Consider the following 461,373-nt stretch of genomic DNA (forward strand, 5'->3'; position numbering starts at 1 on the left):
AACTCCAATTATTTTATCAACCGCTTACGGTCGTGATGGTTTAGGTGAATCAACAGGATGGGATTATACGCGGACTAAAAACCCAACTCGTGCGGTGTTAGAGCAAGGTATTGCTGATTTAGAAGGCGGTGATGCAGGTTTTGCTATGGCATCAGGTATGGCGGCTATTCAGTTAGTAATGTCATTATTTAAAGCACCGGATGAATGGATCATTTCAAGCGATGTTTATGGTGGATCATATCGTTTATTCGACTTTAGCCATAAGCATCACAATACGGTAAAACCGGTTTATGTGAATACCGCAGATCTAGCTGAGATTGAAGCAGCGATTACACCAAATACGAAAGCAATTTTTGTCGAAACTCCATCCAATCCATTGATGGAAGAATGTGATGTCGATGCAATTTCTGTGATTGCCAAAAAACATAACCTGATGTTAATTGTTGATAATACCTTCTTATCGCCAGTATTATTCCGCCCAATTGAACATGGTGCAGATATTGTCATTCACAGTGCTACCAAATACCTTTCAGGGCATAATGATGTGTTAGCGGGTTTAATTGTTGCAAAAGATTCAGAAGCGACTAAAGTGAATGGTCAGAATCTTTCAGAGCGTTTATTCTACTTCCAAAACTGCGCAGGTGCTGTGCTTTCACCATTTGATTCATACCTTGCCGTGCGTGGTTTAAAAACGCTTGCTTTACGCATGGAACGCCATCAATCAAATGCAACAGAATTAGCTAAATTCTTAAAAGAACAGCCAGAAATTGACAGCGTATTATATTCAGGTAAAAGTGGCATGCTTTCATTCCGTCTGCAAAAAGAAGAATGGGTACCAAAATTCTTAAAAGCGATTAAATTGATTACGTTTGCAGAAAGTTTAGGTGGAACTGAAAGCTTCATTACTTATCCTGCAACCCAAACTCATATGGATATCCCAGAGGCAGAACGTATTGCACGTGGGATTACCAACAATTTATTACGTTTCTCAGTGGGCTTAGAACATGTTGAAGATTTAAAAGCAGATCTTCGCCAAGCCTTTGAACAATTAAAATAATCGCCTATTGCTAAGGGTAAAAAATGAAAAAATATCATGTTGAAACCTTAATTTCAGCGCAAGACGTCCAATCTCGTATTGCAGAAGTTGCGAAAGAAATTAGCCATCACTACCATCATTCAAATTGCGAGAATTTAGTCGTGATTGGGCTGTTGCGTGGTTCTTTTATGTTTATGGCAGATTTGGTGCGTTTAATTGATTTGCCACTTGAGGTAGATTTTATTACCGCATCAAGTTATGGCTCTGGCACAGAATCGAGTCGAGATGTCAGAATCTTAAAAGATCTAGATGGCGATATTGGCGGCAAGGATGTTTTAATTGTTGAAGATATTATCGATACTGGTTTTACGCTTAACAAAGTTCGAGAAATCCTACGTTTGCGTGAGCCTCGTTCTGTTGCCATCTGCACCTTATTAGATAAGCCTTCAAGACGAGAAGTCAATGTACCAGTAGAATGGGTTGGCTTTGCGATCCCAGATGAATTTGTTGTGGGATATGGTATTGATTATGCGCAACGTTACCGTAATCTAGATTACATTGGTAAAGTTGTAATGGACGAATAATTACCGCTTAAAATGAGACCGTTTGACGTTTTTGGGAACTTCAAGCGGTCTTTTTATTCTAATTTTCTGCAAAATTTAAAGGAACATATTATGTGGAAAAAATCGCTGCTTGCCGCCTTATTAGTGGTAAGCCCACTTGCATTTTCGCAAGTAGAAAAAAGCAAAAAAAGCGCCCTTGTCACGTTTAATGAAAGCGAGGTAACTGAAAAAATTACGCTTGCTAAAAGCCAATGGCAACATGATGCAGATAAAACAGCATTATTACTTCAACAGCAACGCGAAAGTTTTTTGGCGTTAGAATATCTGCTTAATGGTGCAGTAAAACAACAATCGCTTTCAGCCTCAACCATTTCATTAGCGCAAGGGTTGATTGAGCGCTTAAATGGCTACCCATTACAGCAAGATGCAGAGTGGGCATTACTTAAAGCCAAAATTGGACTCAATCAAGCCACTGAATCTGATATTTCAGCGTTTCTTCAAAAATATCCCGATTCGATTTATCAATCGCGTTTAACACAACTGCCATTTGAACAATTGTATCAGCAGCAAGCTTATCCAGCGCTATTGGCATATAGCAAGAAAGTGTCTCCTGAATCTGTGCAGAATCAATGCCGTGTATTAGGTGCAAACTACCAGCTATTAGCTGAAAAAATGGAAATCAATCCCGAACTTGCGCAAGCAAACAATGAAAAACCTCAAACTGATTTTGTGATGACCGATCTGCTTAACCAGTTTGAAAAGTTATGGTTAATCATGCCAAACTTGCCTAGTGAATGCGCAAATTTAGAAGCGTATTGGAAAGATAACGGTGGCAAAACCGAAGTAAATATTCGTCAGAAAGCGGTCAATTTATTTGAGAAAAATGCAAAAGAGGCATTACAAGCACTGAATTCAGATAATCCGGCATTAAACGGATGGTTAGCTAATGTGGTCGAATTGTTTAATCAGCCACAAACATTGCCTAAGTTTATTGAGAATACTGAAGTAAATCCTCAAAGTCAGCAAGTGGTTAAATTAGCATTTGCAAAATGGCTCAAAACTTTACCAGAAGAAGGCAAACCTGGTTTTGAATTGCTGGAAACTTGGGCAACGAAACTGGAATTAGATGCGCCAACACTGAATAATTGGAAAATTAGCTATTTAAACCATCTGTTTGATGGTGTTTCTCCTGAATTTGTGGAGTGGCGCGATAGTCAAATTGAGGCATTAAAAGCAGATAATTTAACCGAGCGCCGTATCCGTATGGCATTATGGCAACAAACGGATACTGCAAAATGGCTAGATTTGCTGTCTAATGAAGGAAAACAGAAACTAGAATGGCGTTATTGGGCGGCAAAAAATGAATCTAATTTAGAAAAACGTAAGGCGATATTCAAAGAGATGGTCGGCGAGCGTGGATTTTATCCAATGTTAGCCGCGCAACAATTAGGCGAACTGTATCAGCCGCCTTCAGTCGCTGTGATTGAATTGACTCCTGAAGAAAAAGCCAAGTTACCGCAGTTAGATCGTATTGCCGAACTCATCGCCTTAAAACGTCATGCACAAGCTAAAAATGAATGGGTTAACTTGGTAAAATTGTTACCAAAAAATCAACAACTTAGTGTGATACTCTATGCTTATCAAAAACAATGGTATGCACTGGCCGTTGAGGGCACGATTCAAGCAAAAGCTTTTGATTACCTGTTCTTACGTTTACCAGATGCGTATGCTGATTGGTTTAAAATTGCTTTAAAAGATAAGCCGATTAGCAAAACTTTTGCTCAAGCCATTGCACGACAAGAAAGTGCGTGGAATGTTGAAGTAAAATCGCACGCGAATGCCATGGGGCTAATGCAACTGTTGCCAACAACAGCAGAAAAAACAGCGAAAGAGAATGGGTTACCATTTAATGGCGAAAATGATTTATTCCAACCATTTAATAATATTATGCTGGGAACAACGCATTTGGCGGAATTAAATCAACGGTATCCGAATAATCGTATGTTAATTGCAGCTGCGTATAATGCGGGGGCGGGGCGAGTAGACCAATGGTTAGCAAGAAGTGCAAATAAGCTAGATTTTGATGTGTTTGTGGCTTCTATTCCGTATTATGAAACCCGTGGATATGTACAAAATGTTCTAGCATACGACTATTATTATCAAATTCTGCAAAAAGAAGATGCACCAAAAATGTTCTTAACTTCAGAATGGGATAGAAAATACTAGGTATTAGTACACAACAAAAGTAAAGCGGTAGAATTTTGTAAAACATTTGCAAAATCCTACCGCTTGTTTTTTTAGATTATTCTCATTTAAACATTATTCGAATAATGCTGCATGTAATGAACGAACAATTTCATCTGCTTCGCTATTTTTAACAAGTGTGCAAACGTTGTTGGTGCTTGCACCATAGCTGATTAAGCGAATGTTGTAATTTTCAAGCGTGTGGAATAAACGTTTTGCCACACCGGCTTGCGTATGTAGATGATTACCAATGATTGCAACTAAAGCCAAATCATTTTCAACTTGTACATGGCAGTAGTCGTTGAGTTCTTCTAATAATGCTGGAGAGAGCAGGTCTGTGCCGGTTGATGCGGAACCAGTTTTATCTAGCGTTAATGCGACACTCACTTCAGAAGTGGTAATGACATCTACTGAAATATTGTGTTTGGCTAAAATAGCAAAAACATTTGCTAGGAAACCTTTCGCATGCAGCATAGAAAGGCTAGATAGCGTGACTAAAGTTTGGTTGCGACGTAATGCAATCGCACGGAAAGTTGGGCGAGGCTGTGGATCGCGCGTTACCCAAGTCCCACCTTGTTCAGGCGCTTTGCTTGAGCCAACATAAACAGGAATATTACTACGTACAGCCGGTAATAAAGTTGCTGGGTGTAACACTTTCGCACCGAACGTTGCCATTTCTGCAGCTTCGTTAAATGCCATGGTATCAATACGTTTTGCCGCTGGTGCTACACGAGGGTCAGTAGTATAAATGCCCGGAACATCTGTCCAGATTAACACATCGTCTGCATCTAACACTTCAGCCAATAACGCTGCAGAGTAGTCTGAACCACCGCGACCAAGTGTGGTTGTTTTACCTTCTTCATCACGACCGATAAAGCCTTGTGTAATAGCCACTTTGCCTTCGGCAATCAATGGTTTTAATAAAGCATCCGATTGCGCTTTTGTTTTTTCATCGTTTGGTGCTGCTTTACCAAATTGGCTATCAGTGGCAATCAATTCACGCACATCTAGCCATACTGCTGGGTAACCCCGTTCTTTGCATAATTGAGTAAAGATTTTGGTAGACATCATTTCACCTTGGCAGATAAGTTCATCGGCTAAGGCTGCTGAAGTGGCAAGGCTTGCTGATTCAGCTAATGATTTGATATGCGCCAATACGGTATCAATTTCAGCACGAACACTACTTGGTTCAGCTAATTTATCAATGATATTGTATTGAATGGTGCGTACAGCTTCTAAGATTTCATCACGGCGTTCTTTTTCACAACCGTTAGCTAATTCCACAAGATAATTGGTTACGCCAGCTGATGCAGACAACACGACCACACGGGTATTTGGGTCATTTGTTACGATATTCGCACAAAGCGACATCGCATCAAAATTTGCAACACTGGTACCACCAAATTTCGCCACAGAAAGTTTAGACATAATAAGAATTCCTAAATAAATAAAAAAAGAATGTGGTTGTTGTGGAGATTCGGAAAGGAAATTGAGTAGATTTATTGGTAGGGACCATTCAATCAGAGCACTCCATTTGATTGAATTAAAATCAAATGACAGCTGATAGGATTCAACCTGACTCAGCCGATGTTCATTCCAGTCTAGTGAATTCACACCTCGGCAAACACTCCCATCACCTAACCGTCATACAGCCCTAGTTGCCTAAAGTTAAGTTGCCTGAGTGATGCGCCTCTCTGTGCCGCAAACGTTTGGCTTGCGACAACATCAATTAAAATACGCCTTTTTTAATAAGAGTCAAGTAGAAATATTAGATAGGTGGATAATTGTTCAAAGAACAAACAAAGCAAGCGGTAGTATTTTCTCAAAGATTTGCAAAATGAAGTGAAAAATCCACCGCTTGGAGGAAGAATGTTAGTCTGCTTTTGCAGGAGTTTGCTTATGAGATGCCATTTTTTGACGAATCTCGCGGCGTTGTTTAGATAATTCTGCATTACGAATCATGTAATCATCAACGCGGTTTTCGTAGTCATCACGCATATTTGCAATAATGGCACGAATTTCTTCTACGCTCATATTATCGTTAATGTATTGATTTAAGTTATCTAATAACAATACGCGTTTTTGGTTATCGCGGATTTTACGGTCGTTATCGGCAGTTTCACGATGCAATTTGTTTTTTAAGCGATAAAGATGCACATAATCGAGCATATCTTGGAAGGCTTGTTTTTTGTTTTCGGCCATAAAATGATCCTCTTAGTGGGGTATTAAAAATAAAACATAACTGATGAAATCCTATTCCTTTTCTGCAGTTTCGTCAAAATGTTTTCTTACTTATAGAAAAATTGCTCAAATAAAGCATAAAAATGCGCAAATTTAATGGCAAGAACTATATGCTCTAAGCTAAAAATGCTAAAATTCGACTATTTCTCTTTAATTGAATAGGGCTTGATATGTTTTCTCAACCATCTTCTTCAAACGGATTTCGTGAATTTGCCGCCATTGATCTTGGTTCAAACAGTTTTCATATGATTGTCGCTCGGATAGTCAATGGATCAATTCAAGTGCTATCTCGTATTAAACGTCGTGTTCGTTTGGCGGATGGGTTAGATGAACATCGTATCTTAAGCCAAGAAGCGATTCAACGCGGTGTTGATTGTTTAGCATTATTTGGCGATCGACTACAAGGATTTTCGCCAGAAAATGTGAGAGTTGTTGGCACCTATACATTACGCCGTGCACTAAATAATGCTGATTTTTTAGCACAAGCAGCAAAAGTTTTTCCATTCCCTATTCAAATTATCTCTGGTCAAGACGAAGCGCGTTTAATTTATGCGGGTGTAAGCCATACCCAACCTGAAAAAGGTCGAAAGTTTGTGATTGATATTGGCGGTGGCTCAACGGAAATGACGATTGGGGATGATTTTGACCCCTTACGTGCTGAAAGCCGACACATGGGCTGTGTCAGTTTTGCCAAGCGATTTTTCCCTAATGGTGCATTAACAGAATCCCGTTTTCGAGCTGCTTATCAATTGGCGATGGAAAAATTAGAAGATTTAGAAGCAGAATATCGCGAACTTGGCTGGGAGCATGTATTAGGTTCATCTGGCACGATTAAAACAGTTTCTAAAGTGTTGATGGCAAACGGCTATCGTGATGGCTTAATTACTGAGCCACGTTTAAAAGCGATTATTGCAAACTGTTTAAAATTTAATTCATTATCGGCTATTCAGCTAAAAGGCTTGCTGGAAGAGCGAGCAGATGTATTAGTGCCGGGACTTGCGATTTTACTGGCATTATTTCATACCTTTAAATTGCGTTCGATGCGTTATTCTGATGGTGCGTTAAGAGAAGGGGTTATGTATGGCTTGGAGCAACGTTTCCAAGTTGGTGATATTCGCCAACGTACGGCAGAAGCGCTAGCCCAGCAATTTAACATTGATAAGGCACAAGCAAATCGTGTAGAAGAAACGGCCTTAGCCTTATTTGAACAGGTTGAAGATTGGCAAAACCGCCAACAAACGAAAGAGCTTAAAGCCATGCTGAAATGGGCGAGTTTGCTACATGAAATAGGACTGGTTATTAACCATAATAATGTGCACAAACATTCAGCCTATATTATTGCTAACAGCACCTTAGCTGGATTTGATTCTGAACAGCAACATTTGTTATCAGTGTTAATGTATTTCCATCAAAAAGGATTTAAACGAACCGAAATTAAGCGTATAAATCGTTACAAAAACCGTGACATACTCTCGATTTTGCGTATTTTCAGACTCGCGGTGTTACTTAATCGTGCACGTCAAGCCACCATTAGGCCGAAAGAAATGCAATTATCCGTTGCCGATAATGATTGGAAATTACAATTTGAAGCAGACTTTCTAACACAAAATCCGTTAGTTTTCGCTGATTTAGAAGAAGAGAAAAAACTTTTAGCCCAAATTGATTGCGGATTACAAGCGGTTTAATTTAGATAATTTTTTGCAAAAATAAAGCTCGGTATTCCCGAGCTTTATTTGTTTGGTTGAGCGTTATTCTTGCGAAAGGGCAACAATTGGATTGAGTTTAGAGGCATTTTTTGCCGGCATATAACCAAAAACAACCCCAATTAACGTAGAGAAGAATACTGCTAGTACAACAGATTCTAATGAAAGTAACATTTTGAAATTAGAACCTAAGGTGTTAAACAGCGTGATAATCGTACCTGCCAACAGAATCCCAATCACACCGCCTAATAAACAAATTAAAATGGCTTCAATTAAGAATTGTTGCAAGATATTACGTTGCTTAGCACCAATCGCCATTCTTACGCCAATTTCTTTAGTGCGTTCTGTGACAGAAACTAACATAATATTCATAACGCCAATTCCGCCTACCACTAATGAAATTAACGCGATAGAAGAGATGAGAAGCGTTAAGGTATTTGTGGTGCTTGTAATGGTTTGTTTAATGGTGTCGCTATTCATGATAAAGAAGTCTTTCTTACCATGTTTTGCGCTAAGCAATGAAATTACACTTTTTTCAGCGGTTTGACTTTCCACCTCATCCTTCACTTTTACTGTTAAGGAATCAATATGCTTTTCGCCAGAAATACGTTGCATCAAAGTGGTATAAGGCGTCCAAAGTTTTAGGCTGGTTTGGTGCATATTATTTGACTCTTCCGCTAAACCAATGATCTTCAGCGGTTTTTTATCGACTAAAATCACTTTCCCTTCTACTGGTGCGATAATCCCCAAATCTTTTTGTGTGTTAGCATCAATCACGACTACTTGCGCAGCTTCTTTCACTTCACTGTCATTAAAGAATCGCCCTGAAACCATCTTCATGCCTTTAACATTCAAATATTGTTCTCCTACGCCATTGACTGAGCCAGTTACATTGGTATTACCATAAATTACCGTAGCACTGAGATTGCTTAAAGGCGTAGTACTATCAACAAATCCTTGTTTATTGAGTAATTCTGCATCAGATACGGTGAGGTTTTTAGTTAAATTCGCGCGTCTATCGCCAAATCCAGTACCATTCATAATGGTCATGGTGTTTGTGCCAAGACTATTGATATTAGACAATACCTGTTGCTGTGTGCCTCGCCCTAGCGCCACAACAGAAATCACGGAGGCAATACCAATAACTATCCCTAGCATAGTTAATAATGCGCGTAATTTATGCGCCATAATTGCACTTGTTGCCATTTTGAAGGATTCAACAAGCTGATCCCAAAATCGGGGGGCACGATATTCGCCTTTTGTTAGTTTTTGTTGATGTTGATAAGGTTGTTGGCGTTCATCTTTAATTATTCGCCCGTCTTTAATTTCAATGACACGACTTGCTGTTGCAGCAATGTTAGGATCATGGGTAACCATGATAATGGTGTGTCCTTCGCGATGAAGGTCTTGTAAGATTTCTAAAACGGTTTCACCGCTTTTTGAATCCAGTGCGCCGGTTGGTTCATCCGCAAGAATAATGTCGCCACCATTCATCAGTGCTCGCGCAATACTGACGCGTTGTTGTTGCCCGCCAGAAAGCTGATTAGGCCTATTTTGCGTTTTTTCTTTCAAACCAAGTTTATCTAACAAGGCATCTGCATGTGCTTTTCGTTCACGCGAGGGCATTCCTGCATATACAGCTGGAAGTGCAACATTTTCATTCGCATTTAATGCAGCAAGCAGGTTATAGCGTTGAAAGATAAACCCAAATTTGCGTTGGCGTAAGTTTGAAAGCTCATCTGCATTCATCGCAATGGTTTCTTTGCCATCAATACGACAAACACCACTGCTTGCCGTATCTAAACATCCGATGATATTCATCAACGTGGATTTGCCTGAACCTGAGGCGCCAATAATGGCAACAAAGTCGCCTTGGTCAATGCTAAGGTTAATATCTTTAAGAATATGCGCTTGGTTTTCGCCTGTTCCAAAGTATTTATTTAGCTTCTCAATTTCTATCAATTTCATCTTAACGGTTGCTTTTACAAGCGGTTAAATTTTTTAGGTATTTTGCAAGGTACGGTTCTAGACAAAATCTCTTGAATCAAGTTCCTAGCACTAAGTTAGTCTATCCATAGTGGTAAAACAATCTCTACTCGTAAGCCACCAATACTTGCTTTCGAAGCTACCACTGTTCCTTTATGTTGTTGTACCGCATTTAATACAATCGCTAAACCTAATCCTGTCCAAAATCTCTTGAATCAAGTTCCTAGCACTAAGTTAGTCTATCCATAGTGGTAAAACAATCTCTACTCGTAAGCCACCAATACTTGCTTTCGAAGCTACCACTGTTCCTTTATGTTGTTGTACCGCATTTAATACAATCGCTAAACCTAATCCTGTCCCACCTGTTTGACGAGCGCGGGCTTCATCAACACGATAGAATGGTCTAAAAATTTGTTCATATTCGGATTCAGGAACACCAGGGCCATCATCTTCGATATCAATGACTAAATTCTTTTTATGAATAGTGAGTACAACGGAAACACGCGTTTCTGCATATTTTTTCGCATTGCGAATCACGTTTTCAACTGCACTGCTTAAAAGTTGGCAATTACCATTGATGTAATAGCGTTCAGAGGGTGGAATATGATTATGAATTTCAAGCGCTAAGCCATTTTCATTCATTTCGAATTTCGCATCTTCTAAAATATCAAACCAAATTTGTTGAACCGGGAATTTAGCACGTGCGAGATGGCTGTTTACTTGTTGGCGAGAAAGCGAAAGTAAATCAAGAATCATTGTATTCAGTTTTTGGATTTCGTTTTCAATCCGGTCAATCTCACTGGATTCCCCATTACGGCGACGAATAATTGCAACGGCGAGTTGTAGACGAGCTAATGGTGTCTTTAACTCATGCGAAATATCAGCTAATAATCGTTGCTGGTATTGGTTTAAATCTTGTAGAGCAGTCACCATTTGATTAAAGCTTCGTCCTACATCACGTAGCTCTTTAATACCTTGCTTTTCAATTTTAGGATTGGTTTTTAAATCCCCCAATGCAATTGCATTCGCGGCTAAACGCAATTCTTTAACAGGGCGGGTTATACGCCAAGAAAGGAAAAAGAGAATTGGGAAAGCAACACACATCACAATCACGCTCATTAACCATGGCGAGTCGAAAATTTCATTAAAGCCTTCTTTTTGTGGGTTTACCGTTTGAATAAAATATTCGTTATATTCGCGTTTGGGGGTTTTAACAATAAATGGCCCGTTAATGCGTAAGTGGTCGAAACTTCTTGCTAATGGAACGCCAGATTCTTCCGCGCGATATAAAAAAGCCAAAAGGGGTTTGAGGTTATCTTGATCCATACCGCTGACAGAGCCAGAGTTTTTTTCAACTAAGATAACGCTAGACCCACCTGGGGTACGAATAGAAAGATCTTGTTCAAAAATGTCATCTAAATCATAGACTTTTTGCACATGTTTGCTTTCAGTATTAAAAAAGCTGATTTCCGTTTCATTAAGAGCGGTAAACTCCCGATCATCGAGCTTTGAGATATTAAAGGCGATAGTCAGCACGACTAAAAAGGCTAGCCCAAAATAAATAAATAGCTGGTAGGCTAAAAAATGACGGAAAGAGAGGAGTATTTGAAGGTATTGTTTTAATGTTTGCATAAATATTTCCAACAAATAAGCAAAAAAACGAAAATCCCCCGAAGTTAGTCGAGGGATTTTATTACTATTTTTCTGTTACGAGTAAATAACCACGCCCACGTAAAGTTTTAAACCATGGTAAATTATCGTTACGCTCAGGGAGCTTTTTACGCAGGTTTGATATATGCATATCAATCGCGCGATCATACGGTGTTAGACGCTTACCTAAAATTTCTAGGCTCAATAATTCGCGTGAAAGAATTTGGCCTGGATTACGCATCAACATTTGTAAAAGTGCAAATTCTGTGCCCGTTAGATCTAAATCTTTACCTTCAAAAATCGCTTGCTGACGACCAGGATGTAATTCAACCCCACCAAATGAAAGTTGTTTGCTATTTTCTTCTGCTGTTTGAGAAGATGGCGTAATTACATCCGTTGCAAGCGGGCTGTTACCAGCAGTACGACGTAAAATAGCTTTAATGCGTGCTACTAATTCACGGTCGTTAAATGGTTTCGGTAGATAATCATCCGCCCCTAACTCTAAACCCAGTACGCGGTCAATATCATCATCACGTGCACTTAACATTAACACTGGCGTAGTAAGTTTTTGACGAAGTTGTTTTAGCGTTTCAATACCATTTAACACAGGCATCATGATATCTAATAAAATAATGTCGTAGGTTTGTAACTCAAGTTCAGTCAAGGCTTCTTGACCGTTATGAACAACGTGAATATCAAAACCTTCTAAAGATAATAATTCCGCAAGAAGATTTGTAAGTTCTACATCATCATCAACGAGTAAAATTTTCGACATGGTTATTTCCTTACATTAAAATTGCAATGTCAATTGCTAAAAATTATGCATTTACATAACATAATTTCTGCAATTTACAAATTAAAAAGAGAATTGTCAATTCATTCTAAAGATTTAATTTGATGCCAAATCGCATCAAGTTCCATCAAGTTACATTCAGAAACCGCTTTTCCTTGCGCTTTTACTGCTGCTTCGACTTTGCGGAAACGTCGTTCAAATTTAGCATTAGCTTCTCGTAACCCACTTTCTGCTTCAAGCTGATAGTGGCGGCAAAGATTTACCGTCGCAAATAATAAATCACCTAATTCTTCGAATAATGCAGCTTGAGAAGTCGGATAATTGGCTATTTCAGCTTTGACCTCGTCTAGCTCTTCTTCTACTTTAGCTAAAACATCTTGCGGATTATCCCAATCAAATCCAACTTTTGCGCATCGCTTTTGAATTTTATGGGCACGTGTTAATGCCGGCAATGCAAATGGCAAATCATCTAAAATAGATTCATGCTGTTGGTGTTTAGCGTCATTTGCTTTTTGTGCTTCCCAATTCGCTAATGCTTCATCACTATCTGCTGCTTTAGTATCGCCAAAAACATGCGGATGGCGATAAACAATTTTTTGATGAATATCGCTTAAGACATCATAAAAATCAAAAGTTCCTTCTTCTTTCGCTAATTGGCTAAGAAATACCACTTGAAGTAATAAATCGCCTAATTCTTCACGTAGTGCACTGCGATCTTGAGTATGAATTGCTTCTGCCACTTCATAGGTTTCTTCTAATAAATGTGGCAGCATAGAGTTAAAATCTTGTTTAATATCCCAAGGGCAGCCATGTTCTGGGTCTCGAAGTTGGGCAATAATTTCTAGAAACTGATCCATATTAGTCTGCATAAAGGCTCCTCAAGCGGTTTAATTTTCAGAAAGTTTTGCAAAATATAGCATTTTCTGCAGCTTTCGCCCATAATAATTGGCATTCAAAAATAAAGAAGGAGCCATCATGGCCGCTGAAAAACTTACTAAAAAACGCTTAATTCAAATTCTTATTATGTTGTGCATTTTAGTTGGCGCTTTTTTATATCGAACTTATACTTATTAAATACTGTTAAATTTTTTAATTAAAGGAAATATCCATGATTTTAACGACGACGCCTCAAATTGAAGGCAAACAAATTGTTGAATATAAACAGATTGTATTTGGTGAAGTAGTTGCAGGTGCAAATATTGTGCGTGATTTTATTGCTGGCATTACCGATATTATTGGTGGACGTTCAGGTGTATATGAATCTCGCTTAAGCCGCGCAAGGGAAGAAGCGCTAGAAGAACTGGCTAAACGTGCACTAGCCGTAGGCGCAAATGCGGTAGTTGGCATTGAAGTGAATTACACCACGATGGGTGCTAAAAATATGTTTGTAATTAGTGCGAGTGGTACAGCCGTGGTTGTTCGCTAATTTGTAAAAAAGCCTAAAAATCAACCCGCTTGTTAAGGCAGATTTGTGCTAGAATCTGCCTAATTTTTTTATTTAGTCAGTCTCATGAATACTCCTTCTTTTTTCTTCTACGATTACGAAAGTTTTGGCGTGAATCCTGCAACAGATCGTCCAGCACAATTTGCAGGGATTCGCACAGATCACCAATTTAATATTATTGGTGAACCAGTGATGTTTTATTGCAAACAAACGCCAGATTATTTACCTACCCCAGAAGCCGTGATGGTAACGGGTATTACTCCTCAATTATGCAATCAAGAAGGGATAAGCGAACCTGAATTTGCTGCGCGTATTCATGAACAATTTAGCCAACCTAATACTTGTATTATCGGTTATAACAACATTCGTTATGATGATGAAATGACCCGCTATACGTTCTTTCGTAACTTTTTTGATCCTTATGAATATAGTTGGAAACAAGGGAATTCGCGTTGGGATTTATTAGATGTGGTACGTGCCTGTTATGCACTTCGACCAGAAGGCATTGAATGGGTACATGATGAAAACGGGTTACCAAGTTTCAAATTAGATCAACTTACCAAAGCAAATGGGATTGCACATGAAAATGCGCATGATGCAATGTCAGATGTTTATGCCACCATTGCTATGGCAAAACTCATTCAGACCAAACAGCCGAAATTGTTTGATTTTTTCTTCACGCATCGTGGTAAAAAAGAAACGGAAAAACTGATTGATACGGCAGAAATGACGCCATTAGTGCATGTTTCTGGTATGTTTGGCAATGCCCGCAGCAATATCAGTTGGATTGCACCATTAGCTTGGCATCCAACTAATCAGAATGAAGTGATTTGTTGTGATTTAACTGGCGATATTCAACCATTATTAACAGAATCAGCTGATGTTTTGCGGGAACGTCTTTACACCAAACGAGAAGCGTTAGCCGAAGGCGTAAACCCAGTACCACTAAAAGGGGTGCATATCAATAAATGCCCAATTTTAGCCCCCGCTAAAGTGCTATTACCGGAAAACGCAGCGCGTTTAGGTATTGATCGTGAAGCTTGTTTAGCAAATTTAAAACAGCTCAAAGCCAATAAAAGTCTTATACGCGAAAAAGTGACAGATATTTTTACCCAAACACGCGAATTTTCAGCAAGTGAGAATGTAGAAACAACGCTTTATCAAGGTTTTTTCTCCGCAGCAGATAAAAATAACATGGCTATTTTACGTAGCCTTAAGCCAGAAGAATTAGCGCATCATGGGCTAAAATTTGCGGATGAACGAGTAGAACCGCTTTTATTTCATTATCGTGCGAGACATTTTCCTGAAACGCTCAGCCGTGCTGAACAAATAAAATGGCAGAAATATTGTCATCAAAAAATTGATGAGAAAACCGAAAGTTTTACTAATTCATTAGCGGCATTATTTACGCAATACCAAGAACAACCAGAAAAATTAGCATTACTAGAATCTCTAGCAGCCTATGCAGAACAACTGACTGAAACACCGATTTCTTTAGCTAACCAAATAGAAAGTCAGCCCAATTTGGTGAACGATCTGAATAAGCTTGCTGAACAAAACGTAAACAAAGCTGAAAAACTCAAAATGCTAAAAGCCCTGATTCAATAGGAAGAAAAATGACAGCTGAACATGAATTAGAACATCATCCGTTTGAGCCTATTTTGCCTGAAAATGCCACAGTAGTGATGATGGGAACGTTTCCACCAACCAATGAGAAACGTTGTATGCAATTTCATTACCCTAATTTCCAAAATGATATGTGGCGGATTATGGGGCTAGTTTTTTATCAAAATGCTGATCATTTTCGCGTAGGTGAAGAAAAACGTTTTGATCCAGTTCGTATTGAGGCTTTTTTACGCGAAAAAGGCATTGCACTTTGCTCTTCAGCTCAAACCGCTATTCGCTTAAAAGGCAATGCATCAGATAAAGACTTGAAAATTGTTGAACCTGTGGATATGCCTAAATTGTTAAAAACCTTGCCTCATGTAAAATGGATTTTTACCACTGGTGGCTTAGCAACCGATACATTGCTTGGTCTATTACCTGAAAAAGTGAAAGCGCCCAAAACAAACGAATGTATTGCTTATCCGTTTGATAGCAAAAGACCATTATTTTTATATCGCTTACCATCCACATCTCGCGCTTATCCATTAAGTTTGGCTAAAAAGGTGGAAGCGTATAAACAATTTTTTATCCGAGCAGGATTATTAACTGATGAAGTTTGATTTACATTCTCATAGCAATGCCTCTGATGGAACATTAAGCCCTACTGAATTAGTAGAACGCGCGGTTAGCCAAGGTGTAGAAATGCTTGCCTTAACTGATCACGATACTACCGCTGGCATTAGTAAGGCTAAAAAAGCGGCAGAAAATCTGCCGATTCAACTTATTAGCGGCGTTGAAATTTCTGTGGTATGGCAAGAAAAAAATATTCATCTTGCCGCATTAAATATTGATGAACATCATCCAGCAATGATCACGCTACTGGCTAAACAAGCCGAATTAAGAGCAACTCGCGCGATTGAAATTGGAGAAAAACTGGCTAAAGTTGGAATTCCAAATGCGTATGAAGGCGCAAAATCGCTTGCCGAAGGGGAAGTAACCCGTGCGCATTACGGTCGTTTTTTGTATGAGCAAGGTTATGTTCGCAACATTGAACATGCTTTTAAGAAGTATTTAGGTGCAGGTAAGTCTGCTTACGTTAAACCAAGCTGGTGTTCATTAGAAGAAGCGATTTCAGTAACTCATTCAGCTGGAGGCGTGATTTGTATTGCACATCCATTACGTTATAAATTAACAGGCAGATGGATTCGCCGCTTGATTACAGATTTCAAAGCAGCAGGGGGCGATGGAATTGAGGTTTCTGGCTGTGGACAAACACCAGACCAACGCCAACTCATTGTTCGCTGGGCAGCTGAGTTTGAACTTTATGCTTCTGGTGGTTCAGATTTTCACTTTCCTACAGGCTGGATAGAATTAGGCAGAGGGCTCACGTTACCGCAGAGCTGCCGTCCGATTTGGGAGTGTTTTTCATAATACAAGCGGTCTGTTTTAGTAAGAAATTTACAAATCCAATGCTAACAAAGCGGAGCAGTATGCAAAGGCTTTTAAAATAAGTGTATTTGTGCTTTAATAGCGCCAATTTTTCTCATAAAAAAGGGTTAAAAATATGAGCTGGTTAGACAGAATTTTAGGTCGAAGTGGCAATACTTCTTCAGGGGTTTCTAAAGTGCCTGAAGGTATTTGGACAAAATGCAGCCACTGCGAACAAGTGTTATATAGTGAAGAATTACGCCGCAATATGGAAGTCTGCCCAAAATGTGGCCACCATATGCGAATCAACGCACGTACGCGTTTATTACAATTATTAGATGAAAATTCTGCGCAAGAAATCGCAGCAGAATTAGAACCACAAGATGTGTTGAAATTTAAAGATCTCAAAAAATATAAAGATCGTTTAAGTGCTGCACAAAAAGAAACGGGTGAAAAAGATTCGTTTATTGTGATGAGTGGAACACTTCACGGAATGCCTGTGGTAGTTGCTTCATTTAACTTTGCTTTCATGGGCGGTTCAATGGGCGTAGTAGTTGGGTCGAAATTTGTTCGTGCTGCAGAAAAAGCGTTAGAAGAAAAAATTCCGTTTATCTGTTTCTCTGCATCTGGCGGTGCTCGTATGCAAGAAGCATTATTCTCTTTAATGCAAATGGCAAAAACTAGTGCAATTTTAGCCAAAATGAAAGAAGAAGGTGTGCCATATATTTCTGTGATGACGGACCCAACATTAGGTGGTGTTTCAGCAAGTCTTGCTATGTTAGGGGACATCAATATCGCAGAACCTAAAGCACTTATTGGTTTTGCTGGCCCTCGTGTGATTGAACAAACTGTACGTGAAAAATTACCAGAAGGTTTCCAACGTGCTGAGTTTTTATTAGAGCATGGTGCGATTGATATGATTGTTCCACGTAAAGAGATGCGCGATACTTTAGCTCGTCTTTGTGCGAAACTGACATTCCAACCTTCACCATTTAAAGTGGTAACGGGCGAGTTAATCGTTGAAGAAGACGCTACGGCTTAATTAATAAAACGGATATAAAATCCCTGTTTTTACAGGGATTTTTCTATTTTAGGATATATTATGAACACCAAAATTCCTCCGAAAGAAACGGATAGCTTAGCCTGTTGGTTAAATTACCTTGAACATGCGCATTCAAAGCCTATTGATATGGGGTTAGAGCGTGTACGTTCAGTAGCCGAGCAACTCGATTTACTACAACCCGCGCCTTATGTCATTACTGTGGCTGGTACAAATGGCAAAGGTTCGACTTGTCGTTTATTAGAAGTCGCGCTGATGAAAGCGGGCTTACGCGTTGGCGTTTATTCCTCTCCACATTTAATTCGTTATAACGAACGTGTACGCATTCAAGGTGAATTACTCCCAGATGAATGGCATGTTAAAACCTTTGCGATGATTCAAAAAGAGAAGCAGGTTTCGTTAAGTTATTTTGAATTTAGTACACTTTCCGCATTAGCGCTATTTAAACAAGCCAAATTAGATGTTGTGATTCTAGAGGTCGGTCTTGGTGGACGTTTAGATGCAACCAATATTGTTGATCCAAATTTTGCAGTCATTACTTCGATTGATATAGACCATGTTGCTTTCCTAGGCGATAACCGAGAAGTGATTGGGCGTGAAAAAGCAGGCATTTTTAGACCTAATATTCCTGTTGTAATTGGTGAACCAGACTGCCCACAAAGTATTCGTGATTACGCTATTAAGTTGCAATGTCACGCTTTTTATCGTGGAGAAGATTGGCAAATCATTGAAAAAAATGACCGCTTGCAATGGCAATCTAATACGCTTTGTTTCGACAATTTGCCTCAGCCGCTAATTCCTGTACCCAATGTCGGGACAGCGCTGGCTGTTTTAACGCAGTTGCCATTTTCAATAAGTGAACAAATGATAATGGAAGCGATTGCAGAAGCCCAAATGCCAGGGCGTTTTCAGACATTAACCGCAAATGATTTTGCCCATTTTCAAGGGCAGCAACCTAAATCACGAGTCATTATTGATGTTGGTCATAACCCGCATGCAGCGCGCTATTTAGCATCACGTTTGCAAGCGGTTAAAAAAGGAAAGATTTTTGCAATTTTCAGCGCACTGGAGGATAAAGATCTTTCGGGTATCGTCGAACCATTAGATCAATTGATTGATAGTTGGTATTGCGTGGGGCTTAATTGCTGGCGTGGACAAGAAGCTCAAATGGTTGAAAGCAAACTACTTGCCGTCTTACCGCAGGCTAAAACTTCTACATATAAATACATTGGCGATGCTGCAGTCAAATTATTTAGCGAAGCGAAAGCCGAAGATATTATTTTAGTCTTTGGCTCATTTCATACCGTTGCAGATTTTATGCTGTGGCTTGAAAATAGCGGGAAATAAGAAAAAGGGCAGTTCATAGTGAATTGCCCTTTAACGTTATGTTTTATGCAGGATTATCAATATCAATAAATTCAACAGATAAACCATATTCTTTTGCCAACCATTCGCCTAAGGCTTTAATGCCATCACGTTCTGTTGCGTGGTGACCACAAGCGAAATAGTAAATCCCTTGTTCACGGGCTGAATGGGTGGTTTGTTCAGAAATTTCTCCGGAAATAAATGCATCAATGCCTTTAGCAGCGGCTAAATCAATATATCCTTGTCCACCGCCTGTGCAAATACCAACGGTTTTAATCATTTTTTGTGGATAATCTGCAACAAATTCATCGCAAACAATAGGTTTACGTTGCAGAATTTGTTCAAGTCGTTGTGCTAATTCTTGCGCTGAAACTGGTGTTTCTAAAGTACCCCAAACAGGAATAGAATTGGGTTTATCTTCTAATCCAGCAAGCTCAACAATGCCTAATTGCTGAGCTAAACGTGCATTATTGCCCAATTCGGGATGAATATCTAAAGGTAAGTGATAGCCGTACAAATTAATATCGTTAACTAATAATTGCTTGATTCGTTTCCCTTTCATGCCGCGAATACATGGATTCTCACTTTTCCAGAAATAGCCATGATGCACTAAAATTGCATCCGCTTGTTTTTCAATCGCTTTTTCAATTAATGGCAGTGTAGCTGTTACCCCTGTAACAATCTTTTTCACAGTTTGGCGACCTTCAACCTGTAAACCATTAGGCGCATAATCGGTAATTGCTTTACTATTTAATTTTTGGTCGATAATTTGTTCTAGTTCAAGGTTATTTAGCATCGTCTAACTTCCATTTATCCGCCGCTTGTTGATCGCTTTCTCTACCTTCAATCCAGCGTTCGCCGTCTTGCGTAGTTTCTCGCTTCCAAAATGGCGCACGCGTTTTTAGATAGTCCATAATGAATTCATTTGCATGATAGGCATCGCCTCGGTGAGCAGAACTAACGCCAACTAATACGATTTCATCGCCTGTGTGTAATTGACCAATACGATGAATCACGGCAACACGTTGCAAATCCCAACGTTGACGAGCTTGTGCAACAATTTCTTGCAAGGCTTTTTCCGTCATTGCAGGATAATGTTCTAAATAAAGGCCAGAGACATTATCGCCTAAATTCATTTCGCGCACTTTACCAACAAATAATGTTGTTGCACCCACGCTATGTTCAGCGCTTAACCATTGATAAATTGCATTTTGGTCAAAATTATCTTCTTGAACTTGAATGAATGTTTGTTGCATTTAACCTCCAGTAACAGGTGGAAAGAAAGCGACTTCATCACCATCTTGAATAGCACTCTCTAAACTCGCAATAGTTTGGTTAATCGCAACTAATAATTTCCCTTTTTCTAACGCTAATTGCCATTTTGGCCCTTGTTGGCTTAAATGTTCGCGCAGCGCTTCTGCCGTATCAAATGTTTCTTCAACACGCAGGCTATCCACACCAACTAATTCTCGCGTTTGTGCAAAAAATAAAACTTGAATACTCATAAACTATTATTCCTTTGTTGATGGAGCAACGAAATCGCCAGACTTACCACCACTTTTGCTTAATAGGCGAACTTGTTCAATCACCATGTCTTTCTGTACCGCTTTACACATATCATAAATGGTTAATGCGGCAACACTTGCTGCGGTTAACGCTTCCATTTCTACGCCTGTTTTTCCACTTAATTTGCAAAGCGATTCAATCCGAACCTGATTGCTTTCAACCAAAGCTTCTAATTTTACTTCAACTTTTGAAAGCAGAAGCGGGTGGCAAAGCGGAATCAACTCCCAAGTGCGTTTAGCGGCTTGAATGCCAGCGATACGTGCAGTTGCAAAAACATCACCTTTATGATGGTTGCCAGATAAAATCATTTGTAAAGTTTCAGCACGCATTGAAACAAATGCTTCTGCGCGAGCTTCACGTACGGTTTCCTGTTTGCCAGAAACATCCACCATATTCGCTTCGCCTTGCGTGTTAATGTGAGTAAATTCGGTCATCGTTTTTTCCTTCTAATTATTGGGTTATTTTACCTTAACAAGCGGTCATTTTTCTGAAGTTTTTTGCAAAAGAGAGAAATTTTGCGATCTTGCTCGAAAAATCCAATAAAAACAGCGGTATTTTTTTTCCTATTCGATATGCTTGCCATTATTTATGTTCTATTTGGCGATGATACGACAAGACCACGCATTTATCTTATTTCCTTTGCTTTGTTTGCCTATTTTATGGCTGCCATTAGCTGGTTTTCTTTATCTTATCATCGCTTATAGTACGCTTTTGCTATGGGCAATCTCAGCCAGATATAAATTATTAGCATGGGTGCTTTTCTTGGTGTTACTCAGTTATGCAAGGGTAGCACATTTTGCAAATGAGCTGGAAAATCAGACCGCTTTAGTGCAAACCAGAACGGTTAAAATTGTACAATTACAGAAACTTACCGATTATCAAGCTGCGATTGGGCAGTTAGAAAACGGGGAGCGTATTTACTTAAATTGGCAAAACCAAACACCGTTAAAGCTGGAACAACATTACCAAGTTCAAACCACTTTTAGACCAATTAGTGCACGGTTAAATGAAGGCAACTTTGATCGCCAGCGTTGGTATGCAGCAAATCATATTCAAGCTACCGCAACCATTAAACAAGCAATATGGTTAGAAAATCAGGAAACCTCCTCTTGGCGAACAAAGTGGCTTTATCGCGTGGTTGATCAAACAGACACTTTTCCTACCCAAGGACTATTATTGGCGTTAGCTTTTGGAGAGCGAGCCTGGTTGAATCATGAATATTGGCAAATTTTCCAACAAACGGGTACAGCGCATTTAATTGCTATTTCAGGCTTGCATATTGCATTAGCAATGGCCGTTGGATTCTGGCTAGCAAAATTGGGGCAATGGGGAATGTTATATGCTCATCACCGCTATGCGATAAGGACTTTTTATAAAATAGGGCAGTCTTACCTTTTTCCTCGCGTAATCGGATTATCCTTTGCCTTAGGATATAGTTATTTAGCGGGTTTTTCTATTCCCACATTACGTGCAATCGGGGCAATTTTATTGATATTAGTTTGTCAATTTGCTCGCCGACATTATACCCCAACACAATTATGGTGGCGTATCGTCTCATTGCTAGTGCTACTTGACCCATTAACATTATTATCGGATAGTTTTTGGCTCTCTATTTCGGCTGTTGCAAGTTTAATTATTTGGTATCGCTATTTTCCACTTTCCAACTGGATAACTACTCAACATTTTCCAAAAATTGTACGAGGCATACTTTCGTTAATCCATTTACAACTTGGTATTTTACTTATTTTTGCGCCAGTGCAATTTTTCTTTTTTCAGGGGACTTCTACCTGGAATTTTCTTGCCAATATTCTTATTGTTCCGCTCTATAGCTTTGCATTAGTCCCCATGATTTTATTAACGTTAATGACGGATAATTTCTTTTCAACTTGGCAATGGGCAGATTGGCTAGCGCAAAGCAGTCTTACGTTAATTTCACCATTATCTGAAAGCTGGATTCCGTTAAGTTACCAAACCCAATGGGAATTATTGAGCTTAGATTTAGCTATTTTACTTGGGCTTTATGCTTGGAAAAATAGGCAAAAAATTTATTGGTTAAGCCTAGGAATCATCGTTCCACTTTTTTATGGTTGGGGTTATATGGTTTTTATGGTTTTTATGCGTGCATCATTACCTAGTTGGATAACCTTTGATGTTGGGCAAGGTCTGGCACAAGCCTTGATTTATGAAACAAGCGGTCAAAAAAAGGCGATTTTTTACGACACAGGCATAAGTTGGGGCGAAGGTGCTAGCTCGAATAATATGGCAAAACTAGAAATTCTGCCTTATCTTCAACGCGAAGGCATTACAGTAGAAGCTATTTTTCTGAGTCATGATGATAATGATCATGCAGGCGGGGTAGAAACCTTATTACAGCATTATCCCCATGCACGGTTAATTTCAAGCAGCCAGAAACGCTATGCTGGTTATCAACCAGAATCTTGTGTTGCAGGTAAATCCTGGCAGTTTGGTCATTTTCAACTGCAAGCTATCTATCCTGTTCAAACAGTGTTAGTGGCTAAAAATCAAGATTCTTGTGTTTTGCTAGTCCGCATAGGGCATTTTCGTTGGTTATTGACAGGAGATAGCGGTGCTATACAAGAACGTGAATGGTCGGAAAATGTTGGGCAAGTAGATTTTCTACAAGTGCCCCATCATGGCAGTAAAACCAGCAGTAGTGAAACTTTATTGCAACAAACCAAGCCAAGGGTAGCTATTATTTCTAGTGGGCGGTGGAACCCTTGGAAAATGCCAAACAAACAAGTGATTGAACGATTAAATTTACATGGAGTTCAAACACTAAATACTGCAGAAGTTGGCATGGTTAAGATTGAATTCGCTCAGGCACAAGCAAAGCTTACAACAGCAAGACATAAAAATAGCCCTTGGTATCAGGGCTATTTCGAGTTTTCTAATTAATTAAGCGTTGGGCGGTAAATCTTGCGTTGCATTTTCATTTTTGGTGATAAACATCGCATCACCATAACTGAAGAATCGATATTGATTTGCCACAGCATGTTGATAAGCCTGCATGGTATGTCGATAACCAGCAAAGGCAGAAACTAGCATAATTAGTGTGGATTCTGGCAAATGGAAATTGGTCACTAAAGCATCCACGACTTTAAAAGTTTTTCCCGGGTAGAGAAAGATTTGTGTATCAGAAAAGAATGGCGCAATCAATTTTCCTGTTTGTTCTGCTGCTTGAGCTGCACTTTCGATAGAGCGCACAGAAGTTGTCCCTACGGCAATGACTCGTTTACCAGCTGCTTTAGTTGCAAGGATTTTTTCCACCACTTCTTCACTAACCTCAGCATATTCTGCATGCATTTGATGATCGAGGATATTTTCTACCCTAACAGGTTGAAATGTTCCCGCACCAACGTGCAAAGTTACAAACGCAGTTTGAACACCTTTCTCACTAAGCTTTTCTAACATCGCATTATCAAAGTGTAAGCCAGCTGTTGGAGCAGCCACTGCGCCTAACACTTTGCTATAAACAGTTTGGTAGCGCTCTTGGTCTGCATCTTCATCAGGGCGGTCAATATAAGGTGGTAGAGGCATATGACCAGCTTGTTGCAATAAATCAAACAAGGGTTGTGCTGCACTAAATTGCAACTCAAAAAGCGCACCATGGCGGGCTGTCATGATGGCGTGAAACCCATTTCCTTCACCTAATTTATCTTCGCCCAAAATAATTTCAGCGCCTTCTTTAGGCGCTTTTGAAGCACGAATATGCGCTAAGCAACGATGTTCATCTAATACTCGCTCAACCAGTACTTCTAATTTACCACCACTAGATTTACGACCGTAAAGACGAGCGGGAATAACACGGGTATTATTAAAAATTAACAAATCACCCGCTTGAATATCTTCTAGCAAATCAGGGAAGTGTTGATCGGTCAATGCGCCCGTATTGCCATCTAATTTTAAAAGGCGGCTCGCGGTACGTTCTGGCATGGGGTAACGCGCGATAAGATTATCAGGGAGATCAAAATGAAAATCCGAAACAAGCATTTTATTATCCTTATTATTTTAATTATTCAACAGAAGAGATAGCATTAACAACCGCCTTAACTAAGGTGGCTAATGGAATTGCAAAAAACACACCCCAAAATCCCCACAAGCCGCCAAAAATTAGCACCGCAACAATAATGGTTAGTGGATGTAAATTGACGGCTTCAGAGAACAGAAACGGTACAACAATATTTCCATCTAACAGTTGGCTAATCACGAAAGCGAGTAGTACGTAGTAAAAATCAGGCGATAAACCAAATTGAAATAATGCAATTAATGCAATCGGAATGGTAACTAATACCGCACCGATATATGGAACTAATACCGAAAGCCCTGCAGCAACCGAAAGTAGTAATGGGTAACGTAAATCGAAGAAAATCAGAATAATGTAGGTCACCACACCAACAATCAAAATCTCTAACAATTTTCCGCGGATATAATTATTGATTTGTTGTTGCATTTCCATCCAAACACGCGTAGTTAAACGGCGGTTTTTAGGCATTAAATTTAAAAATGAACGAACAAATAAAGGTTTGTCTTTTAATAAGAAAAAGACCATTAACGGCACTAAAAATGCATAAATGCCTAAACCGACTAAGCTCACCAGTGAGTTAAGAGAGAAGGTTAATAATGATTCGCCATAACCTAGAATTTTTGCCCGTAATGAGGTCATTAGGCTATCTAGCATCGCGTAATCTACCAACTCAGGATAATGCTCGGGCAAGGCTTGTAGCCACGTATTAAGCAAGTTAAACATGTTGGGTAAATCGCGCACAAAACCGACAGTCTGATTCCATAAATTCGGTAATAACACCGTAATAAATAGGGCAAGTAAAGAGAGTGTACTACCAAGTACAATCACAATGCTTAATGTGCGAGGGAGCTTAAATTTTTGCGTCAATACACGAATAGGCGTATCTAACAGATAAGCAAAGACGATGGCCACTAAAAGTGGCATAATGAGATCGCTAAAGAAATAGATAATCCCAAAACCACAGAGCAGAATACCCAATAATGCGGCACTATGCGGATTACCTAATTTCTTTTTATACCAAGTTTGGAATAGTTCAAACATTATTTTTGGCTACAAATAGCAATAAAACCAAGTTTTTTATCAGGGTCGTTAAATGTATTAAACATTTTTTTGAAGGTATCACGATTCTCAGGTTTTAATGCATTGCTGATAATTTTCATCGCACCCAATACGCCTTCATCGTAAATTAACCCTTTCGGCGAAAGTAAACTCATCTCACCGCTAAATGTTTCCACATTTCTAAAACCGCAACGAAGGAACGTTTCTTTCCAGTCAGGTTTGGAAAGTGGGGTTACTGTAATGTTGATTGCTGAACGCAAATCTGCAATCACTTTTTCGACATCATCAGTGTTCAGCATTACATCATGGGTTAATAAGAAACCGTTCGGTTTAAGTACACGGAAGTATTCCCGAATCGCTTTTTCTTTTGCTTCAATTGGCAACATAGTCAACATGGCTTCATTGATAACAATGTCGAAAGTGTTATCTTCAAATGGCAATTTAGTCGCATTTGCGCGTTGCACTTTAACTAAGTTTTCTACGCCATTTTCTTTAATATTATGACGTGCTTTTTCTAATGCTTCTTCGTCTAAATCCACACCCGTAATTTCACAACCATATTGCTTAGCAATTTGGATAGCAGTGGTACACATATTACAAGCGACTTCAAGTACTTTTTTATTTGCATTAAAATCAGCATTCGCAATAAGCCAATCTGTGGCTAATTTACCGCCTGGGCGCAAACGAGTTTTACCAAGACGTGCTAAGAAATTATGTCCGACTTCTTCTTTTTTCATATTATCCTCTGTGTTTGCAAAATGCGAATAAAACTTATCCGCTTGAAGTGAAATTTCGGTAAATTATACACAACTTTACCCCTAACTTATATACAGGAAAAGTAAATTTTGGCAGAATGCACACGCAATTTTTTGCAATTAAATCTAATTTAATAAGGATAAATGATGAGTAAAAATCAATATGCCCACCAACGTGGCGAAATTCAAGAAAGTGCGATAAAAGCTTTAGTTACAGACCCGTTATTTAAAACCCGCGTGATGCGAAATCGTAAAGGGAAAGGCAGTTACCAACGTAAAGCAAAACATGCTAATCGTTATCAAGGCGAAAGCCCATTTAAAATAGTCAAAGTATTTTAAATGGGCTTTTTCTTTACTGACATTTTGCTGCTAACACATCTCTAACCGCCAGGCGAAACTGTGCCAATGTTTGCTTTTGGGGCGTAGCTAACGTAAGACTATTTTGTTCTAGATTATCTCGTAAGATGGCAAGTTCTTCAGGATATTGAGTATAAAGCCGTTTCAGTGATGCAAAACAAGCCGAGAAACTCCGTTGAGCAAATGCAAAACCATGCAAATTTTGTTGGTCTGATTCATCTAAAGCATAATCAGCCACTTTATTAGGGAAAAGCGCTTCGCAATAAGGTAAAACTGGGGCATCACGCTGAAATTTTGCTACTGCTTGTGCAACAAATTGCTTTCCTGCCTCAGAAATAGGGTAGAGCATCATAGCACTTTGATAACCACTGCTTGCTTCTCGGTTAGGCGTAATTTGTACTAATACGAAACCACACTGTTGCCAAAATTTCAGCAGGAAATCGGACATACCGAAACTGACCGAAATAAAATCAAGCGGTTGAATTTGTTTGAAGATTTGCAAAATAAAGTCAGAAACTAACCGCTTGCCAATGCCTTGTTGTTGCTTTTTTGGCTGAACGGCAATCCGAGAAATTCGTATTGAATGCAAGGTGCAAGCTGACTTTAAATTCCCTTGCGCACAAAGATATTGCGCCACTAAATTCCCCGCTGGGCGACGCGTTCCAGACCATACTTGCTCTGTTAACGCATCTGACAATCCGCCTTCATTGAGCGCCCAAATTGCACCAATTACTTGCCCATTTTCTTGATAAGAAAAACATTGCTGATTTTCTCCATCAAATAACCGGCGTAAGTCTGTTGGCGTCGTTTTGTAATGCGCATTCGCAAATAATTGATAGTATTGTGCAAGCGGTTCTATGTGTTCGCTTTCATCTAACAATAGTAGCTCGTTAATAAACTGCTCAAGCGGGTCATTTTCTTCCCAGCGAAGTTGTGTAGTTAAATGCCATTCTTGATAAGTGCGGGAACATTGTGATTTAAATCTTAAACTGAACCCTCGCCCTGTACCTTCATAATTGTGGGTGGTTGTGGTTAGCACAACTTTATGAAAATAACGGCAAAGCGTTTGCAACATAGGTAAAGGCAAACTCGCGGCTTCATCAATAAATAACCAATGATTTGGAGAAATACATTTTTGCGTTATTTTCGCAATCAACTGATCGGGCGCCATAAATTGCAAAGAATCATGTGAAGCCATATCCGTTAATTGAGCTAAAAATTGGGGAAGTGCAGCGCGACTTTTAGCGGTGATAATTACTGAGTGATATTCAGCAAGGGTTTTTGCAAGTTGCCCTGCAAGAGTGGATTTACCTCTCCCACGATCGGCTAAAATTAAATGAATATCAGCGAGGTGCTTAGGTAGCTGTTCGAAAATTTGCTGCTGTTCTGGCGTAAATTCGCAAAATATTTGCATTTTTTGCCCGCTTGCAGGGAGCAAAAAATCTTTTTTTCGTGGCATTGTCACGCTAAATTGATATTTTTGAATCAATTTTTGAAAATAGCGATAGAAATTCGGTGTAGTAATCAGCTTCCCATCATTCCAGCGTAGAGAATCGCTATCAGGAATTTGGGATAATTGTGCAAAATCAGGACAAACAAGGAAAAGCGTTCCACCATTCATAATGGTGCCAGCAATAATGGCTAAAGCTTCTAAATGCAAGCAAACCCCATCAGGACTACGCATATCATAAAGTGCCTGAAAATGCTGCGTGCCGAGATACTGCTTGGCTTTTGCAAAATTTGTTTGATTTAAAATAATGCCGTCAAAATCTGACGGCATCGCTAATAACACAACGAGCTTTCGCATTAGTCGAGTTCTTTTTCGCTCAAATAAGGATCTTCAAAGCCTAATTTCTGCATAATTTGCGTTTCTAGACCTTCCATCTCTTCTGCTTCGACCTCTTCAATATGATCATAGCCAAGCAAGTGTAACGTGCCATGCACAGCTAAATGCGCCCAGTGGGATGCTAAAGAAATTTGTTGTTCTTTTGCTTCACGTTCCATCACTTGACGACAGATAACTAAATCACCTAATAAGGGAAGTTCAATACCTTCTGGCACTTCGAAAGGGAATGAGAGGACGTTTGTTGGGTAATCTTTTCCGCGATATTCTCGATTAAGTGTTTGGCTTTCTTCTTCATCCACAATACGGATGGTCATTTCTGTTTCAGGAAAATCTTCAGTTTGGGCTTCAAAGGCGAGGGCAGTTTCTACCCAGTGAGTAAATTGTTCCAGTGTTGGCAAGCCTTCGCTATTTTCACTGGCAATTTGTAAATCAATAATTGGTGTTGTCATAGTTCATCAATATAAAGAAAGTATTTTTGGTATTCTACCGCAACAAGCGGTCAAATTTCTTTAATTTTTTGCAAAAAAACGCCCAGTGTAAACTGGGCGTATCATATGAACGTAAATTAAGCTTGAGTTGCTTGAATTGCAGTTAATGCAATGGTGTAAACGATATCGTCTACTAATGCACCACGAGATAAGTCATTAACTGGTTTACGCATACCTTGAAGCATAGGGCCAATTGAAACTAAATCTGCAGAACGTTGAACTGCTTTATAAGTGGTGTTACCTGTATTCAAATCTGGGAAGACGAATACAGTTGCTTTACCTGCAACAGGTGAGTTTGGTGCTTTAGAACGCGCCACATCTTCCATTACTGCAGCATCATATTGTAATGGGCCATCAATGATTAAATCTGGACGTTTTTCTTTTGCAATACGAGTTGCTTCTTTTACTTTCTCAACATCTGCACCAGAACCTGATGTGCCGGTTGAGTATGAGATCATTGCAACACGTGGGTCGATACCAAATGCTTTTGCAGACTCTGCAGATTGAATTGCGATTTCTGCTAATTGTTCAGCTGTTGGGTCTGGGTTAACCGCACAGTCACCATATACCAATACTTGGTCTGGTAATAACATAAAGAAGATAGAAGACACAATTGAGCTACCTGGTGCAGTTTTAATAATTTGCATCGGTGGACGAATGGTATTAGCCGTTGTATGAACCGCACCTGAAACTAAACCATCAACTTCGTTTGCTTCTAACATCATAGTACCTAATACTACAGTGTCTTCTAATTGTTCACGTGCAGCTTCTTCAGTCATACCTTTTGCTTTACGTAATTCAACTAAACGCGCAACATAGTTTTCACGTACATCTGCTGGGTTGATGATAGTAATACCTTTACCTAAGGTTACACCTTGTGCTTCTGCAACGCGTTGAACATCTGTTGGGTTAGCTAATAAAACACATTCTGCAATGCCACGTTCTGCACAAAGTGCTGCAGCTTTCACTGTACGAGGCTCATCACCTTCTGGTAATACAATACGTTTTTTCGCTTCACGTGCAAATTCAGTTAATTGATAACGGAATGCTGCAGGAGAGAGGCGACGTGCACGAGTTGCACCTTTAGAAACTTCTTCTACGAAGCCTGTATTTAACGTACTTGCAACATATTCTTTGATTGCGTTAATACGTTCTTTGTCATCAGTTGGCACTTCTAAGCTAAAACTTTGTAAGTTTAAAGCGGTTTGCCATGTATTGCCTTCAACACGGAATACTGGAATACCTGTTTCAAACGCTTGTTGGCAAAGTTTTGCAATTGGTGCTTCAATTTTATAACCACCAGTTAAAAGAATACCACCAATTTCAACACCATTCATAACCGCAAGACATGCTGCAACTAACACTTCTGGGCGGTCTGCTGAAGTTACTAATAAGTTACCTGCTTTAAAGTGATCAACCATGTGTGGAATGCTACGCGCACAGAAGCTGACACCACGAATACGACGGGTATTCAGCTCACCTTCATTAATGATTGCTGCATGTAAATGTTTAGCTAAGTCAATTGCACGAGTTGCAATTAAATCCGCTTTCCATTCAATACAAGCGAGTAGTTTAATTGGGCTTTTTGCAAATAACGCTTCAACTTCTGAAACGTTTTGTGTGCTGTGTTGGAATGAGTCAAAAATTTCTGCTAAATCAGGGCGAGTACGACCAGATTCATCTACTGGTGCATTAAATTTGTTGATAACCACACCTAAAAGGTTAGGGTTGTTACGACCACCGAATTCAGATGCAGCAGCTTCAACACGCTCTTTTAATTGAGCTGGTTTATCAGAACCAGGTGCGGCAACTAATACGATTTCAGCATCTAACGCTTGTGCAATTTCATAGTTAATGCTGTTAGCATATGCATTTGTACGAGTTGGAATTAAACCTTCGATAACAATAATTTCGTTATTTTTAGCTAATGCTTGATGGCGTTCTACCACTTTTTCTAATAAAACGTCAGTTTGGTTTTGACCGATAAGCGTTTCTGCTTCACTTAACATAAATGGCACACCAACTTCTGTTGATTGAGCTGCCTTGATAATTGAAGTTGAACGGTCTAAAACGTCTTCACCAGTAATAGACTGTGCAATAGGTTTTAAAAAGCCAACTTTAGTCCCTTTTTGTTCTAAAGCGTGCACTAAACCTAGGCTTACGCTTGTTAATCCAACACCTGTGGTCGTTGGAATAAGAATAATCGTTCTTGACATAATTATATTCCTATAAAAATAAAGTTAAAAAAGGGCAGAGTAATCTGCCCTTAAAAGTTATAGTGCTAATTTAGCAGTATCTTGTGCAATCACTAATTCTTCATTTGTCGGAATCACGATTGCTTTGAATGCTGAATCATCTGCTGTAATAACACCTTCTTTACCGAAGCGTGCTGCAAGGTTACGGTCGTGGTCTAATTTAACACCGAATAATTTTAAGTGGTTTAAAGTTAATTCACGAACGTGAGCTGAGTTCTCACCGATACCACCAGTAAACGCGATAGCATCTAAGTGATCATCACCTAAAATTGCCATATATGCACCGATATATTTTGCTAAACGGTAGCTATATACGTCTAAAGCACGTTTTGCTTCTGGTTTAGATGCATCATCATAGTTATCTTCAGCGTAACGACAGTCGCTGGTCACTTGAGTTAAACCTAAAAGACCTGATTTTTTCACTAAAGTCGTTTCAATTTCATCCATTGACATACCTAAGTTTTTGTATAGGTAGAAAATGATTGCTGGGTCAATATCACCAGAACGAGTACCCATTACTAAACCTTCTAACGGTGTTAAACCCATTGAAGTATCGATACATTTACCGTTACGAACGACAGAAACAGAACCGCCGTTACCTAAGTGGCAAACAATGGTATTTACTTGATCAGCTGGTTTACCAACACGTTCTGCGACTTCACGAGAAATAAATAAATGGCTTGTACCATGCGCACCATAACGACGAATGTGGTGTTCAGTATATAAGTTATATGGAAGTGCATATAAGAATGCTTCTTCAGGCATTGTTTGGTGGAATGCAGTGTCGAATACTGCAACGTTTTTGTCTTTTAATTCAGGGAAAATACGGAATGCTTCTTGAATACCGATTAAGTGGGCAGGGTTGTGAAGTGGTGCAAATTGAACTGCATCTTCGATACCTTTGATAACATCATCGTTAATAACAACAGATGAAGTAAAGCGCTCACCACCATGAACGATACGGTGGCCAATAGCACCAATACTTGCTTTTAATTCTTCTGATAACAACTCATTTGCGATGAATGAAAGCGCTTCGCTATGTGCAGCGCCAGCACCTAAATCTGCATTACCTTTTTCACCGTGTAATTTCCATTTGATGCGCGCATCTTCTAAATGAAAAGCTTCTGCTAAACCAGATAATTTTTCATCACCGGTTTTAGGGTCTAAGATAGCAAATTTTAAAGATGAGCTACCACAGTTAAGGATAAGAATTAAATTTTTAGACATGTCAAATACCTTAGTTGATTTGAAAGGGTAAAAGTTAGATACGCAAAGGCGTAGCTATCTGATATAGAATACACGTTTCGGCTATTGAATTAAAGATCTGATATAAAAAAATGGTAGAGATACCTTTAAATAGTTAATCGTCTAGATTTCGCATAATGACCTACAGGTTATGTTGAATTTGAGGGCTGTATACTTTTTAAACGGCCCGAAAATTTACACATAACCTGTTGTTATGCGAAGTTTATCAATAAGGTAGTTAAATGGAAGAAATAGAGAAAAGTTCTGATAATGTAGTTCTGGCCCTTTCTGCTAATGATCAAAAGTTAATTCTTGATTATTTAGAACATCCTAGAGAACCTAATCCAGCAATGTTAGAGGCTCTAAAAATGTATTCTTTATATGTTACTAAAAATATTAAATAGGGTTTTAAAGCTAAACTATGGCAGATATAACCTTATCTCATATCACACCACAACATTTTTTTGAGACAGTTAGACTCTTAAAAATGTCTGAACACCGTATTTATTTGACTGTTAACTCTCTGGAAGTCCGATTTCAATATAACCAAGCAGAGAGTAAAGAAGAGACTAACGAAAGACTTGAAAAGCTGGAGCATTTTATGCATTTTCTGGAAGAGTTAGTAAATTCGGATGTGCCGATTGATTTGGAAGAATTTATTAAGATGTATAAAAAAACAACTAAAAAACGCTATTATAGGCGGTAATAGTGATGTTTGTCTGAGCTCGCTAGAGTAGTGGACTACTCTTTAATAGTCCACTCTTGTAACAATTTGTTACATCTTTGATTGTTTATTACTCTATTTAGTTGATTTTACCTTCAATAATCTCTCTTTCTATTTTTTCTTGTTCTGCTCGGTTGATCAAATCGTGTTTAGCATCATTGAGATAATTGTTAATCATATAATTAACAACGTCCGTCCATTTTGTCACCTTTCCTGTCTTAGCAGTTATTTCAACGGCAACCCTTTCAATTTTCATATGCGTTTCTGTTGGAACGCCTAGATTTTTACGTTTCATTAGAGATTTCTCCACTATCACTATTAAGCATTTATGATAGCTCACAAATATATTTTTTATTATGTGAGTAAAATCACTTGCTCACAAATGAAATTTGATTTATTTTATTATCACTTGTGAGCAAGTGAGCGTTTTGGTTATGATTGATTTCTTGAAACTTTCTATCCCTTTTAAAACAGAGCATATCATCGTCTGTAAAGATGGTGAGACTTCGTTTTTGAAAGATAGCTTGATAGAGATAGCTAGAAGAACAGGCATAAAGTTAAAATCATCTAATGTTACGTTTGAGATTGATGGCGATCTTGATGTTCAAGAACTTTCACATCCATATGAATCAATTCCCAGCAATTATTCATCTTTAGCGATGAAAATTTTTAATGGTAGCGATACTTTAAAAACTCCTCCCTATGTGGAGTTGAAAGCAAGTCCCGCTAAATTGTTACAAGGACATAATATCTTCGGTTCAACAAATTTAGATGTATGTGCATTTATTATGTTGGAATCATTTCTCAAAGCTATGCCCGAACTTTATGAGATGGTTGACATTGATGAAACATCTGTTGATTGGATAGATGTTACGTTCTCGTCCCACATTCATTCAGAATCAGTACAAAAACAAGTAATTTTATTTCTTCAGAATGTAAAAGTAGGGCAGACACGAAAAACAAAATATAACAGAGAATATGAAACAACAGCAGAATGGAATTCAGGCTCTGAACATCGTTCTTTGAAAGTTTATTTGAAGGGAGATGAAGTACAAAAACGTTTGGCTGAGGCTAAATCTGAGTTAAGAAAAACACCCAGTAAAAAACATCTGCAAAATACGATAAATGTACTAAGTGATCCTAAGTTGATTGAGTTTTCAAAAAAATGTGTTCGATTTGAAGCAAGGTTAAAAGGTAGTTATTTAGACAAGCATAAGATTCCAAGAAATTTATTTGATCTAATTAAATATCAAAAAAGTTATGAAAAGAAGGGTAGAAACCTGATAAGAGATTTATGGCAAGAAGCATTTAAAGACCTAATTAAAGCAGTTGGAGAAAGTAAGATGAATGTTTATAACAGAGATCATATACAAAAATTATTATGTAAAACTTATTTTTCAATAACACCAAAAGGCAATATTAGTTATGCAAAAGCTGAGCGGATATTTAGCTTTTATAAAAATTTACTTAATGATGGTTATCAAGAAACGCAAAATTGTATGAATAGACAGACATTCTGGCGATATGAGAAAGATTTAATTGCTATCGGTTTAACCAAAGCTCAATTACAAAATCTGAAAGCTTATGAACGTCATAACATCATTCCGCTGATGAAACTTGTTGAAATTGATTTTAGTTGTCAGCGTCCTGATTGGTACGTTGAGCCAACTTTGGAGAAATGGGGCATCGCCGCATAGTTGAATAAAAAAGAGGAAATTAAAATGAGTAATCAAAACATTAACCAATACTTACTAAAAGTGCAGGTATTTGCAACATCACGTATTGATGAGCGTTCAGGTGTAAGCCAAAAAACCGGTAAAGATTGGTATATCCGCAATCAAGAAGCTTACATTGATTTAGGTGGCCAATTTCCTGTAATGGTAAAAATCCCATTACAGAAAGATCAAATTCCGTACGGTCCGGGTAATTATTACGTCCATCCAAGTTCATTTAGAGTCAGTGGTTATTCTGATTTACAGGTTTCTGATATTGTCCTAGTGCCTTCTGATGAAAAATAAATCTTTATATATCAATTACTTAGATTGATTTGTTTCGCATAATGTAGATTATGTTAAATGAATAATTAAACTAACAAAAGATTGAGTAACTTTGTTATCCAACTAACGTTTTATTCGGCTCTCCACCAATTTCACGTGCTAGTTTGGGAACTAAGTAACCTGATGTAATTTTTTGAAGTTCTCGGTAAATCTTTAAAGCTTCAGCATCTTCAACGAAGAAATGTGAGGCCCCTTCTACTCGGTCTAATAAGTGTAAATAATATGGCAAAATCCCAATACTAAATAATTTATGACTCAATTGTTTTAAACACTCAGCCTGGTTATTTACACCTTTAAGCAATACAGCTTGATTAAGCAATACAACATTAGCTTTTTTAAGCATTTGCATTTTTTGTGTAAAAATTTCATCTATCTCATTAGCGTGATTGATATGTGTCACCATCACAATATGCAAACGAGATTGCAAGAATCTTTGGCATAATATTTCTGTAATACGATTTGGAATCACTACAGGTAAACGAGAATGAATACGCAATGTTTGTATATGAGGAATTTGCTCTAATTGCGTAATAAGCCAATCTAACTCGGCGTCTTTCGCCATCAAAGGATCCCCCCCAGAGAAAATCACTTCCTCAATTTCTTTATGCGCGGCAATATAATCCAATCCTTGTTGCCAAATCTGTTTGCCACTTTTGATTTCATCATATGGGAAATGACGTCGGAAACAATAACGACAATTGATTGCACAACTATTTTTAATCATAAATAACAATCGATTTTGATATTTATGCAAAATATTAGGTGCTGGACTATGCTGTTCTTCTAGTGGATCTTTAACAAACCCTTCTGCTTGCAAAAATTCATTAGCCGAAGCCATTGCTTGTAGAAATAAGGGATCATAGCGATTTCCCTTCTCCATTTTTTCAGCAAATGATTTTGGTACACGTAAAGCAAATAATTTGCGCGCAAGTATATCCTGAGAAAAATCAGCTGGATCTAACTCAAGAAATTCAAGTAACGCGACTGGGTTATTAAAGGCATTAGCTAAATCGGTTAACCATTGCGCTTTTGTAGCTGTTTGTTGAGCAGTTGGAATAATCAATGAGTGCATAATAAATGCCCCTATTTCAAGGGGCTAAATAGAAGAATTAAGGAAGGAGCTGGCATTCTAATGGAGTGCCATTTGGATTTACCATCACAATAGGCGTACTTTGGCCACCTTGTGCAGCTGCTAAATATTGCACACCACCAATACAATAGCGACGATATCCATCTGTTTTTTCAACTAAATATGGGTCAATTTGTCCACCAATACTATGAAATTGTGCGACTGTAGAGACTACATTTTGTGTTGCTGGTGCTTGTTTTGTTTCAGTTACCGTTTGAGCTTGAGTTGTACCCTCTTGTGCTACTGCCTCATTAGGCGCAAGCGCATTGCTTAATAAATACCCTGCAGCTGCACCTGTTGCAAAGTTTGCCATACGATTCCCATTTACCGCTTGTTGGGATTGGTTGGGAATAGTTCGATTTGGCGTATTTTCAAAGGTCGCATCTTGTTTTTGTTGCGTGGATTGTGTTTTCTGTGTTTGAACAGGTTTTGAAACTACTGCACGAGAAGAACTGCCACCAAAACCGCCTGAACGCCCACCTCTTGCTTCAGCAAACCCTGCAACGGTGAATGCCACAATGGCAGAAATTGCCATAATTTTTTTCATATTCATTCCTCTTTTTAAGAAAGTTAACAGATTATAACAAAATTTTTTAGAGTTCTTTGAAGATTTACGGTATTATAGGGGGCTTTTTGGAAAACCCAATAGCGGGTAATTCAAAGTTTGTTAATTTTTTGTAAAACATTGAGGAATTTATGGCTAACTATAGCACTAATGATTTCAAACCAGGTTTAAAATTTATCCAAGATGGCGAACCTTGCGTAATCGTTGAAAACGAATTCGTGAAACCAGGTAAAGGTCAAGCATTTACCCGTACTAAAATCCGTAAATTGATTTCAGGTAAAGTATTAGAAATCAACTTTAAATCAGGTTCTTCTGTTGAAGCAGCTGATGTTGTAGATTATAACTACAACTACTCTTACAAAGATGAAGACTTCTGGTATTTCATGCACCCAGAAACTTTCGAGCAAATTTCTGTTGATGCAAAAGCATTAGGCGATAACGACAAATGGTTGGTTGACCAAGCAGAATGTATCATTACATTATGGAACGGTTCTGCAATCGCAGTAACACCACCAAACTTTGTGGAATTAGAAGTTGTTGAAACTGACCCAGGTTTAAAAGGTGATACCGCAGGTACTGGTGGTAAACCAGCAACATTAAGCACTGGCGCAGTAGTTCGTGTACCATTATTCGTTCAAATCGGTGAAGTTATCCGTGTGGATACCCGTTCAGGCGAATACGTTTCACGCGTAAAATAATTTAATTTTCGCAGTTTAAACAAAACAAGCGGTAAAATTTCTTGCAAACTTTGCAAAAAATCTTACCGCTTTTTATTGCTTCAAAAAATGGCTGAAGATTAACGTTTATATTGTTAAGCAGCCTGTAAAATTGTTTTCAACTGTAATGCGCTTGGCGTTACTACAGGTAAGAATGCGCCTTCTCTCCAACGACGAATAAAATCTGAACCTGCATTTTGTAAATAGCCACGCCCACCAGAGGCTTGAAGTTCTAGCAATAAACTTTGCGCGACTACATCCACAATTTCAATGCGAATATTAAATAGCGCTTTAGGATTTTCAATAAAATAGTTACCTTGTGCTAAACCTTGAGCTAAACGCTGTTCTAAGTCCGCTAATTTTTTTACCTGAACATCATATTCAGGTTTTAGCACAGAACGATTCTCAACATAATCTAATGCTTTTTTTACTTCCGCTAGACTGCGAGCCGCCAAACCAAATGCCATTGCACATTGTAACCCCAAGAAAGTAGGGCGAACATCAGACAAATATTCTTCCGCATTGTTGGCAATAATCCAATCGGGATCAAGCTCTACATGATTTAGCTCCACAGCAACAGTATTACTTCCTTGTAGCGCGACTAAAGAAAGCTCTTTAGCCCGAACAACGCCTTGTGCATTCGATGGTAACGCGACAATAATTGGCGCATGGCTACTATTTTCATACTCGGCAGCAATAATGGTTACAAATCCTTTTGCGGTTAAATTCGTAATCCATGGTAATCGCCCTTGTAAATAGCGCTTTCCATCTTTTTCGATAATTTTTACTTGTAATTCTTCAATACCTGATAGGAATTTTACTGCATTTGATAATCCTGTGCCGCCTGAGAGATTACCAACTAACAAATCGGCTAACCAACGTTCTCTTGGTGCGTGGTTTTCACTACTTAATAGATTTTGAATTAGGGTGCGATGCCCCCAAGAAATAAACCCCGCGGTTAAAGAATAAGTGGAAATTTCACGTACGGCGGCAATGGCTTGTTCAAAATCTCCCCCTGCTCCACCAAGATTCTCTGGTACTCCGATTTTAAAAACGCCTTCGTTTGCTATCCGTTGAAATAATTCATCGGCATATTGATTTGATTGATCGATTTCAGTGGCATGTTGGTTTAACCATGCTAGAAACTCTGCTGAGAAAAATTGAGACATTGTGTTGCTCCTTATTTGTTTTTTTATTGTTAAAAATGGAATGGCATGATAGATAGTAATTTAATTTTTTAGGCAAGAAAACCAACTAAAATCCACTAAATATTCTTTTTTTGTATAAGAATAAAAAGTTATAACACTAAACGATGCTCTTTTTTAAAGGCAAAATAAAAAGCAAGCGGTCAGAATTTGCAAAATTTTTACAAAAAAGACGCGCTTGCTTTCGCCCTTTCCGTTCTTATCAATACAGTGTAGAATACAAGTTATTTTTTATTGAAAAACAGAGAATGTTATGAGCGAAGAGATTTTAACTAACGCACCGGAAAGTCGTGCGAATTTTATTACCCATATTATTGATGAAGATTTAGCATCAGGTAAACATAACAACGTTTATACTCGATTCCCACCTGAGCCAAACGGCTATTTACATATTGGTCACGCTAAATCTATCTGCCTAAACTTTGGTATTGCACAAGAATATCAAGGTAAATGTAATTTGCGTTTTGACGATACTAACCCTGTAAAAGAAGACGTTGAATATGTTGATTCAATTAAAGCTGATGTGGAATGGTTAGGCTTTAAATGGGAAGGTGAACCTCGTTATGCTTCAGATTACTTTGATGCGCTTTATGGATATGCTATTGAGTTAATCAAAAAAGGTTTAGCTTATGTTGATGAACTTTCACCAGATGAAATGCGCGAATATCGTGGCACATTAACTGAACCGGGTAAAAACAGCCCTTATCGTGATCGTTCAGTAGACGAAAACTTAGCGCTATTTGAAAAAATGAAAAATGGCGAAATCGCAGAAGGTAAAGCTTGTTTACGTGCCAAAATTGATATGGCATCGCCTTTTATTGTGATGCGTGACCCAGTGATTTATCGTGTTAAATTCGCTCACCACCACCAAACGGGGGATAAATGGTGCATTTATCCGATGTACGACTTCACGCACTGTATCTCTGATGCTATTGAACGTATTACCCACTCTTTATGTACGTTAGAATTCCAAGACAACCGTCGTTTATATGATTGGGTATTAGATAATATTTCTATTGAACGCCCATTACCGCATCAATATGAATTCTCACGCTTAAATTTAGAAGGCACATTAACCTCTAAACGTAAATTATTAAAACTGGTTACAGATGGTATTGTCGATGGTTGGGATGACCCTCGTATGCCAACCATTTCAGGTTTACGTCGTCGTGGTTATACGCCAGCATCATTGCGTGAATTCTGTCGCCGTATCGGGGTAACCAAACAAGATAACGTAGTAGAATACTCTGCGCTTGAAGCATGTATTCGTGAAGACTTAAATGAAAATGCACCACGTGCAATGTCCGTGATTAACCCTGTTAAAGTGGTGATTGAAAATTTTGGTGACAAAGAAATCTTAAAAGCACCTAACCATCCGAACCGCCCAGAATTAGGTGAACGCGAATTGCCATTTACGCGTGAGCTTTATATTGATGAAGCGGACTTCCGTGAAGAAGCAAATAAACAATATAAACGTTTAGTATTAGGCAAAGAAGTTCGCTTACGTAATGCTTATGTGATTAAAGCTGAGCGTGTTGAAAAAGATGCAAGCGGTCAAATTACCACAATTTATTGCACATACGATCCTGAAACCTTAGGTAAAAATCCAGCGGATGGTCGTAAAGTAAAAGGCGTAATTCACTGGGTATCTGCTGAAGAGAATAAACCTGCTGAATTCCGTATTTACAATCGTTTATTTACTGTACCAAATCCAGGTGCAGCAGATGACATTGAAACCGTATTAAACCCTGAATCTTTAGTGGTGAAACACGGTTTTGTGGAACCAAGTTTAGCGAATGCAAAAGCGGAACAAGGTTACCAATTTGAACGTGAAGGCTACTACTGCTTAGATAGCAAAGATGGTTCAGCTGAGAACTTAGTCTTTAACCTGACAGTGAGTTTAAAAGAAGGCTTTAGTGCCTAGTGAACATTTGCAAGCGGTCGGATTTTCTCAACCGCTTGCAATTTTATTTTGAGGAAAGTGTTATGAAAAAAATCATCCTATTATTAGTTAGCATATTAGCCATCAGCGCTTGTTCGCAATCAAAAAACGTTTATTTCAATGGTGCGGAAGGCTCTCACTCGGGAATTCGATATAGTTCAACCGATAAAAGCATCTCTATCAACCCATAAAACAATGCGGTAATAACCAATATTACCGCATTCTTTTTGCTAATCGTCCGTCAAATGAGAAATATCATGGTAAGACGCTAATTTACGAATAGTTCGTGAACGGCCTCGAATTAACAACGTTTCTGTAAAGATCATACTGCCTTTGCGTTGCACACCTCTAAGCAAATCTCCTGTAGTAATGCCTGTTGCAGCAAAAACGACATTATCATCTCGCACAATCTCTTCTATTTTTAATACCGTATTCACAGGAACATTCATGGCAGCACAACGCGAAATTTCTTTTTCCGCAGCTTTTAAGTTTTCAGGTGTATTCCCTTTTACTTTATTACGTGGAATCAATCTTGCCTGAATATCTCCCCCTAGTGCATTTACAGCAGCCGCAGTCACAACTCCTTCCGGCGCACCACCGATGCCATAAACTAAATCAATATCGCTATCAGGCAAACAACATTGTACACCAGCAGCAACATCGCCATCTGGAATAGCAAGAACTCTTACGCCTAAGGCTTGTACCGATTTGATAATTTCATCATGTCGAGGTTTTGCAAGAATAGCTACCGTAATTTGTGATAGTAATTTTCCTTTTTTAGAAGCCACTCGGCGAATGTTTTGTTCAAGCGGTAAGTTTAAATCAATCATCCCTTTGGCATCGCTATCTACCACTAGTTTTTCCATATACATATCTGGCGCTTGTAAGAATGTGTTTTTTCCCCCAGCAGCTAACACCGCTAATGCACCAGATTGCCCCATAGCTGTCATGCGAGTTCCATCAATTGGATCAACCGCAATTGAAACCTCTTCTTGGTCAGGTTTGTTTTGTCCAACTTTTTCACCAATATAAAGCATTGGCGCTTCATCAATTTCCCCTTCTCCAATCACTACTTCACCACGAATTTCCATCTGATTCAGTAGCTGACGCATTGCTTTTACCGCAGCATTATCTGCCGCATTTTTATCCCCTCGCCCAATCCAATCAAAAGCAGCTAACGCAGCTGCCTCTGTGACGCGAGAAAATTCAAATGCAATTGCCCGTTTCATGATTCTGACTCCTTTACTAAAAAAACATTATTATTTTAACGCAACGCAAACGATTGCGAACAAAAATTTGCATAAAAACGTGATAAAAAATTATTTTTTACAAAAACATGGAACTTTTCAATGAAATCAATATCTTAATTAGGTATAATCCTTATGTATTTTAGTCACACATTTCCCATTTAGAGGTAAACACTATGTCATTAACAATTCTTGACCAACTTGAAGAAAAAATTAAACAAGCCGTTGAAACTATCCAACTCCTTCAATTAGAGTTAGAAGATTTAAAAGAACAAAAAGCGGCAGCAGAACAAGAATCAGCGGCATTACGCCAAGAACATGAGCAATTAAAATCAGAGCACCAAAACTTCCAAGATCGTTTGCGTGCACTTTTAGGTCAAATTGACAACGTTTAATTACTGATTAACACCAAACGGCTACTTAGTTAGCCGTTTTTTATTACACTGGATTATGGCAAAGCTCTACTTTTATTATTCTTCGATGAATGCAGGGAAATCGACTACTCTGCTTCAATCTGCTTATAACTATCGCGAACGTGGTATGAATACCCTTATCTATACTGCTGCCATTGATGATCGCTTTGGATTAGGTAAAGTGACCTCCCGAATTGGTATTGCAGAAGATGCCAAGTTATTTACCAATGAAACCAATCTTTTCCTTGAAATTGCTAACGAGTTAGAAAAACAGCCACTGCACTGTATTCTGATTGATGAGGCACAATTTCTAACTAAAGCGCAAGTTTATCAACTGACCGATATCGTTGATAAATTAAATATTCCAGTGCTTTGCTATGGACTACGTACCGATTTCCAAGCAGAATTATTTGAAGGCAGCCACTATTTGTTAGCTTGGGCTGATGAATTGGTAGAACTCAAAACTATTTGCGATTGTGGGCATAAAGCCCATTTCGTGTTGCGTCTAAATGCGGACGGTCAACCTGTTAAAGATGGCGAGCAAATACAAATTGGCGGGAATGACCGTTATCTTTCCGTCTGCCGTAAACATTATAAAGAAAGACTTGGTAAATAGCCTAAATTGAAAAATTAGCTAATTTGCCAAAATTATGCGAAAATGGCCACCGATTTCAAGGAGCAGTTATGAACTTATCTCAATATCGGTGGACTAAGGCAACGGAAATTTACCCAAACCGAGGTAAGAAATCCTATGCAGGCAAACGCTTGCGTTATAGACTTCGTTCACTCCTTCATCGTCGCCAAGTTAAGCAATTTGAACAATTTGTTGCACAACATCCACTACTTATCCCTCTTTTAAAACAGCGGGTAAATTATAGCTATCCACTGGTACATCGTTTTTTAGATAAACGATTTAATACTCAACAGCGCTTTAATGCAATTTGTGAAAATTTATTATTTTTACCACAACAATTATCCTATTTGACTGAACCACTTTGGCAACAACCAATAAGCTTTGGTGAGGTAATTCCAGATTTTGAGATTTTACTCAATATCAATGAACATCAACCAATGGAGGGGTTCTGGGCATTAGAGCTTCGCTATAAACCACATAATCAACTGATCTATTTACTCACGTTCGGTAAGTTAGATGATGCATTACTGATTGCAGTAGTTCAAGGTCCGAACTTTGAAGGTGCTAAGGAGTTGGTTAAACGGCTTACCAAATCTTGTCATGGTTTACGCCCAGCATATTTAATGGTTGAAGCGATGAAACTGCTTACCCAAATACTGGGATACCAGAAACTTTTTGGTATTCCCCAAAAATATCAGAATAAATCTCGCCTAGTACAAAGCAAGCGTTATGTGGTGGATTATGATGCTATTTTTTCTGAAGCTGGTGGGAAAGCTGGGCATTATTGGACTTTACCATTGCAAGAAGATCGTGATCTTGAGTCTATTCCTAGCAAAAAGCGCTCAATGTATCGGAAACGTTTTGCAATGTTAGATAGTCTAGGTGAAATCATGCAACAAACATTAAATAAATAGTTTTCGCACATAAAAAAGCTCGGTATTTACCGAGCTTTCTTTTTGCAAAAAATAGTAGAAATCAGACCGCTTGTTATTTCACTAATTTTAAGTGAGATGACTTTTTCTTCACGACTTTTTTCTCAGTTGTGGACTCACATAATTGTTTCGAACGCTCAAGATAAGCTTGTTCGCTATAATACGACTCTTCTTGGAACAAAATGCCATCTCCAGACTCTTGAGCATATAACGCTTCTGCAGCCCCAAATGGAATATAAATATCTCGTAACATTCCTTGAAAACGTGCACTAAAACGAATTGCTTCATCATCAACCACATATTGCCCAATTGAACGTTGGGAAATATTTAAGATAATTTTTCCGTCCCGTATAAATTCAACAGGAACATCTACATCTGGATAATTGCAATTGACTAATAAATAAGGGGTGTTTCCGTTATCTGAAATCCAGTTGTAATAAGCATAATAAACATAAGGGCGTAAAGGTTTCATTATTCTTTATCATCCATTAAATGTTTCGGTGCAGCACCACCGATAGATTGTACAAAACTATCACGTTGGAATACACGCGTCATATAAGCGTTGATTGCTTTTGCACTGCTTCCACTAAATTCAATACCAAGTTGATTCATTCGCCATAATAGTGGTGCAACATAGCAATCAACCAAACTAAACTCTTCGCTCATAAAATAAGGCGTTGCTGCGAAAATTGGGGCCAATGCCATCATTTCTTCACGCAGTTGTGCTAATGCTTTTTGTCCTTCTTTTGATTCAGGTGCGCGATTTACGATATTGATCAAAGAATACCAATTCTGTTCAATACGATACATCGTTAAACGGCATTTGGCACGTAATACAGGATAAACAGGCATTAGTGGTGGATGAGGAAAACGCTCATCAAGATATTCCATAATAATACGCGAATTAAACAAGACTAGGTCGCGATCAACTAAAGTTGGAATATTACCGGAAGGATTTAATACCATTAAATCTTCAGAAATCGAATTAGGGCTCACATTTTCAATCTCATAAGGCACCCCTTTTTCGGCTAAAACGATACGCACCTGATGGCTATAAATATCGTTTTTCTCTGAAAACAAGGTGGTTACAGAACGTTTATTGGCACTACTTGTCATTTATTATTCTCTCCGATAACTGATATGATACGCATGCTATTGAAAAACACATTGCAATAGCGAATTCAACGATAAATTATAGCATTTCCTTGCCTAAAATAACAGTATAAAATCATGCTTTGTCGCGTATTCCTTCGATAAGGAAGGATTATTTAAAATACCCAAGCAATCGTTTGCTCATCATGCTATACTTTTTATTATTTATTGACTAAACATAAGGTTTTCTATGTCTCAACCAGAAATTGCCATTGTTATGGGTTCTAAAAGCGACTGGGCAACAATGTCGGAAGCAACACAAATTTTAGATCAATTTTCGTTACCCTATCACGTTGAAATCGTTTCAGCCCATCGTACACCAGATAAACTTTTTTCTTTTGCTGAAAATGCTCGGGCAAACGGCTATAAAGTCATTATTGCGGGCGCAGGTGGCGCAGCTCATCTTCCCGGCATGATCGCAGCTAAAACTATCGTTCCTGTTTTAGGTGTCCCTGTTAAAAGTAGTATGTTAAGCGGTGTAGATAGCCTCTACTCTATTGTGCAAATGCCCAAAGGGATTCCTGTTGGCACGTTAGCCATTGGGCCAGCTGGTGCAGCCAATGCGGGGTTATTAGCCGCACAAATTTTAGCGATGTTCCATCCTGAATTGACTGAAAAACTACAAGCTTTCCGTCAAGCACAAACACAAACTGTATTAGATAATCCAGATCCTAGAGTCGCATAATATGTCGAAAAAATTATTGATTCTACACACTGGCGGCACGATTTCTATGAGCGAAGGCAAAGATGGAAAAGTCTCGCCTTCTGAGCGAAATCCGTTATTAGACACTCTTGAGAAATTAAATCATCCTGCACAACTATTCCAAGAGTCTATTTTTAATGTTCCTTCTCCACATATCAATTTAACGCATTGGCTAACGTTAAAAGCACGGATTGAAAAAGCGGTTAATGACGAATTTTACGATGGCATCGTTATCACACACGGTACAGATACATTAGAAGAAACAGCTTATTTTTTAGATTTAGCATTAAATATCAATGTACCAGTTGCCATTACTGGCGCAATGCGTTCAAGTAATGAACTTGGTGCCGATGGCTTAATTAACCTACAAAGTGCAATTTTAGTGGCGCTTTCGCCAGAAAGTCGTGGCAAAGGCGTCTTGGTTGTCATGAATGATGAAATTCATCACGCAAAATTCGTCACGAAAACCCATACTACAAACGTAGCTACTTTCCAAACACCAACTTTTGGACCTTGCGGGTTAATTACGAAAAATAATGTGCTTTATTTCCAGCAACTAACCGTTTATGAACGTTTTCCTGTACGTGAAATCTGTTACTCAAACATTCAAGTTATCAAAGCTTATGCGGGAATGGATAGTTTCTTACTTACCCAATTAGCTCAACATGGATGCGATGGTGTCATTATTGAAGCTTTAGGCGCAGGAAACCTTCCGCCAGATTCACTTTCGGGTGTAAACGCATTATTAGAGGCTAATATTCCCGTCGTATTAGTTTCACGCGCATTCCACGGCGTTACCCAAGATGTTTATGATTATCTTGGCGGCGGAAAACAACTCAAACAGCAAGGTATCATTTTTACAACGGGTCTTAGCGGACAAAAAGCACGCATTAAACTGATGGTATTATTGAACCAACAACGTGAAAAACCGCTTGCCGATTATTTTTAACAAAAACGGAATCCAAACCATGCAAAAAAGTGCAATTTACCCACCAGTGTATGTTCTAGGTAATGGTCAATTAGGCAGAATGCTACGCTATGCTGGTGCGCCTTTAGATATTGAAGTTTTGCCTCTTGCTTTTGATGCGCCAGTGTTTGAACTGCCTTCAAACAGCATCATTACCGCAGAAATTGAACGTTGGACGCAAACACCTTTAACCCAATTACTTGGTAATCATTCTAACTTCGTTAATCTAAATGTGTTTGGCACAACGGCCGATCGTTTCACACAAAAAAGCTTATTAGACAAACTACAATTACCGACAGCACCATGGCAACTACTCTCCTCTAAAGCACAATGGGATGAAGTATTTAGCCAAGTTGGAAAAAAAGTGGTGGTAAAACGCCGCACAGGTGGCTATGACGGACGAGGTCAATGGATTGTCACTCAAGAAAATTGCGCACAAATTACGGATGATCTCTTTGGAGAAGTCATCGCAGAGAAATTTATTCCATTTGATGGTGAAGTTTCTCTAGTCGGCGCACGGTTTAAAAATGGCGAAACACGTTTTTATCCAGTCACGCATAACTTACAACAAAACGGCATTTTACGTTATTCGATTTATCATCCTGATTTTCCACAGCAAGCCCACTTCCAAGCGCAAGCTGAACAAATGCTTAAAAAAATTATGGATGAACTCAATTATATCGGCGTGATGGCAATGGAATGTTTTGTTGTGGGCGATAAACTCCTCATCAATGAGCTGGCTCCTCGCGTACACAATAGCGGGCATTGGACTCAACTTGGTTGTTCAATTAGTCAGTTTGAACTTCATTTAAGAGCGTTATTAGATCTCCCTACTCCAAAACTTGAGCCCATTGCACCAAGTGTGATGGTTAATCTCATCGGCATTGAACATAACAATGCTTGGCTTAATATACCGTTTTCACAATTACATTGGTACGGTAAAGAGGTTCGTGCAGGACGTAAAGTTGGGCATATCAATCTCACTCATCCAAGTAACACCCAATTGATCGCATTACTTGAGCAGCTTCGCCCGCATCTTACCGAAGATTTCCAAAGCGGCTTAAATTGGGCAATTGAGAAATTAAAATAACGAGCACATTACAAGCGGTTAAATTTGTAAAAAGTTTTGCAAAAAATTTTTCATTTTAACCGCTTTTCTATTGTCAAAAGCGACTATCAGTTGTATAAGTAACCTTAGTTCACACACAACAATGAGGATAATAAGATGTCATTATTTGCACATATTCAGGCTGCACCAGCAGACCCAATTTTAGGTTTAGGTGAAGCATTTAAAGCAGAAAAACGCCCTGGTAAAATTAACTTAGGGATTGGCGTTTATATGAATAACGAAGGTGTTACGCCAATTATGAGCGCAGTTAAAATTGCTGAAGCTCGCCTATTAGAGGAAGAAATCAATAAAAACTATCTCACAATTGATGGCGTACAAGCATTTAATGCACACACCCAAGAATTACTATTCGGGAAAAATGCTGAAATTATCCACACTGGACGTGTTAAAACTGCACAAAGTTTAGGCGGAACTGGGGCGTTACGTATCGCAGCAGAATTTATTAAACGCCAAACTGCTGCGCAAAACATTTGGATTTCTAACCCAACATGGCCAAACCATACAGCGATTGCAAATTCTGCTGGTATCAATGTTAAAAACTATCGTTACTACAACCAAGAAACCCACGCATTAGATTGGGATAATTTAATTGCTGACTTAAGCCAAGCACAAGCAGGCGATGTTGTGTTATTCCATGGGTGCTGCCATAACCCAACCGGTATCGATCCAACACCAGAACAATGGGATTTCTTAGCAAAAATGTCAGCTGAGAAAGGTTGGCTACCATTATTTGACTTTGCTTACCAAGGTTTAGGTAACGGATTAGAAGAAGATGCTTACGGCTTACGTGCATTTGCCAAAGTCAATAAAGAATTATTAGTTGCAAGCTCATATTCTAAAAACTTCGGTTTATACAATGAGCGCGTTGGCGCCTTTACTTTAATTGCTGAAACACCAGAAATTGCAAATAATGCCTTCTCACAAGTGAAGTCTATTATTCGTGTGCTCTACTCTAACCCTGCTTCTCACGGCGCAAACACGGTTTCTCGTGTATTAGATGATGCAGAATTAAAAGCAAGCTGGATTAAAGAATTAGATGGCATGCGTGATCGCATTAAAACCATGCGCACCAAAATGGTAGAATTGCTAAAAGAAAAAGGCGCAAAACAAGATTTCAGCTTTATTGCTGAACAAAATGGAATGTTCTCTTTTAGTGGCTTAACACCAGAACAGGTTGATCGCTTAAAAGATGAATTTGCCATTTATGCGGTACGATCAGGTCGAATCAACGTTGCCGGCATTACCGACAAAAACATTGATGCACTTTGTGAAGCTATTGTAAAAGTGCTCTAATCTAAAAAGAAATTAGATTTATTAAACAATCTGCACCTTAAAATCGATTACTTATATTGGTAACAAATTAAGGTGCAGATTTTTCTTACAAATTTTGGGAAATTTTCCTGTATGAGAAAAGTTTTAACTTGCCTCATGATAAAAATCACTATTTTCCTATTATAATAAAACGTTCCTTTGCTGCTTCCACAATCTGTTCAAAAATAGAATGCGCTCTTTTGAATCTATTCAATGCATTTCGAATAGGTTGCATCGCATCGACTAAATTATCTGGGTAACATTCTATTACTTGTTTTGGTTCGAGTTTTTCATCTATTGGGAAATAGATATCGCCTTCTTTAGCATTAAGCTTAAATCCAAAAGAAATTAATTTTGTTTCATATTTTTTGTATTGTTCGCTAATAAAGTTTTTCCATTCTTTCTCACTACATTGGGTAAATTGCTTCTTATAACTATAGAAGCCTAATACCATACGTTCATTTTTATGTGAGAATAGTGGTGTTATCCACCAATACGTTCCTTTTTCTATTATTCCTTCATCACATTCAAATCCAAAATAATAATGAGCAAAGCAGTTTTTATAATCTGCATCATTATTGTTATTAGCAAGCCATTTAATTGGATAAAAAAGCACATCGCCATGTTGAAAAAAATCGAATCTCCCTTTAAACTCAGGAAACTCATCCTGAATTACTTCATCAATTTTATTAAATAACAATGCATTAAATTCATCCCTTATAAGTAATGAAGCTTCATCAAATATTTGAATATTTTCAATAATAATTCTAAAAGCGGCTTTTTTACTCATTTTTACTCCCTAAAATGTAAGAATATGTTGTATAAACTGCTCTGCTAACCAGATACCTTTATGTTGTGATACTTGCTGATTGGTTCTACGAGTATATTGAGTAAATGCAGTAGCAAGCCTTTTCCATGATAATCCAATAATATCTTGTCTGTTACGATAATTAATAGGCAATAAGCCATCACGCGTTAAATAAATTACTACAAAAGTCCGATTTCCAGCCTTAATTCTAGCATTGTCTAAATACCGTTCTAACTGTTTTTCACCCTCAATAGCATTAATTTTCACTTCAATAAATACTAATAGATTCTCAGCTTCAATTTCAATATCAACACGCTCACTTATTTCACCTAGCGGATGGCTTTCAGCTGTAGTACGGTATTGAGTTAAAGTTGGTAAAGATGATGATAAATGTATACTTTCAAATAATGCATTTAAAAAAGCTTTTCCCTGCCCATGATCTGCATACATATCTAAAAACCAACGTAATACTTTGCTGTTTCTTACTTCATTTTGTCCAATGTTCGCTATCTGCCAAACATTTATATATTTCCCTTCTGCTTTTTCTTGCTCAATCCCTGCTGTTATTTGTTGGTAATCAGTCAAAAATTGTTGAAGTTTTTTGGCATCAGGGATGTATTGAAATTTCTGCATATTTGATTCTACAGATAATTCAACATTTGCTTGCCAATCTGCACAGAAATTTGCAAGTTGTTGCGCAAAATTATTATTTATACCCATCATTTTCTACGTTTAAATTTCTAATAAACACATTTTCAAATTATGAATTTCATCTCTCACTGCAGCCGCTTTCTCAAACTCAAGATCTTTTGCAAAATCTCGCATTTGTTGTTCTAGCTGTTTCAGTTCTTTTTCTAACGCTTGACGAGATTTCGGTTTAGTGTCATTTGCAAAACTGTCTGATTTTTTGACCGCTTGTTTGCCACGTTTTGGTTTGTCCGTTTGACCAATATCGAGTAATTCACCCACTTTTTTATTCAATGCTTGCGGGACAATGCCTCGTTCTTCATTGTATTTCATCTGTTTTTCACGGCGACGTTCAGTTTCTTGAATCGCTTTTTGCATAGAATTTGTAATTCGGTCACCATATAAAATAGCTTTACCATTGAGGTTACGCGCAGCACGTCCGATGGTTTGGATGAGTGAACGTTCGGAACGTAAAAAACCTTCTTTGTCTGCATCTAAAATTGCGACCAATGAAACTTCTGGCATATCTAACCCTTCACGTAATAAGTTGATGCCGACTAACACATCAAACATTCCTTTACGTAAATCATGAATAATTTCAACACGTTCAACCGTATCAATATCACTATGCAAATAACGCACTCGCACGCCATGTTCATCTAAATAATCGGTTAAATCTTCCGCCATTTTTTTCGTTAATGTCGTCACAAGCACGCGTTCATCGACCGCAACGCGTTTATGAATTTCTGAAAGCAAATCATCCACTTGTGTCGCTACTGGGCGAACTTCAATAATCGGGTCAAGCAAACCGGTTGGGCGCACGACTTGATCCACAACATCTCCGTTAGATTTTTCTAACTCATAATTTCCCGGCGTGGCGGAGACATAAATCGTTTGGGGTGCTAGGCGCTCAAACTCTTCAAATTTGAGTGGGCGGTTATCTAATGCGGAAGGCAGACGGAAGCCATATTGCACCAAGTTTTCTTTTCGAGCGCGGTCTCCCCGATACATTCCACCAATTTGTGGGACGGTCACATGAGATTCATCAATAATTAACAAACCATCGCTAGGCATATAATCAAATAAGGTTGGAGGTGGTTCACCTTCTTTTCGGCCAGATAGATAGCGAGAGTAGTTTTCAATCCCTGAGCAATAACCTAACTCGTTCATCATTTCAATATCAAATTGCGTACGTTGCGCAATGCGTTGTTCTTCAATCAGCTTATTCTCTTTGATGAAATATTCACGACGAGCGACTAATTCAGCCTTAATTTCTTCAATTGCAGCAAGAATTCGTTCTCTGGGTGTTACATAGTGCGTTTTAGGATAAATCGTATAACGCGGAACTCGCCCTAAGCTATGGCCAGTAAGCGGATCGAATAACGATAAGTTTTCAATTTCATCATCAAATAACTCCACGCGTAACGCAACTTCATCGGATTCTGCGGGGAAAATATCAATCACTTCACCACGAACACGAAAGGTTGAACGCTGGAACGCTTGATCGTTTCGGGTGTATTGTAATTCAGCAAGGCGCGCTAAAATTTCACGTTGATTGATAATTGCGCCTACTTGTAAATGCAGCATCATTTGCATATAAGCATCCACATCACCCAAACCATAAATGGCTGAAACGGAAGCAACAACAATGGTATCTCGTCGTTCTAGGAAAGATTTAGTGGCAGAAAGTCGCATCTGCTCAATTTGCTCATTGATAGAAGCGTCTTTTTCAATGAAAGTATCGCTGGCAGGCACATAGGCCTCTGGTTGATAATAATCATAATAAGAAACGAAATACTCTACTGCATTTTCTGGGAAAAAGGCTTTCATTTCCGCATAAAGTTGTGCAGCAAGCGTTTTATTCGGTGCCAGTAACATGGCTGGGCGATTTAGTTTTGCAATCACGTTCGCAATCGTAAACGTTTTCCCTGAGCCAGTCACACCTAATAAAGTTTGATGCGCTAAACCATCATTTAATCCTTCTGTTAATTTTGCAATCGCCGAAGGTTGATCGCCAGAAGGTTTAAACGGGCTGTGTAAAATAAAAGGTTTCCCTTGTTTTAGGTCTTGAGTATTACGCATAAAAAATCCTATTTTGTCTAAATAAAATTTTATCACATTTAGCGGTTAGTGTATAAATTAACAGAATGGGGAAGTAAATCTTCTTATTACACTTAAGAAAAATCTGAAGCATAAAAAAAGCCCGAATCCAATAATCAGAAACGGGCGGAGGTCTTACCTAAGGAAATGAAAAAAACTTTGCTGATAAATTCAGTCAGTTAGCGATATATCTGACTAAATTGCTTTCACAAAGTTCATCTTTTTTTATAAAAATTTTAAATTTTTTTATTGGTGCTACTCTTTTTGTTCAAAAAGGCGGGATATTTCCTGAAATGATTGATCTGTTTTTGAGCTAGATGAGAAAAAAATCCCCCGCCACAGCTAGATTTCTAGTAGAATAGCGAGGATTTTATCTAAAATGCTAGAAAATATTATTTTGAGGTATTCAATGTCTAAATTTCCAACAGTTTCAGAAGTCCTCACCGGTAAAGTTGCGGTAGGCGAAACCGTTTCAATTCGTGGTTGGGTGCGTACCCGTCGCGATTCTAAAGCGGGATTATCTTTCTTAGCCGTTTATGACGGTTCTTGTTTTGATCCTATCCAAGCTATTATCAATAACGACTTACCAAATTATCAAGATGAAGTATTACGCTTAACAGCTGGCTGCTCTGTGGTTGTAACCGGTCAGATTGTAGAATCTCCGGCAGAAGGTCAAGCAGTAGAATTACAAGCAACGCATGTTGAAGTGGTTGGTTGGGTTGAAGACCCTGATACTTATCCAATGGCAGCAAAACGCCACTCTATTGAGTATTTACGTGAAGTCGCACACCTTCGCCCGCGTACTAACTTAATCGGTGCTGTTGCACGTGTGCGTCACTGTTTAGCGCAAGCGATTCATCGTTTCTTCCATGAGCAAGGTTTCTATTGGGTTGCAACGCCGTTAATCACCGCATCTGATACTGAAGGTGCTGGCGAAATGTTCCGTGTTTCAACACTAGATTTAGAAAACCTACCACGTACTGAAGAAGGTAAAGTCGATTTCAGCCAAGATTTCTTTGGTAAAGAGTCATTCTTAACCGTATCTGGTCAATTAAACGGCGAAACCTATGCTTGTGCATTAAGCAAAGTTTATACATTCGGCCCAACTTTCCGTGCAGAAAACTCTAACACGACTCGTCACTTAGCTGAATTCTGGATGGTAGAACCTGAGTTTGCATTTGCAGATTTAGCTGACAATGCAAAATTAGCCGAAGATATGTTGAAATATGTATTTAAAGCAGTATTAGCCGAACGTCCTGATGATATGGCATTCTTTGCAAAACACATTGATAAAGATGTGATTACTCGTCTTGAAAACTTTATTGCATCGCCGTTCGCGCAAGTTGATTACACTGATGCAATCGAGATTTTATTAAAATCAGGTAAAGAGTTTGAATTCCCAGTTTCTTGGGGTATCGACCTTTCTTCTGAACATGAACGTTTCTTAGCAGAAGAATACTTCAAATCGCCTGTGGTTGTGAAAAACTATCCGAAAGACATTAAAGCATTCTATATGCGTTTAAATGAAGACGGTAAAACAGTAGCAGCAATGGACGTTTTAGCACCAGGAATCGGTGAAATTATCGGTGGCTCACAACGTGAAGAACGTTTAGAAGTATTAGATAAACGTATGGTGGAAATGGGCTTAAACCCAGAAGATTATTGGTGGTATCGTGATCTTCGTAAATACGGCACGGTTCCGCACTCTGGCTTTGGTTTAGGCTTTGAACGTTTAATTGTGTATGTCACTGGCTTACAAAACATTCGTGAAGTGATTCCATTCCCTCGGGCACCGCGTAATGCGAACTTCTAATCTGTACAAGCGATAAAAATTAAGGCGAACTTTGCAAAGTTCGCCTTTTTCATATCTGTTTATCATTTTGCAAATAAGCGTTCAAATTTAACCGCTTGTTTACTCATGAAATTAACTGTTTTCTTTCGCAAATTTGTCCATAAATGCAATCAGTGCTTCAACACCTTCAATCGGCATTGCGTTATAAATAGAAGCTCGCATGCCACCTAATACTTTATGCCCTTTTAATGCCTGTAAACCTGCTTGAGTTGCCTCTGCTACAAATTTCGCATTCAATTCATCGTTATTTGTCGTAAAAGTGACATTCATTACAGAACGGTTTGGCTTAGCAATGTAGTTATGATAGAAAGTGCTGCTGTCTAAATATTGATAAAGCAATTCTGCTTTTTTCAGATTACGCGCTTCCACGGTTTTTACGCCACCTTCTTTCAATAAGTGTTTAAACACTAGCGCACATAAATACCATGCGAAAGTTGGGGGGGTGTTAATCATTGAATCTGCATTGGTTTGCGTTTCATAATTCCAGATAGATGGTGTTGCTTGGCGAGCATGACCAATTAAATCTTCACGCACAATAACAATTGTGATACCCGCTGGCCCAAGATTTTTTTGTGCACCCGCATAAATCAGACCAAACTGACTAATATCAATCTCACCTGATAAAATGTTAGATGACATATCTGCCACCAATACTGCATTCCCTACATTTGGAATTTCTTTGATTTCTACACCAGAAATCGTTTCATTTGTGCAGTAATGAACATAATCATACTGTTCTGCAATATCAGAAAAATCGGTTCTCACCACAGAAATCACACCGTTAGCATCTGTTTCTGTAATATTGATTTCATCAATCTCACAGAAATTACGCGCTTCTTTTGCTGCTGTTGCAGACCAGTGACCGCTATTTAAATAGAGCGCTTTACCTTTCTTACCAATTAAATTCATTGGAATTGCCGCAAATTGTCCGCGTGCGCCGCCTTGTAAGAATAAAATTTTGTAGTTGTCTGGAATGTGATAAAGCTCACGGAAATCTTTATCTGATTGCGCAGCTAGTTCCGAGAAATATTTACCACGGTGGCTCACTTCCATTACAGAAGTGCCTTGATTTTGCCAGTTTAATAATTCTGCTTGAGCTTGTTCTAATACCGCTTTAGGCATCATTGCAGGGCCTGCGCTGAAGTTATAAATTTGTGTCATGTGTTTGCCTCTATTGTTGAAATGAAAAAGGGCACCTATTAGAAATAGGTTTGTCCTAAAATTCTAATAGAATACCCTTGAATTGCAAGCCGCAAGCGGTCATTTTTGTCGATTTTTTTGCAAAAGGCCTTATTTGATCGGTAAACGATGATCTTGCAATACTTGCATTGTTTTTTGTTTAAACTCTAATGCACTACCTGGGTTAGCTTGAACAATCAACATATAAATCAAATCTAACACAAATAATTGGGTCATTCGTGTACCGAGAGAGTCCCCTTGAATATGCCCTTGGCGATTGCCATTGACTAACACATAATCAGACACATTAGTAATTGGCGAACGCATATTATGCGTTAAAGCGATGGTAATCGCGCCATTTTCTTTCGCTAGTTTTAACGATTTATATGTTTCTTCTGAATAACCAGTATGACTAATCCCGATTGCAACATCCCCCTCTTTCATTAAGGAGGCCTGCATATACATAAAGTGATTGTTGGTAACCGCATCAATTGGATAGCCAATTCGCATTAGTTTAAATTTAAAGTCTTCTGCAGTCAGCCCTGAAGACCCTACACCGAACAAAATAATGCGTTTTGCCATGCGAAGCGCTTGCGTAACTTTTTTCAGTTCCTCGAAATCAAGTAAATTAAGTGTTTCAGTGATGACATTATTAAGGCTTGCTTGCAATTTAACTGCGATTTCTTTTGGCGTATCACGTTCAGAAACATCTGTATCTAATAAAACGCGATTCGCTCTATCTTGGGTAGCAAGCTCAATAGCCAGATCTAATTTAAAATCTGTATAACCTTTAAAACCTAATGTGCGACAAAAACGAATAAAGGTCGCCTCCCCCACATCGAGTTGCGTTGCGACTTCAGATAATGAACATTGGCTTAATAAATCCGGACGCGCCAAAATTGCGGTGGCAATTTTCTTTTCTGTTTTCGTTAAGCTACTATGCAATGCACCAATTTTGTCTAGAATTTTACCTTGTGTGGACATAACACACCTCCCGCTTATAGCGCCTCAACTGGTACTTTTACCACTAATTTTTTAATCGTTTGAGATTTGCCGTTAACGGTATTGCCTGGTTTATGCGGTTCGTAAGGGAGGAAAATAGCAAATTGATTTGGTTTTAAGATAACCTCATTTTTATCTTCAATAGCTGGTGTTAATTGGTAGTCATCTTCATCACGATATTCATCAAATTTGGCTAAATCTGGTTGTTGTAAGCCATATTCAATCATCTCTTCGCCTTCAATAACTAATTGAATATCAACAAATTTACGATGCATTTCTGCTTGTTTACCTTCAGGCATTGAGGTTTCAAATGTCATAACATTCATTTGAATATCATCTACTAATGGTTGCCAACCTAATGGCAAACTAGCAAGATCTAAAGCGGTTAATTTTTCACATAATTTTGCAAATACTGACGGTAATGATTTTGCATAATCCGCTCGAGTAAGATCACCTAATAACATATTATTCTCCTTAATGAGCACTATCGCTCCCAAATTAAATTCTCTAAATGAAGATGCACTCCATTTTGCATAGCGTAGTGCTTTATCCTTGAAATAACAAGCAATAAATTAAAAAAATGAGAAGCAGATCAAATTTTAACAAAGAAAAACCCCAGCATAATGCTGGGGTTGATTCAATTTATGATAATTGTTTAACAATTACCAGAATACACGCATACCTACGCCGATAGCTTTATCTTCAACTTTAGCTGTGTAGTTGTAGCCATTGCCTGTGTAATCGAATTTTTTAGCACGTACGTATTTGCCTTCAACAAATGCAACAACTTCTTTGCTGAATTTGTAATCTACGCCTAATAAGAAACCGTGTGCAGTTGCTTTAGATGCGTGTTGTTCTTTAGCACGTTCGTATAAATAGTTACCATATACTTTAGATGCAGGAACTACTTGATATGCAAAGCCTGGAGAAACATAGAATTTATTGATTTTCGCACCAGCTTTTTTCACGTGTGCATAACCGAAGTCACCAGTTAATTTGAAATTATCAACTGTATAACCAAGAGATGCTAAGTAACCATCTTTGCGGTGTTTTACATCGTTTGAACCAGTTTCATAGTTAGTGTGACCATATGCAAAACGAGCATCAAAGTTATCTTGTGCGAATAATGCACCTACACCATATGCATTTTTAGTTGGAGCCGATAATGCAGCACCATTCTCTTTGTGTCCTTGACCAAAGTTGTAGTTTGCGCTAAGTTGTAAACCTTCAACACCTTTATAGTCATAACGTACTACACCAGTACCAGCAGTTTCAACATAAGCACCTTTTGGAATAAGACCATATTCGTAGTCATTCGCTTGGCTTAAATCATCAGCGATAGTTACTTGACGACCGAATGTTACTTCACCGTATTGTTTGCTACCTAAACCTACATAAGCACGTTTAGCGTATAAATCGCCGAATTGGTCACGAGATTCAGTTTTATCAAAACGGAACTCTAAACGACCTAATGCGTAGAAGTCTTCACCTAAGTTGTGTTTAACTTTCACACCAAAACGTGAACCTGCATTACGTAACGCTGAGCCTCTAGTTTTCTCAGATTTGTTAGTAGCAACAGTTGTTTTTTTCGTGTTAGCTTTTTCTAAGATTAAACGTAATGAACCATCAAAATCAACTTTAGTTTGATCTGTGTCTAATACGGTAACAGCTTGAGCTGAAGATGCTGCGAAAGCCGCAACTGATAATGCAACAAGAGTTTTTTTCATAACAATCACCTTTCCAAGTGTAGGTTTATATTTATACAACTACTCTTTTGAGAGCGTTAAGAGTAATTTCCAAAATTTTACATTTAGTTCCGTAAATTCGGGTAAATGTCTTTTGCGTGGAAATAATCGCAAAAAGACACCATGCTGTCAATAGGCAATGATGTAAATTTATTTATTAAAAAAACATAATAAAAACAATTAGTTATAAACTTATCATCAAAAATGGAGCATTTTCAACATTTAAAATGCATTTTTTCTTCACTTGGAAAGTTAACATAACTTATTGATTTATAATGACTTTACCTTAATAAACTTAAATTTACGCTTTTAAAAAATTATTTTGTGATGTAGTTCTCAATTTTAAAAAAAACTTGCTTTATAGTAGCTTCCATACACAAAAAAATACCATTTTATTTTCAAAAATTCCCTTTTATAATAGAAAAAACAACTTTATTCGTTAATTTATGCCTATTCACGCTCAAGATTTTTCCTCTTATTTAGCATTTTTCACACCATTTTTAAACCAAGAAGCGGTCGTTTTTGATGACTGTTTTACTAAAAAAACACAACTCGTTTTGCATTTTGTTTATGAGATGCAAGAAACCATTACACAACTCACTCAACAAAAAGATACTGAACACGCTGAAGTTTATGCTGCACGATTATTACGCCAATTCGATGCACTAAAACGCGCAGTTGCCCATATTAAACCAGAGAAACAAGCGCTATTCCAATCAAGTTATCAATTCCCGAAAAACATTCATAGTTTACCAGTATCCAAACGACTCAATGAGTATCGAAAAGCATTAAGAGCATTACATGAAAAAACAAGCTGGTTAATTGAACAGAATTTGAAAGCGACAGATGCTAGAGTTAAGCAGCAATTTAAAAATAGTATTCAAGAAACAGAATACCGAAAGCAGAAATGCATTGCTGCGATTGAAAAATTAGAGGAAGAATTAAGTTTTGTAAAATAAAAAGCCCCTAATGGGGCTTTTTAAATTCTTGGAATTAAAGTGTTTTAGCGAGCTTTTTAATATAATCTTTAAACTCTGCGCCAAATTTATTATGACGTAAGCTATATTCTACGAATGCTTCCATATAACCTAACTTATCGCCACAGTCAAAATTGCGACCGGTCATATTAAATGCTTCTACGGTTTCTTGTTCAATCAGCATGTCAATTGCATCAGTTAATTGAATTTCATCGCCAACGCCTACTGGAGTTTTCTCTAGCAAGTTCCAAATATTTTTCGAGAAAACATAACGTCCTACTACAGCCAAATTAGATGGTGCTTCTTCCACTGCTGGCTTTTCAACCATTTTAACAATCTTGGCTGAACCACCTACTGGAATTTCTTCACCCGCACAATCTGCCACGCCATAGCTACTCACGGTTTCCATTGGCACTGGCGCAACCATTATTTGGCTATATCCAGTTTCATTAAAACGCTTAATCATAGCAGCTAAGTTTTCAGTTTTTTGATTCGCTGTAAAATCTGCCAAGATAACGTCAGGTAATACAACAACAAATGGTGCATCACCCACTACTGCTCGTGAACAAAGTACTGCGTGACCTAAACCTTTTGCCTGACCTTGACGAACGTGCATTAACGTTACATCTTTTGGCACAATAGAACGTACTTCATCTAATAGCTGACGTTTAACGCGTTTTTCAAGCATGGTTTCGAGTTCAAATGAAGTATCAAAATGGTTCTCGATAGCATTCTTAGAAGAATGAGTAACAAGTACAATTTCTTTAATACCAGCTGCTACACATTCATTAACAATATATTGGATCAATGGCTTATCCGCAATGGTTAACATTTCTTTTGGAATTGCTTTCGTTGCTGGAAGCATTCTTGTACCTAAACCTGCAACAGGAATTACAGCTTTCATATTTTTTCCTTATATGAGACGTCCTTACCATATTTGGCAAAGGATTTGATGATTTACTTAACTTGCATAGACAAGCTTGTTTAGTATTTTAGTATCGCGCTCTATTCTTCAACAGAATTACTATCTTCCGCTGCTTTAATGCGTTCATAAATTTCTTGACGATGTACAGCAATTTCTTTTGGTGCATTCACACCTAATTTCACTTGATTCCCTCTTACGCTGAGAACTGTAATTTCAACGTCATCCCCTATAATCAAACTTTCCCCAATTTTACGGGTTAAAATAAGCATAAAAAACCTCCACAGGTCTATTTATATCTGCCTTGTGAAGGCTAAAATCACAAGGCAGTTGCCGTTAGAATCATTCTAGACGACAAGTTATAGTTATTAGATTTTTGCCTGAATCCATTCTTTTGCAAATGTAAGTGCATTAGATAAATGTTGCGGCTCAGAGCCACCCGCCATCGCCATATCTGGACGGCCACCACCTTTTCCACCTACATGCTGGGCCATTTCTCCTACTAATTCGCCAGCTTTGACCTTGTCAGTTAAATCTTTCGTTACCCCAACAATGAGGCTAACTTTATCATCAACTACGCTTCCGAACACAATAATGGCAGTTCCTAGTTGATTTTTCAAGTCATCAACCATTGTTCTTAATGCTTTAGCATCAACATTATCAATTTGTTGAACAACCACATTCACACCATTGATTTGCTCTGCTTGTTTTGCTAAATCTGCACCAGCTTGTGAAGCTTGTTTTGTTTTTAACTGCTCAAGTTCTTTTTCTGTACGTTTTGCTTTATCTTGAAGTTGTTGGATTTTCTCCACCAAACTTGCCACATCAGTTTTTAACACTTCCGCACTATTTTGTGCAATTTGTTGAAGATTATGCAACCATGCTAATGCATTTTCACCGGTAACAGCTTCAACACGGCGTACGCCAGCAGCAACTGCACCTTCAGAAGTGATTTTAAATAAACCAATATCTCCAGTTTGGTTGACATGCGTTCCACCACAAAGTTCAATTGAGAAGTCTGACATATCTACAACACGTACGACATCCCCATATTTCTCACCGAATAACGCCATTGCCCCTTTTGCTTTTGCAGATTCAATATCCATTTGCTCAATCACAACTTGAATATTTTCTCTTACTTTACGGTTAACAATACGCTCAATTTCTGCCAGTTGCGCTTTGTTGATAGCCTCTGGTTGTGAGAAGTCAAAACGCAATACCTGCTCGTTCACTAAAGAACCTTTTTGTGCAACATGGTTACCTAACACTTCACGCAGTGCTGAATGCAATAAATGCGTTGCTGAGTGATTTAAGGTAATTGCGTGACGACGTTGTGCTTCAACTTCAGCCTTAACTTTATCGCCTACTTTTAAACTACCAGAGGTTAATTGACCAATATGACCAAAAACTTGTCCATATTTTTGTGTATCATTAACTTGGAAATTGCAAATTTCTGAAGAAATTAAACCGCTATCACCGACTTGACCACCAGATTCACCATAGAATGTAGTTTGATCTAAAATCACTACCGCATTTTCGCCAGATTTAATTTCATTAACAGACTCACCATTGCTGAATAATGCGACTACGGTTGCATCGGTATTTAATGTCTCATAACCCTTAAATTGCGTTTGACCCTCAACTTTAATTACATTGTTGTAGTCCATACCAAAGTTGCTGCTAGCTTTTGCACGCTCACGTTGTGCTTGCATTTCTGCTTCAAAACCTTTCTCATCAATCGCAATATTACGCTCACGACAAACGTCCGCCGTCAGGTCTAATGGGAAACCGTAAGTATCATAAAGTTTAAATGCAACTTCACCAGATAACTGATTATTAGTTACTTTTGCTAATTCGTCTTCTAATAATGCCAATCCACGCTCAAGCGTACGTGCAAACTGCTCTTCTTCTGCTTTAAGCGTTTTTTGAATATGGGCTTGTTTTTGTGAAATGATTTCACCTGCATGCCCCATAACTTTAGCTAAAGTTGGAACTAACTCATAGAAGAATGCACCTTTTGCACCTAAAATATTGCCATGGCGCACTGCGCGACGAATAATACGACGTAATACATAGCCACGACCTTCATTTGATGGAACAACCCCGTCTGCAATTAAATAAGCACAAGAACGGATGTGGTCTGCAATTACGCGTAATGATTTATTGTTTAAATCTGTTACGCTTAATAATTCTGCAATCGTTTTGATTAGTGTTTGGAAAATATCAATCTCATAGTTTGAGTTCACATGCTGCAATACAGCCGTCATACGTTCTAAGCCCATGCCAGTATCTACTGATGGTTTTGGTAATTTTTCCATCGTGCCGTCTGCATGACGGTTAAATTGCATAAATACGATATTCCAAACTTCAATGAAACGGTCACCATCTTCTTCTGGAGAACCTGGTAATCCACCCCAAATATGATCACCATGATCATAGAAGATCTCGGTACAAGGACCACAAGGACCTGTGTCGCCCATTGCCCAGAAGTTATCTGAAGCATATGGCGCACCTTTGTTATCACCGATACGAATAATATGTTCTGACGGCACACCTACTTCATCATGCCAAATGTTATAAGCTTCATCGTCGGTTTCATAAACGGTTACATAAAGTTTTTCTTTTGGTAAACCTAACCATTGCGGAGAAGTTAAATATTCCCAACCGAATTTGATTGCATCTTGTTTGAAATAATCACCGAAACTGAAATTCCCCATCATTTCAAAGAAAGTATGATGGCGCGCGGTATATCCTACGTTTTCTAAGTCATTATGTTTACCACCAGCACGCACACAACGCTGCGCAGTAGTTGCGCGGGTATAAGGACGTTTTTCATTACCTAAAAATACATCTTTAAATTGGTTCATCCCTGCATTAGTAAATAACAAGGTAGGATCATTTTCAGGCACTAGAGAACTACTTTCTACAACGGTATGCCCTTTACTATGGAAGAAATCTAAAAAAGATTGTCTGATTTCTGATGTTGTTTTCATTTAAATCATCTCTTAAAAAATCGTTATTTGAATATATAAGATTACCAGCGCATATTCGTTATTTTGGCAGGCAATAATCCTCTTCCCATTTTACACTTATTTCATATAGATTGCTAAATAGAATTGCGCCTATTTTTGCGTCTTATTAAAAATTTGTTAAATATAAACAAAAAACGACCGCTTGTGTTGTCACAAAACGGTCGTTTTCGCTTAAATTTTCTGACTATTTTTCAGTGCCAGATTGATATAGGCGACCTTTGTAGAGGTAACTTCCTAATAATGCATGCGCTAAGGCTTCTTTTTTCATATCTTCTGGCACAGCTTTTTCTGTTAAAGTCTCTGTCGCTTTATCATAATAGTAACCTTTGGCTTCTACTTTCGGCGCTTGAATGACTACATCATGATTACCTTTCATCATTGCTTGAACTTGATCAAATTGCATGAAGGCCCGATCTGGATTCACATTTTGGGTTAAGTCAAATCCAATCATCGGATAGTTTCCACTAACCCCTGCAACGGAAAGTAACGTTGTCGGCATATCAATTTGACTCACTAAGCGATCATCTCGGCGTGGTTGAATACCTTCACCTAAAATCAGTGCCGGAATATGGAAATGTTTAATCGGCATTAAAGACGCCCCCGCAACACGCGAGTCATGGTCTGCGATTACTAAGAAAATGGTATCTTTCCAATAGTTTGAGGCTTTAGCTAGTTTAAAGAAATGCCCAATCGCATAGTCAGCATACTTTGAGCTGTTATTTCGCGTTTGTTTAGGTTGTTCATAAAGCTCAATTTTGCCATCTGGGAACTCAAATGGATCATGATTGCTTGAGCTAAATACAAGGCTGAAGAACGGTTTTCCTTCTTTTTGTAACGCTGTAAATGTTTCATTTGCCTTATCGAATAAATCCTCATCACTGACGCCCCATGTTGCAGTAAATTTTGGATTTTTATAATCTTGCTGATCGATAATAGTTTTGAATCCATTACCATAGAAGAAGGTCGCCATATTATCAAAATGCTTTTCGCCTCCATAAATAAATGAGGTGTTATAACCTTGTTGGCTTAACAAATCAGCAATAGTGAAAAAGCCATTTTGTGCATTATTTAATTTCACTACTGCACGTGCTGGTGTTGGCGTAAACCCAGCAGTTACTGCTTCAATACCACGCACAGAACGCGTACCTGTTGCGTATAAATTTTCAAATAACCAACCTTCTTTAGCCAATTTATCAAACTCTGGAGAAAGTGGTTTACCGCCTAATGTCCCGATAAATTGAGCACCTAAACTTTCTTCCAAAATAATCACGATATTCTTTGGCTTACCTTGATAAGTCGCTTGGTTTTTTGTCAAGGTCGGGAATTTATCAGAAATATAATCACTTTCTGGGCGTCCGCGACTCTGTTTGACAATACGTAGCATTTCATCAGTATCCATTTTGCCGTACATTTCAGAAGATTTATCTTCATCTTTAAATTGCTGTGCCGCATAAATAACAGAATAGCCTGAATTTAATACTAATGAATTCACTAATGCATCAGAAGAAAAAGCAACCATTGCAGGGTTAATCCCACGGTGTTGAAAACTAGAACGTGCTCCAATAAAACTTACGGCAATGATTAGCAATGCTGCAACAGGGCGTAATGTCCAACGCATAACAGCTAAGTTTTTGACTGCATAGGCCGAAAGTTTCCAATAGAATATCGTTGCCACTAATGTAATGGCTGAACTAACAACTACCGCGGTTAAATGCCCCTCTACCAACATAGAGAAGACTTCTTGAGGATAAATTAAGTATTCAATAAATAAGCGGTTTGGGCGGAAATCGTAGGTTTCAATAAATGCAGGTGTAGCCAATTCCATAAACAGAATAAACACACTGCCTAATGTCAGCCATACACGTAGCACTTTTAACCATAACTTGTTGTTATGCAAAAATACGGTTAATAATGCTGGCACGCCGAATAAATAACAAAGTGCAACAATATCAATTCGTAGCCCTTGTAGGAATAATTGTCCCCATGCATCTACTGCAGAAACACGTTCTGATTGCCATAATGCCAATCCTAAACGGGAAAGCGTAAAGACAATGAGATTTACCAATACAAAAAAGAATATGGGAAAGAGTGAAGATCGTTTTTTCATAATAGTCATATATTTGAAATGATTTGATTGCTTCCATGCAATAACAGAATGGAAAGCGCCTTTTATTTTGTTGTGAAATGGTTATGTGATCAAAACGAATTTTTCGACAGACTTTAGTTTCGTTTAGTTTCACATTTGACCAACCTCCAAATAACAAAATTTGGTGGAGTATCAAGCCAAAATGGCATATCGTCAAGAATTAAAATCATAAAAAGCTAAGGGCGAAGCCTTTACAGCTTCGCCCTTTAGGAATTTCTATCGTAATTTATTACTCATCATCAAGTGGTACAACCAACATATCCACTTTTACGCTATTCATTAATTGACGGGTTGAAGACATAAATTTGCTCCAAAAGTCTTGGTGATGCCCTGTAATTAATAAATCAACATCATGTTTATCTACTGCTTCTTCTAACACTTGGCTGAAATCACCTGTGCCATTGAGTTTTTCTGTTACAGGATAAGTAATTTGACCTGCGAGATCATTTAATGCTTTGCTTGTTTCAGCAATCACACTATCTTGAACCGAAGACATATTGATATCAATTAAACCGGTATAAAGATCAGAAAAATTCACATCAACGTGAATAAGAGAAAGTTTTGCGCCGAATTTTTCTGCAATATGTGCCCCTTTTCTAAGTAATACGAGGCTTTCTTCAGAAAGATCAACAGCAACTAAAATATGTTTATACATAAGAAGCTCCTTGCGTTTGCTTATTAAATTTTTAATATATGAATAAATACTACCATTCTTCACTAGGGAAAAATGTGATTAACTTCTCATTTTTGAAAATTACTTTAAGCCTTTAATAAAATACTCAGACTACTTTTCTCAATACCTTTTTAGTGTTAAACTTTGCGGTAAATCAAATTTATAAAACATTTCACGGACGTTTTTTTATGAAACTTGTTGCTGATTCCAAACATACCGGACGTTCTTGCACAATTCATTGCCAAAATTGTAGCATCAGCCAGCTCTGTTTACCATTCACGCTTAACGAGCATGAATTAACTCAGCTTGATAACATCATTGAGCGAAAAAAACCGGTTCAAAAATCTCAAATCATCTTCAAATCTGGTGATGAATTACGTTCAATTTATGCTATTCGTTCTGGTACTATCAAAAGTTACACTTTAAGCGAAAGTGGCGAAGAACAAATTACCGCTTTCCATTTACCGGGTGATTTAGTTGGTTTTGATGCCATTATGAATATGCAACATGTTGGTTTTGCACAAGCGCTTGAAACCTCCATGATTTGTGAAATTCCATTTGAAATTCTTGATGACTTGGCGGGTAAAATGCCGAAAATTCGCCATCAAATCATGCGCTTAATGAGTCATGAAATTAAAAGCGATCAAGAGATGATTTTATTATTATCGAAAATGAACGCTGAGGAAAAACTAGCCGCATTTTTATATAACCTTTCTCAACGCTATGCAGCACGTGGTTTTTCTGCCAGAGAATTCCGTTTAACGATGACACGTGGCGATATCGGCAACTATTTAGGTTTAACGATTGAAACCATCAGCCGCTTACTAGGGCGTTTCCAAAAAAGTGGCATGATTACCGTACAGGGTAAATATATTATGATCAATGATATGGAAATGTTAGAAGAATTATCTGGCGCAAAACGTCCGCAAATTGCTATCGTTGAGGTTTCTGAAGAAGTAACAAGCGGTTAATTTTTAAAACTTTTTTGCAAAAGCAATAATAAAGGCGAACATGATGTTCGCCTTTTACTTATCTAATATTATTTCTTACGTTCTACCCATTGTCCGTCTAGATAATCCATTATCCATTTCGTTTTCTTACCCCCTTTTTCTGAGGTGATATATTGACGTTTTTCTTTACGGCTAAAGCTAATAATAGCTGGATTACCTTCTGGATCAGTTAAAGGCGCATCGGCTAAATACTGCAATTTCTCTGGTAAACGTTCACGATATTGCGCCAATTCAGCCACTTTTGCTGGACGACTCTCACGTACTTTCGGGAAATTATGCGCGGACATAAATACCCCCACTGCACTATCTCTCAATACGAAATATGCATCTGCTTTTTCGCATTTCAATTCAGGGAACGCAATTGGCTCTTCACGTGGTGGCGCAACCTCTCCGTTTTTCAAGATTTTACGCGTGTTATCGCAATGGGTGCATGCCATGTATTTGCCGAATCGACCTAATTTTAAATGCATGTCTTCACCGCATTTATCACATTCAATAACAGGACCATCATAGCCTTTGATCTTAAATGAGCCTTGCTCTAACAAATAGCCATCACAATTTGGATTATTCCCGCAAATATGCAATTTACGGTGCGCATCAATCATATAGCTATCCATTGCTGAATCACATTTTGGGCAACGTTTTCTAGCCATGAGCGCTTTGGTTTCAGTCTCATCATCCAATACGTTTAATAATTCCGCCTCAGGAATCAGATTCATGGTTTCTTTACAACGTTCTTTCAGAGGTAAAGCATAACCAGTGCAACCTAAAAATACGCCGGTAGAAGCAGTACGAATAGCCATTTGGCGGCCGCAATGATTACAAGCCACATCAATCGGCACTAAGCTATTTGGACGCATACCGCCTTCAAGCTCATCAAGCTCTGCTTGCGTTAACTGTTCAGAAAAATCTTTAAAGAAACGGTTTAATGCTGCTTTCCAGTTTTCTTGACCTTCAGCGATTTTATCCAGCGTTTTTTCCATGTTCGCGGTAAAATCATAGTTCATTAAATCGCTAAAAGATTCATCTAAACGATCGGTAACAATCTCACCCATTTTTTCAGCATAGAATCGACGGTTTTCTACACGAACATAACCACGTTCTTGAATGGTCGAAATAATTGCTGCATATGTTGAAGGACGCCCAATACCACGTTTTTCTAGCTCTTTAACTAAAGCGGCTTCACTAAAGCGTGCCGGCGGTTTGGTAAAGTGCTGGCTTGGTAACACAGTATCTAACGTTAAAGTTTGTCCTAACTCGACTGCTGGCAATTCTTGATCTTCTGCTGTTTTGCCTTGAATTGGCAATACTTTCGTCCAACCATCGAAGCGTAAAACACGGCCTTTCGCTTTCAATTCATAATCACCTGCTTGAACACTCAAACTGGTTGAATCGTATTGTGCAGGTGGCATTTGACAAGCCAAGAAACGGCGCCAAATTAAATCATAAAGGCGTTCAGCATCTTTATCCATTCCTTTTAAATCATGCATGGTGTTACGAACATCAGAAGGACGAATGGCTTCATGCGCTTCTTGTGCGTTTTCTTTGCTGGAATAGAAATTTGGTTTCGCTGGCAAGTATTCGGTGCCAAACTGGCTTTCAATATAGCTACGCGCCATATTTAAAGCATCTTGGCTTAAATTGGTTGAGTCGGTACGCATATAGGTAATGTACCCTGCCTCATACAAACGTTGCGCCAACATCATTGTTTTTTTCACACCAAAACCTAAACGGGTGCTAGCGGTTTGTTGTAACGTAGAAGTAATAAACGGCGGACTCGCTTTTGATGCGGTTGGCTTTTTCTCAACTTCTGATACAACAAATGCAGATTGCTGTAAATTTTCGACCGCTTGCATGGCTTGCGTTTCGTTTTTCGCTTGCCATTTTTTGCCTTTAAAGCTAACTAACTCTAATGGTAAGGGTTTACATTGTGCAAAAGTATTAGCAACAATTTCCCAATATTCTTGTGGTTGGAATGCTTTAATTTCACGCTCACGCTCAACTAATAATTTCACTGCGACAGATTGCACACGCCCAGCAGATAAACCACGAGCAATTTTTTTCCACAATAATGGTGAAACCATAAAGCCCACTACGCGGTCTAGAAAACGGCGAGTTTGCTGTGCATTGACACGATCCATATTGAGATTATCTGGATGCTCAAACGCTTTTTGAATCGCATTTTTAGTGATTTCATTAAATACTACACGGCTAAAACGTTGTTCATCACCCCCAATAACCTCGCGTAAATGCCAAGCAATTGCTTCCCCTTCTCTATCCAAGTCGGTTGCTAAATAGATATGGTCTGCTTTTTTTGCTAATGATTTGAGTTCTGCGACGACTTTTGCCTTATCTGGCATAATCTGATAATTCGCTTTCCAATCATGATAAGGGTCAATGCCCATACGTTTAACTAATGCACTACGATCTTTTTCTGCCTTTACTTTGGCTTTTTCTTCAGCACTCATGCCTTTTGTTGAGATCGGCTTAGCTCGTTCTTTCTTTTCCTCAGAACCGCTTTTAGGTAAATCACGAATATGGCCAACGCTAGATTTCACAACATAATCGCTACCTAAATATTTATTGATGGTTTTCGCTTTTGCAGGCGATTCCACAATCACTAATGATTTTCCCATAGCAATCTACCTAACCTGAAATTAACTCAATATGAATAAAAATAAATATTTGCGCAAAATTATTCCTTTTGGGTTGATTTTTTCACGCGCTATTTTTACGATAACAAGGCTAAACAGAAATTACAACAGAATAAAGCAGAAAAAGAAGAGAATGGACAAACTAAACGCAATTAACCTTTTTTGTAAGGTGATCGAAACCCAAAGTTTTACCCAAGCAGCAAAACAAATGAACATGTCGCTCGCGATGGCCAGTAAATTGGTTTCTCAACTAGAAGCATTTTTAAATGTTCGCTTATTACATCGTACAACCCGCAAAATCACCCCAACTGAAGCGGGAATGCTCTACTATCAGCGCTGTGTACCAATTATCAATGATTTAAAAGATGCAGAAGACAGCATCAGCGATATTGCCAGTTCACTACAAGGGCAAATATCTATTTCTCTTCCAATGGATTTTGGTACACGTTTTATTGCACCGCATTTGAATCAATTTTTAGAACACTATCCCAACGTAACATTAAATTTAGAATTTAGCGATCGTCGTGTAGATGTAGTGGCTGAAGGATATGATTTAGTTTTAAGAATTGGACGACTAGAAGATAGCTCACTATTTGTCAAAAAAATTGGCGCATCCGATAACATTATTGTCGCCTCTCCTGCTTATTTAGCTAAATTTGGCACACCAACCCATCCAAGCGAATTGGCTAATCATCAATGTTTGGTTTACCATATGCATCGTGCTTGGAAATTTAATATTGGCGATGAACAAATAATTATCCAACCCCAAGCGCGCGTTCAAAGCAATAATGGTTCTGCACTAGTAGCCATGGCAAAAGCGGGACAAGGCATTATCAACTCGCCCAAATTCTTGTTAAAAGATGAATTACAATCTGGTGCGCTAGTGCCTATTTTAACAGACGCGCATCAAGCTCAATTTGATATCAGCCTACTTTATCCGCATCGCCGTTTTTTATCACCAAAGGTAAAAGTATTTATGGCGTTTCTTGCTCAATTACTAGAAGAACAAAAAGCGTATTTAGTGCGCTAGTTTTTGCAAACAAGCGGTCAAATTTGACCGCTTGTTTACTATCCATGTTATGCCATTATCGACTGATACTATCTGTCCAATTAAATAACTCTTCCAAATCGTAATCCCCTGAATGTGGAACATTCCATGGCGTTTCATAATCTACATTCTTTCCTGCCATACTTAACTTAATGGCTAAGATTGCACTAATAGCATGAGAGGTATCTCTATCACGCGTGCCTGCGCGAACCCGCCAATGTTGTGTTGGGCTAGTTTCTATATAATTCATTGCATTCATCAACTTAATCAATTCAGGCTCAGCCATTAACTTGGCTTTATCGCCTTTCTCTTGGCTTTTAGCTAAAGAAAATGCCGTGAAATGGCGATTATTAATTGTTTCTGTCCCAAATAAATTATTTTCGCCACTACTTAAATTTAACGCATCAAACGCTGGTGGTGACTTCATTCGTTTTTCCGCATGAAGATAACCATTCCAATCCATATCACTTACGCCATCTTTACCTAAAGTTAGCCATTTAATGCCTGATAAATCATTACCTTGCTTATGATATTTATCAGCAGCTCGAACCATTACCTGCTTCACATACTCTTTGAAAGAACCATTTCCCTCTTTATCTAAGGTTAACGCCTGACCTTTTGCATCTTTTAAATTTAAACTATTTAAATAAGCGGGGAATGCAGCTTTCAACTCATCAGAAATGGCAATTTCCTCTGCTTTTAATGTCCCTTCGATCATGGCTAGTGCTTGGCTACGGTCGTTATAGCTATTTGCATTTAAACGACTCATATCCATTCGACGATAATCATTAACACCATTGAATTCCCATTCATACGCCATATCTGCGTGTTCTAAGTTGGTAATCGGACAATAAGCTGAAACCGCAAAAATGCTATCTGATGCTTTCGCCGCACCTAAACTCGCAAAATAAGCTTCATAGTCTGCATGATCACCACTTGCGCCTAATAAAGCAGATAATGCACCACCTGCACTCGTTCCATTAGAGATAATTTTATTGGCATCGCCCGGCATAACTGCATCGTTTGCATGTAAATAACGGACTGCCGATTTCAAATCAATAATCACAGCCGGTGCTTTCCCTGTGTATTTGCCATCTTTCTCAAGTGTTCTACCACGTGCTCCAACACTGGCTACGACATACCCTTTTGAAAGCGCAGTAACAATTGCATTAGGTTTATCACTACTGCCAAAGCCTTTTTTATCATAAGTGGCGGCTTTTGCTGGCATATAACCACCTACTGAATTAGGTAAGAAAATCGGCGCGGTATTGGCATTAAAACCATTGATACTACCATTTTCAAAATAAGCTTCTGGCACATAAATATTCAGCGTTTGATAATCTGCTTCAACGGGATGTTGTACATAAACAATTTTCTCAAAAGCTCGGAATTTAACTGTTTCACCGTTCACTTTCGTTTCTAAAGTACGATAATGCTTTGGAGAAAAAGTCAGATCAAAGCCACTATCGGTTTGATTGAAATAAGGGATATTGGCTAATGGATCACTTTTATCCATTGGAGCAGCCTGTGCCATGATGGCCGTTGTGCCAACAAGAGAGGCAAGTAAAGTTCGAGAAAACATAGTTTTTCCTTCTATTTGTAAAAAATCAGAAAATATGACCACTTGTAGCGCGATAAGTTTATAGGTTTAAAATCAACACTTTAGACATACGTTGATAGTTGTAATTCTCCCGCTTATAAGCAGGTAAATCATCTGGAGAGGCAAGCTCAAACCCTCGCTCTTGAAACCATTGGGTTGTTCGAGTCGTCAATACAAAAAGTTTTTCAATCCCTAATTTTTGCGCACGGCGCTTAATAGCCTCTAAAAGCACATCGCCACGGGATGAATCACGATAATCTGGATGCACAGCGACGCACGCCATTTCTGCCATTTTTTCCGCTGAAAAAACATTAAGCGCAGCACAAGCAATGACAATCCCATCACGCTCAATAATGGTATAGCGGCCCACTTCCATTTCCAGCTGCTCGCGCGAACGTTTCACTAAAATACCTTGCTCTTCCAGCGGGCGAATCAGTTCTAAAATGCCCGGAATATCATGCGAAGTCGCAATGCGAATATGCTCAGAGCTTTCAAGCGAAAATTGTGTCCCGATACCATCGCGTGAGAATAATTCTTGCAGCAATGAACCATCTTCAATGTAACTAATTAAATGCGCACGTTTAATGTCTGCATTTAATACATCTACTGCGGCTTGTAAAAAGCGTGCAGCGGAATGATGATAACCACCGTTGGTAATTAACTCATTTAAGTAACGTTTTGCTTCTCGGGGGTGAATATCGGTGATAGTTTCACCCTGTGCATTCAGTAATCCCTGTGTGTCACAAAAACCAATTAGCTTGTCTGCTTTCAGTTTAATCGCAATTTGCGTGGCAATTTCTTCAAATGGTAAGTTGAACATTTCTCCAGTCACAGACGGTGCAATAGGACTTATCACAACCACTGCATTTTGTGCTAATTGATGTTCAATCGCTTCCACATTTACGCGGCGGATTTTCCCACTCAAACCGTAATCTACGCCATCAATCACCCCAATAGGTTGCGCTAAAATTGCATTTCCGCTTACCACATTTAACACTGGAGAATTGGGCTGACGAAGTGAAAGGCGAGAAATAATGTCATAATGCAATCCCCCTACGGCTTGTTTAATCAGTGATAACGTTTGAGGATCGGTAACACGAATATGTTGGTGATAACGGCTTTCGATATGATGTGTTTGCAATAGCTGTCCAATTTGACAACGCGCACCAAATACAATGACAATCTTGATACCTAAACTATGCAGCAAACTAATGTCATTAGTGATATTGAAAAAATTAGGATGCGCTACCGCATTACCGTCTAACATGATCACAAAAGTTTTACCTCGGTGCATGTTGACATAAGGGGTTGACTGCCGAAACCATTGAACTAATTCTGTGTTACGCATAATTCACTCACTATTAAAAAATAGAATCTCTTTTATACATTTATTGCATAATTATGCAATTATTTTGCATTTAAAGTCAAATTCAGACATAAAAAAAGCTAAACTCATGAGAGTTTAGCTTTTAGGATTATTGCCCCACACCTTCTAAAATTCGGTCAGCGAATTTACCAATACTAATACCGAAGTTATTTGATTTATTCCAATCCATTAACGTGCGGAAGTTGCTTGTGACTAAGAAAGCTCTGCCAGCTTCTTTATCTGGGCGAACTAGCCATAATTTTTTGACATTCATTTTCGCCAATTTTGCTGACTCACGACCATTTGGATAGGCTAAATAAACGCCCCAAGATTGCCACTCGCCAAGGCTTTTTGCTTTGTTATCTTCAATACCAGAAAATGACATATCAATCGGCGAAGAAAGCTTCACTTCAACGCCCCATGATAAGGAATTATCCCAACCTACGGTAGAAAGATAAGATGCAATGGACGCAAAAGCATCCGCTTCATTGTTCCAAATATCTTTTTTACCATCGCCATCGCCATCTGCTGCATAGCTTAAATACGCTGTTGGCATAAACTGAGTTTGCCCCATAGCACCTGCCCAAGAACCCACCATTTGGTAGCGATTCAATGTACCTTCGTCTAGCATTTTCATGGCATTGACGAATTCTTGCGTAAATAATTTTTCACGGCGACCATCGAAAGCTAGGGTCGCTAGCACTGATAACACATCAAAATCGCCCTGATGGTTACCAAAACTGCTTTCCATTCCCCACAGCGCCATGATGTACTCTTTCTGTACCCCAAATTTTGCGCTGGCTTTTTCTAAAGGTGCTGCGTATTCATACCAATGGTCAACGGCTTGGTTAACTTTATTTTGGCTTAATACTTTGTTTAAATAATTCGTCACCCCGTTTGGATTGGGTGGCGGTGGCGGTAAATTGGGATCACGACGACGTGCAGCTTGCTGTTGATCCAATTCAATTGAACGCGCGTTGTATTGAATAAATTGCTGTGACTTCAAGGTTTTAGCAGACACGCCCGCACCCGCTGCCTTTTGTTTTAAAAAGTTCACATAATCATTAAAGTTATTCTGTGTACGTGGTTTGCTATAAGGCGCATCTATCGCAAGACTGGAATATCCGCCTTTATTAGCCGTTTGAGACGAACAACCGCCTAAAACAAGCGCGACACTAAAAGAAATTGCTAAAAGGTGTTTTTTCATGCTATTGATTTATGAGCAAGCGGTCTGTTTTGACTAATTTTTTGCAAAACACCACTTTGTTTAAAGATTAACCATTCTGTTAGGGCGAATTATATTCCCTACCGTGATTTCTGCAATACCTAAGAATTGCCCATTTTCTGAAAATAATCGAACTAAGCCACTTAATGCTTGTGGATTCTCAAATTTGACTCTTTGACCGAACCCAACTGCTTTAGTTTGCTCGGCGGTTAAATTTAATTGCGGTAATGATGTCACAGCAGTATCCATCGGCAATAATAAGCGGTCTAATTCACTACTTGGAAAACTATCGGCTAAGAGTGCTAAGTCTTCAATTGGCATCATTTCCTCAATCGGATAATCCGCAACCGCTAACCGACGTAACATGGTAACATGCGCACCGCAGCCTAAAGCTTCTCCTAAATCATCAACTAACGTGCGAATATAAGTGCCTTTTGAGCAATGCACTTCTAGTGTTAAAAATGGTGCTTGGTAGTCGATAAATTTGAGCTCAAAAATAGTAATCGGACGCGCTTCACGCTCAACGGTAACGCCAGCTCGGGCATATTCATACAAAGGTTTACCATTATGCTTTAAGGCTGAGAACATCGTTGGCACTTGTAGGATTTCGCCTCGAAATGCCGGCAATGCAGCTAAAATATCCGCTTCAGCCACATTCACCTCTCGGCTTTGTACTACCTGACCTTCTGCATCAGAAGTATCTGTACGTTCACCTAGTTTAGCCGTTACCACATAGCGCTTATCTGAATCTAATAAGAATTGGGAAAACTTGGTCGCCTCCCCTAAACAAATAGGCAACATGCCTGTGGCAAGTGGGTCAAGCGCGCCAGTATGCCCTGCTTTATTCGCTTTAAATAGGCGTTTAACTTTTTGCATGATGTCATTGCTAGAAACACCTTGTGGTTTATCTAACAAAAAGACGCCATGCACATCACGCCCTTTTTTACGAGGTCTGGACACAATTAGTCCTCTTTATGCTTAGCTTCATCTTGACGAATCACGTTTGAAACCAGATTAGACATTCTCATCCCTTCAACTAATGATTCATCGTAAATAAAGCGTAATTCCGGCACAATACGTAAACGCATAGCTTTGCCCACAAGGCTGCGAATATACGGACTTGCTTTTTCAAGCCCCGCCATGCCTTGTTCAATAGCAGCTTGGTCGCTATCAAATAAAAAAGTCACGAAAATTTTGGCATAGGCCAAATCACGTGAAACCTCAACATCTGAAACAGTGACCATTCCAATACGCGGGTCTTTTACCTCACGTTGTAAGATGATAGCCACCTCTTTTTTTAATTCTTGCGCAACACGATCGCTGCGTTTAAATTCTCTACTCATATTTTTCTCTTTTTTGTATATGTAAAGCGGTCGAATTTCGCAAAACTTTTGCAAAATCCAACCGCTTGTAGGGAAGGTGAACCTAATGTTCACGCACGAAAATCAAGGTATTTACTTGTGCGTATGATACTAAGTCCACACGCCCTACGAATTAAATCGAGCGTTTAATTTCAACCACTTCGAATACCTCGATTTGGTCGCCAACTTTAACATCGTTATAGTTTTTCACGCCGATACCACATTCCATACCATTGCGGACTTCTGAAACGTCATCTTTGAAGCGACGGAGAGAATCTAACTCACCTTCAAAAATAACCACGTTGTCACGCAATACGCGGATTGGGTTGTTACGTTTGATCACACCTTCAGTTACCATACAGCCCGCGATTGCACCAAATTTCGGATGGCGGAAGACATCACGTACTTCAGCTAAACCAATGATTTCTTGTTTGAATTCAGGTTGTAGCATACCGCTCATTGCTGCTTTAATTTCATTTAATAGTTCATAAATGATTGAATAGTAACGTAAGTCGATATTTTCACTTTCAATTACACGACGCGCTGAAGCATCTGCACGAACGTTAAAGCCGACCATAATCGCATTTGAAGCCGCAGCTAAAGTTGCATCAGTTTCAGTAATACCACCTACACCAGAACCCACAACTTTCACTTTCACTTCTGCAGTTGAAAGTTCTTGTAATGATTGGCAAATTGCTTCTACCGAACCTTGTACGTCTGCTTTCACGATAACGTTAAGCTCTGCAACATCGCCTTCAGTCATGTTGCTGAACATATTTTCTAGTTTCGCTTTTTGCTGACGCGCTAATTTGACTTCACGGAATTTACCTTGACGATATAAAGCTACTTCACGTGCTTTTTTCTCATCACGTACAACGGTTGCTTCATCACCCGCTGCCGGCACGCCTGAAAGACCTAATACCTCAACAGGAATAGATGGGCCAGCAGATTCTACTTCTTTACCGTTCTCATCACGCATTGCACGTACACGACCGTACTCAAAGCCACATAAAACGATATCGCCTTTGTTTAAAGTACCTGATTGTACAAGAATGGTTGCAACTGGACCGCGACCTTTATCAAGGTATGATTCAATTACTACACCACTTGCCATACCGTCTTTTACAGCGGTTAACTCAAGTACTTCTGATTGAAGTAAGATAGCATCTAATAAATCATCAATACCTGTTCCTTTCTTCGCAGAAACTGGAACGAATTGTACATCACCACCAAATTTTTCAGAAATTACTTCATGTTGAAGTAATTCTTGCTCTACGCGATCTGGGTTTGCTTCTGGTTTATCGATTTTGTTTACTGCTACTACTAAAGGCGCACCTGCTGCTTTCGCGTGTTGAATCGCTTCGATAGTTTGAGGCATCACACCATCATCTGCCGCAACAACAAGCACTACGATATCCGTTGCTTTCGCACCACGCGCACGCATTGAGGTAAATGCAGCGTGCCCCGGTGTATCTAAGAAGGTGATCATTTTGCCGTCATCCATTTCTACGTGGTATGCACCGATATGCTGGGTAATACCACCCGCTTCGCCGGCTGCCACTTTCGCTTTACGGATATAGTCAAGTAATGAGGTTTTACCATGGTCAACGTGACCCATGATAGTAACAACCGGTGCACGAGTGACTTTTTCAGCATCCACATCGCGGTCTTCCAATACAGCTTCTTCAAGCTCATTTTCTTTACGAAGAATTACTTTGTGGCCAAGTTCTTCCGCTACTAATTGTGCAGTTTCCTGATCAATTACTTGGTTGATAGTCACCATTTCACCCATTTTCATCATGAGCTTGATGATTTCTGTTGCTTTTACAGCCATTTTGTTAGCTAAGTCAGCCACGGTGATAGTTTCACCAATCACAACATCCGCTTTCACAACTTGCACAGGTTTAGTAAAGGCTTGTTGAAGGGCTGCCCCTTTCTTACCATTTTTACCTTTACCTTTCATATCTTTTTGGTTACGACGATCTGCATTACGTTCATTTTTATCGTCTTCACGGCCACCTTTTTTCGCTTTGGCTACTCCGCCTTTACCACGATTACGGTTACCTTCACTACGGCGGTCATTGTCACGCTCTGCATCACGCGCATAGCTAGAGGTAAAACGTTCATCTTCAAAATCATCGTTATTATCTACTGCTTCTTCACGCTCAATTTCGGCTAAACGGCGTGCGTTTTCTGCTGCGCGTTTAGCTTCCATTTCTGCTTTTTGGCGCGCTAATTCCTCTTGCTTACGGCGAAGTTCGGCTTCTTCTTTTTTCTTCGCTTCTTTTTCAGGATCAACCGTTTTTTCTTGTTTTGGTTGTTCTGCTTTTGGCGCTGCCGCTTTCGGTTTGCTATTTGGCATTACTGGTGCCGCTGGTTTTTTCGCAGCCTCTTTCTGTTTTACTGCTTCAGCAGCTTGTTTTTCAGCCTCAGCTTTTGCTTTAGCTTCAGCTGCTGCTTTTTCTGCGGCTTCTTTTTCTGCTTTCGCTTTTTCAGCCGCTAATTTTGCTTCTTGCTCTGCTTTCGCTTGTAATGCTTTAGCATCAATTTTAGGTTTTTTCTCTTTAACTTCTACCGCTTTAGTTTTGCCACCAGCAGTAGTTGCGCTCACTTTAGTGGTTTTACGTGCACCGCCTAACGAAAGCGTTTTTTTCTCTGTTGTTTCTGTCATATGAATTCCTCCTCTAGCTGAACCAGCAAATTTGACGTGCAGCCATAATCAATTCACCTGCTTTTTCTACTGATAATTCTTCAATCTCAGCTAAATCGTCTGTGCCTTGCTCAGCTAACTCTTCAAGGTTGGTAATGCCTTTTTCCGCTAATTTATACGCGATATGGCGTTCCATTCCTTCAAGATTTAATAATTTTTCATCGATATCCGCTTGTTTAAGCGCTTCTTCCTCTTCTAAGGCTTTTTTCGTCAGTGCATTTTTCGCTCGCGCTTGTAACTCTTCGACTAAATCTTCGTCTTCTAAGCCATCAATTGCAGTCAGTGCATCAACCGGCACATAGGCAATCGCTTCTAAAGAGGCAAAGCCTTCTTCAATTAACACTTGTGCAAATTCGTCATCGATTTCTAACGCAGAAGTTAATAAGTTAATCACTTTACCATCTTCCGCTTGATTTTTCGCCTCTAACTCTTCAACAGTCATCACATTTAATGCCCAACCGGTTAATTGTGTTGCAAGACGTACGTTTTGCCCGTTACGGCCGATTGCTTGTGCTAATTTTGCAGACTCTACCGCAATATCCATAGAATGTGCTTCATCATTGATGATGATTGAGCTTACATCCGCTGGTGCCATTGCGTTAATCACAAATTGTGCCGGGTTATCATCCCAAAGCACGATATCTACACGTTCGCCACCTAATTCATTGCTAATGGCTTGGACACGTGAACCACGCATACCTACGCAAGCACCAACTGGATCGATACGTTTATCGTTTGATTTCACGGCAATTTTTGCACGAGAACCAGGATCACGTGCCGCACCTTTAATTTCAATCAGCTGTTCACCAATTTCTGGCACTTCCAGTTTGAATAATTCTTCAAGCATTACTGGTTTAGAACGCGTTAAGAAAATTTGTGGGCCTTTTGATTCTGGTTTGATTGCATAAAGCACACCACGAACACGGTCGCCTGGGCGGAAGTTTTCGCGAGGCAACATATCTTCACGAACGATAACCGCTTCACCTTTAATATCTTCACTCTTACCTTGTAGTTCTAGGAAAATATTATCACGGGTTACTTTTTTAACCGTTGCACTGATGATCTTGCCTTCATCTGGACGGAATTCGTTGATGATTTTGCATTTTTCAGCTTCGCGGATTTTGGTTTTTACCACTTGACCAAAAGTTTGAATTGCAACACGACCGAACTCAATTGATTCTACTTCGTCTTCAACCACATCACCTAATTGCACATTTGGATCTTCAAATTGTGCTGCTTCTAAGCTAATTTCACGGGTCATGTTATGAACTTGTTCTACGACTAACCAGCGACGGAAAGTTGTGAAATCACCTGTTTTACGATCAACTACAACACGAATATCAATATCTAATTCGTGAGTTTTCTTGGTTGCGATAGTTAAAGCTGTTTCCAATGCCTCGAAAATAGCTTCTTTTGGTAATTGTTTCTCGTTTGAAACCGCTTCAGCGGCTAACAAAATTTCTTTACTCATTGAAAATGTCTCTTAGATAATTAAATTTAAAAATCAAATACTGGCACTAAGTTAGCCTTTTGAATATTACCGAAAGCAAATTGGCACGGTTCGTTATCCACTAATAAAGTAATAAAATCGCCTTCAACTTGTTCGATTTTTCCTTGCCATTTACGGCGATCGAACATCGGAATACGAAGATGAATAACAGCCTCACGTCCGATAAAACGTTGATAATGCGCTAAGTTAAATAATGGACGGTCTAAACCTGGTGAAGACACTTCTAAATTATATTTATCAGCAATTGGATCTTCTACGTCAAAAATAGCGCTAATTTGACGACTAACATCACTACAATCATCAATAGTCACGCCACCGTCTTTATCAATAAAAATACGTACAGTTAAATAACGCCCTGCACGTTGGCATTCGATGCCGACTAGCTCACACCCCATTGCTTCAATGGTATCTTGAGTCAGCTCAGTAAGCTTTTGTTCTAATGTAGCCAAAATTTTTCTCCAGATATAAAAAAAGAGCCTTACCAGCTCTTTATGATACGAATTTAAGGTATCGCCCGCTTAATTGAAAATTACTTTCTACAAGCGGTCTGTTTTATTCTGTTTTTTGCAAATTTGCAGTACATAATAAAACAAAGCTCACAGACCATAACCGGAATGTGAGCTGATAAAACTGGTTGCGGGGGCCGGATTTGAACCAACGACCTTCGGGTTATGAGCCCGACGAGCTACCAAGCTGCTCCACCCCGCGTCTGATGTGCGGTATTATAGAGAAAACTTCTGCTTTTGCAAGCAATTTTGTAAAAAATCCCTAAAAAATACCGCTTGTTTATTCTCTAAGCACGAATCGATAACTTTTCGAACTCAGAAAAATAGGTTGGAAATGTTTTGGCGGTACATTTCGGATCAAGAATTGTCACGGGCGTATTTGACAATGCAATTAGCGAGAAACACATCGCCATTCGGTGATCGTTATAAGTCGCAATTTCCGCTGCTTGGAATTGCGCTAATGCCAAAGGTTGAATACGAATGAAATCCTCGCCTTCTTCAACTTCTGCACCGATTTTACGAAGCTCGGTTGCCATCGCACTTAAACGGTCGGTTTCTTTTACCCGCCAGTTATAAATGTTGCGAATTACCGTTTCACCTTCGGCAAACAATGCTGTTGTTGCAATAGTCATTGCTGCATCTGGAATATGATTCATATCCATATCTACACCATGCAATGGTGCTTGTTCTGCTTGAATAAAATCCTCACCCCAAGTGATTTTTGCGCCCATTTTCTCTAATACATCGGCAAACAAGCGGTCACCTTGAATTGAATTTTTACCAATTCCTGTAACTTTTACTTTTCCTTTAATAGCACCTGCGGCTAAAAAATAAGAAGCAGAAGAAGCATCCCCTTCCACTAAATAACGCTTAGGTGAAATATAAGATTGATTGCCCTTTACAATAAAGGTTTGATAATTTTGGTTTTCTACTGTCACACCAAAATCTTTCATCATCGCCAAGGTGATATCAATGTAAGGTTTTGAAACTAGCTCGCCCATAATCTGAATTTCCATATCGCCTTCAGCAAGTGGGGCCGCCATCAATAGTGCCGTTAAAAATTGACTGGAAATTGAGCCGTCAATTTGCACTTTGCCGCCTTGTAACCCCGTATTTCGGATTGCGAGCGGTGGATACCCTTCTTGTTCAAGATATTGCACATTTGCGCCAACTTGAATTAAAGCATCAACCAAATGCTTAATTGGACGCTCTTTCATGCGAGGTTCGCCTGTTAAAACAACCTCTGCCTCTTGTTGTCCTTTTAAGCAAAGTGCAGCCGCTAACGGGCGCATGGCAGTGCCTGCATTCCCTAGGAAAAGTGAAAGCCCATTTTGCCAATTAAAGGCACCGCCAACGCCTGTTATTGTGCATACGGTTTTATCTGAGGATAGTTCATAACTCACTCCTAAAGATTTCAACGCATTTAGCATATGACGAATATCATCACTGTCTAATAAATTGGTGACTTCCGTTGTGCCATGTGCTAATGCTGCCAATAACAAAGCACGGTTAGATAAGCTTTTTGAACCAGGTAAGTTAATCTCGCCTTCTACACGCAAAATAGGATTTAAACTGATTTTTTCCATCTTTTCTCTCGCTTAAATTATTGTAGGTTTAACACTTTGCGTAATGCTTCAAACAGACGACTATTTTCTTCTGGCAAGCCAATACTAATGCGCAAATGATTCGGCATACCATAACCTGCAATCGGACGAACAATCACGCCTTCATGCAATAACGCATCATAAATCGGCTGCGCAGGGCGTTTAAAATCAATGGTAATAAAATTACCTTTTGAGGGAATGAAATCTAATTGGTATTGCTGACAAAATGCTTCATAACGTTGCATTTCTTGGCGATTATTGGCAGCGACTTTAGCAACAAAAGCATCATCATTTAACACGGCAATCGCAGAAGCCAAGGCTAGACTATTGCAGTTAAACGGTTGGCGCACGCGGTTCAATAAGTCTGCAATTTCAGCATTTGAAACAGCATAACCAATACGCAATCCAGCTAAGCCATATGCTTTGGAAAGCGAGCGTGAAACGATTAAATTGGGATATTTAGCTAATAACGCAAAACTATCTACCCGCTCAGTAGGTGTGGTAAATTCGGTATAAGCTTCATCTAATACCACAATAATATGTGATGGCACCTGTGCTAAAAAAGCCTCTAGCTCAGCATGCGTTAAAAAATTTCCGGTTGGATTATTGGGGTTGGCGATAAATATCAGTTTGGTTTTCTCGTTAATCGCAGCTAGAAAACCGTCTAAGTCATGCCCCCAGTTTTTAGCAGGGATTTCGCGCGCAGTTGCATTGATCGCTTTTGTGACTAATGGATAAACAATAAAGGCATATTGCGAATAAATCACTTCATCCTGTTCGCTAGCAAAAGTATGAGCAAATAGTTCTAATAAATCATTGGATCCATTACCCAATGTAATTTGATTGGGTTCAATATGAAATTTTTGCGCAATCGTCTTTTTCAATTCAAAGCCATTGGCATCAGGGTAACGAGTAAGATCATTTAATTGACTCATAATCGCTTGTTTAGCGCTTTCAGGAAAGCCAAACGGATTTTCGTTTGAAGCCAGTTTAATGATGTTAGAAATGCCAAGCTCTCGTTCTAATTCTTCAATTGGTTTGCCGGCTTGGTATGGAGAAAGCGATTTTACGCCCTCATTTGCGATGTTGATAAATTGCATAATGTGTCCTTTTTATTTTTCTTAGGCTCAGGATTGTAGTAGAGAATCACGCTTTTTTAAAGCGAAAGCGGTCGAATTTCATGGCGTTTTTGCAAAAATCACGGTTTTACTTTTATTTATTTTTTATTGATTGTGTGATTTATCTCACATTTTTTAATTCTTGATTTTGTTAGCATAACTGCTTGATTTTCTAACCCAACTCAAATAAAGGGCGATTTATTATGTCAACCCAACAACTTATTTCTCAATTAACCGACATTGTCGGTCACGCACATATTATTACGGATGCGGCAAAAAATGAGGCTTATCGCAGTGGTTATCGTTTTGGCACAGGTAACGCGATTGCGGTTGTGAGACCTGCTACATTATTAGAATTCTGGAACGTGCTAAAAGCCTGTGTGGCGCATGATGTGATTGTAATTAACCAAGCTGCAAATACGGGCTTAACAGGGGGTTCAACGCCTAGCGGGAACGATTATGATCGTGATATTGTTATCATCAACACCATGTTAATGAAAGACATTCAACTCATTAACGATGCCGAACAAGTTGTCTGTTTCCCTGGCTCAACCCTCAATGAATTAGAAAATTTATTAAAACCGCACGAAAGAGAGCCTCACTCAGTTATTGGTTCTTCTTGTATTGGTGCTTCCGTTATCGGTGGGATTTGTAATAACTCTGGCGGAGCTTTAGTACAACGTGGGCCAGCTTATACCGAAATGGCACTCTTTGCTCAATTAAATGAAAATGGCGAATTAGAACTTAAAAACCATTTAGGTATTGATTTAGGCGAAACCCCAGAAGAAATTTTAACGAACTTACAAGGTCACCACTACCAACGCAAAGATATTCAAAGAGATTGCGGAAAAGGCCATGACCATCACTACTGCAACCATGTTCGTAAAGTAGATGAAGATAGCCCTGCGCGCTTTAATGCAGACCCAAGCCGTCACTATGAATCATCCGGCTCTGCAGGAAAACTGGCTGTTTTTGCCGTGCGTTTAGATACTTTCCCATTAGAGAAAAATACGGCGGTGTTCTACATCGGCACAAACCAAATTCAAACACTTAACGACATTCGCCGCCATATGTTAGCCAATTTTGAAGTGCTACCGATTTCAGGCGAATACATTCATCGTGATGCTTTTGATGTGGCAGCACGTTATGGAAAAGATACCTTCTGGGTGATTAAAAAATTCGGTACACACTGGTTACCGAAACTCTTTGCATTGAAAGCTAATGTTGATCGTATTGCGAAAAAATTCTCGTTCTTACCACACCATTTAAGCGATAAATTTATGCAACTCTTATCAAAAGCGATGCCAGAACATCTGCCAAAAAGCTTGTGGACATATCGCGATAAATATGAACACCATTTAATCGTGAAAATGGGAGGAAAAGGCGTACAAGAAGCGCGTGAATTCTTAAAAACTTATTTTAGTGATGCCACTAAAGGCGGATATTTTGAATGTAACGCCGAAGAAACCCAAGCAGCCATGTTGCATCGTTTCGCAGTTGCAAGTGCAGCAATTCGCTATCGCGCTATTCATGAAAAAGAAGTGGAAGAAATCGTGGCATTAGACGTTGCGCTTCGCCGTAATGATAATGAATGGTTTGAAGTTCTTCCGCCAGAAATTGATAACAAAATTAGCCATAAGCTCTATTACGGTCACTTTATGTGCCATGTGTTCCACCAAGATTATATTGTGAAAAAAGGCTACGATTGTGAAGCCCTAGAGCATGACATGCTCAAATTGCTTGACCAACGTGGCGCACAATATCCAGCAGAACACAACGTAGGGCACCTTTATGAAGCTAAACCAGAATTGCGTAAATTCTATAAAGTACTCGACCCAACCAATAGCTTCAACCCAGGAATTGGTAAAACCACCAAGAAAAAACATTGGGTAGAATAATCCTGTTAATAAAACAAGCGGTCATATTTGCAAAACTTTTTACAAATATGACCGCTTGTATTTTTTAGAACTAATTACGCTAATTCCACATCTTTAGTTTCTTGCATAAACCATAAGCCTATCAAACTCAATACTGCGTTAGCAGCTAAATAAAGTCCAACTCCTTTCAATCCATAATGTGCATTTAGCGGTAAAGTAATGATTGTTGCCACGCTCGCACTTAAAAGTCCTGCACAGTTATACGTTAGCGATGCGCCAGAATATCGGGCGTGTGTGGGGAATAGTTCTGGCAAGAAACTTGCTAGCGGTGCATAACCTAAACCAATTAACCCCATGCCAATAATTAAAAACCAGAATAGGCTAACAGCACTGCCATTTTCTAGGAAACATGGTAAAGCTAAACCAAATACAGCTACACCGACGGTTGTCCAAATCATCCAAATACGACGCCCAATGCGGTCAATATATTTACCGGATAAATAGATCGTAGCCGCTAATGAAAATGCACTTGCCATTAACAATGCAGTAAATAATTGAGGCGAAAATCCTAGCCCCATTTTAAAACCCGCTTCTGAAATGGTTGGTGCAGATTTTGCATAGATTTGACTAAATGCGATCATAATATAGAACAACACATAGCCTGCCATACAAGCAAACATGCCAAGCATAAATGGTCTAAAATGGCTGGTCAAAACCGTCATCATCGGGATTCGTGTCGGTTGTTTTTGGATTAACGCAGCAAGAAAGATCGGTGCTTCAGTTAATTTCAAGCGGACATACAAGCCTATGGCAACTAACACGATTGAGCTTAAAAATGGAATACGCCAAGCCCATTCAACTAAATTACTTTGCCCAGCCCAAATTCCTACCAGCAAAAAAGCGCCATTTGCTAATAATAATCCTAACGGCGCGCCTAGTTGTGGGAATGAGCCATACCAACCGCGTTTTTCTTGTGGGGCGTTTTCAATCGCCACTAACGCAGCACCGCCCCACTCTCCGCCTAATCCAATGCCTTGTCCAATTCTACACAAGCAAAGCAGTATGGTTGCGTAAATACCAATTTGCTCATAAGTAGGTAATAAACCGATGGAAATCGTTGCAAAGCCCATCAATAACAGTGACATCACGAAGGTATTTTTTCGTCCGAATTTATCTCCAAAATGCCCGAAAATTAACGCACCTAATGGGCGAGCAACAAAAGTGAGTGCAAGTGTAGATAGTGCAGCAATTTGGTTGGAAAGCGGATCCGCTTGATGAAAAAATTGATGATTAAATACCAATACAGCAGCCATGGCATAAATATAATTATCAAAATATTCAATGGCCGTGCCAATCATAGTAGCTGATGCCACTTGAGTTAGATTATTGTTTTGCCGAATAGACATATTTCCCTCCTTTTATTCGGTGTCCAAAATAATGGCAATAACACTGAATCTCGTAGAGGGTAAACAAGCAAAGTAAGTAGATAGAAAAGAAAAATGAAAGATTGGCATGTTAGTTTCCTACGTCAGTATTAACTGCTTCAGGTTCACGGGTATCATCTCAGCGACAATGCGCACCCCGACTAATTCGGCTAAATTCTAGCGCTTTATATGAGAAAGCTCAATCTAATTTCTAAGAAAGATGAAGATAAACACTCAACATTTACTGTTTTGGAGTTTCTGTTGGGGAATTTTCTTTAACTAAAGCATTTACCCAAGAAATGGTTTGCATTTTTTCCCAAGCACTCCCTCTTACCATAGTCGGTACAGAGTAATCTTGGCATATTGCATTAAATAGCCAATGGTTTAAAGCAAGAGTTGCGAGAATCTGAGGTCTGCCTCGTTCCCCTATTATTCTTTCATAAACAATATAATCTTCGCCATCTTCTAATAAGTTAAATGTAACTTGAGATGGTCGGCTATATACCATCCCGTTCTTTAACATCTTAAAGTATTGGCGAATATAACGCTCTCGATCCTCTAATGCCATTTGTGCCAGGTTTTCATTATAAAAATCTAAACTTTCTAAATAACAAATTTTTTCAAGAACGGAATGACAACTTTGATAGCCTGAACGACCGACTCCTCTTTGAAAACATCTCTGCTCTGGCTCAAAATAAAGCTTGACCACTTTGTTTGCCATAGATGGGCGTTCAGCTAACCATTCTTTCAATTCTAGTGCGTCTAAATCAGCAGGTATTGCATTTTCTGGGGAAATGACATTGATTGAAGTATTATTCACTGTAATTTGTTCTTTCACTGGCAAAATCGGTGCCGGTTTACAGCCCCATAAGCAGAAACACAATAGCCCTAATAACTTCTTCATTTAGCCTTATCCTTGATTTAAAAAACTTGTCCTTCGCTCATTTCTAAATTACTGCTTATGTGGCAATTTTTGCCAAGTTACTTCATTACGCAAATAGACGGGTTCAATCTCCATCGCTTGTTGTACTTTACCTTGGGCGATTGCAATTTTAGCAAGTTCAAGCATATATCGCGCTGAAGGTAGTGTAATTTCACTGACAACAAGCGGTCGTTTTTCTTCAGAAAATTGCGAATAAGCCTGCCAGCCCGTACCCACAACGGTAGGATTATCCCCTAACATAAATTGTTCAATCGCTTTTTCAGGTGCGCAAACTTGTTCTGGTACAAGTTCTTGCCAGCCTTGTTCGGTTCGTTGATATTGCGCGAAATAAACTTCATTCATTCTGGCATCAATTAAAGCAATAACATTGGTAGCCCCTTCTGTTTGATAAGCTTGCTCTGCCATTGCCATTAAATTGGAAATTGCTAACACAGGTAATTCGGCCCCAAAGGCTAAACCTTGTGCGACACCAATTCCAACACGAACGCCCGTAAAACTCCCTGGCCCGCGCCCAAAGGCTAAATAATCAACCTCTTGTAACGAAATATTTGCTTTTGCTAATAATTTATCAATCATCGGTAAAATGCGCTGAGTATGAGTACGTGGGCTAAGTTCGTCTAAATACGTCACTTTGCCTAAATGCGTTAACGCAACCGAACAAGCTTCTGTTGCGGTATCTAGCGCGAGAATGGTTTGAGTCATATTTTTTTCCTATTGGGTGCTACCACACCATAAAAATAAAAGGTGGGAACGTCCCACCCTATTAAATCTAAATTATTCAGCACGTTTCTTACGACGCTCTGCTACGGCATCAGCTAAGGCGAATAATGCTTTTTCGCTGTCTTCCCAACCAATACACGCATCAGTAATACTTTGTCCGTAAACTAAATCTGCAAGTGTTTGACCTGCTTTCAGATCTTGGCGACCTTCAACTAAGTGACTTTCGATCATCACACCAGAAATATAGTCTGAACCGCCTGCAATTTGTGCGCAAACATCTGCGCAAACATCCATCTGGCGTTTAAATTGTTTTTGGCTATTTGCATGGCTGAAATCCACCATCACATGAGGTCGTCTGCCTGCTTTCGCAATACTTTCACAGACTTTCGCTACAGATTCTGCATCATAATTCGTACCATTATCGCCACCACGTAAAATAATATGGCAATCTGGGTTTCCTGCCGTGGTTACAATCGCTGAATGACCAAATTTCGTTACCGATAAGAAATGATGTTGAGACTCCGCTGAAGCAATTGCATCTAACGCAATTTTCACCCCACCGTTGGTACCATTTTTAAAGCCTACTGCACAAGATAACCCTGAAGCTAATTCACGATGAACTTGTGATTCTGTTGTACGGGCACCAATTGCGCCCCAACTCATAAAATCAGCCATATATTGTGGCGTAATCATATCTAAGAATTCACCTGCTGCTGGCACGGTTAAATCGTTAATATCAGATAACACTTTACGACCAATGCGTAAGCCATCATTTAAAGCATAGCTTTCGTCTAAATGCGGATCGTTGATCAAACCTTTCCAACCAACGGTTGTACGTGGCTTCTCAAAATACACTCGCATCACGACCTCTAAGTTCTCACTAATTCTTGGGTTATCACGTATAGCTTTAATTTTTTGCGCATATTCTAACGCGGCTTTTGGGTCATGAATTGAACATGGCCCAATAACCACTAATAGGCGATCGTCTGTTCCATGAATAATATGATGAATTGCACGGCGTGTTTTCTCTACAGTTTTAGCCGCAATCTCACTTGCTGGAAAGCGTTCTAATAGCGCTACCGGAGGCAAAAGCTCTTCAATTTTAGTAATCCGAAGATCATCATTTTTATTTTTATAAGACATTGTGTTTTCCTTATTTATGTTTTTTTATATTGTGAATTATTCTATCTGAATATCTGACTATCGCCTATCCTTAATTCGGGAAGCATAAACGAAAGCGGTCGAATTTACGCCATCTTTTGCAAAATTATGCGAAAACTCGACCGCTTGTGAGAAGGATTATCTTGCTAGCACTTCACGTTTGCCATTTTTGCCTGGCTCAGAAATCATGCCTTGCGCTTCCATTTGGTCGATAATTTTTGCTGCACGGTTAAAACCTAAGCCAAAGCGGCGCTGAATACCGCTAATAGAAGTTACTCCACTTTCGATCACGAATTCTGCCACTTCATCAAAGCGTGAATCTAACAGCATACCACTTGTATCGCCATTATTGGCAACCTCTTCTTCTGCAGACTCAACAATACTATCAAGATAATTTGGTTTACCTCTCGCGCGCCAGTTATCTGCCACGCGGATAACTTCGTTGTCATCCATAAAGGCACCATGTACACGCAAGATCTCAGGGCTTCCCGAAGCGGAATAAAGCATATCTCCTCGACCAAGTAGTGATTCTGCGCCGCCAGCATCTAAAATCGTACGGGAGTCAATTTGCGTTGCAACAGTAAACGCAATTCGGCTTGGAATATTAGCCTTAATAACCCCTGTAATCACATCCGTTGAAGGGCGTTGAGTTGCAAGAATTAAGTGAATTCCCACCGCTCGCGCTTTTTGTGCGATGCGCATAATATGTTCTTCAACTTCTTTACCCGCACTCATCATCAAGTCAGCAAACTCATCTACAATTAAAACAATATAGCTAAGTTTTTCTAACGCTGGTGGCATGGCATCCATACTATCACCCGGTCTCCAAGCTGGGTTTGCAATCGGCATCCCCATTTCCGTTGCTTGATCAATTTTCGCGTTATAACCCTCAATATTACGAACCTGTAAATAGCTGATTAACTGATAACGTCTTTCCATCTCTTCCACTGCCCAACGCAAAGCATTTGCAGCTTTTTTCATATCCGTCACGACTGGCGTCAGCAAGTGTGGAATATCATTATAAACAGATAACTCAACTACTTTCGGATCAATCATAATAAAACGAACTTGCTCTGGAGTCAGTTTAAATAGCAGGCTTAAAATCATAGTATTTACGCCTACCGATTTACCACCACCTGTTTGCCCAGCCACCAATAAATGAGGCATTTTCGTCATATCAACAACAACTGGTTGACCACTAATATCTTTCCCCAATGCCATTGGCAGTTTTGCATCACTATGACGGAAAGCATCGCTATCTAATACATCACGCAACCAAACGGTTTCACGAAATGCATTCGGCGCTTCAATCCCCATATAAGGTTTACCGGGCACCACTTCGGTAATTCGGATCGCTTTAAACATTAACTCACGCGCCAAATCACTCGCAAGTGAAGTCACTTTTGCCGCTTTTACCCCTGCGGCAGGCTTAATTTCATAGCGGGTAACGACTGGCCCCACCAATACATCTTCTACCGTTGCTTTAACACCATAATTAGCTAAAGCTGTTTCAACACGGTGTGAAGTGGAAAGAATTTCTTCTTCTGTAACTCGCTGACTACTTGGCGGATGTCTATCTAATAAATCTAACGTTGGTAACGGTGTAGTCGGTTTTTCTGTTACCTTATTACGTTGTAATAAGGGATGAATTAACGTCTCGCCATATCCTTTAGGATAATCTACTGATGCTGGTTTGTTTGGTTGAACCGCTGGTTTAAGCTCTGCCGTGGTTGCAGCAGAAGGTGAGAAAACAGGCTCTTTCTCACTATTATTTTGCCAAATTTGTTCAAAGGTATCATCTAGCCCTTGAGTTTTAGCGCGTTCAGCAACCTCAGCCATTCGCTGCTTTTCAGCCTCTTCAAAAGCCCTTGCTCGTTCGGCTTCAAAATCTTTCTCTTCAGTTTCAGATTGAATTGCCACTTCTTCAAATGGTTTCATGCGCACCACAGGTCGTGAAGAGAGCGGGCTGCTTTCTTGAATAAATGCTGGTGCTTTTACTTCTTGATCAATCAATGAAATACTCATTTCATGTGAAGGTTCTGCCTCTACTTCCACTTCAAAAGTTTCTGATATAGCCGGTGTTTCTGATACGTCATCTTGTTCAGCGTAATTTGCTAATTTTACTGTTGGTAATGAAACATCAAAAGGTTCATAAACTTCATCCGCTTGCGATAAAGTTGGCGCGTCTTCCATTGTAGGCAAACTGCCTGGCGTAAAGCCTTGCACATTTACTTTCGGTAATTTAACTTCACTTTCCACTTTAAACATTGCGGGATCAGTTAAGTTCGTCATTACATGTTCGCTATGCAATGGGGAGTCTTGCTCAGCATTCGCAGTTTGCGGCTGAGTTGACGATAATCCAGTAATATTAGGACGTCTAAATACAGAAACATCGGTTAATGCTGGTGAGCTTGATAGATCAGGAATTTCATCCTCAGCTTGTTCAGTAGACACCGATGGCATTGAAGTAAAAGGAGTATCAGTTTCTGCTAGATGACTCTCATTATTTTCTGTTACTTCAGCCTTTGTTATTTTCGGCGCATCTTTTACCGTTAACCACTCATAAAATGAGGTAAGCAATGGGATCACCGTTTGCCCTGAACAGAAATAAAAGCCTAATGCAGTACACACCATTGCCAATAATAGTGCTGCAAATTGCCCCAATGACTCACCTAAATAAGTCTGCCACATCCCGCCAATAAAACCGCCTGCAAGGTAATAAGGTGAATGAGAAAGCAATACGCTCATCAATCCACTTAACCCGACCATAAAGAGTAAAAAACTCATAAAATAGAGCGTAACTTTTTTATAGGTTAATTGACTTCCTAAGCGCAACACTAATAAATAGAGCGAAACCGCAGTTAGTGAAAAAGGAACTAACCATGCCACTTTTCCAAAAAAGGCATAAAGTAGATCAATCCACCATGCACCAAAAGCGCCGGTTTTATTCAGTGTGGTATTTTCAGTTACCGTACTTGCAACTGACCATGCATTATCTAACGGGCTATAACTTGCCCAAGCAACAATTAAATAAATGCCGAAGATCCCGCTTATAATAAGCATCAGATCAATGAATTTTTGCTTTCCGTTTGATGATTTAATCACAATCCTTCCTTATTTTAACAGGAGATAGTTTGTCTGTTTGACCTCTTCCATGACGACATAAGTGCGTGTGTCATTCACCCCCGGCAAACGTAATAAAGTGGTACCCAGTAATTTACGATAAGCCGCCATATCTGCTACACGGGTTTTCAGTAAATAATCAAAATCCCCTGAAACCAAATGACATTCTTGAATTTCATCTAATTGCTGAACAGCATTGTTAAATTCTTCAAACACATCTGGACGGCCTCTGACTAAGGTAATTTCAACAATCACCAAAAGTGGTGCTTCTAGTAATTCTGGGTTTAGCAAAGCGCGATAACCCATAATAACATTTTGTTTTTCTAAACGTTTAACCCGCTCTAAACAAGGTGTAGGCGATAACCCAACACGTTTAGAAAGCTCAATATTAGAAATTTTTCCGTTACGTTGTAGTTCATTTAAAATTTTAAAGTCAATTGCATCAAGTGCTTTTGGCAGTTTTTTATTTTCCATTTTTTTGCCTTTTTAGAATAATGTTCTAATGAATTCTATCTTTTTTAACCATATAAATAAAGTCTAAGCCAACACTTCTGCAATTAACTGCCCAAAGTTAGCTCGCCAGCCTTGCATAAGTTCCGGTAAATTAGTTTGTGGGCGACCTTGACGATGCCATTTAAATAATTGATTAAGTTGTCGTTTGCTAGCAAGCAGCTCAGCTGGCAGATCAAGCGGTCGAATTTCTGCTAATTTTTGCTGCATCGCTTTTAAATTTTGTTTGTAACCAACTTCATCAAATAAACGGTTAATCTTTTCAGGATAATTCTCTTGAGGAACCGCTTGTCCTTGCTCTACTAACCAAAGCAATTTTTTGCCATGAATACGGACTTCATTCGGATGCATAAAGTTCAGTAGCTCAGAAGTATGCTTAGGCTGCGTTTTGGCGATTTCAAATAGGCTCTGCTCTTTCACCACAAAATTTAGTGCTAAATCACGTTTTTGCGCTTCTTCTAGGCGCCATTTTGCTAATACTTGTAGAACAGCTAATTGTTGAGGCGTTAACTGCCATGCTTGGCTAATATCGAGATAGGCTTTATTTGGATTAACTGTTTTCTGACGTTTCTGCAATAATTGTTCGCACTCTTCTCTTACCGCTGGCATCCAACGATTTTCTTGCATAGCTTCTTGCATTTTTTGATAAATGGGTAAGAGATACCAAACGTCTGCAGCCGCATAATCAAGTTGGACTTCGCTTAATGGGCGTGCTAGCCAATCCGTACGGGATGCTCCTTTATCTAACTCAATCTCAAGATAATGTGCCACTAACTTAGCAAATCCAATAGAGGCTCCCAGCCCTAAAAATCCTGCCATAATTTGAGTATCTATCATTGGCGTTGGCAGTTGCTGAAAGCGATGTTGAAACACCTCTAGATCTTCGCTACAAGCATGCAGTACTTTAATCACCTGTTCATCGGCTAACAAATGGCAAAATGCTGAAAAATCTTGGATTTTTTTCGGGTCAATTAAACTAACGGTTTGCCCATCAAATAACTGAATCAAGCCTAGTTGCGGGTAAAAGGTACGAATGCGAATAAACTCAGTATCTAATGCTACTACTTTTTTTTGCCGAGCAGCTTCACAAACTTCACGTAATTTTTCATTGGAATCAACCCAAAGATAAGGTATAGCCATTACTTTCTCACTAATTTTTTTATGTTTTGAAATAAATAATGTGATGCAGATCACAATCTAAGTATAAACTCATTGAATCCTTTAGCCACTCTGGAGCAAAATGCTCAAAGGACTGGAGTGATTTTTTGAGTAAGGATAAAGGGGATGTTATGATGTCTGAAAACCGCCTGCAACATCTTGGCAAAATTTATCATCTGGTTGAACAATTCGAACTCATCTCTCGAACAGATCTCGCGAAGCTTTCTGGTTTTGCGCCAGCCTCAATTACAAATCTCACTAAGTCGTTAATTGATCAGCAATTTATTCTTGAACGCACTGTTCAAAATCATACGACACGAGGGCGCCCAGCAGTTGGACTTGCTATCTCACCTTTTTATTGGCAACTTCTTTCCATTATTGTTTCTCCTAACAAGGTAGAAATTTCACTCTGTGAATTAAATGGAACCACAATTTATTCACAAAATTATACCGTTTCTGCCGAAGATTATCCTGCCCTAGATGAAAAAATTCTTAGCTTTTTGCAAAATTTTGAGCAAAAACGACCGCTTGTCGATGCACGTTTATTGGCAGTTTCCGTTAGTGTGATCGGCCGCATCAATGCCAAAAAAACAGACATTGTCCAATTAGGTAATTCAGCCTTGCAATGCGCAATTGTTAATGCGCTAAAAGGACAGTTTACTCAACCCATTCTACTCAATGAGCACTTCCAACTTTGGCTCCTTACCGAATCAAAACTCGGTAGATTGATTAGCCATCAGAATGTGCTTTTTTTACAACATGGCGACACGCTAAGACTTGGCGTGATGGTTAATGGCAGCTTGTTACATAAAAATGTAGATATGAACATCAATCACTTATTAACCCCTTCTTTTGGGCCAATGAGTGATGAAGTCGCAGCCTACATGCAAAAAACGCATCCACAAGCGCAACGATATCAAATCGCAGATCAACTCACTTTCCCTGCACTTGCATTTTTAATAGACCGCTATTTACCAAATACGCTCACGCAAGTTGAGGAAAAAATTGTATTCTTATGCCAACAGATTGAGCAAGTGAATCCAGCCGCATTGGCTATCTTAGAGCATGTCACTAGCCATTTAGCACATCTGTTAATGAACCTGCTCAGCATTTTCTCTAGTGAAAAAATTATGCTGAATTCCCCGCTACTTCCTGTTAAAGACATGCTATTTGAACAACTTACCCAAAAATTAGCTGATTATGGTATTAGGCTTTCACCATTAAATTTAGTAACCAGTTTATTAGAATGGGATAGCCCTTTTATTGCCTGTAGTGCGATTAAACAGGGAATTTATGAAGGAAATTTGATCAAGGACAGGATCTCTCTTTAAAAAATCCGCTAGACTAGCGTAGCTTTGAACAAAAAAAGGACAAATTATGCCTGCGCTATTCATCACAGGCACCGATACCGATGTTGGAAAAACCATCGTTTCCCGTGCCTTATTGCAAGTTTTACAACAACAGCAATATAAAATCGTGCCTTATAAACCCATCGCTTGTGGTGGAGATGACGAACTCCCGACCGATCCTATTTATAATGATTATGCTAGCGAAGATAACTCTGACGTGCTAATACTACTCAATAGCTGCACACAGCCTGTGTCATATCAAGAAATCAATAGTTATACCTTCAAACATTCAAGCACGCCTGTGTTTGCTGCATTGGATGCGGTTCGTCGCATTCAAGTTGAAAAATTAGATAGTGATCTCGCACGCTTAAAAGAGAATTATCAAAATGTTTTGGTTGAAGGCACTTATGGCTGGTTAACACCAATCAAAAAACAGTTTAGTTTTGCTGATTGGGTAGAAAAAAATCAAATGCCGGTTGTATTAGTAGTTGGAATAAAAGAAGGTTGCGTAAACCATGCTTTGCTTACTGCAGAAGCGATAAAAGCGCGCGGGGTACCATTGCTAGGTTGGGTTGCAAATCGTATCAATCCTGGTTTACGTCATTATACGAAATTAGTCGAATTACTTGCCAAACAAATTGATGCACCATTGCTTGGACAAATTCCTTATATCGGCCACCCAGAAAACAGAGATTTGACACAATATATCGAAAATCCAACACCGTTATTAGACTATTTCAAAGCCTAAAAAAAAAGCCCCTAATCAGGGGCTACTCGGAAAGCAAATTTATAAATAGGTTGTTAAAACAACACTTATATTTGTTAGGCTTAGAGTACGAAAGTTTCACACAATTTTCAAACTTATTTTTTGATTCCAAGGAACTTCTTTTCGATTTTGTGATCTGCTTCAAACTTTTAGCCAAACAATATAAAAATTATAACCGGCGTGCTTGCCAGAATGTTTTAGTCCAATATGGAGAATCCATATCAGAATAAATCACCCCGCCTTTAGTTGAAGCATGTAAAAACTGCCCGTTTTTAACATAGACCCCCACATGCTTACCATTGGGGCCTCTTCCTGTATTAAAGAAGACTAAATCGCCCGTTCTTAATTCGCTTTTACTAATTTTCGTTCCTTCTTTGGCCTGATCAACAGTCATTCTTGGTAAATCAATGCCAAATAGGTCACGGAAGGTAATTTGCATAAATCCGGAACAATCTACGCCACTCTTTGAATTTCCACCAATGCGATAACGAGTACCTTGCCATTCTTGCTGATGTTCACTTAAATTGGCAATCACCATAATTTGATCATCTAAATTTGAGATCACGCGATTGGTTTTGAAGATACCTGCTTTAGCTTTAATTGGCCCTTTCACGTTTTGATTGGTACTTGATGAACAAGCGGTCAAAATTACCGAAAAAGTTGCTAATGCCAATACTTTCAAGGGTGAACGATAATTCATAACATATCCTCTTAGTCATTCTTCCGTATTGCTACGGAAGAATCTACTTAATTTTTTGCTTTAAATGCACTGACCCGTTCTCGCATTTTAGGGCTAGCTTTAAAAGTGACGACACGGCGCGCAGAAATCGAAACTTCTTCACCAGTTTTAGGATTCCTCCCAGGGCGTGCTTTTTTCTCACGCAGTTGGAAATTACCAAAACCAGATAATTTCACCTCTTTACCAGAGGCTAATGCGTTACGGATTTCATTAAAAAATTGTTCGACAAAGTCTTTTGCTTGCGCTTTATCAAAGCCTTTTGCCACTAATGCTTCCGCTAATTCCACTTTTGTTAATGCCATAAAATATCCTTTTTCGGGTCAACCCATTTATTAGTCACGAAGCACTGCATTAAAGCGCTCTGCTAGCGCAGATAATACTGCTTGCATCACCGCATTAATTTCGTCTTCTTCTAACGTTTTTTCCGCATCTTGAATAGTTAAACTAATAGCTAAACTTTTCTTACCTTCAGCAAGATTTGCACCTTGATAAACATCGAATAAGTTAACCGCAATAAGTTTTTCACCACCAGCTTGACGGCACACATTTAATACATCGCCTGCAGCAACGTTGTTATCTACCACAACCGCAATATCACGGTTATTAGCAGGGAATTTAGAAATCTCTTTCGCTGCAGGGATAGGACGTTCTGAAATAGCTTGCGCTAAAATTTCAAATACAACCGGTTTACCTTTAATTCCTAATTTTTGTACGATGCTTGGATGCACAGTGCCGATAAATCCAATTTCCTGACCATCTAACATAATTGCCGCAGATTGTCCCGGATGCAATGCAGGGAAACTTTTCGCTACAAATTGTAAATCATGACGTACGGATGTTAATGACAGAATGCGCTCTAAATCCCCTTTTAAGTCAAAGAAATCAACTGCTTCTGCTTTGCTTTCCCAATAGGTTGAACGTTTATCACCTACAATCGCGGCTGCAAACACAGGCTCTTGGCGCACGCCAGATTCAGCATTAGTATCTGGAATAAAGCGTAATCCCGTTTCAAAAATACGAACACGGGGTCGTTGACGGTTTTGGTTATAAACGATAGTTTCCAATAACCCAGTTAATAATGAAACGCGCATTGCAGACATTTCACTGGAAATCGGGTTAGGTAAAACTAACGCTTCCTGTTCTGGATGTAATAACTGTTGGATTTTCGGATCTACAAAGCTATAAGTAATGACTTCTTGATAATCACTATCTACCAATGCTGTACGCACACGGCTCGCTTCCAATAATTTTTCAGGCGTTCCTTTCATTTCAAGGTGTGCTAATGGAGAATTATTTGGAATGCTGTTATAACCGTAAATACGCGCAACTTCTTCAATTAAATCTTCTTCAATTTCAATATCAAAACGCCAACTTGGTGCAACTGCTGTCCAAGTGTCATTTTCAAAACGAACATTTAAGCCTAAACGAGTAAGAATATCTGTTACAACATGATCTTCAATGTGATGACCAATTACCGCATCTAATTTAGCTCTTCTAAGCGTGACGTTATTACGTTTTGGCAAATGCGCCTCGCTCACTGCCTCAACAATTTCACCCGCTTCACCACCGCAAATTTCTAGTAATAATGCAGTTGCACGTTCCATTGCACGACGAGTTAATTCAGGATCTACACCACGTTCAAAACGATGTGAAGCATCTGTATGTAAGCCATATTGACGAGCACGGCCTGTAATCGCTAATGGCGCAAAGAATGCGGCTTCTAATACAACATCTTTGGTTTCTTGGCTAACACCACTTGCTTGGCCACCAAAGATACCTGCCATCGCTAATGCACCTTTATCATCTGCAATAACTAATGTATTTGGTTGTAATTTAGCTGTTGTACCGTCTAATAATACTAATTCTTCGTCCGCTTTTGCCATACGAACTTGGATTGCGCCATCAACTTTAGCGGCATCAAAAGCATGCATCGGTTGACCTAACTCAAGCAAGCTCAAGTTAGTAATATCTACGATTGGATCAATAGAACGAATACCACAACGACGTAATTTTTCTTGCAACCATAAAGGAGATGCTGCTTTCACGTTTACATTTTTCACTACGCGCGCTAAATAGCGCGGGCAAGCTTCTGGTGCTTCTAATTTCACCGCTACTTTATCTGTAATAGTTGCTGCTACAGTTTGAACCTCAGGCGCAACAACTTCTGCACGGTTAATCACCCCCACTTCGCGAGCAATACCGGCAATGCTTAAACAATCTGCACGGTTTGGGGTTAAACTAATTTCAATTGCAACATCATCTAAATTCAGATATTCACGAAAATCTTTACCAATAGGCGCATCTGCAGGTAATTCAATAATACCACTATGATCTTCTCTGATGCCTAGTTCAGAAAATGAACAAAGCATTCCTTCTGACGGCTGACCACGTAATTTAGTTTTCTTAATCTTAAAATCGCCCGGTAAAACTGCGCCTTCAGTCGCACAAGCTACTTTTAAACCTTGGCGACAATTTGGTGCGCCACATACGATATCTAATAAACGATCTCCGCCTACATTGACTTTTGTCACACGTAATTTGTCTGCATCTGGGTGTTGTGCACATTCCACCACTTCACCTACAACCACACCAGTAAATGCACCCGCAACAGGTTCTACGCCATCCACTTCTAGACCTAGCATAGTAATTTGGTCGCATAACTGCTCCGTGGAAATTGCAGGATTTACCCACTCACGCAGCCAAGATTCATTAAATTTCATTTTATATCCTTTCCAATTTTGTAAAATTCTTGCGGAATTTAACCGCTTGTACACTATTTTGCATCGTTATCAAATCTCCCCTAATCCCTCTTTGAAAAAGAGGACTGGGGGAGATTTTGAGCGAAGCAAATTATTTAAACTGTTTTAAGAAACGTAAGTCATTTTCGAAGAATGAACGTAAATCAGTTACGTTATAGCGCAACATAGTTAAACGTTCAACGCCCATGCCTACCGCGAAACCACTGTATTCGTCAGGATCAATACCAACATTGCGCAATACATTCGGATGCACCATGCCACAGCCTAATACTTCTAACCATTTACCGTTAGAACGCATAACATCTACCTCAGCAGAAGGCTCTGTGAATGGGAAGAATGAAGGACGGAAACGTACTTGTAAGTCTTCTTCAAAAAATGCTTTTAAGAAGTCATGAATCAAGCCTTTTAATTCAGTAAAGTTAGCTTTTTTATCTACATAAAGCAGCTCAATTTGATGGAACATTGGCGTATGCGTTTGGTCGTAGTCGTTACGATACACACGACCCGGCGCTACAATACGTAAAGGCGGTTGAACTTTCTCCATCGTACGAATTTGCACACCTGAAGTTTGGGTACGTAATAAACGCTGAGCATCAAACCAGAAAGTATCATGATCTGCACGTGCTGGGTGATGAGCCGGAATATTTAACGCATCAAAGTTATAATAATCGGTCTCAATTTCAGGCCCGTTTGCAACAGTAAATCCTAATTCAGAAAAGAATTTCACCACACGTTCAATCGTAATAGAAACTGGATGCAATCCACCTAATTCTGTTTTACGACCCGGTAAAGAAACATCAATACGCTCATTCGCTAATTTTGCATTTAACTCTGCTGATTCTAATGCTTCTTTTTTCGCATTTAATGCATTTTGCGCAATTTGTTTAGCATCATTGATTTTCTGACCTACCGCTGGGCGCTCTTCTGCGGGCACATCACGCAGCCCCTGCATTAACGCAGTAAAATGCCCTTTCTTACCAAAATATTCTACTTTTAATGCTTCTAATGCCGCCAAATCTTCCGCTGCATTTACTGCCTCAACAGCCTGTGCGACTAAACTTTCTAGGTTTTGCATTCTATCCTCTAAATTTATCGATGAAAAATTGTTGAAATAATAATACTTTGAAGGCAGAAAGTAAACGCAAAGATAGGCTAAGACGTTGATTTCTCTTCTTAAATCAAGGCTCTCACAAGCGGTCTTATTTCTTAAAATTTTTGCAAATTTTGACTTAAGGTGTATGATTCGTTCATTGATATTTCATTTGTGAGGAAATTATGTCAATTGAGAAACAACAAGTTTTAGATGCTTTTCATTTTCGTAGTGCTTGTCGATACTACGATGCGAATAAAAAAATTAGTCGTGAAGATATGGAATATATCTTAGAGTTAGGGCGACTTTCACCAAGCTCAGTGGGTTCTGAACCTTGGCAATTTTTAGTGCTACAAAATGAAGCAATTCGTGAAAAAATTGCACCTGTAACTTGGGGAATCAAGCATCCAATGAATGAAATGAGTCATTTAGTGGTGCTTTTAGCCAAGAAAAATGCGCGTTATGATAGTGCTTTTTTTCGCAATTCGCTTGAACGTCGTGGTTTAACACCAGAGCAAATTGAAGCAACTTTAAGTCGCTACAAGACTTTCCAAACCGAAGATATTCAAATCACTGATAGTGAAAGAACCTTATTTGATTGGTGCAGCAAGCAAACCTATATCGCACTAGCGAATATGATGACTGGTGCAGCAATGATTGGAATTGATTCTTGTCCAATTGAAGGTTTTCATTATGAATCCGTCAATCGTATTTTAAGCGAAGCAGGTTTATTTGATGCCAATGAATGGGGCGTTTCTTGTATGGTAACTTTCGGTTATCGTTCGAAAGAAATTAAGAAGAAATATCGCAAACCAGCTGATGAAGTGATTAAGTGGATTGAGTAAACGTAATAAGACCGCCTACAAGCGGTCTTATTTTTTGATTAATATGCAAATTTCATCTTCATAATTTTGCACATCAACTATTTGATATTGTTCTGCTTCACAAAGCAGGCGAATATCGTCTAACTGGCTTGTATGATTTAAGTGAATCTTTAGGCTATCGCCACTAGCAAGCTTTATCAATGCCTTTTGGGTCATCAATAAAGGTAACGGGCAAAGATATGCCCGTAAATCAAGTTCATATTCCATTATAATTTGCGACGTGCCGCCATAATTTTGCCCATTTCAGATAAAGTTTCTGAATCTAAGCATTCTCTGCCCATTTCAAATAATGGCTCTTCAATCGCAATATGCACATCATAGCCTGCAATAAACTGTTGAATTAGCGTTTCATCAATTTGATCTTGCTTACCGGCTAATAAATCTTCTAATGCTTGTGCTAATAATGCCCAGTTATGATGCAATGTATGATGTTGTTTTTCTAGCTCATCAATTGCTGTTTGTGCTTCAGGCTTTTTACTTGCCAAAATAGGGAAAAAATCCTGTTCTTCATCTTCATGATGAAGTGGTGCTGAGCGATTAAAATAATTTAGAATTTGCTGAACATCATTTTTCACCGCTTGATTCACACCATTTTCTGCTAAATATGCTGGCAAAATTTGTAACTGTTTGCAAAAGCGTTTTACTTTGCTATGGCAAGCATAAAGCATTTCAATGGGTTCTGCCCAAGTCGCAAATTGTTGAGGTTGAAGCTGTTGCATAGTTTCTCCTTTATAAAATAGGCGCACTGAATGCGCCTGATTTTCTATTATGCTTTTTGCATTGGTGGCACTTCTTTACCAATTTTGGCATAGAATTCCACAACAAAGTCGTTAAAACGATCTTCTTCGATTGCTTGGCGAATTTGTGCCATTAAACGTTGATAATAACGTAAGTTGTGAATGGTATTAAGTCTTGCACCTAAAATTTCACCACATTTATCTAAATGATATAAATAAGCTTTGGTGTAGTTTTTACAAGTATAACAATCACATTCTGGATCTAATGTACTGGTGTCATTTTTATATTTCGCATTACGGATTTTCACCACGCCATCGCTAACAAATAAATGACCGTTACGCGCATTACGCGTCGGCATTACACAGTCAAACATATCAATACCACGGCGCACACCTTCGACTAAATCTTCTGGTTTGCCCACACCCATTAAGTAACGGGGTTTATCTTGTGGCAATAACGGCGTAGTAAATTCTAAAATGCGGTGCATTTCTTCTTTCGGTTCACCCACGGCTAAGCCGCCAACCGCATAGCCATCAAAACCAATATTGACTAAGCCTTCTACTGAAACTTTACGTAATTCTTCAAAGGTTCCGCCTTGAACAATACCAAATAATGCTCTTGGATTTTCCAATTCATCAAAGCGATCACGGCTACGTTTTGCCCAACGAAGTGACATTTCCATCGATTTTTTCGCATAATCAAAAGTCGCCGGATATGGTGTACATTCATCGAAAATCATTACGATATCAGAACCTAAATCGTATTGAATTTCCATAGATTTCTCTGGCGAAAGGAAGATCTTCTCACCACTGATTGGGTTTTGGAACGTCACGCCTTCTTCTTTAATTTTGCGTAATTTACCCAAACTGAATACTTGGAAGCCACCACTATCGGTTAAAATCGGGCCATGCCATTGCATAAAATCATGCAAGTCACCGTGCATTTTCATCACTTCTTGCCCTGGTCTAAGCCATAAATGGAAGGTATTGCCTAATAAAATTTGAGCACCTGTTGCTGCCACCTCTTCGGGTGTCATCCCTTTAACGGTACCGTAAGTTCCCACAGGCATAAATGCTGGGGTTTCCACTACATATTCGCCCTTTGGACGAGAAAAAATTAAACGACCACGGCGCGCATTGCCATTGGTTTTCTTAAGTTCGTACTTCATAAAATCCTCTTATAGATAAACAGTCTATATACAAGCGGTCAAATTCCGCCAAAATGTTGCAATGTTGCAAAATATCAATGCATTAGAAGTTAATACCAGAACCAATGCCTACACCTACACCAACGCCATTAGAGCCACCACCAGCACTAATACCACCGCCGAAAGAACAGGCTGAAACGCTCAGCATCACAACTAATGCTAATAAGATTTTTTTCATTTATTATTTCCTTTCACAGAACTAAATTGCTATATTAGCTATCAAAAGTACAACATTTTACAGATTTTTTTGATTGAACACTAACTGAAAGAGGCTTTTCATGAAACTTTTACATAAATTGACTGCCGTCTCATTAACGGTAGGTTTTGCCTCAATGGTTTTTGCCAGTCCATTAAGCATTAGTGAACAAGAAATTAACCATTATTTGCATAATCACTTGGCAGAAAAAGTGCCATTACAAAATAATGTTGGCGTGCCGGGTTTATTTGAACTTGACTATAATTTACACGATCTGATTACTCGCATTGGGCGAACTGATGAAAAGAAAGTGGAAATCCAAGGCATTGTAGACGGCATTTTAACGGCTAAAGGCAAAAAACATAATGCGCAGGTTAAACTAAATTTAGATACCAAACCTTATTATGATGCCGAAAAAGGTGCATTGTTTTTACAAGATGTTCGTTTGTTAAGTTGGTCTGCTACGCCAGAAAAATATCAGGAAAAATTAGCGATGTTTATGCCGGTGTTAATGGATGGATTAACGGAAGTGCTAAACAGCACGCCAGTTTACACGCTGGATGAAACGAAAAGTAAAGAAGCGTTAGTGAAAAAATTTGGAAAAGCGATCATCGTGGAAAAAGGCGAATTACGACTAGAAACATCTGTGTTTTAAGCCTCTTTTCCATTCTTTTACAAGCGGTGGAATTTGCAATCTTTTTTGCAAATACCACCGTTCTTTATTCCAACGAATATAACATGGAGATATTATGTTAGATATTGCACAACTGTTCGCCAATAATCACGCTTGGGCAACCAAGATGAAAGATGAACAGTCAAATTATTTTAAAGAACTTGCTGAACACCAAAAACCGACCTACCTTTGGATTGGTTGTTCAGATAGCCGTGTTCCCGCAGAAAAACTGACTGGATTAGGCCCAGGTGAGCTATTTGTTCATCGTAATGTAGCCAATCTTGTGATCCATACTGATCTTAACTGTTTATCTGTTGTTCAATATGCGGTGGACGTGTTAGACATTAAGCACATCATCATCTGTGGCCACACTAATTGTGGCGGCATTAAAGCCGCAATGGGAACCGTTGAAGATTATGGGCTTATCAGTAACTGGTTATTACATATTCGCGATCTTTGGTTTAAGCACAGCCATCTACTTGGCAAACTTTCTTCGGAACAACGCGCGGATATGCTGACCCGCTTAAACGTGGCAGAACAAGTATATAATCTTGGTCGTTCATCGATTGTTAAAGCCGCTTGGGAGCGCGGAAAATCACTTTCTATTCATGGATGGGTTTATGATGTGCAAGATGGTTTCTTAAACGATCAAGGCGTAATCGCAACTAGCCGTGAAACATTAGAAATTACTTATCGTAATGCAATTGCCAAACTGACAACAGAAATCGATGCCCTTGTTGAACAGAGCACGCAAGAAAAAGCAGAATTAGCGGAAGCAGAACGCATTAAACAAGGATTAGAAAACTTCGTTGATTAACTTCTAACCAAGCTTGAGATTTTCTTTATAAAAAGTGTGATCTAAATCACACTTTTTATATTTTTTATCCTCTCTCCTTAAAAAAATTAAATTCTGTTCATTTTATAAAATCCCGATAATTTATCTAAAAATGGCATTATTATTCATTTTAATTTTATTTAAATCTGATTTTTCTATTTATTTGAGATTAAATATTGAAAAACACCATTTTTAGGTATCTAGACAATCTTTTTCATTTTTTGCAGAATGCTCTTACCAACACTGCTAATTCAAAAGCAGGATTATCAAACACAACATCTCAGGAGTATTCAATGAAAAAACTTTCTGGTGCAGAAATGGTCGTACAATCGCTTAAAGACGAAGGCGTAGAATACGTTTTCGGCTATCCAGGCGGTGCAGTATTAGATATCTATGATGCGATTCATACGCTAGATAACATTAACCACGTTTTAGTTCGCCATGAGCAAGCCGCCATCCATATGGCTGATGGCTATGCCCGTTCAACTGGTAAAGTCGGTTGCGCATTAGTGACATCTGGCCCTGGTGCAACCAATGCGATTACTGGTATTGCTACGGCTTATGCGGACTCCATCCCATTAGTTATTTTAACAGGACAAGTACCTTCAAATTTAATTGGTACAGATGCTTTCCAAGAGTGCGATATGTTAGGTATTTCTCGCCCTGTGGTAAAACACAGCTTTATGATTAAAGATCCGCAAGAGATTCCAAACATCATCAAAAAAGCATTCTATATTGCTTCAACCGGACGCCCTGGTCCTGTGTTAATTGATATTCCAAAAGATATGGTTAACCCAGCGAATAAATTCACTTACGAATATCCTAAATCAGTTTCCCTTCGCTCTTACAACCCAACGGTTCAAGGGCATAAAGGTCAAATTAAAAAAGCATTAAAAGCATTATTAGTCGCGAAGAAACCAGTACTTTATATTGGTGGTGGGGTAATTTATGCAAATTGTGCTGCGGAATTAACCGATTTTGCGAAAAAACTCAATTTACCGGTAACCAGTTCATTGATGGGGTTAGGCGCATTCCCTGCTTCTGATAACCAATTCTTAGGTATGCTTGGCATGCACGGTACTTATGAAGCCAATAACGCGATGCATGAAAGTGATTTAATTTTAGGGATTGGCGTACGTTTCGATGATCGTACAACAAATAATTTAAGCAAATACTGCCCTAATGCGAAAATCATTCACGTTGATATTGACCCTGCTTCAATTTCTAAAACCGTGCCAGCCTATATTCCAATTGTAGGTTCTGCTAAAAATGTATTAGATGAACTTCTTTCTCTTTTAGAAGATGAAAATCTTGCAAAAAGCCAAGCAGATTTGACCGCTTGGTGGGAACAAATTAAAGAATGGAAAGCGAAAGAATGCTTAAACTTCGAGAAAAGCGATAGCGTGATCAAACCACAAGCGGTTGTACGCTTAATTCATAAGCTAACAAAAGGCGATGCTTATATCGTATCTGATGTAGGGCAACACCAAATGTTTGCTGCACTACACTACGGTTTTGATAAACCTCGTCGTTGGATTAACTCGGGCGGTGCCGGCACAATGGGCTTTGGTTTACCGGCTGCTATTGGAACAAAATTTGCCCACCCTGATGCAACCGTGGTTTGTATTACGGGAGATGGTTCAATTCAAATGAACATCCAAGAGCTTTCAACGGTTAAACAATACGATACTCCAGTTGTGATTGTTAGCCTTAACAACCGCTTCTTAGGCATGGTAAAACAGTGGCAAGATTTGATCTATTCTGGTCGCCATTCGCAAGTTTATATGAACTCGTTACCAGATTTCGCAAAACTTGCTGAAGCTTATGGCCACGTTGGCATTACCATTGACCACCCAAGTGAGCTAGAAGAAAAATTAACCCAAGCTTTTGCCATTAAAGATAAATTAGTGTTTGTTGATGTAAAAGTGGATGAAACTGAACACGTTTACCCAATGCAAGTGCGTGGCGGGGCTATGAATGAAATGATTTTAACTAAACCGGAGAAAAAAGATGCGTAGAACACTATCCGTATTACTTGAAAACGAATCTGGGGCATTATCACGCGTCGTCGGGCTTTTTTCTCAACGCGCATTTAATATCGAAAGCCTAACCGTAGCGCCGACAGATGACCCAACGCTTTCACGCATGACCATCGTAGCAAAAGGCGACGAAGGCATTTTAGAGCAAATTGAAAAACAACTACATAAGTTAATTGATGTATTTAAAGTCAGCAATTTAAGTCAAACTGAGCATGTTGAGCGTGAAATCATGTTATTAAAAGTTCGGGCAACTGGCTCTTCTCGCGATGAATTGAAACGGATGGTGGATATTTTCCGTGGACAAATCGTAGATATCACGCCGAAGCTATACACGATTCAGCTTTCTGGCTCGAGTGAAAAATTAAATGCTTTCATTGAAACTATTAAACAAGAAACTTCTGTGGAAGAGATCGTAAGATCGGGGGTTATTAGCCTCTCTCGTGGCGAAAAAAACATTTTGTAATCTTCGTTAAAAATTAGACCGCTTGTTCTACCAAGCGGTCTTTTTTTATCCATAAAATGTTTCTGAACTATCGATGAATCTTTACGTAATCTATCGAATCATTCTAAGCGATTGACAAAATGATATTTTTTGATAATTATTTGCATTATCTCTTTTAAATATATTAGAATGAGACAATTTGTATTTTCAGAAAATGGGCGATTTGCCCAATAACATAAAGGAGTTTTCATGAAAATTAAACATTTCAAAATTGCAGCCCTTACCGGCTTAATGGCATTTGCAGGATTCGCTTCTGCAGATATTACCGTTTACAACGGCCAACACAAAGAAGGTTCTCAAGCTGTTGCTGATGCATTTACAAAAGCAACAGGTATTAAAGTGACCTTAAACAGTGCAAAAAGCGATCAACTTGCTGGCCAATTAAAAGAAGAGGGTGATAAAACCCCTGCTGACGTATTCTTTTCTGAACAAACTTCGCCTTTTGCAACGTTATCTGATGCTGGTCTTTTAGAGCCACTTTCAGATGCAACAATCAAACAAACTGCACATAATGGCGTGCCTGTTGCACCTAAAAAAGACTGGGTTGCATTAAGCGGTCGTTCTCGTGTTGTGGTTTACGATCACACTAAATTATCTGAAAAAGACATGGAAAAATCCGTGTTAGATTATGCAACACCAAAATGGAAAGATAAAATTGGTTACGTTCCAACTTCAGGTGCATTCTTAGAGCAAGTTGTTGCGATTACCAAATTAAAAGGTAAAGATGCCGCTCTTAAATGGTTAAAAGGCTTAAAAGAAAACGGTAAACTTTATGCGAAAAACAGCGTTGCTCTTCAAGCGGTTGAAAATGGTGAAGTACCAGCAGCGTTAATCAACAACTATTACTGGTATTCACTTGCAAAAGAAAAAGGTGCTGATAACCTCAAAACACGTCTTTACTTCATTCGTCATCAAGATCCAGGTGCATTAGTGACCTATTCTGGTGCAGCGGTATTAAAAGGTTCTAAAAATAAAGAAGAAGCGAAAAAATTCGTTGATTTCTTAGCAAGTAAAGAAGGACAACAAGCGTTTGTTTCAGTACGTGCAGAATACCCACTTCGTACCGATGTGGTTTCTCCATTTAACATGGAACCTTATGCGAAATTAGAAGCGCCTGTTGTTTCGGCAACCACTGCTGAAGACAAGGAAAACGCAAATAAACTTATTGAAGAAGCTGGTTTGAAATAAGTTTAATTTGCTATGCAATATAGGGCGTGTAATACACGCCCTTCTGTTATTTACTCTACACTAATATTTTCAAAGGATTCTTTTGTGTCTAATCGCCCACCTCGCTGGCTTATAGCCTTAATCGTGCTGATTAGTTTGCCATTATTATTACCTTTTTTATATGTTATTGAGCGTGCTGCAGATGTTGGATTAGCTCGCAGCATTGAATTACTTTGGCGCCCAAGAATGTGGGAATTGCTCAGTAATACCCTACTTTTAATGGTATTTGTGACGCTTTTCGCCATTATTCTCGGCACGTTATGTGCATTTTTATTAGAACGTTATCGCTTTTGGGGAAAAGGTTTTTTCCAAGTTGCGATGACACTCCCTCTTTGTATTCCGGCTTTTGTTAGCTGTTTTACGTGGATCAGTCTCACCTTCAGAGTGGAAGGCTTGTGGGGAACCATAGGCATTATGACGCTGAGTTCTTTCCCGCTTGCTTATCTCCCTGTCGCGGCGACCTTAAAAAGACTCGACCGCTCTTTAGAAGAAGTGAGCCTTTCATTGGCTAAAAGCCATGCTTACACATTTTGGCATGCGATTTTTCCGCAACTCAAACCCGCGATTGGTAGTAGCGTATTATTAATTGCGCTTCATATGTTGGTAGAGTTTGGTGCGGTTTCTATTTTAAATTATCAAACCTTCACTACAGCAATTTTCCAAGAATATGAAATGGCCTTTAATAACAACACTGCCGCCTTACTCTCTGGCGTGTTAATGGTCATTTGTATCCTTGTTGTGATGGGTGAAGTTCGTTTTAGAGGCACACAAACGCTCTATCAAAGCGGCAAAGGTGTAATACGTCCGTATCCGTTGAAAACGCTCTCAGCAGGAAAACAAATTTTAGTCGTGAGCTTTTTCACGACCATTTTTGTGCTCAGTATTGGTGTGCCGATTACTATGCTGATTTATTGGCTAACCGTGGGAAGTTCCATTGAAAATGCGGTCGATTTTGGGGAATTTTTTACCGCCTTCACAAATTCACTGACTATATCAACACTGGGGGCAACACTTACCGTTATTTGTGCACTACCATTGGTATGGGCTGCGGTACGCTATCGCAGTAAATTGACGATTTGGCTTGATCGAATCCCTTATCTACTTCACGCTGTACCAGGGCTTGTTATCGCATTATCGTTGGTCTTCTTTACCATCAACTATGCGTATTCGCTTTATCAAACCTTTGCCATGGTTGTCGTCGCCTACTTTATGCTTTATCTTCCCATGGCACAAACGACCTTACGAGGATCGCTTGAACAGATGTCTGATAACATCGAAAAGGTGGGGCAAAGCTTAGGCCGTAGTAACTTTTATATTTTCCGTACCTTAGTTATTCCAGCTATGTTACCTGGAATTGCTGCTGCGTTTGCTTTAGTTTTTTTAAACTTAATGAAAGAGCTCACCGCAACCCTATTACTGACCCCAAATGACATTAAAACGCTTTCAACCGCAGTGTGGGAATATACCTCTGATGCGCAATATGCGGCAGCCACGCCTTATGCCATTATGTTAGTGCTATTTTCTGGGATTCCTGTATTTTTACTGAAACGATACGGTTTTAAATAACGAAAAGATAAAATGACAACATTACTCGATATTAAAAATTTGAATAAATCCTTTAATGGACAACAGGTTTTACACAATATCTCGCTACAATTAGAGAAAGGTGAAATCCTATTTCTTCTTGGTGCATCTGGTTGTGGGAAAACCACCTTATTGCGTAGCATTGCTGGTTTTGAACAACCAACAAGCGGTGAGATTTGGTTAAAAAATCAACCTATTTTTAACGACAATATCAATGTGCCAACCCAACAGCGCAAATTAGGTTATGTGGTACAAGAAGGTGTGTTATTCCCCCATTTAAATGTTTACCGCAACATTGCTTATGGCTTAGGAGATGGCAAAGGAAAAACAGAGGCGGAAAAACAACGCATACAGGAAGTGATGAAACTCACCGGCATTAGTGACTTAGCTGACCGTTTTCCTCATCAGCTTTCAGGCGGGCAACAACAGCGTGTGGCACTTGCTCGAGCTCTCGCACCAAGCCCAGAATTAATCCTGTTTGATGAGCCATTCAGTGCATTAGATGAGCATCTGAGAAATCAAATTCGTTACGATATGTTACAAGTATTAAGAGAAAGTGGTTCCTCTGCCGTATTCGTGACCCATGATCGTGATGAAGCACTATGCCATGCGGACAAAATCGCAGTGATTCAAGAAGGAAAAATTCTCCAAATTGCGACACCTAAAACGCTGTATTGGTCACCTCAGTATTTGTCTATTGCCAAATTTATTGGGGAAAGCATTATTCTTCCTGCAACATTAAAAAGCGATGGCATCGCAACCTGTCAATTAGGTGAAATTGCCGTCGAAAATAAAGGAAATGGTCATACGCAAGGGAAGGTTTTATTCCGCCCTGAGCAATTCTCTCTTGCAAAAAAAATCCAAGATCCGACCGCTTCTTTTCAAGGTGAGATTAAACGGATTGAATCGAGAGGACGCGCCATTAATCTTTGTATTGATGTAGGCGGTTATGAATTTAATCTTAATGAAGATCTGATCAGCGAATACTATACGGGCGAACAAATCACCCTGTATTTATATGGGAAAGGCGTGTTCTATCATGATGAATAATCACTAGAGTAACGAGACTAAAAAATAAACCCAGCAACCATAAAAAGTACTGGGTTTATTTTCTATCTATCGAAATGATTTTGTACGGTTTTATAAAATTTCCCAACTTAAATTTGAGACTAATCGACAAGTATCGCATTTAAAATGGAGAATTTCAGCTATTGATTCAACTAATTTCCATGTACTCCCACAACTTGGACATTTTCGTTCGTGCTCTACCTTCGTATCTTTCCCTAATCGATAGAGATAATAATAAACCGCTGTTTGATTAACTTCTTCAATAGCTTTTGCTAAACGACGTCCAGTTTGAGTTAATACACTATCTACATGACTAATCTCTGCTAATGCCTGCGCTTCTAATACATGACCGTTCATTTGCAGTTGATCGCAGGCCTGCCAATCTTCTTGCCATTTCACTAGCGCTTCACTTAATTCAGGCGATTCCTTTAATATACGATAAAGCGGTACAGGTTTAAGCGCCTGTGTTTTCTCATCAAAAGTTTTAATAGGAGAACAGCTATCCAGATGTGTTGTATAGAGAATCAGCATATCTTGGTTTATAAAACTTGCGGTTTCATCTGCTTGATAATCTTGCCCAATAATCTCAAACGATTCAAAATAAACACCATATTCTTCTGCCTCTTGTTGAACGAGAACTACCCACTCACTATTCCATTTGGGCAAAAGACTTTCTTGTTCAGGCAAAGAAAGGCGTGCTTGAAAGTGGTCTTGATGAAATGTCACCCCAAATTCTCGCCCGATAATCTGTCCATTATTCCGCCACTGTTCAATAATTCGGCTAATTAACGTAACTGGATCTTGCTCAAAATGCTGATAGGAAAAATTAGCGATAGCTTGGTACATGGTGTTTAATTTGCCCTGTGATAAGTTCATGCTGAACAATAGAAGTTGGCTCTTGATGAATAATGATTTCCGTCTTAGGAAAAACCGCTAGAATCTCTTTTTCTAGCTGCTCTGTTATCTCATGCGCCTCTAAAAGCGTTAGATTGTCACGTAACTCTAAATGCAATTGAATAAAATGAGTTGCCCCTACTTGTCGCGTAAGTAAATCATGTATGCCGATAATTTGTGGGTTATGTGATGCCATTTGAAGAATCTGTTGAACCTCTTCATCTGGCAATGCGCGATCTAATAATACCTGCACGGCTTCCCAAAACATCTTGAATGCATTAAAAGCAATATAGAAGGCAATTCCTATTGCAAATACGGCATCAGCATAAATAAAGCCAAATAAGTTTAAAATCATCGCGACAAGAATCGCCGCATTCATCAATAAGTCTGTTTGATAATGCAACGAATCTGCCTCAATAGCTGGACTTTTTGTGAGTTTTACCACTCGTTTTTGATAGATGACCAACAATGCAGTCAATACAATAGAAATGATACTGACAATAACACCAAGCTCTGCTTCAATTAAATGAGGAGCTGTAAGCTTATGAATCCCTTGCAATAACAAAAATGTTGCAGAACCGGCAATAAATGCGCTCTGCGCGATAGCTGCAAGAGATTCGGCTTTCCCATGCCCAAAAGCATGATTTTCATCAGCAGGCTGTAATGCAAAACGTAGCACAATAACATTGGTAATAGAAGCAAAGAGATCCACAACTGAATCGGTCATCGCCGCTAAAATAGAAATTGAACCGGTTTTCCACCAAGCAATCGCTTTGATAACTATCAATAAGGCTGCTACAGCAATCGCTAAATTAGCAGCCCGTTTTACTAATTGAGAGTAATTTGTAGACATCGTTACTGACATTTAATCTGCCACGCTAAATAATTAAATTGATTGGCTAGCTCAACTAATTCCGCAGTATAACTGCTAAGATGCACATTATTCGGTTGTGCTACTTGACGTTTTTCTGAATATTGAATTTGTCCATAGCCACATTCAGATTGCTTGCCACGAGAGACCTCTAACTGAACATCATTAAAACGGCCACTTGGTGGATAGATCACTTTGCTGCGCAATTCATTATTTTCGATCCCCACCTGTGCAAAGGCTTCGGTTTCTCTAAAATGAGTTTGACGTAAAGCAACACGCGACTCCATCGTTTTACTCTTATCCGTGTCTAAAAATAACAAAATGCCTTTGCCCCATTTTTCTGCATTTTTGCTACTATCACTTGGTAAATAAAGCAAACTTTGCATTGTCTCGATTTTGTTATCTGTCACTTTTTCGTATGATTTTCCTTGAAAATTCACTTTTTCCGGTAGTAAAAAATGCTTAGGCCCACTCTGACAAGCGGTCAGAAAAATGGATAAACTTACTGAAATTGATAAACGCATTAGATAGACTCCTCTCTTTTAAATACGAATTCCGTCTCTGTAGATGAATCTGGATCAAACCAGTATCCACCATAATTAAAAGCTTTTAATTGTTCAACGTTACTTGGCTGATTTTCTAACATAAAGCGCACCATCATACCGCGTGCTTTTTTGGCATAAAAACTAATTTGTTTAAATTTACCATTTTTCTCATCTAAGAAAATAGGCTTGATAATTTGTGCCTGTAAATGCTGAGGTTTAACTGCATTAAAATATTCATCAGAAGCTAAATTAACTAGTACATTATCATTTTGTTCATCAATCGCTTTCTGTAAACATTCTGTAATGATATTCCCCCAAAAGGCATATAAATCTTTCCCTTTTGGGTTCACTAATCTTGTGCCCATTTCTAGACGGTATGGTTGCATCAAATCAAGTGGTTTTAATAAACCATATAAGCCAGATAACATACGCAAATGTATTTGTGCATACTGTACTTGTTCTGGCGTCAAAGTTTCTGCAGCTAAGCCGGTATATACATCGCCTTTAAAAGCGAATAATGCAGCTTTTGAGTTCTGTAAATTGTGTTCTAATTGCCACTGTGCAAAACGAGCAACATTTAGGCTAGCTAGCTTATCACTAATTGACATTAAAGAAGCTAATTCGGCTGGAGAGAATTTCTGACAAATCTCAATTAACTGCTGACTGTAAGCGGTCAAATTTGGTTGAGAAAATGCAAATTCAGGTGATGGGGTTTCAAAATCTAATGTTTTTGCGGGAGAGATAATCGCAAGCATACAATAACTCTTTTATTTCTATCTTGACTAAATAGCAAAAAGGCAGGAAACCCTGCCTTTTCTGATAATACTTTCGTATATCGATAATACTCGAAATTAACGTTTTGAGTATTGTGGACGACGACGTGCTTTGTGTAAACCCACTTTTTTACGTTCAACGCGACGTGCGTCACGAGTAACGAAGCCAGCTGCACGAAGTGCTGGGCGTAGAGTTTCGTCGTATTCCATTAATGCACGTGTAATACCGTGACGGATTGCACCTGCTTGACCAGAAATACCACCACCTTTAACAGTGATGTATAAATCTAATTTACCTAATAACTCAACTAATTCTAATGGTTGACGAACGATCATACGTGAAGTTTCACGACCGAAGTACACTTCTAAAGAACGTTGGTTAATAGTAATGTTACCGCTGCCCGGTTTGATAAATACACGAGCTGAAGAGCTTTTGCGGCGACCTGTGCCGTAGTTTTGATTTGCTGCTGTCATTTTTCTGCTCCGTGATTAGATGTCTAAAACTTGTGGTTGTTGTGCAGCGTGGTTGTGTTCGTTACCTGCGTAAACTTTTAATTTACGGAACATTTCACGACCTAAAGGACCTTTCGGTAACATACCTTTAACTGCGATCTCGATCACTGCTTCCGGACGACGTGCAATCATTTCTTTGAAGGTTGCATCTTTAATGCCACCTACATAGCCAGTGTGCCAGTAGTAAATTTTATCAGTTTCTTTTTTACCTGTTACAGCTACTTTCTCTGCATTGATAACAACGATGTAATCACCAGTATCAACGTGTGGAGTGTACTCAGCCTTGTGTTTACCACGAAGACGACGTGCTAATTCAGTAGCTAAACGACCTAAAGTTTTACCTGTCGCATCTACTACATACCAGTCACGTTTTACTGTTTCTGGTTTTGCTACAAAAGTTTTCATTAATTAAAATACCAAATTTAAGTTTATACCCAATATCTTTTCAGATATTACCTATTAATTTTTTCGGCTAAATCCGACCCCTTCGAGCCTTTTTTAGACCAACTTGTTTGGCGGGAAAGTCCAAACAAAAACAGGGTGCGCTAATTATACGGATTTTTAACCAAAAAGCTAATTTTTTCAGAAAGAATTTTCGTTTTTTTATGACATAACTCACATTTTCAGCCTTTAAGGGTTTATTTTTAAAAAGTAACATGCTAAAAAGATACTGAATGTTAATCAAAATAAGCGAGGATCTTATGACAGCAGAATGGACAGTCGCCGTTTGGGGTGCAATTGGCGCAGCTTTTATTGTGGGATTATTTTTCGGTGTGTTGTTTACCCGCTTTGGTAGCCGTAATATCCAAAAACAGCAACAAGTTGAAGCGGAATTGAAAAATATGAAAACTCAAGCTGATGAGCAAAAACAACAGCTTGAACAACACTTTGCAGAATCAGCAACCTTGTTAACCACTTTAGCAGAAGACTATAAAAAACTTTATAGTCATTTAGCACAAAGTTCATCTCAACTATTATCTAGTGAAAAACAAGCTGAAGTACTCAAATTGTTACAACATCAAGATGAAAATCAGCCAAGAGACTACTCTGAAGGTTCATCTGGATTATTTAAAAATACATCTGAAAACTAACTATCCTCAAAAAAGCGCACGATTTAACACTCGTGCGCTTTGTCTTTAATGATCCAGTTCCTCAATCAATCTATGTTTTAATTGCTGCTTATCTTCATCACTAAAAACATCTGCTCTAGCTCTTAATACAAAAAAGTCCTCTGCTTTTTCACCAATAGTCGTAATTTTTGCATTTAATAATTCTAAGCCCAACTGATTAAATATATGACTGATTTGTACTAACAACCCTTCTCTATCTAGCGTAAATATCTCTAACGCAACTTGATTTTCTTGCACATGTTCAACAAAGCGCACCTTGGTTTTCCGCTTAAATGGTTGCGCCTTCATTGGCTTTTTATTTACCGTAAAGGAAGTTGAGCTTGGATCAGTCAAGATCTTTGATAAATATGCTTGAATTTGTTGGCAACGAAGCGCATCTAACGCAGCTCCAGAAATTTCTGTCACAATAAAGCTATCGTAAATCCGCCCATTTTCTCCAGTAATAATTTGCGCATCATGAATACTGATTTTTTTCTGACTTAATGCCTGTGCAATCCTTTCAAATAAATAAGGCTGATCATCACAATGAACAAAAATTTCTGTCGCCCCTCGCGCATATTCGTTACTAACCAATACAAGCGGGAGTTGTGACTGTTTTAAATAATGCAGCGCATGCCAAACCAATTGAGTTGGCTTATGTCGTAAAAAATAGTCATCCGTTGATTCCGCCCAAAACGTATTCAAACGTAATCGTTCTGCTGGGGTAAGTGCAAATTTGATCTGCTCTAAAGCTTGTTGACGGTTATTTTCAGCTTCTTTTCGATAATCTAACTGTTGTGCTAATTGCTGTATCGTGAATTGATAAAGTTGCGTAAACAGTGTGCGCTTCCATTCATTCCAAAGCGTTGTATTCGTCGCACAAATATCAGCAACAGTTAAGCAAAGCAGCATTGAAAGCCGTGAGGATGTTTGAACTGTTTCCGCAAATTTTGAGATCACATTGGGATCGTGAATATCTCGGCGTTGTGCTGTAATCGACATGGTAAGATGCTCTTTAACCAACCAAGCAATATCATCTGTTTCATCTTCACTTAATCCATGTTGCTGACAGAAATGATATGCTTCTTCGGCACCATTGATTGCATGATCACCCTCTCGACCTTTTGCAATATCATGCAATAAAGCCGCTAAATACAGCTTAGCTCTTGCTTGATTTTCACTGAAAAGCTGATGACATAATGGATGCTGTGTTTTAGCCTCATCCTCAAGAAAAGACTCGATTTTTAGCATGACACGAATAGTATGCTCATCAACCGTATAAATATGAAAGAGATCAAACTGCATTAACCCACGAATTGCTTGCCATGCTGGAAAATATGCAGATAACACACCAAGTTGATGCATCGGTAAAATTGCCCGCTTAATGGCGTTGGGGTGTTCAAAAAGTGCAATAAATTGCTGGCGCACTTTTATTTCATCACATAATGGCGTTGTTCTTTTTTGTAAGGCTAATCGCAAATGGCGCAGCGTATCTGCCGCCACATAAGTTTGTGGAAGTGCGGCCAAATGGTGAAATAATCTTATTACTGTTTCAGGCTGTTGTATAAAGCATTCATTATTTTTTGCTGAAATAGCGTGACATTGCAACTTAAAAAACTCATCAAGCGGTTGATTTTCTGCTGTTTTTTGCAAATTCAAGACGGACTGTTCAAAACTATTTAGCAATAGCTGACTTAATTGAGAAACAGATTGTGTAGCTTGAAAAAAATCTCGCATCATTGTTTCAGCAGGTTGATTACCTTCACCTTTATAACCTAATTGCTCACTCAAACTCAATTGGCGGTCAAAACGTAAACGGTTATCTGGACGTTTTAGTTGCAAATGTAATGCAAAGCGGATACGAAATAATTCCGCTTCAGCGGCTTTTATCTCTTGATACTCTTCTGGCATCAGAATTTTGGCCTTCAATAATGATTCAAAAGAGGCCATACGATAATGCCGTAGCATAATCCAAGAGAGTAAATGTAAGTCACGCAAACCACCTGGACTATGTTTAATATCTGGCTCTAAATTATAACTGGTGTTGTTATAGCGAGCATAACGCTCTTCTTTTTCCGCTAATTTCGCTTGGTAAAATTGTGCTATCGGCCAAAAATCCGCTTGATAAATTCTCTCTTTTAGTTGCTGCCATAATGATGAATTACCGAATAAAAATCTTCCTTCATACATATTAGTTGCAACCGAAAGTTCTTCACGCCCAATTGTTATGCATTCTTCTATTGTGCGAATTGTTGCCCCTACCTGCAATTTAAGATCCCAAAGTGTATTCAGTAGCGCATTTATACTTTGTTGCGAAGCTTCGTCCAACGGTGCTTGCGTTAGGATCAAAATATCCAAATCCGAAAGAGGAAACATTTCTCTTCTGCCATACCCACCTACTGCAATGAGCGCTAAATCTTGACGGATAGCAAAACCAAATTGCTGCCAGAGTTTTTTCAACATTTCATCATAAAACAGGCTACGTTGATGCAATAAAGCTACCACATCATGGGTTCCAAAATCTTGTTGTTGCTGAAGGTTAAAGGTACTAAGAGAATCTTTTAACGTCATACATATGTTCCCAATAAAAAAGCGGTCTAATTTTGCAAAACTTTTACAAATTCAGACCGCTTGTTTAAATTAACCTACAACTTTTGGTAGGTCTAAAAATGGAATGATGATAATAATCACACCTGCAATAAAGGCAAGAATCAGGGCAACGTTTCCGCCAATAACACGATACGGAAGATTCGGATGCGTAACTCGTGCTCGCCATGCCAATAAAACTGGAAGAATAATACCGTAATAGGCAAACAGTAAACCAGCATAACCTAGTGCAGCAATAAAGGCTTCTTTCCAGAATAATGCAAATAATAATGGTGGCGCAAATGTCACTAACGTTAATAACGCACGGTTTTCTTTCAGATTTACACGTTTACGTAAATCGTCCATACATTCAAAAATACCTAACGCTACCCCTAAAAATGAAGTAATCAGCGCAAGAATGGAGAATAAGCGCATCATTTCACCTAATGCACTGCTTCCTGTTAATATACTCGTTGCTTTAATTAAGCCGTTTAATGTTGGATCAGATTTTAAGATCTGAACAAATTCACCTTGAGAAAGTACACCGTGGGTCGCTAATTGCCATAATACATAGGCGATCAATGGAATCGCGGTGCCAATGTAAATCGCAATACGAATTTTACGAATATCCGCATTTAAATAGGTATTGATACTTGCCATGATTACGTGGAAGCCAAATGAGGTGAAGAAAATTGGAATCGCTGAAACAATCAAAAGATTATCTAACGGCACCGCGGTCAAGTTTTCTAATTTTGCTTTAGGTAACATTAAGATCAATACTGCTACGAATGCAATAATTTTGCCGATAAACAGTACGCGAGTTAATCCATCAACGCCTTTAATTCCCATCACAACAAAAGAACCCAATATGATGGTAAAGATTAAAATACCGATTTGTTCGGTCGTTTTTGCATCCCCCATTTTTGGTAAAATGCCTGAAAGTAATGAGCCACCGCCAGAAATATAAGCTGCTAATAAAGCATATAATAGGACTAATAAACTAATAGTAGCAGATAAACGCCCGCCAATACCCAAATATTGCTCGGCCAAACTTGCTACCCCCACATCTTGACGTGGTGCAGTTTGGTAAACTTCCATAAATAATAAGCCAGTATAGGCTAATAATGCCCAAAGCCCGATCAATAACACTAATGTTGCACCGAAACCCATACCGGCAGATGTCAGTGGCATGGCAAGCATTCCAGCCCCAATGGTTGTGCCTGCAATCATTAAGGCACTACCTAAGATCTTATTTTTCATAATAACCTCTAAATAAAAATATTCTGCATTCTAACAAAAATCTGCTCAAAATGGAGCAGACTCATTCTATTTTTCTATTCGACAAGCGGTCATTTTTTTGCAAAATTTTGCAAGAATTAAACCGTTTGTCTGTTTTCGTCTTAGCCAACCACTTTCGGTAACAGCCCTTCTTGAATCAAGAATGGAACGATCACGATAAAAATCCCGATAACTAACGCCAATAATAAAGAAAGACTACCACCTTTTACACGATAAGCTAATGTTGGGAATTGTTTACGCACACGCCAAACTATCGCAATCGGTAAAACAATCGCATAGAACGCAAACATTTGACCTGCATAGCCTAACGCCATAATAAAACCTTGCGGGAAAAAGAAGGCAAAAAGCATTGGAGGAATAAACGTCAATAAGCCTAACGTTTTACGACCAGCCGGTAAATTAACACGTTTTAATAGATCTTCTAAAGTTTCAAACAAGCCTAATGCCACCCCTAAAAATGAGGTAATTAACGCCGCTGCAGAAAATACGCGCACTGTAATACCAATCCATGCGCTGCCAGTCACTTCATGTGCGGCTTCAGCTAAGCCATTTAATGTCGGATCTTTATCTAATAATGCTAAAAATTGTGTTTGACTTAACACACCGTGCGTTGCTAATTGCCATAAAAGATACGCAACTAAAGGAATTGCTGTACCTACTAAAATAGAAATTCGTAGCGCCTTAACATTGCCCTCAAGGTATTTATTTAAACTTGGAATAGAACCATGAAAGCCGAATGAAGTAAAGAAAATCGGCAAGGCAGAAATTAGTAACGCCTTATCAATCGGCATCTCTAATAAGTTTTCTATTGATACTTTAGGTAGCAATAAACCGAGTACCACAATAAACGCCAACATTTTCGTAAAGAAAATGATACGGTTAGCGGCATCAACGCTAGTGGTACCAGTCACAATAAATGAACCAAAAAATAACGTAAAAATCACACCGGCCACTTTGATGGTTGTGTCTTTATCAACAATCGTTGGTAATACGCCACCAAAAATCGAACTCGCCCCAGACACATAAGCTGCTAAAATCGCATAAAGGAAAATCACTAAGACAGCTGTTGAAACTACTCGCCCCAAGGTGCCGTAGTATTTTTCAGCTAAAGTACCTAAACCAACATCACTATCTACGGTTTGATATGCTTCAACAAAAAGCAATGCGCTAAAAGCAAGCAAAAGCCAAAGTGAAACTAAAAGTAATGTTGTAAACCCAAAACCTATACCAGCTGAAGTTAATGGCATAGCCAACATACCGGCACCGATAGTCGTTCCTGCAACAATCAATGTGCTGCCTAATGTTTTATTTTGCATAACCACCTCATAATTGATGAATTGGTGGCATTCTACCTCAATATTTTTTAAATGTAACGAATTATTTTCACTGTAAACTTTTGATTACAACCAAATAAAAAAGGCTAACCTCATAAGTTAGCCTTTATCAACATTCTGATTCTTAAATAGAGTAATCTTCTTTTAATAAATGGCGATATGCATAAAGATAAGATGCCCCAACAAACGCAGCTCCACCTGTCACATTTCCTAAAAAGACTGGAATCATATTAAGAAAGAATTCTCCCCAAGTTACATTAGCCCCTGCAAAAATACCTGCTGGAATGATGAACATATTCGCGACAAAGTGCTGTAAGCCGATCAATACGAAGATCATAACCGGAAACCACATCGCTAAGATTCGCCCAGAGGTTTGTTTCGCACCAAAATAGAACCAGATTCCCATGCACACCATCCAGTTACACGCAATCGCAGAAATAAATGCTCGGCCGAAATCCATTTGCACTTTTGCTTGTGCAATTGCAATCGTTTTTGCAGCAGCACCACCTTCTGCCAAACCAACGTAATGCCCTAAGAAATAAGCCATGAATAGCGCACCGGCTAAGTTACCAAAGCTAACTACAATCCAATTTCGGAATAATTTCTTGAAGCTAACTCGATGAGTTAAGCGTCCTAATGCCATCATCATCATATTTCCGGTCGCTAATTCCCCGCCACCAATAAGAATACAGATTAAACAAATTGGGAATACTGCAGCGCCTAGTAAAGTTGCTAAACCGCCCCATTCAGCAGGAATACCGCTTACCACTTTAAGATAAGCCATATAACCGAAACTGACATAGCCCCCACCTAAAAAGCTGAGAATGGCCAATGTTTTTAAATGCCCTTCAGATTTGGCATAACTTTTATCAATGACATCTTGTAAGATTTCATGAGGGTAAAGATCACGATGTTGCATATGTTTTCCTTCTTTAATGATTAAAATTATTAGTGGCTAAAATGTAACAAATCTATGCAACAGCCCAAAAGAACTCCTCTCTATATTGTGTGTGTTTTAGTTATAACAAAGGATATAAACAAAACGGCTAAGCATATGCCTAGCCGTTTCAATTATGGTGTCGTAGTCGATGTAGGCTCTTTAAGCTCTGCGCCGAATACAGCTCGATATTCTAGTGGATCATTTGCTTTTAGTTCTTCATGACTAAAAGCTAATTTTACTTCACCAACCACGCCTTTTGCAGACTCACCCACAAATTTGGCTTGATAGCGACTTTCATCTTCATTGAATTCACTCCCTTTTAAAGATACAGCCCCTGTGGTTAGCGTATTACGTTGTAAATTAAATGCCTCACTCTGCTCTAGCATAATTTTTTTATTGAGCAATTTACTGTCAATTTCTCCAGAAATCGTTTTATTAGCCCAATCTGCGGTTAAATGAACCGTTCCATCTTCTGTTGGTAGTGTAGCTTGCGTAATATCATAGCTAGTAAATCCTGCATCTGCACTATCAACATATCGGCGTACACTTGCAATGACTTTACCTGTATATTCCGCTTTACCACTTAATCGTTCTACCACCTCTTTACGATAACGTAGTTCACCATCGTTATTCGCATATGGTAAATCTTCCGATTTTACTTGAGCGTTTTCTTCCCCATCGTTGGTATAACGATTGTTTAATGCAGTGGTAAAATAAACTACATCATTACCGTTAGTAAACATCGCACCATAAGAGGCATAAGGCGTATTTCTGAAAATATAGTTAATTTTATCTACAGACTGCTTTGTCCATTTCTGTGTTGTAAGGTCATATTCAACCAATGAACCTTTAAGAGACGGATCTGCAATACTTCCTTGATAAGTGTGATTAATATTTTTTCCAATTTCAGTAATATTCAGACCTATCTCTGCATTTTCATCTTTATCGAAAGGGGAAATCTCTGAAATAGACTCGTTCGACCATTCACTAAATGGAATTTGTCCTTCATAAGCACGAATTTTCTCAGCAACATAGCGATCACTTCGACTACTCGTATCTGTAATTGAATTAACTTTTAAATTCCGCCACCCTTGTTCGCCAGAAATGGTTTGTGGTTTTTCTTCAATTGGCTTGACCGTATTTGGATCGATAGTTTCTGGTTTACTTTCCTCTTTTGCGCCAGCTTGATTGCTTGCACCATCAGAAACTGACATACAACCACTTAAATTGAGTGCCAATAAGAGACTACAAGCGGTCATTTTTAATGAAATTTTTACCATATTAAGTTCTCCTTTTAATATTTATAATTAGCGGTGAAAATTGCTGTTCTACCACGCGCATAGTTATTAAGCACAGACTGATTTCCGTCATACATGGTATAAAGTCGTTGAGCTGCTGAGTCATTACCAGCATCAAGCGGATCAACATATTTTTTATTGAAAATATTTTGTAACTCTGCTTTTAGCACTAAGTTTTTGATAGGCTCATAACTTACATATACATCATAAATCATCGGCTGTTTACGAATTTCTTCTGTTTTTTTCACCACCTCAATACGGTCACCATCATTAATTGCACCGCTTATACCATATAAATAACGCTCCTCTAAAGTCGCCCTTTTACTTTTACCGTAATAACGCATAATTCCGCCTAATACCAATTTTTGGTCGAACCAACGGCTTCCCATTTCAAGGCGTGCATAATCTTTTGGTAACATACTCACTTTAGTTAAACCATTACCTTGCTTGAGCAAGTCTGCCATTGCCACATTATTACGAGCAGGGCTAGTATCACTATAATTAGTCGGCTGGTTAGTCACCTGATATGCATAAGCAAAATTAGTAAAGAAACGACCCACATCGTAATTTAATTCAATCTCTACCCCTTTCTTATGTACAGCATCGCGATAATTGCGATGTTGAATGGAATACGGGATTTTTTCTGACCAATCTGGGCGTTTATCCCACCAATATCCCCATGCATTATGGATATAATTATCGATACGAGTTTGGTAATAAACAACTTTAAGACCGAACACATCATCAGCTTTTAGCGCTGATTTTTTATACGAATTAAAACCAATTTGATAAGTTTTTGCTTTTTCTGGTTTTAAATTTAAGTTAGTACCCGATGCTCCAATTTGAGAGAAATACATTTCTTGGATATTTGGCATTCTATGGGTGCGAGAAAAACTAACAAACGGAGAAAAATAATCTTTAACGTTAGCACTTAATACTACAGAATGATTTACCGCACTACGTTTTCCACCTTTTCTAACTAAAGGTTCATAAATCTCTCGGCAAGTTTGAAGATCTTCACTACAACCAGCTTCCTGATAAGCTTTAGAATCTTTCCCAAAGGTTTTTACAAAATCCGCATAATCTTTGTAGTATTCTGCAACATCACCATTAAATCGATATTGTAATAAGTTCACGCTGTAATCTGCTTTAAAAATGCCTTTTGAAAGGCTGTTATCTAAATAAAAGCTATTAAAGCGTTGTTCACCATTTGGATACACTGGTGTTGATTTCTGTGGAAGAATTTGAAAGTTTCCACTATCGCCGCCTAAACTACTTTGTAATCCTTTAACATGCTCTTGATAAAATAGCGCTAGCTCTTCTGGAAAACGATTTCTGTCATAACGGTTTTTTAATAAATTCACACCTACTGTCGTTTGTAAATCAACTGATTTAGGTAAGAAAAAATTAAAGGTATTGTGTACATCTAGTGTATTCGCTTTATTCGTTAGCACTAAATTTTTCTTAATTGGCCAACCACTAAATTCAGAACCAACAGGGTATCTTTGTTTTCCATCATTATATGCCGCTAAAATAGAGAGATTGAGGTAATCATTCTTTTTGAATTGATAATCAGCTTGGTAATTCTGATTTTCAACTTTGCGAATGCCTATATGATTATTCATTTGACGATATTGTAGATTCAATGAATGAATATCATCTGCATACTCAAATTTTACTAAATGGCTGTGCGAACGCTGACGTAAACTTTCAGGATCAATGGGACGAACATCAAATTGTGGCTTATCAAAGCGGTTAAAAAGACTATTTTCTTCCGCTGGCGAAGTAATCGTCGCTTCATTCACCAGTTGCGGATTATCTAATAAGTTTACGTTTTTACGACAAAGATTTGTTGCCTCTTCATCAGTTTGGAAATAGTAGTTATCGCATTCAAGTCCAGCCGTATTAAATGTTCGTTGTTTAATACGTGCTAATACATCCGCGCCTAAATTACCAATTTTGGTGCTTCCTCCACCGACTTTATAGTTTTGGGCTACTTCCCGTTGACTATAGCCATATAGAAAACCAATATAGCCATTGTCTAACCATTTGCGAGCGGCAAATGTTCCCATAAAATTAGGTTTCGTATCGTTTGTGCCTGATAATCCTTTAAATAACACGCCAACATTATTTTCAGGATCTACCACATCATTTACGCCAAGCGTACGGAAATTAGCCGAACCAAATAATGCATTAGCGCCACTTGCTCCACTGAACGTTCCTTTTGTTAAATCAACACCTGCAATAAAGTTGGGATCTATCGCAGCCCCAAATTGGGCATTACCACCCGCTCGTCCATTACCATCAGATGCAGTAGCATAAAAAGTTTGTGACACACCATCGACCATAGTATTAGCACGTCCGAAACCACTCTCACCTCGAATGTTTAACGCTACCACACCAGTAGATTTATCTTGTTGCGTAAAAGCACCAGGCATACTGCGAACAATATTATCAATGCTTTGACTTTGTTTAAAAATGTCTTGTTTAGTGCTACTAGCTTTAGCTTCAGTAAAGATTTTTTTCTCGCTGGAAATGTCATGTTCCACAACGCTAACTTCATCTAAAATGGCTTCTTCAGCTTGTACAGAATGGATGCTTTGCAATATTGCAAGTGTGATTAAATTGATTTTTGTGATCGACTTCATATCTCTATCCTCCAATCACGAGATTTAGTCTTTGAGAAAATAGATAGGCTCAACCAAATGGTTAAGCCTAATCTCCTTTTAAAATTTAAACGGGTAAATGTTGTCTTGTTATATACCCATAAAAATAATATGTCTAACTTAAAGAAAATGCAAGTAATTCTTGATGAGATTGAGAGGATAAAATGCGCAGTCGAAAAAAAAGCTGAATTTATTTCTAAATTCAGCTTTTTAAAGTTAGGTATTAAGCATCAGCTTGATTATCAGATACGTTAGGTTCAACCTTTGTTTCAGATTCTAAATCTGTTTTAATTTTATCATCTGATTTTGGTTGCTCATCCTTTGGTTTATCATTCCAACCTGAAGGTTCTCCGACTGGACGACGAGCCATTAAGTCATCAATCTGATTACGATCAAGGGTTTCATATTTTAACAATGCATCTTTCATCGCATGTAAAATATCCATGTTGTCTTCAAGCGTCTGTTTAGCACGATTGTAGTTGCGGTCAATAATTTTACGCATTTCAACATCAATCAATTTTTGCGACTCTTCAGAAACACCTTTAATTGCGCCCATTCCATCTTCATTTTGATAGAAAATAGGCCCAAGCTCTTTAGAGAAGCCCCATTGCGTTACCATTGCTCGTGCAATTTGTGTTGCACGATGAATATCTGATGATGCGCCAGTAGTAATTTTATCTTCACCAAAAATTAGCCCTTCCGCAATTCGACCTGCAAATAAAGTAGAAAGCTGGCTTTCTAATTTAGTGAAGGTTTCACTTACACGGTCACCTTCTGGTAAGAACTGCGCAAAACCTAATGCTTGACCACGAGGGACAATCGTCACTTTATTCAGAGGGTCATGCTCTGGCATTAAATAACCGACGATAACATGACCAGCTTCATGATAAGCCGTATTGATAATCTCTTTTTCAGTCATCGTATTCGAACGACGCTCTGGCCCCATATTGATTTTATCACGTGCTTGTTCAAAATCTTCCATGGTAACTACACGACGGTTTTTACGTGCTGCAAATAAAGCGGCCTCATTCACTAAGTTCGCTAATTGTGCCCCCGAATAACCAGGTGTGCCACGAGCAATTTGCATTGCATTCACATCATCTGCAAGCGGTACTTTTTTCAAGTGAACTTGCAAAATTTGCTCACGGCCTTTTACGTTTGGCAAATCAACGGTAACTTGGCGGTCAAAACGTCCTGGACGCGTTAATGCATCATCCAATACATCAGCACGGTTCGTTGCTGCAATGATAATGACCCCTTCAGAACCTTCAAAACCATCCATTTCTACTAACATTTGGTTTAATGTTTGTTCGCGTTCATCGTGACCACCGCTAAAACCAGCACCACCACGTTTACGACCAACCGCATCAATTTCATCAATAAAAATGATACAAGGTGCATTTTTCTTCGCCTGTTCAAATAAATCACGTACTCGAGAAGCACCCACACCGACGAACATTTCTACGAAGTCAGAACCAGCCATAGTAAAGAAAGGAACCTTCGCTTCACCAGCAATCGCTTTAGCTAATAAAGTTTTACCTGTTCCTGGTGGACCAACCATTAAAATACCTTTTGGAATACGGCCGCCCAGTTTTTGGAATTTGCTTGGATCACGTAAGAAATCAACCACTTCGCCAACTTCTTCTTTCGCTTCATCACAACCTGCCACATCTGCAAAGGTCGTTTTTACTTGATCGGCAGTGAGCATCTTCGCTTTACTTTTACCAAAGCTAAATGCCCCTTTACCGCCACCACCTTGCATTTGGCGCATATAGAACACCCAAAAGCCAATTAGAATAATAATTGGAAATGAAGAGATAAGCAGTTGCACAAATACATTGCGACGCTCTTCAGGTTGACCAGTTACTGTTGCATCTGTTTTTGATAGATCTGCTAACAAATCACGATCGTACATCGGCATTACTGTTTGATATTTAGTGCCGTCTTTTTTAGTCACACTGATCGTTTCGCTATTACTTTTCATATCCACATCTTTTAAAGTATTCGTACGAATATCATTTAAGAAAGTGGAATATGCCACAGTATTGTTATTCCCAAAGTTAGAATTAAAGCCTTCAAATGCCGTCATCATCACAATGGCAACTACAACCCAAAGAAGTATATTTTTAACCATATCGTTCAAGGTTAATGTCCTCTTTAACTAATAAAAAATCTTTACTCGGCTTATCAATTAGCCTTTATAGCCTGTTGCAACAATATAAACTTCTCGAGAACGATCCCTTGAAGCCTCAGGCTTGCGTACTTTTACCGTACGGAACATTGCCCGAATATCACGCAAATACTCATCAAAGCCTTCTCCTTGGAATACCTTGACAACAAAACTGCCATTCGGTGCTAATACTTGGCGACACATATCTAAAGCAAGTTCCACCAAATACATAGCTCGAGGAATGTCTACTGATGGCATACCGCTAAAATTGGGCGCCATGTCAGACATCACTACATCGACTAAACTATCGCCAACTCGTTCTAACAAAGCGTTGAGCACACTTTCTTCTCTAAAATCGCCTTGTAAGAAATCGACCCCCACAATTGGATTCATATCCAAAATATCACAGGCTATAATTCTCCCTTTACTGCCAATTTGTGTCACGGCATATTGCGACCAACCGCCAGGTGCCGCACCTAAATCAACCACGGTCATTCCAGGTTTAAACAATCGGTCAGTTTGCTGAATTTCATCTAGTTTGAAATAAGCTCGGGAGCGTAATTTTTGTTTATGTGCTTTTTGCACAAATTGATCTTTAAAATGCTCCGCAAGCCAACGGGAAGAGCTTGCACTTCTTTTTCTACCCATAAATTCTCTTTCTCTTACTATTAAAGGTATAGTGTACCATAATAAGGCCTCTTTGGCGTGATTCAAGTCAAGATGTAAAATATTTATTTCATGATGCTATTATCAAACTCTTAAAACTTAAGCAACAGTTCACTAATTTCAGTTTTACAATTTCCAATTCCCCCTGTATAATACGCCCGCAATAATTTCTAGCTCAATTTTTCATTTTAAAAAAGGAACTATTGCAATGTCATTACGCATTAAACAAGAAGCGCTTACCTTTGACGACGTTCTGCTCGTCCCAGCTCACTCAACTGTTCTCCCTAATACTGCCAACCTTTCAACTCAACTCACCAAAGAAATTCGCTTAAATATTCCTATGCTTTCTGCTGCAATGGATACTGTTACAGAAACCAAATTAGCCATCTCTTTAGCACAAGAAGGCGGTATCGGCTTTATTCATAAAAATATGACTATCGAACGCCAGGCAGATCGCGTTCGCAAAGTGAAAAAATTCGAAAGTGGTATTGTTTCTGAACCTGTGACTGTTTCTCCTGATTTAACCCTTGAAGTACTTGCTGAAATGGTCAAAAAAAATGGTTTTGCAGGCTACCCTGTAGTAGATGGCGAAAATAATTTAATTGGTATTATTACTGGTCGTGACACGCGTTTCGTAAAAGATTTAAGCAAAACCGTTTCACAGGTAATGACGAAAAAAGAACGCTTAGTGACGGTAAAAGAAGGTGCTGCGCGTGATGAAATTCTTGCACTCATGCACGAACACCGTGTAGAAAAAGTACTGGTAGTAGATGATGCTTTCAAATTAAAAGGTATGATCACCGTTAAAGACTTCCAAAAAGCGGAACAAAAACCAAACGCATGTAAAGATGAATTCGGTCGTTTACGCGTTGGTGCGGCTGTAGGTGCAGGCCCAGGTAACGAAGAACGTATTGATGCTTTAGTAAAAGCCGGCGTAGATGTATTGTTAATCGACTCTTCTCACGGCCACTCAGAAGGCGTATTACAACGCGTTCGTGAAACTCGGGCAAAATATCCAAACTTACCTATTGTTGCGGGTAACGTAGCAACGGCTGAAGGCGCAATCGCATTAGCAGACGCAGGCGCAAGTGCAGTGAAAGTAGGTATTGGTCCTGGTTCAATTTGTACAACTCGTATTGTAACTGGTGTAGGTGTTCCACAAATCACCGCTATCGCAGACGCAGCTGCGGCATTAAAAGATCGTGGCATTCCAGTTATCGCGGACGGTGGTATTCGTTTCTCTGGTGATATTGCAAAAGCTATCGCAGCAGGTGCTAGCTGTGTAATGGTTGGTTCTATGTTTGCCGGTACTGAAGAAGCACCGGGTGAAATCGAACTTTATCAAGGTCGTGCATTTAAATCTTACCGAGGTATGGGCTCATTAGGTGCGATGGCGAAAGGCTCATCAGACCGTTATTTCCAATCTGATAACGCTGCAGACAAACTCGTACCAGAAGGTATCGAAGGCCGCATTCCATATAAAGGTTACTTAAAAGAAATCATCCATCAACAAATGGGTGGCTTACGTTCTTGCATGGGCTTAACTGGCTGTGCAACTATTGATGAACTACGCACCAAAGCGGAGTTTGTTCGCATTAGCGGTGCAGGCATTAAAGAAAGCCATGTTCATGATGTAACCATTACTAAAGAAGCGCCAAACTATCGTATGGGTTAGTGATGAGTAAAAGAGCGGATAAATTTGACCGCTCTTTTAACCTATAATTAAGAGGCTAAAATGAAAAAACTAGCATTACTTATTCCTTTTATCGTATCAGGTTGTGCACTTTTTGGTCCAACCTATACGGGAAAAACAACTGCAAGTTATTTACTAAAATCAGATACAGAAAGTAATATCAATCTGTTTTTTAGAGCAATTCATAATTGTACGCCCAAACAAATTCATACTCAGATCAATGATGTAAAAATCGACCCTAAAACATCTACTGTCGATTCAGTAGATGAAACTTGGACAGTAACTGGCTGTAACCAAACTGAAATATTTAAAATTAAATATACCAATGATGGTCAAGGCGGCACTTACATCAATATGAGAAAACAAAACTAACGCAAGGTAAAAAATGACAAACATCCACAATCATAAAATACTGATCCTCGACTTTGGTTCACAATATACCCAACTGATTGCACGTCGTGTGCGTGAAATTGGCGTGTACTGCGAACTTTGGGCGTGGGACGTGACGGAAGAACAAATCCGTGAATTTAATCCAACGGGGATTATTCTTTCAGGCGGTCCTGAAAGTACTACTGAAGAAAATAGCCCGCGTGCACCAGAATATGTATTCCATGCTGGTGTGCCAGTATTAGGTATTTGCTACGGCATGCAGACAATGGCAATGCAACTTGGTGGCTTAACAGAAACCTCTGACCATCGTGAATTCGGTTATGCCTCTGTTACATTAGAAAATGCCACAGCGCTTTTTGCAAATCTTAATAATAATTTGACCGCTTGCGAGCCAAAATTAGACGTTTGGATGAGCCACGGCGATAAAGTAACCCGCTTACCAGAAAACTTCAAAGTAACTGGCACCACGCCAACCTGCCCAATTGCTGCAATGTCGGACGAAAATCGTCGTTTCTACGGTGTACAATTCCACCCTGAAGTAACACATACTAAAAAAGGTTTAGAATTATTAACCAACTTTGTAGTCAACATTTGTGGCTGCGAAACTAAATGGACAGCTGAAAACATCATTGAAGATGCCGTTGCTCGTATTAAAGAGCAAGTGGGCGATGATGAAGTGATTTTAGGTTTATCCGGTGGTGTAGACTCTTCTGTGGTTGCACTACTTTTACATCGCGCTATCGGCAAAAACTTACACTGCGTATTCGTGGATAACGGCTTACTCCGCTTACACGAAGGCGATCAAGTCATGGAAATGTTTGGCGATAAATTTGGTTTGAACATTACCCGCGTTGATGCGGAAAGCCGTTTCTTAGGTGAACTTGCAGGTGTATCTGATCCTGAAGCAAAACGCAAAATTATCGGTAAAGTATTCGTTGATGTATTCGATGATGAATCGAAAAAACTCACTAATGTGAAATGGTTGGCACAAGGTACGATCTACCCTGACGTAATCGAATCGGCAGCAAGCAAAACCGGTAAAGCACATGTGATTAAATCACACCACAACGTAGGTGGTTTGCCGGATTATATGAAATTAGGCTTAGTTGAACCGCTACGTGAATTATTTAAAGACGAAGTGCGTAAAATTGGTTTAGCATTAGGCTTACCGGCTGAAATGATCAACCGCCACCCATTCCCTGGTCCGGGTTTAGGCGTACGTGTATTAGGCGAAGTGAAAAAAGAATACTGCGATTTATTACGCCGTGCGGATGCAATCTTTATCGAAGAATTACGCAACAGCGGTTGGTATGAAAAAACCAGCCAAGCCTTCAGCGTATTTTTACCAGTCAAATCTGTAGGTGTGATGGGAGATGGCCGTAAATACGATTGGGTGATCTCACTACGTGCAGTAGAAACCATCGATTTTATGACCGCACATTGGGCTCATTTACCTTATGATTTATTAGGCAAAGTGTCTAACCGCATTATCAACGAAGTGAACGGCATTTCCCGTGTGGTGTATGACATCAGCGGAAAACCCCCAGCAACTATCGAATGGGAGTAACCTAAATCAATTTAAAGGGCAAATTATTTTTGCCCTTTTCTTCTTTTATAACAACAACTTTTCTCATCAGAATTCACTATGGACATCGCATTTTTACTCGGTACTAAAATTATTGAACTGACACTTATTGTGCTTATTGGCTATGGGTTAGTTAAATCAAAACTATTAAAATCAGAAAATAGCAAGCCACTTTCTATTATTGGACTTTATGTCATTAGTCCAGCGGTGATGATTGAAGCCTTTCAAATTGATTACACGCCTGAAATCTTGCAAGGTTTACAGCTTTCACTTCTTATGGCGGTGTTTCTCCACATTATTCTGATTATTATTGGTAGCCTATTGAAACGTCTATTAAAACTTGATCCTATTGAACACGCCACCTCTATTTATTCAAATTCAGGCAACTTAATTATTCCGATTGTAATGTCGTTATTCGGTAAAGAATGGGTCATTTACGCCAGCTGTTTTATTGTGGTACAAACCTTTCTATTTTGGACGCATTGCCGTTTGATTATTGTAGGAAAAGGGAATTTATCATTAAAGACAATCGCCCAAAACATCAATATCTGGTCAATTCTCGTTGGCGCATTTTTGTTTGCTTTTCAAATTAAGCTGCCAAATATTATCAATGGCACACTCTCTTCCATCGGTTTGTTTATTGGTCCGAATGCCATGCTTGTTGCGGGTATGTTAATTGCTGCAATTCCGTTAAAAAGCATCGTATCATCTAAGCGCATTTATTTAGTTACGCTATTACGCTTGCTGCTTATTCCGATTTTATTACTGGTATTGATAAAGCTCATTGGCTTTGCTGATTGGATTGAAAAAGGAGAGATAATTGTGCTAATTAGCTTTTTAGCAACCACCAGTCCCTCTGCAGCAACAGTGACACAAATGGCGGTAATTTATAACAACAATCCGCAAAAGGCTAGTGCTATTTACGGGGTAACGACGCTGCTTTGTATGTTTACAATGCCACTTGTGATTGCGTTATATCAAATGTGGAGTTAATAAAAAACCACGCTTCAGCGTGGTTTTGTTTTCTTTCGTTAAGCTAAGATGTTCTTCGCAATCACATCGCCCATTTCACTGGTTGAAATTGGCGTATTTTCATCTGCTAAATCACCTGTACGATAGCCATCTGCAAGTGCTTTTTGAATAGCTTGCTCAATTGCATCTGCTGCATCATTTAAGTTAAAGCTATAACGTAGCATCATTGCAGCAGAAAGAATTTGCGCAATAGGGTTTGCAATGTTTTTGCCTGCAATATCTGGCGCAGAACCACCTGCTGGCTCATACAATCCAAAACCATCTTCATTTAAACTGGCTGAAGGTAACATTCCCATTGAACCGGTAATCATGGCAGCCTCATCTGAGATGATATCGCCGAAGATATTTGAACAAAGCAGAATATCAAATGATTCTGGCGATTTGATAAGTTGCATCGTTGCATTATCAATATACATATGTTCTAAAGTCACTTCAGGGAATTCTTTCGCTACTTCATTGACTGTTTCACGCCATAAAATTGAGCTTTGTAATACATTCGCTTTATCAATTGAGGTAACGTGTTTTCTGCGTTTCATTGCTGATTCAAATGCTACGCGTGCAATACGTTCAATTTCATATTTGTAATACACTTCCGTATCAAATGCTTTGGTTTGTGCCCCTTCGCCTTCTCTGCCTTTCGGTTGTCCAAAATAAATACCGCCTGTTAATTCACGCACCACCACCATATCAAAGCCTTTTGCTGCAATATCTGCACGTAGTGGACAGAATTTTTCTAAGCCTTGATAAAGTGCCGCAGGACGAAGGTTACAGAATAATTTGAAATGTTTGCGAAGTGGTAATAATGAGCCACGTTCTGGTTGCTCATCTGGAGGAAGATTAGTCCATTTCGGGCCGCCAACAGAACCGAATAAAATAGCATCGGCTTCTTCGCAGCCTTTTAGGGTGTTTTCTGGTAGCGCTCTGCCTTGAGCATCAATAGCTGCACCACCGATATTAAAATGATTAAAATTTAATTTGAAGCCAAATTTTTGTTGTGTTGCTTCTAATACCTTGATGGCTTGAGCCATAATTTCAGGTCCAATACCGTCACCGGCTAATACTGCGATGTTGTAAGTTTGCATAAAATCCTCAATAGTTATTGATAATAGTTTTCTCATTTTACCCAAAAAGCCAATTTTGGGCTAGAATAAGTTATTCGAAGGAGAAAGAATGCAAACAAAAATATTCACCAAATTGGCTTTTGTAATCTGCTGCATAAACTTAACCGCTTGCGGCACGATAACTAGCCTAGCTAAAGAGAATTATTCGCCTTATGCCGGCGTAGTTTTAGATTTTAAAACGATGCAGGAAGGGGGTATTTTCAGCGTTCTCGCTGTCATTGATTTACCGCTAAGTTTTATATTAGATACACTAATGCTACCCGTTACTTTGAGTTAAAGAATAACGAATATAAAAAAACAAGCGATCAGATTTTGCAAAATTTTTACAAAATCTGACCGCTTTATTTTACGTTAGTCTATGATTAACGTTTTTTTGCTTTTGCATTTGGAAGGTCAGTAATTGAACCTTCAAACACTTCTGCCGCTAAACCAACAGATTCGTGAAGTGTTGGGTGAGCGTGGATGGTTAATGCGATATCTTCAGCATCACAACCCATTTCGATTGCTAAACCAATTTCACCTAACAATTCGCCACCGTTGCTACCAACGATTGCGCCACCTAATAAACGGTGAGTGTCTTTATCGAAGATTAACTTGGTCATACCTTCAGAACATTCTGAAGCGATTGCACGACCTGAAGCTGCCCAAGGGAATTTAGCCACTTCGTAGTTTAAGCCTTCTTGTTTACACTCTTTCTCAGTTTTACCTACCCAAGCAACTTCTGGCTCAGTATAAGCAATTGATGGAATCACTTTCGGATCGAAGTAGTGTTTTTGTCCTGCAATTACTTCTGCAGCAACGTGACCTTCGTGAACACCTTTATGTGCTAACATTGGTTGCCCTACGATATCACCGATTGCAAAAATGTGTGGTACGTTAGTGCGCATTTGTTTGTCAACGTGAATGAAACCACGCTCATCAACTTCAACACCTGCTTTACCTGCATCAATCAATTTACCGTTTGGCGTACGACCGATAGCAACAAGCACGGCATCGTAACGTTTAGTATCGTTACATGCTTTGCCTTCCATTGAAACATAGATACCGTCATCTTTTGCTTCAACTGCAGTTACTTTCGTTTCAAGCATTAACTTGAATTTTTTCTCGATTTGTTTGGTGTAGATTGCTACCACATCTTTATCTGCTGCAGGGATAACTTGGTCGAACATTTCAACCACTTCAATCTCTGAACCTAGAGAGTGATACACAGTACCCATCTCTAAACCGATGATACCACCACCCATGATAAGAAGTTTTTTCGGTACTTCTTTTAATTTAAGTGCATCTGTTGAATCCCAAATACGTGGATCTTCATGCGGGATGAAAGGTAATTGAATTGGACGAGAACCCGCTGCGATAATTGCATTATCAAATTTAACAGTAGTTGGATTACCATCACGGTCACGCGCAACTAATGTATTTGGGTCAGTAAATGCTGCTAAGCCTTCAACTACAGTCACTTTACGTGCTTTTGCCATACCCGCTAAGCCACCAGTTAATTTAGCAACTACGGCATCTTTACCTGCACGAACTTCATCTAAATTGATGGTTGGTTCACCAAAGTAAACACCATTTTTAGTTGCGTGTTTTGCTTCTTCAATTACTTTAGAAACGTGTAATAACGCTTTTGATGGAATACAACCTACGTTTAAACATACCCCACCTAAAGTTGAATAACGCTCAACAAGAACGGTTTCTAAACCTAAGTCTGCGCAACGGAACGCTGCTGAATAACCTGCTGGGCCCGCACCAAGTACAACCACTTGTGTTTTAATTTCTTTACTCATATCGTTTTTCCTTTGAAGACGTAAAACGTCATTTCGGATGATTTGATAACAAGCGGTCAATTTTGCAAAACTTTTTACAAATTCGACCGCTTACAGATTTCATTACATGACTAAGCGACGAATATCTGCTAATACGCCATTGATGTAGCTTAAGAAGCGAGCACCATCAGCACCATCGATCACGCGGTGATCGAATGATAATGATAATGGAAGCATTAAGCGTGGCTCGAATTCTTTACCGTTCCAAACTGGTGCCATTTCAGATTTAGACACACCTAAAATTGCCACTTCTGGCGCATTTACGATTGGAGTAAAGTGGGTGGTACCGATACCGCCAAGGCTTGAAATAGTGAAACATCCGCCTTGCATATCTGAACCTGAAAGTTTGCCATCACGTGCTTTTTTCGATACTTCCATCAATTCACGAGAAAGTTCAATAATGCCTTTTTTGTTTACATTTTTGAATACTGGTACAACTAAACCATTAGGCGTATCTACCGCCACACCAATATTGATGTATTTTTTAAGTGTAAGTTTTTGACCATCTTCAGAAATTGAACTGTTGAAACGAGGGAAGGCTTCTAATGCTTTCGCAACCGCTTTCATAATGAACACAACTGGTGTAATTTTCACATCCAGTTTTTGTTTTTCAACAATCTTGTTCTGTTCTTTACGGAATGCTTCAAGTTCAGTGATATCTGTACGGTCGAAGTGTGTTACGTGAGGAATCATTACCCAGTTACGGTGTAAGTTCGCACCTGAAATTTTATTGATACGGCTTAATTCAACTTCTTCTACTTCACCGAATTTGCTGAAGTCAACTTTCGGCCATGGTAATAAGCCTAAGCCCGCACCATTTGCTACACCGTTGCCAGCAGCTGCAGCTGATGAAACAGTACCTGTTTCAAATGCTTTAACTGCAGTTTTCACGTATGCTTGAATATCTTCTTTAACGATACGACCTTTACGACCTGTACCTTTTACTTTATCTAAATTAACACCGAACTCACGTGCTAGACGGCGAATCACTGGTGTTGCATGAGCGAATGCTGCGCTTGCTACTACCTGTTCTTGGCTTAAACCTGAAACATTACCAGATTGAGCTGCTGGCGCTGCTGCCGCTTGTGGTGCCGCAGGTGCAACGGCTGGCGCTGACGCTGCTGGAGCAGGTGCTGCGCCTGCAACTTCAAAGCGCATAATTAATGAACCAGTTGATACTTTATCGCCTGATTTCACTAAAATTTCTTTTACTACGCCTGCAAATGGTGCTGGTACTTCCATTGATGCTTTATCACCTTCAACGGTAATTAAAGATTGCTCTTCAGAAACGGTATCACCTACTGCAACCATAATTTCAGTGACGTTTACTTCATCACCACCGATATCTGGTACATTAACATCTTTAATTGAAGCTGCTTGAGGTGCTGCTGGCGCTGCTGCTTGAACTGGTGCAGTTGCAGCTGCTGGTGCTGCTGATGCAGTTTCAAATTTCATGATAAGTTTACCAGTTGAAACTTTATCACCTACGTTAATTAAAATTTCTTTAACCACGCCTGCGATTGGTGCTGGTACTTCCATTGAAGCTTTATCGCCTTCAACGTTAATGATAGATTGATCAACTTCAACGCTATCACCTACTTTCACCATGATTTCAGTCACGTTTACTTCATCAGAACCGATATCTGGCACATTAACTTCAACAACAGCTGAAGCGGTTGCCACTGGTGCTGGTGCTGGTGCTGCAGCTGCTGGCGCTTCTGCTGCTGGTGCTGCGCCTGCCGCTTCTAATACTAACATTGGTGAACCAGTTGTTACTTTATCGCCAACTTTAACTAAAACTTCTTTAACCACACCTTCTTCTGGTGCTGGTACTTCCATTGAAGCTTTATCACCTTCTACATTGATGATTGATTGATCTGCAGAGATGGTATCGCCCACGTTCACCATTACTTCTGTTACGGTAACTTCATCACTACCGATATCTGGTACATTTATTTGTTTTGACATTTTGGTAATCCTTGTTGATTAAAAATCTCTCTCCCTTTACGGGAGAGAGCTTTATTCATTTTTATGCGTATAACGGGTTAATGCGATCTACATTTAATCCGAATTTCGCAATTGCATCAGCAACTACTTGTGCAGTTACTGTGCCTTCTTTCGCTAATTGAGAAAGTGCAGCTACAACAACATAACGTGCATCCACTTCGAAGTGTTCACGTAAGTTTGCACGGCTGTCTGAACGACCGAAACCGTCTGTACCTAACACATGATAGTGACGGCTTGGTACGAATGCACGGATTTGGTCTGCGTATGCTTTCACATAGTCTGTTGAAGCTACTGTTGGTAAGTCCGCTAATACTTGAGCAACATAAGGTACGCGTTGTTCCGCTGTTGGATGTAATAGGTTCCAACGTACTGCATCTTGACCTTCACGAGCTAATTCATTGAATGATGGTGCTGAGAATACATCTGAAGTTACACCATAGTCATTTGCAAGAATTTGCGCTGCTTCGCGAACATGACGCATGATTGCACCTGAACCTAATAATTGAACGTGACCTTTGCCTTTACCTTTTACAGTTTCAAATTTGTATAAACCTTTACGGATACCTTCTTCTGCACCTTCTGGCATTGCAGGTTGATCCATCACTTCGTTTAATGTAGTCATGTAGTAGAACACGTCTTCTTGTTTTTCACCATACATACGGTTGATACCGTCTTGCATGATTACCGCAACTTCAAACGCAAATGATGGGTCATAAGTTACACAATTAGGGATGATGCCAGCTTGAATATGGCTGTGACCATCTTCGTGTTGTAAACCTTCACCATTTAAGGTTGTACGACCAGAAGTACCACCTACCATGAAACCACGAGCTAATTGGTCACCTGCTAACCACATCATATCGCCCACACGTTGGAAACCGAACATTGAGTAATAGATGAAGAATGGGATCATTGGTTGGTTATTAACAGAGTATGAGTTCGCTGCAGCTAACCAAGATGCTGTCGCACCTAATTCATTGATACCTTCTTGTAACACTTGACCATCTTTTGCTTCACGATAGTATGCAACTAAATCACGGTCTGAAGGAACATAGTTTTGACCATGAGGGTTATAAATACCAATTTGACGGAATAAACCTTCCATACCGAAAGTACGTGCTTCATCAGCAATCATTGGAACAATAGTTTTACCGATGTTTTTATCTTTTAATAAGATATTTAAAGCACGAGTAAACGCCATTGTCGTAGAAATACCACGTGGTTGCTCTTCTAATAACGCTTTAAATTCCTCTAATGCTGGGACTTTATACTCAACATCAAATTTAGGACGACGAGCCGGCACATAACCATTTAATGCTTTACGGTGGCCGTGTAAGTATTCATACTCTGCAGTACCTTCAGCAAATTTAATGTATTCTAAGTTTTCAACTTGCTCATCAGTTAATGGTAATTGGAAGTAGTCACGGAAACCTTTAAGGCTTTCGTAAGACATTTTTTTAGATTGGTGAGCGGTGTTTTTACTTTCTGCTTCAGGAATTTTATAACCTTTAACTTGGTGCGCTAAAATTACAACAGGTTTATCTGCTTTTTGTGCTCTTGCATAAGCTGCATATAATTTTTCGCTATCATGTGCACCACGGCGTAATGCCCAGATTTCATCATCTGTCATATCTGCAACTAATGCTGCAGTTTCTGGATAACGACCGAAGAAGTGTTCACGAACGTAAGCACCATCTTTAGATTTGAAAGTTAAATAGTCACCATCAACCACTTCCATCATTAACTGAGTTAATTTACCTGAAGTATCTTTAGCGAATAATTTATCCCAATTGCTGCCCCATAATACTTTGATTACTTCCCAACCAGCACCAGTGAATAAGCCTTCTAACTCTTGAACGATTTTACCGTTACCATTAACTGGGCCATCTAAACGTTGTAAGTTACAGCTGATAGTGAAAATTAAGTTGTCTAATTTTTCACGAGCTGCGAAAGTTAATGCACCTTTAGACTCGATTTCATCCATTTCACCATCGCCTAAGAATGCATATACTTTTTGGTCTTTAGTATCTTTTAAGCCACGGTTATCTAAGTATTTTAAGAAACGAGCTTGGTAGATTGCGTTCACTGGACCTAAACCCATTGAAACGGTTGAGAATTGCCAGAATTCAGGCATTAATTTAGGATGTGGATATGAAGATAAACCATCTGTGAAAGCTTCTTGGCGGAAGTTATCTAATTGTGCTTCAGTTAAACGACCTTCAAGATAAGCACGAGCATACATACCTGGTGCAGCGTGACCTTGGAAGAAGATTAAGTCGCCACCATTTTTTTCTGTTGCCGCTTTAAAGAAGTGGTTATAGCACACTTCATACATTGTCGCAGCTGCCTGATAAGTTGAAATATGACCACCTAAGTCAAGATCTTTCTTCTGGCTACGTAAAACCATTGCGATAGCATTCCAACGAACTGCAGAACGGATACGACGCTCGATTTCATGATCACCAGGGTATGCAGGTTGCTCAGAAACTGGAATTGTGTTCACATAATCGGTTGTAACACCTGTTGGTAAAGCAACACCATTAGTACGAGCCTGTCCGATAACTTGCTCGATGATATATTGAGCGCGTTCAACGCCTTCTTCACGAATTAATGAGTCTAATGATTGTAACCAATCTTGTGTTTCGATTGGATCTACGTCATTTTTAAGAATCTCTGACATAGGTTGTCCTTATATTTCTATTAAATGATTAAAAAGTAGCAAGTTAAATAACTTGCCATTAACTAAAATTAAGTAGAAAAAAGAGTGTTAAACTAATTTAAACTACTTGTTCCTGCATATTTTAACAAAAACATCCGATTGTTAAAAGAATGTAGAAAATTTGGAGAGAAAGATAACAAAATAACTATTTTTTGTCTAGCCTTTTAAGGCTCTAGCCATAGTCTCTGCTTATCTTTTCGCTACTTCAAATCTTCATTAAATTTAATCAATTTATTGATTTTTCAATTGGATATGTTTCGCTAATGTTTGAATTAAACCAGGGCCTTCATAAATTAAACCGGAATAAACTTGTAATAATTTTGCTCCCGCACCAATCTTTTCTTGTCCAGATGCTAAAGAATGAATGCCACCACTACCAATAATAGGTAAAGCCCCATTTAATTCTTTTGCTAACTGCATAATTAATTTAGTACTTAACGCATTTAACGGTTTTCCGCTGAGTCCTCCGACTTGTTCTGCATTGATTAACCCAGCAACCGTTTCGCGGGACAAAGTGGTATTTCCAGCAATGACGCCATCAATACGATGTCTGATTAAACTATCAGCTACAGAAGCAATCTCTTCCTCTGTTAAATCAGGCGCTATTTTTAATACAAGCGGTTTATATTGTTGAAACTTTTGCGAAAGTCGCGCTTGCTCGGCTTTAAGTCCTAAAAGTAACTCATCTAATGCTTCGCCATATTGCAAGCTACGCAAATTTTTGGTGTTAGGAGAAGAGATGTTTACCGTAATATAATCAGCATATTCATAGACCTTACGTAAGCAAATTTGATAATCATCTAAGGCGTTTTCAATTGGTGTAACCGCATTTTTACCAATGTTAATACCTAAAATACCATCATATTTTGCACGTTTTACATTTTCGACTAAGACATCCACACCGAGATTATTAAAACCATTTCGATTGATAATTCCTTCAGCTTCTAAAATTCGGAACTGGCGTGGTTTAGGATTGCCATCCTGCGCCAATGGTGTAACCGTGCCCACCTCAATAAAACCAAAACCCAGCTTTCCAAAACCATCAATAGCCTCTCCATTTTTATCTGCGCCAGCAGCAAGGCCAATTGGATTTTTAAATTTTAGCCCCATAACTTCTACTGGGTTATCTGGTGTAGGAAAAATCGGAAAAGGGAGCTTACCAGCCATTTTTAGTGCTTTTATTGTAAACTCATGCGCACTTTCTGGTTGCATAGAAAAAATGAACTTTCTAACTAATGAATACATAAATATTAAGCCATTTGTTGTGTTATCTCGCTTCCTAGTATAGGCCGAGAAAAGTGATATGATTTCTATAGAAAAAAGCCCAATCTTACGATTGGGCTTTTATATTAGGCATCAAACATAGCCGAGATAGATTCTTCATTACTAATGCGGCGAATCGCTTCAGCTAACATGCTTGATAATGTTAAAGCACGGACTTTGTTTAATGCTTTAATTTCATCTGATAATGGAATGGTATCTGTGACAACCACTTCATCTAAAGCTGGATTTGCGAGATTCTTCGCAGCAGTACCTGAAAGTACAGCATGTGTTGCATAAGCAACAACTTTTGTTGCTCCGCGTTCTTTTAACGCTTCCGCTGCTTTAACTAAAGTACCGCCAGTATCAATCATGTCATCAACAAGGATACAATCACGGCCAGAAACATCACCAATAATATGCATAACTTGAGAAACATTTGCTTTTGGACGGCGTTTATCAATGATTGCCATATCTGCATCATTTAATAATTTTGCAATTGCACGCGCACGAACCACACCACCAATATCTGGAGATACAACCATCGGATTATTTAGTGCATTTTGTTTTTGAATATCTTCAATCAATACTGGTGAACCAAATACGTTATCTACTGGCACATCAAAGAAGCCTTGAATCTGCTCTGCATGTAAATCACAAGTTAACACACGATCGACCCCTACGCTAGAAAGGAAGTCCGCAACCACTTTTGCGGTAATTGGCACACGTGCAGAACGTACACGGCGGTCTTGACGAGCATAACCAAAATATGGAATAACTGCAGTAATACGACCAGCTGATGCACGACGCAATGCATCTACCATTACGACCAACTCCATTAAGTTATCATTCGTTGGTGCACAAGTGGATTGAATAATGAATACATCTGCACCACGTACATTTTCATTGATTTGAACTTGAATTTCACCATCGCTAAAACGACCGACTGTAGCATCACCAAGAGAAGTATAAAGATGTTTAGCAATACGTTTGGCAAGCTCTGGCGTTGCATTACCTGCAAACAGTTTAATATCTGGCATGGAAAAGATCCTTTGTTGGATTAAGGGATTAAATGAAGATGTTGATGCAATGGCGAAATGTTTTGCCCTTTCGCCACAAAACCAAACACATCTGCTGGTTTTTGAGCAAAGACTTTTCTCGCCTCTGCTTCAGAATCAAATTCTGCAAAAATACAGGCACCTGTACCTGTTAACCTAAACTCTGCGTATTTTAACAACTTTAAGATAAGTTCATCAACCTTTGAATAATGTTCTCGGACAACTTTTTCGCAATCGTTTTCCCATTTGGCAGTCAATAATGTTTTAACATCACGTTTAGGGGTATTTCTTGGTAAATTCGGATCATTGAAGATCTCTGCAGTTGATATCGAAACATCTGGCTTTAAAACCACGTACCAAGGCGTTTTCAGCTCACAAGAGGTTAATTCTTCGCCAACACCTTCCGCAAAAGCTGCAAAACCTCGTACAAAGATTGGTACATCCGCCCCTAATGACAAGCCTAATTCCGCTAATTCTGGCAGTGATAGCCCTGTTTTCCAATAATGATTAAGCCCAACTAGCACCGTTGCCGCATTTGAAGAGCCCCCACCAACACCACCACCCATCGGCAATTTTTTATGAACAGCAAGACGTGCCCCTTTTAAACAAGCGGTCTTTTTCTGTAAAAGTTTTGCAGCACGGTAAATGAGGTTTTGTTCAGTAGGAACCCCTTCGATTTCATTCTCTAAAATAATCTCAGGGTTCTCAGTGACTTCAATCTCAATCTCATCTCCGAAATCTAGAAATTGAAAAAGGGTCTGCAAATCGTGATAGCCGTTTTCACGTTTGCCTACCACATAAAGAAAAAGATTTAATTTAGCCGGACTAGGTAATGTATATTTCATTAAAATACCCAATTATCAATACGAATTTTCAGGGTTTGTGTGCCATTTTCTAATACAATGAGTTTCGGCAGATTAGGAACACGATCTTCATAATATTCAACATAGTTAACTGTCCAATTTACATTATTCAATCGATAACTAAACTGGGAAAGTTGACGTTTTTCATTCACAATATATTGACCTTCTTTTTCTGGTTGACCTTTCAACCAGTATGCGAGCTGATCAATAGGGAACGATACGCCAATAATTTCTTGCATTAATGCATCAATATCACGATCCGAACGTGAATTTCCTTCACTATCAGATACTGTTAATCCTTTCGCATTACGATGAAGTTTTAATGATTTACTAGATAAATTGGAAGATAATTCTAAGCCAAAATTAGCAGGTGAATTATATTGCCAATTAAAATGGGAAGAGAATCTCTCTTCTGGTGAAATATATCCAAATTGGCCATCTGTTTTATAATGTTGAATTTGGCTAAGTTTAGCTAAATGAGCTTGCCATTGTTGATCATTATGTGGGATATGAATGACTGGTTTTTGTGCTTGGGTCGGCGCATCTAATACTGATTTACACCCACTTAAAGAAAGTAGCACTGCTAAACCCATTGCTTTAGTTATTTTTTTCATAGAAATCCTTACGATTATCACTTAATTAATCAACAATATACCTGAAATTAGCTTTTTTTTCTATGCTCATCACAAAGCTTGTTTTGTTGAGTAGGGATTTCTATAATAAGAATTCATTTCACTACTGGAAAATAAAATGTTATCTGCATTAAAAAAAATTATTAATAAACTATGTCGTCCATCTATCAATAAAAGATTGCAGCAACGATTAAAAAATCATGAAATGTCTGTTATTTCAAGTAACTGTAATGGGGCATTGATCTTACATGATTTAAACCAAGCATTTCGCTCTCCTTTTGTAAATCTTTATCTCGAACCTTCCGATTTCATTCGATATCTGAAAAACATGCAGGAATATAATGCCCAAACACTGACATTCATTCCATCTGATAAATCTTATCCCGTTGGAAAGTTAGGGGATATTACCTTACATTTCATGCACTATCATTCAGAAGAAGAGGCAAAAACCAAATGGGAATCACGGCTTAAACGAATTAATTTAAATAATCTATTTATTATAATGACCGATAGAGATGGGGCGACTTACCAAGATCTAAAAGAATTTAATGAACTCCCATTTAAAAACAAGATTGTTTTTACGCATAAGCCTTATCCAGAATTCTCTTCTAGTTTTTATATAAAAGGTTTTGAAAATTCATCACAAGTTGGCGACTTGTTTGATTTTTCTGGATGGAATGGACAAAAATATTATGACCAATTCGATTATGTAAATTGGTTTAATCAAGAAAATACATAACCAAAAACCTAGTTTTTAATAACTAGGCTTTTATTTGATATACTGATTGAGTAATTTCTAAATCGACTATTTTTCACTTACTTGCAAAAATTCACGTAAAGGACTGAGCTCTTGGCTTATTTTATCTATTTCCGCTTTAGGAGCTTTTGAAATTGCCTTTTCTATACATTTTATTTCTATCTTATCTTTACAGAGAGAAAATTCATTTGTTGCTTTAGAAAAAACACTTGATGTAAAGCTTAGCTTTCTCATCACTTGAGAAGCCTCACTTACGTTACCCGCCTTTAATTTTTCCAATTCATCTACATATGATTTAACAACCGCATCCACAGCCTCATTCTTATCAAAGAAGCTACACTCAGTTAACATAGGAGAACCATTAATTTCTCCAGAGCCAGTGCAAAATACTTCTATTTTTTCTCCCTTGTTAACTTCTACTAGTTTTTCATACTCTGTTTTTTTAAATCTTGCTTGAACAGACTGAAAACTAAATTTATCTTTTGGAAGGAAAATGAGGAATGCATCATCGTTAATTCCATTATCAATTGTTTTTATCGTGCCCGAAACAAGAAAAGATTTTCCTTTATAATACTTATCTCCTCTGAGCTCATTTTCACTATATGTTTTTAAAATAGTTTCTGCCTCTATCGGTTTTAGTGCATTAAGCTTTTCATTTTCCTTATATTCCTCATTAAAAGGCGTTTCCTCACCATTCAGGAATTTTTGTATATCTTCCTTTAACATAACTTTGATAACTTCAAGTTCCTTATCTGTCGGTTTAAACGCTTCTTCTTCCGCATACACTAACCCAGAAAAAGAAGAGAGTATTAGTGATGATAATAGTAGTTTCTTCATTTTTTAACTCCTGTTGCATCTAAGTTAAGCGATTTTACTATAAACAAATTTTATTTAGATATAGATCGCAAGAAAAAATTAGATAAGAAATATAATGATATGATTCAAAGAGAATTTTAAGATAATAAAAAAGCCTAGTTATTAAACTAGGCTTATAATAATTGGTGCTCTGAGCGAGACTCGAACTCGCACATCCTATGGACACTACCCCCTCAAGATAGCGTGTCTACCAATTCCACCATCAGAGCATTTAATTATTGAGGAATATCACTATTTAGTTGTGAATTCACTTTAGCGGGTTGTTCAATTGTTTGTTGAACATTGCTTAAATCTTCAAATTGGCTAGACGGTCTCGTTTGATGTGTATTTAAATTACCAATCAATAAACTGATACCAAAGAAAATTGTTGCAAAAACTGCGGTCATTCTAGACAAAAAATTAGCAGATCCTGCAGAACCAAAGACGGTTCCTGATGCACCAGCACCAAATGAAGCACCAACGTCTGCACCTTTTCCTTGTTGCATTAGGACTAATCCTACTAAAATAACTGCAACAAAAAGATAAACAAGAGTTAAAATATTTAGCATTAAATCATCCGATATTTTTTAGATTTAAAAATTAAAATCAATTTGCTATAGGCGAGATAATATCGCGTTCTCTAGCCACTTGCAAGTGCTTTTTATACACTAATCTTCTCTTTGATTATTTTTCAGCTTGCGCCATATTTTTATTAGCCTTAGCATAACCTTTTCTAGCTGGTTGAGACATTGACCCAAGACTTCTCAATTTTTCTCTATCAACATACAATAATGTTGGTAATTGCGATGTCAATTCAGACATAAATTGCTGGTAACTAGCCTGTTTTTTGCTAATATCCGTTAATTGCATCTCCCAATGAGCCGTCATGTCTGGCAGTGTCGCTTGTGCAGGTAGCGCATGAATTAATGTCCGTCCAACCTCTGTACTTTGAATGTAACGTCCTTTTTTTATTAAGAAACCGCGCTTGAAAAGTAACTCAATAATACTTGCTCGCGTCGCCTCTGTACCTAATCCATCGGTTTCACGCAGCACTTTTTTTAGCTGTTTATCTTGCACAAAACGCGCAATTCCTGTCATTGCTGAAAGTAAAGTGGCATCAGTAAAATAACGCGGAGGTTGCGTTTTTTTACTTTCCATTTCACCTTTCTCACAAAAAAGCTCATCGCCTTTTTTGACTTCTGGTAATAAAGGTTCAGCTTCTTCATAAGCGTCCTCTTTCCCTAATAATGACTTCCAGCCTGCTACAATCAGATTTCTAGCCTGAGCAATAAAACTTCCACCTGCAATTTGTAAGCTAATTTTTGCTTTTCGATATTCAGCATCCACACAAAATTGCATTAAATACTGGCGAGCAATGAGTCGATAAACTCGTTTTTCATTCTCCGTTAAATGAACATTTCCTTGTCTAGATGTAGGAATAATAGCATGGTGTGCTTCCACTTTTTTATCATTCCAACAACGATTACGCAAATTAGGGTCAACTACTGCTGGTGGCGTATTATATTCTTCTAAATGATGCCCAATAGCTGAAATTACCTTGAATCTATCCGCATAATGTTCTTGAGGTAAATAACGATTATCAGAGCGTGGGTAAGTAATCAATTTATGGGTTTCATATAATTTTTGGCAAATATCAAGCACTGCTTGTGCTGAGAGTCCAAATAAGCGTGCTGCATCAATTTGTAATGCAGAAAGTGAGTATGGCAACGGAGCACCTTCATTTTCCATCTTATTTTGATAATCTACCACGCTAGCCGGTTGACCAGTTATCCGTTTAACCACATTCTCTGCCAAACCTTGCGAAATTACCCTCCCTTCATCATCTTGATAATCTTCACAAGCTGCACTTGGTTGCCATTTTGCTTTAAAGCGAATATCTGTTTTAGGATCATGAATATGTGCAAACACTTCAAAATAATCTTTAGGCACAAAATTTTCAATTTCTAGATCGCGCCTAACAATCAATCCTAAAACAGGAGTTTGTACTCGTCCAACTGAGAGCACACCTTTATAGCCAGCCCATTGTCCTTGAATGGTATATGCTCGGCTCATATTGATACCATATAGCCAATCGGCACGCGCGCGTGCTAAAGCAGAAGTTGCAAGCGGTACAAAATCCTTATTATTTTGCAAACGTTCTATAGACCGTTTAACCGCATTCGGATTAAGATCACTGACTAAACAGCGCTGAATTTTTTGGCGTTTTTCTGCTGATACATTTAGATAGCTAAAGAGCTCATCCACTAAAAGCTGTCCTTCTCTATCTGGGTCACCCGCATTAACCAGCACATCTGCTTTTTTTACTAATTTTTCAACCGCTTGTAACTGTTTATACGTTTCTTTTTTAGGTACTAACTTCCATTGTTCAGGCACAATTGGCAAAGTTTCCATTCGCCATTTTTTGAAACGCTCATCATAAGCTTCGGGAGGAGCCTGTTCAAGTAAATGTCCGATACACCAAGTAACCACATCATTCTCACCACACTGAATATAGCCATCTCCACGTGTATGCGGCTTAGGCAACACCTCGGCAATTGCTCGGGCAAGACTGGGTTTTTCAGCTATAAATAATCGCATAAAAATAATTAGAATTTTAGAAAGAAGGAAAAGGAGAATGTTTTTTCATTCTCCTTTTTATTAGTTACTGGCTAGTTTAAACCTTGTTGAGATAACAGCATTTGACATTGCACTGGGGCAACTGGTATTGATTTTACTTTTGGCTTGCTAGATCCTTCAGGTGCAGGCTCAAACCAAGAGTAAAGTTCTGCACCACAACCATCGCCTGCAGGTAATGCAGCCTGATTTTCACAATTTGGTGCATCGGCAGGACAACTTAAGCGAACGTGAATATGTGAATCGTGTCCATACCAAGGGCGAATCTTTTGTAGCCAAGCTCTATCTGCACCCGCAGTATTACAAAGTTTCACTTTAATCGCTGGATTCACAAAAATACGGTTTACTCGAGGATCTTGCGCAGCTAATTTAATTAGAGTGGTCTGGTTCGGTGTCCAAACACGTTCATCTACCACTTGTGCATCATGATTAACCATTAGGGTGGCTAATCCTGCTGGATTTTTGGCAGTTTCATCGTCCATTGGGCCAAACCGTAACCAAATATCTGCATCTAAGCCTGTTTGATGGCTCGCATGACCAGAAGAAAAACGTCCACCAGCAGGCATTCCCATATCTCCAATTAAGATAGGTGGTAACCCAGCTGCTTTTGATTTCTGCCCAAGCTGTTTTAAATAATTTAATAATTGCGGGTGTCCATAATAACGATTTCTTGATGAACGAATGACTTGGTATCCCTCACCTTTTAAAGCTAATGGTTGGGCACCAATAATACAACCGTTGCTATAGCCGCCTATTGATTGAGGTTTACCGTTAATTGGTGCTTGAATTTTCTCCCAAATACTCGCTTGTGAAGAAAATGAAAGTGCCGCTAACCCAAGCAGCACCACAGATTTTAATTTTTTCATAACTTTCCAAACATAAATAAAAAAGGACAATCTCATGACTATTTTGGCAAATTCCCTATAAAATAGCTACTGATTGTCCAATTTATTACAATTCTTACAGAAGTGAGATTAACCACCAGCAAGTTTTACTTTAAAGCCTTTTTGCGTAAGGATTTGTTGCAATAATTCACGATTATCACCTTGAATTTCAATTGTGCCATCTTTAACTGAACCACCCACACCGCTACGTTTTTTCAATTCTGCAGCTAACAATTTTAATTCAGTATCAGATAAATCTAATCCTGTAATTACGCAAACGCCTTTGCCTTTTCGACCGCTTGTTTGACGTTGAATACGAACAATACCATCGCCTTTCGGTCTTTCTTCTTTAGGTTTATTCGGCGTAATTCTTCCTGTTTCTGTGGAATAAACTAAAGTCATCCATTATGCCTCAATAGATGCGTTAATCGCTTTTAAGGCAGCAAGCGGGTCTTCAGCTTGTGTAATTGGACGACCAATTACCAAATAATCTGAACCCGTTTCGATAGCCAAACGCGGTGTCATTACGCGACGTTGATCGCCGAAATCAGAACCTGCTGGACGAATTCCTGGGGTAACTAGTTTAAAATCTTTTCCACAGTGAGTACGAAGTACTTCCACTTCTTTCGGTGAACATACTACACCATCACAACCTGCACGCTGAGCAAGATGTGCTAATCGAATTACTTGCTCCATAGGTGAAGCGTTAATTCCAATTTGTAACAAGTCTAAATCTTCCATACTTGTTAAAACCGTTACCGCAATTAATAATGGGGCATCTTTTCCATAAGGCTCAAGAATTTTTCTCGCTTGTTCCATCATGGCTAAACCGCCAGAGGCATGAAGATCAACCATCCATACGCCTAAATCAGCTGCTGAACGAACTGCTCTTGCTACCGTATTTGGAATATCATGATATTTTAAATCTAAAAACACATCAAATTTTCGATTTTGGAGCTGTTTAACAAAGTTAATGCCTAATGAGGTAAACATTTCTTTACCTACTTTTAAACGACAAAGTGAAGGATCAACCTGATCTACAAAATTCAGTGCCTCGCGCTCTGTTTCATAATCTAGTGCCACAATAACTTTACTATTCATACTGAACCCCTTTTATTAGATTGTTGTGTCTATGCTTGAAACTGGTTTAATGGTTTCCCAGTGTCTACAAGATGGACAATGCCAATTTAGTCGATAACTTTGATAACCGCAATTTAAACAACGATAATGAAAACCCTTTTTAATATGCTCACCAACCATTTTATGTAGCAAGCTTAAACTTTCTTTACCGTTACCTTCTTCTGCGTCACCCATTTGATACCGTATAAATCGGTGGAATGTTAACATATTAGGATATTGACTTACCTGCTGATAGAGTTTAGCTTGTGCTGCTTTTGTCCCGTCACGCTCTTCAATAAATTCTGTTAATGCAATATCAATATTGCTGTTATGTTTAATTTGGTTTGCTCGAATCAAGAAAAGCTCATAATTTACCGGATCATTAAAAGCCACATAGCATTCACGAATTTTTCCTAGGACTTCGCTAATATAGTCACTATCTTGATTTAGTATGTTTTCATAATAGTCTAATGCAGTCCGATACTGTTCTTTTTGTAAGTGATAATCGCCTAATAAAATAGAAGCTCGACTGCAGGCTGGCAAATAAGATAATGCTTTTTTCAAAGAATCAACAAATGCAAATTCATTATCAATTTTGACCGCTTGTGCGTATTCACAATAATAATGAGCTAGCGGTGTTTTATCTGCATCTGGCTGAATTCTTAACAATTTTTCTGAAACATTGATTGCCTTTTGCCACTCTTTAGTTTTTTGATAAATACGACTTAATTGAGTTAACGAATTAACGGCAAAATCAGGCTCATCTAGCAATAAAATATAATAATTCTCTGCACGATCATAAAAACCTGCGGCCATAAAATCATTCGCTAACTGCTGCTTTGCAAGTAGTTTTTGTTCAAATGAATAATCTGGGCTTGCATCTAAGCCTTGATGAAGTCTCAATGCCTTATCAACCTCACCTCGAGAACGAAATAAATTCCCCAACGTTAGTTCAGCTTCAAATTGCGAGTCGTTTGCGATTTGGTTTTCTGTCTCTTGCTTTTGTAACATAGAAAGAAAAACATCAACAGCTTTTTCTTGTTGATTTGATAAAAGGAAGTTAAGTCCCGTGACGTAATCACGGGAAAATTTATTTTGAAGGGTTTCTTGATCCTTTTTAACACTACGTTGCCCCATATACCAACCATATAATGCGGCAATGGGTAATAAAAGGAACAATAATTCAAGCATTATTCAGCCTTTGGCGAGGTAAGTTCAGAAATTTGTTGTGCTTGTCTTTTTACTCGGCGATTTAAAGCCATATTCTGTAATTTTAATCGTAAGTAAAAAATACCAGTAATTAGCCATCCTAAAATCAAACCAAATCCAAATAAAATAGCTACAAGGGTAGATAAGCGCAATTCACTTTGTGCAATCGCATAGTTAAAAGTAATCATTTGATCATTATTAGCACCTATTGTAATACCAACAATTGCTAGCGTAATAATCACTAATGCAGCCAAAATATATTTAATCATAATTGCTCTCCTATTGCACTTATTCTTCAGTGTCAACCAAAGACTTCAACGCTTTACCTGCTTTAAAATAAGGCACTGACTTTGCTGCCAATTCAACATTTTCGCCCGTTCTAGGATTTCTCCCTAAACGAGGGGCTCTAAAATGTAAAGAAAAACTACCAAATCCACGAATCTCTACACGAGAGCCTTGTTCCAAAGAATGTGTAATCTGTTCAAGAATTTCTTTAATACCTTCATCAACTAATTTAGTTGAAAGATTAGGCTGGGCTCTAACGAGTTCATCAATCAATTCCGATTTTGTCATGATACCCCTTCTGCGCAAGATTAATTATATTTGAGAATTCTATACTGTAAAAAACTAAAATATAACTAATCAAAGATATAAGCGGATGTGTTTTCACACACCCGCTTTCTAATTAGAAATCTCTAATTATTCGCCTTTAGCTTGAGCAAATGCTGCAGCCATTGCGTTTGGTACTTCAACTTCTTGTTTGTTTACTTGTGCAATTGCAGCTGATTCTTCAGCTTCATCTTTCGCACGAACAGATAAGTTGATTACACGAGATTTACGGTCAACACCGATGAATTTAGCTTCGATAGCATCACCTACTGAAATAACAGAAGTAATGTCTTCTACACGCTCACTTGTCGCTTCGTTAGCACGGATAAATGCTTCAACGCCACCTTCAAGTTCAACAGAAACACCTTTAGCATCTACTGCTGTTACTTTACCAGAAACGATTGCGCCTTTTTTAGTGCTATCTACGAAGTTAGTGAATGGATCAGATTCTAACTGTTTGATACCTAAAGAGATACGCTCTTTTAATGCATCTACTTGTAATACAACAGCTTCTACTTCGTCACCTTTTTTGTAGTTACGAACAGCTTCTTCACCTGATTGGTTCCAAGAAATATCAGATAAGTGTACTAAACCATCAATACCGCCTTCTAAACCGATAAAGATACCGAAGTCAGTAATTGATTTAATTTTACCTGATACTTTGTCGTTTTTGTTGTGAGTTGATGCAAAGTGTTCCCAAGGGTTTGCTTTACATTGTTTTAAGCCTAATGAAATACGACGACGTTCTTCATCAACTTCTAACACCATCACTTCAACAACATCACCTACGCTAACCACTTTAGATGGATGGATGTTTTTGTTTGTCCAATCCATTTCTGAAACGTGAACTAAACCTTCAACACCATCTAAAATCTCAACGAAACAGCCATAGTCAGTTAAGTTAGTTACTTTACCAGTTAATTTGCTGTTTACTGGGTGGTTTTGTGCGATAGCTACCCATGGATCTTGACCTAATTGTTTTAAGCCTAATGATACACGAGTTTTCTCTTTGTCGAATTTAAGTACTTTAACAGTTACTTCTTGGCCAACAGTTACTACTTCACTTGGATGTTTAACACGTTTCCATGCCATATCAGTGATGTGTAATAAACCGTCTACGCCACCTAAATCTACGAATGCACCGTATTCAGTTAAGTTTTTAACGATACCTTTAACTTCTGAACCTTCAACTAAGTTTGCTAATACTTCTTCACGATCAGCTGAGTTAGTTGTTTCGATCACTGCACGACGTGACACAACCACGTTGTTACGTTTTTGATCAAGTTTGATTACTTTAAGTTCTAAAGTTTGGCCTTCAAGATTTAAAGAATCGCGAACTGGGCGAGTATCTACTAATGAACCAGGTAAGAATGCACGAACACCGTTTAATTCAACAGTGAAACCGCCTTTCACTTTACCATTGACGAAACCAGTAACGGTCGCTTGTTCTTCGAATGCTTTTTCTAAAGCGATCCAAGCTTCGTTACGTTTTGCATCACCACGAGAAACTACTGTTTCACCGAAGCCATCTTCAACCGCTTTTAATACTACATCAACTTGATCGCCAACTTGAACTTCTAATTCGCCTTGTGCGTTCATGAATTCTGAAGCATCGATTGCAGATTCTGATTTGAAACCAGTATCAACGATTACATAACCTTTTTGGATAGCTACAACAGTACCTTTAACTACAGAGCCTAAACGAGCTTCTTGAGCTAAGAATTCTTCTAGTAGTTGAGCAAAATTTTCTGACATAATTTTCTTCTTAAATAAAATAAACGTCCATCTAACATCCTGTCAAACGGGGTTGATGATAAAAACTTAGTTTTCCCTCACTAAGTCAAAAAATAATTAAATTACGCAATACCTTTAGATGAAATATAAGCCAATGCTTGTGCAATAACTTCATCAATAGATAAATGAGTAGAATCTAATAATAACGCATCTGCTGCCGGAACTAAAGGCGCAACTTCACGATTACGATCGCGAAAATCTCGTTCTTTAATCTCGGCTAAAATATCGTCAAAATTAGCATTAAATCCTTTTTCTTGCAACTGTTTTACACGTCTTTTTGTTCTTTCTTCTGCGCTAGCGTCTAAAAATAGTTTTACTTGAGCATTAGGAAAAACAACGGTGCCCATATCACGACCATCTGCAACTAAACCATTTGCTGACGCAAAATCACGTTGGCGTTGTAATAATGCTGCTCGAACTTGTGGTAATGCCGCAACTTTAGAGGCATTTTGACCCGCTTCAGCAGTTCGAATTTGGTCACCAACATTTTCTCCATCAAGAATAACATTGACTTCACCATTTTTAGGTTCAAAACGAATATCTAATTGTCTTCCTAATTTCGCTAATGCCACTTCATCATCTAAGGAAATGCCTTTTTTTACTGCAGCTAATGCGGTAATACGGTAAATTGCTCCTGAATCTAAAAAGTCAGCTTTTAATTTTTCTGCTAATGCATGACAAAGTGTGCCTTTCCCTGCACCGCTTGGCCCATCAACTGTAATAATATAACTCATTCTACCTTACCCTAATTATCTGGGAATTCTCCGATTGTAACATTAAAGGCTAATTCAACATCACCCCGTAAAACTAACACTCGCACAACCGTACCTGGCTTAATATTTGCTAGCGCTTCCATCATTTGAGAAGGTGATTTTGCCTCAATATTTCCAACACTTAACATAATATCGCCTTGTTGAATGCCTGCTTTTTCGGCCGGACTGTCTTTTGTTACTGCGGTAATTAACACGCCTTTTTCTAAAAAGGCATTTGTTAAAACTGTATTCACACCGAAATAACCACGAATTACGCGCCCATCTTTGATGATTTTGTTCATCACATCTGATGCTTGATTGATTGGAATAGCAAAGTTTAAACCTTCAGCGATTGAATCTGTTCCCGCAATACTGAGTTCACGAATTTCACCACTATTTTTTAAACTTACCGTGTTTATCCCTATCAATTCTCCTGCCGTGTTAATCAATGCCCCACCAGAATTCCCTTTACTAATAGGCGCATCCGTTTGAATCAAATTCTGACGTGTACGATCTGAGATGGTGTTACGCCCTGTCGCACTAATAATACCTTGGCTTACACTTTGCCCAAGATTATATGGATTACCAATAGCTAACACAATATCGCCAACTTGTGGTATGCGTTTCGGATTTTGGCGAATCGTTGGCATATTTACACCATCTACTTTTAGCACAGCTAAATCAGTTAAAGTGTCTGAACCAACTAAATGAGCAACAGAATGTTCCCCATTTTGCAAATAGACTGTTATTTCTTCACCATCTTGAATAACGTGTTTATTGGTTAAGATATACCCATTTGCCGTCATAATTACGCCTGAACCTAAGTTAAGGCGATAACCTGCATTATTATTCTCATTCAAAATTTTTGTATAGATATTCACAACCGCAGGAGAGGCTTCTTTTACTGCCTTTTGATAGCTTAAAATTTCAGGCTCTGTTTTCCATTGTTCTTTAGCCCAAGGGTAAACATACAGCACAATAGCTGCACAAAAAAGCCCAAAAACGACCGCTTGTAATATCTTCTTTATCATAAATCCGCCTTTTTCAGCAAATAGAATCCATCTAAAACTGTAAATTGGCGGATTATACCATAAAGATGTTAAGCACCAAACTGTAAACTATATAATTGGCTATAGGCTCCGTTTTGCGCTAACAATGCCTGATGCGTACCTCGTTCAATAATTTTGCCCTGATCAACGACTAATATTTCATCTGCATTTTCAATAGTTGATAATCGATGCGCAATGACAAGAACCGTTTTATCTTTTTGCAATGCCGCTAGTGCAGACTGAATTGCTCTTTCTGATTCGGTATCTAATGCGGAAGTTGCTTCATCTAATACTAAAATAGGCGAGTTTCTCAATAATGCGCGAGCAATCGCTAAACGTTGGCGTTGACCGCCTGAAAGGCTTGCTCCATTTTCACCAATAACCGTATCTAACCCATCATCCAATTTTTCAATGAACTCCATGGCATGAGCGGCTTTTGCAGCGTTAATAATGTCTTCTCGACTATATTTATCGGTAGCTGCATATGCAATGTTATTGGCAATCGTATCGTTAAACAAATGCACTTGTTGCGAAACAATTGAACATTGAGCTCTTAAATTAGCTAAGCGATAATCTTGAATGTTAATGCCATCTAAAGTAATTTCACCTTGCTCAATGTCATAAAAACGGGTTAATAAATTAGCAATTGTTGATTTGCCTGAGCCTGAACGCCCAACCAATGCAATGGTTTTTCCCTGTGGTAAAGAGAAAGAAATATCATTGAGTGCAAGCCCATCTTTCCCCTCATACCCGAAGGAAACATGATTAAAGGTTATATTACCTTTGGCTCTCTCGACTTCAACCGTACCGTTATCGTTTTCTGTTTTTAAATCTAAAAATTCAAACAACGTTTGACAAGCTGCCATACCTCGTTGGAATTGAGAATTCACGTTCGTTAATGATTTTAATGGACGTAACATTGCCATCATAGAAGAAAAGACTACGGTAAAAGAACCGGCAGTTAAATCTTCAATATGTAACCCTTCAACCGTAGAAAGATAAAGAATGATAGATAATGCAAAAGATGCAATCAGCTGTACCAAACCATCAGAAATTCCATCTGCTGAAACAATTTTCATTCCTTTACGACGCATATCGTTACTTACGCGATCAAAGCGCGCTTTTTCGATTTCTTGTCCGCCAAAAGAAAGCACTTCTTTATGCCCTTTTAACATCTGTTCTGTAGTAACAGTCAGCTCGCCCATAGAGCTTTGAATATTACGGCTTAATTGGCGAAAACGCTTAGAAACAATACCAATAAGCACACCAATAACTGGCGCTAACATAAATAACACCATAGAAAGCTGCCAGCTTGTATAGATCATTACAACAAATAGTGAGATCAAATAAGCCCCTTCACGCACGATAGTCACTAATGCGTGAGAAGATGAATTCGCAACCATTTCTGTATCATAAGTGACTCTTGATAACGAACGCCCAATTGGATTCTTATCAAAATAACTTACCGGCATATATATCAGATGCTGAAAAATTGTTCTGCGCAAAGTCATCACAACATTGCCAGAACTCCACGCCAAACAATAGCCTGCAACATAATTTGTAATCCCACGCACTAAAATAAAAGCGACCACTAAAACAGACATCAATTTTAAAAACCCGTGATCAGCTTGCCCAAACCCTTCATCAAGTAATGGTTTGAGCAAATAAATCAATCCAGAGTCCACTAAAGCATTTAACACTAATGCTATCGCACCAATAATAATGCCCGATTTATATTGCTTGATAATAGGAAATAAACGCTTGAATGTCGCAAGCGTGGAAAGATCTTTTTCTTGCATAATAATGATCGCTTAATTAAATTTGCCGGCATTATACGTTACATTTATCGATAATCCAAACCGCACTAAATTGGCGATTTTGCAAATTAATAGAAAAAAATGACCGCTAGTTTAAAGACAATCGGCGCCAGAATAGAAGAAAGTACGCCACATCCGACCAATGCAATTGAGCTATAACTTCCCGTTTTCACGCTATATTCCATGCAGCGACCAGTGCCTAGTGCGTGAGAGACTGAGCCCATCGTCAATCCAATTGCACGCACATTCCTTACGCCAAGCCAGTGTAATATGCTGAAACCTAACACAGAACCAAGCAAGCCCGCTAACAACACGCCCACAGCACTAATTGCTGATTTCCCGCCCAACTCTTCGACAATCGCAATCGCGATAGGCGTAGAAACTGATTTAGGTAATATAGCCGCGACGATACCTTTGCTTGCACCAAACGCAATAGCCAATGCCACCCCTGTTAACATTGAAATCAATGTACCGAAAAGCACTACCGCACTAATCGGTTTCCATTTTTTGCGAATTTGTGGCAGCTGCTCATAAAAAGGTAAAGCTAAAGCGATAACCGAAACTCCTAATAGATTATTTAACGGGAAATTTCCTTGATAGTAAGATTGATAAGGGACTTTGCCTATTTCTATCACTAAAATAATCAGAATTAACGCAATTAAGAAAGGATTTAGTAAATTAGAACGCAATTTTTTGCTGATTCGTTGCCCGAGTAAAAAGGCTGAAATCGTTAATAAAGAAAAAAGATAAACCATAATATGTCCCTATTTACGATGAAAAACCCACTGCGCAAATAGACCAATGAGGACTAATGACACCATTGTGCTAAGCATATTGGCTAAAACAAAAGAGACGAAGTGGCTTTTGAGAATATCGACGTGTTCGACAATTTCTGCACAAATTGGAATAAAGAAAATCGTCATATAACGTGTTAATGGTCTGGCAGCCGGCGTTACCCACTCTACTTTCACAATACCAATCACTAACGAGGTAAATAGTAGTAATAACCCCCAAATACTATCAGGAATGCCAATTGGTAATAATATAGATAATCCCTTTCCTAGATAAAGCATTGCAAAAAGCAAGCATAATGAAAGAAGTGTTCGAGTTATTTTTAATAACATTTATGCTCTCCTAAAAAAACAAGCGGTAGAATTTCACTTATTTTTTGCAAAGCATCAGTGCCAAATAACTACCCGTGTTGATGATTTGCAAAAAACGAAGTAAATTCTACCGCTTTTGGAGTGACTTATTTTTGATTTACCTTAATTTTCTTTTAAAAAAGCCACAACTTTTTCTAAATCTCTCGTGCGAGTCGAAGGCGGTAAACTCTTTAAAAAAGTAGCTCCATAATGACGCATGACTAAACGGCTATCACAAATCATGACCACGCCTCTATCCGTCACATCCCGAATTAAACGCCCTACCCCCTGTTTTAAGGTAATCACCGCTTCAGGAATTTGAATATCATTAAATGGATCGCCACCTTGCAATCGACAATCTTCCATACGCGCTTTTAGAAGGGGATCATCTGGAGAGCTAAACGGTAGCTTATCTATAATCACTAAAGATAAATCATCCCCGCGCACATCAATTCCTTCCCAGAAACTTTGGGTTGCCACCAAAACTGAATGAGGCTCTTGAATAAATTTCTCCAATAACTTCGATTTGCTGGTTTCTCCCTGCAATAGCACGTTTAATTGGCTATGTTCACGCAAGAAATCTGCTAGTCCGCGCATCATATAGTATGAAGTACAAAGTAAAAAACAGCGTCCTTGATTGGCTTCAATAACTGGCATTAAAAGCTCGCCAAGCGCAGTTAGCGTATGCGCTTTGTTACTATCAGGTAAAAAACGTGGCACACATAATAGTGATTGCTTTGCATAGTCAAACGGACTTTGTAACACCATTTGCTCTGCCTCTTGAATACCTAAACGTTGGCAAAAATGATCAAACTTACCGCCCACCTCTAGCGTGGCAGAAGTAAATACCCAAGCAATTTTCTGATTTTTTAACTGTTCGCCAAATTTATCTGCCACCGTCAATGGGGTAATGTGCAAACCAAACGAACGCCCATTCGCTTCATACCAATAACAATAACCAACAACGTGCGTTTCACTCATTTTTTTAAGTAAAACTTTAACTTCTGCTAAGCGCTCAAAAATTTTATCTAAGGTTTCAGAACGCCCAAGTGATTTTTTGATGATCTGACTGAGAAAATCAATATGCTCACTGATTTTATTAAGTCCATCAACCACTTTCTTATCGACAAATAATTCGCGTAAGTTACCTCGAATCTGCCCTTCCCCGCCCATGAATAAACGGAAATCTTGTACCGATTTTTGCAATAAATCTGCTGCTTTACCTAGTTGTGCTAAATCTTTTAATTCAGTACGGTAAACAACATTGATATCTTTGCAAAGATCAAACAGTTGGCGTGAGGAAAGGGATTGTCCAAAATACTGACTAGCAATATCTGGCAGTTGATGTGCTTCATCAAAAATCACTAATTCAGCTTCTGGAATCAATTCCCCAAAACCGGTTTCTTTAACCGCCATATCCGCACAAAATAGGTGGTGATTTACCACAACCACATCTGCTTCCATCGCTTTTCGGCGCGCTTGTACTACATAACACTCTTTGTAATTTGGACAATCAGCCCCCAAACAATTTTCAGTCGTACTCACTAATTGTGGCAAAATCGGGCTATCTTCGGCAATCGTGACACATTCGCTTAAATCACCTGTTTGAGTAGACTGATGCCATTTTCGCACTTTACTTAAATCAGCTAAAACCGATTTATCACCCAATACGCCCATCGCAATAACCTGATCGAGCCTTTCTAGGCAGAGGTAATTAGCTCTCCCTTTTAATAACGCCACTTTACCTTTATATTTAAGCGCTTTTTGAATTGTGGGGAGATCTCGATTAAATAGCTGATCTTGTAAGTTTTTTGAGCCTGTAGAAATAATGGTTTTCTTGCCAGAAAGTAATGCAGGGACTAAATACGCAAAAGTTTTTCCAGTTCCGGTTCCCGCTTCTACAACCACTGGATTTGCAAATCGCACTGCATTTCCGACCGCTTGCGCCATTTTTAATTGCGCTGAACGAGGTCGAAAACCTTTGATTTTCTGACTTAACCAGCCTTCTTCACTGAAAGCATGTTCAATTTTTTCGATATATTTCATTTTCTTTTCATAGCGAAAAAAGAAAGTGCAAACCATCGCTTGCACTCTCTTTCTTGTTAAGTGAGGTTATAATTAACCTTTAGCTAGAATTTCTTTTAAGAAGCGCGCCGTATGCGAAGCTTTATGTTTAGCCACATCTTCTGGTGTACCGGTTGCAATAATTTGACCGCCACCAGCGCCACCTTCTGGCCCTAAATCAACAATCCAGTCAGCCGTTTTGATTACATCTAAATTATGTTCGATCACCACAATCGTATTCCCTTGATCGCGTAATTTATGTAATACAGAAAGCAACTGTTTAATATCGGCAAAATGTAACCCTGTTGTTGGCTCATCTAGAATATAAAGTGTTTTGCCTGTATCGCGTTTTGACAATTCTGTGGCTAATTTAACTCGTTGCGCCTCTCCTCCTGAAAGCGTGGTAGATGATTGCCCTAATCGAATATAAGAAAGACCAACATCCATTAAGGTTTGTAATTTACGCGCAATTGCTGGAATCGCATCAAAGAAAGTTCTTGCCTCTTCAACTGTCATATCTAACACTTGATGAATGCTTTTTCCTTTATAACGAATCTCTAAGGTTTCGCGATTATAACGCTTGCCTTTACAATGATCACAAGGCACATAAACATCTGGCAAAAAGTGCATTTCAACTTTAATCATGCCATCGCCCTGACAGGCCTCACAGCGACCACCTTTTACGTTAAAACTAAAACGCCCGACATTATAGCCTCTCGCTCTAGCCTCTTGAGTCCCCGCAAAAAGCTCTCGGATTGGGGTAAATAACCCCGTATAAGTCGCTGGATTTGAGCGAGGGGTGCGACCAATTGGACTTTGGTCAATATCAATGACTTTATCAAAATGCGCTAAGCCATCAATGCTTTCATAAGGTGCATAATCTGTTCTTTCCGCACGATTAAGTGCATTCTGCGCTAATGGGAAAAGCGTATCGTTAATTAGGGTTGATTTACCTGAACCAGATACCCCCGTAATACAGGTCAATAACCCAACTGGAATCTCCAATGTCACATTTTTAAGATTGTTGCCTTTCGCACCAGTTAAGGTTAACACGCGAGCTTGGTCAAATGGTACGCGTTGTGCAGGAATCTCAATTTTCTGTACGCCTGAAAGAAATTGCCCCGTTAAAGAATTCTCAACCTGCATAATTTCATTCGCGTTACCTTGTGCAATCACTTGGCCGCCATGCACGCCAGCACCAGGCCCAATGTCCACAATATGATCTGCGGCACGAATAGCATCTTCATCATGTTCAACCACAATAACGGTGTTTCCTAAATCACGCAAATGGACTAACGTTTTGAGCAAACGTTCATTATCACGTTGATGCAAACCGATTGATGGCTCATCTAGCACATACATTACACCGACTAAACCTGCGCCAATTTGGCTCGCTAAGCGAATACGTTGCGCCTCGCCACCAGATAAAGTTTCCGCTGAACGTGAAAGGGAAAGATAATTCAAACCTACATTTACCAAAAATGACAAGCGCTCACGAATTTCTTTTAAAATTTTCTCTGCAATTTTCGCGCGTTGACCTGAAAGCTTAAGGTTTTCAAAGAAAGAAAGTGCTTCGCCAATAGACTTTTCCGCCACCATCGGCAGATTAGTTTGTTCAAGAAATACATAACGTGCTTCTTTGCGTAAACGCGAGCCTTGGCAATCATTACATGGACGATTGTTAATATATTTGGCTAATTCTTCACGTACAGCGGTAGATTCTGTTTCTCGATAACGACGCGTTAAGTTATTTAATACGCCCTCAAATGGGTGTTTCCGTTTGATTTTATCGCCACGATCGTTGACATACACAAACTCAATTTCATCCTGAGAACCATGTAAAATGATTTGACGAATTTTTTTCGGTAATGATTTAAATGGCGCTTCAATATCAAATCCATAATGTTCTGCAACCGCTTTTAATAAACCAAAATAATAGAAACTACGACGATCCCATCCTTTAATTGCACCCGCTGCTAGTGAAACTTCCTCATTTTGCACTACTTTATCTGGGTCAAAAAATTGCTCAACGCCTAGCCCATCGCATGTTGGACAAGCGCCAGCAGGGTTATTAAACGAAAATAAACGCGGCTCAAGTTCAGCTAATGAATAGCCACAATGTGGGCAAGCAAAACTTGCTGAAAACATTAGCTCTTGCGCATCAGGATTATCCATATCAGCAATAACTGCTGTAGAGCCTGATAATTCTAATGCCGTTTCAAAAGATTCTGCTAAACGAGGCGCTAAATCAGCACGAACTTTAAAACGGTCAACCACCACTTCAATCGTATGTTTTTTCTGTAACTCTAGTGCTGGCGGATCAGATAAATCACAAATTTCTCCGTCAATTCTTGCTCGAATATAACCGCTTGCAGCCAAACTTTCTAACAATTTGACATGTTCACCTTTGCGTTCCTTTACAACAGGCGCTAATAACATTAAGCGCTTGCCTTCGGGTTCTTCTAAAACTCTATCAACCATTTGTGAAATGGTTTGTGCAGCGAGTGGCACATCATGATCTGGGCAGCGTGGCTCACCTACACGGGCAAAAAGCAAACGAAGATAATCGTGAATTTCTGTCACCGTTCCCACCGTAGAACGTGGGTTGTGAGAAGTAGATTTTTGCTCAATTGAAATAGCAGGAGAAAGCCCTTCAATATGATCAACATCGGGCTTTTCCATTAACGAAAGAAACTGTCTAGCATATGCTGAAAGCGATTCAACATAACGGCGTTGACCTTCAGCATATAACGTATCAAAAGCTAAAGAGGATTTTCCAGAACCAGATAACCCCGTAATGACAATAAACTTATCTCTTGGTAGGGTTAAATTGATATTTTTTAAATTGTGGGTTCTTGCACCACGGATTTCTATCGTCTTCATCACTCAATGCTCTTAAAATGGAAAGGCTAGTATTATGACACAAAAATAAAAACTGTACAAAATATCAGTTTAGGCTAGTAATTTCTGTTGAAAACCGCTAGAATGCCGCAAAATTTCACAAGCATAATTTAATACATAGAGGATGTTATATGGCAGGTATTAATAAAGTTATCATCGTTGGTAACCTAGGCAACGATCCGGAAATGCGCACTATGCCAAATGGTGAAGCGGTTGCAAACATTAGCGTAGCAACCAGTGAAACTTGGACAGATAAAACCACAGGCGAGCGCCGTGAATCGACAGAATGGCACCGTATTGTGTTCTACCGTCGCCAAGCGGAAGTTGCAGGCCAATATCTTCGTAAAGGCTCACAAGTCTATGTGGAAGGTCGCCTAAAAACACGTAAATGGCAAGATCAAAACGGTCAAGACCGTTACACCACAGAAATTCAAGGTGATGTGTTACAAATGTTAGGTGGTCGTAACCAAGCTGGTGATTTCGGTGGTAACGGAGGTGGCAGTTGGAACCAAGCACCGCAAACAACCAATTACAATCAAGGCAATACAAATTATGGCAATGGCTATTCACAATCCCCTGCGCAATCTGCACCAAAACCAGTGCAAGCTGAGCCGCCAGTGAGTAATTTCGCCGATGATGATATTCCGTTCTAAGTTACATATAACTTAGCATAGTAGACAAAATAGTTACTAATCCGTCAAAAACTATGCCAAGTGGACAAAACAGTTGCTAATGTTTATTTCTCAAAATATTAGCAACTCTTTTTATTTAAAAATCCTTTACTTAAGATTTCCTTGTTCATCCGTTTCACATCGTGAGTTATCCTCTCCGCAAATAATGCCATAATTCATTCGCACACCGCTAAGTTTAATTCCATCAAATGCACCTGAGTTATGTCCTACATTGCTATATAATTTCCCCCTATCATTAGCGTCTTCAATAGGTGGTGCAAGTAAAGAGTTTTTAAACGATTCCCGTCTACTTTTCGTATCAAGTACAGAAATTAATGTAGTTGCTGATATTACTTTTGACGCACCAGCCACAATCCCCGTAGCCAAATCTAAACCTGTACGAATATGTTCTGATGCGTAAATATCCTGAATAAGATCATCAATTTTGGCTTTGTATTGCTCTTTATTCTCTATATTGGCATTATGATAATCAGTAATCGCTTTTCTTAATTCTTTACGTTTTGGCTCTTTATAAGAGTCAATGATTTTATCTTTTGCTTCTTGAGCATTATCTAAAAAATCTTTAGTTACACTAACTTGTACCTGAATTTCTTTTAATCCTTTCTCCTTGTCAAACCGATTTTCTAATTTACCCGAACGACTTTCTGCTGTTTCAGTAGTAACTACCTGACGCTCCATAGCCTCTGATAGTGCGGGCGTTCTCACTCATACCAAAGCAAGCGGTTGATTTACTGCTAAAATTTGCAAAATTTTCGACATAATTGACCGTTTGTAACTTAAATAGCGCTAGAGGAATTTAGATTATATACTTCATCTAGCTTCACCTGCATGCCATCACTATATCCACTGATAGTTTTGCAAAATTTAATTTTTATTTTTATACCCTCATACCTAGGATAGGCTACTAAATTTTCGTTTGAATACTCGCCTCCTAGTGAAAACGGAATTATAGGCATAAGAATGTTATGTATATCCAACGCATTATTATATTTCATCCAGTCCTTAGCTAATTTATAGCCAGTATAATAATTATATTTTGATAATAATGCATGAGAAAACTCTTCTATTCCCTTCCCTATAAACTCTAACTCATCAAGTTCAAAGTCATACCTATAAAAATCATTACCTTTGATACAAAAGCCCTCACCTAAAGCATTATCGCCAAAAAATATTCCCCCTATACTCAGCTCTGATTGAATTAAGCTATTAATATTAACTAGGGTATCTATATCATAAATACGGAAAGTACTTTCAAATGCCACAAAACCATTTTTTTCTCTATATAGTTTTTTTAACTCAACTGGCAAATCTACACTCTTTATACTATTGATAGACTCACTTGATATACTGATTAATTTATTGAAGTACTTCAAATTTACTCCTTAATTTCAATTTTCACTTTATCGCCATCAGAATACTGCTTACACTGATGCCCTATACAACTACCAGCACCTCTATTATCTTTTGGGGAGATCTGTTGTCGCTTTCATCTTTGACTGTTTTTGAACTCTGTACTTACCCTCTATCCCCCAACGGTGTCTCAAAATTTGCTGCCACACTCGTACTTACTCCCACACTGCTGCCTTTGTAGTCGGCATGATTATCGAGATTCTTAGCATTCAACGTGCCTGTCGCAAAGCTGTTTTTCCCCTCCATTTCAGCTTTTTCAGTTGAGGTCACTAAACCACCTGTTAGCTCAGTATGCTGTTTTACATCAACATCATACCCATCATCCCCAGCAAATATCCCCACCTGCTGATTGACTGTCGCCATATCTGCCTTCATCTTCGATTTGCTGTAACCGGTACTACCCGATGCACCATAGCCTACCGTGACTTGGGCAGAAGCACTTTCTTGTTTGCCCTCATACTTCATCGTATCTTGCTGACTGATTTACCTTTGGTTTGTGAACCGATAATATTGGCATCACCTCCGCTTTCAATCGTAGTACGGCTATCTAGGCTGCCTACTTGGCTTCTCACCCACGCTTGGCTTTCATCATTGCCTGATTTAATCGTAAGGTCATCACTGTGTAAATTTAAACGTCCGCCTTCACCAGTAACTTTGACCGAAGCTAGTTGATCTAACACTGTACGGGCAAAGTTGCCGTCAGCACTTTGAGTGGATGAAAGGGTAGAGCTGATTTCAAGGTTTTTCCCTGCATAAAGGGATAAATCTTTCACCCGATGGTGCTTGTGTTTCACTCTTGCCAACACAAGCGGTTGATTTACCTCTAGAATTTGCAAAATCCTCAACATAATTAAGATAAGCATTGGCACTCATCAGAGACAGAGCGCCATCGGGGACTAATAACACTTCCCCTGATTCACTGGTGATATCCAACTGACGAACTGTTAAATCATTACTGGTTACCGCTCGAATACCACCTTTCGCAGAAATAACATTCCCCACTTCAGCATTGGGACTAAGCGGTAATAGTTATCAGCATCTAAAACAAATGGTAGATTTATTACTAAATTTTTAAGAAATACTATTTCTACAAGTTAATATTAAAAAATCTAGAAAAAAAAAACTTTTTCTAGTTTTTTTCTTGTTTATTAGCTTTATTTGTTTTTTGCTTCCAAAAATCAATCCAATTTTCTAATGGCTGACTATAATCAAATTCTTTCATAAAATCATAAGGGTCTTCATATTTTTCTAGTGGTTTATATTCGATTAGTTCTTTAGGGGCTATTGGACTATCAATTCCCAGATCGAATCCGTGAATAGAAGCAATTTTCCCATACATTAATACTTGCATTTGCAAATAGAAATCAAACCAAACATTATTATCATAAACCGCGTTCTTAGCTAACTTAGGTTCAAGCAATTTTTCCAGTGCTATTTTCATTCCTTCATTATCTTTATTACATAACGCAATATAAAATTCATGATCAGGAATTCGTTTTTCATCTTTTTTTTGCATCTTAGAGTCATTCAGAAAATTTTCTGAGCGTACTTTCAAACTCTCCCAATCACCGGCTAAAGCCAATAAAGTATTTTTTAAAAAGAAACTATAAGTATCTTTCCTTTTATACTCTCCTAAAAAGCTGTTCCGAGAATTAATTAAAAAATGGATTAAATCTGGATTATCAGACATTATCGGTAAAAAGAAACAAGAGGTGTTATAACCACTTATCCAAGATAATTGTTCTTCACTGCTTAGTATTCGTAATTTAGCCCCAACGTAGGCATCTTGTTTGAATGTAGTAACATCAGAATGTAATAATAATTCTAGAGATGCTTTAGCTTCATAATAAACGCCTATCCTCCCCATATAAAAAGATGAATTTTCTTTTTTAGAATATATCTTATTTAAAAAAGAATTTACTCCTACTTCTTCATCTGCATATCCTTTACCTAAAATATATTCTGCACGTCCAATCACATGTTCTACACTTTCTTGATAATTACGCTTTCCTGAGCTACCCAGATAAATAGTATAATTTGCTGACATATTATTTTACTCCTTTTGAATTTGGAACTCTCACTGGAATTAGCTTAATTTTTCCATTTGTTTTATCTATACCTGCTACAACAGTTTTAATAGAATTAGGATCAGATTTTTCAATAGCTACACGTACAGCATCATCTTTAGGTAATTGATGGATAACTTTACTAATCCAGTCCTGTGATAATTGATTCGTTCTACCAACTCCTTTAGGACTGAGCTGAATCGTACCATTTCTAATTTGTTTACTATCAATAATAACAATAGATCCGTCTTTTCCGATTAGAACATGATCAAAACCATTATTTGAACCATATTTACCTCCCTTTAAAGGAGTATAACCTGAACGTTTCGCAAGCTCATTTATTAGTTTCTCAGTTAAGTCACCTTTCGGATCTCCATAATTAACTATCTTTTCAATTAAATCTTTTTCTGCTGCATTAGTTGGTTTTAATTCACAAGCCGATTTACAAACCTTACTTGCATTAATAAAGCCTTTATTTGTTGAAATAGCTATATTATCCACTTCATTGATCACTTGATTTAAGATAGAGTAATTCTTGAAACGATTAACTTGATCTATTACAGTAACACCAGATGCTTTAGCTAAATAGGCCGCCTTTTGTACAACTTTTGCTGCAGCTCCACCTAAAACAATACTTATACCCGGTATTCGAGTTATACTGCTCCCAATATATCCAAGAATTTCTCCAGCTAAAGCAGGATCATTTTTCATTGCATAATCTAAAGTATTATCGAGCTCTTCTACCGAAAGAACTATCTTATCAATTATTTCGTTAGGGTTTGTTATTGCATAAGCTAAATCCTTAATAGTTTGATCAAGGTGAATTATACTTTCTATGGATTCTACCCAACTATCAATGATTGCTTGGCCTTCTGCTTTTCTATAAGAATCCATAAATATCACCGCTTTATGCAAATCTCCATCGAAAAGCTGTTTAGCTACAAGCTCTATTTTTTCACTTTCTGTTATCCCTAGAGCCATTGAATCGACGGCGAAATAATTATTCTCCACTGCATTCTTCCCAATTCCTTGCCCTGTTTTCATTGCTTGGGCTGTTGATAGGGAATTTCCTCCACTTGACGATAATCCACTCGCCAGCCCAGCCGCTACCTGAATGAGTTCCGATACAGTCCGTTTCTCCGTTTCTGTCAAATTCTCTGACTCTTTGCCGAAGAGGTTTTTAGAGATGATGTTTGCCCCCACCTCGCCCGTTACCGCTGCAACTGCTCCTGTGCCAGCCTTACCACCTTGTGTGTAAGCCTCTACTGCTCCCCAAACGGCATGAGCAATCAGGTTCGCGACTTTATTGCCTTCGGTGGCTTTTTTGATTTCTGTGTTGATATAAGGCGAAATCGCACCTGCTGCCACACCTGCAGTTGGGCTGCCACCTAAGGCTAAACCAACCGCATTCGTTATCGTATCTACCCCTTGTCGATAGCTGCCTCCCGTTTCCCATTTCTCCGCTTCGTTTTCCAGTTCTTGGGCTTTAATTGTGTTGCCTTCAGCATTTACCTACTCTGCTTCCGCTCGTTTATTCTCTGCGAGAACGACAACTTTTCATTGATGGTTTGAAACTCTTGCGTCACTTTAACCTGATAATCCAGTTCTTTTTGTAACTGCCTTTGTCAAGCTAATTTTTTGATAAAATAATCATCAATAATATTCTAATCACAAATTACATACTCCCTTATCCCATTTAGGGTTTTGGTAACCACATTCTGCTGGCCAAAATTTCTTATACCCTTTTTTATCCATACAACTCCAGAATTTTTCATAATTATCTCTATGAAGTTTCTTTAAATTATTATCTCCATATTCCGCGCCACAGCTAACAGCATCTTTCCATCTCTGCTTAGAGTCCGTTTTTCCAATAGTTTCTAATTTCTGGTAGTGTGCTATGGCAGGAAACTCCTCCTTATTCTTATAACAATTACTAGAAACAACCTGAATGATAGGTCTAATACATTCATCTTCAAAAGAATATAAACAACCATTTAACATAAAAGCAGAAACAATTAATAATATCTTTTTCATATTAATTACCCCCTAGTTTAAACAATACTTTCATCATATCTAGACTGACTAAATCGGATATAGTGAATGCTACTGCAACAGGAATGACAAATACTTCTGTTATCATAAATTACATACTCCTTTATTCCATTTAGGATCCTGATAACCGCACTGGTTGTTTTTTATGTATATATACCCTTTATTTAGCATACATTCATCAATCTTCTGGTAAAATTTTTCAATATCCTGATGTTCAGGATAATAAGTCAAATTGTAGTCTCCATATTTTCCACCGCAAGAAACAAGGTCTTTCCATCTCTGCTCAGTGTTTGTTCGACCTAGAGTTGCTTTCTTTTGGTAACCCGCCACTAATGGAAATTCTTTTCCTTTATTCTTATGGCAGCTATTAGAAACCACTTGAATAATAGGTTTAATGCATTCATCTTCAAAAGAATATAAACAACCATTTAACATAAAAGCAGAAACAATTAATAATATCTTTTTCATATTAATTACCCCCTAGTTTAAATAGTACTTCCATCATATCTGGACTGATTAAATCAGATACAGCAAATGGTGCAGAAACAGGAATTGCAATCTCAGTTGTCCGATCGGCTAAAAACTGTTGAACATTATTTTTCAGGGAAGTATTTCCTTGTTTGTCGTACCATCTAGGTAATTGTCCTCCTAAATAATCGTGAGTTCCAGCAAAGCTCTCCACCAACATATCAGAGAAATCTCCCTTATTATATGGAAATTCTCTGCTACCTAAGTACCACCCACCTTGAATAGGTTGATATCCTCCTGTAGGTCCATATAAAGAACTTGCATTTTTATTTTGCTTAGGATCAATAGCATCCAATAATGATGGTAATTCTTTGCTTCCTTTATAAACCACCCATCCGTCATCATTAGTCTGACATCTATCAGCTCCACAAATAACATCTAAGTCAATCCGTACCCCACCTAATTTCACACCATCAAAATAACCACTATCATAGCTGTCATTTCTTAGAATCTGCCCTGTTTTCTCATCTTTAATCCCACCAAATAAACGAGAATTTTTTAGACTTTCTTCACGCATTTTGGTCGCAGCAAGTTGTAGTGTGCCTTGTGTGATCGCAATATCAGGCGTACCTGCAATAATCCCTACCGTTGTTTCTAACAATCGTTTTTGATATTGCAATTTATAAATTTCCTTATACAGTTCATCTTTTTCCTCTTCGGTTTTTGCTACTTTTATTTTCTCCCTCAATTCAGCTTGTTTTGGTAGCACATAAGCATCTATAGTCGAAAATGCATTCTTCCTAAAATCACGTGTTACTTTTACCTGAATATTGAGTTCTTTTAATACTTTCTCCTTATCAAAGCGGTTTTCCAGTTTACCCGAACGGCTTTCAGCATTATCAGCAGTAATATCGGTCTTAATTGCCTCCTTAGCTTGTTCTGCTGTTTTACCAGATCTTTCAAACTGAGCCTTATCATCTCGAATTGTCAGATTTTTGGTATTAATTCCTGATATCGTTTGACTATGCTGACTATCCTTATCAGAGCCAACACCAATAGACAAATCACCTACCAAAGATTCTTTGCCGTAAGCCAGAACTTTTTCTCCATAACCATGAGTATTATAGCCCCCCTCTGCTTGATACATTGGGTCACCATTTTCATTCACCGCCTGTTTATTACTCTGAGCAATCCCTTTATCCCCCAACGGCGTATCAAAATTTGCTGCCACACTCGCACTGACTCCCACGCTACTGCCTTTGTAGTTGGCATGATTATCGAGATTCTTGGCATTCAGCGTGCCTGTACTAAAACGATTTTTACCTTCCGCCTCGGCTTGTTCGGTAGAAGTCACTAAACCTGCCGTCAGTTCAGTATGGTTTTGGATATCAACATCATACCCATCATCCCCAGCAAATATCCCCGCCTGCTGATTAACTGTCGCCATATCTGCTTTCATCTTCGATTTGCTGTAACCAGTACTACCCGATGCACCATAACCTACCGTGACTTGGGCTGAAGCACTTTCTTGTTTGCCCTCATACTTCATCGTGTCTTGCAAACTCTGGATATTCAGGTTTTCCGCATTCACTTTGACCGATTTCCCTTTCACTTGTGAGCCAACAATATTTGTATCGCCTCCGCTTTCAATTGTGGTACGGCTATCTAGGCTGCCTACTTGGCTTCCCACCCAAGCACGGCTTTCACCATTGCCATAGCCTTTTGCCACATTGCCACCTGCCGTGACACCAAACGCAAAACCGCTTGAGCCATAGCCAACCGCCACACCAGCATTAAAGCCACTGGATTTATTTTTGCTCCGTTCAAGGTGGTTTTCATCTACTGCCAAAATGTTGACATCGCCCTCTGCTTTTAAGTATGTACCGCCTTTGCCTGATACATCAGAACCCACAATGGTTAAAGTTGAGTCTTTACCACCGCCTTTAGTTTTGATATTCAACTTACCTCCGGCGTTGATTTGGCTTTTTTCGGACTTATTCCCTTCACTATGTTGGGTTTCAACACTTTTTTGTTCGCCATAGGTTATTGACACACTCACATCTTGGCTTAGCGCTTGGGTTGGGTTTTGCCCCATTGCTTCGGCTAACTTGCCCACTTGCTCCGCTGTTCGCCATGCCTCAAAACCAGCATTCGCTGCCCCTAATGCATTGATTCTGTCGTTTTTACTGCCGCCCACCGATTTTGCAGATTTCACCGCAGAATCGACCGATTGTATCACTTGCACCACAGGAATATTAACTGCAATCGTCACGCCTTTCTGCTCATAAGTCCGTTTATAATTACTCTCATAATCCGAACGGGCTGCTGTAATGTTGGCTGATTTAGCGGTAATATTCACATCACCGTCTCGAGAAGTCACGATACTGCCGGTTTGTTGGTAATGCCCGTCTGTACGAATTATCGTATCACCTGACAAGCTGCCTACTTGGCTACGAGCCGCACTTTGTTGGGTTTGGTCTTGTTCAATCTGTTCTTTCTTCTTACCTACACTAAAGCCAATACCGCCCGTCCCCATTAAACCGCTTTTCGTTTTAATGTGTTCATCTTCAGCATAGTGCATATTAGTCGCAGAGGTAATATTCACACCAGCTTTGCCGTCAATCAGTAGTTGTTTATCGGCAACCACCGCAGAGCCGTGAATATCCACTTCGCCGGTTTCAGAGTAGAGTGTGACCTTATTGCCGTCTATCTCACTACCGATATTTTCGGTGGTATCGTGGTAGTGACGGTGGGTTTCAGTGGTTTTGCTGAACCAGCCTTTAGTACTGCCTTTCGAACTGCTTGCTAATTGTTCGGATTGCTCGCCCGATTCAATACGCACGTCACCTTTTGAGCCAACAAAGGTTTCACCGTTTTCGCTGCTCACTGTGGCTTGACGAAGCGTAGCATTTTCCATGCCGACTAAGCGAACACCGTCTTTACCCCTTAGTATTGAGCCAATTTCAGCTTGCTGGTCTAGGCGGTAGTAGTTATCCGCATTGCCGTTGTAGTGTTCTTTGTTGCTCACATTAAATGTAGTAATACTCAACACCTTATCTGCTTCCGCTTTTAAGCTGCCTTGACTTTCAATATTGGCTGCTTTAATCGTGAGGTTATCATCACTGTGTAAATTTAAACGTCCGCCTTCACCGGTAACTTTGACCGAAGCGAGTTGGTCTAACACAGTGCGGGCAAAATTGCCGTCAGCACTTTGAGTGGATGAAAGGGTAGAGCTGATTTCAAGGTTTTTCCCTGCATAAAGGGATAAATCTTTCACCGCTTCAATCTTACCGCCTAAGTTAATCAGGTTTTGTTTAGCCGATAAATCCACCGTGTCACCCAAAATCGTGCCTCGATTTTCCAGTTGATTACTGTGTAAGCGGGTTAAATCACGTCCTGCAATCACGCCACTATTTTGGAGATTATCAACATTACCGATAATTTGATTGGCTGAAATCACTGCTCCGCGGGAAGTAATGTCGCTATTACGAGCAACCAAATAAACTTGTGGCACAAGGGCTGTCACTTTTCGCCCATCTGTAAGTGTGATTTTTTTATTCACTAACCAAACCATATCCGTTGTGAGTTCTGACATCTGTTTCGCGGTTAAGCCTACACCTACTGCAAGGTTAAACTGTTTGGCGTATTTCACTCCGCTATTCATTAAGGCTTGGTATTGCTCTAAATCGTTAGAGTAACCTTCAATATAACGTCTGCCAGTCAGTTGGTTAATTTGTTCGTTAATTAAACGCTGTTCATAGAAACCATCGCCCAAACGTTTGTGTACGTTATCGTGGTTATGACGAAGTTGTTCAAACATATAGTCAGAACTAAGCCATTGTTTGCGGTCTGTAAATTTAGGATCGGTTTCGACCAGATACCCATTTGGTGAATCTGGATTGATTTTATAAAGACTTGCTTGTGGTAAACGAACATCTGGAAGATGAGTTTGTACCATCGGCATAGTCATGTTAGATACATTCTCAGCATCAAATTTTTCAACAGTTGTTTGTAATTTAGCTATGACTTGTCCGGAACTGATAATATTATGATTATCAATAATTGGAGTAAGCGTAATTTCTGCATTGGCACCAATAGAATTATCCAATTGTGTTTTCGCAATAGAAACTGTATTTGGGGTATCTACATTATTTGACACGATCGAGATGGTATCTAACTGAATATCTTTTACTTTTGTTTTACCATCAACTGCTGCACTGGATGTGATTGGTGTGCCGATAGTATTAAGTACTTGATCAAATGAAAAGTGTTCAGTTGGGTGAGCATAAGGTCCATATTTCAATCCATTATGATGGTAGTGGTAATGACCTTTTCTTCCTTTTTTCTTACGAATACGGTATTCAATACGATAAGTACCATTATCCTGACGATTAATTTCACCTATAATATCCTCATTATGAAGTTTTACTCTACCTCCATCTAATGAACTATTTTGAGTATTTTTATCAAAAATAGTATCTCCTAGCCAAAGTTGTTTACCTACTAATAAATGACTATATTTATTATGTAAATCTTCCCCATCTAACTTCAATGAACCACCTATAGCTATTTTAGCTGGATCTGTATATTCTAGTGTCGTTGTGTTCGTTGTTTGATTATAAAACCAAGAATACCAACCAAATCCTTCAATTCTCGTACCATTATTTAGTTGAAAATAAGAATATGGATTTCTAGAACCATTATTGACATTATAATAACCGTCTCTCCCTTCTCGATAACGGTCGGAATTGTTACCTAATGCATGCTCAACGATTTTTTCAACTTTAGTATCAATCCCTGTTTTTACATAGAGATCTTGATTTAATAAATGAGCGGTATTGATTTTACCGTCTCCAAGAGCCTCAATAGTTGCACTCCCATTATCTACAAAATCAGCTTTACCTGTTGCATGATAGTTTTCATCCAATTGTCCACCAATTGAAAGTTTATCTAAACTAAGAATCAGTGAGTGATCACGGTTAATCAGTTTTTCCACACCAAAATCTAATCTTTCTCTTGCAGCAATCGTACCAGCTTTAGTTTCTCCATCTACCGTTTCTGCTAAATTTTCGACCGTAGAAGAATTAAATGCCACATGATCGCCATAGATTTTTCCTGTGCCAATATTTGTTACAGTAGTACTATTGATTAAGGTTTTTACTCCATCAATTAAACCACGGTTCGTTAAGGTATTTGAATTAAGCGTTGTCTCATTTGATGAAAGTTCTGAATTGGCGTTATTCACAATGTTATTTGCTGAAATTGTCATTTTATTCGCAATTGTTTGTTCAGCATTATTAGTGAAGTCCCCCTCTGTTTTAAGAGTGAGATTGCCGGCTTCAAAAGCATTATTTAAAATAAAGCTATCTTTTAAGGTGATATTTAAGTCACCTTTAGTTCTAATATTCCCTTCAGATTCCAAACTTTTTGCATTTAAATTAATGGTTTTATTACCTTGAATTAGCCCATTATCATTATTTACTGTTAAATTACCACGATTTAATACATTCACTGTATTAACAGCTAATAATTCTCCATCCAGATTATCCAAACTATTATTTGAAGTTATAGAAACATTATTCGAACTATAAACTCCACCATGTTGGTTATTTAATAATGAAGTTTGTAAGGTAATATCTTTCCCCTGAAGACCTTGTGTCGGGATATTACCTTTTGCTTTTGTGCCTTGGTTATCAAGTTGCTCTGTATTAAGTGTTAATTTATCTGCATAAATGAGCGAACCATTATGAGATATCCCACTGTTATTGATTGTTTGTGCATTAATATTTGCACTAGAAGAAGAGAGCTTACCTTCTTGGTTATCAAGTGCTTTGGTTGATAAGGTTAAATTACCGTTACTTTGAATAATGCCCTGCTGATTTTGTGTACTGTCTACAGCAGTAATATTAAGCTCTCTTCCACCATAGAGCTTACCTTGTTGATTAAGTAGAGTGGATACTCCTTGTAAAACCACACTACCCAATCCAACAATACCTTTTTCTAGATCTTGAGTATTTCGGTTATTAATCACATTTTGGTTAGTATTAATTAAGAGTGCATTATCTGCACGAATAAGACCATTCTGATTATTCATTTCGCCTGAACTAATACTAGCCTGATTTTTAGAGAAAATTAAACCATCTTGGTTATTAATCTGTTGTTGAGCAGTATTAATGATTAACTGATTTGATGAGGTGATATTACCTTGTTGGTTATCCAAGCCTTTGGTCGTTAATGTAATCTGATTTTCTGCACCGATTATTCCTTGTTGATTATTTAGTACTGTTTGTGCAGCAATAGTTAAATTAGTAGACGTAGAAACAATTTTACCTGCTTGGTTATTAATTTTATTTGCATTCAATAAACCATTATTAACCACTAGGATTTCACCTGACTGATTTTGGATATCAGAGACTTGGAGTGTAGCATGATTCAAGACCGCAACCTGCCCGTTTTGGTTATCAAGTTGTTTAGCATTCAAGGTTAAATCCGTTACTACAATACCTTGATATTTATCTGAAAGCGTATTGCGATTATCTAAGATTTGTAATGTTGTAACCCCTGCTGTTTTTGCACGAATAGATCCATGTTGATTATTGAGAGTATTAGCATCTAGGTTCAGCGTACCATTTTGTGCTGAAATAAGACCTTTTACATTATTGAGATCTGATTGGTGACTATTAATAGTCAGTCTTTCCCCAAGGCTAGCAAGTACACCATTTTGGTTCTGAATCCCCTGTTTTACACCAACGTGTGCTGAGTGCTGTGCAATCAACTTACTCCCTTGATTGTTAAGGGCTTGTGTAGTTACATTCACTTGATTACCACTGATTTCACTCTGTTTGTTTGATTTAATGGAGTCAGCAACTAAATTGAGAATATTCGCAGTAATTAAACCTGCATTCTGAGAGAGTATATTGGTATTTAAATTAAGTTGCGATTGAGTACGTATTTTACCCTGATTATTAACGAGTGACGTAGTATTTACCGTGCTATTTTTTCGTGAAAGGATATTTCCATTATTGTTATTCAGGGAGCCTGTATTTAGAGCTAATAAATTCTGTGCAATAATCCCTCTATCACTCTGATTTTCCAATAATGTATCTTGATTGTTAATTGACTGGTTATTACTATTAATAGTAATTTCATTTGCTAAAATTAGACCTTGGTTATTTTCAATCATTCCACTATTGAGATTAATATGTTGAGCTGCAACAATATTTCCCTTTTCACTTTCTAGAGTGTGATTATTAGTATCAACTTTTAAAGAACCTTGCTGGCTACCAATAGTGCCATTTGTATTATCTAACTTACCCCCTGTTGTAATATTACCATCAAACTTCGAAATAATTTGACTATCTTTATTACTTAGCTCTGCTAACGTTGTGATATTCAGATGTTCAGCAAAAACTACACTGTGATTAATTGAACTCAATGAATTTGCAGTTAAATTTAATCCCTGTGCTTGGAGAGAGCCATTTTGCTGATTGAAATTATCTGATAATGTCATATCTGCCTGCTTAGCAGAACGAATGCTCCCTTGATCATTAGTGAGGTTTTTAGCATTTAAAGCCAAATTTTCTTGAGAGTAAATCAAGCCTCGTTGATTATCGATATTTGTAACATTAAGAGTTTGATTCCCTACACTGACAATACGCCCTTGTTGGTTGGTAATATTTGCAGACTGAATATTCATCTTACCAAGGGCTACAATCCCTTTATCTTGAGTGTCTGTTAAAGTCTGCTTATTAGATAGAGTTTGTTTCTGAGTATTAATAACAACATTTTGATTAGATTGAATTAAACCATTATCATTAATGAGTTCACCTGAGTTAATCAAAAGATTCTGATTAGATAGCATTGCGCCATTTGTCGTATTAATGTAACTTGTTCCAGCATTAACTATTAATTTACCATTTGACAATAATCGACCTTGTCGATTATCTATTCCCTGGGAATGAATACTTAAATTACCTTGTGTTTTAAAGGTACCGCCTTGGTTTTTGAGTTGATCATTGACCGAAATTTTCAGTTCATCAGTGCCGGTTTGTTCCCAAACTGCATTGTGTGTAGTGAGTGAACGTTGCTTAGCGGTGATTTTGTCTGCTTTAAGGTAGCTTTGTTGTGTTTGGAGTTCGGTAGGTGTGCTTAATGATAATGTTTTATCTGCAATCAACGTTGCACTATTCGCTTGAATGTGGCCTTGATGAGCTGTTACATTCACATCGTAAGCTGAGGTATGGCTATTATCAAGATCGATTTCTGAACCTTGAACATTTATCTTACCCGAAGCAAGATTTTTTCCCTGTAAGGTCGCTTTTGTCGTGGACAAAACCGTAATGTCTTTTCCTTGAGCAGAATTGGTTTCAAGAGAACGCACTTCACCTTGTGCGGTATCTTTGACTTCTACACCGGCAGCAATCAGTGATTGGGTTGAAGCACTCACTTTAGGTGCTTGATAGGTAATGCTACCTTTAGCAACAGATTCTCCATTCTGGGTAATTTGAGACGATGCTGTTTTATGGATATTACCATGACGAGCAACAAGAGAACCGTCTTGCTTAATATCAGCGGTACTGTTCAGTTTGATATCGCCTTGTTTATTTTCAACTTTACCTTTGTTTTCAATCCCTTGACTTGCGGTTAAAGTCACTGGTTTAACTGCATTAAGTGTGCCAGTATTGACAATTCGACCTTGACTATCAATTTGCAGGGTTTCGGCACTCGCCCCAATATGTCCAGCATTACGTACACCCACACCATTTTCTGTACCAATCAAGTGAATTTTGCCTGAATACATACCACCTAATTCACCCACATCGATTGCCACTTGTGGTTTTGTTTCTCCCGCAAGCGGTTGGTTTGTGTGAATAATTTGCAAATTTTTATCAGTTTCTGACCGCTTGACAGTATTTTTGCCCGTGATAACACTGGTCTCTTTTTTCGACCAGATGCCCGCATTGATTTCTGCTTCTCGAGTAAGAATCTCCGTATAATCCACGCGGCTGTTGTCTAAACCTTTGCCGCTGACTTTTACCTTACCCACTTCAACTTTAAAGTTATCCACTTGACCATTTTTGATTTCAGGCTTACCCGTAGTAAAAGTTGCTCGGTCAGAATTAATAATCCCACAACCTTCGCAATACAATCCGCTTGGGTTCGCAATAATCACATTGGCTTTTTTGCCTGCAACTTCCACATAACCTTTCATCACTGAAGGCTTGTTAGAATTGACCTCATTTAAAATAACTTTAGCTTCGCCACGTGCAAGGTAAGGGTTACCTTGAATAAGTCCTGCTTGTTGGGATTGGGTATTAGTACGACTGTTATTTAAAATGGCACCTTTCTCTGTAACATCAAACTCGCGGTATTTATTATGGGAAAGCCCTTTATCATTAGGTGTTTGAATATTAACTTGCGGTAATCCATTCGCAGTTTGTAATACAATAGGCTGCTGATTTTTCGGAGCAGTTTTATCGGCTTGAATAATTAAGGTTTCCGCAAGCGCATTACCCGAAAAGGCAACAAAACCCAAAGCACAGAATAGGCTAAAGGTTAATGGTTTTAATTGAGCTACCAGATGAGAAACTCTAAAGTCATTTCTTTCAGTTGATTTACCTTCTAATTTTGCTAATTCAGAAACCACCACTAAACGCTGTAAAGTTTTACTGAAAATCACGCGAAAACATTGTTTGTTCATACTTAACCCTTAAATTTTGCCAAAATTAACTTTGCCCGAAAAACTCAATTAAAAACTATAACCAAGACTAAAACCTGCAACAGCATCAGAGGTTCTAAATCCTTCTGGTTTACGCATCAATCTTCCCATAAATACATCGTAGCTAACCCCTTTTATACCACCTCGTAATCCAATCGCAGTCCCCATTAGATGATGCCCTAGTTGATTTTCCGTAGACCAGCCGGATACTCGGCCACCATCCACTGCCCAATAAAAAGCGTGGTTTGGGCTAAATTGCCAACTCAGCTCGTTTCGCCAGTTCCAGCCACGTTCACCTGAAAGGGAAAGTTCACCGTCAAAACCGCGCACGGTATAACGTCCACCAATCGAAAAACGATCTTGAGCAATCAGTGGGGTTTTATTCCATTGGGCATTCAAACTACTTTGCCACTGCCAAGCTTGATTACCCCATTGAAATAGTTTTGTTAAGCTCACACTTGCCGTAATAATTTTAGGGCGAGAGGTACCTTCACCAAATAGCTCTTCTGGTGCAGATAACGCACCTCGAGCAGCGGTTCCCCGTTTGAAATTTGCCGAAAGTTCAAATGTGGCTGTCGGGAAATATTCTTTATGATTAAATCCAGCTTCCCAACCTGCCATTCGGCGTTTTTGCACCTCAATTTCTGCACCGTCAATATAGTTTTGTGATTGACGAGACCATAGAGAGCCCGAAACAATCGTTTTACGTTTTGCATCTCGATAGAGTAGATAGGAGAGCGTGAGTTTGTCTGTATCACTTTCGCCTGCGTAGATGTAACTGTTATCAAACGCCCCAAAGACTTCTTGATAATATCGGCTCTGATTATGTGAAAAGGCTAAGTTCCAGTAGCCGAATGGTACGGAATAGTAAAGCATGAAATTTTTACTGGCTCGACGGCCTCTATCATCACCTTTTTGTTTAAGTGAGTGGGTAAAAGTTATATAGAAGAGGTCGTTTGCCGAGAAAATATTGTCTATGGAGAGTGTACCACTGGCTTGCCATTTTCCAGTTGAAGTAGAACCGGCATCATCCAGTCCTAAATTTAGGCGAAATGGAAACGCTTGGTTGTAACTGATTTTTAAATCACTGTCGCCCACTTCCGCTTTATCACTTTCACTAGGCAAAATTTCAATATTTGCCTCAACGGTTGGCACACGTTTTAAATTTTCAAGGGATTGTTCAATATCTCGGATATTGAGTAAGTCACCTGTATCAAATGTTAATCCTGTCAACGCATTCAAGCGGGTAAAACGAGGAACATTACCGCTGTCAGCCACAATCATATTACGCACTTTGCCCGGAATGACCGTTAAAACTAATTTTCCACCGCGTAAATCTTGTTCTTCGGTCACTACACGAGTTGTCACATAACCACGGCCGATAATTTCATTTTGAATTTGCTTCATCAAAACACCTAAACCTTCACCACCAAAACAATGTGGTAGCGTAAGCCTCAATGTTTGAGCCGCTTTATCAAAAGCCCATTGGAATTGACTTCGCGGGATAGAAGAGCCGTAATCGGTTAGCGTGATTTGATAAATAGGATAGCAGGGTGATTCAGTATAAGAGAGTAAAAGTGATTCAGAGGAAGAGGTATCGAAACGAATATCGGGCTGAGCTTGTAATTGTTCGGCCTGTGCCTGTTGATGTTGTTGCTGGCGTTGTTGCTGGGCAGCATCAACATTGCTTAATTGAGTATCAAGCGTATTAGCGAAAGTAGTAGTTGCTATCGCTGAAGAAATGAAGCTTAAAATTAAGGTTTGATGGTATCTCATAAGGTCAATAGAAGCTGTTATTCAGTCTAAAAGAGTGTATAAAATTCTTCACATTTTTGCAATTTTAAGTATAAAATAGCAACAAATAAAAGTGTTAATATAGAGTGTAAAAAAGATGCAAATTACTGTTTATATTTACAAATTCATTTTTAAATTTAAATATTCTTGATAAGTAATTGATTTAAAATATATTTTTTATTTACATTTTATAGATATATGTAAACAACCATTCTAAGTTTCATATATCAATATTATAAAATAAACCTAAAACACCAAGAGACTACTTTTAAAACAAGGAGTCTCTTTTTTTATATTTATTTCTACTAATTACACCTAATCAGTAAATATTTTCATTGACGACATTTATACTCATCCTAATAAACCCGCGCAACATAACTGCAATAAAAAAGCGAGATAAATTATTTCTCTCGCTTTTTTCACATTATGTAATGATGTTACATTTTCTAAAATTTATAAACTAAATTATCCTCATATTTTCCTGAATAGCTCGCTGATCCATTCACTACAATTCTTTTCGCTCCGTCAAATGACTGCCAATTATCTACTTTATCTTTCTGCATATACTCAATAAATCGAATAAATTCAGATTTCGTTGAACTGAAGAAAATATAAGGTGGTCTTGTAATATTGACTAATCGTAAGAAGTCTATTAAATCGAAATAAGTAGCTTGTTTATAGCTTTCTTGTTTGGTGCAAAGATAAGGTGGATCTAATACAAACAATGCTTTGCGATTGCCGGAAAATTTCGGTAGTAGAGTGTGGAATGATTCACGAATAATTTCAATATCGTCCAAATAGCAATCTGCCTTGGGGTAATCGGACTGACGGATACAATTCCAAAAATCATTCTGGAATAACTCATCGGTTGTAGCTACTTGCTGACCGCTAAATAATAACCAGCTTGCTAAACAATTCAAATATTTGTAGCCGTCAAACTCTTGAATAATTTTGACACATTTTGCTTTTACTTCCTTTGGCATTCGCTTGTTTTTAGGTACAGCACTGCCGACTGCGGTAAAAAGTTGTGAACGTAAGGTATTGATGTCACCTATATGGGCTAACCTTTCGGAGTAACCATCAAAATCATTGTAGATGACACGAGCTTTTGGCTTAATTGCTTTGGCTACATGACTCAATAATCCTGAACCACCGAAGGCGTCAATAATTATCCAGCCCTCTCCATCATCTTTGATGTGTTCATTAAGAATATTCTGAAAATGTTTCAAAAACATTCTTTTTTGCCCGATAAACGGTAGTGGGGCTTGTTTAAAAGTTTTTTTGTTTGCCATAGTTTTTCCTTCTATGGCGTTCTGATACTCAAGGTATTCCGACACTCAAATAAAATTATTTAGTAAAGTTAATTACTTTGCAGCGTGGGCATTTGATTTCTAAATAACCAACTGTACCCACTTTCGCCAATAATTTGTTACAAAATGTGCAACGGATTGTTTTAATTGACTGCATATATTCTCCATAATTAAAAGATTTGTTACAATCCGCCCGCCTTGCGCAAGGTAGGCGGCGTATGGCTATATGCAGGCATGTTCTGCGTAGCTGGTAATAACGCGCATTGCCGTGCCGTTATTATCGCCGTCTTTTCTTTTTAAACTTTGTGCGAGGTAAACCCTCCTTTTATCAACTCAGCTAGTTTATTCGGGCTTAACGCCTTTTTCGGTGCTACGCCAAAAATTGCCTCATAACACCACTCACTACAATAATATCGACTTGGCTTTTGCTTAAACGGTAACACGCAACCAATTGCCCCGATAAAATCGTATTTTTTGCCACCGGTACGCTGAAAAAAGTCCACAATGTCTGAATATGTGTGCACTGGGATTAAATCCCACTTATCCGCAGGCAGATGCATAGTTTTTACACGTACACCACCATCACGAGGGCTTGATGAATAGCATTGGTAAACGTTCGCTCCTGTTTTGATTGCCACCTCGCAATGGCTGTAAGGTTTACCCGTAAACAAGCGGATAATTTTATCCACCCAGTTGCCACGGGCTTTGTACATCGCTAAATAGACCACTGCGCAATCTCCTTGGTAAGCTGTTCGACCTGTTCAATCGTAGTAGCAGCTATTAAAGCATCTTCGAATTTTTGTCGCTGACCAATAATCTCACCAATTACCGCTGCAAGCTGGTCTGATTTTTCAAGTACCTTTTGGGCCAATATATCAAACGGTACGCCTCGAATTTTTGATATTTGAGTGAGCATTGGAGTTTTTGCAGATTTATCGAGGCGCCAGGATAGAGCCTCTTGCTCTTGACGATAAAAACTATCAATTTCCGTTTGCGGATAACCAGTTAACAAGCTTGCATTTAATTGATCGGCTTTATGTGCAATTAAAGTAATTAACTCATTTTTTCTTGCGTGTAATAGGTCGGCTTCATCTGATTGTTCCAGCACCCAATGTCCATTGCTCAAATGATAATACTCATTCGGAGGGGGTTCGGAACTTTGATATACTGCTTGCCCATCTGACCACGCAAATGGCGTATCATCATGTAACTCACTCTCAAGAGCATAAAAACCTGTCGGTAAGTAGCTTGGTTTATCTTGTTGATTATATTCGGCATGGCCATATTGGTTGAATACAATGTACATATTTACCTCTCTAAATAATTACCCAACTATCGTTCTTACGCAATCTGACTGCCCCCGTCAGGGTGTCAATAATAATAGAGCCATTTTTGGCAGTTGGCGTGTATCCAATCCATGGAAGATTAGCACGATAAAAAATATCACCTTTACCAGGAATAACTGGGGTTGCTCCACTATTCAACCCATTATCATAGTCAAAATCCATAAAAATGTTATTATAAGTAATACGATCGTTGCTGCGAACAGCTGCCATCCCTCCACGTAGACTAACCCCTTTAAAACTAACGTTTGAAATTGACCCAGCTGAGGCAGCAGATGGATTCACATCTAGAAACACAATAGGAGCATTATTTTTGTGCTTAGCTTGATAGAGACCACCAATCACATTTAGCCCATCAATAATACCATCCTGACCTGGTTGGCCCGCATAAGTGCTAGCCACACAGCGGATTGATTGTCTGTTGGCATCTTGTACATTATTGCCATTTAGCACAACATCCGTTGCACCATCAATTTGGATACCATCAATGCAAGAATAGTCAGCATTAACAACCTTGTTAACTGAACAACCCTCTAGGACAACACCATCAACTAACGCCAGTAAATATGCGCTGAAGTTATCTAATCCCGATGCCACATTAACGTCTTGCACGTGACAGCCAATGAATTTGATATTTTTATGACGACTCACGCGTGAGGTTGCGCCTAAAACTTTAAAACCGCATCCACCACTAGAGCGCCCTCCATGGTTACCTGATCGCTCGGATATACAATCGGTGAATGTCACATCACGAATGCCTAATTGTCCTCCTAATCTGTAGCTATGTTCAGCGGCATCAGAAACGCGCCAATGAATAAAATGGAGATTGCGACAAGAATAGGCATTTAAAGTACTTTCAATAAGTAATCCATTTTGTCCTGGTGCTCCTTGAGCGTTAGGAGATTTTGTCGAGATATTCGCGAAATTAAATACACAATCTGCAACATCCCTTAAATAAACGCCTGTCCGATACGTGTCAACTTTGATATTGCCAAAAAATGACTGGTTAACATTGAAAATAGGCATCGCAGCATCATAATTTTTGATAGTAACATGTTGTAAATGTAGCTCAGTTAATGGTGTATCTAATGCCAAAGACTGGATATGTAAACCATAATCTGAGCCAGGTCTATCTGATGTAACCGATAGATCCTTAATATCCAGTCTACTGCCTGAGATACGGATGGCTCTATCAATCGCTGACCCAGGAGAGCTAAAGCGTAAATGACTAATTTGTGTATTACCGTATATAGTAATACCATAATCCTGACTAGCGGATAACTTCCGAAATTCCGAGTGATTAGCTTTTAAATTGGTATCTTGTGGTATGGTAATAGTTTGGATACCATATTTCCGTCCTCTGGATAGTTTTAATGACTTACCCACCGCAGCCTGCAGTGCTGCTTGTAATCTAGTTGTCTCATCTCGACCATCGCCTATTAAACCAAAATCATGATCGCACAATGATGTATATAATCTTTTCCAGCGGCCTCCATTATGCTCAACAACAAAACAAGTGCCACCGTCATCAGGTGTAATTAGGTCTTGTAAATCCGCAACAAACTCTCCACCACCTGTTGTGCCGCCTGCGTAGTAGGATTTAACTAAAATACGCTGACCATGTTCAGTTGGGCGGATAGTGCGGAGTTGTTCGATACTTTCGGCTTGACCAACAAAACGGAAGCCATCGGCTTTAGTAAGTTCTATGAAAGCATTTTTATTTTGCTCACCAACCTTCTCCATTTCGCCTTTTAAGAATAGCGTACGATTTGCTAAATGTTTTAAGGGTAAATTATCAACACCTGTTGGACCACCAAGTACAGGGTCGGTTTCTTTCAGCATATAAACGCCATCTTCCCAAACGGGTTGTTCTGGTAAAAAATCGTCTTTTGTTAAAGTCGTCATTTTATCCTCTCTTATGCCGCACCACGACTATAAGTGCCGTTGCGAGTTAATGTATTGTTGTGTAAAAAAGCGTATTTTCTAAAATCAAGTGCGACAAGTTCACTGCGAGCTGGAGCAAATCGTTCAATTGTTTGACGAGCAAATTTAGCTTCAGCATAAGTAATCACGTCATTAAGCAGAATACGATATTGTGCCCAACGGTTATCATCTCCATGGAAATAGATGCCATTACGAGTAATTGCCCCCTCGTGATATTGCTTAGCAAGACGTTCAATGATTTCTACATTACCTAGACCTAGTTTTTTGCAAATTTCTTTCACCGCCCAAGGTGTGCCTTTATGCTTATGTAGTTTTACTGCCGAACTAATCAAAGTGCGTTTTGACTTAATATCATCAGCTAACAAATAACCGTCATAACCTGTCACACTCCATTTTTCTGCCACCAGTTCGATATATTTTTCATCAAGCAAATCAATCAGCGAGGTCATAATTTGCGATTTGTCTAGTTGGTCGAGCCGATTAGCTAAATCTGCCAACGTGGTGAATTTCACATCTTGGCGAATAATGTCAGCGTAAATCAGCTTAGCCATGAGATTCTCCCACCACGTTTAAGGTAATGCTTTCACACACCGCCCATTCGTTTTCCAATACTTCAGTCAAATGTGGTTCAACAATTTCCACGTTATACACACCCGACACTTTCAGCGTTGCTGCAATGGTCAGTGGCACAATATCCACGCCCAAGGTAAAGGGATCTTTTGCCAGCAACTCTTGAATCGCCTTCAAAGCACGACTTTTGGTTTCGGTGGCATTGGCTGAGGTGTAAAGCTCAAGATTTGCCACGATGTTGTAACTGACTTTTTTCGCGGGCGAGACAATCACAGTATCATTAAGAGGTCGTCGTTTATCGCCACTTAAATAGGCTTTGATTTTGTCAATTAAGAGCGGTTGAGGTACGCCACGTTTGGTTAACACTGTCATTTCTACTGTGCCGGCTTTGGGGCGTTGTACGGCAACGTCATTGATAAATGGCGTCACGCTACGTGTGTGGTAGTTATAGGCTTCAAACGTACCACAGACAGTAAACGCTTCGGGCGCAAGTAAAATGCGTTTACGGTAATCATCATCACTTTCTTCTGCGACACCACCGTCAGTTACATCAATGTTGCTGACCGTGAGTGTGCCTTGATAATCAATCTGACTTTCGAGCGTTTTCACCCGTCCAGCCTCCCAACCATTGCCTGCTTCACCTGTAAGATTGGCCACTGCCACCACATCAACAAAGCTGGCGAATTTTGATATCACCGTTTCCGTTTTGGTTGAGAAGTAAAGCGTTTCTGTGGCGCGCACCATCGTGCCAGCAGGAATGACGATTTCATCGTGTTCGGTTTCTTCCACCCGAAAACGTAAGGTGGTTTCAGCCGGTTGCGCGGCAAGGCGAATACAGCCCATTTGCTCACCGCATAAATCCAAGGCTTGCCCTGTAGCGGTTTGCGGAAAGGTTTGGCGAAAAGCCTCGTTAATCCCTTTGCGCATCAATAATTCACGGTAGGCATATAAGTTAATAATTAGCCGTTCAATATGAGCAGGTTGCAAGGTTTTGCCTGTGCGCTCTTCATATTGGGCAATGCAATCAGCAAGGATTTTTGCCACATCTTCTTCAACAATTTGAATTTCTTCACGGTTTGCAATCATAGTTGATACTCCGTTGCATAAATTTGACGTGCAACATCTTCAGCCACGCACCATTTCACCGAAAAATGAAATTCAGGAGCTTCGCCGGTAATAATGACTTCTTGCACCACGACACGCTTTTCCCATTTATCAATCGCTGTAAAAACTTCGCGCACGATATTCGGAATCGCAATATCTTCAGGTTGGTCGATATAATCGAAATGGTCGGAACCAAAATCAGGACGAAGCACATCACTGCCTTTTCGGGTGGACAGAATATTCAGAATGCACTGATGTAAATCATCTTCGCCTTGAATGGTAGCGACATCAGTGGGGGCTAATTGCCAGTGGGTATGTTGAATAGCAGTTTTCATAGCCGTGAGTGTAACGGCTATGAATGGAGAGGGATTTTAAACTAATTTAAAGAATTACTGGGGTTTACCGGAAGTGTCTCGACCACCTTGGACGCCACTATGAACATGAGAACCAAGTGAAACAGAACCTTGTTTAACACTTGGCGCAGACACCTCTTTGCTTGAGGTAATGTTGCCACTAGCATGTAATTTGCCATTGATGGTGGTGTCGCCATTGATTTCGGTTTCGGCATTCACCACCGCCTTGCCTGCAGTAACCGTTACCGTACCTGAGGTTTTTACCACGACATCACCTGTTTTACGGTTGTGAGAAATTTCAGTCCCGTTACTGAATTTATGTAACCACATTTCACTATTTGTAACAGGCACAGGGTCAATTGCATTGTAAATTGCCCCTAAAACACAACCGCTTTCACCGCGTGCATCGAGCAAAATTGCCACCAACTCACCGAGATCAGGCAGGCAGTAAAATTGATTGCCGCCTGCGTTGGGGACAAGGTAAGCCAGCCACGCCGTTTCAAAATCCTCAAGAGCAGGAATGGTTGCTTTGATACGGTGTGTTTTCGGATCAACTTGGCTGACAATACCTTCCTGATAAGTTGCACCAAAATTATGCGTGGGTTGCTGCTTTCTCATCTTTTGGTAATTCCTCACTAAATTCAATCATTTTGATTTCAAGGTCGGTGGTGTAGCCTTGCCGTTTGTCCACCTTGTGGCGTGCCTGCTTGATTAAGTATTTACCGCTAAACATACCGACATTCGTCAGCCAAATGGTATTGCCGGCGACCAGTTTTGGGTTGCCAATCACGGTAATATTGCCCGCTTGTTGGTCATCATTTTCGGCAAGTGCGGCATCGGCTCGGGCGTTCATTTGTGCTTGGCTTTCACCACGGGTCACTATTTTTAAGGTATCAGCACTGCTGGCTGCCGCTTGTTTTTTCGTGGGGCGCTTTGTCTTGTGCTTTTTGGTCGATTTCAACGCCTTTTTCTCATTCTGGTTAAAGCCTGAGACTTCTACTTTTGAAACCGTGTCTTTAATGCGGTCGCGCAAGCGTAAATTTTTTACCTCACTATAATCAATCACCGCAACGGGCGTGCGTTCCTCAAGGCTTGCCATAGTGGTGAAAACCAGCGTTTGATTGACAATTTTAAAGCTGTAGTGGTATTCGTGCGCCAGCCGAGTTAAAAATTCCACGTCCCGTTCTTGGTATTGGGTAGCACGCTGAATCGGAATATCTGCTACCGTGCCTGTTACCTTGAGTTTCAACCGCTTTGCTACGGTTTTGACGATATTTGCCAGCGTGGTGTTTTCATAAGATTTCGGCTTAAGTGTTCGGTTGGCTTTGGTGACACCTGTGCTTAAGGCTTTAAGCGCAACGGCAGAACCACTATTAGGCGACCATTGCCATTCGATTTCGTCCAGCTCAAAACTACCTAAATTCACTAACGGCTCGCCTTTGTAACCTAGTTGCAAACTTAATTTATCGCCTTGAGTGGGAAACCAACTGCCGACCCATTTGCGTTCAATATCTTCAAATTCCACTTGTAATTCGTCCGACTGGTCAGAGAGATAGTCGGTATAAGTGAGTCGCAACAAATTCGGCTTCACATATTGGGTAATTTGTTTGGCTTCATACAGCAATTCAAAGTCAGGGGATTGGGATTGCACTTGCATTAGTTATCTCCTTGCAACCACGGCGGCAAATCACTGTTGTCGGTGGTTTTCACCTCTAGCACAGGCACTTTTAAAGTTTCGCCCATTGGCAACATTTCACAAAAGGGGATATGCGGATTGGCATCAATCAAGCGGTTGATTTCGTTGACCGTGCCATAATAATGATAGGCAAGGTTATCCCAACGCTCGCCCTGCTTAACCGTGTGTAAAATAATGGCATTACTCATCGTTGTCCTCCCCGCTGTCAGCACGAATGGCGATCCAAGCGGTCATTTTTGCTGAATTTTTTGCAAGAGATTCCGAGACCACGTCAGCCGATTCAATCGCTTTTACACCTAAATCGAACCATTCTCTCAACTCATCGCCCTTGATGCCTGATTTAAATAGGCTGTAAGCGGTATTTAAATGTCCTGAAAGCGTGGTTAAATCTTGCATAAATCCCGCAGCACCACGAACTCCTTCCGTCAGCGTAGCAAATGCATTACCTAAGCCTACCATTTCAGCCAAACCGCCGAAAGAACCACCTAAGGTATTCACAATGCCACTGATTTCAGACAGGGCTGCCAGAGGGTTATCTTTTAAATGCTTCACACTTTCGACCGCACTTTTGACATCTGCCACCACTTGCTTAACCTGACGTGCCACAGCAATGCCTTTGCTCATTAGTTGATTGGCTTGACTAACAAAATTACTTAAGCCCTTTGGCACAATGGAGGCAAGTGGCGAATTACCGGCTAACGATAATGCCGCACCTAAAATCCCTGCTTGTGGGTTGCCGACAAATTCCCGAAGGGTTAAGCTCACGTCACGGGCAAGTGCATTGCCTTTCCCATCAGTGAATAATACCGTACTGGTAACGTCTGTAATGACAAAATGTCCTTTGAATTTAGAGAAACCAAAGACCAATGCCAAAGCCTCTTGGCTTTCTTGCGCTGTGAGTAAGGCTTGATAGCGACTTTCTACGGGCGCAAGTTGATGATGTAGTTGTAACTGTAATGTGACATCCGTTAATGCCATGCCCATGGCTTGCAATTTCGGTTTGCCCGAAAGCACCTCGTGTTCAGCAAATACTGCAGAACGGCTTTCGTCAAAACCCGTTGGGGCAGAGAGTAAATCAAAGGCAATATTGCCTAAAAGTGCATAATTTTCCATTAGTAAGCCCCCCGTTGTCGTTGGTCTAACACGCGATTGAGTAATTGCTCAAACTCATACGCCCCCATTTTTAATGCGCTTTGTAACTGGTCGGTTACGCTTTGTGACGCATTACCGGTTACGGTAATTTGAGGGCTAAAATGCACCACAATGCCGCCTTGATGGCCTTCACTATTGGTAACAGCGTTTCTATTTAGTGGTTGATAGTTAGCAAGTAAGCTACCTTTGGCCGCGCCATCAAAACTCACTGCATCAGATAAGTTATCACTGGCTTTTTGAGCTAACGGCTGAGCTTTATCCATCCCAATTGCCAAGCCTTCCACCACGTTTACCCCGTAGCCCTTAAAAACACGGCTTGGCGAGTGAATACCTAACTTTTCCGCAAACCAGCCCTTAATGCCGTCGCCTAAGTCGGACACAATCTGCTTCGCGCCTTCCCAAGCGTTTTTGATACCGTTTACTAAGCCATCGATCATATTCTTGCCGAAGTCGGTAAACTTGCTTGGTACATCAATCCCGAACCAAGAAAGCACGGTAGAGAAAACTTGCTGGAATAAGCCAAGTGGCGACCAATTGAGAATAGTGGCAGTAATGTTGCCGATGCCTGAATCGAAAAAGTTGCTTATATTTGCCCACACTTCCGAGCAATAATTACTAATACCGTTCCAAGCTGATGAGAAAATACCTGACACTGCCGCCCATTTTTCACTAAACCACGCAGAAATCGGCTCCCAGTATTGGTAAATAAGGAATGCCCCCAATGCAATACCACCAATAATTAGCCCGATAGGGTTAGTCATTGTGGCGATTTTTAACGCATCCATTGCCATTGTTACGGTTTGAATAGCAAATGATCCTACTTGCAACACCCCACGCAAGGCGACAAAACCTGTTACCAAGCCCAGTACAAACTTAGCAGCTTCTTTATGTTGAGATATAAACGGCGTAAACCATTCCACTGCTTCCTGCAAACTTTTTGCGAAACCTTTAATATCATCAGCAAACACAGAACCTACATTGCCGACCGCACTTTCCCACGCGCCCCCTAAGCTTTCCAGAGCGGAGCCAAGTGTCTTCGTTTTTTGGGCAACACGTTCTTCAAGGCTAGCTTGGTCTTTCATTTTCTGCAAGAAATCCTGCAAACCCGCCGTGCCTTTTTCTCCTAATAACAAAGCAACGCGCTTACCTTCAGTACCAAACATTGCGTCAGCTACATCTTGTGCTGCTTGGTCGCCAAATTTCGCCCTAATTTTTTGCAGTTTCTCAAGCTCTTTGACCATTCCGTCAATGCCTTTGAAATTGCCTTTTTTATCCCAGAAATTAAACTCAAGCCCACTTTTCTCTAAAATATCCCGAGCGTTGGCTTTCATTCCTTTTTTGGCTTCGGCGATCATTTGCGGACCTTTACTCATTCGGTCAAGCATTGTGGAAAAGTTTGTCCCGAATGAGGTGCCTTCTAAGCCTTGTTGTGCAGCTAAACCTTCAATAGCAAAAAGTTTTTGCGAATTTTCTCGCCCTGTTAATTTCATTGAACGAATATTAGAAGCGTAGTAGGTCATCGCCCCATACATATCTTCCTTATTCATACCTGCGGCAAACATTGCTCGTTGCAAGTCATCAGCGGACGCACCCAATTCTGCTTCAGATAAGCCGTGTGATTCCATCATTTTAGAAAAGAACTCACCGCCTTGCATTTGATCCATATCTAACAGAACATTAAGTTTTGCCGATGTTTTTAAGCCACCGTTAATCAAGGTTTCATCAGTTACCCCTTGCATTTTCATTGCTTTGGCAAGCTTGTAGAAATCTTCTCTTGTACCTGGTAAATCTGTGCCGAGTTGGTCAGCAATTTTGCCTATTTCATTGAATTTTCCGAATGTACCATCAGCTTTCATCATTGAAATTTTCAGGTTATTTGCCGCTTCTTCCTGCTCCATAAAGGTTTTCATTACACTTGTTCCAATCGCAGCGTAAGCCAGCGTACCGAGTGCTTTACCTTTTAATTCATCGCGTTTATTTTTGGCATTTTCATAACCTGAAAGCGCCCCTTGTAGCTTTCGTTGAGCATGTAAAGAACGGTTTAATTCTTTGCCAAATTCACGTTGCTGACGGCTGACTTGGCTAATTGCTCTACCGAGCTTGTCATATTCGGTTTTCATCAAGGCAAGCCCGACACCGCCTTTAGAACTGGCGCGGCTCATTTCGGCATAGAGTGTTGCTTGCTTGGTGCGGAGTGCGTTCAGTTCGGTAGAAAATTTGGAATGAATTTGCTGATTTTTGGCAACGGCTTGACCGAGCTTGTCTAACGTGCCATTGACACCTGCAAAAGTGCTTTTGAAATTGCCCGCTAAACTTGCACCAATCACTAAACCGATTGCTAAATTGTTTGCCATTTTGTTATTCCTAAAGGTAAAATGCTAAAAAACGGAGGGGACTATGCTGACTTGGTTGAATGAAAAATTTATCGAATGGCGTGGCTTTGAAAGCTGGCAAAAAACAGCCTACAGCATTGCCTTTGGACTGTTCCTTGTGCTGTTTTTATACGGTAGCTATGAATACTGGGCATTTCATTTCACCAGCCCAGCCGAACAAAACGTTCTTTCTATCGCATTTTGGGCGATGATTTACTTTGTTTTAGTCGCTGTGCTGGGTTCAGTCGCCATTTGGCTATGCGGCTTTATCGGGGCATTGTTTGCCACTGTGTTTCAAGGTTTTTCTTGGTGCTACCGTAAAATTTGCCTGTAGCCTTCTTTGATTTGACGATTGGCTTGGAAAAGCCAGTCGTCAAGTTCTTTTAGTGTCCAGCCATCAATTTCATCTGCCGAAAAACCAAACCACCAAACAATGTCGGCAATCGCATTACTCAGTATCTCCGTCTTCACTGTCTGAACCGAACAGAAATCGTTGGATCTGTTGATAATCTTTCCATTTGATTAAGTCCATATCTTCCTGCACCAAGCCACAGCAAAGTGCAGCAACAATAATTTCACGTTCTTCAGATGTTTTACCTTGCTGACCAGCTACACGAATATCTTTCACTAATGGCTCTCGTACTTTCAATTCTTCAACCAATATGCCACCCGCAAGGTGGATTGGGCTAGATAATTTAATGGTAGTGCGAACGGCATCAACTTTTTGAGACATAAAAAACTCCTTTGTGAGTGTGTTGTTTAACTTTCACAAAGGAGTTTACTTAAATTATGTTTAAAGGTCGTTTAAACTGCTTTAAAGAAATTACTGCCCGATATTTTTGCGGTAGGTTTCTAAAATATCTTGCCCTGCAACGCGCCATTTATTGCTGAAGGCATCAAAATATAACACTTCTTTACCATCAATCATCTGCTTAACCATACTGACTTGATAAGTCATTGCGTATTCTGAATTCTCTTTAGGCTTATATTCACCCAGTGGCGCTTTGTTGAAGTTGCAGTTTAACATCATCACCAATGGCACCTCAGTTGCACGTCCTGCAGCGTTGTACACGCTCACATTAGCACGCACCTGTAGTTGTGCAGTGCGGTAAGGATTGTTGGCAATAGCTGCAACTTCAGGGTAAAAACCGTCCCACACAATTTCCCCTTCAAGGGCATTCACGCCACTTGGTAGTTTTAATGTGCCGACCAAACCTAAATTTTTATGCTCGGTCATTTCCACTTCAAATTCGGGCAACTTAATGGATTTTGCCTTGCCTAAAAAACTGTTGCCGTTGATGTACACATTGGCATTATCAATTTTGTTAATTGCGACACCGCTCATTATTGACCTCCACGGCTGGTTAAATTCACGAGATATTTACGCGTTACCACACTCTTATTACGGATACGTTCCGCAGGGATTTTCGGCGTAAAGTCATATTGTAATGGTACTAATCCTTGGCTAAAGGCATCTAACAAGTCCGCATCAGGGTCAAGAGCAACGCTATAACCCACAATGGATTTGAGTGTTCCCATATAGGTTTCAATCGTACCTAATAGGCTATCTAGTAAAGCTTCATCAATTGGACGATCTACGTATTGTAATTCTGCCTGAGCAATGCCTTCGTCAATTAAATCTGATGTGCGTTGTACCACTTCAAACTGGCTGATATGCGTGCTGGTTGGGTAAGCAGCTAAGCGGTTGCCCCATAAGCGATAGCCTGTACCGTAGCTGTTAAATACGGTAGTAATACCACGGGAGTTAAGTTGGTTGGTTTCACTTTGTACGTCGTTAACACGCGCCGTCAGTTTAACTTCTACGCCTTGTACACCTTTAAGCTCACGGTTTGAGGTAGAGTACCAATAGCCGTGATCCACATCCACTTTCATACGCAAGCCTGCGGCGTGTGTGGCAAGACTTTCCAACGTGCCACGCTCGCCGACAACATATGGGTAAAACAGATGTACGCGGTCAGAACTGGTATAAAAGTTGATTGTGCCGTTGCTACCTCGCCCTGCAATTGCTTGAGATAAGGTTGTGCCTTTAGGTGCATTGATATAAGCAATCGCATTGAGCTTATCCGCAAGGGTGGCAAGCGATGTCATTACGCCTGCTTGTTGGTCAAATTGAGGGCAAATCACAATTTTGGCATCAGCCCCAAATTCGATAAAGCCCATTTTGAGCAACTCAAAACCTGTGCGCTTACCTGTGGCTGAATCAATACCGCCTCGCACATCACTCTCTGTTACTTTAGTTGGATCAGCATAAACATAGGTTGCTTTAAGTTCTGTTTGTGCGCGCATAAAGGTGACTTCACCGGTTAATAAATTAACGGTGTAATCTTTACCGGCACTTAATACAGTTGCACCTGATTTAATGGTTAACTCAATTAAACCTGCTTTCTGAGTTTGTGCAATAAGCGTGTCAGCATTTTGTGTTAATACTTCATCTGTTACCGTCGTGCGATGTTTTTTAGGGTCTAACACGTTAATTACATATACTGTACCTGCTTCATATCGCTTAATAATATCTAGTGCATCACAAATGGTATAACCTTTATCTACTAGATTGCCGAATTGTGCAAAATGTTTTGAGGTTTGGCACAGGGTAATTTCATTGGTTGCGCCAATCGGTGCTGTGCCAACTAAACCAATAATCGCCCCGTCAATTTGACGGATAGCGACTGTACCACCGTTAATACGTTCGGTTTCCGAACCGTGATGGAAGGCTACTGCCATATTATTCTCCTTTGGTTTTCAACCGTGTATCTAACGGTTGCGAGGTTGAGCGTTTAATTAAATGTGCAAATTTCGGTGCAGATGTAACCGCTTGTCGGTCTTCTACCTGCCATGTCTCAGTTTGTACAATAAGTTGATATTGCCAAAGCCCGTTGTCTTCACCGGCAAATTCTTCACTAATAAGATGACAAGGCGTACAGTTCGTCGGTTTAAAGCCGACTACTGCGAGGCGTAACTGGTCAAGCATTTCCAACGCACCGGTGTCATCGTGCTGACTGCGGGCAATAACTGTCAAAGCAACCAGCACCTTGCGGCGTTGTTGGATAATGTCGGTACTATCAAGGCCTTCAAATTTCGACCCTGCATACTGCACCAGCACTGCACCAAAAGGATCGAGCAGGTTGTAGTGTTCAAGGTCATCAGGGAATAGTTCGATACTGAAACTCGTGGTCTTCTGTTCGATATGATCTCTGATGCTTTGCAAAATCGGTAAAGTGGCACTCATTGATGCTCCCCTTAATAGCCCGACAAATCCAATTTCTGCGGCGCACGGGCTTTAAACTTTAAGGCGGACGGCAAACTGTCGTCTGCTGCTTCGCCCACTTCGAGCAAGCCCAAGTGCAATTTACCATCGGCAATGCGTTCCAAATCTTTCAACGCTTGTGCGTGGGCATCTTTCACATTGGGCGGAAAGCCTTTGCCGTCAGGACGGCGTGAATAGAGCCAGTAGCGAGCCAGCTGCAAGCAGATGTTGCGCACCAAGGTTGGCACTTGATTTAACGGCAACAGATAACGGGCGCGTAAATAGCCGTCCACCGTTTCAGTGGCGTATTCGCACGCTTTGGCGATTACAGCTTGATTGACTTCTGTCGCTCTGCTGTTATCCATCGAAAGTTGTCTTAACGTGATTTCGTCCATCACGTCTGTTAAATCTTGTGCCTTGATGTACATTGATTATTCGCCTTTTTTACCTTTCGTTTTGGCTTCTGCTTGTGCAATATTGGCTTCAGCCTCTTGGACATCAGCCTCAGTAACAGCTGATTCGGATTGAACTTGTTCAGATTGAACTTGTTCAGATTCAACTAACTGCACATAAAGTGCAATGCGTTCAGCTTCTTCGTCGGTCAGTTCTAACTTATCGCCTTGCTCGTAGCGTTTTCCGTTATGTAAAATTGCCATTGTGCTGATAACAGCATAGAGTTTGGTTTTGTTCATTACTTTCTCCTAATGAAACGGTGTTAAAAATCTCTCCTAACCCCTCTTTACTAAAGAGGAGGATTTTTAGGAATTACAAGCAGCCTTTGATTAAGTAACCTGCTGCACTACCGACAAGATGTGGTTTATGAATATCTGTGGTACGAATCACTTCAAGCTTGCCACCGTTTTCTTTGTAGGTGTCCACAAATAAGCCACCTTGACGGCGGACGGTGTAGCCGTAAGACGGTTCATAGACTGTGCCTTTGCGTTCTTGTGAACGTGGTGCAACATAAGCCAACACAATCGCATCAGACCAGATGTCTTTTAGCTGATAGCTTTCTTCATACACCGCTTCACCGATTTTCACGGTATCAATACCAATCAATTTGGCGAACACTTCAGGGGTGACAATCGCCACTTGTGAGTATTTGAGTTTTTCAATTACCGCTGGGTGTTCTTTCAATGCTGCCCACACATCGCCTGCAATTACGCACACATTCGGTTTACGACCAATAGCACGTTTCACTGTACGAATACCAGTATCGAACATGCCAAAAATATCGGCATCTTTGCTGGTAATTTTAGACGTACCACTTAAGGTGATTTTGTTATCACTGTTGTATTTACTTTCATCTAATGCCAGCGTTGCGACTTCTTTTTCACGACCCAGTGCAATCACATCTTGGGTGGTGTTTAAGGCGAATTGACGGAGCGAGAAAATTGCTTCGTTTTCTTCTCGGTAGTCGATGGCGTATTCCACATCATGTTCTTCTAATGCAACATCAATCGCGGTAATGTCTTCAGGAGTTAAGCGATTTGATGTGCCTCGTAAGTTACGCACCGTACTTGGTAGGCGAAATGCAAGACGATCAAATTTCGGAATTTTTCCGGCTTCTTTGTCGATTTCGACGGTTGGCATTAAGACTTCGCCCACTAACTCAAGGTTGTAATAGCCCTGAGCCAAGTTGGTTAAAACAGGATCTTGCACACGAAGTGCTTGAAGATTATGTGCTGTCATAGGTTTTCCTTATATCTATTGGTAAATGGCGTTAAATGCGGCGGTGTAGCTCACATTGTGTTCTTTGGCATAAGCACGAATTTTCTGATCGGCTTCAATGCTTGCAGGGCTTGTACCCTCAGCATATTCCACAGTACCATCTTGCGGTTCTGCAGCTTTATCTTTGGTTGCGACCTCAGAAAAATTCACCACTTGCGGTTGCGCATCCAAAAAGGCTTTGAGTTTACTGTGTAGGCTTTCGCCCTCACCAAACTCGACCACACCACCTTGTGCAGTGGTTGATGCGTAGTTCAATAAATCCACCGCTTGCTGTTTGGCAATCGGGGCGAGTTTGCCAGCTTTGACTAAGCCTTCAGCAAAATCGGCATTTTCAGCTTTAGCTTGATTGAGTTCAGCTTCTGCTTTTTCGGCTTTCGCTTTGGCGTTTTCATCTTTGAGTTGCTGATTTTCAGCACGCAAGCGGTCTAATTCCGCTTTCTCTTCTGCACTCATTTCAGGTTCTCCTTGAGTTGGTTCAGTTTGATTGGGTTCATTTGGCATTGCTTCGCAAAAATCCACAATACCTTGCTCACTTTCTGAAAATTCAGGGTTGCGCAAGCCTTTTACGGCAGGTGGCATAGCCCCTAAAAATCCAACGTGGCGCAAATAAAGCGAGCCTTGTTTTGGGTTGTCGGGGCTGTCCGCAAGGTAGAAAGAGGCTGATACTTTCTTAAACCGCCCGTCGGCAACCATATCGGCAAATTCGGGGTGAACTTGGTCAAGCTCTGCTTTCAGCACATCGCCGTCTAACTGCAAGCCTTTTACCCACGCATAGGCGGGGGCGTTCATTTGCGGGTGTCCGATTACCGCAGGGGCTTCGTGATAAGCCACATCATAGGCATCAACCGCTTGTTGCAAATCGGCAGGAGTGATTTCCACCACTGTACCGTGTGCATCTGGGCGTTTGCCTGCTTTAAAAATTTCAATCAGGGTCATTCGGTTCTCCTTGTGTTGGCAAACATCATAGAAAAAACGACCGCTTGTTACTTTTAAACTGGTTTAAGGAATGAAAATGGGAAAGAGAAAGTGAAAAGCAATTGAATGAGGCGTTTTTGCGTGTTTATCGGTGTTTATAAACACGCCCAAAGAGATTTAGGCGATAATTTATCGAATGGGATTTAAAACGCCACAATGGGCGTTTTATGCGTTATTTTTGATTTTCAGCCAAAGTGACTAACTTTGGTTAATTTGACGTTGCAAAAGTGCGGTGGCTTTTCGCAAGAGTTTTTGCTCGTCTTGTTCGCTTACGCCTAACCACGGACGTTTAGGAATGGTGACTTTCCCCCCACGCCCCGCCTTGCCACCGAATTGGTGCAAGCGGGCATATTTAGCGTCAGAACCAAACTCGACATTTTTGTCGTTGTAGTTGTAGGCGGTTTTATCCGACAAATAGCCGTCCTGTCGCAAAATCTTAGTGGACTTGCCTTTCTTCTGCTTGCGTGCCAAGGTTTTTGGCGAAAGCGACTGCCAGTTATTGCCTTCAGGATCAACTTCCTGCTTAAACCGTTCTGCGTGGATTTTCTTCAAGGTTTCGCCCAGCACACCATAGAGTTTACGAGGCTGTTTGAGTTGGCTTGCAATACGGTGGAGTTTTTCCACCGCTTGCGTGTCGTTAAGACTGATTTTAATCATAGCTAAAAGCCAGCGAGTTTATTTTTCAATACATAGCCTTCAAGCTGCCATAATTTGTCAAATGCATTTTCAAAGGCGATACGTTCACCAATTTCTTGGTTATAGGTTGCCGGTGAAACACAGGCTGATTCACCTGTCACGGTGAACCCATTGCGTAAGGTTAAAACACAAACCGTGAGCGTTTCTGTTAAACGATGGAATTTTTTATCGGTGATAATAGATTCCAAATGTTCTTGGGTAACACGTTCAGTCATTTTTATTCTCCTATTGATTAAAAAATAAGTTGGGCGTATAGTGTTTCTAACGGTGGGGGTTTCCTACTGGAAAGGTTGCGGTTCCGCCCGTATTATCCTGTTCGAATCAGGCAAACCACCGTTAGTCTAAACTCCCCCATAAAAGCTCATACGCATTTTTTAAATTTCCCCATTCTTTTGTCGGTTCAATTAAACTTGCCGTTCTTACTAAATTGATTTTGTGTGTCAGTTTTTTCTTGCTTAATTCGTCTTTGATTTTGACTTCATAATCCATTTTGATTGCCACTTTGCCTTGTTCGGTTTCATAAATGAAAAGTAAGGTCGGCAATTTCTGATCAGTTTCCAGCAAAATAGCAGTCGGATTTCTTAACATCTCCGGCAACTGCTCCCAAAACTCAATCGGCAGGTTAATACCTTTGGCTTGTTTGGTATCACGCAGGGCGTGCAGTACATCTTCATCACGCACGGCAATCACGGCAGATTGCGGAGCTTTTTCAAGTACGGTCAATTTATCAATCACTTTGGCTGGGATTATGCCCACGTTTTTCATTTGTCCACGTGCCATTTTTTCGGTGGCAACGGTATCTACCATCGACTTCATCGCGCCGTTTAACATCATCACGGCACGCGGATTTTGTAACACGTTTTCAATCAGTAGGCTGGCAAGTTTTGGCTCGGCATTGACAAATTTATTGAACAATAGCTGATCTACGTCCGCATTTCGCCTGGCGGTCAATCGCTCAAAATTATGTGGTTTGAACCCCACATCATAGCCTTTCGGGACTTTTACCATTCTTGGATTGCCTGACCTTGTACCGACCAGTTTTTCCTGCCATTCGATTTCAGGCGATGGGCTGACGGTTTTGCCCATTTCTTTCAAGTCGTCTTCATCGTGAGCTGTTACCGTACAATGGCAACCATACGCCTTGATTGGGTAGTAATAATGCCAAAATGGATCGCTTGCCGGCAAAATCGTGCCGTCCAAATCAATATGCTCTTGACGTGGGTGGGCGTTGTCGTGGTGGTGATATTCCCAATAAGGCATCACATCAACAAGGTCTAAATGCTGCTGCAACCGTCCGCGATTGTAGGCAGCGTAAACGTTGGTGTCGTAAATAATACGGGTTCGCCAATTTCTACCGCCTTTGTAATCCCAGCCTGTGCGAGCCACAATTTCATCAAACCGCTTGCGAAAGCCCTCCAGAGTTTCGCCATTGTTGATAGCTTCGTCCACCGCTTCACGAAAGGCAAGCAGGACTTCGTTGCGGTTCGCGCCTGCGACCATAAAGAAGTAGTCGTGTTCATCGCCCAGCACGTCCAAATAGCTGTTGGTGGGTAGGTTGAGTTTTTTCTCAAAGTATTTGACTTGATTTTCAAAGGTGAATTTCATTCACAAATCTCCCCTAGCCCCTCTTTACTAAAGAGGGAGACTTGGCACGCTCGTCTTCTACGGATTGTCGCCCTGCGAATTGTGCTGCCGTTGAACCCCATGCGAGAAGTTCGCCATATTCGGCATAGCTGAGTTCTGGAATTAGGCTATCGAGCTGGTTGCGGAAATCTTCCAAACTTTCGGCTTGCCCTAAGCGATCGCGAATATCGTGTAGCCAAGTTTCAACAACGGCTTCGCCTTCCACTTCCAACTGCTCGCCAATGGTTTCAATCACGCTTTTTGGGATTGGCTCGGCAAAATCCACCTTATCCGTCCCTTTCTTTTGTAAAGATGGGTTAGGGGAGATTTCTTGCATCACAATATCGCCCTCTTCAAAACCATAAGTGCGGTGGATATATTGCTCGGTAAAGCCTACTCCCATTTCAGTTAAGAGCTTATCGCGTTCGGCTTGTAGTTTGTCGATGTTTTCTTGTTCAAACAGTTCAAAGGTTGGCAAGGTGTCCACGCTGAAATTGAGTTCACAAATCCAGCTCAACAGCTGATTGAACACGCCTTCTACAAGGCTGGCGTCATCGTTGCGAATATCACGGGTGACTTCTAGCCCTGCGGTGGCAGATGCTCGGTTGGCTTCCGCTTCGGTGGTTTGGTTTTGCCCTAAAATCGCAATGGCGATTTCCGATTTGCAATACTTGATAAAGTTATCAAAGGCTTCTGATGAGCCACTCTTGTCCGAACCTTCCACTAAGCCGATTGAGCTGTCGTCAGGAATGGCGGCAACCGCTGTGCCGAGCATTGCTTCCATACTGTCGAGCAAATCTTCCACTTCGTGAACTTGGGCTTGGCGTGGGTGTTTGCCGACTAACCACGGGCTGCCGTATTTTTCGGTAAATTCCAGCCAATACTTAAAGCCAGCTTTCTTAAAAGTCGCCGCCCAAAAGCAGAGCGAGAGATCGCCCAAGCCATACGGGTTGATGTAGGTCGCATTTTGGGTGGCAAGCAATATTCGATAAGGCGGCAGTTCTTCGCCGTTGAAGTTCTCTTTGGTACGAAGTTTAAGCTGGTTTTCTTCATCGAAGACGAACCACTCTTGCGGTTTGCCTACGATTGCTGTTGGCAACAGTAAGCCGTTTTCGCTTTCCCACATTACTTCTAAGGCTTGATAGCCAAATAGCGTGGCATCTAAAATTTGGCTGATAATATGCGACATCGGCAAGCGGTCGAAAAGTGCGGTTAAAATCTCGTCCGTTTTTTCATTACCTGTCGGAGTAATTCGCCATTCCAGCCCTTTGATTGCCGCTTTGCGACGGCGAACACAGCCCCCAACGTGGCTGTCGGATAAAATTTCACGATAAGCCGAAATATCCTTGCCCATTTTCTTCAGCACAGGATCGGGGTTCGGCAGGTAGTGCATAAACGACCAATAGTCAATGGCGTTGGCACGGCTGGCGATGACGCGAATTAAATCTTGTTTTTTTGGTGTCATTGGCTTTCCTTATTTTTCATAATCCACAAAGGCGGCAAGCAATAAAAATACCCACCAAAACGGTTTGTCGTAAAAAATCAGCACAGCGGCAGAAATGGTTAAAGTTACAAATGCGATCATGGTTAATATCCTTGCGTTAATTTTCGGCTGGCTCTTGGTTTGCGACTGTGAGCTTTAACCGGCAACTGCACCAACTGACGGCTGGCATAATGTGCGAGCAATAAAGAAATTGCGGTGTCTCCGTGGCGTTTGTTTTTGCCGTCTGCACTTTTGGTTCGTTTATCGGGAATGCGTGGCACGCCTTTCACCACTTGGAACGAACGCAAATCGGCAAGAATATCGGCATCTTTTGGAATGCTGTCGAGTTCGCCATCTTCGAGCGCGGCTTTAAATGGGGCGGTGTGTTCGCGATACCATTTTTCCGATAACTGCACGCAATCCACCAATGAACCAAACGCATCGCGAGCGGCTTCGGCTAAATAGCCCCCGTTCCCTCGTGCATCAAAAGCTGCACCGGCGAAACGTGGCAAATGCTTGAGAATAAACAACACAATTTGTTCTTGTTGCTTGTAAGGCATATTGCCTAGCTCCACAATCAACCGAACGCTTTTGGTTAAGTTTTGCTGTTGTGCTAACACCACAAAGGACGTCATATCGCCACTGCGGGCAAAGTCTTCGCCTAAAAAATGTAATTGCGTTTGATCTAAGGTTTGCAAAATCGGGGCAAGCGTGGTTTCACACCAATCCTGCATTTCCTGATAGCGTGTCGGTTCAGGCACAAGGCTAAAGCCATCTTTTGCCGTCATTCGGATTACGGGCGTGCTTTCGCTCATTTGGCGTTCAATCAACGCACGTGAGAGCCATAACCCTGTGCCGTTTTTCGGTACGCAGTAGTATTCTTCTTCCGCATCTTCTTTGGTTGCCGTGTCATTGAGTAGGTTTTCTTTCCACTCAGCTTCTTTTTCGGCTGTCCATTCTTGCTTGCTGACTTGGCAAATACGTTGGTATAGCCCTTCAGCACAGGCATCATCAAGGGTAATCGTATGTACCGAGTAGCGTTTTCTGCCTGCCCGACTGTCTAAGATCAGCTCATTGAAAAGGTTGTCCGCACCGTTGTGGGTAGAAATCAACCGTACTTTTGCACCCCACATCGTAAGGGCAAGCGCGGCTTTTAATACTTCCGCAAGGTATTCGTGGAAGGCTGCTTCATCAATGACCACCACGCCTTGCATACCACGCAAGTTTTTCGGGTTGCTGGAAAGGGCTTTTACTTTGAAGCCTGATGCAAAATAGATCACATAAGTCAGAATGTCCTTATCTTCATCTTGCAACACTTCTTCTTGAATTTCGCCTGCTGCATAGTTAAACGCCCTTGCCCACATTGCCACCGCATCAATAAATTCGCGTGCCATTTCCTTGTTTGACCCAATGTAGAACACATCAGAGCCACCGTCTTTTTTAGCAAGGCTGGCAATCAAAGCATCATCAGCAGCTTCTGCCCACGTCAAACCTGTTCGACGAGATTTTTCAGCGATTTTGAGCTGGGATTTATCGGCTATCCAACGCTTTTGGTAGCCCAACAGTAGCTCGTTTGGGTCAAAGGGAATGATATCTTTCACTATGCAATACCTAAAATTTGCTGTTTGATTTTGTCTGCGGTTTCTGCCGACAAGCCAGCCTGAATTACGATTTTTTCCGTTTCTTCAGCAGCAAGTTCCGCACGCCGTTTCACATCAGCTTGATAGACTTTGAGCTTAGTGCTTGCTTGAATGAGTGATGCCACATTTTTGCCTGCAAAACTTAGGGCTTGGAATTTCTCCATCGGGGTCATCTCATCATCTTCGGCTTCTTCAATATCGACCAAGGCATCAAATAAAGACGACTGCAACATCCCCATCAAGGCTTCACTGCGTTTGTCTTCCTTATCTTCTGCGCCTTCAGCGATAATACGTGCGGCTTCAGTGCTGTCTTTGATTGCCTTAAAACGGCGTTCAATTTTTTGCCCATAACGATGAATTGCCGACTTGCTAATTTGATAGCCTTTTTCACGTAGTAGGTTTTCCAATTCCACATAGCCGGAAAAACCGTTCTCGGTTAAGGCTCGTTCCAGCCAACGGCGGACATCTTCAGGCAGTTTTTCGATACTTGAACGGGGAGCCATACCAGTTCCCCCTTACGCCCAATACTTTTCGGGGCGGGCAATACCGGCTTGGCAGTCGATGGTGTATTCCACAATGTCCACGCCTAGGCGGTTAATATCGGCAAACCACACGCCGTGCGGTTGTTTGGTCAGTTCCACCAGTTTACGGTCAGAAAGATATTCCAACTGCTGACGGATTTCGTGCGGTGTTACATTTGGGTAAATGCCTGCCATCACATCACGCAAAAATTGTTCGCTGGTGGTGTATGGCATGGCTTTGTGTAAAGTATTGAGCAAGTGCCAACGCATACCTTCTCGGCGGGCTTTTTCCATCATTTTGCACTCTCCATTTTGTATAAATCACTTAAGGTTTTGTGTAGGGCATCCATTTTGGCTTCCAGCACCGTTTGCCCGCGAATGTAGTCATCTCGCAACACATAAACGAGCGGCAGACTCGACTGCATTTGATTGAATTGCTTTTCCAATTCTTCCACTTTGTCATTGACTTTGAGCTGGTTTTGGTGGCGCTCCGACAGCGAGTTTTGAAACTGCGATACTAAAATCTTGGCGAAGCCAAAACAGCAACCGAGAAATGACAGCAACAACCCGACCAAGTGCCAAAATTCCACGTTAATGGTCATTACTTGTCTCCTTGCAAATCTCCCGATAAGTCGCGTTATGCACCGCAATTTGACGGAGTGTTTCAGTGGTGTCTTGCCGACTGGCTTTAATTACCCCAAAACCCGAGCAGCTTGGGTTAATCACGGAGATCGCCTTGTTGTTGCAGGCGGTTAATGACATCATCACGGCGAGAGCCACGAGTGTTTTCTTCATTTTTCTTTCTCACTTCAAAATGTTTGACTTGGGTTTGCGCTACTGCTTTTTCCTGTTGCAGTTGCTCGTTTTGCTTAGACAAGCGGTCGATTTCTTGTCGAGATTTGCGGATTTTATAGGTGGCCATCATTGCTCCTACCAGACCCACTACAACAAAGCCTAAAATCAGATAATAAATCATTCTTCACGCCCCCGATTATTTAACGCATTGGCAAAGCCTTTCGTGGCTGCACCGCCAGCACAGAAAATAGCAAACGTAGTGAATAATTCGCCCACATAGGCACGGTCAAGCCACACGGCATAAACCAAAATGCCAGCCATCAATAAAGCCCCGAAAAATTGGATAAAGGCGGTGGTGGAAAGACGACCATCGTTGTTAGTAATCAATTCTTTGAGTGCCATTAGTAACTCCAGCGTAAGTAAAACCATTGGGCAACCGTGCGACCTTTATTGATTGCACGGCTAATTTTGGCGTTATTGCTTAATTTTTTCATTGTGTTCTCCGTATTCTTCAAATCTCCCCCCGCCCCTCTTTTCTAAAGAGGGGGGCTTAATTTTTCTCCGTTTTACCGTTCCCCTCTTTTGTAAAGAGGAGTTAGGGGAGATTTATTTAAATAAATGCTCAACATTCACGACATCTTCACTATCTAGCCAGCTCCAAACATCAAAACATGGGCAGTCTTTAATCCATTCATTCGGGCTGATTGTGCCGTCGCCGTTTAGGTCTGGGCTTAAATCACGATGTCCACAAATGCGAGCGCTGGGATATTTGGCTTCAAGCTCACGCAGTAAACGATGTAGGGCTTTCCATTGAGCTTCGGTGTATTCGCCGTGATTGCGTTTGTCTTTGGTAATCCCACCGACCAAGCAAATGCCAATGCTGTTTAAGTTATGCCCTTTGACGTGTGCGCCTGTTTCGCCTTCTTTGCGACCAGTTTCGACAGTGCCGTCGGTGTCAATCACAAAGTGGTAGCCAATATGTTGTAGATGAGAATTAAAGGCTTTGTAATTGCCAGCCAAGCGTTGAAAGCCACGTTGTTTGTGCCAGTCGTCAATGCGTTGAGCGGCGGTTTGGGTAGCGGTACGAAGTTGCTTGCCGTTTTGAGTGGCTGAGCAATGGATCACGATTTTGGTGATGGATGAGGTGTGCATAAAAAAACTCCAGTTATAAAGGATCACTTGATAACTGGAGTTTACTTAATGGTTGTGGGAACTGATTTTAAACTGGTTTATAACCTTTAAAATCGGTTTGTTGGAATAATGGCGACAAATAAAACTGATTGGAGAACGACTATGTGTTGCCTTAAACAAAAAATATGTCGCTGGATTATTAAATGTGGCTTAACCGTAAAATTTAGCAATTTTATTGTTAAAAAGATGGAGAAATGCAAGAAAGGTTCTTGGTTGTGGTGGCGTTTAGCCAAGTTACATTTTAAATTTTTTGACCTTTCTTGCGTTATTTTTAAATGTGCTAATTCCAGCTCTTAATAAGGCAATTCAGTAACCTTACCATCAGGGGTTTCTCTATATTTGGCGGTTGGATATTCTGATTTACATACTGTACAGAAAAACTCATCTTGATAACTTGATGATGCCATTGTCGCACCAACGTGTCTTCTACGTTGTTGCAATGTGATTGCCTTACCATCACTGTCATAGCAACGCGGGCAGATATAATGTGTTACCGAACTAGTATTCGTAGATTTATACAACAGCAAAGGTTCTTCAAAAGATGTTGTATATTTAATCAACTTATATTGTTCTTTCTTCTCTTTTTCTTGCTTTAATTGAGCATTTTCTTCAGCCAACGCCATATAATCTGCTTGCATAGACATTATTGCGGTCTGCAAGGAGATTATAGTATTGGTTAAATCAATGGCTTTTTGTTTGGCTTCTTGAATTTCTGTGGCGGTTTCAATATCTGATGTTAAATTTTTCAGCATAGTAACTTGGTTCGCCACATCTTTAACCAAGCCGATTGCGGTACTAATTGAGCCTACGTCCATATTCTTCTCCTGATATTATTTCTTTTTCTTCCCACCACAAATACTTTCACAAGGTACGCCGTCTTTGTCGCGGTTGAAATAGCTCATATCGCATTGTTGTAACTTTACTCATATTGTCTGAAATAATCCAAGTTAAACATTGGACACCAGTCAACATTGTTTTCAACAGCCAATGCCTGAATTTGTTCTTTCCAAGAACCAAAGTGTTCTCCTCGCTCTATTGGGCGATTTTCTAATTTTTTGCAAGGAATGACATATTGAGTTTCTTTCTGCTTTGTTTTTTCATCAGAGAAAATAGATAAGGATAATCCTTGAGAATAGTAAACATCTCTGAACAATCTGTTAGTTAAAGATAAACAATGTGACTTTGCATTTAAGCATTGGCAGGCATTTTGATAGCATTCTAATATAGAGCCTAAGCTATAATAGCCAGAACCAGTATATAGTTTTCCAGCAACAAAAATTTGTTTTGTTGTCCAACCATCAACGTAACGTAGTAATAAAAGAGCTCTAGCAGCTTGTTCAGGGGTTTTATCGAAAGTACAAGTGTAAATTATATCTTTGTCTAACTCATAAGATGAGAATTTAAAAGCTCCTGTGGCAATAGATAATGCCATTTTAAAATAAGGACTTTTAGTCTTGGCAAAAACGATTACAAGTAAATTATTTTTTGATAATTCAATAGGATCATCATATTGCTCACTTTGATTTTTTAATTCCGTAATTTCGGATTTCTTTTGTTGTTCAGTTGTCATTTTAATTCCTCAGTTTCAATCTCTTTAATCTCTTTTTCCACGTGTTGCCCAGCATTGTTAAAGACCAACGCCAAATAACCTGCCACTAAAAACACCAAATAACCCACAGGGTGCAGGCTGCCTAAATACAGCCCCAGCAAGCAAATTACAAAGCCTACGAGCGTGAATATCACTAATCTTTGGCTTTGTTTTTGTAATAAGGCTTTGCGACGTTGCTCTTTTTCTTGCCATTCTTGATAGTCAAAATACTGCTTAATCCCAAAGGTGCATTTACCGTTGTAGCAGTATTCATTGAAACGGTAGCTTTCGCCACCGCACTGTGGGCAAATGACGATGTGTGGGCTGTTTTTATCAATTACTTTTTCTGGATGATGAAAGTGAGCTTCATTGATGTTGTTAAGCTGCTCAACATTGTCAATTTTAAAATCCATTTATTTCCCTTTCTTAAAATGAATACCACCTTCAAGGTGTTCGATGTTGTTTTGTTGTTCTACGTTGCCAATGTGCATTTTTGTAGCGAAATTGCCTTGTGTTGTGTTAGCCTTTGCCGCCATTTTGGCAACATTCAAAATCATTTCTTTGCCTTCCTTACCAGCGGTGCGGAAATACTGCAAAAGCAGGTTCTCGGCTGGCATTAAATTTTCCATTTCTCGGTTTGGGTCAAAGCGTGGCTCATCAGGCTTAGGCATATCTTTTAACATTTCCTGTTCTATCGCTTCATAGGTTTCACGGCGATGTCCAAGCAAGATGTAATCCATATCAAGGTTTAATTCTGGACATTTGGCTTTTAGGGCGAAAAGCTCTTTTTCGGGGAATTTTTGTTCTTTTTTTCGAGAGCTAAACGTTGTAACTGGCATTTCAATAGCTTTTGCAAAAGCAGCATCTGATTTCACACCTAAGCATTCTTTAGCTCTTTTTAATTGATTTTCAAAATTTTCTACCATTTTCGTATATTTCCACTTGATAAACATACGAATATCGTATACGATAATCGTATAAGTTGTTTTAACTTACTGAATTATACCACAACAATAGGAGCTAAATAATGAGCAATGAAGCAAAAACCCCCGATCAAATTCGATTGGAGTTTTATCGAAATGGGCAAACTTTTCAGCAATGGGCGATTGAAAATGGCTATCACCCCGTGTTGGTGAGTAAGGTGCTAAACGGTGCCGTGAAAGCCAATCGCGGAAAAGGTTTGGAAGTTGCCGTGAAATTGGGCTTAAAAGCCGCTTAAAACTTCTTTTGCTCTTTAACAATTTGGAAAAAACAGCGAAAAATCGACCGCTCTTTATAAAAACAATAGGAGATTTTATGCAGAAAGAAAAGAAATCAGACAAGCCTGACAGCCTGTCTGTTGAAGAAAAGGAAGCTACTTATCCAAAAGAGATAGTAGTTGGTCAAGATAAACGGATCTGTTATTCCGTTTTTGGGGAGTTGGCAATGCGTTTTCCACATCGTCCAAGCCGAGTTCGTAAAGCGTCTCAAAATCTTTAATCCACGCTTGGCGTTCATTATTGGGCAGAATAGAAATTAGCGAAGCCAAAATAGATTGATAAAGCCGATTCTCGGTATCGAGATTTTGAACGTGAATTTCTAGTTCATTGACTCGTTGTTCGAGTTCTGTGAGCCGTTTTATCGGCAATTTAATTACCGTCATAGGGTTTCCTTTTGGAAGTTGAGAGAGCCAATAGGATACCACAGGGAGAAAAATCAAATGAAAATGTTAGAAAAATTATGCTTATGGTATTTGAAAAAATACTGGAACAGTCAAGGTTATAAAAAAGCGGTTGCGATTGAGCAACAAAAACAGGCGGAAAACTTACCGCAGTTTATGAAATCAGGGCAAGCCAAATGAAAGAAAAAATTAACGGCACGCAGCGTGCGTTGCGGATTTTAAAAGCCCTAAAAGGGCGAACGATGGACGGCTTAAGCAATAAAGATTTGTGCGAAGCGATTGATGAAACACCAGTGAATATCACCCGCGCTACGGCGATTTTAGAAAGCGAAGGCTTTTTGCGCAAATTGCCCACTGGCAACTGGACGCTCAGTTTTGCCCTGCTCAATTTGGCGGTGTGTTATGAGCAAGATATGCAGGCAGTGAATGAGCGATTTAATGAAATGCGCCACCGTGTTGCAACAGGTGGTTTTTAGGAGTGAATGATGACAGATTTAAGATTAAGTGAACAACAAGATGCGGTGGCATTAGCCAGTCAAGCCTTAACGCAAGATGTAGCCCAATCCTACGAAATGCTGGGAATGGTAAAAATGTCTGACTTTCATAGAAAACTGATAACGTGTCAGCAAATTAAAATGTTATCAGAATTTAAAAAATCTAAGAGATACAAAGACTTAACAATGCAAGACATAGATGGAAATTGGAAACACGTCAGCACTTGGGAAGAGTTTTGCGGTTGCTTAGGTTTTAGTGCTAAGAAAATTGATGAAGATATTTTAAACCTTAACCGGTTAGGCGAAGACTTCCTAGAAACCAGCCAACGCCTTGGCTTAGGCTACCGCGAAATGCGAAAACTTCGCCAACTGCCCGAAGAAGCCCGAGCGGAAATTGTGGACGCGGATTATTCAGACACCACCGATAAGGAAGAGTTGATTGAGAAAATCGAAGATTTAACCGCCCAACACGCGAAGGAGAAAGAAGCCTTGCAAGCCCAACTCAAACGCAAGTCGGACGATTATGAAGCACAGGCGAAAGTGCTTGCTACCAAAAACGAGCGGATTAACCACTTAGATTTGGAATTGGCGAAGAAAACCAAAGCGATTGAAACCCAAACGCCTGAACAACGTGGTGGCGTGTTACGTGAAGAAGCGGCTGCGATTTCTTACAAAGCAGAAGCCGTGCTACGAGGGCAAGTATTCCAAGCCTTTGAAGCCTTAACCGCTCATACGGAAGCCACAGGCATTGACCACAAGCAGTTTATGAGTGGGGTGCTTGCCGAGTATCAGTTGATTTTGTCAGAACTCAAAGAACGCTTTGGGTTGGATGATACGCCAAGCGGCGAAGCCTTACCTGAATGGGCGAGAGAAGATTATCAGCCTGACGGCAAGTTAGATGAAAGTGTAACGAGCATTTTGGACGAGATTGAGCTTGATGCTCGCATTCAAGATGCGGAAGTGGTGGGTTAAGGAAATGCAATGGCAATACTACCGAGCGTTCTCGCCCAATATGCCGAGCGTGTGGAGAAAGCAGGCTTTGGCGAGAAGGAAAAAATTATTGAAGAAGGCTGTGCATTCACCGGTTTAAGCCGAGCCACCTTTCTTCGGCAAATTAAGCCCTACCGCCCAGCGAGTGGTCGCAAAGTACGGTCAGACAAGGGGAAACATCAAATGGATGCGAACGAGCTGAAATTGATTAGTGCGGCGTGGTTACACCTACGGCGGAAAAATGGCAAAACCATGGCAACGTTGGAGCGGATTTTAGACATATTGCGCGCCAATGACAAAGTGAAAGCGGAGTTTGTGGACGAGAAAACAGGCGAAGTCCGCCCTTATTCGGCAAGTTCGGTGGAGCGTGCATTACGCAATGCTAATTTGCACCCTGACCAGCTGTTACGCCCTGCCCCAGTGGTACAGTTGCAAAGCCGACACCCGAACCACGTTTGGCAAATAGACCCGTCTTTGTGTGTGCTGTATTACCTGAAAGAAACTGGCAAAGGCAATGGGTTGTGCGTAATGGAAGCAGAGCAATTCTACAAAAACAAGCCAGCGAATGTGGCGAAAGTCGAACCGCAACGAGTGTGGCGGTATGTCATTACCGACCACGCGAGTGGCGTGATTTATGTGGAATATGTGTATGGCGGCGAAACGGCGGAGAACATTTCTGAAACCTTTATTAACGCCATTCAGAAGAAAGATAACCCTGCCGAGCCATTTTTCGGTGTGCCGAAAATTTTGATGTTCGACCGTGGTTCTGCCAATACGTCACAAATGTTCACCCATTTGCTGAACCAGTTGGACGTGAAAATTGAAGTGCCGAAAGCCCACAATGCCCGAGCTAAAGGGCAAGTGGAGAAAGGCAATGATATTGTGGAACGCCAATTTGAAAGCGGTTTGCGGTTTATGAATGTGAGTGGGCTTGATGAGTTAAATCAACTTGCTCACCAGTGGATGCGGTATTTCAACGGCAAAGCCATTCATAGCCGACACGGTATGACACGTTACGGTGCGTGGCGAAAAATCCACGCCAATGACTTGTTATATCCGCCCAGCCGTGAGATTTGCCAAGAGCTGATGATTACCGCACTCACCGAACGATTGGTGACCGATAAGTTGGAAATCAGCTTTGAAAATCGCCGATATGATGTGCGTGATGTACCTGATGTGAAAATTGGAGAGAAAATCACGGTGGGCAAAAATCCGTACCGCCCTGAATGTGTGCAAGTGCAGTGCTTTGAGCAGATTTTTGCCGATGACGGCACGGTTAGCCTGAAACCTTATTGGGTGGTGTTGGAACCGATTGAAGTGAATGAACTAGGCTTCCGTGTGGACGCGGCAATCATCGGCGAAGAATACAAGGCCCATCGCAAAACGGCGTTTGAAACCAATAAGGAACAGGCGGAGCAACTGGCTTATGGTGTAGAAACCGAAGACGAGTTGAAGCGAGCCAAGAAAGCCAACGCACCGTTATTCAACGGCGAAATCAACCCTTACAAACACATCGAAGAGAGCAAGCTAACGTGGTTCTTACCGAACAAAGGACAAGAACACGAACTGACCACCAACGCACGCCGTGTTGAGCAAAAACCGATGTCAGCGGTGGAGTTTGCCAAAAACGGCAAAGCACGCTGGGGCGAGTTGTGGACGGGCGAATGCTATCAATGGATTACCGGCAAATATCCGCAAGGTGTGCCGCAGGTGGAAGCTGAACGGTTGCTGGGCTTGAGCTTTGATGAATTCAAGGCGGAGTTTATGGCGCCAGAGCCGACAACATCACATTTGAAATTGTTGGCTGCCTAGCCCAAAAATCTCCCCTAACCCTTCTTTACAAAAGAGGGGGACTTATTGAAGGAGCATTTTATGCTGAAACTAAAACAGGTGCTGATTGATAAGGGCGTGAGCTTAAGGCAGTTGGCACAGATGATGAATGTGTCGCCTGCGACCATTTCTCAGTTGATAAATCATAATCAACGGGTGCGGGAGTGGGTGGCATTTGAGAAGAGTTTAATAGCGTCTTTGCAAAAGATTGGGATAAACCAACCGCTTGCAACGCTATTGAGACAGGAAGCGACAGCGGAAAGTTTGGCGACCGAACCTGCCGCTTCCGCCCTTAAAACCAAACGAGAAATTAAGGACGAGATTATGTTACTCGCAAAACAGGCTTTATTTCCAGCCACTAAGAAACATTTTTTATTACCGATTGACCCTTTTTCCGTCGATATTCGCTCGGCTGATGAAGTTTTCGCCACCAGCGACATTCGTTATGTGCGGGAGTCGCTTTATCAAACCGCTAAGCACGGTGGCTTTATGGCGGTGGTGGGAGAATCAGGTGCGGGCAAATCGACCCTGCGCCGTGATTTGATTGATCGCATTCGAGCAGAAAACGCCCCAATTGCGGTGATTGAGCCTTACATCATCGCAATGGAAGACAACGACATCAAGGGCAAAACGCTCAAAGCAGCCCATATTGCCGAAGCGATTATTTCCACCCTTGCACCGCTACAAAACGTGAAGCGTTCGCCTGAAGCACGGTTCCGCCAGTTGCATCAAGTGTTGAAAGAAAGCTGTAAATCGGGCTATTCGAACGTGCTTATCATCGAAGAAGCGCACTCCTTGCCAATTCCGACGCTTAAACACTTGAAACGCTTTTTTGAGTTGGAAGATGGCTTTAAAAAGCTGATTTCGATTGTGCTAATTGGTCAGCCTGAATTGAAGCTGAAACTGTCGGAACGCAACACCGAAGTCCGCGAAGTGGTGCAACGCTGTGAAGTGGTGGAACTCGCACCCCTTGATGCAGAGTTGGAAAACTATGTGGCGTTCCGCTTAGCAAAAGTGGGCAAAAAACTCAACGATATTTTTGATGAAGATGCTTTCCTTGCGGTGCGACAACGCTTAACGGCGGTGGGCAGAAACAAAACTACCACTAGTTTGCTTTATCCGCTCGCAGTAAACAACTTGCTCACGGCAGCGATGAACTTGGCAGAAAGTTTAGGTGTGCCGAAAGTGAACGGCGATGTAGTGATGCAGGTTTAGGGGGCGATATGAGAAAAACAACCTTAATTTTAACCGCATTTTTGTTGGCTGGCTGTGATGACGGAATGATACAAAAGCAAACGTGGGCGTATGCCGAACTTTGTATCAGCGGTGTAGTTTACCTCCGCTCGCCCAACGGCAGCCTAACCCCAAAAATTAACGCGGATTTTTATCCTTATACTTGCCAAAAAGGAGTAACAAACAATGGCTAAAAAACTGACCGACATTACCGTAACAATGAACTCTAATTACGATAATAAATTATTTCTAGAAGAATACGAAACAGCAATGGCGGATTGGACGGAAGAAGAACGAGCTGGCTTACCAGTATCTGAAATTGCATCTATCTTTAAACACGAATTTTCAGATGGTTCTGTTGAATATATTTTTAAAATTAAGGAATAAAGAATGGCTAAACGAGCAACAAGAGTAAAAAGCGAAGTACAAGAAATTGCATTGCAAACCCAAGATGAAGTGGCGTTGGCGATTAAACAGATCGGCGATTTAGAGCGTGAGCAGGTGCGACTTTCCACCCTGCAAGCGGACGAGAAAGCAGCGGTTGATGAAAAATACACGGCACAACTGACTACATTGAAAGAGCAAGTGAAGCCGTTACAAAAGGCGGTACAGGCGTATTGTGAAAGTCGTCGTTTAGAACTCACTAACGGGGGCAAGCAGAAGACGGCTTACTTTACCACCGGCGAAGTACAATGGCGTGCCAAACCGCCTGCGGTGGTCGCCAAAGGCATTGACGGGATTTTGGAGAGCTTACGCAATTCGGGATTGTTCCGCTTTATTCGCACGAGAGAAGAGCTCAATAAGGAAGCGATGCTTGCCGAGCCTGATATTGCACGCTCTATTTCGGGCGTAACTATTCGAGAAGGTGTGGAAGAGTTTGTCATTAAGCCGAATGATGAAGAGGTGCGAAAATGAGCCGAAAACCAAAAGTAGATCGAGATGTACTCGAAGAAGCCTATCGCAAAGCAGCCGAAACTGCAGCAGCAATGGAACGTTCGGGCAATTATGCCCGAGCTGGTGAATTGTGGGGAGAAGCAGCAAAACAAGCGGTAACACTCAAACAACGTGAGTGGTGCAACACGCGCAAAACCTATTGCAAAACGTGGCAAGGTAAACGGGAGAAAAAACAATGATTTCCACACTAGACGCCTTAAAAATGCAACTTCGCCAAGCGATTATTCAACTGGAACAGGCTGAGAAATCGCTAGATAAAGAACAAATGGAATACGCCAAAGTGTATGTAAGTAATGCGAAGGGGATTTTGATGAAACTCGGCATTAGTTTTTAAGATAAACCAAACCGCCTTCGGGCGGTTTTCTTGTATTAGGAGAAATTAATAATGAAGAATAAAGAAAAATTATTGAGCAAGATTAAGAAATTACTGGCTTTAAGCAAATCCCCAAATCCACACGAAGCGGCAAGAGCTTTAGCAATGGCTCAAAAACTAATGGCGGAAAACGAATTAAATCAAAGTGATGTGCTTTTTTCAGAATATAACGGTAAACAAAAATTCTCTATCACTCCGCCGAGATATGTGCATATTCTAACAGGTGTAATTTATAAGGCTTTTGGTGTAGAAGGTTATTTCGCTAATCATTATCCCGAGCAAGAATTTGGGGAGAATAAATTGCACGTTGTTTTTTTTGGGAAAGAGGAAAGACCGATGGTTGCGTCTTATTGCTTTGATGTTTTGTATCGACAGTTACAAAAGGCACGCCAAGCGTTTAATGCCAGTCAAAGCAAACGGTTGAAACGCAGTACGCTCATAGCTAGAGCTGATAAATTCTGTGAAGGCTGGGCATTGGGTGTTTATGATGTAGTTGAAGAATTTGTATTTAGTAGCGAAGAGAAAGTTGAAATGCGAAAACAACGTGAAAAACTCACTCAAACGCTACAATTAACCAAAGGGAAAACTCGTGAAGCAGGAAATAGCCGAGAACGAGATGATAGTTCTAAATCGCTTGGTTACGAACAAGGCAAAAAAGCCCGACTTCATCACGGTGTCAATGGAAAAGAAATGGCTAAATTAGGAGTGAAAAATGAAAGTGAAATGTAGTGCGTGCGGAGCGTTGCATTCATTGGATGCGTTAATTGCCAATCAAGCGGCGAGCGAGGCGCTGAATGCGGCATTGATGGTAAGTGGTGAACTGGGCGAGGCGTTGATTCGCTATTTAGGACTATTTCGCCCAGCGAAAAGTTCGCTCACCTTTGACCGTGTTGCCACTTTGTTAAGTGAGCTTACACCGATGATTCAAGCGGGCAAGATTAAGCGTGATGGTGTGGAATGTGATGCCCCTGTGGATGCGTGGATTTATGCGATCAATCAGATGATGGCAAATCGGCAAGCATTGAAATTACCGATGAAGTCGCACGGTTATTTGTTTGAAATTATTGCGGGCCATAAGCCTGTTGGCACATCGATGGTGAAAAATTCCGAGCAAAATCGCCCGCTTGCAAGCAATAAAATGAACGCAATTAAAGGAGCGTTGGAATGGGGCAAAACAATCAATGGCTAAAACCCGTACTGGCGCAAGGTGTAGCAATGTTGTTGCTGTTACGTCTGAAAAATTCACCGACGGAAGAGGTAATTCAGCCTACACTGGAAGCGTGGTATCAGGTAATTACTTATAAAAAGTCGTGGGATATGGAGTTGGATAAGGTGCGGTTTGAGACGGCATTTATGACACTTGGGCAGACTTGCGATTGGTTTCCTACGCCAAAACAGCTTCTGGAAGCCTTACCACGGCGTGAATATCCTGAGCTTCCGCCACCACCGCCGAAAAATGTAGAAGAAATGGCACAGGAAAAGGCACAAATGGAAAGTAATTTACAACGATTGAAAGCAATTTTAAGGGGTAAACGATGAGAAAACGATTATTGCAACTGGTGCATATTGGGAAAACACAGTTGAAGATGGACGATGAGACTTATCGGAGTCTATTATCTCAACAATTCTACCAAAATTCGGCAAAAAATATAAGCTATTCAGATTTAGTAAAACTGGTCAAAATACTGCAACAAAAAGGCGCGAAAATTCGCTTACCGCGTGATACACCGCAACTTTCAGCCGTTCAGCGGAAATTGTGGGCAGTGTGGAAAGCAGTGGCTGATGAAAGTAGTTCGGCAGCGTTGAATGCGTTTGTGCAGCGCTATTATGCCGAAATTGCGGACTGGCGTGAGCTAGATAGAGAGCAAACAGCAGCTATTATTGAGCAGCTAAAACAGTGGAAAAAACGAGTAGGTAAATAATGATTGATGCCAAATTTGACAATAATGACTTTCAAACCAAAGCCCCCGATTTATTGGCAGATTTGGCGAAATATACGGTAATGGCTGTGCGTGAATGTTACCCTGAAATGGACGCGGAAACCGCAGAAAATATTGGAATGATTGTGGCATTGAAGACGGGGCATAACTGGGGCGGTTTGAATGTGTATGTGCCGAAATCAATGTCGCTTTTCGCCTGTGAGCGTGAAAAGCAAATTTTCAATGAGTTCACCGGCAATAATCACGCCTACCTTGCTAAGAAGTATGGTTTATCTTTGCAATGGATCTACAAAATCGTGAAGCGTGTGCAGAAGGAAGAAATTGCCAAACGGCAATTTGATATGTTCGCTCAATCCTAAAAAACAAACCCAGTGACCGTAAAAAGTCGCTGGGTTTTCTTTTTCTCTATGTGTAACTCTGTTTCATTCCACCTTTCTCATTTCTTCCCACTTCATCCAAATTTTTCCCATTTATGTTGGATTATGTGTGAGGGTTATGTTGGGTGGGTTTATCCTAAACGGACATTCGTAAAACTGCCACAGTATAAAATGAAAATCTTAGTGATCCTAATTCCCCTTACGACTGACCTCAAAATAAAGATCCAAAACGAAAACAGAAATAGAAAATGTGTTATTTCCATACTATAAAATAATCAGATGTATTTCCAAATGGTTGACGACGAGTCAAGGCATCTCAGTAAATGATTGATGCATCTGACGATCTGCAAATTAAAAAACAAAAGCGTTGTTCTATGTGACTAGAACAACGCTTTTCTATACATGCAAGCGGTGAGATTTTTATAAATTTTTGCAAAAGCTCACGAAATTTTAACCGCTTGTGATACGAACCTACTCGGTGCCTTTTGATTTAAATATCAAAAGAATTACTGCCATGACTACTGCAGTAGTCGCAAAACCAAACCATGAAGATTGCGTAAAACCAACAACGATATAACCTAATACAGAGGCTAATGCTACCAACATAGCATAAGGTAACTGAGAAGTGACATGATCCATATGGTTACAACGCGCACCAGTTGAAGATAAAATCGTTGTATCTGAAACTGGTGAGCAGTGATCCCCACAAACCGCGCCAGACATTACAGCTGCTAAGCATGGAATAATCAATGCGGGTTCCGAGTGCATTGCCATTGAAGCACCGATTGGTAACATAATCGCAAAGGTTCCCCAACTGGTTCCGGTTGAGAATGCCATAGCTGACGCTAACACAAACAGAATTGCTGGTAAGAATGCTGGCGAGATGCTGCCTACAACTAATCCAGACAGATACATCCCGGTTTTCATATCGCTAACCACACTATTGATCATCCAAGCAAAGAATAAAATAGTAATTGCGCCTGACATCATTTTGATACCGATGCCGTAAGAACGCCAATAATCTTTTAGACTTAGATTTTTACTGTTAAATAAGCAACAGGTAAGCACGATAATACTTAGTACTGCGCCAACCACTAATGAAATTCCAACCGTAGTATTTTCAAATGCGCCTAACAGACTAAATGGCGTATTAGCTTCCGCTAACGCTTGTGCACCTGTATGGATCATCATGGATACTGTACCAATAATCAATGCAATAATTGGTAAAACTAAATCACGAACATGCCCTTTACTCTCTGTATCATCTTCTTCATTTTCTTCTTGATGATTCAGTGCATAGCGTTCAAAACGTGCCATAGAACCAATATCAATTGTCCAATATGCCACAGCAAACACCATGACAATCGAGAAAATCGCATATAAGTTCATTGCACTCATTGTCATGAATGCACCTAATGGGCTATATCCTGTAATAGAGTGCGTAGCAAATAAATCAGCAACTAAGGTTATAATATAAGCACCCCAGCTCGAAATCGGCATCAACACACACATTGGTGCAGCCGTTGAATCAAGAATATATGCTAATTTTGCACGCGAAATTTTGAACTTATCAGTGACTGGACGCGCAATCGCACCTACAGCCAGACTATGGAAATAATCATCAATAAAAGTGACGAAAACTAAGCTTGCTGCCATCAATTTTGCACCACGACGACCTTTAATTCGCGCTTGAGCCCAATTCGCAAAAGCTTGATTTGCCCCTGAAGCACTTAATAATGCAGTTAGTACGCCTAATAAAACCAAGAATAAAATAATATTGATATTATTGCTATTTAGCCCCTCTTCAGCCCCTTTATAAAATAAAGAAACTGCGGTGTTTTTTAAATATGATAATGAATCAAGGATTTTGCCATCAGTTAGCAATAATGCCCCAACAACAATACCAACACTTAATGAAATAATTACTTTTCGGGTAGCAATAGCTAATACGAGCGCTAATAATGCTGGTACAACAGACCAGACACTGCTCGAATAATCGATTAAATTCATAAAACCTCTAAATGTTAAAATCAATTTAAATGAGGATTCTACTGATAATATTTACACAAAAAGTAAATAAAAAAGGAAGGGGAAAAGGAAAGCCCAGCCTAACAGTAGCACTCCGAAGCGGTTAATTTATGAGAAACTTTTGCAAGTTGCCGCCTCGACAGTGTCGTCCCTTTCGGTAACGACCCCAACCAATTAAGATGACGCTTAATTGATTTCGGCAAATACGCCTTTCCTTTTCCTTCATCGTTCTCCACTCAGAAAAAGTACTTATCGGATTTGCGCCTCTACAATTTGTAGGTGGGTGTAAGATACCTGAAATGAAACAACTTCTCAAGCAGAAAAACAATTTTGTTATTTTTACTTACCAATTTTTCTATTGAAGATGAGCTAACATTAAAAATAAACTTCATTTGGTATTTACCTTTAAAAAAGATTTAGATAATATATTCCAGCTTATTAGATATAACATCTAAATTATTATTTACAGGAGCATACAATGTCTGATTTAAATAAATTCTCTAATCTTCGCACATTACGTGCACTCGCTCGTGAAGCAACATTAGAACAGCTTGAAGCATTACTTGAAAAAGTACAAACCGTTGTTACCAAAAAGCGTGAAGAAATCAAAGCACAAGAAGCTGAAAATGCAAAATTCTTAGAAGGCTTAAATAAATATAAAGAAATGTTAGAAAAAGATGGCATTTCAGCGGAAGATTTAGTTGCATTATTAGGTGGCAAACAAGAAGTAAAAACGCGTAAACCACGTAAACCTTTAGCGCCAAAATACAAATTTATTGATGCCAATGGCAACGAAAAAACTTGGACTGGTCAAGGCCGTACCCCTCGCGAATTAGTCGGTAAAGATTTATCTAAATTTGCAATCTAATTTCTAAATGAATCATTAAAAATGAAAAAGAACAATGTATTTGAATATACATTGTTCTTTTTTTATTACTGACCTATTTGTCTTCAGAAATCTTTGTTGATGTCGTTGCTGGCAATATAGCTTCCCCAACCTTTTCTAAGGTTTCTGGCTTGACGCCCGAAACATAATCCCAGATCATGCCAATTCTCGCAAGAATCTCCCTCAAGCGAACTTTAATATGCCCTTCTGGATATTTTGCAGCAAAACACACAGCATCAATATTATGTGTTTTCGCAATAAATAATGCTCGTTCACAATGAAATTCTTGCGTAATAATCACAAACGGTTGGAGATGATAAACCTCCGCTGCCCGAACAACTGAATCTAATGTGCGATAACCTGCAAAGTCTTGTGAAAGATCTACATTTTGCACTCCCATTCGGCGCAAATCTAAGCTCATCGTTTTGGGTTCATTATAATAAGGGGTTTTATTATCGCCACTTAATAATAATTTTTTTACTTTTCCTTTTTTATATAATTCCAATGCTGTTTCTAGTCGGTATTTATAATATAAATTCGGTGTACCTTTCGCATAATATTTTGCAGTGCCTAATACTAGCGCATTTTCATAATTAGGAAGCGATTTTATATCAGTGTAGATTTTATCGCGCACGATATAACCGGTTAAAAAATCCGCTAATAACAGCAAGATAACCGCACTAATATTTAGCCCTATTACCCATTTTATTATCCGTTGTAGTAGCCTTGTACGCTTTAACCACTGGATAAATTCCGGCAAAATTTGAAATCGTTTTTTTCTCTCAGTCATGCGTTAAAATCAAGGGAGTCAATAGACTTCATTGTCGTTAGATCAATTAGCATAACGATCATTTTTAAAATTACAAGCTTAAAATTAGAATGCTAGACGTTTAGACGTCTAAAATTTCTTGACAATGGTTCGTTCTCTCGTTACCTTACCGCATAAGATTTTTCATGGCATAGCGCTCTTGCTGCATATAAAGGTATCGACAAACTCATGGCTCACACGCTCACTCTGTTTAAAGACAAACCACTCTCGCTAACCTTAGGCGGAACGCTTTCTCCCGTTGACGTTGCTTATCAAACTTATGGTCAACTGAATGCCGATAAAAGCAATGCTGTTTTGCTATGCCATGCACTCACTGGTGATGCTGAACCTTATTTTGATAATGCCAATAAAGGCTGGTGGCAAGATTTTATTGGGCCAGGTTTAGCCTTCGATACCAATCAATATTTTTTCATCTGCTCTAACGTATTAGGTGGATGCAAAGGTACCACAGGGCCGGCTTCTATTAACCCTCAAACTGGCAAACCTTATGGTAGCCAATTTCCGATCATTACCGTACAAGATATTGTTAATGTACAAAAAGCCTTAATTGATGCACTAGAGATTCCCCATTTACATTGTGTTGCAGGCGGTTCTTTCGGTGGCATGCAAGCAACGCAATGGGCTATTTCTTACCCCGATTTTGTGAGTAACATTATCAATCTTTGCTCTTCTTTAACGCTAAGTGCCGAAGCTATTGGTTTTAATCACGTGATGCGCCAAGCTATTATTAATGACCCTTATTTTAATCAGGGCGATTATTATGAAGGGCAATCACCAGACAATGGCTTAAAAATTGCACGTATGTTAGGAATGCTGACTTATCGTACAGACGTACAGCTTGCTCGTGCATTTGGACGAGAAATGAAACAGCAATCCGCTATTTGGGGCGACTATTTCCAAGTAGAATCTTATCTAAGCTATCAAGGGGTAAAATTCTTAGATCGCTTTGATGCCAATACTTACTTAAGATTGCTCCGCGCATTAGATCTTTATGAACCTAGCCTTGGTTATGCTAACGAAAAAGCTGCACTTTCTCGCATTAAAGCAAACTATACTTTAGTTGGCGTGACTAGCGATCAGCTCTTTAAACAAGTCGATTTGCATAAAAGTAAACAAGCCTTGGAAGAAGCCGGTGTCAATGTACATTATTCCGAATTTCACTCAACATTTGGACACGATGCCTTCTTGGTTGATTACGACTTTTTTGAACCAATGATTCGCCAAGCACTTGCCCAATCTGCTTAAATTTACAAATGAAAGGTTTGCTTTTTGCAAATTCACGGTAAAATTTGACCGCTTACAAATCATTATTTAGAGAAGAATATGCGTTTACTTATTGTTTTTTTTATCGGTTTATTAGCCTTTTTCCAATATAGCTTTTGGTTTGGCAAAAATGGTTGGCTAGAATATCAAGAAATGAAAACCACTGTCGCGACATTAAAAGCAGAAAATGAAAAATTAACTGCCCGTAATAACTTAATTGAAGCAGAAATTCATGACTTAAAAACGGGTGTAAATGCACTAGAAGAACGCGCTCGCCTTGAACGTGAGATGGTCAAACAAGATGAAGTCTTCTATCGTATTGTCCCTAAACAGAACTAATTTATGAACACTCGTAACATTGTCGCCATTATTCCAGCATCTGGCGTTGGTAGCCGAATGAAGGCAGATCGTCCAAAACAATATCTTCGATTATTAAACAAAACTATTCTCGAACATACGCTAGATATTTTTTTATCACATCCTGAAATTAGCAAAGTGATTGTCGCCATCTCCCCCGAAGATCCTTATTATCAAGAAATTGACTTACTTAAATCAGAAAAGATAAAAGTGGTTTTTGGTGGCGAAACTCGTGCAAAATCGGTTTATAACGCATTAAAATGCCTATCCTCCAATGATTGGGCTTTAGTGCATGATGCGGCAAGGCCTTGCCTCAAGCGGTCTGATTTAGATAAACTTTTGCAAATCAACGATGAGCAAGGCGCGATTTTAGCCACGCCTGCGATAGATACCATTAAACGTGCTAATGGTGTGCAAATCTCACATACCGAAGATAGAGAAACACTTTGGCACGCACTAACGCCACAGTTTTTTCCTGCAAAACCATTAACCGAAGCACTAGAAGCAGCATTTTTAGCCAATGCAACCATTACTGATGAAGCGTCTGCCATGGAATTTGCAGGCATTCATCCTACATTAGTTGCTGGACGTAGTGATAATCTCAAAATTACCCGCCCTGAAGATTTAGCTTTGGCGGAATTCTATTTAACTCATCAAACGGAGAATAATTCATGATCAGAATTGGACACGGTTTTGACGTACATGCTTTCGGCGAAGACCGCCCACTTATTATTGGTGGCGTTGAAGTGCCTTATCATACTGGCTTTATTGCCCATAGCGATGGAGACGTTGCCTTACATGCACTGACTGATGCCCTATTAGGTGCCGTCGCTTTAGGCGATATTGGCAAGTTATTCCCAGATACAGATATGCAATATAAAAATGCTGACAGCCGTAAATTATTGATTGAGGCCTACCGTCAAGTGCTAGCCACTGGGTATAAAGTGGGCAATGTAGATGTTACTATTATTGCGCAAGCACCTAAAATGCGCCCTTATATCGATCAAATGCGCCAAGCGATTGCAGAAGATTTGCAATGCGATATGAGCCAAGTCAATGTAAAAGCAACAACAACTGAGAAATTAGGTTTTACAGGTAGAAGTGAAGGCATTGCGTGTGAAGCGGTTGCATTATTAGTTAAACGCTAAGTCGCAACCAAAAAAAGGGCTAGTCATCTATGACTAGCCAATAAGGAAATATGAATAAAAATTCAATGTGATTTGGCGTTGGCACTTGCCAAATCACGAATCCATTATAAGCCTTATTGCTAGCTAACGATATAGTATTTCTTATAGTCAGACTTCCGACCTCTCTATTGCCCCCACTTGGATTTGCTCGATTTTCTGATTTAACGCTTGCCTTTTTAACTTAACCCCCTATAATAACAAGCCTTATATCGCGTTAACGATATAATTCTATGGGGCGTTATTGGTTCCTCGCAACAGGGTTTAGCTTACTTGATCAGGTTCGGAAGAAAGCAGTCTGGGTTAAATTTTCTGTGTGCCGAGGGTCGCTGGTAACGCCCCACCTTATTTCCTCTCCCTTACAAGCGGTTGCTTTTCATCAAAATTTTACTTTTTTAGCAAAAAATCTAGAAATTAAGAATTCTTTAAGATTTCTTTGGTTTAATACACCCAACGCAAACTTGCGGAGAAACTTAATTTAATTTAACTTAACTTAATCTATTTGAGGAAATCAACATGAAAAAAATCGTATTTACTACTTTACTAGCTTTCGCATCAACTTCAGCTTTTGCAGGTTTTAATGGTAACGCTAATAACAATCAAGGTGGTTTTCAAGCTAAAACTGCTGCACAAACAATGAGTGTTAAACAAGCATTATCGGCTGCTGATAACAGCATGGTCACTTTAGTTGGTAACATCACCCAACAAATCGATAACGACGAATACATTTTTACAGACGGTACAGCACGTATTAAAGTGGAAATTAAAAACCGCGTTTGGAATGGTTTAAATGTAAGCGAAAACGACAAAATTCGCATTACCGGTAAATTAGATAATGAAGCTTTTGAAAAAGCTGAAGTGGAAGTCTTCTCTGTTGAGAAAGCTAACTAAATTTGAAAAGTAGAATGACGGGTGCAAGCCCGTCATTTTTTTATTCATTTTATCTACTCGCTGATTGGAGATATAATGCTGGCATCTTACAGGAGTTTGTATGTATTTTATTTATCTACTTATTGCCTTTTTTGCCGGACTAGGCCTTGCCACGCAAGCAGCGATTAACAGTCAATTAGCCAAATCTATGGGTGATGAAGCCATTATTGCAGCTCTCATCTCTTTTGCTGTTGGCACCCTTTTCTTATTTGTCATTGCTTGGTGGAAAACGGATCTTTGGCAACATTTAAGCGCATTACCACAACAACCTGCTTGGAAATTTTTAGGTGGTATTCTGGGTGCTTTTGCCGTCTTTACTACCGTATTATTAGCGCCCAAATTAGGCATTAGTGTCATGCTATTTTTCATTATCATTGGGCAACTGATTTCATCTACCACGATTGACTATTTTGGCCTTATCGGTATGCCAACTCAGGCTATTTCGCCCGCAAAATGGATTGGTTTAACCATTATTGCTTTTGGGCTACTCTTCTACTTCTTCGGTGAAAAATGGCTATATTGGTTAAAATCCTTTTGGGTCTGAAAAAGAATAAGACGGCTTGGTTCTCTCACTCAAGCCGTCTTATTTACAAGCGGTCACTTTTTTCTAAAAATTTACCAATTGATGTTGCGAACTAGCTATTTCACTAACTGATATGGCATAACATGCTTTGTACACTTATCAGATAATCCTTGACCTTCTTCTGGATAATTTACCACATGCAACTCAAGCGTTTTCGGTGTGAAATTCGCCAATCTCACCCCAATAAAATTGCTATAATCACATTGCCCAATTTTAAATTCTTTCTGTTCATGCAAACTGATTTCACCTTTCATTTCTAACAAATTTAATGCGCTGTCGGTATAAAGACTTTGAATTTGTATCGCGCCATCTAATTCAGGAGAATTTGGAAAATGAAGTGATATATCAGATTTATCTTGCAACGCTGGATCAATACTATATTCAAAACTCGCGGCTTTGTCTGAGAGCATTGATTCAAGTGGATCCCCCTGATAATTACGCTGCATTCTTATTGGTTCATTTTTAGCAATCTGCCATTTCCCTTGTGGGGTATTGATGGTTTGATTTTTCACAGAGCAGACAAGTAACTCATAATCTTCAAAGTGAATGCTAGTTTCTTGTGCCTCTGCTTTTCGCTCAAAGGTCAAACCTTCCGTTAAACAACTTTGCCCATCTATTTCAAAAATCTCTGGTAAAGTGGCAGCACCAACAATTCCTTTAGGCATAATTGACTGACTATCCGCTAGATACAGAGAAAAACGATCTAACTTAAAAGGCCCCCATGAAAAATAACCAAGATCACCTTCCTCTGGAATAAAAATATTATCAATTTTATCCGAATCAGGATAACTTGATCGCATTGTCCCTACGGGGATATTCGCAATACCTTCTTTTGTGAAGTAATCTATTTCTTCTTGAGTCAATGCTTTTACCTGCAAACTCACATCTTCATATTTATATTGTTGGCGTTTATTCCAAGAAATTGCCACGCCAAATACCACTATGCATCCAAGCACAATGCTAAGTGCGACAACTAAAGGGTGATTTTTCATGTTTTCCATCAATTTCCTCTATTAAAATCTGGATCTTTCACTAACTGAAGGGGCAATACTTGTATTTTACATTCCTTTGAAATGGGATGTTGTTTATCATCACTTTCAAAATGCCAACGCGCGTTTTTTTCTGTTAGCTCAGTAATTAGAATGCTTGTAATGAGCTTATTATAACGACATTGCCCTAGCACAAAATCTTCTTGGCTGTTAATGCCATTACCATACATATTATAAATCGCTAAAATTGCTTTGGCTTGATTTTTGAGATCCGTAAAATAGGTTAAAATCTGAAGCGTATCCTTATCGTTTGCTAACGGAATTTGCAACCTTGGTGTCGTAAAACCGCCGTCATAACTGTAGGCTTGAGGCACCGCCAGACTAATTAACCCATCCTTGCTCCACAAGCCTGTATAACTGAGTTCTCGATTTTGATACGATACCATTTCGCCATTTAAACGGAAATTAGGCAAAATCACTTCACCTTCAGCGATATCACACGTCACTAAAGTAAAATCTGAATAATGCATTGACGGGCGTTTACCGCTGGTTCTTAAAAACTTAAATCCCCCTTTAGTTAAACACGGTTGTCCGTTAATAACGTATGTTTCGGGCATATTAGGCGCAGTTTCATAGTTAGCTGGCTCAACAAATCGCATATTCGAATCATTGATTGCTACCATATCACGATTTAATCCTAATTTATTTAACAAAAAACCGCCCCAACGAAAATAATTATTTTCTTCGGCAATCAATAATTCTGGAACAGCCGTATCTTCTGAGATATAAATTAACGCATTTTGAGGTAACGCCTCAACACCTGCTAAATAGGGTTTATCTTTTGATTGAACTGCTCGAAGTTCCCCTTCATGTGAGCGCGAAGGAAGCCAAACAAAAAATACGAAATAACTCAAAATGAATAACAGATAAACAACGCCAAACAATATGCCAATTACCCATAAAAATCTTTTCAGTGATGTCTTTAACCTTTGCATCCTAATATCTCTCTTAATCAATATATCTGTGTATGATGTTTTTCTAAGCGATAGCGCTAAACTTTCACTTTTTTGAATACATTTTTAATCTGTTTGCCTTATAAAAAAGCGAGATTATTTCACTACACTTTAAAACCTATTAAAATTAGTATAACATTTAAATCAACTATTTACCCAACTTAAACAAGTAGTTATTTTTCAGCGTTTTTTACAAAACATTTATTAAATCCGACCGCTTGTGATAAAAGGAACGACTATGCATAAATTTTTACTTACTGCCCTTCTCGCCAGCCTTTCTACCTCTGCTTTCGCACTTTTCCCTGTGCAAACTGATTGGCAAGCGAATCACTTACAAGGCAAAGTGAAATCTGTTATTTCACATTCGGAAGATAATCCTGAAGCGGCAGAAGGAGAGGTGGTCACGAACGATGTTCGTCAATTTTATAACGAACAAGGTTTCTTAATTAAAACTGAAGATGTTACTGGCGAGTCTGAACATTTCGATAAAACGACTGCGAATTATCGATATGATCAAAACAATCGATTAGAAGAAATTCGTTACGATATCTATAAAGAGACTCATGGAATACTCTACCGCTATCAAGAAAACAGCGATGGTTCGGGTATCATTTTAGAAATCACCTATGTAGGCAAAAAGCCGAAAAAGCCGAACTTCCAAGAAGATTACATCAAAAGAGTTTATGACAAAGATGGCAAACTCATCTCTGAAGCTGTTTATTATGCAAAACTTATTGACGGCCATGCGAAAAAATTCCATTACAAGGACGATAAACTCATCAAAGCTTGTGACTTTGATGACAATGGAAAAGAAAGTAATTGCGAAACTTATCGTTATCTCGAAAATGGCGACTTTGTACATAACACGTCTTTTAATGAGGGACGAGCAGATTTTACTTATGACAAAAATCACAATGAATTAAAACGCCAAATTTTTGACAAACACGGAAAATTGGAAGAAACCCTCACAACGCGTCATAAATTTGATCAACACGGTAATGTGATTGAAAGCATTATGTATGATGAAAAAGGCATATGGTTAGATAAAACCACAAAGAAATATGAATATTATGAATAATCTCTTTTAAACTGAGCATTTTTATTATGTTTTTTAAATCTAAACAACACGCTGATAAATTAGACCAAACATTAACAACCAAACTGGACAAAATCTTTCAATATTTTAAGGCGAAAGAAGAACCACCTGAGAGGTTGTTTGCCCGAAATCACAAAGTTGCGCCAATGGCAATCGCAACCTATTGGCATTATGGTAAAGCCAATTTAGATGAATCTGAATTGCTAGAAAATACGGGATTATCTGATTTATACCAACCTCTAGAGTTGCTTCTGACAAAAACAATGAAACTGCCTTGCATTACGCGCATAGAATTTGAAGAAGAAAATTGGGTTCAATTATTTCTTTCTATTGATTTTAAATTAAACCCAACAGATAGCTCACTTTTTAGAGTTTTTATTTTTCCCGATCAGGATAGCTTCGTTTTCGCCGAAACGGATCAAGCGAACAACCTTTTTCAGAGTATGATACAGGCAAAGCCATTTAATCAACATAGTCCACATTATGAGCAATTTTTATCCTCAGTTAATGCCGTGTTTAATGCGATTGAAAAGCCAGAAGATTTCTCTCTATTAGATCAAAAACTCGCAAAAATTGAACGTTATCTTCAAACGCAACAAGATGGATGTATCGACGTCAAAAACACCCTCTTTGAAACGCCTATCCATGCCTATCAATTTTACTATTCCGACAATTGGGATGATTATTCCAAAGAAAAATTTAAGGAATTAGATTTTGGCGGCGACATGTATGATTTACAAAGCCAATTCTGTAACCCAATGGGATTCGTACCTGCTTCTCGAGAAGAATTTTTTAATGGTTCTGGCTATTCTTTTTTAAATATTGGGTTCGGCATAAAACCGCATAAGGAATATGAACATATTATTAAAGAAACTGAATTTGAATTTCCGCAAAGAATTGAGTTATTTGCTGGGCAACCTATTAGAGATGCCGCATATTCATTACAACATGCTGATAAGCTTTTTATTTCTAATTTAATGGCAGCGATTTATTATGCCAAACCGCTTGATGAACAACATTACAAGTTTGCTTTGTTAAAACAAGCCGTCGATTTGATTTGCGATAGCATTGACAGACGTGAAACTGAAATCAATCAAGAAGCCTTATTTGATGAATTAATTACGTTGCTTGAAACGAAAAAATACATCAAAGCAAAATATATTAAGCAAGTTAAAAGCCTCTATAAATGGCTAAATAAAGACCTTGAAAAATGTCGAGAGAAAATGATCGCATTTGGTGATATCTATGAGGACGAAGATTTCGATGAAGAATATGCTAAATTAGAACTTATCAGAAGTTATCTACATTGCTACCAAGATGACTGGAAAATTGATTATGACTCACTCAATCATTTTCTTTCTGAGTCTCTTGAACAAACTTTCGAAATCACTTTCGAAGAGGCAAAGCATGAGTTTGCACGTATTAAGGCTAAAGTAGAAGAAAAAAGTGATTATACTTTGCTTTATGTTGATACGGGTTCTGATAATTTCTATTGCTTAGTTTGCCCAAAATCAGCCGCGCCTCGCATAATAGAAATTGCAGATATATTAAATTTACCTATCAACCATTAAGTTATAGATAAGAAAACTGCCTAGCAGCAATAAAGAGTGGTTGGTTTTGACTGCGTTTTTGCAAAATAGTGAATAAATCTAACCGCTTGTAAAAAGCTATTGCCCTTTATTTGAAATAACTTTTCCGCTTGTTATCGCTATGATATATAAATTTTAGAACTATCAGAACAATTCATAAAATCAGCTGTCGTATGTTAGTAATTTGATTAAAATCAAACTTTTAAGAAATAGTAACTAACACATGAAATTAGCTGTCATTTTACCGGCATACAATGCAGAAGCTTATCTAGCTGAATGTTTAGATTCCTTGTTGAATCAAACATTTCAGGATTTTTGTATTCTCGCAATTAATGATGCCTCAATAGATAATACAAGTAAAATTCTTGAATCTTATGCAAAAATAGACCCTCGTTTGCGTGTTTATCATTTCACTCAGAATCAAGGGGAACCCTCAGCAGGGAAATTAGCAAAAGATATACTTAACTATATGAATGTTGAATATGTTGCCCGTATGGATGCCGATGATATTTGTGCGCCCCACCGTTTTGAAAAGCAAATTCAATATTTAGAGAATCATCCTGAAATTGATATTTTAGGAAGCAATGCTGTGCTCTTTAATCATGAGCAGACAGATAAATCACCTGCGATTAGTGATCTCCCTCTTTTAGATAAAGATATAAAAGCACATTTTTCTTTAGCCCGTGGCCATATGATTAACCCATCTGTAATGTGGCGACATTCAAGTATCAAAGAGTTAGGGCTTAATTATGCACAAACCTCTACTGCGCCCGATTTTCATATGTGGATACAATGTGCATTAAACGGAAAAACATTTGCGAACTTGCCTGAACCTCTATTATTTTATCGGGTACATTCAGAACAAGAAAGCCAAAAGCGCGCGAAATTAAGCGAGGCGGTTCAATATTCTATGGAGTTATGGATACATCATTTATTTCCAGAATTACAATCTCAAGAAGTGAGTTTACTCAGTCGCATACTGCATGAAAAATCAATTAGATTAACCACTGAAGAGTTTGAAATTGCCTTTTCGGCTTATGACAAAGTTCGCGCTAATCATGGGCCTTCAAGATTTGGCGAAGATCGCGAAACGATGTTTAGTATTTTAGATAAACATACGCAATTTTTGAAAAATGTGTTCTATGAAAATATTGCTTAATCTTTAAAGCGGTCATTTTTCTCAAGTTTTTTACAAAATTTAAGGGAATGTTCATACATTCCCTTATTATTTCTTACTTTTCTAGCAATACCTCAGCTTCCATACTTTGAAATATATAGCCCTGGCCTGGCACAAACGTAATATTTAATCGAGATAAATAAATCTTAAATTGTGGTTGATCTATCACAAGTAAGTTTTCTTTCAGCTTATCTAAATCCTCTTTTTTTTGAAATTGCATCGGATCAAGTCCATGGCGTTTCATCTGCGTATGAATATAGGTATCTAAATCAAGACAATAATTTTCTTTATCCCAACAAAAGAACGCTTCGTTTGGTTCATTCTTCACACGATAGCTATAATGCCCATTTAAATAAAGATTTCGATAATCTTTTATATTTAATGGCTTATCATAACCTTGTCGGAATTCATAATTTGACACTTCACTCTCTTCGAATAAGAGCACTTGATTGTCTTCAATATACATCGTTAATAAGTAGTATGCCGAAGGTCCATACTGCGCAATAAATGCGGCTTCTTTATCATACTTATACCAATCAACTCGATCTGCTGGTTTAGGCATCTCATTGACCAAATAATCTTTAGTGGATTTCAAGTTTTGCCAATCACCCAATGCTACACTGCTAATATTCTCTAAGCGCGAGCGTATTTCATATACTGATTTTAATTTACCTTGTTCATCACGTAAATTAAGCTTATCCAATAACGCAACAAAGCGTTCTGTTTGACTTTGATAGGCTATTTGAGTGGGATTGCTAAGCCAAGTGATGCTGCAAATAAACAACATGGCTATGACTGAAATCAACCGATACTGACGAATTTTAGGTATCATTAATATCAAATAAGCGAGTGAAAGTGCGATACTCATCGCCACTAAGTAAATTCGCGAAACGGTTAATGCATATGTAGCAATTCGAACTTCAACCGCCATCCAAAGTAAGCCTAAAGGAATAATCGCTAAATAAGGATAAATATTAAAAAAACGATGCCAGCGAGGTCTGCTTTGAGGAAGCATTCTTAATAGACATACCACCAAACCAAGGAGTAAGTAAGGCAAGACAATACCCGCTACAGCACCATCCGGCAGGTGTCTATTACTTAAAATAACACCGACATAAACGTAAAGCAGTATCGTAAAAATAATTAACGCGGGGCCTAAAATAAAATTGTTGAGGATCTCAAAAATAGGTGAAACAGTGATTTCTTCTCGCGATTGAGACTGTTCAAATAATAAGAAAAACAATGGGATGCAAAGATATGCCCAAAATAAACTCATTTTGGTATAAACCGATAAATCCCAACTAATTCCAAGCAATACATTACTCCAAGAAAGCAGTGTAGCTGAAAGGCCAATAATGATGCCGCCAGCAATAAAAGCTAAGATGAGATGCAATAGCACTTTAAAATGATGATAAACAAAAGTTTGATTGTTTTTGACAAATGGAAAGCTACACAAAGCAATCAACATGATTCCTGTAGCCCCCCAGAACTGAGCGCTATAAAAGTAAAATTCTGCAAAGTCATTCGTTTGCCAAACAACAAGACAGACTAAAATAGGAACAATCCATGAAAAATAATAAAAACGATAAGGGCGGGTTAAATAAATAAAAGCAAAGAGCATCGGCTCAAACATCCAATAACCGAAATGCTCACCGCCGCGCACACTGGTATCCATCATCAATAATGGGATTGCATAAGCAATCACCATCACAATTTCTATCGGATGGCGCATAACCATTGCATTTAAACGGTGCTGCAGCTGTTGAAAAAAGTGGGTTATAGACATAAATCTCCTTAATTTATCCACGCTTCATCTATCCTGTTCTAAATAGTCCGGATATTACAAGCGGTCATTTTTAGCTAATTTTTTGCAAAAACGCTGTGAAACATCACAGCGTTTTAAATTTACGGCTACTTATCAAAAATAGCTTTTGTATATGTTCGATTATAGTAATAACCGCTTTCTGGTCTAAATTTCACTTCAAGCTCACTTAAATAAATCGTAAAGCTTGGTCCATCAATTTTTAATAAATCTTGACTAAGTGATTCAAGCTCAGTTTTAGAAATTCTTTTCATCGGGTCTAGCTGATGTTCTTTGAATACTTTATGAATATGTTCATCCATATTGGTACAATATCTGTCGTGATCTTCAATAAAACAAACCTCTTGTTTCTCTTCTTGTTTATCCTCGCTTTCATCAGATTTCATATAAGCCCGAGGCTCTAGACGATAGAATGAATATGTCGGCACTCGAATCCATTTTTTATACGAAGTCACATCAATCGATTCCCATTCAAATGTAACTTTAGTAATAAAATTATTTTCTGGGGTGCTAATACTTTCATCATTGAAGCGAATCTCATCACCATAAATGTAGAATGTAAAAAGTTCTTCGGATTTTTTGCCATATTTCTGCTTAAATGCCTCTTTTCTTTCTTCGAAAGGAGGTTCTCCATAAGATTTAATCTCCATTCGATAAAGCAAATAATCTGATACTTTATCTAATTCATCCCAATCTTTAAGATCGCTTTTCGGCATATTCTCTAAACGTTCGACAAAATCTACATCATCACGAATTTTGCCTGAACCATCTGATAAATTAAGTTTTTTCAATAACTGTTCAAAACGCACGGTTTGGCTTTGGTAAGCAATTTCTTGTGGTTTAACAATCCAAGTCATAGCAAAAATTGCCACCATGACAACCCCAGAAATCAGGCGGTATTGACGTGCTTTTGGCACAATCAGGATCGCATAAGCAATCGTAATCGCGGTAGCCAAGGCCACTAAATAAATTCGTGGTTCAGTCCAAGCATAGGCACTAATACGGCGATCAATCGCCAACCATAACAACACGATTGGCACAATAGCAAGATATGGATAGAACTTAAAGAAAGTTTCCCAACGGGCTTTAGCACAAATAGAACGTAGTGCATATACACCTAAACCGCCAAGCAAATAAGGCAAGGTAATATTCGCCAACATCCCTTTTGGTAATACGCCTTCAAAAATAATTCGCACAACATAAGCATAAAGCAACACCGTGAAAATCATCAATGCTGATGCTAATACGAAATTAACTAAAATTTCAGAAATGCGATCTAACGTCATTTCCGATTTAGCTTGGCGTTGTTCGAATACTAAGAAAAAGAGTGGCTGAGTAAAAATGCCTAAAGAAGTATAAAAATGCTGGTAGAAGCTATCAGAAAACTCGACATTAAAGAGTGTTGTAATCGTAAATAAAATAGCCGCGACTAATCCAAACACCAACAACCATACCATTGTCGCTAAGCCAAGATGGAATAGATTGGTAAAATTACGGTAGGTAAACCCTTTATTATTTTTTTCAAATGGGAAACCTAATAACACCAGTAACGCAATAAAACTTGCGCCCCAAAATTTTGAGCTCGTGAGATAAAAATCAGCATTATCATTAGTCATCCCAATAATAGCGATCGCCACTAATGGCACAATCCATGAAAAACGATACCAAGAATATGGGCGAGAGAGATAAACAAAGATAAATAACATTGGCTCAAATACCCAATAAGCCAAATGTTCACCTTTATGAGTCCCTAATTCCATAAACCAAATTCCAATTGCAAATGCACTAATTAGAAAAATTTCAATCGGATGTGTAGATACAGCACTTTTTATTTGTGCTTTAGTATTTCCTAAAAATGTTGAAATAGACATAAGCATTATTCCTAGTGAGATTATCGGATACTTGAGCTTAATTTAACGAAAAAATTTTCACTTTGCAACAAATTTTAAAGTGTAAAGCTATAATTTACAAAATTAACTTTGCAATTATCCTCTGAAAGACAAAAACGACATGGAAAAACCCTGCATTTTTAAGCTAAAATGAGAATGATTTTTTCCTAAACATAGAAAGACTATGACGACCTTAGCAGAAATCCTACTTACCATAAAATTGCAGAATGCGCTCTTTATTGACCCCAAACGCATTCGATTGCTTAAAGAAATTCAGGCTTGTGGTTCAATTAACCAAGCAGCAAAGAATGCTCAAGTGAGTTATAAAAGCGCATGGGATCATCTAGAAGCCATGAATAACATTAGCCCAAAACCACTGTTAGAAAGAAATATTGGTGGGAAAAATGGGGGTGGGACGTCATTAACTCCCTACGCAAAACGCCTGTTACAACTCTATGATTTACTTGAAAAAACGCAGGCGCATGCTTTTGAAATTCTACAAGATGAATCTATTCCACTTGATAGCTTGCTTGCTGCCACGAATAAATTCTCTCTGCAAAGTAGTGCTCGTAATCAATTTGTGGGTAAAGTGAGTAAACTAGCGTTAAAAGCCAACTATTGTTTGGTAGAAGTTTCTATTGCTGAACTCTCTCACCCATTACAAGTGTCTATTACCTCGCGTAGTGCAGAACGTTTAGGCCTATCTTTAGGCAAAGAAGTCGTCGCTATGTTTAAAGCCCCATGGTTAAACATTCAGGATAAAGCTGAAGAAAATATTGCTAATCAGTTCCCTGCTACGATTATTTCTATTTCGCCAGAAGAGGTATTGCTCAAGCCAGAAGGCAGTGACACAATACTTTGTGCAAGCTTAAAAAACGGCTCATTTTGGCAAGTAGGACAAGCAGTTTGGGTTAAGGTGGCACCAGAACAAATCATTTTAGCAACCTTAGTTACATAAGTTTTTAAATGTAGGCAAAGTCTTGGTCGAGGGATTACAGATAGTAAACGGAATATGAAAATGCAAAACTGAGATACGATTTTGGTTTTTGAAGCCAAATAATCATCTATCAATCTAAGGTGGGGTTATCCCACCTTATTTTTTAATGCTAAACGGAATGTACCAATCCCGCTTTTTAATACCAGAATACTTAATATCATACTTGCTAGTGAATCAACCCATAACCATCCCATAAAATAGGCGCTTAGTCCCGAAAGAATGGCAATAATGGAGCCAAATAAATCGGTTAGTACATGCAGATAAGCCGCTTTGATATTGAGATTATCATGATCACTGTTCAACATCATCTTTGCAACGAGAAGATTTACCAATAATCCTAAAGATGCCACCCCAAGCATCGGTAATGCTATCATCTCGATGGGATTTTGCCAGCGTTGAATCGCTTCAACTAAAATCATCAATGCCACAACAATCAATGAGCCGCTATTAAGTAGGGCAATGTATCGTTGTTTTTGAGCGGATAGAAACAACGCTAACAAGGCTAAAAATAACGATAAGCTATCATTTGCCATGTGTCCCGCATCAGCCATGAGTGCCAAACTGTTAAACCAATAGCCGCCAACAAATTCGGCAACCATAAAGCCGGTAATGATGGCAAAACTGAGCGCTAAGATTTTTTTATCTTGTGGAATATGTTCATGAGATGAATGGTCATGATGTTCATGGGAACGGTGGTCGGACATAATGCTCCTCATTGTGTTTTTAATTAACTTGAGGTAAAGTATAAAGTCCGTAGGAACTACAAGGTCAAGGCTTGATTTTAAAAAAATGAAGATTCACGAACTCAGCAAACAAAGCGGTATTCATTTAGAAACCATTCGTTATTATGAAAAAATGGGTTTAATGCCGGAGCCTAAACGGCTGGCAAATGGTTATCGAGATTATGATGAAGCCAGTTTGAAGCAATTAAAATTTATTAAAACCTGCCGAACGTTAGATTTTAGTTTGGCCGAAATTAAGTATTTTAATGCATTGAAAACTCAGCAGTCTCAACATTGCGAAGTGGATAGCATGTTGGCGAAGCGTTTGGTTTCGGTTGAGGAAAAAATTGCCGAACTGACCGAAATTAAACATTTCCTACAAAGTTTAATTACCGAAGATGATCATCAAGCCGCAGATTGTAAAGCAATGGCAGAATTGGAAAAAGCTTGAAAACTGAGATGATATTTCACAAGCGGTCAGATTTTTAGAATTTTTGGCATAGTAGACAAAATAGTTGCTAATCCGTCAAAATCTATGCCATGTGGACAAAACAGTTGCTAATGTTTATTTTTTAAAATATTAGCAACTCTTTTTATTTAAAAAATCCTTTATAAACATAACTTTACGTTTTTTCGTTAATCCATTATGATTATTTAATTGACGCTTTAGATATTTAAATAATCCCTCTAGCCTATTTGTTGTATTTTCTATATTCATTTCAGTATGCTTTTCAAAGGTAAATAAATAATTCATATAATACTTCAAACTGGCATAAGCCCCTCTTACATTTCTATGTTTATAAGGAAAATAGCCTTTTTCATTTCCTTTATCACTTCTTTCTTTTAAAAAATCCTCATGCTTTATAAACCAAGCATATAAACGACGATAAAAGTCATTTTTTGAACTTTTTACCAATGATTTCGCAATTATTTTCAATTCTTTACCCGCTTGTGACTGATGTTTTTTCCTTAATTTTCGCATCACAATCGAGACCATATGAAACTGACACATCTGCACAGGAGTATTAAATAGCTCTTTCATTAGACCTCGCCTACCATCACAAGTAATTGATTGAATTATATAGCCTTTTTCTCTTAATCTATTTAATGCAAGTTTATAGTAGATATCTTTTTCCGTCCTTACAAAATGATATGAAACGACTTTATCTGTTTTTGAATCCATCATCACTAAAACACCAGAATAACGATGAAAAAAGGTCGTATCCATAATGATATTAAGGTATCGATTTTTAGGCTGATTTAAAGATGTTTTAGGGGCTTTATCAATATATCGTCGTATGGTTCTAACTGAACACTGATATTTTATCGCGAGCTGTTGATAGGTTTGTTTTCCAGAGGTGTAATCAGCCCAAATTTTAATAGGATCTAATTTGTTTTTTAGGATAAATGTTTTATGGCATTGATTACAAAAATAACGTTGGGCATTATTTTGCTTACCATGTTTCTTTATTCTTGCACTTTGGCAAAATGGACAGTTTTTTGTTCATATTTCAAAAATAGGGCTTAAAGCCTTGTACTATAAGGCTTTAAGCCACTTTTTAGCAACTATTTTGTCTACTATGCCGAATTTTTTGCAAATTCATCACAAAATCTGACCGCTTGCTATCAGGAAGAATTATTTTGTTCCGAAGATTTTATCGCCTGCATCACCTAAACCAGGAACAATATAGCCGTGTTCATTTAAGTGGCTATCGATTGATGCGGTATAAAGCTCAATATCTGGATGTGAATTTTTTAATGCTTCAATCCCTTCAGGCGCTGCCACTAACACCAATACTTTAATATGCTTACAACCTGCATCTTTAAGCAAATCAATAGTAGCAATCATCGAACCGCCAGTTGCTAACATCGGATCTACGATAATGGCTAAACGCTCTTCCACATCGTTAGCTAATTTTTTGAAATATGGAACTGGTTGCAAAGTTTCTTCATCACGGTAGATACCCACTACGCTAATACGCGCGCTTGGAATATGCTCTAACACCCCATCCATCATTCCAAGACCTGCACGTAAAATTGGTACCACAGTCACTTTTTTGCCTTTGATACGATTCACCGCAACCTTGCCACACCAACCATCAATTTCTACTAATTCGGTTTCCAAATCTTTAGTTGCTTCATAAGTTAACAAGCTACCTACTTCTGTCGCTAATTCACGGAAATCTTTAGTGCTAATGTCTGCTGCACGCATTAACCCTAATTTATGTTGAACAAGCGGGTGTTTTACCTCAACAATTTTCATATTTGACTCCTTTTATTTGGTTGAATTGAGTTTTGCGATCTCTTCATCACGTAAAACTCGGCGTAAAATTTTACCTACGTTAGTTTTTGGTAATTCATCTCTAAATTCAATATCTTTCGGAATTTTATAACCCGTTAAATATTGACGACAATAATTACGTAATTCTTCTCGGGTTAAACTTTCATCTTTTTTAGTCACGAAAATCTTAACCGTTTCGCCAGAAACAGGATGCGGCACACCAATCGCTACCACTTCACCCACTTTCGGATTATGCGCAACCACATCTTCAATTTCGTTCGGATAAACATTAAAGCCAGAGACAATAATCATATCCTTTTTACGATCGACAATACGTAAATTCAGATCTTCACCCATCACAACAATATCACCGGTTGCCATCCAACCATCAGTTAACACTTCGGCACTATCTTCTGGTCGGTTCCAATAGCCTTGCATCACTTGCGGGCCTTTAACCCACAATTCGCCACGCTCGCCTAACGGCACATCATTACCTTGTTCATCCACAATACGAATATCCGTATTCGGCACTGGCACACCAATTGAGCCATTATGCTCAGTTGCATCATTTCTCGCAGCTGCAATGATTGGCGAACATTCTGTCATTCCATATCCTTCAATAATATGAGAACCCGTTGTATCAAACCAACGTTTTGCTACGGCACTTTGAATAGAGGCACCACCACCTACGCTTAATCGAAGAGATGAAAAATCCACTTCTTTAAAATGTTCATTATTTAATAGCGCGTTAAATAGCGTATTTACACCTGTAATCGCCACACAACGGTATCTTTTCAGCTCTTTAATAAAACTTGGAATATCGCGCGGGTTGGTAATCAATAAGCCCGTAATACCTAACTCAATAAATAATAGGCAGTTAATTGTTAAAGCAAAAATATGATACAAAGGCAGTGGAATCACCGCGACGCCATCTTTTACGCCTCTAAGTAATGGTTCTCCTACCCATTTAGCTTGAGCAATGTTAGCGACAATGTTGGCATGGCTTAGCATTGCACCTTTTGCAACGCCTGTTGTACCGCCAGTATATTGTAAGAAAGCGAGATCACTTGATTGTAGTTGAGGTTTAACATATTGGCGTTGTTTACCAATACTTAATGCCTCACGAAAGCTTACTGCGTGTGGAAGTTTATATTTCGGTACTAATTTTTTGATATATTTTACGACAAAATTAACTAGAGTGCGTTTACCGAAAGAAAGTTGGTCACCCATACGAGTTAAAATAACGTGCTGAATACCTGTTTCAAACACGACTTTTTCTAGTGTCGCAGCGAAGTTAGAAATGATTACAATGGCTTTTGCACCACTGTCGTTAAGTTGATGAGCTAATTCACGTGGCGTATAAAGTGGATTAACATTTACCACAACTAAACCTGCACGTAATGCGCCAAATAAGGCTATCGGATATTGCAATAAATTCGGCATCATTAAGGCGATACGATCGCCTTTTTCTAAACGTAATTCATTTTGTAAATAAGCCGCAAATGCTCGACTACGCTCTTCTAATTTACGAAAAGTTAAAACTTTTCCCATATTGATATATGCTGGAATATCTGGGTGGCGACGAACTGCCTGCTCAAATAACTCAACTAACGATTCATATTGGTTTACATCAATAGTTTTTTCCGCGCCCGGCGGATAATTATCAAACCAAATTTTATCCATTACTGTGCTCCTAAGACACTTTTCCTAAAAAAACAGGCGTAATGTTTGCCTGCTGTTTATGATTTATTCTTTTTTTAACGCCCCAGAAAGCGCAAACGGTCGAAATTAACATACAACTTGCAACTGCTAGCTCATTCTTAAATACAGCAGAAAAAATTATTGCAGAGAGAATTAACACCAGCAGAGGCACACCATAAATCCACATAACGCCATTAAGCAACGTCGTTTCCGACAAACCTAGCTCGATACGATCACCAGGTTTTAATGGCTCATTTACGGTTAATTCAAATTGAGGGGCAGTTTTTTCACCAGCAAGAGCAGATAACGCTTTTGTTCCACAACCTTTTTGTGCAGCACAGCTACCACAAGCACTTTTAGCAGAACATTGAACTTGCGCAATGCCATTTTCATAATGCACAACTGTGGCTATCTCGACTAACATCCGCTTACTCCTTGATGGCTAAATCCATTCAAAAAATTGGTTAATTTTACCAAACTTTCCAGAATATTTCGCTAATAACCGAAAATATCCATAAAAAAAGCTACTCAATAGAGTAGCTTTTAAACATATATAATCTTTCTCGTTTATTTTTGCGGTTGTTCAACAGGTTGATTTGCGGAGGTTTGAGCTTTCGCCTTTTCCTCATTACTTAATTCAGCATGTTGTGCAGTACGAGTTGGTTCAATTGATTGATTATTCATTATCATTTGAACGCGTTGTTCTTGTTGCGCTAATTTTTCTGGCGTTGCTAAGTCTTTTGCTGGTGCATTATAACTTACTGCTTCAACACCATTACTAAATGGTTCAGTTACTAATGCTGGAGTAGCATTTGCCATTTCATTTTGTTGATTAACATAATTCACGCCAAATACAGCAACTAAACAAACCGAAGCTGCAATACCAGCTTGCATCAGTGGCACACTCCAACGTTTTAATTTAACCAATAAACCTCTTGGTTTCGCTTCAATCGTTTCTTCTTCAATTAAAGCAGCCATTTTTTCTGAGAAATCTGCACCTAAAATCATCTCTTCGCCTTGCATTACATTGCGAATTGCATGATAGCTTGCCCATTTTTGCTGTAAGTCTGAAGATTTAACAAGTTCTTGTGCAAAACCAGTTTCTTCTCCATCCATATAAGCCGAAAGGCGTTCATTTTGTTGCATAAATAACTCCAAATTTACTTTCAATTTTTGCTGGCTTAATGCAGCACTTAACCTTGATTAATAAGCGGATTGACTTTTGCATCAATCGCCTCTCTTGCTCTAAAAATTCGAGAACGAACTGTACCCACCGGACATTGCATTTCTTCTGCAATTTCCTCATAGCTTAACCCTTCTAATTCGCGTAAGGTAATCGCGCGTTTTAGTTCTTCAGGTAAACTTTCGATGGTTTCAAATACGACACGCTTTAATTCATCCGATAACACCAAATTCTCAGGTGTATCTGCTTCACGAAGCTGTGTGCCAACCTCATAACTTTCAGCATCTTCCGCCAAAATATCTTCTCTTGGCGGGCGACGCCCTAAAGAGGTTAAATGGTTTTTTGCGGTATTCACGGCAATACGATAAAGCCATGTATAAAATGCACTTTCCCCTCGGAAAGAGTCTAATGAACGATAAGCCTTAATAAAAGACTCTTGAACAATATCAGGAATATCATCGCGTGCGACATAACGAGTTAGCAATCCTGCTACTCTATTTTGATAGCGAACAACGAGTAAATTAAATGCCTTTTTATCACCTTTTTGTGCTCGTTCAACCAATTCTTGATCGGTTACCTGCTCACTCATGAATTTGCGCTCTCCTAAATTGACGCTTATGTGTTCCATTCATCTTACACCTCGTTAGTGTGTTGGTTACAAGAAAAGTTCACAACAGCAGTAAAAAAATGTTTGAAAATTTATAATTTTTTATTGAGATCCCTTACTGGATCGTTGTTTTACTAAGGCTAAAGCCAATAAAAATAAACTGATTAAATAAAGTGGCATATTACCATAACGGCTAAATAATGTTTCTCCTATTACCGCTGAAACTGACTCAGTTAATACCCCTTCTTCAAATTGTGGTAATTGAGAAATAACTTTACCTTGCTCATCTACCCAAGCAGTAATACCCGTATTAGCCGCACGAAGTAGCGGTTTACCTAATTCTAGCGCCCGCATTCTTGCCATCTGAAAATGTTGCCATGGCCCAATAGATGCACCAAACCATGCATCGTTAGTAATTGTTAATAGATAATCAGATTGCTGCGAAAGTTGATTTTTCTGTACCTGATCACCGAAAATAATCTCATAACAGATCGCCATATTAAAACGATAATTCTTTGCTAGCATAGCGGGCTGAACATATTCACCTTGAGATAAATTAATTGGTAAGATAAATACTTCTCGCATCCAATCTAGCAAAGATCCAAAAGGCACATATTCGCCAAATGGCACTAAGTGATGTTTTTTGTATCTCGTGCTTTCAAACATTTGATACGCACCTTGCTTATTCCCAAGCACTAATGCGCTATTAAACATCTCTTGATTAGCATCTTGATATAAAGTGCCGATAATAATCTCGCTATTTTTTTCACTGCCTGCAGCATCAAAACTCTGCATAATCGGTTGAATATCCGATTCTAAAGCCGGAATGGCAGATTCAGGTAAAATAACCACGTCGCTTTTACCTAATAGGGGCGCGACTAATCGGTAATAAGTTTGTACCGTTTGTGCAAAATAGTCAGGATCCCATTTTATCTGCTGAGCAATATTACCTTGCACTAGGCTAACAACAAGCGGTGCTTTTTGCGGATCTTTTTGCAAATGAGTCAATGATTTTGACCCGAAAGCAAGCACTACTACAAATGCAATACTGCCTAATTGCAGCCAATCTATTCTTTTTTGTTTAATCAGTACACGCCCTATTTGCAATAAACAAGCCGTTACCGTTATTACAAAAAAAGTTAAGCCTTCTACACCAAAAATCTGCGCGATTGCAAAAAACGGTGAATCAATTTGGCTATAACCAAATTGTAACCATGGGAAACCTGTGAACATCACACCGCGTAAATATTCGGTAAACGTAAATAGCGAGGCCAATGCCAAAGGGTTTGTCAGAGAAAAACGTTTAGCTAAATAGACAAACAGTAAATTATACAATGCCAAATAAGAGGCCAATAACAACACGGCTAAGTAGCTAACCATTTCCGGCACGCCACCAAATTGAATCATGCTAACATGAATCCAATTTACCCCTACACTGAAATAGCCAATAGACCAGCAAAACACAGCCAAAAGCGCTGTGCGTCTTGGCGAAATCATCACGCAGCCTAACAAGCCGGCTGCAGAAACATAAGCCATTGCCCAAAAATCAAAGGGCGAATAAGCAAGTACACCGCTTGCCCCAAGCAAAAAGCTCACAAGACAAGCGGTGATTTTTGTGGATTTTTTTACCAAATCAATCATGGTTTTCTGTGTTGTTTTCCATTTTTTCTAATTGTTCATCAGAAACCGTTACTCGGAATCTGACTAAACGGCGACTATCTGCAGAAGTTACTTTAAATTGAATACCTTCTAGTTCAATTTGCTCACCATACTCTGGCAAATGCCCGCAGGCTTGCGTCACAACACCGCCAATAGTATCCACTTCTTCATCTGTAAAATTGGTTGCAAAAGTTTCGTTAAACTTCTCAATATCAGTTAATGCTAATACGGTGTAAGTATGGCGAGAAAGTTGACGAATCGGTTCTTCCGTTTCTTCATCAAACTCATCATCAATATCACCAACTATTTGTTCTAGAATATCTTCAATGGTCACTAAACCAGACACTGCACCAAACTCATCGACGACAATCGCCATATGAAAACGCTCAGAACGGAATTCTTTTAACATACGATCTAATCGCTTAGATTCTGGCACAATTACCGCTGGGCGAAGAATCGATTGCAAATCGAATGGTTCTGCATCGCTACGCAAAAACTTCAACAAATCTTTTGCTAATAAAATACCCGCAATCGTATCTTTACCTTCTTCTTGTAAAACAGGAAAACGTGAATGCGCAGAATAGATAATTTGATCGACACAAGCTTCCAACGGTAAATTTGCATCAATAAAAACAATTTGAGAGCGCGGAATCATAATATCTCGAACGCGAAGTTCTGAGATTTCCATCACCCCTTCAATCATTTCTTTCGTGTCACTATCAATCAACTCGTTATCTGCAGAATCACGGATCACTTCCACTAAATCTTCACGATTTTTAGGTTCAGATTGAAAGAGTCCGCCCAATAACGACTGTAAAAAAGGTTTTCGTTCTGTTTTTTCTGATACTGAATTCGATGAATTATCTTCGCTCATAAATTGTTTCTCTGTGTAAAAAATGTCTATATTTTCCCACAAAATCTGTGGTGTGATAATAAAATTATTTCTATTTGTTGAAAATTAGCATAGCATAGACCCAAGTTTTTTGCATTTATTCTCAACAAGAGGACATTTATATGAAATTAAGTCAATTTGCCGTAGCCATTGGTGCATTATTTGCCGTCTCGACCACTTGGGCAGGAAATTTAACTGCATCTAGTAATGTAGAAATTCTTGCCTTTGATGGCTTACGCGTAAAAATGGGGCAAACGCCACAAATCAATGATGAAAAACAGCACCAAGTTGTGATTGCCGCTGGCGATATTGTTGATGGTAACTATTATGCGACCAATCCAATTGTATTGAGCTTCCAAGGTTCAAACGAAAACATTGAAATTGTTGCACCAACCTTACGTAATAAAGCTGCTGCAGAAAAATTCAAAAATGCCCCAACTTTTGAAATTAAAACCGCTTCAGGTAAAAACATTACCTTTAACCAAGATTTCTTAAAAGGCGAAGGGTTTGCGCCAAATAGCCGCGTGGAAGAAAATTTAGCGAAATATAATGCAGGGAAAGGTGTAGCCGCTATTCCAGCATTTACGAATGCAGCCATTGAAGCAAAAGGACAAATGATTGTCAGCACCAATAATATTAAAGAAGAAGAGCTACAACTACTCTTTAGCAAAGCAGATAAAGAGACTCAGCAACGCTTCTTAGAATGGGCAAAGAAAAACGCCAAATAAAATGAAATCACCCGCCAACAAGCGGGTGATTTTTTATATAATTTACCAATGCTATTCCAATGCACTAAACCAATCTTCCGTTTTTGTATTGACATCAAATACTTGCCCTAATAATGGCGTTAGTGGGTTTACGCCTAATGCTCTTGCCATTGGCACGCTTTTAAGCACAGGTTCATTCCAAGTGTGCAAAGCAAGCGGATAAGCTCCCCAATGAATCGGCATAAATCTCGTTGGTTGTAGTTTTGCAGCTAATTGCGCAGTTTGTTCTGGGAAAAGATGGTTATCTGGCCATCTTTCGTTATATTGTCCATTCTCAATAAACGCAATATCAATTTTGCCAACACGGCTGGCAATTTCATCAAAATGTTTACCTTGAGAGGAATCGCCATGGTAGTAAAAACGTTCTTCGTTTTGACCCCGCTGATGCTCAATTAAAAAACCAGACCACAATGCTTTATTCTTATCAAATAGGCTACGGCTCGAATCATGTCTTGCGGGCAATGCTGTGTACTTTACGCCATTGCGTTCTGTGCTTTGCCACCAGTCTAATTCCGTGATGCGAGCAGCATCGACTCCCCACTTTTGTAACATCACACCCATTCCTAAAGAAACCACAAAATGGCTTTGCGTTTTCGCCAATTTTTCTATACTTTCTTGTTCTAAGTGATCGTAATGGCTATGTGAAAGCAGCACAACATCTATAGGCGGTAATGCTTCAATTTCTGCCACAGGTGGTTGAAAGCGGTGCATCATAATTGGCACAGGAGAGGCACTTTTTCCAAAAAGCGGATCAGTGATGATAGTTTGATTGCCAATCCGCATAAGCAGCGTGGAATGCCCAAACCACATAAACCGACTCTGTTCAGCGGGTGCTAACAATGCGTCCCAATCTGGTTTAACCGTTGGTAATGGTTGTTTCGGGTGGAAATCTTTTTCATTAAATGTCATTTTCCAAAGTGCGCTAGCAACATCTGTGGGTGCCCGTTGAGGTTCTGCATTATAGAAAGTTTGTGTGTCAGGATCATAATGATCGCTTTTCGGATATACCGGATAAGTGGGTGGATAAAACCAATAGGTAGCAAATGCGACAAGTCCTACGAAAGTAAGTAATTTTTTCTTATGTTTCATCAGTAAAATTTGTTTTATTTAGAAATACGGCGACAATCCTACTCTAGGTTTTCATGCAATACAAGCGGTCATATTTTACAAATTTTTTACTAAGTCTAGATGAATCGCGCTATCCCATTCTCTGATTATTCGGCTTTATGCTATACTTCTTTATTATTGAACAAGCGGTTAAATTCCGTCAGTTTTTTATCAAACATCAGGTGAATTATGCAAAAAGAAATTTATTTTGGGGCAGGTTGTTTTTGGGGAACCGAAGCATTTTTTAAAAAAGTGCATGGCGTATTAGATGTAGAAAGTGGTTATGCTAATGGCTCTACTGAAGCGCCAAGCTATCAAGAAGTGTGTGCGGGCAGTGGGCACGCTGAAGTGGTCAAAATTATTTATGACGATGCTCAAATTGGCTTGCCGAAATTACTTAACTATTTTTTCCAAATTATTGACCCAACTACCCTCAATCAACAAGGGGAAGATGTTGGCGTGCAATATCGTACAGGCGTTTATTATGTTGATGTTCAAGATCAGCCTGTCATCCAAGCAGCCTTAGATTCGTTACAAAATCATTATGAATCGCCAATTATGGTAGAAAACTTACCGCTTGCACAATATTTCCCTGCAGAAACCTATCACCAAGACTATCTTGATAAAAATCCAAATGGGTACTGCCACATTAGTTTTGCTTTAATGGCTGAAATTTTACGCGATCAAGATAAATAATGAATAAAATCAATATTGCACTCTGTGCGGATAAAAACTACCTCGAACCACTTGAAACGTTATTAAAATCTATTTGTTACCATAACACTCAGGTGCATATCTATATTATTCATACTGATATTCCGGAAGATTGGTTGGTTACACAAGCGCAAAATATTGCGAAGTTTAACAATCAACTTTCACCTATTTGGTTAAATGAGGCTAATCCAGCTATTGCGCACTTAAACCAAACAATAATGCTAAACTCATTAACTATCAATGAAATCATAAAACAACTGCCTAATAAATTAAAACACGTTAATGAACTCACTTATGCTCGTTTCTTAATTCCAGAATTGATTCATGAAGAACGAGTGCTTTATTTAGATAGCGATATTATTGTAAATGCATCATTATCCAATTTATTTCATGTCGATATGAAAGAATACCCAATTGCGGCGATTGATGACTATAATTTATCAAGTGAAAACTCGCCTCACTGGTATATTTTAAATACGCCCAAAGAATTAGCATCATGTATTTCTTACCAAGGCGGCGAAAATTTTAAACCTTATTTTAATGCTGGCGTAATCTTATGGGATTTAGTGAAATGTCGAGAAGAAAATATAACGAGTAAACTATTTGCCATCGCACTATACTATCCAGATGTACTCTATGCCGATCAAGATATTCTGAACTTTGTTCTATTTAATCGCTGGCTAAGAATTGATGTTCGTTATAATGTTCAAGCACACTATGAGTTTACATTTTTACCGCTAGTGATTGAATCACCTTATATAATTCACTATATCACTGATAGAAAACCTTGGATAAAAAAATATAAAACTGAAACAATATTTCATCCATATTACCATTTCTATCATGGTTTAAGCTGGCAAGAGATTTATATGCATTATTTCTCAATTCACTAATAAAATAATGGTCAGTTTTTCAACGAAATTGCAAATTTCCGTGAAAATCACACCGCTTGTTTAACTAAAGAAACCGACATATTGTCGGTTTTTCTTTATATCCTGTTCAATTTTTTAGTTTGCTAATTTTTCGCTAATTTTTCTTCTTTAAAATGCAATTCATCAAAGGGAATGACCCTTTGACTGAATTCTATACAACAAGGAGAATACCATGAAAACAACAGCAAAAACTGTCCTTTCTACTTTACTTGCCAGCGCAGTGGCTTTGGGTATGGTGAATATCGCACACGCGATTCCACCTGAAGCTCAACAAGCGTTGAACAAAGCAACGGTTAGTGCCTCACAAGCACTTTCCACTGCACAAGCTAAAGTAGGTAACGCAGCGAAAGTAAAAGCGCTTCGCTTTATTCAAGAAAAATATGGAAAAGGTTATTTCCGTATTGATTTTCTTGATAATCAACAAATCCAAATTGTAGATGTTGATGCGACAAGCGGTGAAATTTTAGGTTCAGAAAGCAAAGCACCAAAACACTTACGTGTTCCGGCTGAAAATACTGAACTCAAAATTTCACTTGCGCAAGCGATTGAAATTGCAGAAAACAAAACCCATGCGAAAGTCGCGGAAGCAGACTTTAAAGGGAAGGCGGATAAATCTTTTTATCTGATTGAAACAGCAAATGATGGTCAAACCTTTGTGATGGCTATTGATGCACAAAGCGGTAAAACAATTGATGCACCAATGCCTCCACATGGTATGGCAGGAATGTCGCATGATAAAGGCGAGCATGCTCATTTTGGTGAACATTCGAGAAAAGGTAAACACTCAAATCAAGATGGTCATTCACGAAAAGGAGAATATCAGAACAAAGGTCAACATCCACATTCAATGTCTCAACCTCCATTTGAGAAACCTGCTGATAAAGCGACTTCTGAAGCGACAGCGCAGTAATCATGAGAACCGCACATCATTGTGCGGTTTCTATTTGAGAAATTTACGTTATGATAGTCTTCCCTTTCTTTTTTTGAACCGATTATGCGAATTTTATTAGTTGAAGATGATCAAATGATTGCTGAAGCAATCTCACTTGGGCTTAAAAATGCTCGTTATGCCGTTGATTGGGTAAATAATGGGCGAACAGCTGAAACGGCGCTCAATAGCCAACAATATGATTTAGTTTTATTAGATTTAGGGCTCCCAGGACAAGATGGACTAACTGTTCTACGTCATTTACGCCAAAATAAAAATAATACTCCTGTATTGATCGTCACTGCTCGTGATGATTTAGAAAGCCGTTTAAGTGGTTTAGATGGTGGTGCAGATGACTACATTATTAAACCGTTTGATTTATCTGAATTATTAGCCAGAATTCGTGCAGTTTTACGCCGTCAAAGTGGACAAAGTATGCCACAGTTGACTAATGGCAGCATGACGCTTGATCCCAATAACTATCAAGTAACCTTACTTGAAAATCCCCACCCGATTTCTCTGAGCAACAAAGAATTTGCTATTTTACAAGCCTTAATGACTCGTCCCGGCATTATTCACTCTCGAGCAGATTTAGAAGATAAACTTTATGCATGGGGCGATGAAGTGGAAAGTAATGCCATTGATTTTCTCATTCATGGCTTACGGAAAAAAATAGGGAAAGAACACATCAAAAATGTACGCGGTGTAGGTTGGCTAGTCGCGAAACAGGAATAACCATGCAAAAATCCATTCAATTTAAACTCACATTAGCATTTACAGGGTTGTTTACTTTTGTAGCCCTAGTTGTGGGTGGTATTTCATTTTATAAAAATTATCAAGATGCAAACGATCAACAAGATGAAATGTTGATGCAACTTTCTAATTTGGTTAATGCTAATCAACCACCACCAACATTTCCGCCACCACATCGTAATGCGCGAATTTTTGTGCATTATGAACGTCATCCACTTGCTAATCTTAATGTACCACCTGATTTTCCTACGCAAATGGAAGATGGTTTTCATACCTTAAAAAAAGAAGGGAAAAAATATCATAAGTTCAATCCGAAAAATAAGTCAACTCAACCTTATCCATCAGCGCCTCCAGAGGCAATTTTTAGAACTTATGTACGCAATACGCCAGAAGGTAAAATTATTATTACCCAAGAAAATGAATATCGTGAATCGGTCGCTCTTGAACATGCTTGGAAAAGTATTGTGCCACTACTGATTCTCTTTCCGTTAGTCATTTTACTCACGATCATTATTGTTCGTTATGCAATGAAGCCAGTTGATAACCTTTCACGAAAAGTAGAAAAACGACATGGGCAAGATCTAACCCCGCTACCGACAGATAAAATTCCCAGTGAAGTTAAAGGGTTTGTCTTAGAAATTAACAGTCTGCTTGCACGCACTGATGATTTTATTCAGCAACAAAAACGCTTTATTGCTGATGCATCACATGAATTAAGAAGTCCTATGACAGCACTTTCTTTACAAATTGAGCAGCTTAGCGCCCTAAATTTGCCATTAGATGCACAGAAACAAGTTGCCCAAGTTCAACAAGGGATTCAACGCAGTCGCAACTTACTTGAGCAGCTACTTTCTTTGGCGCGCATACAGAATCAATCTCCGCAATCGATGGAACAATTTGATTTGCAAACGATCTTTAAGCAACCCATTGAAGATTTACTTCCGCTTGCACTAGAGAAATCGCAAGATATTGGCGTCGTTACCTCAGAAAGCATCTTAATTGAAGGCAATCCGACGCATTTCTATTTACTCATAAAAACCTTACTCGATAACGCAATTCGTTATACGCCTAATGGAAGCCAAATTGATTTGGCGGCAACAAAAGATGACACAAATATTCAGATTGTGGTAGAAGATGATGGTGAAGGTATTCCAGAAGAGGAGCGTCAGCGTGTGCTCGATCCGTTTTATCGAATTCTCGGCACGCAACAAACTGGATCAGGTCTGGGACTAGCGATTGCCAATGAAATTGTACAACAATATGGAGGAAAGCTTGTATTGAAGCAAAGTCAGCAATTTGATTCGGGTTTACGAGTAGAAATTACATTGCCTTTACCAGACTATCACGATTTGTAAAAAATTTACTAAATTTGACCGCTTGTTTAAGCAATAAAAGGTGATTTATTGATAGTTAATTTCGCATGAAAAGGTTACAATAAAAGCATTTAAAACCATTTCATCATTAAGAGAACATTATGTCCACAACAAGTCCTGAGCTGATTAAAGTTGTCATTTTGCTGGCCTCCAGCGTGACTATCGTTCCTTTATTTAAACGCCTTGGATTAGGTAGCGTATTAGGCTATTTAATTACCGGCTGTTTAATTGGCCCTTCTGTTTTAGGGGTAATCCAAGATCCTGATGCCGTCGTGCATCTTGCCGAGCTTGGTGTGGTCATGTTCCTGTTTATTATCGGTTTGGAAATGCATCCTGAACGCTTATGGACAATGCGTAAAGCTATTTTTGGCCGAGGCTTTTTACAAGTTGGTCTTTGTGGTGCACTCCTCACATTTGCTGGTATCTATATTTTAGAACTGCCAAAAGAAGTAGCTTTTATTTCGGGCATGGGCTTTACACTTTCCTCTACTGCAATTGTGATGCAAGCATTGGAAGAACGTGGTATTACAAGTACGCCAAAAGGACAACGCGTTATTTCAACCTTAATCTTTGAAGATCTTGCGATTGTTCCTTTATTGGCTTCTATTGCCTTTTTAGTACCTAATAAACCGGACGTGCCAGAACACACTGACTGGACCTCTATTGGTATTGCACTTGCTGCTGTAGTTGGCCTTATTGTTTCTGGTAAATGGTTAATGAACCCATTATTCCGTCTTATTTCAAAAGCGCGTATTCGTGAAATGATGACCGCTGCAGCATTATTAGTTGTATTAGGAGCTGCTCTTGCTATGGAACTTGGTGGACTGTCTATGGCTATGGGCGCATTCGTAGCAGGTGTAATGCTTTCAGAATCTTCTTTCCGCCACCAATTAGAAGCAGATATCGAACCCTTCCGTGGATTATTGCTCGGGCTATTTTTTATGGGCGTGGGGATGTCGTTAGATTTAACCCTAGTCTATCATAATCTATTATCCCTACTGGGCATCGTCTGCCTTTATATTTTTGGTAAAGGATTAGCCGTTTATTTAGTCGCTCGCCTTACCCGCTTAAATCATCGTGAAGCAATAGGACGTATGTCACTCTTAGCACACGGTGGTGAATTTGCATTCGTATTATTTTCTACCGCTTTTGGCGCAGGCGTGATGACTGAACATCAGAAAGCGATCTTTACCGCAACAGTGATTCTTTCGATGCTATTCTCTCCGCTTATTACGCAAATTACGCGTAAATTAGTCATGCGTTCAGAAAGTAAACATCCTTCACAACCAGATACCAGTGAATTGGATCCGATTGTTGATTTAGAAGATAGCGTTGTGGTAATTGGTTTCGGACGCTTTAGCCAAATCGTTTGTCAAACCTTGTTAATTCGAGGCATCAACGTGTCGGTAATCGACCGTAACATTGAAAACATTCGTGCGGCAGCAAAATTCGGTTTTAAAGTTTACTATGGTGATGGTATTCGCCTAGATGTGTTACACGCTGCAGGCATCGAAAAAGCAAAATGTGTCGTACTGGGTATAAACAATACAACTCGCATTGAAGCGATTGTAGAACAATTACGCGAAGCTTATCCAAAACTACCAATCCTCGCGCGAACCTACGACCGTCAAACAACGGTAGGGCTTATTAAACAGGATGTGAACTTTATTGTACGAGAAACTTTTGAATCCGCTCTTACACTTAGTCATGCAACCTTAATGCAGTTAGGTATCGATCCAGTTGAGGCAGATGAAGTGATTACACAAGTGCGTGCTCTCGATCAAGAACGCTTAAATGAAGAGGTATTACACGGTTTTTCTAATGAAATCGTCAAAAAATATTGGACACCAAAACCATTCATTAAGCCTCATGCTAATGCTGAAGCACTGAATGAAGAAACTGCCGAAATTCTAAACACTCAGTCTGAAACTGATGAAATAAAATCAGAAGAAGCGAAAAGTGAATAAACGAAAAGTGAATAAAAAATGCCTTGGTTTATCAACCAAGGCATTTTCATTTGTTTAGAGAAATTATCTCAAGCAATTATACGCGTTTAAAGTCTAAGTGAACTAATTTTGGTTTAGTTGGGTGGCGTTGAATCGCTTGTACTTTCACTTTTTCTTCTTTACCAGCAACAACGATAGTTAACACTTCATTGTAGAATGAATCGTGTGCTTGTGCGTTGTTTACGTTATCGTGGTTTAATACGATTGATACTGGCTCAGCTGCACCACCGTAGATGATTGCAGGCACTTGACCATTGTGACGCAGGCGGCGGCTCGCACCCTTACCTTGCGCTGTACGAACTTCAGCTTCAAATTTGTATGACATATTAAATACTCTTTAATAAGTAGTGGAATTTTCATTCCGTTAAAAAATAAAAAATAGCAGGCGACCCAGCTATTTCCGTAAAATAATTTGACAAAATGTCGAGCGGTATTTTACGGATTTAAGGCAAAAATGCAAGCAATAAAAAAGAGTAAATGAAATATTCCTCTACTCTTTTCTGTCATTTTAAAAGTACTAATTAAGCAACTAAAGATTTAACACGTTTTGCGTAAGCATCCCAATCACTAATTGGTAACGTTGCCACACCTGTATCCATTGCTGATTTTGCCACTGCAGATGAGACTTTAACTAATAAACGTGGATCAAATGGAGTTGGGATAATATAATTTTCGCCAAACTCAAGATGGCCATAAGTTGCAATCACTTCTGTTGGTACCATTTCTTTCGCTAAATCAGCAATTGCATGTGCTGCTGCCATTTTCATTTCTTCGTTAATGGTTGTTGCACCAACATCTAATGCCCCACGGAATAAGAATGGGAAACATAACACATTATTTACTTGGTTTGGATAATCTGAACGACCTGTGCAAACAATAGCATCTGGACGGACTGCTTTTGCATCTTGAGGCGTGATTTCAGGCACAGGGTTAGCTAGTGCCAAAATCAATGGACTTTTTGCCATCATTTTCACCATATCTTGCTTTAATGCACCTGCTTTTGAACAGCCTAAGAATACATCTGCACCATCAATTGCATCTGCTAAGGTACGCCAGCCATTATCTTCAATCGCGTAGAAGACTTTGGTTTCATCCATTTTGTCACCACGACCTTGATAAATAACGCCTTTAGAATCACACATAGTGATATTTTCTTTTTTGACGCCTAATGAACGAAGCAAGTTGGTACATGCAATCGCCGAAGCACCCGCACCATTTACCACTAAACGCACTTCATCAATTTTTTTACCAATGACTTCTAAACCATTTAACACTGCAGCCCCTACGATAATTGCCGTACCATGTTGGTCATCGTGGAATACAGGAATGTTCATGCGCTCACGTAATTTACGTTCGATATAGAAGCATTCTGGCGCTTTAATATCTTCTAAGTTGATACCGCCGAAAGTAGGCTCTAATGAAGCGATAATTTCTACTAATTTTTCTGGATCATGCTCATCAATTTCAATATCGAACACATCAACGCCAGCAAATTTCTTCAATAACACACCTTTACCTTCCATAACAGGTTTTGAAGCTAAAGCACCAATGTTGCCTAAACCCAAGACAGCCGTACCGTTTGAAATTACACCAACGAGGTTGCCTCGCGCTGTGTAACGACGAGCGTTTGCAGGATCTTTTTCGATTTCCAAGCATGGCTCCGCAACACCTGGAGAGTATGCCAAAGCTAAATCTTTCTGAGTTTCTAAAGATTTGGTTGGGGTGACAGAAATTTTGCCTGGAATAGGAAATTCATGAAAATCTAACGCTTGCTGTTTTAAATCGCTCATAGCTGTTATCCTTATTTTGAATGTAAAGCGGTCATATTTTACTAAACTTTTACAAAGCTTAGGCGCTCAGATATTAACAGAGAAAATCACTAAAGCAATAGCCATTTCCCGTTATTCTTGTTTTTCGACAACGATTGGTTCAAATTCCACTTTCTTAGTGCTTCCTGCTTCTTTAAAGTTAATTGGATAGTGGCAAGCAAATTCTTGCTGTTTTAGCTTACGTAAAAGCGGTTTTTGAATACATTTTTTTTGTGCAAATGGACAACGGGGCCCTAATCGGCATCCCATTGGCATTTCTTGCAACATCGGAATTGTGCCCTGTAAAGTATTAAGGGGGCTTTTAAAGCTTAATGGCTGAGAAAAATCCGGAATACTATGCAATAAAATCGAGGTATAAGGATGATAGGCTTGTGTTAATAAAGCCTCTTTACTTCCCGCTTCAACCGTTTGCCCACAATAGAGTACGCTGTACGAATCAACCCAGTTCTGAATGCTACGCATATCATTACTCACTAACAAAATTGAAGTACCAAGATTCTGGTTCATACTTGAAAGTAAGCGATAGATTTGCAACTGTGTAGTCGGTTCCATCGTATTAGTCGGTTCATCTGCGATTAACAAACGGGGTTGGTTTGCAACCGCCATTGCAATCATCACTTTCTGTGCTTCACCTTCCGTAATATCTGCTGGATAAGTATGCATAATATCTTTGTGATCGCGAATCCCCACGCGGTGTAACAATTCAATCGCTCTACGTTTTTTCCAACCAATGCGTTGCCACCATTTGCCCTTAAATTGAATGGCATGAATTAACTGCTTTCCAATGGTTTTACTCGGATCAAGGCTTGATAAAGGATTTTGGAAAATCATAGCAATTTGACTACCAATGACTTTCCGACGTTGATTCGGTGTGAGTTTTAACAATTCAATATCATTAAAGCGAAAACGATCTGCGGTAATAATCCATTCATCTTTCACTACGCCACAAATGACTTTTGCAATTAAACTTTTGCCTGAGCCAGATTCTCCAACTAAACCACAAATTTCTCCTACATCTAGGCTGAGGTTGACTCTATCAACCATTTTAACGCGCCCAGTTGGGGTATTGATCTCAATGCTAAGATGACGAATATCAAGTAATGCCATAATTTATTCCAAGTTCGGTTATGCTGTGTGACGATATTTTTCTAACACACGCACTACTCCCCGACCTAATACGGAGACAATTAAAATGACCAGTGTAATTACCGCACCAGGTACCATCACTGTCCATGGTGCAATATAAATGAGCTCAAAAGCTTCTTTAATCATGCCGCCCCATTCTGGCGTAAGATTCTTTGCCCCTAATGAAATAAAACTTAATGCGGCAATATCAAGCACAGTAAACATCAAAACAGAAGTACTTTCTCTTACGACAACAACAATTAAATTGGGAATGATGACCTCTTTTATCAGCATTTTATTTGTTGCGCCATCTAACTTGAGCGTAATCACATATTCTCGCATCAATTCTGACTGCGTTGCTTGATAAATTCGGTGAATAAAATGCGGTAAGGTTGCAAAAAACACCGCAATCATCGCATTCGGCAAACTAGGCTCCATTAAGCTTGCGATAATAATTGAGCTTAATAACGCTGGCATAAATAAAAGCGTATCAAACAATTGGCCTAACAAACTCAATGATGTAGTTCGATTTAAGCCGACAAAAACACCAATTGCCCCACCAATTATCACCACACAACTCGTAATCAATAGCGCACCGCCAAATGTATAATAAAATCCATATAACACTCGACTGAAAATATCGCGCCCTAAATCATCGGTTCCAAAGAAATGGCTGACCTGCCCTATTTTATCCCAAGAAGGGGGTAATAACTCCAAACCAACAAACTGTTGTTCAGAGGGATAAGGCGAAATAATATGCCCGAAAAACACTAAGAAAAGTAACGCTAAAAATAGATAAAAACTGATTAACGCCACTTTATCTTTACGCATTTGTTGCCAAAATGCCTTGAAATATTGTGTATCGCGAAACTGTTCAGGTTCTTTATACATACCAATCCTTTTTCTTAGCAGGATCAAGCAAAGTTGTCATTAAGCCAGATAATAAGTTGATGCTTAATACGAAAATGCCAATAGCCATTGATGCCGCTGAAATCGCATTATAATCTTGCACCATCAATGCATTGATTAGCCAGCGCCCAATCCCACTAATGCTGAAAATATTTTCAATTAAAATTTCAAACGCAAAAATCACGGTAAAGAGATGCGCAATGAGCGGAACTAAAGCAGGTAAAGTATTGCCTAGTACATGCGTACGCCAAATTTTAAAAGATGACCAACCTCTTGTAAGCGCGACTTTCATATAACTTTGTTTCATGACATAAATTGCACGATTTTGCGTTAAGCGCATCACTTCTAAAGTCGCTGGAATACCTAACACTAAACTCGGTAACGCTAAATGATGAAGCGCACTTTGCATCATTTTCAGTTGATAATCAGATTCTGATAACGAAATATCTACCAGTTTAAAGCCAGTAAGCGGTCGAATTTCATAGATAGGATGCAAATCGCCTACGGCAGCAATTTCCCATTGATTAACTGATGCATAATAAAGCAATAGTGCTGCCAACCAAAACACAGGAAACACAAAGCTAAACGAACCTAGCGTGGTCAGTAATTTTCCCAATGTGGTATGCTGAAATTGTGCCGCGAATAACCCAAGTGGTAACCCTAACACTAATGCTAATAATAAAGCGCTTAAACAAAGCGATAAGGTTGCTGGAAAGACTGCTAGAATTTGCGCAGTTAATGGCTCACCACTAATATAACTAATTCCTAAATCGCCTTGAACAAGCGCAGTGAGATAATAGACATAGCTCGTGACTATATTGCTATCGGCAAAATCATTAAGTGGATCTCGCAATAAAATAACATAGCTAATCAGCGATAAAATGAGCAAAGTAATTGCCGTTAATAATATTTTTCGGATAAATTGCCCTAACATCTATTCATCCTTTTTCGATTGAGTCACTGGTTTATCTGCCAGTGAGAGTTCAGATAATCGAACAAAACCAAATGGTGAAACATTCAATCCATGAACACGCTGGTTGCCTACCACTACGTGATGAGCATGTACTAGTGGCAATATAGGAAGTTGCTGTTCTAACTGATATTGCGTTAAACGTAATAACATATTTTTAGCTAATGGCTCATGGCTTAATGTTGCCAATTTTAACCATTCATCCATCTCTTCATCGCACCAATGCGTTAAGTTCATCACCTCATTTTGCGTTTGGCAAGATAAAATCGGCATTAGGAAACCATTTGGATCGGCATTATTTGCAAGCCACCCAGTAAGCACCATGTCATATTTTGCTGGTTGCGCTAAATAATGTTGCGCAATATAAGCACGCGTCACGGGTAAAATTTCTACTTCAATGCCTACTTTTTGTAAATCAGCACGAATCATCTCCGCCATTTTCATTAGATGCGGGTTAAAAATTCGGCTCTCATCTACTACCCAAAAACGTAATTTAGTTGGCTTTTCCTCTTTTTGTTCTGATTCAGCAGGTAATGTTGGCTGATAGCTATTCAGATTTAATGTTGGATATATCACATTCGGTAACACATTATCTGCCACTTCCGCAAAACCGTAAAAGAGTCGTTGCGCAATTCGAGCACGGTTAATCGCTTTTGCAATTTTTTGGCGAAATTCGACCGCTTGCATGATAGGCGATTGCATATTAAATGCTAAAAACGACAAATTCGCTCCTTCAGCTTGAGCAAATTGCGTTTGAACCTCGCTCATTTGTTGCAACGATAGCACTTGACTCGGCTCTGGATATGCCATCACATCGCATTCATGATTAAGTAGTTTCGCCATTCTGCCCGTGCCGTTGGTTGAAAAGTCCACCACTAAATTAGCAACTTGAGCCGGTTTTCCCCAATAATTAGGATTTGGCGTTAATCGAACATAATCATTGCTTGGATAAGAGGCAAGCTGATAAACGCCCGTACCAACAGGCAAACGGTCTAGCTGTACTAAATTGTCATCCGCATTTAATTGCAATGCATACTCTTTAGAAAGGATTACCGCATATTGACTCGCTAAATGATCCAAAAAATGATTATTGGGCACGGTTAAACGAATTTTCACGGTATGAGAATTTAATGCACTCACCGATTCAATCTGATTTTTTAGCGCCATTTTTTCAAAATAGGCGTAATGCACTGGTGCAGCTTTATTCTGATAAGCCTCACGTTGTAACTGCTCAAAATGGTTATCAGAACGCACCTCATGCGCTAATGCAGGTAACTCTTCCAATCGTCCAATCATTCGATTCAATGAAAAAACAACATCCTCCGCATTTAAACGTCTGCTTGGGGTAAACCATGGCGTTTGATGAAAATGTACATTTTTGCGCAAGTGAAGCACAATTTCCCGTCCATCATCATTCACCTCATAATGTTCTGCAAGCATCGGTTTCAAACGCTGTGTATGAAGATCAAATTCGAATAGTTTGTCATAAATCTGCTCAGTCACCACGCCCAAATTAGTGCCAACATCTGCCTTTTGTGGATTAAATGACAAACCAGAAATACTAGTACAATAAACCAAGCTATTCTCGCGTAATTCTGCTGGAATGCTTGGAGCTGCCTGAGCAAATGACATAACAAACAAGCCCAAACAAGCGGTCAGATTTTTCCAATTTTTTGCAAAATAGGAAAATGAAGAAGCAATTAGACTCATGATTTTCCAATTCCATATTGACGCAATTTGTTGGCAACTGCGGTATGAGAAATCCCCAAACGTTGAGCTAATTTACGAGTGCTTGGATATTCAGCATAAAAACGCGTGAGCAATTCAGCTTCATATTGGTTCATCATTTCTTCTAAAGTGCCTTGTTGCGGAAGTTGAGCTGGCGAAATAGGCGCTTGTTCATTCGGTAAATCTAAATCTTTCACCGACAAACGATAACTATGCGATAAACTACACGCACGATAAATCGCATTATAAAGTTCACGCAAATTACCTCGCCAAGTATATTGCGTTAAGGTTTGGACAAATTCATCATCATATTGCAAAGTTGAAATACCTAATTGCTGGCTGATATTTCTCACAAAATGCGCAACGAGTAACGGAAAATCTGCTTTACGTTCACGTAATGGCGGCAAATTAAGTGTCAGTACATTTAAACGATGAAAGAGATCTTCACGCACTTTCCCTTCGCTCACTAATTGTGAAAGTGGTTTTTGTGAGGTGCAAATTACACGTACATCTACTTTAATTTCGCGATCTTCGCCTACTCGGCGAAAAGAACCATCATTTAAAAAGCGTAGCAATTTTGCTTGCATTTCTAGCGATAATTCTGCAACCGAATCTAACAAAACCGTGCCACCATCAGCATATTCAAAAAAGCCTATATTTTCTTTGCCATTACCGTGATGCCCAAACATTTCTGTTTCAGCCTCATCTGAAGGTAATCCTGCACAATTAACTGCAATAAATTTTTGTGTTGCACGATGGCTTGCTAAATGGCAAGCTTTTGCCAGCAAATCTTTACCGGTACCCGTTTCGCCTTGAATCAACAGTGGCGCATTGAGATCGGCAAATTTTTTTGCTTGTTTAATCACATCCTGCATATTCGCAGATTGCGTGAGAATCTGTTCAAAAGGGGAAGCTGTGGCAACTCGGTTTGGCATAGTTTTTCTCTGGCATAAAAAAGATGCGCTCATGATACTCTGAAAGGTGTATTTTGGAAACTTATCTTTACACACTGAATCAAATTTTTTAGCTCAATTGATTTAAAATAACAAAGTGCTTTCCGTCTATTTCAAAATAGGTAGATTTTTGCTATAAATAGTAACGGTTCCAATTTCAAATTAACTACACAATAGGAGTCCTTATGGAATTAGTCTTTATTCGTCACGGTTTCAGTGAGTGGAATGCTAAAAATTTATTCACCGGTTGGCGCGATGTTAACTTAACCGAGCGTGGTGTAGAAGAAGCAAAATCTGCCGGCCAAAAATTAAAAGAAGCTGGTTATGAATTTGATATCGCTTTCACTTCTGTATTAACCCGTGCAATCAAAACTTGTAATATCGTGCTTGAAGAATCTAACCAATTATGGATTCCACAAGTTAAAAACTGGCGTTTAAACGAACGTCACTACGGTGCGTTACAAGGTTTAGACAAAAAAGCAACTGCTGAGCAATATGGCGATGAACAAGTGCATATTTGGCGCCGTTCTTACGATATTTCTCCTCCAGATTTAGACCCACAAGATCCAAACTCTGCACATAACGACCGCCGTTATGCACATCTTCCAAAAGACATCGTACCAAATGCTGAAAACTTAAAAATCACATTAGAGCGCGTATTGCCATTCTGGGAAGACCAAATCGCACCAGCATTATTATCTGGCGAACGTGTTTTAGTGGTCGCACACGGTAACTCATTACGTGCTTTAGCAAAACACATTATTGGTATTTCTGATGCAGAAATTATGGATTTTGAAATCCCAACTGGTCAGCCGCTTGTGTTAAAACTTGACGACAAATTAAACTTTGTTGAAAAATTTTACCTATAAGCTATAGCAACTTTCTAACCCGGTTTTTACCGGGTTTTTTATTTGAAAAAAGCCCACTTTTTACTCTGATTTAAGCTATAATAATGATAATTCCGCACTGCAAGCGGTCATCTTTTTCACACAATTTGCAAACGGAGGTTTTATGGTTGCGATTCGTCATTCTCACGAACTAAATCCGGCTAATTTTGAATTAGCCAGCTGGAGTGCTTCGCTTGAAATGTCGCCAATTACCTTCGAACAACTTCAATCCGCTTGGCGCTATGCGCAAGAAAAACTTGATATCGAACAGTATGATTTAATGTGGGACGGTATTGAGATGGTAGAAATTTTGCATGGCTTGAATATGGATGATGATTCGCTTGTGGCCGCCATGCTTTTCCCATTGGTTAAAAATCACATTATTGATCTTGCCCAAGTCAAAGAAGATTTTAGCAACCAAGTTAAAAATTTAGTAAAAGGCGTGTTGGAGATGGATAACATCCGCCAACTTTCTGCTAATTCCGCATCAGATCTTCAAATCGACAACATTCGCCGTATGCTGCTTGCGATGGTGGATGATTTCCGTTGTGTGGTCATTAAACTTGCCGAACGGATTAGCTATTTACGCAACACCCATCGCTATACGGAAGAAAACTTAGTATTAGCCGCTAAAGAGTGTTCTCACGTCTATGCCCCACTAGCAAACCGTTTAGGCATCGGGCAGTTAAAATGGGAATTAGAAGATTATTGCTTTCGCATCCTCCACCCTGCTGAATATCGTCAAATCGCTAAATTCGACTTAGCCGAACGCCGCCGTGATCGTGAAAAATATATTGCAAATTTCGTTAGCGATTTAACCGCTTGTTTGCATGAAGGGCTTGATGATGTAGAAGTTTATGGGCGCCCAAAACATATTTATAGTATCTGGAAAAAAATGCAGAAAAAACACCTGCGTTTCGACCAACTTTTCGATATTCGCGCTACCCGTGTATTAGTACCAACACTAGAAGATTGCTACACCGCATTAAGTTTAATTCATACGCACTATAAACACTTACCAGAACATTTTGACGATTACATTGCTCAACCTAAACCAAACGGTTATCAATCTATTCATACCGTTGTTTTAGGAGAAGGTGATAAACCAATCGAAGTACAAATTCGCACCCGAAAAATGCACCAAGATGCCGAACTTGGTGTAGCTGCGCACTGGAAATATAAAGAAGGCGCAAGTGTAGGTCGTTCTGGCTATGAAGAAAAAATTGTTTGGTTACGTAAACTCTTAGCGTGGCAAAATGATATTGCAGATTCGAGCGATATGGTCGATGAAATGCGTTCACAAGTCTTTGATGATCGTGTTTATGTCTTTACGCCAAAAGGTGAGGTTGTTGATCTTCCGAAAAATGCGACTCCGCTAGATTTCGCTTATGCCATTCACAGCGAAATTGGCCATCGTTGTATTGGTGCAAAAGTCGCTGGAAAAATCGTCCCATTCTCTTATCAATTACAAATGGGCGATCAGGTTGAAATTATTACCCAAAAACAACCTAACCCAAGTCGAGACTGGTTAAATCCAAATACAAGCTTTGTTAACACGGCTAAAGCTCGCTCAAAAATTATCGCTTGGTTTAAAAAATTAGATCGGGATAAAAATATTCCAATTGGCCGCGAAGCATTAGAAGCCGAGATGGCAAAATGGGGCTTCAGTCAAAAACAAATCGAGCAATATGCGCTGCCTCGCTATAACTTAAAACAAATTGATGACCTCTATGCAGGCATTGGTGGTGGTGATATTAAATTGCACCAGCTAAGCCATTATCTGCAAAGTAAATTGATTAAACCAACCGCTGAACAAGCAGATGAAGCGGTTTTAAAACAGCTGAACAAACATCAAAATCAAAAAGCGAAAAACGGGCAAATCATTATCGATGGAGTTGGAAATTTAATGCACTCTATCGCCCGTTGTTGCCAACCGATTCCAGGTGATCCTATTGTCGGCTACATTACTCAAGGACGGGGAATTTCAATTCATAAATCCGATTGTGAACAATTGTTTGAACTGCAAAGCAGCAATCCGGAACGAGTGGTTGGCGCACAATGGGGAAGTAATTATACGCAAGGGTTAAGCCTCAGTGTTCGCGTCATTGCGAATGATAGAAATGGTTTATTACGCGATGTTAGTGCTGTTATGGCAAATGAAAAAGTCAATGTGCTTGCGGTTTCTAGCCGTTCAGATACCAAACGTGGCATTGCGACTATTGATATGGAAATCGAACTCAATAACGTGGATATGCTACAAAAAATCTTAACCCGCTTGGCTCAATTAGATGATGTAATTGAGGCTAAACGCGCAAACTAATAAGGAATAAAAATGAAAAAAATTGTCATCTTAGGCTCAACCGGTTCCATTGGAAAAAGCACACTTGCTGTGATTGAACAAAACAAAGCCGATTATGAAATTTTTGCGTTAGTTGGCGGAAAAAATGTGGAAGAAATGGCTGCGCAATGTTTGCTTTTTCAACCTAAATTTGCCGCATTAGATGATGAGTCCGCTGCCGCTGCGCTAAAAGTACAATTAGCCTCTTTTAACATCAAAACAGAAATTGTTGCCGGCAAACAAGCTATTTGCGATTTAAGTGCACATCCTGAAGTGGATATGGTAATGGCCGCTATTGTTGGCGCTGCAGGTTTACTGCCGACCCTCTCAGCGGTAAAAGCAGGAAAAAAAGTATTACTGGCCAATAAAGAATCGTTAGTAACATGCGGTCAGCTTTTTATTGATGAAGCGAAAAAATCTGGCGCACAAATTTTGCCTGTCGATAGTGAACATAACGCCATATTCCAATCACTCCCTGTGGAAGCGCAAAATAAAGTTGGTTTTTGCCCGCTTGCAGAACTCGGTGTCAGCAAAATTATCCTAACTGGTTCTGGTGGGCCATTCCGAACCAAACCTTTAGATGAATTTTCGGCAATTACACCTGCTCAAGCTATTGCGCACCCTAACTGGTCAATGGGTAAAAAAATCTCCGTAGATAGTGCGACCATGATGAATAAAGGTTTGGAATATATTGAAGCACGTTGGTTATTTAATGCATCAGCTGATGAGATGGAAATTATTATTCACCCACAATCGATCATTCATTCAATGGTGCGATATATTGATGGTTCCGTAATCGCACAAATGGGTAATCCAGATATGTGTACACCAATCGCGCACAGCATGGCTTATCCAAATCGTATCAACGCAGGTGTGGCGCCATTAGATTTCTTTAAACTCAAAGAACTCACTTTTATCGAACCTGATTTCGCCCGCTACCCTAATTTAAAATTAGCGATCGATGCTTTTGCTGCCGGACAATATGCAACCACCGCAATGAATGCAGCAAATGAAATCGCAGTTGAAGCTTTCTTAAATGAGCAAATCCGCTTTACTGATATTGCACAAGTTAACCGCCAAGTGGTAGAAAACATTGCGCCGATTCAAATTCGCCAAATCGAAGATGTATTGCATATTGATACATTAGCAAGAGAATTAGCTCAACAAGCGGTCATCAATCTATAATTTTTTACAAATTTTATGGAAAATAGAAAACCCCGATATTTTCAAATATCGGGGTTTCTTTTAAAGGAATGGGGAAATTACATCATTCCGCCCATACCACCCATTCCGCCCATACCGGCAGCTAAGTCTGCTTTTTCTTCTTTTGGCAATTCAGTTACCATACATTCTGTGGTAATCATTAAACCAGCGATAGATGCAGCAAATTGTAATGCAGAGCGAGTCACTTTAGTTGGATCTAAAATACCCATTTCTAACATATCGCCATACTGTTCAGTACCAGCATTATAACCGTAGTTACCTTTGCCTTCTTTCACGTTACGCGCAACTACAGAGGCTTCTTCACCTGCATTGCTAACGATTTGACGTAATGGTGCTTCCATTGCGCGAAGAGCCAATTTGATACCAACATTTTGTTCTTCATTATCGCCTGTTAAGCTTTCTGCAACTTTTGAAGCCGCACGGACTAAAGCCACACCACCACCTGGCACAACACCTTCTTCTACTGCTGCACGAGTTGCGTGAAGTGCATCATCAACACGGTCTTTTTTCTCTTTCATTTCAACTTCAGTTGCAGCACCAACTTTAATAACAGCAACACCGCCCGCTAATTTTGCTACGCGCTCTTGAAGTTTCTCTTTGTCGTAATCTGAGGTTGAATCTTCAATTTGTTGACGAATTTGTGCTACACGCGCTTTGATTTGAGCTTCATCACCAATACCATCAATAATGGTTGTGTTATCTTTGCTGATAACAACACGTTTTGCTTGGCCAAGCTCTTCTAATGTTGCTTTTTCAAGCTCCATACCGATTTCTTCTGAAATCACAGTACCTGCAGTTAAAATTGCAATATCTTGTAACATCGCTTTACGGCGGTCACCAAATCCAGGGGCTTTTACAGCAGCCACTTTTACGATACCACGCATAGTGTTAACCACTAAGGTTGCTAATGCTTCGCCTTCAATATCTTCAGCAATAATCAATAATGGTTTACCTGCTTTTGCAACGCCTTCTAACACAGGTAATAATTCACGAATGTTAGAGATTTTTTTATCTACTAATAGAATATATGGATTTTCTAATTCAACAGTGCCTGCTTCTGGTTTGTTGATGAAATATGGTGATAAATAACCACGGTCAAACTGCATTCCCTCAACTACATCTAAAGCGTCTTCTAAGCCAGTACCATCTTCAACGGTAATCACGCCTTCTTTGCCTACTTTTTCCATCGCTTGCGCAATTAACTGACCAACCGTTGAATCTGAGTTTGCAGAAATAGTCCCAACTTGCTCGATCTCTTTTGAAGTTTCACATGGTTTAGAAATCGCTTTTAACTCTTCAACCACTGCTGCTACCGCTTTATCAATACCGCGTTTTAAATCCATTGGGTTCATACCTGCAGCAACTGCACGTAAACCTTCATTAACGATAGCTTGTGCTAATACTGTTGCAGTCGTTGTACCGTCACCAGCCACATCGTTGGCTTTAGAGGCAACCTCTTTCACCATTTGTGCGCCCATATTCTCAAATTTATCTTCTAATTCGATTTCACGCGCTACAGAAACACCGTCTTTAGTAATTGTTGGTGCGCCGTATGCTTTATCTAATACAACATTACGGCCTTTAGGACCTAAAGTTACTTTTACTGCATCTGCTAATACATTCACGCCTTTTAACATTTTTACGCGTGCATCATTGCCAAATTTTACATCTTTTGCCATGTTCTGTTCCTTTTCATAAGCGGGGCTTCTGCCCACCAGTAAATGATATATTTATTATTTTAAATATCAGAGCAAGCAATAAAGCTCACTCTACGACTAATAAAATTATTCTACGATAGCTAAGATATCGTTTTCAGAAAGAATCAATAACTCTTCGCCATCAATTTTTTCTGATTTTACGCTATAGCCTTCATTAAAAATGACAACATCACCGACTTTTACTGCTAATGGTTGCACATTGCCATTTTCTAAAATACGCCCTGTACCCACAGCAACGACTTGGCCACGGGTTGATTTGGTTGCCGCTGAACCCGTTAATACGATACCACCAGCAGATTTAGTTTCTACTTCTTCACGTTTTAAAATCACTTTATCGTGTAATGGACGAAGACTCATTGTGTATTTTCCTTCTTGTAAAAATGAATAATGATTCATGCAACATGCATAACGCTCCATAATATAGAGCCTTATTTTTTGATTTCAAGAAAAAGCGGTGAGATTTGTAAAACTTTTTACAAATCTCACCGCTTGTTGCTTAAATTTCAGACTTTAATCGCCTAATCAATTGAGCATTAGCAGGCGGAAACTGGCCTTCATCTAGCTCTGATTGTGCATACCAATCCCCCTCTTGCCCTTCTCGCCCATAAGGCTCATTTACCCACTCTTCAACGAGATAGAAGAAAAACTCAATAATTTTGGTGGGATATTCAAAATGAAAATGTTCATAAGGAAAAGCGCTGAGTACTTGAATCCCAATTTCTTCTTCTAACTCTCTTGCTAGTGCCTCTTCAGGTGTTTCACCTGGATCAACCTTGCCACCGGGGAATTCTAATGCCTGCGCAAAATCTTGCCCCTCTAAACGATGAGTAAGATAAACTTGTCCAAATTCATTGCGGATAATCCCAGCAGAGACTTGTACTACGGGCTTATTCATAAATCTTCCTTAAATAGTAACAAGCGGTCAAATTTCGCAAAATTTTGCAAAAATTTGACCGCTTGAAGTTAATTATGCATAGCGAGCCTTGCTGCCATGACAATGTTTGTATTTTTTGCCTGAACCACAAGGACAAGGGTCATTTCGACTAATATTTAAATCAGCTAATTCTTCATCACTTAATGGTTCGCCATCAGTTTGTTCCGCTGCAACATCAGATTGAACATTTGCATTTGCTTCAGCCGCTGCTTCTGCTTGCGCTAAAGCCTCAGCATATTGACGACGTTCTGCTTCTACTTCTTCTTGGCTACGCACTTGAATACGGCTTAATACACTAATCACGTTAGTTTTTAATACATCAAGCATATGGGTAAACATGGCGAAAGATTCTTTCTTATACTCGTTTTTCGGATCTTTTTGTCCATAACTGCGTAAGTGAATCCCTTTGCGTAAATAATCCATTGCAGATAAATGCTCTTTCCAAAGCTCATCTAATGTTTGTAACACGATGCCTTTTTCAAAATTGCGTAAGGTTTCTGCCCCTACAATTTCTTCTTTTGCTTTATAAGCCTCTTTTGCAATGTTTAAGATACGTTCGCGTAAAGTTTCTTCGTGTAAATCTTTTTCGGTTTCTAACCATTCTTTAATAGGAAGCTTCATGCCAAATTCACGATCTAAGCGTACCTCTAGCCCTTCAACATCCCACATTTCTTCAATCGATTGTGGTGGGATATATTGATCGATAACCGAATTAAACACATCTTCTCGAATAGTTTCGATCATTGAAGAAATATCATCAGCTTCTAATAAATGATTACGTTGTTCGTAAATGACTTTACGTTGTTCATTCGCAACATCATCATATTGTAAGAGATTTTTACGACCATCAAAGTTATGTGCTTCTACTTTCGCTTGTGCTGAAGCAATCACTTTAGTCAGTAATTTTGACTCCATCGCCTCGCCTTCTTCAGTAAAGGCTTTGCGCATCATATTCAGTTTGCCTTCATTGAGGTAAATACGCATTAGCGCATCATCTAATGAAAGATAGAAACGAGAAGAACCTGGGTCACCTTGACGGCCTGAACGACCACGTAACTGGTTGTCAATTCGGCGAGATTCATGGCGTTCCGTACCAATAATATGTAAACCGCCAGCCGCCATCACGATATCGTAACGCGCTTTCCAAGCGGCTTTAATCGCTTCAATTTGCTCTTCGGTCGGATTTTCTAATTTTGCTACTTCAGCTTTCCAGTTACCGCCTAAAACAATATCGGTACCACGACCAGCCATATTAGTTGCAATAGTCACTGCACCCGGTAAACCAGCATCAGCAATAATTTCCGCCTCTTGGGCATGGAATTTTGCATTTAATACATTGTGAGCAATGCCAGCTTTTGTTAAAGCTTCCGATAATAATTCAGATTTTTCAACCGACGCAGTGCCGACTAAAACGGGTTGATTACGCGCGATACAATCCTGAATATCTTTAATCACAGCAGCAAATTTTTCGCCTTCGCTCTTAAACATTAAGTCGGTATGGTCTTTACGTAAAACAGGTTTATTGGTTGGGATTACAACAGTGTTTAAACCATAAATTTGTTGGAATTCAAACGCTTCAGTATCCGCAGTACCTGTCATACCCGCTAATTTTTCATATAAACGGAAATAGTTTTGGTAAGTAATAGAGGCAACAGTTTGGTTTTCCCCTTGAATATTCACACCTTCTTTTGCTTCAATCGCTTGGTGTAAACCTTCCGACCAACGGCGGCCAGCCATCGTACGACCAGTATGCTCATCAATGATTACAATTTCGCCATTTTGTACGATGTAATCTACGTTGACTTCAAACAGTTTATGCGCACGTAATGCCGCATAAACATGGTGTAATAATGCAATACGGCTAGCTTGATATAAGCTTTCGCCTTCTTGCATTAAGCCCATTTGAATAAGTAACTCTTCAACCTTAATCATGCCACGCTCAGTTAAGTGCGCTTGTTTGTTTTTAAGATCTAAAGTGTAATCGCCTTCACCAGTATATTCTTCTGAATCTTCTTTTTCTTGGAAGGTTAATTGCGGAATAATTTTATCTACCGCTTGATAAATTTCTGAAGAATCTTCCGCAGGGCCTGAAATAATTAATGGCGTACGCGCCTCGTCGATTAAGATTGAGTCCACCTCATCGACTAATGCGTAATGTAACTCACGTTGGAAACGCTCGTTTTTATCATGTGCTAAGTTATCGCGTAAGTAGTCAAAACCTAACTCGCTATTGGTTGAATAGGTAATATCTGCTGCATATGCTAAACGTTTTTCAGCAGGAGACATTCCAGGTACGTTCACTCCAACACTTAAACCTAAGAATTCAAATAAAGGACGGTTGGTTTCCGCATCACGGCGCGCAAGGTAATCATTGACGGTAACAACGTGAACGCCTTTGCCTGTTAACGCATTTAAGTAACACGGCAATGTTGCAGTTAAGGTTTTACCTTCACCAGTACGCATTTCAGCGATATTACGGTCGGTTAATACCATACCGCCAATTAGCTGAACATCAAAAGGACGCATACCTAATATACGGCGACTTGCCTCACGCACCGTAGCAAAAGCTTCTGGTAATACTGCACTTAATGCTTCGCCATTCGCTAAGCGTTGTCTAAATTCTTCTGTTTTGCCTTGTAATTCAGCATCTGAAAGTTGTTCGAAACTCGGTTCTAATTTATTGATTTTGGCGACCACTTTACGTAAACGTTTTAAAGTACGATCGTTACTTGAACCAAAAATCGAGGTAAATAATTTTGAAAGCATAAAATTTCCTTAAATAAAATTGTTGATGAATAATTCAATCACGCCTCAAAAATGAAGCGAATAAAGTCAATTTAATTAAGAAAATTGAGGACCTGCGCGGATAGGATGGGCATCATTACCATCAAATTGGTAGGAAAATGCAAAAATTTCTGCAAAAACAACCGCTTGTTGCGGCTCGGCTATTTCTAAGGTTGTACGCTCTGCTAAGAATGCCGACTTGGTTTCTTGAATAATCTCTTTAACTTCATCATAATTGAGATGTTGGCTAATTGCCGTACGTTCATTTTCAACATGACTCACCTGAATGCTAGGTAGGCTGAAAATCGCTAAAATTCCTAATAGGAATTGCGATAAAAAAGGTGCCTTTTGAAATTGTTGAAATAAACTCATCTTGTCTGTTTTTATGAAAAAATTGCGCCAATTATACGTTAAATTCAGGCTAATAGCCAAAATATTAAGGTCAAACAGCGTAAAATCAAGTAATGAAGGATAAAATGCTTAAAAATACATCAATAAAAAATATCACTGAGATTTTACAGAACTCAAGTTTAAGCCGAATTGTCCAACGGGCAAACACATTAAATGATCTGAATCAAAAAATTAAAACTTTATTGCCAGAAAAATACCGTGGGCTTTACCGAGTGGCAAATTTAGTTGATAATCAACTCGTTATGGAGGTAAGAAGTGCAACGGTGCGCCAAGGAATGTTGTTAGAATATACCACTTTACTTTGTGCAATCCAGCGTGATTTCCCGCAAGTTCAAACGATTCAGATTAACTTGAACCCGAATTTTAGTCATACGATATAGAGGAAAAGATGATGAAAAAATTAACTGTAATTGGTTTTTCCGCCCTTTTAGGCGCATGTTCATTATTACCACAAAAAAATGTAGCTGGTACTTATCAAGGTGACTTACCTTGTGCTGATTGTGAAAAAATTCAAGCTGAGTTAATCTTAAATGCAGATAGCACTTATCAGTACAACACGGTTTATTTCAAAAAAGGGAAACAATATCCTTTCCAAGATAAAGGCAAATTCGTTCGTGATGCCAATAAACCAAACATTATCCGTTTAGATGAAAAATCTGGCAATCTCACATTCCAAATCAATGAAAATGATGCCGAAATTTGTGGTATCGATGGTCAAGTGGTTAAAAATAGCAACCACAATTACAAGTTAACGAAAACCAAATAATCTTTTCTGCCCCTTCTTTGAAGGGGTTTTTATTTGAATAACCAATACCCACCTAAAGGCAATACAATAAGCCACAATAAAGCGCTCACAACCACCGCCACATGAAATTGCCAATGTTTTGTTTTATGTCGGCAATACTTCATTCCTAAATAGATGCCGATAAATCCACCAACAAAACAGAAAAATAATAAAGACGATTCCGATGTGCGCCATTCGCCGTTAATGGATTTGCGCTTATCATCATACATCGCATACCAACTGAGCAAATTGAGTAACAATAAATAACCTAAAATAAATAATTTCATTTGGTAAATGCTAAATAAAAAAAGACCGCTTGTAGGCTACCACAAGCGGTCATATTTAGACAAATTTTTACCAAGGTTTAGAGAATTTCAACTTGCTCTGTACCATTGCCTAATGCTTCGATTTTACCAATTACCCATGCGCTTTCGCCAGCTTGGGTTAATAATGATACAGCTTTTTTAGCTTCGGCTGCAGGAACAGCAATCACCATTCCTACACCACAGTTAAAGGTACGATACATTTCATAACGGCTAATGTTGCCTTTTTCTTGCAACCAGCTAAAAATGGCTGGCCACGCCCAAGATTTCTCATCAATGACTGCTTTAGTATTTTCTGGAAGTACACGAGGAATATTTTCCCAGAAACCACCACCTGTTAAATGCGCAATGGCATGAACGTCAGTATTTTCTACTAACTCCAACACAGATTTCACATAAATTTTAGTTGGCGCCAATAAATGTTCACTTAAAGGCTTACCTTCAAGTTGATCTACTGCTGGGTTTGCGCCACTCACTTCTAAGACTTTACGAATCAAAGAATAGCCATTTGAATGCGGGCCACTTGAAGCCAACGCAACTAATACATCCCCTACTTTTACGGCGGAACCATCAATAATTTCGGATTTTTCTACCACACCCACGCAGAATCCAGCGAGGTCATAATCGCCTACATGATACATTCCCGGCATTTCAGCAGTTTCACCACCGACTAATGCGCAACCTGAAATGGCACAACCATCTGCAATACCTTTTACCACATCTGCGGCTACATCCACATCTAATTTTCCGGTTGCATAATAATCTAAGAAAAATAATGGCTCTGCACCCTGTACGACCAAATCATTCACACACATCGCCACCAAATCTTGACCGATGGTATCGTGTTTATTTAAATCAATCGCTAAGCGTAATTTAGTACCCACACCATCTGTGCCAGACACTAAAATCGGCTCTTTATATTTTGTAGGTAAAGCACATAACGCACCAAAACCACCTAAACCGCCCATAACTTCTGGACGACGCGTACGTTTTACATCCGCTTTAATACGTTCAACTAATTCATTACCAGCGTGAATATCAACGCCTGCGTCTTTATAGCTAAGTTGTGTGTTGCTCACGATTAACCTCAAATTTATGATTGCTAAAAATAACTTTCCTAATTATAGCATTAAGCAAACGTTTGCGTGAATAGCAAAATGGAAAATCACTTTCATTTACGAAAATCTTTTACTTTTAGAAAACTTTCTTGTTAATCTGCGTGTCTGTCTTCTCACTGACTGAAATTTAAAATTTGATATTTAACATGAAAAAAATTTTTCTCTTTCTCATTATGAGCATTTCAATGTTACTTACCCCTATTTCACTAGCACAAAACTCAACCAAGCAAAGCGGACTAATGTTAGATATTTCCCGCCGTTTTTATTCCGTAGAAACCATTAAACAATTTATTGATGATATCGCCCAAGCTAACGGTACCTTTTTACATCTGCATTTTGCCGATCATGAAAATTATGCGTTAGAAAGCACCTTCTTAAACCAACGCGCAGAAAATGCGATTGTACAAAATGGTATCTATATCAATCCGAAAACGAATAAACCGTTTTTGACTTATGAACAAATTGATCAAATCATTCGTTATGCCCAAGAAAAACAGATAGAACTCATTCCTGAAGTAGATAGTCCTGCACATATCAAAGGCATTTTAACCTTATTACGTTTAGAAAAAGGCGAGGATTACGTTAACCAAATTGCGCTTAATCAAGATGAACTAAACTTAGATTCACCAGAAAGCCTTACGATGATGAAAACCTTAGTCGATGAGGTTTGTTATATTTTTGGATACAGCGCACAACATTTTCATATTGGTGGAGATGAGTTTAACTATGCTTCTAACTTTATTCGTTATGTGAATGCACTCAATCAGCACATTAACCAAAAGGGCTTAATTACCCGTATGTGGAATGATGGATTATTGCAACAAAACATTGATGAATTAGACAAAAACATTGAAATTACTTACTGGAGTTTTGATGGCGATGCGCAAGAAAAAAACGATATTGTGGAACGCCGAGCAACTCGCATTAGCCTCCCCACACTATTGGATAAAGGTTTTAAAGCACTAAATTACAACTCTTATTACCTTTATTTTATTCCGAAAGATAATGGCAACATTGCAACCGATGCTAAATTTGCTCTCAACGATCTCAAGCAAAATTGGCAGCTGCTACGTTGGGACGGAAACTATGAAACCCAGCCAATTCAACAAGCAGAAAACTTAATTGGCGCAGCATTTTCTATTTGGGGCGAACACGCAGGCAAACTCAGTGATGATGTCATTCATCAAGCAACAAGCCCACTAATTCAGGCAACGATTATTCAAACAAACGCCAAGACAACCGGCCCAAATTAGGCTATAATATCACCTCGCAAGCGGTCAGATTTTTAGAGAAATTTGCAAATTTTTCGAAAAATTTGACCGCTTATTTTCTCTTCATTTTCCGTGGTTCGAGACCTTCCCACGGCTAGTCAATATTTGACTAGAAAACAAAACTAAGGATGTTTATGCAACAAAATAAAAAAGCCGTCGTGATTTTTTCAGGCGGCCAAGACTCTACAACTTGTCTATTTCAGGCTATCGAAGAATTCGGCAAAGAAAATGTCGAAGTAGTGACCTTTCAATACGGACAACGCCACGCCATTGAGCTAGAAAAAGCAGCTTGGATTGCGCAAGATCTCGGCGTTAAACAAACACTTATCGACACTTCTGTTATCAAAGCAATTACGACTAACGCACTGATGCAAGATGGTGCAGAAATTAAACAACAAGGCGATACACCAAATACGTTTGTTGATGGTCGCAATGCTCTGTTTTTACTTTACGCAGCTATTTATGCGAAAGGTCAAGGCATTCAAACGATTTTTACTGGCGTATGTGAAACCGATTTCAGCGGCTACCCGGACTGTCGTGATATATTTGTAAAATCAATGAATGTTACCCTTAATTTAGCAATGGATTATAACTTCAATATCCGCACGCCCTTGATGTATTTAACCAAAAAAGAAACCTGGGCATTAGCAGATAAATTAGGCGCATTTGACTACATTCGTACCCATACTCATACTTGTTATTTAGGCGTTGAAGGCGGTTGTCACACTTGCCCAAGCTGCTTATTGCGCGAAAAAGGCCTCAATGAATACTTAGCGGAAAAAGGAATGGCAAATGTTTAAAATTGCAAAAGAATTCAGTTTCGATATGGCGCACATGCTTGATGGGCATGATGGCAAATGTAAAAACCTACACGGACATACTTATAAACTACAAGTTGAAGTCAGCGGAAAATTAGTGGCTGAGGGCGCTAAACGTGGCATGGTTATGGATTACTCTGATTTAAAAACCATTGTTAAACGTGAAATTTTAGACCCAATGGATCATGCCTACATTTACGATCTAAATAGCGAAAAAGAGAGCAAAATCGCCCGCTTGTTAATCGAATTAGACTCAAAAGTCTATGGTATTCCAAGCCGTTCAACCGCTGAAGAAATGACCAAGTATATGTTTGAAAAATTAACGCAAGTTGGCTTGCCTGTAAGCCTTATTCGTTTGTGGGAAACACCAACCTCTTATTGCGAATATACTGCTGATGAGTCGTTGTAATGAGTTTACCTATTTTTACGACAACGCGCTTTCCCATTGTAGAAATTTTTGAAAGCTTACAAGGCGAAGGATTTAATACAGGCATGCCCGCCATTTTCGTCCGGCTAGGCAAATGTAATTTAGCCTGCCCTTGGTGTGATACCAACTATGAAGAATACGAAAAATGGACTGTCGATACCATTCTTCATCAAGTACAAAGTTATCAGGCTAAGCAGGTCATTATTACTGGTGGCGAACCAACGATGTATGCTAATTTAAACATTTTATTAGATGCACTCAAAGCACAAGGTTACTGGCTGGCCATTGAAACAAACGGGTTGAAATCCGTTCCCTCACAAATTGATTACATTGCCACTAGTCCAAAACGAATGTACCAAGAAAAGTATTTGCGTGAATGTATTCCTTTCGCAAATGAAGTTCGCATTGTGGTGGATGGTGATATTTTCGATTTCTGCGAGCAAATTGAGTCACAAATTCAAGCTGAGCATTACTATCTTTCTCCTTGTGAGCAAGATGGCAAAATGAATCTATTAGAAACAATCACTCAATTAGGTCAATTAAATCTTCGTGCTAATAAACCTAAATGGCAATTAAGCCTTCAAACTCATAAGATTATTGGCATTGAGTAATATTTTATTAACATTTTTCTGAGAAGAATCGGTCGATTCTTCTCAAATTTTCCTTTCTATTTTCTTCAAAAACTAAAAAATATCGCTATTTATTCAGTATTTTCGTGAATTTTACATTATTTTCACACAATTCTGTGAAGTGATTCACAAATTCGAGAAAAAAGCATTTACTTTTCCCTCTGTTGATTTTATGTTCATTAACAATCTTGTAACAAAGCAACAAGGGGTGATTACTATGTCCTTCCAACTTTCTAAAACCTACCGTCCTGAACGCCAACTCATTACCGAAAACTATCGCTTAGATGAGAAAACGGCAGTAGATAACTTGCTTAAAACCTTAGATTTTACCCAAGAACAAGAAAAACGCATTACTGACAATGCGATCAAACTTATTAACAAACTTCGCCATCTTAAACAAAAACAATATGGCGCAGATGCCTTAATGCAAGAATTCTCATTAAGCAGTGAAGAAGGTGTCGCACTAATGTGCTTAGCTGAAGCGCTGTTACGTATTCCTGATGCAGAAACCCGCGATGATTTGATTTATGAAAAATTACGTGATGGTAACTGGAAATCTCACATTGGTAACGCTAACTCATTTTTTATCAACGCAGCTAGTTATGGCTTAGTTTTCGGTAAAAAAATTAGTGAAAATTTAGACGAAAAAAGCCTCGCAAATGCGTTAAGCCGTAGCTTTGCTCGCTTCTCTGCCCCGATTATGCGTACGCTCATTGTAAAATCTATGCAAATCTTAGGGAAACAATTCGTAACTGGCGTTACCATGCAAGAAGCGCTAACGAACATTAAGCCTCGTTATGAAAAAGGCTTTACCTTCTCTTTTGATATGCTTGGTGAAGCAGCCATGACCCAAGCAGATGCAGATCGTTATTTTAATGATTATCTCCATGCCATTGAAAGTGTGGGGAAAGATGCTGCAGGTCGCACTATCTATAATGGTAACAGTGTTTCCGTTAAACTTTCTGCTATCCATCCAAAATATTGGCGTGCGAAATATGATCGTGTTATCGACGAGCTTTATCCGCGCGTAAAAGAACTTTTCTTACTCGCCAAAAAATATAACATCAGCGTAAACATTGATGCAGAAGAAGCTAGTCGCTTAGAGCTATCTCTGGATTTAGTAGAAAAATTACTAGATGAGCCAGAACTCAAAGGTTACAAAGGTATTGGCTATGTTGTTCAAGCCTACTCTAAACGTTGCCCATTTGTGTTGGATTACTTAATCAATCTTGCTCGCGAAAAAGACGGTTATTTAATGATTCGTCTTGTAAAAGGAGCTTATTGGGATAGCGAAGTAAAATGGGCGCAAGCGGATGGCTTAGATGGCTTCCCACTTTATACTCGTAAAAATCACACCGATATCTCCTATATTGCCTCTGCGAAAAAATTACTTGCTGCTCAAGATGTGATCTACCCACAATTTGCGACTCATAACGTACAAACTATGTGTACGATCCACGAATTAGGTCAAGGCAAACAATTTGAATTCCAATGCTTACATGGCATGGGTGAAAGCTTATACGACAACATTGTTGGCAAAGAGAATTTTAATCGCCAAGTCCGTGTTTACGCCCCCGTAGGCACGCACGAGACCTTATTAGCTTACTTAGTTCGCCGTTTATTAGAAAACGGGGCAAACTCATCATTTGTTCATCAATTGGTCGATGAAAATATTCCGGTAGAACAATTAGTGATTCCGCCTTGGAAACTCTATGAGAAATCTAATGGTGAACCGAATAAATTAGTACGCAATCCACTTGAGCTATTTAGTGATCGTAGAAACTCTGCAGGTTTTGATTTAAGCAACGAATTTGAGTTAGCTAAATTAGAACAAGCATTAAACGAAGCACCTATCGAAAATGTGCAATCACTCACGGTGCTGGCTAATGCAGAAAACTTAGCTGCGCATACCGTGGTCAATCCAGCTAATCTGAAAGAGAACTTAGCAGAAGTTGCTTTCTTAAACCCAACTGAAGCACAAGCTGTGTTTAACGCGGCAAATAATGAGACATGGGCAGCACAAAGCGCAACTGAACGAGCAAATGTATTGCGAAAAGCCGCCGATTTATATGAAGAAAACTTCGGCTTATTGATGAAACTTGCCATTGTTGAAGCTGGTAAAACATTACCAAATGCCATTGCAGAACTACGAGAAGCGGTCGATTTTCTCAGATATTATGCAAATCAGCTTGAATATCTCGCAAAAGATCAACACTTGGGTGCACCACGCGGAAAAGTTCTCTGTATTTCGCCTTGGAACTTCCCTTTAGCTATCTTTACTGGACAAGTTGCTGCAAGCCTTGCAGCAGGAAATGCGGTAATTGCCAAACCTGCAGAACAAACTTCTCTTATTGCATATGCAGCAGTAAAACTTTTACACCAAGCAGGCGTACCAAAAGAGGCATTACAATTGGTGCTTGGGGCAGGCGATTTAGGGGCGGCATTAGTACAACAAGCTTTTGATGGCGTTGTGTTCACTGGCTCAACTGAAGTTGCAAAATTGATTGAAAAACGAATTGCACAAGCGGATAACGATCCTGTTTTAATTGCTGAAACTGGTGGACAAAACGTATTAGTATCTGACTCCTCTGCATTACCAGAACAAGTTGTTGCAGACGTTTTAAGCTCTGCATTTGACTCTGCTGGTCAGCGCTGTTCTGCGCTACGTATCTTGTTATTACAAGAAGATGTTGCAGATCATTACTATAAAATGATTACAGAAGCGATTAACGAATTTAGCCTTGGCGACCCGCGTTTACTCTCAACGGATATTGGCCCTGTAATTGATCAAGAAGCGAAACAAAATCTAGAAAATCATAAAGCGAATATGCGGAAAGTCGCTCGTGCTTATGTCGAATTAGAGGCACCAACCAATGGTCATTTTGTCGCACCAGCAGTCTATCTTTTAGATAATCTTAACCAATTACAACGTGAAGTGTTTGGCCCTATCTTACACATCGTGCGTTATAAAAAAGAGAACTTGGTTAACGTACTCAATGAAGTTAATGCGAAAGGTTATGCCCTCACTGGCGGTTGTCATAGCCGTATCCGTAAACAAATGGATTTAGTTGAAAAACACCTCCACTGCGGCAACTTCTACATTAACCGTAATATTGTTGGTGCTGTTGTGGGCGTACAACCATTTGGTGGTCATGGTTTATCTGGTACAGGCCCGAAAGCCGGTGGTGAATTCTATTTGCAACGTTTAACAAAAACAGACCGCTACTACAGCCAATTCGGTGACGAAAACACTCTGGGTAATGCACAACCTGTTTTAGACAGTATTACTGGTGAACGCAACTCTTTAGCTTACTTGCCTTCTGAAGTAGCAATTCTAAATGGCGATTTAGCTACATCAGAAAAAGCTGCAAATAAACTATTGGCAAAAGGCTTTACGATTTTAGTTGAGCCAAGTCATCCATTAGCTAAATCTGGTAAAGCGGGCATACGTGTTGATACTAAATTAGGTCACTGCCAAAAAGGTATCTACTTAGCAGAATTAAGTAAAGAACGACGCCAATGGTTAGCTGAAAACAGCTCAGCTATTTTTAAATGCTATGATTGGCAAACTACCCAAGATATTTTACCGTTATACGATGAGTTCTCTCGCAGTTACAACACCACAGCTGCTGGCGGAAACACCTCGTTAATGTCTTCTGAAGAACATTAAAAAGGAGTGATTTATGCAAATCTACATTACCTTTGGGCTCTATTTGCTCGTTATTTTAGGCATTGGATTATATGCCTACCGTTCCACGCAGAATTTTGACGACTATATTCTAGGTGGTCGCAAAATGGGGAGTTTTGTTACTGCCATGTCTGCTGGTGCATCAGATATGTCCGGCTGGTTATTAATGGGATTACCTGGAGCAATTTTTCTCTCTGGTTTATCCGAAGCTTGGATTGTTGTTGGGTTAACTATTGGGGCTTATTTGAACTATCGTGTTGTTGCTGGCCGCTTGCGTATTTTTACTGAAAAATATAGCAACGCCTTAACGTTACCGGAGTTCTTTGCACAACGTTTTCCTCGTCAGAAAAAAGCACTGAAAATTATCTCTTCAGGTATTATCTTGTTCTTCTTTACCATCTATTGTGCCTCTGGAGTAGTGGCTGGTGCAAAATTATTCCAAAGCCTATTAGGCATGGATTACACTACCGCGCTTTGGTTTGGTGCGATTGCGACCATTAGCTACACCTTTATTGGTGGGTACTTAGCAGTTTCTTGGAGTGATACTATTCAAGCTTCATTGATGATTTTTGCTCTAATTCTTGCGCCTGTGATGGTTATTCTCACGATCAGTTGGGATGATCTCAAAATGGCACTTGAAGCAAAATCTGCTGTAACAGGTATTCCTTATAGTAACTGGTTGCACAACGTTTCTGGTATTGGTGTAGTGTCTGCCTTGGCATGGGGTTTAGGCTACTTCGGTCAACCACATATTTTGGCTCGCTTTATGGCTGCAGACTCTGTTGCTTCTTTAAATAAAGCACGCCAAATAGGTATTACTTGGATGATCCTTTGCTTAGGTGGTGCAGTTGCAGTAGGTTATTTTGGACTAGCTTATTTCACTGAAAGAAATTTAGACCTTACGAATGCAGAAGCGGTATTCATTGAATTATCCAAAGCCATGTTTAACCCTTGGATTGTCGGCATCGTATTATCTGCAATTCTTGCTGCAATTATGAGTACCTTATCTGCGCAATTATTGATGTGTTCTGCGGCTATTACCGAAGATTTCTACAAAGGTTTCTTCCGTAAAAATGCCTCTAGCACAGAGTTAGTTTGGGTTGGTCGCTTAATGGTATTACTTATCTCTGTTATTGCGATTATTATTGCCCAAGATCCAAACTCAAAAGTGATGGGATTAGTTTCCTATGCTTGGGCAGGTTTCGGTGCGGCATTTGGACCAGTTGTGATTCTTTCCCTCTTTAACCGTAACATTAGCTCAAAAGCTGCATTATGGGGAATGCTATCTGGTGCTATCACCGTTGTTGCATGGAGCCCACTCATGCGCTATCTTGGCTGGGACGATTTATCTAAACTATATGAAATTATTCCTGGTTTCTTAGTTTGCTCATTTATTACTGTAACATCATCTGTCTTTGCACCTGTTCATCCAAAAGTGCAGCAACAATTTGATGAAGCCCTAGCAGAATTTGAAACAAGACGCTAACTTCATTTAACAAAAAATCGAGGCAGTTTAAACTGCCTCGATTTTTTTATTTTATTCAAATTAAAACGCTCGCGTATTTAATTGGAAAATAACCACTTCAGCTTGGCAACTAAAGGTAAATTTAGCTCTTAATTTTACCCCACCCTCTACGGCTTCGTATTGATGTGAAATCTGGCAGGGTTCACTTTCCGTATCACGCGCTTTTTGCGTTAAAAATGCCAATCCTTCTTCAGCTTCTTGTTGGGTAGCAAAAATTTTCTCTACTACCGCATCACAATCGCTATTATCTAAAATAGTGCCGACATCAAAAGTATTACAACCGACACACTCAATTGGTTTATCATTTTTCATGCGTTTTCTCCTTAAATGAACAATACGCCCACTTTAATACTAAAACTTATTACAAGCAACTTTTGCACAACGCTTTTTTATGCCATTTGTTTTTTATCAAATTTAAGATAAAAAAAAACCTAAACAAAATGTTTAGGGTAACTATATAGTATGTAAAAAGTATTTCTACTTTAACTTAACCAAGGAAATATCTATGAAAACAGTACCTTCTATTAAATGGCGGTGAGAGGGGGATTCGAACCCCCGATACACTTTCGCATATACACGCTTTCCAGGCGTGCTCCTTCAACCACTCGGACATCTCACCGAATCAATAAAAGACGGGGCGTAATATACCCCTATTTACCCTCAGAATCAACTTTTATTTTAGCCGTTAAAATAAATCAGACTACTTTCCAATCCCTAAACAATTCATTGAATTTGGAATGATTTCGCCTCTTTCTTGCCATTCTGCTGGGGTATATAAATGCAAAGCTAAGGCATGCACACCGCCATCTAATTCAGATTGTAAGCATGCATAAACAGCCTGATGACGCGCAACATTACGTTTGCCTTCAAAGACATCACTCACCATCGTTACTTTAAAATGAGATTGACTGCCCCGACCAGAACTATGTAAATGGCTATCGTTTTCAATATTTAGAAAACTTGGCGCAAAATTTGTGGTCAATTTGTGTTGAATACTTTCTGCAACTAACATTTTTTCTCCTGTGAAACGGTAGTATTTCAGTCCAAATCATACTATACTTTTTCAAAATCATTGAAACTAAAAGGATCTTTTATGATGCAATTCAATAAAAAAGCACTATTACTTGCTGGTTTATTCACCGGGGCGTTATTAACCGGCTGCCAAAGCCAATCTAATGTGCTTAATTTCAGCACACCAAGCCCAACCGCAACCTTTAATACACAAAATCAATCGGCTTCAATTAGCGTCATGACGCAAGACTTACGTCCTTCACGCGAAGTGGCAAGCTATACCAAAGGTGGTGAAATTACCCGCTTAACCGCCGTACCTGAAGTGGGCGCGATGTTCCAACAGGCTGTACAGCAAGACTTAAACGCGAAAGGCTTCCAAATTGTTCAAAGTGGTGCAAATGCAAATGTGATTGTGAATGTACGCAAATTCTACGCAACAGTAGAACAAGGCAACATCCTTTATAAAGTTAATGCCGAAGTGAATGTTGAAGTAGCGGTTAAAGGCGCAAAAGGTCACTTTAATAAAAACTTCAATGCGACCCGTGGTTACGAAGGCGCTGCGCTGACTACTGATAATGACGATATTAAATCAGTCTTATCGCAAGCTTATCAAGATGTCGTAAAATCTATCTACAACGACAACGAAATTGCTAACGCAATTCATCAATATAAATAAGCAAAAGCTTTTTTAACAAGCGGTCGAATTTTCCATACTTTTTGCAAAAAAGAAAGAAAATCCGACCGCTTGTTTTTTCAGACTCACTTTCACACCAAATCCCTGTGAAAAATTTATTTCAGCGCCAAATTACATTACAATGATGGCTAAAATGAGGATATAAGAAACCATGAGAATTCCAAGAATTTACCATCCAAGTCCACTTGCAGAGCTGGATAGCTGTCTGTTAAGTGAAGATGCTGTTAACCATGTTGGACGTGTGTTACGAATGAAAGAGGGAGAGCAAATTATCCTATTTGATGGCTCAAACCATATTTTCCACGCATACCTACAAGCGGTCGAAAAAAAACAAATTATTGCAAAAATTGAATCAAGCGAATTAGATGATCGCGAATCGCCTCTTGCGATTCATTTAGGGCAAGTGATTTCGCGGGGTGATCGGATGGAATTTACTATCCAAAAATCTGTAGAACTAGGGGTAAAAACCATTACCCCTCTTTGGTCAGAACGTTGTGGGGTAAAACTTAACGATGAGCGCCAAGATAAAAAGCTACAACAATGGCAAAAAATTGCGATTGCCGCTTGCGAACAATGTGGACGTAACGAAATTCCAGAAATTCGCCCAATGATGAAACTGACCGATTGGTGCAAAGAGCAAGATAATATGCTTAAGTTAAATCTGCACCCTCGGGCAAAATATACTATTCGTCAGTTACCGCATATTCCACCTGAAGGGGTACGTTTACTTATTGGTTCAGAAGGAGGATTATCTGCTGAAGAAATCCAAATGACGGAAAAAGAAGGGTTTACGGAAGTGCTGCTAGGTAAACGAGTTCTACGCACAGAAACCGCTTCACTGGCTGCCATTACCGCATTACAGGTCTGCTTTGGCGATATTTAACCGTATAGGAAACCGGATTTAATGTTAGAAAACTTACAAGGCAAATTTTTAATTGCTACGCCAGAAATGGATGATGACTATTTCGACCGAACCGTTGTCTATATTTGCGAACATAATCAAAATGGCGCAATGGGTGTAGTCATTAACACTCCTACTGATCTTTCTGTTCTGGAATTGCTTACCCGAATGGATTTCCAAATGGCAAATCAGCGGGAATACACTAAAGATCAAATGGTATTAAGCGGTGGCCCGATGAATCAAGACCGCGGTTTTATTATTCATACCAAAACTGCAATGAATTTCTTGCATAGTTATAAGGTTACTGATGAGATTATGTTAACCACTTCAGGCGATATCTTAGATAGCTTTGGCACGCCACTTTCGCCTAAACATTTTATTGTTTGCTTAGGTTGTGCAACCTGGCAAAGCGCGCAGCTTGAACAAGAAATTGGGCAAAATTTCTGGCTTGTTTCAGAAGCAAGCCACCGTATTTTATTTGAAACTGGCTATTTAGATCGTTGGAATGAAGCAAATGAATTACTTGGCATTTCTGGCGTTCTCGCCCCTTCTGCAAGAGCATAAATATGACAAAAACTCTATTAGCCTTTGATTTCGGAACATACAGCATTGGCTGTGCAGTCGGGCAAAGTATTACCGGCACGGCACAAGGACTTCCAGCCTTTAAAGCACAAGATGGTATTCCAAATTGGGCACAAATTGAAAAAGTGATTGCAGAATGGCAACCGGATTTATTAGTGGTTGGCTTACCACTGAATATGGATGGAACTGAACAGCCCTTAACGCAACGAGCCAGAAAATTTGGTAACCGCCTGCAAGGCAGATTTAATCTACCCGTTGCTTTTCAAGATGAACGCCTGACAACTGTTGAAGCCCGCTCAGAAATCTTTTCACGAGGGGGATATAAAGCGCTAAAAAAAGACAAGGTTGATTCTATCTCGGCTTGTTTGATTTTAGAAAGTTGGTTTGAAAATAATGAAAGCGGCGATTAAGCCGCTTTCGTTTATTTATCTAGATGATCAACTTGGTTGAAGACTTTCAAAGTGTTTTTTTCTCCGTCAACCTCAACAATATTGATTGCGGTATTTATCACAAAACTATGCAAATCTTCATTACGCGCTTCATGCCATGGTAAACCTTTAAGCACGGCTGTTAGCACCGTCAATGTCATTCCGTGAGAAACAATCAGGACATTTTCATCTTGCTGATGTTTTTCTGCAATTTCTTTAAAAGCCGCTAAAGCGCGCTGATAAACTTTCTCATAAGTTTCGCCACCATTACTCAGCGCCTGATAGTCTTTTGGCGTACGTTTCATTATCCAATATTCATCATGATCGAATAAATCGACTGATTTCATACCTTCCCAACTGCCGAAATCAAATTCATTTAAACCAGCATGATGAAAATGTGGAATATTTGCCAAATTGTTTTCCGCTAAAATGTAATTGGCGGTATCTTGGGCACGCTTTTGCATACTGGAATAAGCGGCGCTGAATTTAACGTCTTTTAATGCTTGTCCCGTTTTCTTCGCTCCTAAAATACCTTCTTCAACTAATGGAGAATCCCCCGAGCCTTGCAATCTGCCTTCTATATTCCACACGGTTTTTCCGTGACGAATTAAATAAATATTTAGTGCCATTCGCTTTCCTTGTTAGAATAATCAAAATTTGACTCAGTATAGCAAAAAATGACAGAAAATTTGACGATTTGCTTTGAACACCCCGATTTTGTGGTGATTAACAAACCGGCTGGTATTAGCGTGCATAAAGATGAACAAGCGGTCGGATTATCCGAAAAATTAGCAAAACAGCTTGGCGTAGAAAAATTATGGTTGGTTCACAGGCTAGATAAAGTAACTTCGGGCTTACTGATTTTTGCACGTAATCAAACTGCCGCAGTAAATTTTTATCATCTTTTTCATGAACATAAAGTTGAAAAAACCTATTTGGCATTAAGTGATAAAAAACCGAAGAAAAAACAGGGGAAAATTATCGGTGATATGGAAAAATCCCGTGGCGGAAGTTGGAAACTCTGTCCAACGAAAAATCACCCCGCCATTACGCAATTTCATAGCCTTTCGCTTGCACCGAATCTGCGATTATTCATTTTACAACCTAAAACGGGAAAAACACATCAACTGCGAGTTGCGATGAAAAGCCTTAGCAGCCCGATTTTAGGCGATACGCGTTATGCCGGCAGTAGCGCTGATCGAGTTTATTTACATGCTTATCAGCTGGCTTTTGTCTATCAAGGCGAAGATTTTTTAATTCGTGCATGGCCTACAAGCGGTCATTTTTGGGCAAATATTGACGAATCTGCTATTATGGCAATCTCTCAACCTAAATAAATTGAGGATATTATGAGCTTATTTGAAGCCGCTTTAATTATTTTTTTATTAATTCTGATCAGTGCGATTGTCTCGGCATCTGAAATTTCACTTGCAGGCGCACGAAAACTGAAACTGCAATCCATGGTAAACGAAGGCGATAAACGCGCTGAAAAGGTGATGAAACTGCAAGAACAGCCAGGGCGTTTTATTACTGTCGTCCAAATTGGATTAAACATGGTTGCCGTTTTTGGTGGGGTGGTTGGCGAAAGTGCCGTTACGCCTTATTTTAGCCAATTTCTTTCACAATATACGCAAGCTCAATGGGTAGAATCTGCAGCCTCTTGGATTGCCTTTTTAATTGTGACCTCATCTTTTATTCTTCTTGCAGATTTAATGCCAAAGCGCATTGCAATGACTTACCCAGAAAAAGTCGCCGTGCGTACAATCGGTATCATGTCATTTTGTATTGTCATCTTTAAGCCATTGGTGCTCTTTTTTGACTGGATTGCGAACTCGCTTTTCAAACTCTTTGGCGTTTCAACTATCCGCCAAGACAATATGACTTCTGAAGATATTGTTGCAGTGATGGATGCAGGAGCAAAAGCGGGAGTACTGAAAGCGCAAGAACACTATCTGATTGAAAATGTGTTTGAAATGCAAGAAAGACGAGTAACTTCAACCATGACCACTCGTGAAAACATTGTCTTTTTGGATAGAACCGACAATAAAGCCCAAGTATTACAAACTATCAGCGAGAACTCACATTCTAAGCTACTAATCTGTGATAACGGGCTAGATAAAATCTTAGGTTATGTAGAGTCGCATGATTTGCTTACCCAATATTTGAAACATGAAAATGTTTCTTTAACGGATAGCCGACTGCTCCGCAAATCGCTCTTTATTCCAGATACGCTTTCGCTTTATGAAGTATTGGAGCTATTTAAATCTGCAGGTGAAGATTTTGCCGTCATCGTCAATGAATATGCCCTAGTGGTCGGCATTATTACTCTTAACGATGTAATGAGCATTGTCATGGGCGAATTAGTTTCAACCGAAGAAGAGCAAATTGTTCGACGCGATGAGGATTCTTGGTTAATTGATGGCGCAACGCCGCTCGAAGATGTCATGCGTGCATTGGAAATTCCAAGTTTCCCAAATGATGAAAACTACGAAACTATCGGTGGTTTTATGATGTATATGCTACGTAAAATTCCGAAGAAAACGGATTTTGTTCTTTACGATCAATATAAATTTGAAATTATCGACACCGAGAATTTCAAAATTGACCAGTTAATGGTTTCGTTTAGAAAAGACTTAAAAACAGATGCTTAACAACACAAAAGGCGCTTTAAAAGCGCCTTTTGTTCGTTTATTTACGTTTAAAACAGACCATTTGATGATCTTGAAATAGCGGATAAATATCCGCTAATTTCTCGCCATTAGGTAAGACCAAATCTGGCGCTAAATCATAAAGTGGCACAATTACAAACTCTCGGTTTTTCATTTCAATATGTGGCACCGTTAAACGTTCTGTTTGAATTTCTTGGTTGCCATATAGCAAAATATCCAAATCCAAAGTCCGCTCGCCCCAACGACGTAAGCGTACACGCCCTTGTTGCTGCTCAAGGCTTTGTAACTTGTCTAATAAAGCCTCTGCGGAGAGTTCTGTTGTGAACGTCGCCACTGCATTGACATAATCAGGTTGATCCTGTGGCCCATGCGGCTTAGAACCGTAAAATGGACTGACTCGCAAATCTTTTGCAAAATCCTGCAAAGATTCAACCGCTTGTTCAAGCTGATTCAGAGGATTATTTAAGTTAGAACCTAACGCAATATAAACTCGCACCATCTGCTACTCTCCTGCAGGCTTTTTCATAGTACTCTTCTTACGACGATATGGTGTTTTACGGCGACGTTTTTTCTTCTCTTCACCCGCAAAATTCGGCATGCTACGTACATTTTTCAACATTTCCGCACGTTGTGCATCATTGCTAAATTGGAACTCATGCCACCAAGCGGAAAGTTCTACCAAATCACCGCCTTCAATTTCAGCGCGCATCACTAGCAAATCGAAACCAGCACGGAATTTTTGGACTTCAAGCGTTTGTAATGGGCGTTTACCCGAACGTTTGGTCATTTGGAATTGTAACGACCAAATTTCACGAATCACTCCCGTATGACGTCGATGTAGCGCAACAGCTTTGCAACTTTCATCTAAAATCTCATTTGCCGCAAGCATCATTGCATCATGCGAATTTAATCCACCTTCATTTTTCAACTCATCAATTTTCTCTCGTAACGGATACCAAAAGAGTGCAGCAAATAAAAATGCAGGATTAACAGGTAAACCATCTTTAATCCGATCATCTGTTGAGGTTAATGCTTTGATTAACATGCGCTCCGCATTACTGTCTTGATTCGGGGTAAAAAACGGTGGCAGTACTGGGAATAGCAATTCAAACAAGCCATATTCACGTAGCAACTGATAAGTTTTTACACCTTCGCCAGATTGTAATAATTTGAGCGACTCATCAAATAAACGTGCAGCCGGAATATTCGTCAACAACCCAGCCATTTCTTTAATTGGCTTGGCGGTTGGTTTATCCAAAAACATATCTAGTTTTGCCATAAAACGAATGGCACGCAGCATGCGTACAGGGTCTTCTTGATAGCGCTGAATAGGATTCCCTAATAGGCGTAATTTACCCGCTTGTAAATCCTCAACACCATTGAAGAAATCGAAAATGATGTTATGTGTTGGGTCGTAATAAAAGGCATTCACGCTAAAATCACGGCGCTCTGCATCTTCGCGTAAAGAGCCATATACGTTATCGCGCAACAACATTCCTTCATCACTGACTTTAGAAATTTTATCATTGCTATGATTTTCATGATTAGCGCGAAATGTTGCTACTTCAAAGATTTCTCGCCCAAACACCACATGGGCTAAACGAAAGCGTTTACCTACTAAACGACACTGACGACCAAAGATTTTTTGCACTTCTTCCGGTCTAGCATTGGTGGATATATCAAAATCTTTCGGTTTTCTACCTAATAGTAAATCCCGAACACAACCGCCCACAATATAAGCTTCAAAACCTGCACGTTGTAATTTTTCAACAATAGTTAATGCGTGTTTTGGAAAGGCGCGTGGGCTAATATCAAAATGTGATGCATTTAGCGTGTATTTTTTGTGTAACATATGAGACGGGACACGATCTTGCGTTTTTCGACCTTTTCGTGCTCGTTCAGAAGAGGGGGAGGATTTAGATTTAGATTCAGTGCGATGAGATAGCGGTTTATTATCTGCTTTTCGTTCCTGACGCTCCGTTATTTCATCTGCAAATTGTTGTTTTTTCGCTTTTTTAGGGCGAGAAAAAAACGATTTAATGTAATTAAAAATAGCTCACCTCAATAAACTTCATATAAAAATAGGATAACGGAGAGCTTATACCACTCTCCGTTATAATCATTATAACCCTAATTGTTTTTCTCTAATTTCTGCTAGGGTTTTGCAGTCGATACACATATCTGCTGTTGGGCGTGCTTCTAAGCGTTTTAAGCCGATTTCTACGCCACAAGTTTCGCAGTAACCATATTCATCTTCTGAAATACTGTGTAAAGTCTGTTCGATTTTCTTTAACAGTTTGCGCTCACGATCACGATTACGCAACTCTAAACTAAACTCTTCTTCTTGGGTTGCACGGTCTGCAGGATCTGCAAAGTTTGCAACTTCTTCTTGCATTTGGCTTTTTGTTCTTTCAGCCTCTTCCATGATTTGCGCATGCCACGCTTTTAGAATTTTGGTGAAGTGTGCTTTTTGAGCATCATTCATATACTCTTCACCCTTCTTTAATTCGTAAGGTTTAACACCCGCAATGGCTAATAATCCTAATGAGGCGCTGTTACTTACTTGTGTCATGATTCACTCCTGTTTTTGATTTTACCCAATTCTTTACCCAAAATTGCTTTAAAAAGTGGCTTTATTTTTCAGTCATAAACAAAGCTGAATGATAAATAAAATTTGGGGTCTTCTAAAAGGCGGTATAAATAACAGAAGTTAATCAATTTGGCAACCTATTTTGCAAAATTTTCATAAAATCCGACCGCTTACCGCCTTACAGACAAATAAAATCAAAAAAAATTCATTATTGAGTGATAGCTTTTTGCCAAATATTCAACCATTGACGCACTTGTTCACTACTTGGCATAGCAAAATTCGTTAACGTTTTTGTTTTTGGTTGTGCACTCAATAATGGATCCACTTCTTCAGTAATGACTGGGTGCATAATATTTGCTTTAGCAATAATTTTTTGTGATTCTGGCGTGGTTAAAAATTGTAAGAATTTTTGTGCCAATGCTTTTTGTTTGGAAGATTGCATAATCGCGCCATATTCCACTTGCACTAAATGCCCTTCATCAAAAATGGCTGCAACATTCTTATCATCATTTTCATACCATTGATGGTATAACGGTGAAGTTGTGTAACTTAGCGCTAAATCAGCCTCACCTTTTAAATAAGCTCCATAGGTTTCTGACCAACCTTTACCCACCGTAACGGTATGTTTGCTTAAGGCTGTCCAACGCTCTGCAACCGCTTGTTCGCCTTGCTCTCCGTAAAGCGCATTTACCCACATTAACAAGCCTCGCCCCACAGTGCTTGTTCTAGGATCTTGATAAATAACACGTAAATCAGTTCGCTCAATTAACGCTTTCATGGAAGTTGGGGGATTTTTTAATTTATCTTTATTATAAATAAAGGCATATTCGCCGTAGTCAAAAGGATAGAAAACTTCACTTTTCCAATTATTAGTCGGAATGGCAATTGAATCTAAAGATAATTCATGCGCAGTAAATAAGCCTGCTTTTTCGGCTTCATCTTTAAGAAAGGAATCTATGCCTAACACTACATCAGCTTTAGTTTTTTTTCCTTCTAAACGCACACGGTTAAACATCGTGATGCCATCATCAAATGGCAGAAAACGTAAATCACATTGGCAAGTTTTTTCAAAGTTTGCTTCTAGCTGTTTAGCCGGTCCATATTCTGAAGCAAATGAGCTGTAAGTATAAACATTTAACATTGGCTGTTGTGCCAAAGCGCTTGTGCTAAGAAAAACGGCAGAAAGGGAAAGTTTGGTTAGTTGGTTCATATAAGTTCCTTCTAAAAGAATATAGAAGGATTTAAGAAAGGCAGGCACGCCATCTCAAATCCCTACGCTGATATTAGTCAGTTCAGGTTCTACGGGTTTATGATCACATATCTCAGCCTATAAGCACCCCGATGAGAACGGAGCAAATTTTAGAAGACTATGCCACCAAATGCAACCGTTTGCATTTTCTAAAAAAGTCATTATACTATCGCTCTAGTCCAAACATAGGAACTAGAAATGAATTCTTCTCGATCAATGTTACCATTTTTTTCGCTACGCATCGTATTACGAGGCGTAGCTATTTTTTTATTCATTTCTCTCTTTTCTTCAAATCGCTTTTTACAAGCGATTTTTTTTCGTCTAAATTTTGCAAAATAGGATAAATAACCATGGGTCAACTTATTCGCACTTTAAAAGGTCATATTCGTGATGAAATTATCAAAAAAGGAGGTTGGGTTAATTCCCACGCTCATGCCGACCGCGCCTTTACCATGACTCCAGAGAAAATTACCATTTATCAAAATGCAAACCTCCAACAAAAATGGGATTTAGTCGATGAAATTAAACGCAATTCAACTGTCGATGATTACTATCGCCGCTTTAGCCAAGCTATTGAGCTAATGATTTCACAAGGGGTAACCGCATTCGGTACTTTCGTAGATATTGATGCAGTCTGCGAAGATCGTGCAATTATTGCCGCTCATAAAGCTCGTGAAGTTTATAAAAGTGACATTATTTTGAAATTCGCCAACCAAACCTTAAAAGGCGTGATTGAACCTAGCGCTAAAAAATGGTTTGATATCGGCTCTGAAATGGTAGATATGATTGGTGGTTTGCCTTATCGAGATGAATTAGATTTTGGTAAAGGCTTAGAGGCCATGGATATTTTAATGGATAAAGCGAAATCGCTTGGCAAAATGTTGCACGTTCACGTTGACCAATTTAATACCCCAAAAGAAAAAGAAACCGAACAACTATGCGATAAAGCCATTGAACACGGTATGCAAGGGCGGGTAGTTGCAATTCATGGTATTTCAATTGGTGCACATCCTAAAGAATATCGAAAAATGCTCTATCAAAAAATGCGTGATGCACAAATGATGGTTATTGCCTGCCCAATGGCATGGATTGATAGTGGACGTAAAGAAGATCTTCAACCCTTCCATAATGCATTAACCCCTGCCGATGAACTCATTCCAGAAGGTATTACTGTGGCTATTGGTACAGATAATATCTGTGATTACATGGTACCACTTTGTGAGGGTGATATGTGGCAAGAATTAAGCTTGCTTTCTGCCGGATGTCGCTTTACCAACCTTGAAGAAATGGCAAATATTGCCTCCATTAACGGACGTAAAGTATTAGGTTTATAGTCTTGTTTATCTCAAATCCCCATAACTGAAATACGGTGTGGGGATTTTTTTCTCCCTAACAAAATTATTGTCAATAAAAAGCATAGAATACACACAACATCAAATATTATTGACTTTAAAGAAATAATTTAATATAATTAAAGAGAATTAAGAAATCATTAAATATATACTTTAGTTATTAAATTGGGGGAAGAATGACAAACGAACGTTTCATTAACATTTTAGGTTGGGTTGCCACTTTCACTGCGGTATGCATGTATGTCTCTTATTTAGAACAAATTAATTTAAACCTAGCGGGGCAAAAAGGTGGTGTTTTGCAACCACTTGCCACAGCAGTTAACTGCTCATTATGGGTTGCTTATGGATTATTAAAAGAAAAACGCGATTATCCAGTAGCACTAGCCAATTCACCAGGTGTAGTATTAGGCTTAATTAGCTTCTTTACTGCACTATAGTCAACAGATAAGAACAAAAAAGGCAGAATTTGATTTCTCAAATTCTGCCTTTTACTTATCTATCTAAGATTATTTAGAAGCTTTTAACTCTTGATAGTATTTTTCATAAAGCTCAATTGCATCGCCCACATCATCTTGCCAGTGAGATTTTTGTAGAATCTCTGCTGTTGGATAAATTGCTGGATCTTGAGTGATTTCTTTTGGTAATTCTTCTAATGCTTTCACGTTTGAAGTTGGATAACCAATTTCAAGTGTGAGTTGTTTAGAAACACTCGCACTCAATAAATAGTTAATTAGCTTATGCGCATTTTCTTTGTTTTTCGAATTGGCTGGAATCGCTAAAGTATCCACCCATAAAACAGGGCCTTCTTTCGGGAAAACCATATCAATTGGTGCTTTTTCTTTTTTCGCAATGCGAACAGAACCATTCCATAATTGACCTACTGAAACTTCACCTGAAATAAATGAGTTTGCAGGGTTGTCAGAGTTAAATGAAAGTACGTTTGAACGTAATTTTTTCAACTCTTCAAAAGCTTCTTTGATTTCAGCTGGATCAGTAGTATTCGGATTTTTACCTAATTTTAATAATGCGATGTTAAATACTTCACGCGCATCATCTAATAATTGCACTTTATTTGCGAATTCTGGTTTCCATAAATCACCCCACGAAGTAAATTGGTCACCTTTATAATCGTTCGTGTTAAATGCAATACCTGGCGCACCTAAAAGTTGTGGTAATGAGTATTTATTACCTTTATCGTAAGGTTTGTCTAACCAGTCTTTATTTAATTCTGCAATTACCGGTAATTTGCTGTGATCAAGTTCAGCTAACATACCTTCTTTTGACATTTTTGATACGAAGTAGTTAGAAGGTGCGATAACATCATAACCACCGTCTTTACCTTGTAATTTTAACTTCGCATACATGGTTTCATTAGATTCAAGACTTGAAACCTCAACTTTAATGCCTGTTTCTTTTTGGAATTGATCTAATAAGCCTTCTGGTACATATTCCGTCCAAGTATATAAGTGAACGGTGCCCGCGTTTGCCGGGGCTGCGGTTTCCGTTGTGGTTGCTTTCTCTTCATTACAAGCTGTTAACACTAATGAAGCCACGCCTGCAGCGACTAAACCTGCGATTTTTTTCATTTAAGTTTTCTCCGTTAAGAAAAAAAGATAAAAGCGTTCGGATAAATCCGAAAATTGACGAATCTTTCACACTATCACAACACAGCGGAAATTGAGGGGAATTTTAAGTGACCCCCTAGATTTTGCAAGGAATTTCTCAGTAAAAATGAAATTATTTTTGTCATTTTCTTGAATTGCAAGAATTTGTTATTATATTAAAGAAAGTTTAACCTATTGAATCACTTAAAAGAGGATTTATCATGACTCAAGCCAATGAAAACCCAGAAATCAATGAACAAGAAAAAGTAGAAGAACAAGTTCAGGAAACCACTGTAGAAACAGAAGAACAACCAATCGAAGCTGAACTTGCTGGTTGCTATGCTCGTATTAACGAATTAGAAACCTACATTGCAGAGGCTGATAAGCGTGAACAAGATATCCAATTACGTGCACAAGCTGAAATTCAAAATATGCGTCGTCGCGCTGAACAAGAGGTAGAAAAAGCGCATAAATTCGCATTAGAAAAATTCTCTAAAGAATTATTAACTGTAGTAGATAACCTAGAGCGTGGATTAGCCGCATTAGACAAAGCCGTTTCAGATGAAACCACCCAAGCTTTAGTCGATGGTGTTGAAATGACCCACAAAGAATTCATTTCTACCCTTGCGAAATTTGGCGTTCAAGCAGTCGGTGTAGTTGGCGAAGTATTCAATCCTGAACTTCACCAAGCTATTTCAATGCAACCGGCAGAAGGCATTGATGCTAACCATATCAGCCAAGTATTACAAAAAGGATACACTCTACAAGGTCGCGTACTTCGTCCAGCGATGGTCATGGTTGCTGCATAAAATAATATTTTAACAAAGGCGAGTTTTAAACTCGCCTTTGTTTAATTATCGAACCTCTTTTACTTTTTTCTGTAATTTTTCAAGAAAAATTGATGCATCAATAATATTATCTAGTATCGGTAAAGCTTTTTTAAAACATTCATATTTTTCTTTCCAAACATGATAATCACCGATAAGAAATAAACGATCTTTTGCTCGAGTAGCTGCAACATTTAATAAATTTGGTTTACTCACTAAAGGCATTGCTTTAATAATATCTGATTGATTTCTTCCTAAAACTAGTAAAACTATACTGCTTTCTTTTCCTTGAAAAGTATGCACAGTACCTACATTCTTGTTAACCCAATCACCCCCACTCACTCCAAATTCGCTCCATAATTTTTCATTTTCTTTTAAACGCGTTCTAATCTTCTCACACATTTCTTTAAAAGGAGAGATTATGTATATTGGAGGTAACTGTTTATCTTTATAACGCTGAAGACAAAGCTGCCTAAAAATATTACTTACAAGTTCAACTTCTTTTTCTTCTTGTTGTTCCCCTTCTGATAAATGAATCCAAGCACTATCTCCCATTAACCATGGATCTTGAATTGGATGTTTTTTATTCAATCCAAAAACCATTTTACCTTGATAAGCTATACAATTAGAAATTGAAAACATTGGCTCCAGACAACGACGATGCACCCGTAATGGGCTTCCAATCCAAGTACTTTCTCCATCAACATCCAAATATGCTCCATATGGATTAGCTTTATCTGCTAATACTTGAACAGATGTTTTATGTGGAGAGACCTCAAAATCGACCTGAATTTTACTTGCCTTAAACAATATATCTGTTAATTTCTCAGGAGTAGTAAATACAGGTTCAATTTGCAATGGATCGCCCACAACTATAGCATTTTTAGCTCTCCACATGGCACCTACCGCAGCCTGAGGAATAGCTTGCCCTGCTTCATCAACAAAAATCCAACCTAGACTTTGGGCACCTAAATAACGGAATAGATATCCAAAAGAAGCAAAAGTAGTGGAAGCAACTGGTACCATCATAAATAAGCTTTGCCAAATTAGTAAAGCAGCTTCTTCTATTTTTTCTGGATTACCTTGTAACTGCTGACCTCCTATCAAATTTTTTATGGCTAAAATATTGCCACTGAAACCACAACTAATACTTTCAGCTATCCATGCTTCATGCAAACTTAATGCGGCTTGAAATAATTCTGAACGTTTATGATTAAGATTTTCATCAGACCAGAATCCACTAATTTGCCATTGTTCTTTCTCTAAATCCTCTAACATATTAATAGGTGTTTTAACTTTACTTTCATTAAAATTTTCGCTATATCCTAAAATATTTCTTAACTCTGAAAGCTTTGCAAACAAGCGTTCTTTTTCATTTTGTTTTTCTTGTATATTGAGTAGCTTATCTTCAGAAAGAAGTCTTAAATGACGTTGATTTTCTTGTTCAAAATTATTATTCTTAATTTTTTCTAAATAACATTGATAATTCTTAGGAAAAAATAATCTACTTAATAAAGTAGGCTTATTTAAATTTAAAAATTCTCGTTCTTGAATCAAGTTTGTAAGTTTAGATAAGTTACGCTCAATTTCTAATTTAGCTAAATAAGCTTCATGTTCAAAATCAAATTCACATAAATCTTTCCATTTCAATACAATATTCATATAGGTAGTAAGATGAGAAATATGTTCTTTAACCTCTTTTTGTTTAGTTAAAAATGCTTCTCTTGCTTTACTAAAGCTTGGACCTGAATATCTTTTTCTCCACGTATAAATACTATCAAAATAATCTTCTTTAAATCCGTTAAGGTTAGGATCTGGCTCTTGCGTAAATTGCTCAACAAAAAATTCTCTTTTATCTTTTCTCCCTAATACACATGCAATTAATCCCCATGGTTGTTGTTCAAAATCTAATTCTACATACTCTTTTTTCTTATTTATTTTCTTACAAGAAATCAAATTTCTTGCCACGCTTTGTAAATACTTTACTTTAGTATTTTTCTTCATATCATACCAATTTCTACCAAGAGCTTTCATTTGAGGTAACTCTTCCGAAATATTTTGAACAGCAGCGTTATTTGACGAAGTAACAACCATTTCATAACCAGTTAAATCATCTTGAAGAACTGCTAATTCCAATGTATTCCTTCCAAACTCAATTTTGATCTTATCCGATTTAAAAGTACTTTTAACATCTAAATAATTAGCTAATGCAGTGGCTCTACGAACAATATTTTCTGCGAAGATATCTCTTAATAAAGTTGTTTTTCCTGTTCCTGGAGGACCATTAACAGAAAAAAGTGATCGACCTTCCGGATTTTTATTAATTTCTTTGAATATTGTATTAATAGCAAATTGCTGCATCAAACTCATATGATGAGAATTCTCACTAAACCAATGTCCATGATTAATGTACTCTGGCTTTAAATTTTCAATAATGCACTCCTTCCCTTCCAATGAATCATATAAGTCAATGTATTTATATGTTTTAGAAAGATAAGAAATCAAAGTATTACCAACTATTTTATTATTCATTCCAGCTTGAATAGTTTTAGCAAGATCAATTGCAAAAAAACTATTTAGAATAGAAATCTGAATATTTTCAACTTCAACAGTAAACTTTAATGATTCATTTTTATTATTTTCTTTTCTTGTTTTTTTTCCTCTTTTAGGATAAATATAAAAATGAGTAACATCATCAGAATTTGGGCTAAAATTCATCCATTCCATTACAACATCTATAAGTTGAACAATATTTTTTCCACTTAACGCAGGAAAAGGATTTTCTTTGGTTACATGGGGCTCTATGTTCATTCTTAAAAAGTCAGCAAGAGTATCTTTAAGCAATTTCATCTCACAATCAAATTGCTCAAAATCCAAACAAGTAACATCCCCATTATTCTTGCGGATCTGACCAATAGCCCAAGGCGCTGTTGACACTTCAATATTTCCTGATTTATATGGGTCTAAACGTCCAAATTCATCTAAGCTAATTTTTGCACAACAACTTAACCCTTTCCCATTACTTGAAGATATGTTGTTTTTAATATTACCAATAAAGCGAACATTTTCACTACTAGTATCAAACTTTAAAAGTTTGTTTAATTTTTCTGCTAATTCATTTTTATTATAAATACCAATAAAAAGATCAAAACCTAAAATAACTTCATCTTTATGTAAACCTGGTGTTAAGTATCTCCATAATTCTTCAGTTGATAGAAATTCTATTTTCTGCTTAAATAAAGGCAGATAGTTTTGTTGAGCCTTCTTAATTTTAGAAAGCGTATCTTCTAGATCATAAGGAAGAAAAAATTCTATTTTATGCCAAAAATCTAAGATCGCGATTTGCTCTGGAGTTAATCTATTCTGTTGCATTTTGTTTATTAATTTAGTAATAAGTTAGAACTTGTATTCTAGATACAGCGCTATTAATAAGCAAGAGGAATGTCTTAATTTCTCTCTAATCTATGCTAGAATACACGCTTACTCAATTATAAACTCTAGCATCGTACTCCAATATGACAAAAATCATTTGTAGAAGTAATATTAGAAAGTTTTTCCAATATTCTGAATAAATAGTTGGATATTTGCTACTAACTAAATTTCTATAGTATAGAAATAAGCTTGCTAATTAGCAGACTTGTAGTAAATTATTAGAAGATTCATTCTACTTTTTTACAAATACTGGAACGATACCACTTATGACTCTTCAATTTAACCCTGTTGCCCTATTTTTAGTGGCACTCATTTTTCTTGGTGTAATGGGCAATAATAATTCCATTACCATTTCTGCCACCGTTTTGCTACTTATGCAACAAACCTTTTTAAGTAAATATATCCCTCAGCTTGAAAAAAGTGGATTAACCATCGGCATTATCATTCTCACAATTGCCGTATTAAGCCCCATTGTTTCTGGCAGAATTCAATTTCCGGCACTGGCAGAAATGCTAAATTGGAAAATACTGCTTTCTATTGCTATTGGTATTTTTGTTGCTTGGCTAGGTGGTCGTGGCGTGAATTTAATGTCGGCTCAACCAATCATTGTGACAGGCTTACTTATTGGCACCATTTTAGGCGTGGCATTTTTAGGTGGCGTGCCAGTTGGTCCATTGATTGCTGCGGGTATTTGCTCGCTATTTTTAGGCCTAGGAAAATAATCTCATTTCATCTCTGATTGAATAATCTTTTTATAAATATGCAAAAAAATCACCAAAACAGACCGCTTGATGAGACGCAAAAAGCGTTAATTGCGCAATTAAAAAATATCACAACCAGTGATTATCGCCGTTTGCGCTCTCGTATTCATGGCTTATCTAACGTAAAAAAATCAGATACCAAGCAAGCTGTGATTGCAGAAATTGAGCAATCTATCTTATCTGCGCAAGCTCATTTTGCTACTCGTAAAACTCAGCTTGAAAATCTGAAAATCAGCTATCCTGATTTACCTGTTTCTGCACGCCGTGAAGAAATTCTAAAACTGATTGCAGAAAACCAAGTCGTAGTCATTGCAGGGGAAACTGGCTCAGGCAAAACCACCCAGCTGCCTAAAATGTGTTTAGAGCTAGGACGTGGCGTTAATGGCTTGATCGGGCACACTCAGCCTCGTCGAATTGCCGCACGTTCGGTCGCAAACCGAATTGCCGAAGAGCTTGGTTCTGAAATGGGCTCCACCGTAGGTTATAAAGTTCGTTTTAACGACCAAGTTAGCGAAAATACTTTGGTTAAGTTAATGACTGACGGGATTTTACTGGCAGAAATTCAAACCGATCGCTACTTAAATCAATATGATACGTTGATTATTGACGAGGCTCATGAACGGAGCTTGAACAATGATTTTATTTTGGGCTACCTCAAACAAATTCTAGCCAAACGCCCAGATTTAAAAGTCATTATTACTTCTGCAACCATTGATGTAGAACGCTTCTCACGCCATTTTAATAATGCGCCAATTATTGAAGTTTCAGGCAGAACTTTCCCTGTAGAAGTTCGTTATCGTCCAATCGTAGAAGAAGAGGATCAAGACCAACTTCAAGGCATTTTAAATGCGGTTGATGAGCTACAAGCTGAAGGCCGAGGCGATATTCTGATTTTTATGAACGGCGAACGTGAAATCCGCGATACTGCAGAAGCCTTACAAAAACAGGAACTTCGTTTTACTGAAATTCTGCCACTATATGCCCGTCTTTCAGCCGAAGAACAACAACGGATTTTCCGTCCAAGCGGGTTAAATCGTGTAATTCTTGCAACTAACGTGGCAGAAACTTCATTAACGATTCCAAACATTAAATATGTTATTGATACGGGGACGGCACGGATTTCTCGTTATAGTTATCGCACAAAAGTACAACGTTTACCGATTGAGCCTATTTCTCAAGCTTCGGCAAATCAGCGTAAAGGTCGATGCGGTCGAACGTCCGAAGGGATTTGTATTCGCTTATATTCAGAGGAAGATTTTAACAGTCGCCCTGAATTTACCGATCCAGAAATTCTTCGTACTAATTTGGCCTCGGTAATTTTACAGATGAATTCGCTTGGCTTAAGTGATATTACCGCTTTCCCATTTGTTGATTCTCCTGATATTCGACAAATTCAAGACGGTATTCGCTTGCTTGAAGAATTACAAGCCTTTAAAACGCGTAAAACTAAATTTGGTGAAAAGCGGGAATTAACTCAAATTGGTCGCCAACTTGCCCAACTACCGATTGATCCCCGTTTAGGTCGAATGGTGATTGAAGCCGCTAAAAATGGCAGTTTGCACGAAGTAATGATGATTGTGTCTGCTCTTTCTATTCAAGATCCAAGAGAAAGACCACAAGAAAAACAACAAGCCTCGGATGAAAAACATCGCCGCTTTGCAGATAAAGATTCTGATTTTTTAGCTTTTGTGAATCTGTGGCATTACATCCAAACCCAGCAAAAAGCATTGAGCAAAAATCAATTCCGCAAACAATGCCAGAAAGATTTTCTCAATTATCTTCGTGTCCGTGAATGGCAAGATATTTACCATCAGCTGCGCTTATCAGTACGAGAAATGGGCTTGCCAATTAACACACTCGAAGCAAATTATCAGCAAATTCACACGGCTTTATTAGCAGGTTTGCTCTCACATATCGGCTTGAAAGATAGTGAAAAAATGCATTATTTAGGGGCAAGAAACGCCCAATTTTTCATTTTTCCGACCTCTGCGCTTTTCAAAAAACAGCCGAAATGGATCATTGCCTCAGAATTAGTTGAAACCACCAAATTATGGGCAAGAACTGTTGCGAAAATTGAGCCAGAATGGATTGAACCATTAGCGCAACATTTAGTGAAAAGTAGCTATAGCGAACCACATTGGGCAAAATCAAAAGGGGCTGTGATGGCGTATGAAAAAGTTGCGCTTTATGGCGTGCCGATTGTCAGCAATCGCCCAGTCAATTACGGTGCGATAGATCCTGCTATTAGCCGAGAAATTTTTATTCGCTCTGCGATGGTAGAAGGCGAATGGGTCAACAATTACAAATTTTTCAAAGAAAATAACCGCTTGATCAAAGAGGTGGAAGATTTAGAACATAAATCTCGCCGTCGAGATATTTTGGTTGATGAACAAGTATTGTTTGATTTTTACGATCAGCGTGTTGGCACAGAAGTCGTGTCTAGTCGCCATTTTGATAGCTGGTGGAAAAAAGCAAGTAAAGCTAATCCAGAATTACTGAATTTTGAAAAATCCTTCTTAATCAATAAAGGCGCCAATAAGGTCTCAGAGTTAGATTTCCCGAATTTTTGGTATCAAGGCAATCTCAAACTGAAATTAAGCTATCAATTTGATATTAGCGCAGAATCTGATGGTGTTACGGTGCATATTCCATTGCCATTACTGAATCAAATTGAGCCAGAAGGCTTTGATTGGCAAATTCCAGGGCTTCGTCATGAATTAGTCATCAGCCTCATTAAAGCACTGCCAAAAGCCACTCGCCGGAATTTTGTGCCCGCACCAAATTATGCGGAAGCCTTTTTAGCGCGTGCAGAGCCATTTAAAAAACCATTATTACAAAGCCTAAGTGATGAGCTGCGTAAAATGACAGGCGTGACTATTGCTCCAGAATTATGGGATTTATCACAACTGCCCTCACATTTAAAAATGAATTTTAAAGTGGTGGATGAAAAAGGAAAAACACTCTCTGAAAGTGAAGATTTAGATGCGTTGAAATTCCAACTTAAAGATGAAGTCAAAACAGCACTTTCGCATATTGCTGATGATGGCATTGAACAAAGTGGTCTACATTTATGGCAATTTGCAGAATTGCCACAATGCTATGAGCAGAAAAAAGCAAATTTCAGCGTAAAAGCTTATCCCGCCATTGTGGATGAGAAAAATGCAGTAGGCATTAAACTCTTTGAAACAGAAGCTGAACAACAACAAGCCATGCAAGCAGGGCTGCGCCGTTTATTGCTATTGAATATTCCTTCACCTATTAAATATTTACACGAGAAACTGCCCAACAAAGCCAAACTCGGACTTTATTTTGCCCCATTTGGCAAAGTGGTGGAATTGATTGATGACTGCATTGCCTGCGCAGTTGATAAATTGATCGAAGAATTTGGTGGCTTTGTGTGGACAGAAGAAAAATTTAATGCATTGCATGAATTTGTTCGCGCTAATTTAAACGAAACAACGGTGGAAATTGCCCTACAAGTGGAAAAATCATTAACCCTTGCTTTCGAGCTAAACAAACGCATGAAAGGTAAGATGGATTTTACAATGGCATTTGCGCTCTCGGATATAAAAACGCAACTCGCTGGTTTAATCTATCCAAATTTCGTCACCCAAGCAGGCTTTGAACGACTTGCAGATCTTTACCGATATTTGACCGCTATCGGAAAACGCTTGGACAAACTTGGCACGGATACCAATACCGACCGAGCTAAAATGTTACGAGTCGAACAGGTACAAGAAGCTTATAAACAGCTTTTGGCTAAACTACCAAAATCCAAAGCTATACCGGCTGAAGTGTTAGAAATTCGTTATATGATTGAAGAACTAAGAGTTAGTTTATTTGCACAACAACTGGGTACAAAATACCCAATTTCAGATAAGCGGATTTTAAATACCATTGCTGACATAAAATAGATAACGATAAAAAGTTACCTCAATATACTATAGAAATTCACTCAACTTTTAGAAAACTATGCTAAAATTGAGTGAATTCATTTCTCTCTTTAAAAGGAAAAATTTATGAAAAAATGGTGGTTAATTTCATTAGCAACGATTGCTGGAAATGTTTATGCTTTTGATCCAACAGGCGACTGCACATTTGATAACCATGGCAACCAACGTTGTGTCGTTTATCATGACGGTTCAAATGTGGTTAAAAATATATTCACTATTGGCCCAAATGGCAGAGTTATTGGTGAATCACCGATTTACTATCCGAGCGGCAAACTAAAAAGCACCATGCGCTATAATGATCAAGGTGAAATACACGGCAAAATTATGCACTACTGGGAAAATGGCAAAGTAAAAGCGGCTATTGACTATAAAAATAATTTAGCGGATGGTTTTTCCCACGAATACGATGAAAGTGGTAAGCTAGTTGTCATTTGGCAATATAAAAATGACCTAGAAGTACACATGCAAGAAATGAACGGTAAAGTAAAACACGGCAAAGAAGTGTTTTTCCGGAATGACAACGGTGTTGCGACCCCCTACCGCGTAATCGAATGGAATAACGGCAAAAAAGTCAAAGAACAAACAGAATAATGTAATACAAGCGGTCGTATTTCTCCCAAATTTTGCAAAAAATAAGGAAAAACCGACCGCTTGTTTTATGCTACTCGGCTAATTCAGTCTGTTCGTGAGCCATCAATTCCTGCCCAACGCTTTCTAATAAGCTGAGATAGCGTTCATATTGTTTAAGAATATCCGCAATCAGTTCTTCTTTATTCATATACTGCACATCATATCCCACTCGCCCATCAAAGAAGTAAGTATAAGGCTCATAGGTTGTACTATGCTGAATATGAGGCAAGTTTTCATCGTTAATCAACTGTTCTGAAACTTCTCTGCCAACCGATTTAATCCCATACATAAAATCTCGTAACGATTCTTTTTGAATGATGAATTCCACTGCGGGTTCTTCTTGTTCAAACAACGTATTGATATGCACAACAAAACCATACTTACCAATCAATTCTTGACGAAGCTCTCGCATTGCAGGAAGCGCTTTATGTTTTAAGAAACGAAGAATATCTCGCTCTTGGGTTTGATTCATCATTTGTTCAAGATGCTCTCGCCATTTATTTCCCGTCCAAAATACCGTACTTGGCGTTACTTTAGTGGCAAAGTATTGTTTATCAGCATTTAAACCTTTCCACAAACTAAAACACATTACCAGCATTAACATCGCAAAGGGTAATGCCACAATTAGTGTCATTGACTGTAAATTTGCCAGTCCACCAACATTCATTAACACAATCGCAACCAAAGACATTATTCCGCCCCACATCATGGCTTGCCAACGAGGTGCTGCCAAACTTTTATCTCGAGAAGCAATATTGTTTAATACATAAATTCCCGAGTCGGCTGAAGTAATAAAGAATAATGCAATAATCACTAAACTTACGATGCCCGTTATTGCGGGTAACGGTAAATAGTCTAAAAATTTAAAGAGCAAAATTTCTGGTGATGAAACCATTTTGCCTAACTCGCCGTTAGCAACGTGATCTTCTAGCCAGATTGCTGTGTTACCAAATACTGTAAACCATAAAATGCCAAAAAGTGTTGGAATCACTAATACACCAAAGATAAACTCACGAATTGTGCGCCCTTTGGAAATTCGAGCAATAAATAGCCCCACAAATGGCGCCCATGAACACCACCATGCCCAATATAAAATTGTCCAACCACTAAACCAATCTGTATTTTCTTGCTCATAAGCATAAGTTTTAAAACTTAATTGCAAAATATTGCTTAAATAGTTACCAATATTATCGCTAAATGCCGACAGCAAATAGAGTGTTGGGCCAGTTACTAACACAAAGAGTAACAAAGTAAAGGCTAACCCTAAATTGAGTTCGCTCAGTATTTTGACGCCTTTTCCCACACCAGAAATAGCAGAAAAAATAGCTAGCCCCATGACAACAACAATAATGGCAATTTGTAACCCAAAATTATTTTCACTAATCCAGCCTAATTGGACTAAACCTGCACCAAGTTGGGCGGCGCCATAACCTAATGTAGTAATAATCCCAAATAAAGTTGAAAGTAGCGCCATAATGTCGATAGCATCACCTAACTTGCCGTTAATTCGCTCTTTTAAGAGTGGATAAAAACAAGAACGTAGTGCTAAAGGTAATTTATAGCGAAAACCAAAATAAGCTAACGCAAGCGCAATGGTGCCATAAACCGCCCACGCATGCATGCCCCAGTGAAAGACGGTATGCAATAAGGCTTCCTGCTGTTTATGCTCTGCTCCGCCTGTGGTTATGCTTGAAGGATAATGACTTAAAGGTTCTGCCACACCAAAAAACATCAAGCCGACACCCATTCCCGCAGCAAATAACATGGCAAGCCATGAGATAAAACTAAATTCAGGCATATCCTCGTCCTGCCCTAATTTGATATTACCTAAATTGCTCACTGATAAAATGACTAAAAAGCACAGAACAATTGAAAAGGCTAAAATATAAAACCAACTAAAATGTGAAAAAATAGCGTTCTTCGCTACATTTAAAAATGTTTGGGTTTGTTCAGGCAGCAATAACGTGACCCCCACTAATGAGCTTACAAATAAAAGTGTCATAAAAATCACAAATGGATTAAATGACGTTCGCTTTTCCATAAATTGAGATAAAGACAAACTGTTCCCCTTATTTAAATTAAGTTGAAAGTAAAAAATATGTTTTTATTAAGATAATGCAAGATGTAAATAACGCATGCGATCGCATGCTATTGACAGCACAGAGAAGTGCGATTTTGAAGGAAACGCTCAGTAGAAATTGAAAGGATTGTTTCCAAAAGAGAATGAATTCTAACAAAAAATTGTTATTTAATCAAATTTAAGAAACTATAGTCTATTTACGCCTCTATTTTGGTGCGTTCTTTTATAATGTTCTTAGCTTCTAAAATAAAAATCTGCATCTAATCAGTTAATAAACCTTTTAATGCAGATTTCTTTATTTACCTTTCTATTTCATTCGAAACACTTTTACATTGCTAAAGCCATTTTCCTTGAGATAGAGTGCTTGTAATTTACTCATTACGCCACGCTGGCAATAAAGCAAATATTGTTTAGATTGATCTAAACTGCCAAACTGGCTGGATAACTTATAAAATGGCAATACTTTAACAGTGACACCTTCTAAAGTGAATGGCGATTCTTCTGTTTCTTCTGGACTTCTAATATCTAAAATCACATCATTTTCACCTAATTCAGAAGTAGTTTCTACGGATGTAACTTCTTGCTCTGTTTGCTGAGCAATCTCACGAATATCTAAATATTTCGCTTGTTGAACCGCTTCTTCCAATACATCAAAGTTAAAATGCCCTTCTTCTTCAAGAATACGGCTTTCAATCGCCTTCACAGTTGGATTTTTAGAAATTACCCCACAAAACTCTGGCATAGATTTTGCAATATCATCCGTACCAATCGTTTTCGCCATTGCAATAATTTGCTCTTTATCATGGGTAATTAACGGACGAAGTACAAGCGCATCGGCTGCTTTATCAATTAAACGTAAGTTAGTTAAAGTTTGGCTAGAAACTTGACCTAATGCTTCACCCGTCACAATCGCCTGAATATCAAAACGCTGTGCCACTTTACTTGCTGCACGAACCATCATACGTTTTAGTACAACCCCCATTTGTCCGTTATCGACTTTTTCTAAAATCTCTCCAACCACATTCTCGAAATTGATTGCGACAAAGCGGACTTTATGCGAAGTACTGTAACGGCTCCAAATATGGTATGCCATTTGTTTCACACCAATTTCATGCGCAGCACCACCTAAATTAAAGAAACAATAATGTACACGTGAACCACGACGAATCAACATATAGCTTGAAACGCCAGAATCAAATCCGCCAGAAATCAATGATAATACATCTTCTTGCGTACCAATTGGGTATCCCCCCAAACCTTCATGACGTGCTTTAACCAGTAACATTTTATCGTGCTCAATATCAATGCGAATTGTTACATCGGGTTGGGTCAATTTCACACGCGCACTTTCAATATGTTGATTCAGTCCACCACCAACATAACGTTCAACATCTAATGAACGGAACTCATGTTTTCCTTTACGGCGCACACGAACGCAGAACGTTTTACCTTCAAGTTGTGGACGAACTTGAGCCAATGTTTGTTCAAAAATATCGTGCATCGTTTCAAATGGATATTCTTCTACTTCTAAAATATGGTGAATGCCCGGAGTACGTTGCAGCAAATCAAGCACCATTGGTGCTTCTTCTGCAACTTTGGCGCGAACTTCAATAAAATCCCAATTACGAATAACCGCCACATTTTCAGTTTCACGCAGCAAGACATTACGGATATTGGAAGTTAAAATTTTGATAAAGCGTTTACGTACCGAATCGCTTTTAATCATGATTTCAGGGAAAAGTTTAATAATAAATTTCATATGAGATTCTAATTTAGTAACAAGCGGTCGTATTTTAAAAGAATTTTACCAAATCTAAAATAAAAACACGGAGAAAGGCTCTCCGTGCTTAGTTTTAGTTTCGCGTGAGTAAATTATGCTGCAAATGGATCGCGTAAAATCATTGTTTCAACACGATCTGGGCCGGTTGAAAGAATATCAACTGGTACGCCAACTAATTCTTCAATACGTTTGATATAATCTAATGCAGCTTGCGGAAGCTCTTCACGTTTCGTTACACGGAAAGTATTTTCAGACCAACCAGGTAATGTTTCATAAATTGGCTCAACACCTTCCCAATCTTTCGCTGCAAGTGGTGCATATTCTACCACTTCGCCATTTGGTAATTTATAAGCTGTACAGATTTTTAACTCTTCAAAGCCATCTAATACGTCTAATTTCGTCATACAGAAACCTGAAATAGAGTTAATTTGCACTGCACGACGAACCGCTACCGCATCAAACCAACCACAACGGCGAGGACGACCAGTTACAGAACCAAATTCGTTTCCTTTACGAGCAATTTCTGCACCAATGTCATCAAATAATTCTGTTGTGAATGGGCCACTACCTACACGCGTACAGTATGCTTTAATAATGCCTAGTACATAATCTAAGTGACGAGGACCAAAACCTGAACCAGTAGCCACGCCACCTGCGGTTGTATTTGAACTAGTTACGAATGGGTAAGTACCATGGTCAATATCTAACATTGTACCTTGCGCCCCTTCGAATAAAATGTTTTCGCCAGCTTCACGTGCTTTATGCAATAACGTGGTGATATCCGCAACCATCGATTTAATCACATCTGCAACCGCAAACACTTCATCTAAGGTTTTTTGGAAATCGACTGGTTCAACTTTGTAATAATGTACTAACTGGAAGTTGTAATAATCAAGGTTCGCTTTTAATTTTTCTGCAAATGCTTCTTTATCAAATAAATCACTTACACGTAAACCGCGACGAGCAACTTTATCTTCATAAGCAGGGCCAATACCACGACCCGTAGTACCAATTTTATTTTTACCTAATGCATTTTCACGCGCGTGATCCATTGCAATATGGTAAGGCAAAATTAATGGACAAGCTTCTGAAATTTTTAAACGCTCACGAACATTAACACCACGTGCTTCTAATTCACCCATTTCTTTCATTAGCGCATCTGGGGAAAGTACAACACCGTTACCGATTAAACAAGTCACGTTATCATGTAAAATGCCGCTTGGAATTAAGCGAAGAATTGTTTTTTCGCCATTGATAATTAAAGTGTGTCCTGCATTATGGCCACCTTGGTAGCGTACTACATACTTCACACGATCCGTTAATAAATCAACAATTTTACCTTTCCCTTCATCGCCCCATTGCGCGCCGAGAATTGCCACACTTTTACCCATAGGAATTGCCTCTTTTTGGTTGAGTTTCATTTAAAAACGTAAAAAAGACCCTAAAATGAGGGTCTTTTAGATACAACTATTTTGTTGGTGATTTCATAAAACGTAAGAAATCGCTGTCAGGTTTCACAATCAACATATTTGATTGACTTTCAGTAAAGCTTGCTTCATAAGCTTTTAAGCTACGCATAAACGCATAGAATTCAGCTTCACTACCCAAAACATTGGTATAGATTCTCGCCGCTTCAGCATCACCAGCACCTTGAAGTTCTTCAGCTGTTTTCTTCGCATTCGCTTCAATTAAAGTTACTTTCTTATCTACTTCAGCACGAATAAACTCTGCTTTTTCTTCCCCTTGCGAACGGTGTTCACGTGCGACCGCATCACGCTCTGCACGCATCCGTTGGTAAATAGAAGAAGACACTTCATTTGGCAGGTTAATTTGCTTAACGCGAACATCTACCACTTCAATACCTAATTTTTCAGCACCGCTTTCACCACTGTTTAAAGCTTTTTGTGCACCAGCCATCACTTCACCGCGTGAGCCTGAAACAATATCTTTAATAGTTCGGGAACCGATCTCTGAACGAAGACGATCATTCACTTTACTGCGTAATAAATCTTCCGCCTTTTGGTAATTCCCGCCCGTTGAAGTATAAAATTGTCCAAAATCGCTAATTTTCCATTTTACATAAGAGTTGACGAGTAAGTCTTTTTTCTCAACTGTAATAAAACGCGCTTCTTTCGGATCAAGTGTCTTAATACGTGCATCTAAACGTTTCATGCTATCAATAAACGGCACTTTAAAATGAAGACCCGGATCATAGACAACCACTTTTTGCTCCGCATCACGCTGAACTTTATTAAAGCGTAGCATAATGCCACGTTCGCCTTCAGACACAATAACAATAGATTGAAACAGTACAAAAGCACATATCGCTATCACAGGTAATAATAATTTACGCATTAAAATCTCCCCTTGCGAACACTTTCAACAGTTTGGGCTACTGGCTGTACGCTTTTTTCAACGACAACTGGCGTAGGTGCAGTGTTCTCCACATTTGAAGGTGGTTGTACAGGTTCTTTTTTCACCTCTTGCACACTATTTTTATTTAGCATCTTATCTAATGGTAATACGTTTAATTGTGATGAGCCTTCCATCACAACTTTTGGTGTATTTGCCATCACTTTTTCCATTGTTTGTAAATACAAACGCTCACGCATCAACTCTGGTGAAGCCTTGTATTCAGGCAATAATTTCGCTAAGCGAGCGGCTTCCCCTTTCGCTTCTAATACGACTTTTTCTTTATAAGCCGTTGCTTGTTCAATAATGCGTTGTGCTTGACCGCGTGCTAGCGGTTCTTTTCCACGAGCATAAGCCTCAGCTTCACGAATTAAGCGTTGTTCATCTTCTTGCGCTTTAATCGCATCATCAAAAGCAGCTTTCACTTCTTCTGGTGCGCGCGCATCATCTAAGTTTACTGCGATTACGGCTAAGCCCATATCGTAAGCATTGATAATTTTATTAAGCTCTTCACGCGTTTTTTCACTGACCGTTGTTCGCCCAGTGGTTAAAATATCGTCCATTTTCATATGGCCAACCACATAACGTAACGCACTATCAATTGCTTGTCTTAAGCTATCTTCAGGATTATCTACCTTAAATAGATATTTAGCTGGATCTTCAACACGATATTGCACAGTCATTTCAACCTGCACCATATTTTCATCTTGGGTCAACATTGCCCCTTTGGTGCTTAATGGCGTGACTAATTGCACATTGACTGAACTCACACTGTCAATAAATGTAGGTTTCCAGTTTAAACCCGGCATAACAACTTCATGTAATTTACCAAAACGTGAAACCACACCACGTTCCGCTTCTTGCACGGTATAAAAACCCGAAACACCCCAAACCACAGCAGCGATACCTAAAATAGCAGGTAAAAATTTGCCGAATGTAAACGAAGACGGATTATTTCCATTGTTATTACTACCACCCATTTTTTTTAATAAGCTAGAAAATGCTTCTTCTAAATCAGGTGGTTGTTGATCATTCTTTTGCTTTGGCTCTTGTGCCGAACCTTGTCCTTGTTGTTCAGACCTCTTTTGTCCTGGTCTTCCCCAAGGATCTTGATTGTCTGATAAATGAAACGACATAAATTGCTCCCAAAAACATTTCAGGCCCAAAACAGGCATGAACAAAGATTGTACCTATTTGCGCTTGATTTTGCTAGGCTTTACCGAATAAAAGCGGTCATTTTTAACAATTTTTTTGCAAATAAAAAGGCGAGGATGCCTCGCCTGTAAAAAGAATTTTAATTATAGCGCTTGTTCAACAAATGCTGCTAATTGTGATTTTGGTAATGCACCTACTTGAGTCGCCACTACTTGACCATTTTTAAATAAAATTAATGTTGGAATAGAACGAATACCGAATTGCGCTGGAATTTGTTGGTTTTCATCTACGTTTACTTTTGCAATTTTTGCACGGCCAGCAAACTCTTCTGATAACTCATCTAAGATTGGTGCCACCATACGGCATGGACCACACCACGGTGCCCAAAAATCTAATAACACTGGGACATCTGATTGTAATACTTCTTGCTCAAATGTGGCGTCAGTTACTTGTAAAGTCATAGATACATCCTTAATTGAAAATTTAATGAATAAGAAAACGCCACCGCAAAATGCCTGTGGCGTTTGGTTGCGTGTAAGATAAGGGTAACCGAAAAAGATTTCAAGTGACTTTTTCCGATTACATCAATCAATAATTATGCTTTATCTTCTGGCAAAATTAAGTTCAGCACTAATGCCAAAATCGAACCAACCGTAATCCCTGAGCCAAAAACTTCTTTAAAGAAACTTGGTAATTTGTCTAATAATTCTGGGCGCGTAGTCACAGCTAAACCACAGCCAATGGAAATTGCAATAATTAAACCGTTACGTTTAGAACGCTCAACTTTGTCTAACATTTGAATACCGGCTGCAATAATCATTGCAAACATCATTAGCCCCGCACCACCTAGCACAGGGCTTGGAATAGATACAATTAACGCACCAAACCATGGGAAGATACCTGCGAAAACTAATAATATTCCCATAACAGTAACCACATGACGACTTGCTACACCCGTTAAAGAAATCACGCCAATATTTTGTGCAAATGATGAGAATGGTGTAGTAGACATAATTGCAGCAAATGCAGAACCTAAACCATCACAAAGTACCCCACCACGTAAGTGCTTACCGGTAATTTCAGTTTGTGTTGCATTACCTAACGCTAAAAAGTTGCCGCTAGATTCAACGATGGTAACCAAATAAGCAATAGACATTCCAATAATCCCCGAAATCGGGAATGCCAAACCAAAGTGAAGCGGTTGTGGAATCGCTACCGCATCTGCACTTTTAACCGCGCTGAAATCAATCAAGCCTAACGCCAATGACACGAGATAACCAATCATCATCCCAATCACTATTGCGGCTGCAGAAAAAATACCTTTCCCCCATTGTACTAAAATAACCACAAGCACTAACACAAAAGTTGCCATCGCTAAGTTTGCTGGATCAGCATAATGAGGATCACCTTTTTGCCCACCCGCAAACCAGTCGACCGCAACTGGAATCAAACTTAAACCAATCATCATAACCACGACGCCTGTAACCACAGGTGGGAAAAGTTTGCGTACATACGGCATAAAGAAACTGCCGATAATCATTACGAATGAACCAACCAACGATGCCCCTAAAATACCTGCAACACCGTGTTCACTAAATCCAATAGCAAGCGCTGCAGCCACAAAGGTAAAACTTGTGCCCATTACACTTGGTAAGCGAAGGCCAATCGGGCCAATTCCTCGACATTGAATAATGGTTACCACACCAGAAACTAATAAAGCAGCATTGACTAATACAATCGTATCTGGGGTCGGGAGCTTTAATACGTTACCAATCACTAATGGTACTGCGATAATGCCGCCAAGCGCAGCAAGAAGATGTTGGAGGGCTAAAAGAAGGGTTAATCCGAACGGTGGTTTAGCATCCACCGGATAGCGAAGTTGTTGCATAAGATCCTCAAAAGAAAAAAACTTGGCGCATTATACGGCTTTACCAAACATCACGCAAACGTTTGCTTATTTGAAATATAAAAAAACAAGCGGTCAAATTTTCAAACAATTTTGCGAAAATCTCTAAAAATTTAACCGCTTGTTATTAACTATTTTGTAGCGTATCAAAAATGACTTCTGCTAAGGCTTTAGAAATACCTGGCACGGATTGAATCTCTTCTAAGGTTGCAGATTTTACTCCTTGCATCCCGCCTAAATACTTCAATAATGCCTGACGGCGTTTTGCGCCTACGCCAGCAATCGACTCTAATCCACTTTCAGTAAACGCTTTTTGACGTTTTTTGCGATGCCCGCTGATCGCATGGTTATGCGATTCATCACGAATATGCTGAATAAGATGCAACGCAGGACTATCAATTGGTAAGTGAATTTCTTTATCCCACTTACTGATAATCAGCGTTTCTAAACCAGCTTTCCGCTCGACGCCTTTTGCCACACCGATCAGCAATGGCTTGCGCTTATCCCATTCAACCTGTAAACGATCGAAAACTTCTAACGCACGATTAAGTTGCCCTTTGCCTCCATCAATAAAAATAATGTCTGGAATTTTTTCAGGTGGAAGTGGCTTGTCATAACGTTTTAACAGTGCTTGCTCCATCGCCGCATAGTCATCTCCGCCAGTAATGCCTGTAATGTTAAAACGACGATAATCCGATTTTAATGGCCCATTTTCATCAAAAACCACGCAAGAAGCGACTGTTTGCTCGCCCATAGTATGCGAAATATCGAAACACTCCATGCGTTTAATCGCTGGCATTTTTAGCAAATCTTGTAAAGAATCATACCGCTTGCGAATGTTGTCATCTTGTTTTAATTGCAGTAACAATGCGGCTTCAGCATTGGTTCTTGCTAAGGCAAGATAACGATTCTTCTCTCCTCGTACGCTTTTATCAATAATGCTAACTTTGTGGCCAGCTTGCTCACTCAATAATTGTGACAAAGCTTCAGCATCAGAAAGTTTTTGATCGAGGATGATCTGATTTGGCATTGTTCGATGTGGATTCATCTGCAAATAAAACTGCCCAACAAAAGTATCTGCTAGTTCAGTTAAATCGGTATTATTCGGCACTTTTGGAAAATAAGAACGATTACCCAACACTTTGCCGTGGCGCACAAACAGAATATGCACGCAAGCTAGACCGTGTAAATACGCAATAGAGAGAATATCTAAGTCATCGATGCGATCATTGCTGACAAACTGTTTTTCTTGTACTGCGCGTACGGCTTGAATTTGATCACGAAAACGTGCAGCCGCTTCAAAATCTAAATCGGCAGCCGCGGTTTCCATTTTTTCTACCAAATGCTGTACCACTTGGCTATCCTTGCCTTGTAAAAATAACCGTACCAGATTCACTTGTTGCGCATAAGCCTCTTCACTGCAATAGCCTTCGACACAAGGCGCTAAACAACGCCCAATTTGATATTGCAAACACGGCCGAGAACGGTTTTTGTAATAGCTATCTTCACATTGTCGAATAGGAAATAACTTTTGTAATAAATTCAAACTCTCACGCACTGCACCAGCATTCGGATAAGGGCCGAAATACTCACCAGCAACTTTTTTGCTCCCACGAAAAGACATTACACGTGGATGTTTGTGCTTGGTTAATAAGATATAAGGATAAGATTTATCGTCACGCAGTAAAACATTATATTTCGGCTGATTTTCTTTGATGTAGTTATGCTCTAACAGCAATGCTTCCGTTTCAGAATGGGTAATCGTCGTTTCAATATGCGCGATGTTAGCAACCAGTGCTTCGGTTTTCTTACTAGCAAGCTGGCTACGAAAATAGCTTGAAAGGCGCTTTTTGAGATCTTTGGCCTTACCAACATAGATAATCGTATTGCTGGCATCATACATGCGATAAACACCAGGCAAATGCGGGACATCCGCAAGAAAGGATTTAGAATCAAATTCAGACATAATAATAAAAAAATCCCCTTCGTCAAAGAAGGGGGAAATCATTAGAATTTTAATAAGCTTGATTTGGAGGCTTGTAAATATTGCAGCATCGACCAAATCGTCAAAATAGCTGCCACATATAATAGAATAAAAGCTAAAATTTCCATAAATTCACTTTGGCGCCATAACATGCCACCAAGTGCGAGCATTTGTGCGCTTGTTTTAACTTTCCCCCAAATAGAAACCGCCACACTTGCTCGCTCTCCAATTTCCGCCATCCATTCTCGCAATGCTGAAATTAAAATTTCCCGTCCAATCATAATACAAACTGGAATCGTCACCCACCATGTATGGTAATACTCCACCACACAAACAAATGCCACCGCCACTAAAACTTTATCCGCAACTGGGTCTAAAAATGCACCAAGACGAGTGGTTTGATTCCACTTACGGGCAAGATAACCATCAAAAGCATCTGTTATTGAAGCAATAAAGAAGATCAACGTTGAAATTTCAGGCGCATACCATTGCGGCGGCAAATAAAACGCCATCACAAAAAGCGGAATGAGCACCACTCGAAACAGGGTTAAATAGGTTGGAAAATTTAGTTTCATAATGCAAAGTTGCGGAGGTTAATTTTTCGATGAAAGTGTATCATATATTTTGCAGATTTTTCGATTGACTTTAATAGTATTTACCGATAATTTGTACAAGATTTATTTAGATCAAATCTATTGTGATCCAATTCTTATTTAATACGGAGAAATTATGGAAAATCGTTTAGCGCATAGCAGCGCACAATCTGAATCGCTATTATCAACGCATAAAGTACTTCGTAATACTTACCTTTTACTTAGTATGACGTTGGTTTTCTCATCTGTAATCGCTTTTGTTGCGATGTCAATGAACGCACCAGCACTACCATGGTGGGGCGTACTTGCTGGCTTCTATGGTTTATTATTCCTAACCAATGCAACAGCTAACAGTGGCGCAGGCATTTTAAGCGTGTTCGCTTTAACCGGCTTTTTAGGTTATACCCTAGGCCCAATTTTAAACCGCTATTTAGGTGCAGGTTTGGGTGATGCTGTCGCATTAGCATTAGGCGCAACTGCATTAGTTTTCTTTGCATGCTCTGCTTACGTGTTAACCACCAAAAAAGATATGTCGTTTTTAAGCGGCATGATGATGGCACTATTTGTGGTGTTATTAGTGGGTGTGATTGCCAATATTTTCCTTCATATCCCAGCATTAAGCTTAGCGTTATCAGGTTTATTTGTCATCTTCTCAAGCGGTGCAATATTACTAACCACAAGCAATATTATCCACAATGGTGAAACGAACTATATTCGCGCAACCGTAGATTTATATGTTTCACTGTATAACTTATTCGTCAGCTTCTTACAAATCTTCGGCGTATTAAGCAGCGACGACTAATCACTAAATCTAATATAGGAGAGTGCCACAATTGTGGCACTTTTTATTGATGCATACTATTTCACTTAATGATCAAAACTACCCGACTGATGAAGCGGGTTACCTCAAAAACCTTTCAGACTGGTCTGAAGCCTTAGCAGAAAAAATCGCTGAAAAAGAACGGATCCTATTAACACCAGAACATTGGGAAATTATTTATTTAGTGCGTGATTTCTACGAGGAATATCAAACCTCTCCCGCCATTCGTATGCTTGTTAAAGCAATGGCACAGAAATTCGGCGAAGAAAAAGGCACTAGCCGATACTTACAACGTCTATTTCCTGATGGCCCAGCCAAACAAGCTACAAAAATTGCTGGATTACCCAAACCTGCAAAATGCTTATAAAATTAGACCGCTTGTTTGTAGCCTAAATTTTATAGACAGTGATCCTCAAAAGGAGTAACATTTCACACATTCATTATTAAATCGTTTTTTCATTTCACACTAGCAAAAGGAAATTACTATGAAGCAATTCAAACTTTCTCTTATGGTTGTTACCACAGCATTAGCTATTTCAGCTTGTACCTCTAAACCTGTGCACCACGCTGAAACACAATTACAGCAACAAGCAGTAATGGGTATTAACTGGATGCAAGAATCAGGCGAATATCAAGCATTAGCATACCAAGCATTTAACAGCGCAAAAGTTGCATTCGACCAAGCAAAAGTAGCAAAAGGTAAGAAAAAAGCCGTGGTAGTAGATTTAGATGAAACCATGGTAGATAACAGTGCTTATGCAGGCTGGCAAGTGAAAAACAACCAACCATTTGGTAGCGAAAGCTGGACGCGTTGGGTTAACGCGCGTCAAACCCCTGCAATTCCAGGTGCAGTGGAATTTAACAACTACGTTAACAGCCACAAAGGTACCGTGTTCTATGTTTCTAACCGTAAAGATGACGTAGAAAAAGCCGCAACTATTGATGATATGAAAAAAGAAGGCTTTACCGGTGTAAGCGAACAAACGTTATATTTGAAAAAAGACAAATCAAACAAATCTGAACGTTTTGCTGATATTGAAAAACAAGGCTATGAAATTGTTGTTTACGTAGGTGATAACTTAAACGACTTCGGCGATGCAACTTATAAAAAATCTAACGCAGAACGTCGTGATTTCGTCAAAGCAAACCAAGCAAAATTTGGTAAAACATTCATCGTATTACCTAACCCGAACTATGGTGACTGGGAAGGCGGTTTAGCGAAAGATTATTACAAAGGCGATGCACAAAGCCGTGTAAACATCCGTATGAACGCAATTCGTGCGTGGGACGGTAAATAATCTCCTCTCTCTTTTCAAGCGGTCGGATTTATCTCTATTTTTGCAAAATAACGATAAAATCTGACCGCTTTGTTTTTTTAAGGACTTCTTATGACGATGCAAATTTCGCTTTCAACAACATCTGCACCTGAACAATGGGGTAAAAATGCGCTCCTCTCTGCAAATGAATTAGGCATGACAATTCATGTTAAAGATTTTGACGATCACAGTGCTATTCAACGTGCAGCAAGAAAAATTAAATCTCAAGGAATTGAACAAGTCGCCCTTAACGGTGAAAACTGGGGGCTAGAACAATGTTGGGCATTTGAACAAGGTTTTTACAGTGTAAAAAATCCAGGAAACGTGCAATATCCAGTATTGTCAAAACAAGCTGAATTTGAACAACGTCGTCAATGCACAGCTTTCTTGCGTGATGTGATTAACGCCCCTTCTGATGAACTTACGCCCCAATTATTAGCAGAAAAAGCAGCACATTTCTTAACAGAACAAGCTAAGTCTGTAGGGTTAGAAAATGCCATTAACTATAAAATCATTTCAGGCGAAGCATTGCGTGAGCAAGGTTATGTTGGGATTTGGACTGTCGGAAAAGGTTCTGCCAATCCACCAGCGATGTTGCAGTTAGATTTTAATCCAAGTAACGATCCGAATGCCCCTGTACTGGCTTGCTTAGTTGGCAAAGGCATTACTTTTGATACTGGCGGCTACAGTTTAAAACCAAGTGACTCTATGAGCACCATGCGCACTGACATGGGAGGCGCCGCGTTAATGACGGCTTCTCTAGGTTTTGCGATTGCTCAAGGCTTAACTCAGCGCGTTAAATTATACCTCTGCTGTGCAGAAAATATGGTTAGCCATAATGCCTTCAAATTAGGCGATATTATTCGTTACCCGAATGGCGTAAGCGTGGAAGTGTTAAACACGGATGCAGAAGGTCGCTTAGTATTAGCTGATGGCTTAATTGAAGCCGATAAACAAAATGCCAAAATGTTAATTGATGCCGCAACGCTGACTGGCGCAGCCAAAGTTGCTGTTGGCAACGACTACCATAGTGTACTTTCTCTAGATGATCAGCTAGTTGATGCGCTGTTTGATGCAGCGAAAACAACACAAGAACCATTCTGGCGTTTACCTTTTGAAGCGTTTCATCGTCATCAAATTAGTTCGCAATTTGCAGATATTGCTAATATTGGTTCAGTGCCTGTTGGTGCAGGTGCAAGTACGGCTACCGCATTTTTATCTTATTTTGTGGAAAATTACGCCAAAAATTGGCTACATATTGATGCTTCTGCCACTTTCCGTAAAACGCCATCTGATTTATGGGCGGCAGGTGCAACGGGCTTAGGTATGAGAACGCTTGCACAATTATTATTGAGTAAAGCGTAATGTCAAAATCAAATTACATCACCCGATCAGGCTGGCAAGCATTAGATCAAGAACTTAAGTTTTTGTGGAAAGATGAACGCCCTAAAGTCACGCAAGCTGTTTCTGATGCAGCCGCTTTAGGTGATCGCAGTGAAAATGCCGAATATATTTACGGAAAACGTCGCTTGCGTGAAATTGATCGTCGTATTCGTTTTCTATCTAAACGGCTAGAAGTGTTGCAAATTGTGGATTATCACCCGAAGCAAGAAGGCAAAGTCTTCTTCGGCGCTTGGGTAGAATTAGAAAATGAAGAGGGAGAACTCAAACAATACCGCATTGTAGGTTGCGATGAGTTTTCTCCTGCCAAGAACTGGATTTCAATTGATGCCCCTGTCGCGCGAGCTTTAATCGGTAAAATCGAAGGAGATGAGATTGAAGTAGCCACCCCAAACGGAAAAGCATTTTTGTATGTAAACCGAATTTGGTACGAAAAAGAGAATCTGTACTAATCAACAAGCGGTCATTTTTCTTAATCATTTTGCAATAGCAAAAGAGGAAAGAAAAATGACCGCTTGAATTAGGCTAAATTGGCTTTAACTTGCTTAAAGTCAACTTCATTCACACTCTTATCAAAGCGAATAATCTGTGTTTTAGCTGAATTATTCGGCTGCCAATGCACAAAGTTTTCTTCATCTAAACTATAAAAAGCCACTGTCGGTTTATGAAAACCGCTAGCAATATGCACAATCGCCGTATCTGGAGAAACCACCATTTTTGAATGTTTGATCAACTCAATCGTATCAAAAACGGTTTGTGTTTTCTCAAATATAAAAACATTCGCATAACGCTTGGCTAGTGCCTTCATTTTTTCTGTTACAGCTGGAAAAGTTAGTAACACAATGGATTTTGTTTGCGCTGATAAATGATTTAGCAAAGCGACCATTGAATCTTCATTAAAACGGCGCGCTGAGCCCGCTCCAAAAAAATTCACAGCAACATAATCTTCTAATTGATGTGCTACTAAAAATTCTGCAACTGCTTGAGAAGACTGAGCATTGCTTGGCATATCATATTCCGTGTTAATATGCGAAAAACCAGCGATTTCTAATGCTTGACGATAAATTTCAACATAATGAACTGACTGTGCAGGAATATTCCGATCAAATAATTGATAATCTTCTTTTTGATAACCAATATAAGATTTAGCGCCTATCGTGCGTAAAAATAATAAATCGCGATTACGCAAAGTTAAGGTTGGATCAATCACTACATCATATTGCTCAGCCGCAAGTTTCTTACCACAACGGTAATAATCTAGGATATCTTTCGTTTTCACTAAATATAATGCATCAATATTCGGATTTTGCTCAAACAAGTATGCATTTTGTGCAGAACACACTACCCCAATTTTTGTTTGGGGAGATTGTTTTTTAATTTCACGAAAAACAAAAGAACTCACAATATAATCGCCAATTTTTCCATCTTGTCTTAAAAATAATATGCTTTTAGGGGGAAAAACGGGTGTAGCTTGCGTGTTCTTTTTATCTAAAAAACATTTTCCTAATTTTAGGCGATATTTTCTTAATATGAATTTTAAACGCATTATAGACTCTTTTAAATTCGCGCTATGTTGAAGTTATTCAATCTTCCTTAAGCCAAAAAACTTTGATATATTTTGTTAATACTATCATTAAAAAATTGAAATATGAAATCCTTAATCGCAAAGCTATTTGGGCATAAAAAAAAGAAATTGCCTATAGATTTAAACCAGTGTCAAAGCATATTACTTAAGCCAATTGGCAGCGCTGTGGGTGATACCATTGTTCATCTCGCTCACTTAAGACAATTAAAAAAAGCATTCCCGCATATTAAAATTGGCGTACTCGTAACACCACGTTGTGAGGCACTTTATAAAGCATCTCAAATTGTAGATACACTATTAACAGACAAAGCTTCTAGTTATCTTTCAGAGCGAAAAAAATGGGATCTTTATCTTGATTTTCTTCCCTCTTTTACCTCAAAAAGTATTATTTTAGATGCTTTACTTGCTCCTAAATGGGTAATCAACTTCGGCAAGCGGGCAAAAAAACACTACAATTTACAAACTGTGGAAAATTATGATGAGTCAGTACAGGTGCCAGATCGGACACATTTTAAAGATTATTTAAATTATACATCGTTTGCAAAAGCACTGAATCCTGAGGTTTGCTACGAATTACCACATTTCTCACTCGATCCAGAAAAATCTTATTGGCAAAATAACAATCGTGTAAAAATCTTACTGAACCCACAAGGCAGTACTCGTGCATTACCTGCATTAGAATTAAATCAATTGCTGGAAAATATTGATACCTCGCACTGTCAACTATTAATGACAAATACTCAAGGCAGTGAAGCCTATTTTAGCCAATTAACACCTATGGAAAATTTAGCGTTAGCGCCAAAAACCAATCTTTTCGAATATTTTGCGCTAATTGATTCCGCTGATATTGTGGTTTCTGTAGATGGTGGAGGGGTGCATATTGCTTGTGCGAAATGTAAACCATTGCTAGCATTTTACTCAAATAATGAGAAAACATTATATCAATGGGCACCAGCATCAATGAAAAATACGGAAATTTTGACACTTGTGGGTAAAGCGTTCTCTGAACATAATAATGATACTATGGGCTTTGATATGCAAATTGCTGCTGCTTGGCTTAATCAACAAATTGCAAAATTACAATAACCCCTAACTGTTTAATAGCAAAAAACCTCGCTTTAGCGAGGTTTTTTTCACATATAATTGATTAAAATTATTTTGTGCTTGGGATGCTGAAACGTTTGTTAAAACGTTCAACACGGCCACCAGTATCAACAACACGTTGTTTACCAGTGTAGAACGGGTGGCAGTTGCCACATACGTCTAAGTTTAAGTTTTTGCCCACTGTTGAGCGAGTTTTAACTACGTTACCGCAAGAACATGTTGCAGTAACTTCAGTATATTCTGGGTGAATACCTTGTTTCATGGAGAACCTCGTAAGAAGCCATATCGCTGCTTATCTTGTTTCAAAAGAACCGCTGATAAGTACCATATGTGATTAATAATACGCTAAATCTAAATTTAGCACCAAAAAGAGCCCGTATTTTATGTGAATTTCCTGTGGAGATCAACCAATAAATGAATAAAAACACCGCTGTAAATAGGCTTACAAGCGGTGTTTTTTCTTCAGGCTTTTACAAATTATTCTTCATTTAATAATTTAAGCTCACGTGCACGAACTTGGTTTTTCAAGATTTGAGCAAATTCTTCAACCGCGAATGTGCCTAAATCTGCCCCTTTACGGGTACGTACCGCAATCTTACCTTCTGCGATCTCTTTATCGCCACAAACCAGCATATAAGGTACACGACGTAAAGTATGTTCCCGAATTTTAAAACCAACTTTTTCGTTACGTAAGTCTGCTTTAACGCGTAACCCTAAATCTGAAAGTTGTTTTACTACTTTTTGAACATAATCTGCTTGGCTATCTGTGATGTTCATTACCACAGCTTGAACAGGCGCAAGCCATGCTGGGAAGAAACCTGCATATTCTTCGGTAATGATACCAATGAAACGTTCAATAGAACCTAAAATCGCACGGTGAATCATCACTGGTGTACGACGACCATTGTCTTCTGCGACATAAGAAGCATCTAAACGACCTGGTAAAGCAAAGTCTAATTGAACTGTACCGCACTGCCATTCACGACCTAAACAGTCACGTAATGCAAACTCAATTTTCGGACCATAGAATGCACCTTCACCTTCTTGGATTTCATATTCCAAACCATTATGCGCTAAAGCTGCAGCTAAGCCTGCTTCTGCTCTATCCCACATTTCGTCTGCACCGATACGGTTTTCTGGACGAGTTGAAAGTTTTACTGCAATGTTAGTAAAGCCGAAAGTACTATAAATGTCATATACCATTTTGATGCACGATGTTACTTCAGATTCAATTTGATCTTCAGTACAGAAAATATGCGCATCATCTTGCGTAAAGCCACGAACACGCATTAAACCATGCAATGAACCTGATGGCTCGTTACGGTGGCAAGAACCAAATTCTGCCATACGAATTGGTAAATCACGGTAAGATTTTAAACCTTGGTTAAAAATCTGAACGTGACCTGGGCAGTTCATTGGTTTGATCGCGTATTCACGGTTTTCAGATTGTGTAGTGAACATTAAATCTGCATAGTTTTGCCAGTGGCCTGTGCGCTCCCAAAGTACACGATCCATCATAAATGGACCTTTTACTTCTTGGTAATCGTATTCTTTTAATTTGGTACGAACAAAGGTTTCTAGCTCACGGAAAATTGTCCAACCATCATTATGCCAGAACACCATACCCGGTGCTTCTTCTTGCATATGATATAAATCTAATGCTTTACCAATACGGCGGTGATCGCGTTTTGCAGCTTCTTCTAAGCGAGTTAAATACTCTGCTAATTGTTTTTTATCTGCCCAAGCGGTGCCGTAAATACGTTGTAGCATTTTATTTTTGCTATCGCCACGCCAGTAAGCACCTGCAATTTTTTGCAATTTGAAGTGGTGACAGAAACGCATATTTGGCACATGCGGACCACGACACATATCAATATATTCTTCGTGATGATATAACGCAGGTGTTGCCGTGCGTTCAATATTTTCATCTAAAATAGCCATTTTGTATGGCTCATTACGCGCTTCAAAAGTATCTCTTGCTTCTTGCCAGCTGACGCGTTTTTTCACAACATCGTAGTTTGTTTTCGCTAACTCTAACATACGTTTTTCTAACGCATCTAAATCTTCTTGAGTAAGAGAGCGATCTAAATCTACATCATAGTAGAAACCATTTTCGATAGTTGGACCAATAGCCATTTTTACATCTGGGAATAATTGTTTAATGGCATGTCCTAATAAGTGTGCGCATGAGTGGCGGATAATTTCTAAACCGTCTTCATCTTTTGCAGTAATAATTTCAAGCGTTGCATCTTGGTCAATAATATCGCATGCATCGCGGCGTTCGCCGTTTACGCGACCAGCAATAGTTGCTTTTGCAAGTCCTGCACCAATAGATTGGGCAACTTCTAATACAGAAACTGGATTATCGAATTGGCGTTGAGAGCCATCAGGTAAGGTAATAATTGGCATTTTTTATCCTTTTACAGTGGTAACCCATACGAGAGGTTACTTGTTGATTAAAAATAAAAACCGCTAACAAGCGGTGGAATGTTAAATCATTTTTGCAAATTTACCCGTACAAATAGGTAATAAAGCGAACGAATTTTACCACAAATTTTAGCTTGAAAAAACAAGCGGTCGAATTTCTATAAGGTTTTGCAAAAGTTTACAGAAAGTTAAAACATCAAACCCTTTTTGAAATTTGTTACTACTTCTTTTCATTGAAATTGCAATATCACGCTTTTGGCAATTAAAAGCGTGATATTGCGCTTTAAACTCGCGTTCTTTTTAAATGTTCATAAGTACGATTAGTTGCGATTCGACCTCTTGGTGTACGCTGTAAAAAACCTTGTTGAATTAAATAAGGTTCTAACACATCTTCAATCGTGTCTCGCTCTTCACCGATCGCTGCTGCAAGGTTATCTAGCCCTACAGGCCCGCCATCAAAACGTTCAACAATGGCTTGTAACAATTTAATATCCATAAAGTCAAAGCCTTCAGGATCTACATCAAGCATCGCCAACGCCTGTTTAGCAATAGCTTCACTAATTTCACCATTGTTACGCACATCGGCATAATCTCGCACACGGCGCAATAAACGATTAGCGATACGCGGGGTGCCTCGTGAACGACGTGCCACCTCATACGCACCGTCTGCTGAGAGATTAAGATTAAGGCAATCTGCACTGCGTTTTACAATTGAGGTTAAATCCTCTACGGAATAAAACTCAAGGCGTTGAACAATACCAAAGCGGTCACGTAATGGCGAAGTTAAAGAACCGGCTCTAGTGGTTGCACCCACTAATGTAAAAGGTGGTAAATCTAATTTAATGGAACGTGCAGCTGGCCCTTCACCAATCATAATATCCAGTTGGTAATCTTCCATTGCGGGATAAAGCACTTCTTCAATCGCTGGCGATAAGCGATGAATTTCATCAATAAATAGCACATCGTAAGGCTCTAAATTCGTGAGCATTGCCGCCAAATCGCCCGCCTTTTCCAATACTGGGCCTGAAGTGGTACGAATATTTACTCCCATTTCATTGGCAACAATGTTGGCAAGCGTAGTTTTACCCAATCCTGGTGGGCCAAAAATTAAAAGATGATCTAACGCCTCATTACGTAGTTTGGCTGCTTTGATAAAAATTTCCATCTGCTCTCGCACAGATGGTTGTCCAACATAATCTGCCAAAAGTTTAGGACGAATGGCACGATCAATGACTTCTTCTTCCCGCTTTGGTGCGGCACTAATTATTCTATCTGCTTCAATCATTTTGCAAAAATTTTGTTATTTTTAACCGCTTGTTAAACTAAAGCGCAGCTTTTAAGGCATCACGAATTAACTGCTCGCTCGTTGAGTCAGATTTATTCACTTTCTTAATCATTTTCTCTGCATCAGCCGGCTTATAGCCTAATGCAATTAACGCATCTCTCGCTTCATCTGCTGGATCAGTACTATGGCTTGCAACAATCGTATCAACATGATGCTCTTCAAAGAAATCACTTTGGCTCATACCTTTGAATTTACCTTTAAGCTCAACTAATAAACGCTCTGCGGTTTTACGGCCAATACCTGGAATTTTAGTTAATTTCGCCAGTTCTTCATTTTCTACTGCAGTAGCAAATTGTGAAACTGACATAGCAGATAAAATCGCAAGCGCTAATTTTGGCCCAATACCGTTGGTTTTAATCAGTTCACGAAATAAAGTACGATCCTGTTTTTGCGCAAAACCAAATAATAAATGCGCATCTTCACGCACTACTAAGTGAGTAAAAATGGTAGCGTCATCCCCAACTTGAGGTAAGTTGTAAAAACTGGTCATCGGCAATAACACTTCATAGCCAACACCTTGTACATCAATAACCATTTCAGGCGGCTGCTTTTCAATAATTTTGCCGTGTAATCTTCCAATCATGCTTATTTTCCATTAAAAAAATTGGCATCAGTATAGCAGAAACTGGATAAAAGAACACTAATAAAGCCATTGATTACGGATAAAAAAATAGCCCACTTTCGTGGGCTATTTAGTCTTTATTAAACTTTTTTTCTAACAACTAACTGGCTTAATACAACCAAAGTTAACGAGAAAACAATCATAATCGTTGCTAATGCATTTACCTCTGGTGTTACACCAGTTTTTACTAAAGAGAAGATCTTCAATGGTAACACTTCATAACTTGGGCTAGTCACGAAAGAAGAAACCACAACATCATCTAGTGAGATCGTAAAACTTAATAACCAACCTGAAATAATTGAAGGTAACGCTAATGGTAAAATAATTTTACGTAAAATTGTAACTTCACTTGCACCTAAATCTTTGGCTGCTTCAAGCATTTTGCCATCGAAATCGCTTAAACGTGATGAAACAGTAATTACAACATAAGGTAAACAGAATGTAATGTGCGCAATTAACAGTGATAAGAAACCTAGTTTCACACCAATAATCATAAAGAGCACTAACATAGATACCGCCATAACAATATCTGGCGACATCATGACGACAAATAACATTCCACCAACAAATTGTTTACCACGGAATTTATAGCGATATAGCGCAATTGAAGTTAATGCACCTAAAATTGTCGAAAAAGTTGCTGCAAAAAACGCAATTGTAATTGAGTTCGTTGTCGCGTTAATTAACGTATCATTTGCAAATAAACGCTCATACCAGTTCCAGCTAAAGCCTTTCCAATGCAAACCATAACGGTCTTCGTTAAATGAGTTCACCACCAAAATAATAATTGGAATATAAAGGTAGGCAAACACCGCGAACATAAAAAGATTTCTAAAGGTCTTTTTCATTATTCAAGCTCCACCTTTTTATTCAATAATTTATTTGCACGGTAGTAAACGTATAACATTAGCGCCATTAAAATAGTTAAAGCAATACTTACTGCAGAACCTAATGGTAAGTTATTTGTATTTAAGAACAAGCTCTTAATAATGTTACCAATTAACGGTGTTTTACCGCCACCTAACAAGTCTGCTACATAGAACATTCCCATCGCAGGTAACAACACTAATAGACAGCCTGAAATAATACCCGGCATTGTTAATGGAATCGTTACACGGATGAAACGTTGGAATGCATTAGCACCTAAGTCTTTTGCTGCCTCTAATAAACGGTTATCAATTTTCTCAATTGAAGAATAAAGCGGTAAAATCATAAATGGTAATAGGATATAAACCAAACCAATGATAATAGCCAATTCTGAGTTCAATAAACGTAATGGCTCATCAATTAAACCTAGCGATAATAATGTTTCGTTTAATACCCCTTTTACGCCTAAGAAAATCTTAATGCCGTAAATACGGATCAGTGAGTTCGTCCAAAATGGCAATACCACCAAAAATAATAAAATTGGACGATATTTTGCAGGCATTTTTGCAATCATAAAGGCAAATGGATAGCCAATAATTAAGCAGAAAAATGTTGCAATCGCAGACATTTTAAACGAGTTCCATAACACCGTTGCATAGGTATCATTAAACAACGCTTTATAAGATTCCAAACTGAAACTGAAATCAACAAAATATGCACTTTGACGGTTTTCAGTCAGAAAACTAATAATTAGTACCAAAACATTCGGTACTAACACAAAAAGCAACAACCAACCAAAAATAGTGGCAACTGTGCCTTGTTGGAATTTATTATTCGTCATCGCCTAAGACAACCTCCCAGCCTTCGTGCCATGTTAATGCCACTTTTTGACCAACTTCATGGTCAATATTAGGATCATCTTCATTAAAGAATTCACTTACTAATACGTTCATGCCATTATGATCAAGTTTTACGCTTGATTCTAATGTCATCCCTTTATAGTTACGATCCATAATGTGACCGATAATGGCTTTTGAGCTTTCATCTTCATCTAACTCTTCAATCACAATATCTTCAGGACGTAATAATACTTTCAGTTTTTGATTCGGCTGAACATCAAGATCTTCAACTTTAATATGACAAATTCGACCTTCAACATTCGCCTTCACATTTTTGCTGTCCACACGTTCAATTACGGTTGCATCAAACACGTTGATCTCGCCGATAAAGCGTGCCACGAATAAATTACGTGGTTCTTCATAAATCTCACGAGGTGTACCGTCTTGTGCAATCTTACCGCCATTCATCACGATAATACGATCAGACATCGTTAACGCTTCTTCTTGGTCGTGAGTCACGAAAATAAAGGTAATGCCTAATTGACGTTGCAATGCTTTCAACTCATTTTGCATCTCTTTACGTAATTTATAGTCAAGCGCAGAAAGCGATTCATCTAATAATAAAACTTTTGGTTTATTTACCACAGCACGCGCGATCGCGATACGTTGTTGTTGACCACCTGAAAGTTGCGCAGGTTTTTGTTCAGCACGATCTTCAAGACGCACCATGCGTAAAGCTTCCATAACACGTGGTTTAATTTGTTCATTTGGTACCTTTTGCATACGTAAACCAAATGCCACATTTTCAAAAATGGTCATATGGGGGAATAACGCATAACTTTGGAATACAGTATTTACTGGGCGTTGTTCTGCCGGCACGTTAGATACATCTTGACCGTCCAAAATAATCGACCCGCCTGTTAATTCTTCAAAGCCAGCGATTAAACGCAATGCTGTTGTTTTACCACAACCAGAAGGCCCTAAAATAGTTAAGAATTCCCCATCATTAATCGTGAGGTTTAAATCTTTAAGAATCGTTTTGCTACCATAGCTTTTGGTAACGTTGCGAAGTTCGATGATTGGTTTGTTATCTAACTTTTCCATCTACTGTTGTTTTCTCCAAAGTCGTTGAGGAAAAAGGCAAAGGCAGTCACTGCCCAGCAAAATAAATTGACTTACTATGATATAGCGAATAGCCCCACATGAAAAGGGAAATTTCCCTAAAATGTCTCAACAAGCGGTAAAGTTTGCATAATTTTTTGCAAATTTACCGAGAAATTAGACCGCTTGTTTCCTTTTCGTTAAAATAACCCAAAATTCTTATTCTTCATTCTCATGAAATTAAATCATCAACAACAACAAGCCGTAGAATATATAAATGGCGCTTGCCTTGTGCTTGCGGGCGCAGGTTCTGGCAAAACACGCGTTATTATTAACAAAATCGCTTATCTGATTTCACAATGTGGTTATTTACCAAAACAAATTGCCGCAGTAACTTTTACCAATAAAGCCGCCCGAGAAATGCATGAACGTGTGGCTCACTCTATTGGTAAAGAACAAAGTAAAGGGCTAACCATTTCAACCTTTCATACGCTTGGTTTTGAAATTTTAAAGCGCGAACATAAATTGCTTGGCTTTAAATCCGGTATGACGCTATTTGATGAACATGACCAACTGGCATTACTCAAACATCTCTTGCCGGAAAAGGTTGCTGAAGATAAAGATTTACTTAAAGCACTAGTTTCAACCATTTCAAATTGGAAAAACGACTTACTTTCACCAGAAATGGCGGTACATCACTGCAAATCTGAACGAGATCGCGTTTTTTCACATTTTTATAAACTCTATCAAAATCAGCTCAAAGCCTATAATGCGCTAGATTTTGATGACTTGATTATGCTACCTGTTTTGCTCTTTCGCCAATTTCCTGAAGCGCTTGCACGTTGGCAACAGAAAATTCGCTATCTATTAGTTGATGAATATCAAGACACTAACACCAGCCAATATGAGTTAATTAAACTATTAGTCGCGAGCCATAAAAATTTTACCGTGGTGGGAGATGATGACCAGTCCATTTATTCTTGGCGTGGCGCAAAGCCTGAAAATATGCAACGTTTACGCGAAGATTTTGACTTAAAAGTGATTAAACTTGAACAAAATTACCGCTCAAGCCAACGTATTTTGCATTGTGCCAATATTTTAATTGATAACAATGAGCATATTTTTGATAAGAGAATATTTTCTGAATTAGGCGAAGGCGAAAAGCTCAATGTGATTGAAGCCAAAAATGAGGAACATGAGGCTGAACGCATTGTGGGAGAAATTATTGCCCACCGTTTCTCGAAAAAAACCAAATACAAAGATTACGCCATTTTATATCGTGGCAATCATCAATCACGCTTGTTAGAAAAATTGCTAATGCAAAACCGTATTCCATATAAAATTTCTGGTGGAACCAGCTTTTTCTCACGAACAGAAATTAAAGACATGATGGCGTATTTACGCCTAGTGGTAAATCAAGACGATGATGCTGCTTTTTTACGAATTGTAAACACGCCTAAGCGAGAAATTGGTGCAGCAACCTTAGAAAAACTTGGCTTGTTAGCAAATGAAAAACAAGTAAGTTTATTTGAGGCCATTTTCGATTTTGAACTGATTCATCGTCTTACACCAAAACCGTATCAAGCGTTACAAGACTTCGCTCACTGGATTGTGGAAATTGCTGATCAAGCTGAACGCAGTGATCCTATTGATGCCATTAAAGATTTACTTGCCAAAATTCAATACGAAGCCTATTTATATGAAACCGCTGTTTCGCCTAAAGCCGCAGAGATGCAAAGCCGCAATGTGCAAACACTGTTTGAATGGGTTCAGTCCATGCTAGAAGGTAATGAAATCGAAGAACCAATGAATCTCGTGCAAGTGGTAAATCGGCTAACCTTACGCGATATGTTAGAACGTGGCGAAGATGATGATGAAGCCGATCAAGTCCAGTTGATGACTTTACACGCCTCGAAAGGATTAGAATTTCCACACGTTTTCTTAATTGGTATGGAAGAAGGGATTTTGCCACATCAAACTAGTCTAGATGAAGATAATGTGGAAGAAGAGCGCCGCCTTGCTTATGTAGGCATTACGCGAGCGCAGCAAACGCTAACATTTTCGCTTTGCAAAGAACGCCGCCAGTACGGTGAAATTATCAAACCGGAACCAAGCCGCTTCTTGCTTGAATTACCACAAGACGATTTAGTCTGGGAAAATGAAAAACCACAAATGACTGAAGAACAAAAAGTGGAAAAAACCTCAGCGAATATCGCCAATCTTATGGCAATGTTGAAGGCAAATAAAAAATCAGGTTGATTCAAAGCCAATAAAAACGGAGCATTTTAAATTTACAAAAATGCCCCGTTTTTCCGTTTTCTTATACTCTCCCATACAACCGCTGATAATTCTGCCTAATTTGCGAGCAAATCTCACTTTTAGATTCTGTTCTTAATATCGATAATTGCGTCAATATTGCTTGTAATTGCTGTGAAATACTCGCATTTTCCAAACCTTCGTGTTGCCACGGGCTGTCAGTTTCAATCAGTAATCGATCAAGCGGTAAATTTTGGGCAATTTTTTGCGTTTTCGGATTCCACAAAATATCTGGTGTAACACTGGCAAAATAAGGAGTACGAAGAAAACGTTCAAACGAATCATCATCCGTTTTAAACCAATGGAAATGAGCATATTGAATTTGATATTTTTCCAGCAAATCCAACATTATCTCGACATCATCATGCACGATATGCAAATTTAACGGTAAATTTAACCGCTTGCTTAACACAACAAACAGCTCTAATAAAGCAAGATAGGGCTGATAATCCAGCTTAGGATTCTGTCGTTTTAGATAATGCGGTAATCCCACTTCACCAATAGCGGCCAAATTTGCTTGATTTGTTACGATCCAATCAAATAATGCTTGTTGCTGTGTATCATCAATTAACGTCTGTTCAGGATGAAAGCCCGCTGCCATTTGAATTTTTGGAAAATACTGTTTTAATTCCAATAACTTTTCCGCACTCACCAAATCTGTACTGACTGCCAATACCCCTTGCAACAAAGGATCACTCACTATCTTTGCTATTTGTCTTGCTGTAAGTTGCTCTAAATGAATATGGCTATCAAACATTCCACGCCCCTTTTGAATGACAGATAAATAATAAAAAACGGTGTAATTTTGCAAAATTTTACAAAATTACACCGCTTATTATCGCTTAATTATAAGCCTGCATCTGCTTTTAATGCTTCTGCTTTATCTGTTTGTTCCCATGGGAAATGTGAACGACCGAAGTGGCCGTAAGCCGCTGTTTCGCGATAAATTGGGCGAATTAAATCTAACATTTTGATTAAACCGTAAGGACGTAAATCAAAGTGTTGGTAAATTAGTTTCACTAAAGTTTCATTGCTTACTTTACCTGTGCCGAAAGTTTCTACCATGATAGAAGTTGGTTCTGCTACACCGATAGCGTAAGAAAGCTGAATTTCACAACGATCTGCAAGCCCTGCTGCCACAATGTTTTTCGCAACATAACGTGCTGCATATGCCGCTGAACGGTCAACTTTCGATGGATCTTTACCAGAGAATGCACCGCCACCATGACGCGCTGCACCGCCGTAAGTATCCACAATGATTTTACGACCAGTTAAACCACAGTCCCCCATTGGCCCACCAATCACAAAACGGCCGGTTGGGTTAATAAAGTATTTAGTGTTTTGACTTAACCATTCGCTTGGTAGTACCGGTTTGATGATCTCTTCCATCACCCCTTCCACCAAATCTTTTTGGTTCACGCTTTCTGCGTGCTGTGTTGAAAGCACAACGGCATCAATGCCAACGATTTTGTTATCTTCATAAGCAAAAGTAAGCTGGCTTTTCGCATCTGGGCGTAACCAATCTAATTTACCCGCTTTACGCACTTGTGCTTGACGTTCCATTAAACGATGTGCATAAGTAATAGCTGCTGGCATCAACACTTCTGTTTCATTGGTTGCATAACCAAACATAATACCTTGGTCACCCGCGCCTTGTGCTAATGGGTCATCTCTATCTACACCTTGGTTAATATCTGGTGATTGTTTACCAATCGCATTTAACACTGCACAAGAATGTGCATCAAAGCCCATATCTGAATGGTTATAACCAATATCTGCAATCACTTGGCGCGTTAAGTTTTCAATATCTACCCAAGCAGAAGTGGTAATTTCTCCACCTACTAACGCCATACCAGTTTTAACATAAGTTTCACACGCGACACGCGCTTTCGGATCTTGTTTTAAAATTTCGTCTAATACTGCATCAGAGATTTGGTCTGCAATTTTATCCGGATGCCCTTCTGACACCGACTCTGAAGTAAATAAATTGATAGCCATTGTTCTATACCTTGTTGTTGTCATGAATAAATACAAGCGGTTAGATTTTGCAAAATTTTTGCTAAAACAGACCGCTTGTACCAAAATTTAATTAGCCGTATTTCCGTCTAGACGTCTATAATATATTTTTTGAACATTCTAGGCAAGCCTTTTCCAATTCTATTGCCTAAACCATGCTAAAATTAGCAAAAAATTTGATGAGAAAATAACATGAAAAAATGGCTTTTAAGCTTACTTATCTTGATTCAACCCGCATTAGCAAATGAAGAAAGTGAGCTTTATACAATCACTATTGGCGAAACAACGTTCAATATTCCCACACCAAAAGGAATGATAAGAATTACTCCTGAAATGATTGAGCCCTATTTATACGCTGAACAAATGAATGCTCAAGATAGTGGGAATCAATATTATGCAAACTATGTCAATTTAAACGCGTTAATCCAAGGAAAAGAACAAAATTGCTCAATTTCTACTTCAAAAAAGGCTATTCATCTTCAGATGTCAGCTGCTCAAATTAAAGAGTTAAAGCATATTTTTGAAACACAATTTTCTTCACTGTTAAATTCTAGTGAGTTCATAAAAGAAATAGAAGAAATTGAACAAAATAGGATTAACGTGAATCCTGAAACAACTGGAATGCAATTTCTCGGCACAAAAATTATTTCAATAGACAAAATTTTTGAAGATAACAATAGCTATTTCTTTTTAGTCAAAAAAAGTACTACGGTGAGAGAATTAGATAAAATCCAAACCGAATATGAAGTCAGTACAGGCGGTATGTTTGTTGTAAACAACAAACTCTTAAATCTCGCTTGCTTTGCAGAAGCTGATGAACAAGGTGAACAATGGGTAAAAGAGACTCTATTAGACTGGCAAAAAAATATCGTTCAATCAAATCAACAAAATTTACTTGAAAAAGCGTGGCAAAGATTGGTTAGCTCAATTGCCAAAGATAACTAGCGCAAATCTGTTTTTTTGTTATCTGAAGAAAGCGCCTCTCTAACATAATTTATCTTGCTTCGCCTTTGATTTTATATTGGGGAATTTTGCTTTTTTATGCTAAATTACGCCGTTTTTTTGAATAATTATTTAAGGATTTTCATGTCAAAGGGCAAAATTGGGCTCGTTTCGCTTACTGCATTAGTACTAAGCTCTATGATCGGATCGGGCATTTTCAGCTTACCGCAAAATATGGCCGAAAGCGCAGGGGCTGAAGCCTTGCTGTGGGGCTGGGCAATTACAGGGGTAGGAATTACTTTTCTTGGGCTGTCATTCTTTTTCCTTTCTCGATTAAAACCACAATTAGAAGGCAGTATTTACACTTATGCTCGCGAAGGCTTTGGCGATTTTATCGGTGCGTTAAGCGCTTGGGGCTACTGGATTTGTACTTCAATCGGGAGTGTGAGCTACTTAGTCGTGGCTTTTGCTGGATTAGGGATGTTTATTGATAGTGAAAACTTTACCTTATTCGGCGATGGTACATCTTTTGCGTCCATTCTTTGCGCTTCTATCATTGTTTGGCTTATTCATATTTTAATTGCCAAAGGCATTAAAGAAGCTGCATATGTGAATTTAATTGCCACCATTGTCAAAGTGTTACCGCTCATTCTTTTTATTGCTTGTGCTATTTGGGCATTTTCTCCCCAACAATTTATGCATGATTTTAGTGGCGAAAAACTCAATCTTCCGCTACTTGAGCAAATCAAAAGTACAATGTTAATTACTCTTTGGGTGTTTGTTGGCGTAGAAGGCGCTAGCGTGCTTTCAGCGCACGCCCAAAATAAACGTGATGTCGGCATTGCAACACTGCTTGGTATCTTAATTACCCTGATTCTTTATGTCGCAATTACTGCCCTTTCACTAGGGGTATTGCCAAGAGAGACGATTGCTTTGATGCCAAATCCATCTATGGCAGGCTTAATGGCACATATGGTGGGAACAAGCGGTCAAATTTTAATTACGTTTTGCTTAATTGTTTCAGTGTTGGCTTCTTATATGAGTTGGACCATGTTCTCAACAGAGATTATGTTCCAAGCATCAAAAACTAAAGTTTTTCCACAACTATTAAGTAAAGAAAACGAAAACAAAACGCCTATTAGCTCTCTGTGGTTTACTAACATTGTGATTCAAATTATCTTGTTAGTTGTCTTCTTTACTGGCAAAGGCTATAGCGTACTAATTCAGCTTTCTACCGCCATGATTTTAGTCCCTTACTTTTTAGTCGGTGGTTATTTAATTAAAATTGCGTTTAAAGAACAGGCTGCATGGTATATTAAACTCACAGGCATTATGGCAACGCTATATGGTATCTGGTTAGTTTATGCAGCAGGTTTAAATTATTTATTACTTTCTGTCATTTTATATCTGCCAGGAATGGTGTTATTCTTCTATCAACGAAAACACAGCAAAGGCTATTTACACCTAAGCCGTGTAGAAAAATGGTTAACACTTGGCTTGAGCTTGCTCTTTTTTGCAGCTCTTTATCTTCTGTTTCAATCTTAATAAGTTATGACGATCAACATTACCCCTTTGAAGAATGGCTTAAAACGAATGCTTAATGCTATCGCCTATGCATCACAACAGACCAGTGATTATTTCCGTAGCGGTTCATTTGGCATGGCGGTTTATCCTTATTTAATGCATCCATGTTTTGATAAAATGCTTAACGGCATTACCGCTTTGGTGGCAGTCTTAACCGCTTTCGGTGGGGTGTTTTATTTATTCGGCGAACATGTTGCCATTCTTTTTAGTGAACGTGGCATTACTACTTATTTTCACCATAGCGTGTTGGAACTCTTTTTCCCTATCGGCACCATGCTAGGTGATTATGAAAATAAAATCTCTAATTTGCCACAAGTGATGCGTGCTGCCTTTAGTTATCAAGGTTATCTCTTTATTTGGCTTTATTTTTTAGGGATTTATCGTATTTCTGAACGCCGTTATTGGGTTTTAAGTGCGTTATTAGCGCTCTGTTTTAGTATTGGTGCCTTCTTAGTTTCTGATCTGAATAGTGCTAGCTACAACCAAGGTGGCTTACATAATTTCGGCGCAAGCCTCACTTTTTTAATCGGTAACCTAACTCTAATTATGGTAGGTTTCGATATCTCTTCAGCTCGCTATCCAAAATTCAAACGCCGTTCATTATGGCTTGGTGTGGTAGGCAGTATTGCTATTATTGTTTCTATGACCCTACCAACTATTTTTACGCCACTGATTGAGCGCGTGGGTATTTATAGCATTATGCTTTGGGAAATTTTCGCGGGCTTTACGCTGCTTAAAATCAGCAAATAGGAGATTTTATGGAGTTTCTTGAACGTTATCGTCAGCTTATTGCATTGCCAACTATCTCTAGCCTGGATGCCAATGAAGATCTTTCTAATAAAACGCTCATTGAATTGCTCGCAAATTGGCTTTCTGATTTAGGTTTTAAAACCGAAATCTTACCGGTTGAAGGTGCTCGTCAAAAATATAACCTTTTAGCTACTTACGGTGAAGGAGAAGGTGGATTATTACTGGCTGGGCATACCGATACCGTGCCTTTTGATGAAGGGCGTTGGACGTTTGATCCATTTACGCTAACAGAACAAGCCGGCAAACTCTACGGCTTAGGCACGGCGGATATGAAAGGCTTTTTTGCCTTTGTTGTAGATGTCGTCAGCCGTTTAGATTTAAGCCAAACCCGTAAACCTATCCGCATTCTTGCCACCGCAGATGAAGAAACCACCATGCTTGGCGCCCGTACTTTTGCACAACACAGCCAAATTCGTCCTGATTGTGCCATTATTGGTGAGCCAACTTCGCTCGTGCCAATCCGTGCGCATAAAGGCCACATGGGCGAAGCGATTCGTATTACTGGGAAAAGTGGCCACTCTAGCGATCCTGATCGAGGCATCAATGCGATTGAATTGATGCATGAAGCAACTGGCCATCTATTAAAAATGCGAGATGAACTTAAAACCCTCTATCGTAACGATTTCTTCAAAGTGCCTTATCCAACCATGAATTTAGGCAACATTCACGGCGGTGATGCGATTAACCGTATTTGCGCCTGCTGTGAATTACAATTAGATATGCGTCCACTACCGCATTTAGCTGTTGAAGATTTGCACGATTTATTATTAAGTCATTTAGCACCGATGCTAGAAAAATATGGCGATTTAATTGAAATTCGTAATCTACACGGCGGCATTCCAGGTTATGAATGTGAACATTCTGCGCAAATCGTTCAAGTAGTAGAAAAATTATTAGGCGTTCCTTGCGAATCGGCTAACTATTGCACTGAAGCACCTTATATTCAACAACTCTGCCCAACCTTGGTTCTAGGCCCTGGTTCAATTGAACAAGCCCACCAAGCAGATGAATTTTTAGAAACACGCTATATTGAACCAACACAAACGCTATTAACGAAATTAATTCAGCATTTTTGCTTTTAAACTATCGCAAGCGGGCTTTTTTGATTAGCATTTTGCAAAAGCCTAGAAAAAAATGACCGCTTGTGACTTTGAAACTCGGTTTATAAGAAATTTTCCTTGTAATTACGAGCATTTTTTTATACAGTCCATAGGTTATTTTTTTCGATAAATATAGGTTAAAACATGACCAAACTCGATTTAATTAGATCATCTATCAAATCTATCCCTGACTACCCAAAAGCGGGGATTATCTTCCGTGACATCACTTCACTTTTAGAAGTGCCAGAAGCTTTCCAAGCGACTATTGATGCTATCGTTGCTGAATTTAAAGACAAAGGCATCACAAAAGTGGTTGGTACAGAATCTCGCGGTTTTATTTTTGGTGCGCCAATTGCATTAGCATTAGGTTTACCATTTGTATTAGTTCGCAAACCGAAAAAACTCCCACGTGAAGTGATTTCTCAATCTTACACACTAGAATATGGTGAAGATACTTTAGAAATTCATTTAGACGCGATTAGCGAAAATGACAACGTTTTAGTGGTAGATGACCTATTAGCGACTGGTGGTACTATTGATGCAACTGCCAAACTTATTCGTCGTTTAGGTGGTAAAGTAGAACATGCTGCTTTTGTGATTTGGTTACCTGATTTAGGCGGAAAAGAACGCTTAGAAAAAGAAGGGATTCAATCCTTTACTTTAGTGGAATTCGCAGGGCACTAATTTTCAATGAGCTATCAAGTTTTAGCCCGCAAATGGCGCCCGCAACGTTTCTCAGAAGTTGTCGGACAGCAGCACGTACTCTCTGCTTTAGAAAACAGCTTGCGTGAAGGCAGACTTCACCATGCTTATCTTTTCTCAGGCACGCGTGGCGTGGGCAAAACTTCGATCGCACGATTATTCGCAAAAGGGTTAAACTGCGAAACTGGCATTACCGCTACACCATGTGGTGAATGCGCCAACTGTAAAGCCATTGAAGAGGGGCGCTTTATTGATTTAATTGAAATCGATGCAGCCTCTCGTACTAAAGTTGAAGATACGCGCGAATTACTCGATAACGTACAATACAAACCAACAGTTGGACGTTTTAAAGTTTATCTAATTGACGAAGTGCATATGCTCTCTCGTCATAGTTTTAATGCCTTATTAAAAACGTTGGAAGAGCCACCAGAATACGTTAAATTCTTACTGGCGACAACCGATCCACAAAAACTCCCAATCACGATTTTATCTCGTTGTATGCAATTTCACTTGCGTGCATTAGAAGCACCGCAAATTGCTGCACATTTAGAATTCATTTTAAATCACGAACAGATTCCTTATGAGCCTAGTGCCGTAGAAAAACTGGCAAAAGCTGCACAAGGAAGTATTCGTGATGCATTAAGTCTGACCGATCAAGCGATTGCAGTGAGCAATGCGGATATTCGTTTGACTACTGTTCAACAAATGTTGGGCTTAATTGATGATAACCAACCTATTGAACTCGTTACTGCACTCGCTCAAGCCGATGGCGAAAAAACAATGGCGATTGTGCAAGCCGTGGCTAAAAAAGGCGTTGATTGGCAACAACTGCTCAATGATGTGGCTGAAACATTGCATAATATTGCCATGCGTCAACTCCTCAAACCGCATGAAGAAAATAGTACGTTAGACTTCCTTGCTAAATTGATTGCACCGGAAGAAGTTCAATTTCTCTATCAACTGATGCTTGTTGGGAAAAAAGAGCTGGCTTATGCACCAGATTTACGTGCAGGCGTAGAAATGACCTTGCTTCGTGCACTGGCATTCCACCCGAAACGAACCGCTGAAATAAACCAGCCGATAGCTCTTGCCGCACCTGTGGTAACACCTGCGCAAACAGTAAACCCAGCACCAGTGGCAGCAACTACACCTAGCCAAAATTTAGCGCAATTAAAAGCGCAAGTGGAAAAACGTGCTCCAGTTCAGTCTGTTCAAGCAGCAACACCACCAGTTCAAGTGGCTCGACCAAGCAGTCCTGAAATCTCCCCTGCGCTTGCTGCAATGCAAGCGCGTAAACAGCTGCAAGAAAAACAAGCTCAACTAGCTCAAACCGAAAAAAAAAAGCCTGAGCCAATAGCGAAACCAGCTGTATCAACTAAAACTGGCACAAATAACCTACAAAGTCGGCTGATGCAATTGGCACAACCTGAAATAGAGGAAAAACCGGTTGTTTCCAAACCTACTGCCCCACTTAACGATGAAGAATATCGTTGGACATGGCTCAATCCTGAATTAGAAAATCAAGCAGAAGCAGCAAAGCCGTCTGATATTAAACAAGCCATTTTGCAAGAACGCACACCAGAATTGGTGGAAAAAACGATCGCACTTTCGTGTGAGCAAGATGAATGGTGCGCCATTGTCAATGAACTCAAATTAGGCGGACTTTCTCGCCAAGTAGCATTAAACAGCTATTTAAGTGAGAAGCAAGGTAATCAACTCCAATTAGTGTTAAAGCCGAATATGGCACACTTAGACAATGAAGAATCTCGTCAAAGTCTAGCCAATGCATTAGCAACTAAAGGCTTTGATTATCAACTCACTATTGGGGAAAGCGCTAATCATAAAACCCCATTAGAAATTCGCCGTGCTATTTTTGAACAGCTTACACTAGATGCCAAAAATGCCTTATTAAAAGACGAAAAATTACAAAAACTCTGCCAAGCCTTTGATGCAGAAATGGACGAATCCACTATTCGCGCAGTCGTTTAATCTTAATTATTCCTCCCTTCATTGAAAATGTGACTTGGTTCACATTTTCAAATATTTCAGCTTTTAAAAGACCATTGTTAACCTTAACATCAAGCCATTTGTAAGATACGGGCAAAGGAGGAATCCGTATGCAAACCTTTTTGTTAGAAAACGATTATCTAAAAATTACACTCTCTAATTTTGGCGCTTCTTGGCTGTCATGTGTCGTGAAACATCCCAGCGGCGATCGTGAAATCTTAATTACCACCACACCAGCGCGCTGGCAAGAAAACAGTGCCTATTTTGGTGCAACCATTGGACGCTACGCCAACCGAATTGCGCATGCCCGTTATCAATTAAATCAACAACATTATCAATTAGCTGCTAACAATGGGGAAAACAACCTACATGGTGGCAAGATTGGTGGTAGCCACGTTCATTGGCAAGTTGTTAACCAACAGCCACAAGCGGTCACATTTGCTTATACTTTTGCGGATGGTGAGGAAGGATTTGGATCAGAAGTTCAAGCAACAGTCACTTATCGCTTACACGAAAAAACGGTGACGATTGATTATGATGCAAAAGCAAGTGGCGCTACACCGCTTTGTTTAACCAACCATGCCTATTTTAATTTAAATGGCGAAAAGACCATTACTCAGCACCAGCTGCAATTAAATGCAGAACAATATCTCCCTGTGGATACAACGGGCATTCCGAATGCACCTTTAACCGCTGTAGCTGGAACAGGATTTGATTTTCGCCAGCCTAAATTGCTCGGACAAGATTTATTGAAAGATGCTGATCAGCAAGCAGTAAAAGGCTACGATCACGCATTCCTTATTGCAAAAAATAACCAAAATCCGACCGCTTGTTTAGCCGTTGATGACCTACGTCTAACACTAGAGACTAGCTACCCAGCCATTCAAATTTACACCGGAAATTGGTTAGCCGGACAACCAGATTTAAACGATGGGCACTATGTTGATTATGCAGGCGTTGCACTGGAACCAGAATTTTTCCCAAACAGTCCAAATCAACCAGAATTAGCGCAATACGGTGGCATTAGCCAAGCGAATGAACCTTATCAGCACTATATTCACTACAATTTTGACTTCTAAGTTGAATGGAGCAACGGGATGATTTTGCCTCACTATTTTGAAGATCCAAGCGTATTGCACCTCAATACCACGCCGCATCACGCTTATTTTATTCCGCATCAAAGATTAGAGACGACTGAAGAACGAGAAGCCTCGGATTATTTCACCTCACTCAATGGCGATTGGGATTTTCATTATTATCCAAGCTATCACGATTTGCCTGAAGATTTCTTAAAGCAATCTTTCAGCCAGCAAATTCCAGTGCCGTCTAATTGGCAAAATCATGGTTTCGACCAACACCATTATACAAATATTAACTATCCATTCCCGTTTGATCCGCCATTCGTACCGCATCGAACACCTTGTGGTTTATACCATCGCCATTTTGAATGGTCCCCACAACGCGAGCAACGTTACTTGCTTAACTTTGAAGGTGTCGATGCCTGTATTTACCTCTATATCAACGAGCAATTTGTTGGTTACAGCCAAGTGAGCCATGCGACAGCTGAATTTGATATTACCGATTATGTTCACCATGGCCAAAACAGCTTGTACGCTGTCGTGTTGAAATGGTGTGATGGCAGCTATTTAGAAGATCAAGATAAATTCAGAATGTCTGGTATTTTCCGTGATGTTTATCTACTTAGTCGCCAAGCGAACTATCTACAAGATTTCTTTATTCGTTACACGCTTAATGAAACGCTTAATGAGGCAACAATTTCGCTTGAAACAACATTTATCAATGAATCACGCGCATTAGATATTCAGTTACTTTCTCCACAAAATGTTGAGATTTTCCGCCAACAAGCGGTCAATTTAGAAGAAAAAATTGCAAATGTGCAATTATGGCAAGCAGAAAATCCTTTGCTTTATACCTTAATTCTGCGTGATAACGACGAAGTTATCGTCCAAAAAATCGGCTTTCGAAAAATTGAAGTCAAAGCAGGCGTGCTACTTTTAAACGGGCAGCCCATTAAATTTAAAGGTGTAAACCGCCACGATAGCGACCCGAAAACCGGCTATACCATTAGCTATGCACAAGCCTTAACTGACCTAAAGTTGATGAAGCAACATAACATCAATGCTATCCGCACGGCGCATTATCCTAATGCGCCTTGGTTTAGTGAGCTATGCGATAAGCTAGGGTTTTATTTGATTAGCGAAAGTGATGTGGAATCCCACGGTGCAAGCATGCTCACTGTTCGCCAACCTGAACCCAGTATATTGCTTAACCATGAAAATGATTTGGAAACGGCACGGATTCGCCAAGAAACTATCGATAATTTTTGCTATTTCGCCCGAGATCCGCAATTTAAACAAGCCATTTTAGACCGCCAAAAAGCCAATATTGAACGGGATAAAAATCGTACTTCTGTTCTGATTTGGTCTCTCGGTAATGAATCGGGTTATGGTGAAAACTTTGAAGCGGCTGCAGCTTGGATTAAAGCCCGCGATCCGAGCCGATTGCTACATTATGAAAGTGCTATCTACCAACATAGCCAACATAAAAACGACTTACAACACTTAGATTTTTACAGCGAAATGTATGGCTCGCCGCAAGATATTGAGCGCTATTGTCAACAACCTCAATCTAAGCCATTCTTACTCTGCGAATATAGTCACGCTATGGGCAATTCAAATGGTGATGCAGAAGATTATTGGCAAGCCTTTCATCATTCCCCTCTTGCCTGTGGGGGATTCGTGTGGGAATGGTGCGATCATGCACCTTATCGCGAAAACGGGCAATTTGGTTACGGTGGCGATTTTGGTGATAGCCCTAATGATGGCAATTTCTGTATGGATGGCTTAGTCTCGCCAGATCGTATTCCACACAGCAATTTGCGTGAACTCAAAAATGTCAACCGCCAGGTTCGTGCATGTTATCAAGATGGCAAAATCATACTGACTAACTATTTTGATTTCAGTGATCTAAACACGCTTTCTATTCACTATCAATGGTTAGAAAATGGCATGCCGATGCAATCTGGTAAATTGCAGGTGAATTGCCCTGCTCAAGCAGAAGTGCAACTGCCGATAATTTTACCGGAAAACAACGGTTCTCATTGGTTAATCAATCTCTCTTACCAGCAAAATGAAGAAACTGCATTATTGCCAGCTGGTCATGAATTAGGTTTCGATCAACTCAACATTTATTCGCAAAATGTCTTCAAAATTGCACCGCTTGCTAGCATACGAACACAATTTAAAATTGAAGAAAGCGCGCAATTTATCAAGATTGACAATCAGGAATGGATGTATCAATTTGATAAACAGAAAGGGATTTTTAGCAAAATTGAAAAAGCGGGCAAAGCACAAATTGAACAGCCTCTAGATTTTCAAATTTGGCGCGCACCAACTGATAACGATCGCCTTATCCGCCATACATGGCAAAATGCAGGCTACGATAATGCATATACCAGAGCTTACCAAACAACCATTAACCATTTATCACAAGCGGTCGAAATTCGTGTGAAATCTGCAATACTTAGTGTTGCGCGTGGTCGCATTTTGAATTTGGACCTCTGTTATACCTTGCTGGCAAATGGGCAATTAAGTATACAAATTCAAGCACAGCGCCCTGCACATTTGCCATTTTTACCGCGTTTTGGCTTACGTTGCTATTTACCGAAAAATTTAGGCGAAGTGGAATACTTTGGCTATGGGGAAGATGAAAGCTACATTGACAAGCACCATCTGGCGAAACTCGGTATTTACCGCACTGATGCGATAAAAAATCATACCGACTATGTCAAACCGCAAGAAAATGGCAGTCATTGGGGCTGCTATTATGTCAAATCTGACGCATTGATGGCTTGGGCTAGCGCACCATTTAGCTTTAATTTATCGCCTTATACCGCAGAAATGCTCACAGAAAAAACGCACTGCTATGATTTGGAACATTCTGGTCATACTATTTTAAGCCTCGACTATAAAATGAGTGGTATCGGCTCTAACTCATGTGGCCCGAATTTGGCTGAGCAATATCGTTTAAATGAAAGCAGTTTTGAGATCACTTTCTATCTCCGTTTTAGTCAGACTTAAACGACAAGCGGTTAAATTTATCTGCTTTTTTGCAAAATTTTTATCAAACAAAACACCTTTGAGTAATCACTCGAAGGTGTTTTTGTTTAAAAATCAGCCAAACAATAGCTGAAATTGCCTAATTCCGATGATTTTAGTCAAATTTACAAAATTATAGTTGACTGAAATGATAATGTTTAATAACCTACTAATGCATACTAATGCATACTAATGCATACTAATGCATACTAATGCATACTAATGCATACTAATGCATAAAGTTTTATGCAAATTATTTTCCATTTTTACTTTTAAAAGGTATTTTAGTATGAAAAAACTTTTCAAAATCGCAGCTGTTTCTGCACTTACATTAATGTCTGTTAATGCTTTTGCAGCATCTCAACAAGCTCAAGATGTGAAAAAATTTAGTGAGTGGGAAGAAGTTACTCGTGACAAAGTAAACGCAGCAACTGATGCGATTGTTCAAGCTATGGGTACTAATGATGTAGCGAAAACAGAAGCTGCGATTGCAGAATTTGATAAAAAATCTGCTGAATACTTAGCAGAATTAGATGCGTTAGGCATTCAATCTGCCGAAGCAACACCACTTATCGGTTTATATAAAGATTATATTGAAGCCGAAAAAGCAACTAACCAAGTGTACTTATCACAAGCAAAATCGCCATCAATTGACAATATGAATAAAATCAGTGATGCGCAGAACAAAGCAAAAGAGAAAGAATCACTATATGATAAATTAGTGGATGAACTAGAAGCGAAATTCCCAGAAGAGTAATTCTTCCGTTTCGGTTAATCACAAAAAAGCCTTATTCACTATGAATAAGGCTTTTTTAGTTGGGCTAATCTATAACTGCTCAGCTTGAGCAAGGATTCGTGTTTGTTCTGCTTCAAGCTTTTGTCGCTGCTGCTCTGCTTTACGTTGGGCTTGGCGAATTTCATCTTCAGCTTCCCATACATCATAAGCTTGCACAATTTTAGCAACAACAGGATGTCGAACAATATCGTGGCTATCAAAAAAGTTAAAACTTAATTCTTTTACCTCTTTTAATACTTCCATTGCATGCTTTAAGCCTGATTTTTGGCTACGAGGTAAATCTACTTGCGTGACATCACCAGTAATTACGGCTTTAGAATTAAAGCCAATACGAGTTAAGAACATTTTCATCTGTTCAATAGTTGTATTTTGACTCTCATCTAAAATAATAAAAGCATCATTTAAGGTGCGCCCACGCATATAAGCTAACGGAGCAATTTCAATCACATTCCGCTCCATCAGTTTTTGTGCTTTTTCAAAGCCTAGCATTTCAAATAAAGCATCGTAAAGCGGACGTAAATAAGGCTCAATTTTTTGTCCTAAATCACCCGGTAAAAAACCCAATTTCTCGCCAGCTTCCACCGCGGGGCGAGTTAATAAAATACGGCGAATTTCCTGGCGTTCTAATGATTCTACTGCAGCAGCAACCGCCAAGAAAGTTTTCCCAGTCCCGGCAGGCCCAATCCCGAAGCTAATATCGTGGCTTAAAATATTACGTAAATAGGCTTGCTGGTGTTCTCCACGAGGTTTAATCACACCTCGTTTAGTTTTAATCGCAATTTCACCTTGAGATAAACCTTGCCAATGGTTCTGTAATAACATTCGGCTTTCTTGAATGGCCAAATGTACATCTTCTAAATCAAGCTGTTTGATTTTTCCTTTAATTGGTGCAGTATCGTTATAGAGTTGTTTAATCAACTTGGCACTATTTTGTAGTAACGAAAGGCTGTGATGATTTTCTTCTTCGGTTTGTAAGGTAAAAGCAAAACCTTGTCGTGCGATGACAAGGTTAAAGCTCTTTTCAATTAGGGTAAGATGCTCATCAAATGCACCACAGAGTGACTGTAGGCAAGCATTATCTTCAGGGGCTAATGTAAAACTAACAGATTGGTTTGACATAAAAGGTTATTTATTCTCTCCGAAGCTTTCTGGCAACGATTGTAAAATCGCGCTCCAAAATTGTCCGCTTTCGTGGCGATTACGAATGATACATTCCATCACACCATTGTAATCACCTGCTTCACACAATTTCTGTAATTGTAAATAAAATTGTAACGTCAATTCTCTAGCTTGCGCATTTTGGAAAAATAGTGAGGCCACTTGCAAATACATGCTTCTAAAACTATTTAACACCAACGCATAAACTGGTTTATTCGCAATAAAAGTAAATTGACGGAATAAATTATAATCAAATTCAACATAAGCTTCTGGCGTATCAGCTAATTCCGCTAATGGTGCAAACAATGCCAATGAATCTTTTGGAGAAATTTTTACTGCCTCACGCACATAGTATTCCGCCATACGTGTACGAAGTGATAACACATTAGAAACAATCACTGGTGCAAGCGTGTGATCTAATTTTAATACTGTATTCAGTACATTCGGGCCCGCACTTTGCCAAATGTCATTTACACGTGTCGCTTTACCGTGTTGAATCGTTAACCAACCATCACGCGCTAATCGTTGCAATACTTCACGCAAGGTTGTACGTGTAACCCCTATTTTATCAGCAAGCTCACGTTCTGCCGGCAATTCAGTTCCTGCTGGATACTTATTTTCCCAAATACTTTTGACAATATATTCTTCAGCTAATGCTGCCGGACTTTGCGCTTTTAAGATAAAAGATTGTTCCATGAAAATGCGTTCTCAAATAAAAAATAAGGCAAAAAATGCCTAAAAATTAGATATAAAACAATGATTTGTTAGATTTTTTTAATTTTGGGCACCAATAAAAATTAGTACAGTTGTATTATGAAGGAAACAGGATTATATTACAAATACTTAATATATTCTGACAAGATTGACAGAGGTTTTACTTATGCATGGCGTAAACGTTTTCTTTAAAAGTTTTTTAGGGAAAAGTCCTATTTGGTATAAATATTGCATTATTGCATTTTTAATCGCTAATCCAATCATTTATTACGCAATTAGCCCTTTTGCTGCAGGATGGCTCTTAGTTGCTGAATTTATTTTTACCTTAGCGATGGCACTAAAATGTTATCCACTTCAACCAGGCGGTTTACTCACTATTGAAGCAGTAGTGATTGGCATGACCTCACCGCATCATATAAAAGAAGAAGTGATGGCAAACTTTGATGTTATTTTATTATTGATGTTTATGGTAGCAGGTATTTATTTTATGAAACAACTGCTGCTGTATGCCTTCACTAAACTATTAATTGTTGTCCATTCTAAAAAACGCCTTGCACTGACATTCTGCTTAAGTGCCGCCTTCCTTTCAGCTTTCCTAGATGCTTTAACAGTTATTGCAGTTATTATCAGCGTTGGTACCGGTTTCTACGGGGTTTATCATAAAGTTGCTTCTGGCAATAACTTTGAAGATTCAACGGATATTACCAACGACGATAAAATCACCAGTAAAAAAGAAATTTTAGAACAATTCCGTGCATTTTTACGCAGCTTATTGATGCACGCGGGCGTTGGTTCTGCACTCGGTGGCGTAATGACAATGGTGGGCGAACCACAAAACCTTATTATTGCTGGACAAGCTGAATGGAGCTTTGTGGAGTTTTTCTTACGCATCGCGCCAATCAGTGTTCCAGTACTTGTTTGCGGTATTATTACTTGTCTGCTTGTTGAACATTTCAGCCTATTTGGTTATGGCGCGAAGTTACCGAAAAAAGTTTGGGTTGTATTAGCTCGTTATAACCAATCTAAAGAGCGCAAAATGTCCACACAAGATCGCTATAAATTAGTTTTACAAGGTTTAATCGGAATTTGGCTAGTTATTGGCCTTGCCTTGCATTTAGCTGATGTGGGGATTATCGGGTTAACTGTTATTATCTTAACCACTGCATTTTGTGGGGTAACAGATGAACACACAATTGGACGTTCTTTCCAAGAATCCATGCCATTTTGTGCATTATTAGTGGTTTTCTTCTCAATTGTGGCTGTGATTAACGATTTACAACTGTTTAAACCAATTATTCACTTTGTACTTTCGGCTGATCCACACTCACAATTATCATTGTTCTATATCTTTAACGGCTTACTTTCAATGATTTCTGATAACGTGTTCGTGGGTACGGTTTACATTACGGAAGCAAAAAGTGCTTATCTTTCAGGTGCATTAAATCGCGAGCAATTTGACTTAATTGCGACTGCAATTAACACTGGAACCAACTTACCATCGGTTGCAACACCAAACGGTCAAGCGGCATTTTTATTCCTACTTACCTCTGCATTTGCACCGCTTATTCGCCTTTCTTATGGCAGAATGTTTATCATGGCACTTCCTTACACTATCGTACTTTCTGGTGTCGGCTTCCTTTGCTTGGAGTTTTTACTCCCAGAAGCAACTGAATTGATGACCCAATGGGGTTGGATTATTAGTCGTTAATTCAATACGATAAAAATAGAGTGAAGGGCGTACTTTTGTGCGCCCTTTTTCGTTTTATCTGGAGAATATCTGCACATCGATACGCAAAATCAGTTACAATAGCACCATTTGATTTATGAGGAAAAAATATGCTGGCTTATTTTAAAAAATGTTCCCTCAAGCGCTCAGCTTGGTTTTTTTTAGCATTAGTTGCACTAGGTTTAGAAGCAACTGGGCTTTATTTTCAACACGGACTTGGGCTTCAACCTTGTGTCATGTGCGTTTATGAACGCCTTGCTATTTTAGGCTTAATTGTTGCTGCTTGCATAGCTTTACTCTCTCCACGTGTATTTTTATTCAGATGGTTAGCCATTATTCTTTGGGGTTTTTCTGCAATTAAAGGGCTATTAATTGCTATCCGTCACACAGACTACCAGCTAAACCCTTCTCCATGGAATCAATGCGAATTCAAGCCAGACTTTCCACAAACAATGCCATTTGATCAATGGTTCCCTAGCATTTTTGCACCAGGCCCAGTGAACTGTAGCGAAAGCCAATGGCAAATGCTTGGCTGGGGAATGCCACAATGGTTAATTTTAGCATTCTCAGCATTTACTGTTTTCTTTGCACTAGTTTTATTAAGCCAATTCAAACGCACTAAAACGCAATATCGTTCTGTATTCAAATAATTTGAAAATAAATAAAGCCTCGATTTTGTAGAAAATAACCTACTATTTTGCAAAAAAATTTACAAAATCGACCGCTTGCACTGCTCATTTAGGAAATCATTATGTCAAAATCTCAAAGTCTTGAAACCAAACTGGTTCATGCAGGACGCAAACAACGCTATACCCAAGGCTCTGTAAGCCCGGTAATTCAACGTGCTTCATCACTCGTTTTTAATTCAGTAAAAGATAAAAAACATGCCACGCTTAACCGTTATAAAGGCGAGCTCTTTTACGGTCGCCGCGGTACCTTAACCCATTTTGCACTTCAAGATGCAATGTGCGAACTAGAAGGCGGGGCAGGTTGTTATCTTTATCCTTGCGGTGCAGCAGCTGTGACTAATGCAATTTTAGCCTTTGTTTCACAAGGTGATCATGTGTTAATGACAGGTGCAGCATATGAGCCAACTCAAGACTTCTGTAATCATATTTTGGCTAATTTAGGCGTAAGCACTACTTTCTATGATCCGATGATTGGTGAAGGCTTAGCAGCACTTATTCAACCAAACACAAAAGTCCTATTTTTAGAAAGCCCAAGTTCACTCACGATGGAAGTGCCTGATGTCCCAACATTAGTTCAAGCGGCACGTTCAGTCAATCCAGATATCGTGATTATGATTGATAACACTTGGGCAGCAGGTGTGCTTTTCCCTGCGTTAGAATTTGGCATTGATATTTCAATTCAAGCTGGCACCAAATACCTTGTTGGGCATTCTGATGTGATGATTGGTACTGCAGTTTCTAATGCACGTTGTTGGGATCAACTCCGTGAACGTTCATACCTGATGGGACAAATGGTTGATGCTGATTCGGCTTATACTACGGCTCGTGGCTTGCGTACATTAGGCATTCGCTTAAAACAACATGAAGAAAGTTCTATTCAAGTGGCTAAATGGCTTGCTGAACGCCCAGAAGTCAAAGCAGTTTATCACCCAGCATTACCAAGCTGCCCAGGTCACGAATTTTTTAAACGTGACTTTAAAGGTTCAAGCGGTCTATTCTCTTTTGAACTTTACCAAAAGCTAACAGATGAGCAACTAGCGAATTTCTTAGATCACTTTGAAATATTCTCTATGGCATACTCATGGGGCGGTTTTGAATCTCTCATTCTAGCCAACCAACCTGCTGAAATTGCACGTATCCGCCCTGCGATTGAACGTAAATTAACTGGCACCTTAGTCCGTGTCCATATTGGTTTAGAAGCCGTAGAAGATTTAATCCATGATTTAGAAAAAGGCTTCGAACGCTTAAAATAAGATGAAAAAACACCGAGCACTGCTCGGTGTTTTGTTTAATGCAAAACTGTGTAAGTTTATTGGTAAATCAGCTCACTTCCTCGTAGAATTCGCCTGATTTTTAAACCTTTTTATTTAGGATATTATTATGAAAAAGATTTTAGGCATTTTACTCATTGCTGTCATTGCTTTAGGCGGTTATTCATTAACCAAATATAATGACTTAATGCGCGCAGAAGAAGATATTAACTCTGTATGGGGTAATGTTGAATCAGCTTACCAACGCCGTGCAGATTTAATCCCTAATCTAGTGAACACTGTAAAAGGTCAAGCGAATTTTGAGAAAGAAACGCTCACTGCGGTTATTGATGCACGCGCAAAAGCTACTGCGATTACTATCAATCCAAACACTGCAAGCGAAGAAGAAATGGCAAAATATCAAGCGGCTCAACAAGAAGTCAATTCTTCACTTTCTCGTTTATTAGTTTCAGTTGAAAAATACCCAGAATTAAAAGCACATGAAGGTTTCTTAAATCTTCAAGCACAATTAGAAGGCACCGAAAACCGCATTAACACTGAACGTAATCTTTACAACAATGCCGTAAAAGAATACAACAAACAAGTGCGTGAAATGCCAACGAAAATTGCAGCGATGCTGATGGGTTTTAAAGCGAAACCACAATTTAAAGCAGAAGCTGGGGCAGATAAAGCGCCTGTGGTAAATTTTAACTAAAACAAATGGGGAGTATAAACTCCCCCTTTTTTAAGGAAAAGCATGTCTTTATTCCCTTTTTTCAATAAAAAATTGCCTGTCGATACTCAAAAAATCGAACAGGCAATTTCTCATTTAGAACAACAAACCAGCGCTGAATTACGCGTGGTGGTCGAAAGTAAAGCACCGAAAAATGTGACAGCTCTTGCTCGTGCTGAACAACTATTTGATGAATTAAACATGCAAGCAACTAATGCTCGTAATGGTGTATTGATTTATCTAGCTTTCAAGCCACACCATGTTGCAGTCATTGGCGATATTGGCATTCATGAAAAAGTCGGTCAAGCATTCTGGCAACAAGTTTATGATGCAATGAAAGTACATTTACAGGAAAAAGCTTACACTCAAGCGATTTGCGAAGGTATTACACAAGTAAGCAAACAACTTGCTATCTATTTTCCTTACCAAAATGATGATAGTAATGAACTTCCAAATGAGGTGATCTTGAAATGATTTGCAAAACAGCCAAATTTTTTCACCGCTTGTGGTGGCTAGTTCTCATGCTTTTCAGCCTACCGGCAACTGCGGTAACCTATCCTGATGCTCCAAATCCATTTTATTATGTAACAGATTACACCAAAAACACGCTTAGCCAACAAGAATGGCGAACGCTGGAAGATGCGCTGATTGCTAATCGTGCTAAAACCAGTTCACAAATTATTGTAGTCATCGTTCCTGACACACAAGGTGAAGCCATCGCAACTTATGCGACTAATCTGTTTAATAAATGGGGCATTGGACGCAGCAAAAACAATGAAAACAACGGCGTGTTGTTACTGGTCGCTAAAAATGATCGCAAACTGTTTATTGCAACAGGGCGAGGCATTGAAGGCGCATTACCAGATGCTGTGGCTGCAACCATTATTCGTCACAACATTACGCCATATTTCAAAGAATCTCGCTATGCGGAAGGTATTGCCAGTGGTCTTTCCGCAATTATGGCTGCAATTAACGGTGAATATGCACCTTATGCAAGCTATGGAGAGGAAGAAAGCAGTATTGATGAAATTGATGGATTACTCTTCTTTCTTGTTATGGGCGCTATCATCTTCATCCTCTTCTACCCAAGAGGTGGCAGTCGTTATGTTAGCCCAAGCGCAGCAGAGCAACTTGGACGCGTAATTCTCAATAGTCGCCGTAGTGGTGGTTTTGGTGGTGGCTTCGGCGGCGGCAGTTTTGGAGGCGGTAGCCATGGCAGCGGTGATAGCTTTGGCGGTGGTTCCTCCGGTGGTGGCGGTGCTGGTGGCAGCTGGTAGCATACGAATTAACACTTTTTTAAATTTTACCTTTATCAAAGAATAGGAAATAAGATGAAAAAACAATTACTAGTATTATTATGTAGCTCAGTGCTATTTTCACCCTTAGCACTGGCACATTCATTAAAACTTGATCAAATGCTTCCACAAACAAGCGTGAGTGAGGCTGGAGAAATTACCTTAAAAGGACAAGATGCGGCTTACCAACAATGGCATAGCAGCGCTCTCAGTGGCAAAGTGCGCATTGTACATCACCTTGCTGGCAGAAGTGCCGCAAAAGAAAAAAACCAAGCTGTTATCGATGCCATTAAAGCGGCACACTTTAATCAACAACAATACCAAACTACGACTATTATTAACGCAGATGATGCTATCGTCGGAACAGGTATGTTTGTAAAAAGTAGTGCAGAAAAAGGAAAAAAAGAAAACCCCCACAGCCAAGTCGTGCTAGATGACAACAGCACTGTAAAAAAAGCATGGGGATTAAAAGAAAAAGAGAGCGCGATTATCGTATTAGATAAAAGTGGTAAAGTTAAGTTTGTAAAAGAAGGCAAACTCTCCTCTGATGAAATTACACAAGTTATTCAATTAACTAAGCAATTACTGCAATAATGCAAAAATATCATTACAAATAATATTAAAGGGCTGAATCCGAAAGCATATCGGACTCAGCCCTTTATTATGAAGTTGTGATTTAATTTTTTCGAATTAACAAACTATTCTGTCACAGGTTCAGGTGCTTTCACCATATTAGCTGATTGCAAGTTAATTGCCTGAATACGATCGACTAAAGCTTGATCTTTAGCTTGCTCTGCAACATAAAGCGCCATAATACGATCGTTAGCAACACACTCTTTATGGTTAAGCAACAACTCAAATTGTAACTTAGCTTTGTCAAACAAGCTTTCTCTTGCATAGATATAACCTAACGCACGAGCATAATCATCGCGATATTGCTCTTCTGCTTTTTCTGCACGTTTAGCCAGCGTTTTTACCAGTTTACTTTCAGCATCTACTTGTAAGCGAGTTAATTCATTCAGCAATGGTAGAAGCTGAGCATCTTCATATTTCTTCACTGCTTTTAACGCAAACTCTTCTGCTGAAACATGATCATCCGTATCAATTAAGCGTTTAATTAAACCGACTTGCGCATAAATTGATTTAGAACGACGGCTTGGTTGCGCACTCCACCAACTGAGTAATCCATCTTGACCTGCCTCATTCATGACTTCATCCATTAAGCCATCATCCACTAGGTGCTCAAGTTTTTCATACTCTTCTGTGGATAAGAAACTGCGTTGTCCAATACTTTCTAAAATGCTATCTAAAGCAGTATAAGCTTTTGAAGCTTGATAAACCTGAATGGCTAAACGCAATACCTCCGAATTATTCGGAGCAAATTCTAATAAGCTATCAATTGCACTACGTGCTGCCGGTACTTTATTTTGTAACATCAAAATACGTACACGTGCAAGTTCAACGGCAACATTGTTGTTTCCAGCAAGTTTACCTGCATCAATTAGATATTTGTTCGCGCCAAATTCATCGCCGCTTTGCTGTGCAGCTTCTGCAGCTTTAATCAGATTAAGCACGGGTTCTTCAGCATGCATCGCATTTTTACTAAAGAGTTTTTCTGCTTTAGAGTAATCACCTTCACTCATTCGCATTAACCCTTCTAAGGTCTCTTTTTGTGCTTTACGTTGTTTGCGATTAAAGAACCAGTTATAAGAACCTTTACTTAATCGACAAAAACGGCTAATTGCCCATTCAATGAGGTAAATCACCGCCATTGCACCCACAAAGAACATCACGAGTGAAATTAACCGCATCTCAATAATTTTAGTATTGGTTTCAATACGAACTAAATCATGCGTATTCGCAATATAAGGGCCGGCAATTAAAGCAATTAACACCAACAACATCAAAAATAGGACTCTAAACATAATGCCTCCTATTGCGCTTGTGCTTCTGGTTGAGCGGTTGCTTCTGATGCAGCAGGAGAAGCAGATTGTGCTTCATCTTGTTTTGCTTGCTCTAAAGCTTTGACTTCCTCTTGTTTACTTGGCGTATTTAAGCTCTGCTCTGCTTTAATTTCCACTTTTTCAACTGGTTGAGGTGCTTTATTGAGTAGTTGCTCAAGCGAAATAAGACTTTGTAATTTTTCTGGTGCATCAATATAAATCGATTGCTCACTTAATTCGTCAAGTTCTTTTAAGAAAGCTTTCACCGCATCATCTTTGGTATCGAAATAACTACGAATCCAAGTACTAACCGCTTCAAGTGATTTTTTATACAATTCATTTTGTTGACGTGGAATCGCAAGAATCGCAATTTGTAAACGTAAACGGATGTTCTCACGCAAATAGACTTCTTGATTTGGGGCAACAAAGCCTTTTTCTTCCGAAGCATTACGATCTCTGACACGAATAAAATTATCTAAAAACGAATTAGCACTTTTCTCTAAATTTTGCTGCCAATCGTCAATAGAATCACTCACTTGACCAGTTTTAGCCAGCGAAGTATCACTATCACTTTCTAAAATAGGCAGATCATCTAAGCGATTAGCCATCACAGTAAGATGTTGCATCAAGCTATTCTGATCCACTTTATTTACGCCATTTAAGGCGGTTAAATCTGCTTGAATAGCATTACGCACAGCACTTACGCCTTGTAAATTTAACTTACTTAAGACACTATCCGCTTCAACTAATAAACTTTTTGCCGTATCAATATCATTATCCAATACCACTTTACGTAGTGCATTGTTTAATAAGAAATCAGCATCAGAAAGTAACCATGCGGATGAATCGTTCTGCGTTCCTGCATTTAATAAACGTTGAATTTGCGACTGCAAACCGTTAATTTGGTTGGTATAAGCTGTTTGTGCTTGTTCTAATTGCAATACACGCTCATTTGCCTGTTGATAAGCTTTTGCTAATTGCCCTAGTTGCTCTCTTTCCGCATCTAAATTAATTTCAGGTGCTTTAGTTTCTGTACGAACTTGGCTAGCTTTCGCGTTCACCGCTGCTAGAGCACTTTCTAGCTCAGCAACTTTTGCATTTCCGAAGAAATAACCTGCACCACCTACGCCCAATGCAACTAATAAAGCAAGAAAACCTAATGCATTCCCACCTTTTTTAATAATGACAGGTGCTGGAGTCTCATTATCACGAGCATCTACTGTATTTGCAGATTTTTGTGACAATTCGACCGCTTGTTCATCAAGCGTTACTTGGTTTTCATCCATTTCTTTTTTTTCTGACATAGTCATCCCCTTCTGGAGTTAAAATTCGTACATGGTTTATCTAAGTTCATTGAACTTGTTGGCTAATTATCTCAAATAAACTTTGGTTATCTGCTCTAAGAGAAACAATAATTTGCTCAGCAGACCAACCTAAATTTTCCGCAGTTTGCGCAATTCGCTCGCTTACCACAATTAAACGACAACTGTGCAACCAATCTTTATCTTCTTCTGCAGTATAGGCTTCTAATAAATCTAAAATTTCCCCACTGGTTACCACAATCGTATCAATACCGACACGTTTCGCAAGACTAAGTTTCTCAACAATATTTTCTTCTAGTGGCATACGGCGATAACACTCAATATGCTGCACTAATGCGCCCCTTGTTACCAAGGTTTGTGCCATAAGCTCTCGGCCAGTTTCTGCACGCAAAATGATCACATTTTTATCGGATAAATGCTGCATTTCCGGCAAGGCTAACAACCCTTCACTATTTTCACTATCAATCGGATATTTAACCGTTTGCTCTATTTTTGCTGAGAAATACGCAGCTGTTTGCTGACCTACGGCAAAATATTGTAAATCACTACGAAAATGAAAGCCTGTTTGCGCAAGTGTTTCTGTTGCAAAATCTACCGCAATCTTTGATACCGCAATTACCGCGTCTCCAGCAGAAAGCTGTTTAAATACCGTTGAAAGAATAGGTAACTCTCTTCCACTTTCAAACTGAAATAGCGGCTGATGTAAAGCAAAAATACCCGCTTGATTTAAGCTCTCAACTAAGGCTTGTCCCCGTTCATCGGGGCGGGTAACCAAAATATTCATTCGCTTACCTACTCAGCGTAAACTTCCGCCAAAATTTTATCTGCACCTTGCGCTAAGAGTTGTTCTGCAATACGAATGCCTAACTGCTCTGCATCACGTTGGTGTGCTTTGCCTGAAGCTCGAATAATTGTTGAACCATCAAGGCTACCAACTAACGCGTTTAGCTCCAATTCCTCACCATTTAAGGTAGCAAAACCACCAATCGGTACCTGACAACCACCCTGTAAGCGAGTGTTCATCGCACGTTCTGCCATCACACAACAAGCGGTCGGATTATGATTAAGTTTTGCAAGATAGTTTAATACACGCGTGTCGTTCACACGGGTTTCAATTCCTACTGCGCCTTGCCCTGCAGCTGGCAATGAGTCTTCCACAGAAATAAAGCTTTTAATCCGTTCTGGCATTCCTAAACGGATAAGACCGGCTGAAGCTAAAATAATTGCATCATATTCGCCGTTATCTAATTTACTTAAACGAGTCCCTACATTGCCACGCAATGATTTAACGGTTAAATGCGGATAAGCCGCCATTAGCTGGCATTGACGACGCAAACTAGAAGTTCCAACGATTGCGCCTTCCGGTAATTCTGCTAATGAAGCATAGCGATTCGAAACAAACGCATCACGCGGATCTTCACGTTCACAAATTACCGCTAAACCTAAACCTTCAGGGAAACTCATGGGCACATCTTTCATCGAATGTACCGCAATATCTGCACGTTCTTCTAATAAAGCTAATTCGAGCTCTTTAACAAACAACCCTTTTCCGCCAATTTTGGCTAATGGTGTATCTAAAATCACATCGCCTTTAGTTACCATAGTTACCAATTCAACAGTTAAATTTGGATGATATTTTTCTAACTCTGCCTTCACAAAATTGGCTTGCCACAACGCAAGTGGGCTTTGTCGAGTTGCAATACGTAAAATCTCTTTCATACTTATTTTCTCATACATTCTGTTGTGCTTATCCTATCATTTTCAGTCACTGCTTGCAAAAAATCTACAATTCACTAATTCATGCTTTGACAAGTGATAAATAATTGACAAAATTTTTAGAAAATCTGACCGCTTGCATTCACTTTTTCACTATAAAACCACCGTTCGTTTGAATAAATTTCTGATGTAAAAATAAACATTGATCTAAATCAAAAATAACTCTTATGGGTAGGTAAATTTTCGTGCAAATTTAGCCGCCTTGAATAATAATCTAGCCATAATCAATTTTAATTTTTAGAGGAAACCATTATGGCTAAAACCACTCCAGCAGCGCAACCTTACGATGCGCAAAAAGAAGTTAATGAATTAGTCGAGCGTGGCCTAAAAGCCCTTGAACAATTCCATAGCTTGAATCAAGAACAAGTGGATTACATTGTAGCAAAAGCTTCTGTCGCTGCTTTAGATCAACACGGTATATTAGCAATGCACGCCTATGAAGAAACCGGTCGTGGCGTGTTTGAAGATAAAGCGACAAAAAACCTCTTTGCTTGTGAGTATGTCGTGAATAATATGCGCCATTTAAAAACTGCTGGCGTGATTAATGAAGATGATGTCACTGGTATTACTGAAATTGCCGATCCTGTTGGCGTGATTTGCGGTATTACACCAACCACTAACCCAACCTCTACCACTATTTTTAAAGCACTTATCGCACTGAAAACGCGTAACCCTATTGTCTTTGCCTTCCACCCTTCAGCACAAAATTCATCAGCACATGCAGCTCAAGTTGTACGTGATGCAGCTGTTGCAGCGGGTGCACCTAAAGACTGTGTACAATGGATTACAACGCCTTCAATGGAAGGAACTTCTTTACTAATGAAACACCCGGGTATTGCAACTATTTTAGCAACAGGCGGTAACGCCATGGTTGAAGCTGCTTATTCTTGTGGTAAACCAGCATTAGGTGTGGGGGCAGGTAACGTACCAGCTTATGTAGAGAAAAGCGCAAAACTCAAACAAGCGGTATACGATATCGTTATGTCAAAATCTTTCGACAACGGTATGATTTGTGCATCTGAACAAGCTGCTATTGTGGATAAAGAAATCTACGCAGACTTTATTAAAGAGATGCAATCTTACGGAGTATATTTAGTCAACAAAAAAGAAAAAGCGCTACTTGAACAATTTATTTTTGGTGTAGATAAAGCAGACAAAGCGAGTTGCTCTGGCGCAAAACTTAATGCGGCGGTTGTTGGTAAACCTGCTGCATGGATTGCTGAACAAGCGGGCTTTTCTGTACCGGCGAATACCAATATTTTATTAGCCGAATGTGCTTTCGTAGGTGAAGGCGAGCCCCTTACTCGTGAAAAACTTTCACCAGTGCTTGCTTTATTAAAATCAAATTCAACTGAACACGGTTTAGAGTTATCTGAAGCAATGGTAAATTTCCACGGTTTAGGTCACTCTGCGGCAATTCATACCGAAGATAAAGCCTTAGCTAAAACCTTTGGTGAACGCGTTAAAGCAATCCGCGTTATTTGGAACTCTCCTTCTACCTTTGGTGGTATTGGCGATGTTTATAACTCTTTCTTACCATCGTTAACACTTGGTTGTGGCTCATACGGAAAGAACTCTGTAGGTAACAACGTGAGTGCAGTCAATCTTTTAAATATTAAACGTGTGGGAAGACGGAGAAATAATATGCAATGGTTTAAAGTACCATCAAAAATTTACTTTGAACGGGATTCAATTCAATATCTCAAATCCATGAAAGACGTGCAAAAAGTGATGATCGTCACAGACCGTTCTATGGTTGATCTTGGCTTTGTAGATAGAATTACCGATCAGCTCCGTCAACGCCGTAATAAAGTAATGTATCAGCTATTTACTGATGTTGAGCCAAACCCAAGTTTACAAACGGTTATGCGCGGAACAGAATTGATGCGTAGCTTCCAACCTGACACTATTATTGCCTTAGGTGGTGGCTCGCCAATGGACGCAGCAAAAGTCATGTGGTTATTCTATGAACAGCCTGAAGTTGATTTCCGCGACTTAGTCCAAAAATTTATGGATATCCGTAAACGCGCATTTAAATTCCCACAATTAGGAAGAAAAGCGAAATTTGTTGGTATTCCAACAACTTCTGGTACAGGTTCTGAAGTCACGCCATTTGCTGTTATTACAGATGGAGATATTAAATATCCGTTAGCAGACTACTCACTTACCCCAACAATTGCGATTGTTGACCCAGCATTAGTTATGTCTGTTCCAGCAAGCGTTGCTGCAGATACTGGCTTGGATGTACTGACTCACGCGACTGAAGCTTATACATCAATCCTTGCTAACGACTATACCGACGGTTTGGCATTACAAGCCATTAAATTGGTGTTTGAAAACCTTGAAAAATCAGTCAAAGAATTTGACGAAGTCGCTAGAGAGAAAATGCATAACGCTTCAACAATTGCAGGTATGGCATTTGCGAATGCGTTTTTAGGTATTTGCCACTCAATGGCGCATAAAATCGGCGGTAAATTCCATACCATTCATGGTCGAACTAACGCGATTTTACTTCCACACGTTATTCGTTATAACGGTACTCGCCCAACTAAAGTGGCAACCTGGCCGAAATACACACATTATGTTGCAGATACTCGCTTCCAAGATATTGCGAGAATGCTCGGTTTACCATGCGCTACCCCGCAAGAAGCGGTTGAAGCTTATGCTAATGCAGTACATGATTTAGCCGTACGCTGTGGTGTGAAAATGTCTCTTCGTGAACAAGGCATTGATGAACAAGCATTCCTTTCTGCTCGCAGAGAACTTGCTCTACACGCGTTTGAAGACCAATGTACGCCTGCTAACCCTCGTTTAGCAATGGTCGAAGATATGGAAGCCATTATGACCAAAGCATTTTATGGTGAATAACCTTAACTCGCGACTAGCCAAACACTCAATGTAAAGTATCAATGCCTGCACCGAATTTTTTGGTGCAGGCATTTTTTAATTATTATGCGTATGTATCTATTATTTCTGTAATCGCAATATGTAAAAAAATCACATATATTGTTGATTTATCCATTATTGTGACAAAAATTATCTTCAATGATAAGATAAGTCAGTCTCCTCCGATGAATCACTTACTTAAAGGAAACCAATGGAACTTCGTTATTATTTCACTTACGCTGCAGTTTTTATTTTTTTACAGCTATTTTTGTATAGTTTTACTCGCACATTAGGATGGTTTTTTAATCTCTCAATAACTAAACGAAAAGCGTTAACCTTAATCAGTTACTTAGTCGTTAATACCATTTTTCTATTACAACTTGCCCGTGTAATCTCCGCATTTAGAAGTGTAGCACTTTTACTTGCCTTCTTATTATTTGCTTTTCTTGCCAGCATTTTTACCGCATTTTGCTACCATTTAATGCGCAAGAAGAAAAGTCATTGGTTGCGTATCGCCTATCCGTTTATTCTATTTGGTAGCCTTGGTTTAGGGGTCTATAACGCTTATGTACCCAAAGTGATACATCAAACCATTGTATTAGATAAACCATTAGATAAACCGCTACGCATTGGTGTCGCAAGCGATTTCCATTTAGGTAAATTATTCGGTGGAAAGCAGTTAGATAAGCTGGCAGAAATTTTTAATCAAGAGAATGTCGATCTTATTTTACTACCGGGCGATATTATGGATGATAATGTTCAAGCTTATATTGCAGAAGATATGCGCCCACATTTGGCTAAATTAAAAGCACCTTTAGGCGTCTATGCTACACTCGGCAACCATGATTTTTTTGGTCAACAAGAGCCTATTACTAAAGAAATTGAGGCTGCCGGCATTAAAGTGTTATGGGATCAAGCGGTCGAAATTGGCAATCAATTTACTATTATTGGACGAAACGACCATCTTTATAAAAAGCGCCCAACCACCGCTGAACTATTACAGAATGTTAATACACAAAAACCGGTTTTCTTAATGGATCATCGCCCTGATGAAATCGAAATCCATTCAACATTACCTATTGATTTACAAGTTTCAGGTCATACCCACAGAGGGCAAATTTTCCCTGCTAATATTGTGACCTATTTAATGTACCGTTTAGACTACGGCTATGAAAAAATTGGCAATGGACATTTTGTGGTAACTTCTGGCTATGGCTTTTGGGGTATCCCACTACGCCTAGGCTCTCAATCAGAAGTCTGGATTTTAGAGGTGAAAGGGAAATAAAAATCAGGGCGAAATTACTCGCCCTGTGTTAATTTTAGACTTGCCAAATCATTGGATTTAACCGTAATGATTTAACCATATCAATAAAACCCTTGATGCTGCTGATATAGTTTTTAATAACCTCATCTTCAAGTAAAGAAACCTGAAAATTAGGTTCGAAACTATCTATTTTTAAATTGATTGCCAGTCGAATTTCTTGGCCTTCAAAAACCAAGGAGATTGGGCAATTAAATTTATGCTTTAAAGCACATAATGTTTCCATCAATGCTGGTGTTAACGCATATCTTGCCATAATCTGATCATCTGAAAACACATTAAAATGACGATTAAATTCAGCATTATCCATTACTGCTTTTTCGCCTGAAGATTTTACGCCAAAATCATCTTTATCACAGACATAAACATGATGTGTTAATTGTTTTGGGAAAGTCGCTTTTAGTAAAATGCCAGAAAAATCTTTAATTAACAATGGTTTAATCTTAGTATCTTTTTGCATTTTACGTGCAATCACATCCGCAATTTCAACCTTTACACCATCTACCTCACCATAAATTAAATCTTCACTACGCCAACTTTCGCAAGTTACATCATAAATTGCATAAAAATCTTGCATAGGTAACCCACTTCTTGGTGAATAAGTCAGATTAAAATGCTGGACAATAGCTGTAATTACATTGAGTTTAAAATGCTTAATAAAAGTCTCTTTTCGCTGTAAAAGGTACTTAACTAGATAAATCATTAACCCAAAAAAGAGTAGTGCTTTAAGATGACTTTCTGATGCAAGCGTGCCAATAAATAAAAAAGCAAAGATAGCTAACCCTATAGCCGATTTATTCGCTAATTTTAGAAGAAGTAAACGCTCCTGTTCTAATTTTTCTAATTGGGTAAAACGAATGCCTTCGATTGATTTTCCACCTTCCATTCTTAGTTTCCTTATTTATTATTAAATAAGTTCTGCATATTTGGTGCTTTTGCCTCATTTTCAGGAATATCAAAAAAGCTACCTTGTTTGAAACCAAAAAAATTCGCAACCATATTCGAAGGAAACATTTCAACGGCATTATTATAAATTTCAACCGCTGAATTGTATGCTCGTCTAGCAGCTGAGATTTGCTCTTCTACTTCTGTTAATGCTTGTTGAACGTGCAAAATATTTTGATTCGATTTCAAGTCTGGATAGTTTTCAATCTGAATACGCAATCCATTCAATGCGCTAGAAAGTTGATTATTTAGTGCAAATTTTTCTGCACTCGAGTGAGTCATCTGTGCTTTTTCACGCAAACTCACAATTTTTTGTAATAATTCTGACTCATGTGCCATATAAGCCTTTGCTGTGGCAACTAAGTTTGGTAATAAATCATAACGGCGTTTTAGTTGAGTATCGACGCCAGCCTCAATACTTTTTACTTGATTTCGCTTAGCGATTAATCCGTTATAAAGAACAACAATAAATCCCACTAAAATAACAGCAAGAACAATTAAAATAGTGATTATGTTCATAACATTCTCCATTGATAAAGACAAGAAAAGCATAGTAACTATTTGCTGCTGAACTTGATATTTTCTCCAGCAATATTTTGACTATCTGCTAAGCGAATTGTTTCATTAAATAACCATTCATTGCACAGAAATTTTGCTAAAAATAAAGCGCAGCTTAACAAGACTGCGCTTTCGTTCCTACATCATTGCTGAAATATATTTCAACATCACACCAGCTGCAATCGCAGAACCGATTACACCTGCTACGTTTGGTCCCATTGCATGCATCAGTAAGAAGTTTTGTTTATCATATTCCTGACCAACTTTATTTGATACACGCGCAGCCATTGGCACAGCAGAAACACCAGCTGAACCAATTAATGGGTTGATTTTCTCTTTGCTGAATTTATTCATCAATTTCGCCATCAACACGCCACTTGCAGTCCCAATACCAAAAGCTATTACACCTAAAACTAAAATACCTAAGGTTTGTGGTTGGAGGAATTTATCCGCGACTAATTTAGCCCCCACAGATAAACCTAAGAAAATAGTTACAATGTTAATTAGTGCATTTTGAGCGGTATCGTTTAAACGCTCTACCACACCACTAACACGCATTAAGTTACCGAAACAGAACATCCCTAATAATGGTGCTGCATCAGGTAACAATAATGCCACGAGAACCAATAATACTATTGGGAAAAGAATTTTCTCTCGGTTACTTACTGTACGACCTTGAACCATTCTAATCCGGCGCTCTTCATCATTAGTTAATGCCTTCATAATTGGTGGCTGAATAAGTGGTACTAATGCCATATAAGAATAAGCAGCAACAGCAATGGCACCTAATAATTCTGGTGCTAGTTTACTTGCTAAGTAAATTGCAGTTGGGCCATCTGCGCCACCAATAATCCCGATAGCTGCTGCTTGAGGCAAGGTAAAGTCAATCACACCTAACCAGTTCAACCCTAACGCACCGAGTACGGTAGCAAAAATCCCAAATTGAGCAGCCGCACCTAACAATAAAGTTTTCGGGTTAGATAATAATGGACCAAAATCAGTCATTGCCCCAACACCCATAAAGATGATAAGTGGCGCAACACCATAACCAATGGCAACTTTATAGAATAACGCTAACACCCCTGCTGTGTAGCCCATATCGCCCGCTATAACTTCTAATTCATTTTGAACAGAAGGTAATGCTAAAGCGATTGCCTCTTTTAAACTCTCTAATTCTAAGCTTGGACTATTCACTTTCGCCGCGATAACCGACAATTGTTCAGGCGTACCATGTTGCAGCAAGTTATCTAATGCTGTCATTGCAAGCCCAGCTTCTGGAATGTTAGAAAGTAAACCGCCAAAGCCAATAGGTAAAAGTAAAAGAGGCTCAAATTTTCTGGCAATTGCCAGCCAAAGCAGGAGCAAGCTTACAGCAATCATAATTGCCTGCCCCCACCCCATATGCATGATGCCCATGCCTTTAAAAAGCGCAATAATGCTATCCATGTTTTATCCTTTTTCTTGTAGCAACGTAATGACTACTTTGTAAAGGCGACAAAGCCACCTTTACGAGATATTTGAAAAATTAAGCTAAGCTCATCATGACTTGCTCAACTGCCACTACATCGCCTTGTTTAACACTAATGCCTTGTACTACGCCTGCTTTCGCTGCACAAATTTGTGTTTCCATCTTCATGGCTTCTAAAATTAACAAGACATCGCCTTCAGCAACTTGTTGTCCTTCAGTCACTTCAACTTTGAGGATAGTTCCCGCCATTGGCGCTTTAACCGGCTCAGCATTCGCACTTGCAGCTGGCGCAGGTTGGGCTGCCACAGGTGCTGCCGCTTGTAGCGCACTCGTTGGTGCGATATGCGTAATATCGCCACCTTCGCTCACTTTCACAACAAAGGCTTTACCTTCAACTTCAATGGTATAAACTGCCGGAGATTGAGGCGCATGAGAAGCGGTCGGTTTTTCACTATTTTTTGCAATTTCTTTGCCAGTTGGCGCTGGTTCAAACGCCGCTGGATTATGACGATTTTCTAAGAATTTCCAGCCCACTTGTTGGAATAACGCAACAATTAAAACATCGTCTACTGCATTTTCTGCAAGCGTAATGCCTTTTTCTTTTGCTTGAGCTGTCACTTCTTGGGCTAATTTTTCCCATTCTGGTGCAATATGATCTGCCGGTCTGTCAGTAATGGGTTGAGCACCTTCTAATACTCGAGCCTGTAATGCAGCATCAACCGGCGCTGGCGTTTTTCCGTACTCGCCTTTTAAAATCCCTGCAGTTTCTTTTGCAATCGTTTTATAACGTTCGCCCATCAACACATTCATCACAGATTGTGTACCAACAATTTGTGAAGTTGGTGTTACTAGCGGAATATAACCTAATTCTTGACGAACTTTTGGAATCTCTTGCAATACCTGATCTAACTTATCTGATGCATTTTGCTGTTTAAGTTGATTTTCAAGATTAGTTAGCATGCCGCCAGGAACTTGTGCGACTAAAATTCGGCTATCAATACCACGAAGCTGACCTTCAAATTGTGCATATTTTTTACGAACATCGCGGAAATAAGCAGAAATTCGCTCTAACGCTAAAATATCTAATCCAGTATCAAAACGACTACCTTGTAAGGTTGCCACAATAGATTCCGTTGCTGGATGGCCATAAGTACCAGACATAGATGAAATAGAAGTATCAACTCCGTCAACACCCGCTTCAATCGCTTTTAATAACGCCATTTCAGCCATACCTGTCGTAGAATGGCAATGTAAATGTAATTCCACATCAAATTGTTTTTTAATTGCACGCACCAATTCTTCTGCTGCTAGCGGCGTTAAAATACCAGACATATCTTTAATCACTAAAGAATCAATGCCGATTTCTAAAAGCTGCTCAGTTACATCTAACCAAGTTTGTAACGTATGAACTGGGCTGGTGGTATAACTTAATGTACCTTGTGCATGACCGCCCTGTTTTTTGACCGCTTGTAGTGCCTGTTTCATATTACGCGGGTCATTTAATGCATCAAACACGCGGAATACATTCATACCATTTGCCACAGAACGCTCAACAAATTTATCGACAACATCGTCCGCATAATGGCGATAACCTAATAAATTCTGTCCACGTAGTAACATTTGTAACGGCGTATTCGGAATCGCTTTTTTCAATTCACGTAAACGTACCCAAGGATCTTCCCCTAAAAAGCGGATACAGCTATCAAAGGTTGCACCACCCCAAGCTTCTAAAGACCAAAAACCGATTTTATCTAACTCTGCTGCAATAGGAAGCATATCGTCCAAACGTAAACGGGTCGCAAATAAAGATTGATGCGCATCGCGTAAAACGACATCGGTAATCGCAATTTTTTTCGTTGTATTCGTCATAATTTATTCCTTTTTATTTTTACAAACCTTGTTTTTTTCTATGATGGGCAATGGCTGCTGCAATAACAGGACGCAACCGTTCAATATCATTAGCTGCTTGAGGGATTGTTGCAGCAGGCTTAGGCGGAATTGGAGCAACAATAGGTTCAGGGAAATATCGGTTGATCAGTAAAGACATCCACTTAATAGCATAGATAAGGATGAATAAAAAAATCATCACAAATCCCATACCGGAAAACATTAAATTGACACCTTCACCAAACAGTTCAGCGTGGGTCATAACAACTCCTTATGCAATTTGATGGGAATATTAAGATAAAAAAAAACCGCTTGTTTCGCAAACGGTTTACGTTAGAAGTTTGAAATAGATCATACTTTGGAGGTATAAATATAAAGAAGTACTGCTACTAGATATCTCTAACCTCAGTAAGCAATCCCTAAAAGGAAAATTATGCAAAGCTAAAGACGCAAAAGATTGTAAAATTCTAGCCTACGAAGGCTGCTCTTTCTCCTATTAACATCTCTCTTCCAAAGACCGTTTAAAAGTCATTTTTCAGACGGCTTTTCTCTTTTAAAGTGCGGTTAGATTTCCGAACGTTTTTGCTTAATTCATCGTTTATTATCATTCTATTTAGGAGTATTATGAACGCTAGATAAACGATTAAACAAACCTATTATTTTCTATTTAATGGAGATTGAATGATGAAAAAATTACTCGCTGTAGCAATTTCAGCGGTTGCCATTACCACCTCTTTTGTTGCTCATGCAAATACTGCACCACAAACAGAATCAAGCACAGTACAACCAGAAAAAGCAAAAGGCGTTTGGATTGATGTGCGTTCTGCGGAGGAATTTAACTCTGGCCATTTGCAAAATGCTTTGAATATTCCACACGATAAAATTGTTGAAGGCGTTAAAGCGCTTGGATCAGCTAAAGATGAACCGATTAACCTTTATTGCCGTAGTGGTCGTCGTGCAGAAATCGCGCTTACTGAGCTGAAAAATGCAGGCTATACCAATGTAACCAATCATGGCGGTTATGAAGATTTGGTTAAAAAAGGTTTGAAATAAACAGCATATTATTTAAAGCCAAAATCCCCTAGATTAAGCATTTAGGGGATTTTCTTATAAAAAGCGGTCAGATTTTCAGGTATTTTTGCAATTGCAATGCGATCTACATTTATCAAAAAGACCAAAACTCAGATTAGAGCAAACTAGCTTGACCTAAAGCAGGATCTGCTTCTCGTGCTTTTAATGCATCTTCAACGGTTAGTCCTAATGCTTTTGCAACACCTTCACCATACGCAGGATCACACCAGTGACAGTTACGAATATGACGATATTTGATAAAATCAGGGGCATCTCCCATTGCAGCTGCAGTGTTATTGAATAACGCTTGTTTTTGTTCTGCATTCATTAAGTTAAATAATGCTCGCGGTTGGCTGAAGTAGTCATGATCATCGTTACGATAATCCCAGTGTGCTGCATCACCATTAATGCGAAGTGGTGGTTCAGCAAAGTCTGGTTGTTGTTGCCATTGGCTGAAGCTGTTTGGCTCGTAGTGTGGTAAGCTGCCGTAGTTGCCGTCTACACGCCCTTGGCCATCACGTTGATTACTATGAACAGGGCAACGTGGACGGTTTACTGGAATTTGACGATAGTTCACACCTAAACGATAACGTTGTGCGTCTGCATAGTTGAATAAACGAGCTTGTAACATCTTATCTGGACTTACGCCGATACCTGGAACTAAATTGCTTGGTGCAAATGCTGATTGCTCTACATCAGCAAAGAAGTTTTCAGGATTACGGTTAAGCTCAAACTCTCCTACCTCAATTAACGGATAATCTTTTTTCGGCCACACTTTAGTTAAATCGAATGGATGATAAGGCACTTTTTCTGCATCCGCTTCAGGCATAATTTGTACATATAATGTCCATTTAGGAAAATCGCCACGTTCAATGGCTTCATATAAATCACGTTGGTGACTTTCACGATCATTTGCAATGACAGCTGCTGCTTCTGCATCTGTTAAGTTTTTAATACCTTGTTGTGTACGGAAGTGGAATTTCACCCAGAAACGCTCACCTGCTTCATTCCATAAACTGTAAGTGTGTGAACCAAATCCATGCATATGGCGATAGCTTGCTGGAATACCACGATCACTCATCACAATGGTTACTTGGTGCAATGCTTCTGGTAATAATGTCCAGAAATCCCAGTTGTTAGTTGCTGAACGCATATTGGTTCGCGGATCACGTTTTACTGCTTTATTTAAGTCAGGGAATTTACGTGGATCACGTAGGAAGAATACTGGTGTGTTGTTACCCACTAAGTCCCAGTTACCTTCTTCGGTATAGAATTTTAACGCGAAACCACGAATATCTCTTTCAGCATCAGCAGCACCACGTTCACCAGCAACAGTAGTAAATCGAGCAAACATTTCTGTTTTTTTGCCTACTTCACTAAAAATTTTTGCACGCGTGTATTTAGTAATATCGTTTGTAACAGTGAATGTCCCGAATGCGCCAGAACCTTTTGCATGCATGCGGCGCTCTGGAATAACTTCACGTACAAAATCTGCTAATTTTTCATTTAGCCATAAATCCTGTGCAAGTAGTGGACCACGCGGGCCAGCTGTTAAACTGTTTTGGTTATCAGCAACAGGCGCACCATTACCCATTGTTAAGGTGGTGCTGCTAAAATGCGAAAAAGGGCATTTAGAACTCATAGAAAACTCCTTATAAAAATAGTATTAGCTTGAAATAAATTTCGCTAAACATAATATAAAAAGCTTTTACCAATTGAAATCTATCAAATCAATTTAAAAAATTGATTAAATATGGCGTTTTCTCTTGAAGTTTTTATAAAATTTAATAGAGGTTTTCTAGTAACAATTTTGGCATTTTCAGAATGCCGTCAATTTTTATTGAGGTGAGTCCAGTAAATCTAATTGCCATAAAAATCACCTAAAATAGAATAAAAAATAAGCAATTGATTAAAATGCGCTTATTTTCTACAATTTTTTTAGAATTTTAGTGATCCCTTGAAAAACAACCTTTCTCAAGGGATCATTCAAGGGATCAGTAAAGTTAGGATAATAGGCAACAATATGAAACAATAAGCAACAATAAAAGATTGTAACTATTTGATTTTAAAGACAATATGCAACAGGAAAGACTATAAAAGACAGGTTTTTGGTGCAGTGGTCGGACTCGACCTTAGCATTTAACACTCTGATATTAAAGGATTTTTCCTTATCTATTTATTTCGTGGTTACAATCGTGGTTACATAAGGAAAAACTGAATGCTCCAATCCTTAGATAGCTAGTTACTGATTATTTTTTTAAATATAGAAGTTAGATTTTTTTCTTATAAAGTCGTCATGCCGTCATGTTTTTATAAAAAATATATATAAATCAATAACTTACATATTATAAACCCGTCATTAAGTCGTCATTAACCCGTCATTAAGTCGTCATTAACCCGTCATTAAGTCGTCATCTCTATTTTTCCTATAATTATCTTAGTTTTTACTTATATTTTCTTTTATTTGTACAAAAAAGAAGCAAACAAATTTTATCTACTCAACTACTTTTAACGTAGCTAACCGCTCAAATTTTATACTATTTACTTTATCTTTTTAGTGCTTATATTGTTTTATGGGCTAATTGTAGCCGTCTTAATTAAGATGATTATAAGGACTGAATATGCTTATTCATAAAAAAATCAGAACTGAAACAATCGCAACGCTTAAACCTCATTTATTAGAAAAGATGAAGCGTTTTTATAGTGGTAGATTACTGCGATTAAACGCAAGCGAGCAATGTCCAGCGATTGCAGTTTATTTAGAAAACATTGAATCAGAAGAAATCACTACTTGTGAAAGTGGTTTTGATGCCACGTTAAACATTGGAATTTACTTTCCGCCTAATGCTGGAGAAGATGAATTAGATTCGGTGGCCGAAATAGTTAGTAATGTTATGACTAGCACGGAATTTGATTCGTTAGATAGTGTTTCGTTGAAAGGTTATCGTTATGAATATGACGAAGAACAAGCGACTTGGGTTTCATCTACTCTTCTGTTCGCAGTAAGTTACAACGATTAAGGGGAAAGTTATGTTTAAAAAATTATTAGAGTTACGCCAACAAAAGGCAGAAAAAGTAGCAGAAATGCGAGCAATGCTTGAGAAAGCAGAAAAAGAAAACCGCTCTTTAAATGAAGCTGAATCAGCGGACTTTGAGAAGTTAAAAGATTTGATTAAGCAAATGAGCGATGAAATCAGTAAATACGAAACCGTAGCAGATGAAGAACGCAGCCTTGAAGGGCAAGCGCACTCTGTGGAACAACGTAGCACAAAACAACACTCAAATGATGAGTTACGCCATTACATTAAAACCGGCGAGCTTCGCAATTTAACAACTACTAACGGCGAAGATGGTGGCTATTCAGTTATTCCACAGTTAGACAAAGAAGTGATGAAACGCTTAACAGACGATAGCGTGATGCGTCAGCTTTGTAATGTGGTGCGCTTGCCTATGGGTGCTAAAGAATACAAAAAACTTGTTTCCGCAGGTGGTGCAACTGTAACGCATGGCACAGAGGGAACGGCACGCGCTGGCACTACAACGCCTAAACTCCATGAAGTTACTATCGCATTAAATTCTATCTATGCTTACCCGAAAACTACGCAAGAGATTTTAGACTTCTCTAGCATTGATGTTTTAGGCTGGTTAACTGATGAAATTGCTGAAACCTTTACCGAAACGGAAGAAGTTGACTTAACCTCTGGCGATGGTAACAAGAAAGCAAAAGGCTTCTTAGCTTATGACCGCACAACCGAAGATGACAAAACTCGACAATTCGGCAAACTTCAAAAAATCGAAGTGGCTGGCGTAGCTAAAATTGATGCTGATAATTTAATTGATGCTTTCTATATGCTTCATAGCAAATACCGTAAAAATGCAGTTTGGGTAATGTCATCTACTATTGCAGCAGTATTACAGAAACTCAAAAACAAAAACGGCGATTATATCTGGCGCGATGGTTTAACAGCAGATGCACCAGCAACTTTATTAGGCCGTCCAGTATATTTCTTAGAAACAATGCCAACAGGCGGCGTGAATAAACCAGTAATTGCTTTTGGTGACTTCAAGCGCGGTTACTTCATTGTAGATCATGAAACAGGCGTAAGAACTCGCCCAGACAACCTAACAGAAGCGGGCTTCTACAAAGTACACACCGATAAATACTTAGGCGGTGGCGTGGTCGATTCAAATGCGATTAAAGTAATTGAAACTACAGCATAAACCATAAAGGGGGCGTAAGCCCCTTTTTGCTTAATAGGTAGCATATGAAACAAGAATTTGAAATCCGCTCAACAACCCTTTCAACTGATGAAGAAAATCAAAAGCTAGTTGGTTACGCTGTTAAATGGAATAGCCCCTCTCAAGTGCTTTACTGTGATTTTGTAGAGCTTTTTGCTCCAAACGCATTTAGCGAAAGCCTAGCAAGTAGCGAAGATATTCGCGCACTCTTTGAACACGATTACACCAAGCTACTAGGACGAACAAGCGCAGGAACGTTAAAACTTGAAGAAGATTCTATCGGTTTACGTTTTGAGCTTACCCCACCAGATACGACACTAGGGAAAGATTTATTAGTTAGTGTTGCTCGAGGCGATATTACAGGAATGTCTTTTGGCTTCTACGCAACTCAAGAAGAATGGAAGTTTGATACCGAGCCTTGCCAAAGAACAGTACTTAAAGCAGAACTGTTTGAAATTACAGTAACAAGCATTCCAGCTTACCCAGAAAGTAGTGTAGAAATCGCCAAGCGCTCAATGGCTGCTGCTAAAGGGCAAGCAAGCAGTAAATCAGCCTCACACTTTAAACGCTGGTTAGAAGTTATGGAGGCGTAGAATGTGGAATCCATTTAGACGAAAAGAACAACGCAGCGCAACACTTAGTGTTGATGAGCTTTTATCTTATATGAACGTAAGTAATACAGGTGCGGGGGAATTTGTCAGCCCTCAAACCGCAGAAGCCTTACCCGCTGTAATGAATGCTGTAACAGTAATTGCAGAGGCTGTGGCTTCTATGCCTTGCTATTTGTATTCATTAAAAGAAGATGGCCGCGAAAGAGTTTATCAGCACCCAGTAGAATATCTGCTTAATGAAATGCCGAACCGCAATCAAACACCTTACCAGTTTAAATATACGATGATGCGCCATTGCTTATTAACTGGCAACGCGTATGCCGTTATTGAATGGAATCATAAGGGCGAGCCAGTAAGCCTAACACCGTATCAACCTAGCGCAGTAAACATCTATCAGAAAACAACTGGCGAATACATTTATCAAATCACAGACTTAAACGGAGTTACAAAAAACTATCTTCAAGATGAAGTCTTACATTTGCGCCATAGCTCTTTAGATGGATTTATGGGGCGCTCGCCTATTGCTATTTGCCGTGAAACAGTTGGACTAGGTTTAGCACAACAGCGACACGGTTCAGCCATTATGAAAAACGGCTTAATGGCTAGCGGCTTAATCTCTACTGCTGATTGGCTAGATGAAGCAAAAGGGCGAAAAGCAATGGAAGCGCTAGAGCGTTTCAAAGGTGCGAAGAACGCAGGGAAAACCCCAATCCTTGAAGGCTCAATGGAATATAAGCAGCTAGGTATGACAAACCAAGATGCAGAATGGTTACAGAGCCGAACCTTTACTATTTCTGATATTGCTCGAATCTACAACATCAGCCCAATTTTCTTACAGGACTATTCAAATAGTAGCTATGCGAACTTCAGCGAAGCAAGCCGAGCTTTTCTATCTCAAACATTAAGACCGTGGCTAACTAACTTTGAGCAACAATTAAAAGATGCGCTCATGATTGACTTAACAAGTAATAGCAAAAAGCGCTTTTTAATTGAGTTTGACACCAGCGACTTATTGCGAACAAGCCAGAGCGAGCGATTCAGTAGCTATGATGTAGCTATAAAAGCGGGCGTAATGTCCCCTAATGAAGTACGCAGACGAGAAGGACTTGCGCCTTATGCTGGAGGCGATGAATTCAGTCAAGCATGGAAACAAACTGTAGAAGTTAAACGTGCTAATAGCGGAAATAAAGAATGAGGTATATATGGGCAGAATGATTAAAGCCGGCAAATATAACAAGGTAGTTACCATTCAAAAGCGAGACTATAAAAGAGAACAAGCCGCTAATCAGTATGGAGAAAATAAGGCTGTTTGGCGAAATGTTGCAACAGTGCGGGCAAGCGTAGAGCCACTACAAGGACGAGAGTATTTTAGTGGACCTTTTCAAATGGGGGAAAACATTATCCGCATTCGCATTCGTTATCTTGAAGGCATTACAAATAAAATGCGGGTTAAATATGGAAATCGTCTTTTAGCTATTTATTCCGTAATTGACAGCATGGAAGCGCATAGAGAATTACAGTTAATGTGTAAAGAGGGAGAAGCTCATGCTGAATATTGATTTAACTATTGATGAAGTAAAACAGCATTTAAATATAGATCATGATTTAGATGATGACTTGCTTGAGGGCTACAAGGCAGCAGCGCTCGAAGTATGCCAAACGCATATAGGGAAAACTTTTGGAGAAACCAAAACGGAAACCACTATTCCATTTTCTCCAGCAATCAAAGTAGGCTGCTTGCTTTATATCGGGCTTTTATACACAAGCCGAGAAATGACTACCGACACAGCGCAAGCAGTAATCCCAATGACGATTAAAGCATTGTGGGAAGTGTACAGAGAACCCGCTATCTATTGAGGTACTTATGCCTTACCAACCGTTAAGAAGATGCAGTTACCCTAACTGTAAAAATAAGGTTAAGTCTGGCAGATGCGAAGAACATAAGCCAAAGGATACAAGAGTAAGCAGCAGCGCTCGCGGATATAACTATGCGTGGAGCAAATACCGCTTGAAATACTTACGGCTTCACCCGCTCTGTGTAATGTGCCTCAAGAAAGGAATCTACACACCCGCAACTGTAATAGACCATATAACGCCAGTAGAGAACGGACAAGCGGACCCACTATTCTGGGTAGAAGATAACCATCAAGCACTTTGTAGAGATTGCCATAGCTACAAGACAAGGGTAATTGATAAACGAGGATTTGGGGCGAAGAAGTGAACCGTTTTGATATCGAAACAATTGAAGTATGAACATATGTACACAGTTGAGTTGAGTACATAAGTGTACAACTGAATTATGGTTATTATGACCACAGTTGAGTTATGGTCATATGACCACAACTAATCAGAGACAAACAGAAAAGAACGGGTATCTTCTGCAACTGTGGTTATATGGTAACAGTTGAGTTATGGAGCTAAAAAATAAAGCTGCCCTCAAAATTGAGGAGAGGTCGTTATAACCTCTAGGGCATCATCATTCAAGCCAAAACAACCGCTTTTTAGTGGGGTATCAGCCATTTCCTGATACCCTCTCACACACAAGGTGGGGGGAGTTTTAAAAGAAAGTAGCAAGCCTAAAGAACCGCCCGCCCCCTTAAATTTTTACGCACGGCATTTTTTTTGAAAATAAGGACACGCAATGACAACAAAGAACAAGAAAAAAACACACAACCCACCTAGCTTTTTAGACCCAATCGCAAAAGCTGTATGGAAAGACAGAATCCCGCAACTTCTCGAACGTGGAGATATTGAAGAAGCAGACTTAATTCATCTCGAATTATATTGCGTAAATTATTCACTCTTTCGCGCGGCAGTAGAAGATATTCACAAAAACGGCTTTTCAATCGTAAATAGTCAAGGCACGCAATCTCGCAACCCTGCTCTTTCTGCTAAAGCTGATGCGGAAAAAGTGATGGTTAAAATGTCATCTCTTTTAGGATTTGACCCAGTAAGCCGCAGAAAAAATCCTATTGAGGTAGAAGCGGCAGATATGTTCGATCAAGTGCTTACAATGTAGGTAGAAAATGGCAATCTGGCAAGCATACGCAGAGAAAGTAAGAACAGGCGAGATAGTGGCTTGTAAGAAGATAAAACAAGCCGTAGAGCGTTATTTTAGCGATTTAGAGAACCCCGATTATTTCTTTGATGAAAACGTGGTAAATAAATTCCTCGCCTTTTCTAAACTATGCCCGCACGTTAAAGGACATTTGCGCGGTCAGCCTATTATTCTTTCAGATTGGCAAGTGTTTTTATTTGCTAACATATTAGGCTTTAAGCGCAAAGATACAGGCTTGAGAAAGTATCGCTCTGCTTATATTCAAGTAGCAAGAAAGAACGCTAAATCAACCGTAGCAGCCGTATTAGCTAACTGGTTTCTATTGGTAGAAGATGGCCAACAAGATATTTACACCGCAGCAGTAAGCCGAGACCAAGCTAGAATCGTTTTTGATGATGCTCGCCAAATGTGCTTACTTTCTGCCCCACTAAAGAAACGCCTTAACATTCAACAACACAAGCTAATCAACCCTAAAAGCAATAGTATTATGCGACCGCTTGCCGCTAAATCTTCAACTATTGAGGGAACGAATCCAAGCCTTGCTATTGTAGATGAATACCACTTACACACAGATAATAGCGTTTATAGTGCTTTAGAGCTAGGACAAGGCGCTCGCCCAGAAGGCTTGCTCTTTGCTATCACAACTGCTGGAAGCAATGTTATTTCAGCTTGTAAACAACACTATGATTATTGCGCGCAAATCCTAGACGGAAATGAACAGAATGACAGCTTGTTTGTTTTAATCTTTGAGCTAGACGAAGGAAACGAAATAGACAACCCTGAAAACTGGATAAAAGCAAATCCCAATATAGGCAAATCCATTCCTTACCTTGATTTTGAGAACACTATCAAGAAAGCACGAGGCATTCCATCTGAATGGGTGGAGATGTTAACCAAGCGCTTTAATGTATGGTGTCAAGGAACGACCCCATGGCTAGGCGAGGGGAACTGGGCGCAATGTCAACGACAATACACAGATAGCGATTTACTGCACCAAGATTGCTATTTAGGCTTAGATTTATCAAGTACTAACGACTTAACCAGCCTTTGTTATACGTTCCCTCATGGAAATAAAGCCCGCTTGTTTACACGGCATTACATTCCAGAATTTCAGCTTAATAACGTGGCTAATAAAAACCGTGCTATATATCGAAACTGGGTGCGTAGCGGGTGGTTAATTGTTACAGAGGGCGATTGTATCGATTATGACAAAATCAGAGACGATATTCTAAAAGATGCCGAACGCTTTAATATAAAAATGATTGGCTTTGATGTATGGAACGCAACCCATTTACGCACACAATTACAAACTGCAGGGCTTGAAGTTGAACCATTCCCGCAAACCTATCAGCGGTTCAGCCCAGTAGCTAAAAGTGCTGAAGTATTGATAAATAGACAAATGATAGAACATAACGGCGACCCTGTGCTTGCTTGGGCGCTATCAAATGTTGTTATGGAAACAGATGCGAACGCTAATATCAAGCCTAATAAGAAAAAGGCAGCAAACAAGATAGACCCCGCAGTCGCTTTTCTAATGTCTTTTGGAACTTATCAATTAGAATATGGCGATTTAATCTTTGAGCTTTCAGAAGAACATAAAAACGCGCTTGCTGAATTTAATGGAATTAATTTATAAGGAGCAACTACTAATGGTTACAAAAATAACAGGATTAAAAGAGTTAGAGGGAAATTTAAAAAAGCTCGTAAAAGAGGTAAAAAAGAATACCAGAAAAGCAGTTAGAAAAGGCCTTAATAGCGCAGCTAATTCGCTTGAAAAATCAATTAAGCCACAGGTTCCAGTGTTAAATAAAAGCACTGATTTTCGCCAAAAAGGAACGATAAAGAATAACGTTAGGCATAAAACAAAAGTAGCGAAAGATGGTTTAAGCGGCATTACAACAATTCGCGTAATGAGAACGAAAGGCAGAAGAATGGCCAGAGTTGGGGAAAATACCCGAGACAAAACAGACCCTTTCTACTGGTGGATGGTAGAATACGGCACAGTTAAAATGAAAGGTCGTGGCTATATGGAAAAAGGATTTAAAGCAGGCGAAGAACGAGCAATGAAAATCGCAGAAGAAATCGTAAAGGAAGAACTAAAAAAATCATTTAAATAATAAAAAAGCCCACCGCTACGAAACAGTGGGCTTTTTCTGACTTACTCGATACTTGTAGCTTAATGAGTTATGACATCGAACAAGACCAAACAAACCGCGGTATGGTTATTGCCATTATGCGCTTAAATTTTTGGTATCTCCCTATAAGAAAGAAGATACCAATATTGAGAGGACTTTAAGAATATGCCAATACCTTAAAGCCAAGATTATTATAGTTTATTTTTCTACAAGGGAAAATAGAAGTAACTTAACGTAACTAAACGATGATAAAATAATTTCACTATTTCTTAAAAAATTAACGCATCTAGGTTAGCTCCCGAAAGCAAGAAACCTTATCTTGTTGATGCGTTCCTATCATAAGGGCAAAATGCGAAAGGGGCATTTTATGAAAGACCGTGAGAATTTCTTTAAGGAAATACGCTTAAAGTTATTTAATGGGGATAACACTTCTGAATTATCTAACCTCATATATTTAATTGAAGAACATTTAAAGAGTTTAACATTAAAGGATATAAAGGAAACTCAGGAATGGATAGATGAAACGATTGATATGTATTATTCTGATATATTAAATGATGCTATTAAGGAAGCTGAAAATACATTTGAATACTATCAAGATGAAAACGGTCATTATATTGAACACAATAAATATATGAAACAAGTGTGGTATGACCGATATGAGCCTAATGTTGATTTAATTATTGAAGATTTTAACGTTGAAATCAGATATATGGATAATGACAGTAATATCATTGAATGGCTGCTTGAAATAGGTTATAGGGATACTGGTTTAATTGATGAAATAGAAAATCATCAAATTATGGCTATTATGGCACTTGAATATATTGAGCGTTTTATAAATGGCAATCTTAGAAATCAAGATGCTTTCAGAGCTTTTCTAGCTTTTATCTCTGCTGAAAGATTTAAACGTGAATTAGAAGCCAAAGAAATAAAAACACAATCTAAAAAAGAAATGTCCGAAAAAGCCTCAAAAGCTAGACATAAAGAAAATCACAGAATGAAAGAGGTTGTAATAAGCCGCTGGAAAAATCATTTAGAAACCAAAACTAAAGAAGGCAAACAAGCAAGTAAAACAAGTTTTTCACAAAAAATCTTTAAGGAATTAGAAGAAGCTCATAAAAAAGATCCTATAAATAATAAACTATACTCTTTTAAAACTATCCGCAATAATTGGTTACAAGGTATCTAATACCTTTTACTCGGAAAGGTTATACCCTGTAATAGCATAGGTTTATCTTTACCTTGTATAGGATATTTTTAGCCATTCTGAAATTTCATTAAATACCTACCGTCTAGACAACTCAACGAAATACAACTGCATTTCACACGGTTAAACTAACGGTAGGTATTTTTTTATGAACCAATCAAAAACCCAATCTAAAAAACTTATTTCAGGCAAAGAAGTAACAGCCATTGTAGGCTTTGGCCGCACTAAACTGAATTTACTTGTAGGCGCAAAACAATTCCCGCAGCCAATCCGCTTTTCACAAAACTTTATCCGTTGGGATTTAGAAGAAGTTAATCAATGGATTGAGGAACAAAAAGCATCACGAGCTTAAACAGGGAGGCAAACAATGGGTAAAGGAAGAAAACCAATTCAATTTCTAAAAGTTCTTAATCGAATTATTTTTTCTGATGTTAGCGGAATAGATGGTTATTCAATGGATATGACATCAGCTCGTAATTACATTAGTGAGCTTGAGCGTAAACATTTAACCGAAAAAGTGAAACGCACGAGAGAAAAAACAAAAGACGGTTTAGGACAATACTACCGTTATGAAGTGGCAAATAAGCAGCAGTTAAAGCAAGTTATTGCTATTTACAAGGCTAAAGGTGGCGAGCTTACAGAGGCTCAAGAAAAACAAGCCTATTCACGCTTTGAATAGAAAAAGAAAGCACCGCAAGGATCGCCCAAGCGGTGCAGTTCCTCAACCTGAGATATAAGACTACTCGCTATAAGTTGTGTACATATGCCAACAACTGGGAAAAGTTCCGCAACTTCAGAAATCACACTAATTTCAATTCATAAAAAGAGTTAAATATGAATCAAAATCAAGTTAATTATACATTAAATGAAAAACTTTCACAATTTAAAAGTTTGACAAGTTCTAATGTTTCTAATACATTTGACAACGTTATCACTAAATTGATGACCGAGCCTGAGAACTCGAAGAAATTATCACTGGCGAACACTAGCACGCCTTTAAATAACCGTGCTTTTTTTGTTCGTGGATTACACACACCCAAAGAAAACAACCAAATCAAAACAGGTTTTGTTGTGTTTCTATCAAATGAATTTAACCAGACCAATTTTGGTCTCGTTGAATCTCTATCAATGGTAGCGTGTAATGGGAAAGGTTTCGCCCTTTGCTGTATTCCAGTGATTGCAGTTTCTCAGCCCGTTACACGTTACCGCCCAAAGCCTGAGAACTTCCAAGCGGTAGCCCTTCAAAAATCTTCACTGGAGCTGTTAGCTATGTTCTACAAATTTCTAATCATAGGCGAAAACCGTCTAAAAATCTCAATCCTAGCAAGCAACGAGAAAGAAGCTCGCTCTCTCTTAAGTTTAACCTCTACCGCCGTCTTAATTGCCCGCACACCAGCAAAAGGGGGCTTATATGCGTAAATTCACACCACCAACGCACACTGTATTTAGCACGGAACAAGTAAATAAAATCGAGGCTTCCGCAAGATACGCTCACGCAATTTTGACACTCATTCAAAATGACAGCCCAAATAATGAAAGTGATGAGCCTGAAGAATTCTTTACCAGTACAAGCGCTATAAAGACCGCTATTTCAGCAGTCCAATACTTCCTTGAAGAGATTGAGGAAAGCAGCAAAAACGGCAAACTTGTAAGAATTGAGGAATAACAAAATGGCTAAAAAAACACTAACCCAAAAAGAAAAATTTACTGAAGCAACGTTCAAATGCTGGCAGGCAGCAACCCTATTAGAGGCCATGTCTAAATCTCGTCTTTCTGAAATGGACGGCACAGATATTAGCGTGGCGCTCGAAGGGATTCATAGAATTTTAGCTTCAGCATTGTATGAAATGGAAGATTTAGAAGTGGCGGGGGAATAACATGAGAGATTTAGAACAAGAATACCAAGATGCTATCAAAGAGCTTTCCAAATGTGAAAAACAGATGCTTTCAGCAATATATAATAACGATGCTCAACAGATATTCCCGCTATTAGATGAAACTCAAAAAATTGTTAATGACGTTTTATTGGGATCTACTCCACCAGATAAAGTGTTATTTGATATGTTAAAAGAAATTATAACCTTGAGAAAATACTTGATTAAAGTGTCTTTCAAGATTGAAAAAGCTAGAGAGCCGGCGGGGGTAGTTGAAGGCTTATTATTACACGCTGCATTGAATTTTGTTTTGAATTTACTCTACCGACAACAACAGATTATTGAAATGAAATTAGGTATCTCTGCGCCTAAAGGGAGTCTCTTATGCTAGCGCCAAATGTAAAAGTACAGCCAAAAGGCAAGCCATTCGAGGCTTATATCATTGCGGGAAGCGATGCCCTAAATAAAGAGCGAGCTAAACTAATTTGTGAATTAACACGAGCTGAACAAGGTTATAAACCTGTAATTCTAACCAGAGAAGCTATAGAGGAAGAAAGAGAGTTAGCCATAAAATGCGGTAAGGTTAGCATCTTTCGAGCAGGCGAATTAAGCGAGAAAGACAAGTGGGCTATTTGTGAAAATTTAGCTGCAAACTCTACTGCTGAAGAAGTTATTTTCTATGATGAAGCAGGTCAACCGGAACGAGATGAATCAGGCAATCTAATTGCGGACAGTAGCGACTTTGTTAAAAAATTGCGCGATGAATACCAGAGTAAAGAGCTGATTAAAGTCAAAGAAACAGACCGAGCAAGCGAAAAAGCAAGCGCATTCCGTAGATGGTTTAACGAGGATTTAGCCATACAGCGAGGAAGTGGAGAATTCTTTCGTTATACCGGTAAAGTATGGGAAAAAGTCGATGCTGAAGATATTGAATCAGCTATGGTAAATTTCTTTGATGAGAATAGATTAGGTTATAGTGATCGCACAATTAGCACTGTTATTAAGACTTTTAAAATTCAGTTGCCAAAAATGGACGAACCACCAGAAGATTCTATATTTTTTGATAATGGAATACTAAATTGTAAAACGCTAGTATTTGAACCTCATAAGCGTGAAAACTGGTTAACAACATACATTCCGCATACTTACAATGAAACCGCAGTTGGAACACCTATTTTTGATAAATGGCTTAATTTTGTAGCAGACGGCAATCAGGAAAAGGCTAGAAATATCTTAGCCGCTTTGTATGCGATTTTAACTAATCGCTACAACTGGCAGATATTTTTCCAAGTAACAGGAAAAGGCGGTAGTGGAAAATCGGTATTTGCCAACATTGCAACACTATTAGTTGGAGAAAAGAACATTGGAGCAGGTAGATTAGAAAACTTTGACGATGAAAGGGGGCTTGCTGGATTTGAAGATAAAAAATTGATTATTTGCGCAGAGCAAACGAAATACGCTGGAGATGGAAGCGGTGTAAAAGCGGTAACTGGTGGAGATACTGTGCGGATAAGACACAACTACTGTTCGCCTATCAATACTAAAGTAAAGGCTTCAGTACTGATTATTAACAATGAGCCGTGTAAATGGACTGAACGTAACGGCGGTGTAGATAGACGAGCTGTGAATTTTTGTTTTGATAAAGTAGTTCCAGAGAAAGAGCGAGACCCTGATTTCATGGACAAAATCACGCTTGAAGTAGGCGGAATTATTAGAAAGTTACTTAATGAGTTCTCAGACCCTATGGAGGCAAAAGCAGCTTTAGAAAGACAACAGAAAAGTAAAGAGTCTTTGAAAATTAAGATGGATTCCGACCCTTTAACGGCTTTCTTTGAGTACTTTTACACAACAGAAAAAATAGATGGGGTTTTTATTGGAAACGTTCCAAATGGTTTAGGCGACCCAAGCAAATATCTATATCATGCCTATCTTGGATATGTTAAGGCGTTAGGCTTAGCCGCGCTCAATGTAGTTAGATTTACTCAAGGCATTGAACAATCTCTAAATCAACATGGCAACGAATATCCTTTTAAAAAACACAAAACAGACAAGGGGCGTAAAACTAACGTCCACTTTAAAGACTTTAATGATTTTAAGAAAGAAATTCTAGAGCCACAATAACAGCGCGGGGGGAAACCCCCGCTTTTTTTGTATGATAATGCTTTTTAATGACGACCTAATGACGACCTGATGACGGTCATCATTCATTAACTCATTGATTTTAAATGAAAAAACAAAAAACATGACGACCTGACGACTAAAACATAAAAAAAAATCTTTTTAATTTCTATCTTTTACTTTATCAAAAGTTAAATCCATTCCGCATTGTTCGCAGTAATCGCCCCATAGCTGCATCAAAGGTCGTCTTAGCTCGATATATTCTGCTCGGTTATATGCTTGACTGGTTTCATTTCCAATTCTATGAGCAAGGCAACTTTCTGCCGCTCTAAAATCAACTGCTTGTTCTTCTAAATATGTTCTCGCGATAGAGCGTAATCCATGAGAATCTTGAATTCCTTGATAGCCAATTTTTCTTAATGCTCTCGTTATCGTTTCTTTGCTCATTGACTTATTAGGCTGACGATAATGTGGAAATACAAATTTATTTACACCGGTGATAGGTCGTAGATTTTCCAATATTTTAAGCATTTGAGCTGATAACGGTACTGTATGAGGATATTGCCCTTTCCGTGTTTTCTTCATTTTTTCAGCCGGTATAAACCAAAGTTTTTTATCAAAATCAATTTCAGACCATTCAGCACTTACAGCTTCAGCAGGTCGAACCATTGAGAGTAGTTGCCATTTGAAAAGCACTTTCGTAAGAAATTCTCTATTTGAGTTTTGGAAGTCGGTTATTAGCTTAGGTAGTTCACTTGGTGTAATTGCTGGGTGGTGCGTTTGCGCTTCTTTATGATATGCGATACTTACTTTTTGACAAGTATTAAAAGACAACACGCCCACAGTAACGGCATACTCTAAAATCTGATTCGCCAGATTTAGAATTCTGTGTAAGGTATCGTTTTTTCCTGCCTCATTTAATGGCTTTACCGCTTCTATTAGTATAGGGGGCGTTATTTTATCAATAGGATAATGACCGATGTTTGGGAATAAGTGATTTTCTAGGCGCTCCCAGTTTTTCCGCATCGTAGTTTCTTCAACTTCTCTCGCTCTTTTTTCTCTCCATCTTTCTGCCACTTTCAAAAAAGTATTTTCGTTTTTGGCCGCATTTATTCTTTCCTGTTCTTTTTTATGTTCTTGTGGATCGATATTTTTAGCAAGTAAAGCCAAGCATTCCTCTCTGATAGTCCTAGCTTCCGCGAGAGTAACAGTAGGGTAAACCCCTAATGATATTTTGGTTCGTTTTTTACTATATGGGCGAATGTAGTTAAAGCGCCATGTTTTAATGCCGCTTGGTAATACCAATAAGAACAGACCGTAACCATCTGTAAGGCTATATTCTTTATCCTTTGGCTTTGCTTTTTTTATTTCTGTATCTGTGAGCGGTTTAGTTATTTTAGGCATTATGCCCCCTTAATTTTCAGTTTTGTAACCATGAATTCTGATAATTATAGCGTGGTTACAATAATGGTTACATAAAAAGGCGTTAAAGCACGATTAAAAATGAGGGGCTATGATAGCAAGAGGCATTAAAAAATGCCCGTATAACAAGGCTCTAGAGATATTTTTGAGCGGTTATGATGGGCTTTAATTTGGTAAAGTGGTGCCAGTGGTCGGACTCGAACCGACACGCTTATTCAGCGGCGGATTTTGAATCCGCTACGTCTACCAATTTCGTCACACTGGCTAAGAAATTTGTTGGAGGGATTATAGAATAACTCTCATTTCTCTGGCAAGTAAAAAAGCGTTTTTATCTTTTAACTGGAGCAATTTTATGCACTTAAACTGCGGAGTTATTCACACTTTCTGTGGATAACTCCGTGAGTAACCCGAATAATATCTTTCTAACAGATTGATTTTATTAAAGAATAATTCAAATTTTTTAGCCGTTTAAAAAAACATCATCTCAAGAAGCAATTTCTACGACTTCACTTATCACTTGACCTTCTGCTAATCGTGTGCTTAATCGATCGCCTTTTTGAACCTGTTTGGTTGAGGTCAATACTTCACCATTTTCTACTTGAGTGACTGAATAACCTCGGCTTAAAATTTTTAATGGGCTTAATCCATCAACTTGGGCGCATAACGCCTTAAATTGGCTATTTGCCTGCATCCAGCTTTTCTCCATTGCATATTGAAGACGGTAAGCCAACTGTTGCTGATATTGCTGCTTTTTATGCACTTGCATTGGAAGTGGATTACGCTCAAAGCGTTCTAACACACTCTGCCATTGCTGGTTAATATTTTGCCAATATTGTTGAATTTGCAAATCTAAACGCAAATTTAACCACTTGAGTGCTTGCGCTTTTTCAGCTAACTGTTTCACTGGATGCTGAATTTCTGCTCTCTGTTTTAATTGATTCAGTTTTAGAGATTGATGCGCAATGCGTTGTTGCATAGCCAAATTCATACGATTACTCAACTGATGAAGCTGTTGCTTTTGCCAAGCTAAACGCTGATTTGGGTGTTGAGCATTTAAACGAAGCGTAAGCTGAGATAATTGGGTTGTTTTCTCAGACCAAATTCGATCAAAAGCCAAGCCTGCTTTGTCAAATTGATGTTGTAATTGTCTAATGAGTTCTTGGCAATCTCGGCTAACTAACTCAGCAGCCGCTGATGGAGTCGGTGCGCGCAGATCCGCAACAAAATCAGCAATGGTTACATCTGTTTCATGACCAACTGCGCTAATAATTGGAATGTTTGAATGATAAATTGCATAAGCAACCTTCTCTTCATTAAAACACCATAAATCTTCCAGTGAACCGCCACCACGCCCCACAATTAACACATCACATTCTTGACGAATATTCGCTAATTGGATCGTTGAAACAATCTCATCAATCGCTTCTTTGCCCTGAACTTGTGTCGGATAAATGATTACAGAAAGGCTTGGATCACGGCGTGCCAAAACGTGCAAAATATCTTGCAATGCCGCACCACTAGAAGAGGTAATAATACCTACACGCTTAGCAAATGAAGGAATTGGCTTTTTATGTTCTTGAGCAAACAATCCTTGCGCTGCCAATTTCATTTTGAGCTGCTCAAATTGTTGTTGTAATAAGCCCTCGCCAGCCGGCTGCATACTTTCGATAATAACCTGATAATCCCCTCGTGGCTCATACAAACTCACACTTGCACGAACAAGCACTTGCATACCATTTTGTGGCTTAAAATTGACTCGAAGGTTTTTCATTTTAAACATCGCACAACGCACCTGTGCGTGCTGATCTTTTAAAGTCAGATACCAATGGCCAGAAACAGGCTGACTAAAATTAGAGATTTCACCTGTTAGCCAAACTTGTCCGAATTCAACTTCTAGTAAATGACGAACAGAATAATTGAGTTGAGAAACAGTGAGCACATTATTCATAAAAAATGCTTCTATTTGGAAGATAGCTGATATGAAAAAGCCCCCGATAAAATCGAGGGCTAAGTATTTGGTTGCGGGGGCCGGATTTGAACCAACGACCTTCGGGTTATGAGCCCGACGAGCTACCAAGCTGCTCCACCCCGCGTCTGATAGAGCATATAATACACCTTATTTTTATCCGTGCAACGTTTTTTTTGATCAAAATCATATAAATGCCTAATTTTAAAACAAATAAAATGGAAAATAACCTATGTAAGAATTTGCAAAGCCCAAGCTATCCCCTGTTGTTTACTGGTAAATTTTGCTATCCTAATTACTTTATTTCTCTTATTAAAAACTAGGTTAGAAAATGATGAATTGGAAAGCAATTGGAAAATGGACTGCACTAGCTAGCATCGCTTTTTGTGTTGTTTCTTGTACAACGTCTAAAAAAACAACTAAGCCGAACTCAAGTGGCTATTACAATGCTGAAAATGCTAAATTAGGTGCTGTTTATAAAAACCGCCAAATGATGCCAAACTATATGCATTTTGCGCGTGTTAGTAGCGTAGAAAACAAACAAAATATCGTTAACGGACATGATTTCATTCAACAATTGAATAATGTTCGTGCTTACTCTGGCAACATTACTGGCCGCTATGCCGGCGTATATAGCAAAATTCAACGCTGGGTTAGCGCGGGAGCTAATGTAGATGATTTAGCGAAATACGGCATTAACGCTAACTTAATGCGTGGACAAGATGGTTTCCAAAATGTGAACCTGACTGGCTATTACGCACCTGTGTTACAGGCACGTCGTTTCCCTCAAGGCGAATTCCAACATCCGCTTTATCGTCTTCCAGCAAATAAACGCTTTACCCGTGCACAAATTTATAATGGTGCGCTAGCTGGTCAAGGCTTAGAATTAGGCTATTCAAATTCAATGGTTGATAACTTCTTCTTAGGCGTACAAGGTAGTGGATTTATCGACTTTGGCGAAGGACAATTAAGCCATGTTGCCTATGCAGGTCAAAATGGTTTTAAATATGCATCCATAGGTCGCTTATTGGTTGAAGATGGTGAAATTCCAAAAGAAAAAATGTCAGCACAAGCCATTAAAGATTGGGCAAAACGCAACCCTGGCCGTACGCAATCTTTGCTTGAGCGTAATCCATCTTACGTTTTCTTCAAATTTGATGATACCCATGAAGTAAAAGGATCTGCTGGTGTGCCTTTAGTTGCCTTAGCCTCTGTCGCTTCAGATAAAAGCATTGTGCCATCTGGCAGCGTTGTATTAGTTGAAATGCCGTTAATTAACGATCACGGTGATTTTACCGGTAAATATGAAATGCGTTTAATGGTTGCATTAGATGTGGGTGGTGCAGTAAAAGGCCATCACTTTGACATCTACCAAGGCGTTGAAGGCATTCATAAAAAAGCCGCACAAACTGCGGGCTTACTTAAACACTTTGGCCGTGTTTGGGTGCTAAACTAATCGCTTTCCTATCAATCAAAAGGGTGTGAACACACGCCCTTTTTTATCTCATCAGGAAAAAATACAAGCGGTCAGATTTTTGTGAACTTTTGCAAAAATTTCATCAAATCTAACCGCTTGTTACTAACCAAATAGCTGATCCATCTCTTCGATGAGCGCCATGCTTGGTTTATCAAAATAAACGCCTGAGTTAGGCTTTCCATTCATCCCACGCAAGAAGAGATAGGCGACTCCGCCAATATCTCTTTCATAGTCATATTGTTCCCCTAAACGTGTACGTAAATAACGATGCAGCGCTAAAGTATAAAGCAAATACTGCAAGTCATAGCGATACTGCCCCATCGTTTTTTCAATACGTTCAGCACTATAATCTTGGGCTAAAAAACCTAAGAAATTAGATTTATAGTCAATTAAATAAAATTTGCCATTTACTTTAGCAATACAATCTACAAAGCCTCTTACATAACCTTCTAGCTGTGGTAACTGTAAGTCGCCTAAGCGCTGCGCCAGTGGATGATATTGTTTAAGCAGTTGATTTAATTTGCGTAATCCTTGCTTGTTTTTTAAGCGCAAATAGAACTCCCACTCTTTTAAGCAAGCATTTGGCTGAATAGCATTCAGTGTTAGCGCTTCCTTACCAAAAGGTGTCGTCATAATTTGATTAAACCATTGCTCAGTTGGCGCTTGCCATTCTTGCGATAAATCTAACGATGACAATAGTTTTTCCACATTCTCTGAAGCAATCGGTTGTTGGAAATCTTGCGCTTCAAAAAAGTGATGTAATAAGGTGCCCACTTTCGCGCTATGCGGAAACTGATAAGGAGAATATGCGTTATCCATCAACTCTTCTACATCTACATCGGCGATTTCATTCGTCACAATTTGGCTATCATCATCTTCAGCACGAATGAACATTGATACAGGCTGATTCTCTGCTTGCGCTTGATGATAATAATGCAAAGCGGTAAAGCTGGTGGTTTGCCCATCTTGTTTTAAACTGCCGTTAAAATAACGCGGTGTTGGGAGCGATAAACGCTCTTGTTTACTTACCCACGCATCAATCGGTGCGGTTTCAGGTAACATTTTCGTGCAGCAATGTTCAATTTTTTGCTTCAGTAATTGTTCCATTGGAGTATTGATCTGCTGATCGCTTCCCAAACCAATTTCCCCTTGGGTAAGCAAATATAACAATGCGTTCCAACATTTTGGCATCACTTCTGGTAAGACTAAATTGAGTTGCGACTCCGCTCGCGTTAATGCAACATAAAGCAAACGCAAATCTTCCGAATATTCTGCTTTATTTTGCAATTCAGCAATCTCACTGGCCTTTTCTTTATCACCCCAGTGGATTTCTGCATTATCATCTTGGTATAACACTAAGCCTTTATTTCTCGCGATATACTTTGAATTCCCGACAAAAGGCAGCCAAACAATAGGATATTGCAAGCCTTTTGAGCTATGAATCGTGAGAATTTTGATCAGCGCCTCTTCACTTTCTAAGCGCAGCGCATAGTCTGCTTGATCTTCACTCGTTTCCTCGTTGATTTGATGCTCATACCAACGTAATAATGCGGTTTCATTTTCACAATTTTGCTGCGCAGACTGTAATAATTCCGTTAAATGCAACAAATCAGTCACCACCCGATCGGCATCCGTTAAAGTGCCTAATCGAGCAATAATTCCTTCATTTAAATAAAGCTGATGCAACATAGGCAGCACGCCTTCTTGTGCCCAAACTTGTTGATAATGCACAAAACGCTCAACATAAGCATCCCATTTCATCTCGTTATGCTTAATCTCTAATAGCTCACTCGCACTAAAATGCCACAATGTGGTACCAAGGGCTGCAAGTAACGCTCGCTGATCATAAGGCGATAAACAAGCTTTCAAAACCCAACATAAATCTTGTGCAATATCGGCTTCATAAACATTACTACGATCCGACATAAACACTGACTTAATCTGGCGCTCTGCAAGCGCTTGTTTAATTAAATTTGCCTCTTTTCGACTACGTACAAGTACGGCAATATCTTTCGCTGCAAAAACACGAGCCTTTTCTGGATTTGCTAAATTTAGCCCAAATTCACCCGCTTGCATCAATTTCAATTGCTGCTGAATTTGATGAGCACATTGTGTGGCAAGCAAATCATTTTTTGGTGCAGTAATTTTGAGTTCTTGCTTGCCTTTCTTTTCTTCTAATTCTTGATTCGGTTGTAAATAAGCATTGAAATGACTTTGCCCACAGAGCTCTGCATCTTGCTCACCATTTTCAATCGCCTCTAGACGTTCAGTTTTAGCAAGCACAGGCTGAAAACTGATTCCTTCATAGAAAAATGGGGCTGCCTTGCTTTCTTTGCTAAAAGTAAAAAGCGAATTCACCGCACTGACAATTGGTTGTAATGAACGCCAGTTTACCCCTAAGGTGCGTTTTTCTTCTGCTTGGTTTGATGCTTTTAAATACGTGAAAATATCTGCCCCGCGGAATTTATAGATCGACTGTTTCGGATCGCCAATCATAATAAACCCTTGCCCCGCTTCTGGTTGCTGAATGAAAATTTTGCTAAAAATTTCATACTGCGTTACATCAGTATCTTGGAATTCATCGATCATCGCAAAAGAGAATTGACGGCGAATATGCGTGGCTAAATGTGCACCTTGTGGAGATTGCAAGGCTTGATTCAGTAACGTTAGCAAATCATTAAACCCTTTTTCACTATGCGTGGCTTTATATTCAGCCAGTTTGCTACGCAAAGCTGTAAGAAAAATATATTGCAATACTTCTGATTGTTGAGATTGAGCGGCTTCAAATTCTTCCTCGTAAGCGGTCAAAAAATCCTGAATTTTTGTAAAATGGGCATTAAGCTCAAATTCACAGCCTTTTTTAATCGCACCACTAATATAATCGGTTGAAAAGCGCAATAATGCATCTGTCGGAAAACTGCTATCTAACGAATTTTTTGACCACCATGCCAATAGCGCTATGCGCTCAAGCGTTGGGTTTTCTTTGTATTTATTGGCATTAAGTTGACGAGCACTTGCACTAAGATCCGCAATAATTGCTTCCGTAAGTGCAGTTTCATTTTCTCGCCAATAGGTTTTCACTTCTTCTAAAAAATCGAGGTAGACTTGATTTTGTTTTGAAAAATTTCCTGATTGCCAATCTTCTACCCCTTCTGCAATCGCTTGAGGTAAATCGGGCAATTTCTGCTGGTAGATATGTGCACGAACCAAATCAAGTGCCGTTGCCGGATCACTTAAATGCTTTGAAACGGCTTTCGCTTCGACTAAATCACAAGAATAGAATTGTGTTCGCCAAACTGACTGACTCAACTTGCGTAATAGCTCACTTTCATCCGTATGCAATTCAAAATCAAAGCGCATGCCTGATTCAAAAGCAAACTGAGTTAGCATTTTTTGGCAGAAGGCGTGAATGGTATAAACGCTAGCGAGATCCATCTCTCGCTCAGCAATGCGTAAACGTAAAATAGCTGCGGCATAATCCGCTTTTGTCGCTTGGAATAAATCAAAATAATATTGTGATTGGCTATCTGAAGGTGTACTAGGCTCGATTTGCTGTGCTTTAAAATAAGCGTGGCATTGCTGAATGTTTGCGCGAATTCGATCACGCAATTCAGCTGTAGCGGCTTTAGTAAAAGTAACAACCAAAATTTGCTCAACCGTCATCGGCGTACAACCTACACCGAGTAAAAGGCGAAGATAGAGATTCGCCATGGTATAAGTTTTCCCGGTACCAGCAGAGGCCTCAATTAACGCCACTTTATCTAGTGGCATTTCTAATACATTAAGCGGTTTCATATTATTTAATTCTTTCTAAGCGGTTAATTTGTTCTGCTTCCGATAAAGATTGAATTCTACGCATTAAAATAATCAATAAACCAGCAGCAATACTCAAGCTAATACAAAAAATCAGCCAAAAGCCGCTTGCCGCCATGGGTTCAACAATCCAATCCGTACGAGCAAGCACATAACCTAATGGTATACCGATAATCCAATAACAAACAATGGTGACATATAAAATCGGCTGGGTATTTTTATAGCCACGTAAAATACCGTTTGCAACCGCCTGAATAGCATCTGGAATTTGGTAAAATGCAGAAAATAATAATAAATGCGCCGCAATAGTGAGCGAAACAGGATCGCGCGTAAATGCCATTGGAATCCATTGATTACATAATGCGATCACAAGCGCCGCTAAAGTTGCGAAGATAAAACTGGTAAACAGCGCATGATAACTCAGCACCTTCGCTTCATTGATAGCCCTTTGCCCAAGCATTTTTCCTACCACAATAGTAGTCGCAATACTAAAAGACATGGGAATCATAAAAAAGAGTGAGCTGGTTTGTAATGCAGCCTGATGGCTTGCCACAACTTGCGCACCAAGCGGTGAAAGCAATAAAGAAGAAGTCGAAAACAGCATTACTTCCGTAAAAGTTGCAAAGGCAATTGGTAAACCTAATTTGCAAAGTTTTAGCAAAATCTGACCGCTTGGTGGTTCAATCCATTTTTCAAATAGCTTGATATCTTTCTGTGCACGGTTGGTATAACAGTAATGCAGCATCATCAAGAACATTATCCAGTTCACAATCGCTGTCGCCACACCACAACCCACTGCGCCCATTTCTGGAAAACCAAACTTACCAAAAATGAATAAATAGTTAAGCGGGAGATTCAATAATAAACCAAAGAAGGTTATCCGCATAGCTGGAAGTGGGTTCGATAAACCGTCATTCATACAACGCAAATTGATAGCCAGTAGCGCAGGCACAATACCAATTGCCATGATTTGTAAATATTGCTGCGATTTAATCGAGAATGATTCAGGTGTGCCCATAAAATCTAAAATCCAATGACTATGGGTAAAGATAATAATCAGTGGAATAGAGAAACTCAGCACAAGCCACACACCTTGGCGAACCTGACTCGCAATAAGATGGCGTTGGTTTGAACCGTTAAGATAAGAAACTGTCGGCGTAATTGCATTAAGTAGGCCTAACACAAATAAAAATAGTGGAAAGTAAATGGAGTTACTCACCGCAATGGCAGAAACATCTTCATCGCTGACTAAGCCTGCCATTACAATATCAGCAAAACCCATGCCTGCAGCTGAAAGCTGAGAAATGAAAATAGGAAAAGTTAAACGAAAAAGTTTACGTGCATTTTCAAAATATTGTTGCCATTGCCAGTTCATAAATACCTCAAAATAAAATCGGCTTATTATAGCCGATTTTATTAGCTAGTTGCATAAAGCTTATGCGGTTGTCATCTCTTGCAGAATTGGTTGGCGAATAACCCTAGTTTAAAAATTCAAAAAAATAAAAAACACCCCATATCTTTTAAGACATGGGGTGCGATAATCCTCTTAATTCAGTGAAGAATTAACTAAGAAATTCTACGAATGAGGTAATTACACCTAAGTTCACAAGATCGACGAAGAAGGCGCCGACAAGCGGTACAATTAAGAAGGCTTTATGCGAAGGCCCGAATTTTTCTGTGACTGATTGCATATTCGCCACTGCAGTTGGTGTTGCACCTAAACCAAAGCCACAGTGCCCTGCTGTTAAAATTGCTGCATCGTAATCTTTACCCATCACACGGAAAGTCACGAAATAACCATAAAGGATCATCACAACAGTTTGAACTAACAGAATAATTAACATTGGACCCGCTAAACCTGAAAGTTCCCAAAGTTTGATATCCATTAACGCAATCGCTAAGAATAAACTTAATGAAGCATTACCGAAAACATCAATTGCACGGTCGAACATGTCGAATTTGAACACTTTCGTTAAAACATTTCGTAAGATAACACCAAAACCTAACGCCCAAACAAATTGAGGTAAGCTACTGTCTGGTAATAGCATCTTCATCACTTTGGAAAACACTAAACAAGCAGCAAATAACGCCATGGTTTCAATCACAGAAGTTGCCGTAATATAGCGGAAGTTATCTTTATCTTCAAAAGTACTACCATCATATGCATCAGGACTTGCATCCGCTTTTTTAACGTGCGCTTTTTTACCTAATCTAAGTTTATTTACCAAGTGACGAGCAACCGGACCACCAATTAAACCACCAGCAACTAAACCAAAGGTTGCTGAAGCCATCGCCATTTCGGTTACGCCTTGTAAAGCATATTTATCTTGGAAAGTTTTCGCCCATGCTGCACCCGTTCCGTGACCACCAGTTAACGTGATTGAACCTGTAATTAAGCCTAATTTCGGATCTAACCCAAATACAGAAGCTAGACTTACACCCACTACGTTTTGGACAACAATTAAGACACTCACCACGACTAAGAAAATCACTAATGGTATCCCACCTTGTTTTAAGCGGGAGAAGTCTGCTGAGAGACCAACAGAGGCAAAGAAAACCAACATAAAGGCATCTTTTAAGCCTGTATCAAATTTGAAAGACATACCATTCCATTGATACAGTGCAAAGATCAATGCAGCAACAATTAAACCACCAGCAACCGCTTCGGGAATGTTAAAATCTTGTAAAAATTTAATTTTCGCTACAAAGAATCGACCTAAGATCAATACAATGGTTGCAAAAATCAACGTGTAATAGCCATCTAAAACGATTGGTTCCACGGTATGCTCCTTGTTTTGTTATGGTTAAACAGTATGTTAGAGAATTGTTAAAATTCAATCTAACTGTAAAAGTTCACTACTTTTTGAAAATAACGCAATCGTTCTCGTTTGTCAACTTTCAGAAATAAAAATAAATCATGGTACGATTACAAAATTTGATGCAAGCGGTCTAAATTTTTCTCTCATTTGCAAATTTCCCTTTAAACTTAACCGCTTGTCTGTTCAGATAGAGGGAATTCGAGTAGAATAGGGCGTTTAATTTTTTATCATATTTAAGAAGAAATCAGATGAGTCGAACCAAAAAAACACGCCGCATTACCGATATTATGCCAATGCGTAAATCGGATAAAAAACCGGAACAACCAAAAATTTCTAGCGGAAAGAACCGTAAACCAACCCGCTATGAGCTGGATGCCAAAGCGCGTGAAGAAAAGAAAAAACGTAAACATAAAGGCTTACCAACCGGTTCACGTAATGTTGATCAAACTGAACAAAAGAAAACGGTAGTTAAAGAGGTGAAAGACCCTCGTATTGGTAGCCGTAAAAAAGTGCCATTGATGGTTGAATTCGTTAATCGCCCAGAAAAAGGCCAAACCATTAAGCCAGTGCCTGTTGTTGAAGAAATTCGTCCAACGCTTACTGCTGCACAAGAGCTAGAACAGCTAGAAAACAACGAATGTCTTAACCAGTTATTAGATGATTTAGAAGCGGGTAAAACATTATCGGCTGAAGATCAACGTTTCGTCGATGAGTGTTTAGATCGTATTGATGAACTAATGACTGAGCTTGGTATTACCGATGAGGAAGAAGATAACGGCGAAGCTTTATTCCGTCAGTTCTCAACGGTAGATATTAACCAATTTAGATAGGCGCTAGCCTAATTATTTTTAAGTGGGAATTTGAGTGTGATTAGAATCTATTTATTGGTTCTTGCTGCGTTAATTGTGCTTTCTTTAGCTGGTTATGCCGTTTTCTTATGGCTAAAATACCGTGCACAAAAAGCGATGCTGGCTGATGTAATGGCAGAGGCAAAAGAAAAGCATGAGGCACGATTAACACGTATCAAAGAAAGTGTAGATGTCATTGCTAGAGCAATGATTTCTAAACAATGTGATCTTTCTGAAGGTGTTTTACGTTTAAAACCGCTACTGGATGTGCTAGGACATAAACTGAGCCAATATCCAGCCATGTGGGCGCTTTATAATGTGATTGAAAGTCATCCAATTCTAGCGGATCGCAAAGCACTAAAACGCAATGAGCGAATGAAACTTGATTTAGAAAGAGAAGCGAAAGAAGCTGAACTTGAAACTGAAATTATCAATGAATGCCGACAATTATTAGTAAAAATGAAGGAAATGTAATGTCATCAGAAATTATTTGGGATTTTGACCTTATTCAAAAATATAACCAATCCGGTCCACGTTATACTTCATACCCAACCGCTTTGGAGTTTAGCGAAAACTATCATGATGATGATTTTAAAGTCGCAGCCGCGCGCTATCCAGATCGCCCGCTTTCACTTTATATTCATATTCCTTTTTGCCATAAACTTTGCTATTTCTGTGCTTGTAATAAAATTATTACCCGCCATCAGCATAAAGTCGATATTTACCTCGACTATCTTGAGCGTGAAATCACACAACGTGCACCACTATTTAAAAACCGTCTTGTCACCCAAATTCACTGGGGCGGTGGCACACCAACCTATTTAAACGAAGCTCAATCTTCTCGCTTAATGGGGTTGCTTCGTGAACATTTCACCGTTTCAGATGAAGCTGAAATCAGTATTGAGATGGATCCGCGTGAAGTTGATCTCTCTATGCTTGATCACCTACGAAATATCGGCTTTAACCGTATTAGTATGGGGATTCAAGACTTCAATAAAGAAGTGCAAAAATTAGTTAACCGTGAACAAGATGAAGAATTTATTTTTGCCTTAATGAAACGTGCAAAAGAGCTTGGATTTGTGTCAACCAACATCGACTTAATTTACGGTTTACCAAAACAAAATGTCGAAAGCTTTATGTTTACCCTTGAAAAAGTGGTTGAGCTTAATCCAGATCGTATGAGTGTGTTTAACTATGCACATTTACCAAGTCGTTTTGCTGCTCAAATTAAAATTAAAGATGATATGCTTCCGCCGCCAGAAACTAAGCTCACGATTTTACAAAAAACGATTGAGTTTTTAGGAAACAATGGCTACAAATTCATTGGGATGGATCACTTTGCGAAACCAGACGATGAATTAGCGATTGCTCAAAGCGAAGGTGTATTACATCGTAACTTCCAAGGTTATACTACCCAAGAAGAGTGTGATTTATTGGGTATGGGCGTATCTGCAATTAGCTTGTTAGGCGACACCTACGCACAAAACCATAAAGAATTAAAACAATACTACGCAGAAATTGAAGAGCGTGGCATTGCCCTACATAAAGGTTTAGCGCTAAGTCAAGATGACTGCATCCGCCGCGATGTCATTAAAGCGCTCATTTGCAATTTTAAATTAGATTTCGACCGCTTGTCTGAAACCTATCACATTAATTTTAATGAATACTTTGCCGAAGATTTAGCCCTGCTTCAACCTTTAGCAGAAGATGGATTGCTGACGCTAACGGATAAATCAATTGTCGTTTCACCGCGTGGACGATTATTGATTCGTAACATTTGTTTATGCTTTGATGTCTATTCCAGACAACTTGCAAAAAGACAACAATTTTCTAGAATCATTTAAGCGAGAACAGCATGATGAAACCACGTTATAGCCTCCTTTCTTTGGCCATGATGTCTGCATTATATAGCCAATATGCTCAAGCCGATTTGCGTGAACAATGCTTATTGGGCGTGCCGCAATTCCATGGTGAAGCGGTAGACGGCAATATGAATGAGCAACCAATTTATATTGATGCTGACAAAGCAGTCATCAACCAACCGACTGATGCAACCTATACTGGCGATGTCAATATTAAACAAGGTAACCGAACCTTAATTGCTGATGAAGTACGCGTTGAACAAAATGGTGACCAAGCTCGTAAAGCCTTCTTAAAAGGCCAATATCAATACCAAGATGAATTAGTACAAGCGAAAGGGAACGATGCTGCAATTGATCTCACCTCAAAAACAGCGGAACTTTCAAATACAGAATACCAATTAGTTGGTCGTCAAGGACGAGGCACAGCAGAAAGTGGTGAATTTAACGAAGAGACTCGCGTATTGAAAAATGCGACTTTCACCGCTTGCTTACCGAATGACAAATCTTGGTCGATTGAAGCCAATGAAATGATTCAGCATGTTAAAGAAGAATATGCGGAAATGTGGCATGCACGCTTTAAAGTCATGGGTGTGCCGGTCTTCTATTCGCCTTATTTGCAATTCCCTATTGGTGATCGTCGCCGTTCAGGTTTATTAGCCCCAAGTTTTAGCCGTTCAAGTAAAAATGGTTACACTTATTCACAACCGATTTATTGGAACATCGCACCAAATATGGATGCGACGATTACACCAACTTATTATTCTCGTCGCGGCTGGCAAATTAGCCCTGAATTCCGTTATTTAACGACTTTAGGTGAAGGTTTAATTGCTAGTGAATATATGGCAAAAGATCGTTTAGATGAATATACGCCAAGCGATAATGACCGTAAACGCTACCTCTTACACTGGCGTCATTATATGAGCTTTTTAAGCGACTGGCGCTTATCGGTAGATTACACCAAAGTAAGCGATCGCCGTTATTTTTCAGACTTCGATTCGGATTACGGCTCTAGTACAGACGGCTATGCTACTCAACAATTTAAATTAGGCTATTACCAGCCGAATTATAATTTGTCGATTTCAGGTAAAAAATTCCAAACCTTTGACGATTTAGATATTGGTCCATATCGCGTATTGCCACAAATTGACTTTAACTACTATAAAAACGATCTATTTAAAGGCGCAGACTTCTCTTTCTTCGCTCAAGCAGCACGTTTTGAAAATAACAGTAAGTTAATGCCAAAAGCATGGCGTTTCCATGCAGAGCCAACGCTCAATTTACCATTAGCAAACCGTTATGGTAGTTTGAACTTTGAAACTAAACTCTACGCAACACATTACATTCAGCAAAAAGGTGAACACCAAAATGCTGAAGAAATGAAGAAAAATGTCACTCGTGTCATTCCACAAATTAAGCTTGATTTTAAAACCGTCCTAGAAGCAGACAAACAATTCTTTACCGGTTTTAATCAAACCTTTGAACCACGTGTGCAATATATTTATCGTCCGTATAAAAACCAAGCTGACATTGGTTCAAAACGCCATCAAAGCGTAGGGTTAGGTTATGATTCGGCTCTATTACAAAATGACTACTTCTCACTCTTTAGCGATCGTCGTTATAGCGGTTTAGACCGTATTTCATCTGCAAACTTAATTACAGCGGGTGGAACAACACGCTTCTTTAATGAGAAAACAGGTGCTGAAGTTTTCAATTTTAGTGCGGGGCAAACATACTATTTAACACCATCTAAAATTGATGATAACTCTCTTAACAGCACAGCAAAACGTTCTTCGTCTTGGGCATTAGAATCTAACTGGAAATTCCACCGCAAATGGAATTTACATGGCAGTTATCAATATGATACGCGCTTAAATGAAACCTCATTAGCAAATATCTCAGTACAATATAAACCAAGCCAGAACAAAGTTATACAATTGAACTACCGCTACGCGAGTGAAGACTATATCAACCAAAACTTAAGTACTAACCGCTATAACCAAGACATTAAACAAGTTGGTGCGGTTTTAGGTTGGGAACTCACTGACAATGTGGCAATAATGGCGAGTCATTACCAAGATGTAGCATTGAAAAAACCGGTAGAAAGCCAACTTTCCATGAACTACAATACTTGTTGCTGGTCTGCTAACGTTTATGTTGCTCGCCGATTAACTGCAACACCAACTAACGCTAGCGATACTATCAATGATTTCTACTACGATAATAAATTCGGTGTGAACTTTGAGTTACGCTTCGGGACTAATTATAGTAGCGGCGTACCGAAAATGCTGAAAAAAGGCTTAATTCCATATAGCGAACCATACGGAATTAACTAAACTTAAGGCGAGAGAAATCTCGCCTTTTTATCAAGGATAAGATTATTATGGCTTCATTTGTTATTAGAGGGCTTGCTATTGCCCAAGCCGACCGTAAAATTACCTCAGCGCAGCTTGATGAAGAGCTTGGTTTAAAATCAGGCTATATTGCCAAACGCTCTGGTATTCAACACCGTTTTTACCTCAACGCTAAAACCAGTCAATCTGAATTTGCCGCCACAGCGGTCAAACAAGCACTCAAACAAGCACACCTACGTAAATCTGATTTAGATTTATTGATCTCAACCTCTGCCGTCCCTGAACAAGCTATTCCAAGTACTGCCTGCTTTGTTGCCCATCATTTAGGCCTCCCTAAAGGAACGCCCGCTTTTGATATTAACGCTAGCTGTTTAGGTTTTTTAGTCTCCCTTTTTACTGCGATTAACTTACTCGAAACTCAAGCTTATAAACGTATTGCGGTGGTTGCATCAGATCTTGCCTCTCGAGGTTTAAACTGGAACGACCTTCATTCTGCCCCTATTTTTGGTGATGGTGCTGCAGCAATCATTATTGAATCCGCTACACAAGTGGTCAATTCTGAAGGAAAACTTGCAAATTGCTTAGCTTACCTCTTTGAAACCTATGCTGAAGGTCGCCATTTCTGTGAAATCAAAGCAGGTGGCACGCGTATCAATAGCACAACAGAAATGACCGAAACTGACTTCCAATTTTCGATGGATGGCAAAGCAGTGTTTAAAATCGCCATGCAAAAATTAGAAAAATTTATTGAAAAGCTCTTAGCGCAAGCGAATTTAACCTATCAAGACATTGATTGTGTGGTACTGCATCAAGCTAGCCATTTAGGCATGGAACATGCGATTCACCGTATGAAATTTAAACCAGATACCATTGTGAATATTTATTCAGAACATGGTAACCAAGTCAGCGCGTCGATTCCAACGACTCTATTTTATGCTGACCAGCAAGGTAAATTAGCCAAAGGCAACAAAGTCTTACTACTTGGTACAGCGGCAGGCTTTAGCATCGGTGGTATGATCTTAGGGCTCTAGATGAAAATACTCCTTACTGGCGCAACTTCCGGATTAGGTCGAAATGCTGTGGGTTTTCTGCAAAATCGGAACATTCCCTTTATTGCAACAGGAAGAAATCGCACAGTTGGCCAACAACTTATGCAACAAGGTGTAGATTTTCGCGCTTGCGATTTAGCGCAAGCAGATGAATCCGCATTAACTGCATTATTTGATGGCGTGACTGCCGTATGGCATTGTGCTGCACTTTCTTCACCTTGGGGCAATTACGCTGATTTTTATCAGGCTAACGTTGTTGCAACCGAGCAACTCGCTCGTGTTGCAGCTGAACATGGGGTAAGCCGCTTTATTCATATCTCCACGCCTTCTATTTATTTTAATTTTCAGCATCATCATCATTTATCCGAAACTGATTGCGCAGCCAAACGTGCTAATCATTATGCTGAAACAAAATGGATTGCTGAGCAAAAAATTCAGCAACTCGCTAAAAAATATCCACAAACGCAATTTGTGATCTTACGCCCTCGTGCCATTTTTGGTGCTTATGATAAAGTGCTGCTTCCGCGCTTATTAGATTTGCTTACCGAACGTCATGGTGTCTTGCCTCTTCCAAATGATGGAAAAGTGAAAATGGATGTGACTTATGCGCTAAATGTGGTTCATGCTATGTTTTTAGCAACGGAACAAACCTTTCCGTCACAAGATGGTGTACCAACTTTTAACATTACCAATCAAGAACCAATTGAGTTACGCACCTTGTTAGATAAACTTTTCCATCAGCAATTAGGGAGAAATTTTCGCATCAAATCTGTGCCTTATCCCTTAATTGTTACGTTAGCAAAAACGTTGGAATGCCTCGCTAAATTTACAAAAAAAGAGCCAAAATTGACCGCTTATAGCGCAGGCACGCTCTATTTCGATATGATTTTAAATAATGACAAAGCCATCACAGAACTAGGCTATCGCCCATTATATTCACTAGAAGATGCGATTGCCCAAACAGCACAATGGCTTAAAAACGAAGGAGTCGCATGAATATTTTAATTACCTCCCCGCGTGCACCAATTGTGTTGGAATGGATTCGTATCGCTGAACGTGGCGGGCATCAAATTGCACTATGTGATAGCTTACGATTCCCATTAGCACGTTTTAGTCGTACGCCTATTCAATATCATCAAATTCCTGCCCCTCGATTAGACTTTTCAGGCTATCAAAAGGCCATATTGCCGTTAATTGAGTGGGCTGATTGGGTGATTCCAACTTGTGAAGATATTTTCTACTTAGCACAATTGCCACTAAATGAAACGCAAAGACAAAAATGCTTTATGCCGGATAATGCTCTCCTGTTTGGCTTGCATCATAAAATAGAGGTTTACCAACATTTGCCGCAAACCGAACATATTCGTTTTCCTGCTTCTCGTTTAATTACTCAAATCAGCGATGTCGAATATGATACTGCTGCACAAAAAACCGTATTAAAGCCTATCTTCTCTCGATTTGGGCGTTCTGTTATTCGAGGGGTTACCCCAGAAAATACACAAGGCTTATCAATTTCTACTGAATATCCTTGGGTACAGCAACAATTCATTGAAGGGCAAGCATTATGTAATTATGCGGTTTGCGTACATGGTAAAGTAGTTGGGCACAGCATCTATCGTCCGCGTTACTTGCTGAATCAATCTGCTTCCACCTATTTTGAACCGGTTGAAGATGCACGTATTCAAGCATTTATTCATGCCTTTGCCGAACAAACAGGTTATCACGGGCAAGTTGCGTTTGATTTTATTGATGATGGCTGTGATCTTTGGGTATTAGAATGTAACCCTCGCGCAACCAGTGGATTACATTTACTTGGCGATGCTTTGGAAATCAATACAAGCGGTCAATTATGTGCGATAAATTGCCAATCTGTCTCTAGCCAACCAATGAGAGCAGGCAAATTACTTCCATTATTATTTGGCTGGGAAGCCTTCAAAAAAGGCGAATGGCAAACATTAATGGCAGATTACCGTCGGGCGAAAGATGTCACGGCAAGTCTGCCAAGTTACGCAGCATGGCTAGCGTTAGGTGAAATGTGCTACCGCCAATGGCGATATCATAAACCGCTCACCAGTGCCAGCACCTTTGATATTGAATTTGATGGATGCCACGATGACCATACCAAGCACAGCACAGTCTGAACGTTATAGCCAATTATTTGCCGAGTATCCACTACCAGACTTAATGCGTAATGTACAAGCACACGCAGAAATTTTTACGATCAAAGGGGTAACTTTTCCTGTCACTCGTGTCGATGAGATACAGCCAAACTGTTTTACTGTATCAACCCATGCGGCACTGATTGATTATGGGCAGGAAGAAACCGCTAAACTGCCTCGTTGGCAACAATGTTTACTCAAGCCCTTTCTAAAAGCAATTGATCGCTATTTACATCAAGTAGAAATTGATAAAGCACTTTTCCTCAATAACTATGCGCTTTCTACTAATACGTTAAGTGATGAATTCCAACAGCTACCAATCGAAGAGTTAACACAGACTGCGGTGGCTAGATACCCTGAGCACGCATTAGTGATTCGCTCACTAAACGCACAGCATCATGCCGATTTTATGCAACGATTAAAAGCGCAAAACTGGCTATTTATTACCTCCCGCCAAGTCTATTTACATAATGATTGTCAAGCTGCTTTAACTAAGCATGTTAATAGTCGCCGAGATCAAAAATTACTTAACGATGGCCAATTTCATTTTAGAATAGCGGATTCAGAAAGTGACTTTGCTATTGCAGAACAGTGCTACAACCAGTTGTATATAGAAAAATATTCTTCGCAAAATGTACAATTTAGTGCATTGGGTTTAAAAAAAATGAGCGAGGCTGGTATTCTGAAATTGTTTATTTTAGAAGAGATTACTAGCAAGGAGATCGTAGGCACTGTTGGCATCACGATTGAAAATAACGGAATTGTGACTGTGCCCATTGTGGGCTATCTGACGGATTTACCTAAAAAATTAGGTTTATATCGCCGCCTGATGGCCTTTGCATTACGCTACTGTGCAGAGCATAATTTACGACTCAATTTCAGCGCTGGTGCGCCTGATTTCAAAAAAATCCGTGGCGCTCACCCCGAAATTGAATATATTGCGGTAAATGTACAGCACTTACCAAGTAAACGAGCTAAAGTGTGGCAACGCTTGGCAGCTATCAGCCCTTATTACGAACGATTGCTAAAAAAATACCAATTATAGTGAAACAATATGGCAAAAATTACCCTCTTTAAAGCTGGTTACTGTACACATTTAGCCTGCATTGCCATTCGTGGTGCACAAGCTAAAACCTGTCAATTTCCTGCTCAAACTGCGCTCATTGAAGCACATGGTCGTTATTGGCTATGGGATACAGGCTATGCCAACCATTTTTTTGATGCCACGCGTGTCGGTGTCTATGCCCTTTATCCAAAGGTGACACCCGTTTACTTCGATAGCAATGAATCCATGCTCGCCCAATTACAAGCACAAGGATTACGCCCACAAGATTTGTCTGGCGTGATTCTTTCGCATTTTCATGGTGATCATATTGCAGGCGCTAAAGATTTCGCAAAAACGCCCTTTATCTGTTCCAATGAAGGGTGGCGAAAAATGCGTCCATTAAAAGGGATTAGTGCAGTGCGTAAAGGTTACATTCCCGAATTACTGCCGCCAGATTTTGCTAACCAAACCCAATTTATTGAACAATTTTTACAGATAGATTTACCGGCTGAACTGGCTCCTTTTACACAAGGTTATGTATTACCCAACAGCCAGCAAGAGGTTATCTTCGTCCCATTACCTGGGCACGCTGCTGGGCAAATTGGGGCTTTTGTACAAACCGATGATGGCTGGTTATTATTAGCTGCCGATGCGGCTTGGTCTAAAGTAAATTTTCAAGGTAAACCACCTTCACGCTTAGCCCATCTGCTAATGGACGATACTCGGGCTTTTTATCAAACTTTAGAGAAGTTAGCCACACTCCATCGCAACGGCGTACAAATTATTCTCAGTCATGAGCCACCAAATGGTTCTATTTTGGATTCAATTCGATGAATATCATTTCACTGCTTTATCATTATTGGCAATGCAAGCGGTTAAAATTTAGTGACCGTTTGCAATTAACCCATTATCAACAGCGTCAATGGGAAAAATTCACGCGTAAAGTCTTGCCGAAAAGCCCCTATTTTTATCCTTATTTGGGGAAACCATTAGCGGATTTTCCGTTAATGAACAAACAAATCATGATGGACAATTTTGACCAACTCAACACAGCCTATCTCAAACTAGATGAGGTGTTGGAATGTGCTCTAGCTGCAGAACATTCGCGTGATTTCCGACCGACTTTAGGGAAATATAGTGTGGGGTTATCTTCTGGTACCTCCGGCAAACGAGGTGTATTTTTAGTCAGCCCCCAAGAACAAGCTAAATGGGCGGGGACTATTTTGGCAAAACTCCTGCCAAATGGCTTATTTCATCCTGAAAGAATTGCCTTTTTCTTACGTGCGAATAACAACCTTTATAATGCCGTTCGCTCGCGCACGATTTCTTTCGAATTTTTTGACCTCTTTTCCTCATTTGAACAATCTATTCAGCGTTTAATAGCCTACCAACCAAGTATTATCGTTGCGCCGGCGCAAGTCTTGTATCAATTAGCCTTAGATGAAAGGCTTTCAAACCTGCCAGTGAAAAAAGTTATTTCCGTTGCAGAAGTATTAGATCCGCAAACCAAAGCTTTATTGCAATCGCGTTTTGAGCAAGTAGGTGAAGTTTATCAAGCCACCGAAGGATTTTTAGCCAGCACTTGCCATTTGGGTCATTTACATCTCAATGAAGATTTACTCATCGTGGAACAGGAAGCAATAGATGAACATCGTTTTATTCCCATCATTACCGATTTTAGCCGCAGCAGCCAGCCGATTGTTCGCTATCGTTTAGATGATGTATTAGTCAAGCACCCTGACCCCTGCCCTTGCGGCTCAGTATTGCAACGTATTGAGAAAATTGAAGGCAGACTTGCCGATACCTTAACATTAGAAGGGGTATCGCAACCAGAAGTACTTATTTTTGCTGATGTCTGCGAACGAATTTTCGCTCAAGCCTTACCTATTGATGTCGATTACCAACTCGACCAAATTGCAAAAAATCAACTAAAACTGACCGCTTGTTGTGATGAACTAACGCTCAAAGCTTGCCAAGCGCATTTTATTTCCGTTTTTAATCAACTAGGTGTAGCGACCGATTCGTTGCAATGGGAATTAAGTAACCAGCCTATTTCACGAACACTTACCGACAAACGGCGGCGAATTCGCAACTTAAGTCATTTATCCGCCAATAAACTTTCGGTACAATAGCCACAATGACAGACCACTCGTCAGAATATGATTTATTAGGAGTTCATATGATCAACAGAAGAAATTTCATCCAACTTGGCGCAAGCAGCATTTTAGCGTTGAGTGCGAGCCGTTTTGCTTTTGCGAAAAGCGACACACAAGTCGATTTACGTATCGTAGCAACGACCGATATTCACAGTTTTTTAACTGACTTCGATTACTACAAAGATGCACCTACTGAGAAATTCGGTTTTACCCGTGCAGCAAGCTTGATTCGTCAAGCACGTAAAGAGGTGAAAAACAGCGTTTTAGTTGATAACGGTGACTTAATCCAAGGTAACCCAATCGCTGACTATCAAGCCGCGAAAGGTTATAAAGAAGGCAAACCAAACCCAGCAGTAGATTGTTTAAATGCAATGCACTATGAAGTGGGCACATTAGGTAACCACGAATTTAACTATGGCTTAGATTATTTAGCCGATGCGATTAAACAAGCGAAATTCCCTATCATCAATGCTAACGTAGTGAAAGTCGGTACCGAAGAGCCCTATTTCACACCTTATGTGATTCAAGCCAAAGAAGTGGTAGATAGCCAAGGTAAAAAGCACAAACTAAACATTGGTTATATCGGTTTTGTACCACCACAAATTATGGTGTGGGATAAAGCAAATTTACAAGGCAAAGTTGAAACGCGCGATATCGTGAAAACCGCACAAAAATATGTGCCAGAAATGAAACAAAAAGGCGCCGATATTATTGTGGCACTTGCACACACTGGCCCATCTGATGAGCCATATCAAGAAGGTGCAGAAAACTCAGCATTCTACCTTGCTGATGTACCACACATTGATGCGATTGTGTTCGGTCACTCTCACCGTTTATTCCCGAACAAAGAGTTCGCGAAATCACCAAATGCAGATATTGCTAAAGGTACTGTAAAAGGCGTACCTGAAAGTATGGCTGGCTACTGGGCAAACAACATCAGTGTGATCGACTTAACCCTTGCTCAACACAACGGCAAATGGTTAGTGGCTGATGGTAAAGCGGTACTTCGTCCAATTTACGATGCTGAAAACAAAAAAGCGACCACAGAAAGTGACGCAGAATTGACCGCACTTTTAAAACCTGTGCATGAAGCCACCCGTGAATTTGTAGCACAGCCAATCGGTAAAGCGACCGATAACATGTACAGCTACTTAGCGTTAGTGCAAGATGACCCAACCATTCAAATTGTGAACCAAGCACAAAAAGCTTATGTTGAAAAAGTGGCACCAAGTGTTGCAGCAATGGCTGGCTTACCAATTTTAAGTGCAGGCGCACCATTTAAAGCAGGTGGACGTAAAAATGACCCAACGGGCTATACTGAAGTGAACAAAGGTGATTTAACCTTCCGTAATGCAGCAGACTTATACCTCTATCCAAACACATTAGTTGTGGTGAAAGCAACCGGTGAAGAATTGAAAGAATGGTTAGAATGTAGTGCAGGTATGTTTAAACAAATCGACCCTACAAGCGACAAACCACAATCTTTACTTGATTGGGAAGGTTTCCGTACTTATAACTACGATGTGATTGACGGCGTAAATTATGAATTCGACCTTACTCAACCAGCACGTTATGACGGTGAATGCAAATTGATTAACCCGAATTCACACCGTGTGGTAAATTTAACTTACCAAGGTAAACCAGTTGATCCAAAAGCAGAATTCTTAATTGCGACTAACAACTATCGCGCTTACGGTAATAAATTCCCAGGCACAGGCGATGCACACATTGTTTATGCTTCTCCAGATGAAAACCGCCAAATTCTTGCGGATTACATCAAAGCAGAAAGCGAGAAAAATGGTCATGTAAACCCAAGTGCGGATAAAAACTGGCGCTTTGCACCGATTAAAGGTAACGATAAATTAGACGTACGTTTTGAAACCTCGCCAAGTGAACAAGCAGCGAAATTCATTCAAGACAATGCACAATACCCAATGAAGAAAGTCGGCACCGATGAAGTGGGCTTTGCGGTATATCAAATCGATTTATCGAAATAACAAAAAAGGGCGTGCTCAGCACGCCCTTTACATCTGTATCGTAAAAAATGCACACAACTTATTGATTAGTTTCCTGCATTTTTTTAAACATCTCTAAACTTTTTTCTTGTAGCTTATCTAATTCTTTAAGCATCTCTTCCGTATAGCCTGCTTTTTTAATCCAATACTCTGCTTCTTTAGCATCCATATTGCCTTGCCCGTTCTGAGCTCGAGAGGCCAACGCTTGAGCGGCTAACTCATCAATCGCCTCTTGGTTATCTAATTCTGCGGCCTTCTTAAGGAAGAATAGCGCTTTATCATCATCTTGCTCAACAATGATACCTTCATCATAGATATAGCTTAACTCAAGTGCAGCATCACTATGATTAAGCTCGGCAGCGCGTTGAAAGTAGTTAATTGCTTTAGCTAAATCAGCCTCAACCCCTTCTTCATAATACACGCCTAATTGATAAAGTGCTTCTGGCTCATCATTATTCGCTGCCCTTTCTAACCAAAATAATGCTCCTTTGTTATTTTCAGAATAAAGATCAAAAAAATTCATTGCGAGTAAATACTGTGCATAGCCATATTCTTTTTTTGCGGCTTTCACTAATAAAGGCTTCGCTTTTTTCAATTTATCTTCTTGAATATAAAGATCCGCAAGATTCGTCATCCCTAGCGCATTATTATGCTTTGCTGACATGTCATAGTATTTCATCGCCTCTTTGATACTCAAAGAAATTCCGATTCCAAATTCATAAGCATAGCCTAAAGAATTCGCATAATGCATATCACCAGAATCTACTTTCTTTTTAAGGGCATTGAAACCTTCTTTCATCAATTTTTCATCTTCTTGAATTTCACCTAATTTAATTTTGGCGGCTTCATTTCCTAATTCAAGCGATCTTTTCGCTGCTTGAGTAGCCTCCTTCAAATTGTCATGATTTTGTTGATGAATAGAGAGGAAAAATAAAGCATCCGCATTCTCTAACTTTCCAGCTTCAAGAAAATACTCTACCGCTTTCGCACGATTCACGGGGCGCGTAATACCGTAGAAATAATCATAACCTTCTTCATAAAGTTTTTTTGCTTTTTCAATACGCTGGGCTTGGGTCATGGGTATCTGTTCGATCATCGCCAAGTCTGTTAGCCCCTCATTTGATTTCACAGGGATAAGATGAGTTTGTAGATTTAATACGGTTGCTGCAATTAATGCGACAATATTTGTCATTTGGATTCCTTTTGTTAGAGGACTATTCTGTTTCCATTCAAGAATAACAAGCGGTTAAATTTCTTCCTTGTTTTGCAAAAACACGATGAAATTTAACCGCACTTTCATTATTTTTTCTTGTTTAATTTTGCTTCTAATGCTTTAATTTTTGCTTTAATTTTTTTGTTATCCCGTTTGGTTTCTTTCTTTTCAATTTCGTACCCTTGTTTGTAAGCTTTTAATGTCGCATTATCATCTTTGGCGAATTCTTCATAACGCTCTGCCAATTGATAATATACATTATATGAAGCTTTTTCTTTCTCGCTTAAACTTTCATCCAATGAAATTATGTTATTAAATAACGCTTCTGCCATTTCATAATTTCGTTCGACACCTCGGCCTTCTAAATAACGAATAGAAAGCTTATTCATTGCTTCAAAATTTTCTAATCCGACAGCTTTGTCTAATAACTCAACGGCTTTCTCATCATTCTTTTCTACACCTTCTCCATTTTCATATAAATAACTTAATTCAACTACAGCCTGATCATCATCTAAATCTGCAGCTTTTTGATAATAAGAAGCCGCTTTTCTTATATCTTTATCATGATAATAGTAAGCCAAATTCATGATAGCTGAAATCTCATTATTTTCAGCAGCTCTATTTAACCAATAGAGTGATTTTTCTGTATCATCATCAATGAAACTTAGATTTAATTGAGCCTTTGAATTATTTTTTTCAGCCGCCTTCAGCATAAGCGGTTTAGCTTTTTCAATTTTATCTTGTTCAAGATAAAGTTCACTTAAATGTCCTAATGACATCGCATTACCTTGCTCAGCCGAAGGGGTAAAAACTTTAATCGCCTGTTCAATATCCTTTTTAGTGCCGATACCGAAACGATAAGCATAGCCAAGTACATTAGAATAATGTAAATCGCCTTGTTCAACCTTCTCTTTTATTACCTTAAAGCCTGCCTTATATAATTCTTCAGAATCCCCCAAATATTCCTGTTCGGAAATTTCCGCCAATATATATTTTCCTGCCATGTTTCCTAGTTCAATAGCAGAGTCAGCATATGCTCTAGCTTGTTCAAGATCACCCCTCTCTACCGCATTCATCCCTAAGAAAAAGAGAGCATCAGCATGACCTAAATCGGCAGCTTCTTTTAAAAATTTATCCGCTAAAGTACGATCAACCGTTTTTGTGATCCCATATTCATAATCAAAGCCTTTCTCATAAAATGCTTTTGCTTTTTCAAGACGTTGTTCAGGCGTCATCGAAGCGATGTCGGCAACGACCGCTTCCTGCGTGGAAGATGTAGTCTGTTCTTGTGGTAGCTGAGATGGAGAATTAAATGCAGTTGCCGCAATAAGCGTTGCAATAATATTAATCATGTTATTCCTTTCTATTTTTCAATATTTGTTTTAATTGTAGTGATATTTTTGATATAGCGTCATAATGCATCGCTATCTTTCCAGTATTTTGCAGGCCTCTTCAAATCCTGCTTCACAGGCTTTTTCAAACCACTGTTTGGCAAGTTTACGATTAGGTTTAATGCCAAAACCATTATCGTACATGGTCGCTAGATTATACATCCCTTCCGGATAACCATTTTCTGCGGCAAGTTGGAAATAGACAACGGCATGAGCATCATCTTTTGTCACACCTAACCCATTGAAATATAAACGGCCTAATTCATTTTGTGCCGCACCATTTAGTTCCGAACCTGCTAGTTCATAATAATCTCTAGCAAGTTCATAATTAGGTTTAATAGTCTCCCCTTGCGTATAGAGAAGCCCTAATTGGTAATAAGCCTCAATAATGTCTTTTTTGGCAGCTTTTGCGAAAAACTCAATCGCTTTCTGTTCATTTTTCTCAACCAATTCACCACTTACATATTCCAGCCCCAAATTATAACAAGCCAGACCATGTCCTTGTGCAGCAGAAAGTTTCAACCATTTGAAAGCCTCTTCACTATTTTTTTCTACGCCATCACCATCGTAATAACGCACATAAAGGCTATTTTGTGCATCAGCATCTCCTTGTTCCGCCGCTGCTCTGAACCATTTCACTGCTTCAGCCGCATCTTTCTCAATAGCCTCTCCCCTGAGATAAGCCATTGCTAAATCTTTTTGTGCTGCCAGATCACCACTTTTTGCTTTTTCTAATAAGGCATTAAAATCATTTAATACCGCAATTTGGCTACGAATTTGAGCTAACGTTCGACTAAATTGAGGCTGATTTTTTACCAAGCTTTCCAATAAAGCTTCCGCTTTGGCTAAGTCCTTAGGCACATTTCCTAAACCATCACGATAGATATTAACCAAAGCCCATTGTGCATCTTCAAAACCATATTTCACCGCTTCTGCTAGCCATTCCACAGCTTTTTGACTGTTTTGTTCAACACCATTCCCATCTTTATAGGCTATTCCTACGTAATAATAGGCGTCACTTAAGTCATTTTCCGCCGCGTTTAAATACCATTTAAAGGCTTTCTTAGGTTCATTATTGAAACCGTATAAATTCCCTAAATTCAGCATAGCGTGAGCTAAACCCATTTCTGCAGCTTTGAGCAGGTATTTTTCCGCTTTCTGGTAATCAGTCGGAATATCTTCATGCGCGTTATAAAGTGTACCTAAATTGTTATAAAGTGTTTTTAACAATTCCTCACTAATATCTTTAGCATTCTTCTGTGCAAGCAAATAATACGCTAAGGCTTTTGGATAATCAGGTTGAATAAGAATATCAAAGATACCGTCATACAACTGACCTAAAAGAACGGCTGCATTCCCATATGTTTCCGCAATAGGTTCTAGCATTTCCAAGGCTTTAGCAGTGTCTTGTTCAACCGCAATGCCTAAAAGATAAAATCTGCCTAAGCTAAACTGAGCGCGTTTATCTCCTTGACGTATACCTTGCTCAAACCATTCCACTGATTTTTCAGGTTCGCCTAAATCATCGTAAAGTGCACCAATATTATTTGCGGCCAACGGATAACCTAACGCATTAGCACGATGATATAACGTCATTGCCTTATCGTAATCCGCTTCTACTCTCTTACCCTGATGATAAATTCTTCCTAGTAAATACATAGCTTCTGCATCACCTTGCTCAACTTTTTTCTGCAATGCAGCAACACTATTACGCTCATCAGAACGAAATAAACTTAATAATTTTTTAAACATAAGGTTCTCTTTATATTTATTTAAGCCATATCCACCTTTTTCTTAGCAGAAAAAGTGATTGGTTTTTCAGATAATACAAGCGGTTAAATTTCTATTCTCTTTTGCAAAAATATCATGAAATCTAACCGCTTGTGTTTGATATTAATCTTGTGACAATTTTGTTAAATATCATAATCTTTGAATAATATAGTTATTTAATCAACTACTCAATAGAAAAAGTAGCCAATTTCAATATCAAATAAAAAGATAAGGGCATGCTAAACATGCCCTTATACTAAAATCATTCAATCATTTATCAAAACAGTTCACGTTTATACAACTGGTTTTTGTCGATAGAACAGTAATCCTGGCAAGGCTAAACCAAACACAAGTGCACCTAAAATAAAACTGGTATTGATAAAAGAGCTAATCATTTGTTCAAATAATTTATCGGAAAAACCATGATGATGAATTTCTACAATCGCAATCATGGCTTTATAAGCATGAACGCCAGGAATCATTGGAATAATCGCCGCCACAGTAAAAACTTTTGGATGGGCTAAATAACGATGAGACAAATGCACACCAATAAAGCCAATTACACAGGTTGCCAAAAAGGTAGCAAAAACAATAGGAATACCAAAGTGTAGCAATAATGTTCGGGTAGCATGGCCAATTGCCGCTAAAATAGCGCAATACTTTAAGGCTTTAGAACCAACGTTAAATACTAAAGCAAATCCGACTGCGGGAATGGCTGCAAAAAGCATATCATCGAGTAAATTCAGCAAAAACATCCTATTACTCCACCCAAGAAACAATATTTAAAAGATTTAATGCAAAGACAATCCCCAAACAAGCACCAAAGGTGAGGACGGTGGCGATAGTCCACCGCCCTATTCCCATATTGACATAGCCTTTTAAAATATCTGCAAGTGAATTAATTAGTGGGAATCCCGGAACAAGTAATAAAACACTAGAAGCTAATGCAATATGCGGATCGTTGCCTAAACTATATTTCAAACTCATACCGGAAATGAGTGAAGCAACAAAAGCGGTAATGGCAAAAACAATGAAAGGATTATAATGACGTTTAGAAATTTCTTGTCGAACAAACATGGCAACGGCGGAAGCAATAAAAGTGATTGCACAAATTACCATGTCGCCGCCAGAAAGATGGGCGAAAGAGGCACAAGATAAACCAATCATAAACACCACCAAATAGCGGTTATATTTTAGTGGTTTTAAATTATCCAATTTCTTCTGTGCCATTGATAAATCATACACATGATGTTCTACTGCAATGACAATACGCTGAACATCGGTAACCATTTGCATATTGATGCCTTTATCAGCATTCTGACGCACCGTGGTAATACAATGCTGTTTAGAAAGCGTTGTCAGTAATACGGCATTTGCCGTTAAAGCACATTCCACACTTTCAACCCCTAACGCAACGCCTAATCGCTGCACCATTTGCACTACAACAGCGCTTTCCGCGCCATGCTGTAATAATAGCAAGGCAGTTTGCACACAAATTCTAGTGACTGCACGTTGATATTGTTGATCCATATCTCTACGCTCTTGGTAACGTACACACGAACGATTATAGATCGATGGATAAAAAATACTAATAAAATGACTGCACCGATGATCCAAGTCAAAAGTTCAGTATTTCCCACATCTATGAATCAATTGAGGTTAAATAGCTTTATCAAAATACAACGATACATTACTTAATTTAGCCATATTCGTGATATAAGCTAAAACTGCTGGCGGGAATTCAATACCTTTTACACAGGTAAGGTTTCGTAATACAGGGAAAACAATAATATCTTCAAGCGAAAGTTTACCGTTTAACGCATTTTGAGATTGAATCAATGCGTCTAATTTCTCTAAATCCCCTCTTAAACGAGCAAGATAGGTTTGGGTATTCGCAATATTTTCCACAAAATCACCAATAAATTCCGTTTTCTTTTTAGTAAAATAATCAATCGCACTTTGCGTTTGAAATTCCGCTAATCCCATTTTGGTAAAACGTGCAGTGGTAAGATGTCCATAATAACTACCAGCGTCTTTTAGCCATGCCTCAATTTCAGGACGAATTTGTTCAGATAATATTTTTTCTCCAAAATGTTCATCGACATAATGTACGATATCTAAACTTTCCGGCATCGCAGTACCATCTTCTTTTACGAGAATTGGCACTACTTTTTTGCCCACTAAACCAATCGGCGTTGCTTCATCGTCATTATCAAGCACTACGAGTTCTACCGGTAAATTTTTTAAACCAAAAATCATGCGAGCTCGTACACAAAACGGGCAATGATCATAAACATATAATTTCATCTTATTCTCCTATAGTTCTTAGACTTTTAAACAGATTCATTCTCTGTTTATCACAATACAAGCGGTTAAATTCATGAGTTATTTTACAAAATATTTTAACCACGTTTTAAACTATTTTTTATCTTTGATTTTTGCTTCCAACATTTTAATTTTATCCATCAACCATTTGTCCTTCAAAATCTCATTCGACTTTTTATAATAAGTTAACGCTTTTTCATCATCTTGTGGCATACCGAGCCCATATTCATAGAATTCAGCCATCGCAATCAAAGCGTCTTCATGATTTAAGGCAACACCTTTTTTCACATAATAAAGCGCTTGGTCATATTCTTTTTTTCCAACATAATAGTTTGCCAGTTTAAGTATGGCTGAAATATGCTGATTTTCCGCCGCCTTTTCTACCCAATAAAGTATGTTTTTCTCATCTTCTTTTTCGGTATAAACGGCATCGCCTAGTAAATATTGTGCTTCAGCATTATTTTTCTCAGCTGCTTGTAATAAATAGGTTTCTGCCTTATCCAAATCATGCAACTCTTCAAGATAAATTTTTCCTAATTCTTCTAAGGCGACTGCATTACCTTGCTGAGCCGCCAATTCATAGTAATGAATCGCTTTATCTAAATCGACAGGCATTCCATTTGGGCCGTAATAATATTCATTGGCAAGGAATATTACATAATGCAAATCGCCTTTATTTTGTGCCTCTGTCATGGCTTTTAATGCTTCTTGTTTCAGCGTGCGATATTTAGCCTCATTTTTAGCTAACCACCAATTTGCTAAAGCATATTTGGCAATTTCACTCCCTTCAGCCACTGCTTCTTGCGCATATTGAAGAGCTTTATCCCGCTGGCCTTGTTGCAAGAAATTTAATGAAAGGAAAAATTTTGCCTCCAGATTGCCTTTAAGTGCAGCTTGCTCAAAATGCGCATTCGCTTTTTGGCGATCCATGATAGTTGAAAGCCCATATTGATAATCGAATCCTTGCTCGAAATCTTGATTCACAGAAGATAACCGCTTTTCAGGCTTATTCACTTTTTCACTCAATGAATTAAATAATGTTTTAAACATAGGCGTTTGATTATGCTCTGTTAAATAAACTCTCACATTTTCAGAAAGATTTAGCGATAAATTTAATGCTATTGAAGCAATTATCGTAGCGATTGGGTATGTCATGATTGGTTATGTTGACGGGAAATAGCTAGTAAATTACAAGCGGTTAAATTTCTAGTCTATTTTGCAAAATTCTCATGAAATCTAACCGCTTTTGTTTGAAATTAATCTTGTGATAATTTTTGAATACCTTTAACAGGTAACATTAAGGTATCACCCACGAAACTTAATGGAACGTCAATAATGATAAATGGATACAAAAGAATTGTGCCAAACGCCTCGCCAACATCTCCTGCTGGAGCTGTTTTAGAAAAGGTAAGACGAGAAACATCTTCTTGAACACCACTATAAACCACTGGTTGATCTAAAGTCATTAAGGTGCCACAACCCGTTAAAGGTAACATCATCGCAGCAAGAAATATTTTAGTTAACGCTTTCATTAAATGCTCCTTAAAAGAAAATTCTATTTCTAAAAATAAAAAATATAACAATACTTAGCAGTGATAATACATCATTAAAACAAAACTGCAAAGTAGCACTTCTGAAAACCCAACTAAAAAAGAATAATATTAAAAGTGTTATTGACTGATTATCTTAGCCATTTTTCGACTAATTCTGGGGTAGTTTCTTTACGAACCCACATGCTTCCTAATTCTGGATAAGGATGTTTAGTATGGTTATAGCCAACAAATTGACGGAAATCGAACACGGCATGCGGATAACCATTAATCAATAAAAAAGCTTGGAAACCATCTTCCGACCAACAAATTTCTAAACGACGTGGCTCTTTTAGACTTTCTGCTTCAATATCAGAAACGTTATAAACAAAAAGACTATCTACAATAGGGTTATCTTTTTGATCTAAATCCATCGCATAAAAATAACCAGTTTCTCCATCATCTTCAAACATCACGACCAGTTGTTCATGTAATGTAGAATGCGCACCATTGCGGTAGCCTTCGCCTAATAAAATTTGATCAGTTAAGACTGAATATAGCATTGGGACTCCTTATGTTTAATTTTGCGATATTTTATCATATTTCATTATGTGGCTAACAAACACGAATCTGGATTTTAAAAAGTTTTCTCAAAACTCAAAGTCAGGTTGTGCATTTTATAGGAATACATTGTATCTAAATTACTTTTTTGTTTTCGCCATTCAAAATTGAGTTTAGGCGTAATGCCCCATAAATGCCAATCACGTTTCCACACTTGTGCAAAAATGGTGTAAATATGATCTTTCCTCGTCTTGCCCAAAGGTAAAATACCGCCGAGAACCGCTTGATCTTTAAATTGGCGATGGGTAAATGATAGATTGAGTTTTGTGGAAATCCCCCAAGCATATTCTTGTAACCAGCCAATCCGCACATTTTTTATATCTGAACTATATTGACGCTCAAGGAGTTTTTGTTGAGAAAAAGCTATCCCTGTATAAAAGATTTGTTCAGGGTTTCGATACCAAATCAAGGTATTTGAGGCGGTTTTAATATTACCAGCTTGGGGATTCTCGATAAAAAAACGGCGTTTTTCATATTCAAGTGCGGTCTGATTTTGCCAATTTTTAGAAAGCCAATAGCTATAACTCATTTCGATCCCATTTGACCAATGGAATGCTTCGCCGCCATACCAACGTTTTTCATAAAACGGCTGTAGCCTGAATGTTGCCTCATTTTTCTTGTAGGCATACCCCACAGAAGTACGGTTAAAAAGATCATCGAATTGATGATTGTCCCAATAGCTTTTTCCGTTAGTTTCATTACTAAAACCTACATAGTGAGAACCCACAATATTAAAATCACGGCTAAAACTCAGGTTGTAGGAAAAACCATGAGCCTTTTGTGGCAACATACGTTCACCCTTAATAAAACCTGTATTTTCAATGCTTGTCGCAGAGGAGACATTTTCCACGTTATCCGTTTTAAGATAGGAAACACTCGCATCAATCAGCCAAGTATTATACGAATTAAGTGCGTCAATATAACGATCAATCTGCTGATAAGCCGAAGCAGGCAAATTTTTAACGCTTTTTACCTTATCAAATTGCAATCTCGCCGCGATGTCTTGACGGTCTGCAAATAACACTTTGGCAAGTTCCATTCGGATAGAAGTGAGCGCTGGACGTTCGCTCAACATTTTTCGGTAAATACGAATTGCAAGGGCATAATCTTGGCGCAAACTCGCTAGTTTCGCTTCCGCATAAGAAAGCAGCAAGGGATCCTGTTGCGTTTGTTGTTGATATTGAGAAAGAAAGGATTGAATTTGCTCTGCATTATTTTGATAAATCGCTTGTTTAAGTTGTTCTTCTAATGCGGTAATTGAACCATTAGATGAAGCCCAGACAAAAGTTGAACAAAAGAAAAGAGAATAAAAAAGCTTACGCATAGAGATGAATTTAAAAGAAAAGCTGCCCTTTTTAGGCAGCTTAATGAAATTAGTAACGAATACCGCCAAATGAGGTGTCATAGCTGTGATTGCCTTCAAAGGTTGCAATACCAGCCGCTTCTTTTGCGCCATTGCCAAATAAGCCACCTTGATATGTCCCTTCTTGTAACAAGGTACTCGCACGACCGCTAAATTTTGTACCGTTTAACTGCGTTTGGTGTAACGTAATATCTTGTGCTCGACCATCTGAAAGCAATGAAAATTCAACTTTTCCATCTACCGTTTTTTTGTCGAAATCCACATTTAATCTGGTTTTACCGCCCTTACTTGGCTGCCCTGTTGTGCCATTTACCCAGTAAGCATCACCTAAATAAGTCGCTGTGCCGCTTGGTAAATTAGTTGCGGCTGTTCCTTGGTAACGCACTTCTTTCACCGTCTTCGCATCGTTGATCCAAATGCCGTAGAAAGAATCGTTACTATTTTGACCATATAATTCGCCGTCCGTGGTTTTTGCACCAATATCGCCTTTAGCACTGTTATCTAAATCCACTTTAGTATTATCAGGTGTCGTTGCGGTTCCACTACCACTACCACCGCCACCACCACTACAAGCAGTTAAAAATCCAACTAAAATTGCAGAAAGAAGTAATTTTTTCATTTTCAGATCCTTATGATGAGTAAAAAAACAAGTTTTTGCTTACTTATTGTTAATAGATGAGTAAGTTGATTTAATTCTACTTATCTATTGCGCTGTTTTCAAGCTTAAAAATCGACAAAATGTGAATAAATAAGTATTTAAGTAAAGACGAAAAATGGCACAGCTATTGGCAGCAGCAACAGACAAGTTAATTGGGCAACGCATTCAGCAAAAAAGGAAAGAATTTGGTTATTCGGCAGAAAAATTGTCGGAAAGCATCAATTTATCTCAGCAACAACTTTCTCGTTATGAACGAGGCGCGAGTAAAATTAATGTAAATCATCTGATTGATATTGCCATCTTTTTTAAAACACCGATCAACTGGTTTTTTCAAGATTGCATTCCTGAAGAATTAATTGCAGGGGATTTAAAAGAATTAGAGCTGAATCAAAAATGGGATAATTTGTCCATTGAACAAAAACGGGCGTTTATTTATTTTTTAGAAACGTTGAGATAAATTTTAGGAAAAAAAACTGCAACATTTCTGCTGCAGTTTTATCTAATCTAATTTACAAAAGTAAATTACGCTTGACCTTTAACTTCTTTTAAGCCATTAAATGGTGCTGGTGTACCTGCACGCTCTAATGCTTCTTCAATACGGATTAACTGGTTGTATTTTGCTACACGGTCTGAACGGCTCATTGAACCAGTTTTGATTTGACCTGCTGCAGTACCTACCGCTAAATCTGCAATAGTTGCATCTTCAGTTTCACCTGAACGGTGTGAGATTACTGCTGTGTAACCTGCATCTTTAGCCATTTTAATTGCTGCTAAAGTTTCAGTTAATGAACCAATTTGGTTGAATTTGATTAAGATAGAGTTTGCGATACCTTTTTCGATACCTTCTTTTAAGATTTTGGTATTAGTTACGAATAAGTCATCACCTACTAATTGGATTTTATCGCCTAACACTTTAGTTTGGTATGCGAAACCTTCCCAGTCAGATTCATCTTGACCATCTTCGATAGATACGATTGGGTATTCTTTTGTTAAACCTTCAAGATAGTGAGTGAACTCTTGAGAAGTGAAAGTTTTACCTTCGCCTTTTAACTCATAGTTACCAGTTTCTTTGTTGTAGAACTCAGAAGATGCGCAGTCCATCGCTAAAGTGACATCTTTACCTAAAACATAACCTGCTTTTTCAACTGCTTCTTTAATACATGCTAAAGCATCTGCGTTAGATGCAAGGTTTGGCGCAAAACCACCTTCATCACCCACTGCAGTATTTAAACCTTTACCTTTTAATACTTTTGCAAGGTTGTGGAATACTTCAGCACCGATACGTAATGCTTCGCGTAATGTTTTCGCACCAACCGGTTGAATCATGAACTCTTGAATATCAACGTTGTTGTCTGCGTGTTCACCACCATTGATGATGTTCATCATTGGTAATGGCATAGAGTAAACGCCCGGTGTACCGTTAAGTTCTGCAATGTAAGCATAAAGCGGTAAACCTTTAGAAGCTGCTGCAGCTTTAGCAGTTGCTAAAGATACTGCTAAAATTGCGTTCGCACCAAATTTAGATTTGTTTTCTGTACCATCTAAATCGATCATGATTTGGTCGATTTCAGCTTGTGCAGAACCATCTTTACCAACGATAGCGTTTGCAATTTCGTTATTTACCGCAGAAACAGCTTTTAATACGCCCTTGCCTAAGAAACGAGATTTGTCACCATCACGTAATTCTAACGCTTCACGAGAACCCGTTGATGCACCTGATGGCGCAGCAGCTAAACCAACAAAGCCACCTTCTAAGTGAACTTCAGCTTCAACGGTAGGGTTACCACGAGAGTCGATGATTTCACGACCGATTACTTTAACAATTTTAGCCATTGTTGATATCCTCTAATTGAGATTTAATAAAAAAAGAATACGGTATATAGTAAAGAAAATTTCTTTTTTTGTCCTCAAAAAATACGCTTTTACTCGTAAAATCCGACAGAAAATTCCTACTATTAAGTAAACTGTTGGGATTATAGCAGAATTTGCAAATCTTGGTAAATTTTATACCGCTTGAGAGGTATTTATGCTTGTTTTTTTGATCTATTCACTAGAAAAGTCAGAACTTCATAATGTGCACTATGAGCAAACATATCGAAAAGTTGCACTTTTTCTAACTGGTAATTGGTCAGTGAGACGAAATCTTGCGCCATCGTTTGCGCATTACAACTAGAATAAATCAGGTAATCGGCACCGCAATCGTTAAGAAATTCCGCCAGTGGCTTACCAATACCACGTCTTGGTGGATTTACAATCACTAAATCTGCAACTTTGCCACTTTGGTTTAACGCAAACCGAGCAGAATCTAGTGCATCAAAACGGACTTGTTTCATTCCTAATTGTTGTGCTGATTTTGTTGCACTTGCAATGGCAGAAGGCGAAATCTCAATTCCCGTTAACGCAACGTTAGGATTACGTGCTTGTAAAGCTTTAGCACAATGCAGCCCCAAACCGCCTACGCCACAGAAAAGATCCCAAAGATGTTCAATCGGTAAATTCGCTACCCAATCTTGTGCGGTTTGATAAAGCTTTTCTGCAACCTGTGGATTGGTTTGAAAGAAACCTTGGGGGCGAATAAAAAGTGGCACACCATTAAAATGCTCTTCAATCGTATGTGTTTCAGTTAAGAAAATCTCCGTTTCGCCCTCCAACACAGCTGCATGCTGTGGTTGAATATTTAAACTCACTACGGAATTTTTCGGTAATTTGGCTAATAAATTAGGCAACTCTCGCTCAACAAGCGGTCGTTTTTGCTCACTTCTTAACACAAAGCGCAGCATGACTGACTGGTTATAGCGACTTTGAGTCAGCAAAATATATTTTAGCTCGCCTTTTTTCTTGGCAATGTTATATGGCACAAGCCCTGCCCGCGCAATAAAATCTTTAAGAATAGGGAAAATTGTCCTAAATTCATTCGGATAAAGTGGGCAATCCGTTAAATCTACGCCACTAGTAGGATCCTGATTATCTTTTAATAAACCAAGAATAGGGCGTTCAACACTGCCACTGACCACCATTTTGGCTTTATTGCGAAATTGCACCAACGCAGAAGATACCGAGGGTAAAATCTGCGTATTTTGCAAAGTAAACGGCAAAATTAACCGCTTGAGTTCGGCTTCTTTCTCTGTAAGCTGCTCAGCATAAGGCTTTTCTAGCCATTGGCATGAACGGCAATTGCCCGAACTATAATGATGACAGTTTAATTTCATGCGTTCTGTTGTGCTTTCCAATCTAACCATTTCCCTTGCCATGCCGATAACTGATTGCTTGCCTCTCGGTAACGGCTTAAGCTTTCTAAAGTACGCCAATCTATGTTTTTACGTTTCATTAAACTTAAATGACGCTCAGTTTGCGCTTTTGTAGGCTGATATTTCAACCCATCTAATACTTGCACTACACCTTGTGGTTCATTGCAAAGTAAAAGCAAATCACAACCAGCCTGAATCGCTTGTTCACTACGCGCAACAAAGTCGCCCATAAAACCCGCGCCTTTCATGCCTAAATCATCAGAAAAAATTACCCCATTAAACCCTAATTGTTCTCGCAATATTGTTTTAAGCCAATAAGTAGAACCGCTAGCCGGTTGACTATCACATTGCGTGTAAACCACATGTGCCGGCATAATGGCTGACAGTTTATTTTTAGCAATTAATTGTTTAAAAGGTTGAATATCTTGCTCAAAAATCGCAGATTTTGGGCGATCATCAAACGGGGTTTCTAAGTGAGAATCCGCAAGCACATGCCCATGACCAGGGAAATGTTTACCTGTGGTTGCCATGCCCATTTCTAGCATGCCATCAATAAAAGCTTCTGCAAGCGGTAACATTTCTGACACATTTTGCGAAAAAGCACGATCGCCAATTGCTTTACATTGATGACCTAAATCCAATACAGGCGCAAAACTTAAATCAATGTCTAAAGCAAACATTTCAGCCGCCATTAACCAACCCGCTTCTTTAGCGATAGCCTGTGCTTCTGCCGCATTTTCAGCTAACGTGGCAAATGATTGCATTGCTGGTAGCTGTGTAAATCCTTCACGAAAACGTTGAACTCGACCGCCTTCTTGGTCAATTGTAATCAGTAATGGCTTTTTCACACGTTGACGAATATCTTGAATGAGCGCTTGAATTTGGGCTTTATCAAAAAAATTACGGCTAAAAAGAATTAACCCCGAAACTAGCGGATGAGATAAAATCTCCACCTCTTCTTGGGTTAATTCTTTGCCTTGAATATCAATCAATAACATATTTTTTCCTAGAAAAAAGCCCTCCAAAATTGAAGGGCGTCTAATTAGTTTGCAGTGTTTTTTTCTTGCAAATGCTTTACTTGGTTGCGACGCATTCTAATATTCAGCAACTCAACGACCACAGAAAAGCCCATTGCCGTATAAATTGCTGATTTTGGAATGTGAATATTAAATCCTTCTGCAACAAGTGAAACTCCAACTAAAACTAAGAAGGCTAACGCTAAATTTTTAATCGTTGGATTATGATCAACAAAGAAACCGATTGGTTTTGCCGCTAACATCATCACAAGTACCGCAATTATGATCGCTAAAATCATCACAGGAAGATTGTCCGCCATAGCTACTGCGGTAATCACGGAATCAAGCGAGAAGATAATATCCATCAATGCAATTTGAATTAAGATCATCAAATAGCTCGCTTTTTTCGCTGATTCGCGAGATTCATGATGCTCTTCTGCACTCACTGATTCTTTTAATTCCATCGCACTTTTTACAATTAGGAAAAAGCCTCCGATAATCAAAATTAAATCGCGCCCTGAAATCCCTTTTTCCCCGATGAAAAAAAGTGGGTCAACTAAGTGCATCATCCATGAAAGAGAAAGAAGCAGTAACACTCGCATAATCATAGCCAACATTAACCCAACAATACGAGCAGATTGGCGACGATTTTGTGGTAATCGGGAAACTAAAATACTGATCAAGATAATATTATCAATCCCTAACACAATCTCTAGTGCGGTTAGGGTAAAAAGCGCAATCCACGCTTCTGGATTGGCTATCCATTCAAACATAATTTAACCTTTTAATAATAAAAATAAGGCTGGTTTTACACCAACTTGAAAGGTCGTAATCATAACGATCGGCGGACAAAAATTAAAGTCTTTCCCGTAAAAAGTTCTGTAAAATTTCTCGCGTAAAAGACTTTCGTAAATAGAATCCTAAAGGCAATGTTTGAATGGGTTCACCATGCTGATTTACAGCATCGGTTAAAACTTGACTATTTTTTCCTTTTGGGCGCAACTGTAGCACTTCGCCATGTCTTGCATCAATTTCTGAAAAGCGTCCAAAAGCAATAAGCTCCATTAACTCTTCCCAATCTTGTTGTAATTGACGGGATTGTTCGCGATTCGGCTGCCACAAAATTGGTTGGCCAATATGCCTTTGCGCTAACGGAATATCGCGGCTGCCTTCAACTGGTATCCATAACACCCGCTGTAATTTATGTCTTACATGTGAAGTTTGCCATGTTACACCATGATTAAGCACTAATGGTGCAAGGCTAACAAAGGTGGTTTCAAGCGGTTCGCCTTGTGCATTTATTGGAATAGTTTTCAGTTCAATACCTAAATGCGCAAAATCTTGCTCAGGCTTGCTTCCAGCTTTAGCCCCTAATGCTACTTCAATTAATTGACCAACCCAGCCTTTATTTCGCTTTAAATCTGGTGGCACTGGCATTTGGAGAAAAGCAGCAATATCGCCTAGCGTAAAACCAGCAAGCCATTGTGCTTTTTCCAATAATTCAGCTTCTGTATGAGAATATGTGGCTAACTGCACCATAAATGAATAATAAGCTAATTACATCCACGCATTGCTACGAATAACACCAACGGCAATGCCTTCAATTTCAATGTATTCTACACGCGGATCAACAATAATTGCTTCAAGTTCATCATTTTCAGGATGTAAGTAGATTAAATCGCCTTTTTTCTCTAAACGTTTTACTGTGACTTCATCTTCTACACGAGCAACCACAACCTGCCCATTTTTAGCATAATTCGTTTTGTGCACAGCTAATAAATCGCCATCTAAAATGCCGATATTCTCCATGGAATTTCCATTGACTTTTAGTAAATAGTCTGCACTTGGGTTGAACATTGCACCATTTACAGGATAATGACATTCAATATGCTCAATAGCTTCAATTGGGCTGCCTGCAGCCACTTTACCAATTAACGGTAAGCCGTCATCATTAGCAGCTTCATCTTCATCGTTAACTAAAATTCGAATCCCACGCGATGTGCCAGAAAGCATTTCGATATAACCTTTACGTGCAAGTGCTTTTAAATGCTCTTCTGCGGCATTTGGAGATTTAAAACCAATTTCACGGGCAATCTCAACACGTGTTGGAGGCATGCCGGTAGTACTAATATGGTTTTTCACAAAATCAAAAATTTCTTGCTGACGAGCGGTAAGATGTTTACGAGCCACGTTATTTCTCCTGAGGTTTTATACAGAATTTTTGACATTATATACAGTATAATTAAATTTGTAACGCATTTTTTTGAAAAATTATGCTAAACTGCCCTTTTATAAATTGGCAGAAAATAAAAAATAACAAAGGAAAAAATAATGTCTAGCCTGTTAAATTTTTACCGTCAGCTTTTAAATATTCCGCTTTCTTTATTGATTAAATCTCGGTCTATTCCAACCGATCCAATTAGTGAGTTAAACCTCGATTTAACTCAGCCTTTACTCTATGTTCTACCTTATACTTCTCAAACCGACTTACTTATTTTACAGAAAAATTGCAAAGCATTAGGGTTACCTGATCCACTAGAACCTAATCAGCTACATGGGCAAGTCTTACCGCGCTTTGTATTCTTAGATGAAAGTCGCCGTTTTTTTAAATCAAAAGGGGTAAAAGAAGAAACCCTAAAAACCGTACAGGACTATTTAAATTTACATAAACAGCATGCCGAAATGGATGTGCAATTACTCCCAGTTTCTGTTCTTTGGGGACGCGCGCCAGGTAAAGAAAAAGCCCCGAATTTACGCTTTTTAGGCGTATTCCAACGCATTTGGGCAACACTTTGGTATGGGCGTGATAATTTTACCCGCTTCTCTCAAACTGTCTCGCTAGGTGAGATGATTAAAACACATGGAAATGATAGCCAACTGGCAAAAAAACTCTTCCGTGTAGCTCGCCTCCATTTTGCTAAACAACGCTATTCAGCAATGGGTCCAAAATTGCCTGATCGTCAAGCCATGTTTAACAAATTACTGGATTCAGCTGCGCTGAAAAAAGCAATTGCAGATGAAGCAGAAAATAAAAAAATCTCACCTGAAAAAGCACGACAAGAAGCCGAAAAAATTCTTGAGGAGATCGCTGCTAAAGTTAACCATGAAAGTTTACGTATTGCAGATCGCATTTTAAGCTGGCTTTGGAACAAGCTATATCAAGGCATCAATGTACAAAATGGCGAACGTGTGCGTAAATTAGCGTTAGAAGGGCATGAAATCGTTTATGTTCCTTGCCACCGTAGCCACATGGACTACTTACTTCTTTCTTACATTTTATATCATCAAGGTTTAGTACCACCGCATATTGCTGCGGGTATTAACTTAAACTTCTTCCCTGCAGGGCCACTTTTCCGCAGTTGGGGGGCATTTTTTATTCGCCGAACATTTAAAGGAAACCGTCTTTATTCCACCATTTTCCGCGAATATTTAGCGGAATTATTCTATCGTGGCTATTCAGTGGAATACTTTATTGAAGGCGGTCGTTCTCGTACAGGGCGTTTACTTGAGCCAAAAACTGGCATGATGTCGATGACCTTGCAAGCCCTTCAGCGTGGTTTAACTCGTCCAATCAGTATTGTGCCGGTTTATATCGGTTATGAACATGTATTGGAAGTAGATACTTACGCAAAAGAATTACGTGGCGCAACCAAAGAAAAAGAAAATGCAGGTTTAGTACTCCGCGTAATTAAAAAACTGAAAAATCTGGGACAAGGTTATGTGAATTTCGGTGAACCTATTCAGCTGAATAACTATTTAAACCAACATTTCCCTGATTGGAAACAAGAAGCTGACGAAGCTCGTCCAAAATGGTTAAACCCTGCAGTAGATAAAGTTGCAAACGAAGTGATGGTTAACATCAATAAAGCAGCTGCATTAAATGCTAAAAACCTAATTGGCTCGATTTTATTAGCTTCTCGCCAACGCGCACTAAGCCGTGAGCAATTACTAGAACAAATCAACAGCGTACTAGAATTAGTTAAGGCAGTACCGTATTCAGATGATATTACGATACCAAATGATGATGCAGAAACCATGCTTAATCACGTATTAGCTCTACCGCGTGCAGGTGTGATTACACAAAAAGACAGCTTCGGTGAAATGATTAGCCTTGAAAGAGAGGCCGCAGTACTAATGACTTATTACCGCAATAATGTGCAACACTTATTTGTATTGCCATCATTAGTAGCGAGCATCATCTTACATTTAGAAGCAGTTTCAAAAGATTTAATCATTAAATGCGTACAACAAGTTTATCCGTTCTTAAAAGCAGAACTCTTCTTGCATTTTGAACCTTCTGAAGTTCGTCATCAGGTGGAATTGATTCTTGCAGAATTTGCACGTCAGCATGTGATTAAAGGCGAAAGCGATCTATTTAAGATCAATCCACCAGCATTACGGACATTACAACTTCATAGCAATGGCGTACGCGAAGTGCTACAACGTTATTACATCGGCTTGAGCTTGTTAATGAGCCAACCTGAAATTTCACGTAGTGAATTTGAAAAAGAAAGCCGCACAATTGCACAACGCTTATCTGTATTACATGGAATTAACGCGCCAGAATTCTTTGATAAAGCGCTCTTCTCAACCTTTAGTAATACGCTCAAAGTGCAAGAATATTTTGATGAAGAAGGCAAAGCTATCGTTGCCAAAATTCAACCAATTGAAGAATTGCTACGTAGTTTAATTTCCGTTGAGATTCAACTCACTATTAAAGGGGCAATGGAAAAAGAAGCGTAAAAGTCATCAAGCAAGCGGTGTGATTTTGTAAAAACTTTGCAAAATTACACCGCTTGTTTTTATTATCCGCTATAATTACGCAAACGTTTGCTTTTTATAACTAGAGGATTTTTCTATGACTACATTAGGTACTCCACTTCGTCCAAGCGCAACCAAAGTAATGATGCTTGGTTCAGGTGAATTAGGTAAAGAAGTCGTCATTGAGCTACAACGCTTAGGCGTAGAAGTGATTGCGGTTGACAGATATGAAAATGCACCAGCTCAACAAGTTGCACATCGCGCCTACACTATTTCAATGCTTGATGGCGAAGCACTAGCAAAACTTATTGAACAAGAAAAGCCTGATTATATTGTGCCAGAAGTGGAAGCGATTGCGACTGCTACACTTGTCGAATTAGAGCAAGCTGGCTATAACGTAATTCCAACGGCTAAAGCAACCCAATTAACCATGAATCGAGAAGGCATCCGCCGTTTAGCGGCTGAAGAATTGGGGTTAAAAACCTCACCTTATCGTTTTGTTGACAACTTTCCTGATTTCCAACAAGCCATTGCAGAAATTGGCATTCCTTGTGTCGTCAAACCCATCATGTCTTCTTCTGGGCATGGGCAATCAATTATCAAATCTGATGCGCAAATTGAACAAGCTTGGCAATATGCACAAGAAGGTGGCCGAGCTGGCGGTGGACGAGTTATTGTCGAAGGTTTCATTAAATTTGATTATGAAATTACCCAATTAACCGTACGTCATGTTGGTGGTACCGCTTTCTTAGCCCCTATTGGTCATCGTCAAGAAAACGGTGATTATCGCGAATCTTGGCAACCACAAGCAATGTCAGCCTTAGCTCAAAAACGTGCACAAGAAACTGCAGAGAAAATTACCACTGCTTTAGGCGGGCGTGGCATTTTTGGTGTAGAGCTTTTTGTTTGTGGCGATGACATCATCTTCAATGAAGTTTCTCCTCGTCCGCACGATACCGGTATGGTGACGATGGCATCCCAAGAGCTCTCTCAATTTGCTTTGCATGCTCGCGCTATTTTAGGTTTACCGATTCCAGAAATTTATCAAATCAGCCCTGCTGCTTCAAAAGCGATTGTAGTGGAAGGTAAATCAGATAATGTTCGATTTGCGAACCTAGAGAAAGTATTATCTGAAGCTGGAGTTAATTTACGCTTATTCGGTAAGGGAGAGGTCAACGGACATCGCCGTTTAGGGGTTATTCTTGCCCGTGATGAAAGCACTGAAAAAGCGCTTGCAAAAGCCGAACACGCTTATCAGCAATTAGAAATCCAACTATAAATAAAGCCCGATGTATTTTTTTACATCGGGCTTTACTTTTATTTATTAGATACCGCTACTTGCACCGCTTTAATGGCTAATATTAACGAACCACCAACTAGGCTAAAGGCTTTGCTGCCAATAATACAAGCGGTCTTTTTTTCACTATCTTTTCCAAATATTAAGCCTAGATAGCAAAAAACCTGTTATCAACTTTGATAACAGGTTCTTCAATCATTCGGTTAAATCGTTAAGATTAACCCATACCGTACTTTTTTAATTTTTTACGTAAAGTACCACGGTTAATACCAAGCATGGTTGCTGCGCGAGTTTGGTTGCCGCGAGTATATTGCATTACCATATCTAACATTGGGTGCTCAATTTCAGATAATACTAATTCGTATAATTCTGTTGGGTCTTCGCCGTTTAATTGTGCTAAATAGTTTTTTAATGCGGCTTTTACGTTATCGCGAAGCGGTTTTACCACTTGTTGACCTTGTGCATTTAATAATGTCACCGTTAATGGGTTATTTACTGGTTGTTCAATCATTTTTCTATCCACTTTATTAAAGAGATTTTACAAAATTTTCCAACGCATTAAGTTGTTCATAAGTTGTTTCTAATGCATTGAAAGTGCGTTTAAAAGTTGAATTCGGCATCAATCTTTCTACATACCAACCAACGTGCTTACGCGCAATTCGATACCCTTTCTCTTCTCCATAGAATTGATGTAGGTCTTCAATATGCTTCAACATCAGCTGGCTTTTTTCCTCCAATGAAATAATAGGAAGCGTGCCGTGCGCTAAAAATGCGCTGATTTCCTTAAATATCCAAGGGCAGCCATAACTTCCTCGCCCAACCATAACGGCATCTGCACCTGTATAATCAAGCACAAATTTCGCTTTTTCGGCAGAGGTAATATCGCCATTTGCAATTATCGGAATCGAAACCGCCTGTTTGACTGCTTTAATACTGTCATATTCTGCTTGTCCTTCAAATAAACACGCTCGTGTTCGCCCATGAATGGTCAATGCAGAGACCCCCGACTGTTCAGCTATCTGAGCAATCTCTAAGCAATTTCGATTATCTTGATCCCAACCTGTTCTAATTTTTAGTGTGACAGGCACATCTACAGCATTTACAACTGCCGATAAAATTCGAGCAACCAAATCAGGTTCACGTAATAAGGCAGAGCCTGCCATCTTTTTGTTTACCTTTTTTGCTGGACAGCCCATATTGATATCAATCATTTGAGCGCCGTATGCGACATTTACCTTAGCTGCTTCTGCCATTTCAGTTGGATCAGAACCTGCAATCTGAACCGCATTTAATCCGATTTCATGATGATGCGCCAAGCGCAACTTCGATTTTTCGGTATGCCAGACATCAGGATTTGTGGACATCATTTCTGAGAAAGTCAACCCTGCCCCTTGTTGATGACACAAACGGCGAAATGGCTGGTCAGTAATGCCCGCCATTGGCGCGAGGAAAATACGGTTTTTAAATTCATATTGTCCAATACGCATTGGCTGACTCTCTTCACATTGCCCCAAATAAAAAGAAGTAAGGCATCCCCTACTTCTTGCTTTCCCAATACACAAGCTCAGCTTGCGTTAAGGTTGCGCATAATACCGATTTTTTAAGCATTTTGGAAGTCTAAATTTTCGACAATTTCACAATTTTTTAAACTTTTTTGAAAATTAGCCTAATTTCTCGGGATTTCTGTGTGAGTTAAACGCGCAATTTTGCCTTGCCAGCATAATTCAGCCATCACAGCTGGATAGAAATGAACCTGAGACTGATCATGTGTTAAAGCACAAACCAAATCAAACACTAAAGGCAAATGCGAAATGAGTAACACGTTTTTTGCGCCTTCATCTCGCAAGAAATCTAAATAATCCACTACAAGTGATTGATTACCATCCGGTGTAATCTCTTCCCATGTTTCAACCAAATTGGTAAAAGATTGCGAAAATCCGACCGCTTGTAGCCCCAGCTTAACTGCTTCAAGCGTTTGTTGGGTGCGCAAATAAGGACTGACTAAAATTTTATCTAGCTGAATTTTTGCCTGATTAAGCCGATTACCTAACCACTGCCCTTGTTTTTTTGCCATTTCAATGCCAAATGGGGTAAGCGTTCTCGCACTGTCTGAACTTGCCGAAAAGCTCGCTTCACCATGGCGCATAATCCAAATATTCATCAGTTAATTTCCTGTATAAGGTTTAAAGTCTAACGATTTAGGCGTATAATGCACTTCGTTTGAGTAAGTCGCAAGACGCTTAGAAAAAATTTTCAAAATCCATCAAAACTACGGAGTTAATCATGTCTAGAAAACTGAGAAGAACCAAAATCGTTACTACCTTAGGGCCAGCAACAGACCGCGACAATAACTTAGAGCGTATTATTGCAGCAGGCGCTAACATGGTGCGTATGAACTTTTCTCACGGTGTACCAGAAGATCATATTGAACGTGCAAATAAAGTACGTGAAATTGCAGCGAAACTTGGTAAAACCGTTGCGCTTTTAGGTGACTTACAAGGTCCTAAAATCCGTGTTTCAACCTTTAAAGACGGAAAAATCTTCTTAAACATTGGGGATAAATTCACTTTAGATGCAGATTTACCACGCGGTGAAGGCCACCAAGACGCAGTAGGTCTAGACTATAAAGATTTACCAAACGATGTAGTACCAGGCGATATTCTGTTATTGGACGATGGTAACGTACAATTAAAAGTATTATCTGTAGAAGGTGTGAAAGTCCATACCGAAGTTATTGTTGGTGGTCCACTTTCTAATAACAAAGGGATCAACAAATTAGGTGGTGGCTTATCTGCGCCAGCATTAACAGATAAAGATAAAGAAGACATTAAATTAGCTGCACGAATTGGCGTAGACTACTTAGCAGTGTCATTCCCACAATCTAGCGCAGACTTAAACTATGCTCGTGAATTGGCTCAAGCTGCTGGTTTAGATGCGAAAATCGTAGCAAAAGTTGAACGTGCAGAAACTGTTGCAACCGAAGAAGCAATGGATGACATCATTTTAGGCGCAGACGTTATCATGGTTGCACGTGGTGACTTAGGTGTGGAAATTGGTGATGCAGCATTAGTAGGCGTACAAAAACGTTTAATCCGTCGCTCACGTAAATTAAACCGTGTAGTTATTACTGCAACACAAATGATGGAATCAATGATCAAAAAACCATTACCAACTCGTGCAGAAGTAATGGACGTTGCGAACGCAGTATTAGACGGTACAGATGCGGTAATGCTTTCAGGTGAAACGGCAAACGGTGACTACCCAATTGAAACCGTGAAATCAATGGCAGAAGTATGCTTAGGTGCAGAATCTATGCCAAGCATCAACATTTCACGTCACCGTATGGAAGGTAAATTCACTGAAATTGATGAAGCAACGGCAATGTCTGCCATGTACACAGCAAATCACTTAGAAGGCGTTTCTGCAATTATCGCATTAACACACTCAGGTGAAACTGCAAAACTAATGAGCCGTATCAGCTCTGGCTTACCAATTTATGCGCTTTCTCGTAACCAACGTGCATTAAACCGTTGTGCGCTTTACCGCGGTGTAACACCAGTATTCTACGATGAAGAAAGCCGTACCATTGATGGCGCGAAAAAAGGATTAGCGATGTTAAAAGAACAAGGTTACTTAGTTAGCGGCGACCTAGTATTATTAACACACGGTGATGAATTAAAAGAAGGCGGTACTAATACTTGCCGTATCTTAAAAGTAGAATAATTCATATCTCACTTTTACAACCCACGTTTCGGCGTGGGTTTTTTGTTAGAATAAGCTTATCCAAAACCCTGATTCAAAAATTGCAAATTTTTATGAAAAAACAACCGCTTGAGATTTGTATTCTCCGTCTTTCTGCCATTGGCGATGTTTGTCATACACTTGCCGTTGTGCAAGCCATTCAACGTCAATATCCTGATGCCCATATCACTTGGATTATCGGTAAACTAGAAGCACAACTCATGGCAGGTTTGCCAAATGTGACTTTAATTCTATTTGATAAAAAATCTGGCTACAAAGGAATGTGTGCATTATGGAAAATGCTCAAAAACAAGCAGTTTGATTTTCTACTAAATTTGCAAACGGCATTTCGCGCATCGATTCTTTCTTTAGGCATTAAAGCTAAGCAAAAAATTGGCTTTAACCGTGATCGCGCACGTGAAATGCAATGGCTTTTTACCAATCAAAAAGTTGAAATTACCGATGCCGTACACGTATTAGATGGACAAATGCAATTTGCAAAAGCAATTGGCGTAAAAGATTTAACGCCACAATGGCAACTTCCTCTTACTGAGAAAGATATCCATTTTGCCCAACAACATCTTTCCACAACACAAAAAAATGTTGTCATTTCACCTTGCTCTAGCAAAGCAGAAAAAGATTGGCTACCAGAACGTTATGCAGAAATTGCAAATTGGTTATTGGCTCATCAGATTAACGTTATCTTAGTTGGCTCTCCTGCCAAACATGAAATTGAGATTTGCCAATCCATTGCTCAACAAGCGCCAGGTTGCCTAAATTTAGTTGGGAAAACAAGCCTCAAACAACTTGCTGCATTGCTAAAATTTGCAGATCTCGTGCTATCGCCAGATACAGGTGCGGCACACATTGCCAGCATTCAAGGCACGCCTGTTATTGGCTTATATGCTATTCATAACCCAGCGCGTACTGCGCCTTATCAAGACCAAGAGAATGTCATTTCGGTCTATGAACAAGCTATTCTTGATTACTATGGAAAACCTTGGCAACAACTTCCTTGGGCGACTAAAGCCAAAAGTAAACAAGGCGAAAATTTGATGGCTCGCATTGATTGCAAAAAAGTAAAAGAAAAAATGATTGCAATTTTAAAAATAAATGAGTAAATTAGCTGCACTACTTCACTATTACATGAGTACAAGATATGAAACTCGCAGCTAATAACATCAATATTCGTGACGAAGCACTTTTATTAACGCCAGAACAATTAAAAACAGAATTACCATTATCTGCTAAACTTGCTGAACAAATTGACGGTTTTCGCAAAGAAATTGCAGACATTATTCATGGCAGAGATGATCGTAAACTGATTGTCATTGGACCTTGTTCAATTCACGACCCCAAAGCTGCTATTGAATATGCACGTAAGCTTAAAGCACTTAGCGATAAAGTGAGTGATAAACTTTTTTTGGTCATGCGTGTTTATTTTGAAAAGCCACGTACAACAATTGGCTGGAAAGGGTTAATTAACGATCCAAATCTTGATGGTTCTTTCGATATTGAAAAAGGTCTACGTATTAGCCGCCAACTCTGTTTAGAAATTGCTAAAATTGGTATCCCTTTAGCTGCAGAAGCGCTTGATCCGATGACGCCGCAATATTTAATGGATCTCTTTAGCTGGGCGGCAATTGGTGCTCGAACCACTGAATCTCAACCACATCGCGAGTTAGCTTCAGGTTTATCAATGGCTGTTGGCTTTAAAAACAGTACTGATGGCAGTTTGAACGTCGCTTTACATGCGATTCAAGCCGCTTCACAAAGCCATAGCTTTTTAGGTATTAACCAAAATGGCCAAGTTACCGTGCTTAAATCTAAAGGTAATCCGAACGGGCACATTATTTTGCGTGGTGGTAAAACGCCAAACTTTGAAAAACCATACATCGAAGCCTGTGAAAAAGCGTTACGGGAAGCTGGTCTGCCTGAAGCAATTATGGTGGACTGCAGCCATGGCAATTCTAATAAAGATTATCGCCGCCAACCGTTAGTTGCTCGCAATGTGCTCGATCAGATTTTATCGGGCAACCGTTCAATTATCGGGTTGATGATTGAAAGCCACTTACATGCCGGTAATCAATCTTCTGAACAACCCGTTGATAAAATGCAATACGGCGTGTCAATTACTGATGCGTGTATTGATTGGGCAACATCAGAAGAAGTATTAAGCGAATTTGCAAGCCAACTTCGTGCCTTACCACTCGCTGCTTAATTTTTAGGGAACTCTATGCCATTAACACACTTACGAGAACAAATTGACGAAATTGATCAACAACTAATTACTTTGTTATCAAAACGCCTTGCATTAGTAAGTGAAGTTGGTCATGTAAAATCTACCCAAGGCATTCCGCTTTATGTGCCAATGCGTGAAGCAGAAATGATTCAAGCTCGTCGAACTGAAGCAGAAAAGCAAGGTGTTCCCCCTAATCTAATTGAAGATATTTTGCGTCGCATCATGCGTGAATCTTATGTGAATGAAAACAAACATGGTTTTAAAACGGTTAATCCAGACATTCAAAAAATAGTCATCGTGGGCGGAAAAGGAAAATTAGGTGGGCTATTTGGTCGTTTTTTAACACAATCTGGCTATAAGGTTGAATCACTCGATCAAGCAGATTGGGAAAATGCCGCTGACATTCTTAACGGTGCAGATGTCGTTATCGTCTGTGTACCGATTATTCATACATTAAGCGTAATTGAACAACTCCAGCCTTATCTTACGCCAAATATGTTACTTGCCGATTTAACCTCAATTAAGCGTGCACCATTAGAAAAAATGTTAGCTGTGCATAAAGGCGCTGTAGTGGGCTTGCATCCGATGTTCGGGCCAGATATCACCAGTATGGCAAAACAAGTTGTAGCTTGTTGTGATGGCCGTTTTGCTGAACGTTATGAATGGTTACTCGATCAAATCCAGATGTGGGGCGCTAAAATTGAAAAAATTGATGCCCCAGTGCACGATCATGCAATGACTTATATCCAAGCGCTACGTCACTTTTCTACCTTTGCATTTGGCTTACATCTTTCTCAACAGCCTGTGGAATTGTCGCAACTTTTAGCACTTTCCTCACCAATTTATCGCTTAGAGTTAGCAATGATCGGACGACTATTCGCCCAAGATGGTGAACTTTATGCCGATATTATTTTAGACAAACCAGAAAATCTTGCTGTAATTGAATCGTTAAAAACCACTTTTGAAGAAAGCTTAACCTTCTTTAAAACGGGCAACCGTGCGGGTTTTATTGAAGCATTCAATCAAGTACACCAATGGTTTGGTCACTATTCTGAACAATTCCTAAAAGAAAGTCGCCTGCTTCTCCAACAAGCAAACGATGCTAGACAATAGCCTTTTTGCAAAATATCTTAAAAAATTAACCGCTTGTAACGACAATTATTCAGCAAGCGGTCTTTTTTCTCTAAAAATTTTCGTAAAAGAATCGCCTTGCTCATTTGAACAAGGCGATTTTATTTAGCCTAATTGGTTAGAAACCTTTTTCTAAGCTGCTTTTTTCACTTTGAAGAAAATCATCGTAAAGATTTGCCAGAAGAAGGCTAGCGCACCGAAGATGAATACCACATCACCAACTAAACGTACCCAACGTAAGGTATCAAATAATGGTTGTTGCATAAATTCTTCACTACGTGCATACCATAAGCCTTCAGAGATACTTGCATAACCTTGAATAATACCGATAGGTAATAAGCTTGATACGATCATGAGCACTAAACCGCCGTTTAATAACCAGAAGCCCCATTTCATTAATTTATCGTTAAATGGCGTATCTGGGCGTAAGTAACGTGCGATTAAGAAAACAAAGCCTAATGCTAAGAATCCATATACCCCGAATAATGCTGCGTGAGCGTGAACGGCAGTGGTGTTCAAGCCTTGGATATAGTAAAGCGAAATTGGTGGATTGATTAAGAAACCAAATACGCCCGCACCTAACATATTCCAGAATGCTACTGCAACGAAGCAGTAAAGTGGCCATTTTAAACGTTCCATCCAAGGTGCTTTTTGTTTCATTGCCCAGTGTTCCCAAGCTTCATGACCTAATAACACTAAAGGTACCACTTCAAGCGCAGAGAATGATGCCCCTACAGCAATAATTGGAGTGGTTGCACCTGCGAAGTATAAGTGGTGGAACGTACCTGGAATACCACCGATTAAGAATAATGCCGCTTCAGTAATGGTTGCCACAGTTGCTGTACGACGTGAAACTAAACCTAAACTTACGAAGATGAATGAAAGTGCCGCTACAGAGAATACTTCAAAGAAGCCTTCTACCCATAGGTGAACTACCCACCAACGCCAGTATTCCATCACAGAAATGTGAGTGTGCTCGCCATAGAATAATGCTGGGCCATAGAATAAGCCGATTGCAATGACAGAAGCGAAGAATAACGCTAATAAGTTTTTATCACCCGGTTGTTTGAATGCGTTCACTGTACCGCGAAGCATTAAGACTAACCAGAATAAGATGCCCGCGAATTTGACCGCTTGCCAGAAACGACCTAAGTCAATGAACTCATAGCCTTGGTGGCCAAACATGAAACTCCATTCTTCAGGAAGAATATGTGCAATCGCTAAATAGCTACCGGTAAACGAGCCAACAACTAATACCACTAATGCCCAGAATAAAATATCCACACCCAATTTTTGGAATTTCGGATCTTTACCACCATTGATGATTGGTGCCAGGAATAAACCACCAGCTAAGAATGCCATCGCAATCCAGAATAATGCTGCTTGAATATGCCATGTGCGCACTAATGAATAAGGTAAGTATTGAGAAATATCAATCCCGTAAAATTCTTGCCCTTCAACGGTATAGTGAGCAACAATTGCTCCTAAATTTACTTGCACAAAGAAAAGCGCTAACACAGTAAATAAATATTTACCTAATGCGCGTTGTGAAGGCGTTAGTTGTAATTTTGTCAGTGGATCAACTTCTGGCGTAGGTGGATCTTGTTCATCTTCTCGTTTTTTGAATGACCAAATCCAAACGACAAAGCCAATTCCTGCAATGAGGAATACCACACTGGCAATAGACCAAACCACGTTTTCTGGTGTTGGTACGTTATTGATTAACGGTTCATGTGGCCAGTTATTTGTGTAACTTGCGTTTGTATTTGGGCGCTCTGCAGAAGCGGTCCAAGCTGTCCAGAAAAAGAATTTCGCTAAGTCTTTGCGTGCTTGTAAATCTGGAAGGGTGTTATCCTTCATAGCAAAATGTTCACGCGTCGTTTTTGTTGCAGGATCATCGCCATATAAAGAAATGTAATATTGTGCCGTTTTATCCATTGCGGCTAAACGCGTATTTGAAAGCACAACGGTACCGTTTTCAACTTTACTGCCACGATACTCTTTAGTTAGGCGTGCCTTTAATAACGTTTGTTGCTCTTCATCAAGAGCCGCAAAGTTTTTACCAAATTCCTGATTTGCACTAATATCTAGCCAGTTAGTTAGCTCACGATGAAGCCAATCTGCAGTCCAGTCTGGTGCTTGGTATGCGCCATGCCCCCAAACAGAGCCCACTTGCATACCGCCAGTAGTTTGCCATGCGGTTTGTCCATGTAAAATATCATCGTGTGTAATCACTTTTTCGCCACTTTCCGAAACATATTGCTGCGGAATAGGTGGTGCTTCGCGATACACTTCAAAGCCGTAGTAGCCAAGAATAGAGAATGCCCCTATTAACACGGCGACTAACATACACCAAAGTTTTTTGTATTGTCCCATAATCACTCCCTAGGTTATATACAATGGAGGGTAAGAATAAATAAGAAAAAGAAACTCAATGTTGCATTGAATTCCTAAGTGAATAAATTCGCTAGAGCGAAAAGTAAAGATCTTACAAGCGTGTAAAATACCCGAGTAATTATATAAACTAAAGAGGCAAAATAAATTACCTAATCTTGAGTAAAAAAATCAACTTTGATCAAGTTTTTATTACTTTTCCAGATTAAGCAAAAAAGAAAAGAGACCGAAATTTTCATTTCGATCCCTTAGATTATCAATAACTTAATTAGCTATTTAATGCTCTTAAAATATCGTCAACACGTTCTTTTGCATCACCAAATAACATTTGTGTGTTTTCTTTAAAGAACAATGGGTTTTGAACGCCTGCATAACCTACTGCCATTGAGCGTTTAAATACGATAACATTTTGCGCTTTCCATACTTCTAATACTGGCATACCAGCAATTGGGCTTGATGGGTCATCTAATGCTGCCGGGTTTACGGTATCATTTGCACCGATAACCAATACAACATCTGTATTTTCGAAATCATCATTGATTTCATCCATTTCTAAAACCACATCATAAGGTACTTTAGCTTCTGCTAATAATACGTTCATATGGCCAGGTAAACGACCTGCTACTGGGTGGATACCAAAACGTACATTAACGCCTTTTTCACGAAGTTTTGCAGTAATTTCTGCTACTGGATATTGCGCTTGTGCTACTGCCATGCCATATCCTGGAGTAATGATTACAGAACTTGCATTTTTAAGCATTTCCGCAACTTCTTCAGCTGTTGTTTCACGGTGTTCACCTTGTTCTTCATCACCTGAGCTTGCTTTCACTTCTGTACCAAAGCCACCAGCAATTACGCTAATAAATGAGCGGTTCATTGCTTTACACATGATGTAAGAAAGAATTGCACCAGAAGAACCTACCAATGCACCAGTAACGATAAGTAAGTCATTGCTTAGCATAAAACCTGCCGCTGCTGCTGCCCAACCTGAATAAGAGTTAAGCATAGATACAACAACCGGCATATCTGCACCACCAATTGATGCCACTAAGTGCCAACCAAATGCTAAAGCGATTGCAGTCATCAATAATACTGGGAAGATATTTTCTGGATGATTTAAGAAGAAAATCATCAAGAATACAGAAATCACTAATGCAGCTAAGTTTAATTTGTGTTTATGCGGAAGGTTAAGCGCAGAAGAAGACACTTTTCTACCAAATAATTTACCGCTTAATTTACCAAATGCCACTAATGAGCCTGAGAAAGTTACCGCACCAATGAAGATGCCTAAGAACACTTCTACATTGTGAATATTTTGTAATACTGGATCAGCTTCATGTGCTAAACCATAGCTATTAAAACCAACTAATACCGCAGCTAAACCTACAAAGCTATGTAGTACTGCAACTAACTCTGGCATCTCGGTCATTTCAACTTTAAGTGCTTTACGGACACCAATGAATCCACCAATGGCCATTGCAACTAAAATCCAGAATGTACCATGTGAGTCTGGCCCGAAAATGGTTGCAATCAATGCAATTCCCATCCCGACGATACCATACCAACAACCTGCTTTTGCGGTCTCATGTTTAGAAAGACCTGCTAAACTCATAATAAAAAGGATTGCAGCGACAATATAAGCTGCAGTTACAAATCCAAATGACATGCGCTTCTCCTTAACCTTTTCTAAACATTGCAAGCATACGTTGCGTTACTTTAAAGCCACCAAAGATATTGATGCTCGCAACAAGAATCGCGATAAAGGCAAGAATATCAATAAAGAAGCTACTACCTGGTTGAGCAATTTGTAACACTGCCCCAACAATAATAATACCTGAAACCGCATTAGTTACTGCCATTAACGGAGTATGCAATGCATGGCTTACATTCCAAACCACATAATAACCTACCACGCAAGCTAATACGAATACGGTAAAGTGTGATAAAAATGCCGCAGGAGCAACCGAAGCAATCCACATAAAGAGTGCTGCGGCACCCGCCATTGCACCATATTTCACACGAGGATCTGTTGGCTTCTCTTCTTTTTTCTCAACTGGTGCTGCTGCCGCTTTTTGTTGAGGTTGAGCCGAAACTTGAATTGGTGGCGCAGGCCATGTTAGTTCACCATCACGAATAACGGTAACACCACGTAACACTACATCATCAAAGTTAATGTTAATTTCACCATCTTTATTCGGTGCTAAGAGTTTTAATAAGTTTACTAAGTTAGTACCATAAAGTTGTGAAGATTGGGTTGGTAAACGCGCTGGGAAGTCAGTATAACCAATGACTTTCACTTGATTATCTGTCACAACAACTTTACCCGCTTTGGTATATTCACAGTTACCACCCGTTGCAGCAGCTAAGTCCACAATCACAGAACCTGGTTTCATTGAATCAACCATCTCTTTAGTAATTAAGCGTGGAGCTGGTTTTCCTGGAATTGCTGCTGTAGTAATAATAATGTCAACTTCTTTTACTTGTGCCGCATAAAGCTCCATCGCACGACGGTTAAACTCTTCTGACATCACTTTTGCATAACCATCGCCTGAGCCACCTTCTTCTTCAAAATCAATTTCTAAGAAGTCTGCGCCCATTGATTTCACTTGCTCTTTTACTTCAGGACGTGAGTCAAATGCACGAACAATCGCCCCTAAGCTATTTGCAGCACCGATTGCAGCTAAACCTGCAACACCCGCACCAATCACTAATACTTTCGCTGGTGGCACTTTACCTGCTGCAGTGATTTGTCCGGTAAAGAAACTACCAAAAGCATTTGCGGCTTCAATCACTGCACGATAGCCTGAAATATTTGCCATAGAAGAAAGTGCATCTAAAGCTTGTGCTCTCGAAATACGTGGAACAGCATCCATTGCAAGCACATTAATTTTTTTCGCTTGCAATTTTTCCATCAATTCTGGATTTTGTGCCGGCCAAATAAAGCTAACTAACGTTGTGCCTTCTTTAATCAATGCAATTTCTTTTTCAGTCGGTGCATTCACTTTAAAAATAATGTCTGCATTCCAAACTTCTTCTTGTGAGCCGATTTTGGCGCCGGCGTTCGCAAATGCACTATCTTCAAAACTCGCTTTAAACCCTGCATCTTGTTCAATCAGAACATCAAAGCCAAGTTTTTTGATCTGCTCAACGGTTTTTGGCGTTGCCGCCACACGAGTTTCACCATATAGCATCTCTCTTGGTACACCAATAAGCATAAAGACTCCTGTACTAAGTAGTGGATATTAAGCTATCGAAATAGCCCTTTAATTTAAAATAAGTGATGTGCACTTTACCATTAAATCAGAAAAATTTGTAAAAATTTTCTGCCTATCAAATCAATTATTTGACAAAGCTGACAATTCCGCCAATTTTGAAAATTTGATAGAATTTAACAGATATTACCATCCTTAGATAGAATAAAAATGAACATATTAGACCAGATTAAAATTGTCCTGATTGAAACCTCACTCCCTGCCAATATTGGTTCTGTTGCTCGTGCAATGAAGACGATGGGGTTACACCAACTTTGCTTAGTCGCACCACAAAAGGCTATTGATGAACAAGCGGTTGCCTTGGCTGCTGGCGCAAAAGATGTATTAGATAATGCTCACATTGTTACAAGCTTTGATGAAGCCGTTGCTGATTGCCAATTAGTTATTGGCACAAGTGCTCGCTTACGTCACCTACAAAGTAGTCTCATCGAACCAAGGGAAGCGGGAAAATTGATTATTCAGCGTGCAAATTTAGGCAAAGTTGCCCTTGTTTTTGGGCGTGAACGCGTAGGCCTTACCAATGAAGAACTGCTTAAATGTCACTATCATTTGAATTTTCCAACCAATCCTGATTATGGTTCTTTAAATTTAGCAATGGCAGTGCAACTTGCAAGTTATGAAATTAGAATGGCATATTTGGCAGAACAAGCGGTCGAAAATTCACAAAACATAGCAAAAAATGCACCGCTTGCAGAAACAGATTTTCCCAATGCTGCAGCGCTTGAACATTTTTATCAGCATACTGAAAAACTGTATACTACTCTCGGTTTTATCCGTAATGAGGCAGTCATGCTTAAACTTCGCCGATTGTATCAGCGGGCGGAATTAGAAACGAATGAATTAAACCTGTTACGTGGCATGCTTACTGCGGTTGAAAAGCAATTAAAATAAAAAAGCAAGCGGTCTGATTTTTGTAAAAATTTACTAAAATCAGACCGCTTGTCTTAACGTTTCTTACTTATTTAAACTTAAATAGACGAGAAGAAAATCACTAAAATAATAATTGGCACAATATATTTCACATAGTTGAACCAAACATTAGTAAAGGTTTTACCCGCACCGAGCTCTTCTTTTGCTTCATCTTTTAATACGAAGCCCACAAAAATTGCTGTTCCTAATGCAGTTAATACGAAGAATACATTTCCACTGAAATAATCAAAGGCATCAAAAATACTTTTACCCATGATTGTCACAGATTTCCACTCATTATCTCCAAGCACTGATGGAATGTTCCCTAATAAGAAAATCGTACCAAGTGTCACTGCAATCGCCCATTTACGGCTCATTTTTGTTTTTTCTTGTAATGAGGTAATAATTACTTCATAAATGGTAAGCGAAGTAGTTAATGCCGCAACTACCAATAAACCAAAGAAAATAACTGCAAAAACAGTACCGCCCCACATATTTGAAAAGACAATCGGTAAGCTTTGGAAAACTAGCGTTGGACCAGAATCCGGGGCAACTCCAAAACTAAATAAAGATGGGAAAATCATAAAGCCCGCAAGCACCGCAATTACGGTATTCATAATACCGGTAATCGTTGCCGTTCTAACCAAGTTTTCGCCTTTATCAAGATAGCTTGATAAGGTAATTAACACACCAAAACCTAAACTCAGTGCAAAGAATACTTGCCCTAATACAAACACAAAGAGCTGTGGTGTAATTTTAGAGAAGTCTGGCATTAAGTAGAAACGGATTCCTTCCATTGCGCCTGGTAAGGTAATATTTCGAATTACCATCACAATCAGGAAAATAAACAGAATTGGCATTAAATACTTCACTGAACGCTCAATCCCATCCACAATTCCCTTCTCTAAAATAAAGAAGTTAACTAAAACAAATAAGCCTGTATAGCCAATAATTGCCCAAGAGTTATGTTGAATAGATTCTTTATAAAAATTTGCGGTAGTTTCTACTGTGACGGGTTGAGAAAGATCTAAAGCACCCGTCAATAAACTTCCAATATAATTGAGCACCCAGCCACCCAATACCATGTAATAGGCAAGAATACCAAAGGCACCTACTAAGCCCATATAGCCTAAAATTTTCCAAGCTCGATGGATTTTTTTGCCATTCGCCTGACCACCAAATGCATCAATCGCATTCACACGCATACGACGACCAATCACATTTTCCACTAAAATCATTGGGATACCGATGACAATCATCGCCAAACAGAAAAGGGCAACATAAGCCCCACCGCCATGCTGACCAACCAAATATGGAAAGCGCCAAGTTGCACCGAAACCGACTGTTGCCCCTGCAACTGTCATAATATAAGCCAGCCGGTTAGACCAAGACTGACGTTCTGTTTGATTTGACATAAAAACTCCGAAAGAGACCGCTACAAGCGGTCAGATTTTACTTACAATTTACTTAATCAATTCACTAGCAAAAAAGGGCTAGTAATTCATCGACTTTCACTCGTGATGTCGCATTTTGCCCAATTGAGCGCTGTACTTTAATACTTTTAAATCTTGCCCCCTGATAAATTTGCCGAGTAAATGGCGTATCATGATTGGAAATCAGTACCGGCACACCACGCGCTTGTGCCTGTTTTGCTCGCTCAGCCAATGCCTCTTGCTGAATAAGCGTAAAGCCACCACCCGCATATTGGGTAAAATTCGTTTCTTGCTGAATTGGCGCATACGGCGGATCACAATAGACCACAAAATCCGATTCTCCATTCTCAAATGCTTGCAATAAACGATCAAACACATGATGAAAATCCGCACAAATAAACTCTGCTCGTTGAGCTTTTTCTGCAAAAAAACGTAACTCTGTTTCAGGAAAATAATGGCTTTTATAACGTCCAAATGGAACATTATATTGTAGCTTTTGGTTATATCGGCATAAACCATTAAACCCAAAACGGTTTAAATAGAGAAACAACACCGAGCGTTCAACCTGATCATTTGATTGATTAAATGCTTGACGTTGCTGGTAATAAAAGGTTTTGCTATTGGCTTTTGGATGTAAAAATAGCGCTTTAGTTTGACGAATATACTCATTCACATCCGCTTTAACCACATTAAACAAATTGATGAGATCCGGATTGATATCTGCTAATAAATAGCGCTCAAAGTCTGTATTAAGAAACACAGAACCTGCCCCCACAAACGGCTCAACAAAACAAGCCCCCGAAGTTAAACTTGGGGGCAAACATTGTCGAATCTCTGAAGTGAGTCGGTATTTTCCGCCTGCCCACTTCAAAAAAGCACGTTGCTTGGTATTACTCATCGTTAGTTATCAAATTGGCTAAAGCGTTCTATAGCAGCAATGACTTGGGCTTCACTAGCTTGTGCAGTAATGTATGCCTGACCAAGCGACTTTAATAAAATAAGGCGTAGCTGACCACCCAGTACTTTTTTATCTCGCCACATATAAGGTAAATAATCTTGCGGTTGCATATTATCTGGCGAAACCGTTGGCAACACAGCTCGAGCAAATAGGCGCTCAAGACGAGCAACATCTGCTTCGGTTAAGTCCCCTAAAATATGTGAAAGCGCCGCAGCTTCTAAGCAACCTACCGCAACGGCTTCACCATGTAACCAGTTACCGTAACCCATATGCGCTTCAATGGCATGTCCAAAAGTATGTCCTAAATTAAGTAATGCGCGATCACCTTTTTCCGTTTCATCACGCGCAACAACCTCTGCCTTAAGTTGACAACAACGCTGAATACAATACTCTAATGCCGATTGTTTTAAGCTAACCAGTTCATCAATATGTGATTCTAACCATTGGAAAAATGCCGTATCAAAAATCGCCCCATATTTAATCACTTCAGCTAAACCAGCGCTTACTTGGCGTTTTTCTAAGGTATGTAGCGTATCGGTATCAATTATGACAGAAATAGGTTGGTAAAAGGCACCAATCATATTTTTGCCTAACGGGTGATTAACGCCTGTTTTTCCACCCACAGAAGAATCAACTTGTGCCAATAAGGTTGTTGGAATTTGAATAAAACGAATTCCACGTTGATAGCTTGCTGCTGCAAATCCAGCAATATCACCAATCACACCGCCACCTAACGCAATAATAGTTGTATCACGGTTGTGATTTTTCTCTAATAGTGCTGTAAAAATTAAGTTTAATGATTCCAAGGTTTTATATTGCTCACCATCTGGAATAAGCACATGATCAACTTGGCAACCTAATTGTTTTAAGGTTTTCTCTACCGTTTGGAGGTAATGATGTGCAACAGTTGGGTTTGAAACGATCATCACCTTATCACCCGCTTTTAATGGCGCGTAATAACTAGGATCGCACAATAATCCGCTCCCAATAGTAATAGGGTAACGACGCGTATTTAATTCCACATTCACTTGCAACATATTGCCTCCTCAAACTGGATTCGATTTGCTTTACTGCAGATTATCAATTAAATCAATAATATTGCTTGCCACCACTTTTGCACTTTGCTCATCGGTTTGTAAAACAATATCAGCAATTTCTTCATAGAGAGGATTACGAATTTTCGCTAACTCTTCTAAAGTTTGGCGCGGGTTTTCCGTTTGTAACAATGGACGTTTTTTATCACGCTGAGTACGTTCAAATTGTTTATCTACCGTTGTTTCTAAATAGATAACAATACCACGCGCTGATAAAACATTACGGTTCTCTTTCGATAAAATTGAACCACCGCCCGTTGAAAGGACAATACCTTGTCCTTGCGTTAATTCGTTAATGATGCGTGCTTCACGCTTACGAAAACCTTCTTCCCCTTCAACATCGAAAATCCAATCAATATCTGCGCCAGCACGTTCTTCAATCACAGCATCTGAGTCGATAAAATCCATACCCAGCATTTGAGCTAATTGGCGACCAATCGTGCTTTTTCCCGCGCCCATTGGACCGATTAAAAAAATATTACGTTTTTCAGCCATTCTCTTTCTTCTTTATTTAAATAACATTCCGATTTGTGAAGAAAAAACGACCACTTGCAGAAATCAATTCATACAAGCGGTCTGTTTTCCGAAATTTTTTCCAAAATGGAGTTTCGACTAATTATATAAAAATACCACAAATCGCCCAAAAATAATTAGGCGTGATTATCGCAAGAAACCACACCTAATTTCAACCTTATCCGCGAATAAACCGCACTTTTATTAGAATAACTCACCAACACTTGGAGATGAAAGCACTCCTTTCGAAGGTAAGCCTAACCGTTGTTCAATATGCATCCGTTTCGGATCTGAAATCGGCGCTTGATAGATTTGCTCTACCACAACTTTCTTCGTTGGCTCTGTGCCTTTTAAGAAGTATTCCGTTAATGTGCTACCTAAAAAACCACTAATAGGGTCAATTTTTGCTTCAACGATATTCGCCGGTGTTGCTAATTTACGCTCTGGTTTATTAGCTAGCACAGTTTTCATATATTTCGCCCATGCTGGCATTGCGGTTTTACCACCGCTCTCGCCTCGTCCTAGGGTCAATTTATTATCGTCAAATCCAACATAAACAGTGGTGACGATGTTAGCACCAAATCCAGCATACCAAGTGACTTTCGAGTTATTGGTTGTTCCCGTTTTTCCACCAATGTCTTTACGCTTAAACTCTTTTGATAAAGCTCGACTGGTACCGTTCCAACTTTGTCCTGGCTCACCATAAACTGCTGAAGTTAATGCGCTACGCATTAAAAATGCTAATTCAGGACGAATCACACGTGGCGCATAACGGACGGCACTATTACCATCAGCTGCTGCCGTCATCAATTCTGGCGCATCATTTTTCACTTTGCTATCAATTTGTGGATCCGTATCTGTCGCTTCCTCTTCTGAAGCTTCCTCTTCCACAATTACTTGATTCTCGCCTAAATTTGCTGTTAATTGGCTTTCATCGTGAATCTGAACATTATCAAAATATTCCGGTTCAGGATACACAACATTGATATTATCGCATTCTACGCAAGCTACCACTGGATTTGCTTTATATAACTCATTACCTTGCGCATCTAAAATGCGATCAATAATATATGGTTCAATTAAATAACCGCCATTATCAAATACGGCATAAGCTCGCGCCATTTCAAGTGGCGTAAAAGACGCCGCACCTAATGCAAGCGCTTCACTCGCAACAAATTGATCTTTACTAAAACCAAAGCGTTCTAGATAGTCTGCCACATAGCCAACTCCTGCCATTTGTAAGGTACGAATGGCCACCATGTTTTTAGATTTGCCAAGTGCTACACGTAAACGAAGCGGGCCTTCATAACGGCCATCCGCATTTTTCGGTGTCCACGCTTTTTGCCCTGGTTTATTGATAGTAATTGGCGCATCACTTACAGTTGAAGATAAGCTCAATCCTTTATTCATTGCGGCTGCATAAATAAATGGTTTAATAGATGAACCTACTTGAACCAATGATTGCGTTGCACGGTTAAAACGGCTTTGCTCAAAGCTAAATCCACCCACAATTGCTTCAATAGCACCATTATCACTATTTAATGAAACTAATGCTGAGTTTACCGCAGGTACTTGGCCTAAGTTCCACTCTTTGTCTTTACCTTGGCGCACCCAAATTTGTTCACCTGCATTTAATTTAATTAATTTGCCAAATGATGCATTGTTTTTCTTCAACTCTGCTTTATCACCATTTGGTAACATAATCGTATAGCTGTTTTTATTCACTTCTGTAACAACTACGCCAGTAAATGGTTCAGAATTTGGCAATTTACTTAAATGTTCAATAATTTTTTCTTCGTCCCACGCATTGTTGCCGGTCCAAAGTTTTTCCGCACCACGCCAACCATGACGACGGTCATAAGCAATCAGGTTATCTCGTAATGCTTCTTGTGCTGCACGTTGATCGGCAGAAAGCACTGTCGCATAAACTTTAAAACCTTTATTGTAAGCGACTTCTTCGCCATAACGTTTTACCATCTCTTGGCGAATCATTTCTGTAACATAATCAGCTCTAAATTCAAACGCAGTGCCATAAAAACTTGCTTTCACTGGTTCTTTTTTCGCCGCTTCATACTCTTCTTTCGTAATTTTGTTGACTTCTAACATTCGTCCTAACACAACATTACGACGCGCTTCTGCACGTTTAACCGAATAAATCGGGTTCATTGTTGAAGGCGCTTTTGGTAAACCGGCAATAATAGCAATCTCACCTAGCGTTAACTGATCAAGTGATTTATTAAAATAAGTTTTCGCAGCGGCTGCGACCCCATGTGAGCGATAGCCTAAATAAATTTTATTTAAATAAAGCTCAAGAATTTCTTGTTTTGTGAGTACCTTTTCAATTTCTAATGCAAGTACCGCTTCTTTCACTTTACGCTCGAATTTACGCTCTGGCGTTAAGAAGAAGTTTCTTGCTAATTGCTGTGTAATTGTACTCGCACCTTGCGTATCGCCTTGGCTAGAACGATAAATCGCACGTAAAATCCCTTTCGGATCGATGCCTTTATGCTCATAGAAACGCGAATCTTCCGTTGCAATAATCGCATCGATAAGCTTTTGCGGTACTTCTTCTAATTTCACTGGAATGCGGCGCTCTTCACCCACTTCGCCGATTAATTTTCCATCAGCGGTAAAAATCTGCATTGGCTGTTGTAGCTCAACATTTTTCAGCGTTGAAACATCTGGCAAGCCATCTCTAATATGCACATAAAATAATCCACCGATAATACAACCTAGTACTACCAATGAAAGTAAAGCACTTAATATTATTTTTGCGATCTTCATCGAAAAAATCTCTTTTGATAAATGACAAGAAAAAAATAACCAATATATTGGCTCATATCTTTGTAGTATAAACGAAAAACACGCTAATTTTGTCAATTAAACGTAATAAGTCGAAATTTATGTCATTATTTCCACGCTTAAACACCTCGAAAAGCATAAAAAAGCAACAAATTGGTCTCTCTGAAGACGATTCTCGCTATTGTTTAGTGCATTTGCAGGCAGAAATGCCTACAGTTCTTTGGCAAGAAAAACCCTATTCTGCTGAATTACTTTGCCAACAAGCGGTCGGAAATTTGAAAAATTTTACAATTATTCGCCCCATTCCTCACCATTACATCTGGCGAAAATCACTCTTTTTAGCCAAACAAGCGAATCAAGACATTATTTATCGACAAATCATCCAAGTGCTCAAACAAGAATTACCTATTGTGCTTGAAGAGATCTACTTTGATTATCTGATCGAACCTATTACTGAAAGCGATAGTGTGCGCATCGTCATTTACGCACTAAGGAAAAATTTTGCTCAACCGTTGATGCTCAATACGTCAACCATTTTAGATTGTGAGCTGCATTGCGCTCAACGAGCTTTACATTTTCTTTATCCTGAATCCACCGAAAACCAATATCACTTTCGAGGCAAAACGGTTCAATTTAAAGCACATGAGCCTATTTTCTCAGATGTCCCTCAGGGATTGGGGATAAATGACGATCCACTTTATTTAACTGCCCTTGGCGCAGCACTTTGGAGTTAAATAGATGAATACACCTATCTTGCTTGAAAAAGGCCTGAATTTAACTGATTTTCATCAAAAACAATGGGCGAGACAACGTTTACAACAACTGATAAAAATGACAACAGTATTGTTAATAAGTTTATTAGGAAGCCTTTTCTTTTATCAACAATATCAATTGGCTTTAAGTGAATATCAGCAACGGCATATTCAGCTGAATGAACAAAAACAACAGCTAGCTAAAGTAAATCAGCTAATTGAAAATTTAAAAAATCAGACTGAAATGATCACTACCCCATTAAGTCAACAATATATTGAACATGCCCTTTCTCTTATTTGGCAAATTCCGTCTCAAAATGGTGGGTTAGAGAACGTGCAAATCTATATTGAAGAAGGAGAAAAAATGAAGTTAATTGGCAAATATCAGAGCCAAGCGGAATTAAATACCTTACAAGATTACCTTCATGCACAAGGAAAACAATTCACCTTAGATTATTTGCATGCTAATGAAAGCAATGTCGAATTTAGCCTGACCGTTTCAGAAGAGATAAAAGAAGAATAATATGATTTATTGGATAACTTCCTATTACCTCAAACCTAACAGCACACTATTTAAATTTTTTTCCATATTAAATCGGCATTTTAGTTTAATTCTAGCCGCACTATTTTTCCTTATTGTTTTACCTACTTTAACTTACTGGCTACATACGCTGAATTTGGTCAAAAATAGCCAAGAAGAAATACAAAATATTGCTAAAGAATATCAGCAAAAACAAACGCTATATCAAGCGATGAAACAACATCAAAATATGCAAGAAAATAAAAGCAATCAACTTGCACAACTGAGCCAACAAGTAGAAAACATACTAAAACAATACCGTACGCCGATAGAAAGCTTGCAATGGCATACAGAGGAAAATAAACAGTTAACCTTAATTGCTACACAAAAATCCCAAATTATTTTCAACGTGATCAAAGCGTTGAATGAATTTGAAACACTACGACCACAAACGATTGTATTAACTAAACAACCAGAAGAAAAACAACTGCAATTACATACCACCTTAATCTTAGTCAATACAGGAAATACAACGAATAAGGAAGCAAAATGAAGAAATATCTAATAAGTTTAATATTATTTAGCCAAGCCATTTTGGCAGATCCATTTTATGGTGAAACAAAATCTGAAACGACATCTTCTGTTGTCGAAATTACACACAATAAGCCTAATAAAATCTTGAATAATAAATCAATGCCTAATTGTGAATTATCAGAAAATTTAAATCGAATCAATCTTACAGAGGAATTCGAAGATTTAAAGTTAGTGGGATTAGTTAAGATTAACCATAATTTTAAAGCACTATTTAAAAATAAAGATAATAAATTACTGATTTTAAATAAAAATGATTATTTAGAAGCACAATTGATTGAAATAAGTTCTATTGATCTCACAGCAGTTAAGTATATCCATTGGGGACTCACTGAAGATTGTGCAAAACCGCATCAAATGACACTAAGGTTATAATATGAAAAAATGGTTTTTATTAACGCTATTACTCGGTTTACCTTTAGCAGCTGAGCCGATTTCCTTGGTTTTAAAAGAAGCCCCAACGGCAGAAGTCCTTAGCTATTTAGCCGAAGAGACTCAACAAAACATGGTGATTAACCATGATATCTCTGGTACAACAACACTACGCCTAAAAGAGAGCAACTTTTCTCAAATTCTCAAAAGTATTGCGAAAATTAACCAATTATCACTTACCCAAGAGCAAGGGATTTTTTATCTTTCACACAAACCTGAGCATTCAAGTGAAACAACCCCTGTAGCAATAACGCATACAGAAACGGTTTTAGAAAGCAAACCCAAATTACTTACTAAAACAATTAAATTACATTATGCGAAAGCCTCTGAAGTCATTGAATCATTAACTAAAGGGAGCGGTAATGTACTTTCTGAAGCAGGATATTTACATTTTGATGATAGAAGTAACAGTCTCATCATTAAAGACAGTCCAGCATCGATTAAAAATATTACTGCGCTTATTCAGCAGCTTGACCAACCAACTGAACAAATTGCGATTGAAGCTCGTATTGTAACAATTGGTAGTGAAAATTTAAAAGAACTCGGCGTACGCTGGGGTGTATTATCTGGAGATACCAATCATCATCGTTTGGGAGGAAAACTTGAAGGAAATGGTATTGCCTCTACACAAAATCTCAATGTGAACTTTCCTGTTTCAGGTGGCGCGTCTGCCGTGCTACAAATTGCTAGCATAAACTCGCGTGTACTGGATTTAGAACTTTCAGCATTAGAACAAGAAAATAATGTGGAGATTATTGCTAGTCCAAGATTGCTTACGACTAATAAAAAACTTGCAAGCATCAAACAGGGCACAGAAATTCCTTATGCTATTTATGATAGAAAATCGGAAACCTATGATGTGGAATTTAAAGAAGCGGTTTTAGGATTGGAAGTCACGCCACATCTTTCAAAAGATAACCAAATTTTATTGGATTTAGTGGTAACACAAAACTCCCAAGGACAATCTGCCGTTGCAAGTAGTAATGGCACAAATGCACCACCTATTGATAAACAAGAACTTAACACGCAAGTTTTTGCAAAACATGGCGAAACGATTGTATTAGGTGGTATTTTCCAGCATCTAGCAACAAAAGATGCCGATCGCGTGCCAGTATTAGGTTCAATTCCGTTTATTAAGCATTTATTTAGTTATCAAAAAGATCAAATCACTAAGCGAGAATTAGTTATCTTTGTTACCCCTTATATTGTGAAATCTGGTGATATGGCCGTGAAATTCCCCAACTCGACCTCCAAGCCAGCGCTGGCAAATAAACCTCACATAAAATAGGAAATTATGTTAAAATCTTTGATAATTTTAGGCGCCTCGATAGCGCCTTATTTATCTTAATTTAACAACTGAGGTGTTATGAAAATTTCTCCCCGTCGTCGTGCACGCGAATGTGCCGTACAAGCTCTATATTCTTGGTCAATTTCACAAAATAGCGCAGAAGAAATCGAACTAGCTTTTGTTACCGATGCTTTCGCGGGTGAAGATGAAATTGAAGCTAAAGTAGATATGCCTTATTTCCGCAAGTTATTTCGTGGCACTGTTGCAAACATTGAAGCTGTCGATGCTTCAATTCGTCCTTATTTAGACCGTGATGAAAACGAAGTTGACCCAATTGAACGTAGCGTACTTAGAATGTCGGCTTATGAATTACAATTTGAATTAGATGCACCTTACAAAGTCGTGATTAACGAAGCTATTGAAGTTGCTCGTGCATTCGGCTCAGATGATAGCCACAAATACATCAACAGTATTTTAGATAAATTAGCACCGGCTTTAGGTCGTAAATAATCAAAGCAAAAGGTAAGCCTCGCTTACCTTTTTTATTCCATCAAACCGGAGTAAATATGGGTGAATTTGATCTTATCTCACGCTATTTTACGCGACCTCATCAGAAATCAAATGACTTGCCATTATCAATTGGCGATGATTGCGCGCTCATTGAAATTCCATCGCAACACTGCCTTGCCATCACAACAGATACTTTAGTCGAAGGTACTCACTTTCTTCCGAATATTTCAGCAGCCGATCTAGCCTATAAAACTGTTGCTGTAAATTTAAGTGATTTAGCAGCGATGGGGGCAATGCCCCGCTACGTTTCATTAGCGCTCACTTTACCCAAAGTAGAAGAACATTGGTTGGCAGAATTCAGCCAAAGTTTATTTGCCATTTTAGATCGCTATCAAACCCAGCTGATTGGTGGAGACACAACCAAAGGGCCGCTATCTTTAACTTTAACGGCACAAGGTATTTTGCCAACTGGACAAGGGCTATTTCGCCATCAAGCAAAAGTTGGAGATTGGATTTTTGTTTCTGGCACACTAGGCGATAGTGCTGCAGGTCTTGATATTTTACTGAATAAAAATGGTAAAACATCATCAGAACCCGACCGCTATTTGTGCCAGCGTCACTTGCGCCCGACACCGCGTGTCGAATTAGGCTTAGCATTACGCCCTTTTTCTTATTGTGCGATTGATATTTCAGATGGACTAATTGCCGATCTTGGGCATATTTTAGCACGCAGCCAAGTAGGGGCTGAAATTTATCTCGACCAACTGCCACTTTCTCGGCATTTGCGTGAAAATTATAGCGAAGCAGAAGCTGAAAACTTTGCCTTAACTGGTGGGGAAGATTATGAGCTTTGTTTTACTGTAAGTGATGAAAAACGAGAAAGTATGCAGCAATTATTACGTAGCCAAGGTATTTTAGTCACTTGTATTGGACGGATTTTGCCCGCTACAAGCGGTCTAATTTTACAAAAAAATGGCAAAATCATTTCCACGCCTACTCAAAGTGGTTTCGATCATTTTCATGGATAACTTATGCAAGCACCTAATTTAAAAAATCCTATTCATTTTTTTGCTTTTGGTTTTGGTTCAGGCCTATTAAAGCCGGCTCCAGGAACTTGGGGAAGCCTTGCTGGTGTTTTGGTGTCCATTTTATTATGGCAACTGACGCACTCTGCCTTTTTCTTTGCCGTTTTAACTATTATTAGCTTTATTGCCGGCATTTATATTTGTGATAAAACAAGCCAAGATCTCAATGTTCATGACGATGGGAGGATTGTTTGGGACGAGATCGTCGCTATCTTTTTAATGTTCTGCCTACTCCCTGCCTACGATAATTTCTATTATTTATTGGCATTTATAAGTTTTAGATTTTTCGATATTCTCAAACCATTCCCTATCCGTTACTTTGATGAAAAACTGGAAAACGGATTAGGCATTATGGTGGACGATATTTTTGCTGCCATTTTTGCCCTTGCCGCACTTTGGCTGATTCATTTCTTTTTCTAAACAATGTTAAATATTTTATTGATTCATTTGGCTGGACTAGCAAGCCCCGGCCCAGATTTTTTCTATGTTGTTCGCCAATCTGCCAGTCACTCTATTCGTGCAGGCATTTTAGCCGCTATTGGAATTTCACTCGGAATTATCTTCTGGGCAGCTTTTTCTATTTTTGGATTAGTGTGGCTAAAACAACATTTAGGCGATGTGGTGCAATATGTGATTATGGTTGTGGGGGGAAGTTATTTACTTTACATCGGCATAAGT

432 protein-coding genes, 5 tRNA genes, 1 other RNA gene, 1 pseudogene and 4 riboswitches (2 of these 443 only partly in view) are annotated in these 461,373 nt (G+C 39.1%); of the genes and pseudogenes, 182 read left to right on the forward strand and 257 right to left on the reverse strand.

Annotated elements, in window-relative coordinates:
- The 3 genes from HMPREF1128_RS03570 to HMPREF1128_RS03580 all read left to right on the forward strand — a co-directional run.
- Positions 1-1,057, forward strand: partial view of a methionine biosynthesis PLP-dependent protein gene (locus HMPREF1128_RS03570; RefSeq protein ID WP_007523994.1) — the 3' portion only. It extends 77 nt beyond the left edge of the window; only the last 1,057 of its 1,134 coding nucleotides appear in the window; the start codon falls outside the window, past its left edge; it ends in the stop codon at positions 1,055-1,057.
- A gap of 23 nt (positions 1,058-1,080) precedes the next feature.
- On the forward strand, positions 1,081-1,620 hold the full coding sequence (gene hpt, locus HMPREF1128_RS03575) for a hypoxanthine phosphoribosyltransferase (protein WP_007524659.1): 540 nt from the start codon (positions 1,081-1,083) through the stop codon (positions 1,618-1,620).
- Positions 1,621-1,710: 90 nt separating this feature from the next.
- Positions 1,711-3,825 carry a transglycosylase SLT domain-containing protein gene (locus HMPREF1128_RS03580; protein ID WP_007524411.1) on the forward strand — a complete coding sequence of 705 codons (2,115 nt, stop codon included), beginning with the start codon at positions 1,711-1,713 and terminating at the stop codon, positions 3,823-3,825.
- Between the two features lie 93 nt (positions 3,826-3,918).
- Here the strand turns inward: HMPREF1128_RS03580 and lysC are convergent, their stop codons facing one another.
- Entirely contained in the window at positions 3,919-5,271 is a 1,353-nt protein-coding gene (lysC, locus tag HMPREF1128_RS03585; RefSeq protein WP_007525001.1) for a lysine-sensitive aspartokinase 3, read from the reverse strand.
- 87 nt (positions 5,272-5,358) lie between these two features.
- Positions 5,359-5,546, reverse strand: a riboswitch (Lysine riboswitch).
- 169 nt (positions 5,547-5,715) lie between these two features.
- A complete protein-coding gene (locus HMPREF1128_RS03590; RefSeq protein WP_007524082.1) occupies positions 5,716-6,045 on the reverse strand; it encodes a DUF496 family protein in 330 nt (109 codons plus the stop codon).
- A gap of 209 nt (positions 6,046-6,254) precedes the next feature.
- Between HMPREF1128_RS03590 and ppx the strand changes: the two genes are divergently transcribed.
- Positions 6,255-7,769, forward strand: a complete 1,515-nt coding sequence (gene ppx / locus HMPREF1128_RS03595) for an exopolyphosphatase (protein ID WP_007524286.1) — start codon at positions 6,255-6,257, stop codon at positions 7,767-7,769.
- A gap of 63 nt (positions 7,770-7,832) precedes the next feature.
- On the opposite strand, the gene HMPREF1128_RS03600 is transcribed toward ppx, so the two are convergent.
- The 4 genes from HMPREF1128_RS03600 to mazG all read right to left on the reverse strand — a co-directional run bounded on the left by HMPREF1128_RS03600 (position 7,833) and on the right by mazG (position 13,085).
- Positions 7,833-9,755, reverse strand: a complete 1,923-nt coding sequence (locus HMPREF1128_RS03600; RefSeq protein WP_007525279.1) for a MacB family efflux pump subunit — start codon at positions 9,753-9,755, stop codon at positions 7,833-7,835.
- A gap of 252 nt (positions 9,756-10,007) precedes the next feature.
- Positions 10,008-11,405 (reverse strand): envelope stress sensor histidine kinase CpxA, encoded by a 1,398-nt coding sequence (gene cpxA, locus HMPREF1128_RS03605; RefSeq protein ID WP_007524891.1) that lies wholly within the window; start codon positions 11,403-11,405, stop codon positions 10,008-10,010.
- A 64-nt stretch (positions 11,406-11,469) separates the two neighbouring features.
- Positions 11,470-12,198, reverse strand: a complete 729-nt coding sequence (locus HMPREF1128_RS03610) for a response regulator (RefSeq protein WP_007525030.1) — start codon at positions 12,196-12,198, stop codon at positions 11,470-11,472.
- A gap of 101 nt (positions 12,199-12,299) precedes the next feature.
- Positions 12,300-13,085: a nucleoside triphosphate pyrophosphohydrolase gene (gene mazG / locus HMPREF1128_RS03615; protein WP_007525312.1), complete on the reverse strand. Its 786-nt coding sequence runs from the start codon at positions 13,083-13,085 to the stop codon at positions 12,300-12,302.
- 239 nt (positions 13,086-13,324) lie between these two features.
- On the opposite strand from mazG, the gene HMPREF1128_RS03620 reads away from it, so the two are divergent.
- The 6 genes from HMPREF1128_RS03620 (at position 13,325) to folC (ending at position 19,100) form a co-directional block, all read left to right on the forward strand.
- Positions 13,325-13,642 (forward strand): heavy metal-binding domain-containing protein, encoded by a 318-nt coding sequence (locus HMPREF1128_RS03620; RefSeq protein WP_007525048.1) that lies wholly within the window; start codon positions 13,325-13,327, stop codon positions 13,640-13,642.
- Between the two features lie 84 nt (positions 13,643-13,726).
- On the forward strand, positions 13,727-15,268 hold the full coding sequence (sbcB, locus tag HMPREF1128_RS03625; RefSeq protein ID WP_007524408.1) for an exodeoxyribonuclease I: 1,542 nt from the start codon (positions 13,727-13,729) through the stop codon (positions 15,266-15,268).
- Between the two features lie 8 nt (positions 15,269-15,276).
- A complete protein-coding gene (locus HMPREF1128_RS03630; RefSeq protein WP_007524693.1) occupies positions 15,277-15,885 on the forward strand; it encodes a hypothetical protein in 609 nt (202 codons plus the stop codon).
- Positions 15,875-16,696 carry a PHP domain-containing protein gene (locus tag HMPREF1128_RS03635; RefSeq protein WP_007524036.1) on the forward strand — a complete coding sequence of 274 codons (822 nt, stop codon included), beginning with the start codon at positions 15,875-15,877 and terminating at the stop codon, positions 16,694-16,696. Before HMPREF1128_RS03630 ends, HMPREF1128_RS03635 begins: the two co-directional genes overlap by 11 nt.
- Before the next feature lie 133 nt (positions 16,697-16,829).
- Positions 16,830-17,735 carry an acetyl-CoA carboxylase, carboxyltransferase subunit beta gene (accD, locus tag HMPREF1128_RS03640; protein ID WP_007524198.1) on the forward strand — a complete coding sequence of 302 codons (906 nt, stop codon included), beginning with the start codon at positions 16,830-16,832 and terminating at the stop codon, positions 17,733-17,735.
- 60 nt (positions 17,736-17,795) lie between these two features.
- Positions 17,796-19,100: a bifunctional tetrahydrofolate synthase/dihydrofolate synthase gene (folC, locus tag HMPREF1128_RS03645; protein ID WP_007524741.1), complete on the forward strand. Its 1,305-nt coding sequence runs from the start codon at positions 17,796-17,798 to the stop codon at positions 19,098-19,100.
- Positions 19,101-19,143: 43 nt separating this feature from the next.
- Here folC and HMPREF1128_RS03650 read toward each other — a convergent pair whose 3' ends face one another.
- The 4 genes from HMPREF1128_RS03650 to moaC are packed head-to-tail and all read right to left on the reverse strand — an operon-like array spanning position 19,144 to position 21,118.
- Positions 19,144-19,914, reverse strand: a complete 771-nt coding sequence (locus HMPREF1128_RS03650; RefSeq protein ID WP_007525003.1) for a Nif3-like dinuclear metal center hexameric protein — start codon at positions 19,912-19,914, stop codon at positions 19,144-19,146.
- Positions 19,904-20,374 carry a molybdopterin synthase catalytic subunit MoaE gene (gene moaE / locus HMPREF1128_RS03655; protein WP_007524719.1) on the reverse strand — a complete coding sequence of 157 codons (471 nt, stop codon included), beginning with the start codon at positions 20,372-20,374 and terminating at the stop codon, positions 19,904-19,906. The genes HMPREF1128_RS03650 and moaE overlap by 11 nt, the downstream gene beginning before the upstream one ends.
- Complete coding sequence (moaD, locus tag HMPREF1128_RS03660) at positions 20,375-20,623, reverse strand: molybdopterin synthase sulfur carrier subunit (protein WP_007524630.1); 249 nt, start codon at positions 20,621-20,623, stop codon at positions 20,375-20,377.
- Between the two features lie 6 nt (positions 20,624-20,629).
- A complete protein-coding gene (gene moaC, locus HMPREF1128_RS03665) occupies positions 20,630-21,118 on the reverse strand; it encodes a cyclic pyranopterin monophosphate synthase MoaC (RefSeq protein WP_007524127.1) in 489 nt (162 codons plus the stop codon).
- A gap of 154 nt (positions 21,119-21,272) precedes the next feature.
- Here moaC and HMPREF1128_RS03670 point away from each other — a divergent pair, with 154 nt between their 5' ends.
- Complete coding sequence (locus HMPREF1128_RS03670) at positions 21,273-23,600, forward strand: DNA internalization-related competence protein ComEC/Rec2 (RefSeq protein WP_007525285.1); 2,328 nt, start codon at positions 21,273-21,275, stop codon at positions 23,598-23,600.
- Here the strand turns inward: HMPREF1128_RS03670 and queA are convergent, their stop codons facing one another.
- Genes queA through HMPREF1128_RS03685 form a run of 3 tightly spaced genes read right to left on the reverse strand, consistent with a single transcriptional unit; the run spans position 23,601 to position 26,525 of the window.
- Positions 23,601-24,695, reverse strand: a complete 1,095-nt coding sequence (queA, locus tag HMPREF1128_RS03675; protein WP_007525365.1) for a tRNA preQ1(34) S-adenosylmethionine ribosyltransferase-isomerase QueA — start codon at positions 24,693-24,695, stop codon at positions 23,601-23,603. It lies immediately after the preceding gene.
- A gap of 22 nt (positions 24,696-24,717) precedes the next feature.
- On the reverse strand, positions 24,718-25,770 hold the full coding sequence (locus HMPREF1128_RS03680) for an AI-2E family transporter (protein ID WP_007525351.1): 1,053 nt from the start codon (positions 25,768-25,770) through the stop codon (positions 24,718-24,720).
- Positions 25,770-26,525: a class I SAM-dependent methyltransferase gene (locus HMPREF1128_RS03685; RefSeq protein ID WP_007525471.1), complete on the reverse strand. Its 756-nt coding sequence runs from the start codon at positions 26,523-26,525 to the stop codon at positions 25,770-25,772. Before HMPREF1128_RS03685 ends, HMPREF1128_RS03680 begins: the two co-directional genes overlap by 1 nt.
- A 165-nt stretch (positions 26,526-26,690) precedes the next feature.
- On the opposite strand from HMPREF1128_RS03685, the gene HMPREF1128_RS03690 reads away from it, so the two are divergent.
- Positions 26,691-26,882 (forward strand): alternative ribosome-rescue factor A, encoded by a 192-nt coding sequence (locus HMPREF1128_RS03690; protein WP_007524586.1) that lies wholly within the window; start codon positions 26,691-26,693, stop codon positions 26,880-26,882.
- 13 nt (positions 26,883-26,895) lie between these two features.
- Here the strand turns inward: HMPREF1128_RS03690 and HMPREF1128_RS03695 are convergent, their stop codons facing one another.
- The 4 genes from HMPREF1128_RS03695 to HMPREF1128_RS03710 all read right to left on the reverse strand — a co-directional run bounded on the left by HMPREF1128_RS03695 (position 26,896) and on the right by HMPREF1128_RS03710 (position 32,716).
- Positions 26,896-28,707, reverse strand: coding sequence for a GNAT family N-acetyltransferase (locus HMPREF1128_RS03695; protein WP_007525264.1), 1,812 nt, complete (start codon positions 28,705-28,707; stop codon positions 26,896-26,898).
- Complete coding sequence (ybeY, locus tag HMPREF1128_RS03700; RefSeq protein WP_007525125.1) at positions 28,707-29,195, reverse strand: rRNA maturation RNase YbeY; 489 nt, start codon at positions 29,193-29,195, stop codon at positions 28,707-28,709. The genes HMPREF1128_RS03695 and ybeY overlap by 1 nt, the downstream gene beginning before the upstream one ends.
- A gap of 116 nt (positions 29,196-29,311) precedes the next feature.
- A complete protein-coding gene (gene pta / locus HMPREF1128_RS03705; protein ID WP_007523996.1) occupies positions 29,312-31,450 on the reverse strand; it encodes a phosphate acetyltransferase in 2,139 nt (712 codons plus the stop codon).
- A gap of 57 nt (positions 31,451-31,507) precedes the next feature.
- Complete coding sequence (locus HMPREF1128_RS03710) at positions 31,508-32,716, reverse strand: acetate kinase (RefSeq protein ID WP_007524774.1); 1,209 nt, start codon at positions 32,714-32,716, stop codon at positions 31,508-31,510.
- A 260-nt stretch (positions 32,717-32,976) separates the two neighbouring features.
- Here HMPREF1128_RS03710 and HMPREF1128_RS03715 point away from each other — a divergent pair, with 260 nt between their 5' ends.
- Both HMPREF1128_RS03715 and HMPREF1128_RS03720 read left to right on the forward strand, forming a co-directional pair.
- A complete protein-coding gene (locus HMPREF1128_RS03715; protein WP_007525341.1) occupies positions 32,977-33,138 on the forward strand; it encodes a type II toxin -antitoxin system TacA 1-like antitoxin in 162 nt (53 codons plus the stop codon).
- A gap of 17 nt (positions 33,139-33,155) precedes the next feature.
- On the forward strand, positions 33,156-33,440 hold the full coding sequence (locus tag HMPREF1128_RS03720) for a hypothetical protein (protein ID WP_010128390.1): 285 nt from the start codon (positions 33,156-33,158) through the stop codon (positions 33,438-33,440).
- A gap of 97 nt (positions 33,441-33,537) precedes the next feature.
- Here HMPREF1128_RS03720 and HMPREF1128_RS03725 read toward each other — a convergent pair whose 3' ends face one another.
- On the reverse strand, positions 33,538-33,753 hold the full coding sequence (locus HMPREF1128_RS03725; RefSeq protein WP_007524011.1) for a hypothetical protein: 216 nt from the start codon (positions 33,751-33,753) through the stop codon (positions 33,538-33,540).
- 139 nt (positions 33,754-33,892) lie between these two features.
- On the opposite strand from HMPREF1128_RS03725, the gene HMPREF1128_RS03730 reads away from it, so the two are divergent.
- Positions 33,893-35,155: a phage/plasmid replication protein, II/X family gene (locus HMPREF1128_RS03730; RefSeq protein WP_007524908.1), complete on the forward strand. Its 1,263-nt coding sequence runs from the start codon at positions 33,893-33,895 to the stop codon at positions 35,153-35,155.
- 24 nt (positions 35,156-35,179) lie between these two features.
- The gene (locus HMPREF1128_RS03735) at positions 35,180-35,476 is read left to right on the forward strand and encodes a single-stranded DNA-binding protein (RefSeq protein WP_007525514.1); all 297 of its coding nucleotides are present in this window, start codon (positions 35,180-35,182) and stop codon (positions 35,474-35,476) included.
- A 94-nt stretch (positions 35,477-35,570) separates the two neighbouring features.
- Here HMPREF1128_RS03735 and epmB read toward each other — a convergent pair whose 3' ends face one another.
- Together epmB and HMPREF1128_RS03745 are read right to left on the reverse strand one after the other, a co-directional pair.
- Entirely contained in the window at positions 35,571-36,587 is a 1,017-nt protein-coding gene (epmB, locus tag HMPREF1128_RS03740; protein WP_007524320.1) for an EF-P beta-lysylation protein EpmB, read from the reverse strand.
- 37 nt (positions 36,588-36,624) lie between these two features.
- The gene (locus tag HMPREF1128_RS03745; protein WP_007525405.1) at positions 36,625-37,191 is read right to left on the reverse strand and encodes a hypothetical protein; all 567 of its coding nucleotides are present in this window, start codon (positions 37,189-37,191) and stop codon (positions 36,625-36,627) included.
- A gap of 149 nt (positions 37,192-37,340) precedes the next feature.
- Here HMPREF1128_RS03745 and efp point away from each other — a divergent pair, with 149 nt between their 5' ends.
- Positions 37,341-37,907 carry an elongation factor P gene (gene efp, locus HMPREF1128_RS03750; RefSeq protein ID WP_007524727.1) on the forward strand — a complete coding sequence of 189 codons (567 nt, stop codon included), beginning with the start codon at positions 37,341-37,343 and terminating at the stop codon, positions 37,905-37,907.
- 113 nt (positions 37,908-38,020) lie between these two features.
- Here efp and HMPREF1128_RS03755 read toward each other — a convergent pair whose 3' ends face one another.
- Positions 38,021-39,094 (reverse strand): acyl-CoA dehydrogenase family protein, encoded by a 1,074-nt coding sequence (locus HMPREF1128_RS03755; RefSeq protein WP_007524392.1) that lies wholly within the window; start codon positions 39,092-39,094, stop codon positions 38,021-38,023.
- A 289-nt stretch (positions 39,095-39,383) separates the two neighbouring features.
- Between HMPREF1128_RS03755 and glnS the strand changes: the two genes are divergently transcribed.
- Positions 39,384-41,054 carry a glutamine--tRNA ligase gene (glnS, locus tag HMPREF1128_RS03760; RefSeq protein WP_007524847.1) on the forward strand — a complete coding sequence of 557 codons (1,671 nt, stop codon included), beginning with the start codon at positions 39,384-39,386 and terminating at the stop codon, positions 41,052-41,054.
- Between the two features lie 62 nt (positions 41,055-41,116).
- Positions 41,117-41,263, forward strand: a complete 147-nt coding sequence (locus HMPREF1128_RS10340) for a lipoprotein (RefSeq protein ID WP_007524046.1) — start codon at positions 41,117-41,119, stop codon at positions 41,261-41,263.
- A 39-nt stretch (positions 41,264-41,302) separates the two neighbouring features.
- Here the strand turns inward: HMPREF1128_RS10340 and glpX are convergent, their stop codons facing one another.
- Positions 41,303-42,301 (reverse strand): class II fructose-bisphosphatase, encoded by a 999-nt coding sequence (glpX, locus tag HMPREF1128_RS03765; RefSeq protein WP_007525310.1) that lies wholly within the window; start codon positions 42,299-42,301, stop codon positions 41,303-41,305.
- 194 nt (positions 42,302-42,495) lie between these two features.
- Between glpX and HMPREF1128_RS03770 the strand changes: the two genes are divergently transcribed.
- The 3 genes from HMPREF1128_RS03770 (at position 42,496) to HMPREF1128_RS03780 (ending at position 44,280) form a co-directional block, all read left to right on the forward strand.
- Entirely contained in the window at positions 42,496-42,714 is a 219-nt protein-coding gene (locus HMPREF1128_RS03770) for a cell division protein ZapB (protein ID WP_007524063.1), read from the forward strand.
- A 55-nt stretch (positions 42,715-42,769) separates the two neighbouring features.
- Positions 42,770-43,348 (forward strand): thymidine kinase, encoded by a 579-nt coding sequence (locus tag HMPREF1128_RS03775; RefSeq protein ID WP_035530121.1) that lies wholly within the window; start codon positions 42,770-42,772, stop codon positions 43,346-43,348.
- Positions 43,349-43,416: 68 nt separating this feature from the next.
- Positions 43,417-44,280, forward strand: a complete 864-nt coding sequence (locus HMPREF1128_RS03780) for a VirK/YbjX family protein (RefSeq protein WP_007524713.1) — start codon at positions 43,417-43,419, stop codon at positions 44,278-44,280.
- 73 nt (positions 44,281-44,353) lie between these two features.
- Here HMPREF1128_RS03780 and HMPREF1128_RS03785 read toward each other — a convergent pair whose 3' ends face one another.
- Both HMPREF1128_RS03785 and sspA read right to left on the reverse strand, forming a co-directional pair.
- A complete protein-coding gene (locus HMPREF1128_RS03785; RefSeq protein ID WP_007524558.1) occupies positions 44,354-44,770 on the reverse strand; it encodes a ClpXP protease specificity-enhancing factor in 417 nt (138 codons plus the stop codon).
- Positions 44,770-45,414, reverse strand: a complete 645-nt coding sequence (gene sspA, locus HMPREF1128_RS03790) for a stringent starvation protein SspA (RefSeq protein WP_007525118.1) — start codon at positions 45,412-45,414, stop codon at positions 44,770-44,772. The genes HMPREF1128_RS03785 and sspA overlap by 1 nt, the downstream gene beginning before the upstream one ends.
- Before the next feature lie 226 nt (positions 45,415-45,640).
- Between sspA and purE the strand changes: the two genes are divergently transcribed.
- The 4 genes from purE to HMPREF1128_RS03810 all read left to right on the forward strand — a co-directional run bounded on the left by purE (position 45,641) and on the right by HMPREF1128_RS03810 (position 49,542).
- Positions 45,641-46,135, forward strand: coding sequence for a 5-(carboxyamino)imidazole ribonucleotide mutase (gene purE, locus HMPREF1128_RS03795; protein WP_007524438.1), 495 nt, complete (start codon positions 45,641-45,643; stop codon positions 46,133-46,135).
- A 1-nt stretch (position 46,136) separates the two neighbouring features.
- Positions 46,137-47,102 (forward strand): asparaginase, encoded by a 966-nt coding sequence (locus HMPREF1128_RS03800; RefSeq protein WP_007524612.1) that lies wholly within the window; start codon positions 46,137-46,139, stop codon positions 47,100-47,102.
- A 19-nt stretch (positions 47,103-47,121) separates the two neighbouring features.
- Complete coding sequence (purK, locus tag HMPREF1128_RS03805; protein WP_007524324.1) at positions 47,122-48,210, forward strand: 5-(carboxyamino)imidazole ribonucleotide synthase; 1,089 nt, start codon at positions 47,122-47,124, stop codon at positions 48,208-48,210.
- 135 nt (positions 48,211-48,345) lie between these two features.
- Entirely contained in the window at positions 48,346-49,542 is a 1,197-nt protein-coding gene (locus HMPREF1128_RS03810; protein WP_007525366.1) for an amino acid aminotransferase, read from the forward strand.
- 148 nt (positions 49,543-49,690) lie between these two features.
- Here HMPREF1128_RS03810 and HMPREF1128_RS03815 read toward each other — a convergent pair whose 3' ends face one another.
- From HMPREF1128_RS03815 to uvrB, 3 genes are read right to left on the reverse strand one after another with little or no spacing between them, the layout of a single operon-like run.
- Positions 49,691-50,350, reverse strand: a complete 660-nt coding sequence (locus tag HMPREF1128_RS03815) for a hypothetical protein (protein ID WP_007524390.1) — start codon at positions 50,348-50,350, stop codon at positions 49,691-49,693.
- A 9-nt stretch (positions 50,351-50,359) separates the two neighbouring features.
- On the reverse strand, positions 50,360-51,091 hold the full coding sequence (locus HMPREF1128_RS03820; protein ID WP_231287863.1) for a PD-(D/E)XK nuclease family protein: 732 nt from the start codon (positions 51,089-51,091) through the stop codon (positions 50,360-50,362).
- Between the two features lie 9 nt (positions 51,092-51,100).
- The gene (uvrB, locus tag HMPREF1128_RS03825; protein ID WP_007525230.1) at positions 51,101-53,137 is read right to left on the reverse strand and encodes an excinuclease ABC subunit UvrB; all 2,037 of its coding nucleotides are present in this window, start codon (positions 53,135-53,137) and stop codon (positions 51,101-51,103) included.
- A 427-nt stretch (positions 53,138-53,564) separates the two neighbouring features.
- Between uvrB and asnS the strand changes: the two genes are divergently transcribed.
- Positions 53,565-54,968 carry an asparagine--tRNA ligase gene (gene asnS / locus HMPREF1128_RS03830; RefSeq protein WP_035530125.1) on the forward strand — a complete coding sequence of 468 codons (1,404 nt, stop codon included), beginning with the start codon at positions 53,565-53,567 and terminating at the stop codon, positions 54,966-54,968.
- Positions 54,969-55,079: 111 nt separating this feature from the next.
- Here asnS and serC read toward each other — a convergent pair whose 3' ends face one another.
- The 4 genes from serC to HMPREF1128_RS03850 form a co-directional block, all read right to left on the reverse strand.
- Entirely contained in the window at positions 55,080-56,168 is a 1,089-nt protein-coding gene (gene serC, locus HMPREF1128_RS03835; RefSeq protein WP_007524139.1) for a 3-phosphoserine/phosphohydroxythreonine transaminase, read from the reverse strand.
- A 129-nt stretch (positions 56,169-56,297) separates the two neighbouring features.
- A complete protein-coding gene (locus tag HMPREF1128_RS03840) occupies positions 56,298-57,170 on the reverse strand; it encodes a MurR/RpiR family transcriptional regulator (RefSeq protein WP_007524419.1) in 873 nt (290 codons plus the stop codon).
- Positions 57,171-57,184: 14 nt separating this feature from the next.
- Positions 57,185-57,652 carry an N-acetylneuraminate anomerase gene (gene nanQ, locus HMPREF1128_RS03845; RefSeq protein ID WP_007524980.1) on the reverse strand — a complete coding sequence of 156 codons (468 nt, stop codon included), beginning with the start codon at positions 57,650-57,652 and terminating at the stop codon, positions 57,185-57,187.
- A 198-nt stretch (positions 57,653-57,850) separates the two neighbouring features.
- Positions 57,851-58,915 carry a porin gene (locus HMPREF1128_RS03850; RefSeq protein ID WP_007525531.1) on the reverse strand — a complete coding sequence of 355 codons (1,065 nt, stop codon included), beginning with the start codon at positions 58,913-58,915 and terminating at the stop codon, positions 57,851-57,853.
- Between the two features lie 464 nt (positions 58,916-59,379).
- Between HMPREF1128_RS03850 and priC the strand changes: the two genes are divergently transcribed.
- Positions 59,380-59,892, forward strand: a complete 513-nt coding sequence (gene priC / locus HMPREF1128_RS03855; protein ID WP_007525327.1) for a primosomal replication protein PriC — start codon at positions 59,380-59,382, stop codon at positions 59,890-59,892.
- 34 nt (positions 59,893-59,926) lie between these two features.
- Here the strand turns inward: priC and galU are convergent, their stop codons facing one another.
- The 5 genes from galU to HMPREF1128_RS03880 form a co-directional block, all read right to left on the reverse strand.
- A complete protein-coding gene (gene galU, locus HMPREF1128_RS03860; protein ID WP_007524284.1) occupies positions 59,927-60,814 on the reverse strand; it encodes a UTP--glucose-1-phosphate uridylyltransferase GalU in 888 nt (295 codons plus the stop codon).
- 101 nt (positions 60,815-60,915) lie between these two features.
- The gene (gene csrA / locus HMPREF1128_RS03865) at positions 60,916-61,104 is read right to left on the reverse strand and encodes a carbon storage regulator CsrA (protein ID WP_007524115.1); all 189 of its coding nucleotides are present in this window, start codon (positions 61,102-61,104) and stop codon (positions 60,916-60,918) included.
- A 96-nt stretch (positions 61,105-61,200) separates the two neighbouring features.
- Positions 61,201-63,825: an alanine--tRNA ligase gene (gene alaS / locus HMPREF1128_RS03870; protein WP_007524055.1), complete on the reverse strand. Its 2,625-nt coding sequence runs from the start codon at positions 63,823-63,825 to the stop codon at positions 61,201-61,203.
- Between the two features lie 223 nt (positions 63,826-64,048).
- Positions 64,049-65,980 (reverse strand): LTA synthase family protein, encoded by a 1,932-nt coding sequence (locus HMPREF1128_RS03875; protein WP_007524764.1) that lies wholly within the window; start codon positions 65,978-65,980, stop codon positions 64,049-64,051.
- A 259-nt stretch (positions 65,981-66,239) separates the two neighbouring features.
- A complete protein-coding gene (locus HMPREF1128_RS03880) occupies positions 66,240-66,665 on the reverse strand; it encodes a universal stress protein (protein WP_007523989.1) in 426 nt (141 codons plus the stop codon).
- A 206-nt stretch (positions 66,666-66,871) separates the two neighbouring features.
- On the opposite strand from HMPREF1128_RS03880, the gene HMPREF1128_RS03885 reads away from it, so the two are divergent.
- Positions 66,872-67,654 carry an FNR family transcription factor gene (locus HMPREF1128_RS03885; RefSeq protein WP_007525024.1) on the forward strand — a complete coding sequence of 261 codons (783 nt, stop codon included), beginning with the start codon at positions 66,872-66,874 and terminating at the stop codon, positions 67,652-67,654.
- A gap of 68 nt (positions 67,655-67,722) precedes the next feature.
- On the opposite strand, the gene topA is transcribed toward HMPREF1128_RS03885, so the two are convergent.
- The gene (topA, locus tag HMPREF1128_RS03890) at positions 67,723-70,329 is read right to left on the reverse strand and encodes a type I DNA topoisomerase (protein ID WP_007524326.1); all 2,607 of its coding nucleotides are present in this window, start codon (positions 70,327-70,329) and stop codon (positions 67,723-67,725) included.
- A 151-nt stretch (positions 70,330-70,480) separates the two neighbouring features.
- On the opposite strand from topA, the gene HMPREF1128_RS03895 reads away from it, so the two are divergent.
- Positions 70,481-71,377, forward strand: a complete 897-nt coding sequence (locus tag HMPREF1128_RS03895) for a LysR family transcriptional regulator (RefSeq protein ID WP_007524550.1) — start codon at positions 70,481-70,483, stop codon at positions 71,375-71,377.
- 55 nt (positions 71,378-71,432) lie between these two features.
- Here HMPREF1128_RS03895 and HMPREF1128_RS03900 read toward each other — a convergent pair whose 3' ends face one another.
- From HMPREF1128_RS03900 to hisC, 11 genes are all read right to left on the reverse strand, one after another.
- Entirely contained in the window at positions 71,433-72,977 is a 1,545-nt protein-coding gene (locus tag HMPREF1128_RS03900; protein ID WP_007524740.1) for a subtype B tannase, read from the reverse strand.
- A 58-nt stretch (positions 72,978-73,035) separates the two neighbouring features.
- Entirely contained in the window at positions 73,036-74,343 is a 1,308-nt protein-coding gene (gene argA / locus HMPREF1128_RS03905; RefSeq protein WP_035530130.1) for an amino-acid N-acetyltransferase, read from the reverse strand.
- A gap of 127 nt (positions 74,344-74,470) precedes the next feature.
- Positions 74,471-75,568 carry a lytic murein transglycosylase gene (locus tag HMPREF1128_RS03910; RefSeq protein WP_007524093.1) on the reverse strand — a complete coding sequence of 366 codons (1,098 nt, stop codon included), beginning with the start codon at positions 75,566-75,568 and terminating at the stop codon, positions 74,471-74,473.
- 60 nt (positions 75,569-75,628) lie between these two features.
- Positions 75,629-76,546, reverse strand: a complete 918-nt coding sequence (gene truB, locus HMPREF1128_RS03915; RefSeq protein WP_007525153.1) for a tRNA pseudouridine(55) synthase TruB — start codon at positions 76,544-76,546, stop codon at positions 75,629-75,631.
- 2 nt (positions 76,547-76,548) lie between these two features.
- Entirely contained in the window at positions 76,549-76,929 is a 381-nt protein-coding gene (rbfA, locus tag HMPREF1128_RS03920; protein WP_007524973.1) for a 30S ribosome-binding factor RbfA, read from the reverse strand.
- A 151-nt stretch (positions 76,930-77,080) separates the two neighbouring features.
- Entirely contained in the window at positions 77,081-79,618 is a 2,538-nt protein-coding gene (gene infB, locus HMPREF1128_RS03925; protein WP_007525325.1) for a translation initiation factor IF-2, read from the reverse strand.
- A 13-nt stretch (positions 79,619-79,631) separates the two neighbouring features.
- Positions 79,632-81,128, reverse strand: coding sequence for a transcription termination factor NusA (nusA, locus tag HMPREF1128_RS03930; RefSeq protein WP_007525015.1), 1,497 nt, complete (start codon positions 81,126-81,128; stop codon positions 79,632-79,634).
- Positions 81,129-81,154: 26 nt separating this feature from the next.
- Positions 81,155-81,616, reverse strand: coding sequence for a ribosome maturation factor RimP (rimP, locus tag HMPREF1128_RS03935; RefSeq protein WP_007524119.1), 462 nt, complete (start codon positions 81,614-81,616; stop codon positions 81,155-81,157).
- 182 nt (positions 81,617-81,798) lie between these two features.
- Positions 81,799-81,875: transfer RNA gene (locus HMPREF1128_RS03940), tRNA-Met, on the reverse strand.
- A gap of 85 nt (positions 81,876-81,960) precedes the next feature.
- On the reverse strand, positions 81,961-83,259 hold the full coding sequence (aroA, locus tag HMPREF1128_RS03945; protein ID WP_007524357.1) for a 3-phosphoshikimate 1-carboxyvinyltransferase: 1,299 nt from the start codon (positions 83,257-83,259) through the stop codon (positions 81,961-81,963).
- 17 nt (positions 83,260-83,276) lie between these two features.
- Positions 83,277-84,377: a histidinol-phosphate transaminase gene (hisC, locus tag HMPREF1128_RS03950; protein WP_007524530.1), complete on the reverse strand. Its 1,101-nt coding sequence runs from the start codon at positions 84,375-84,377 to the stop codon at positions 83,277-83,279.
- A 221-nt stretch (positions 84,378-84,598) separates the two neighbouring features.
- Here hisC and dld point away from each other — a divergent pair, with 221 nt between their 5' ends.
- On the forward strand, positions 84,599-86,293 hold the full coding sequence (dld, locus tag HMPREF1128_RS03955; RefSeq protein ID WP_007524733.1) for a D-lactate dehydrogenase: 1,695 nt from the start codon (positions 84,599-84,601) through the stop codon (positions 86,291-86,293).
- Positions 86,294-86,367: 74 nt separating this feature from the next.
- Here dld and HMPREF1128_RS03960 read toward each other — a convergent pair whose 3' ends face one another.
- From HMPREF1128_RS03960 to rnd, 7 genes are all read right to left on the reverse strand, one after another.
- Complete coding sequence (locus HMPREF1128_RS03960; protein ID WP_007525270.1) at positions 86,368-87,678, reverse strand: MFS transporter; 1,311 nt, start codon at positions 87,676-87,678, stop codon at positions 86,368-86,370.
- Between the two features lie 97 nt (positions 87,679-87,775).
- Positions 87,776-87,866, reverse strand: a riboswitch (TPP riboswitch).
- A gap of 71 nt (positions 87,867-87,937) precedes the next feature.
- Entirely contained in the window at positions 87,938-88,600 is a 663-nt protein-coding gene (locus HMPREF1128_RS03965) for a hypothetical protein (RefSeq protein WP_007525359.1), read from the reverse strand.
- Positions 88,601-88,648: 48 nt separating this feature from the next.
- Positions 88,649-89,341, reverse strand: coding sequence for a tRNA (adenosine(37)-N6)-threonylcarbamoyltransferase complex dimerization subunit type 1 TsaB (gene tsaB, locus HMPREF1128_RS03970; RefSeq protein WP_007525554.1), 693 nt, complete (start codon positions 89,339-89,341; stop codon positions 88,649-88,651).
- A 72-nt stretch (positions 89,342-89,413) separates the two neighbouring features.
- A complete protein-coding gene (gene aroG, locus HMPREF1128_RS03975; RefSeq protein WP_007524185.1) occupies positions 89,414-90,502 on the reverse strand; it encodes a 3-deoxy-7-phosphoheptulonate synthase AroG in 1,089 nt (362 codons plus the stop codon).
- 156 nt (positions 90,503-90,658) lie between these two features.
- Positions 90,659-93,583 (reverse strand): DNA translocase FtsK, encoded by a 2,925-nt coding sequence (locus HMPREF1128_RS03980; protein ID WP_050801702.1) that lies wholly within the window; start codon positions 93,581-93,583, stop codon positions 90,659-90,661.
- Between the two features lie 51 nt (positions 93,584-93,634).
- Complete coding sequence (gene lrp / locus HMPREF1128_RS03985; RefSeq protein WP_007524938.1) at positions 93,635-94,117, reverse strand: leucine-responsive transcriptional regulator Lrp; 483 nt, start codon at positions 94,115-94,117, stop codon at positions 93,635-93,637.
- 63 nt (positions 94,118-94,180) lie between these two features.
- Positions 94,181-95,293 (reverse strand): ribonuclease D, encoded by a 1,113-nt coding sequence (rnd, locus tag HMPREF1128_RS03990; RefSeq protein ID WP_007525114.1) that lies wholly within the window; start codon positions 95,291-95,293, stop codon positions 94,181-94,183.
- A 149-nt stretch (positions 95,294-95,442) separates the two neighbouring features.
- Here rnd and HMPREF1128_RS03995 point away from each other — a divergent pair, with 149 nt between their 5' ends.
- A complete protein-coding gene (locus tag HMPREF1128_RS03995) occupies positions 95,443-96,642 on the forward strand; it encodes an ROK family protein (protein WP_007524902.1) in 1,200 nt (399 codons plus the stop codon).
- A gap of 46 nt (positions 96,643-96,688) precedes the next feature.
- A complete protein-coding gene (gene bioD, locus HMPREF1128_RS04000) occupies positions 96,689-97,408 on the forward strand; it encodes a dethiobiotin synthase (protein WP_007524042.1) in 720 nt (239 codons plus the stop codon).
- A gap of 187 nt (positions 97,409-97,595) precedes the next feature.
- On the opposite strand, the gene HMPREF1128_RS04005 is transcribed toward bioD, so the two are convergent.
- The 4 genes from HMPREF1128_RS04005 to pheS all read right to left on the reverse strand — a co-directional run bounded on the left by HMPREF1128_RS04005 (position 97,596) and on the right by pheS (position 101,999).
- Positions 97,596-98,126, reverse strand: a complete 531-nt coding sequence (locus HMPREF1128_RS04005) for an NlpC/P60 family protein (protein ID WP_007524244.1) — start codon at positions 98,124-98,126, stop codon at positions 97,596-97,598.
- Positions 98,127-98,173: 47 nt separating this feature from the next.
- Positions 98,174-98,467 (reverse strand): integration host factor subunit alpha, encoded by a 294-nt coding sequence (locus HMPREF1128_RS04010; RefSeq protein WP_007524318.1) that lies wholly within the window; start codon positions 98,465-98,467, stop codon positions 98,174-98,176.
- A 30-nt stretch (positions 98,468-98,497) separates the two neighbouring features.
- Positions 98,498-100,885 (reverse strand): phenylalanine--tRNA ligase subunit beta, encoded by a 2,388-nt coding sequence (gene pheT / locus HMPREF1128_RS04015; protein ID WP_007524386.1) that lies wholly within the window; start codon positions 100,883-100,885, stop codon positions 98,498-98,500.
- A gap of 130 nt (positions 100,886-101,015) precedes the next feature.
- Positions 101,016-101,999, reverse strand: a complete 984-nt coding sequence (gene pheS, locus HMPREF1128_RS04020; protein WP_007524769.1) for a phenylalanine--tRNA ligase subunit alpha — start codon at positions 101,997-101,999, stop codon at positions 101,016-101,018.
- Between the two features lie 197 nt (positions 102,000-102,196).
- On the opposite strand from pheS, the gene HMPREF1128_RS04025 reads away from it, so the two are divergent.
- On the forward strand, positions 102,197-102,859 hold the full coding sequence (locus HMPREF1128_RS04025) for an NAD(P)H-dependent oxidoreductase (RefSeq protein ID WP_029495019.1): 663 nt from the start codon (positions 102,197-102,199) through the stop codon (positions 102,857-102,859).
- A 27-nt stretch (positions 102,860-102,886) separates the two neighbouring features.
- On the opposite strand, the gene HMPREF1128_RS04030 is transcribed toward HMPREF1128_RS04025, so the two are convergent.
- The 4 genes from HMPREF1128_RS04030 to HMPREF1128_RS10415 all read right to left on the reverse strand — a co-directional run bounded on the left by HMPREF1128_RS04030 (position 102,887) and on the right by HMPREF1128_RS10415 (position 105,021).
- Complete coding sequence (locus tag HMPREF1128_RS04030) at positions 102,887-103,105, reverse strand: sulfurtransferase TusA family protein (RefSeq protein ID WP_007524754.1); 219 nt, start codon at positions 103,103-103,105, stop codon at positions 102,887-102,889.
- Positions 103,105-103,617, reverse strand: coding sequence for a hemerythrin domain-containing protein (locus HMPREF1128_RS04035; protein WP_007524493.1), 513 nt, complete (start codon positions 103,615-103,617; stop codon positions 103,105-103,107). The genes HMPREF1128_RS04030 and HMPREF1128_RS04035 overlap by 1 nt, the downstream gene beginning before the upstream one ends.
- Before the next feature lie 47 nt (positions 103,618-103,664).
- The gene (gene tgt, locus HMPREF1128_RS04040; protein WP_007524841.1) at positions 103,665-104,804 is read right to left on the reverse strand and encodes a tRNA guanosine(34) transglycosylase Tgt; all 1,140 of its coding nucleotides are present in this window, start codon (positions 104,802-104,804) and stop codon (positions 103,665-103,667) included.
- Between the two features lie 82 nt (positions 104,805-104,886).
- Positions 104,887-105,021 carry a lipoprotein gene (locus HMPREF1128_RS10415; RefSeq protein ID WP_007524027.1) on the reverse strand — a complete coding sequence of 45 codons (135 nt, stop codon included), beginning with the start codon at positions 105,019-105,021 and terminating at the stop codon, positions 104,887-104,889.
- Positions 105,022-105,121: 100 nt separating this feature from the next.
- On the opposite strand from HMPREF1128_RS10415, the gene HMPREF1128_RS04045 reads away from it, so the two are divergent.
- The 7 genes from HMPREF1128_RS04045 (at position 105,122) to HMPREF1128_RS04075 (ending at position 112,949) form a co-directional block, all read left to right on the forward strand.
- A complete protein-coding gene (locus HMPREF1128_RS04045) occupies positions 105,122-105,694 on the forward strand; it encodes a DUF1439 domain-containing protein (RefSeq protein ID WP_007525272.1) in 573 nt (190 codons plus the stop codon).
- A gap of 94 nt (positions 105,695-105,788) precedes the next feature.
- Complete coding sequence (can, locus tag HMPREF1128_RS04050; RefSeq protein WP_007525484.1) at positions 105,789-106,529, forward strand: carbonate dehydratase; 741 nt, start codon at positions 105,789-105,791, stop codon at positions 106,527-106,529.
- Between the two features lie 311 nt (positions 106,530-106,840).
- Positions 106,841-108,565 carry an acetolactate synthase 3 large subunit gene (locus HMPREF1128_RS04055; RefSeq protein WP_007524967.1) on the forward strand — a complete coding sequence of 575 codons (1,725 nt, stop codon included), beginning with the start codon at positions 106,841-106,843 and terminating at the stop codon, positions 108,563-108,565.
- Positions 108,558-109,049 carry an acetolactate synthase small subunit gene (gene ilvN / locus HMPREF1128_RS04060; RefSeq protein WP_007524449.1) on the forward strand — a complete coding sequence of 164 codons (492 nt, stop codon included), beginning with the start codon at positions 108,558-108,560 and terminating at the stop codon, positions 109,047-109,049. Before HMPREF1128_RS04055 ends, ilvN begins: the two co-directional genes overlap by 8 nt.
- Positions 109,050-109,277: 228 nt before the next feature.
- Positions 109,278-110,276: an iron ABC transporter substrate-binding protein gene (locus tag HMPREF1128_RS04065; protein ID WP_007525017.1), complete on the forward strand. Its 999-nt coding sequence runs from the start codon at positions 109,278-109,280 to the stop codon at positions 110,274-110,276.
- Positions 110,277-110,360: 84 nt separating this feature from the next.
- Positions 110,361-111,881: an ABC transporter permease gene (locus tag HMPREF1128_RS04070; protein ID WP_007524839.1), complete on the forward strand. Its 1,521-nt coding sequence runs from the start codon at positions 110,361-110,363 to the stop codon at positions 111,879-111,881.
- 12 nt (positions 111,882-111,893) lie between these two features.
- Complete coding sequence (locus HMPREF1128_RS04075; RefSeq protein WP_007525349.1) at positions 111,894-112,949, forward strand: ABC transporter ATP-binding protein; 1,056 nt, start codon at positions 111,894-111,896, stop codon at positions 112,947-112,949.
- Positions 112,950-113,039: 90 nt separating this feature from the next.
- Here the strand turns inward: HMPREF1128_RS04075 and HMPREF1128_RS04080 are convergent, their stop codons facing one another.
- The 6 genes from HMPREF1128_RS04080 to rplM form a co-directional block, all read right to left on the reverse strand.
- A complete protein-coding gene (locus tag HMPREF1128_RS04080) occupies positions 113,040-113,813 on the reverse strand; it encodes a Zn-ribbon-containing protein (RefSeq protein ID WP_007524270.1) in 774 nt (257 codons plus the stop codon).
- Positions 113,794-114,714: a cation diffusion facilitator family transporter gene (locus HMPREF1128_RS04085; RefSeq protein ID WP_029495020.1), complete on the reverse strand. Its 921-nt coding sequence runs from the start codon at positions 114,712-114,714 to the stop codon at positions 113,794-113,796. The genes HMPREF1128_RS04080 and HMPREF1128_RS04085 overlap by 20 nt, the downstream gene beginning before the upstream one ends.
- A gap of 2 nt (positions 114,715-114,716) precedes the next feature.
- Positions 114,717-115,256 carry a hypothetical protein gene (locus HMPREF1128_RS04090; protein WP_007523998.1) on the reverse strand — a complete coding sequence of 180 codons (540 nt, stop codon included), beginning with the start codon at positions 115,254-115,256 and terminating at the stop codon, positions 114,717-114,719.
- Entirely contained in the window at positions 115,256-116,032 is a 777-nt protein-coding gene (gene yaaA, locus HMPREF1128_RS04095) for a peroxide stress protein YaaA (RefSeq protein ID WP_007525440.1), read from the reverse strand. The genes HMPREF1128_RS04090 and yaaA overlap by 1 nt, the downstream gene beginning before the upstream one ends.
- A gap of 96 nt (positions 116,033-116,128) precedes the next feature.
- Positions 116,129-116,524, reverse strand: coding sequence for a 30S ribosomal protein S9 (rpsI, locus tag HMPREF1128_RS04100; RefSeq protein ID WP_007525323.1), 396 nt, complete (start codon positions 116,522-116,524; stop codon positions 116,129-116,131).
- A gap of 15 nt (positions 116,525-116,539) precedes the next feature.
- Complete coding sequence (gene rplM / locus HMPREF1128_RS04105) at positions 116,540-116,968, reverse strand: 50S ribosomal protein L13 (RefSeq protein ID WP_007525214.1); 429 nt, start codon at positions 116,966-116,968, stop codon at positions 116,540-116,542.
- Positions 116,969-117,264: 296 nt separating this feature from the next.
- On the opposite strand from rplM, the gene HMPREF1128_RS04110 reads away from it, so the two are divergent.
- Positions 117,265-117,654, forward strand: coding sequence for a YhcB family protein (locus HMPREF1128_RS04110; protein WP_007524465.1), 390 nt, complete (start codon positions 117,265-117,267; stop codon positions 117,652-117,654).
- Between the two features lie 45 nt (positions 117,655-117,699).
- Here the strand turns inward: HMPREF1128_RS04110 and glnD are convergent, their stop codons facing one another.
- The 8 genes from glnD to rlmE form a co-directional block, all read right to left on the reverse strand.
- Complete coding sequence (glnD, locus tag HMPREF1128_RS04115; protein ID WP_007524894.1) at positions 117,700-120,243, reverse strand: bifunctional uridylyltransferase/uridylyl-removing protein GlnD; 2,544 nt, start codon at positions 120,241-120,243, stop codon at positions 117,700-117,702.
- Positions 120,244-120,312: 69 nt separating this feature from the next.
- On the reverse strand, positions 120,313-121,518 hold the full coding sequence (locus HMPREF1128_RS04120) for an aromatic amino acid transport family protein (protein ID WP_007524134.1): 1,206 nt from the start codon (positions 121,516-121,518) through the stop codon (positions 120,313-120,315).
- A 140-nt stretch (positions 121,519-121,658) separates the two neighbouring features.
- On the reverse strand, positions 121,659-122,873 hold the full coding sequence (locus HMPREF1128_RS04125) for an aromatic amino acid transport family protein (RefSeq protein ID WP_007524188.1): 1,215 nt from the start codon (positions 122,871-122,873) through the stop codon (positions 121,659-121,661).
- Positions 122,874-123,015: 142 nt separating this feature from the next.
- Positions 123,016-123,810 (reverse strand): formate/nitrite transporter family protein, encoded by a 795-nt coding sequence (locus HMPREF1128_RS04130; RefSeq protein ID WP_007525294.1) that lies wholly within the window; start codon positions 123,808-123,810, stop codon positions 123,016-123,018.
- A 152-nt stretch (positions 123,811-123,962) separates the two neighbouring features.
- Positions 123,963-125,111 carry a hypothetical protein gene (locus HMPREF1128_RS04135; RefSeq protein WP_007525519.1) on the reverse strand — a complete coding sequence of 383 codons (1,149 nt, stop codon included), beginning with the start codon at positions 125,109-125,111 and terminating at the stop codon, positions 123,963-123,965.
- A gap of 14 nt (positions 125,112-125,125) precedes the next feature.
- Positions 125,126-127,777 carry a TonB-dependent receptor domain-containing protein gene (locus tag HMPREF1128_RS04140; protein WP_007524023.1) on the reverse strand — a complete coding sequence of 884 codons (2,652 nt, stop codon included), beginning with the start codon at positions 127,775-127,777 and terminating at the stop codon, positions 125,126-125,128.
- Between the two features lie 241 nt (positions 127,778-128,018).
- Positions 128,019-129,938, reverse strand: a complete 1,920-nt coding sequence (gene ftsH, locus HMPREF1128_RS04150) for an ATP-dependent zinc metalloprotease FtsH (protein WP_007524292.1) — start codon at positions 129,936-129,938, stop codon at positions 128,019-128,021.
- Between the two features lie 48 nt (positions 129,939-129,986).
- Positions 129,987-130,613: a 23S rRNA (uridine(2552)-2'-O)-methyltransferase RlmE gene (gene rlmE / locus HMPREF1128_RS04155; RefSeq protein WP_007524260.1), complete on the reverse strand. Its 627-nt coding sequence runs from the start codon at positions 130,611-130,613 to the stop codon at positions 129,987-129,989.
- Between the two features lie 226 nt (positions 130,614-130,839).
- On the opposite strand from rlmE, the gene guaB reads away from it, so the two are divergent.
- From guaB to HMPREF1128_RS04175, 4 genes are all read left to right on the forward strand, one after another.
- Positions 130,840-132,306: an IMP dehydrogenase gene (gene guaB, locus HMPREF1128_RS04160; RefSeq protein WP_007524038.1), complete on the forward strand. Its 1,467-nt coding sequence runs from the start codon at positions 130,840-130,842 to the stop codon at positions 132,304-132,306.
- Positions 132,307-132,366: 60 nt separating this feature from the next.
- Entirely contained in the window at positions 132,367-132,696 is a 330-nt protein-coding gene (locus HMPREF1128_RS04165; RefSeq protein WP_007524328.1) for a hypothetical protein, read from the forward strand.
- A gap of 13 nt (positions 132,697-132,709) precedes the next feature.
- A complete protein-coding gene (gene guaA, locus HMPREF1128_RS04170; RefSeq protein ID WP_007524106.1) occupies positions 132,710-134,281 on the forward strand; it encodes a glutamine-hydrolyzing GMP synthase in 1,572 nt (523 codons plus the stop codon).
- A 78-nt stretch (positions 134,282-134,359) separates the two neighbouring features.
- Positions 134,360-135,292: an AEC family transporter gene (locus HMPREF1128_RS04175; protein ID WP_007525379.1), complete on the forward strand. Its 933-nt coding sequence runs from the start codon at positions 134,360-134,362 to the stop codon at positions 135,290-135,292.
- A gap of 38 nt (positions 135,293-135,330) precedes the next feature.
- Here the strand turns inward: HMPREF1128_RS04175 and leuB are convergent, their stop codons facing one another.
- On the reverse strand, positions 135,331-136,413 hold the full coding sequence (leuB, locus tag HMPREF1128_RS04180; RefSeq protein ID WP_007525219.1) for a 3-isopropylmalate dehydrogenase: 1,083 nt from the start codon (positions 136,411-136,413) through the stop codon (positions 135,331-135,333).
- An 88-nt stretch (positions 136,414-136,501) separates the two neighbouring features.
- Here leuB and HMPREF1128_RS04185 point away from each other — a divergent pair, with 88 nt between their 5' ends.
- Entirely contained in the window at positions 136,502-136,729 is a 228-nt protein-coding gene (locus tag HMPREF1128_RS04185) for a YceK/YidQ family lipoprotein (protein ID WP_010128330.1), read from the forward strand.
- A gap of 85 nt (positions 136,730-136,814) precedes the next feature.
- On the opposite strand, the gene lpdA is transcribed toward HMPREF1128_RS04185, so the two are convergent.
- The 7 genes from lpdA to lolB all read right to left on the reverse strand — a co-directional run bounded on the left by lpdA (position 136,815) and on the right by lolB (position 146,799).
- Complete coding sequence (lpdA, locus tag HMPREF1128_RS04190) at positions 136,815-138,239, reverse strand: dihydrolipoyl dehydrogenase (protein ID WP_007525161.1); 1,425 nt, start codon at positions 138,237-138,239, stop codon at positions 136,815-136,817.
- 102 nt (positions 138,240-138,341) lie between these two features.
- Positions 138,342-140,246, reverse strand: coding sequence for a pyruvate dehydrogenase complex dihydrolipoyllysine-residue acetyltransferase (gene aceF / locus HMPREF1128_RS04195; protein WP_007524838.1), 1,905 nt, complete (start codon positions 140,244-140,246; stop codon positions 138,342-138,344).
- Positions 140,247-140,307: 61 nt separating this feature from the next.
- Positions 140,308-142,965 carry a pyruvate dehydrogenase (acetyl-transferring), homodimeric type gene (aceE, locus tag HMPREF1128_RS04200; RefSeq protein ID WP_007524903.1) on the reverse strand — a complete coding sequence of 886 codons (2,658 nt, stop codon included), beginning with the start codon at positions 142,963-142,965 and terminating at the stop codon, positions 140,308-140,310.
- Between the two features lie 270 nt (positions 142,966-143,235).
- Entirely contained in the window at positions 143,236-144,249 is a 1,014-nt protein-coding gene (pyrD, locus tag HMPREF1128_RS04205) for a quinone-dependent dihydroorotate dehydrogenase (protein WP_010128331.1), read from the reverse strand.
- A gap of 104 nt (positions 144,250-144,353) precedes the next feature.
- Entirely contained in the window at positions 144,354-145,304 is a 951-nt protein-coding gene (locus HMPREF1128_RS04210) for a ribose-phosphate pyrophosphokinase (protein ID WP_007525184.1), read from the reverse strand.
- Positions 145,305-145,324: 20 nt separating this feature from the next.
- The gene (gene ispE / locus HMPREF1128_RS04215) at positions 145,325-146,167 is read right to left on the reverse strand and encodes a 4-(cytidine 5'-diphospho)-2-C-methyl-D-erythritol kinase (protein ID WP_007524994.1); all 843 of its coding nucleotides are present in this window, start codon (positions 146,165-146,167) and stop codon (positions 145,325-145,327) included.
- Positions 146,167-146,799 (reverse strand): lipoprotein insertase outer membrane protein LolB, encoded by a 633-nt coding sequence (lolB, locus tag HMPREF1128_RS04220; protein ID WP_007525508.1) that lies wholly within the window; start codon positions 146,797-146,799, stop codon positions 146,167-146,169. The genes ispE and lolB overlap by 1 nt, the downstream gene beginning before the upstream one ends.
- A 136-nt stretch (positions 146,800-146,935) precedes the next feature.
- Between lolB and HMPREF1128_RS04225 the strand changes: the two genes are divergently transcribed.
- On the forward strand, positions 146,936-147,556 hold the full coding sequence (locus tag HMPREF1128_RS04225) for a DUF1919 domain-containing protein (protein ID WP_007525335.1): 621 nt from the start codon (positions 146,936-146,938) through the stop codon (positions 147,554-147,556).
- 66 nt (positions 147,557-147,622) lie between these two features.
- Here the strand turns inward: HMPREF1128_RS04225 and HMPREF1128_RS04230 are convergent, their stop codons facing one another.
- The 18 genes from HMPREF1128_RS04230 to uvrA all read right to left on the reverse strand — a co-directional run bounded on the left by HMPREF1128_RS04230 (position 147,623) and on the right by uvrA (position 166,385).
- Positions 147,623-148,411, reverse strand: coding sequence for an OB-fold protein (locus tag HMPREF1128_RS04230; RefSeq protein WP_007524276.1), 789 nt, complete (start codon positions 148,409-148,411; stop codon positions 147,623-147,625).
- Between the two features lie 162 nt (positions 148,412-148,573).
- Positions 148,574-148,659: transfer RNA gene (locus tag HMPREF1128_RS04235), tRNA-Leu, on the reverse strand.
- 6 nt (positions 148,660-148,665) lie between these two features.
- The gene (gene secG / locus HMPREF1128_RS04240; RefSeq protein ID WP_010128332.1) at positions 148,666-148,998 is read right to left on the reverse strand and encodes a preprotein translocase subunit SecG; all 333 of its coding nucleotides are present in this window, start codon (positions 148,996-148,998) and stop codon (positions 148,666-148,668) included.
- 115 nt (positions 148,999-149,113) lie between these two features.
- Complete coding sequence (locus tag HMPREF1128_RS04245; protein ID WP_007524702.1) at positions 149,114-151,027, reverse strand: DNA topoisomerase III; 1,914 nt, start codon at positions 151,025-151,027, stop codon at positions 149,114-149,116.
- Positions 151,028-151,098: 71 nt separating this feature from the next.
- A complete protein-coding gene (gene mepA, locus HMPREF1128_RS04250) occupies positions 151,099-151,929 on the reverse strand; it encodes a penicillin-insensitive murein endopeptidase (protein WP_007525151.1) in 831 nt (276 codons plus the stop codon).
- A gap of 108 nt (positions 151,930-152,037) precedes the next feature.
- Positions 152,038-152,349: a stress response translation initiation inhibitor YciH gene (gene yciH / locus HMPREF1128_RS04255; protein WP_007524280.1), complete on the reverse strand. Its 312-nt coding sequence runs from the start codon at positions 152,347-152,349 to the stop codon at positions 152,038-152,040.
- Positions 152,350-152,352: 3 nt separating this feature from the next.
- Complete coding sequence (pyrF, locus tag HMPREF1128_RS04260) at positions 152,353-153,048, reverse strand: orotidine-5'-phosphate decarboxylase (protein ID WP_007524145.1); 696 nt, start codon at positions 153,046-153,048, stop codon at positions 152,353-152,355.
- A 15-nt stretch (positions 153,049-153,063) separates the two neighbouring features.
- Positions 153,064-154,257, reverse strand: a complete 1,194-nt coding sequence (gene lapB / locus HMPREF1128_RS04265) for a lipopolysaccharide assembly protein LapB (protein WP_007524413.1) — start codon at positions 154,255-154,257, stop codon at positions 153,064-153,066.
- Positions 154,257-154,544: a LapA family protein gene (locus tag HMPREF1128_RS04270; RefSeq protein WP_007525041.1), complete on the reverse strand. Its 288-nt coding sequence runs from the start codon at positions 154,542-154,544 to the stop codon at positions 154,257-154,259. The genes lapB and HMPREF1128_RS04270 overlap by 1 nt, the downstream gene beginning before the upstream one ends.
- A gap of 19 nt (positions 154,545-154,563) precedes the next feature.
- Entirely contained in the window at positions 154,564-154,848 is a 285-nt protein-coding gene (locus HMPREF1128_RS04275) for an integration host factor subunit beta (RefSeq protein ID WP_007525297.1), read from the reverse strand.
- 126 nt (positions 154,849-154,974) lie between these two features.
- Positions 154,975-156,639: a 30S ribosomal protein S1 gene (gene rpsA, locus HMPREF1128_RS04280; protein WP_007525480.1), complete on the reverse strand. Its 1,665-nt coding sequence runs from the start codon at positions 156,637-156,639 to the stop codon at positions 154,975-154,977.
- Between the two features lie 101 nt (positions 156,640-156,740).
- Positions 156,741-157,412, reverse strand: coding sequence for a (d)CMP kinase (cmk, locus tag HMPREF1128_RS04285; RefSeq protein WP_007523992.1), 672 nt, complete (start codon positions 157,410-157,412; stop codon positions 156,741-156,743).
- A gap of 11 nt (positions 157,413-157,423) precedes the next feature.
- Positions 157,424-158,461: a trypsin-like peptidase domain-containing protein gene (locus tag HMPREF1128_RS04290; protein ID WP_007524200.1), complete on the reverse strand. Its 1,038-nt coding sequence runs from the start codon at positions 158,459-158,461 to the stop codon at positions 157,424-157,426.
- 68 nt (positions 158,462-158,529) lie between these two features.
- Positions 158,530-160,278: a lipid A ABC transporter ATP-binding protein/permease MsbA gene (gene msbA / locus HMPREF1128_RS04295; protein ID WP_007524343.1), complete on the reverse strand. Its 1,749-nt coding sequence runs from the start codon at positions 160,276-160,278 to the stop codon at positions 158,530-158,532.
- A gap of 86 nt (positions 160,279-160,364) precedes the next feature.
- A complete protein-coding gene (locus HMPREF1128_RS04300) occupies positions 160,365-161,051 on the reverse strand; it encodes an LrgB family protein (RefSeq protein ID WP_007524548.1) in 687 nt (228 codons plus the stop codon).
- Positions 161,052-161,060: 9 nt separating this feature from the next.
- Positions 161,061-161,420 carry a CidA/LrgA family protein gene (locus tag HMPREF1128_RS04305; RefSeq protein ID WP_007524751.1) on the reverse strand — a complete coding sequence of 120 codons (360 nt, stop codon included), beginning with the start codon at positions 161,418-161,420 and terminating at the stop codon, positions 161,061-161,063.
- 141 nt (positions 161,421-161,561) lie between these two features.
- Positions 161,562-163,484 carry an ATP-dependent DNA helicase gene (locus HMPREF1128_RS04310; protein WP_010128337.1) on the reverse strand — a complete coding sequence of 641 codons (1,923 nt, stop codon included), beginning with the start codon at positions 163,482-163,484 and terminating at the stop codon, positions 161,562-161,564.
- 72 nt (positions 163,485-163,556) lie between these two features.
- Positions 163,557-166,385, reverse strand: coding sequence for an excinuclease ABC subunit UvrA (gene uvrA, locus HMPREF1128_RS04315; protein ID WP_007524848.1), 2,829 nt, complete (start codon positions 166,383-166,385; stop codon positions 163,557-163,559).
- Positions 166,386-166,534: 149 nt separating this feature from the next.
- Here uvrA and HMPREF1128_RS04320 point away from each other — a divergent pair, with 149 nt between their 5' ends.
- On the forward strand, positions 166,535-167,056 hold the full coding sequence (locus tag HMPREF1128_RS04320; RefSeq protein WP_007525028.1) for a single-stranded DNA-binding protein: 522 nt from the start codon (positions 166,535-166,537) through the stop codon (positions 167,054-167,056).
- A 126-nt stretch (positions 167,057-167,182) separates the two neighbouring features.
- Here HMPREF1128_RS04320 and HMPREF1128_RS04325 read toward each other — a convergent pair whose 3' ends face one another.
- The 23 genes from HMPREF1128_RS04325 to HMPREF1128_RS04435 form a co-directional block, all read right to left on the reverse strand.
- Positions 167,183-167,773 carry a hypothetical protein gene (locus tag HMPREF1128_RS04325; protein ID WP_007525227.1) on the reverse strand — a complete coding sequence of 197 codons (591 nt, stop codon included), beginning with the start codon at positions 167,771-167,773 and terminating at the stop codon, positions 167,183-167,185.
- A 98-nt stretch (positions 167,774-167,871) separates the two neighbouring features.
- Positions 167,872-168,468, reverse strand: a complete 597-nt coding sequence (locus HMPREF1128_RS04330; protein ID WP_007524117.1) for an SMI1/KNR4 family protein — start codon at positions 168,466-168,468, stop codon at positions 167,872-167,874.
- A gap of 142 nt (positions 168,469-168,610) precedes the next feature.
- A complete protein-coding gene (locus HMPREF1128_RS04335; RefSeq protein ID WP_007524121.1) occupies positions 168,611-168,970 on the reverse strand; it encodes a hypothetical protein in 360 nt (119 codons plus the stop codon).
- Positions 168,967-169,368 (reverse strand): hemagglutinin repeat-containing protein, encoded by a 402-nt coding sequence (locus tag HMPREF1128_RS04340; protein WP_007524453.1) that lies wholly within the window; start codon positions 169,366-169,368, stop codon positions 168,967-168,969. Before HMPREF1128_RS04340 ends, HMPREF1128_RS04335 begins: the two co-directional genes overlap by 4 nt.
- A 266-nt stretch (positions 169,369-169,634) precedes the next feature.
- Positions 169,635-170,552 (reverse strand): immunity 49 family protein, encoded by a 918-nt coding sequence (locus HMPREF1128_RS04345; RefSeq protein ID WP_007524786.1) that lies wholly within the window; start codon positions 170,550-170,552, stop codon positions 169,635-169,637.
- 1 nt (position 170,553) lies between these two features.
- Positions 170,554-171,939 (reverse strand): VENN motif pre-toxin domain-containing protein, encoded by a 1,386-nt coding sequence (locus HMPREF1128_RS04350; RefSeq protein WP_007524968.1) that lies wholly within the window; start codon positions 171,937-171,939, stop codon positions 170,554-170,556.
- Positions 171,940-172,239: 300 nt separating this feature from the next.
- Positions 172,240-172,605, reverse strand: coding sequence for a hypothetical protein (locus HMPREF1128_RS04355; protein WP_007524266.1), 366 nt, complete (start codon positions 172,603-172,605; stop codon positions 172,240-172,242).
- A gap of 102 nt (positions 172,606-172,707) precedes the next feature.
- On the reverse strand, positions 172,708-173,091 hold the full coding sequence (locus tag HMPREF1128_RS04360; RefSeq protein WP_007524029.1) for a hypothetical protein: 384 nt from the start codon (positions 173,089-173,091) through the stop codon (positions 172,708-172,710).
- Position 173,092: 1 nt separating this feature from the next.
- On the reverse strand, positions 173,093-182,791 hold the full coding sequence (locus HMPREF1128_RS04365) for a two-partner secretion domain-containing protein (RefSeq protein WP_007525501.1): 9,699 nt from the start codon (positions 182,789-182,791) through the stop codon (positions 173,093-173,095).
- A 48-nt stretch (positions 182,792-182,839) separates the two neighbouring features.
- Positions 182,840-184,585 (reverse strand): ShlB/FhaC/HecB family hemolysin secretion/activation protein, encoded by a 1,746-nt coding sequence (locus HMPREF1128_RS04370; protein WP_007525251.1) that lies wholly within the window; start codon positions 184,583-184,585, stop codon positions 182,840-182,842.
- A 464-nt stretch (positions 184,586-185,049) separates the two neighbouring features.
- Positions 185,050-185,895 carry a hypothetical protein gene (locus tag HMPREF1128_RS04375; RefSeq protein ID WP_007524448.1) on the reverse strand — a complete coding sequence of 282 codons (846 nt, stop codon included), beginning with the start codon at positions 185,893-185,895 and terminating at the stop codon, positions 185,050-185,052.
- A gap of 55 nt (positions 185,896-185,950) precedes the next feature.
- Positions 185,951-186,070 carry a Com family DNA-binding transcriptional regulator gene (locus HMPREF1128_RS10210; RefSeq protein WP_005693545.1) on the reverse strand — a complete coding sequence of 40 codons (120 nt, stop codon included), beginning with the start codon at positions 186,068-186,070 and terminating at the stop codon, positions 185,951-185,953.
- Between the two features lie 139 nt (positions 186,071-186,209).
- Positions 186,210-186,641, reverse strand: a complete 432-nt coding sequence (locus HMPREF1128_RS04385) for a hypothetical protein (protein WP_007524252.1) — start codon at positions 186,639-186,641, stop codon at positions 186,210-186,212.
- Entirely contained in the window at positions 186,629-187,219 is a 591-nt protein-coding gene (locus HMPREF1128_RS04390) for a hypothetical protein (RefSeq protein ID WP_007523972.1), read from the reverse strand. The genes HMPREF1128_RS04385 and HMPREF1128_RS04390 overlap by 13 nt, the downstream gene beginning before the upstream one ends.
- Positions 187,220-187,229: 10 nt before the next feature.
- Positions 187,230-189,161 carry a hypothetical protein gene (locus tag HMPREF1128_RS04395; RefSeq protein WP_007525413.1) on the reverse strand — a complete coding sequence of 644 codons (1,932 nt, stop codon included), beginning with the start codon at positions 189,159-189,161 and terminating at the stop codon, positions 187,230-187,232.
- Positions 189,162-189,172: 11 nt separating this feature from the next.
- Positions 189,173-189,751: a phage tail protein gene (locus HMPREF1128_RS04400; protein WP_007525255.1), complete on the reverse strand. Its 579-nt coding sequence runs from the start codon at positions 189,749-189,751 to the stop codon at positions 189,173-189,175.
- Positions 189,744-190,856 carry a baseplate assembly protein gene (locus HMPREF1128_RS04405; protein WP_007524065.1) on the reverse strand — a complete coding sequence of 371 codons (1,113 nt, stop codon included), beginning with the start codon at positions 190,854-190,856 and terminating at the stop codon, positions 189,744-189,746. The genes HMPREF1128_RS04400 and HMPREF1128_RS04405 overlap by 8 nt, the downstream gene beginning before the upstream one ends.
- Positions 190,853-191,209: a GPW/gp25 family protein gene (locus tag HMPREF1128_RS04410; protein WP_007524299.1), complete on the reverse strand. Its 357-nt coding sequence runs from the start codon at positions 191,207-191,209 to the stop codon at positions 190,853-190,855. Before HMPREF1128_RS04410 ends, HMPREF1128_RS04405 begins: the two co-directional genes overlap by 4 nt.
- Before the next feature lie 54 nt (positions 191,210-191,263).
- Entirely contained in the window at positions 191,264-191,845 is a 582-nt protein-coding gene (locus tag HMPREF1128_RS04415; protein WP_007525290.1) for a phage baseplate assembly protein V, read from the reverse strand.
- Positions 191,820-192,884, reverse strand: a complete 1,065-nt coding sequence (locus tag HMPREF1128_RS04420) for a phage late control D family protein (protein ID WP_007524017.1) — start codon at positions 192,882-192,884, stop codon at positions 191,820-191,822. Before HMPREF1128_RS04420 ends, HMPREF1128_RS04415 begins: the two co-directional genes overlap by 26 nt.
- Positions 192,884-193,111 carry a tail protein X gene (locus HMPREF1128_RS04425; RefSeq protein ID WP_005625313.1) on the reverse strand — a complete coding sequence of 76 codons (228 nt, stop codon included), beginning with the start codon at positions 193,109-193,111 and terminating at the stop codon, positions 192,884-192,886. The genes HMPREF1128_RS04420 and HMPREF1128_RS04425 overlap by 1 nt, the downstream gene beginning before the upstream one ends.
- Positions 193,104-194,036: a phage tail protein gene (locus HMPREF1128_RS04430; protein ID WP_007525311.1), complete on the reverse strand. Its 933-nt coding sequence runs from the start codon at positions 194,034-194,036 to the stop codon at positions 193,104-193,106. The genes HMPREF1128_RS04425 and HMPREF1128_RS04430 overlap by 8 nt, the downstream gene beginning before the upstream one ends.
- Complete coding sequence (locus HMPREF1128_RS04435) at positions 194,036-196,429, reverse strand: phage tail tape measure protein (protein WP_007525068.1); 2,394 nt, start codon at positions 196,427-196,429, stop codon at positions 194,036-194,038. Before HMPREF1128_RS04435 ends, HMPREF1128_RS04430 begins: the two co-directional genes overlap by 1 nt.
- A gap of 43 nt (positions 196,430-196,472) precedes the next feature.
- On the opposite strand from HMPREF1128_RS04435, the gene HMPREF1128_RS04440 reads away from it, so the two are divergent.
- Complete coding sequence (locus HMPREF1128_RS04440) at positions 196,473-196,781, forward strand: hypothetical protein (protein ID WP_007524604.1); 309 nt, start codon at positions 196,473-196,475, stop codon at positions 196,779-196,781.
- Here HMPREF1128_RS04440 and HMPREF1128_RS10420 read toward each other — a convergent pair.
- The 24 genes from HMPREF1128_RS10420 to HMPREF1128_RS04565 all read right to left on the reverse strand — a co-directional run bounded on the left by HMPREF1128_RS10420 (position 196,760) and on the right by HMPREF1128_RS04565 (position 212,908).
- Positions 196,760-196,918: a GpE family phage tail protein gene (locus tag HMPREF1128_RS10420; protein WP_007524845.1), complete on the reverse strand. Its 159-nt coding sequence runs from the start codon at positions 196,916-196,918 to the stop codon at positions 196,760-196,762. The two genes, HMPREF1128_RS04440 and HMPREF1128_RS10420, sit on opposite strands and share 22 nt — an antisense overlap.
- A complete protein-coding gene (locus HMPREF1128_RS04445; RefSeq protein ID WP_007524759.1) occupies positions 196,896-197,180 on the reverse strand; it encodes a phage tail assembly protein in 285 nt (94 codons plus the stop codon). Before HMPREF1128_RS04445 ends, HMPREF1128_RS10420 begins: the two co-directional genes overlap by 23 nt.
- 90 nt (positions 197,181-197,270) lie before the next feature.
- Complete coding sequence (locus tag HMPREF1128_RS04450) at positions 197,271-197,792, reverse strand: phage major tail tube protein (protein ID WP_007525401.1); 522 nt, start codon at positions 197,790-197,792, stop codon at positions 197,271-197,273.
- Entirely contained in the window at positions 197,792-199,189 is a 1,398-nt protein-coding gene (locus HMPREF1128_RS04455) for a phage tail sheath family protein (RefSeq protein ID WP_007525274.1), read from the reverse strand. The genes HMPREF1128_RS04450 and HMPREF1128_RS04455 overlap by 1 nt, the downstream gene beginning before the upstream one ends.
- Position 199,190: 1 nt before the next feature.
- Positions 199,191-199,694, reverse strand: a complete 504-nt coding sequence (locus tag HMPREF1128_RS04460; protein ID WP_007524312.1) for a Gp37 family protein — start codon at positions 199,692-199,694, stop codon at positions 199,191-199,193.
- 11 nt (positions 199,695-199,705) lie between these two features.
- A complete protein-coding gene (locus HMPREF1128_RS04465; RefSeq protein WP_007524071.1) occupies positions 199,706-200,140 on the reverse strand; it encodes a gp436 family protein in 435 nt (144 codons plus the stop codon).
- Between the two features lie 3 nt (positions 200,141-200,143).
- Positions 200,144-200,404, reverse strand: coding sequence for a DUF7210 family protein (locus tag HMPREF1128_RS04470; RefSeq protein ID WP_007524156.1), 261 nt, complete (start codon positions 200,402-200,404; stop codon positions 200,144-200,146).
- Positions 200,405-200,477: 73 nt separating this feature from the next.
- Positions 200,478-201,404 (reverse strand): major capsid protein, encoded by a 927-nt coding sequence (locus HMPREF1128_RS04475; RefSeq protein WP_007524268.1) that lies wholly within the window; start codon positions 201,402-201,404, stop codon positions 200,478-200,480.
- A 15-nt stretch (positions 201,405-201,419) separates the two neighbouring features.
- The gene (locus tag HMPREF1128_RS04480; protein ID WP_007524481.1) at positions 201,420-202,379 is read right to left on the reverse strand and encodes a hypothetical protein; all 960 of its coding nucleotides are present in this window, start codon (positions 202,377-202,379) and stop codon (positions 201,420-201,422) included.
- Positions 202,380-202,616: 237 nt separating this feature from the next.
- A complete protein-coding gene (locus tag HMPREF1128_RS04485) occupies positions 202,617-203,075 on the reverse strand; it encodes a phage virion morphogenesis protein (RefSeq protein WP_007524687.1) in 459 nt (152 codons plus the stop codon).
- A gap of 2 nt (positions 203,076-203,077) precedes the next feature.
- Positions 203,078-203,329, reverse strand: coding sequence for a Gp49 family protein (locus HMPREF1128_RS04490; RefSeq protein WP_007524816.1), 252 nt, complete (start codon positions 203,327-203,329; stop codon positions 203,078-203,080).
- A gap of 121 nt (positions 203,330-203,450) precedes the next feature.
- Positions 203,451-204,719 carry a phage head morphogenesis protein gene (locus HMPREF1128_RS04495; RefSeq protein WP_007525343.1) on the reverse strand — a complete coding sequence of 423 codons (1,269 nt, stop codon included), beginning with the start codon at positions 204,717-204,719 and terminating at the stop codon, positions 203,451-203,453.
- 13 nt (positions 204,720-204,732) lie between these two features.
- Positions 204,733-206,202: a DUF935 domain-containing protein gene (locus HMPREF1128_RS04500; RefSeq protein ID WP_007524952.1), complete on the reverse strand. Its 1,470-nt coding sequence runs from the start codon at positions 206,200-206,202 to the stop codon at positions 204,733-204,735.
- Positions 206,203-206,324: 122 nt separating this feature from the next.
- Positions 206,325-207,821: a terminase large subunit domain-containing protein gene (locus HMPREF1128_RS04505; RefSeq protein WP_007524818.1), complete on the reverse strand. Its 1,497-nt coding sequence runs from the start codon at positions 207,819-207,821 to the stop codon at positions 206,325-206,327.
- The gene (locus HMPREF1128_RS04510) at positions 207,821-208,363 is read right to left on the reverse strand and encodes a DUF3486 family protein (protein ID WP_007525092.1); all 543 of its coding nucleotides are present in this window, start codon (positions 208,361-208,363) and stop codon (positions 207,821-207,823) included. The genes HMPREF1128_RS04505 and HMPREF1128_RS04510 overlap by 1 nt, the downstream gene beginning before the upstream one ends.
- A 12-nt stretch (positions 208,364-208,375) precedes the next feature.
- The gene (locus HMPREF1128_RS04515) at positions 208,376-208,678 is read right to left on the reverse strand and encodes a hypothetical protein (RefSeq protein ID WP_005661693.1); all 303 of its coding nucleotides are present in this window, start codon (positions 208,676-208,678) and stop codon (positions 208,376-208,378) included.
- Entirely contained in the window at positions 208,675-208,983 is a 309-nt protein-coding gene (locus tag HMPREF1128_RS04520) for a hypothetical protein (protein ID WP_005661694.1), read from the reverse strand. The genes HMPREF1128_RS04515 and HMPREF1128_RS04520 overlap by 4 nt, the downstream gene beginning before the upstream one ends.
- Positions 208,984-209,099: 116 nt before the next feature.
- The gene (locus HMPREF1128_RS04530) at positions 209,100-209,303 is read right to left on the reverse strand and encodes a DUF2681 domain-containing protein (RefSeq protein ID WP_007524180.1); all 204 of its coding nucleotides are present in this window, start codon (positions 209,301-209,303) and stop codon (positions 209,100-209,102) included.
- A 50-nt stretch (positions 209,304-209,353) separates the two neighbouring features.
- Positions 209,354-209,578, reverse strand: a complete 225-nt coding sequence (locus HMPREF1128_RS04535; protein ID WP_007524007.1) for a DUF2644 domain-containing protein — start codon at positions 209,576-209,578, stop codon at positions 209,354-209,356.
- Positions 209,579-209,782: 204 nt separating this feature from the next.
- Positions 209,783-210,328 carry an N-acetylmuramoyl-L-alanine amidase gene (locus HMPREF1128_RS04540; RefSeq protein WP_007524504.1) on the reverse strand — a complete coding sequence of 182 codons (546 nt, stop codon included), beginning with the start codon at positions 210,326-210,328 and terminating at the stop codon, positions 209,783-209,785.
- 332 nt (positions 210,329-210,660) lie between these two features.
- Positions 210,661-211,182, reverse strand: a complete 522-nt coding sequence (locus tag HMPREF1128_RS04550) for a hypothetical protein (protein ID WP_007525139.1) — start codon at positions 211,180-211,182, stop codon at positions 210,661-210,663.
- Between the two features lie 104 nt (positions 211,183-211,286).
- Positions 211,287-211,937 carry a hypothetical protein gene (locus HMPREF1128_RS04555; protein ID WP_007525521.1) on the reverse strand — a complete coding sequence of 217 codons (651 nt, stop codon included), beginning with the start codon at positions 211,935-211,937 and terminating at the stop codon, positions 211,287-211,289.
- Complete coding sequence (locus tag HMPREF1128_RS04560; protein WP_007525043.1) at positions 211,934-212,368, reverse strand: hypothetical protein; 435 nt, start codon at positions 212,366-212,368, stop codon at positions 211,934-211,936. Before HMPREF1128_RS04560 ends, HMPREF1128_RS04555 begins: the two co-directional genes overlap by 4 nt.
- Positions 212,369-212,908, reverse strand: coding sequence for a helix-turn-helix domain containing protein (locus tag HMPREF1128_RS04565; RefSeq protein WP_231287864.1), 540 nt, complete (start codon positions 212,906-212,908; stop codon positions 212,369-212,371).
- Positions 212,909-212,982: 74 nt separating this feature from the next.
- On the opposite strand from HMPREF1128_RS04565, the gene HMPREF1128_RS04570 reads away from it, so the two are divergent.
- Entirely contained in the window at positions 212,983-213,174 is a 192-nt protein-coding gene (locus HMPREF1128_RS04570; protein WP_007525026.1) for a DNA-binding protein, read from the forward strand.
- 135 nt (positions 213,175-213,309) lie between these two features.
- Here HMPREF1128_RS04570 and HMPREF1128_RS04575 read toward each other — a convergent pair whose 3' ends face one another.
- Positions 213,310-213,597 (reverse strand): hypothetical protein, encoded by a 288-nt coding sequence (locus tag HMPREF1128_RS04575; protein WP_010128355.1) that lies wholly within the window; start codon positions 213,595-213,597, stop codon positions 213,310-213,312.
- Between the two features lie 57 nt (positions 213,598-213,654).
- Here HMPREF1128_RS04575 and HMPREF1128_RS10345 point away from each other — a divergent pair, with 57 nt between their 5' ends.
- The 15 genes from HMPREF1128_RS10345 to HMPREF1128_RS04640 are packed head-to-tail and all read left to right on the forward strand — an operon-like array spanning position 213,655 to position 221,788.
- Positions 213,655-213,795: a hypothetical protein gene (locus HMPREF1128_RS10345; RefSeq protein ID WP_007524648.1), complete on the forward strand. Its 141-nt coding sequence runs from the start codon at positions 213,655-213,657 to the stop codon at positions 213,793-213,795.
- A complete protein-coding gene (locus tag HMPREF1128_RS04580; protein ID WP_005661855.1) occupies positions 213,792-214,091 on the forward strand; it encodes a helix-turn-helix domain-containing protein in 300 nt (99 codons plus the stop codon). The genes HMPREF1128_RS10345 and HMPREF1128_RS04580 overlap by 4 nt, the downstream gene beginning before the upstream one ends.
- A gap of 9 nt (positions 214,092-214,100) precedes the next feature.
- A complete protein-coding gene (locus HMPREF1128_RS04585) occupies positions 214,101-215,081 on the forward strand; it encodes a hypothetical protein (RefSeq protein ID WP_007524095.1) in 981 nt (326 codons plus the stop codon).
- A gap of 9 nt (positions 215,082-215,090) precedes the next feature.
- On the forward strand, positions 215,091-216,911 hold the full coding sequence (locus HMPREF1128_RS04590; RefSeq protein ID WP_007525556.1) for a DDE-type integrase/transposase/recombinase: 1,821 nt from the start codon (positions 215,091-215,093) through the stop codon (positions 216,909-216,911).
- Between the two features lie 60 nt (positions 216,912-216,971).
- The gene (locus HMPREF1128_RS04595; protein WP_007525202.1) at positions 216,972-218,144 is read left to right on the forward strand and encodes an AAA family ATPase; all 1,173 of its coding nucleotides are present in this window, start codon (positions 216,972-216,974) and stop codon (positions 218,142-218,144) included.
- 8 nt (positions 218,145-218,152) lie between these two features.
- The gene (locus HMPREF1128_RS04600; protein ID WP_005640647.1) at positions 218,153-218,356 is read left to right on the forward strand and encodes a hypothetical protein; all 204 of its coding nucleotides are present in this window, start codon (positions 218,153-218,155) and stop codon (positions 218,354-218,356) included.
- Positions 218,349-218,549, forward strand: a complete 201-nt coding sequence (locus HMPREF1128_RS04605) for a hypothetical protein (RefSeq protein WP_007524427.1) — start codon at positions 218,349-218,351, stop codon at positions 218,547-218,549. Before HMPREF1128_RS04600 ends, HMPREF1128_RS04605 begins: the two co-directional genes overlap by 8 nt.
- A gap of 3 nt (positions 218,550-218,552) precedes the next feature.
- Entirely contained in the window at positions 218,553-219,077 is a 525-nt protein-coding gene (locus tag HMPREF1128_RS04610) for a host-nuclease inhibitor Gam family protein (RefSeq protein ID WP_007524725.1), read from the forward strand.
- Positions 219,074-219,295, forward strand: a complete 222-nt coding sequence (locus HMPREF1128_RS04615; protein WP_007524909.1) for an ANR family transcriptional regulator — start codon at positions 219,074-219,076, stop codon at positions 219,293-219,295. Before HMPREF1128_RS04610 ends, HMPREF1128_RS04615 begins: the two co-directional genes overlap by 4 nt.
- Positions 219,292-219,450, forward strand: a complete 159-nt coding sequence (locus HMPREF1128_RS10350; protein ID WP_007525148.1) for a hypothetical protein — start codon at positions 219,292-219,294, stop codon at positions 219,448-219,450. Before HMPREF1128_RS04615 ends, HMPREF1128_RS10350 begins: the two co-directional genes overlap by 4 nt.
- A gap of 51 nt (positions 219,451-219,501) precedes the next feature.
- Complete coding sequence (locus HMPREF1128_RS04620; RefSeq protein ID WP_007525420.1) at positions 219,502-220,218, forward strand: DUF2786 domain-containing protein; 717 nt, start codon at positions 219,502-219,504, stop codon at positions 220,216-220,218.
- Positions 220,202-220,678 carry a hypothetical protein gene (locus tag HMPREF1128_RS04625; RefSeq protein WP_007525486.1) on the forward strand — a complete coding sequence of 159 codons (477 nt, stop codon included), beginning with the start codon at positions 220,202-220,204 and terminating at the stop codon, positions 220,676-220,678. The genes HMPREF1128_RS04620 and HMPREF1128_RS04625 overlap by 17 nt, the downstream gene beginning before the upstream one ends.
- Positions 220,654-221,028 carry a hypothetical protein gene (locus HMPREF1128_RS04630; protein ID WP_007524247.1) on the forward strand — a complete coding sequence of 125 codons (375 nt, stop codon included), beginning with the start codon at positions 220,654-220,656 and terminating at the stop codon, positions 221,026-221,028. Before HMPREF1128_RS04625 ends, HMPREF1128_RS04630 begins: the two co-directional genes overlap by 25 nt.
- A complete protein-coding gene (locus tag HMPREF1128_RS04635; protein ID WP_010128362.1) occupies positions 221,025-221,411 on the forward strand; it encodes a regulatory protein GemA in 387 nt (128 codons plus the stop codon). Before HMPREF1128_RS04630 ends, HMPREF1128_RS04635 begins: the two co-directional genes overlap by 4 nt.
- Positions 221,411-221,788, forward strand: coding sequence for a Mor transcription activator family protein (locus tag HMPREF1128_RS04640; protein WP_007523987.1), 378 nt, complete (start codon positions 221,411-221,413; stop codon positions 221,786-221,788). Before HMPREF1128_RS04635 ends, HMPREF1128_RS04640 begins: the two co-directional genes overlap by 1 nt.
- Before the next feature lie 489 nt (positions 221,789-222,277).
- On the opposite strand, the gene HMPREF1128_RS04645 is transcribed toward HMPREF1128_RS04640, so the two are convergent.
- Positions 222,278-223,816 (reverse strand): Na+/H+ antiporter NhaC family protein, encoded by a 1,539-nt coding sequence (locus HMPREF1128_RS04645; RefSeq protein WP_007525101.1) that lies wholly within the window; start codon positions 223,814-223,816, stop codon positions 222,278-222,280.
- Positions 223,817-223,913: 97 nt separating this feature from the next.
- Positions 223,914-224,111: riboswitch (Lysine riboswitch) on the reverse strand.
- Positions 224,112-224,312: 201 nt separating this feature from the next.
- Here HMPREF1128_RS04645 and HMPREF1128_RS04650 point away from each other — a divergent pair.
- Complete coding sequence (locus tag HMPREF1128_RS04650; RefSeq protein ID WP_007524210.1) at positions 224,313-224,702, forward strand: H-NS family histone-like protein; 390 nt, start codon at positions 224,313-224,315, stop codon at positions 224,700-224,702.
- Between the two features lie 73 nt (positions 224,703-224,775).
- Here the strand turns inward: HMPREF1128_RS04650 and HMPREF1128_RS04655 are convergent, their stop codons facing one another.
- Positions 224,776-225,510: a SanA/YdcF family protein gene (locus HMPREF1128_RS04655; protein ID WP_231287865.1), complete on the reverse strand. Its 735-nt coding sequence runs from the start codon at positions 225,508-225,510 to the stop codon at positions 224,776-224,778.
- A 207-nt stretch (positions 225,511-225,717) separates the two neighbouring features.
- On the opposite strand from HMPREF1128_RS04655, the gene metX reads away from it, so the two are divergent.
- The 7 genes from metX (at position 225,718) to HMPREF1128_RS04685 (ending at position 229,827) form a co-directional block, all read left to right on the forward strand.
- Positions 225,718-226,794: a homoserine O-acetyltransferase MetX gene (gene metX / locus HMPREF1128_RS04660; protein WP_007524773.1), complete on the forward strand. Its 1,077-nt coding sequence runs from the start codon at positions 225,718-225,720 to the stop codon at positions 226,792-226,794.
- Between the two features lie 78 nt (positions 226,795-226,872).
- Positions 226,873-227,151, forward strand: a complete 279-nt coding sequence (gene ftsB, locus HMPREF1128_RS04665) for a cell division protein FtsB (RefSeq protein ID WP_007524130.1) — start codon at positions 226,873-226,875, stop codon at positions 227,149-227,151.
- A 3-nt stretch (positions 227,152-227,154) separates the two neighbouring features.
- The gene (gene ispD / locus HMPREF1128_RS04670; RefSeq protein ID WP_007525099.1) at positions 227,155-227,844 is read left to right on the forward strand and encodes a 2-C-methyl-D-erythritol 4-phosphate cytidylyltransferase; all 690 of its coding nucleotides are present in this window, start codon (positions 227,155-227,157) and stop codon (positions 227,842-227,844) included.
- Positions 227,841-228,317, forward strand: a complete 477-nt coding sequence (ispF, locus tag HMPREF1128_RS04675) for a 2-C-methyl-D-erythritol 2,4-cyclodiphosphate synthase (protein WP_007524935.1) — start codon at positions 227,841-227,843, stop codon at positions 228,315-228,317. Before ispD ends, ispF begins: the two co-directional genes overlap by 4 nt.
- A 277-nt stretch (positions 228,318-228,594) precedes the next feature.
- An RNA gene (gene ffs, locus HMPREF1128_RS10225) (signal recognition particle sRNA small type) lies at positions 228,595-228,692 on the forward strand.
- A gap of 177 nt (positions 228,693-228,869) precedes the next feature.
- Positions 228,870-229,244, forward strand: a complete 375-nt coding sequence (locus HMPREF1128_RS04680; RefSeq protein ID WP_007525277.1) for a YgiW/YdeI family stress tolerance OB fold protein — start codon at positions 228,870-228,872, stop codon at positions 229,242-229,244.
- A 100-nt stretch (positions 229,245-229,344) separates the two neighbouring features.
- The gene (locus HMPREF1128_RS04685) at positions 229,345-229,827 is read left to right on the forward strand and encodes a DMT family transporter (RefSeq protein WP_007525186.1); all 483 of its coding nucleotides are present in this window, start codon (positions 229,345-229,347) and stop codon (positions 229,825-229,827) included.
- A gap of 95 nt (positions 229,828-229,922) precedes the next feature.
- Here HMPREF1128_RS04685 and HMPREF1128_RS04690 read toward each other — a convergent pair whose 3' ends face one another.
- Together HMPREF1128_RS04690 and HMPREF1128_RS04695 are read right to left on the reverse strand one after the other, a co-directional pair.
- Positions 229,923-230,867: a hypothetical protein gene (locus tag HMPREF1128_RS04690; RefSeq protein WP_007524033.1), complete on the reverse strand. Its 945-nt coding sequence runs from the start codon at positions 230,865-230,867 to the stop codon at positions 229,923-229,925.
- A complete protein-coding gene (locus HMPREF1128_RS04695) occupies positions 230,867-231,850 on the reverse strand; it encodes a DUF485 domain-containing protein (RefSeq protein WP_010128364.1) in 984 nt (327 codons plus the stop codon). The genes HMPREF1128_RS04690 and HMPREF1128_RS04695 overlap by 1 nt, the downstream gene beginning before the upstream one ends.
- Positions 231,851-232,106: 256 nt before the next feature.
- On the opposite strand from HMPREF1128_RS04695, the gene HMPREF1128_RS04700 reads away from it, so the two are divergent.
- From HMPREF1128_RS04700 to HMPREF1128_RS04710, 3 genes are all read left to right on the forward strand, one after another.
- Complete coding sequence (locus HMPREF1128_RS04700; protein ID WP_007524444.1) at positions 232,107-232,946, forward strand: hypothetical protein; 840 nt, start codon at positions 232,107-232,109, stop codon at positions 232,944-232,946.
- Between the two features lie 26 nt (positions 232,947-232,972).
- Entirely contained in the window at positions 232,973-234,535 is a 1,563-nt protein-coding gene (locus HMPREF1128_RS04705) for a DUF6630 family protein (RefSeq protein ID WP_007524417.1), read from the forward strand.
- A gap of 241 nt (positions 234,536-234,776) precedes the next feature.
- Complete coding sequence (locus HMPREF1128_RS04710; RefSeq protein ID WP_007525398.1) at positions 234,777-235,712, forward strand: glycosyltransferase family 2 protein; 936 nt, start codon at positions 234,777-234,779, stop codon at positions 235,710-235,712.
- Between the two features lie 73 nt (positions 235,713-235,785).
- Here the strand turns inward: HMPREF1128_RS04710 and HMPREF1128_RS04715 are convergent, their stop codons facing one another.
- Both HMPREF1128_RS04715 and HMPREF1128_RS04720 read right to left on the reverse strand, forming a co-directional pair.
- Positions 235,786-237,516 (reverse strand): DUF4153 domain-containing protein, encoded by a 1,731-nt coding sequence (locus HMPREF1128_RS04715; RefSeq protein WP_007524335.1) that lies wholly within the window; start codon positions 237,514-237,516, stop codon positions 235,786-235,788.
- Positions 237,517-237,641: 125 nt separating this feature from the next.
- Positions 237,642-239,423 carry a DUF4153 domain-containing protein gene (locus tag HMPREF1128_RS04720; protein ID WP_007525066.1) on the reverse strand — a complete coding sequence of 594 codons (1,782 nt, stop codon included), beginning with the start codon at positions 239,421-239,423 and terminating at the stop codon, positions 237,642-237,644.
- Positions 239,424-239,625: 202 nt separating this feature from the next.
- Between HMPREF1128_RS04720 and HMPREF1128_RS04725 the strand changes: the two genes are divergently transcribed.
- A complete protein-coding gene (locus HMPREF1128_RS04725; RefSeq protein WP_007525248.1) occupies positions 239,626-240,399 on the forward strand; it encodes a TOBE domain-containing protein in 774 nt (257 codons plus the stop codon).
- 125 nt (positions 240,400-240,524) lie between these two features.
- On the opposite strand, the gene HMPREF1128_RS04730 is transcribed toward HMPREF1128_RS04725, so the two are convergent.
- Positions 240,525-241,142 (reverse strand): cation diffusion facilitator family transporter, encoded by a 618-nt coding sequence (locus HMPREF1128_RS04730; RefSeq protein ID WP_007524750.1) that lies wholly within the window; start codon positions 241,140-241,142, stop codon positions 240,525-240,527.
- A gap of 85 nt (positions 241,143-241,227) precedes the next feature.
- Between HMPREF1128_RS04730 and HMPREF1128_RS04735 the strand changes: the two genes are divergently transcribed.
- Positions 241,228-241,611: a MerR family transcriptional regulator gene (locus HMPREF1128_RS04735; protein ID WP_007524922.1), complete on the forward strand. Its 384-nt coding sequence runs from the start codon at positions 241,228-241,230 to the stop codon at positions 241,609-241,611.
- Between the two features lie 129 nt (positions 241,612-241,740).
- Here HMPREF1128_RS04735 and HMPREF1128_RS04740 read toward each other — a convergent pair.
- The 8 genes and pseudogenes from HMPREF1128_RS04740 to corC form a co-directional block, all read right to left on the reverse strand.
- Positions 241,741-242,646: pseudogene (locus tag HMPREF1128_RS04740) on the reverse strand (IS256 family transposase, variant Zn-binding type); the annotation flags it as partial.
- A gap of 150 nt (positions 242,647-242,796) precedes the next feature.
- A complete protein-coding gene (gene upp, locus HMPREF1128_RS04745; protein WP_007524132.1) occupies positions 242,797-243,423 on the reverse strand; it encodes a uracil phosphoribosyltransferase in 627 nt (208 codons plus the stop codon).
- Between the two features lie 12 nt (positions 243,424-243,435).
- Positions 243,436-245,124, reverse strand: coding sequence for a long-chain-fatty-acid--CoA ligase FadD (fadD, locus tag HMPREF1128_RS04750; protein WP_007524367.1), 1,689 nt, complete (start codon positions 245,122-245,124; stop codon positions 243,436-243,438).
- A gap of 10 nt (positions 245,125-245,134) precedes the next feature.
- Entirely contained in the window at positions 245,135-245,566 is a 432-nt protein-coding gene (locus HMPREF1128_RS04755; RefSeq protein WP_007524005.1) for a SoxR reducing system RseC family protein, read from the reverse strand.
- A 143-nt stretch (positions 245,567-245,709) separates the two neighbouring features.
- Positions 245,710-246,288 (reverse strand): sigma-E factor negative regulatory protein, encoded by a 579-nt coding sequence (locus tag HMPREF1128_RS04760; RefSeq protein ID WP_007524595.1) that lies wholly within the window; start codon positions 246,286-246,288, stop codon positions 245,710-245,712.
- A gap of 47 nt (positions 246,289-246,335) precedes the next feature.
- Positions 246,336-246,914 carry an RNA polymerase sigma factor RpoE gene (gene rpoE / locus HMPREF1128_RS04765; RefSeq protein WP_007524522.1) on the reverse strand — a complete coding sequence of 193 codons (579 nt, stop codon included), beginning with the start codon at positions 246,912-246,914 and terminating at the stop codon, positions 246,336-246,338.
- Between the two features lie 120 nt (positions 246,915-247,034).
- Entirely contained in the window at positions 247,035-248,570 is a 1,536-nt protein-coding gene (gene lnt, locus HMPREF1128_RS04770) for an apolipoprotein N-acyltransferase (RefSeq protein ID WP_029495031.1), read from the reverse strand.
- Entirely contained in the window at positions 248,566-249,465 is a 900-nt protein-coding gene (corC, locus tag HMPREF1128_RS04775; protein WP_007525165.1) for a CNNM family magnesium/cobalt transport protein CorC, read from the reverse strand. The genes lnt and corC overlap by 5 nt, the downstream gene beginning before the upstream one ends.
- 140 nt (positions 249,466-249,605) lie before the next feature.
- Between corC and HMPREF1128_RS04780 the strand changes: the two genes are divergently transcribed.
- Entirely contained in the window at positions 249,606-250,211 is a 606-nt protein-coding gene (locus tag HMPREF1128_RS04780) for a DUF2057 family protein (RefSeq protein ID WP_007524923.1), read from the forward strand.
- Between the two features lie 51 nt (positions 250,212-250,262).
- On the opposite strand, the gene HMPREF1128_RS04785 is transcribed toward HMPREF1128_RS04780, so the two are convergent.
- Positions 250,263-251,339 carry an MBL fold metallo-hydrolase gene (locus HMPREF1128_RS04785; protein ID WP_007525299.1) on the reverse strand — a complete coding sequence of 359 codons (1,077 nt, stop codon included), beginning with the start codon at positions 251,337-251,339 and terminating at the stop codon, positions 250,263-250,265.
- Positions 251,340-251,546: 207 nt separating this feature from the next.
- Here HMPREF1128_RS04785 and msrA point away from each other — a divergent pair, with 207 nt between their 5' ends.
- From msrA to HMPREF1128_RS04815, 6 genes are all read left to right on the forward strand, one after another.
- Positions 251,547-252,053 carry a peptide-methionine (S)-S-oxide reductase MsrA gene (msrA, locus tag HMPREF1128_RS04790; RefSeq protein ID WP_007525436.1) on the forward strand — a complete coding sequence of 169 codons (507 nt, stop codon included), beginning with the start codon at positions 251,547-251,549 and terminating at the stop codon, positions 252,051-252,053.
- Positions 252,053-252,964, forward strand: coding sequence for a glycosyltransferase family 8 protein (locus HMPREF1128_RS04795; protein ID WP_007524242.1), 912 nt, complete (start codon positions 252,053-252,055; stop codon positions 252,962-252,964). Before msrA ends, HMPREF1128_RS04795 begins: the two co-directional genes overlap by 1 nt.
- Positions 252,965-253,175: 211 nt before the next feature.
- Entirely contained in the window at positions 253,176-253,913 is a 738-nt protein-coding gene (locus HMPREF1128_RS04800; RefSeq protein WP_007524737.1) for a PepSY domain-containing protein, read from the forward strand.
- 84 nt (positions 253,914-253,997) lie between these two features.
- Positions 253,998-254,666 carry a response regulator gene (locus HMPREF1128_RS04805; RefSeq protein ID WP_007524863.1) on the forward strand — a complete coding sequence of 223 codons (669 nt, stop codon included), beginning with the start codon at positions 253,998-254,000 and terminating at the stop codon, positions 254,664-254,666.
- A 2-nt stretch (positions 254,667-254,668) separates the two neighbouring features.
- Complete coding sequence (locus HMPREF1128_RS04810) at positions 254,669-256,039, forward strand: ATP-binding protein (protein WP_007525093.1); 1,371 nt, start codon at positions 254,669-254,671, stop codon at positions 256,037-256,039.
- A 119-nt stretch (positions 256,040-256,158) separates the two neighbouring features.
- Positions 256,159-258,024 carry a monovalent cation:proton antiporter-2 (CPA2) family protein gene (locus HMPREF1128_RS04815; RefSeq protein WP_007525082.1) on the forward strand — a complete coding sequence of 622 codons (1,866 nt, stop codon included), beginning with the start codon at positions 256,159-256,161 and terminating at the stop codon, positions 258,022-258,024.
- Between the two features lie 76 nt (positions 258,025-258,100).
- Here HMPREF1128_RS04815 and rplY read toward each other — a convergent pair whose 3' ends face one another.
- The 7 genes from rplY to HMPREF1128_RS04850 form a co-directional block, all read right to left on the reverse strand.
- On the reverse strand, positions 258,101-258,388 hold the full coding sequence (gene rplY, locus HMPREF1128_RS04820; RefSeq protein ID WP_007525204.1) for a 50S ribosomal protein L25: 288 nt from the start codon (positions 258,386-258,388) through the stop codon (positions 258,101-258,103).
- 196 nt (positions 258,389-258,584) lie between these two features.
- A complete protein-coding gene (locus tag HMPREF1128_RS04825; protein ID WP_007525384.1) occupies positions 258,585-259,853 on the reverse strand; it encodes a malic enzyme in 1,269 nt (422 codons plus the stop codon).
- Between the two features lie 111 nt (positions 259,854-259,964).
- The gene (locus HMPREF1128_RS04830) at positions 259,965-260,999 is read right to left on the reverse strand and encodes a peptide ABC transporter ATP-binding protein (protein WP_007524400.1); all 1,035 of its coding nucleotides are present in this window, start codon (positions 260,997-260,999) and stop codon (positions 259,965-259,967) included.
- Positions 261,000-261,017: 18 nt separating this feature from the next.
- The gene (locus HMPREF1128_RS04835; protein ID WP_007524931.1) at positions 261,018-261,908 is read right to left on the reverse strand and encodes an ABC transporter permease subunit; all 891 of its coding nucleotides are present in this window, start codon (positions 261,906-261,908) and stop codon (positions 261,018-261,020) included.
- Positions 261,901-262,860 (reverse strand): ABC transporter permease subunit, encoded by a 960-nt coding sequence (locus HMPREF1128_RS04840; protein WP_007524742.1) that lies wholly within the window; start codon positions 262,858-262,860, stop codon positions 261,901-261,903. The genes HMPREF1128_RS04835 and HMPREF1128_RS04840 overlap by 8 nt, the downstream gene beginning before the upstream one ends.
- Complete coding sequence (locus tag HMPREF1128_RS04845) at positions 262,861-264,606, reverse strand: ABC transporter substrate-binding protein (protein WP_007525369.1); 1,746 nt, start codon at positions 264,604-264,606, stop codon at positions 262,861-262,863.
- Complete coding sequence (locus HMPREF1128_RS04850; protein ID WP_007524802.1) at positions 264,603-265,559, reverse strand: sigma 54-interacting transcriptional regulator; 957 nt, start codon at positions 265,557-265,559, stop codon at positions 264,603-264,605. Before HMPREF1128_RS04850 ends, HMPREF1128_RS04845 begins: the two co-directional genes overlap by 4 nt.
- Before the next feature lie 203 nt (positions 265,560-265,762).
- Here HMPREF1128_RS04850 and HMPREF1128_RS04855 point away from each other — a divergent pair, with 203 nt between their 5' ends.
- The 3 genes from HMPREF1128_RS04855 (at position 265,763) to ispC (ending at position 269,987) form a co-directional block, all read left to right on the forward strand.
- Positions 265,763-266,446, forward strand: coding sequence for a 2,3-diphosphoglycerate-dependent phosphoglycerate mutase (locus HMPREF1128_RS04855; protein ID WP_007524166.1), 684 nt, complete (start codon positions 265,763-265,765; stop codon positions 266,444-266,446).
- A 142-nt stretch (positions 266,447-266,588) separates the two neighbouring features.
- Positions 266,589-268,784 carry a GTP diphosphokinase gene (gene relA, locus HMPREF1128_RS04860; protein ID WP_007525231.1) on the forward strand — a complete coding sequence of 732 codons (2,196 nt, stop codon included), beginning with the start codon at positions 266,589-266,591 and terminating at the stop codon, positions 268,782-268,784.
- Positions 268,785-268,796: 12 nt separating this feature from the next.
- Entirely contained in the window at positions 268,797-269,987 is a 1,191-nt protein-coding gene (ispC, locus tag HMPREF1128_RS04865) for a 1-deoxy-D-xylulose-5-phosphate reductoisomerase (RefSeq protein WP_007524700.1), read from the forward strand.
- Positions 269,988-270,064: 77 nt separating this feature from the next.
- Here ispC and groL read toward each other — a convergent pair whose 3' ends face one another.
- The 5 genes from groL to secM all read right to left on the reverse strand — a co-directional run bounded on the left by groL (position 270,065) and on the right by secM (position 275,834).
- Positions 270,065-271,705: a chaperonin GroEL gene (gene groL / locus HMPREF1128_RS04870; protein WP_007524091.1), complete on the reverse strand. Its 1,641-nt coding sequence runs from the start codon at positions 271,703-271,705 to the stop codon at positions 270,065-270,067.
- Between the two features lie 105 nt (positions 271,706-271,810).
- On the reverse strand, positions 271,811-272,101 hold the full coding sequence (locus HMPREF1128_RS04875) for a co-chaperone GroES (protein WP_007524905.1): 291 nt from the start codon (positions 272,099-272,101) through the stop codon (positions 271,811-271,813).
- Between the two features lie 139 nt (positions 272,102-272,240).
- A complete protein-coding gene (gene mutT / locus HMPREF1128_RS04880) occupies positions 272,241-272,639 on the reverse strand; it encodes an 8-oxo-dGTP diphosphatase MutT (RefSeq protein ID WP_007525079.1) in 399 nt (132 codons plus the stop codon).
- A gap of 72 nt (positions 272,640-272,711) precedes the next feature.
- Positions 272,712-275,444 carry a preprotein translocase subunit SecA gene (secA, locus tag HMPREF1128_RS04885; RefSeq protein WP_007525503.1) on the reverse strand — a complete coding sequence of 911 codons (2,733 nt, stop codon included), beginning with the start codon at positions 275,442-275,444 and terminating at the stop codon, positions 272,712-272,714.
- 75 nt (positions 275,445-275,519) lie between these two features.
- Positions 275,520-275,834: a secA translation cis-regulator SecM gene (secM, locus tag HMPREF1128_RS04890; RefSeq protein ID WP_007524398.1), complete on the reverse strand. Its 315-nt coding sequence runs from the start codon at positions 275,832-275,834 to the stop codon at positions 275,520-275,522.
- A gap of 104 nt (positions 275,835-275,938) precedes the next feature.
- Here secM and HMPREF1128_RS04895 point away from each other — a divergent pair, with 104 nt between their 5' ends.
- Together HMPREF1128_RS04895 and HMPREF1128_RS04900 are read left to right on the forward strand one after the other, a co-directional pair.
- On the forward strand, positions 275,939-276,253 hold the full coding sequence (locus HMPREF1128_RS04895) for a DciA family protein (protein ID WP_007525510.1): 315 nt from the start codon (positions 275,939-275,941) through the stop codon (positions 276,251-276,253).
- Positions 276,254-276,264: 11 nt separating this feature from the next.
- Positions 276,265-276,639 (forward strand): copper resistance protein NlpE, encoded by a 375-nt coding sequence (locus tag HMPREF1128_RS04900; protein WP_010128383.1) that lies wholly within the window; start codon positions 276,265-276,267, stop codon positions 276,637-276,639.
- Between the two features lie 29 nt (positions 276,640-276,668).
- Here HMPREF1128_RS04900 and HMPREF1128_RS04905 read toward each other — a convergent pair whose 3' ends face one another.
- The gene (locus HMPREF1128_RS04905) at positions 276,669-276,944 is read right to left on the reverse strand and encodes a DUF1294 domain-containing protein (RefSeq protein ID WP_007525027.1); all 276 of its coding nucleotides are present in this window, start codon (positions 276,942-276,944) and stop codon (positions 276,669-276,671) included.
- A gap of 77 nt (positions 276,945-277,021) precedes the next feature.
- Positions 277,022-278,059 (reverse strand): phosphoribosylformylglycinamidine cyclo-ligase, encoded by a 1,038-nt coding sequence (purM, locus tag HMPREF1128_RS04910; RefSeq protein WP_007525247.1) that lies wholly within the window; start codon positions 278,057-278,059, stop codon positions 277,022-277,024.
- Positions 278,060-278,283: 224 nt separating this feature from the next.
- Between purM and HMPREF1128_RS04915 the strand changes: the two genes are divergently transcribed.
- The 6 genes from HMPREF1128_RS04915 (at position 278,284) to putP (ending at position 286,417) form a co-directional block, all read left to right on the forward strand.
- On the forward strand, positions 278,284-279,351 hold the full coding sequence (locus HMPREF1128_RS04915; protein WP_007524753.1) for a family 20 glycosylhydrolase: 1,068 nt from the start codon (positions 278,284-278,286) through the stop codon (positions 279,349-279,351).
- A 152-nt stretch (positions 279,352-279,503) separates the two neighbouring features.
- Positions 279,504-280,169 (forward strand): 7-cyano-7-deazaguanine synthase QueC, encoded by a 666-nt coding sequence (gene queC, locus HMPREF1128_RS04920; RefSeq protein WP_007525152.1) that lies wholly within the window; start codon positions 279,504-279,506, stop codon positions 280,167-280,169.
- Positions 280,162-280,596, forward strand: coding sequence for a 6-carboxytetrahydropterin synthase QueD (gene queD, locus HMPREF1128_RS04925; protein ID WP_007524388.1), 435 nt, complete (start codon positions 280,162-280,164; stop codon positions 280,594-280,596). The genes queC and queD overlap by 8 nt, the downstream gene beginning before the upstream one ends.
- On the forward strand, positions 280,596-281,225 hold the full coding sequence (locus HMPREF1128_RS04930) for a 7-carboxy-7-deazaguanine synthase QueE (RefSeq protein ID WP_007524606.1): 630 nt from the start codon (positions 280,596-280,598) through the stop codon (positions 281,223-281,225). The genes queD and HMPREF1128_RS04930 overlap by 1 nt, the downstream gene beginning before the upstream one ends.
- Before the next feature lie 235 nt (positions 281,226-281,460).
- Entirely contained in the window at positions 281,461-284,913 is a 3,453-nt protein-coding gene (gene putA, locus HMPREF1128_RS04935; RefSeq protein ID WP_007524964.1) for a bifunctional proline dehydrogenase/L-glutamate gamma-semialdehyde dehydrogenase PutA, read from the forward strand.
- 13 nt (positions 284,914-284,926) lie between these two features.
- The gene (putP, locus tag HMPREF1128_RS04940) at positions 284,927-286,417 is read left to right on the forward strand and encodes a sodium/proline symporter PutP (protein WP_007524876.1); all 1,491 of its coding nucleotides are present in this window, start codon (positions 284,927-284,929) and stop codon (positions 286,415-286,417) included.
- Positions 286,418-286,477: 60 nt separating this feature from the next.
- Here the strand turns inward: putP and HMPREF1128_RS04945 are convergent, their stop codons facing one another.
- The 3 genes from HMPREF1128_RS04945 to HMPREF1128_RS04955 all read right to left on the reverse strand — a co-directional run bounded on the left by HMPREF1128_RS04945 (position 286,478) and on the right by HMPREF1128_RS04955 (position 287,468).
- Entirely contained in the window at positions 286,478-286,768 is a 291-nt protein-coding gene (locus HMPREF1128_RS04945; RefSeq protein ID WP_007525120.1) for a YfcZ/YiiS family protein, read from the reverse strand.
- 217 nt (positions 286,769-286,985) lie between these two features.
- Positions 286,986-287,075: transfer RNA gene (locus HMPREF1128_RS04950), tRNA-Ser, on the reverse strand.
- 81 nt (positions 287,076-287,156) lie between these two features.
- On the reverse strand, positions 287,157-287,468 hold the full coding sequence (locus tag HMPREF1128_RS04955) for a BolA family protein (protein WP_007525253.1): 312 nt from the start codon (positions 287,466-287,468) through the stop codon (positions 287,157-287,159).
- 84 nt (positions 287,469-287,552) lie between these two features.
- Here HMPREF1128_RS04955 and HMPREF1128_RS04960 point away from each other — a divergent pair, with 84 nt between their 5' ends.
- The 4 genes from HMPREF1128_RS04960 (at position 287,553) to ruvX (ending at position 290,054) form a co-directional block, all read left to right on the forward strand.
- On the forward strand, positions 287,553-288,143 hold the full coding sequence (locus HMPREF1128_RS04960; protein WP_007525275.1) for a YajG family lipoprotein: 591 nt from the start codon (positions 287,553-287,555) through the stop codon (positions 288,141-288,143).
- A 169-nt stretch (positions 288,144-288,312) separates the two neighbouring features.
- Positions 288,313-289,044, forward strand: a complete 732-nt coding sequence (rsmE, locus tag HMPREF1128_RS04965) for a 16S rRNA (uracil(1498)-N(3))-methyltransferase (protein WP_007524366.1) — start codon at positions 288,313-288,315, stop codon at positions 289,042-289,044.
- Positions 289,045-289,065: 21 nt separating this feature from the next.
- Entirely contained in the window at positions 289,066-289,626 is a 561-nt protein-coding gene (locus tag HMPREF1128_RS04970; RefSeq protein WP_007524731.1) for a YqgE/AlgH family protein, read from the forward strand.
- 2 nt (positions 289,627-289,628) lie between these two features.
- Entirely contained in the window at positions 289,629-290,054 is a 426-nt protein-coding gene (gene ruvX / locus HMPREF1128_RS04975) for a Holliday junction resolvase RuvX (RefSeq protein WP_007524059.1), read from the forward strand.
- Positions 290,055-290,065: 11 nt separating this feature from the next.
- On the opposite strand, the gene HMPREF1128_RS04980 is transcribed toward ruvX, so the two are convergent.
- Positions 290,066-290,701 carry a histidine phosphatase family protein gene (locus HMPREF1128_RS04980; RefSeq protein WP_007524859.1) on the reverse strand — a complete coding sequence of 212 codons (636 nt, stop codon included), beginning with the start codon at positions 290,699-290,701 and terminating at the stop codon, positions 290,066-290,068.
- A 48-nt stretch (positions 290,702-290,749) separates the two neighbouring features.
- Between HMPREF1128_RS04980 and HMPREF1128_RS04985 the strand changes: the two genes are divergently transcribed.
- Both HMPREF1128_RS04985 and HMPREF1128_RS04990 read left to right on the forward strand, forming a co-directional pair.
- Positions 290,750-291,409, forward strand: a complete 660-nt coding sequence (locus HMPREF1128_RS04985; protein ID WP_007524498.1) for a TIGR01621 family pseudouridine synthase — start codon at positions 290,750-290,752, stop codon at positions 291,407-291,409.
- Positions 291,410-291,421: 12 nt separating this feature from the next.
- Positions 291,422-292,723, forward strand: coding sequence for a hemolysin family protein (locus tag HMPREF1128_RS04990; protein WP_007525527.1), 1,302 nt, complete (start codon positions 291,422-291,424; stop codon positions 292,721-292,723).
- Positions 292,724-292,760: 37 nt separating this feature from the next.
- Here the strand turns inward: HMPREF1128_RS04990 and folK are convergent, their stop codons facing one another.
- The 4 genes from folK to thiB form a co-directional block, all read right to left on the reverse strand.
- Positions 292,761-293,240 (reverse strand): 2-amino-4-hydroxy-6-hydroxymethyldihydropteridine diphosphokinase, encoded by a 480-nt coding sequence (gene folK / locus HMPREF1128_RS04995; protein ID WP_007525529.1) that lies wholly within the window; start codon positions 293,238-293,240, stop codon positions 292,761-292,763.
- Between the two features lie 3 nt (positions 293,241-293,243).
- Complete coding sequence (gene pcnB / locus HMPREF1128_RS05000; protein WP_029495305.1) at positions 293,244-294,794, reverse strand: polynucleotide adenylyltransferase PcnB; 1,551 nt, start codon at positions 294,792-294,794, stop codon at positions 293,244-293,246.
- Positions 294,795-294,863: 69 nt separating this feature from the next.
- Entirely contained in the window at positions 294,864-295,313 is a 450-nt protein-coding gene (dksA, locus tag HMPREF1128_RS05005; protein WP_007525123.1) for an RNA polymerase-binding protein DksA, read from the reverse strand.
- A 226-nt stretch (positions 295,314-295,539) separates the two neighbouring features.
- Positions 295,540-296,541 (reverse strand): thiamine ABC transporter substrate binding subunit, encoded by a 1,002-nt coding sequence (gene thiB / locus HMPREF1128_RS05010; protein WP_007524695.1) that lies wholly within the window; start codon positions 296,539-296,541, stop codon positions 295,540-295,542.
- A gap of 41 nt (positions 296,542-296,582) precedes the next feature.
- A riboswitch (TPP riboswitch) is annotated at positions 296,583-296,682 on the reverse strand.
- 248 nt (positions 296,683-296,930) lie between these two features.
- On the opposite strand from thiB, the gene HMPREF1128_RS05015 reads away from it, so the two are divergent.
- Both HMPREF1128_RS05015 and HMPREF1128_RS05020 read left to right on the forward strand, forming a co-directional pair.
- A complete protein-coding gene (locus tag HMPREF1128_RS05015; RefSeq protein ID WP_007524369.1) occupies positions 296,931-297,914 on the forward strand; it encodes an amidohydrolase family protein in 984 nt (327 codons plus the stop codon).
- A 194-nt stretch (positions 297,915-298,108) separates the two neighbouring features.
- A complete protein-coding gene (locus HMPREF1128_RS05020; protein ID WP_007524603.1) occupies positions 298,109-298,369 on the forward strand; it encodes a SemiSWEET family transporter in 261 nt (86 codons plus the stop codon).
- A 69-nt stretch (positions 298,370-298,438) separates the two neighbouring features.
- Here HMPREF1128_RS05020 and HMPREF1128_RS05025 read toward each other — a convergent pair whose 3' ends face one another.
- Entirely contained in the window at positions 298,439-299,518 is a 1,080-nt protein-coding gene (locus tag HMPREF1128_RS05025) for an extracellular solute-binding protein (RefSeq protein WP_007524844.1), read from the reverse strand.
- 239 nt (positions 299,519-299,757) lie between these two features.
- On the opposite strand from HMPREF1128_RS05025, the gene grpE reads away from it, so the two are divergent.
- Positions 299,758-300,345, forward strand: coding sequence for a nucleotide exchange factor GrpE (grpE, locus tag HMPREF1128_RS05030; protein ID WP_007524983.1), 588 nt, complete (start codon positions 299,758-299,760; stop codon positions 300,343-300,345).
- A 45-nt stretch (positions 300,346-300,390) separates the two neighbouring features.
- Here the strand turns inward: grpE and HMPREF1128_RS05035 are convergent, their stop codons facing one another.
- Positions 300,391-303,735, reverse strand: coding sequence for an AAA domain-containing protein (locus tag HMPREF1128_RS05035; protein WP_007524668.1), 3,345 nt, complete (start codon positions 303,733-303,735; stop codon positions 300,391-300,393).
- Positions 303,736-304,061: 326 nt separating this feature from the next.
- Here HMPREF1128_RS05035 and HMPREF1128_RS05040 point away from each other — a divergent pair, with 326 nt between their 5' ends.
- The 3 genes from HMPREF1128_RS05040 to HMPREF1128_RS05050 all read left to right on the forward strand — a co-directional run bounded on the left by HMPREF1128_RS05040 (position 304,062) and on the right by HMPREF1128_RS05050 (position 309,100).
- Positions 304,062-304,517, forward strand: coding sequence for a DUF441 domain-containing protein (locus HMPREF1128_RS05040; protein ID WP_007524202.1), 456 nt, complete (start codon positions 304,062-304,064; stop codon positions 304,515-304,517).
- 38 nt (positions 304,518-304,555) lie between these two features.
- On the forward strand, positions 304,556-308,470 hold the full coding sequence (gene hrpA, locus HMPREF1128_RS05045) for an ATP-dependent RNA helicase HrpA (RefSeq protein WP_007524472.1): 3,915 nt from the start codon (positions 304,556-304,558) through the stop codon (positions 308,468-308,470).
- 105 nt (positions 308,471-308,575) lie between these two features.
- The gene (locus HMPREF1128_RS05050) at positions 308,576-309,100 is read left to right on the forward strand and encodes a toxin-antitoxin system YwqK family antitoxin (RefSeq protein ID WP_007524624.1); all 525 of its coding nucleotides are present in this window, start codon (positions 308,576-308,578) and stop codon (positions 309,098-309,100) included.
- A 70-nt stretch (positions 309,101-309,170) separates the two neighbouring features.
- Here HMPREF1128_RS05050 and HMPREF1128_RS05055 read toward each other — a convergent pair whose 3' ends face one another.
- The 9 genes from HMPREF1128_RS05055 to pgsA form a co-directional block, all read right to left on the reverse strand.
- Positions 309,171-311,198, reverse strand: coding sequence for a BCCT family transporter (locus tag HMPREF1128_RS05055; RefSeq protein ID WP_007524593.1), 2,028 nt, complete (start codon positions 311,196-311,198; stop codon positions 309,171-309,173).
- 328 nt (positions 311,199-311,526) lie between these two features.
- Complete coding sequence (gene thiI / locus HMPREF1128_RS05060; protein ID WP_007524437.1) at positions 311,527-312,978, reverse strand: tRNA uracil 4-sulfurtransferase ThiI; 1,452 nt, start codon at positions 312,976-312,978, stop codon at positions 311,527-311,529.
- Between the two features lie 113 nt (positions 312,979-313,091).
- Positions 313,092-314,390, reverse strand: coding sequence for an adenylosuccinate synthase (locus tag HMPREF1128_RS05065; RefSeq protein WP_007525331.1), 1,299 nt, complete (start codon positions 314,388-314,390; stop codon positions 313,092-313,094).
- Between the two features lie 76 nt (positions 314,391-314,466).
- Entirely contained in the window at positions 314,467-315,354 is an 888-nt protein-coding gene (gene hflC, locus HMPREF1128_RS05070; RefSeq protein ID WP_007524857.1) for a protease modulator HflC, read from the reverse strand.
- On the reverse strand, positions 315,354-316,547 hold the full coding sequence (hflK, locus tag HMPREF1128_RS05075) for an FtsH protease activity modulator HflK (RefSeq protein WP_007524161.1): 1,194 nt from the start codon (positions 316,545-316,547) through the stop codon (positions 315,354-315,356). The genes hflC and hflK overlap by 1 nt, the downstream gene beginning before the upstream one ends.
- Before the next feature lie 162 nt (positions 316,548-316,709).
- Positions 316,710-317,027, reverse strand: coding sequence for a thioredoxin (trxA, locus tag HMPREF1128_RS05080; RefSeq protein ID WP_007525543.1), 318 nt, complete (start codon positions 317,025-317,027; stop codon positions 316,710-316,712).
- Positions 317,028-317,161: 134 nt separating this feature from the next.
- Entirely contained in the window at positions 317,162-318,454 is a 1,293-nt protein-coding gene (locus tag HMPREF1128_RS05085) for a nucleobase:cation symporter-2 family protein (RefSeq protein WP_007524633.1), read from the reverse strand.
- Between the two features lie 145 nt (positions 318,455-318,599).
- Positions 318,600-320,438: an excinuclease ABC subunit UvrC gene (gene uvrC / locus HMPREF1128_RS05090; protein WP_010129744.1), complete on the reverse strand. Its 1,839-nt coding sequence runs from the start codon at positions 320,436-320,438 to the stop codon at positions 318,600-318,602.
- 41 nt (positions 320,439-320,479) lie between these two features.
- Complete coding sequence (pgsA, locus tag HMPREF1128_RS05095; protein ID WP_007524739.1) at positions 320,480-321,031, reverse strand: CDP-diacylglycerol--glycerol-3-phosphate 3-phosphatidyltransferase; 552 nt, start codon at positions 321,029-321,031, stop codon at positions 320,480-320,482.
- A 154-nt stretch (positions 321,032-321,185) separates the two neighbouring features.
- Between pgsA and HMPREF1128_RS05100 the strand changes: the two genes are divergently transcribed.
- The 5 genes from HMPREF1128_RS05100 (at position 321,186) to greB (ending at position 325,038) form a co-directional block, all read left to right on the forward strand.
- Entirely contained in the window at positions 321,186-321,851 is a 666-nt protein-coding gene (locus HMPREF1128_RS05100; protein ID WP_007525525.1) for a Bax inhibitor-1 family protein, read from the forward strand.
- 49 nt (positions 321,852-321,900) lie between these two features.
- A complete protein-coding gene (locus HMPREF1128_RS05105; protein ID WP_010129743.1) occupies positions 321,901-322,236 on the forward strand; it encodes a TusE/DsrC/DsvC family sulfur relay protein in 336 nt (111 codons plus the stop codon).
- A 118-nt stretch (positions 322,237-322,354) separates the two neighbouring features.
- The gene (locus HMPREF1128_RS05110) at positions 322,355-323,167 is read left to right on the forward strand and encodes a 5'-nucleotidase, lipoprotein e(P4) family (RefSeq protein WP_007524638.1); all 813 of its coding nucleotides are present in this window, start codon (positions 322,355-322,357) and stop codon (positions 323,165-323,167) included.
- A gap of 96 nt (positions 323,168-323,263) precedes the next feature.
- Complete coding sequence (gene pepB, locus HMPREF1128_RS05115; RefSeq protein WP_010129740.1) at positions 323,264-324,550, forward strand: aminopeptidase PepB; 1,287 nt, start codon at positions 323,264-323,266, stop codon at positions 324,548-324,550.
- The gene (gene greB, locus HMPREF1128_RS05120) at positions 324,550-325,038 is read left to right on the forward strand and encodes a transcription elongation factor GreB (RefSeq protein ID WP_007524353.1); all 489 of its coding nucleotides are present in this window, start codon (positions 324,550-324,552) and stop codon (positions 325,036-325,038) included. Before pepB ends, greB begins: the two co-directional genes overlap by 1 nt.
- A gap of 68 nt (positions 325,039-325,106) precedes the next feature.
- Here the strand turns inward: greB and HMPREF1128_RS05125 are convergent, their stop codons facing one another.
- Positions 325,107-326,132: a glycosyltransferase family 9 protein gene (locus tag HMPREF1128_RS05125; protein ID WP_007523978.1), complete on the reverse strand. Its 1,026-nt coding sequence runs from the start codon at positions 326,130-326,132 to the stop codon at positions 325,107-325,109.
- Positions 326,133-326,234: 102 nt separating this feature from the next.
- On the opposite strand from HMPREF1128_RS05125, the gene HMPREF1128_RS05130 reads away from it, so the two are divergent.
- Complete coding sequence (locus HMPREF1128_RS05130; RefSeq protein WP_010129738.1) at positions 326,235-327,257, forward strand: glycosyltransferase family 9 protein; 1,023 nt, start codon at positions 326,235-326,237, stop codon at positions 327,255-327,257.
- Between the two features lie 67 nt (positions 327,258-327,324).
- Here HMPREF1128_RS05130 and rpmE read toward each other — a convergent pair whose 3' ends face one another.
- From rpmE to potA, 7 genes are all read right to left on the reverse strand, one after another.
- The gene (gene rpmE, locus HMPREF1128_RS05135) at positions 327,325-327,537 is read right to left on the reverse strand and encodes a 50S ribosomal protein L31 (RefSeq protein WP_007524365.1); all 213 of its coding nucleotides are present in this window, start codon (positions 327,535-327,537) and stop codon (positions 327,325-327,327) included.
- A gap of 215 nt (positions 327,538-327,752) precedes the next feature.
- On the reverse strand, positions 327,753-329,684 hold the full coding sequence (gene thrS, locus HMPREF1128_RS05140; protein WP_007524996.1) for a threonine--tRNA ligase: 1,932 nt from the start codon (positions 329,682-329,684) through the stop codon (positions 327,753-327,755).
- Between the two features lie 301 nt (positions 329,685-329,985).
- On the reverse strand, positions 329,986-330,987 hold the full coding sequence (ruvB, locus tag HMPREF1128_RS05145) for a Holliday junction branch migration DNA helicase RuvB (protein ID WP_007524975.1): 1,002 nt from the start codon (positions 330,985-330,987) through the stop codon (positions 329,986-329,988).
- A gap of 37 nt (positions 330,988-331,024) precedes the next feature.
- On the reverse strand, positions 331,025-331,630 hold the full coding sequence (gene ruvA, locus HMPREF1128_RS05150; protein WP_007525177.1) for a Holliday junction branch migration protein RuvA: 606 nt from the start codon (positions 331,628-331,630) through the stop codon (positions 331,025-331,027).
- Between the two features lie 119 nt (positions 331,631-331,749).
- The gene (gene potC, locus HMPREF1128_RS05155; RefSeq protein WP_007525438.1) at positions 331,750-332,517 is read right to left on the reverse strand and encodes a spermidine/putrescine ABC transporter permease PotC; all 768 of its coding nucleotides are present in this window, start codon (positions 332,515-332,517) and stop codon (positions 331,750-331,752) included.
- Positions 332,517-333,377, reverse strand: coding sequence for a spermidine/putrescine ABC transporter permease PotB (gene potB / locus HMPREF1128_RS05160; RefSeq protein ID WP_007525304.1), 861 nt, complete (start codon positions 333,375-333,377; stop codon positions 332,517-332,519). Before potB ends, potC begins: the two co-directional genes overlap by 1 nt.
- Positions 333,367-334,479 carry a spermidine/putrescine ABC transporter ATP-binding protein PotA gene (gene potA, locus HMPREF1128_RS05165; protein WP_007525377.1) on the reverse strand — a complete coding sequence of 371 codons (1,113 nt, stop codon included), beginning with the start codon at positions 334,477-334,479 and terminating at the stop codon, positions 333,367-333,369. Before potA ends, potB begins: the two co-directional genes overlap by 11 nt.
- 231 nt (positions 334,480-334,710) lie before the next feature.
- On the opposite strand from potA, the gene rep reads away from it, so the two are divergent.
- Entirely contained in the window at positions 334,711-336,735 is a 2,025-nt protein-coding gene (gene rep, locus HMPREF1128_RS05170; RefSeq protein ID WP_007524001.1) for a DNA helicase Rep, read from the forward strand.
- Positions 336,736-336,796: 61 nt separating this feature from the next.
- Here the strand turns inward: rep and HMPREF1128_RS05175 are convergent, their stop codons facing one another.
- Positions 336,797-337,549 carry a TatD family hydrolase gene (locus tag HMPREF1128_RS05175; protein WP_007524559.1) on the reverse strand — a complete coding sequence of 251 codons (753 nt, stop codon included), beginning with the start codon at positions 337,547-337,549 and terminating at the stop codon, positions 336,797-336,799.
- An 89-nt stretch (positions 337,550-337,638) separates the two neighbouring features.
- Positions 337,639-338,790, reverse strand: coding sequence for a methionine adenosyltransferase (gene metK, locus HMPREF1128_RS05180; protein ID WP_007525083.1), 1,152 nt, complete (start codon positions 338,788-338,790; stop codon positions 337,639-337,641).
- 210 nt (positions 338,791-339,000) lie between these two features.
- On the opposite strand from metK, the gene HMPREF1128_RS05185 reads away from it, so the two are divergent.
- The 9 genes from HMPREF1128_RS05185 (at position 339,001) to HMPREF1128_RS05225 (ending at position 350,828) form a co-directional block, all read left to right on the forward strand.
- Positions 339,001-339,753 carry a hypothetical protein gene (locus HMPREF1128_RS05185; protein ID WP_007524912.1) on the forward strand — a complete coding sequence of 251 codons (753 nt, stop codon included), beginning with the start codon at positions 339,001-339,003 and terminating at the stop codon, positions 339,751-339,753.
- Positions 339,754-339,894: 141 nt separating this feature from the next.
- Positions 339,895-341,295: a basic amino acid/polyamine antiporter gene (locus HMPREF1128_RS05190; protein WP_007525548.1), complete on the forward strand. Its 1,401-nt coding sequence runs from the start codon at positions 339,895-339,897 to the stop codon at positions 341,293-341,295.
- Between the two features lie 6 nt (positions 341,296-341,301).
- Positions 341,302-342,084: a DUF998 domain-containing protein gene (locus HMPREF1128_RS05195; RefSeq protein WP_007525243.1), complete on the forward strand. Its 783-nt coding sequence runs from the start codon at positions 341,302-341,304 to the stop codon at positions 342,082-342,084.
- Positions 342,085-342,092: 8 nt separating this feature from the next.
- On the forward strand, positions 342,093-343,226 hold the full coding sequence (gene argE / locus HMPREF1128_RS05200) for an acetylornithine deacetylase (protein ID WP_007525063.1): 1,134 nt from the start codon (positions 342,093-342,095) through the stop codon (positions 343,224-343,226).
- A 162-nt stretch (positions 343,227-343,388) separates the two neighbouring features.
- Entirely contained in the window at positions 343,389-343,928 is a 540-nt protein-coding gene (gene apt / locus HMPREF1128_RS05205) for an adenine phosphoribosyltransferase (RefSeq protein ID WP_007525103.1), read from the forward strand.
- A gap of 6 nt (positions 343,929-343,934) precedes the next feature.
- Entirely contained in the window at positions 343,935-345,935 is a 2,001-nt protein-coding gene (gene dnaX, locus HMPREF1128_RS05210; protein ID WP_007524855.1) for a DNA polymerase III subunit gamma/tau, read from the forward strand.
- Between the two features lie 128 nt (positions 345,936-346,063).
- Positions 346,064-347,032 (forward strand): galactose-1-epimerase, encoded by a 969-nt coding sequence (locus HMPREF1128_RS05215; RefSeq protein WP_007524729.1) that lies wholly within the window; start codon positions 346,064-346,066, stop codon positions 347,030-347,032.
- A gap of 18 nt (positions 347,033-347,050) precedes the next feature.
- On the forward strand, positions 347,051-350,053 hold the full coding sequence (locus tag HMPREF1128_RS05220; protein ID WP_007524491.1) for a glycoside hydrolase family 2 TIM barrel-domain containing protein: 3,003 nt from the start codon (positions 347,051-347,053) through the stop codon (positions 350,051-350,053).
- Positions 350,054-350,360: 307 nt separating this feature from the next.
- Positions 350,361-350,828, forward strand: a complete 468-nt coding sequence (locus HMPREF1128_RS05225) for a hypothetical protein (RefSeq protein ID WP_007524306.1) — start codon at positions 350,361-350,363, stop codon at positions 350,826-350,828.
- A gap of 69 nt (positions 350,829-350,897) precedes the next feature.
- Here the strand turns inward: HMPREF1128_RS05225 and HMPREF1128_RS05230 are convergent, their stop codons facing one another.
- Complete coding sequence (locus HMPREF1128_RS05230) at positions 350,898-351,986, reverse strand: PhoH family protein (RefSeq protein WP_007524047.1); 1,089 nt, start codon at positions 351,984-351,986, stop codon at positions 350,898-350,900.
- A 6-nt stretch (positions 351,987-351,992) separates the two neighbouring features.
- Entirely contained in the window at positions 351,993-352,721 is a 729-nt protein-coding gene (fadR, locus tag HMPREF1128_RS05235; RefSeq protein WP_007524159.1) for a fatty acid metabolism transcriptional regulator FadR, read from the reverse strand.
- Between the two features lie 184 nt (positions 352,722-352,905).
- Here fadR and nhaB point away from each other — a divergent pair, with 184 nt between their 5' ends.
- The 7 genes from nhaB (at position 352,906) to HMPREF1128_RS05270 (ending at position 359,026) form a co-directional block, all read left to right on the forward strand.
- Positions 352,906-354,447, forward strand: a complete 1,542-nt coding sequence (gene nhaB / locus HMPREF1128_RS05240; protein ID WP_007525259.1) for a sodium/proton antiporter NhaB — start codon at positions 352,906-352,908, stop codon at positions 354,445-354,447.
- 128 nt (positions 354,448-354,575) lie between these two features.
- Entirely contained in the window at positions 354,576-355,115 is a 540-nt protein-coding gene (gene dsbB, locus HMPREF1128_RS05245) for a disulfide bond formation protein DsbB (RefSeq protein ID WP_007525416.1), read from the forward strand.
- A 101-nt stretch (positions 355,116-355,216) separates the two neighbouring features.
- Positions 355,217-356,407: a cystathionine beta-lyase gene (gene metC / locus HMPREF1128_RS05250; RefSeq protein WP_007524378.1), complete on the forward strand. Its 1,191-nt coding sequence runs from the start codon at positions 355,217-355,219 to the stop codon at positions 356,405-356,407.
- 127 nt (positions 356,408-356,534) lie between these two features.
- A complete protein-coding gene (locus HMPREF1128_RS05255) occupies positions 356,535-357,119 on the forward strand; it encodes a LemA family protein (protein WP_007525059.1) in 585 nt (194 codons plus the stop codon).
- 42 nt (positions 357,120-357,161) lie between these two features.
- Positions 357,162-357,611 (forward strand): TPM domain-containing protein, encoded by a 450-nt coding sequence (locus HMPREF1128_RS05260; RefSeq protein WP_007524054.1) that lies wholly within the window; start codon positions 357,162-357,164, stop codon positions 357,609-357,611.
- Positions 357,608-358,414 (forward strand): TPM domain-containing protein, encoded by an 807-nt coding sequence (locus HMPREF1128_RS05265; protein ID WP_010129725.1) that lies wholly within the window; start codon positions 357,608-357,610, stop codon positions 358,412-358,414. The genes HMPREF1128_RS05260 and HMPREF1128_RS05265 overlap by 4 nt, the downstream gene beginning before the upstream one ends.
- A 54-nt stretch (positions 358,415-358,468) precedes the next feature.
- Entirely contained in the window at positions 358,469-359,026 is a 558-nt protein-coding gene (locus HMPREF1128_RS05270) for a YtfJ family protein (RefSeq protein WP_007525239.1), read from the forward strand.
- Between the two features lie 104 nt (positions 359,027-359,130).
- Here the strand turns inward: HMPREF1128_RS05270 and HMPREF1128_RS05275 are convergent, their stop codons facing one another.
- Genes HMPREF1128_RS05275 through hemC form a run of 4 tightly spaced genes read right to left on the reverse strand, consistent with a single transcriptional unit; the run spans position 359,131 to position 363,416 of the window.
- Positions 359,131-360,357, reverse strand: a complete 1,227-nt coding sequence (locus tag HMPREF1128_RS05275; protein ID WP_007524052.1) for a heme biosynthesis protein HemY — start codon at positions 360,355-360,357, stop codon at positions 359,131-359,133.
- A gap of 8 nt (positions 360,358-360,365) precedes the next feature.
- Positions 360,366-361,679 (reverse strand): uroporphyrinogen-III C-methyltransferase, encoded by a 1,314-nt coding sequence (locus HMPREF1128_RS05280; protein WP_007525545.1) that lies wholly within the window; start codon positions 361,677-361,679, stop codon positions 360,366-360,368.
- Between the two features lie 46 nt (positions 361,680-361,725).
- Complete coding sequence (locus HMPREF1128_RS05285) at positions 361,726-362,481, reverse strand: uroporphyrinogen-III synthase (protein ID WP_007525288.1); 756 nt, start codon at positions 362,479-362,481, stop codon at positions 361,726-361,728.
- 8 nt (positions 362,482-362,489) lie between these two features.
- Complete coding sequence (gene hemC / locus HMPREF1128_RS05290; RefSeq protein WP_010129722.1) at positions 362,490-363,416, reverse strand: hydroxymethylbilane synthase; 927 nt, start codon at positions 363,414-363,416, stop codon at positions 362,490-362,492.
- A 309-nt stretch (positions 363,417-363,725) separates the two neighbouring features.
- Between hemC and adhE the strand changes: the two genes are divergently transcribed.
- Together adhE and HMPREF1128_RS05300 are read left to right on the forward strand one after the other, a co-directional pair.
- Positions 363,726-366,341: a bifunctional acetaldehyde-CoA/alcohol dehydrogenase gene (gene adhE / locus HMPREF1128_RS05295; RefSeq protein WP_007525232.1), complete on the forward strand. Its 2,616-nt coding sequence runs from the start codon at positions 363,726-363,728 to the stop codon at positions 366,339-366,341.
- A 229-nt stretch (positions 366,342-366,570) separates the two neighbouring features.
- Positions 366,571-367,644 (forward strand): metallophosphoesterase, encoded by a 1,074-nt coding sequence (locus HMPREF1128_RS05300; RefSeq protein WP_007524706.1) that lies wholly within the window; start codon positions 366,571-366,573, stop codon positions 367,642-367,644.
- 34 nt (positions 367,645-367,678) lie between these two features.
- Here HMPREF1128_RS05300 and HMPREF1128_RS05305 read toward each other — a convergent pair whose 3' ends face one another.
- The 5 genes from HMPREF1128_RS05305 to HMPREF1128_RS05325 form a co-directional block, all read right to left on the reverse strand.
- Positions 367,679-368,566: a DUF3137 domain-containing protein gene (locus HMPREF1128_RS05305; protein ID WP_007524870.1), complete on the reverse strand. Its 888-nt coding sequence runs from the start codon at positions 368,564-368,566 to the stop codon at positions 367,679-367,681.
- A gap of 11 nt (positions 368,567-368,577) precedes the next feature.
- Entirely contained in the window at positions 368,578-369,144 is a 567-nt protein-coding gene (locus tag HMPREF1128_RS05310) for a LemA family protein (RefSeq protein ID WP_007524264.1), read from the reverse strand.
- Between the two features lie 177 nt (positions 369,145-369,321).
- On the reverse strand, positions 369,322-370,629 hold the full coding sequence (locus tag HMPREF1128_RS05315) for a sodium ion-translocating decarboxylase subunit beta (protein ID WP_007525225.1): 1,308 nt from the start codon (positions 370,627-370,629) through the stop codon (positions 369,322-369,324).
- A gap of 79 nt (positions 370,630-370,708) precedes the next feature.
- A complete protein-coding gene (oadA, locus tag HMPREF1128_RS05320) occupies positions 370,709-372,520 on the reverse strand; it encodes a sodium-extruding oxaloacetate decarboxylase subunit alpha (RefSeq protein ID WP_007525445.1) in 1,812 nt (603 codons plus the stop codon).
- A 19-nt stretch (positions 372,521-372,539) separates the two neighbouring features.
- Positions 372,540-372,800 (reverse strand): oxaloacetate decarboxylase subunit gamma, encoded by a 261-nt coding sequence (locus HMPREF1128_RS05325; RefSeq protein ID WP_007524830.1) that lies wholly within the window; start codon positions 372,798-372,800, stop codon positions 372,540-372,542.
- Between the two features lie 422 nt (positions 372,801-373,222).
- Between HMPREF1128_RS05325 and HMPREF1128_RS05330 the strand changes: the two genes are divergently transcribed.
- On the forward strand, positions 373,223-373,591 hold the full coding sequence (locus tag HMPREF1128_RS05330) for a rhodanese-like domain-containing protein (RefSeq protein WP_010129720.1): 369 nt from the start codon (positions 373,223-373,225) through the stop codon (positions 373,589-373,591).
- A 133-nt stretch (positions 373,592-373,724) separates the two neighbouring features.
- Here the strand turns inward: HMPREF1128_RS05330 and HMPREF1128_RS05335 are convergent, their stop codons facing one another.
- On the reverse strand, positions 373,725-375,251 hold the full coding sequence (locus tag HMPREF1128_RS05335) for a catalase (protein WP_007524914.1): 1,527 nt from the start codon (positions 375,249-375,251) through the stop codon (positions 373,725-373,727).
- A gap of 979 nt (positions 375,252-376,230) precedes the next feature.
- On the opposite strand from HMPREF1128_RS05335, the gene gpU reads away from it, so the two are divergent.
- The 18 genes from gpU to HMPREF1128_RS05425 all read left to right on the forward strand — a co-directional run bounded on the left by gpU (position 376,231) and on the right by HMPREF1128_RS05425 (position 388,857).
- Positions 376,231-376,629 (forward strand): phage tail terminator protein, encoded by a 399-nt coding sequence (gpU, locus tag HMPREF1128_RS05340; RefSeq protein ID WP_007524463.1) that lies wholly within the window; start codon positions 376,231-376,233, stop codon positions 376,627-376,629.
- 10 nt (positions 376,630-376,639) lie between these two features.
- Positions 376,640-377,830 carry a phage major capsid protein gene (locus HMPREF1128_RS05345; RefSeq protein WP_007525147.1) on the forward strand — a complete coding sequence of 397 codons (1,191 nt, stop codon included), beginning with the start codon at positions 376,640-376,642 and terminating at the stop codon, positions 377,828-377,830.
- Positions 377,831-377,874: 44 nt separating this feature from the next.
- Positions 377,875-378,441: an HK97 family phage prohead protease gene (locus HMPREF1128_RS05350; protein ID WP_007525430.1), complete on the forward strand. Its 567-nt coding sequence runs from the start codon at positions 377,875-377,877 to the stop codon at positions 378,439-378,441.
- Position 378,442: 1 nt separating this feature from the next.
- A complete protein-coding gene (locus HMPREF1128_RS05355; RefSeq protein WP_007525321.1) occupies positions 378,443-379,654 on the forward strand; it encodes a phage portal protein in 1,212 nt (403 codons plus the stop codon).
- 7 nt (positions 379,655-379,661) lie between these two features.
- Positions 379,662-380,018, forward strand: a complete 357-nt coding sequence (locus HMPREF1128_RS05360; RefSeq protein ID WP_007524361.1) for a phage head closure protein — start codon at positions 379,662-379,664, stop codon at positions 380,016-380,018.
- Complete coding sequence (locus HMPREF1128_RS05365) at positions 380,005-380,316, forward strand: head-tail connector protein (protein ID WP_007524113.1); 312 nt, start codon at positions 380,005-380,007, stop codon at positions 380,314-380,316. Before HMPREF1128_RS05360 ends, HMPREF1128_RS05365 begins: the two co-directional genes overlap by 14 nt.
- 7 nt (positions 380,317-380,323) lie before the next feature.
- Complete coding sequence (locus HMPREF1128_RS10230; RefSeq protein WP_010129717.1) at positions 380,324-380,680, forward strand: HNH endonuclease signature motif containing protein; 357 nt, start codon at positions 380,324-380,326, stop codon at positions 380,678-380,680.
- Positions 380,681-381,100: 420 nt separating this feature from the next.
- Complete coding sequence (locus HMPREF1128_RS05375) at positions 381,101-381,478, forward strand: phage terminase small subunit P27 family (RefSeq protein ID WP_007524682.1); 378 nt, start codon at positions 381,101-381,103, stop codon at positions 381,476-381,478.
- A 7-nt stretch (positions 381,479-381,485) separates the two neighbouring features.
- Positions 381,486-383,153, forward strand: a complete 1,668-nt coding sequence (locus HMPREF1128_RS05380; RefSeq protein WP_007525146.1) for a terminase large subunit — start codon at positions 381,486-381,488, stop codon at positions 383,151-383,153.
- Positions 383,154-383,166: 13 nt separating this feature from the next.
- A complete protein-coding gene (locus tag HMPREF1128_RS05385; RefSeq protein ID WP_007524623.1) occupies positions 383,167-383,634 on the forward strand; it encodes an HK97-gp10 family putative phage morphogenesis protein in 468 nt (155 codons plus the stop codon).
- 385 nt (positions 383,635-384,019) lie between these two features.
- A complete protein-coding gene (locus tag HMPREF1128_RS05390; RefSeq protein ID WP_007523967.1) occupies positions 384,020-384,844 on the forward strand; it encodes a hypothetical protein in 825 nt (274 codons plus the stop codon).
- A gap of 166 nt (positions 384,845-385,010) precedes the next feature.
- Positions 385,011-385,214 carry a helix-turn-helix transcriptional regulator gene (locus HMPREF1128_RS05395; protein WP_007524867.1) on the forward strand — a complete coding sequence of 68 codons (204 nt, stop codon included), beginning with the start codon at positions 385,011-385,013 and terminating at the stop codon, positions 385,212-385,214.
- 15 nt (positions 385,215-385,229) lie between these two features.
- Positions 385,230-385,541 (forward strand): hypothetical protein, encoded by a 312-nt coding sequence (locus HMPREF1128_RS05400; protein WP_007524480.1) that lies wholly within the window; start codon positions 385,230-385,232, stop codon positions 385,539-385,541.
- A gap of 155 nt (positions 385,542-385,696) precedes the next feature.
- Positions 385,697-386,281 carry an ash family protein gene (locus HMPREF1128_RS05405; RefSeq protein WP_007524631.1) on the forward strand — a complete coding sequence of 195 codons (585 nt, stop codon included), beginning with the start codon at positions 385,697-385,699 and terminating at the stop codon, positions 386,279-386,281.
- Positions 386,274-386,528 carry a hypothetical protein gene (locus HMPREF1128_RS05410; protein WP_007524158.1) on the forward strand — a complete coding sequence of 85 codons (255 nt, stop codon included), beginning with the start codon at positions 386,274-386,276 and terminating at the stop codon, positions 386,526-386,528. The genes HMPREF1128_RS05405 and HMPREF1128_RS05410 overlap by 8 nt, the downstream gene beginning before the upstream one ends.
- A gap of 4 nt (positions 386,529-386,532) precedes the next feature.
- On the forward strand, positions 386,533-386,739 hold the full coding sequence (locus HMPREF1128_RS05415) for a hypothetical protein (protein ID WP_007524193.1): 207 nt from the start codon (positions 386,533-386,535) through the stop codon (positions 386,737-386,739).
- Position 386,740: 1 nt separating this feature from the next.
- Positions 386,741-387,127, forward strand: a complete 387-nt coding sequence (locus HMPREF1128_RS05420; protein ID WP_007525234.1) for a hypothetical protein — start codon at positions 386,741-386,743, stop codon at positions 387,125-387,127.
- Entirely contained in the window at positions 387,121-388,857 is a 1,737-nt protein-coding gene (locus HMPREF1128_RS05425) for a DNA primase family protein (protein WP_007524869.1), read from the forward strand. The genes HMPREF1128_RS05420 and HMPREF1128_RS05425 overlap by 7 nt, the downstream gene beginning before the upstream one ends.
- A 159-nt stretch (positions 388,858-389,016) precedes the next feature.
- On the opposite strand, the gene HMPREF1128_RS05430 is transcribed toward HMPREF1128_RS05425, so the two are convergent.
- From HMPREF1128_RS05430 to HMPREF1128_RS05445, 4 genes are all read right to left on the reverse strand, one after another.
- Positions 389,017-390,258, reverse strand: a complete 1,242-nt coding sequence (locus tag HMPREF1128_RS05430; protein ID WP_007525426.1) for a tyrosine-type recombinase/integrase — start codon at positions 390,256-390,258, stop codon at positions 389,017-389,019.
- Between the two features lie 197 nt (positions 390,259-390,455).
- A tRNA-Leu gene (locus HMPREF1128_RS05435) sits at positions 390,456-390,541 on the reverse strand.
- A 219-nt stretch (positions 390,542-390,760) separates the two neighbouring features.
- Positions 390,761-392,224, reverse strand: coding sequence for an exodeoxyribonuclease VII large subunit (xseA, locus tag HMPREF1128_RS05440; protein WP_007524382.1), 1,464 nt, complete (start codon positions 392,222-392,224; stop codon positions 390,761-390,763).
- Between the two features lie 68 nt (positions 392,225-392,292).
- Positions 392,293-392,369: transfer RNA gene (locus HMPREF1128_RS05445), tRNA-Met, on the reverse strand.
- Positions 392,370-392,576: 207 nt separating this feature from the next.
- On the opposite strand from HMPREF1128_RS05445, the gene mltA reads away from it, so the two are divergent.
- A complete protein-coding gene (gene mltA, locus HMPREF1128_RS05450) occupies positions 392,577-393,698 on the forward strand; it encodes a murein transglycosylase A (protein WP_010129716.1) in 1,122 nt (373 codons plus the stop codon).
- A gap of 123 nt (positions 393,699-393,821) precedes the next feature.
- Here mltA and recB read toward each other — a convergent pair whose 3' ends face one another.
- The 3 genes from recB to gltS form a co-directional block, all read right to left on the reverse strand.
- Positions 393,822-397,514: an exodeoxyribonuclease V subunit beta gene (recB, locus tag HMPREF1128_RS05455; protein WP_007525233.1), complete on the reverse strand. Its 3,693-nt coding sequence runs from the start codon at positions 397,512-397,514 to the stop codon at positions 393,822-393,824.
- Position 397,515: 1 nt separating this feature from the next.
- Positions 397,516-398,907 carry an MATE family efflux transporter gene (locus HMPREF1128_RS05460; protein WP_007525055.1) on the reverse strand — a complete coding sequence of 464 codons (1,392 nt, stop codon included), beginning with the start codon at positions 398,905-398,907 and terminating at the stop codon, positions 397,516-397,518.
- A 187-nt stretch (positions 398,908-399,094) separates the two neighbouring features.
- Entirely contained in the window at positions 399,095-400,312 is a 1,218-nt protein-coding gene (gene gltS, locus HMPREF1128_RS05465; protein WP_007524040.1) for a sodium/glutamate symporter, read from the reverse strand.
- A 287-nt stretch (positions 400,313-400,599) separates the two neighbouring features.
- Here gltS and yihI point away from each other — a divergent pair, with 287 nt between their 5' ends.
- Genes yihI through cpdB form a run of 11 tightly spaced genes read left to right on the forward strand, consistent with a single transcriptional unit; the run spans position 400,600 to position 413,818 of the window.
- Positions 400,600-401,181, forward strand: a complete 582-nt coding sequence (gene yihI / locus HMPREF1128_RS05470; protein ID WP_007525418.1) for a Der GTPase-activating protein YihI — start codon at positions 400,600-400,602, stop codon at positions 401,179-401,181.
- Positions 401,182-401,217: 36 nt separating this feature from the next.
- On the forward strand, positions 401,218-401,673 hold the full coding sequence (locus tag HMPREF1128_RS05475) for a DUF2489 domain-containing protein (protein ID WP_007524772.1): 456 nt from the start codon (positions 401,218-401,220) through the stop codon (positions 401,671-401,673).
- Entirely contained in the window at positions 401,673-403,043 is a 1,371-nt protein-coding gene (gene hemN / locus HMPREF1128_RS05480) for an oxygen-independent coproporphyrinogen III oxidase (protein WP_007524564.1), read from the forward strand. The genes HMPREF1128_RS05475 and hemN overlap by 1 nt, the downstream gene beginning before the upstream one ends.
- A 14-nt stretch (positions 403,044-403,057) precedes the next feature.
- Entirely contained in the window at positions 403,058-405,394 is a 2,337-nt protein-coding gene (gene lptD / locus HMPREF1128_RS05485; RefSeq protein WP_010129714.1) for an LPS assembly protein LptD, read from the forward strand.
- A gap of 47 nt (positions 405,395-405,441) precedes the next feature.
- Positions 405,442-406,443 (forward strand): 3-oxoacyl-[acyl-carrier-protein] synthase III C-terminal domain-containing protein, encoded by a 1,002-nt coding sequence (locus HMPREF1128_RS05490; protein ID WP_007525261.1) that lies wholly within the window; start codon positions 405,442-405,444, stop codon positions 406,441-406,443.
- On the forward strand, positions 406,444-407,457 hold the full coding sequence (locus HMPREF1128_RS05495) for an NAD-dependent epimerase/dehydratase family protein (RefSeq protein WP_007524627.1): 1,014 nt from the start codon (positions 406,444-406,446) through the stop codon (positions 407,455-407,457). It begins immediately after the preceding gene.
- Positions 407,454-408,602, forward strand: a complete 1,149-nt coding sequence (locus HMPREF1128_RS05500) for an ATP-grasp domain-containing protein (protein ID WP_007524853.1) — start codon at positions 407,454-407,456, stop codon at positions 408,600-408,602. Before HMPREF1128_RS05495 ends, HMPREF1128_RS05500 begins: the two co-directional genes overlap by 4 nt.
- Positions 408,574-409,665, forward strand: a complete 1,092-nt coding sequence (locus tag HMPREF1128_RS05505; RefSeq protein WP_007524272.1) for a hypothetical protein — start codon at positions 408,574-408,576, stop codon at positions 409,663-409,665. Before HMPREF1128_RS05500 ends, HMPREF1128_RS05505 begins: the two co-directional genes overlap by 29 nt.
- Before the next feature lie 9 nt (positions 409,666-409,674).
- The gene (locus HMPREF1128_RS05510) at positions 409,675-410,499 is read left to right on the forward strand and encodes an MBL fold metallo-hydrolase (protein WP_007524490.1); all 825 of its coding nucleotides are present in this window, start codon (positions 409,675-409,677) and stop codon (positions 410,497-410,499) included.
- Positions 410,496-411,797: a F390 synthetase-related protein gene (locus HMPREF1128_RS05515; protein ID WP_007524097.1), complete on the forward strand. Its 1,302-nt coding sequence runs from the start codon at positions 410,496-410,498 to the stop codon at positions 411,795-411,797. Before HMPREF1128_RS05510 ends, HMPREF1128_RS05515 begins: the two co-directional genes overlap by 4 nt.
- A gap of 47 nt (positions 411,798-411,844) precedes the next feature.
- On the forward strand, positions 411,845-413,818 hold the full coding sequence (gene cpdB / locus HMPREF1128_RS05520; RefSeq protein ID WP_007524314.1) for a 2',3'-cyclic-nucleotide 2'-phosphodiesterase: 1,974 nt from the start codon (positions 411,845-411,847) through the stop codon (positions 413,816-413,818).
- A 58-nt stretch (positions 413,819-413,876) separates the two neighbouring features.
- On the opposite strand, the gene HMPREF1128_RS05525 is transcribed toward cpdB, so the two are convergent.
- The 11 genes from HMPREF1128_RS05525 to HMPREF1128_RS05575 form a co-directional block, all read right to left on the reverse strand.
- Positions 413,877-415,028, reverse strand: a complete 1,152-nt coding sequence (locus HMPREF1128_RS05525; protein ID WP_007525303.1) for a tetratricopeptide repeat protein — start codon at positions 415,026-415,028, stop codon at positions 413,877-413,879.
- Between the two features lie 107 nt (positions 415,029-415,135).
- The gene (locus HMPREF1128_RS05530; RefSeq protein ID WP_007525131.1) at positions 415,136-416,401 is read right to left on the reverse strand and encodes a tetratricopeptide repeat protein; all 1,266 of its coding nucleotides are present in this window, start codon (positions 416,399-416,401) and stop codon (positions 415,136-415,138) included.
- 72 nt (positions 416,402-416,473) lie between these two features.
- A complete protein-coding gene (locus tag HMPREF1128_RS05535; protein WP_007524899.1) occupies positions 416,474-418,192 on the reverse strand; it encodes a tetratricopeptide repeat protein in 1,719 nt (572 codons plus the stop codon).
- A gap of 311 nt (positions 418,193-418,503) precedes the next feature.
- Positions 418,504-418,965, reverse strand: coding sequence for a threonine/serine exporter family protein (locus HMPREF1128_RS05540; protein ID WP_007524688.1), 462 nt, complete (start codon positions 418,963-418,965; stop codon positions 418,504-418,506).
- A gap of 4 nt (positions 418,966-418,969) precedes the next feature.
- The gene (locus HMPREF1128_RS05545) at positions 418,970-419,740 is read right to left on the reverse strand and encodes a threonine/serine exporter family protein (RefSeq protein ID WP_007524432.1); all 771 of its coding nucleotides are present in this window, start codon (positions 419,738-419,740) and stop codon (positions 418,970-418,972) included.
- A 129-nt stretch (positions 419,741-419,869) separates the two neighbouring features.
- Positions 419,870-420,517, reverse strand: coding sequence for a glutaredoxin 2 (gene grxB / locus HMPREF1128_RS05550; RefSeq protein ID WP_007524214.1), 648 nt, complete (start codon positions 420,515-420,517; stop codon positions 419,870-419,872).
- A 111-nt stretch (positions 420,518-420,628) separates the two neighbouring features.
- Positions 420,629-421,585 (reverse strand): tetratricopeptide repeat protein, encoded by a 957-nt coding sequence (locus tag HMPREF1128_RS05555; protein WP_007523976.1) that lies wholly within the window; start codon positions 421,583-421,585, stop codon positions 420,629-420,631.
- Between the two features lie 206 nt (positions 421,586-421,791).
- Positions 421,792-422,067, reverse strand: a complete 276-nt coding sequence (locus HMPREF1128_RS05560; RefSeq protein WP_007525317.1) for a YceK/YidQ family lipoprotein — start codon at positions 422,065-422,067, stop codon at positions 421,792-421,794.
- 149 nt (positions 422,068-422,216) lie between these two features.
- Positions 422,217-422,627, reverse strand: coding sequence for a DUF2251 domain-containing protein (locus HMPREF1128_RS05565; RefSeq protein ID WP_007524044.1), 411 nt, complete (start codon positions 422,625-422,627; stop codon positions 422,217-422,219).
- A gap of 74 nt (positions 422,628-422,701) precedes the next feature.
- Complete coding sequence (locus HMPREF1128_RS05570) at positions 422,702-424,009, reverse strand: surface lipoprotein assembly modifier (RefSeq protein WP_007524704.1); 1,308 nt, start codon at positions 424,007-424,009, stop codon at positions 422,702-422,704.
- A 49-nt stretch (positions 424,010-424,058) separates the two neighbouring features.
- Positions 424,059-424,667, reverse strand: a complete 609-nt coding sequence (locus HMPREF1128_RS05575; protein ID WP_007524528.1) for a transferrin-binding protein-like solute binding protein — start codon at positions 424,665-424,667, stop codon at positions 424,059-424,061.
- 154 nt (positions 424,668-424,821) lie between these two features.
- On the opposite strand from HMPREF1128_RS05575, the gene HMPREF1128_RS05580 reads away from it, so the two are divergent.
- Positions 424,822-425,163, forward strand: coding sequence for a helix-turn-helix domain-containing protein (locus tag HMPREF1128_RS05580; RefSeq protein WP_007525077.1), 342 nt, complete (start codon positions 424,822-424,824; stop codon positions 425,161-425,163).
- A 65-nt stretch (positions 425,164-425,228) separates the two neighbouring features.
- On the opposite strand, the gene eno is transcribed toward HMPREF1128_RS05580, so the two are convergent.
- The 6 genes from eno to lexA all read right to left on the reverse strand — a co-directional run bounded on the left by eno (position 425,229) and on the right by lexA (position 431,160).
- A complete protein-coding gene (gene eno / locus HMPREF1128_RS05585; protein ID WP_007525460.1) occupies positions 425,229-426,539 on the reverse strand; it encodes a phosphopyruvate hydratase in 1,311 nt (436 codons plus the stop codon).
- Positions 426,540-426,730: 191 nt separating this feature from the next.
- Positions 426,731-427,915 (reverse strand): 23S rRNA (uracil(747)-C(5))-methyltransferase RlmC, encoded by a 1,185-nt coding sequence (gene rlmC, locus HMPREF1128_RS05590; protein WP_029495296.1) that lies wholly within the window; start codon positions 427,913-427,915, stop codon positions 426,731-426,733.
- The gene (nagZ, locus tag HMPREF1128_RS05595) at positions 427,912-428,952 is read right to left on the reverse strand and encodes a beta-N-acetylhexosaminidase (RefSeq protein ID WP_007524183.1); all 1,041 of its coding nucleotides are present in this window, start codon (positions 428,950-428,952) and stop codon (positions 427,912-427,914) included. Before nagZ ends, rlmC begins: the two co-directional genes overlap by 4 nt.
- A 44-nt stretch (positions 428,953-428,996) precedes the next feature.
- Positions 428,997-429,743, reverse strand: coding sequence for a TerC family protein (locus HMPREF1128_RS05600; protein ID WP_007524112.1), 747 nt, complete (start codon positions 429,741-429,743; stop codon positions 428,997-428,999).
- A gap of 82 nt (positions 429,744-429,825) precedes the next feature.
- A complete protein-coding gene (gene mutH / locus HMPREF1128_RS05605) occupies positions 429,826-430,506 on the reverse strand; it encodes a DNA mismatch repair endonuclease MutH (protein WP_029495294.1) in 681 nt (226 codons plus the stop codon).
- Between the two features lie 21 nt (positions 430,507-430,527).
- Positions 430,528-431,160: a transcriptional repressor LexA gene (gene lexA / locus HMPREF1128_RS05610; RefSeq protein ID WP_007524646.1), complete on the reverse strand. Its 633-nt coding sequence runs from the start codon at positions 431,158-431,160 to the stop codon at positions 430,528-430,530.
- Between the two features lie 141 nt (positions 431,161-431,301).
- Here lexA and plsB point away from each other — a divergent pair, with 141 nt between their 5' ends.
- Both plsB and purT read left to right on the forward strand, forming a co-directional pair.
- Entirely contained in the window at positions 431,302-433,713 is a 2,412-nt protein-coding gene (gene plsB, locus HMPREF1128_RS05615) for a glycerol-3-phosphate 1-O-acyltransferase PlsB (RefSeq protein ID WP_007524415.1), read from the forward strand.
- Between the two features lie 115 nt (positions 433,714-433,828).
- The gene (gene purT / locus HMPREF1128_RS05620) at positions 433,829-435,010 is read left to right on the forward strand and encodes a formate-dependent phosphoribosylglycinamide formyltransferase (RefSeq protein ID WP_007524380.1); all 1,182 of its coding nucleotides are present in this window, start codon (positions 433,829-433,831) and stop codon (positions 435,008-435,010) included.
- Between the two features lie 235 nt (positions 435,011-435,245).
- On the opposite strand, the gene fis is transcribed toward purT, so the two are convergent.
- The 3 genes from fis to sixA form a co-directional block, all read right to left on the reverse strand.
- The gene (gene fis, locus HMPREF1128_RS05625) at positions 435,246-435,539 is read right to left on the reverse strand and encodes a DNA-binding transcriptional regulator Fis (protein ID WP_007524186.1); all 294 of its coding nucleotides are present in this window, start codon (positions 435,537-435,539) and stop codon (positions 435,246-435,248) included.
- Between the two features lie 16 nt (positions 435,540-435,555).
- A complete protein-coding gene (gene dusB, locus HMPREF1128_RS05630) occupies positions 435,556-436,515 on the reverse strand; it encodes a tRNA dihydrouridine synthase DusB (RefSeq protein ID WP_007525550.1) in 960 nt (319 codons plus the stop codon).
- 179 nt (positions 436,516-436,694) lie between these two features.
- Complete coding sequence (gene sixA, locus HMPREF1128_RS05635) at positions 436,695-437,189, reverse strand: phosphohistidine phosphatase SixA (RefSeq protein ID WP_007524238.1); 495 nt, start codon at positions 437,187-437,189, stop codon at positions 436,695-436,697.
- Between the two features lie 122 nt (positions 437,190-437,311).
- Between sixA and pyk the strand changes: the two genes are divergently transcribed.
- The 4 genes from pyk to tyrA all read left to right on the forward strand — a co-directional run bounded on the left by pyk (position 437,312) and on the right by tyrA (position 442,124).
- Entirely contained in the window at positions 437,312-438,751 is a 1,440-nt protein-coding gene (gene pyk / locus HMPREF1128_RS05640; protein ID WP_007525085.1) for a pyruvate kinase, read from the forward strand.
- 92 nt (positions 438,752-438,843) lie between these two features.
- On the forward strand, positions 438,844-439,890 hold the full coding sequence (locus HMPREF1128_RS05645) for a glycosyltransferase family 9 protein (RefSeq protein WP_007524865.1): 1,047 nt from the start codon (positions 438,844-438,846) through the stop codon (positions 439,888-439,890).
- Positions 439,891-439,928: 38 nt separating this feature from the next.
- The gene (locus HMPREF1128_RS05650; protein WP_007524581.1) at positions 439,929-440,990 is read left to right on the forward strand and encodes a 3-deoxy-7-phosphoheptulonate synthase; all 1,062 of its coding nucleotides are present in this window, start codon (positions 439,929-439,931) and stop codon (positions 440,988-440,990) included.
- A 15-nt stretch (positions 440,991-441,005) separates the two neighbouring features.
- Complete coding sequence (tyrA, locus tag HMPREF1128_RS05655; protein WP_007525075.1) at positions 441,006-442,124, forward strand: bifunctional chorismate mutase/prephenate dehydrogenase; 1,119 nt, start codon at positions 441,006-441,008, stop codon at positions 442,122-442,124.
- Positions 442,125-442,274: 150 nt separating this feature from the next.
- Here the strand turns inward: tyrA and HMPREF1128_RS05660 are convergent, their stop codons facing one another.
- The 3 genes from HMPREF1128_RS05660 to pntA form a co-directional block, all read right to left on the reverse strand.
- Positions 442,275-444,518 carry a nitric-oxide reductase large subunit gene (locus tag HMPREF1128_RS05660; protein ID WP_007524075.1) on the reverse strand — a complete coding sequence of 748 codons (2,244 nt, stop codon included), beginning with the start codon at positions 444,516-444,518 and terminating at the stop codon, positions 442,275-442,277.
- A gap of 286 nt (positions 444,519-444,804) precedes the next feature.
- Positions 444,805-446,202 carry a Re/Si-specific NAD(P)(+) transhydrogenase subunit beta gene (gene pntB, locus HMPREF1128_RS05665; RefSeq protein WP_007524443.1) on the reverse strand — a complete coding sequence of 466 codons (1,398 nt, stop codon included), beginning with the start codon at positions 446,200-446,202 and terminating at the stop codon, positions 444,805-444,807.
- Positions 446,203-446,212: 10 nt separating this feature from the next.
- On the reverse strand, positions 446,213-447,751 hold the full coding sequence (gene pntA, locus HMPREF1128_RS05670) for a Re/Si-specific NAD(P)(+) transhydrogenase subunit alpha (RefSeq protein ID WP_007525314.1): 1,539 nt from the start codon (positions 447,749-447,751) through the stop codon (positions 446,213-446,215).
- Between the two features lie 207 nt (positions 447,752-447,958).
- Between pntA and trmJ the strand changes: the two genes are divergently transcribed.
- Positions 447,959-448,699: a tRNA (cytosine(32)/uridine(32)-2'-O)-methyltransferase TrmJ gene (gene trmJ, locus HMPREF1128_RS05675; RefSeq protein ID WP_007525496.1), complete on the forward strand. Its 741-nt coding sequence runs from the start codon at positions 447,959-447,961 to the stop codon at positions 448,697-448,699.
- A 77-nt stretch (positions 448,700-448,776) separates the two neighbouring features.
- Here trmJ and HMPREF1128_RS05680 read toward each other — a convergent pair whose 3' ends face one another.
- From HMPREF1128_RS05680 to HMPREF1128_RS05700, 5 genes are all read right to left on the reverse strand, one after another.
- Positions 448,777-450,132 carry a sodium-dependent transporter gene (locus HMPREF1128_RS05680; protein ID WP_007524546.1) on the reverse strand — a complete coding sequence of 452 codons (1,356 nt, stop codon included), beginning with the start codon at positions 450,130-450,132 and terminating at the stop codon, positions 448,777-448,779.
- A gap of 64 nt (positions 450,133-450,196) precedes the next feature.
- Positions 450,197-451,048 (reverse strand): Dam family site-specific DNA-(adenine-N6)-methyltransferase, encoded by an 852-nt coding sequence (locus HMPREF1128_RS05685; protein WP_007524363.1) that lies wholly within the window; start codon positions 451,046-451,048, stop codon positions 450,197-450,199.
- A gap of 2 nt (positions 451,049-451,050) precedes the next feature.
- Positions 451,051-452,145, reverse strand: coding sequence for a 3-dehydroquinate synthase (gene aroB / locus HMPREF1128_RS05690; RefSeq protein ID WP_007525129.1), 1,095 nt, complete (start codon positions 452,143-452,145; stop codon positions 451,051-451,053).
- Positions 452,146-452,175: 30 nt separating this feature from the next.
- Positions 452,176-452,697 (reverse strand): shikimate kinase AroK, encoded by a 522-nt coding sequence (gene aroK, locus HMPREF1128_RS05695; protein ID WP_007524434.1) that lies wholly within the window; start codon positions 452,695-452,697, stop codon positions 452,176-452,178.
- Positions 452,698-452,919: 222 nt separating this feature from the next.
- Positions 452,920-455,499 (reverse strand): penicillin-binding protein 1A, encoded by a 2,580-nt coding sequence (locus HMPREF1128_RS05700; protein ID WP_007524552.1) that lies wholly within the window; start codon positions 455,497-455,499, stop codon positions 452,920-452,922.
- Between the two features lie 119 nt (positions 455,500-455,618).
- Between HMPREF1128_RS05700 and HMPREF1128_RS05705 the strand changes: the two genes are divergently transcribed.
- The 9 genes from HMPREF1128_RS05705 to HMPREF1128_RS05745 all read left to right on the forward strand — a co-directional run.
- Positions 455,619-456,251 carry a hypothetical protein gene (locus tag HMPREF1128_RS05705; RefSeq protein WP_007525166.1) on the forward strand — a complete coding sequence of 211 codons (633 nt, stop codon included), beginning with the start codon at positions 455,619-455,621 and terminating at the stop codon, positions 456,249-456,251.
- A 4-nt stretch (positions 456,252-456,255) separates the two neighbouring features.
- A complete protein-coding gene (locus tag HMPREF1128_RS05710) occupies positions 456,256-456,792 on the forward strand; it encodes a hypothetical protein (protein WP_007524842.1) in 537 nt (178 codons plus the stop codon).
- A 1-nt stretch (position 456,793) separates the two neighbouring features.
- Entirely contained in the window at positions 456,794-457,342 is a 549-nt protein-coding gene (locus HMPREF1128_RS05715; protein WP_007525057.1) for a hypothetical protein, read from the forward strand.
- Positions 457,339-457,755 carry a hypothetical protein gene (locus tag HMPREF1128_RS05720; RefSeq protein WP_007525266.1) on the forward strand — a complete coding sequence of 139 codons (417 nt, stop codon included), beginning with the start codon at positions 457,339-457,341 and terminating at the stop codon, positions 457,753-457,755. The genes HMPREF1128_RS05715 and HMPREF1128_RS05720 overlap by 4 nt, the downstream gene beginning before the upstream one ends.
- Position 457,756: 1 nt before the next feature.
- A complete protein-coding gene (pilQ, locus tag HMPREF1128_RS05725; RefSeq protein WP_007525207.1) occupies positions 457,757-459,100 on the forward strand; it encodes a type IV pilus secretin PilQ in 1,344 nt (447 codons plus the stop codon).
- A 78-nt stretch (positions 459,101-459,178) separates the two neighbouring features.
- Complete coding sequence (nusB, locus tag HMPREF1128_RS05730) at positions 459,179-459,610, forward strand: transcription antitermination factor NusB (protein WP_007525451.1); 432 nt, start codon at positions 459,179-459,181, stop codon at positions 459,608-459,610.
- Between the two features lie 56 nt (positions 459,611-459,666).
- A complete protein-coding gene (gene thiL / locus HMPREF1128_RS05735; RefSeq protein ID WP_007524083.1) occupies positions 459,667-460,638 on the forward strand; it encodes a thiamine-phosphate kinase in 972 nt (323 codons plus the stop codon).
- Positions 460,639-460,641: 3 nt separating this feature from the next.
- On the forward strand, positions 460,642-461,115 hold the full coding sequence (locus tag HMPREF1128_RS05740) for a phosphatidylglycerophosphatase A family protein (protein ID WP_007524484.1): 474 nt from the start codon (positions 460,642-460,644) through the stop codon (positions 461,113-461,115).
- 3 nt (positions 461,116-461,118) lie between these two features.
- Positions 461,119-461,373, forward strand: the start of a protein-coding gene (locus HMPREF1128_RS05745; protein WP_007524258.1) for a LysE family transporter. The gene runs 372 nt beyond the window's last position; 255 of the gene's 627 nt are visible here — the first part of the coding sequence; it begins with the start codon at positions 461,119-461,121; its stop codon lies beyond the right edge, outside the window.

Source organism: Haemophilus sputorum HK 2154, assembly GCF_000287615.1.
GTDB lineage: Bacteria > Pseudomonadota > Gammaproteobacteria > Enterobacterales > Pasteurellaceae > Haemophilus_A > Haemophilus_A sputorum.

Coding starts and splice junctions, on each gene's coding strand:
- hpt (WP_007524659.1), top strand. CDS start 1,081: ATGAAAAAATATCATGTTGAAACCTTAATTTCAGCGCAAGACGTCCAA.
- HMPREF1128_RS03580 (WP_007524411.1), top strand. CDS start 1,711: ATGTGGAAAAAATCGCTGCTTGCCGCCTTATTAGTGGTAAGCCCACTT.
- lysC (WP_007525001.1), bottom strand. CDS start 5,271: ATGTCTAAACTTTCTGTGGCGAAATTTGGTGGTACCAGTGTTGCAAAT.
- HMPREF1128_RS03590 (WP_007524082.1), bottom strand. CDS start 6,045: ATGGCCGAAAACAAAAAACAAGCCTTCCAAGATATGCTCGATTATGTG.
- ppx (WP_007524286.1), top strand. CDS start 6,255: ATGTTTTCTCAACCATCTTCTTCAAACGGATTTCGTGAATTTGCCGCC.
- HMPREF1128_RS03600 (WP_007525279.1), bottom strand. CDS start 9,755: ATGAAATTGATAGAAATTGAGAAGCTAAATAAATACTTTGGAACAGGC.
- cpxA (WP_007524891.1), bottom strand. CDS start 11,405: ATGCAAACATTAAAACAATACCTTCAAATACTCCTCTCTTTCCGTCAT.
- HMPREF1128_RS03610 (WP_007525030.1), bottom strand. CDS start 12,198: ATGTCGAAAATTTTACTCGTTGATGATGATGTAGAACTTACAAATCTT.
- mazG (WP_007525312.1), bottom strand. CDS start 13,085: ATGCAGACTAATATGGATCAGTTTCTAGAAATTATTGCCCAACTTCGA.
- HMPREF1128_RS03620 (WP_007525048.1), top strand. CDS start 13,325: ATGATTTTAACGACGACGCCTCAAATTGAAGGCAAACAAATTGTTGAA.
- sbcB (WP_007524408.1), top strand. CDS start 13,727: ATGAATACTCCTTCTTTTTTCTTCTACGATTACGAAAGTTTTGGCGTG.
- HMPREF1128_RS03630 (WP_007524693.1), top strand. CDS start 15,277: ATGACAGCTGAACATGAATTAGAACATCATCCGTTTGAGCCTATTTTG.
- HMPREF1128_RS03635 (WP_007524036.1), top strand. CDS start 15,875: ATGAAGTTTGATTTACATTCTCATAGCAATGCCTCTGATGGAACATTA.
- accD (WP_007524198.1), top strand. CDS start 16,830: ATGAGCTGGTTAGACAGAATTTTAGGTCGAAGTGGCAATACTTCTTCA.
- folC (WP_007524741.1), top strand. CDS start 17,796: ATGAACACCAAAATTCCTCCGAAAGAAACGGATAGCTTAGCCTGTTGG.
- HMPREF1128_RS03650 (WP_007525003.1), bottom strand. CDS start 19,914: ATGCTAAATAACCTTGAACTAGAACAAATTATCGACCAAAAATTAAAT.
- moaE (WP_007524719.1), bottom strand. CDS start 20,374: ATGCAACAAACATTCATTCAAGTTCAAGAAGATAATTTTGACCAAAAT.
- moaD (WP_007524630.1), bottom strand. CDS start 20,623: ATGAGTATTCAAGTTTTATTTTTTGCACAAACGCGAGAATTAGTTGGT.
- moaC (WP_007524127.1), bottom strand. CDS start 21,118: ATGACCGAATTTACTCACATTAACACGCAAGGCGAAGCGAATATGGTG.
- HMPREF1128_RS03670 (WP_007525285.1), top strand. CDS start 21,273: ATGTTCTATTTGGCGATGATACGACAAGACCACGCATTTATCTTATTT.
- queA (WP_007525365.1), bottom strand. CDS start 24,695: ATGCTTGTTTCGGATTTTCATTTTGATCTCCCTGATAATCTTATCGCG.
- HMPREF1128_RS03680 (WP_007525351.1), bottom strand. CDS start 25,770: ATGTTTGAACTATTCCAAACTTGGTATAAAAAGAAATTAGGTAATCCG.
- HMPREF1128_RS03685 (WP_007525471.1), bottom strand. CDS start 26,525: ATGAAAAAAGAAGAAGTCGGACATAATTTCTTAGCACGTCTTGGTAAA.
- HMPREF1128_RS03690 (WP_007524586.1), top strand. CDS start 26,691: ATGAGTAAAAATCAATATGCCCACCAACGTGGCGAAATTCAAGAAAGT.
- HMPREF1128_RS03695 (WP_007525264.1), bottom strand. CDS start 28,707: ATGCGAAAGCTCGTTGTGTTATTAGCGATGCCGTCAGATTTTGACGGC.
- ybeY (WP_007525125.1), bottom strand. CDS start 29,195: ATGACAACACCAATTATTGATTTACAAATTGCCAGTGAAAATAGCGAA.
- pta (WP_007523996.1), bottom strand. CDS start 31,450: ATGTCAAGAACGATTATTCTTATTCCAACGACCACAGGTGTTGGATTA.
- HMPREF1128_RS03710 (WP_007524774.1), bottom strand. CDS start 32,716: ATGTCTAAAAATTTAATTCTTATCCTTAACTGTGGTAGCTCATCTTTA.
- HMPREF1128_RS03715 (WP_007525341.1), top strand. CDS start 32,977: ATGGAAGAAATAGAGAAAAGTTCTGATAATGTAGTTCTGGCCCTTTCT.
- HMPREF1128_RS03720 (WP_010128390.1), top strand. CDS start 33,156: ATGGCAGATATAACCTTATCTCATATCACACCACAACATTTTTTTGAG.
- HMPREF1128_RS03725 (WP_007524011.1), bottom strand. CDS start 33,753: ATGAAACGTAAAAATCTAGGCGTTCCAACAGAAACGCATATGAAAATT.
- HMPREF1128_RS03730 (WP_007524908.1), top strand. CDS start 33,893: ATGATTGATTTCTTGAAACTTTCTATCCCTTTTAAAACAGAGCATATC.
- HMPREF1128_RS03735 (WP_007525514.1), top strand. CDS start 35,180: ATGAGTAATCAAAACATTAACCAATACTTACTAAAAGTGCAGGTATTT.
- epmB (WP_007524320.1), bottom strand. CDS start 36,587: ATGCACTCATTGATTATTCCAACTGCTCAACAAACAGCTACAAAAGCG.
- HMPREF1128_RS03745 (WP_007525405.1), bottom strand. CDS start 37,191: ATGAAAAAAATTATGGCAATTTCTGCCATTGTGGCATTCACCGTTGCA.
- efp (WP_007524727.1), top strand. CDS start 37,341: ATGGCTAACTATAGCACTAATGATTTCAAACCAGGTTTAAAATTTATC.
- HMPREF1128_RS03755 (WP_007524392.1), bottom strand. CDS start 39,094: ATGTCTCAATTTTTCTCAGCAGAGTTTCTAGCATGGTTAAACCAACAT.
- glnS (WP_007524847.1), top strand. CDS start 39,384: ATGAGCGAAGAGATTTTAACTAACGCACCGGAAAGTCGTGCGAATTTT.
- HMPREF1128_RS10340 (WP_007524046.1), top strand. CDS start 41,117: ATGAAAAAAATCATCCTATTATTAGTTAGCATATTAGCCATCAGCGCT.
- glpX (WP_007525310.1), bottom strand. CDS start 42,301: ATGAAACGGGCAATTGCATTTGAATTTTCTCGCGTCACAGAGGCAGCT.
- HMPREF1128_RS03770 (WP_007524063.1), top strand. CDS start 42,496: ATGTCATTAACAATTCTTGACCAACTTGAAGAAAAAATTAAACAAGCC.
- HMPREF1128_RS03775 (WP_035530121.1), top strand. CDS start 42,770: ATGGCAAAGCTCTACTTTTATTATTCTTCGATGAATGCAGGGAAATCG.
- HMPREF1128_RS03780 (WP_007524713.1), top strand. CDS start 43,417: ATGAACTTATCTCAATATCGGTGGACTAAGGCAACGGAAATTTACCCA.
- HMPREF1128_RS03785 (WP_007524558.1), bottom strand. CDS start 44,770: ATGAAACCTTTACGCCCTTATGTTTATTATGCTTATTACAACTGGATT.
- sspA (WP_007525118.1), bottom strand. CDS start 45,414: ATGACAAGTAGTGCCAATAAACGTTCTGTAACCACCTTGTTTTCAGAG.
- purE (WP_007524438.1), top strand. CDS start 45,641: ATGTCTCAACCAGAAATTGCCATTGTTATGGGTTCTAAAAGCGACTGG.
- HMPREF1128_RS03800 (WP_007524612.1), top strand. CDS start 46,137: ATGTCGAAAAAATTATTGATTCTACACACTGGCGGCACGATTTCTATG.
- purK (WP_007524324.1), top strand. CDS start 47,122: ATGCAAAAAAGTGCAATTTACCCACCAGTGTATGTTCTAGGTAATGGT.
- HMPREF1128_RS03810 (WP_007525366.1), top strand. CDS start 48,346: ATGTCATTATTTGCACATATTCAGGCTGCACCAGCAGACCCAATTTTA.
- HMPREF1128_RS03815 (WP_007524390.1), bottom strand. CDS start 50,350: ATGAGTAAAAAAGCCGCTTTTAGAATTATTATTGAAAATATTCAAATA.
- HMPREF1128_RS03820 (WP_231287863.1), bottom strand. CDS start 51,091: ATGATGGGTATAAATAATAATTTTGCGCAACAACTTGCAAATTTCTGT.
- uvrB (WP_007525230.1), bottom strand. CDS start 53,137: ATGCGTAATACTCAAGACCTAAAACAAGGGAAACCTTTTATTTTACAC.
- asnS (WP_035530125.1), top strand. CDS start 53,565: ATGTCTAAATTTCCAACAGTTTCAGAAGTCCTCACCGGTAAAGTTGCG.
- serC (WP_007524139.1), bottom strand. CDS start 56,168: ATGACACAAATTTATAACTTCAGCGCAGGCCCTGCAATGATGCCTAAA.
- HMPREF1128_RS03840 (WP_007524419.1), bottom strand. CDS start 57,170: ATGTCCACACAAGGTAAAATTCTAGACAAAATTGGTGCATTGCATAGT.
- nanQ (WP_007524980.1), bottom strand. CDS start 57,652: ATGTTATTAGGTGATCTTACTCGAGCGGATTATGCAAAATCATTACCG.
- HMPREF1128_RS03850 (WP_007525531.1), bottom strand. CDS start 58,915: ATGAAAAAAACTCTTGTTGCATTATCAGTTGCGGCTTTCGCAGCATCT.
- priC (WP_007525327.1), top strand. CDS start 59,380: ATGCCTATTCACGCTCAAGATTTTTCCTCTTATTTAGCATTTTTCACA.
- galU (WP_007524284.1), bottom strand. CDS start 60,814: ATGAAAGCTGTAATTCCTGTTGCAGGTTTAGGTACAAGAATGCTTCCA.
- csrA (WP_007524115.1), bottom strand. CDS start 61,104: ATGCTTATTTTAACCCGTAAAATTGGGGAAAGTTTGATTATAGGGGAT.
- alaS (WP_007524055.1), bottom strand. CDS start 63,825: ATGAAAACAACATCAGAAATCAGACAATCTTTTTTAGATTTCTTCCAT.
- HMPREF1128_RS03875 (WP_007524764.1), bottom strand. CDS start 65,980: ATGACTATTATGAAAAAACGATCTTCACTCTTTCCCATATTCTTTTTT.
- HMPREF1128_RS03880 (WP_007523989.1), bottom strand. CDS start 66,665: ATGTATAAACATATTTTAGTTGCTGTTGATCTTTCTGAAGAAAGCCTC.
- HMPREF1128_RS03885 (WP_007525024.1), top strand. CDS start 66,872: ATGAAACTTGTTGCTGATTCCAAACATACCGGACGTTCTTGCACAATT.
- topA (WP_007524326.1), bottom strand. CDS start 70,329: ATGGGAAAATCATTAGTGATTGTGGAATCGCCTGCAAAAGCGAAAACC.
- HMPREF1128_RS03895 (WP_007524550.1), top strand. CDS start 70,481: ATGGACAAACTAAACGCAATTAACCTTTTTTGTAAGGTGATCGAAACC.
- HMPREF1128_RS03900 (WP_007524740.1), bottom strand. CDS start 72,977: ATGTTTTCTCGAACTTTACTTGCCTCTCTTGTTGGCACAACGGCCATC.
- argA (WP_035530130.1), bottom strand. CDS start 74,343: ATGCGTAACACAGAATTAGTTCAATGGTTTCGGCAGTCAACCCCTTAT.
- HMPREF1128_RS03910 (WP_007524093.1), bottom strand. CDS start 75,568: ATGAAAAAACACCTTTTAGCAATTTCTTTTAGTGTCGCGCTTGTTTTA.
- rbfA (WP_007524973.1), bottom strand. CDS start 76,929: ATGAGTAGAGAATTTAAACGCAGCGATCGTGTTGCGCAAGAATTAAAA.
- infB (WP_007525325.1), bottom strand. CDS start 79,618: ATGACAGAAACAACAGAGAAAAAAACGCTTTCGTTAGGCGGTGCACGT.
- nusA (WP_007525015.1), bottom strand. CDS start 81,128: ATGAGTAAAGAAATTTTGTTAGCCGCTGAAGCGGTTTCAAACGAGAAA.
- aroA (WP_007524357.1), bottom strand. CDS start 83,259: ATGGAAAAAATCAGTTTAAATCCTATTTTGCGTGTAGAAGGCGAGATT.
- hisC (WP_007524530.1), bottom strand. CDS start 84,377: ATGCAATTTATCAACATCGCAAATGAGGGCGTAAAATCGCTTTCTCCA.
- dld (WP_007524733.1), top strand. CDS start 84,599: ATGTCAACCCAACAACTTATTTCTCAATTAACCGACATTGTCGGTCAC.
- HMPREF1128_RS03960 (WP_007525270.1), bottom strand. CDS start 87,678: ATGTCTATTCGGCAAAACAATAATCTAACTCAAGTGGCATCAGCTACT.
- HMPREF1128_RS03965 (WP_007525359.1), bottom strand. CDS start 88,600: ATGAAGAAGTTATTAGGGCTATTGTGTTTCTGCTTATGGGGCTGTAAA.
- tsaB (WP_007525554.1), bottom strand. CDS start 89,341: ATGACTCAAACCATTCTCGCGCTAGATACCGCAACAGAAGCTTGTTCG.
- aroG (WP_007524185.1), bottom strand. CDS start 90,502: ATGTCTTATAAAAATAAAAATGATGATCTTCGGATTACTAAAATTGAA.
- HMPREF1128_RS03980 (WP_050801702.1), bottom strand. CDS start 93,583: ATGCTTATTATAAGCGGGATCTTCGGCATTTATTTAATTGTTGCTTGG.
- lrp (WP_007524938.1), bottom strand. CDS start 94,117: ATGGAAAATAAAAAACTGCCAAAAGCACTTGATGCAATTGACTTTAAA.
- rnd (WP_007525114.1), bottom strand. CDS start 95,293: ATGGCTATACCTTATCTTTGGGTTGATTCCAATGAAAAATTACGTGAA.
- HMPREF1128_RS03995 (WP_007524902.1), top strand. CDS start 95,443: ATGATGTCTGAAAACCGCCTGCAACATCTTGGCAAAATTTATCATCTG.
- bioD (WP_007524042.1), top strand. CDS start 96,689: ATGCCTGCGCTATTCATCACAGGCACCGATACCGATGTTGGAAAAACC.
- HMPREF1128_RS04005 (WP_007524244.1), bottom strand. CDS start 98,126: ATGAATTATCGTTCACCCTTGAAAGTATTGGCATTAGCAACTTTTTCG.
- HMPREF1128_RS04010 (WP_007524318.1), bottom strand. CDS start 98,467: ATGGCATTAACAAAAGTGGAATTAGCGGAAGCATTAGTGGCAAAAGGC.
- pheT (WP_007524386.1), bottom strand. CDS start 100,885: ATGAAATTTAATGAATCTTGGCTGCGTGAGTGGGTAAATCCTGCAATT.
- pheS (WP_007524769.1), bottom strand. CDS start 101,999: ATGCAAAACCTAGAAAGTTTAGTCGCACAGGCTGTTGAGGCAGTAAAT.
- HMPREF1128_RS04030 (WP_007524754.1), bottom strand. CDS start 103,105: ATGGAATATGAACTTGATTTACGGGCATATCTTTGCCCGTTACCTTTA.
- HMPREF1128_RS04035 (WP_007524493.1), bottom strand. CDS start 103,617: ATGCAACAGCTTCAACCTCAACAATTTGCGACTTGGGCAGAACCCATT.
- tgt (WP_007524841.1), bottom strand. CDS start 104,804: ATGAAGTACGAACTTAAGAAAACCAATGGCAATGCGCGCCGTGGTCGT.
- HMPREF1128_RS10415 (WP_007524027.1), bottom strand. CDS start 105,021: ATGAAAAAAATCTTATTAGCATTAGTTGTGATGCTGAGCGTTTCAGCC.
- HMPREF1128_RS04045 (WP_007525272.1), top strand. CDS start 105,122: ATGAAACTTTTACATAAATTGACTGCCGTCTCATTAACGGTAGGTTTT.
- can (WP_007525484.1), top strand. CDS start 105,789: ATGTTAGATATTGCACAACTGTTCGCCAATAATCACGCTTGGGCAACC.
- HMPREF1128_RS04055 (WP_007524967.1), top strand. CDS start 106,841: ATGAAAAAACTTTCTGGTGCAGAAATGGTCGTACAATCGCTTAAAGAC.
- ilvN (WP_007524449.1), top strand. CDS start 108,558: ATGCGTAGAACACTATCCGTATTACTTGAAAACGAATCTGGGGCATTA.
- HMPREF1128_RS04065 (WP_007525017.1), top strand. CDS start 109,278: ATGAAAATTAAACATTTCAAAATTGCAGCCCTTACCGGCTTAATGGCA.
- HMPREF1128_RS04075 (WP_007525349.1), top strand. CDS start 111,894: ATGACAACATTACTCGATATTAAAAATTTGAATAAATCCTTTAATGGA.
- HMPREF1128_RS04080 (WP_007524270.1), bottom strand. CDS start 113,813: ATGTACCAAGCTATCGCTAATTTTTCCTATCAGCATTTTGAGCAAGAT.
- HMPREF1128_RS04085 (WP_029495020.1), bottom strand. CDS start 114,714: ATGTCTACAAATTACTCTCAATTAGTAAAACGGGCTGCTAATTTAGCG.
- HMPREF1128_RS04090 (WP_007523998.1), bottom strand. CDS start 115,256: ATGCGTTTATCAATTTCAGTAAGTTTATCCATTTTTCTGACCGCTTGT.
- yaaA (WP_007525440.1), bottom strand. CDS start 116,032: ATGCTTGCGATTATCTCTCCCGCAAAAACATTAGATTTTGAAACCCCA.
- rpsI (WP_007525323.1), bottom strand. CDS start 116,524: ATGACAGCAGCAAATCAAAACTACGGCACAGGTCGCCGCAAAAGCTCT.
- rplM (WP_007525214.1), bottom strand. CDS start 116,968: ATGAAAACTTTTGTAGCAAAACCAGAAACAGTAAAACGTGACTGGTAT.
- HMPREF1128_RS04110 (WP_007524465.1), top strand. CDS start 117,265: ATGACAGCAGAATGGACAGTCGCCGTTTGGGGTGCAATTGGCGCAGCT.
- glnD (WP_007524894.1), bottom strand. CDS start 120,243: ATGACGTTAAAAGATTCTCTTAGTACCTTTAACCTTCAGCAACAACAA.
- HMPREF1128_RS04120 (WP_007524134.1), bottom strand. CDS start 121,518: ATGAAAAATAAGATCTTAGGTAGTGCCTTAATGATTGCAGGCACAACC.
- HMPREF1128_RS04125 (WP_007524188.1), bottom strand. CDS start 122,873: ATGCAAAATAAAACATTAGGCAGCACATTGATTGTTGCAGGAACGACT.
- HMPREF1128_RS04130 (WP_007525294.1), bottom strand. CDS start 123,810: ATGCAACATCGTGATCTTTACCCTCATGAAATCTTACAAGATGTCATT.
- HMPREF1128_RS04135 (WP_007525519.1), bottom strand. CDS start 125,111: ATGGTAAAAATTTCATTAAAAATGACCGCTTGTAGTCTCTTATTGGCA.
- HMPREF1128_RS04140 (WP_007524023.1), bottom strand. CDS start 127,777: ATGAAGTCGATCACAAAAATCAATTTAATCACACTTGCAATATTGCAA.
- rlmE (WP_007524260.1), bottom strand. CDS start 130,613: ATGGGTAGAAAAAGAAGTGCAAGCTCTTCCCGTTGGCTTGCGGAGCAT.
- guaB (WP_007524038.1), top strand. CDS start 130,840: ATGTCATTACGCATTAAACAAGAAGCGCTTACCTTTGACGACGTTCTG.
- HMPREF1128_RS04165 (WP_007524328.1), top strand. CDS start 132,367: ATGAAAAAACTAGCATTACTTATTCCTTTTATCGTATCAGGTTGTGCA.
- guaA (WP_007524106.1), top strand. CDS start 132,710: ATGACAAACATCCACAATCATAAAATACTGATCCTCGACTTTGGTTCA.
- HMPREF1128_RS04175 (WP_007525379.1), top strand. CDS start 134,360: ATGGACATCGCATTTTTACTCGGTACTAAAATTATTGAACTGACACTT.
- leuB (WP_007525219.1), bottom strand. CDS start 136,413: ATGCAAACTTACAACATCGCAGTATTAGCCGGTGACGGTATTGGACCT.
- HMPREF1128_RS04185 (WP_010128330.1), top strand. CDS start 136,502: ATGCAAACAAAAATATTCACCAAATTGGCTTTTGTAATCTGCTGCATA.
- lpdA (WP_007525161.1), bottom strand. CDS start 138,239: ATGAGTAAAGAAATTAAAACACAAGTGGTTGTACTTGGTGCGGGCCCA.
- aceF (WP_007524838.1), bottom strand. CDS start 140,246: ATGTCAAAACAAATAAATGTACCAGATATCGGTAGTGATGAAGTTACC.
- aceE (WP_007524903.1), bottom strand. CDS start 142,965: ATGTCAGAGATTCTTAAAAATGACGTAGATCCAATCGAAACACAAGAT.
- pyrD (WP_010128331.1), bottom strand. CDS start 144,249: ATGTATTCATTAGTTAGAAAGTTCATTTTTTCTATGCAACCAGAAAGT.
- HMPREF1128_RS04210 (WP_007525184.1), bottom strand. CDS start 145,304: ATGCCAGATATTAAACTGTTTGCAGGTAATGCAACGCCAGAGCTTGCC.
- ispE (WP_007524994.1), bottom strand. CDS start 146,167: ATGAAATATACATTACCTAGTCCGGCTAAATTAAATCTTTTTCTTTAT.
- lolB (WP_007525508.1), bottom strand. CDS start 146,799: ATGAAAAAAATAACTAAAGCAATGGGTTTAGCAGTGCTACTTTCTTTA.
- HMPREF1128_RS04225 (WP_007525335.1), top strand. CDS start 146,936: ATGTTATCTGCATTAAAAAAAATTATTAATAAACTATGTCGTCCATCT.
- HMPREF1128_RS04230 (WP_007524276.1), bottom strand. CDS start 148,411: ATGAAGAAACTACTATTATCATCACTAATACTCTCTTCTTTTTCTGGG.
- secG (WP_010128332.1), bottom strand. CDS start 148,998: ATGCTAAATATTTTAACTCTTGTTTATCTTTTTGTTGCAGTTATTTTA.
- HMPREF1128_RS04245 (WP_007524702.1), bottom strand. CDS start 151,027: ATGCGATTATTTATAGCTGAAAAACCCAGTCTTGCCCGAGCAATTGCC.
- mepA (WP_007525151.1), bottom strand. CDS start 151,929: ATGAAAAAATTAAAATCTGTGGTGCTGCTTGGGTTAGCGGCACTTTCA.
- yciH (WP_007524280.1), bottom strand. CDS start 152,349: ATGACTTTAGTTTATTCCACAGAAACAGGAAGAATTACGCCGAATAAA.
- pyrF (WP_007524145.1), bottom strand. CDS start 153,048: ATGAATAGTAAAGTTATTGTGGCACTAGATTATGAAACAGAGCGCGAG.
- lapB (WP_007524413.1), bottom strand. CDS start 154,257: ATGCTTGAATTATTGTTCCTTTTATTACCCATTGCCGCATTATATGGT.
- HMPREF1128_RS04270 (WP_007525041.1), bottom strand. CDS start 154,544: ATGATTAAATATATTTTGGCTGCATTAGTGATTATTACGCTAGCAATT.
- HMPREF1128_RS04275 (WP_007525297.1), bottom strand. CDS start 154,848: ATGACAAAATCGGAATTGATTGATGAACTCGTTAGAGCCCAGCCTAAT.
- rpsA (WP_007525480.1), bottom strand. CDS start 156,639: ATGTCAGAAAATTTTGCTCAACTACTAGAAGAATTCTTAGCTCAAGAA.
- cmk (WP_007523992.1), bottom strand. CDS start 157,412: ATGAGTTATATTATTACAGTTGATGGGCCAAGCGGTGCAGGGAAAGGC.
- HMPREF1128_RS04290 (WP_007524200.1), bottom strand. CDS start 158,461: ATGATAAAGAAGATATTACAAGCGGTCGTTTTTGGGCTTTTTTGTGCA.
- msbA (WP_007524343.1), bottom strand. CDS start 160,278: ATGCAAGAAAAAGATCTTTCCACGCTTGCGACATTCAAGCGTTTATTT.
- HMPREF1128_RS04300 (WP_007524548.1), bottom strand. CDS start 161,051: ATGGTTTATCTTTTTTCTTTATTAACGATTTCAGCCTTTTTACTCGGG.
- HMPREF1128_RS04305 (WP_007524751.1), bottom strand. CDS start 161,420: ATGTTATTAAAAATAACTCGAACACTTCTTTCATTATGCTTGCTTTTT.
- HMPREF1128_RS04310 (WP_010128337.1), bottom strand. CDS start 163,484: ATGAAATATATCGAAAAAATTGAACATGCTTTCAGTGAAGAAGGCTGG.
- uvrA (WP_007524848.1), bottom strand. CDS start 166,385: ATGAAGACGATAGAAATCCGTGGTGCAAGAACCCACAATTTAAAAAAT.
- HMPREF1128_RS04320 (WP_007525028.1), top strand. CDS start 166,535: ATGGCAGGTATTAATAAAGTTATCATCGTTGGTAACCTAGGCAACGAT.
- HMPREF1128_RS04325 (WP_007525227.1), bottom strand. CDS start 167,773: ATGGAGCGTCAGGTAGTTACTACTGAAACAGCAGAAAGTCGTTCGGGT.
- HMPREF1128_RS04335 (WP_007524121.1), bottom strand. CDS start 168,970: ATGAAGTATGAGGGCAAACAAGAAAGTGCTTCTGCCCAAGTCACGGTA.
- HMPREF1128_RS04340 (WP_007524453.1), bottom strand. CDS start 169,368: ATGCTTATCTTAATTATGTTGAGGATTTTGCAAATTCTAGAGGTAAAT.
- HMPREF1128_RS04345 (WP_007524786.1), bottom strand. CDS start 170,552: ATGTCAGCAAATTATACTATTTATCTGGGTAGCTCAGGAAAGCGTAAT.
- HMPREF1128_RS04355 (WP_007524266.1), bottom strand. CDS start 172,605: ATGAAAAAGATATTATTAATTGTTTCTGCTTTTATGTTAAATGGTTGT.
- HMPREF1128_RS04360 (WP_007524029.1), bottom strand. CDS start 173,091: ATGAAAAAGATATTATTAATTGTTTCTGCTTTTATGTTAAATGGTTGT.
- HMPREF1128_RS04365 (WP_007525501.1), bottom strand. CDS start 182,791: ATGAACAAACAATGTTTTCGCGTGATTTTCAGTAAAACTTTACAGCGT.
- HMPREF1128_RS04370 (WP_007525251.1), bottom strand. CDS start 184,585: ATGAGATACCATCAAACCTTAATTTTAAGCTTCATTTCTTCAGCGATA.
- HMPREF1128_RS04375 (WP_007524448.1), bottom strand. CDS start 185,895: ATGGCAAACAAAAAAACTTTTAAACAAGCCCCACTACCGTTTATCGGG.
- HMPREF1128_RS10210 (WP_005693545.1), bottom strand. CDS start 186,070: ATGCAGTCAATTAAAACAATCCGTTGCACATTTTGTAACAAATTATTG.
- HMPREF1128_RS04390 (WP_007523972.1), bottom strand. CDS start 187,219: ATGTACATTGTATTCAACCAATATGGCCATGCCGAATATAATCAACAA.
- HMPREF1128_RS04395 (WP_007525413.1), bottom strand. CDS start 189,161: ATGACGACTTTAACAAAAGACGATTTTTTACCAGAACAACCCGTTTGG.
- HMPREF1128_RS04400 (WP_007525255.1), bottom strand. CDS start 189,751: ATGGCTAAGCTGATTTACGCTGACATTATTCGCCAAGATGTGAAATTC.
- HMPREF1128_RS04405 (WP_007524065.1), bottom strand. CDS start 190,856: ATGATTGCAAACCGTGAAGAAATTCAAATTGTTGAAGAAGATGTGGCA.
- HMPREF1128_RS04410 (WP_007524299.1), bottom strand. CDS start 191,209: ATGAAAACTGCTATTCAACATACCCACTGGCAATTAGCCCCCACTGAT.
- HMPREF1128_RS04415 (WP_007525290.1), bottom strand. CDS start 191,845: ATGAGAAAGCAGCAACCCACGCATAATTTTGGTGCAACTTATCAGGAA.
- HMPREF1128_RS04420 (WP_007524017.1), bottom strand. CDS start 192,884: ATGCAAGTGCAATCCCAATCCCCTGACTTTGAATTGCTGTATGAAGCC.
- HMPREF1128_RS04425 (WP_005625313.1), bottom strand. CDS start 193,111: ATGAGTAATGCCATTATTTTACACACGGTTAAGCAGGGCGAGCGTTGG.
- HMPREF1128_RS04430 (WP_007525311.1), bottom strand. CDS start 194,036: ATGGAAAATTATGCACTTTTAGGCAATATTGCCTTTGATTTACTCTCT.
- HMPREF1128_RS04435 (WP_007525068.1), bottom strand. CDS start 196,429: ATGGCAAACAATTTAGCAATCGGTTTAGTGATTGGTGCAAGTTTAGCG.
- HMPREF1128_RS04440 (WP_007524604.1), top strand. CDS start 196,473: ATGCTGACTTGGTTGAATGAAAAATTTATCGAATGGCGTGGCTTTGAA.
- HMPREF1128_RS04445 (WP_007524759.1), bottom strand. CDS start 197,180: ATGTCTCAAAAAGTTGATGCCGTTCGCACTACCATTAAATTATCTAGC.
- HMPREF1128_RS04450 (WP_007525401.1), bottom strand. CDS start 197,792: ATGAGCGGTGTCGCAATTAACAAAATTGATAATGCCAATGTGTACATC.
- HMPREF1128_RS04455 (WP_007525274.1), bottom strand. CDS start 199,189: ATGGCAGTAGCCTTCCATCACGGTTCGGAAACCGAACGTATTAACGGT.
- HMPREF1128_RS04460 (WP_007524312.1), bottom strand. CDS start 199,694: ATGAGTGCCACTTTACCGATTTTGCAAAGCATCAGAGATCATATCGAA.
- HMPREF1128_RS04465 (WP_007524071.1), bottom strand. CDS start 200,140: ATGTACATCAAGGCACAAGATTTAACAGACGTGATGGACGAAATCACG.
- HMPREF1128_RS04470 (WP_007524156.1), bottom strand. CDS start 200,404: ATGAACAAAACCAAACTCTATGCTGTTATCAGCACAATGGCAATTTTA.
- HMPREF1128_RS04475 (WP_007524268.1), bottom strand. CDS start 201,404: ATGACAGCACATAATCTTCAAGCACTTCGTGTGCAAGATCCTGTTTTA.
- HMPREF1128_RS04480 (WP_007524481.1), bottom strand. CDS start 202,379: ATGACCCTGATTGAAATTTTTAAAGCAGGCAAACGCCCAGATGCACAC.
- HMPREF1128_RS04485 (WP_007524687.1), bottom strand. CDS start 203,075: ATGATTAAAATCAGTCTTAACGACACGCAAGCGGTGGAAAAACTCCAC.
- HMPREF1128_RS04490 (WP_007524816.1), bottom strand. CDS start 203,329: ATGACTGAACGTGTTACCCAAGAACATTTGGAATCTATTATCACCGAT.
- HMPREF1128_RS04495 (WP_007525343.1), bottom strand. CDS start 204,719: ATGAAATTCACCTTTGAAAATCAAGTCAAATACTTTGAGAAAAAACTC.
- HMPREF1128_RS04500 (WP_007524952.1), bottom strand. CDS start 206,202: ATGACACCAAAAAAACAAGATTTAATTCGCGTCATCGCCAGCCGTGCC.
- HMPREF1128_RS04510 (WP_007525092.1), bottom strand. CDS start 208,363: ATGGCTCCCCGTTCAAGTATCGAAAAACTGCCTGAAGATGTCCGCCGT.
- HMPREF1128_RS04515 (WP_005661693.1), bottom strand. CDS start 208,678: ATGATGGAAAAAGCCCGCCGAGAAGGTATGCGTTGGCACTTGCTCAAT.
- HMPREF1128_RS04520 (WP_005661694.1), bottom strand. CDS start 208,983: ATGACCATTAACGTGGAATTTTGGCACTTGGTCGGGTTGTTGCTGTCA.
- HMPREF1128_RS04530 (WP_007524180.1), bottom strand. CDS start 209,303: ATGGCCACCTATAAAATCCGCAAATCTCGACAAGAAATCGACCGCTTG.
- HMPREF1128_RS04535 (WP_007524007.1), bottom strand. CDS start 209,578: ATGGCACTCAAAGAATTGATTACTAACAACGATGGTCGTCTTTCCACC.
- HMPREF1128_RS04540 (WP_007524504.1), bottom strand. CDS start 210,328: ATGCACACCTCATCCATCACCAAAATCGTGATCCATTGCTCAGCCACT.
- HMPREF1128_RS04550 (WP_007525139.1), bottom strand. CDS start 211,182: ATGGACGTAGGCTCAATTAGTACCGCAATCGGCTTGGTTAAAGATGTG.
- HMPREF1128_RS04555 (WP_007525521.1), bottom strand. CDS start 211,937: ATGACAACTGAACAACAAAAGAAATCCGAAATTACGGAATTAAAAAAT.
- HMPREF1128_RS04560 (WP_007525043.1), bottom strand. CDS start 212,368: ATGGATTTTAAAATTGACAATGTTGAGCAGCTTAACAACATCAATGAA.
- HMPREF1128_RS04565 (WP_231287864.1), bottom strand. CDS start 212,908: ATGTTTATCAAGTGGAAATATACGAAAATGGTAGAAAATTTTGAAAAT.
- HMPREF1128_RS04570 (WP_007525026.1), top strand. CDS start 212,983: ATGAGCAATGAAGCAAAAACCCCCGATCAAATTCGATTGGAGTTTTAT.
- HMPREF1128_RS04575 (WP_010128355.1), bottom strand. CDS start 213,597: ATGACGGTAATTAAATTGCCGATAAAACGGCTCACAGAACTCGAACAA.
- HMPREF1128_RS10345 (WP_007524648.1), top strand. CDS start 213,655: ATGAAAATGTTAGAAAAATTATGCTTATGGTATTTGAAAAAATACTGG.
- HMPREF1128_RS04580 (WP_005661855.1), top strand. CDS start 213,792: ATGAAAGAAAAAATTAACGGCACGCAGCGTGCGTTGCGGATTTTAAAA.
- HMPREF1128_RS04585 (WP_007524095.1), top strand. CDS start 214,101: ATGACAGATTTAAGATTAAGTGAACAACAAGATGCGGTGGCATTAGCC.
- HMPREF1128_RS04590 (WP_007525556.1), top strand. CDS start 215,091: ATGGCAATACTACCGAGCGTTCTCGCCCAATATGCCGAGCGTGTGGAG.
- HMPREF1128_RS04595 (WP_007525202.1), top strand. CDS start 216,972: ATGCTGAAACTAAAACAGGTGCTGATTGATAAGGGCGTGAGCTTAAGG.
- HMPREF1128_RS04600 (WP_005640647.1), top strand. CDS start 218,153: ATGAGAAAAACAACCTTAATTTTAACCGCATTTTTGTTGGCTGGCTGT.
- HMPREF1128_RS04605 (WP_007524427.1), top strand. CDS start 218,349: ATGGCTAAAAAACTGACCGACATTACCGTAACAATGAACTCTAATTAC.
- HMPREF1128_RS04610 (WP_007524725.1), top strand. CDS start 218,553: ATGGCTAAACGAGCAACAAGAGTAAAAAGCGAAGTACAAGAAATTGCA.
- HMPREF1128_RS04615 (WP_007524909.1), top strand. CDS start 219,074: ATGAGCCGAAAACCAAAAGTAGATCGAGATGTACTCGAAGAAGCCTAT.
- HMPREF1128_RS10350 (WP_007525148.1), top strand. CDS start 219,292: ATGATTTCCACACTAGACGCCTTAAAAATGCAACTTCGCCAAGCGATT.
- HMPREF1128_RS04620 (WP_007525420.1), top strand. CDS start 219,502: ATGAAGAATAAAGAAAAATTATTGAGCAAGATTAAGAAATTACTGGCT.
- HMPREF1128_RS04625 (WP_007525486.1), top strand. CDS start 220,202: ATGAAAGTGAAATGTAGTGCGTGCGGAGCGTTGCATTCATTGGATGCG.
- HMPREF1128_RS04630 (WP_007524247.1), top strand. CDS start 220,654: ATGGGGCAAAACAATCAATGGCTAAAACCCGTACTGGCGCAAGGTGTA.
- HMPREF1128_RS04635 (WP_010128362.1), top strand. CDS start 221,025: ATGAGAAAACGATTATTGCAACTGGTGCATATTGGGAAAACACAGTTG.
- HMPREF1128_RS04640 (WP_007523987.1), top strand. CDS start 221,411: ATGATTGATGCCAAATTTGACAATAATGACTTTCAAACCAAAGCCCCC.
- HMPREF1128_RS04645 (WP_007525101.1), bottom strand. CDS start 223,816: ATGAATTTAATCGATTATTCGAGCAGTGTCTGGTCTGTTGTACCAGCA.
- HMPREF1128_RS04650 (WP_007524210.1), top strand. CDS start 224,313: ATGTCTGATTTAAATAAATTCTCTAATCTTCGCACATTACGTGCACTC.
- HMPREF1128_RS04655 (WP_231287865.1), bottom strand. CDS start 225,510: ATGACTGAGAGAAAAAAACGATTTCAAATTTTGCCGGAATTTATCCAG.
- metX (WP_007524773.1), top strand. CDS start 225,718: ATGGCTCACACGCTCACTCTGTTTAAAGACAAACCACTCTCGCTAACC.
- ftsB (WP_007524130.1), top strand. CDS start 226,873: ATGCGTTTACTTATTGTTTTTTTTATCGGTTTATTAGCCTTTTTCCAA.
- ispD (WP_007525099.1), top strand. CDS start 227,155: ATGAACACTCGTAACATTGTCGCCATTATTCCAGCATCTGGCGTTGGT.
- ispF (WP_007524935.1), top strand. CDS start 227,841: ATGATCAGAATTGGACACGGTTTTGACGTACATGCTTTCGGCGAAGAC.
- HMPREF1128_RS04680 (WP_007525277.1), top strand. CDS start 228,870: ATGAAAAAAATCGTATTTACTACTTTACTAGCTTTCGCATCAACTTCA.
- HMPREF1128_RS04685 (WP_007525186.1), top strand. CDS start 229,345: ATGTATTTTATTTATCTACTTATTGCCTTTTTTGCCGGACTAGGCCTT.
- HMPREF1128_RS04690 (WP_007524033.1), bottom strand. CDS start 230,867: ATGGAAAACATGAAAAATCACCCTTTAGTTGTCGCACTTAGCATTGTG.
- HMPREF1128_RS04695 (WP_010128364.1), bottom strand. CDS start 231,850: ATGCAAAGGTTAAAGACATCACTGAAAAGATTTTTATGGGTAATTGGC.
- HMPREF1128_RS04700 (WP_007524444.1), top strand. CDS start 232,107: ATGCATAAATTTTTACTTACTGCCCTTCTCGCCAGCCTTTCTACCTCT.
- HMPREF1128_RS04705 (WP_007524417.1), top strand. CDS start 232,973: ATGTTTTTTAAATCTAAACAACACGCTGATAAATTAGACCAAACATTA.
- HMPREF1128_RS04710 (WP_007525398.1), top strand. CDS start 234,777: ATGAAATTAGCTGTCATTTTACCGGCATACAATGCAGAAGCTTATCTA.
- HMPREF1128_RS04715 (WP_007524335.1), bottom strand. CDS start 237,516: ATGTCTATAACCCACTTTTTTCAACAGCTGCAGCACCGTTTAAATGCA.
- HMPREF1128_RS04720 (WP_007525066.1), bottom strand. CDS start 239,423: ATGTCTATTTCAACATTTTTAGGAAATACTAAAGCACAAATAAAAAGT.
- HMPREF1128_RS04725 (WP_007525248.1), top strand. CDS start 239,626: ATGACGACCTTAGCAGAAATCCTACTTACCATAAAATTGCAGAATGCG.
- HMPREF1128_RS04730 (WP_007524750.1), bottom strand. CDS start 241,142: ATGTCCGACCACCGTTCCCATGAACATCATGACCATTCATCTCATGAA.
- HMPREF1128_RS04735 (WP_007524922.1), top strand. CDS start 241,228: ATGAAGATTCACGAACTCAGCAAACAAAGCGGTATTCATTTAGAAACC.
- upp (WP_007524132.1), bottom strand. CDS start 243,423: ATGAAAATTGTTGAGGTAAAACACCCGCTTGTTCAACATAAATTAGGG.
- fadD (WP_007524367.1), bottom strand. CDS start 245,124: ATGGATAAAATTTGGTTTGATAATTATCCGCCGGGCGCGGAAAAAACT.
- HMPREF1128_RS04755 (WP_007524005.1), bottom strand. CDS start 245,566: ATGTTAGTCGAGATAGCCACAGTTGTGCATTATGAAAATGGCATTGCG.
- HMPREF1128_RS04760 (WP_007524595.1), bottom strand. CDS start 246,288: ATGCAACAAAATGAACGCCTTTCGGCTTATATGGATGGAGAAGAAACT.
- rpoE (WP_007524522.1), bottom strand. CDS start 246,914: ATGAGTGAGCAGGTAACCGATCAAGAATTGGTTGAACGAGCACAAAAA.
- corC (WP_007525165.1), bottom strand. CDS start 249,465: ATGAGCGAAGATAATTCATCGAATTCAGTATCAGAAAAAACAGAACGA.
- HMPREF1128_RS04780 (WP_007524923.1), top strand. CDS start 249,606: ATGAAATTAAGTCAATTTGCCGTAGCCATTGGTGCATTATTTGCCGTC.
- HMPREF1128_RS04785 (WP_007525299.1), bottom strand. CDS start 251,339: ATGAAACATAAGAAAAAATTACTTACTTTCGTAGGACTTGTCGCATTT.
- msrA (WP_007525436.1), top strand. CDS start 251,547: ATGCAAAAAGAAATTTATTTTGGGGCAGGTTGTTTTTGGGGAACCGAA.
- HMPREF1128_RS04795 (WP_007524242.1), top strand. CDS start 252,053: ATGAATAAAATCAATATTGCACTCTGTGCGGATAAAAACTACCTCGAA.
- HMPREF1128_RS04800 (WP_007524737.1), top strand. CDS start 253,176: ATGAAAACAACAGCAAAAACTGTCCTTTCTACTTTACTTGCCAGCGCA.
- HMPREF1128_RS04805 (WP_007524863.1), top strand. CDS start 253,998: ATGCGAATTTTATTAGTTGAAGATGATCAAATGATTGCTGAAGCAATC.
- HMPREF1128_RS04810 (WP_007525093.1), top strand. CDS start 254,669: ATGCAAAAATCCATTCAATTTAAACTCACATTAGCATTTACAGGGTTG.
- HMPREF1128_RS04815 (WP_007525082.1), top strand. CDS start 256,159: ATGTCCACAACAAGTCCTGAGCTGATTAAAGTTGTCATTTTGCTGGCC.
- rplY (WP_007525204.1), bottom strand. CDS start 258,388: ATGTCATACAAATTTGAAGCTGAAGTTCGTACAGCGCAAGGTAAGGGT.
- HMPREF1128_RS04825 (WP_007525384.1), bottom strand. CDS start 259,853: ATGAGCGATTTAAAACAGCAAGCGTTAGATTTTCATGAATTTCCTATT.
- HMPREF1128_RS04830 (WP_007524400.1), bottom strand. CDS start 260,999: ATGGCATTACTTGATATTCGTCATCTTAGCATTGAGATCAATACCCCA.
- HMPREF1128_RS04835 (WP_007524931.1), bottom strand. CDS start 261,908: ATGTATAAAGAACCTGAACAGTTTCGCGATACACAATATTTCAAGGCA.
- HMPREF1128_RS04840 (WP_007524742.1), bottom strand. CDS start 262,860: ATGTTAGGGCAATTTATCCGAAAAATATTATTAACGGCAATTACTTTG.
- HMPREF1128_RS04845 (WP_007525369.1), bottom strand. CDS start 264,606: ATGAGTCTAATTGCTTCTTCATTTTCCTATTTTGCAAAAAATTGGAAA.
- HMPREF1128_RS04850 (WP_007524802.1), bottom strand. CDS start 265,559: ATGCCAAACCGAGTTGCCACAGCTTCCCCTTTTGAACAGATTCTCACG.
- HMPREF1128_RS04855 (WP_007524166.1), top strand. CDS start 265,763: ATGGAATTAGTCTTTATTCGTCACGGTTTCAGTGAGTGGAATGCTAAA.
- relA (WP_007525231.1), top strand. CDS start 266,589: ATGGTTGCGATTCGTCATTCTCACGAACTAAATCCGGCTAATTTTGAA.
- ispC (WP_007524700.1), top strand. CDS start 268,797: ATGAAAAAAATTGTCATCTTAGGCTCAACCGGTTCCATTGGAAAAAGC.
- groL (WP_007524091.1), bottom strand. CDS start 271,705: ATGGCAAAAGATGTAAAATTTGGCAATGATGCACGCGTAAAAATGTTA.
- HMPREF1128_RS04875 (WP_007524905.1), bottom strand. CDS start 272,101: ATGAGTCTTCGTCCATTACACGATAAAGTGATTTTAAAACGTGAAGAA.
- mutT (WP_007525079.1), bottom strand. CDS start 272,639: ATGAATAAGCCCGTAGTACAAGTCTCTGCTGGGATTATCCGCAATGAA.
- secA (WP_007525503.1), bottom strand. CDS start 275,444: ATGCTTTCAAAATTATTTACCTCGATTTTTGGTTCAAGTAACGATCGT.
- secM (WP_007524398.1), bottom strand. CDS start 275,834: ATGAGTTTATTTCAACAATTTCAAAAGGCACCTTTTTTATCGCAATTC.
- HMPREF1128_RS04895 (WP_007525510.1), top strand. CDS start 275,939: ATGCTTAAAAATACATCAATAAAAAATATCACTGAGATTTTACAGAAC.
- HMPREF1128_RS04900 (WP_010128383.1), top strand. CDS start 276,265: ATGAAAAAATTAACTGTAATTGGTTTTTCCGCCCTTTTAGGCGCATGT.
- HMPREF1128_RS04905 (WP_007525027.1), bottom strand. CDS start 276,944: ATGAAATTATTTATTTTAGGTTATTTATTGTTACTCAATTTGCTCAGT.
- HMPREF1128_RS04915 (WP_007524753.1), top strand. CDS start 278,284: ATGTTACTTACCCCTATTTCACTAGCACAAAACTCAACCAAGCAAAGC.
- queC (WP_007525152.1), top strand. CDS start 279,504: ATGCAACAAAATAAAAAAGCCGTCGTGATTTTTTCAGGCGGCCAAGAC.
- queD (WP_007524388.1), top strand. CDS start 280,162: ATGTTTAAAATTGCAAAAGAATTCAGTTTCGATATGGCGCACATGCTT.
- HMPREF1128_RS04930 (WP_007524606.1), top strand. CDS start 280,596: ATGAGTTTACCTATTTTTACGACAACGCGCTTTCCCATTGTAGAAATT.
- putA (WP_007524964.1), top strand. CDS start 281,461: ATGTCCTTCCAACTTTCTAAAACCTACCGTCCTGAACGCCAACTCATT.
- putP (WP_007524876.1), top strand. CDS start 284,927: ATGCAAATCTACATTACCTTTGGGCTCTATTTGCTCGTTATTTTAGGC.
- HMPREF1128_RS04945 (WP_007525120.1), bottom strand. CDS start 286,768: ATGAAAAATGATAAACCAATTGAGTGTGTCGGTTGTAATACTTTTGAT.
- HMPREF1128_RS04955 (WP_007525253.1), bottom strand. CDS start 287,468: ATGTTAGTTGCAGAAAGTATTCAACACAAATTGACCACAAATTTTGCG.
- HMPREF1128_RS04960 (WP_007525275.1), top strand. CDS start 287,553: ATGCAATTCAATAAAAAAGCACTATTACTTGCTGGTTTATTCACCGGG.
- rsmE (WP_007524366.1), top strand. CDS start 288,313: ATGAGAATTCCAAGAATTTACCATCCAAGTCCACTTGCAGAGCTGGAT.
- HMPREF1128_RS04970 (WP_007524731.1), top strand. CDS start 289,066: ATGTTAGAAAACTTACAAGGCAAATTTTTAATTGCTACGCCAGAAATG.
- ruvX (WP_007524059.1), top strand. CDS start 289,629: ATGACAAAAACTCTATTAGCCTTTGATTTCGGAACATACAGCATTGGC.
- HMPREF1128_RS04980 (WP_007524859.1), bottom strand. CDS start 290,701: ATGGCACTAAATATTTATTTAATTCGTCACGGAAAAACCGTGTGGAAT.
- HMPREF1128_RS04985 (WP_007524498.1), top strand. CDS start 290,750: ATGACAGAAAATTTGACGATTTGCTTTGAACACCCCGATTTTGTGGTG.
- HMPREF1128_RS04990 (WP_007525527.1), top strand. CDS start 291,422: ATGAGCTTATTTGAAGCCGCTTTAATTATTTTTTTATTAATTCTGATC.
- folK (WP_007525529.1), bottom strand. CDS start 293,240: ATGGTGCGAGTTTATATTGCGTTAGGTTCTAACTTAAATAATCCTCTG.
- dksA (WP_007525123.1), bottom strand. CDS start 295,313: ATGACACAAGTAAGTAACAGCGCCTCATTAGGATTATTAGCCATTGCG.
- thiB (WP_007524695.1), bottom strand. CDS start 296,541: ATGAACCAACTAACCAAACTTTCCCTTTCTGCCGTTTTTCTTAGCACA.
- HMPREF1128_RS05015 (WP_007524369.1), top strand. CDS start 296,931: ATGGGTCAACTTATTCGCACTTTAAAAGGTCATATTCGTGATGAAATT.
- HMPREF1128_RS05020 (WP_007524603.1), top strand. CDS start 298,109: ATGACAAACGAACGTTTCATTAACATTTTAGGTTGGGTTGCCACTTTC.
- HMPREF1128_RS05025 (WP_007524844.1), bottom strand. CDS start 299,518: ATGAAAAAAATCGCAGGTTTAGTCGCTGCAGGCGTGGCTTCATTAGTG.
- grpE (WP_007524983.1), top strand. CDS start 299,758: ATGACTCAAGCCAATGAAAACCCAGAAATCAATGAACAAGAAAAAGTA.
- HMPREF1128_RS05035 (WP_007524668.1), bottom strand. CDS start 303,735: ATGCAACAGAATAGATTAACTCCAGAGCAAATCGCGATCTTAGATTTT.
- HMPREF1128_RS05040 (WP_007524202.1), top strand. CDS start 304,062: ATGACTCTTCAATTTAACCCTGTTGCCCTATTTTTAGTGGCACTCATT.
- hrpA (WP_007524472.1), top strand. CDS start 304,556: ATGCAAAAAAATCACCAAAACAGACCGCTTGATGAGACGCAAAAAGCG.
- HMPREF1128_RS05050 (WP_007524624.1), top strand. CDS start 308,576: ATGAAAAAATGGTGGTTAATTTCATTAGCAACGATTGCTGGAAATGTT.
- thiI (WP_007524437.1), bottom strand. CDS start 312,978: ATGAAATTTATTATTAAACTTTTCCCTGAAATCATGATTAAAAGCGAT.
- HMPREF1128_RS05065 (WP_007525331.1), bottom strand. CDS start 314,390: ATGGGTAAAAGTGTGGCAATTCTCGGCGCGCAATGGGGCGATGAAGGG.
- hflC (WP_007524857.1), bottom strand. CDS start 315,354: ATGCGTAAATTATTATTACCTGTGATAGCGATATGTGCTTTTGTACTG.
- hflK (WP_007524161.1), bottom strand. CDS start 316,547: ATGTCGTTTCATTTATCAGACAATCAAGATCCTTGGGGAAGACCAGGA.
- trxA (WP_007525543.1), bottom strand. CDS start 317,027: ATGACTTTACAAGTAACTGACGCCACATTTGAGCAAGAAGTATTACAA.
- HMPREF1128_RS05085 (WP_007524633.1), bottom strand. CDS start 318,454: ATGCAACAACTTCGCTATCCGGTGGATGCTAAACCACCGTTCGGATTA.
- uvrC (WP_010129744.1), bottom strand. CDS start 320,438: ATGTCTGAATTTGATTCTAAATCCTTTCTTGCGGATGTCCCGCATTTG.
- pgsA (WP_007524739.1), bottom strand. CDS start 321,031: ATGAAACTAAATTTTCCAACCTATTTAACCCTGTTTCGAGTGGTGCTC.
- HMPREF1128_RS05100 (WP_007525525.1), top strand. CDS start 321,186: ATGGAAAATCGTTTAGCGCATAGCAGCGCACAATCTGAATCGCTATTA.
- HMPREF1128_RS05105 (WP_010129743.1), top strand. CDS start 321,901: ATGCATACTATTTCACTTAATGATCAAAACTACCCGACTGATGAAGCG.
- HMPREF1128_RS05110 (WP_007524638.1), top strand. CDS start 322,355: ATGAAGCAATTCAAACTTTCTCTTATGGTTGTTACCACAGCATTAGCT.
- pepB (WP_010129740.1), top strand. CDS start 323,264: ATGCAAATTTCGCTTTCAACAACATCTGCACCTGAACAATGGGGTAAA.
- greB (WP_007524353.1), top strand. CDS start 324,550: ATGTCAAAATCAAATTACATCACCCGATCAGGCTGGCAAGCATTAGAT.
- HMPREF1128_RS05125 (WP_007523978.1), bottom strand. CDS start 326,132: ATGCGTTTAAAATTCATATTAAGAAAATATCGCCTAAAATTAGGAAAA.
- HMPREF1128_RS05130 (WP_010129738.1), top strand. CDS start 326,235: ATGAAATCCTTAATCGCAAAGCTATTTGGGCATAAAAAAAAGAAATTG.
- rpmE (WP_007524365.1), bottom strand. CDS start 327,537: ATGAAACAAGGTATTCACCCAGAATATACTGAAGTTACTGCAACATGT.
- thrS (WP_007524996.1), bottom strand. CDS start 329,684: ATGCCAATTATTACCTTACCTGATGGCTCTCAACGCCAATTCGATAAT.
- ruvB (WP_007524975.1), bottom strand. CDS start 330,987: ATGATTGAAGCAGATAGAATAATTAGTGCCGCACCAAAGCGGGAAGAA.
- ruvA (WP_007525177.1), bottom strand. CDS start 331,630: ATGATTGGAAGATTACACGGCAAAATTATTGAAAAGCAGCCGCCTGAA.
- potC (WP_007525438.1), bottom strand. CDS start 332,517: ATGAAAAAGACCTTTAGAAATCTTTTTATGTTCGCGGTGTTTGCCTAC.
- potB (WP_007525304.1), bottom strand. CDS start 333,377: ATGACGAATAATAAATTCCAACAAGGCACAGTTGCCACTATTTTTGGT.
- potA (WP_007525377.1), bottom strand. CDS start 334,479: ATGGAAAAGTTAGATAACAAACCAATCATCGAACTTCGCAACGTTACC.
- rep (WP_007524001.1), top strand. CDS start 334,711: ATGAAATTAAATCATCAACAACAACAAGCCGTAGAATATATAAATGGC.
- HMPREF1128_RS05175 (WP_007524559.1), bottom strand. CDS start 337,549: ATGTTTGATAGCCATATTCATTTAGAGCAACTTACAGCAAGACAAATA.
- metK (WP_007525083.1), bottom strand. CDS start 338,790: ATGGCTATCAATTTATTTACTTCAGAGTCGGTGTCAGAAGGGCATCCG.
- HMPREF1128_RS05185 (WP_007524912.1), top strand. CDS start 339,001: ATGAAAAAATGGCTTTTAAGCTTACTTATCTTGATTCAACCCGCATTA.
- HMPREF1128_RS05190 (WP_007525548.1), top strand. CDS start 339,895: ATGTCAAAGGGCAAAATTGGGCTCGTTTCGCTTACTGCATTAGTACTA.
- HMPREF1128_RS05195 (WP_007525243.1), top strand. CDS start 341,302: ATGACGATCAACATTACCCCTTTGAAGAATGGCTTAAAACGAATGCTT.
- argE (WP_007525063.1), top strand. CDS start 342,093: ATGGAGTTTCTTGAACGTTATCGTCAGCTTATTGCATTGCCAACTATC.
- apt (WP_007525103.1), top strand. CDS start 343,389: ATGACCAAACTCGATTTAATTAGATCATCTATCAAATCTATCCCTGAC.
- dnaX (WP_007524855.1), top strand. CDS start 343,935: ATGAGCTATCAAGTTTTAGCCCGCAAATGGCGCCCGCAACGTTTCTCA.
- HMPREF1128_RS05215 (WP_007524729.1), top strand. CDS start 346,064: ATGCAAACCTTTTTGTTAGAAAACGATTATCTAAAAATTACACTCTCT.
- HMPREF1128_RS05220 (WP_007524491.1), top strand. CDS start 347,051: ATGATTTTGCCTCACTATTTTGAAGATCCAAGCGTATTGCACCTCAAT.
- HMPREF1128_RS05225 (WP_007524306.1), top strand. CDS start 350,361: ATGAAAAAACTTTTCAAAATCGCAGCTGTTTCTGCACTTACATTAATG.
- HMPREF1128_RS05230 (WP_007524047.1), bottom strand. CDS start 351,986: ATGTCAAACCAATCTGTTAGTTTTACATTAGCCCCTGAAGATAATGCT.
- fadR (WP_007524159.1), bottom strand. CDS start 352,721: ATGGAACAATCTTTTATCTTAAAAGCGCAAAGTCCGGCAGCATTAGCT.
- nhaB (WP_007525259.1), top strand. CDS start 352,906: ATGCATGGCGTAAACGTTTTCTTTAAAAGTTTTTTAGGGAAAAGTCCT.
- dsbB (WP_007525416.1), top strand. CDS start 354,576: ATGCTGGCTTATTTTAAAAAATGTTCCCTCAAGCGCTCAGCTTGGTTT.
- metC (WP_007524378.1), top strand. CDS start 355,217: ATGTCAAAATCTCAAAGTCTTGAAACCAAACTGGTTCATGCAGGACGC.
- HMPREF1128_RS05255 (WP_007525059.1), top strand. CDS start 356,535: ATGAAAAAGATTTTAGGCATTTTACTCATTGCTGTCATTGCTTTAGGC.
- HMPREF1128_RS05260 (WP_007524054.1), top strand. CDS start 357,162: ATGTCTTTATTCCCTTTTTTCAATAAAAAATTGCCTGTCGATACTCAA.
- HMPREF1128_RS05265 (WP_010129725.1), top strand. CDS start 357,608: ATGATTTGCAAAACAGCCAAATTTTTTCACCGCTTGTGGTGGCTAGTT.
- HMPREF1128_RS05270 (WP_007525239.1), top strand. CDS start 358,469: ATGAAAAAACAATTACTAGTATTATTATGTAGCTCAGTGCTATTTTCA.
- HMPREF1128_RS05275 (WP_007524052.1), bottom strand. CDS start 360,357: ATGTTTAGAGTCCTATTTTTGATGTTGTTGGTGTTAATTGCTTTAATT.
- HMPREF1128_RS05280 (WP_007525545.1), bottom strand. CDS start 361,679: ATGTCAGAAAAAAAAGAAATGGATGAAAACCAAGTAACGCTTGATGAA.
- HMPREF1128_RS05285 (WP_007525288.1), bottom strand. CDS start 362,481: ATGAATATTTTGGTTACCCGCCCCGATGAACGGGGACAAGCCTTAGTT.
- hemC (WP_010129722.1), bottom strand. CDS start 363,416: ATGAAAGAGATTTTACGTATTGCAACTCGACAAAGCCCACTTGCGTTG.
- adhE (WP_007525232.1), top strand. CDS start 363,726: ATGGCTAAAACCACTCCAGCAGCGCAACCTTACGATGCGCAAAAAGAA.
- HMPREF1128_RS05300 (WP_007524706.1), top strand. CDS start 366,571: ATGGAACTTCGTTATTATTTCACTTACGCTGCAGTTTTTATTTTTTTA.
- HMPREF1128_RS05305 (WP_007524870.1), bottom strand. CDS start 368,566: ATGGAAGGTGGAAAATCAATCGAAGGCATTCGTTTTACCCAATTAGAA.
- HMPREF1128_RS05310 (WP_007524264.1), bottom strand. CDS start 369,144: ATGAACATAATCACTATTTTAATTGTTCTTGCTGTTATTTTAGTGGGA.
- HMPREF1128_RS05315 (WP_007525225.1), bottom strand. CDS start 370,629: ATGGATAGCATTATTGCGCTTTTTAAAGGCATGGGCATCATGCATATG.
- oadA (WP_007525445.1), bottom strand. CDS start 372,520: ATGACGAATACAACGAAAAAAATTGCGATTACCGATGTCGTTTTACGC.
- HMPREF1128_RS05325 (WP_007524830.1), bottom strand. CDS start 372,800: ATGACCCACGCTGAACTGTTTGGTGAAGGTGTCAATTTAATGTTTTCC.
- HMPREF1128_RS05330 (WP_010129720.1), top strand. CDS start 373,223: ATGAAAAAATTACTCGCTGTAGCAATTTCAGCGGTTGCCATTACCACC.
- HMPREF1128_RS05335 (WP_007524914.1), bottom strand. CDS start 375,251: ATGAGTTCTAAATGCCCTTTTTCGCATTTTAGCAGCACCACCTTAACA.
- gpU (WP_007524463.1), top strand. CDS start 376,231: ATGCTTATTCATAAAAAAATCAGAACTGAAACAATCGCAACGCTTAAA.
- HMPREF1128_RS05345 (WP_007525147.1), top strand. CDS start 376,640: ATGTTTAAAAAATTATTAGAGTTACGCCAACAAAAGGCAGAAAAAGTA.
- HMPREF1128_RS05350 (WP_007525430.1), top strand. CDS start 377,875: ATGAAACAAGAATTTGAAATCCGCTCAACAACCCTTTCAACTGATGAA.
- HMPREF1128_RS05355 (WP_007525321.1), top strand. CDS start 378,443: ATGTGGAATCCATTTAGACGAAAAGAACAACGCAGCGCAACACTTAGT.
- HMPREF1128_RS05360 (WP_007524361.1), top strand. CDS start 379,662: ATGGGCAGAATGATTAAAGCCGGCAAATATAACAAGGTAGTTACCATT.
- HMPREF1128_RS05365 (WP_007524113.1), top strand. CDS start 380,005: ATGCTGAATATTGATTTAACTATTGATGAAGTAAAACAGCATTTAAAT.
- HMPREF1128_RS10230 (WP_010129717.1), top strand. CDS start 380,324: ATGCCTTACCAACCGTTAAGAAGATGCAGTTACCCTAACTGTAAAAAT.
- HMPREF1128_RS05375 (WP_007524682.1), top strand. CDS start 381,101: ATGACAACAAAGAACAAGAAAAAAACACACAACCCACCTAGCTTTTTA.
- HMPREF1128_RS05380 (WP_007525146.1), top strand. CDS start 381,486: ATGGCAATCTGGCAAGCATACGCAGAGAAAGTAAGAACAGGCGAGATA.
- HMPREF1128_RS05385 (WP_007524623.1), top strand. CDS start 383,167: ATGGTTACAAAAATAACAGGATTAAAAGAGTTAGAGGGAAATTTAAAA.
- HMPREF1128_RS05390 (WP_007523967.1), top strand. CDS start 384,020: ATGAAAGACCGTGAGAATTTCTTTAAGGAAATACGCTTAAAGTTATTT.
- HMPREF1128_RS05395 (WP_007524867.1), top strand. CDS start 385,011: ATGAACCAATCAAAAACCCAATCTAAAAAACTTATTTCAGGCAAAGAA.
- HMPREF1128_RS05400 (WP_007524480.1), top strand. CDS start 385,230: ATGGGTAAAGGAAGAAAACCAATTCAATTTCTAAAAGTTCTTAATCGA.
- HMPREF1128_RS05405 (WP_007524631.1), top strand. CDS start 385,697: ATGAATCAAAATCAAGTTAATTATACATTAAATGAAAAACTTTCACAA.
- HMPREF1128_RS05410 (WP_007524158.1), top strand. CDS start 386,274: ATGCGTAAATTCACACCACCAACGCACACTGTATTTAGCACGGAACAA.
- HMPREF1128_RS05415 (WP_007524193.1), top strand. CDS start 386,533: ATGGCTAAAAAAACACTAACCCAAAAAGAAAAATTTACTGAAGCAACG.
- HMPREF1128_RS05420 (WP_007525234.1), top strand. CDS start 386,741: ATGAGAGATTTAGAACAAGAATACCAAGATGCTATCAAAGAGCTTTCC.
- HMPREF1128_RS05425 (WP_007524869.1), top strand. CDS start 387,121: ATGCTAGCGCCAAATGTAAAAGTACAGCCAAAAGGCAAGCCATTCGAG.
- HMPREF1128_RS05430 (WP_007525426.1), bottom strand. CDS start 390,258: ATGCCTAAAATAACTAAACCGCTCACAGATACAGAAATAAAAAAAGCA.
- xseA (WP_007524382.1), bottom strand. CDS start 392,224: ATGAATAATGTGCTCACTGTTTCTCAACTCAATTATTCTGTTCGTCAT.
- mltA (WP_010129716.1), top strand. CDS start 392,577: ATGAATTGGAAAGCAATTGGAAAATGGACTGCACTAGCTAGCATCGCT.
- recB (WP_007525233.1), bottom strand. CDS start 397,514: ATGAAACCGCTTAATGTATTAGAAATGCCACTAGATAAAGTGGCGTTA.
- HMPREF1128_RS05460 (WP_007525055.1), bottom strand. CDS start 398,907: ATGAACTGGCAATGGCAACAATATTTTGAAAATGCACGTAAACTTTTT.
- yihI (WP_007525418.1), top strand. CDS start 400,600: ATGAGTCGAACCAAAAAAACACGCCGCATTACCGATATTATGCCAATG.
- hemN (WP_007524564.1), top strand. CDS start 401,673: ATGTCATCAGAAATTATTTGGGATTTTGACCTTATTCAAAAATATAAC.
- lptD (WP_010129714.1), top strand. CDS start 403,058: ATGAAACCACGTTATAGCCTCCTTTCTTTGGCCATGATGTCTGCATTA.
- HMPREF1128_RS05490 (WP_007525261.1), top strand. CDS start 405,442: ATGGCTTCATTTGTTATTAGAGGGCTTGCTATTGCCCAAGCCGACCGT.
- HMPREF1128_RS05495 (WP_007524627.1), top strand. CDS start 406,444: ATGAAAATACTCCTTACTGGCGCAACTTCCGGATTAGGTCGAAATGCT.
- HMPREF1128_RS05500 (WP_007524853.1), top strand. CDS start 407,454: ATGAATATTTTAATTACCTCCCCGCGTGCACCAATTGTGTTGGAATGG.
- HMPREF1128_RS05505 (WP_007524272.1), top strand. CDS start 408,574: ATGACCATACCAAGCACAGCACAGTCTGAACGTTATAGCCAATTATTT.
- HMPREF1128_RS05510 (WP_007524490.1), top strand. CDS start 409,675: ATGGCAAAAATTACCCTCTTTAAAGCTGGTTACTGTACACATTTAGCC.
- HMPREF1128_RS05515 (WP_007524097.1), top strand. CDS start 410,496: ATGAATATCATTTCACTGCTTTATCATTATTGGCAATGCAAGCGGTTA.
- cpdB (WP_007524314.1), top strand. CDS start 411,845: ATGATCAACAGAAGAAATTTCATCCAACTTGGCGCAAGCAGCATTTTA.
- HMPREF1128_RS05525 (WP_007525303.1), bottom strand. CDS start 415,028: ATGACAAATATTGTCGCATTAATTGCAGCAACCGTATTAAATCTACAA.
- HMPREF1128_RS05530 (WP_007525131.1), bottom strand. CDS start 416,401: ATGATTAATATTATTGCAACGCTTATTGCGGCAACTGCATTTAATTCT.
- HMPREF1128_RS05535 (WP_007524899.1), bottom strand. CDS start 418,192: ATGTTTAAAAAATTATTAAGTTTATTTCGTTCTGATGAGCGTAATAGT.
- HMPREF1128_RS05540 (WP_007524688.1), bottom strand. CDS start 418,965: ATGTTTTTGCTGAATTTACTCGATGATATGCTTTTTGCAGCCATTCCC.
- HMPREF1128_RS05545 (WP_007524432.1), bottom strand. CDS start 419,740: ATGGATCAACAATATCAACGTGCAGTCACTAGAATTTGTGTGCAAACT.
- grxB (WP_007524214.1), bottom strand. CDS start 420,517: ATGAAATTATATGTTTATGATCATTGCCCGTTTTGTGTACGAGCTCGC.
- HMPREF1128_RS05555 (WP_007523976.1), bottom strand. CDS start 421,585: ATGTTTAAAACATTATTTAATTCATTGAGTGAAAAAGTGAATAAGCCT.
- HMPREF1128_RS05560 (WP_007525317.1), bottom strand. CDS start 422,067: ATGAAAGCGTTAACTAAAATATTTCTTGCTGCGATGATGTTACCTTTA.
- HMPREF1128_RS05565 (WP_007524044.1), bottom strand. CDS start 422,627: ATGCTATATTCAGTCTTAACTGATCAAATTTTATTAGGCGAAGGCTAC.
- HMPREF1128_RS05570 (WP_007524704.1), bottom strand. CDS start 424,009: ATGCGTAAGCTTTTTTATTCTCTTTTCTTTTGTTCAACTTTTGTCTGG.
- HMPREF1128_RS05575 (WP_007524528.1), bottom strand. CDS start 424,667: ATGAAAAAATTACTTCTTTCTGCAATTTTAGTTGGATTTTTAACTGCT.
- HMPREF1128_RS05580 (WP_007525077.1), top strand. CDS start 424,822: ATGGCACAGCTATTGGCAGCAGCAACAGACAAGTTAATTGGGCAACGC.
- eno (WP_007525460.1), bottom strand. CDS start 426,539: ATGGCTAAAATTGTTAAAGTAATCGGTCGTGAAATCATCGACTCTCGT.
- rlmC (WP_029495296.1), bottom strand. CDS start 427,915: ATGAAATTAAACTGTCATCATTATAGTTCGGGCAATTGCCGTTCATGC.
- nagZ (WP_007524183.1), bottom strand. CDS start 428,952: ATGTTATTGATTGATATTCAAGGCAAAGAATTAACCCAAGAAGAGGTG.
- HMPREF1128_RS05600 (WP_007524112.1), bottom strand. CDS start 429,743: ATGTTTGAATGGATAGCCAATCCAGAAGCGTGGATTGCGCTTTTTACC.
- plsB (WP_007524415.1), top strand. CDS start 431,302: ATGTCTAGCCTGTTAAATTTTTACCGTCAGCTTTTAAATATTCCGCTT.
- purT (WP_007524380.1), top strand. CDS start 433,829: ATGACTACATTAGGTACTCCACTTCGTCCAAGCGCAACCAAAGTAATG.
- fis (WP_007524186.1), bottom strand. CDS start 435,539: ATGATTGAACAACCAGTAAATAACCCATTAACGGTGACATTATTAAAT.
- dusB (WP_007525550.1), bottom strand. CDS start 436,515: ATGCGTATTGGACAATATGAATTTAAAAACCGTATTTTCCTCGCGCCA.
- sixA (WP_007524238.1), bottom strand. CDS start 437,189: ATGAATATTTGGATTATGCGCCATGGTGAAGCGAGCTTTTCGGCAAGT.
- pyk (WP_007525085.1), top strand. CDS start 437,312: ATGTCTAGAAAACTGAGAAGAACCAAAATCGTTACTACCTTAGGGCCA.
- HMPREF1128_RS05645 (WP_007524865.1), top strand. CDS start 438,844: ATGAAAAAACAACCGCTTGAGATTTGTATTCTCCGTCTTTCTGCCATT.
- HMPREF1128_RS05650 (WP_007524581.1), top strand. CDS start 439,929: ATGAAACTCGCAGCTAATAACATCAATATTCGTGACGAAGCACTTTTA.
- tyrA (WP_007525075.1), top strand. CDS start 441,006: ATGCCATTAACACACTTACGAGAACAAATTGACGAAATTGATCAACAA.
- HMPREF1128_RS05660 (WP_007524075.1), bottom strand. CDS start 444,518: ATGGGACAATACAAAAAACTTTGGTGTATGTTAGTCGCCGTGTTAATA.
- pntB (WP_007524443.1), bottom strand. CDS start 446,202: ATGTCATTTGGATTTGTAACTGCAGCTTATATTGTCGCTGCAATCCTT.
- pntA (WP_007525314.1), bottom strand. CDS start 447,751: ATGCTTATTGGTGTACCAAGAGAGATGCTATATGGTGAAACTCGTGTG.
- trmJ (WP_007525496.1), top strand. CDS start 447,959: ATGAACATATTAGACCAGATTAAAATTGTCCTGATTGAAACCTCACTC.
- HMPREF1128_RS05680 (WP_007524546.1), bottom strand. CDS start 450,132: ATGTCAAATCAAACAGAACGTCAGTCTTGGTCTAACCGGCTGGCTTAT.
- HMPREF1128_RS05685 (WP_007524363.1), bottom strand. CDS start 451,048: ATGAGTAATACCAAGCAACGTGCTTTTTTGAAGTGGGCAGGCGGAAAA.
- aroB (WP_007525129.1), bottom strand. CDS start 452,145: ATGTTGCAAGTGAATGTGGAATTAAATACGCGTCGTTACCCTATTACT.
- aroK (WP_007524434.1), bottom strand. CDS start 452,697: ATGGCTGAAAAACGTAATATTTTTTTAATCGGTCCAATGGGCGCGGGA.
- HMPREF1128_RS05700 (WP_007524552.1), bottom strand. CDS start 455,499: ATGAAGATCGCAAAAATAATATTAAGTGCTTTACTTTCATTGGTAGTA.
- HMPREF1128_RS05705 (WP_007525166.1), top strand. CDS start 455,619: ATGTCATTATTTCCACGCTTAAACACCTCGAAAAGCATAAAAAAGCAA.
- HMPREF1128_RS05710 (WP_007524842.1), top strand. CDS start 456,256: ATGAATACACCTATCTTGCTTGAAAAAGGCCTGAATTTAACTGATTTT.
- HMPREF1128_RS05715 (WP_007525057.1), top strand. CDS start 456,794: ATGATTTATTGGATAACTTCCTATTACCTCAAACCTAACAGCACACTA.
- HMPREF1128_RS05720 (WP_007525266.1), top strand. CDS start 457,339: ATGAAGAAATATCTAATAAGTTTAATATTATTTAGCCAAGCCATTTTG.
- pilQ (WP_007525207.1), top strand. CDS start 457,757: ATGAAAAAATGGTTTTTATTAACGCTATTACTCGGTTTACCTTTAGCA.
- nusB (WP_007525451.1), top strand. CDS start 459,179: ATGAAAATTTCTCCCCGTCGTCGTGCACGCGAATGTGCCGTACAAGCT.
- thiL (WP_007524083.1), top strand. CDS start 459,667: ATGGGTGAATTTGATCTTATCTCACGCTATTTTACGCGACCTCATCAG.
- HMPREF1128_RS05740 (WP_007524484.1), top strand. CDS start 460,642: ATGCAAGCACCTAATTTAAAAAATCCTATTCATTTTTTTGCTTTTGGT.